The organism is Jiella sp. M17.18 (assembly GCF_041027365.1).
GTDB lineage: Bacteria > Pseudomonadota > Alphaproteobacteria > Rhizobiales > Rhizobiaceae > VKMB-3413.
Window position 1 is genome coordinate 129,489 of record NZ_JBFTEH010000002.1, and the last position, 448,629, is coordinate 578,117.

General features: G+C 67.9%; 419 protein-coding genes, 4 tRNA genes and 2 pseudogenes (1 of these 425 cut by a window edge). 207 read left to right on the top strand and 218 right to left on the bottom strand.

The genetic code is table 11. The features are described from left to right. Positions 1–162: 162 nt before the first annotated feature. Positions 163–969: a hypothetical protein gene (locus AB5S17_RS04020; protein WP_369236414.1), complete on the top strand. Its 807-nt coding sequence runs from the start codon at positions 163–165 to the stop codon at positions 967–969. 60 nt (positions 970–1,029) lie between these two features. On the opposite strand, the gene AB5S17_RS04025 is transcribed toward AB5S17_RS04020, so the two are convergent. Together AB5S17_RS04025 and AB5S17_RS04030 are read right to left on the bottom strand one after the other, a co-directional pair. After that, a complete protein-coding gene (locus AB5S17_RS04025) occupies positions 1,030–1,377 on the bottom strand; it encodes a cupin domain-containing protein (protein ID WP_369236416.1) in 348 nt (115 codons plus the stop codon). Positions 1,378–1,490: 113 nt separating this feature from the next. Continuing rightward, positions 1,491–2,768 carry an O-acetylhomoserine aminocarboxypropyltransferase gene (locus tag AB5S17_RS04030; protein WP_369236418.1) on the bottom strand — a complete coding sequence of 426 codons (1,278 nt, stop codon included), beginning with the start codon at positions 2,766–2,768 and terminating at the stop codon, positions 1,491–1,493. A gap of 295 nt (positions 2,769–3,063) precedes the next feature. Here AB5S17_RS04030 and AB5S17_RS04035 point away from each other — a divergent pair, with 295 nt between their 5' ends. After that, on the top strand, positions 3,064–4,332 hold the full coding sequence (locus AB5S17_RS04035) for a diguanylate cyclase (protein WP_369236420.1): 1,269 nt from the start codon (positions 3,064–3,066) through the stop codon (positions 4,330–4,332). Here AB5S17_RS04035 and AB5S17_RS04040 read toward each other — a convergent pair. The 3 genes from AB5S17_RS04040 to AB5S17_RS04050 are packed head-to-tail and all read right to left on the bottom strand — an operon-like array spanning position 4,253 to position 5,835. Beyond that, a complete protein-coding gene (locus AB5S17_RS04040) occupies positions 4,253–4,783 on the bottom strand; it encodes a CoA-binding protein (RefSeq protein ID WP_369236422.1) in 531 nt (176 codons plus the stop codon). The genes AB5S17_RS04035 and AB5S17_RS04040 overlap by 80 nt on opposite strands. Then, the gene (locus tag AB5S17_RS04045; protein WP_369236424.1) at positions 4,780–5,598 is read right to left on the bottom strand and encodes an enoyl-CoA hydratase; all 819 of its coding nucleotides are present in this window, start codon (positions 5,596–5,598) and stop codon (positions 4,780–4,782) included. Before AB5S17_RS04045 ends, AB5S17_RS04040 begins: the two co-directional genes overlap by 4 nt. 9 nt (positions 5,599–5,607) lie before the next feature. Beyond that, positions 5,608–5,835: an integrase gene (locus AB5S17_RS04050; protein WP_369236426.1), complete on the bottom strand. Its 228-nt coding sequence runs from the start codon at positions 5,833–5,835 to the stop codon at positions 5,608–5,610. Between the two features lie 113 nt (positions 5,836–5,948). Between AB5S17_RS04050 and AB5S17_RS04055 the strand changes: the two genes are divergently transcribed. From AB5S17_RS04055 to rpsI, 3 genes are all read left to right on the top strand, one after another. After that, entirely contained in the window at positions 5,949–6,362 is a 414-nt protein-coding gene (locus AB5S17_RS04055; protein WP_369236428.1) for a PaaI family thioesterase, read from the top strand. Positions 6,363–6,576: 214 nt separating this feature from the next. Beyond that, a complete protein-coding gene (rplM, locus tag AB5S17_RS04060) occupies positions 6,577–7,041 on the top strand; it encodes a 50S ribosomal protein L13 (RefSeq protein WP_369236430.1) in 465 nt (154 codons plus the stop codon). Beyond that, the gene (gene rpsI, locus AB5S17_RS04065; RefSeq protein ID WP_369236432.1) at positions 7,041–7,517 is read left to right on the top strand and encodes a 30S ribosomal protein S9; all 477 of its coding nucleotides are present in this window, start codon (positions 7,041–7,043) and stop codon (positions 7,515–7,517) included. The genes rplM and rpsI overlap by 1 nt, the downstream gene beginning before the upstream one ends. A 106-nt stretch (positions 7,518–7,623) precedes the next feature. On the opposite strand, the gene AB5S17_RS04070 is transcribed toward rpsI, so the two are convergent. Together AB5S17_RS04070 and AB5S17_RS04075 are read right to left on the bottom strand one after the other, a co-directional pair. Beyond that, a complete protein-coding gene (locus tag AB5S17_RS04070; RefSeq protein WP_369236434.1) occupies positions 7,624–7,917 on the bottom strand; it encodes a type II toxin-antitoxin system RelE/ParE family toxin in 294 nt (97 codons plus the stop codon). After that, on the bottom strand, positions 7,914–8,189 hold the full coding sequence (locus tag AB5S17_RS04075) for a type II toxin-antitoxin system ParD family antitoxin (RefSeq protein ID WP_369236436.1): 276 nt from the start codon (positions 8,187–8,189) through the stop codon (positions 7,914–7,916). Before AB5S17_RS04075 ends, AB5S17_RS04070 begins: the two co-directional genes overlap by 4 nt. Before the next feature lie 187 nt (positions 8,190–8,376). On the opposite strand from AB5S17_RS04075, the gene map reads away from it, so the two are divergent. The 4 genes from map (at position 8,377) to AB5S17_RS04095 (ending at position 10,993) form a co-directional block, all read left to right on the top strand. Then, positions 8,377–9,228, top strand: coding sequence for a type I methionyl aminopeptidase (map, locus tag AB5S17_RS04080; RefSeq protein WP_369236438.1), 852 nt, complete (start codon positions 8,377–8,379; stop codon positions 9,226–9,228). Between the two features lie 28 nt (positions 9,229–9,256). Then, positions 9,257–10,024: a DNA repair protein RadC gene (gene radC / locus AB5S17_RS04085; RefSeq protein WP_369236440.1), complete on the top strand. Its 768-nt coding sequence runs from the start codon at positions 9,257–9,259 to the stop codon at positions 10,022–10,024. A 205-nt stretch (positions 10,025–10,229) separates the two neighbouring features. Next, positions 10,230–10,481: a molybdopterin converting factor subunit 1 gene (moaD, locus tag AB5S17_RS04090; protein WP_369236442.1), complete on the top strand. Its 252-nt coding sequence runs from the start codon at positions 10,230–10,232 to the stop codon at positions 10,479–10,481. Positions 10,482–10,483: 2 nt separating this feature from the next. Beyond that, complete coding sequence (locus AB5S17_RS04095) at positions 10,484–10,993, top strand: molybdenum cofactor biosynthesis protein MoaE (RefSeq protein WP_369236444.1); 510 nt, start codon at positions 10,484–10,486, stop codon at positions 10,991–10,993. 471 nt (positions 10,994–11,464) lie between these two features. Here AB5S17_RS04095 and ndk read toward each other — a convergent pair whose 3' ends face one another. The 3 genes from ndk to AB5S17_RS04110 all read right to left on the bottom strand — a co-directional run bounded on the left by ndk (position 11,465) and on the right by AB5S17_RS04110 (position 14,553). Next, a complete protein-coding gene (gene ndk / locus AB5S17_RS04100) occupies positions 11,465–11,887 on the bottom strand; it encodes a nucleoside-diphosphate kinase (protein WP_369236446.1) in 423 nt (140 codons plus the stop codon). Between the two features lie 81 nt (positions 11,888–11,968). Beyond that, complete coding sequence (locus AB5S17_RS04105) at positions 11,969–12,670, bottom strand: glutathione S-transferase family protein (RefSeq protein ID WP_369236448.1); 702 nt, start codon at positions 12,668–12,670, stop codon at positions 11,969–11,971. A 56-nt stretch (positions 12,671–12,726) separates the two neighbouring features. Then, on the bottom strand, positions 12,727–14,553 hold the full coding sequence (locus AB5S17_RS04110; RefSeq protein WP_369236450.1) for a DEAD/DEAH box helicase: 1,827 nt from the start codon (positions 14,551–14,553) through the stop codon (positions 12,727–12,729). Between the two features lie 225 nt (positions 14,554–14,778). Between AB5S17_RS04110 and AB5S17_RS04115 the strand changes: the two genes are divergently transcribed. Beyond that, complete coding sequence (locus tag AB5S17_RS04115; protein WP_369236452.1) at positions 14,779–15,294, top strand: DinB family protein; 516 nt, start codon at positions 14,779–14,781, stop codon at positions 15,292–15,294. A gap of 28 nt (positions 15,295–15,322) precedes the next feature. Here AB5S17_RS04115 and AB5S17_RS04120 read toward each other — a convergent pair whose 3' ends face one another. Continuing rightward, complete coding sequence (locus AB5S17_RS04120; RefSeq protein ID WP_369236454.1) at positions 15,323–15,721, bottom strand: PIN domain-containing protein; 399 nt, start codon at positions 15,719–15,721, stop codon at positions 15,323–15,325. After that, positions 15,718–15,936 carry a type II toxin-antitoxin system VapB family antitoxin gene (locus AB5S17_RS04125; protein WP_369236456.1) on the bottom strand — a complete coding sequence of 73 codons (219 nt, stop codon included), beginning with the start codon at positions 15,934–15,936 and terminating at the stop codon, positions 15,718–15,720. Before AB5S17_RS04125 ends, AB5S17_RS04120 begins: the two co-directional genes overlap by 4 nt. A 329-nt stretch (positions 15,937–16,265) precedes the next feature. Between AB5S17_RS04125 and AB5S17_RS04130 the strand changes: the two genes are divergently transcribed. Both AB5S17_RS04130 and AB5S17_RS04135 read left to right on the top strand, forming a co-directional pair. Next, positions 16,266–18,167, top strand: coding sequence for an ABC-F family ATP-binding cassette domain-containing protein (locus AB5S17_RS04130; protein ID WP_369236458.1), 1,902 nt, complete (start codon positions 16,266–16,268; stop codon positions 18,165–18,167). A gap of 80 nt (positions 18,168–18,247) precedes the next feature. Continuing rightward, positions 18,248–19,615: a diguanylate cyclase gene (locus AB5S17_RS04135; RefSeq protein ID WP_369236460.1), complete on the top strand. Its 1,368-nt coding sequence runs from the start codon at positions 18,248–18,250 to the stop codon at positions 19,613–19,615. Positions 19,616–19,751: 136 nt separating this feature from the next. On the opposite strand, the gene AB5S17_RS04140 is transcribed toward AB5S17_RS04135, so the two are convergent. Both AB5S17_RS04140 and AB5S17_RS04145 read right to left on the bottom strand, forming a co-directional pair. Then, the gene (locus AB5S17_RS04140) at positions 19,752–20,204 is read right to left on the bottom strand and encodes a DNA polymerase III subunit chi (protein ID WP_369236462.1); all 453 of its coding nucleotides are present in this window, start codon (positions 20,202–20,204) and stop codon (positions 19,752–19,754) included. A 31-nt stretch (positions 20,205–20,235) separates the two neighbouring features. Then, the gene (locus tag AB5S17_RS04145) at positions 20,236–21,741 is read right to left on the bottom strand and encodes a leucyl aminopeptidase (protein WP_369236464.1); all 1,506 of its coding nucleotides are present in this window, start codon (positions 21,739–21,741) and stop codon (positions 20,236–20,238) included. A gap of 268 nt (positions 21,742–22,009) precedes the next feature. Here AB5S17_RS04145 and AB5S17_RS04150 point away from each other — a divergent pair, with 268 nt between their 5' ends. From AB5S17_RS04150 to rsmA, 6 genes are all read left to right on the top strand, one after another. Then, positions 22,010–23,203, top strand: a complete 1,194-nt coding sequence (locus tag AB5S17_RS04150) for an LptF/LptG family permease (protein ID WP_369236466.1) — start codon at positions 22,010–22,012, stop codon at positions 23,201–23,203. Beyond that, positions 23,200–24,285 (top strand): LPS export ABC transporter permease LptG, encoded by a 1,086-nt coding sequence (gene lptG / locus AB5S17_RS04155; RefSeq protein WP_369236468.1) that lies wholly within the window; start codon positions 23,200–23,202, stop codon positions 24,283–24,285. Before AB5S17_RS04150 ends, lptG begins: the two co-directional genes overlap by 4 nt. 2 nt (positions 24,286–24,287) lie before the next feature. Next, positions 24,288–26,825 (top strand): LPS-assembly protein LptD, encoded by a 2,538-nt coding sequence (locus tag AB5S17_RS04160; protein WP_369236470.1) that lies wholly within the window; start codon positions 24,288–24,290, stop codon positions 26,823–26,825. Positions 26,826–27,001: 176 nt separating this feature from the next. Further along, on the top strand, positions 27,002–27,961 hold the full coding sequence (locus AB5S17_RS04165; protein WP_369236472.1) for a SurA N-terminal domain-containing protein: 960 nt from the start codon (positions 27,002–27,004) through the stop codon (positions 27,959–27,961). An 8-nt stretch (positions 27,962–27,969) separates the two neighbouring features. Beyond that, positions 27,970–29,028 carry a 4-hydroxythreonine-4-phosphate dehydrogenase PdxA gene (gene pdxA, locus AB5S17_RS04170; protein WP_369236474.1) on the top strand — a complete coding sequence of 353 codons (1,059 nt, stop codon included), beginning with the start codon at positions 27,970–27,972 and terminating at the stop codon, positions 29,026–29,028. Then, positions 29,025–29,852 carry a 16S rRNA (adenine(1518)-N(6)/adenine(1519)-N(6))-dimethyltransferase RsmA gene (gene rsmA / locus AB5S17_RS04175; RefSeq protein ID WP_369236476.1) on the top strand — a complete coding sequence of 276 codons (828 nt, stop codon included), beginning with the start codon at positions 29,025–29,027 and terminating at the stop codon, positions 29,850–29,852. Before pdxA ends, rsmA begins: the two co-directional genes overlap by 4 nt. Before the next feature lie 33 nt (positions 29,853–29,885). Here rsmA and gmk read toward each other — a convergent pair whose 3' ends face one another. The 8 genes from gmk to fabD form a co-directional block, all read right to left on the bottom strand. Beyond that, entirely contained in the window at positions 29,886–30,551 is a 666-nt protein-coding gene (gene gmk / locus AB5S17_RS04180; protein WP_369236478.1) for a guanylate kinase, read from the bottom strand. Further along, positions 30,548–31,435: a YicC/YloC family endoribonuclease gene (locus AB5S17_RS04185; RefSeq protein ID WP_369236480.1), complete on the bottom strand. Its 888-nt coding sequence runs from the start codon at positions 31,433–31,435 to the stop codon at positions 30,548–30,550. Before AB5S17_RS04185 ends, gmk begins: the two co-directional genes overlap by 4 nt. A gap of 222 nt (positions 31,436–31,657) precedes the next feature. Further along, complete coding sequence (gene mltG, locus AB5S17_RS04190; protein WP_369237377.1) at positions 31,658–32,713, bottom strand: endolytic transglycosylase MltG; 1,056 nt, start codon at positions 32,711–32,713, stop codon at positions 31,658–31,660. A 267-nt stretch (positions 32,714–32,980) separates the two neighbouring features. Then, positions 32,981–33,637, bottom strand: coding sequence for a glutathione S-transferase family protein (locus AB5S17_RS04195; protein WP_369236482.1), 657 nt, complete (start codon positions 33,635–33,637; stop codon positions 32,981–32,983). Positions 33,638–33,724: 87 nt separating this feature from the next. Then, complete coding sequence (fabF, locus tag AB5S17_RS04200; protein ID WP_369236484.1) at positions 33,725–34,990, bottom strand: beta-ketoacyl-ACP synthase II; 1,266 nt, start codon at positions 34,988–34,990, stop codon at positions 33,725–33,727. 41 nt (positions 34,991–35,031) lie between these two features. Beyond that, on the bottom strand, positions 35,032–35,268 hold the full coding sequence (locus AB5S17_RS04205; protein WP_026358398.1) for an acyl carrier protein: 237 nt from the start codon (positions 35,266–35,268) through the stop codon (positions 35,032–35,034). A 176-nt stretch (positions 35,269–35,444) separates the two neighbouring features. Further along, complete coding sequence (gene fabG, locus AB5S17_RS04210; protein WP_369236487.1) at positions 35,445–36,182, bottom strand: 3-oxoacyl-[acyl-carrier-protein] reductase; 738 nt, start codon at positions 36,180–36,182, stop codon at positions 35,445–35,447. 68 nt (positions 36,183–36,250) lie between these two features. Then, positions 36,251–37,183, bottom strand: a complete 933-nt coding sequence (gene fabD, locus AB5S17_RS04215) for an ACP S-malonyltransferase (protein ID WP_369236489.1) — start codon at positions 37,181–37,183, stop codon at positions 36,251–36,253. 192 nt (positions 37,184–37,375) lie between these two features. Here fabD and AB5S17_RS04220 point away from each other — a divergent pair, with 192 nt between their 5' ends. The 7 genes from AB5S17_RS04220 (at position 37,376) to AB5S17_RS04250 (ending at position 45,361) form a co-directional block, all read left to right on the top strand. Next, complete coding sequence (locus tag AB5S17_RS04220) at positions 37,376–39,514, top strand: putative bifunctional diguanylate cyclase/phosphodiesterase (protein WP_369236491.1); 2,139 nt, start codon at positions 37,376–37,378, stop codon at positions 39,512–39,514. A 329-nt stretch (positions 39,515–39,843) separates the two neighbouring features. After that, the gene (rpsF, locus tag AB5S17_RS04225; RefSeq protein WP_369236493.1) at positions 39,844–40,296 is read left to right on the top strand and encodes a 30S ribosomal protein S6; all 453 of its coding nucleotides are present in this window, start codon (positions 39,844–39,846) and stop codon (positions 40,294–40,296) included. A 6-nt stretch (positions 40,297–40,302) separates the two neighbouring features. Next, positions 40,303–40,551, top strand: coding sequence for a 30S ribosomal protein S18 (rpsR, locus tag AB5S17_RS04230; RefSeq protein ID WP_369236495.1), 249 nt, complete (start codon positions 40,303–40,305; stop codon positions 40,549–40,551). Positions 40,552–40,751: 200 nt separating this feature from the next. Further along, on the top strand, positions 40,752–41,780 hold the full coding sequence (locus tag AB5S17_RS04235) for a hypothetical protein (protein WP_369236497.1): 1,029 nt from the start codon (positions 40,752–40,754) through the stop codon (positions 41,778–41,780). 43 nt (positions 41,781–41,823) lie between these two features. Then, on the top strand, positions 41,824–42,429 hold the full coding sequence (gene rplI / locus AB5S17_RS04240) for a 50S ribosomal protein L9 (protein ID WP_369236499.1): 606 nt from the start codon (positions 41,824–41,826) through the stop codon (positions 42,427–42,429). Between the two features lie 195 nt (positions 42,430–42,624). Beyond that, positions 42,625–43,902: a class I SAM-dependent methyltransferase gene (locus AB5S17_RS04245; protein ID WP_369236501.1), complete on the top strand. Its 1,278-nt coding sequence runs from the start codon at positions 42,625–42,627 to the stop codon at positions 43,900–43,902. A gap of 466 nt (positions 43,903–44,368) precedes the next feature. After that, positions 44,369–45,361 (top strand): DUF1259 domain-containing protein, encoded by a 993-nt coding sequence (locus AB5S17_RS04250; RefSeq protein ID WP_369236503.1) that lies wholly within the window; start codon positions 44,369–44,371, stop codon positions 45,359–45,361. Positions 45,362–45,582: 221 nt separating this feature from the next. On the opposite strand, the gene betB is transcribed toward AB5S17_RS04250, so the two are convergent. Beyond that, the gene (gene betB, locus AB5S17_RS04255; RefSeq protein ID WP_369236505.1) at positions 45,583–47,046 is read right to left on the bottom strand and encodes a betaine-aldehyde dehydrogenase; all 1,464 of its coding nucleotides are present in this window, start codon (positions 47,044–47,046) and stop codon (positions 45,583–45,585) included. 286 nt (positions 47,047–47,332) lie between these two features. Between betB and AB5S17_RS04260 the strand changes: the two genes are divergently transcribed. Next, the gene (locus AB5S17_RS04260) at positions 47,333–47,785 is read left to right on the top strand and encodes a glyoxalase superfamily protein (RefSeq protein ID WP_369236507.1); all 453 of its coding nucleotides are present in this window, start codon (positions 47,333–47,335) and stop codon (positions 47,783–47,785) included. Between the two features lie 85 nt (positions 47,786–47,870). Beyond that, positions 47,871–48,245, top strand: a complete 375-nt coding sequence (locus AB5S17_RS04265) for a DUF427 domain-containing protein (protein WP_369236509.1) — start codon at positions 47,871–47,873, stop codon at positions 48,243–48,245. Positions 48,246–48,323: 78 nt separating this feature from the next. On the opposite strand, the gene AB5S17_RS04270 is transcribed toward AB5S17_RS04265, so the two are convergent. Together AB5S17_RS04270 and AB5S17_RS04275 are read right to left on the bottom strand one after the other, a co-directional pair. Next, positions 48,324–49,199 carry a YfdX family protein gene (locus tag AB5S17_RS04270; protein ID WP_369236511.1) on the bottom strand — a complete coding sequence of 292 codons (876 nt, stop codon included), beginning with the start codon at positions 49,197–49,199 and terminating at the stop codon, positions 48,324–48,326. Positions 49,200–49,396: 197 nt separating this feature from the next. Continuing rightward, entirely contained in the window at positions 49,397–49,684 is a 288-nt protein-coding gene (locus AB5S17_RS04275) for a SelT/SelW/SelH family protein (RefSeq protein ID WP_369236513.1), read from the bottom strand. A gap of 243 nt (positions 49,685–49,927) precedes the next feature. Here AB5S17_RS04275 and arsC point away from each other — a divergent pair, with 243 nt between their 5' ends. Continuing rightward, the gene (arsC, locus tag AB5S17_RS04280) at positions 49,928–50,353 is read left to right on the top strand and encodes an arsenate reductase (glutaredoxin) (RefSeq protein ID WP_369236515.1); all 426 of its coding nucleotides are present in this window, start codon (positions 49,928–49,930) and stop codon (positions 50,351–50,353) included. Positions 50,354–50,380: 27 nt separating this feature from the next. Here arsC and gndA read toward each other — a convergent pair whose 3' ends face one another. From gndA to AB5S17_RS04300, 4 genes are all read right to left on the bottom strand, one after another. Then, positions 50,381–51,808: an NADP-dependent phosphogluconate dehydrogenase gene (gene gndA, locus AB5S17_RS04285; protein WP_369236517.1), complete on the bottom strand. Its 1,428-nt coding sequence runs from the start codon at positions 51,806–51,808 to the stop codon at positions 50,381–50,383. 51 nt (positions 51,809–51,859) lie between these two features. Beyond that, positions 51,860–52,621, bottom strand: coding sequence for an ABC transporter permease (locus tag AB5S17_RS04290; protein WP_369236519.1), 762 nt, complete (start codon positions 52,619–52,621; stop codon positions 51,860–51,862). Further along, positions 52,618–53,562 carry an ABC transporter ATP-binding protein gene (locus AB5S17_RS04295; protein ID WP_369236521.1) on the bottom strand — a complete coding sequence of 315 codons (945 nt, stop codon included), beginning with the start codon at positions 53,560–53,562 and terminating at the stop codon, positions 52,618–52,620. The genes AB5S17_RS04290 and AB5S17_RS04295 overlap by 4 nt, the downstream gene beginning before the upstream one ends. A gap of 198 nt (positions 53,563–53,760) precedes the next feature. Continuing rightward, positions 53,761–54,699: a nucleoside hydrolase gene (locus AB5S17_RS04300; protein ID WP_369236523.1), complete on the bottom strand. Its 939-nt coding sequence runs from the start codon at positions 54,697–54,699 to the stop codon at positions 53,761–53,763. Between the two features lie 319 nt (positions 54,700–55,018). On the opposite strand from AB5S17_RS04300, the gene AB5S17_RS04305 reads away from it, so the two are divergent. Both AB5S17_RS04305 and AB5S17_RS04310 read left to right on the top strand, forming a co-directional pair. After that, positions 55,019–55,453: an NUDIX hydrolase gene (locus tag AB5S17_RS04305; protein ID WP_369236525.1), complete on the top strand. Its 435-nt coding sequence runs from the start codon at positions 55,019–55,021 to the stop codon at positions 55,451–55,453. A gap of 238 nt (positions 55,454–55,691) precedes the next feature. Next, a complete protein-coding gene (locus AB5S17_RS04310; protein WP_369236527.1) occupies positions 55,692–55,904 on the top strand; it encodes a hypothetical protein in 213 nt (70 codons plus the stop codon). 61 nt (positions 55,905–55,965) lie between these two features. Here AB5S17_RS04310 and AB5S17_RS04315 read toward each other — a convergent pair whose 3' ends face one another. After that, the gene (locus AB5S17_RS04315) at positions 55,966–56,976 is read right to left on the bottom strand and encodes an aldo/keto reductase (RefSeq protein WP_369236529.1); all 1,011 of its coding nucleotides are present in this window, start codon (positions 56,974–56,976) and stop codon (positions 55,966–55,968) included. Positions 56,977–57,437: 461 nt separating this feature from the next. Here AB5S17_RS04315 and AB5S17_RS04320 point away from each other — a divergent pair, with 461 nt between their 5' ends. After that, positions 57,438–57,719 (top strand): hypothetical protein, encoded by a 282-nt coding sequence (locus AB5S17_RS04320; protein WP_369236531.1) that lies wholly within the window; start codon positions 57,438–57,440, stop codon positions 57,717–57,719. Between the two features lie 35 nt (positions 57,720–57,754). On the opposite strand, the gene AB5S17_RS04325 is transcribed toward AB5S17_RS04320, so the two are convergent. The 3 genes from AB5S17_RS04325 to AB5S17_RS04335 all read right to left on the bottom strand — a co-directional run bounded on the left by AB5S17_RS04325 (position 57,755) and on the right by AB5S17_RS04335 (position 63,148). Continuing rightward, positions 57,755–60,217: a penicillin acylase family protein gene (locus tag AB5S17_RS04325; protein ID WP_369236533.1), complete on the bottom strand. Its 2,463-nt coding sequence runs from the start codon at positions 60,215–60,217 to the stop codon at positions 57,755–57,757. 18 nt (positions 60,218–60,235) lie between these two features. Continuing rightward, on the bottom strand, positions 60,236–61,705 hold the full coding sequence (locus AB5S17_RS04330) for an MFS transporter (protein WP_369236535.1): 1,470 nt from the start codon (positions 61,703–61,705) through the stop codon (positions 60,236–60,238). Between the two features lie 447 nt (positions 61,706–62,152). Then, positions 62,153–63,148: an Ldh family oxidoreductase gene (locus AB5S17_RS04335; RefSeq protein ID WP_369236537.1), complete on the bottom strand. Its 996-nt coding sequence runs from the start codon at positions 63,146–63,148 to the stop codon at positions 62,153–62,155. A gap of 513 nt (positions 63,149–63,661) precedes the next feature. On the opposite strand from AB5S17_RS04335, the gene AB5S17_RS04340 reads away from it, so the two are divergent. The 3 genes from AB5S17_RS04340 to AB5S17_RS04350 all read left to right on the top strand — a co-directional run bounded on the left by AB5S17_RS04340 (position 63,662) and on the right by AB5S17_RS04350 (position 65,679). After that, positions 63,662–64,744 carry an AbrB family transcriptional regulator gene (locus tag AB5S17_RS04340; RefSeq protein ID WP_369236539.1) on the top strand — a complete coding sequence of 361 codons (1,083 nt, stop codon included), beginning with the start codon at positions 63,662–63,664 and terminating at the stop codon, positions 64,742–64,744. Positions 64,745–64,863: 119 nt separating this feature from the next. Next, positions 64,864–65,289, top strand: coding sequence for a DUF4112 domain-containing protein (locus AB5S17_RS04345; RefSeq protein ID WP_369236541.1), 426 nt, complete (start codon positions 64,864–64,866; stop codon positions 65,287–65,289). 189 nt (positions 65,290–65,478) lie between these two features. Continuing rightward, positions 65,479–65,679 carry a hypothetical protein gene (locus AB5S17_RS04350; protein ID WP_369236543.1) on the top strand — a complete coding sequence of 67 codons (201 nt, stop codon included), beginning with the start codon at positions 65,479–65,481 and terminating at the stop codon, positions 65,677–65,679. 84 nt (positions 65,680–65,763) lie between these two features. Here the strand turns inward: AB5S17_RS04350 and AB5S17_RS04355 are convergent, their stop codons facing one another. After that, complete coding sequence (locus tag AB5S17_RS04355) at positions 65,764–65,961, bottom strand: hypothetical protein (protein WP_369236545.1); 198 nt, start codon at positions 65,959–65,961, stop codon at positions 65,764–65,766. Positions 65,962–66,202: 241 nt separating this feature from the next. On the opposite strand from AB5S17_RS04355, the gene AB5S17_RS04360 reads away from it, so the two are divergent. Continuing rightward, positions 66,203–66,478 carry a hypothetical protein gene (locus AB5S17_RS04360; RefSeq protein ID WP_369236547.1) on the top strand — a complete coding sequence of 92 codons (276 nt, stop codon included), beginning with the start codon at positions 66,203–66,205 and terminating at the stop codon, positions 66,476–66,478. A 52-nt stretch (positions 66,479–66,530) separates the two neighbouring features. Here the strand turns inward: AB5S17_RS04360 and AB5S17_RS04365 are convergent, their stop codons facing one another. From AB5S17_RS04365 to AB5S17_RS04380, 4 genes are all read right to left on the bottom strand, one after another. Continuing rightward, a complete protein-coding gene (locus tag AB5S17_RS04365; protein WP_369236549.1) occupies positions 66,531–69,059 on the bottom strand; it encodes a ligase-associated DNA damage response DEXH box helicase in 2,529 nt (842 codons plus the stop codon). A 33-nt stretch (positions 69,060–69,092) separates the two neighbouring features. Next, positions 69,093–69,956, bottom strand: coding sequence for a DMT family transporter (locus AB5S17_RS04370; RefSeq protein WP_369236551.1), 864 nt, complete (start codon positions 69,954–69,956; stop codon positions 69,093–69,095). Positions 69,957–70,044: 88 nt separating this feature from the next. Beyond that, positions 70,045–70,740 carry a YitT family protein gene (locus tag AB5S17_RS04375; protein ID WP_369236553.1) on the bottom strand — a complete coding sequence of 232 codons (696 nt, stop codon included), beginning with the start codon at positions 70,738–70,740 and terminating at the stop codon, positions 70,045–70,047. 167 nt (positions 70,741–70,907) lie between these two features. Further along, positions 70,908–71,180, bottom strand: coding sequence for a hypothetical protein (locus tag AB5S17_RS04380; RefSeq protein ID WP_369236555.1), 273 nt, complete (start codon positions 71,178–71,180; stop codon positions 70,908–70,910). Positions 71,181–71,533: 353 nt separating this feature from the next. Here AB5S17_RS04380 and AB5S17_RS04385 point away from each other — a divergent pair, with 353 nt between their 5' ends. The 3 genes from AB5S17_RS04385 to AB5S17_RS04395 all read left to right on the top strand — a co-directional run bounded on the left by AB5S17_RS04385 (position 71,534) and on the right by AB5S17_RS04395 (position 72,880). Continuing rightward, a complete protein-coding gene (locus tag AB5S17_RS04385; protein WP_369236557.1) occupies positions 71,534–71,920 on the top strand; it encodes a DUF2147 domain-containing protein in 387 nt (128 codons plus the stop codon). Positions 71,921–72,037: 117 nt separating this feature from the next. Continuing rightward, complete coding sequence (locus tag AB5S17_RS04390) at positions 72,038–72,385, top strand: DUF2147 domain-containing protein (protein ID WP_369237379.1); 348 nt, start codon at positions 72,038–72,040, stop codon at positions 72,383–72,385. Positions 72,386–72,553: 168 nt separating this feature from the next. Further along, entirely contained in the window at positions 72,554–72,880 is a 327-nt protein-coding gene (locus AB5S17_RS04395) for a DUF2147 domain-containing protein (RefSeq protein WP_369237381.1), read from the top strand. 138 nt (positions 72,881–73,018) lie between these two features. On the opposite strand, the gene AB5S17_RS04400 is transcribed toward AB5S17_RS04395, so the two are convergent. Beyond that, the gene (locus AB5S17_RS04400; RefSeq protein ID WP_369236559.1) at positions 73,019–73,729 is read right to left on the bottom strand and encodes a glutathione S-transferase N-terminal domain-containing protein; all 711 of its coding nucleotides are present in this window, start codon (positions 73,727–73,729) and stop codon (positions 73,019–73,021) included. A gap of 207 nt (positions 73,730–73,936) precedes the next feature. On the opposite strand from AB5S17_RS04400, the gene AB5S17_RS04405 reads away from it, so the two are divergent. The 3 genes from AB5S17_RS04405 to AB5S17_RS04415 are packed head-to-tail and all read left to right on the top strand — an operon-like array spanning position 73,937 to position 76,694. Beyond that, a complete protein-coding gene (locus tag AB5S17_RS04405) occupies positions 73,937–74,128 on the top strand; it encodes a hypothetical protein (RefSeq protein WP_369236561.1) in 192 nt (63 codons plus the stop codon). A gap of 45 nt (positions 74,129–74,173) precedes the next feature. Further along, complete coding sequence (locus tag AB5S17_RS04410) at positions 74,174–75,676, top strand: AMP nucleosidase (protein WP_369236563.1); 1,503 nt, start codon at positions 74,174–74,176, stop codon at positions 75,674–75,676. 49 nt (positions 75,677–75,725) lie between these two features. After that, the gene (locus AB5S17_RS04415; protein WP_369236565.1) at positions 75,726–76,694 is read left to right on the top strand and encodes an endonuclease/exonuclease/phosphatase family protein; all 969 of its coding nucleotides are present in this window, start codon (positions 75,726–75,728) and stop codon (positions 76,692–76,694) included. A 123-nt stretch (positions 76,695–76,817) separates the two neighbouring features. On the opposite strand, the gene AB5S17_RS04420 is transcribed toward AB5S17_RS04415, so the two are convergent. Continuing rightward, complete coding sequence (locus tag AB5S17_RS04420) at positions 76,818–78,479, bottom strand: 4Fe-4S dicluster domain-containing protein (protein ID WP_369236567.1); 1,662 nt, start codon at positions 78,477–78,479, stop codon at positions 76,818–76,820. Between the two features lie 204 nt (positions 78,480–78,683). Here AB5S17_RS04420 and AB5S17_RS04425 point away from each other — a divergent pair, with 204 nt between their 5' ends. The 4 genes from AB5S17_RS04425 (at position 78,684) to AB5S17_RS04440 (ending at position 82,586) form a co-directional block, all read left to right on the top strand. After that, on the top strand, positions 78,684–79,013 hold the full coding sequence (locus tag AB5S17_RS04425; RefSeq protein WP_369236569.1) for a multidrug efflux SMR transporter: 330 nt from the start codon (positions 78,684–78,686) through the stop codon (positions 79,011–79,013). A gap of 115 nt (positions 79,014–79,128) precedes the next feature. Beyond that, on the top strand, positions 79,129–80,091 hold the full coding sequence (locus AB5S17_RS04430) for an exopolyphosphatase (protein ID WP_369236571.1): 963 nt from the start codon (positions 79,129–79,131) through the stop codon (positions 80,089–80,091). Positions 80,092–80,236: 145 nt separating this feature from the next. Beyond that, positions 80,237–81,136, top strand: coding sequence for a uracil-DNA glycosylase family protein (locus tag AB5S17_RS04435; RefSeq protein WP_369236573.1), 900 nt, complete (start codon positions 80,237–80,239; stop codon positions 81,134–81,136). A 130-nt stretch (positions 81,137–81,266) separates the two neighbouring features. Further along, entirely contained in the window at positions 81,267–82,586 is a 1,320-nt protein-coding gene (locus AB5S17_RS04440; protein WP_369236575.1) for an MFS transporter, read from the top strand. 42 nt (positions 82,587–82,628) lie between these two features. Here AB5S17_RS04440 and AB5S17_RS04445 read toward each other — a convergent pair whose 3' ends face one another. Further along, a complete protein-coding gene (locus tag AB5S17_RS04445) occupies positions 82,629–83,579 on the bottom strand; it encodes a DMT family transporter (protein WP_369236577.1) in 951 nt (316 codons plus the stop codon). A 195-nt stretch (positions 83,580–83,774) separates the two neighbouring features. After that, positions 83,775–86,081, bottom strand: coding sequence for a xanthine dehydrogenase family protein molybdopterin-binding subunit (locus AB5S17_RS04450; RefSeq protein WP_369236579.1), 2,307 nt, complete (start codon positions 86,079–86,081; stop codon positions 83,775–83,777). A gap of 200 nt (positions 86,082–86,281) precedes the next feature. On the opposite strand from AB5S17_RS04450, the gene pepN reads away from it, so the two are divergent. After that, on the top strand, positions 86,282–88,927 hold the full coding sequence (gene pepN / locus AB5S17_RS04455) for an aminopeptidase N (protein ID WP_369236581.1): 2,646 nt from the start codon (positions 86,282–86,284) through the stop codon (positions 88,925–88,927). 210 nt (positions 88,928–89,137) lie between these two features. Further along, positions 89,138–91,396: an ATP-binding protein gene (locus AB5S17_RS04460; protein ID WP_369236583.1), complete on the top strand. Its 2,259-nt coding sequence runs from the start codon at positions 89,138–89,140 to the stop codon at positions 91,394–91,396. 84 nt (positions 91,397–91,480) lie between these two features. On the opposite strand, the gene AB5S17_RS04465 is transcribed toward AB5S17_RS04460, so the two are convergent. The 34 genes from AB5S17_RS04465 to lepA form a co-directional block, all read right to left on the bottom strand. Next, positions 91,481–94,534: a bifunctional [glutamine synthetase] adenylyltransferase/[glutamine synthetase]-adenylyl-L-tyrosine phosphorylase gene (locus AB5S17_RS04465; RefSeq protein ID WP_369236585.1), complete on the bottom strand. Its 3,054-nt coding sequence runs from the start codon at positions 94,532–94,534 to the stop codon at positions 91,481–91,483. Further along, positions 94,521–95,936 carry a sensor histidine kinase gene (locus tag AB5S17_RS04470; protein ID WP_369236587.1) on the bottom strand — a complete coding sequence of 472 codons (1,416 nt, stop codon included), beginning with the start codon at positions 95,934–95,936 and terminating at the stop codon, positions 94,521–94,523. The genes AB5S17_RS04465 and AB5S17_RS04470 overlap by 14 nt, the downstream gene beginning before the upstream one ends. 110 nt (positions 95,937–96,046) lie before the next feature. After that, positions 96,047–96,778 (bottom strand): winged helix-turn-helix domain-containing protein, encoded by a 732-nt coding sequence (locus AB5S17_RS04475; protein WP_369236589.1) that lies wholly within the window; start codon positions 96,776–96,778, stop codon positions 96,047–96,049. 145 nt (positions 96,779–96,923) lie between these two features. After that, a complete protein-coding gene (locus tag AB5S17_RS04480; protein WP_369236591.1) occupies positions 96,924–98,435 on the bottom strand; it encodes a Do family serine endopeptidase in 1,512 nt (503 codons plus the stop codon). Positions 98,436–98,589: 154 nt separating this feature from the next. After that, positions 98,590–99,081: a cytochrome c-type biogenesis protein CcmH gene (locus tag AB5S17_RS04485; protein WP_369236593.1), complete on the bottom strand. Its 492-nt coding sequence runs from the start codon at positions 99,079–99,081 to the stop codon at positions 98,590–98,592. Between the two features lie 5 nt (positions 99,082–99,086). After that, complete coding sequence (locus tag AB5S17_RS04490; RefSeq protein ID WP_369236595.1) at positions 99,087–101,066, bottom strand: heme lyase CcmF/NrfE family subunit; 1,980 nt, start codon at positions 101,064–101,066, stop codon at positions 99,087–99,089. After that, entirely contained in the window at positions 101,063–101,560 is a 498-nt protein-coding gene (gene ccmE, locus AB5S17_RS04495) for a cytochrome c maturation protein CcmE (RefSeq protein WP_369236597.1), read from the bottom strand. The genes AB5S17_RS04490 and ccmE overlap by 4 nt, the downstream gene beginning before the upstream one ends. Beyond that, a complete protein-coding gene (ccmI, locus tag AB5S17_RS04500; RefSeq protein ID WP_369236599.1) occupies positions 101,557–102,795 on the bottom strand; it encodes a c-type cytochrome biogenesis protein CcmI in 1,239 nt (412 codons plus the stop codon). Before ccmI ends, ccmE begins: the two co-directional genes overlap by 4 nt. A 162-nt stretch (positions 102,796–102,957) precedes the next feature. Next, a complete protein-coding gene (locus tag AB5S17_RS04505; RefSeq protein ID WP_369236601.1) occupies positions 102,958–103,353 on the bottom strand; it encodes a hypothetical protein in 396 nt (131 codons plus the stop codon). 83 nt (positions 103,354–103,436) lie between these two features. Further along, the gene (locus AB5S17_RS04510) at positions 103,437–104,927 is read right to left on the bottom strand and encodes an ATP-binding protein (RefSeq protein WP_369236603.1); all 1,491 of its coding nucleotides are present in this window, start codon (positions 104,925–104,927) and stop codon (positions 103,437–103,439) included. Beyond that, positions 104,908–105,579 (bottom strand): response regulator transcription factor, encoded by a 672-nt coding sequence (locus AB5S17_RS04515; RefSeq protein ID WP_369236605.1) that lies wholly within the window; start codon positions 105,577–105,579, stop codon positions 104,908–104,910. Before AB5S17_RS04515 ends, AB5S17_RS04510 begins: the two co-directional genes overlap by 20 nt. A 62-nt stretch (positions 105,580–105,641) precedes the next feature. Next, positions 105,642–105,968 carry a hypothetical protein gene (locus tag AB5S17_RS04520; protein WP_369236607.1) on the bottom strand — a complete coding sequence of 109 codons (327 nt, stop codon included), beginning with the start codon at positions 105,966–105,968 and terminating at the stop codon, positions 105,642–105,644. Positions 105,969–106,131: 163 nt separating this feature from the next. Beyond that, positions 106,132–106,338, bottom strand: a complete 207-nt coding sequence (locus AB5S17_RS04525; RefSeq protein WP_369236609.1) for a hypothetical protein — start codon at positions 106,336–106,338, stop codon at positions 106,132–106,134. 17 nt (positions 106,339–106,355) lie between these two features. After that, the gene (locus AB5S17_RS04530; RefSeq protein WP_369236611.1) at positions 106,356–110,252 is read right to left on the bottom strand and encodes a glycoside hydrolase/phage tail family protein; all 3,897 of its coding nucleotides are present in this window, start codon (positions 110,250–110,252) and stop codon (positions 106,356–106,358) included. Further along, positions 110,252–110,701: an NlpC/P60 family protein gene (locus tag AB5S17_RS04535; protein WP_369236613.1), complete on the bottom strand. Its 450-nt coding sequence runs from the start codon at positions 110,699–110,701 to the stop codon at positions 110,252–110,254. Before AB5S17_RS04535 ends, AB5S17_RS04530 begins: the two co-directional genes overlap by 1 nt. Further along, positions 110,698–111,588: a DUF2163 domain-containing protein gene (locus tag AB5S17_RS04540; RefSeq protein WP_369236615.1), complete on the bottom strand. Its 891-nt coding sequence runs from the start codon at positions 111,586–111,588 to the stop codon at positions 110,698–110,700. Before AB5S17_RS04540 ends, AB5S17_RS04535 begins: the two co-directional genes overlap by 4 nt. Beyond that, complete coding sequence (locus AB5S17_RS04545) at positions 111,585–112,220, bottom strand: TIGR02217 family protein (protein ID WP_369236617.1); 636 nt, start codon at positions 112,218–112,220, stop codon at positions 111,585–111,587. The genes AB5S17_RS04540 and AB5S17_RS04545 overlap by 4 nt, the downstream gene beginning before the upstream one ends. 4 nt (positions 112,221–112,224) lie before the next feature. Then, entirely contained in the window at positions 112,225–112,788 is a 564-nt protein-coding gene (locus tag AB5S17_RS04550; RefSeq protein ID WP_369237383.1) for a phage tail tape measure protein, read from the bottom strand. 18 nt (positions 112,789–112,806) lie between these two features. Beyond that, complete coding sequence (locus AB5S17_RS04555; RefSeq protein WP_369237385.1) at positions 112,807–112,971, bottom strand: phage tail assembly chaperone; 165 nt, start codon at positions 112,969–112,971, stop codon at positions 112,807–112,809. A 68-nt stretch (positions 112,972–113,039) separates the two neighbouring features. Next, a complete protein-coding gene (locus AB5S17_RS04560; RefSeq protein WP_369237387.1) occupies positions 113,040–113,381 on the bottom strand; it encodes a gene transfer agent family protein in 342 nt (113 codons plus the stop codon). 26 nt (positions 113,382–113,407) lie between these two features. After that, the gene (locus tag AB5S17_RS04565; RefSeq protein ID WP_369236619.1) at positions 113,408–113,821 is read right to left on the bottom strand and encodes a phage major tail protein, TP901-1 family; all 414 of its coding nucleotides are present in this window, start codon (positions 113,819–113,821) and stop codon (positions 113,408–113,410) included. Positions 113,822–113,937: 116 nt separating this feature from the next. Continuing rightward, positions 113,938–114,348 (bottom strand): DUF3168 domain-containing protein, encoded by a 411-nt coding sequence (locus AB5S17_RS04570; protein WP_369236621.1) that lies wholly within the window; start codon positions 114,346–114,348, stop codon positions 113,938–113,940. A gap of 86 nt (positions 114,349–114,434) precedes the next feature. Next, complete coding sequence (locus AB5S17_RS04575) at positions 114,435–114,689, bottom strand: hypothetical protein (protein ID WP_369236623.1); 255 nt, start codon at positions 114,687–114,689, stop codon at positions 114,435–114,437. A 1-nt stretch (position 114,690) separates the two neighbouring features. Continuing rightward, positions 114,691–115,023 carry a phage head closure protein gene (locus tag AB5S17_RS04580; RefSeq protein WP_369236625.1) on the bottom strand — a complete coding sequence of 111 codons (333 nt, stop codon included), beginning with the start codon at positions 115,021–115,023 and terminating at the stop codon, positions 114,691–114,693. Beyond that, the gene (locus AB5S17_RS04585) at positions 115,023–115,580 is read right to left on the bottom strand and encodes a head-tail connector protein (RefSeq protein WP_369236627.1); all 558 of its coding nucleotides are present in this window, start codon (positions 115,578–115,580) and stop codon (positions 115,023–115,025) included. The genes AB5S17_RS04580 and AB5S17_RS04585 overlap by 1 nt, the downstream gene beginning before the upstream one ends. A gap of 80 nt (positions 115,581–115,660) precedes the next feature. Further along, a complete protein-coding gene (locus tag AB5S17_RS04590) occupies positions 115,661–116,923 on the bottom strand; it encodes a phage major capsid protein (RefSeq protein ID WP_369236629.1) in 1,263 nt (420 codons plus the stop codon). A gap of 60 nt (positions 116,924–116,983) precedes the next feature. Beyond that, complete coding sequence (locus AB5S17_RS04595) at positions 116,984–117,508, bottom strand: HK97 family phage prohead protease (RefSeq protein ID WP_369236631.1); 525 nt, start codon at positions 117,506–117,508, stop codon at positions 116,984–116,986. After that, on the bottom strand, positions 117,505–117,846 hold the full coding sequence (locus AB5S17_RS04600; RefSeq protein ID WP_369236633.1) for a DUF6107 family protein: 342 nt from the start codon (positions 117,844–117,846) through the stop codon (positions 117,505–117,507). Before AB5S17_RS04600 ends, AB5S17_RS04595 begins: the two co-directional genes overlap by 4 nt. A gap of 188 nt (positions 117,847–118,034) precedes the next feature. Further along, positions 118,035–119,255: a phage portal protein gene (locus AB5S17_RS04605; RefSeq protein ID WP_369236635.1), complete on the bottom strand. Its 1,221-nt coding sequence runs from the start codon at positions 119,253–119,255 to the stop codon at positions 118,035–118,037. Between the two features lie 83 nt (positions 119,256–119,338). Further along, a complete protein-coding gene (locus tag AB5S17_RS04610; protein WP_369236637.1) occupies positions 119,339–120,808 on the bottom strand; it encodes a DNA-packaging protein in 1,470 nt (489 codons plus the stop codon). Beyond that, a complete protein-coding gene (locus tag AB5S17_RS04615; protein WP_369236639.1) occupies positions 120,805–121,251 on the bottom strand; it encodes a hypothetical protein in 447 nt (148 codons plus the stop codon). Before AB5S17_RS04615 ends, AB5S17_RS04610 begins: the two co-directional genes overlap by 4 nt. Before the next feature lie 144 nt (positions 121,252–121,395). Continuing rightward, a complete protein-coding gene (locus AB5S17_RS04620; RefSeq protein WP_369236641.1) occupies positions 121,396–121,617 on the bottom strand; it encodes a DUF2283 domain-containing protein in 222 nt (73 codons plus the stop codon). Continuing rightward, positions 121,517–121,870, bottom strand: a complete 354-nt coding sequence (locus AB5S17_RS04625) for a DUF4258 domain-containing protein (protein WP_369236643.1) — start codon at positions 121,868–121,870, stop codon at positions 121,517–121,519. Before AB5S17_RS04625 ends, AB5S17_RS04620 begins: the two co-directional genes overlap by 101 nt. A gap of 41 nt (positions 121,871–121,911) precedes the next feature. Beyond that, positions 121,912–123,723, bottom strand: coding sequence for a translation elongation factor 4 (gene lepA / locus AB5S17_RS04630; protein WP_369236645.1), 1,812 nt, complete (start codon positions 123,721–123,723; stop codon positions 121,912–121,914). A 125-nt stretch (positions 123,724–123,848) separates the two neighbouring features. Between lepA and AB5S17_RS04635 the strand changes: the two genes are divergently transcribed. Further along, positions 123,849–124,331, top strand: a complete 483-nt coding sequence (locus tag AB5S17_RS04635) for a CYTH domain-containing protein (RefSeq protein WP_369236647.1) — start codon at positions 123,849–123,851, stop codon at positions 124,329–124,331. 33 nt (positions 124,332–124,364) lie between these two features. Here AB5S17_RS04635 and ruvC read toward each other — a convergent pair whose 3' ends face one another. From ruvC to AB5S17_RS04655, 4 genes are all read right to left on the bottom strand, one after another. Further along, positions 124,365–124,877, bottom strand: a complete 513-nt coding sequence (gene ruvC / locus AB5S17_RS04640; protein WP_369236649.1) for a crossover junction endodeoxyribonuclease RuvC — start codon at positions 124,875–124,877, stop codon at positions 124,365–124,367. 272 nt (positions 124,878–125,149) lie between these two features. Next, positions 125,150–125,503 (bottom strand): hypothetical protein, encoded by a 354-nt coding sequence (locus AB5S17_RS04645; protein WP_369236651.1) that lies wholly within the window; start codon positions 125,501–125,503, stop codon positions 125,150–125,152. A 452-nt stretch (positions 125,504–125,955) separates the two neighbouring features. Beyond that, on the bottom strand, positions 125,956–126,705 hold the full coding sequence (locus AB5S17_RS04650; RefSeq protein WP_369236653.1) for a YebC/PmpR family DNA-binding transcriptional regulator: 750 nt from the start codon (positions 126,703–126,705) through the stop codon (positions 125,956–125,958). 132 nt (positions 126,706–126,837) lie between these two features. Next, positions 126,838–127,287, bottom strand: a complete 450-nt coding sequence (locus tag AB5S17_RS04655) for a GatB/YqeY domain-containing protein (protein ID WP_369236655.1) — start codon at positions 127,285–127,287, stop codon at positions 126,838–126,840. 331 nt (positions 127,288–127,618) lie between these two features. On the opposite strand from AB5S17_RS04655, the gene carA reads away from it, so the two are divergent. The 3 genes from carA (at position 127,619) to AB5S17_RS04670 (ending at position 131,202) form a co-directional block, all read left to right on the top strand. Continuing rightward, the gene (gene carA / locus AB5S17_RS04660; RefSeq protein WP_369236657.1) at positions 127,619–128,806 is read left to right on the top strand and encodes a glutamine-hydrolyzing carbamoyl-phosphate synthase small subunit; all 1,188 of its coding nucleotides are present in this window, start codon (positions 127,619–127,621) and stop codon (positions 128,804–128,806) included. A gap of 145 nt (positions 128,807–128,951) precedes the next feature. Beyond that, positions 128,952–129,914: an agmatinase gene (speB, locus tag AB5S17_RS04665; protein WP_369236660.1), complete on the top strand. Its 963-nt coding sequence runs from the start codon at positions 128,952–128,954 to the stop codon at positions 129,912–129,914. 148 nt (positions 129,915–130,062) lie between these two features. Beyond that, positions 130,063–131,202 carry a DegT/DnrJ/EryC1/StrS family aminotransferase gene (locus tag AB5S17_RS04670; protein WP_369236662.1) on the top strand — a complete coding sequence of 380 codons (1,140 nt, stop codon included), beginning with the start codon at positions 130,063–130,065 and terminating at the stop codon, positions 131,200–131,202. Positions 131,203–131,465: 263 nt separating this feature from the next. Here AB5S17_RS04670 and AB5S17_RS04675 read toward each other — a convergent pair whose 3' ends face one another. Next, positions 131,466–132,002 carry a hypothetical protein gene (locus AB5S17_RS04675; protein WP_369236664.1) on the bottom strand — a complete coding sequence of 179 codons (537 nt, stop codon included), beginning with the start codon at positions 132,000–132,002 and terminating at the stop codon, positions 131,466–131,468. Between the two features lie 279 nt (positions 132,003–132,281). Here AB5S17_RS04675 and argC point away from each other — a divergent pair, with 279 nt between their 5' ends. Continuing rightward, positions 132,282–133,337 carry an N-acetyl-gamma-glutamyl-phosphate reductase gene (gene argC, locus AB5S17_RS04680; RefSeq protein WP_369236666.1) on the top strand — a complete coding sequence of 352 codons (1,056 nt, stop codon included), beginning with the start codon at positions 132,282–132,284 and terminating at the stop codon, positions 133,335–133,337. 475 nt (positions 133,338–133,812) lie between these two features. Here argC and AB5S17_RS04685 read toward each other — a convergent pair whose 3' ends face one another. From AB5S17_RS04685 to AB5S17_RS04700, 4 genes are all read right to left on the bottom strand, one after another. Beyond that, on the bottom strand, positions 133,813–135,333 hold the full coding sequence (locus AB5S17_RS04685; RefSeq protein WP_369236668.1) for an aldehyde dehydrogenase (NADP(+)): 1,521 nt from the start codon (positions 135,331–135,333) through the stop codon (positions 133,813–133,815). 43 nt (positions 135,334–135,376) lie between these two features. Further along, positions 135,377–136,309, bottom strand: coding sequence for a dihydrodipicolinate synthase family protein (locus tag AB5S17_RS04690; protein ID WP_369236670.1), 933 nt, complete (start codon positions 136,307–136,309; stop codon positions 135,377–135,379). A 209-nt stretch (positions 136,310–136,518) separates the two neighbouring features. Then, complete coding sequence (locus AB5S17_RS04695; RefSeq protein WP_369236672.1) at positions 136,519–137,289, bottom strand: dienelactone hydrolase family protein; 771 nt, start codon at positions 137,287–137,289, stop codon at positions 136,519–136,521. A 213-nt stretch (positions 137,290–137,502) separates the two neighbouring features. Beyond that, positions 137,503–138,594 (bottom strand): COX15/CtaA family protein, encoded by a 1,092-nt coding sequence (locus AB5S17_RS04700; protein WP_369236673.1) that lies wholly within the window; start codon positions 138,592–138,594, stop codon positions 137,503–137,505. 173 nt (positions 138,595–138,767) lie between these two features. Between AB5S17_RS04700 and AB5S17_RS04705 the strand changes: the two genes are divergently transcribed. Further along, positions 138,768–138,998, top strand: coding sequence for a DUF2842 domain-containing protein (locus AB5S17_RS04705; RefSeq protein ID WP_369237389.1), 231 nt, complete (start codon positions 138,768–138,770; stop codon positions 138,996–138,998). A gap of 17 nt (positions 138,999–139,015) precedes the next feature. Here AB5S17_RS04705 and AB5S17_RS04710 read toward each other — a convergent pair whose 3' ends face one another. After that, a complete protein-coding gene (locus tag AB5S17_RS04710; RefSeq protein WP_369236675.1) occupies positions 139,016–139,627 on the bottom strand; it encodes a hypothetical protein in 612 nt (203 codons plus the stop codon). A gap of 117 nt (positions 139,628–139,744) precedes the next feature. After that, positions 139,745–140,623 (bottom strand): neutral zinc metallopeptidase, encoded by an 879-nt coding sequence (locus AB5S17_RS04715; protein WP_369236677.1) that lies wholly within the window; start codon positions 140,621–140,623, stop codon positions 139,745–139,747. A gap of 152 nt (positions 140,624–140,775) precedes the next feature. Here AB5S17_RS04715 and AB5S17_RS04720 point away from each other — a divergent pair, with 152 nt between their 5' ends. Together AB5S17_RS04720 and AB5S17_RS04725 are read left to right on the top strand one after the other, a co-directional pair. Continuing rightward, entirely contained in the window at positions 140,776–141,048 is a 273-nt protein-coding gene (locus tag AB5S17_RS04720; RefSeq protein ID WP_369236679.1) for a DUF433 domain-containing protein, read from the top strand. Position 141,049: 1 nt separating this feature from the next. Further along, positions 141,050–141,379, top strand: a complete 330-nt coding sequence (locus tag AB5S17_RS04725) for a DUF5615 family PIN-like protein (protein WP_369236681.1) — start codon at positions 141,050–141,052, stop codon at positions 141,377–141,379. Here AB5S17_RS04725 and AB5S17_RS04730 read toward each other — a convergent pair. The 6 genes from AB5S17_RS04730 to AB5S17_RS04755 all read right to left on the bottom strand — a co-directional run bounded on the left by AB5S17_RS04730 (position 141,372) and on the right by AB5S17_RS04755 (position 146,184). Then, the gene (locus AB5S17_RS04730) at positions 141,372–142,343 is read right to left on the bottom strand and encodes a glycine--tRNA ligase subunit alpha (RefSeq protein WP_369236683.1); all 972 of its coding nucleotides are present in this window, start codon (positions 142,341–142,343) and stop codon (positions 141,372–141,374) included. The genes AB5S17_RS04725 and AB5S17_RS04730 overlap by 8 nt on opposite strands. Before the next feature lie 153 nt (positions 142,344–142,496). Beyond that, positions 142,497–143,669 (bottom strand): zinc-dependent alcohol dehydrogenase, encoded by a 1,173-nt coding sequence (locus AB5S17_RS04735; RefSeq protein ID WP_369236685.1) that lies wholly within the window; start codon positions 143,667–143,669, stop codon positions 142,497–142,499. A gap of 219 nt (positions 143,670–143,888) precedes the next feature. Next, positions 143,889–144,071: a hypothetical protein gene (locus AB5S17_RS04740; protein WP_369236687.1), complete on the bottom strand. Its 183-nt coding sequence runs from the start codon at positions 144,069–144,071 to the stop codon at positions 143,889–143,891. Between the two features lie 126 nt (positions 144,072–144,197). Then, positions 144,198–145,073, bottom strand: coding sequence for a S49 family peptidase (locus AB5S17_RS04745; protein WP_369236689.1), 876 nt, complete (start codon positions 145,071–145,073; stop codon positions 144,198–144,200). A 90-nt stretch (positions 145,074–145,163) separates the two neighbouring features. Further along, positions 145,164–145,979, bottom strand: a complete 816-nt coding sequence (locus AB5S17_RS04750; protein ID WP_369236691.1) for a tRNA1(Val) (adenine(37)-N6)-methyltransferase — start codon at positions 145,977–145,979, stop codon at positions 145,164–145,166. Continuing rightward, on the bottom strand, positions 145,966–146,184 hold the full coding sequence (locus tag AB5S17_RS04755) for a DUF2007 domain-containing protein (protein ID WP_369236693.1): 219 nt from the start codon (positions 146,182–146,184) through the stop codon (positions 145,966–145,968). Before AB5S17_RS04755 ends, AB5S17_RS04750 begins: the two co-directional genes overlap by 14 nt. Before the next feature lie 216 nt (positions 146,185–146,400). Between AB5S17_RS04755 and AB5S17_RS04760 the strand changes: the two genes are divergently transcribed. From AB5S17_RS04760 to moaB, 4 genes are all read left to right on the top strand, one after another. Continuing rightward, complete coding sequence (locus AB5S17_RS04760; protein ID WP_369236695.1) at positions 146,401–147,417, top strand: polyprenyl synthetase family protein; 1,017 nt, start codon at positions 146,401–146,403, stop codon at positions 147,415–147,417. Positions 147,418–147,638: 221 nt separating this feature from the next. Continuing rightward, positions 147,639–149,492, top strand: a complete 1,854-nt coding sequence (locus tag AB5S17_RS04765) for a tetratricopeptide repeat protein (protein WP_369236697.1) — start codon at positions 147,639–147,641, stop codon at positions 149,490–149,492. A 21-nt stretch (positions 149,493–149,513) separates the two neighbouring features. After that, a complete protein-coding gene (locus AB5S17_RS04770) occupies positions 149,514–150,422 on the top strand; it encodes a 4-(cytidine 5'-diphospho)-2-C-methyl-D-erythritol kinase (protein ID WP_369236699.1) in 909 nt (302 codons plus the stop codon). Beyond that, a complete protein-coding gene (moaB, locus tag AB5S17_RS04775; protein WP_369236701.1) occupies positions 150,422–150,967 on the top strand; it encodes a molybdenum cofactor biosynthesis protein B in 546 nt (181 codons plus the stop codon). The genes AB5S17_RS04770 and moaB overlap by 1 nt, the downstream gene beginning before the upstream one ends. 33 nt (positions 150,968–151,000) lie before the next feature. Here the strand turns inward: moaB and AB5S17_RS04780 are convergent, their stop codons facing one another. Continuing rightward, complete coding sequence (locus tag AB5S17_RS04780) at positions 151,001–151,531, bottom strand: glycosyl transferase family 2 (protein ID WP_369236703.1); 531 nt, start codon at positions 151,529–151,531, stop codon at positions 151,001–151,003. A 124-nt stretch (positions 151,532–151,655) separates the two neighbouring features. Between AB5S17_RS04780 and AB5S17_RS04785 the strand changes: the two genes are divergently transcribed. Both AB5S17_RS04785 and AB5S17_RS04790 read left to right on the top strand, forming a co-directional pair. Next, entirely contained in the window at positions 151,656–152,813 is a 1,158-nt protein-coding gene (locus tag AB5S17_RS04785) for a PA0069 family radical SAM protein (protein ID WP_369236705.1), read from the top strand. 197 nt (positions 152,814–153,010) lie between these two features. Next, on the top strand, positions 153,011–153,703 hold the full coding sequence (locus AB5S17_RS04790; protein ID WP_369236707.1) for a ribonuclease HII: 693 nt from the start codon (positions 153,011–153,013) through the stop codon (positions 153,701–153,703). A 222-nt stretch (positions 153,704–153,925) separates the two neighbouring features. On the opposite strand, the gene AB5S17_RS04795 is transcribed toward AB5S17_RS04790, so the two are convergent. The 9 genes from AB5S17_RS04795 to AB5S17_RS04835 all read right to left on the bottom strand — a co-directional run bounded on the left by AB5S17_RS04795 (position 153,926) and on the right by AB5S17_RS04835 (position 161,813). Continuing rightward, on the bottom strand, positions 153,926–154,405 hold the full coding sequence (locus AB5S17_RS04795) for a F0F1 ATP synthase subunit B (RefSeq protein WP_369236709.1): 480 nt from the start codon (positions 154,403–154,405) through the stop codon (positions 153,926–153,928). Between the two features lie 10 nt (positions 154,406–154,415). Then, entirely contained in the window at positions 154,416–155,018 is a 603-nt protein-coding gene (locus AB5S17_RS04800) for a F0F1 ATP synthase subunit B (protein WP_369236711.1), read from the bottom strand. 73 nt (positions 155,019–155,091) lie between these two features. After that, positions 155,092–155,319, bottom strand: a complete 228-nt coding sequence (locus AB5S17_RS04805; protein WP_369236713.1) for a F0F1 ATP synthase subunit C — start codon at positions 155,317–155,319, stop codon at positions 155,092–155,094. 75 nt (positions 155,320–155,394) lie between these two features. Beyond that, complete coding sequence (locus AB5S17_RS04810; protein ID WP_369236715.1) at positions 155,395–156,153, bottom strand: F0F1 ATP synthase subunit A; 759 nt, start codon at positions 156,151–156,153, stop codon at positions 155,395–155,397. Between the two features lie 118 nt (positions 156,154–156,271). Further along, positions 156,272–156,637, bottom strand: a complete 366-nt coding sequence (locus tag AB5S17_RS04815) for an AtpZ/AtpI family protein (RefSeq protein WP_369236717.1) — start codon at positions 156,635–156,637, stop codon at positions 156,272–156,274. Positions 156,638–156,715: 78 nt separating this feature from the next. Continuing rightward, positions 156,716–157,720: a TerC/Alx family metal homeostasis membrane protein gene (locus tag AB5S17_RS04820; RefSeq protein ID WP_369236719.1), complete on the bottom strand. Its 1,005-nt coding sequence runs from the start codon at positions 157,718–157,720 to the stop codon at positions 156,716–156,718. Positions 157,721–157,968: 248 nt separating this feature from the next. Next, a complete protein-coding gene (locus AB5S17_RS04825) occupies positions 157,969–159,486 on the bottom strand; it encodes an amino acid permease (protein ID WP_369236721.1) in 1,518 nt (505 codons plus the stop codon). A 135-nt stretch (positions 159,487–159,621) separates the two neighbouring features. Then, a complete protein-coding gene (gene eutC / locus AB5S17_RS04830) occupies positions 159,622–160,422 on the bottom strand; it encodes an ethanolamine ammonia-lyase subunit EutC (protein WP_369236723.1) in 801 nt (266 codons plus the stop codon). Then, a complete protein-coding gene (locus AB5S17_RS04835; protein WP_369237391.1) occupies positions 160,422–161,813 on the bottom strand; it encodes an ethanolamine ammonia-lyase subunit EutB in 1,392 nt (463 codons plus the stop codon). The genes eutC and AB5S17_RS04835 overlap by 1 nt, the downstream gene beginning before the upstream one ends. A 253-nt stretch (positions 161,814–162,066) precedes the next feature. Between AB5S17_RS04835 and AB5S17_RS04840 the strand changes: the two genes are divergently transcribed. Beyond that, the gene (locus AB5S17_RS04840; RefSeq protein WP_369237393.1) at positions 162,067–164,556 is read left to right on the top strand and encodes a heavy metal translocating P-type ATPase; all 2,490 of its coding nucleotides are present in this window, start codon (positions 162,067–162,069) and stop codon (positions 164,554–164,556) included. An 88-nt stretch (positions 164,557–164,644) separates the two neighbouring features. Beyond that, the gene (locus tag AB5S17_RS04845) at positions 164,645–165,562 is read left to right on the top strand and encodes a hypothetical protein (protein ID WP_369236725.1); all 918 of its coding nucleotides are present in this window, start codon (positions 164,645–164,647) and stop codon (positions 165,560–165,562) included. 71 nt (positions 165,563–165,633) lie between these two features. Here AB5S17_RS04845 and mmsB read toward each other — a convergent pair whose 3' ends face one another. The 11 genes from mmsB to AB5S17_RS04900 all read right to left on the bottom strand — a co-directional run bounded on the left by mmsB (position 165,634) and on the right by AB5S17_RS04900 (position 177,800). After that, entirely contained in the window at positions 165,634–166,497 is an 864-nt protein-coding gene (gene mmsB, locus AB5S17_RS04850; RefSeq protein ID WP_369236727.1) for a 3-hydroxyisobutyrate dehydrogenase, read from the bottom strand. Next, positions 166,494–167,585 (bottom strand): enoyl-CoA hydratase/isomerase family protein, encoded by a 1,092-nt coding sequence (locus AB5S17_RS04855; protein WP_369236729.1) that lies wholly within the window; start codon positions 167,583–167,585, stop codon positions 166,494–166,496. Before AB5S17_RS04855 ends, mmsB begins: the two co-directional genes overlap by 4 nt. Before the next feature lie 385 nt (positions 167,586–167,970). Continuing rightward, the gene (locus AB5S17_RS04860; protein ID WP_369236731.1) at positions 167,971–168,261 is read right to left on the bottom strand and encodes a hypothetical protein; all 291 of its coding nucleotides are present in this window, start codon (positions 168,259–168,261) and stop codon (positions 167,971–167,973) included. A gap of 168 nt (positions 168,262–168,429) precedes the next feature. After that, complete coding sequence (gene rpe / locus AB5S17_RS04865; protein ID WP_369236733.1) at positions 168,430–169,110, bottom strand: ribulose-phosphate 3-epimerase; 681 nt, start codon at positions 169,108–169,110, stop codon at positions 168,430–168,432. 3 nt (positions 169,111–169,113) lie between these two features. Continuing rightward, positions 169,114–170,166: a CbbX protein gene (gene cbbX / locus AB5S17_RS04870; protein ID WP_369236735.1), complete on the bottom strand. Its 1,053-nt coding sequence runs from the start codon at positions 170,164–170,166 to the stop codon at positions 169,114–169,116. A gap of 228 nt (positions 170,167–170,394) precedes the next feature. Then, positions 170,395–170,817 carry a ribulose bisphosphate carboxylase small subunit gene (locus AB5S17_RS04875; RefSeq protein ID WP_369236737.1) on the bottom strand — a complete coding sequence of 141 codons (423 nt, stop codon included), beginning with the start codon at positions 170,815–170,817 and terminating at the stop codon, positions 170,395–170,397. A gap of 131 nt (positions 170,818–170,948) precedes the next feature. Beyond that, positions 170,949–172,406 (bottom strand): form I ribulose bisphosphate carboxylase large subunit, encoded by a 1,458-nt coding sequence (locus tag AB5S17_RS04880; protein WP_369236739.1) that lies wholly within the window; start codon positions 172,404–172,406, stop codon positions 170,949–170,951. Between the two features lie 163 nt (positions 172,407–172,569). Beyond that, a complete protein-coding gene (fba, locus tag AB5S17_RS04885; RefSeq protein WP_369236741.1) occupies positions 172,570–173,652 on the bottom strand; it encodes a class II fructose-bisphosphate aldolase in 1,083 nt (360 codons plus the stop codon). Positions 173,653–173,778: 126 nt separating this feature from the next. Further along, the gene (gene tkt / locus AB5S17_RS04890) at positions 173,779–175,785 is read right to left on the bottom strand and encodes a transketolase (RefSeq protein ID WP_369236743.1); all 2,007 of its coding nucleotides are present in this window, start codon (positions 175,783–175,785) and stop codon (positions 173,779–173,781) included. Between the two features lie 26 nt (positions 175,786–175,811). Then, positions 175,812–176,687 carry a phosphoribulokinase gene (locus AB5S17_RS04895; protein WP_369236745.1) on the bottom strand — a complete coding sequence of 292 codons (876 nt, stop codon included), beginning with the start codon at positions 176,685–176,687 and terminating at the stop codon, positions 175,812–175,814. Positions 176,688–176,756: 69 nt separating this feature from the next. Next, entirely contained in the window at positions 176,757–177,800 is a 1,044-nt protein-coding gene (locus tag AB5S17_RS04900; protein WP_369236747.1) for a class 1 fructose-bisphosphatase, read from the bottom strand. Positions 177,801–177,931: 131 nt separating this feature from the next. On the opposite strand from AB5S17_RS04900, the gene AB5S17_RS04905 reads away from it, so the two are divergent. Together AB5S17_RS04905 and AB5S17_RS04910 are read left to right on the top strand one after the other, a co-directional pair. Further along, the gene (locus tag AB5S17_RS04905; protein ID WP_369236749.1) at positions 177,932–178,912 is read left to right on the top strand and encodes a LysR substrate-binding domain-containing protein; all 981 of its coding nucleotides are present in this window, start codon (positions 177,932–177,934) and stop codon (positions 178,910–178,912) included. A 136-nt stretch (positions 178,913–179,048) separates the two neighbouring features. Further along, entirely contained in the window at positions 179,049–179,879 is an 831-nt protein-coding gene (locus AB5S17_RS04910; protein WP_369236751.1) for an alpha/beta fold hydrolase, read from the top strand. Positions 179,880–179,915: 36 nt separating this feature from the next. Here the strand turns inward: AB5S17_RS04910 and AB5S17_RS04915 are convergent, their stop codons facing one another. After that, positions 179,916–180,782, bottom strand: coding sequence for a helix-turn-helix transcriptional regulator (locus AB5S17_RS04915; protein ID WP_369236753.1), 867 nt, complete (start codon positions 180,780–180,782; stop codon positions 179,916–179,918). 80 nt (positions 180,783–180,862) lie between these two features. Between AB5S17_RS04915 and AB5S17_RS04920 the strand changes: the two genes are divergently transcribed. Both AB5S17_RS04920 and AB5S17_RS04925 read left to right on the top strand, forming a co-directional pair. Further along, complete coding sequence (locus AB5S17_RS04920) at positions 180,863–181,750, top strand: SDR family oxidoreductase (RefSeq protein WP_369236755.1); 888 nt, start codon at positions 180,863–180,865, stop codon at positions 181,748–181,750. Between the two features lie 322 nt (positions 181,751–182,072). Continuing rightward, a complete protein-coding gene (locus AB5S17_RS04925; protein WP_369236757.1) occupies positions 182,073–183,032 on the top strand; it encodes a CAP domain-containing protein in 960 nt (319 codons plus the stop codon). Between the two features lie 94 nt (positions 183,033–183,126). On the opposite strand, the gene AB5S17_RS04930 is transcribed toward AB5S17_RS04925, so the two are convergent. From AB5S17_RS04930 to AB5S17_RS04955, 6 genes are all read right to left on the bottom strand, one after another. Next, entirely contained in the window at positions 183,127–183,510 is a 384-nt protein-coding gene (locus AB5S17_RS04930; protein WP_369236759.1) for a response regulator, read from the bottom strand. Positions 183,511–183,650: 140 nt separating this feature from the next. Further along, positions 183,651–185,915 (bottom strand): HWE histidine kinase domain-containing protein, encoded by a 2,265-nt coding sequence (locus AB5S17_RS04935; protein ID WP_369236761.1) that lies wholly within the window; start codon positions 185,913–185,915, stop codon positions 183,651–183,653. Between the two features lie 347 nt (positions 185,916–186,262). Next, positions 186,263–187,348, bottom strand: coding sequence for an ABC transporter ATP-binding protein (locus AB5S17_RS04940; protein WP_369236763.1), 1,086 nt, complete (start codon positions 187,346–187,348; stop codon positions 186,263–186,265). Next, positions 187,345–188,172 (bottom strand): ABC transporter permease, encoded by an 828-nt coding sequence (locus tag AB5S17_RS04945; RefSeq protein ID WP_369236765.1) that lies wholly within the window; start codon positions 188,170–188,172, stop codon positions 187,345–187,347. Before AB5S17_RS04945 ends, AB5S17_RS04940 begins: the two co-directional genes overlap by 4 nt. Next, entirely contained in the window at positions 188,169–189,077 is a 909-nt protein-coding gene (locus tag AB5S17_RS04950; protein WP_369236767.1) for an ABC transporter permease, read from the bottom strand. The genes AB5S17_RS04945 and AB5S17_RS04950 overlap by 4 nt, the downstream gene beginning before the upstream one ends. 84 nt (positions 189,078–189,161) lie before the next feature. Beyond that, positions 189,162–190,283, bottom strand: a complete 1,122-nt coding sequence (locus AB5S17_RS04955) for an ABC transporter substrate-binding protein (RefSeq protein WP_369236769.1) — start codon at positions 190,281–190,283, stop codon at positions 189,162–189,164. A 579-nt stretch (positions 190,284–190,862) separates the two neighbouring features. On the opposite strand from AB5S17_RS04955, the gene AB5S17_RS04960 reads away from it, so the two are divergent. Beyond that, positions 190,863–192,038: an FAD-dependent oxidoreductase gene (locus AB5S17_RS04960; RefSeq protein WP_369236771.1), complete on the top strand. Its 1,176-nt coding sequence runs from the start codon at positions 190,863–190,865 to the stop codon at positions 192,036–192,038. Positions 192,039–192,427: 389 nt separating this feature from the next. Further along, the gene (locus tag AB5S17_RS04965; protein ID WP_369236773.1) at positions 192,428–195,019 is read left to right on the top strand and encodes a cation:proton antiporter; all 2,592 of its coding nucleotides are present in this window, start codon (positions 192,428–192,430) and stop codon (positions 195,017–195,019) included. 25 nt (positions 195,020–195,044) lie between these two features. Here the strand turns inward: AB5S17_RS04965 and gnd are convergent, their stop codons facing one another. The 4 genes from gnd to AB5S17_RS04985 form a co-directional block, all read right to left on the bottom strand. Continuing rightward, a complete protein-coding gene (gene gnd / locus AB5S17_RS04970) occupies positions 195,045–196,058 on the bottom strand; it encodes a phosphogluconate dehydrogenase (NAD(+)-dependent, decarboxylating) (RefSeq protein WP_369236775.1) in 1,014 nt (337 codons plus the stop codon). Between the two features lie 121 nt (positions 196,059–196,179). Further along, complete coding sequence (locus AB5S17_RS04975) at positions 196,180–196,917, bottom strand: DUF4336 domain-containing protein (protein WP_369236777.1); 738 nt, start codon at positions 196,915–196,917, stop codon at positions 196,180–196,182. Between the two features lie 43 nt (positions 196,918–196,960). Further along, entirely contained in the window at positions 196,961–197,272 is a 312-nt protein-coding gene (locus AB5S17_RS04980) for a DUF2171 domain-containing protein (RefSeq protein WP_369236779.1), read from the bottom strand. A 77-nt stretch (positions 197,273–197,349) separates the two neighbouring features. Next, positions 197,350–197,856 (bottom strand): ferritin-like domain-containing protein, encoded by a 507-nt coding sequence (locus AB5S17_RS04985; RefSeq protein ID WP_369236781.1) that lies wholly within the window; start codon positions 197,854–197,856, stop codon positions 197,350–197,352. Positions 197,857–198,174: 318 nt separating this feature from the next. Between AB5S17_RS04985 and AB5S17_RS04990 the strand changes: the two genes are divergently transcribed. Beyond that, positions 198,175–198,423, top strand: coding sequence for a hypothetical protein (locus tag AB5S17_RS04990; RefSeq protein WP_369236783.1), 249 nt, complete (start codon positions 198,175–198,177; stop codon positions 198,421–198,423). Positions 198,424–198,526: 103 nt separating this feature from the next. Here AB5S17_RS04990 and trpS read toward each other — a convergent pair whose 3' ends face one another. The 4 genes from trpS to mutS all read right to left on the bottom strand — a co-directional run bounded on the left by trpS (position 198,527) and on the right by mutS (position 207,068). Beyond that, entirely contained in the window at positions 198,527–199,594 is a 1,068-nt protein-coding gene (gene trpS, locus AB5S17_RS04995; RefSeq protein WP_369236786.1) for a tryptophan--tRNA ligase, read from the bottom strand. Positions 199,595–199,727: 133 nt separating this feature from the next. After that, positions 199,728–201,353, bottom strand: coding sequence for a murein biosynthesis integral membrane protein MurJ (gene murJ / locus AB5S17_RS05000; RefSeq protein ID WP_369236788.1), 1,626 nt, complete (start codon positions 201,351–201,353; stop codon positions 199,728–199,730). Next, positions 201,350–204,220 (bottom strand): [protein-PII] uridylyltransferase, encoded by a 2,871-nt coding sequence (locus AB5S17_RS05005; RefSeq protein WP_369236789.1) that lies wholly within the window; start codon positions 204,218–204,220, stop codon positions 201,350–201,352. The genes murJ and AB5S17_RS05005 overlap by 4 nt, the downstream gene beginning before the upstream one ends. A 142-nt stretch (positions 204,221–204,362) precedes the next feature. Beyond that, the gene (mutS, locus tag AB5S17_RS05010) at positions 204,363–207,068 is read right to left on the bottom strand and encodes a DNA mismatch repair protein MutS (protein WP_369236791.1); all 2,706 of its coding nucleotides are present in this window, start codon (positions 207,066–207,068) and stop codon (positions 204,363–204,365) included. 99 nt (positions 207,069–207,167) lie between these two features. Between mutS and AB5S17_RS05015 the strand changes: the two genes are divergently transcribed. The 3 genes from AB5S17_RS05015 (at position 207,168) to AB5S17_RS05025 (ending at position 209,805) form a co-directional block, all read left to right on the top strand. Next, entirely contained in the window at positions 207,168–207,314 is a 147-nt protein-coding gene (locus AB5S17_RS05015) for a hypothetical protein (RefSeq protein ID WP_369236793.1), read from the top strand. A gap of 36 nt (positions 207,315–207,350) precedes the next feature. Next, positions 207,351–208,565: a PQQ-dependent sugar dehydrogenase gene (locus tag AB5S17_RS05020; protein ID WP_369236795.1), complete on the top strand. Its 1,215-nt coding sequence runs from the start codon at positions 207,351–207,353 to the stop codon at positions 208,563–208,565. Positions 208,566–208,752: 187 nt separating this feature from the next. Further along, positions 208,753–209,805: a hypothetical protein gene (locus AB5S17_RS05025; protein ID WP_369236797.1), complete on the top strand. Its 1,053-nt coding sequence runs from the start codon at positions 208,753–208,755 to the stop codon at positions 209,803–209,805. A 67-nt stretch (positions 209,806–209,872) separates the two neighbouring features. Here the strand turns inward: AB5S17_RS05025 and AB5S17_RS05030 are convergent, their stop codons facing one another. Next, positions 209,873–210,940 carry a YeiH family protein gene (locus AB5S17_RS05030; protein WP_369236799.1) on the bottom strand — a complete coding sequence of 356 codons (1,068 nt, stop codon included), beginning with the start codon at positions 210,938–210,940 and terminating at the stop codon, positions 209,873–209,875. 140 nt (positions 210,941–211,080) lie between these two features. Between AB5S17_RS05030 and AB5S17_RS05035 the strand changes: the two genes are divergently transcribed. Next, on the top strand, positions 211,081–211,974 hold the full coding sequence (locus tag AB5S17_RS05035) for a LysR substrate-binding domain-containing protein (protein WP_369236801.1): 894 nt from the start codon (positions 211,081–211,083) through the stop codon (positions 211,972–211,974). A gap of 124 nt (positions 211,975–212,098) precedes the next feature. Next, positions 212,099–213,175 carry a tartrate dehydrogenase gene (locus tag AB5S17_RS05040; protein WP_369236803.1) on the top strand — a complete coding sequence of 359 codons (1,077 nt, stop codon included), beginning with the start codon at positions 212,099–212,101 and terminating at the stop codon, positions 213,173–213,175. Between the two features lie 42 nt (positions 213,176–213,217). Here AB5S17_RS05040 and AB5S17_RS05045 read toward each other — a convergent pair whose 3' ends face one another. Beyond that, positions 213,218–213,430: a hypothetical protein gene (locus tag AB5S17_RS05045; protein ID WP_369236806.1), complete on the bottom strand. Its 213-nt coding sequence runs from the start codon at positions 213,428–213,430 to the stop codon at positions 213,218–213,220. 281 nt (positions 213,431–213,711) lie between these two features. Here AB5S17_RS05045 and carB point away from each other — a divergent pair, with 281 nt between their 5' ends. The 3 genes from carB to AB5S17_RS05060 all read left to right on the top strand — a co-directional run bounded on the left by carB (position 213,712) and on the right by AB5S17_RS05060 (position 218,961). Then, complete coding sequence (gene carB / locus AB5S17_RS05050; RefSeq protein WP_369236808.1) at positions 213,712–217,206, top strand: carbamoyl-phosphate synthase large subunit; 3,495 nt, start codon at positions 213,712–213,714, stop codon at positions 217,204–217,206. A gap of 179 nt (positions 217,207–217,385) precedes the next feature. Next, on the top strand, positions 217,386–217,859 hold the full coding sequence (gene greA / locus AB5S17_RS05055) for a transcription elongation factor GreA (RefSeq protein WP_369236810.1): 474 nt from the start codon (positions 217,386–217,388) through the stop codon (positions 217,857–217,859). A gap of 52 nt (positions 217,860–217,911) precedes the next feature. Next, on the top strand, positions 217,912–218,961 hold the full coding sequence (locus AB5S17_RS05060; protein ID WP_369236812.1) for a glycosyltransferase family 4 protein: 1,050 nt from the start codon (positions 217,912–217,914) through the stop codon (positions 218,959–218,961). Here the strand turns inward: AB5S17_RS05060 and AB5S17_RS05065 are convergent. Next, a complete protein-coding gene (locus AB5S17_RS05065; protein ID WP_369236814.1) occupies positions 218,934–219,794 on the bottom strand; it encodes a glycosyltransferase family 25 protein in 861 nt (286 codons plus the stop codon). The genes AB5S17_RS05060 and AB5S17_RS05065 overlap by 28 nt on opposite strands. A 16-nt stretch (positions 219,795–219,810) precedes the next feature. Beyond that, on the bottom strand, positions 219,811–221,196 hold the full coding sequence (locus AB5S17_RS05070; protein WP_369236816.1) for a TrkH family potassium uptake protein: 1,386 nt from the start codon (positions 221,194–221,196) through the stop codon (positions 219,811–219,813). A gap of 271 nt (positions 221,197–221,467) precedes the next feature. Between AB5S17_RS05070 and trxB the strand changes: the two genes are divergently transcribed. From trxB to AB5S17_RS05085, 3 genes are all read left to right on the top strand, one after another. After that, positions 221,468–222,439 carry a thioredoxin-disulfide reductase gene (trxB, locus tag AB5S17_RS05075; protein ID WP_369236818.1) on the top strand — a complete coding sequence of 324 codons (972 nt, stop codon included), beginning with the start codon at positions 221,468–221,470 and terminating at the stop codon, positions 222,437–222,439. A 62-nt stretch (positions 222,440–222,501) separates the two neighbouring features. Beyond that, positions 222,502–223,398 (top strand): LysR family transcriptional regulator, encoded by an 897-nt coding sequence (locus AB5S17_RS05080; protein WP_369236820.1) that lies wholly within the window; start codon positions 222,502–222,504, stop codon positions 223,396–223,398. Positions 223,399–223,497: 99 nt separating this feature from the next. Then, positions 223,498–224,280, top strand: coding sequence for a metallophosphoesterase (locus AB5S17_RS05085; RefSeq protein ID WP_369236822.1), 783 nt, complete (start codon positions 223,498–223,500; stop codon positions 224,278–224,280). Positions 224,281–224,354: 74 nt separating this feature from the next. On the opposite strand, the gene AB5S17_RS05090 is transcribed toward AB5S17_RS05085, so the two are convergent. Continuing rightward, entirely contained in the window at positions 224,355–224,840 is a 486-nt protein-coding gene (locus AB5S17_RS05090) for an SRPBCC family protein (RefSeq protein WP_369236824.1), read from the bottom strand. A 469-nt stretch (positions 224,841–225,309) separates the two neighbouring features. Between AB5S17_RS05090 and AB5S17_RS05095 the strand changes: the two genes are divergently transcribed. From AB5S17_RS05095 to AB5S17_RS05105, 3 genes are all read left to right on the top strand, one after another. Further along, positions 225,310–226,383 carry a heme-binding protein gene (locus AB5S17_RS05095; RefSeq protein ID WP_369236826.1) on the top strand — a complete coding sequence of 358 codons (1,074 nt, stop codon included), beginning with the start codon at positions 225,310–225,312 and terminating at the stop codon, positions 226,381–226,383. 37 nt (positions 226,384–226,420) lie between these two features. Beyond that, complete coding sequence (locus tag AB5S17_RS05100; RefSeq protein WP_369236828.1) at positions 226,421–226,648, top strand: hypothetical protein; 228 nt, start codon at positions 226,421–226,423, stop codon at positions 226,646–226,648. A gap of 210 nt (positions 226,649–226,858) precedes the next feature. After that, the gene (locus AB5S17_RS05105; protein WP_369236830.1) at positions 226,859–228,139 is read left to right on the top strand and encodes a cytochrome P450; all 1,281 of its coding nucleotides are present in this window, start codon (positions 226,859–226,861) and stop codon (positions 228,137–228,139) included. A 167-nt stretch (positions 228,140–228,306) separates the two neighbouring features. On the opposite strand, the gene AB5S17_RS05110 is transcribed toward AB5S17_RS05105, so the two are convergent. Beyond that, positions 228,307–228,381 (bottom strand) — tRNA-Asn (locus AB5S17_RS05110). A 175-nt stretch (positions 228,382–228,556) separates the two neighbouring features. Between AB5S17_RS05110 and AB5S17_RS05115 the strand changes: the two genes are divergently transcribed. Next, positions 228,557–228,877 carry a hypothetical protein gene (locus AB5S17_RS05115; RefSeq protein ID WP_369236832.1) on the top strand — a complete coding sequence of 107 codons (321 nt, stop codon included), beginning with the start codon at positions 228,557–228,559 and terminating at the stop codon, positions 228,875–228,877. 41 nt (positions 228,878–228,918) lie between these two features. Here the strand turns inward: AB5S17_RS05115 and ade are convergent, their stop codons facing one another. Next, entirely contained in the window at positions 228,919–230,715 is a 1,797-nt protein-coding gene (ade, locus tag AB5S17_RS05120; protein ID WP_369236833.1) for an adenine deaminase, read from the bottom strand. A gap of 138 nt (positions 230,716–230,853) precedes the next feature. Next, positions 230,854–230,936 (bottom strand) — tRNA-Leu (locus AB5S17_RS05125). Positions 230,937–231,240: 304 nt separating this feature from the next. Between AB5S17_RS05125 and AB5S17_RS05130 the strand changes: the two genes are divergently transcribed. Further along, positions 231,241–231,453 carry a hypothetical protein gene (locus AB5S17_RS05130; RefSeq protein ID WP_369236835.1) on the top strand — a complete coding sequence of 71 codons (213 nt, stop codon included), beginning with the start codon at positions 231,241–231,243 and terminating at the stop codon, positions 231,451–231,453. A gap of 276 nt (positions 231,454–231,729) precedes the next feature. Then, positions 231,730–232,596, top strand: coding sequence for a BA14K family protein (locus AB5S17_RS05135; protein ID WP_369236837.1), 867 nt, complete (start codon positions 231,730–231,732; stop codon positions 232,594–232,596). Positions 232,597–232,652: 56 nt separating this feature from the next. Here the strand turns inward: AB5S17_RS05135 and AB5S17_RS05140 are convergent, their stop codons facing one another. The 3 genes from AB5S17_RS05140 to AB5S17_RS05150 all read right to left on the bottom strand — a co-directional run bounded on the left by AB5S17_RS05140 (position 232,653) and on the right by AB5S17_RS05150 (position 235,445). Continuing rightward, entirely contained in the window at positions 232,653–233,294 is a 642-nt protein-coding gene (locus tag AB5S17_RS05140) for an MBL fold metallo-hydrolase (protein ID WP_369236839.1), read from the bottom strand. A 95-nt stretch (positions 233,295–233,389) separates the two neighbouring features. Continuing rightward, positions 233,390–234,712 carry a hypothetical protein gene (locus AB5S17_RS05145; RefSeq protein WP_369236841.1) on the bottom strand — a complete coding sequence of 441 codons (1,323 nt, stop codon included), beginning with the start codon at positions 234,710–234,712 and terminating at the stop codon, positions 233,390–233,392. A 64-nt stretch (positions 234,713–234,776) separates the two neighbouring features. After that, a complete protein-coding gene (locus tag AB5S17_RS05150; protein WP_369236843.1) occupies positions 234,777–235,445 on the bottom strand; it encodes a spermidine synthase in 669 nt (222 codons plus the stop codon). 315 nt (positions 235,446–235,760) lie between these two features. Between AB5S17_RS05150 and AB5S17_RS05155 the strand changes: the two genes are divergently transcribed. Next, positions 235,761–236,684, top strand: a complete 924-nt coding sequence (locus AB5S17_RS05155; RefSeq protein WP_369236845.1) for a DMT family transporter — start codon at positions 235,761–235,763, stop codon at positions 236,682–236,684. Between the two features lie 66 nt (positions 236,685–236,750). Here the strand turns inward: AB5S17_RS05155 and AB5S17_RS05160 are convergent, their stop codons facing one another. After that, positions 236,751–237,641, bottom strand: a complete 891-nt coding sequence (locus tag AB5S17_RS05160; RefSeq protein WP_369236847.1) for a branched-chain amino acid aminotransferase — start codon at positions 237,639–237,641, stop codon at positions 236,751–236,753. A 182-nt stretch (positions 237,642–237,823) separates the two neighbouring features. Here AB5S17_RS05160 and AB5S17_RS05165 point away from each other — a divergent pair, with 182 nt between their 5' ends. The 3 genes from AB5S17_RS05165 to AB5S17_RS05175 all read left to right on the top strand — a co-directional run bounded on the left by AB5S17_RS05165 (position 237,824) and on the right by AB5S17_RS05175 (position 240,586). Then, on the top strand, positions 237,824–238,390 hold the full coding sequence (locus AB5S17_RS05165) for a MarR family winged helix-turn-helix transcriptional regulator (RefSeq protein ID WP_369236850.1): 567 nt from the start codon (positions 237,824–237,826) through the stop codon (positions 238,388–238,390). After that, the gene (locus AB5S17_RS05170; RefSeq protein WP_369236852.1) at positions 238,387–239,112 is read left to right on the top strand and encodes a response regulator; all 726 of its coding nucleotides are present in this window, start codon (positions 238,387–238,389) and stop codon (positions 239,110–239,112) included. The genes AB5S17_RS05165 and AB5S17_RS05170 overlap by 4 nt, the downstream gene beginning before the upstream one ends. A gap of 100 nt (positions 239,113–239,212) precedes the next feature. Further along, entirely contained in the window at positions 239,213–240,586 is a 1,374-nt protein-coding gene (locus AB5S17_RS05175; protein WP_369237395.1) for an ATP-binding protein, read from the top strand. Positions 240,587–240,740: 154 nt separating this feature from the next. Here the strand turns inward: AB5S17_RS05175 and AB5S17_RS05180 are convergent, their stop codons facing one another. Beyond that, a complete protein-coding gene (locus AB5S17_RS05180; RefSeq protein WP_369236854.1) occupies positions 240,741–241,478 on the bottom strand; it encodes an SDR family oxidoreductase in 738 nt (245 codons plus the stop codon). A 101-nt stretch (positions 241,479–241,579) separates the two neighbouring features. Here AB5S17_RS05180 and AB5S17_RS05185 point away from each other — a divergent pair, with 101 nt between their 5' ends. Continuing rightward, positions 241,580–242,473, top strand: coding sequence for an AraC family transcriptional regulator (locus AB5S17_RS05185; RefSeq protein ID WP_369236856.1), 894 nt, complete (start codon positions 241,580–241,582; stop codon positions 242,471–242,473). A 78-nt stretch (positions 242,474–242,551) separates the two neighbouring features. On the opposite strand, the gene AB5S17_RS05190 is transcribed toward AB5S17_RS05185, so the two are convergent. The 4 genes from AB5S17_RS05190 to AB5S17_RS05205 form a co-directional block, all read right to left on the bottom strand. Further along, complete coding sequence (locus AB5S17_RS05190) at positions 242,552–242,911, bottom strand: tRNA-binding protein (RefSeq protein WP_369236858.1); 360 nt, start codon at positions 242,909–242,911, stop codon at positions 242,552–242,554. Between the two features lie 139 nt (positions 242,912–243,050). Then, positions 243,051–243,872 carry a pyrroline-5-carboxylate reductase gene (gene proC, locus AB5S17_RS05195; RefSeq protein ID WP_369237397.1) on the bottom strand — a complete coding sequence of 274 codons (822 nt, stop codon included), beginning with the start codon at positions 243,870–243,872 and terminating at the stop codon, positions 243,051–243,053. Continuing rightward, on the bottom strand, positions 243,869–244,369 hold the full coding sequence (locus AB5S17_RS05200) for a YbjN domain-containing protein (protein WP_369236860.1): 501 nt from the start codon (positions 244,367–244,369) through the stop codon (positions 243,869–243,871). The genes proC and AB5S17_RS05200 overlap by 4 nt, the downstream gene beginning before the upstream one ends. 282 nt (positions 244,370–244,651) lie before the next feature. After that, complete coding sequence (locus AB5S17_RS05205) at positions 244,652–244,924, bottom strand: accessory factor UbiK family protein (protein ID WP_369236862.1); 273 nt, start codon at positions 244,922–244,924, stop codon at positions 244,652–244,654. A gap of 219 nt (positions 244,925–245,143) precedes the next feature. Here AB5S17_RS05205 and lgt point away from each other — a divergent pair, with 219 nt between their 5' ends. From lgt to AB5S17_RS05300, 19 genes are all read left to right on the top strand, one after another. Beyond that, a complete protein-coding gene (gene lgt, locus AB5S17_RS05210; RefSeq protein WP_369236864.1) occupies positions 245,144–246,061 on the top strand; it encodes a prolipoprotein diacylglyceryl transferase in 918 nt (305 codons plus the stop codon). After that, a complete protein-coding gene (locus AB5S17_RS05215; protein ID WP_369236866.1) occupies positions 246,058–247,155 on the top strand; it encodes a class I SAM-dependent methyltransferase in 1,098 nt (365 codons plus the stop codon). The genes lgt and AB5S17_RS05215 overlap by 4 nt, the downstream gene beginning before the upstream one ends. Before the next feature lie 90 nt (positions 247,156–247,245). Next, positions 247,246–248,046, top strand: a complete 801-nt coding sequence (gene pgeF / locus AB5S17_RS05220) for a peptidoglycan editing factor PgeF (RefSeq protein WP_369236868.1) — start codon at positions 247,246–247,248, stop codon at positions 248,044–248,046. A 3-nt stretch (positions 248,047–248,049) separates the two neighbouring features. Next, positions 248,050–249,198 (top strand): M24 family metallopeptidase, encoded by a 1,149-nt coding sequence (locus AB5S17_RS05225; protein WP_369236870.1) that lies wholly within the window; start codon positions 248,050–248,052, stop codon positions 249,196–249,198. 115 nt (positions 249,199–249,313) lie between these two features. After that, positions 249,314–250,303, top strand: coding sequence for a hypothetical protein (locus AB5S17_RS05230; RefSeq protein WP_369236872.1), 990 nt, complete (start codon positions 249,314–249,316; stop codon positions 250,301–250,303). Between the two features lie 183 nt (positions 250,304–250,486). Further along, entirely contained in the window at positions 250,487–251,419 is a 933-nt protein-coding gene (locus AB5S17_RS05235) for a ribose-phosphate pyrophosphokinase (protein ID WP_369236874.1), read from the top strand. Between the two features lie 276 nt (positions 251,420–251,695). Further along, a complete protein-coding gene (locus AB5S17_RS05240; protein WP_369236876.1) occupies positions 251,696–252,055 on the top strand; it encodes a hypothetical protein in 360 nt (119 codons plus the stop codon). 103 nt (positions 252,056–252,158) lie between these two features. Further along, on the top strand, positions 252,159–252,698 hold the full coding sequence (locus AB5S17_RS05245; RefSeq protein ID WP_369236878.1) for a hypothetical protein: 540 nt from the start codon (positions 252,159–252,161) through the stop codon (positions 252,696–252,698). A 345-nt stretch (positions 252,699–253,043) separates the two neighbouring features. Continuing rightward, the gene (locus tag AB5S17_RS05250; RefSeq protein ID WP_369236880.1) at positions 253,044–254,219 is read left to right on the top strand and encodes an autotransporter outer membrane beta-barrel domain-containing protein; all 1,176 of its coding nucleotides are present in this window, start codon (positions 253,044–253,046) and stop codon (positions 254,217–254,219) included. Positions 254,220–254,497: 278 nt separating this feature from the next. Beyond that, positions 254,498–255,142: a 50S ribosomal protein L25/general stress protein Ctc gene (locus tag AB5S17_RS05255; RefSeq protein ID WP_369236882.1), complete on the top strand. Its 645-nt coding sequence runs from the start codon at positions 254,498–254,500 to the stop codon at positions 255,140–255,142. A gap of 53 nt (positions 255,143–255,195) precedes the next feature. Then, positions 255,196–255,942 carry an aminoacyl-tRNA hydrolase gene (gene pth, locus AB5S17_RS05260; RefSeq protein ID WP_369236884.1) on the top strand — a complete coding sequence of 249 codons (747 nt, stop codon included), beginning with the start codon at positions 255,196–255,198 and terminating at the stop codon, positions 255,940–255,942. A 137-nt stretch (positions 255,943–256,079) separates the two neighbouring features. Further along, positions 256,080–257,183, top strand: coding sequence for a redox-regulated ATPase YchF (gene ychF / locus AB5S17_RS05265; protein WP_369236886.1), 1,104 nt, complete (start codon positions 256,080–256,082; stop codon positions 257,181–257,183). A gap of 799 nt (positions 257,184–257,982) precedes the next feature. Continuing rightward, entirely contained in the window at positions 257,983–259,179 is a 1,197-nt protein-coding gene (locus AB5S17_RS05270; protein ID WP_369236888.1) for an efflux RND transporter periplasmic adaptor subunit, read from the top strand. A 173-nt stretch (positions 259,180–259,352) separates the two neighbouring features. Then, positions 259,353–262,541, top strand: coding sequence for an efflux RND transporter permease subunit (locus AB5S17_RS05275; RefSeq protein WP_369236890.1), 3,189 nt, complete (start codon positions 259,353–259,355; stop codon positions 262,539–262,541). A 117-nt stretch (positions 262,542–262,658) separates the two neighbouring features. Beyond that, a complete protein-coding gene (locus tag AB5S17_RS05280) occupies positions 262,659–263,282 on the top strand; it encodes a TetR/AcrR family transcriptional regulator (protein ID WP_369236892.1) in 624 nt (207 codons plus the stop codon). Positions 263,283–263,399: 117 nt separating this feature from the next. Beyond that, a complete protein-coding gene (locus AB5S17_RS05285) occupies positions 263,400–263,990 on the top strand; it encodes an NADPH-dependent FMN reductase (RefSeq protein ID WP_369236894.1) in 591 nt (196 codons plus the stop codon). 336 nt (positions 263,991–264,326) lie between these two features. Beyond that, entirely contained in the window at positions 264,327–264,848 is a 522-nt protein-coding gene (locus tag AB5S17_RS05290) for a ferritin-like domain-containing protein (RefSeq protein ID WP_369236896.1), read from the top strand. 52 nt (positions 264,849–264,900) lie between these two features. Then, on the top strand, positions 264,901–265,185 hold the full coding sequence (locus AB5S17_RS05295; RefSeq protein WP_369236898.1) for a hypothetical protein: 285 nt from the start codon (positions 264,901–264,903) through the stop codon (positions 265,183–265,185). Between the two features lie 177 nt (positions 265,186–265,362). Continuing rightward, the gene (locus tag AB5S17_RS05300) at positions 265,363–267,012 is read left to right on the top strand and encodes a S10 family peptidase (RefSeq protein ID WP_369236900.1); all 1,650 of its coding nucleotides are present in this window, start codon (positions 265,363–265,365) and stop codon (positions 267,010–267,012) included. Here AB5S17_RS05300 and AB5S17_RS05305 read toward each other — a convergent pair. Continuing rightward, the gene (locus AB5S17_RS05305) at positions 266,996–267,583 is read right to left on the bottom strand and encodes a hypothetical protein (RefSeq protein WP_369236902.1); all 588 of its coding nucleotides are present in this window, start codon (positions 267,581–267,583) and stop codon (positions 266,996–266,998) included. The two genes, AB5S17_RS05300 and AB5S17_RS05305, sit on opposite strands and share 17 nt — an antisense overlap. 201 nt (positions 267,584–267,784) lie before the next feature. Between AB5S17_RS05305 and mgrA the strand changes: the two genes are divergently transcribed. Beyond that, entirely contained in the window at positions 267,785–268,822 is a 1,038-nt protein-coding gene (gene mgrA, locus AB5S17_RS05310; protein WP_369237399.1) for an L-glyceraldehyde 3-phosphate reductase, read from the top strand. Between the two features lie 127 nt (positions 268,823–268,949). On the opposite strand, the gene AB5S17_RS05315 is transcribed toward mgrA, so the two are convergent. Beyond that, positions 268,950–269,111 (bottom strand): hypothetical protein, encoded by a 162-nt coding sequence (locus tag AB5S17_RS05315; RefSeq protein ID WP_369236904.1) that lies wholly within the window; start codon positions 269,109–269,111, stop codon positions 268,950–268,952. A gap of 157 nt (positions 269,112–269,268) precedes the next feature. Here AB5S17_RS05315 and AB5S17_RS05320 point away from each other — a divergent pair, with 157 nt between their 5' ends. Further along, on the top strand, positions 269,269–269,616 hold the full coding sequence (locus AB5S17_RS05320; RefSeq protein ID WP_369236906.1) for a hypothetical protein: 348 nt from the start codon (positions 269,269–269,271) through the stop codon (positions 269,614–269,616). Positions 269,617–269,619: 3 nt separating this feature from the next. Here AB5S17_RS05320 and AB5S17_RS05325 read toward each other — a convergent pair whose 3' ends face one another. Together AB5S17_RS05325 and AB5S17_RS05330 are read right to left on the bottom strand one after the other, a co-directional pair. After that, positions 269,620–269,805: a hypothetical protein gene (locus AB5S17_RS05325; protein ID WP_369236908.1), complete on the bottom strand. Its 186-nt coding sequence runs from the start codon at positions 269,803–269,805 to the stop codon at positions 269,620–269,622. A 155-nt stretch (positions 269,806–269,960) separates the two neighbouring features. After that, positions 269,961–270,746: a Crp/Fnr family transcriptional regulator gene (locus tag AB5S17_RS05330; protein ID WP_369236910.1), complete on the bottom strand. Its 786-nt coding sequence runs from the start codon at positions 270,744–270,746 to the stop codon at positions 269,961–269,963. 377 nt (positions 270,747–271,123) lie between these two features. On the opposite strand from AB5S17_RS05330, the gene AB5S17_RS05335 reads away from it, so the two are divergent. From AB5S17_RS05335 to AB5S17_RS05370, 8 genes are all read left to right on the top strand, one after another. Next, positions 271,124–272,941, top strand: coding sequence for an IlvD/Edd family dehydratase (locus AB5S17_RS05335; protein ID WP_369236912.1), 1,818 nt, complete (start codon positions 271,124–271,126; stop codon positions 272,939–272,941). Between the two features lie 85 nt (positions 272,942–273,026). Beyond that, positions 273,027–273,779 (top strand): SDR family oxidoreductase, encoded by a 753-nt coding sequence (locus AB5S17_RS05340; RefSeq protein WP_369236914.1) that lies wholly within the window; start codon positions 273,027–273,029, stop codon positions 273,777–273,779. Between the two features lie 120 nt (positions 273,780–273,899). After that, a complete protein-coding gene (denD, locus tag AB5S17_RS05345; RefSeq protein ID WP_369236916.1) occupies positions 273,900–274,889 on the top strand; it encodes a D-erythronate dehydrogenase in 990 nt (329 codons plus the stop codon). Positions 274,890–274,935: 46 nt separating this feature from the next. After that, on the top strand, positions 274,936–275,829 hold the full coding sequence (locus tag AB5S17_RS05350; protein ID WP_369236918.1) for an NAD(P)-dependent oxidoreductase: 894 nt from the start codon (positions 274,936–274,938) through the stop codon (positions 275,827–275,829). A 151-nt stretch (positions 275,830–275,980) separates the two neighbouring features. After that, positions 275,981–276,643 (top strand): GntR family transcriptional regulator, encoded by a 663-nt coding sequence (locus tag AB5S17_RS05355; RefSeq protein WP_369236920.1) that lies wholly within the window; start codon positions 275,981–275,983, stop codon positions 276,641–276,643. A 135-nt stretch (positions 276,644–276,778) separates the two neighbouring features. Further along, positions 276,779–277,522, top strand: a complete 744-nt coding sequence (locus tag AB5S17_RS05360) for an SDR family oxidoreductase (RefSeq protein ID WP_369236922.1) — start codon at positions 276,779–276,781, stop codon at positions 277,520–277,522. Positions 277,523–277,571: 49 nt separating this feature from the next. Continuing rightward, the gene (locus tag AB5S17_RS05365) at positions 277,572–278,420 is read left to right on the top strand and encodes a fumarylacetoacetate hydrolase family protein (protein WP_369236924.1); all 849 of its coding nucleotides are present in this window, start codon (positions 277,572–277,574) and stop codon (positions 278,418–278,420) included. Between the two features lie 58 nt (positions 278,421–278,478). Further along, on the top strand, positions 278,479–279,402 hold the full coding sequence (locus AB5S17_RS05370) for an NAD(P)-dependent oxidoreductase (protein WP_369236926.1): 924 nt from the start codon (positions 278,479–278,481) through the stop codon (positions 279,400–279,402). A 124-nt stretch (positions 279,403–279,526) separates the two neighbouring features. On the opposite strand, the pseudogene AB5S17_RS05375 reads toward AB5S17_RS05370, so the two are convergent. After that, positions 279,527–280,104 (bottom strand): annotated as a pseudogene (locus tag AB5S17_RS05375) (flavodoxin family protein). A gap of 149 nt (positions 280,105–280,253) precedes the next feature. Here AB5S17_RS05375 and AB5S17_RS05380 point away from each other — a divergent pair. Next, positions 280,254–281,165: a LysR substrate-binding domain-containing protein gene (locus AB5S17_RS05380; RefSeq protein ID WP_369236928.1), complete on the top strand. Its 912-nt coding sequence runs from the start codon at positions 280,254–280,256 to the stop codon at positions 281,163–281,165. A gap of 180 nt (positions 281,166–281,345) precedes the next feature. On the opposite strand, the gene era is transcribed toward AB5S17_RS05380, so the two are convergent. From era to rpoZ, 6 genes are all read right to left on the bottom strand, one after another. Beyond that, positions 281,346–282,305 (bottom strand): GTPase Era, encoded by a 960-nt coding sequence (era, locus tag AB5S17_RS05385; RefSeq protein WP_369236930.1) that lies wholly within the window; start codon positions 282,303–282,305, stop codon positions 281,346–281,348. Then, on the bottom strand, positions 282,306–283,013 hold the full coding sequence (rnc, locus tag AB5S17_RS05390) for a ribonuclease III (protein WP_369236932.1): 708 nt from the start codon (positions 283,011–283,013) through the stop codon (positions 282,306–282,308). After that, the gene (gene lepB / locus AB5S17_RS05395) at positions 283,001–283,735 is read right to left on the bottom strand and encodes a signal peptidase I (RefSeq protein WP_369237401.1); all 735 of its coding nucleotides are present in this window, start codon (positions 283,733–283,735) and stop codon (positions 283,001–283,003) included. The genes rnc and lepB overlap by 13 nt, the downstream gene beginning before the upstream one ends. Before the next feature lie 93 nt (positions 283,736–283,828). Further along, on the bottom strand, positions 283,829–284,482 hold the full coding sequence (locus tag AB5S17_RS05400; protein ID WP_369236934.1) for a DUF2062 domain-containing protein: 654 nt from the start codon (positions 284,480–284,482) through the stop codon (positions 283,829–283,831). 169 nt (positions 284,483–284,651) lie between these two features. Continuing rightward, positions 284,652–286,883 carry a bifunctional (p)ppGpp synthetase/guanosine-3',5'-bis(diphosphate) 3'-pyrophosphohydrolase gene (locus tag AB5S17_RS05405; RefSeq protein ID WP_369236936.1) on the bottom strand — a complete coding sequence of 744 codons (2,232 nt, stop codon included), beginning with the start codon at positions 286,881–286,883 and terminating at the stop codon, positions 284,652–284,654. 126 nt (positions 286,884–287,009) lie between these two features. Continuing rightward, a complete protein-coding gene (rpoZ, locus tag AB5S17_RS05410) occupies positions 287,010–287,432 on the bottom strand; it encodes a DNA-directed RNA polymerase subunit omega (protein WP_369236938.1) in 423 nt (140 codons plus the stop codon). A gap of 254 nt (positions 287,433–287,686) precedes the next feature. Between rpoZ and AB5S17_RS05415 the strand changes: the two genes are divergently transcribed. The 3 genes from AB5S17_RS05415 (at position 287,687) to cysG (ending at position 290,739) form a co-directional block, all read left to right on the top strand. Further along, entirely contained in the window at positions 287,687–288,271 is a 585-nt protein-coding gene (locus AB5S17_RS05415; protein ID WP_369236940.1) for an NYN domain-containing protein, read from the top strand. A gap of 28 nt (positions 288,272–288,299) precedes the next feature. Continuing rightward, positions 288,300–288,986: a uracil-DNA glycosylase gene (locus AB5S17_RS05420; protein ID WP_369236942.1), complete on the top strand. Its 687-nt coding sequence runs from the start codon at positions 288,300–288,302 to the stop codon at positions 288,984–288,986. A 307-nt stretch (positions 288,987–289,293) separates the two neighbouring features. Further along, positions 289,294–290,739 (top strand): siroheme synthase CysG, encoded by a 1,446-nt coding sequence (gene cysG / locus AB5S17_RS05425; RefSeq protein ID WP_369237403.1) that lies wholly within the window; start codon positions 289,294–289,296, stop codon positions 290,737–290,739. A gap of 39 nt (positions 290,740–290,778) precedes the next feature. Here cysG and AB5S17_RS05430 read toward each other — a convergent pair whose 3' ends face one another. Both AB5S17_RS05430 and AB5S17_RS05435 read right to left on the bottom strand, forming a co-directional pair. Further along, positions 290,779–291,234, bottom strand: a complete 456-nt coding sequence (locus tag AB5S17_RS05430; RefSeq protein WP_369236944.1) for a type II toxin-antitoxin system VapC family toxin — start codon at positions 291,232–291,234, stop codon at positions 290,779–290,781. Beyond that, positions 291,231–291,482 (bottom strand): type II toxin-antitoxin system Phd/YefM family antitoxin, encoded by a 252-nt coding sequence (locus tag AB5S17_RS05435; protein ID WP_369237405.1) that lies wholly within the window; start codon positions 291,480–291,482, stop codon positions 291,231–291,233. Before AB5S17_RS05435 ends, AB5S17_RS05430 begins: the two co-directional genes overlap by 4 nt. Before the next feature lie 186 nt (positions 291,483–291,668). Between AB5S17_RS05435 and AB5S17_RS05440 the strand changes: the two genes are divergently transcribed. The 4 genes from AB5S17_RS05440 to hemW all read left to right on the top strand — a co-directional run bounded on the left by AB5S17_RS05440 (position 291,669) and on the right by hemW (position 294,648). Then, a complete protein-coding gene (locus AB5S17_RS05440; protein ID WP_369236946.1) occupies positions 291,669–291,881 on the top strand; it encodes a hypothetical protein in 213 nt (70 codons plus the stop codon). A gap of 207 nt (positions 291,882–292,088) precedes the next feature. Then, a complete protein-coding gene (rph, locus tag AB5S17_RS05445; protein WP_369236948.1) occupies positions 292,089–292,814 on the top strand; it encodes a ribonuclease PH in 726 nt (241 codons plus the stop codon). Then, positions 292,811–293,455: a non-canonical purine NTP pyrophosphatase gene (locus AB5S17_RS05450; RefSeq protein ID WP_369236950.1), complete on the top strand. Its 645-nt coding sequence runs from the start codon at positions 292,811–292,813 to the stop codon at positions 293,453–293,455. The genes rph and AB5S17_RS05450 overlap by 4 nt, the downstream gene beginning before the upstream one ends. Further along, positions 293,452–294,648, top strand: coding sequence for a radical SAM family heme chaperone HemW (gene hemW, locus AB5S17_RS05455; protein WP_369236952.1), 1,197 nt, complete (start codon positions 293,452–293,454; stop codon positions 294,646–294,648). Before AB5S17_RS05450 ends, hemW begins: the two co-directional genes overlap by 4 nt. Before the next feature lie 105 nt (positions 294,649–294,753). Here the strand turns inward: hemW and AB5S17_RS05460 are convergent, their stop codons facing one another. Continuing rightward, positions 294,754–295,308 (bottom strand): nucleotidyltransferase family protein, encoded by a 555-nt coding sequence (locus AB5S17_RS05460; protein WP_369236954.1) that lies wholly within the window; start codon positions 295,306–295,308, stop codon positions 294,754–294,756. Between the two features lie 244 nt (positions 295,309–295,552). Between AB5S17_RS05460 and AB5S17_RS05465 the strand changes: the two genes are divergently transcribed. Further along, positions 295,553–295,627 (top strand) — tRNA-Gly (locus tag AB5S17_RS05465). 569 nt (positions 295,628–296,196) lie between these two features. Here the strand turns inward: AB5S17_RS05465 and AB5S17_RS05470 are convergent. Together AB5S17_RS05470 and AB5S17_RS05475 are read right to left on the bottom strand one after the other, a co-directional pair. Beyond that, positions 296,197–299,337, bottom strand: a complete 3,141-nt coding sequence (locus AB5S17_RS05470) for an efflux RND transporter permease subunit (RefSeq protein WP_369236956.1) — start codon at positions 299,335–299,337, stop codon at positions 296,197–296,199. Further along, positions 299,334–300,731 (bottom strand): efflux RND transporter periplasmic adaptor subunit, encoded by a 1,398-nt coding sequence (locus tag AB5S17_RS05475; protein ID WP_369236958.1) that lies wholly within the window; start codon positions 300,729–300,731, stop codon positions 299,334–299,336. Before AB5S17_RS05475 ends, AB5S17_RS05470 begins: the two co-directional genes overlap by 4 nt. A 137-nt stretch (positions 300,732–300,868) precedes the next feature. On the opposite strand from AB5S17_RS05475, the gene AB5S17_RS05480 reads away from it, so the two are divergent. Beyond that, complete coding sequence (locus AB5S17_RS05480; protein WP_369236960.1) at positions 300,869–301,558, top strand: TetR family transcriptional regulator; 690 nt, start codon at positions 300,869–300,871, stop codon at positions 301,556–301,558. Between the two features lie 88 nt (positions 301,559–301,646). Here the strand turns inward: AB5S17_RS05480 and AB5S17_RS05485 are convergent, their stop codons facing one another. Then, complete coding sequence (locus AB5S17_RS05485) at positions 301,647–301,847, bottom strand: hypothetical protein (protein ID WP_369236962.1); 201 nt, start codon at positions 301,845–301,847, stop codon at positions 301,647–301,649. 329 nt (positions 301,848–302,176) lie between these two features. On the opposite strand from AB5S17_RS05485, the gene AB5S17_RS05490 reads away from it, so the two are divergent. Continuing rightward, the gene (locus AB5S17_RS05490; protein WP_369236964.1) at positions 302,177–302,923 is read left to right on the top strand and encodes an endonuclease/exonuclease/phosphatase family protein; all 747 of its coding nucleotides are present in this window, start codon (positions 302,177–302,179) and stop codon (positions 302,921–302,923) included. On the opposite strand, the gene AB5S17_RS05495 is transcribed toward AB5S17_RS05490, so the two are convergent. Next, the gene (locus AB5S17_RS05495) at positions 302,884–303,966 is read right to left on the bottom strand and encodes a phosphatidylserine/phosphatidylglycerophosphate/cardiolipin synthase family protein (protein ID WP_369236966.1); all 1,083 of its coding nucleotides are present in this window, start codon (positions 303,964–303,966) and stop codon (positions 302,884–302,886) included. The genes AB5S17_RS05490 and AB5S17_RS05495 overlap by 40 nt on opposite strands. A 296-nt stretch (positions 303,967–304,262) precedes the next feature. On the opposite strand from AB5S17_RS05495, the gene AB5S17_RS05500 reads away from it, so the two are divergent. Further along, entirely contained in the window at positions 304,263–305,486 is a 1,224-nt protein-coding gene (locus tag AB5S17_RS05500; protein ID WP_369236968.1) for a zinc-dependent alcohol dehydrogenase, read from the top strand. Between the two features lie 95 nt (positions 305,487–305,581). After that, positions 305,582–305,977 (top strand): DUF427 domain-containing protein, encoded by a 396-nt coding sequence (locus AB5S17_RS05505; RefSeq protein ID WP_369236970.1) that lies wholly within the window; start codon positions 305,582–305,584, stop codon positions 305,975–305,977. A gap of 67 nt (positions 305,978–306,044) precedes the next feature. Here AB5S17_RS05505 and AB5S17_RS05510 read toward each other — a convergent pair whose 3' ends face one another. Continuing rightward, on the bottom strand, positions 306,045–306,812 hold the full coding sequence (locus tag AB5S17_RS05510; protein ID WP_369236972.1) for an N-acetylmuramoyl-L-alanine amidase: 768 nt from the start codon (positions 306,810–306,812) through the stop codon (positions 306,045–306,047). Then, positions 306,809–307,567, bottom strand: a complete 759-nt coding sequence (locus AB5S17_RS05515) for a TerB family tellurite resistance protein (RefSeq protein ID WP_369236974.1) — start codon at positions 307,565–307,567, stop codon at positions 306,809–306,811. Before AB5S17_RS05515 ends, AB5S17_RS05510 begins: the two co-directional genes overlap by 4 nt. A gap of 254 nt (positions 307,568–307,821) precedes the next feature. Here AB5S17_RS05515 and AB5S17_RS05520 point away from each other — a divergent pair, with 254 nt between their 5' ends. The 6 genes from AB5S17_RS05520 (at position 307,822) to AB5S17_RS05545 (ending at position 312,428) form a co-directional block, all read left to right on the top strand. Then, on the top strand, positions 307,822–308,661 hold the full coding sequence (locus tag AB5S17_RS05520) for a GH25 family lysozyme (protein ID WP_369236976.1): 840 nt from the start codon (positions 307,822–307,824) through the stop codon (positions 308,659–308,661). 81 nt (positions 308,662–308,742) lie between these two features. Then, positions 308,743–309,942: a lytic murein transglycosylase gene (locus AB5S17_RS05525; RefSeq protein ID WP_369236978.1), complete on the top strand. Its 1,200-nt coding sequence runs from the start codon at positions 308,743–308,745 to the stop codon at positions 309,940–309,942. A gap of 252 nt (positions 309,943–310,194) precedes the next feature. Further along, positions 310,195–310,926, top strand: coding sequence for a LuxR family transcriptional regulator (locus AB5S17_RS05530; RefSeq protein WP_369236980.1), 732 nt, complete (start codon positions 310,195–310,197; stop codon positions 310,924–310,926). A gap of 81 nt (positions 310,927–311,007) precedes the next feature. After that, a complete protein-coding gene (locus tag AB5S17_RS05535) occupies positions 311,008–311,736 on the top strand; it encodes an acyl-homoserine-lactone synthase (protein ID WP_369236982.1) in 729 nt (242 codons plus the stop codon). Beyond that, on the top strand, positions 311,736–312,047 hold the full coding sequence (locus AB5S17_RS05540) for a hypothetical protein (protein WP_369236984.1): 312 nt from the start codon (positions 311,736–311,738) through the stop codon (positions 312,045–312,047). The genes AB5S17_RS05535 and AB5S17_RS05540 overlap by 1 nt, the downstream gene beginning before the upstream one ends. A gap of 12 nt (positions 312,048–312,059) precedes the next feature. Continuing rightward, on the top strand, positions 312,060–312,428 hold the full coding sequence (locus tag AB5S17_RS05545; RefSeq protein ID WP_369236986.1) for a helix-turn-helix domain-containing protein: 369 nt from the start codon (positions 312,060–312,062) through the stop codon (positions 312,426–312,428). 260 nt (positions 312,429–312,688) lie between these two features. Here the strand turns inward: AB5S17_RS05545 and AB5S17_RS05550 are convergent, their stop codons facing one another. From AB5S17_RS05550 to AB5S17_RS05560, 3 genes are all read right to left on the bottom strand, one after another. Further along, positions 312,689–312,865 carry a hypothetical protein gene (locus tag AB5S17_RS05550; RefSeq protein WP_369236988.1) on the bottom strand — a complete coding sequence of 59 codons (177 nt, stop codon included), beginning with the start codon at positions 312,863–312,865 and terminating at the stop codon, positions 312,689–312,691. 149 nt (positions 312,866–313,014) lie between these two features. After that, positions 313,015–314,808, bottom strand: coding sequence for a single-stranded-DNA-specific exonuclease RecJ (gene recJ, locus AB5S17_RS05555; RefSeq protein WP_369236990.1), 1,794 nt, complete (start codon positions 314,806–314,808; stop codon positions 313,015–313,017). A 207-nt stretch (positions 314,809–315,015) separates the two neighbouring features. Beyond that, positions 315,016–316,695 carry a peptidoglycan D,D-transpeptidase FtsI family protein gene (locus AB5S17_RS05560; protein WP_369236992.1) on the bottom strand — a complete coding sequence of 560 codons (1,680 nt, stop codon included), beginning with the start codon at positions 316,693–316,695 and terminating at the stop codon, positions 315,016–315,018. Positions 316,696–316,768: 73 nt separating this feature from the next. Between AB5S17_RS05560 and AB5S17_RS05565 the strand changes: the two genes are divergently transcribed. After that, positions 316,769–317,317 carry a TetR/AcrR family transcriptional regulator gene (locus AB5S17_RS05565; protein WP_369236994.1) on the top strand — a complete coding sequence of 183 codons (549 nt, stop codon included), beginning with the start codon at positions 316,769–316,771 and terminating at the stop codon, positions 317,315–317,317. 203 nt (positions 317,318–317,520) lie between these two features. On the opposite strand, the gene glpX is transcribed toward AB5S17_RS05565, so the two are convergent. The 4 genes from glpX to AB5S17_RS05585 all read right to left on the bottom strand — a co-directional run bounded on the left by glpX (position 317,521) and on the right by AB5S17_RS05585 (position 321,840). After that, the gene (gene glpX / locus AB5S17_RS05570) at positions 317,521–318,498 is read right to left on the bottom strand and encodes a class II fructose-bisphosphatase (RefSeq protein WP_369236996.1); all 978 of its coding nucleotides are present in this window, start codon (positions 318,496–318,498) and stop codon (positions 317,521–317,523) included. 241 nt (positions 318,499–318,739) lie between these two features. Continuing rightward, positions 318,740–320,044: a homoserine dehydrogenase gene (locus AB5S17_RS05575; protein WP_369236998.1), complete on the bottom strand. Its 1,305-nt coding sequence runs from the start codon at positions 320,042–320,044 to the stop codon at positions 318,740–318,742. A 40-nt stretch (positions 320,045–320,084) separates the two neighbouring features. After that, a complete protein-coding gene (locus AB5S17_RS05580) occupies positions 320,085–321,302 on the bottom strand; it encodes an LL-diaminopimelate aminotransferase (protein WP_369237000.1) in 1,218 nt (405 codons plus the stop codon). Between the two features lie 79 nt (positions 321,303–321,381). Further along, on the bottom strand, positions 321,382–321,840 hold the full coding sequence (locus AB5S17_RS05585; RefSeq protein ID WP_369237002.1) for a hypothetical protein: 459 nt from the start codon (positions 321,838–321,840) through the stop codon (positions 321,382–321,384). A gap of 180 nt (positions 321,841–322,020) precedes the next feature. Here AB5S17_RS05585 and phaC point away from each other — a divergent pair, with 180 nt between their 5' ends. Together phaC and AB5S17_RS05595 are read left to right on the top strand one after the other, a co-directional pair. After that, positions 322,021–323,856, top strand: a complete 1,836-nt coding sequence (gene phaC / locus AB5S17_RS05590; protein WP_369237004.1) for a class I poly(R)-hydroxyalkanoic acid synthase — start codon at positions 322,021–322,023, stop codon at positions 323,854–323,856. Positions 323,857–324,200: 344 nt separating this feature from the next. Continuing rightward, positions 324,201–325,496: an SH3 domain-containing protein gene (locus tag AB5S17_RS05595; RefSeq protein ID WP_369237006.1), complete on the top strand. Its 1,296-nt coding sequence runs from the start codon at positions 324,201–324,203 to the stop codon at positions 325,494–325,496. Between the two features lie 113 nt (positions 325,497–325,609). On the opposite strand, the gene AB5S17_RS05600 is transcribed toward AB5S17_RS05595, so the two are convergent. Together AB5S17_RS05600 and AB5S17_RS05605 are read right to left on the bottom strand one after the other, a co-directional pair. Beyond that, entirely contained in the window at positions 325,610–326,989 is a 1,380-nt protein-coding gene (locus AB5S17_RS05600; RefSeq protein ID WP_369237008.1) for an L-serine ammonia-lyase, read from the bottom strand. Between the two features lie 103 nt (positions 326,990–327,092). Further along, positions 327,093–328,097, bottom strand: coding sequence for a YihY/virulence factor BrkB family protein (locus tag AB5S17_RS05605; protein WP_369237010.1), 1,005 nt, complete (start codon positions 328,095–328,097; stop codon positions 327,093–327,095). A 249-nt stretch (positions 328,098–328,346) separates the two neighbouring features. On the opposite strand from AB5S17_RS05605, the gene AB5S17_RS05610 reads away from it, so the two are divergent. The 9 genes from AB5S17_RS05610 (at position 328,347) to AB5S17_RS05650 (ending at position 338,132) form a co-directional block, all read left to right on the top strand. Beyond that, positions 328,347–329,000, top strand: coding sequence for a helix-turn-helix transcriptional regulator (locus tag AB5S17_RS05610; protein ID WP_369237012.1), 654 nt, complete (start codon positions 328,347–328,349; stop codon positions 328,998–329,000). Next, positions 328,997–329,668: a thermonuclease family protein gene (locus AB5S17_RS05615; RefSeq protein ID WP_369237014.1), complete on the top strand. Its 672-nt coding sequence runs from the start codon at positions 328,997–328,999 to the stop codon at positions 329,666–329,668. Before AB5S17_RS05610 ends, AB5S17_RS05615 begins: the two co-directional genes overlap by 4 nt. A gap of 311 nt (positions 329,669–329,979) precedes the next feature. Beyond that, positions 329,980–330,615: a DedA family protein gene (locus tag AB5S17_RS05620; protein WP_369237016.1), complete on the top strand. Its 636-nt coding sequence runs from the start codon at positions 329,980–329,982 to the stop codon at positions 330,613–330,615. Positions 330,616–330,913: 298 nt separating this feature from the next. Beyond that, positions 330,914–332,269: an extracellular solute-binding protein gene (locus tag AB5S17_RS05625; protein ID WP_369237018.1), complete on the top strand. Its 1,356-nt coding sequence runs from the start codon at positions 330,914–330,916 to the stop codon at positions 332,267–332,269. A gap of 12 nt (positions 332,270–332,281) precedes the next feature. After that, positions 332,282–333,688 carry a carbohydrate ABC transporter permease gene (locus AB5S17_RS05630; RefSeq protein WP_369237020.1) on the top strand — a complete coding sequence of 469 codons (1,407 nt, stop codon included), beginning with the start codon at positions 332,282–332,284 and terminating at the stop codon, positions 333,686–333,688. A 14-nt stretch (positions 333,689–333,702) separates the two neighbouring features. Next, positions 333,703–334,530 (top strand): carbohydrate ABC transporter permease, encoded by an 828-nt coding sequence (locus tag AB5S17_RS05635; RefSeq protein WP_369237022.1) that lies wholly within the window; start codon positions 333,703–333,705, stop codon positions 334,528–334,530. After that, the gene (locus AB5S17_RS05640; protein WP_369237024.1) at positions 334,530–335,591 is read left to right on the top strand and encodes an ABC transporter ATP-binding protein; all 1,062 of its coding nucleotides are present in this window, start codon (positions 334,530–334,532) and stop codon (positions 335,589–335,591) included. The genes AB5S17_RS05635 and AB5S17_RS05640 overlap by 1 nt, the downstream gene beginning before the upstream one ends. A gap of 28 nt (positions 335,592–335,619) precedes the next feature. Then, complete coding sequence (locus AB5S17_RS05645) at positions 335,620–337,065, top strand: glycerophosphodiester phosphodiesterase (protein ID WP_369237026.1); 1,446 nt, start codon at positions 335,620–335,622, stop codon at positions 337,063–337,065. Continuing rightward, positions 337,062–338,132 (top strand): LacI family DNA-binding transcriptional regulator, encoded by a 1,071-nt coding sequence (locus AB5S17_RS05650; RefSeq protein WP_369237028.1) that lies wholly within the window; start codon positions 337,062–337,064, stop codon positions 338,130–338,132. Before AB5S17_RS05645 ends, AB5S17_RS05650 begins: the two co-directional genes overlap by 4 nt. 179 nt (positions 338,133–338,311) lie before the next feature. Here AB5S17_RS05650 and AB5S17_RS05655 read toward each other — a convergent pair whose 3' ends face one another. The 6 genes from AB5S17_RS05655 to AB5S17_RS05680 all read right to left on the bottom strand — a co-directional run bounded on the left by AB5S17_RS05655 (position 338,312) and on the right by AB5S17_RS05680 (position 345,370). Then, positions 338,312–339,832 carry a carboxypeptidase M32 gene (locus tag AB5S17_RS05655; protein ID WP_369237030.1) on the bottom strand — a complete coding sequence of 507 codons (1,521 nt, stop codon included), beginning with the start codon at positions 339,830–339,832 and terminating at the stop codon, positions 338,312–338,314. 37 nt (positions 339,833–339,869) lie between these two features. Continuing rightward, positions 339,870–340,919 (bottom strand): ABC transporter ATP-binding protein, encoded by a 1,050-nt coding sequence (locus tag AB5S17_RS05660; protein WP_369237032.1) that lies wholly within the window; start codon positions 340,917–340,919, stop codon positions 339,870–339,872. Continuing rightward, positions 340,916–341,926 carry an ABC transporter ATP-binding protein gene (locus AB5S17_RS05665; RefSeq protein ID WP_369237034.1) on the bottom strand — a complete coding sequence of 337 codons (1,011 nt, stop codon included), beginning with the start codon at positions 341,924–341,926 and terminating at the stop codon, positions 340,916–340,918. Before AB5S17_RS05665 ends, AB5S17_RS05660 begins: the two co-directional genes overlap by 4 nt. Next, entirely contained in the window at positions 341,923–342,783 is an 861-nt protein-coding gene (locus AB5S17_RS05670) for an ABC transporter permease (protein WP_369237036.1), read from the bottom strand. Before AB5S17_RS05670 ends, AB5S17_RS05665 begins: the two co-directional genes overlap by 4 nt. Then, positions 342,780–343,718: an ABC transporter permease gene (locus AB5S17_RS05675; protein WP_369237038.1), complete on the bottom strand. Its 939-nt coding sequence runs from the start codon at positions 343,716–343,718 to the stop codon at positions 342,780–342,782. Before AB5S17_RS05675 ends, AB5S17_RS05670 begins: the two co-directional genes overlap by 4 nt. 71 nt (positions 343,719–343,789) lie before the next feature. After that, on the bottom strand, positions 343,790–345,370 hold the full coding sequence (locus AB5S17_RS05680; protein WP_369237040.1) for an ABC transporter substrate-binding protein: 1,581 nt from the start codon (positions 345,368–345,370) through the stop codon (positions 343,790–343,792). 187 nt (positions 345,371–345,557) lie between these two features. Between AB5S17_RS05680 and AB5S17_RS05685 the strand changes: the two genes are divergently transcribed. The 6 genes from AB5S17_RS05685 (at position 345,558) to AB5S17_RS05710 (ending at position 352,279) form a co-directional block, all read left to right on the top strand. Next, entirely contained in the window at positions 345,558–346,547 is a 990-nt protein-coding gene (locus AB5S17_RS05685) for a GntR family transcriptional regulator (protein WP_369237042.1), read from the top strand. Continuing rightward, a complete protein-coding gene (locus AB5S17_RS05690; RefSeq protein WP_369237044.1) occupies positions 346,544–347,245 on the top strand; it encodes a creatininase family protein in 702 nt (233 codons plus the stop codon). Before AB5S17_RS05685 ends, AB5S17_RS05690 begins: the two co-directional genes overlap by 4 nt. After that, positions 347,242–348,306 (top strand): ketopantoate reductase family protein, encoded by a 1,065-nt coding sequence (locus AB5S17_RS05695; RefSeq protein ID WP_369237046.1) that lies wholly within the window; start codon positions 347,242–347,244, stop codon positions 348,304–348,306. Before AB5S17_RS05690 ends, AB5S17_RS05695 begins: the two co-directional genes overlap by 4 nt. After that, positions 348,303–349,061, top strand: a complete 759-nt coding sequence (locus AB5S17_RS05700; protein WP_369237048.1) for an SDR family NAD(P)-dependent oxidoreductase — start codon at positions 348,303–348,305, stop codon at positions 349,059–349,061. The genes AB5S17_RS05695 and AB5S17_RS05700 overlap by 4 nt, the downstream gene beginning before the upstream one ends. Beyond that, positions 349,058–350,464, top strand: coding sequence for a dipeptidase (locus tag AB5S17_RS05705; protein ID WP_369237050.1), 1,407 nt, complete (start codon positions 349,058–349,060; stop codon positions 350,462–350,464). The genes AB5S17_RS05700 and AB5S17_RS05705 overlap by 4 nt, the downstream gene beginning before the upstream one ends. A 1,050-nt stretch (positions 350,465–351,514) precedes the next feature. Continuing rightward, positions 351,515–352,279, top strand: a complete 765-nt coding sequence (locus AB5S17_RS05710; protein WP_369237052.1) for a LuxR C-terminal-related transcriptional regulator — start codon at positions 351,515–351,517, stop codon at positions 352,277–352,279. 496 nt (positions 352,280–352,775) lie between these two features. Here AB5S17_RS05710 and AB5S17_RS05715 read toward each other — a convergent pair whose 3' ends face one another. Further along, positions 352,776–353,207 (bottom strand): helix-turn-helix domain-containing protein, encoded by a 432-nt coding sequence (locus AB5S17_RS05715; RefSeq protein WP_369237054.1) that lies wholly within the window; start codon positions 353,205–353,207, stop codon positions 352,776–352,778. A gap of 432 nt (positions 353,208–353,639) precedes the next feature. On the opposite strand from AB5S17_RS05715, the gene AB5S17_RS05720 reads away from it, so the two are divergent. The 8 genes from AB5S17_RS05720 to AB5S17_RS05755 all read left to right on the top strand — a co-directional run bounded on the left by AB5S17_RS05720 (position 353,640) and on the right by AB5S17_RS05755 (position 361,818). Beyond that, positions 353,640–355,787: a GumC family protein gene (locus AB5S17_RS05720; protein WP_369237056.1), complete on the top strand. Its 2,148-nt coding sequence runs from the start codon at positions 353,640–353,642 to the stop codon at positions 355,785–355,787. 17 nt (positions 355,788–355,804) lie between these two features. Continuing rightward, complete coding sequence (locus AB5S17_RS05725; protein ID WP_369237058.1) at positions 355,805–356,758, top strand: NAD-dependent epimerase/dehydratase family protein; 954 nt, start codon at positions 355,805–355,807, stop codon at positions 356,756–356,758. Next, positions 356,758–358,023 (top strand): glycosyltransferase family 4 protein, encoded by a 1,266-nt coding sequence (locus AB5S17_RS05730; RefSeq protein ID WP_369237060.1) that lies wholly within the window; start codon positions 356,758–356,760, stop codon positions 358,021–358,023. The genes AB5S17_RS05725 and AB5S17_RS05730 overlap by 1 nt, the downstream gene beginning before the upstream one ends. 55 nt (positions 358,024–358,078) lie before the next feature. Further along, positions 358,079–359,428 (top strand): O-antigen ligase family protein, encoded by a 1,350-nt coding sequence (locus tag AB5S17_RS05735; RefSeq protein WP_369237062.1) that lies wholly within the window; start codon positions 358,079–358,081, stop codon positions 359,426–359,428. A gap of 340 nt (positions 359,429–359,768) precedes the next feature. After that, positions 359,769–360,002, top strand: coding sequence for a hypothetical protein (locus AB5S17_RS05740; RefSeq protein WP_369237064.1), 234 nt, complete (start codon positions 359,769–359,771; stop codon positions 360,000–360,002). A gap of 171 nt (positions 360,003–360,173) precedes the next feature. After that, complete coding sequence (locus AB5S17_RS05745; RefSeq protein ID WP_369237066.1) at positions 360,174–360,389, top strand: hypothetical protein; 216 nt, start codon at positions 360,174–360,176, stop codon at positions 360,387–360,389. Between the two features lie 219 nt (positions 360,390–360,608). Further along, on the top strand, positions 360,609–360,818 hold the full coding sequence (locus AB5S17_RS05750; protein WP_369237068.1) for a hypothetical protein: 210 nt from the start codon (positions 360,609–360,611) through the stop codon (positions 360,816–360,818). 430 nt (positions 360,819–361,248) lie between these two features. Next, positions 361,249–361,818, top strand: coding sequence for a hypothetical protein (locus tag AB5S17_RS05755; protein ID WP_369237070.1), 570 nt, complete (start codon positions 361,249–361,251; stop codon positions 361,816–361,818). 97 nt (positions 361,819–361,915) lie between these two features. Here the strand turns inward: AB5S17_RS05755 and AB5S17_RS05760 are convergent, their stop codons facing one another. The 3 genes from AB5S17_RS05760 to AB5S17_RS05770 all read right to left on the bottom strand — a co-directional run bounded on the left by AB5S17_RS05760 (position 361,916) and on the right by AB5S17_RS05770 (position 367,222). Next, complete coding sequence (locus tag AB5S17_RS05760) at positions 361,916–363,322, bottom strand: HlyD family type I secretion periplasmic adaptor subunit (protein ID WP_369237072.1); 1,407 nt, start codon at positions 363,320–363,322, stop codon at positions 361,916–361,918. After that, positions 363,319–365,124, bottom strand: a complete 1,806-nt coding sequence (locus tag AB5S17_RS05765; RefSeq protein WP_369237074.1) for a type I secretion system permease/ATPase — start codon at positions 365,122–365,124, stop codon at positions 363,319–363,321. Before AB5S17_RS05765 ends, AB5S17_RS05760 begins: the two co-directional genes overlap by 4 nt. Positions 365,125–365,275: 151 nt before the next feature. Continuing rightward, complete coding sequence (locus tag AB5S17_RS05770) at positions 365,276–367,222, bottom strand: right-handed parallel beta-helix repeat-containing protein (protein WP_369237076.1); 1,947 nt, start codon at positions 367,220–367,222, stop codon at positions 365,276–365,278. Between the two features lie 490 nt (positions 367,223–367,712). Here AB5S17_RS05770 and AB5S17_RS05775 point away from each other — a divergent pair, with 490 nt between their 5' ends. The 5 genes from AB5S17_RS05775 (at position 367,713) to AB5S17_RS05795 (ending at position 374,293) form a co-directional block, all read left to right on the top strand. Next, complete coding sequence (locus tag AB5S17_RS05775; protein WP_369237078.1) at positions 367,713–368,741, top strand: NAD-dependent epimerase/dehydratase family protein; 1,029 nt, start codon at positions 367,713–367,715, stop codon at positions 368,739–368,741. Between the two features lie 82 nt (positions 368,742–368,823). Then, positions 368,824–370,296 (top strand): exopolysaccharide biosynthesis polyprenyl glycosylphosphotransferase, encoded by a 1,473-nt coding sequence (locus AB5S17_RS05780; RefSeq protein ID WP_369237080.1) that lies wholly within the window; start codon positions 368,824–368,826, stop codon positions 370,294–370,296. Between the two features lie 101 nt (positions 370,297–370,397). Continuing rightward, on the top strand, positions 370,398–371,798 hold the full coding sequence (locus AB5S17_RS05785) for a UDP-glucose/GDP-mannose dehydrogenase family protein (protein WP_369237082.1): 1,401 nt from the start codon (positions 370,398–370,400) through the stop codon (positions 371,796–371,798). A gap of 248 nt (positions 371,799–372,046) precedes the next feature. Next, positions 372,047–373,198 (top strand): hypothetical protein, encoded by a 1,152-nt coding sequence (locus AB5S17_RS05790; RefSeq protein WP_369237084.1) that lies wholly within the window; start codon positions 372,047–372,049, stop codon positions 373,196–373,198. A 462-nt stretch (positions 373,199–373,660) separates the two neighbouring features. Continuing rightward, positions 373,661–374,293 carry a class I SAM-dependent methyltransferase gene (locus AB5S17_RS05795; protein WP_369237086.1) on the top strand — a complete coding sequence of 211 codons (633 nt, stop codon included), beginning with the start codon at positions 373,661–373,663 and terminating at the stop codon, positions 374,291–374,293. Between the two features lie 150 nt (positions 374,294–374,443). On the opposite strand, the gene AB5S17_RS05800 is transcribed toward AB5S17_RS05795, so the two are convergent. The 6 genes from AB5S17_RS05800 to AB5S17_RS05825 all read right to left on the bottom strand — a co-directional run bounded on the left by AB5S17_RS05800 (position 374,444) and on the right by AB5S17_RS05825 (position 381,412). Beyond that, positions 374,444–375,256 carry a glycosyltransferase family 2 protein gene (locus AB5S17_RS05800; RefSeq protein ID WP_369237088.1) on the bottom strand — a complete coding sequence of 271 codons (813 nt, stop codon included), beginning with the start codon at positions 375,254–375,256 and terminating at the stop codon, positions 374,444–374,446. A gap of 38 nt (positions 375,257–375,294) precedes the next feature. Then, complete coding sequence (locus AB5S17_RS05805) at positions 375,295–376,566, bottom strand: lipopolysaccharide biosynthesis protein (RefSeq protein ID WP_369237090.1); 1,272 nt, start codon at positions 376,564–376,566, stop codon at positions 375,295–375,297. A gap of 250 nt (positions 376,567–376,816) precedes the next feature. After that, positions 376,817–377,995, bottom strand: a complete 1,179-nt coding sequence (locus tag AB5S17_RS05810; RefSeq protein WP_369237092.1) for an acyltransferase family protein — start codon at positions 377,993–377,995, stop codon at positions 376,817–376,819. 465 nt (positions 377,996–378,460) lie between these two features. Continuing rightward, positions 378,461–379,411, bottom strand: a complete 951-nt coding sequence (locus AB5S17_RS05815) for a LuxR C-terminal-related transcriptional regulator (protein WP_369237094.1) — start codon at positions 379,409–379,411, stop codon at positions 378,461–378,463. Between the two features lie 199 nt (positions 379,412–379,610). After that, positions 379,611–380,432 carry a WecB/TagA/CpsF family glycosyltransferase gene (locus tag AB5S17_RS05820; RefSeq protein ID WP_369237096.1) on the bottom strand — a complete coding sequence of 274 codons (822 nt, stop codon included), beginning with the start codon at positions 380,430–380,432 and terminating at the stop codon, positions 379,611–379,613. 5 nt (positions 380,433–380,437) lie between these two features. Beyond that, positions 380,438–381,412 carry a UDP-glucuronic acid decarboxylase family protein gene (locus AB5S17_RS05825; protein WP_369237098.1) on the bottom strand — a complete coding sequence of 325 codons (975 nt, stop codon included), beginning with the start codon at positions 381,410–381,412 and terminating at the stop codon, positions 380,438–380,440. Positions 381,413–381,728: 316 nt separating this feature from the next. Here AB5S17_RS05825 and AB5S17_RS05830 point away from each other — a divergent pair, with 316 nt between their 5' ends. The 3 genes from AB5S17_RS05830 to AB5S17_RS05840 all read left to right on the top strand — a co-directional run bounded on the left by AB5S17_RS05830 (position 381,729) and on the right by AB5S17_RS05840 (position 386,425). Continuing rightward, a complete protein-coding gene (locus tag AB5S17_RS05830; RefSeq protein WP_369237100.1) occupies positions 381,729–383,375 on the top strand; it encodes a polysaccharide biosynthesis/export family protein in 1,647 nt (548 codons plus the stop codon). Between the two features lie 62 nt (positions 383,376–383,437). After that, positions 383,438–384,868 carry a mannose-1-phosphate guanylyltransferase/mannose-6-phosphate isomerase gene (locus AB5S17_RS05835; protein ID WP_369237103.1) on the top strand — a complete coding sequence of 477 codons (1,431 nt, stop codon included), beginning with the start codon at positions 383,438–383,440 and terminating at the stop codon, positions 384,866–384,868. Between the two features lie 3 nt (positions 384,869–384,871). Further along, positions 384,872–386,425 (top strand): right-handed parallel beta-helix repeat-containing protein, encoded by a 1,554-nt coding sequence (locus AB5S17_RS05840; RefSeq protein ID WP_369237105.1) that lies wholly within the window; start codon positions 384,872–384,874, stop codon positions 386,423–386,425. Between the two features lie 162 nt (positions 386,426–386,587). Here the strand turns inward: AB5S17_RS05840 and AB5S17_RS05845 are convergent, their stop codons facing one another. Continuing rightward, the gene (locus tag AB5S17_RS05845; protein WP_369237107.1) at positions 386,588–387,784 is read right to left on the bottom strand and encodes a GNAT family N-acetyltransferase; all 1,197 of its coding nucleotides are present in this window, start codon (positions 387,782–387,784) and stop codon (positions 386,588–386,590) included. A 499-nt stretch (positions 387,785–388,283) separates the two neighbouring features. Between AB5S17_RS05845 and AB5S17_RS05850 the strand changes: the two genes are divergently transcribed. Continuing rightward, positions 388,284–389,618, top strand: a complete 1,335-nt coding sequence (locus tag AB5S17_RS05850) for a GNAT family N-acetyltransferase (protein WP_369237109.1) — start codon at positions 388,284–388,286, stop codon at positions 389,616–389,618. Positions 389,619–389,996: 378 nt separating this feature from the next. On the opposite strand, the gene AB5S17_RS05855 is transcribed toward AB5S17_RS05850, so the two are convergent. Together AB5S17_RS05855 and AB5S17_RS05860 are read right to left on the bottom strand one after the other, a co-directional pair. Continuing rightward, complete coding sequence (locus AB5S17_RS05855; protein WP_369237111.1) at positions 389,997–391,079, bottom strand: ATP-grasp domain-containing protein; 1,083 nt, start codon at positions 391,077–391,079, stop codon at positions 389,997–389,999. Positions 391,080–391,453: 374 nt separating this feature from the next. Further along, the gene (locus AB5S17_RS05860; protein ID WP_369237113.1) at positions 391,454–392,521 is read right to left on the bottom strand and encodes an aldo/keto reductase; all 1,068 of its coding nucleotides are present in this window, start codon (positions 392,519–392,521) and stop codon (positions 391,454–391,456) included. A 262-nt stretch (positions 392,522–392,783) separates the two neighbouring features. On the opposite strand from AB5S17_RS05860, the gene AB5S17_RS05865 reads away from it, so the two are divergent. The 7 genes and pseudogenes from AB5S17_RS05865 to AB5S17_RS05895 all read left to right on the top strand — a co-directional run. Next, complete coding sequence (locus tag AB5S17_RS05865; RefSeq protein ID WP_369237115.1) at positions 392,784–393,620, top strand: hypothetical protein; 837 nt, start codon at positions 392,784–392,786, stop codon at positions 393,618–393,620. Positions 393,621–393,854: 234 nt separating this feature from the next. Beyond that, positions 393,855–394,184 (top strand): hypothetical protein, encoded by a 330-nt coding sequence (locus AB5S17_RS05870; RefSeq protein ID WP_369237117.1) that lies wholly within the window; start codon positions 393,855–393,857, stop codon positions 394,182–394,184. A gap of 17 nt (positions 394,185–394,201) precedes the next feature. After that, positions 394,202–394,525 carry a DUF6634 family protein gene (locus AB5S17_RS05875; RefSeq protein ID WP_369237407.1) on the top strand — a complete coding sequence of 108 codons (324 nt, stop codon included), beginning with the start codon at positions 394,202–394,204 and terminating at the stop codon, positions 394,523–394,525. A 238-nt stretch (positions 394,526–394,763) separates the two neighbouring features. Beyond that, positions 394,764–396,590: a TRAP transporter substrate-binding protein DctP gene (dctP, locus tag AB5S17_RS05880; protein ID WP_369237119.1), complete on the top strand. Its 1,827-nt coding sequence runs from the start codon at positions 394,764–394,766 to the stop codon at positions 396,588–396,590. Next, positions 396,590–397,174: a TRAP transporter small permease gene (locus tag AB5S17_RS05885; protein WP_369237121.1), complete on the top strand. Its 585-nt coding sequence runs from the start codon at positions 396,590–396,592 to the stop codon at positions 397,172–397,174. The genes dctP and AB5S17_RS05885 overlap by 1 nt, the downstream gene beginning before the upstream one ends. 2 nt (positions 397,175–397,176) lie before the next feature. After that, positions 397,177–398,463 carry a TRAP transporter large permease gene (locus AB5S17_RS05890; RefSeq protein WP_369237123.1) on the top strand — a complete coding sequence of 429 codons (1,287 nt, stop codon included), beginning with the start codon at positions 397,177–397,179 and terminating at the stop codon, positions 398,461–398,463. 314 nt (positions 398,464–398,777) lie between these two features. Beyond that, positions 398,778–398,921, top strand: a pseudogene (locus tag AB5S17_RS05895) (IS3 family transposase); the annotation flags it as partial. A gap of 33 nt (positions 398,922–398,954) precedes the next feature. On the opposite strand, the gene AB5S17_RS05900 reads toward AB5S17_RS05895, so the two are convergent. Continuing rightward, positions 398,955–399,641, bottom strand: a complete 687-nt coding sequence (locus tag AB5S17_RS05900; protein ID WP_369237125.1) for a GntR family transcriptional regulator — start codon at positions 399,639–399,641, stop codon at positions 398,955–398,957. 128 nt (positions 399,642–399,769) lie between these two features. Between AB5S17_RS05900 and AB5S17_RS05905 the strand changes: the two genes are divergently transcribed. The 7 genes from AB5S17_RS05905 to AB5S17_RS05935 all read left to right on the top strand — a co-directional run bounded on the left by AB5S17_RS05905 (position 399,770) and on the right by AB5S17_RS05935 (position 407,345). Continuing rightward, a complete protein-coding gene (locus AB5S17_RS05905; RefSeq protein ID WP_369237127.1) occupies positions 399,770–400,825 on the top strand; it encodes an amidohydrolase family protein in 1,056 nt (351 codons plus the stop codon). A 2-nt stretch (positions 400,826–400,827) separates the two neighbouring features. After that, on the top strand, positions 400,828–401,721 hold the full coding sequence (locus AB5S17_RS05910; protein ID WP_369237129.1) for a VOC family protein: 894 nt from the start codon (positions 400,828–400,830) through the stop codon (positions 401,719–401,721). 54 nt (positions 401,722–401,775) lie between these two features. After that, entirely contained in the window at positions 401,776–403,362 is a 1,587-nt protein-coding gene (locus AB5S17_RS05915; RefSeq protein WP_369237131.1) for a bifunctional 3-(3-hydroxy-phenyl)propionate/3-hydroxycinnamic acid hydroxylase, read from the top strand. 79 nt (positions 403,363–403,441) lie between these two features. Further along, on the top strand, positions 403,442–404,287 hold the full coding sequence (locus AB5S17_RS05920; protein ID WP_369237133.1) for a fumarylacetoacetate hydrolase family protein: 846 nt from the start codon (positions 403,442–403,444) through the stop codon (positions 404,285–404,287). A gap of 172 nt (positions 404,288–404,459) precedes the next feature. Continuing rightward, entirely contained in the window at positions 404,460–405,461 is a 1,002-nt protein-coding gene (locus AB5S17_RS05925) for a TRAP transporter substrate-binding protein (protein WP_369237135.1), read from the top strand. Between the two features lie 67 nt (positions 405,462–405,528). Beyond that, positions 405,529–406,047 carry a TRAP transporter small permease gene (locus AB5S17_RS05930; protein ID WP_369237137.1) on the top strand — a complete coding sequence of 173 codons (519 nt, stop codon included), beginning with the start codon at positions 405,529–405,531 and terminating at the stop codon, positions 406,045–406,047. Next, the gene (locus AB5S17_RS05935) at positions 406,044–407,345 is read left to right on the top strand and encodes a TRAP transporter large permease (protein ID WP_369237139.1); all 1,302 of its coding nucleotides are present in this window, start codon (positions 406,044–406,046) and stop codon (positions 407,343–407,345) included. The genes AB5S17_RS05930 and AB5S17_RS05935 overlap by 4 nt, the downstream gene beginning before the upstream one ends. 239 nt (positions 407,346–407,584) lie before the next feature. Here the strand turns inward: AB5S17_RS05935 and AB5S17_RS05940 are convergent, their stop codons facing one another. The 3 genes from AB5S17_RS05940 to AB5S17_RS05950 all read right to left on the bottom strand — a co-directional run bounded on the left by AB5S17_RS05940 (position 407,585) and on the right by AB5S17_RS05950 (position 409,228). Further along, complete coding sequence (locus tag AB5S17_RS05940) at positions 407,585–408,079, bottom strand: hypothetical protein (protein ID WP_369237141.1); 495 nt, start codon at positions 408,077–408,079, stop codon at positions 407,585–407,587. Beyond that, entirely contained in the window at positions 408,076–409,065 is a 990-nt protein-coding gene (locus AB5S17_RS05945; protein WP_369237143.1) for a DUF6538 domain-containing protein, read from the bottom strand. Before AB5S17_RS05945 ends, AB5S17_RS05940 begins: the two co-directional genes overlap by 4 nt. 86 nt (positions 409,066–409,151) lie before the next feature. Further along, positions 409,152–409,228 (bottom strand) — tRNA-Ile (locus AB5S17_RS05950). A 273-nt stretch (positions 409,229–409,501) separates the two neighbouring features. On the opposite strand from AB5S17_RS05950, the gene AB5S17_RS05955 reads away from it, so the two are divergent. After that, positions 409,502–410,236, top strand: coding sequence for an SIMPL domain-containing protein (locus AB5S17_RS05955; protein ID WP_369237145.1), 735 nt, complete (start codon positions 409,502–409,504; stop codon positions 410,234–410,236). 123 nt (positions 410,237–410,359) lie between these two features. Here the strand turns inward: AB5S17_RS05955 and AB5S17_RS05960 are convergent, their stop codons facing one another. The 7 genes from AB5S17_RS05960 to AB5S17_RS05990 all read right to left on the bottom strand — a co-directional run bounded on the left by AB5S17_RS05960 (position 410,360) and on the right by AB5S17_RS05990 (position 416,216). Further along, complete coding sequence (locus AB5S17_RS05960; RefSeq protein WP_369237147.1) at positions 410,360–410,731, bottom strand: hypothetical protein; 372 nt, start codon at positions 410,729–410,731, stop codon at positions 410,360–410,362. 224 nt (positions 410,732–410,955) lie between these two features. After that, positions 410,956–411,438 (bottom strand): hypothetical protein, encoded by a 483-nt coding sequence (locus tag AB5S17_RS05965; RefSeq protein WP_369237149.1) that lies wholly within the window; start codon positions 411,436–411,438, stop codon positions 410,956–410,958. A 141-nt stretch (positions 411,439–411,579) separates the two neighbouring features. Continuing rightward, a complete protein-coding gene (locus AB5S17_RS05970; RefSeq protein WP_369237151.1) occupies positions 411,580–412,458 on the bottom strand; it encodes an SDR family oxidoreductase in 879 nt (292 codons plus the stop codon). 121 nt (positions 412,459–412,579) lie between these two features. Next, positions 412,580–413,767 carry a cytochrome P450 gene (locus AB5S17_RS05975; protein ID WP_369237153.1) on the bottom strand — a complete coding sequence of 396 codons (1,188 nt, stop codon included), beginning with the start codon at positions 413,765–413,767 and terminating at the stop codon, positions 412,580–412,582. Positions 413,768–413,840: 73 nt separating this feature from the next. Continuing rightward, positions 413,841–414,164 (bottom strand): 2Fe-2S iron-sulfur cluster-binding protein, encoded by a 324-nt coding sequence (locus tag AB5S17_RS05980; RefSeq protein WP_369237155.1) that lies wholly within the window; start codon positions 414,162–414,164, stop codon positions 413,841–413,843. 92 nt (positions 414,165–414,256) lie between these two features. Beyond that, a complete protein-coding gene (locus tag AB5S17_RS05985) occupies positions 414,257–415,444 on the bottom strand; it encodes a cytochrome P450 (protein WP_369237157.1) in 1,188 nt (395 codons plus the stop codon). A gap of 22 nt (positions 415,445–415,466) precedes the next feature. After that, the gene (locus tag AB5S17_RS05990; protein WP_369237159.1) at positions 415,467–416,216 is read right to left on the bottom strand and encodes a GntR family transcriptional regulator; all 750 of its coding nucleotides are present in this window, start codon (positions 416,214–416,216) and stop codon (positions 415,467–415,469) included. A gap of 402 nt (positions 416,217–416,618) precedes the next feature. On the opposite strand from AB5S17_RS05990, the gene recO reads away from it, so the two are divergent. Continuing rightward, positions 416,619–417,383, top strand: coding sequence for a DNA repair protein RecO (gene recO / locus AB5S17_RS05995; protein ID WP_369237161.1), 765 nt, complete (start codon positions 416,619–416,621; stop codon positions 417,381–417,383). Positions 417,384–417,418: 35 nt separating this feature from the next. Here the strand turns inward: recO and AB5S17_RS06000 are convergent, their stop codons facing one another. The 5 genes from AB5S17_RS06000 to AB5S17_RS06020 all read right to left on the bottom strand — a co-directional run bounded on the left by AB5S17_RS06000 (position 417,419) and on the right by AB5S17_RS06020 (position 422,051). Further along, a complete protein-coding gene (locus tag AB5S17_RS06000; RefSeq protein WP_369237163.1) occupies positions 417,419–418,057 on the bottom strand; it encodes an NrsF family protein in 639 nt (212 codons plus the stop codon). Next, positions 418,054–418,611, bottom strand: a complete 558-nt coding sequence (locus tag AB5S17_RS06005) for a sigma-70 family RNA polymerase sigma factor (RefSeq protein ID WP_369237165.1) — start codon at positions 418,609–418,611, stop codon at positions 418,054–418,056. The genes AB5S17_RS06000 and AB5S17_RS06005 overlap by 4 nt, the downstream gene beginning before the upstream one ends. A 100-nt stretch (positions 418,612–418,711) precedes the next feature. Then, on the bottom strand, positions 418,712–420,289 hold the full coding sequence (locus AB5S17_RS06010; RefSeq protein WP_369237167.1) for an FAD-dependent oxidoreductase: 1,578 nt from the start codon (positions 420,287–420,289) through the stop codon (positions 418,712–418,714). A 138-nt stretch (positions 420,290–420,427) separates the two neighbouring features. Further along, positions 420,428–421,141 carry a L,D-transpeptidase family protein gene (locus AB5S17_RS06015; protein WP_369237169.1) on the bottom strand — a complete coding sequence of 238 codons (714 nt, stop codon included), beginning with the start codon at positions 421,139–421,141 and terminating at the stop codon, positions 420,428–420,430. 247 nt (positions 421,142–421,388) lie between these two features. After that, positions 421,389–422,051: a haloacid dehalogenase type II gene (locus AB5S17_RS06020; RefSeq protein WP_369237171.1), complete on the bottom strand. Its 663-nt coding sequence runs from the start codon at positions 422,049–422,051 to the stop codon at positions 421,389–421,391. A gap of 161 nt (positions 422,052–422,212) precedes the next feature. On the opposite strand from AB5S17_RS06020, the gene AB5S17_RS06025 reads away from it, so the two are divergent. The 6 genes from AB5S17_RS06025 to AB5S17_RS06050 all read left to right on the top strand — a co-directional run bounded on the left by AB5S17_RS06025 (position 422,213) and on the right by AB5S17_RS06050 (position 426,714). Beyond that, the gene (locus tag AB5S17_RS06025) at positions 422,213–423,085 is read left to right on the top strand and encodes a branched-chain amino acid aminotransferase (RefSeq protein WP_369237173.1); all 873 of its coding nucleotides are present in this window, start codon (positions 422,213–422,215) and stop codon (positions 423,083–423,085) included. A 39-nt stretch (positions 423,086–423,124) separates the two neighbouring features. Beyond that, positions 423,125–423,490, top strand: coding sequence for a cupin domain-containing protein (locus tag AB5S17_RS06030; RefSeq protein ID WP_369237175.1), 366 nt, complete (start codon positions 423,125–423,127; stop codon positions 423,488–423,490). Positions 423,491–423,620: 130 nt separating this feature from the next. Next, positions 423,621–424,223, top strand: coding sequence for a superoxide dismutase (locus tag AB5S17_RS06035; RefSeq protein ID WP_369237177.1), 603 nt, complete (start codon positions 423,621–423,623; stop codon positions 424,221–424,223). A 230-nt stretch (positions 424,224–424,453) separates the two neighbouring features. Next, the gene (locus tag AB5S17_RS06040; protein ID WP_369237179.1) at positions 424,454–424,921 is read left to right on the top strand and encodes a cytochrome c; all 468 of its coding nucleotides are present in this window, start codon (positions 424,454–424,456) and stop codon (positions 424,919–424,921) included. A gap of 108 nt (positions 424,922–425,029) precedes the next feature. After that, positions 425,030–425,998 (top strand): cytochrome c, encoded by a 969-nt coding sequence (locus AB5S17_RS06045; protein ID WP_369237181.1) that lies wholly within the window; start codon positions 425,030–425,032, stop codon positions 425,996–425,998. Between the two features lie 164 nt (positions 425,999–426,162). Then, entirely contained in the window at positions 426,163–426,714 is a 552-nt protein-coding gene (locus AB5S17_RS06050; RefSeq protein ID WP_369237183.1) for an iron transporter, read from the top strand. A gap of 43 nt (positions 426,715–426,757) precedes the next feature. Here the strand turns inward: AB5S17_RS06050 and AB5S17_RS06055 are convergent, their stop codons facing one another. Further along, positions 426,758–428,260 carry an MFS transporter gene (locus AB5S17_RS06055; protein WP_369237185.1) on the bottom strand — a complete coding sequence of 501 codons (1,503 nt, stop codon included), beginning with the start codon at positions 428,258–428,260 and terminating at the stop codon, positions 426,758–426,760. Positions 428,261–428,542: 282 nt separating this feature from the next. Between AB5S17_RS06055 and AB5S17_RS06060 the strand changes: the two genes are divergently transcribed. Both AB5S17_RS06060 and AB5S17_RS06065 read left to right on the top strand, forming a co-directional pair. Next, positions 428,543–430,156, top strand: a complete 1,614-nt coding sequence (locus AB5S17_RS06060) for a hypothetical protein (RefSeq protein ID WP_369237187.1) — start codon at positions 428,543–428,545, stop codon at positions 430,154–430,156. A 37-nt stretch (positions 430,157–430,193) separates the two neighbouring features. Continuing rightward, the gene (locus tag AB5S17_RS06065) at positions 430,194–430,805 is read left to right on the top strand and encodes a pseudaminic acid biosynthesis-associated methylase (protein ID WP_369237189.1); all 612 of its coding nucleotides are present in this window, start codon (positions 430,194–430,196) and stop codon (positions 430,803–430,805) included. A 124-nt stretch (positions 430,806–430,929) separates the two neighbouring features. Here the strand turns inward: AB5S17_RS06065 and AB5S17_RS06070 are convergent, their stop codons facing one another. Continuing rightward, positions 430,930–432,033, bottom strand: coding sequence for an enolase C-terminal domain-like protein (locus AB5S17_RS06070; protein WP_369237191.1), 1,104 nt, complete (start codon positions 432,031–432,033; stop codon positions 430,930–430,932). 13 nt (positions 432,034–432,046) lie between these two features. After that, positions 432,047–433,813, bottom strand: coding sequence for a thiamine pyrophosphate-requiring protein (locus tag AB5S17_RS06075; protein ID WP_369237193.1), 1,767 nt, complete (start codon positions 433,811–433,813; stop codon positions 432,047–432,049). 408 nt (positions 433,814–434,221) lie between these two features. On the opposite strand from AB5S17_RS06075, the gene AB5S17_RS06080 reads away from it, so the two are divergent. Genes AB5S17_RS06080 through AB5S17_RS06090 form a run of 3 tightly spaced genes read left to right on the top strand, consistent with a single transcriptional unit; the run spans position 434,222 to position 437,548 of the window. After that, positions 434,222–435,244: a hypothetical protein gene (locus AB5S17_RS06080; RefSeq protein ID WP_369237195.1), complete on the top strand. Its 1,023-nt coding sequence runs from the start codon at positions 434,222–434,224 to the stop codon at positions 435,242–435,244. Continuing rightward, positions 435,231–435,896 (top strand): gluconate 2-dehydrogenase subunit 3 family protein, encoded by a 666-nt coding sequence (locus tag AB5S17_RS06085; RefSeq protein WP_369237197.1) that lies wholly within the window; start codon positions 435,231–435,233, stop codon positions 435,894–435,896. Before AB5S17_RS06080 ends, AB5S17_RS06085 begins: the two co-directional genes overlap by 14 nt. After that, positions 435,893–437,548 (top strand): GMC family oxidoreductase, encoded by a 1,656-nt coding sequence (locus AB5S17_RS06090; RefSeq protein WP_369237199.1) that lies wholly within the window; start codon positions 435,893–435,895, stop codon positions 437,546–437,548. The genes AB5S17_RS06085 and AB5S17_RS06090 overlap by 4 nt, the downstream gene beginning before the upstream one ends. A gap of 64 nt (positions 437,549–437,612) precedes the next feature. Here the strand turns inward: AB5S17_RS06090 and AB5S17_RS06095 are convergent, their stop codons facing one another. The 4 genes from AB5S17_RS06095 to AB5S17_RS06110 all read right to left on the bottom strand — a co-directional run bounded on the left by AB5S17_RS06095 (position 437,613) and on the right by AB5S17_RS06110 (position 442,048). Beyond that, positions 437,613–437,978, bottom strand: a complete 366-nt coding sequence (locus AB5S17_RS06095; protein ID WP_369237201.1) for a sensory rhodopsin transducer — start codon at positions 437,976–437,978, stop codon at positions 437,613–437,615. Between the two features lie 40 nt (positions 437,979–438,018). Continuing rightward, the gene (locus AB5S17_RS06100; RefSeq protein WP_369237203.1) at positions 438,019–438,630 is read right to left on the bottom strand and encodes a cysteine hydrolase family protein; all 612 of its coding nucleotides are present in this window, start codon (positions 438,628–438,630) and stop codon (positions 438,019–438,021) included. Positions 438,631–438,803: 173 nt separating this feature from the next. Further along, complete coding sequence (locus tag AB5S17_RS06105) at positions 438,804–440,123, bottom strand: UDP-glucose/GDP-mannose dehydrogenase family protein (protein WP_369237205.1); 1,320 nt, start codon at positions 440,121–440,123, stop codon at positions 438,804–438,806. Positions 440,124–440,248: 125 nt separating this feature from the next. Beyond that, positions 440,249–442,048, bottom strand: coding sequence for an SLC13 family permease (locus AB5S17_RS06110; protein ID WP_369237207.1), 1,800 nt, complete (start codon positions 442,046–442,048; stop codon positions 440,249–440,251). Positions 442,049–442,700: 652 nt separating this feature from the next. Here AB5S17_RS06110 and AB5S17_RS06115 point away from each other — a divergent pair. From AB5S17_RS06115 to AB5S17_RS06135, 5 genes are all read left to right on the top strand, one after another. After that, entirely contained in the window at positions 442,701–443,171 is a 471-nt protein-coding gene (locus AB5S17_RS06115; RefSeq protein ID WP_369237209.1) for a DUF2271 domain-containing protein, read from the top strand. A gap of 12 nt (positions 443,172–443,183) precedes the next feature. Continuing rightward, positions 443,184–445,391: a PepSY domain-containing protein gene (locus AB5S17_RS06120; RefSeq protein WP_369237211.1), complete on the top strand. Its 2,208-nt coding sequence runs from the start codon at positions 443,184–443,186 to the stop codon at positions 445,389–445,391. Next, positions 445,372–446,328 (top strand): FAD:protein FMN transferase, encoded by a 957-nt coding sequence (locus tag AB5S17_RS06125; RefSeq protein ID WP_369237213.1) that lies wholly within the window; start codon positions 445,372–445,374, stop codon positions 446,326–446,328. The genes AB5S17_RS06120 and AB5S17_RS06125 overlap by 20 nt, the downstream gene beginning before the upstream one ends. A 200-nt stretch (positions 446,329–446,528) precedes the next feature. Further along, positions 446,529–446,966 (top strand): RbsD/FucU family protein, encoded by a 438-nt coding sequence (locus AB5S17_RS06130; RefSeq protein ID WP_369237409.1) that lies wholly within the window; start codon positions 446,529–446,531, stop codon positions 446,964–446,966. Between the two features lie 110 nt (positions 446,967–447,076). Further along, positions 447,077–448,090 carry an aldo/keto reductase gene (locus AB5S17_RS06135; RefSeq protein WP_369237215.1) on the top strand — a complete coding sequence of 338 codons (1,014 nt, stop codon included), beginning with the start codon at positions 447,077–447,079 and terminating at the stop codon, positions 448,088–448,090. A gap of 52 nt (positions 448,091–448,142) precedes the next feature. On the opposite strand, the gene AB5S17_RS06140 is transcribed toward AB5S17_RS06135, so the two are convergent. Further along, positions 448,143–448,629: the 3' portion of a GntR family transcriptional regulator gene (locus AB5S17_RS06140; RefSeq protein ID WP_369237217.1), read on the bottom strand. Its footprint extends 407 nt past the window's final position; 487 of the gene's 894 nt are visible here — the last part of the coding sequence; its start codon lies beyond the right edge, outside the window — the gene reads right to left on this strand; its stop codon occupies positions 448,143–448,145.

Below are 448,629 nucleotides of genomic sequence, written 5' to 3' on the forward strand. Positions count from 1 at the left end.
GCGGCATTCGCCGCGGCCGCTTCCATTTGGGCGGTGGCAGCGTTGGCAGCCCCGCCCCAGCCCCATCTTCCTCTTCATCTCGTAGCCGACCATGTTTCGGCGGCGGAACATCGGCATCCCGGCCGGCATTTTCTGTTGATCATCAACAAGAAAGCTATCGGGATGAAACGCCTCTCCTACCTCCTGGCCGGTGCCGCGCTGTGCGCGCTTCCGGTCACCGCTGCCAGTGCCGACTGCCGGCAGGAGCTTGCCAGCCTGTCCGGCGGAGACATGACGTCGTCGGTCTCCGGATCGGCCACGAGCAGCGGCCAGAGCGACACCACGAGCGCCTCGACATCGGGCTCGACCGCGCCCGGCACGACGACCAACTACGAGACCGGCAAGGTCACCGGGGCGGACGCCGCGTCGGCGGGATCGAAGTCCAACAAGATCTCCAAGGACGGCACCCTCGCCCCGCTGGAGAGCCCCGGCAGCACCTCCGCCGGCAATCAGGCAACGTCCGGCCGGGCGAATGCCGCGAAGGGCACGGCGGGCGCCGGCATGAACGCGTCGGGCGGCTCGGGCATGCAGGCATCGTCCGGACAGGGATCGAGCGCGGGCGGGTCGACCACCAATGCCGATACCAAGACCGGCGGCCAGGTCGCCAAGAACGGCCAGACGATGCCGATGGCGAACAGCGAGGGCGGCGGCGAGCCGAACGTCGCAATGTCCGGTCAGGACGCCGACGCACAGCAGTCCGGCGGCCAGACGGCGGCCGCTCAGAGCGGTCAGGGCACGAATGCCGGGGGCTCCGACGCGTCGGCAAGCTCATCGTCGAGCGGCGGCGGAGACTATCAGACGGCCCTGAACCAGGCGCAGGCCGCCCTCGCCAAGGGCGACGAGCAGGCCTGCCTCAAGGCGGTCGACCAGGCGCGCTCGATGCAGGGCCAGCAAGGCGGCGGGCAGAATTCCGGCCAGCCCTCGCAGTAGGACGAGCCCAGCTCCTCGCCTTTCCGATCGGGCGCCGCACCTCGTGCCCGATCGGACGACCTAAACCTTCACGACGTAGTGCTTGCGGGTCGGCTCGACGACCTTCCACCGACCCTTGAAGCCGGGGCGGATCACGAAGCTGTCGCCGGCCGTCAGCTTGACCGGTTCGCCGCCCTCCTCGGTGAGGACCGAGACGCCCTCGAGAATGTGGAAGAACTCCCACTCGGTGTAGTCGACGTCCCACTCGCCGGCGGTCGACTCCCAGATCCCGGCATAGAGGCCGTTGCCGTCGTCCTCGATGTTCCAGGTCTTCTGGGTCGGACGCCCGCTCCTGACCCGGTCCTTGTCCGGCGTGCCGGCCTCGACCTCGACCAGATCCTTGTCGAATTTGACGAAATGCTCGGCCATGTCGATGCCTCTCCTGGCGTGATCGCGCCCGCAGGAATGCTCCGGCCGGCTCAGCCGTTCCGCATTGCAGCATCGGCGGCGCCACAACGAGCGCCGCCGAGACGCGGCGGCGGTCAGGCCTTCGCCAGCGCCTGATCCAGGTCGGCGATGATGTCCTCGACGTTCTCGATGCCGATCGACAGGCGCACGACATCCGGCCCGGCCCCGGCGGCGATCTTCTGCTCGTCGGCGAGCTGCTTGTGCGTCGTCGAGGCCGGATGGATCACCAGCGAGCGCGTGTCGCCGATATTGGCGAGATGCGAGAACAGCTCCAGCGCCTCCACGAAGGTGACGCCGGCGTCGAACCCGCCCTTGAGGCCGAAGGTGAAGACCGCGCCGGCGCCTTTCGGGCAGTATTTCTGCATCCGCTCGTGCGAGGGATCGCCTTCCAGCCCGGCATAGGAGACCCAGGAGACCTTCTCGTGGCTCTTCAGCCAGGCCGCCACCTGGCGGGCATTGTCGGAGTGGCGCTGCATCCGCAGCGGCAAGGTCTCGATGCCCGTGAGGATCATGAAGGCGTTGAAGGGTGAGATCGCCGGGCCGAGGTCGCGCAGGCCGAGCACCCGGCAGGCGATGGCGAAGGCGAAATTACCGAAGGTCTCGGCGAGGACGATGCCGTTATATTCGGGCCGCGGCTCGGTCAGCATGGGGTAGCGGCCGCTGGCGAACCAGTCGAAGGTCCCGCCGTCGACGACGACGCCGCCCATGGAATTGCCGTGGCCGCCCATGAACTTCGTCAGCGAATGGACGACGATGTCGGCGCCGTGCTCGATCGGCCGGCACAGATACGGCGTCGCCATGGTGTTGTCGACGACGAGCGGGACGCCGTGCCGGTGCGCGATGTCGGCGATCGCCTGGATGTCGACCACGACGCCGCCGGGATTGGCGATCGACTCGATGAAGATCGCCTTGGTCTTGTCCGTGATCTGGGCCTCGAAGGACGAGACGTCGTCGGGATCGGCCCACTTCACCCGCCAGTCGAAGGACTGGAAGGCATGGCCGAACTGGTTGATCGAGCCGCCATAGAGCTTGCGGGAGGCGACGAACTCCTCGCCCGGCCGCATCAGCGCCTGGAAGACGAGGAGCTGGGCCGCATGGCCGGAGGCGCAGGCGAGCGCCGCCGTGCCGCCTTCCAGCGCCGCGACGCGCTCCTCCAGCACCGCCTGCGTCGGGTTCATGATGCGGGTGTAGATATTGCCGAACTGCTGCAGGCCGAACAGCGAGGCTGCATGGTCGACATCGTCGAAGACGAAGGACGTCGTCTGGTAGATCGGGGTCGCCCGGGCTCCCGTCGCCGGATCCGGCTGCGCGCCGGCATGGATCGCCAGGGTCTCGAAATTCGGTCCGCTCATGATCGCCTCTCCCTTCGGCTCGTCGCGGCATCGCTCGGTCGAGCGCGCGTTTGATCGTGACTGCGGGATTACCACGCACGCCCTCGTCCCGCGAGACGGCGGCGGGCCGATTGTGCGACCGGGCAGGCACCAAACCGCTGCCGCCGGAAAAGATGTTTTAAAAACAGCGCTTAAGCATCTTCGGCAGGATTTCCCGACGCGATCGTGCGTCAACATGAAAGTCGGCCTTGTGTAAGGTCAATTTAACGTCCGCCTGCTAACGCAATTGCAAGATCATCCTGGGCGGAGAGCGTTGTTGGGCGTAACGATCAGCCTGTTTTCGGTGATGTTCGGGCTCGTGGCGCTGCTCGCAATCCTGTGTGCGGGAGTCGCGGCCGGCATGCGCGGACAGCCGGCGCTTCTCTGGCTGGTGGGCTCGCTGGCCTGCACCGGAGGCGAAATGCTGGCGCTGCTTCTCGATGCGGGGCCATCGGTGCAGATCGTCGGCGCGACGATCAGCATCCCCGCCGCCTATCTCGGCGCGACCCAGTCGATCCGCCTCGGACTCGGCCTCAGACGCTCCCCCTTCGTGCTCGTCGCCACTGTCGTACTGCTCGCCGGGCTCTCCCTGGCCCTCTACGCCTGGGGCGTTTCCGGCCTGCCGCGGGCACTGCCGTTCGAGATGGCCGTCCTCGCGGCCCTCGCCGACGCGATCCGCGCCCTTCACCGCGCGGGAAAGGAGCGCGTCCTCGACCGCGCGCTGCTCATCGTCCTGCACGCCATGGCGATCATCTTCATCCTCCGGACGCCGCTGTTCGGTGCCGACGGCTCCGCGGCGGAGTTGCTCCGGCACTCGCCGCTGCAGCGTGCGCTGATGATGGCGACGGCCGCGTTGCTGCCGACCGGCATCTTCCTGATCCTCGCCAAGATCGTCGGCGGCGAGATCACCGCCTATCGCGATCGATCGGAGCGGGACAGCCTCACCAACCTCTTGAACCGCCAGTCCTTCGAGCGCGCTGCGGAACGGGCGCATAGCCAGGGCGGGGTCGTGATCCTCTGCGACATCGACCACTTCAAGCAGGTCAACGATCGCTACGGCCATCCCGTCGGCGACGAGGTGATCCGCGGCTTCGCCTCGCGGCTGATCGATTCCCGCGACTGGGCGGCCCGCATCGGCGGCGAGGAGTTCGCTCTCCTGATGCCGGGCGCGACGCTGGCCGAAGGAGCGGCCAAGGCCGAGGCGATCCGGACCGGCTTCCAGGCGCTATATCATCGGGGAGTATCGCCGGAGCACCGGCCGACGGCCAGCTTCGGCATCGCCGCCTTCTCTTCCGGCGATCCTTCGGATGTGACGATCGGGCTGGCGGACCGCGCGCTCTACGAGGCGAAGCGCCGGGGACGCAACCGCGTCGTGGTCCACCAACCGGATATCGCGGCCGACGGGGCGCGCCTCCAGCCCGAGACGCTGGTGACGCCCGAGGCGGTTCGCGAGCGCCTCGCGCCGGCTACCGCCGAGGGTTCAGCCCCAGGCTTTGATAGCCGCTTCCCATCCTGGGCTTCTTCGACGACAGCACCCGCGAGTTGACGCCGTTCCAGCCGATCTCGCCGGAGAGCCTGGCGAATTCGATCTTCGGGCAGCGGTCCATGATCACCGTCAGCCCCGCCGCCTCGGCCTTCGCCGCAGCCGCGTCGTGGCGCACGGAGAGCTGCATCCAGATCACCTTCGGCAACGGGTCGAGCGACAGCGCCTCCTCGACGATCCCGGGCACCGCATCGGAGGCGCGGAAGATGTCGACCATGTCGATCGGCTCGGGCACGTCGGCCAGCCTGGCATAGACGGTCTGGCCGAGAATTTCCTGCCCCGCCAGACCTGGGTTGATCGGGACGACGCGGAAGCCCTTCGCCAGGAGGTATTTCAGCACGAAGTAGGACGGCCGGATCTCCTTGGCGCTGGCGCCGACGATGGCGATCGTCTTCGTCTCGGAGAGGACGCGCCGGATCGTCCCGTCGTCATACTGCAGCGGCGCGGCGCTCATTCATGCGTCCATTCGGGCTTTCGCTTCTGAAGGAACGCGCCGATCCCCTCCTCCGCGTCGCGGGCCAGCATGTTCTCGACCATGACCTTTGCAGCGTAGTCGTAGGCGTCCGACAGCCCCATCTCGGCCTGCGCATAGAACGCCTCCTTGCCGGTCTTCACCGTCAGCGCCGACTTGGAGGCGATCGTCGTCGCATATTTGCCGACGATCGTGCCGAGATATTCCGGCGGCACGACGCGGTTGACGAGGCCGAACTCCCGGGCCGAGCGCGCATCGATCGTCTCGCCGGTGAGCAGCATCTCCATCGCGTGCTTGCGCGAGAGATTTCGTGACAGCGCCACCATCGGCGTCGAGCAGAACAGTCCGATATTGACGCCCGGCGTGCAGAACTGCGCCTCTTCCGAGGCGATGGCGAGATCGCAGGAGGCGACGAGCTGGCAGCCGGCGGCGGTGGCAAGCCCGTTCACCTCGGCGATCACCGGGCATCTGTGGCGCACGATCGCCTGCATCAGCTCGGCGCAGCGGCGCATCGTCGTCTCGAAGAAGGCGCGGCCGCGGTCGTCGTCCTTGCGATGAGCGGTCAGCTCCTTGAGGTCATGGCCGGCGGAGAAGATCTTGCCGTTCGCCGCGATGACGACGACGCGGCAGTCCTTGTCCTCCGCCGCCTCGGCGAGCGCCTTCGACAGCGCGTCCATCATCGCGAGCGACAGCGCGTTCGCCGGCGGACTGGACAGCGCGATGCGGGTGATCCCGGGGGCGCGCTGCACCTCGATCGGATGCGAAGCGGTGTCGCCGATGGAGAGAATGTCTGCCATGATTACGGATCAGCTCTTGACCAGAAGACGGAACAGGATCGCGACAGTCGCCGCGAGGTTGAAGCCGAGCATCCATTGCAGAAGGTTCAGCCGGCCGTCGAGTGTGGTGAACCGCTTGTCGAAGGCGTTCAGCTTCTCCTCGTAGTTGGCGACTTCCTCCGCCGCCTTGCGCGCCTTCTCGTCGTCGACATTCGCGGACCGGAGGGCGTCGTAGAGCGAACTCATCATCAGGGCCATCGGCGATCCCTTCGGCGGCTTGGCATCCCGTCGACCGGAAGATAGGTCAGGAGGCGGCGGCGCGCCATCCGGGGGAGCGGAGACGCAGGGGCGCCGCCTGGAGGAGACCCGCCTTGCAGCCGATCCTGTCCGCAGAAGAACTCGACGCCTTCCTGCAGAAGGAATTTCCGCAGGCCGAGGGATACACGGTCGCCTCGGTCGCGCCCGGCGAAGCGGTGCTGCGGCTGGAGGCCGGGGAGAAGCACCTACGCCCCGGCGGAACGGTCTCCGGCCCCTCGCTCTTCGCGCTCGCCGACGTCGCCGCCTATATCGCGATCCTCGCCCATATCGGACCGGTGGCGCTGGCCGTCACCACCAACCTCACCATCAACTTCCTGCGGAAGCCCGAGCCCGGCAGGCTCGACGGCCGCGCGCGGATCCTGAAGCTCGGCCGGCGGCTCGCCGTCGTCGACGTGGCCATCACGCATGCGGGCGATCCGACAGTCCTCGCCCATGCGGTCGCGACCTATTCGATCCCGCCGCGATGAAGGCGCCGGAAATCTTGCGGTATCATGATACCTATGCGCCTTGACCGCCTGATTCTCAGGCGATCGCGAGGGGTGCCAGATGACTCTTTGGCGTTGACAGGGGCACGCTCGCCCCGTATGTGAGGCGCCAGGAAGAGCGGCCGCGGGCCGCCCTTTTCGTATGGCGGCCCCTGATGGCGCGCCTTGAGACCCATCGATACCTGAGGGGCAACCCATGAAGACCTTCTCGCAGAAAGTCGAGACGGTGGAGAAGAAGTGGATTCTGATCGACGCCGAAGGGCTCGTCGTCGGCCGCCTCGCTTCCATCGTCGCGCTCCGCCTTCGCGGCAAGCACAAGCCGACCTTCACGCCGCATGTCGACGACGGTGACAACATCATCATCGTCAACGCCGACAAGGTCGTGCTGACCGGCAAGAAGTACCAGAACAAGACCTATTACTGGCACACCGGCTATGCCGGCGGCATCAAGGAGCGCACCGCGCGCGCCATCCTCGAGGGGCGCTTTCCCGAGCGCGTCGTCGAGAAGGCCGTCGAGCGCATGCTGCCGCGCGGGCCGCTCGGCCGCCGCCAGCTGAAGAACCTGCGCGTCTATGCCGGTCCCGAGCATCCGCATGTCGCCCAGAACCCCGAGACGCTCGACATCCGGGCGATGAACTCCAAGAATGCGAGGGCCGCATAATGTCCCAGCTCTCTTCGCTCGAAGAACTCGGCACCGCCGAGGTCGCGACCCAGCCGGAAGCGCCGGTGCACGTCCAGAAGCTCGACCAGTACGGCCGCGCCTATGCGACGGGCAAGCGCAAGGACGCGGTCGCCCGCGTCTGGGTGAAGCCCGGCTCCGGCAAGATCACCGTCAACGAAAAGGACTTCACGGCCTATTTCGCCCGTCCGGTCCTGCAGATGGTGCTGCGCCAGCCGATCGTCGCGGCGGCCCGTGACGGCCAGTTCGACATCGTCGCCACCGTCGCCGGCGGCGGCCTCTCCGGCCAGGCCGGTGCGGTGCGCCACGGCATCTCCAAGGCACTGACCTATTACGAGCCGGGCCTTCGCGCGGTGCTCAAGAAGGGCGGCTTCCTGACCCGCGACTCGCGCACCGTCGAGCGCAAGAAGTACGGCAAGGCCAAGGCCCGCCGCTCCTTCCAGTTCTCCAAGCGCTAAGCGCGAACGAGGCTTCAGACGTCGAATTCCAGAGGCCGCGGGGTGGACGCTCCGCGGCCTCTGGCGTTTTGGGGTTCTATCCTCCCTGCGGAGGCGGGCCGTGCGGTCAGGTATCTTCGAGGACGGATAAATTCCGCGCGCCGTGGAGAACGCGAACGACGCGGACCTCTTCGGCCAGCTCCCAAAAGAAGATAAGGTAGCGACCGTGGACGATTGCGCGGAGGCCTGGCGCGAGGCCGAGCCGCTCTCGGAAGCTGCTGGGGCGCCGCGCCGCGATGGCAGCCTTCTTCTCGAGTTCCGCGACGAAGCTGACGGCTCGCTTGGGATTGTCGGCAGCGATGAACAGCGCGATCTCTCGGAGATCCGCCAACGCCTCAGGGGCGTAGACGAGGCGCTTCATCCGCCGTCAGTCCGGCTTCCAGCGATGATTGCCCGCAATTCCGCGTAGACGTCGGCTGCCGGAATGCCGGGTCCGCTCTCGTCTCCTTTGCGGATGGCCTCACGCAAGGCCATGAGTTCCCGGCGCTCCACATCGCGGGCTCGCGTCCAATCACGAAGCGCCTCACGAACGACTTCGCTGGTCGAGGCATAATCCCCTTCGGCAACAGCTGCCTTCAAAGCCGCCGCCATCTCTGTCGGCACGGTGATGGTAATGCGTTCGATGGCGGACATGACGGGCTCCCAACTACCCGCATATTTTATCATACTCCGCGGGACGCGTCATCAGCCTGCTGTCGCACCACCTGCCCCACCCCCGCCTCCCGGGGGTTGAACCCCTGCCCGTTCGGTGCGACATCAGCCGGATGGCCGCTCCGATCGGTCTCGCCCGTCTTTTCACCAGCTGCCAAGCCGCTCGCCCATGACCACCTATCTCGAAGCCGAAGCCAATCCGACGCGCAACACGGGCGTGATCCGCCTCTACGACGCGGCGGCTTTCGAAGGCATGCGGCGCGCGTGCCAGCTGACCGCGCGCTGCCTCGACGGCCTCGCCGAGATCGTCCAGCCGGGCGTGACGACGCAGGCGATCGACGACTTCGTCGCGGAATTCGCCCGCGCCAACGACACCGTCTCGGCGACGCTGAACTATCGCGGCTATCCCAAGAGCGTCTGCACCTCGATCAACCACGTGGTCTGCCACGGCATCCCGAACGACAAGCCGCTGAAGGAAGGCGACATCGTCAACATCGACGTCACCTTCGTCGTCGATGGCTGGCACGGCGACTCCTCCCGCATGTATCCGGTCGGCCGGCTGAAGCGTGCGGCCGAGCGCCTATGCGAGGTCACCTATCGCTCGCTGCTGATCGGCATCGAGGAAGTCCGGCCCGGCGGCCATATCGGCGACATCGGCGCGGCGATCCAGGAATATGCCGAGGGCGAGCGCTGCTCCGTCGTGCGCGACTTCTGCGGCCACGGCGTCGGCAAGCTGTTCCACGACGCGCCGAACATCCTGCACTACGGTCGCCGCGGCGACGGCCCGGAGATGCGGCCGGGCATGATCTTCACCATCGAGCCGATGATCAATCTCGGCCGGCCGCATGTGAAGATCCTCAACGACGGCTGGACGGCGGTGACGCGCGACCGCACGCTGTCGGCGCAATACGAGCATACGGTCGCGGTCACCGAGACCGGCTGCGAAGTCTTCACCTTCTCGCCCGCCGGGCTGGACACGCCGGGCATCATCATGGCACCCGTCGCCGGCGCGGCGGAGTAGCGGGACGACAAGCGGCTGGGCGATGGGCATGGGCGATTTCGAGGAGGACGAGCCGGACTTCCTCGGCCTGGAGGAAGCCCGCGCCAGACGGCCCCGGGAGGCGTTCGCGCCGCAAAAGCCGGAGCCGAAACATCACGAGGGACACCGCGACCGGCTGCGCGAACGGTTCGCCGGGGCCGGCGAAAGCGCGCTCGCCGACTACGAGCTCCTAGAACTCGTCCTCTTCCGCACCATTCCGCGCCGCGACGTCAAACCCATCGCAAAGGCGCTGATCGCCCGCTTCGGCTCCTTGTCGGAGGTCCTGAACGCGCCGCGCAAGCGGCTGACCGAGGTCGCCGGCGTGAAGGACGCCGTGGCGCTCGACATCGCTCTCGTCGCGGCGATCAACAAGCGGGCGATGCGCGAGGCGGTGAAGAGCCGCGAGGTGCTCTCCTCCTGGTCTGCCGTCCTCGACTACTGCAAGGCGGCGATGGCCTACGAGGATCGCGAGCAGTTCCGCATCCTCTTCCTCGACAAGAAGAACGCGCTGATCGCCGACGAGGTGCAGGGCTTCGGTACGGTCGACCACACGCCGGTCTATCCGCGCGAGGTTGTGAAGCGCGCGCTGGAGCTCTCGGCAACGGCGATCATCCTCGTCCACAATCACCCGTCGGGCGACCCGACGCCGTCGCGGCCCGACATCGACATGACGCGGACGATCGTCGAGACGGCAAAGCCCCTCGGCATCTCGGTCCACGACCACATCATCATCGGCAAATCCGGCCACGCCAGCCTGAAGGGCCTGCGGCTGATCTGATGTCGGGTGTCGGAGGTTCGAGAGCCTCCGGATTGGGCAGGCTGGACTTGTTGTTCGGCGGTTGCCATCTGCGGAAATGGTTCAATGTCGTGCCACAGGCCCTCATCGCCTGCCGGCACTTCTCCCCGCGGGGGAGAAGAAAGCGGCTGCAGCGTCTCGGCCAATCAGCCAACGCCGCTTCAAAATGCTATGACGGGAAGACACCATGAGACTTGCCTATTTCGCCTGGGTTCGCGAGCGGATCGGGGTCTCGGAGGAAGAGGTGGAACTGCCGGCGGGCGTCGTCACCGTCGCCGACCTCCTCGCCTGGCTGAAGGGCCGCGGCGAGACCTATGACGCGGCGCTGCAGGCACCGGAGATCATCCGGGTCGCCATCGATCAGGAACATGTCGACCATTCCGAGCCGCTCGCCGGCGCGAAGGAAGTCGCGATCTTCCCGCCGATGACGGGGGGCTGAGCATGACGGACGCAAACGAGAGCGGGCGGATGAACGCGGTGGAGGCGGCGCCCGTCGAGACTGTGGTGCGGGTTCAGACGGGTCGCATCGACATGGCAGCCGAGACCGCAAGACTTTCGGGCGGTGGCACGGTCGGCGGGCTCGTCAGCTTCACCGGCTATTGCCGCGACGAAGGCGGCAGGCTTTCTGCGCTGGAGCTGGAGCATTATCCCGGCATGGCAGAGCGGGAGATCGAAAAGATCGCGGCCGAGGCCGCGGCGCGCTGGCCGCTGCTCGGCATCACTGCCATCCACCGCACCGGCCTGATCGCGCCCGGCGAGGAGATCGTCTTCGTCGCCTGCGCCTCGGTGCATCGCGATGCCGCCTTCGAGGCCGCCCGCTTCCTCATGGACTTCCTCAAGACCCGCGCCCCGTTCTGGAAGCGCGAGCACCTGAAGGACGGCACGGCCGGCGGCTGGGTGGAGGCCAAGGACACCGACGACGCCGCGGCGGATCGCTGGCACCGGCTGTAGCGGTCGACGCGGCGAGCGGATGACGCATCGCGGGGCTTCATGCGCCGGACGGATGATGCACGGGTCGGCGAAGGCTCCCTCTGCCGGAGCCCGTGGATTGGCCCCTGTCCGCTTCGTCATTCTCGGCCCCGTCCCGAGAATCAAGGTCTTGAGCCGCCACAGAAGCTTCGTCATCCCGGCCTTGAGCCGGCATCCATTCCAAGCCGTAGACACTGCTGCCGACAGCCTCGCCATCCGGTCTCATTCTCTCAGGCTTGAGCCGACGATCAGGACGCAGAGGAAAAGATCCCGGCTCGAGGGCCGGGATGACGAAGTGGATAAGGCAGCATGTATTCCGGATACGAGAACAGCCCGTTGCGGACACCGGAAAGCCGCTAGTTCGATTAGCTTCCATGACGCCGGAATGCTCATAACGACGAAGGGGAGACCGGCGGCCTCCCCTTCCATCTCATCGCTGCTGGAAATCCGGCCTCAGCCGACGATTTCGGTCTCGGCGAACCAGTAGGCGATCTCCTGCTTCGCCGTCTCCGGGGCGTCCGAGCCGTGGACGGAGTTCTCGCCGATCGACAGGGCGTGGGTCTTGCGGATCGTGCCCTCGGCGGCGTCCTTGGGATTGGTCGCGCCCATGATCTCCCGGTTCTTGGCGATGGCGTTCTCGCCCTGCAGCACCTGCACGACGGTCGGGCCGGAGGTCATGGTGTCGACCAGCTCGCCGAAGAACGGACGCTCCCTGTGGACGGCGTAGAAGCCCTCGGCCTCGCGGCGGCTCATCCACACGCGCTTGGACGCGACGACGGTGAGGCCGGCATCCTCCAGCATCTTGGTGATCGCGCCGGTCAGGTTGCGGCGGGTCGCGTCGGGCTTGATCATCGAGAAGGTGCGTTCGAGCGCCATGGCATGGTCCTTGTTGGCTTGGTTGGGAAAGTGGCGGGACCTATAGCCGCCGCACCTGCCGCGGGCAAGGCGCCCTGAGCCTCAAGCAGCGTCAGCGGCGGCCGGCACGGCGCGGCCGTGCCCTTCGTAGAGGTCGAGGCAGCGCTCGAACCAGACTGCGACGGGATCGCCCGCCGGCAGCAGCGGAAACGCCGAGACGACGCGCAGCCACTGGAAGGCCCCGAAGACGATGTAGTCGGCAAAGAGCGGGCTCTCGCCGCCGAGGAAGGGCTGGGCCTCGATCATCCTGCGCAAGGGGGCGAGCGACTTCACGAAGCCCTCGACGCGCGCCTCGCGTCCCTCGACCACCGCTTCCAGCGCCCGGCCCATTCGCGCCTCTCGGCTCTGCCGGAAATAGGCCTGGTCGGTCTCGGCGAGGATGTCGTGGATATCCATGATGACGAAGCCGGGCAGCGCCGCGTGGATCGTCGCCGTCGACCAGGCCTCCACGAAACGCGCCAGCCGCCGCCCGCCCTCGCCGCCGAACAGCGTCGGAGCGTCCGGATAGGCCTCCTCCAGATACTCGGCGATCAGGAAGGAGTCCGCGACCATCCTCTCGCCGTCCTTCAACAGCGGGACGATCTTCGAAGCACCGCCCTCGATGCGGGGAATTTCGGTGAACGGCACCGGCACCGTCTCGAAATCGAGCCCCTTGTGCTTCAGCGCGAGCCGCGCCTTCCAGCAATGCGGGGAGAAGGGGCGGTCGGCGTCGCGGCCGACGAGTTCGTAGAGCTTGCGGGACATCGGCAGGGACCTCCTGTTGAAGCGGCTCCCGGGCATAGCCGATCGCCGCACGTTCGTCAGGCCTTCGGCCGCTTCGGCCGGCGCGGCTTCTCCTGCGGCGCCGCCGTTCGCTGAGTGCCCGGCTCGCCGCCACCGCCCTTCGGACCGCGAGGACCCTTCGCGCCGCCCTCGCCCTTGCGGTGGAACGGCTTCTTGCCCTGCGGCTTGTCGAAGCCGCCCTTACCGCCCTTCTTGCCGCGCGGTCCGCCGCCGCCGCCCGGGGCCTCGGCCGGAGAGATGGTGATGTCGTCGCCGTCGCTGACTTCGGCGGCCGCGGCGAACCGCTTGGCCGCCTCGGCGGCGATCTCGAACTTCGTCTCGCGGTCGAAGATCTTGATCATGCCGATGTCCTGGCGGGTGATCTTGCCGCGGCGGCAGAGCAGCGGCAGCAGCCATTTCGGATCGGCATTGTTGCGCCGGCCGACATCCATGTGGAACCACACCGTCGGCCCCCGTGCCTGGTCGCGCTCCTTGCGCCCCGGCCGGTCGCGCCCGTCCGAGAAGTCCTTGCCGCCCTTCGGATCGGGACCGAAACCCGGATCGAAGACATCCTCCGGGGCCGGCAGGCGCGATCGGTAGAGCCGGGCGAGCGCCGCGGCGACTTCTTCCGGCGTGCGCGTCTCCAGGAGACGCTTCGCCGCCGCGAGATCCTCCTCGGACGGCTCCTGCATCAGGACCGGATCGGACAGCAGCCGCTCCTCGTCGAGCCGACGGATGTCTTCGGCCGAGGGCGCGCCGGTCCACTCCGCGCGGAGCTTCGCCTCGGCGAGCAGCCGCTCGGCCTTGCGCCGGCGCGAGATCGGCACGAGCAGCACCGAGACGCCCTTGCGCCCCGCCCGGCCGGTGCGGCCCGAGCGATGCTGCAGCGTCTCGGCGTCGCTCGGAAGCTCCGCATGGATGACGAGGCCGAGGCTCGGCAGGTCGATGCCGCGGGCGGCGACATCGGTCGCGACGCACACCCGCGCCCGCCCGTCGCGCAGCGCCTGCATCGCCTGGTTCCGCTCCGCCTGGCCGAGCTCCCCAGACAGCGTGACAGCGGCAAAGCCGCGGTCGATCAGGCCCGACGAGAGATGGCGCACGGCTTCGCGCGTGTTGCAGAAGACGATCGCGCTCGGCGATTCGGCCTCGCGCAGCACGTTGACGATCGCATGCTCGACTTCGTTGGGCGCGATGCGGATCGCCCGGTATTCGATGTCGGCATGGCCGGCCGTGCCGCGGGCGACGGCGATGCGCATGGCGTTGCGCTGGTAGCGCTTCGCCATCGCGTTGATCGCCGACGGCAGCGTGGCGGAGAAGAGCAGCGTGCGCCGCTCGGCCGGCGTCGCCTCCAGCAGGAATTCCAGATCCTCGCGGAAGCCGAGATTCAGCATCTCGTCGGCCTCGTCGAGGACCAGCGCCTTCAGGGCGCCGATCTGCAGCGCGCCGCGCTCCAGATGGTCCCGCAGGCGGCCGGGCGTGCCGACGACGATATGGGCGCCCTCGGCGAGGCGCCGCCGCTCGGCGCGCGGGTCCATGCCCCCGGTGAGCGTCACCACGCGCGCGCCGGTCTGCGCATAGAGCCAGGTGAGTTCGCTGGTTACCTGGATCGCCAGCTCGCGGGTCGGCGCGACGATCAGCGCCACCGGCTCGCCGGCCGGCTCGAAGCGCTCGGCCCCGCCGAGCAGGGTCTCGGCGATGGCGAGGCCGTAGGCGACGGTCTTGCCGGAGCCGGTCTGCGCCGACACGAGGAGATCGCGTCCGGCGGTCCCCTCCTCCAGGACGGCGTCCTGGACCGGCGTCGGCTCCTGATAGCCGCGCTCTGAAAGCGCCTGCGCGAGCGGCGTGCTGGTGGTGCGGAACGGCATGGATTGTCCTTGAGAAAGAGGGCACGCGTCTGCGCGACGCTTGGCGCGCGGCGACGCTTCGAAAGATCCCCCACTTGCTGGCTGCTATGGCACAGCTGCGCGCCGCACTCAAACCTGTCTTGCGATCCGCGTGGGGCCACGGCCTTGCCGATCAAGCGCGGTCGGCGGAAAGATGTCCCGGCGCGGCGGCGCGACTCGACATCGTCACTTCAAGGAGCAACGGGGATGATCTCGCCCGAAACCGCCCGCATGTTCGCCCGCTACAACGCCTGGTGCAACGGCCGCCTCTATGCTGCCGCCGCCGAACTGCCGGAGGCGGACCTGTCCGCCGATCGCGGCGTCTTCTTCGGCTCGATGATGGGGACGCTGAACCATCTTCTCGTCACCGATCGCATCTGGATGAAGCGCTTCACCGGCACCGGCGAGGCTCCGAACGCCCTCGACGCGATCCTGTTCGATGCGTTCGCGCCGCTCCGGAAGGCGCGGCAGACGGAGGACGAGCGGATCGTCGCCTGGGTCGAGAGCCTGTCGGAGCGAGACCTTGGCGCCACCTTCACCTATCGGCCGGTGACCAATCCGCGCGACATCACCCAGCCCCTCTCGCCGGCGCTCAGCCACCTCTTCAACCACCAGACCCACCACCGCGGCCAGGCGCATGCGATCCTGACGGGGCTGGGCCGGCCGGCGCCGAGCTTCGACCTGATCGCGTTTCAGCGCGAGACGGGGATCGGGATGGGGTGACCGCCGTCGGACCCGCTAATCGGCCGCATCACGCGCCATTGCAGGCGACGAGACCCAGCTCGCGTTCCATCGTCGCCAGATCGCGGTCGTTATGGATGATCGCGGCGTCGTTCACGATGCACCAGGTCGCGACGATCACGTCGATCGTGCCACGGAGGGTCAGACCGCGGCGACGGAGCAGGCGGTAGTTTGCGGCGGCTGCCTCGGCGACTTCGTGCCCACAGAGGGCAACGGCCGGGAACAGCGACAGGACGCGGCGCGCCTCCCGGAAATCCCGTTCGTTCCGAAAGCCCTGCAGAACTTCCGCCAGAACCAGGTCGCCGACGACGACATGACCGTCGCGTGACGCGGCGGCGAGAGCCTTGGTCCACGGCCTGTCCGAGCCGTTGAAGAAATCGATCCAGACCGAGGTGTCGACAAGGATCAAAGCTTGTCCCGAGCCTGGATCCGATCGCGCCGCATCTCGTCGAGGTCGCCCTCCCAGTGAAGCTTGCCTTGCAGCTTCATCAACTCCTCATGAGCGGTGCGGCGGTCGACCAATATCTTTAGCGCGGCCTCGACGGTTTCCCGCTTCGTCTTCAGGCCGCTGGCCTCCATTGCCGCCCGCATCAGCTGGTCGTCGATCTCGATGTTGGTGCGCATGATCGATCCCGATGTGTATAATCCAGGATAATATACACATCGAGATCCCGTCTCTCAACCTCCTGTCGTGCGTTGCGAGGCAACGTTCGAACCCGGGGCCGTGCTCCAGCGCCAACCCAGCCGATCCCTCCGCAGCCGTCCCTTGCTCGGGCGAGCCGCCGCCGTCATAGCCGCCGGAGAAGGTGCCCCCGGCAGATCAGGCAGAATGCCCGACACCTGGGGAAGCGCTTCAGCGAATGCCGGACGGGCGCAGAGTGGGCATCCAAAGATCATCGTCCGCCGCTTGGGATTCCCCTTCCGCATTGCGGCATGGCGTGGCAAAAGCGGGCATGCTTCAGATCACCGACCTCTCCGCGCGCGTTGCCGGGCGCCTGCTCATCGACCATGCGAGCCTGACCGTGCCGGCCGGCACCAAGGCCGGGCTCGTCGGACGCAACGGCGCCGGCAAGTCGACGCTGTTCCGCGTCATTACCGGCGACCTCGCGGCGGAGACGGGATCGGTGTCCTTCCCGAAGAACACGCGGCTCGGCCAGGTCGCGCAGGAGGCGCCGGGCACCGAGGAAGCGCTGATCGAGATCGTGCTGAAGGCCGACACCGAGCGCCTCGCCCTCCTCCAGGAGGCCGAGACCGCCACGGATCCGACGCGGATTTCCGACATCCACATCCGCCTTGCCGATATCGACGCGCATTCTGCCGAGGCGCGGGCGTCCGCGATCCTCTCGGGCCTCGGATTCGACATGGCGGCGCAGGCGCGGCCGGCCTCCTCCTTCTCCGGCGGCTGGCGCATGCGCGTGGCGCTCGCGGCGGTGCTGTTCTCGCGGCCGGACCTCCTGCTCCTCGACGAGCCGACCAACTATCTCGACCTCGAGGGCACGCTCTGGCTGGAGAATTTCGTCCAGCGCTATCCCTACACCGTTCTCGTCATCTCCCACGACCGCGACGTCCTCAACAACGCGGTCAACGCGATCGTCCATCTCGACCAGCAGAAGCTCGTCTTCTATCGCGGCGACTACGACCAGTTCGCGCGCCAGCGGGCCGAAAAGCTCGAACTCCTGCAGAAGTCGATCGCCAAGCAGGAGGCGGCGAAGAAGCACATGGAGGCGTTCGTCGAACGCTTCCGGGCCAAGGCCTCCAAGGCGCGGCAGGCGCAGTCGCGCCTGAAGGCACTGGAGAAGATGTCGCCGATCCAGGGGATCGTCGAGGAGCATGTGACGCCCTTCGTCTTCGATGCGCCGGAGAAGCAGCCGGCCTCGCCGATCATCGCCATGGAGAAGGTCTCCGTCGGCTATCAGCCCGGCCGGCCGATCCTGAAAAACCTCGACATCCGCATCGACACCGACGACCGGATCGCACTGCTCGGGCAGAACGGCAACGGCAAGTCGACCTTCGCCAAGCTGCTGGCCGACCGGCTGAAGGCGGAAGCCGGCTCGATCACCCGCGCGCCGGGGCTGAAGATCGCCTTCTTCGCCCAGCACCAGATCGACGATCTCAGGCCTGCGGAAAGCGCCGTCCAGCACGTGCGCCGGATGATGCCGGAGGCGCCGGAGGCCAAGGTCCGGGCGAAGGTCGCGCAGATGGGCCTGCCGACGGTGAAGATGGACACCGCGGCCGAGAAGCTGTCGGGCGGCGAGAAGGCACGGCTCCTGATGGGCCTCGCGACGCTCGACGCGCCGAACCTCCTGATCCTCGACGAGCCGACCAACCATCTCGACATCGAGGCGCGCGAGAGCCTGGTGCGGGCGCTCAACGACTATCCCGGCGCCGTCATCCTGATCAGCCACGACCGCCACATGGTCGAGGCGACGATGGACCGGCTCTGGATCGTCGGCGACGGCACGGTGTCGCGCTTCGACGGCGATCTCGACGACTACAAGAAGCTGATCCTGTCCGGCAACCGCTCCGGCGGCGCCGCGCCGGGCTCGACGGAGGCGGCGGACGAGCCGCAGCCGCAGGTCTCGAAGGTCGACCAGCGCCGGATCGCGGCGGAGAAGCGCGAGGCGCTGAAACCGCTCAAGAAAAAGATCAGCCAGCTGGAGATCCAGATCTCGCGGCTGCAGAAGACGATCGGCGACTTCGACGAAAAGCTTGCGGACCCGGCGCTCTACACGCGCGAGCCAGCAAAGGCCGCCGACCTCAACAAGCAGCGCGCCGACGCCGCGAAGACGCTGGCCGCCTGCGAGGAGGAGTGGCTGGCGCTGACCGAGGAGCACGACGCGGCGATGGCGGACTGAGCCATGCGGGGCGACGCAACGAAACATTAGTTTGTCGATGCAACTGTAAGGCCTCCCCGCGATCGACCGACGGATGCCCCATGCCGACATTGCCCCCGCTTGCCTGCGCCGAGCCCCCTGCGCGCGTTCGGCTTCTCTGGCAGAGCGGCGACGGCGCGGCGGTCCCGGCGGCGCTGAAGGCGCAAGGCGTGCGGTGCGGTCATGACCGGGACGAGCAGGACCTTCCGACGGTGGTCTTCGCGCCGCCGGACGTGGCCGCGTCCGGGGCCCCGCGCGGCAGCGCCGGAAAAGCCGCCTATGTCGTCGTCGTGCTTCCTGCCGATCCGGCCCTTGCCGTTGACAGCCCGTCCGATCTCCTCGACACGGGAGCAGACGACGTGCTCGATCTCGCCGATCCGGCGGCGGTCGAATTCTGCGTCGCGCGCGCCGCGCGGACGGCCGCACGGATATGGCAGGCGGAGCTTCGAGCGGATCGCCTGCGCCGCGACCGCGACTCCCTGCAGGCCGGCATCGACAACCTGCCCTCGCCGATCTTCTTCAAGAACAGCCGCGGCATCTATACCGGCTGCAACAAGGCGTTCGAGGCCTTCATCGGGCATCCTGCCGACAAGATCGTCGGCTCCAGCGTCTACGGGATCGCGCCCTGTTCACTGGCCAAGGTCTATCACGAAGCCGACACCGCGCTGATGGCCACCGGCGGGACGCAGATCTACGAGGCGGACGTGCGCTATGCCGACGGCGAGCGCCACAACGTCATGTTCCACAAATGCACGATCGAGGACGAGCGCGGCAGGACCGTCGGCCTCGCGGGCGCGATGCTCGACATCACGGAGCGCAAACAGCTGGAAGCGCGGCTGCGCCATGCGGCCGAGCGCGATCCGCTGACGAAGGCCTATAACCGGCGCAAGTTCCTCGAACTCGCCGAACTGACGATCGCGCGCGAGCGGGCGGCGGGACGCCCGGTCGGCGTGGCCGTCTGCGATATCGATCACTTCAAGCGGATCAACGACCGGTTCGGACATGCCTGCGGCGACGACGTCATCTGCCGCCTCGTCGAGGTCATGCAGCGGGAGATCGGTTCCGGCAACCTGTTGGCCAGGGCGGGCGGCGAAGAATTCTTCTGCCTGTTTCCCGGCCTGCCGCTTGCCGAAGCCGCGGCTAGAGCCGAGCGTCTGCGGCAGAGCCTGGCGGACGAGCGGCTCGGCCCGGACGGCACGAGCCTCGCCGTCACGGCGAGCTTTGGCGTCGCCGAACTCGCTCGGAGCGGTGAGAGCCTCCTTGCGGCGATCGCTCGCGCGGACAATGCGCTCTACTGCGCCAAGCGAAGCGGACGCGACCGTGTCTGCCTCGCCGATCATCCGGCGGCAGCTCCGGCGGCCGCAACATCCCCGGTTGCAGCACCCGGCGCGGAGTCCGTCCGGCAAGAGTGCTTGACGGCAGCGGTCTGAGCCGCCGGAGCGGATCTTTCAGGATCGCCGTGTTCCGACGCGGCGCTGAGGTCGAGAGACTGTCGGCAGCCGTGCGATGGACCAAGGGGCGCCCCCGCGGCATGGGACTGCGGAAACGCACGGATTGCGATCGCCGTCAGGCCTTCTTCACCCAGCGGCGGTCCTCGGTCTGCTGCCAGTAGGTGACCTGGTGGCCGGCCGACTTCTCCGCCTTCCAGCGCAGTCGGGCGGCGGCGAGCTGTTCCTCGTCGTGGCCGTCGAAGAGATAGACGCCGCGCACGCAGGCCTCCAGCGTCTGGGGCACCGCGCCCTCCACCATGAAGCGCACCTGCGGATCGTTGGCGGCCTGGCCCGGCTCGACGGTCAGGAGGATCGGCTGCAGCGCTCCGCTGCTTTCGGCGTCGGTGCCGTGCGGCAGGAAGCTCTCGTCCTTGTAGGTCCACAGATGGTGGTCGAGAGCGTCGCGCCGCTCTTCGCTGACGCATTGGACGACGACGCGCCAGCCACGGGAGAGGCTGCGCTCCAGAAGGTCGGGCAGAGCCTCTTCCATGCGGCTCTCCGTCAGATGGTAGAACAGCACCTCCGCCAAGCCGGTCCGCCCTCGCCTTCGCCCGCCCCTCTCAGGCCGACTGGTAGTGGTCGGCGACGAGCTGGTTCAGGAGCCGCACGCCGTAGCCGGACGCCCAGGACTGATTGTACTCGTTCGCCGGCGAGCCCATGGCGGTGCCGGCGATGTCGAGATGCGCCCAGGGCACGTCGTTGACGAAGCGCTGCAGCAGCTGCGCCGCCGTGATCGAGCCGCCGGCCCGCCCGCCGATGTTCTTGATGTCGGCGAACTTGCCCTCGATCATCTTGTCGTATTCGGGCCCGAGCGGCATCCGCCAAAGCTTCTCGCCACTCGTCTTGCCGGCCGAGAGCAGCCGCTCGGCGAGCTCGTCGTTGTTGGAGAACAGCCCGGCGTGGTGGTGCCCGAGGGCGACGATGATCGCGCCGGTCAGCGTCGCGAGGTTCACCATGAACTTCGGCTTGAACCGGTCCTGGCAGTACCAGAGCGCGTCGGCGAGCACGAGACGGCCCTCGGCGTCGGTGTTCAGCACCTCGATCGTCGTGCCGGACATGGCGGTGACGATGTCCCCGGGGCGTTGCGCCTTCCCGTCGACGGCGTTCTCCACCAGGCCGACGATCCCGACGGCGTTGACCTTGGCGTTGCGGCCCGCGAGAGCCCGCATGACCCCGACCACGGCGGCCGAGCCGCCCATGTCGCCCTTCATGTCCTCCATCGATCCCGCCGGCTTGATCGAGATGCCGCCGGTATCGAAGACGACGCCCTTGCCGACGAAGGCGACCGGCGCCTCGTCGTCGGGCCCGCCGTTCCAGCGCATGATCACCAGGCGCGGCGGACGGGGCGAGCCCTGCGCGACGCCGAGCAGCGCATTCATCTTCAGCGCCTTCAGCTCGGGCTCGCCGAGCACCTCCACGTCGATGCCGTGGCGGGCGAGCTCCTGGATCCGCTCGGCATATTCGACCGGGCCGAGCACGTTGGCGGGCTCGTTGACGAGGTCGCGCGCCAGCATGGTGCCGGCAGCGACGGCCTCCTCGACCGCGAAGGCGGCGCGGGCGGCCTCGACGTCGCCGACCGCCAGCGTGATCGTCCCCGGCAGCTTCGGCGTCTCGCCCTCCTCGTCCTTCTTCGAGCTCTGCGTCTTGTAGCGGTCGAAGTCGTAGGCCCGCAGCAGAGCCCCCGCCCCGATCAGCGCGGCCAATCTCGGCTCGAGCGCTGCGCCATCTGCCAGCTGGCAGCGAAGGGTCACGCTGGCGCCACCCTTCACCTTCGAGGCGATCAGGCCGCCGAGCTTCAGCCAATCCTCTTCGCGGGGGGCCTCCTTGCCATGGGTGCCGACGACGAGAAGACGGTCCACCGCGACCTCGGAAGGAGCCACGATGTCGAGGACCGACAGCGACCTGCCCTTGAACTTGGCGATCGATGCAGCCTTCTTGACCAGCGCGAGGACGGCCTCGCCCAGGCTTTCCGCGATCCGGCCGTCTTCACCGGCTAGGACGACGAGCACGCCCCCTGCTGGTGCGTCACCGAGCGGGGCGAAAGCGATGGACGGGAGGGAAGCCATGGAAACTCCTGATGCCATGCGATAAGGGGAGGCGGTGATGTCGCCGGAACGCGACAGATGCCAATCGCCGCTATCATGAACGCGGGCGTCGGCTTTGCAAGGGTGGCGCGGACCGTCACACCGCGTTAACGATCCCTGTTCGCCCTTCTTTAGCCAAGCTGGTGCACTTTTTTCGTGACTGTCATCGTCGCTCCGTCCAAGGCAGAGGCTGCTCTTCCTTGAACTCATTCGGGCAAGGCGAACGGCGTACGGACGGTAGACGGACTGCATGACGCTTCTCGAACGATACATCTTCAGGCGCGCACTCGGCCATTCCGCCGGAGCGCTGACCTCGCTGGCGCTGATCGTCTGGATCGTCCAGGCGCTGTCGCGCATCGACATCGTCAAGACCAGTATCTCCGCCGCAGGCAACATCTTCTGGATCGCGCTGATGCTCCTGCCGGACCTTGCGGCCGGCGTCGTGCCCTTCGCCATCCTGGTCGGGTCGGTGATGGCGCTGAACGCCTTCAACGCTGATTCGGAGCGCGCCGTAATGGCGGCCTCCGGCGCATCGCCGGCGACCGTCGCCAAGCCGATCGTGATCCTCGGCCTTCTCGGGGGACTGGCGGTGCTGCTCGTCGCACACGTGATCGGCCCGGCCGCCTCGAGCGCCTTCCAGAACGGGATCCGTGCGATCAATGCCGACACCATCACGCTGTTCCTGCAGCCCGGCCGCTTCGAGCGCATCCAGTCCGGCCTCGTCCTGTCGATCGGCGAGGCTCATGGCAACACGATCGAGAACCTGTTCCTGTCCGACACGCGGAATCCGAAAACCGAAATCACCTATTTCGCCCGCCAGGCGAAGATCGTGAAGCAGGACGGTCGCCAGCTCCTGCTGCTCTCGGACGGTCAGCTGCATCGACGCGACACTAAGGACAACGCCGTCTCCGTGATCGAATTCCAGAGCTATGCCTTCGATCTCGCCGATCTGAAACCGGCATCGAATGGCGACTGGGTCCGAACATCGGAGCGGAGCACCGGCGACCTGCTCTTTCCTGATCCCGCCGATACCTTCTATCGCGACCATCCCTCGGACTTCGTCCAGGAGCTGACCAGCCGCTTCTCCGAGTGGCTCTATTCGATCGCCTTCGCCCTGTGGGCGGTTGTGGTTGCGGCGCAGCCGCGGACCAACCGCCAGGGCAGCGGCGCCTCCATGATGCTCGGACTCACCGGCGGGCTGTGCCTGAAGGCCGCCGGCTTCGTCGCACTGGCGCTGATCGAGCAGAGCTATGTCTTCGTGCCTGTCGCCTTCCTCCTGCCGATCGGCGCGATCGCGCTCGACGCGATCCTCGTCTGGCGGAACGTCGATCTGTCCCAGCTCGCCATCACGCGCTGGATCAACGACGGTGCCTACGCCCTGTCGGCTCGCGTCGGGCAGCTGTTCTCTCGCAGCACCGGCGCCGAAGGAGCCGCGGGGCGATGAGGCATTGGACGCTGAACTGGTACCTCTTCCGGTCGTATCTCCGAAACTTCGTTTCGACGATGTTTGCGATATCCGCCCTGATCTACGTGATTAACATGATCGAGGTCAGCCGACGCGGCCAGCTGAACGACTTCGGCTTCGGGACGGTTGCGCTGTTTTCGGCGCTGCAGGTTCCTGCATTCGTCGAGCAGGCGCTGCCGTTCATCGTCCTGTTCTCCTCGATCTTCGTCCTGCTGTCGCTCAACCGGCGCCTCGAGCTCGTGGTGGCGCGTGCGGCCGGGGTTTCGATCTGGCAGATCCTGATGCCGTTCCTGGCCGGCTCGCTGCTGATCGGAGTCTTCGCGACCTTCGTTCTCAATCCATCGGCTGCCTGGACCACGGAAGCGGCGCTCCAGTACAATAACAGGCTGACCGGAGAATCCGGCAACAACAACGATCCCGACAAGTTCACCTGGCTGCGGCAGAATAGCCACGGTGTGAAATCGATCATCGGCGGCGCAGCCGTCGGTGGGGACGGGTTCACACTGCGCAATGTCAGCGCCTTCGTGATGGGCGACGACGGCAAGGTGCGCGAGCGGATCGACGCGCCGCGCGCCGTCCTCGGCAAGGGCCACTGGACGCTGGAGAAGCCGCGCGTCACGCGGATCGGCTATACGCCGGAATTTCCCCAGGAATATCGGCTGCCGACGACCCTCAAGCCGCAATACATCCAGCAGCGCATCGCCGACCCGCAATCGGTCCCGATCTGGGATTTGCCGTCGAAAATCGGCATTGCCCAAAGCCTCGGACTGAACGCGATGGCGTTCTCGATGCAGCTGCAGACCCTGATCGCCCGCCCGGCGCTGTTCATCGCGATGACCCTGCTGGCTGCGACGGTCGCGACGCGGTTTTCCCGGACCGGCCAGTCTGGTAGGACGATCGCGAGTGGCGTACTGGCCGGGTTCATGCTGTACGTGGTAACCTTCCTGGCCAAGGCGCTGGGGAGCAATTCCATCGTTCCGCCTGTGGCGGCGGCGTGGTTCCCGGTTCTGGGAGCAGGACTGTTTGGGGTAACGGTCCTACTCCATCAGGAGGATGGTTAAGCATGATCGAGAGGGGGATCGAAGGCGCGGGGAACGGCGCGATCCGCAAGCGGTCGCGCGCTGTTCTCCTGGCCGGGATTGCGGGTTGGCTGCTGGTCGCCCTCGGCCCGGCAGGAGCGCAATCGACACTGTCGCCCGCCGCCGGCGGCACGCAGTCCGGCCTGCCTTCCGCGGCCAGCGTCGTTGCGCCTCCGCGCAACGCGCAGATGTTCCTGGAATCCGACACTGTCACCTACGATCGCGATTCTGCGGTCGTGACGGCGTCGGGCGGCGTGAAGATCGACTACGGCTCCTACAAGCTCGTGGCGCGCCGCGTGGTCTACAACCAGAAGACCCGCCGTCTGGTCGCGGCAGGCGACGTCCAACTGCAACAGCCGGACGGGAATGTCATTTACGCGGACACGATGGACATCACGGACGACTTCCGTGACGGCTTCGTGAAGGCGCTGCGGATCGAGACGCCCGACAACACGCGCTTCGCAGCCGCCGGCGCCGTCCGCGAGAACGGCACGACCACGACATTCGAACAGGGCGTCTACACCGCCTGCGAGCCCTGCCGGGAACATCCCGACCGGGCGCCACTCTGGCAGGTCAAGGCGCGCAAGATCGTCTGGGACCAGCAGAAGAAGGAAGTCCGCTATTACGGCGCCCGGTTCGAGATCTACGGCGCGCCGATCGCCTACCTGCCCTACTTCCAGTCGCCCGATCCGACGGTGAAGCGGAAGTCGGGCTTCCTCGCGCCGTCATTCCGCGCCTCGAATAATCTCGGCTACGGCGTGCGCATCCCGTACTTCCTGGCGCTGTCGGACGACAAGGACTTGACGGTCGCCGGCTCGTACTACTCCAAGCAAGGCTTCCTCGGCGAAGCCGAGTACCGGCAAGCTTTCGAGAACGGCATTTTCACTCTGCAGGCCGCAGGTATTCACCAGAACGATCCGGGCGCGTTCTCTGGCGACAACATCTACAGCACCGGCGGCGACCTCATCCGGAAGTCTCCCGACTTCAACACCGACCGTGGCATGATCGGGACCACCGGGCGCTTCGCCCTGTCGGACCGGTGGACCTTCGGCTGGGACGTCCTCTTGCAGAGCGACGACAACTTCTCCGCACGCTACGGCATCCCGAACTTCGCCAATCCGCTGCATAAGTCGGAAGTCTATCTGACCGGCCTCGGCGACCAGAGCTTCTTCAACCTCAGCGCCCAGAAGTTCGACTACCAGACCACGAATCCGCACGATCAGGAGAAGCAGCCCTACGTGCTGCCCTCCTTCGACTATCAGCGCATCGAACAAGAGCCGGTTCTGGGCGGCGAGGTCGAATTTAACGCGAACCTGGCCTCGATCTACCGTAACCATGAAGATGTCAGCGGCGTTTGCACGGCATCGCTGATCCTCGACACCGACAATCACAGCGACACCTATAACGAAAAGGTCTGCGCCAAGCCGGCGAACGGCTACCGCTACGAGCCCGGCATCCTGCGCTACAACGGGCTCGACGGCAGCTACACACGGGCAACGACCGAGGCGGAATGGCGCAAGAGCTATACGCTGTCTTCCGGTCTCGTGCTGCAGCCCTCCGCTTCTCTGCGCGGAGACCTCTACACGGCGGACATGTCGAGCAACGGGTTGACGAACCCCTATTTCGTCAACGGGACGCAGGTGGGGCAGGATACGTTCGGCGCCATCCAGGTCGATGGATCGGGCGGCCGCGGCATGGCGACAGCGGCGTTGATGGCGCGCTATCCCTACATGATCGAGACGGCGTACGGCACCCATGTCATCGAGCCGATCGGCCAGATCATCGTCCGCCCCAACGAGACCGACATCGGCGTGCTGCCGAACGAGGACGCCCAGACGCTGGTGTTCAACACCGGCAATCTCTTCCAGATCGACAAGTTCTCCGGCTACGACCGCATCGAAGGCGGGACGCGGGCCAATGTCGGGCTGCGCTATTCCGGCATGTTCGAAGGCGGCTATACGATCGACGCGGTGGTCGGGCAGTCCTACCAGCTGGCAGGCATCAACTCCTACGCTCAGCGGGACCTGGCGCTCGTCGGCTACGACTCCGGCCTCGAAACCAACCGGTCGGACTATGTCGGATCGATCGCTCTCGGCACGCCGATCGGCCTGACGGTCGGCACGCAGGAGCGGTTCGACCAGTCGAGCTTTGCCCTTCGCCGTTCCGATTTTTACGGCACTTATTCGGACGATGTCGGCAGCGCCACGCTCGGCTATACCTTCATCGCGGCGCAGCCGATCTATGGCTCGAACAAGGATCGCAACCAGGTCAGCGCGGCAGCGAGGGTGAAATTTGCGCCGGACTGGACCGCGTTCGGCTCGGTCGGCTACGACATCCAGAACGACACCTTCGTCAGCAAGCAAATCGGCTTCGGATACGACAACGACTGTGTCAGCCTCATCATCTCCTACACGGATCAGAGCGACCGATATTCCCTGACGCCGGATTCCAGGACGTTGATGTTCAAGCTGGGTCTCCGAACGATCTCGAGCTTTAGTCAGAAGGTTGACTTCAGGAGCTGAGGCCTGCGCGTGGATACGGGCTAGAGTTGACGCATGGGGAGGTTGTCGCCCAAATGTCCCGGAGGAAGCGGAAGGGGTGGGATCATGGGCTTTGGGGAAAATCATCACGGTTTCGCCAAAGCTACATGCTAGCCGCATCTCATACCGTCGTTGACCGGATCGGAGTTGATCGCAGAATGAACGTTCGCAGCCAGTTTACGCGCGTGGCTTTCTTGGCCCTCATGGCGGGCTCGTTCGCGGTCGGATCCGCCATCACCGCCGTGCCGGCTGTCGCCGCCTCCTCGATCAGCATCGTCGTCAACAAGCAGCCCATCACGTCCTACGAGATCCGGTTGCGAACGGCGTTCCTGCGTCTTCGACACGAGGGCGGCAACCTGACCCAGAAGGCGACGGACGAGTTGATCGACGAGGCCCTGAAGAAGCAGGAAATCCGCCGGCGCGGCATCGACATTCCGCAGTCGGCCATCGATCAGGCCTACGCCAACTTCGCCAAGCAGAACCACCTGACCGAGGCGCAGCTCGGCCAGGTTCTGGCGCGTGCCGGCTTCTCGAGCGAGGCCTTCAAGGACTACATCAAGGTGCAGATGGGCTGGGGGCAGGCGGTCCAGTCGCATGTGCGAAGCAAGGACAAGCTGAGCGATCAGGATGTCGTCCAGCGCATGCTGGCGCAGGGCGGCAAGAAGCCGTCCACGACGCAGTACACGTTGCAGCAGGTGATCTTCGTCGTGCCCCCGAAGGACCGCAGCGCTGCCACGCTCGACCGCCGCAAGCGCGAGGCCAACGCCATGCGAACGCGCTTTCGATCCTGCAGCCAGTCCTACGACATCGCCAAGGGGCTGACGGACGTCACCGTTCGCGACCTCGGCCGCGTCGCGCAGCCGGAGTTGCCGCCGCTGTGGAAGGACTCGGTCAGCCAGCTCTCCGCCGGCCAGACGACGCCCCCGCAGACGACCGATCGCGGCATCGAATTCATCGCGGTCTGCGACAGCAAGACCATCTCGGACGACACGGTGGCCGCGATGGTGTTCGAATCGCGTGACCTGAAGAAGCTCGGCGAGAAGGCCCAAAAGGGCGACGGACCGGACGCGGCCTGGCTGAAGGAACTCCGCGACAAGGCCACCATCGTTCGCAAGTGAGCGGGACGATGCCGGACAACCGAAGCCTCGACGACATCCGTCCGCTCGCCGTCACGGTGGGCGAGCCGTCGGGCGTCGGCCCCGACATCGTGCTGGCGCTGACGACCCAAAAGGGCGGGACGCTACCGCCGCTGTTCGTGATCGCCGACCCGTCGATGCTCGCCGCCCGCGCGAAGCGATTGGGGCTCGCGGTCGAGCTGGCACCGATCGCCAGTCCCGCGGACGCTGCCGGCGTCGGGCCGAGCGCCCTGCCCGTGCTGCCGCTCGTCAACCGCCACGCCGAGGCGCCGCGCGAGATCGATCCCGCCAATGGCGCCGGGACGGTCGAGGCGATCGATCGCGCCACGGCGCTCGTCCTTGCGGGCGAGGCTTCGGCGGTCGTCACCGGGCCGATCGACAAGAAGGCGCTCTACGACATCGGATTCAAGCATCCGGGCCACACCGAATATCTCGCCGACCTCTGTGCGAGCCGCACCGGCCGTGCGACGATGCCGGTGATGCTGCTCACCGGCCCGGATCTCTCCTGCGTCCCGGTGACGATCCACATCCCGCTCGCCGAGGTCCCGCGGCAGCTGACGCGCGAAGTGATCGAAGCGACCTGTCGCATCGTCGCGGCCGACTATCGCGACCGCCTCGGCATTCCCCGCCCGCGCCTCGCCGTCTCCGGGCTCAACCCGCATGCCGGCGAAAAGGGGGCGATCGGCGGCGAGGACGAGGCCGTGATCCGTCCCGCGGTCGAGGCGCTCCGGGCGGACGGCATCGATGCGGTGGGTCCGATGCCGGCCGACACGATGTTTCATCCGGAAGCGCGCGCCCGCTACGACGTTGCGATCTGCATGTATCACGACCAGGCCCTGATCCCGGCGAAGACCCTCGCCTTCGACGCGACCGTGAACGCCACGCTCGGCCTGCCGATCATCCGGACCTCTCCCGACCACGGCACGGCTGCCGACATCGCCGGCACCGGCAAGGCGCGGCCCGACAGCTTCCTCGCGGCCATCCGGCTTGCCGCGAAGATGGCGGCGCTTTCCCGCGGGACCGCCTCGCGCGAGGCTGCCACCGCGTGAGCGCGATCGACGGTCTGCCGCCGCTGCGCGAGGTGATCGCGGCCTACGATCTCGCGCCGAAGAAGAGCCTCGGCCAGAACTTCCTGCTCGATCTCAACCTGACCGGTCGCATCGCCCGGCAGGCAATGCCGCTCGACGACGCCTGCGTGGTCGAAGTCGGGCCGGGCCCCGGCGGGCTGACGCGCGCGCTGCTGGCGGAAGGCGCGAAGCATGTCATCGCGATCGAGAAGGATCCGCGCTGCGTCGCTGCGCTCGAGGCAGTGGCGGCGCACCATCCCGGCCGGCTGACGATCGTTCCGGCCGACGCGCTGAGCGTCGACCTTGCGGCACTGACGGACGAGCGGCCGCTGAAGGTCGTCGCCAACCTTCCCTACAATGTCGGCACGCAGCTGCTTCTCGACTGGATCGCCACGCCGACCTGGCCGCCGGCCTGGGAAAGCCTGACGCTGATGTTCCAGCGCGAGGTCGCCGAACGCATCGTCGCAGCGCCCGGCACGTCGCATTACGGCCGGCTGGGCGTCCTTGCGGGCTGGCGGACGCGGGCGCGCATCCTGTTCGACGTCTCGCGCGAAGCCTTCACGCCGCCGCCCAAGGTGACGTCGTCGATCGTCCAGCTGACGCCGCGCGCCGAGCCCCTGCCGGTCGCGCTGTCCGCGCTCGAGCGCGTCACCGCCGCCGCGTTCGGCCAGCGCCGCAAGATGCTGCGTCAGAGCCTGAAGCCGCTCGGCGGCGAAGCGCTCCTTGACGGCTGCGGCATCGAGCCGACGCGCCGCGCCGAGACGCTCACCATCGAGGAGTTCGTGCGGCTCGCCAACGCGCTTTGACGGCGCCGATCCTCCGATCGCGATCGGCCGGTGTCAGCCGACCTCTTCGGACAGAAGCTTCTCGGTGAAGTCGAACAGGCCCGGCCTGCGGTCGCGGCGCAGCCGCTCGGCGGTGATGATCGCCTGCACGGCCGTGAAGGCGTTGTTGAGGTCGTCGTTGACGACGACGTAGTCGTAGTCGCGCCAGCGCTCGATCTCGACCTTCGCGTTCTTCAGCCGCACCGCGATCGTCTCGCCGGAATCCTCGGCGCGGCGCAGCAGCCTTGTCTTCAGCTCGGCCATCGACGGCGGCAAGATGAAGATTGAGACGATGTCGGACTTCGCCTGCTTCTGCAGCTGCAGGGCGCCCTGGTAGTCGATGTCGAAGAGCATGTCGCGCCCCTCGCGCATCGCCTTCTCGGCTGCGGCGCGCGGCGTGCCGTAGAAATTGCCGTGCACCTCCGCCCATTCGAGCAGCGCGCCGTCGGCCCGCATGTGCTCGAAGGTGTCCCTGTCGATGAAGCGGTAGTGCACCCCGTCGATCTCGCTGGTACGGCGCTTGCGCGTCGTCACGCTCACCGACAGGGAGAAGCGCTGATCGGCTTCCAGGAGATTGCGCGCGATCGTCGACTTGCCCGCACCGGACGGCGAGGAGAGGACGAGCATGATGCCGCGGCGGGCGATTTCGATCGGGAGGCCCGATCCGTTCGACGACGTCATTCTAGATTCTGCACCTGTTCACGGAATTGGTCGACCACGACCTTCAGCTCGACCCCGATCGCGGTCAGCGACGCGGCATTCGACTTCGAGCAGATTGTATTTGATTCGCGGTTGAATTCCTGTGACAGGAAGTCGAGCCGCCGCCCGACGGGACCGCCCTGCCGCAGCAGCGCATGCGCCGCCTCGACATGGGCGCGCAGCCGGTCGATCTCCTCGCGGATGTCGGCACGTGCCGCGATGAGGGCCGCCTCCTGGTGCAGGCGCGCCTCGTCCAGCCGGTCGCCGGCGCCGAGAAGTTCGGCCACCTGCTCGCGCAAGCGCGAGCGGATCGCCTCCATCGAGCGCGCCGGGTCCGAATCGGCGCGATCCGTCAGCTCGGCGATCTCCGCGAGCCGCGCCATGAGGGCCTCGACCAAAGCGCGCCCCTCCGACAGCCGAGCGTGAACGAGCCTTTCCAGCGCCTCGCCGAAGCCGGCGACCACCGCGGCATTGCGCGCGTCGAGCGTGGCCGGATCAGCCGCTTCCTCGGCGACGTCGATGATTCCCTTGACCGCGAGGATGCCGTCGGCCGCCGGCGGTCCGGCATGCCCGTCGGCGACGAGCCGCGAGGAGAGCGCCAGCACCTGGCGGAGCATGTCCTCGTTGACGACCAGTTCCGGCGGCCGGTCCTCGCGCCGGAACTGCAGGCTCGCCTGGATGTTGCCGCGGCTGAGGCGCGCGGAGGCCGAACGCCTGAGTTCCGCCTCGATCCCCTCAAGGCCCTGCGGCAGACGCAGACGGAGGTCCAGCCCTTTGCCGTTGACCGACCGCAGTTCCCAGACGAAGTCGGCGCCCTCGGCACGGCCTTCCTGGCGGGCAAAGCCGGTCATGCTCTGAACGGCCATCGGCATTCCTCGCGCTCTGCTGGTCCGATGGATTCCGGCACCTGCCCCGGCATGCCCGGCACAGACCGTCGACCGGAATCGGGCCAGACGATGATCAGGCCTTGGCGATAGCACAGTTCGGGCCGGAGGTGGCCCGTCGCTTCGCCGGGCGGGGTCAGATCTTAGGAGCCGCGGGGAGTGACGGCCCCGGCGCCGGCCTCTCCGAAGCGCGGCTCCAGCCGGTCAGTTCGCGGTGGCGGCGGCGTCCGCCCGCTGCTGCTTCTGCAAGTCCCGGTACTTGCGGACATTGTTGTTGTGCTCGGAGAGGCTCGACGAGAAGACGTGACCGCCCGTGCCGTCGGCGACGAAATAGAGATCGTCCGTCTTGTCGGGATGGGCCACGGCCTGCAGCGCCGCCCTGCCGGGATTGGCGATCGGGCCGGGCGGCAGGCCCTTGATCTTGTAGGTGTTGTAGGGTGTGTCGCTGTCGATGTCGCTCTGCGTCACCGGCTGGTCGCTCGGCTTTCCGGCTCCGCCGTAGACACCATAGAGGAAGGTCGGGTCCGACTGCAGCCGCATGCCCTTCTTCAGCCGGTTGATGAAGACGGAGGCGACATGAGGGCGCTCCTCGGGGACGCCGGTCTCGCGCTCGACGATGGAGGCGAGGGTGATGAACTGGCCGACGTCCTTCAGCGGCAGGTCGGGATCGCGGCCCTGCCAGATCTCCGCAACGAGCTTCTCCTGCGCCGCGCGCATCCGCTTGACCATCTCCTTGCGGGTGGTGCCGCGCTGGAAGAGGTAGGTGTCCGGCCGCAGCGAGCCCTCCGGCACGGGGTCCGGCATCGGGCCGGTCAGCGTGTCGTCGGCGGCGATCCGGTCATAAGCCTTCTGGACGGTCCAGCCCTCGGGAATGGTGATCGAGTGCATGATGGATTCGCCGCTCTTCAGCTTCTCCATCACGCCGCGCATCGAGACGCCGGGCGCGAAGGCATATTCGCCGGCCTTCAGGTCGCCGGCCGCCTTCTCCAGCCGCACGCCATACTCGAAGACGGTGGCGCTGGAGATGATGCCGTCGCGCTCGAGGCCGTCGGCGATGGCCTGGACGCCGGTATTGCGCGGGACGACGTAGGTCGCCTGCTTCTGCAGCGGGCCCGGCGCGTTGAACTCGGTCGATCCCCAGTAGAAGATCGCGCCCGCCACCAGCAGCACGAACAGCGCCGCCGACAGGCAGAAATTCAGGAAGATGACGACCTGGCTCTTGGCGTAGCGCGAACGGCGCGGCGGCTTCGGCGCCGGCACCGGTTTGAAGTCGCGGCCGCGCCGGTTCCGCTCACGGCCCGTCTGCCCGCCGTCACCCCCGAATTGGTCGCTCACCGATCATCCCCTCGAACCGCCTCTCGCCGCCTGAAGCATCACGCCAATGTGGCGAAAGCCCGAACGGGCGGAAGCCCGCCCTGTCCCCTTCGGCGAAAGGCTTGATGTTGTGCTCCGCAAGCCCGGCGGCCTGCTCCGGCCGGTGCGACCGGCGTCCGCGACGCGACCCGCGATCGATCCCGTCCGCTCCGTTCAGGACGATGCGGGCAGCGCGATGCTCTCGCGGGCGAAGACCGCGCGCACAGCGGGCCGCTCGGCCAGCCGCCGCACGAGTGCGGTCCAGGCGGGAAAGTCCTTGGCCATGTCGTAGCCGAGAACCGGGCCGCGGCCCCAGGTCCAGAAGACCATGAGATAGAAGTCCGCGACCGACAGCGTGTCACCCGCCGCAAAGGCGTCGCCCGACCCGGCGAGCTTCTCCTCCGCCATCTGCCAGTAGACGCGGGTCGCCCGACGGCCGGTCTCGGTCACGTCGATCTGCGCGTCGGGATCGGTCGCATAGCGCTCGGCGCGCCGGATATGCGCATAGGACGGATGCAGTCCCGAGGACAGGAAGGCCAGCCATTCGGCGCAGCGCGCATCGGCCAGCGGATCGTCCGGCCACAGTCCCGCCTCCGGATGCAGCCGCGTCACGTAGCGCAGGATCGCCGGATTCTCGGTGATCACTGTGTCGCCGTCGGCGAGCGCGGGGACCCGGCCCTTGGGATTGATCCTCAGATAGGATTCGCTGCGCTGCTCGGCCTTGGCCATGTTGACGAGGACCGGCTCGAAGTCCGCCCCCGCCTCCTCCAGCGCCAGATGGGAGGCGAGCGAACAGGCGCCCGGTGCATAGAACAGTTTCAGCCTAGCCATGGCTCGTCCCTCACCTCGGCAGAAGGGGACAGGGCGCCGCCGCAAAGCGTGTCGGCGGCGCCACTGGCCCGTCTTCGATAATAGCGATCAGTCGGTGACGCGGCGCAGCACCAGCGAGGCGTTCGTCCCGCCGAAGCCGAAGGAGTTCGACAGCGCGACATTGATCCGCTTCTCGCGTTTCGTATGCGGCACCAGGTCGATCCTGGTCTCCACCGACGGATTGTCGAGGTTGAGCGTCGGCGGCGCGACATTGTCGCGGATCGCCAGCGCCGAGAAGATCGCCTCGACCGAACCGGCCGCGCCGAGCAGATGGCCCGTGGCCGACTTGGTCGACGACATGGTGATGCCCTCGGCCGCATCGCCCACCAGCCGCTCGATCGCCCGCAGCTCGATCTCGTCGCCGAGCGGCGTCGACGTACCGTGCGCGTTGACGTAGTCGATGTCGGAGGCCTTGATCCCGGCCCGCTTCATCGCCGCCGTCATGCAGCGGTAGGCGCCGTCGCCGTCCTCGGCGGGTGCCGTGATGTGATAGGCGTCGCCGGAGAGCCCGTAGCCGATCACCTCGGCGTAGATGCGGGCGCCGCGAGCCTTGGCGTGCTCATATTCCTCGAGCACGACGATGCCGGCGCCCTCGCCCATCACGAAGCCGTCGCGGTCGCGGTCATACGGACGCGAGCCGCGCTGCGGGTCGTTGTTGAAATGGGTCGACAGGGCCTTGCAGGCGGCAAAGCCGGCCAGCGACAGCCGGCAGACCGGCGATTCCGCCCCGCCCGCCACCATCACGTCGGCATCGCCGAGGGCGATGAGGCGCGACGCGTCGCCGATCGCGTGGGCACCGGTCGAACAGGCCGTCACGACCGAGTGGTTCGGCCCCTTCAGCCCGTTGCGGATCGACACGTGGCCCGAGGCGAGATTGATCAGGCTGCCCGGGATGAAGAACGGGCTGACGCGCCGCGGGCCCTTCTCCGCCAGGATCAGCGAGGTCTTCTCGATCCCCTGCAGACCGCCGATGCCGGAGCCGATCAGGACGCCGGTGGTGATCTGGTCTTCATAGGTCTCGGGATGCCAGTCCGCGTCGTCGAGCGCCTCGGAGGCAGCGGCCACGGCGTAGACGATGAAATCGTCGACCTTGCGCTGCTCCTTGGGCTCCATCCACTGGTCGGGATTGAACGTCCCGTCCTGGCCGTCGCCCCGCGGGATCTGGCAGGCGATCTGGCAGGCGAGGTCGGAGACCTCGAAGGTCTCGACCCGCCCCGCTCCGCTCTCGCCGTTCAGGAGGCGCTTCCAAGTCACGCCGGCGCCTGCGCCGAGCGGCGTGACCATTCCGACGCCGGTGATGACTACTCGTCTCATCAGTCACTCTATCGCCGGGTGGCCATGGCCACCCCGACGCATCAGGCCTGGTTCTTCTCGATGAACTTCACGGCGTCGCCGACCGTGAGGATGGTCTCGGCCGCATCGTCCGGGATCTCGACGCCAAACTCTTCCTCGAACGCCATGACGAGTTCGACCGTATCGAGGCTGTCCGCACCAAGATCGTCGATGAAGCTGGCGTTCTCGGTGACCTTTTCCTGCTCGACGCCCAGATGCTCGACGACGATCTTCTTCACGCGCTCGGCGGTATCGCTCATTGTAAGTCCTCTACTGAGATGGCTCTCGCCGCTTCGTTAGACGTGGGGCGGCGGTTTATCAAGCGGAGCGGTCCCGATCCTCTGGAGACACCCGCATTGACCTTGGTTAATCAGTTCGACGGCGCGCTTATCATGCTCTCCCGCCTGGGCCAAGCGAAAGCGCGCGCGGTCCGGCGTCAGATCATCGCCATGCCGCCATTGACGTGAATGGTCTGGCCGGTGACATAGGCTGCCTCCTGAGAGGCCAGGAATACCGCCGCAGCGGCAATCTCGGCCGCCTTCCCCATGCGCTTCATGGGAATCGCTCCCATGATCGCGTCCTTCTGCTTGTCGTTCAGCTTATCCGTCATGGCGCTGGAAATGAAGCCCGGCGCGATGCAGTTCACGGTGACGCCGCGCGAGGCGATTTCCTGCGCGAGCGACTTCGAGAAGCCGATCATGCCGGCCTTGGCGGCGCAATAGTTCGCCTGGCCGGGATTGCCGGTGACGCCCACGATCGAGGTGATGTTGATGATTCGCCCGTAGCGCCGGCGCATCATCGAATGGGTGAGGCCACGGGTCAGCCGGAAGGCGGCGGTGAGATCGATCTCCAGAACGGTGTCCCAGTCGGCATCGGACATGCGCACGAACAGGCCGTCCTTGGTGACGCCGGCATTGTTCACTAGGATGTCGACGCCGCCGAGCTCGGAATCGGCCTGTTCCGCGAGCGCCGCCTGACCGCTCCGGTCGGACAGATCGGCCGGCAGCACGACGGCGCGCTCGCCAAGCGAGGCGGCGAGTTCGTCGAGCCGCTCACGGCGCGTTCCGTGCAGGCCGACGCTCGCCCCCCGCTCGTGCAGCGCCCGTGCGATGGCTTCGCCAATCCCGCCGCTGGCGCCGGTGACGAGCGCCTTGCGCCCGGTGAGGTCGAACATTGCGCGTTCCTTCCCTTGGATCTTGTCTCGGCGGCCGCTCCTGCCTCGCAGCCGGGCGGCATCTCATGTCAGCCTTTGGCGAATTCGCGAACGGCGTCCGCGGTTCCGATCGCCACGGCGTCGAGGCGCTTGTCGATCCGGCGGGCGAGCCCGCTCAGGACCTTGCCGCTGCCGACTTCGACCAGCCGCTCGACGCCGGCATTCGCCAGCCACTCGACGCATTCGCGCCAGCGCACCTGGCCGGTCACCTGCCGCACCAGACGCTCGCGGATCTCGTTTGGGTCGCGCGTCGGCGCGGCCGCAACGTTGGAGACGACCGGAACGCGCGGCGCCGCAATCGTGGCGGCGGCAAGCGCCTCCGCCATCCGTTCGGCGGCGGGCTGCATCAGGCTGCAGTGGAACGGCGCGGAGACCGGCAAGGGAATCGCCCGCTTGGCACCGGCGGACGGCGCCAGCGCAACGGCGCGGGCGACGGCAGCCGCAGAGCCCGAGACGACGATCTGGCCGCCGCCATTGTCGTTGGCCGGTTCGCAGACGTCGCCTTCCGCGGCTCTTTCGCAGAGAGCGGCGACGGCTTCGGCATCGAGACCGAGGATCGCCGCCATCGCCCCTTCGCCGGCCGGCACCGCGGCCTGCATGGCGCGTCCGCGCAGCCGCAGGAGCTTTGCGGCATCGGCGACCGAAAAGGCGCCGACTGCCGCCAGGGCCGAATACTCGCCGAGCGAGTGGCCGGCGACATAGGCCGCCTTGTCGATCGCGAAGCCTTCGCTCTCCAGCGCCCGCATCGCGGCGAGCGACACCGCCATCAGCGCCGGCTGGGCGTTCTCCGTCAGCGTCAGACGATCCTCCGGCCCCTCGAAGATCAGCGTCGACAGCTTCTCGCCCAGCGCCTCGTCGACCTCGTCGAAGACCGCACGGCTTTCGGGATAGGCCTCATGAAGCGAACGCCCCATGCCGACCGACTGACTGCCTTGTCCGGGAAAGACCAGCGCGATGCTCATCCGGGCCGTCTCCTCTTTGTCTCTGTCCGGGTTTGCGTCCGCATGGGTCGGTCGCGGTCGGCTGTCAAGCGCCCGACCATGGTCGCGGCTGCTGACTATCGGCATTTGAGACAAATCTGAAGGCGAACCTTTAACTCGATTTCAACCCCAGAACAGCACTCTGAGTCGAGCGAGGGGGCGGGCGGAATTGACATGGACAAGCCGATGGTGATGCGGATGCCGGTCGCCGCGACGGCTTCCGCCGAGATCGCTCCGGACGGATACCCGCCGGACGACGAGCGCGCGATGATGCGCGAGATGCTCGACTTCATGGATCAGGGCGTCATCCTCTACGAGCGGGACGCCGGCGGCGAGGAGACGGTGGCGTTCTTCAACGCCCGGGCGGAGAGCCAGCTGGAGCTGCCGCCGGGGATGCTGCGTCGCGGCCTGATGCGCCGGGAGATCGTGGACTACTGCGAGCGCCGGGGCGATCACCGGAACGAGATCCCGATCGAGGACCACCTCAACCGGATCCTGCGGGGCGAGCAGGCGGAGATCCTCTCCCGCCGCCCCTCCGGACAGTGGGTCCTCGCCCGCTCCATTCCGCGCCGATCCGTCCCGGGTTCGCTCACACTCTACATCAACGTGACCGAGCATATCGTCAGCGCACAGCGCCTGCGCCGAAGCCAGACGCAGTATCGCGCGATCGCCGAGACCGCTCCGCTCGGTTTCGTCCAGCTCGATCCGGCAGGACGCATCCTCTTCGTCAACCCGGCCGCCGCCCGGATGTTCGGTGATCTCGAGCGTGATGTCGATCTGGAAGCCGTGCTGCATCCCGCAACCGGCAGGCCGCTGCGGATCGAGCTCGAACAGTCGGATCGATTCGAGGCGGAACTGCACGTGCCGGGCGGCCACCGCCATCTGATGGTGGCGGTCTCGCGCGACGACGCGTGCGTGGACGCCGATCGCATCATCGCCTTCACCGACATCACGCTCCTGAAGACAGCGCGGCTGCAGGTGGAAAAAATGGCCCGGCACGACCCGCTGACCGGCCTCGGCAACCGCACGCTCCTCAAGGAGAGCTGGGCGGAACTCGAGCCGGCGCCGGGGCGGCCGGTGCGCCAGGGCGTCTTCATCGCCCTCGATCTCGACCACTTCAAGCTGATCAACGACGACTACGGCCACGAGACCGGCGACCGGCTTCTGTGCATGGTGGCGGAGCGCATGCGCGAGACGCTCGGCAAAAAGGGGAGTGCCTTCCGCCTGGGCGGGGACGAGTTCGCCGTCATCCTGGCCGGACGGAGTCGTGCCGAAGGCATTCGGCTGGCCGAGGCGCTCGTCTACAGCCTGTCGAAGCCCTATCGGATCGACGACCGGACGCTGGTGGTCGGCTGTTCGGCGGGCGTCGCCTCTCTGCCGAAGGACGGCGCGACGCCGGAACAGCTGCAGCGGGCCGCCGACGTCGCCCTCTACCAGGTCAAGCGGAACGGCCGGAACGCCGTCGCCTGCTACGATGCGGAACAGGAGGAACAGGCGAACGAGCGTCGCCGGCTCGAGGCCGACCTGACGCTCGCCCTGTCCCGCGAGGCCTTCACCCTGGTCTATCAGCCGCAGTTCGATCTCGGCACCGGCCGGATCAGCGGCATCGAGGCCCTGATTCGGTGGTACAACCGCCGGCTCGGCCGCATGGTGGCGCCGTCGGACTTCATCCCGATCGCCGAGCGGATCGGACTGATTACGCTGATCGACAACTGGGTGATCCGCACCGCGATAGCGCATCTGGCGAAATTCCGCGCCGCGGCGCCCGACTGTCCGGGGCTGTCGATCAACCTTTCGCCGATCTCGCTCGAGCGGCGCGAGATCGTCGCCCGGCTGACGGAGACACTGGAAGCCTACCGGGTGCCGCCGGAACTCCTGGAGATCGAGATCACCGAAGGCATCACGATCAAGCCGGGCGATCCGGTGGTCGAGACGCTGCACGCCATCCAGCAGGCGGGCATCAAGATCGCCATCGACGACTTCGGCGCGGGCCAGACGAGCCTGACGTACATCCGCTCGCTGCCGGTCAACCGGGTGAAGATCGACCGCTCGATCATCGAAGGGGTCGGGAACGACCACACGACGCGGGCGATCGTCGGCTCGATCCACCATCTGTGCATGCGCCTGGGGCTGAAGATGACGGCCGAGGGAATCGAAACCGAAGACCAGTGGCGCGAATTGTGCCGTCTCGGCGCCGTCGACGGCCAGGGCTTCTACCTCGGTCCTCCCGAACCCGGCGAGACACTGTTGGCACGGTTGACCGAAGCGCGCGGCGGAACGCCGCTCCTCTCCCGCACGACCGCTGCCGGCTGATTCCGGGGCGGGACGCCAGGTTTGCAGGCTCCCGCCGTCACGGGCGGTCGCCCCTGAACCCCGTGGCAGCGAGACTCTTGAAATGCGGCGGCGGAACGGGTATGTCCCGCCTCGTCATTGCCCGGTTTCCAGCTGGGGGCTGTACGGAAGGCTGCCGGTTCGCCGGTATCTCGGTGCCGCAAGCGCATCAGCTTCCCGTGTCTCCGCTCTCGACCGATCTCTCAGAGCGCCTTTCCAATCGGCTCCGCATCGCGGAGCCTTCCGGGGAAGTCGCAGAGGCTTAGCCGCTGGATCGGGCAGGACGTGATTGAAACGGAAAGGCGATCAGTATGGCTCTTTACGAGCACGTATTCCTCGCGCGCCAGGACATTTCGAACCAGCAGGTTGACCAGCTGGTGGAAACGTATCGCGGCGTGCTCGAGCAGAACGGCGGCAAGGTCGGCAAGGTCGAGAACTGGGGTCTGAAGACCCTGACCTACCGCATCAAGAAGAACCGCAAGGCCTATTACACGCTCATGAACATCGACGCGCCGTCGGCGGCCGTCGAGGAGATGGAGCGGCAGATGCGGTTCAACGAAGACATCCTGCGCTACATGACCGTCCGCGTCGAGGAGCACGAGGAAGGTCAGTCGGCGATGATGCAGAAGCGCGACGACCGTCCGCGCCGCGGCGATCGCGACCGTGGCGAGCGTTCGGACCGCGGCGATCGTGGTGACCGCGGACCGCGCCGCGATCGCGACGACGATCGTCCCCGCCGCTCGCGCGACAGTGATTCGGAGTAAGCCGCCATGGTCGATATCGCCCAGCTTCCCACCCGCCGGCCGTTCCACCGCCGCCGCAAGTCCGACCCGTTCTCCGGCGGCGATTCGCCGAAGATCGACTACAAGGACATCCGCCTGCTGCAGCGCTACATCTCCGAGCGCGGCAAGATCGTCCCGTCGCGCATCACCGCGGTGTCGCAGAAGAACCAGCGCGCGCTGGCTCGCGCGATCAAGCGCGCCCGCTTCCTCGGCCTGCTGCCCTACGTCATCAAGTAGTGGGGACCGGCGGCGCGATGCCGCCTGCGATCCGAGATGAGATCCTTCACGAGGCGGCGCCACCGGGTGCCGCCTCGTCGACCAGAGGCGGTGCCGCAAGGCGACGCCGGCCCCTTCGCCGAGGCAGCGATCGGGCGCATCTTCAGCCGAGTTGAGGCAAACCGCCTCTCACTGCCAACGAGCAGGACAGCGAACCGAGAATGACCCTGCCGGCCCTCCTCATTGCCGCCGTCTCCGGCGTCGCCAGCGCGCTGCTGTTCGCCGGCCTCGTCATGCAGTCCGGCACCGCCTTCAGCCTGGCTCTCGCCGCGCCGATCCCGATCGCCATCGCCAGCCTCGGCTGGGGGTCCCTCTCCGGCCTGATCTCCGCGCTGGTCTCCGGCCTCTTCATCTATCTTCTGACCGGCTCGGCTTCGAGCGCCCTCCTGCTGTTTGCCGCGATGACCGGTCCGACGGCGGCCGCCGGCTATCTCGCCGGCCTCGCCCGTCCCTCGGCCGCCCCGCAGCCGCCGGCCGCGCCGTCGCCCTGGCCGGCGCGCCAGCCGGTCCACAGCGGCCCGGTTCTCGACTGGTATCCGCTGGAGCGGATCTTCCTGATCCTGGTGCTCCTGGTCGTCGCCGCCTGCCTGTTCCTCGGCTGGCTGCTCGGCTACGACCCCGACACGCTTCGGCCGATGATCGCGGACGCGCTGAGCCAAGGCGGGTCCGGGGCCGAAACGGCCAGCCGGGCCCAGATCGAGGAGATCGCCCGGCTCGTCGTCGGGCTCGTGCCCTTCGTCCAGCCGGCGGTGCTGACGATCACGCTCGTCATCGGGCTTTACCTCGGCGCGGTGATCGTCAGGATCTCCGGCCGGCTGCCGCGGCCGAAGGACGACCTGCCGACGATGGGCCGGCTGCCCGCGGTCTCGCTGGCGGTCTTCGCCCTCGCCCTTGCCGGCTCCTTCTTCGGCGGCACGTTCGGGCTGATCGCCGACGTCTTCGTCGGCGCCTTCGGGGCGGCCTTCATGCTGGTCGGCCTCGCCGCTCTCCACAAGCGCACGCGCGGCCGCCCGGGGCGGGCCATCGTCCTCGTCGTCAGCTATGCGGCAATCCTGCTCTTGTCGTTCCCGGCCTTCGTCTTCCTCCTCGTCGGGATCTACGAGACCTGGAGAGGCCGCACGCCGGCCCCGCCCTCGCCTCCGGCGTCCGCGCCACCGCCTTCATCGCCGGCCTCACCACCGCCGGCCTGATCCTCGCAACCTTCATGAAACTCGACCAAAGGACCTGAAAACCATGGACGTCATCCTTCTCGAACGCATCGCCAAGCTCGGCCAGATGGGCCAGACCGTCAAAGTGCGCGACGGCTATGCCCGCAACTACCTCCTGCCGACCGGCCGCGCCCTGCGCGCCAACGACGCCAACCGCGCCCGCTTCGAGGCGCAGAAGGCGCAGCTGATCCAGCGCAACGAGGAGCGCAAGGCCGACGCGCAGAGCGTGGCGCAGACGCTCGAGGGCAAGACCTTCGTCGTGGTGCGCTCGGCCGGCGAGACCGGCCAGCTCTACGGCTCGGTTTCCACGCGCGACATCGCCGAGATCCTCGCCGGCGAGGGCTACAAGATCGGCCGCAACGAGGTCGAGCTGAACCAGCCGATCAAGGCGATCGGCCTGCACACGGTGGAGATCCGCCTGCATCCGGAAGTCGAGGTCGCAATCCGGCTGAACGTCGCCCGCTCGCCGGACGAGGCCGAGCGCCAGGCGCGCGGCGAGGACCTGACCTCGCTCGAGGCGCTGTACGGTCCGGACGAGGACGAGTACGCCGAAGAAGAGACGGCCGAGGACGCTGCGGTCGAGGAGACCGCCGAGGCCGGGGAAGAGGACGAGGCCGCTCCGACCGCCTGACCGGTGCCCGATCGGTAACGCACCGTTTGTAGGTGCAACTTACAAAAAAAGTGGGCCCCGCCATGGCGGGGCCCTTTTCATGTTCGGCGTCACCATTAAAACTAGTCTCGCAGTGCAACGTATTAACGAGTACCCGGCGGGCCAAAACTGGCCGCCGCGGTCTCTTTGGGCCTTCCGGCCAGGAGATCGTCGCCCATGAACGGCATTTTGAAATTCTATCTCAACAAACTGATCAAGTTTGGCGATTTCTCGATCATCGACGCAGACGGCACCAAGCATCGCTGGGGCGACGGCACCGGTGATCCTGTCGTCCTGCGGATGAACTCCAGGGCAGCGGAGCGGGCGATCGCGCTCAATCCGGGCCTGAAGTTCGGCGAAGAATACATGAACGGCGGCTTCGACATCGTCGAAGGGACGATCTGGGAGGCCCTGGCGCTGATCTTCCAGAACGCCGGCAACCATGCGACCGACGAGGCCTGGATGCGGGCGATCGGCCGGATGCGCCTCGTCTACCGCCGCTGGATCCAGAACAACACGCCGAAGCGCGCGCGCTCCAACGTCCAGCACCACTACGATCTGTCGGCCGAGCTGTACGACCTCTTCCTCGACGTCGACCGGCAGTATTCCTGCGCCTATTTCGAATCGCCGGATGCGACGCTCGACGAGGCGCAGCTCGCCAAGAAGCGGCATATCGCCGCCAAGATGTACATGAATCGGCCGGACCTGACGACGCTCGACATCGGCTGCGGCTGGGGCGGTTTGGGGCTCTACCTCGCCCGCCAGCTCGGCGCCGACGTCACCGGCATCACGCTCTCCGACGAGCAGCTGAAGATCGCCAACCTGCGGGCCAAGGAAGCCGGCCTCGGCGACCGCGCGCGGTTCCGGATCGAGGATTACCGCAACACGCAAGGCCCGTTCGACCGCATCGTGTCGGTCGGCATGTTCGAGCATGTCGGCATCGACTTCTACCAGCAGTTCTTCGACCAGTGCAGCAAGCTCCTCGCCGACGAGGGCGTGATGCTGCTGCACACGATCGGGCGCTGGGACGTCCCCGCGAACACCAATCCCTGGATCGCCAAGTACATCTTCCCGGGCGGATATCTGCCGACCCTGTCGGAGATGATGCAGCGGATCGAGCCGAGCGGCCTGATCGTGTCGGACGTCGAGGTCCTGCGGCTTCACTATGCGGACACGCTGAAGCACTGGCGGCACCGATTCGAAGCCCGCCGCGAAGAGGCGAAGGCGCTCTACGACGAGCGCTTCTGCCGGATGTGGGAGTTCTATCTGGCAGCGTCGGAGACCGCCTTCCGCTGGCAGGATCTCGTCGTCTTCCAGGTGCAGCTGACGAAGAATGTCGAGACGCTGCCGATGACGCGCGACTACATGTTCGAGGCGGAGGCCAAGCTGCGCGAGCGCGACCAGGCCGCGCTGATGGAAAGCGAAGCCTGGCACGAGCGCGTCGCCGCGGAGTGACGGGCCGAGCGGCGGCGCGGTCCCTCCCGCGGCGCCGCGCCACTGCGGACGCTCAAGCGCCGGCCGAGAGGCTTCGCGCGCGATGTCGACACGCCGAGGCCGGCTAGAGCCCTGCCAAGCATTCGGCATCCGGCCTAATCCGGGGATGGTGCTCCGCGGGGCATGCACACCCCGCGGCACTCGTCACTCCCCCCCCTTCGCTGACAGAACCGAACGGGCGCTGCGCGACCGGCTGCATCCTTCGAGGAATCTCGGGGCGCCGTGAGCCGTCGCTGCCGCACGGCGCCGGCCGGGTCAGATGCTTCTCCGCACCGGCCGTCCCCGCTCCTCCGCCGCCCCTCCCCCCTGGAGTCTGTCGATCTCCTGTCACGCCTTGGGCGAGGCATTCCACAGCCGCGACCTCAACGGGAACTGCCACTGCAACGCGCGACTTCCTGTCGCAACCCCAACCCGTTCAGGCAGTCCCATGACATCGAAAGCTCCCACCATCTCCATGACCCGTCGCCATGCCCTGGCGGTCGGCGGCGGACTCATCCTCTCGGCTTCGGCCGCGCCCGCCGTTCTCGCCCAGTCCAGCAAATCCGGAGAGGCGGGCCAATCCGGCGCAAAGGGCGGCGGCGACCTGCCGCAGAAGCGGATGGAGGACATCCTCCAGGCCGACGGCAAGATGAAGAACGGAATCCTCGGATTCGAGGTCGGCCGCAAGGATCTCGACGTGAAGGGGCACGGCATCCCGTTCAAGCCGTCCTGGCAGGTCCTGCACGAGTTCTACTTCCAGTCGATCGGCGGCGGGAAAGCCATCTTCAACGGCGACATGGCCATGGTGGCCGGGGAGTTGAACCCGGTCATCGACGAGATCCTGTCTCATGGCCTCGTCTTTGAGGCCGAGCACCAGCATTTCTACGGCCTGTCCCCGCAGATCTGGCACATCCACCTGCGCGGCCAGGGTGATCCGATCAACCTAGCGGAGGGTGTCGCCGCCGCGATGAAGGCGACCGGCGTACCACTGCCGCAGAAGTCGGAAAAGAACCCGAAGACGCCGCTCGATGCCAAGAAGCTGGGCGAAATCCTCGGCGGCGACGCCGAGGTGAAGGAAGACGGCGTCGTGACGGTGAAGATCCCGCGCAAGGAGCAGATGACGCTCGGCGGCCGGAACATCATCCCGCTCCTGAACGTCGAAACCCATGTCGACTTCCAGCCGCTGGAGGACAAGCCCTCCTCCGGCTCCTTCATCCGCACCGCCGTCGCGCCCGACTTCGCGATGACGACGGACGAGATCGGCCCGCTGATGACCGTCATGCGCAACAACGGCTTCGAGGTTCACTGCCTCTACAACCAGGAGACCGGCGAAAGTCCGCAGCTGTTCTTCTCGCACCAGCTGGCGATCGGCGATCCGGAGAAGCTCGCCCGGATCGTGCGCAAGGGGCTCGACAAGACGAACTCCAAGTTCAAGAGCTGATCGAAGCCACGCCGTCGCGGCGCTTTTCCCTGCCCCGCCGACGTTCGATTGGGCGGCGATCGCCAGGCGGCAACCGTCGGCCTGTCGAGGCGCGTCATCCCGGATCCCGTCCGGGATGACGGACAAAGGCATGCGAAACCGCTGGCGGCCGCCCCGGCAGGGCAAGACGGTCGGCCGGTGTCACGCCGCAGGCGAGCCAGACGGGCAGGCCTTCCGCGGCCTCAATACGGCGCCTCGCTGACGCCCATCTCGACATAGACCGACTTCAGCTGGCTGTAGTGCTCGATCGCCGCGCGGCCGTTCTCGCGGCCGATGCCGGAACGCTTGAAGCCGCCGAAGGGCATCTCGATCGGCGTGAGGTTATAGGCGTTGATCCAGCAGGTGCCGGCCTGCAGCTTCGCCACGACCCGGTGGCCGCGCTGGATGTCGCGGGTATAGACGCCCGCGGCGAGGCCGAATTCGGTGGCGTTGGCGCGGGCGATCGCCTCTTCCTCGCCGTCGAAGTCGAAGACCGACATGACCGGGCCGAAGATTTCCTCGCGCGCGATCCGCATCTCGTCGGCGACGTCGGTGAAGACCGTCGGTTCGACGAACCAGCCCTCGGCGAAGTCGGCGACCTTGGCAGCCCCGCCGCCGCAGGCGAGCGTCGCCCCCTCCTCGCGGCCGATCCGCATGTAGTCCAGCACCTTGTCGTACTGTGCCTTGGAGACGAGCGGACCGAGATTGGTCGACGGCTTCAGCGGGTCGCCGAGCTTGATCGCCTTCGCGCGCTGGACGAGCTTCTCGACGAAGGCCGCGCGCACCGAGCGCTCGACGAAGACGCGGGTGCCGTTCGAGCAGATCTGGCCGGTGGAATAGAAGTTGCCGAGGATCGCGCCGGAGACCGCCGCGTCGAGATCGGCGTCGGCGAAGACGAGGATCGGCGACTTGCCGCCGAGTTCGAGCGTGACGTGCTTGGTGGCCTTCGACGCCGCCTCCATCACCTTCGCGCCCGTCGGCACCGAGCCGGTGACCGAGACCTTGGCGATCTTGGGATGCGAGGCGAGCGCCGCACCGACCGCCCCGAAGCCCTGGACGACGTTGAAGACGCCGTCCGGCACGCCGGCCTCGGAGAGGATCTCGGCGAGCTTCAGCGCCGAGAGCGGCGTCACCTCGGACGGCTTGAAGATCATCGCATTGCCGCAGGCAAGCGCCGGCGCCGCCTTCCAGGAGGCGATCTGGATCGGGTAGTTCCAGGCGCCGATGCCGGCGCAGATGCCGAGCGGCTCGCGGCGCGTATAGGCGAAGGAGCCGCCGAGATCGATGTACTCGCCCTTCAGGTCCGCGGCGAGCGCGCCGAAATATTCCAGGCAATCGGCACCGGAGGCAGCGTCCGCGACCAGCGTCTCGGCGATCGCCTTGCCGGTGTCGAGGGTCTCGAGTTCGGAGAGTTCTTGGTTGCGGTCGCGCATGATAGCGGCGGCGCGCCTGAGGATCCGGCCGCGTTCGGCGCCGGTCATCGCCGCCCAGGCCGCCTGCCCCCTCTCGGCGGCGGCGACCGCCCGATCGATCAGCGCCGGCGTCGCGGCCCGGAGCCTTGCGATCGTCTCGCCCGTCGCCGGATAGAGGCTGTCGAAGGCCTCGCCGGCCTCGTCCTCGACATAGGCGCCGTCGATATAGTTCGATGCGGTGGGTTGCGCGCGCATGGGTCAGCCTCGCCTTCCGTCTTGCCTCTGGCGGGTCTTAGCGGTGCGGACCCGGCTCCGCCACCGCCGGGAAGCTGCTCCTTGCAAAGAAAATCGCCCGTCGCTATCTGAGCAGCCGGGCCGAGGGACCCTGCCGCTCGCGGGCGCAAGCCATGGTGAATTCCCCTTCCGTCATTCCGCCAGCCGATTTCCTTCCGAAGATCGCACGCGGCCGAACGGCAATCGCGAGCCCCGCACCGATGCCGCATGCGCGTTTCCCGAACGGAAAGGCAATGAGATGACCGGCATGACACCCACCACACCCGACATCGCCACGTTGAAGAGCCAGGCGAAGCGCCTGCGCTCCGGCCTCGGCGAGAGCGGGCACGACATCACCCACGGCGCGGCGCTGGAACTCGTCGCCCGCCAGCACGGCTTCCGCGACTGGAACACCGCGCATGCGCTCGCCGAGAAGACCGCGCAGCCGATGCAGGGCCGCGACGTCTCGTCGCTGACCATCGGCTCGGCGGTCTCCGGCCGCTATCTCGGCCATACCTTCAGCGGAAGGCTGGTGGCGCTGCAGGCGCTGTCGGGGAGCGGGCGGTATCGCGCGACGATCCAGTTCGACCAGCCGGTCGACGTCGTCGCTTTCGAGAGCTTCTCCTCGTTCCGGCGCCGCATTACCGCCGTCGTCGACGCTGCCGGGCGGACGCGCGAGAGGACTTCCGACGGGCGTCCGCACCTGGAGCTGTCGCTTTAGGGCGCACTCCTTCGCATGGGGCCCGTCGCCGGCGCGGCGGCGGGCGGTAGATGGATGGTCGGCTTTCATCGAGCAGGAGATATCCATGAGCGACGACCGTGCAGCCCAGATCCGCGAGCGCATCACCATCGAGCCGGCGGGAAGAACCGTCACCGCCACCTTCGAGGGCGCAGCGCTAGCGCGCAGCGACAACGCCCTTCTCCTGAAGGAGCGGGGTCACGACCCGGTCTTCTACATTCCGAAGGCGGATGTGGAGATGGCGCTGCTGACGCCGACCGACCACCACACGACCTGCCCCTGGAAGGGCGAGGCGCGCTACTGGTCGATCAGGGACGGCGCGAAGACGGCTGAGAACGCCGTCTGGGCCTATGACGATCCGCACGAGCATCCGCCGGTCGATCGGATCGCCGGCCACGTCGCCTTCGACAAGCGCTTCGTGCAGGTCACGCAGGCGGACTGACATGAACAACGGCAGGGCGCGTCGGCGCCCTCCCGTTTCCATGGTCAGCCTGTCCCGCAGGCCATCAGGCCCGCGAGATTACTGCGAGCTGGTGCTCGACGTCGTGGTCTGATCAGCGGTGCCGCTCGACTGCGACTGGTCCGAGCCGTTCTGGGCCGACTGGGTCGACTGCCCGTTGTCGCTGCCATTCGACGAGCTGACCTGCGCGTTCGGATTGCCGACGACGCTGATCTGATCCAGCATGATGCCGTCCTCGGCCTTCTTCAGGTCGAGATTGGCCTCGTAATACTTGTTGGCGTTCAGATCCTTGGCGGCCGCTTGGAGCTGGGTCTCGGTCTGGTTCACCGGCGCCAGCGCCATCGTGTAGTTGACGTCGATGCCGGCCAGCTTCAGCGAATCCATGGCGCCCTTGCGGTCGCCGTTCCGCATCGACTGGTTGGCCTTGGCTACCGCCTTCGAGTTCTGCGGCGTCACCAGATAGCCCTTGGCGAGATTGACCTCGGCATCGATCGGGACCCACTTGATCGGCTTCGAGTTGTCCGCGCCGTTCTTCGCCGACTGCGTGCCGTTCTGGCCCTTCATGTCGGCGCTGGCATTGTTCTGGTTGCCCTGGTTCTGCGGCGCGTGGATGTCGGACACCGCCTTCATGAAGCTCGTGCGGTCGTTCTCCGCCTTCTGCCAGGATGCCTCGGCGCTCGAGACGAAGTGCTCGGCGCGCTTGGCCTGCCCGTCGAAGATCGCGAGCCGCGCCAGGCGGATGTCGTGGAACGCGTTGAACCCGGAGCGCGACAGGCGCGTGTAGTCGCGGACCGCCTGCTTCACGGGCTTGGCCTGGGACGAGGCGCTGTTCGTCGTGCCCTGGCTGCTGCTATTGTTGCTCGACGCGGCGAAGGCTGCCGGCGCCAAGGCGGTGGCGGATGCAAGCGTTACGGCGAAGATCATGTTCCTGGTCATGTATATCTCCCATGAGGCCGGGTTCGCGTTGTCGCCCGAAACAGGCGCCATTCCACTTTCGGCCTCGCCTATCAGTACAACTTGGAGACAGGGGCGCGCGTTGCATTACAATCCGCTCATGACCGATCGGTAATTTAGCTGGTGAACCGTCGCTTTCTTCCACTCCCACCGCCGTTTCTGCCAAGCGAAAAGAAGACCTACCGATCGCTATGGCCGAGATTGCGCTCCGGGTCGAGCAGGTCGCGGACGCGTTGCTTCAGGACCTTCGCCTCGGGAAAACCGCCGTCGGCCTTGCGCTCCCAGATTGCCTGACCGTCATAGGTGATCTCGAAGACGCCGCCGGTGCCGGGCAGGAGCGCGACCTCGCCGAGGTCGGTCCAGAAGGTCGACAACAGCTCCTGCGCCATCCAGGCCGCGCGCAGGAGCCACTGGCACTGCGTGCAATAGATGATCGCGATGCGCGGCTTCGGCCGGTCTGCGTCCATTTCCGCTCTTCCCTCACATGAACGTTCCGGAGCCGCCACCGAGGCTCCGATCGAAGACGCAGATATCGCCGATCCGGCGCCCGTCACGTCGATCCCGGCTCTTCGGCGAGAAGCATCGCCTTGCCTGCTTGCCCTCGGCCTCTTCGTCTGGCTCCTTAGCGCCGGCACGCGCGCGCCCTCCGCAGCGCGCCGCGGGCCGGCGAATGCTCCCCTGTCCCACAGTCGCACCCGGAAAGAGCCGAGATGACCGTCACGATCTACCACAACCCCGACTGCGGCACGTCCCGCAACACGCTGGCGATGATCCGCGCCTCCGGCGAGGAGCCGAAGGTGATCGAATACCTGAAGGAGCCGCCCAGCCGCGAGACGCTGATCGAACTCCTCGACATGATGAAGATGAAGCCGCGCGACCTGCTGCGCGAGAAGGGGACGCCCTACAAGGAACTCGGCCTCGACGATCCCAAGCTGAACGACGAGGAGATCCTGCAGGCGATGATGGAGCACCCGATCCTGATCAACCGGCCGATCGTCGTGACCGACAAGGGCGTCCGGCTCTGCCGCCCCTCCGAGAAGGTGCTGGAGATCCTGCCGAACCCGGCTATCGGCGCCTTCACCAAGGAGGACGGCAGCGTCGTTCCGACAAGCGCCGGCGGCGCGGCCGTGGCCTGACGCGCTCTCTCCGCCACTGTCCGGCGGTCAGACCGCCGGCCAGTGGTGGTGGAAGACGCCGTCCTTGTCGAGGCGGTGGAAGGTGTGGGCGCCGAAGAGGTCGCGCTGCGCCTGCGTGAGATTGGTGGTGCCGCGCGCCCGGCGGTAGTCGTCGAAATAGGCGAGCGCCGCCGACAGAGCCGGCACCGGGATGCCGGCGAGCACCGCCCTCGCGACGACCTGGCGCAGCGCCGCCTGACCCGCCGCCACCCGCTCGACGAAGTGCGGCGACTGCAGGAGGTTCACCACACGCGCTCCGCCGTCATAGGCCTTGGCGATGTCGTCGAGGAAGTGCGAGCGGATAATGCAGCCGGCGCGCCAGATCTCGGCGATGGTGCCGAGCGGCAGGTTCCAGTGGTACTCGTCCGAGGCCGAGGCCATCGTGGCGTAGCCCTGCGCGTAGGCGATGATCTTCGCCGCCTCCAGCGCCGATTCGAGCTCGGCCATCGCCGCGTCGCCCGCCTGGAAGCCGGACGCTGGCGTCTTCACGTCCGCGAAGGTCTTCGCGGCCTGCAGCCGTTCCTCGCGCCGGGCCGACAGGCCGCGCGCCGCGACCGCGGCCTCGATCGTCGTCGCGCCGATGCCGAGCTTCTGCGCCTCGATCACCGCCCAGCGGCCGGTGCCCTTCTGGCCTGCCTCGTCGGTGATCACCTCGACCATCGGCTTGCCGGTGTCCGGGTCCTTCTCGGCCAGGTTCACCGCGGTGATCTCGATCAGGTACGAGGCGAGGCCCCGCGTGTTCCAGTCGCGGAAGATCCCGGCCATCGCGTCCGGCTGCATTGCGAGCCCGTCGCGCATGATGCCGTAGATCTCGGCGATCATCTGCATGTCGGCATATTCGATGCCGTTGTGGATGGTCTTGACGAAGTGGCCGGCGCCGTCGGGTCCCAGCCAGGCGACGCACGGCGCGCCCTGGTACTGCGCCGCGATCTTCTCGAGGATCGGCTTCAGCGAGCCGTAGGTCTCCTTTGCGCCGCCGACCATGATCGACGGCCCGTGCCGCGCGCCGAGCTCGCCGCCGGACACGCCCATGCCGACGAAGTGGAGGCCCGTGCCCTCGACCGCCTTGGAGCGGCGGACGGTGTCGTGGAAGTCGGCATTGCCGGCGTCGATCATCACGTCGCCGCCGGACAACAGCGGGCCGACCTTCTCCATCTCCTCGTCGACGAGCGGGCCCGCCGGCACCATGAACAGGACGCGGCGCGGCGGCTTGAGGCTGGCGACGAAGTCCTCCAGCGTCTCGGCCGGGACGATGTTTCCGGCGAGGTCCGGATTGTCGGCCTTCAGCGCGTGCGCCTTGGCGGTCGTGCGGTTGTAGACCGCGACGGTGAAGCCCTTCTCGGCGATGTTGAGGGCGAGATTCGCCCCCATCGTGCCGAGCCCGATCACGCCGATGTCGGCAGTCGCTTCGCTCATGGTTCTCTTCCTTCGCCCTGGCCGCTCTTGTCCAGCGGCAGGCATAGCCGTTCAGCTCTTCAGCCGCCAGCCGGTCTTGAAGATCCACCAGATCGCCGTCAACGCCGCCAGCAGGAAGACCGCCGTCATCCCCAGGCTGACGCCGATCGAGACGTCCGAGGCGCCGTAGAAGGCCCAGCGGAAGCCGGAGATCAGATACACCACCGGATTGACCAGGCTGACGTCCTGCCAGAAGGGCGGCAGCATCTTGATGGAGTAGAAGCTGCCGCCGAGGAAGGTCAGCGGCGTGATGATCAGGAGCGGCACCAGCTGCAGCTTCTCGAAGCCGTCGGCCCAGATGCCGATGATGAAGCCGAACAGCGCGAAGGTCACCGCCGTCAGCACCAGGAAGGCGATCATCCAGACCGGGTGCTCGATCCTGAGGTCGACGAACAGCGAGGCGGTGGCAAGGATGATGACGCCGAGCATGATCGATTTCGTCGCCGCTGCCCCGACATAGCCGAGGATGATCTCGAACGCGGAGATCGGCGCGGAGAGCAGTTCATAGATCGTGCCGACGAACTTCGGGAAGTAGATGCCGAAGGCGGCGTTGGTGAGGCTCTGCTGCAAGAGCGACAGCATGATCAGGCCGGGCACGATGAAGGCACCGTAGCTGACGCCGTCGACCTGTTGGATGCGCGAGCCGATCGCCGCGCCGAAGACGACGAAGTAGAGCGAGGTCGAGATGACCGGCGAGATGACGCTCTGCAGGATGGTGCGGAAGGTGCGCGCCATCTCGAAGCGGTAGATCGCGGCGACGGCGGTCAGGTTCATGCCCGGTCCTCGACGAGGTTCACGAAGATTTCCTCCAGCGTCGACTGCTTGGTGGAGAGGTCGCGGAAGCGGATGCCCTCCTCCGCCAGGCGCCGCATCAGGCTGGCGATCCCGGTCCGCTCGGCATTGGTGTCGTAGGTGTAGGTGAGCTGAGAGCCTTCGTCCGACAGCGACAGGTCGTAATCGGGAAAGCCGTCCGGCACGGCGGAAAGCGGCTCCTGCAGATGCAGCGTCAGCTCCTTGTGGCCGAGCTTGCGCATCAGCTCGGTCTTCTCCTCGACGAGGATCAGCTCCCCCTTCGAGATGACGCCGATCCGGTCGGCCATCAGCTCGGCTTCCTCGATGTAGTGGGTCGTCAGGATGATGGTGACGCCCGAATCGCGCAGCTTGCGCACGACCTCCCACATGTCGCGGCGCAGCGCCACGTCGACGCCGGCGGTCGGCTCGTCGAGGAACAGCACCTGCGGCTCGTGCGACAGCGCCTTGGCGATCAGGACGCGCCGCTTCATGCCGCCGGACAGCGTCATGATCTTGTTGTCGCGCTTCTCCCAGAGCGAGAGGTCGCGCAGCACCTTCTCGATATGCGCCGGGTTCTTCGGCTTGCCGAACAGGCCGCGCGAGAACGAGACCGTCGCCCAGACGCTCTCGAAGGCGTCGGTCGTCAGTTCCTGCGGCACGAGACCGATCGTCGAGCGCGCCGCGCGGTAGTCGCGGGCGATGTCGTGGCCGTCGACGGTCACCGACCCCTCGGACAGGTTCACGATGCCGCAGATGATCGAGATCAGCGTCGTCTTGCCGGCGCCGTTCGGCCCAAGCAGCGCGAAGATCTCGCCCTTGGCGATCTCGAGGTCGATCGCCTTCAGCGCCTGGAATCCACCTTCGTAGGTCTTCGAGACGTTGCGGACGGAGAGGATCGGTTCGGAAATACTCGTCGAGGACATGAAGGCCCGGATCAGGAAACCGCGGAATGCCCGCCGGGCGGACGACCGGGCGAGCGACGCAGCGCCAGATAGGCGGCTAGCCATCGCCGGAAAGAGCCGGACGCGGGCCGTCTCCTGAACACACTGTCGCGCCGGGGTCGCAGCATCCCGCGTGGCGGCACCCGCAGCGGCGAATCCGACCACCGCGGCGCCGATATCTCAGGGGAGCCGGCCGATCCTGTCGACGAGAAGCTCGTAAAACCCGTCGGCGTCGCCCGAGCGGACCCAGAAGGCGTTCTTCGGGCGGTCGGTGACGCCCCAGAAATCGGCGACGCTCATGCCGCGGGTCAGCCGGCTGCCGGTCTCGATCTCGACATTGACGGAACGCCCGTCGAAGAGTTCCGGCTTTAGGACGAAGGCGGTGACGCAGGGGTCGTGCAGCGGCGCGCCGTCCCAGCCGTATTTCGTCAGGTCGAAGCCTTCGGAGAAGGACAGCATCGCCGCAACCGCCGTACCCGACCGGTTGCCGAGCGCCGAAAAGGCGGCGATGCGCGCCTTGGTGGAGCGCATCTGGTGGGTGACGTCGAGCGGCAGGACGGTGATCCTGGCCCCGCTGGCGAAGACGATCGCCGCCGCCTCCGGGTCGACATAGAGGTTGAACTCGGCGGTCGGCGTGATGTTGCCGACCTCGAAATAGGCCCCGCCCATCAGGACGATGTCCTGCAGCCGCGCGGCGACGTCCGGCGCCTTGGAGAAGGCGAGCGCGACGTTGGTCAGGGGACCCAGCGCCAGGAGGCGGATCGTGCCCGGCGGATTCGCCCGCACCGTCTCGATCAGGAAGTCGACGCCGTGCAGCGCTTGCGGCCCGGCGTTCGGCTCCGGCAGGTCCGGCCCGTCGAGACCGGTCGCGCCATGCACGTGCTCGGCCGTCACCAGCGGTCCGCGCAAGGGGCGGTCGCAGCCGGGATGGACCGGCACGTCCAGACGACCGGCAAGTTCCACCAGCCGCAGCGCGTTGCGCGTCGTCAGCGACAGCGGAATGTTGCCGGCGACGGTGACAATGCCGAGGACGTCGAGTTCCGGCGAGGCCAGCGCCGTCAGGATCGCCACGGCGTCGTCCTGGCCGGGATCGGTATCGAAGATGACGCTCTGGGGCATCGCTTGCTCTATCTGGCTGGTTCATCGGTGACATCAGCGACGGCGCCGCGAAGGGTCCCGCCATTCCGCGAGCCGCCGATGCGGGCCACCGTCGCCCGCGGCTTACGGGCCGATCGGCGGAAAGGCAATCGGCCGGGATGGGCAGCCGGCGGTGGAATTGCCCGGCCATGCAAATTCCGCCGCAGCTGACCAGAGGTTCAGGCGCCCGACCCTACCGAATTGGCGAAGATTCCTATATGTTAGGGATGATCCCTTTCGCGTGCCGGCTGACGTCGCACGCCCCGCGCGCTTCAGCGCGCGAACCCCGACAAGAGAGACGATGGCCAAGACGAAGCGGCGCAGGCAGGTTGCCGCGCTTCCTTATCGATTCAATGAAGACGGCGCGCTCGAAGTGCTGCTCGTCACCTCCCGCGAGACCGGACGCTGGGTGCTGCCCAAGGGCTGGCCGATGAAGCGGCGCGGCCTCCACAAGGCCGCCGCCATCGAGGCCTATGAGGAGGCCGGGATCGTCGGCAAGACCAAGAAATCGGCCATCGGCGCCTATGACTACGAGAAGCGGACCGACAAGGGCGCGATCCCCTGCCGCGTCCTGGTCTACCCGCTGCCGGTGCAGGACCTGAAGGACGAGTGGCCCGAGCAGAGCCAGCGCCAGCGCGTCTGGCACGACGGCCGCACGGCGCCGGACCTGGTGGAGGAGCCGAGCCTGCAGTCGCTCCTGCGTGCCTTCGGAGAATCGCAGCAGCTTTCGTCCTGAAGCATAGCTCCGGGAGCGGAAGCGCCTGGCGGAACGTCCCGCTCGCCCCGTGAAGGCTCGGGCGGAGCCGACATGCGGTTCCGTCCTTCGTCGGCGATGCAACCCCCGGCGTCCTTCTGCCGTTCGATTCCTCCGACAACCCGAGCGCCGCACGCAGGCACCTGCACGTTCGCAAGAAGGACCGCGGTCGTCGCGCGGCCGCCTCGCTCCGCTCGCCGAAGATCAGAAGGATGCCCCCATGCCCCTCCTCAAGACCATCAGCAATGACGGGATCGTCGAACTCAGCGACGGCGCCCGCTACCGCGTCCTGCCCGGTCAGGGCGATCTCGTCGGGCGCTGGCTGGAGGGCACCGATATCAATGTCGAAACGCATCCAGAGCGGGCCGAGCACGAGGTCCATCTGAACAACATCAGCGCCGGCGAAGGTGTCGAGGCAGTTCGCGAGGGCTGAGCCCCTCTCTCGCAAGCGGCGGCACGCGGGACGCCCAAAAGGACGTCCCGCCCGTGGCCGGTCACAGCTGCGGCAGCCGGCCCCGATAGGGATAGCGCGGGTCGCTGTGGCCCGCGACCGGCAGCTGGCCCGGCGCGCAGAGGCCGCTGAGAAAGGCCTCGTCGACGACCGAATAGGTCGTCTCGAACGCGCCGAGATAGCCCTCCAGCTGCTTCACGCTCTTCGGCCCGATCAGCACCGAGGGGATACCGGCATTCGCCAGCACCCAGCGGATCGCGAGCGCCGCCGGCTCCCGTCCGCCCCCTTCCGCGTAGTCCGCCGCACGGTTGGCCAGGGCTAGCGTCTGCGGCACGAATTCCACTTCCATCATGCGGGCGTCGCCCCGTGCCGCACGCGAGCCTTCCGGCGTCCCGTCGCGGTACTTGCCGGTCAGGATGCCGCGGCCGAGCGGCGAATAGGGCACGACGCCGATGCCGAAGTGCCGGCAGGCCGGCAAATAGTCGGCTTCCGCCTGCCGGTTGAGGATGTGGTAGTAGGGCTGTGCCGCCACCGGCCGCGGCACGCCGAGGCTGTCGGCGATGCGGATCATCTCGGCGATCTTCCAGGCGCGGAAGTTCGAGAACGCCCAGTGGCGGATCACGCCTTCGGAGATCAGGCCGCCGAGGGTCCCGATCACTTCCTCCAGCGGCGTGCGCTCATCGTCGAGATGGAGGTAATAGAGGTCGATCGTCTCGCGCTGCAGGCGTTCGCGCGACATCTGCGCCGCGCGCCTGATCCAGTCCGACGAAAGGCCGCCGGAGCCTTCCACGCCCTTCACCGGATTGCCGACCTTGGTCGCCACGAAGACGTCTGCCGGCGCATCCTTCAGGAGGCGTCCGAGGATCTTCTCCGATTCCTGTCCGGCATAGGCGTCCGCCGTGTCGATGAAATTGCCGTCGGCGGCGAAGAAGCGCTCCAGGATGCGGCCGGACTCTGGCTCGTCGGTCTGGTCGCCGAACATCATCGTGCCGAGGCAGAGCCGGCTGACGGCCGGGCCGCCGGAAAACAGCGGCTGGCGGGGGATCTGGGTCACGGGCGAAGTCTCCTGTCTATCCTGTTGTCCGGCCGCCGCGGGCGGCCTGTTCGTGCGGTTGACGCCGCTGATGAAGCTCGGCCTCCGGCAGCCCGGCAGAAGCCGGCTTCGGCTCCTGCCGTCGGCGGGTGTCGCGCCTTGAGCTAGGGCGCTATCGACAATCCGGCAGACCGCCCACCGCCCGCGGGCCCCGCACCGGCGACCTCGTTCGAGCGCCGGCGGCCTGTCGCGGGGGCTCCTACGATCACCGCCCACCTTTCGAGGGCGTCATGGCGTCGGCTGGGACGGTGACGGCGCGTTTTCCTCCCGCACCCCATGCATTCCGGGCCGCGCCGACATATCTGTTGCCGGCGGCGATCTCGCACTTGCAAAAGCCGCCCCGCTCAGCTTGCATTCATCGGGGCGATGCGATGATGAAGCCAATGTTCCGCTGGGTCGCGGAACGATCGAATGAGGTCATTATGCCCAAAGCCGCTCGCGTTGCCGTCGTCCTCGCCGTTGTTCTCGCCGCCGCGTCCCCGGCACGCGCCGCCGACGAGAAGGTCAATGTCGTGCAGTACGCCCTCTCGCACCCGACGGACAATTCGCACCTGCGAAGCCCGCCGCAGCTCGGCGACTCCGTCCCGCAGTCGGTGAAGCTGGTGCAGCCCGAGGGCAGCCATGCCTTCGCCTATTTCTACTATGCGGGGCAGCCGATCATCGTCGACGTGAAGACCCGCAGCATCGTGCGCATCGGCGGCTGACCCGGGAACCGCCGGCGAGGCCGTCGCAGTGGCGGCTATTCCGGCGAGAGGTTCAGGCTGTGAGCGCTCTCGGCGTCGCCGATCTCCATCCATGAGAAGTCCCGCCAGGGCTTCATCAGGTCGCCGTAGTGCGGCGAGAACGGGTTCTCCGACTGGCCCGGCGCCATCAGGAAGCGCGAGTGCGAGAGGTCGGAGAAGTCCAGCACCATCCGCAGTCCCGGCCCGGCGACGTCCAGGAAGGGGTTCTTCTCGTCGCCGTAATGCATGTCGCCGGCATTGACCGTCTCGCTGCCCCCCGGCGCCGGGATCTGCAGCTTGAACAGGCTGCCGAGGAGCGGCACCCGCGACAGAACGATGTTGCGGAAATCGGCCTGATGCGCCTGCCCCCAGTGCCAGGCCGACATGTCCTCGCCATGCCGGCGGGAGAGATCGCCGAGCGCGACGGACAGGGCATGGGCGACGAGGTGTTCGCAGCCGCCCTGGCCCGAGCCGCCGGCCGCCCGGCACCATGGCGAACCCGGCACGAGGAGCCGCTGCAGGACGGTCGGATGCGGCCGGAAATAGCGCGCAAAGCCTGAGCCGAGACGCTTTGCGAACAGTTCCTTCTCGATCTCCCGGATCCAGGCCGTGAAGATCAGCGGCGCCGCAGCCTTGCGGTCCATGCCGTCGTCCCAGGCCTTGAGGATGCCGATGGCCTTCCTCGCGCGCGCATCGTCCGGCGGCGCCGCCGTCAGGACCGGGAGCAGCCGCTGCGCCATCAGCGACTTGGTGTCGGAAGCGATCCGGCCGGTGGACCGGGCCGACTGTTTCGGCATGGCGTCCAGCAATCCGGCGATCCGGTCGGCCCGGAACGGTGGTGCCCAGTCGTGGGTCAGGAAGTAGGGATAGCTGTCCGGCACGATCTTGTTGTTCGCCGTCACGAACCGGCCCTGCGGCGGATCGACCGACTGCGGCAGGGCATCGAAGGGGATGAAGCCGCTCCAGTCGTAGTCGCCCGTCCAGCCGGGTTCCGGCAGCCAGCCATCGCCCTTCTTCCGGATCGGAATCTTCGCCGGCGCCATGAAACCGGTCGTACCCGCGGTGTCGGCATAGACGATATTCATCTGCGGCGCGGTGAAGTCCTTGAGGGGGGACTTGAACGACGCCCAGTCGCTGGCGCGGTCCATGCCCCAGAACGCCTCCGCCGTGCGGTCGCCCGGCTGCAGGAAGGTCGCTTCCAGCGATAGGACATAGCCCTTGCCGCCATCCGGGAGAACGGCCGACGCCGCCGTCCCGCCGCCGGCGTCCGCGCCCTTGCCCGAGGTGCCGCCTTTTCCGGTGGCCGAGTCCCACCGGCTTTCGGTGCCGAACAGCAGTCCCGGCGTGCCGACATCGGAGATCACCGGCCCGTGGCGCGTCGAGCGGACGGTGATCGTCACGTCCGCCCCGCCCTTGACGTGGATCGTTTCCTTGCGGGTCCTGAAGGCGCGCGAGCCGCCCGGCGCGAGGTAGCGGCCGGGATCTGCCGGATCGACCTTCTCGATGAACAGGTCCTCGGCGTCGCCCCCCGTTTCGGTGAAGCCCCAGCCCGAATGGTCGTTGTGGCCGACGATGACGAAGGGTGTTCCGGGGATGGTCGCGCCGGCGAGGTCGTGTTGCGGCGACTGGATGCGGGCGAGATACCAGATCGCCGGCGTCATGTAGGTCAGGTGCGGATCGTTCTCGAGCAGCGGCTTGCCCGTGGTCGTTCGGCCGCCTGCAACCACCCAGTCGTTCGAGGCCTCGGCCCGGCTGAAATCCTTCGGCATTCGTGCGGCAAGGCGCGTCAGCGGCAGCGTCTTCAGGATCGCCGACAGGGTGACGAGGCCGCGCTCGGGATAGGGCGGGTAGAGGTCGTGCAGTTCCTCCGCCGTCACCCTCCGGGCGATCAGCGCGTGCTCCAGCTCGCGCCGGAAATTCTGCGTCAGGTAGAGCGCCATCACCTTGGAGATGACGATGCTGTCCACCGGGCTCCACTTCGCCGGCCCCGGCACGAAGTCGTAGTAGGGCATGCTGGCGCCGGCGTGGTGCGCCTCATAGGCGTTCACGCCGTCGGCATAGGCCTGGAGATAGGCCCGGACCGGCGGATCGAGAGAATCCCATTCCGCCTCGGCCGCCTCTTTGAGCCCGAGCGTGCGCATGAACTCGTCGCGCGGCAGGGCCGCCTTCCCGCCGAGTTCCGCCAGCCGTCCTTCGCCGTAGCGCCTGAGGATATCCATCTGGAAGATGCGATCCTGCGCGTGGACGAAGCCCAGCGCGAAGGCAGCGTCATGTTCGTTCTGGGCCATGATATGCGGAACGCCCACCTTGTCGCGGTCCACCGTCACCGCCGCCACCAGCCCCGGCAGTGCGAGGGTGCCGTCGACCTTCGGCAGCGAGGTTCGCAGCCAGAGGTAGAGGCCGCCGACGACGAGGACGAGCAGGACGGCGAATGCCGCGAGCCCGCGTGCGACCCAGGAGACGACCCTGCGCGCCGTCATCAGCGACCACTCCCCGAATTATCCGCTCCGCCAGCGAGCGCCGAGTTCCGGCGAATTGACCGCGGTCTTCCCCTGCCCGAGCCAGGCTTCCAGATCCGGATGCGGCAGCCGCCGGGTCCCCGCGAGGTAGATGCCGAGGCCGACGGCGATGGCGAGGATCGTCATCCCGACCGTCAGCCAGGTCGCCAGCTGCAACCCGCCCGCCGTCAGTCCCTGTCCGTCCGAGACCAGCCGCGCGATCTTCAGGACCACCGGCGCCAGCACGAAGTTGACGACGGAGCGGACCAGCTCGATCAGCGCGAACAGCCGCCCGATCACCTTGGACGGCAGCGAGAAGCCGGCGAGGAACAGGCCGGGCGCGACCGTCGTGCCGGCGCCGAGGCCGAGAAGACCGGCGACGATCAGCGGCATCGCGGTTCCGCCGTCGGTCGAGCGGCTCGCCTCGAGGACGCCGGCGGCGACGAGAAGCACCATGCCACACAGGATCAGCACCGGCAGGTAGCGGGTGCGCAGCACGAAGGCGACGAGCACCGCAGCGATGACCACCGCGACCACCTGCGGCCAGAAGGACAGCCCTGTTTCGAGCGGCGAAAGGCCGGTGACCTCGAGCCGGAACTGCGTGGCAAGGCCGAGCAGCGCGACGAGCACCCCGCCCCCCGACATGGCAACGAGGATGCCGACGAAGGGGAAGGTGCTGACCACCTGCTTCACCGGCGCCAGCGGCTCCTTCTTGTGGTACTCGGTCAGCAGCATGGCCGCAAAGCAGACGAGGCCGCAGCCCATCGGCGCGAGGAACCAGGGCGAGGTGAAGCCGTGGCCGGTGAGTTCCTCCGCGCCCCAGAACGGCAGCACCGTCGCGCCGAGGCCGAGGATGAGCGCCGACCGGTCGAAGGGCAGGTCCGGGTTGACCGGCTCCTGCTTCGGCAGGGTCAGGACGGAGAGCACGATCGCGATGCCGCCGATCAGGGCGAAGGCGAAGTAGAGCCAGCGCCAGAGGCCGGTCGCCGCGACGACGCCGCCGATCAGCGGGCCGGCGGTGACCGCGCCGAAGAAGCCGATATTGATGAAGGCGGCCGAAAAGGGCATCCGGCTCGCCGGAAAGTTCTGGATGACCGGCGGCAGCGCGACGACCAGCAACAGGCCGGTGGCGAAGCCCGAGAGGACCCGCCCGGTGCCGTACATGACGAGACCGCCGGCAAAGCCCGACAACAGCGCGCCGACGACGAACAGCGCCTCGCAGGCCATGAACAGCCGGTGCTGGTGGATGCGGTTGATCAGGTCGCCGCCGAGCAGCGCGCCGAAGCAATAGCCGGCGGTCGCGATGCCGGCGATGATCGCCAGTCCCTGTGCATCGATGCCGATGTCCTTGGTGACGTTCTGGCCGTAGAAGTCGGCCGCCGTGGTCAAGAGGATGTACGGGACGAGCGCGGCGAGCGCGATCGTCAGCATCAGCGCATAATGGCCTTCGAACGGGCGTGGGCGCTTCATGAGCGACGCGCCGTCGGCTCGTGCGGGCTTCCGGAACGGGCGCGCGGCTCGCCCCGAGAACCGGATGGGGCCTGTCGCGGGCGCCCGGCGGCGGGTGGGGCCGCATCGCAGGCGGCAAATGCCGGCAGCGGTGCACAGGCGGTTGGGAACGACGTCTGCACGCGCACGGCAAACTCCAGGATCTGGTTCGGCGAAATCTCGAGCCACAGCGGCCCAAGGCGAGACGATCGAGGGTCGCAAGGACGGCCTCGGTGCGCGCAAAGGCTAAGGCTGTTCCCCCGCCGGGAAAGATCGCAGCCGGGCTCGGCACCGGGCTTAATGGTTAGGCAGCGAAGCGAGCGAAGGATGCTCGGGGGCGGTGCTCCGCCGGGCGTGCCGATCAGGCCGCGCCTCCCATGCCGGGCCGGCAGCCCAACCTTCGAGGCAGCCGGCAGATCACGATTGCGTTCAGATGGCCTGGATCACCGCCATCACGTCGTCCTCGACGAGGATGCCCTCGACGGCGGCCCTGCGCCGGGCATCCTGCCCGCGCCGGCCCGGGATGCGCGTCTCCGGCTCCGATGCGATCGCCGCTGCGAGTTGCCCGAAGCGCTGCAGCACGCCGTCACCACCCATCACCGCGGGGTCGATCACCATCAGGAATTGGCCGAGGCCTGGCGGCGGCCCCCTGTCGTCGAAGAGCGAGGAGGCCTCGTAGGCGTAGTTCGCACCGGTGAGGCCCGCCGCCAGCATCTCGACCATCAGCGCCAGTGCCGCGCCCTTGGCGTCGCCCGCCGGAAGCATGGTGCCGGCGAGCGCTGCGTCCGGGTCGGTGGTGGGATTGCCGTCGCGGTCGAGCGCCCACCCTTCCGGGATCGGCACGCCCTTCTGCTTGGCCGCCATCACCTTGCCGCGCGCGATCTTCGACAGGGACAGGTCGATGACGAGCGGGTCCTCGCCCGGCAGCGGCGCGGCGAAGGCGATCGGATTGGTGCCGAACAGCGGCCGCGTGCCGCCCCAGGCGGCCATGGCGCCCGGCGCGTTGGCGGTCATGATCGCGACGAGGCCGGCTTCCGCAAAGCGCTCGACGGTCAGCGCCAGGACGCCGGCATGATGCGAATTGCGGATCGCGGCCGCGCCGATGCCTGTGTCGGCGACGATCTGCGGCATCTCGGCGACGGCGAGGTCGAGAGCCGGGAAGGCGAAGCCGCTCCTCGCATCGATCCGCAGGACCCCCGGCCGGACGCGCGCGGCCTCCGGCATGACCCGCCCCATGACCTTGCCGACCTTCGCCTGCGCGCTGTAGGCGGCGACGCGCCGCAGGCCATGTCCGCCCTGCCCCGCCGCTTCGGCCGCAACCAGGGCCCGGGCGACGGATGCCGCCTGGACGGGCCCGACCTCGGAGCGCTGCATGGCCTCGGCGACGAGGCCTTCTGCCTCGGCGATGGAAAGCGTCGTCGTCACGCCGTGTACTCCGGATGTCTGCAAGTGGTCCTGGCGGCCGCGACAAGCGCCAGGGTCTTAGGCCGCACCAGCCGCGCGGTCCGTTCATCTCGATCGCTCTGTCTTGGCGCGCTGCCGCAACCTTCCGGTCGTCGCCTCCGGACCCGTCCAGCGAAGGCTAATCCGCCAAAGCTGTCCTTCGATCGAACGGGTCGGGGCGAGCCGTAGCATCGCGTGTTGCGGCGTACAATCGGCTAGCCATTGGCCGGGTTACGCTCCGGTCGCTCGTTGCCCCTGCGAGGGCGATCCGGCCCCCGGGGCTCGCTCCGCCGTCGCGAGGGAACTTTATCGCTCCCTTACGATTGGCGGCGATGCTGCATTGCCGTAAAGCCGGGGAGTTCCCTGGTCCGGCAGGAATGCGAGTCGTGGTGTCGACCAGCGAGACCGCGGCTCCTGCTCGTGCGATGCGCCTGGAGAGGCCGGAAACGCCCGCTCAGCCGCGAGACCCGCTGGATCGAAAGGACGAACGTCTCGATGTTTCATCCGCCGAAGGCACTGCGGTGGCCCGCCCTCCTGGCCATGTCGGCTGTCGTCGCCGTCCTTCTGGAACTTGCGGGCATTCCCGCGGCGCTGCTCCTCGGCCCGATGGCGGCGGGCGTCGTCATGGGGGTGACCGGCAACGCGGTGACGATCCCGAAAGTACCGTACTACCTGGCGCAGGCGGTCATCGGCTGCCTCATCGCCAGTTCGATCACCGTCTCGATCCTGACGACCTTCCTCCAGGACTGGATGATCTATGTCGGCATCGTCGTGATCGTGATCGCGGCCAGCAGCGCGCTCGGCTGGCTGATGAGCCGCTGGCAGGTCCTTCCGGGCACGACCGCCGTCTGGGGCTCCTCCCCCGGCGCCGCGACCGCGATGATGCTGATGGCGGAAGCCTTCGGGGCCGACGCGCGGCTGGTCGCCTTCATGCAATATCTCCGGGTGATCTTCGTCGCCGTCGCCGCCTCGATGGTGGCACGCTTCTGGATCGGCGCCGAAGGCAGCGCGACCGCGGGCATCGTCTGGTTTCCGCCGCTCGACTGGCCCGCCTTCGGAACGACGCTGGGTCTGACCGTCGGCGGCGCCTGGCTCGGCCGGGTGCTGAAGATCCCGGCCGGCCCGCTGCTCTTGCCGATGGGCGTCGGGATCGTGCTCCACCTGCTCGGCCTCATCCACATGCAACTGCCGGAGTGGTTCCTCGCGATCGCCTATGCCGCGCTCGGCTGGCGGATCGGCCTCGGCTTCACGCCGGAGGTGATGCGGCACGCCTGGCACGCTCTGCCGAAGATCGCGGGCTCGATCGTCGCGCTGCTGGCCTTCTGCGGCGGGCTGGCGGCGCTGCTGCACGTCTTCCTCGGCACCGACCCCGTGACCGCCTATCTCGCCACCAGCCCCGGGGGCATGGACTCGATCGCCATCATCGCCGCCTCGACCAAGGTGGACCTGCCTTTCGTCATGGCGCTGCAGACGGTGCGCTTCGTTATCGTCCTTGTTGTCGGTCCGCCGATGGCGCGGTTCATCGCGACGCGCATCGGCCGGACGAAAGGCGAGCCGGAGCCGGCGCTGGAGAACTGACGCGGCGGCGGGACGTCTCGCGGGCGAAGGGGCGCGGCGCGGCAGCCCTGTTCCCGGCGTCTCGCCATCCCCATATCGGGCGCTTCGAACCCCTTGTTTCATCGAAGGAACCTGAGCCGATGCCCGATCGCGATCCCTTTGCACGCGCCGACCAGATGCGCCGGCTGCGGCGCGTGACGCGGATCGCCCGGCTGATGGACACCGCGATCCGCATTCCCGGCACCCGCATCTCCTTCGGCGGCGATTCGATCGTCGGCCTCGTTCCCGGCATCGGCGACGCCGGCGCCGCATTGGTGTCGCTGTGGATCGTCTACGAGGCGCGCCGGCTCGGCATGCCCGCGTCGAAGCTGGCGATGATGCTCGGCAATATCGGCTTCGACTTCGCGGTGGGCTCCGTGCCGGTGCTCGGCGACGTCTTCGACGTGTTCTTCAAGTCGAACCGGCGCAACCTCGACATGATCCTCGACCATTTCGGAGCGACCGGCGACGAGTTCGACATCGACCACCGCCGCCCGATGAAGGACATCACGCCGAAACGGCGCTGACGCCGGCGACCGGGGTTTTCCTGCGGCGCCGAACGGGGGCAGGCTCGAGGAAGACGCCGCCGTGGATCGTCGTCGCGCTCGGCGTGGTGGCCGGCCTGTGCTCAACCATTCCGCTGGGGTAGCCGGCTCATCAAACGCTGCAGAAAAAATTTGTTCCGGCGGGAACCCATCCCGGCGCGAGGCGTCCTGATGGATACGCCCACCAAAGAGGATCACGCGATGACGCCGTCAGAGACGCTCGACGCCTACGAATCCGGCCTGATCACCGAGGAAGAAGCGGTGGAACAGGCGATGGTCGACGACATCGACGAGCTCTATGCCGAGGTGAGCGGCAGCGACGGCCGGCATTTCTGGCTCGACTATACGGGACAGCCGCTCGGCGCCTATTGAGCCGCCGGCGTCTCGCGCGGACCGATCCTACATCGCCCGCTCCGCACGGCGGAACGGGAGAACGTCGCGCGACGCCGCCGGCGTTCAGACCGCGTGCGGCGCGAGGAATTCGAGGCAGGCGAGCGGCACGCGGAGCGCGCTGCCACCGGCTTCCACCATGATGGTCATCTCGCCCCAGTAGCGGGCATCGCTCCCGGCGATGCAGCGGCAGAGGCTGCCTGCGGTCAGGCCGGCATCGATCGCCTCGGGCGTGGTGCGGGTCAGGATGGCTTTCTCGAACATGTCACTTCTCCTCCGTTCGGTTCTTCTTCTGCTTCCTTCTCGCGAAGGTGCGGACGGAACGAAGGCAGGATGGCACACGAGCCTTTCCAATAGCTTGTGCCGCGCGCCCGACTTTACAGCGTGCCGCTGACGGTTCGGAAACACCTGCCCTGAGGTCTGTGCTGCCGGTGCGGCAATGCGCCCAGGCAACCCTTCGCCGTCTCGGCGGTTATCCGAGGGTCAGAGACGGGAGGAAAATCGCATGCCGAAGGAGATGAACTCGACCAGCGCCAGGCAGGGCAGCAAGGGGCGGCCGATCCTCATCGTCCTCGTCGCTGCGCTGGCCCTCGTCATCATCGGCTATCTCCTGACCGGCTGGATCGGCGGCGCGACCGAGCCCGGCGATACCGTCAAGCAGTCGCAGACGGTGCCCAACGGCACGTCGGACACGTCTGCGACCGGAACGAACACCGGCGAAGTGACCCCCTCGACTCCCGCTCCGGCCGAGACCGGCACCAAGGTCAACCCGGCGCAGTAAGCGCCGCGTCCCTGCGGCCCACCGCGACCAGGCAGCACGCGGCGGCGTCGCCTCAGCGCATCGCCCGCGCGATCATCTCGGCCTCCGCAGCCTCCGCCAGCACCTCGTCGCGCGCCTCGCCGACGACGCTCTCGCGGCCGATCTCCAGCATGATCGGCACGGCGAGCGGCGAGATCTCGGCGAGATCCTTGTGGACGATGTGGTGCTTGATGCGGGTGAGGAGGTCTGAGACGCGGGTGACGTCGAGGAGGCCGGTCGCCGCATCCGCCCAGGTCGCTTTGAGGAGAATGTGGTCGGGCTCGTGGCTGCGCAGGACGTCATAGACGAGGTCGGCAGACACTGTGACCTGCCGGCCGGTCTTCTCCTGGCCGGGATGGCGCTTCTCGATCAGGCCGGAGATGACGGCGCATTGCCGGAACGTGCGCTTCAAGAGCCATGAATCGGCGAGCCAGGCGTCGAGGTCGTCGCCGAGCATGTCCTCGTCGAACAGCGCGTCGAGCGACAGCCGGCCGTCGGCGATCATCGCGCCCATGTCGGCCCTGCCCCAGATCGAGATCGCATAGTCCGTCGCGACGAAGCCGAGCGGCAGCGCGCGCGCGCGCTCCAGCCTTCGGGTGAGCAACATGCCGAGCGTCTGGTGCGCGAGGCGCCCCTCGAAGGGGTAGAGCACCAGGTGGTTCAGCCGCCCGTTCGGGAAGGTCTCGACGAGCAGGTCGTTCGGCCCCGGGATCAGCGACTTGCGCTTCTGGATCGCCAGCCATTCCGACACCTGGGACGGCAGCGCCGACCAGCGTTCGGGGTCGGCGAGCATGGCGCGCACCTCGCGCGCGAGATAGGTGGTCAGCGGAAACTTCGAGCCGCCGTAATAGGGCACCTTCGGCTCGTCGCTCGTCGCCTTGGTGACGAGGCAGCTCGTCTCGAAGATGCCCTCGAACCGCAGGATCTCGCCGGCGAAGAGGAAGGTGTCGCCGGGCGTCAGCGTCTCCAGGAACGCCTCCTCAATCTTGCCGAGCGGCCGCCCGCCGCGCGCGATCGCCGAGCGGGTTCGGCGCCGGATGAGCCGGATATCCAGCATCGGCGCCTCGATGATCGTGCCGGCGTTCATCCGGTACTGCTGGCCGATGCGCGGATGCGACAGGCGCCAGGTGCCGTCCTCGGTCAGCTTGATCTTGGCGTAGCGCTCGTAGACGCGCAGCGCATAGCCGCCGGTCGCGACGAAATCGACCACCTTGTCGAAGGTTTCGCGGTCGAGGTTCGCATAGGGGGCCGCCGAAGTGACTTCGCGGTAGAGGTCGTCGGAGCGGAACGGGCCGGCGACGGCCATGCCGAGCACGTGCTGGGCGAGGACGTCGAGCGCGCCGTCCCTGAGCGGCGGGGTGTCCTGCGCGCCGAGATAGTTGGCGTCGAGCGCCGCCTGGCACTCCATCACCTCGAAGCGGTTGGCGGGGACGAGGATCGCCTTCGACGGCTCGTCCATGCGGTGGTTGGCCCGGCCAATCCGCTGGGCGAGGCGCGAAGCGCCCTTCGGCGCCCCGACATGGACGACGAGGTCGACGTCGCCCCAGTCGATGCCGAGGTCGAGCGTCGAGGTCGCGACGACGGCGCGCAACTGGTTCGCCGCCATCGCCGCCTCGACCTTGCGGCGCTGGCCGACGTCGAGCGAGCCGTGATGCAGCGCAATCGGCAGCGTGTCATCGTTGATCCGCCACAGCTCCTGGAACAGCATCTCCGCCTGGCTGCGGGTGTTCACGAAGAGCAGCGTGGTCCTGTGCGCGCGGATCGCCTCGTAGATCTCCGGCATCGCATAGCGCGCGGTGTGGCCCTGCCAGGGCACGCGTTCCTGCGACTGCAGGATGGAGATGTCCGGCTTGGCGCCGCCCGCGACGGTGATGAGGTCCGCTTCCGGGGCGGCCCCCGGCGCCTGCGCCACCAGCCAGCGGCAGAGCGCGGCCGGCTCCGACACCGTCGCCGACAGCCCTACCGTCTGCAGCTCCGGCCGCAGCTTGCGCAGCCTTGCCAGGCCGAGCGCGAGGAGATGACCGCGCTTCGACGTCACCAGCGAATGCAGCTCGTCGAAGACGACGTATCTGAGGTCCGAGAAGAAGCTGTCGGCATCCTTCGCCGCGATCAGGAGCGCCAGCTGTTCCGGCGTGGTCAACAGAATGTCCGGCGGCTTCAGCTTCTGGCGCTGGCGGCGGATCTGCGACGTGTCGCCGGTGCGGGTCTCGAGCGTCACCTTCAGCCCGATCCCCTCGACGGGGCGCTCCAGATTGCGGGCGATGTCGGTGGCGAGCGCCTTCAGCGGCGAGACGTAGAGCGTGTGCACGCCCCGCGGCCGCTCTCCCGGCTTGCGCCGCTTCCTGCGAGAGAGGTCGACCAGCGCCGGCAGGAAGCCCGCCAGCGTCTTCCCCGCCCCCGTCGGCGCGATCAGGAGCACCGAGGCGCCGGCCTCGGCTCGGGAAAGCAGTTCCAACTGATGCGGCCGCGGCGCCCAGCCGTTCCTCGCGAACCAGGCGAGGAAGGGCTCCGGCAGCGGGATCGGGGCGCCTGCGGCGGCGAAAAGGTCGGGGCGAACGCTCACGGGGCCAAGATAGGGTCGCGGGCGGCGATTTGCCTATGCCGGGATGCGCCGCCGCTTCGCCATCAGCGCGAAGGCGATGCCGCCGATGACGAGGGCGCCGGCGATGGCGAAGCGCAGGCTGAGGCTCTCGCCGAGGAAGAGGACGGCGCCGAGCGCCGCGATCACCGGCACCGAAAGCTGGACGATGGCGGCGGAGAGCGCTGTGAGGCCTTCGAGCGCGCGGTACCAGAGGATGTAGCCGAGGCCGGAGGTGACGCCGCCGGAGAGGAGCGCGACGATGAGCCCCTCCCCGCTGATGCCGCCGCGGACCAGGGACAGCACGATCAGCGGCAGCGCGACCGGCAGGGTGCGGATGAAGTTGCCGGCGGTCACCCGCGTCGGGTCGCCGGCCCCCCGGGCGCGCAGCGAGTAGACGCCCCAGGCGGCGCCCGAGACGATCATGAGCGCCGTGCCGATCGGGTCCGGCCGCGTCAGGCCCGGCACCAGCCACCAGACGAAGGCGGCGAAGGCGACGAGGAGGCCGACGCCCTCGCGAAGGCTCGGCCGCTCGCCCCGCACGAGGCCCCAGGCGATCATCGTCGCCTGCACCGCGGCGAAGAGGACCAGCGCCCCGACCGCGGCGCCGACGCGGCCATAGGCGAGCGAGAAGGCGATGGCGTAGACGAAGAGCGCGGCGGCGGAGGTCCAGCTGCCGGCGGGCCGGCGGGTGTTGCCGTACCCTTGGTCGCGCCGGGACAGGACGAGGATCAGTCCCAGCACCGCGGCGCCGGCGGCGAGCCGGACGCCCGTGAAGCCCGCAGCGTCGATCCCGCCGCTCGCCATGGCGAGGCGGGCGAGCAGCGAATTGCCCGCAAAGGCGACCATCGCGACCGCAGTCAGCCAGAGGGTGGACGACATCGTGCTGCCTGTCCCGAATCGCAGTGCCCGGGGCAAGTAGAGCATGGCACGCGCGCGGCGGTCGACGTCCTGCGGTGCGCGGCCAGGCTCAGGCTGCGATATAGCGGTCGGTGCGGTGGTTGATCGCGACGAAGCCGTTGAGGACGAGCGCGCCGGCCAGCGAGTAAAGCACTTTCTGCCAGTCGATGACGGTGAAGGCGAGCGCCAGGATGGTGAGGTCGATGGCGAGTTGCGTCAGGCCGGCCCGCCAGCCGAACTTGTCCTGCAGGAAGATCGCGAGGATGCCCGAGCCGCCGAGGCTGGCGCGGTGGCGGAACAGGGCGAGCAGGGCGAAGCCGAGGAGCAGGCCGCCGATCACCGCCCCGACCAGCGGGTCGAGATAGCCGATGGTGAAGACCTGCGGCAGCACCGCGCTCATCGCCGAGAGCAGCGCGACGGCGACGAAGGTCTTCAGCGTGAAGCCCATCCCCATGCGCCGGATCGACAGGGCGTAGAACGGCAGGTTGATGACGAAGAAGGCGACGCCGACATTGATGCCGAACGCATAGGAGACGATCAGCGACAGGCCGGCGACGCCGCTGGTGAGCAGGCCGAGATGGGAGAGGATGCCGAGCCCCATGGTCGCGAGCACGGTGCCGGTCAGGATCGCCTGGGCGTCCTCCCAGGGCGTGTGATGCGTCGCCGTGGCGCTCCAGTCGCCGAGGCGCCGGCGCGCGGCCCGCTCCGCAGGCGCTGCGGTCGCCGCCGCCGCTGCCCCGCCGCTGATGTCGCTCTCTCCTGCCATCCCGCGTCGACCCTGATGCTGCAGCGCAAAATCAGACGCTACGACGGCCGGCGCCGCGGGTCCAGAGGGTCAGGCGGATGGCGGAAGGGCTGCCGCAGAACCGGCAGGACTATCGGCGCCCGGCGCAGCCGGTGGCGCGCGCGACGGGCTTCGCGGGATCGGCGGGATCAGTGGCGCGTCAGCCACTCGCGCGCCGACTTCAGCGCCCGGCTGATTTCGGCCTTGGTCATCTGGCCGGCGATGTCCTGGCGGTGGAAGGCCGCCTCGGGCGCGCCCTTCCGGTCCGCGAGGTTGAAGTACATGTGCGCGGCGACGAGATCGACACTGCCGTCGCGGCCCGATGCCGCGCGCATGCCGAGTTCGAGGAGGATGTCGCCGTCGACGAAGAAAGCGCCATTGGTCTCTGCGGTGCGGAAGGTGTCGAAGTCGATGCGAGCCATTGTCTTGAGCGTCCCTGTCGCTGTGGATTGGCTTTCGATGACCCGAGAATGACGCCAGGACTTGAAAAGGCGATTAAACGTCGCGCTTAATTTGAGCTAAATGCCGGCTGTCGCCGATTCCGATCCAGTCGGCACAAGGCGTTGAGATCCCAATATCGATTCTGGCGGACAGCCGACCGAAGGGTCGGCCGGTCTTTACTTCACGATAACCGCAGCGGAAGGTTCGTCAGCGCCCTCATCGGCGGTCGGCCCGCATCCTGAGGTCGATTGCGCGGCCGGTTCGGGCCCGCTTAGATGCGCTCACAAGAAGAATGGAACCGCAAAGCCGCCGTTCGAGGTTCCGGGGAGGACGAATGAGGATGAGGAGCCTGGCGCTCGGCTGCGCCGTCGCCGCCGGCCTGGCGCTGCATGCCGGTCTGGCCTGTGCCGATCCGATCGAGGGCGACTGGACGCTGCCGGCCGGCGAGACGGCGCGGGCCGCGCCCTGCGGCGACGCGCTCTGCCTGACCTATGCCAGCGGTCCGCAGCGGGGAAAGATGCTGGCGCGGGTGAAGCGCACGGCGCGCGGCGACTATGCCGGCATTGTCTTCGACCCGGCGAACGGCGATCGCCGCTACGCCGGCAGGGGCTGGATGGCGGAGGGAAGCCTGCTTCTGTCGCGTTGCGTGCTCGGCGGCCTGATCTGCCGGACGCGGCGCCTCGAACGGCCCCGGCCGGACAGTCCCCGCACGAAGTTCTGATGTGACGCGGCCGTCGGGCGATCACATTTGCGGAACGCTTCCGCAGGAAGACCTTTCTCAGAACAACTGCGCAAGCTAAGCGAACACATCGAGACGACGGACAAGATCATGAAGACGATGAAGAAGACGCTTGTCGCGCTGGCCGCCCTGGGCGCCGCCGGCGCAATGTCCACTCCAGCTTTCTCAGCCGAGCCGATCGTCGGCAAATGGCGCGCGCCGGGCGGCGGCGTGGTGCGCGTGGCGCCCTGCGGCGGCGCCTATTGCGCGACGGTGATCACCGGCGAGAACAAGGGCAAGGCCGTCGGCCAGATGACCGGCTCGGGCGGCGAATATGCCGGTACGGTCACCGATCCGCGCGACAACAGGACCTACAGCGGCACGGCCTCGGTAGGCCCGAGCCAGCTAAAACTGACCGGTTGCGCCCTTAGGGTTTTCTGCAAGACGCAGACCTGGGTGAGGATGTAGGATCCCGCCGTCTGCCGCGCCGAAGACGCGGCAGCAACGCCGGCTTGCCGCTGAGATCGCCGAATGTCGGGAGGAGGCCGGCGCTGCGAGAGCAGCGGCTGCGACGTCTGGCGGTGGGGCATCCGATCAGCAACTGGGGGAGGAAGACCGATGAGAATCGGAAAGTTCATGATTGCGGGGGCGATGCTGATCGGCATCGCCGGCGCCGCGCAGGCCGCCGAGCCGATCGTCGGACACTGGCGCGTCGAGAACGGCGGCATCGTCGAGATCGCCCCCTGCGGCAAGGCGTTCTGCACGACGGTGCGCACCGGACCCTACAAGGGCAAGCGGATCGGCCGGATGACCGGGACGGGCAACGCCTATTCCGGCGAGATCACCGACCCGAACAACGACAGGACCTATTCCGGCACCGTCGCAGTCAAGGGCAACTCGCTGAAGCTGACCGGCTGCGCCCTGCGGATCTTCTGCCGCTCGCAGACCTGGGTCCGCCAGTAGCCGCAAGACTGCGCCGGCGAAGACGTCGGTCTCTAACCGCCAGCACCGCCGGCAGCGCCGAAAATCGGTGCCGCAGAGACCCGGCACCCGGCCGAGCGCATGGCCGCGTGCTCTGCCGCGGCCATGCGTGTCTGTTGGTCAGCGCGCGCGCTGGCCGAAGAGGACGCTCTGGGCGTCCTTGTCGGTCGCAAGGTTCATCTTCTCGCGCTCTTCCTGCCCGACGGCGAGGCCCTTCTCCACCGCCGGACGCGCCAGCAGTTCCTCGAACCAGCGCTTCAGATGCGGGAACTCCTCGATGTCCTGCCCCTGGTTCTTGTAGGGTTTCACCCAGCCGACGCAGGCCATGTCGGCGATCGAATACTCCGCGCCGCCGAGGTAGCGGTTGTTTTCCAGCCGCTTGTTCATCACGCCGTAGAGCCGGTGCACCTCGTTGGTGTAGCGGTCGATGCCATAGGCGATCTTCTCCGGCGCGTAGTTGCGGAAGTGGTGCGCCTGGCCGGCCATGGGGCCGAGACCGCCGACCTGCCAGAACAGCCACTCCTCCACCGCGACGCGGGCCCGCTCGTCGCTGGGATAGAACTTGCCGAACTTGCGGCCGAGATATTGCAGGATGGCGCCGGACTCGAACACCGAGATCGGCTCGCCGCCCGGCCCCTCCGGATCGACGATCGCCGGCATCCGGTTGTTCGGCGCGATCTTCAGGAACTCCGGCCTGAACTGCTCACCCTTGCCGATGTTGACGTAGTGCATCTTGTAGGGAACCCCGAGTTCCTCCAGCATGATCGAGATCTTCCAGCCGTTCGGCGTCGGCCAATAATGAAGTTCGATCGGGCGATTTTGCGTGGCCATTGGGGTCTCCTGATGATAGTGGCGATTCGTGGACGGCGGAAAACACCAAACCGCCATGATTCCGCGACGTAGTGCTTGATGCGCGGCCGTATAGCGGGGGCTTGGGCCGACGCAGCGTTCATCATCGTGAATTGGAGCTGACGCCGATGATCAGCTTCGCTTCAGTCGCCACGTGCAATGACAGGTCAAACACCGGGGGTTACCGTCATGATGACACGCCTGACCATCGTCACCACGCTGATCGCCCTGTTCGGCGTCGGCATGAGCTATCTGGCGCAGAAGGCGCCGATGGAATCCGGCAGCACCGTCGCCTCCGCCGGCGGCGGCAATTGCGACTATACCGCCGGCCTTGTCTGCCAGATCGAACGCGGCAAGCGCGGCCCGACGCTGAATTTTTAACGCGGCTCGTCTTCCCGCTGCCATGGCCCGCGGCTAAACAGAGCCATGATCAATCTCGATCCGACGCCAGACGACGCTCCTGTTGAGACGCCGCCGCCGGCAAGGCCGCAGGCGTTTGCCGATCCCGAAGCGGCGGTCGCCGAGTTGGTGCGGCTGTACCGGCGCTCGGTCTCGTTCCTCTCGCAGCGCTTCGACCAGGTGCTGTCGGGCGGCCGTGCACCGGCGCGCTATCGCGCCTTCTATCCTGAAGTCTCGCTGACCACGCGCACCCACTCTCGCGTCGATTCCCGTCTCGCCTTCGGCCACGTCCCCCGTCCCGGCCACTATGCCGCGACGATCACCCGGCCCGAGCTTTTCGAACGCTATCTGGTCGAGCAGATCGGCCTCCTCATCCGCAACCACAGCCAGGCGGTCACGATCGGCGACTCGGCGACGCCGATCCCGCTGCACTTCGCCTTTCCGGACGGCGCCCATGTCGACGGCTCGCTGGCGGCGAAATTCGGCCGGCCCTTGCGCGACATCTTCGACGTGCCGGACCTCGAAGCGACCGACGACCGGATCGTCAACGGCAATTTCGAGCCGCGCCCGGGTGAGGCGATGCCGCTCGCCCCGTTCACGGCGCAGCGCGTCGACTATTCGCTGCACCGCCTGTCGCACTACACCGCGACCCGGCCGGACCATTTCCAGAACTTCGTCCTGTTCACCAACTACCAGTTCTACGTCGACGAGTTCTGCATGCTGGCGCGGCAGATGATGCGGGACGGCGGCAAGGGTTATTCGGCCTTCGTCGAGCCCGGCAATCTCGTCACACCCGCCGGTGCCGGAGAAGCCGAGGCGGGCGTCGCCCCGCCCCGCCTGCCGCAGATGCCGGCCTATCACCTGAAGCGCGACGACGGCCACGGCATCACCATGGTGAACATCGGCGTCGGCCCGTCCAACGCCAAGACGATCACCGACCACATCGCCGTCCTGCGCCCGCATGCCTGGCTGATGCTCGGCCACTGCGCGGGCCTCCGGAACAGCCAGGAACTCGGCGACTACGTCCTCGCCCACGCCTATGTGCGCGAGGACCATGTCCTCGACGCCGATCTTCCGCTGTGGGTCCCGATCCCGGCACTCGCCGAGGTGCAGGTGGCGCTGGAACGGGCGGTCGAGGAGGTGACGGGGCTCGAAGGCTACGAGCTCAAGAAGATCATGCGCACCGGCACGGTCGCGACGATCGACAACCGGAACTGGGAGCTGCGCGACCAGCGCGAGCCGGTCGAGCGGCTGTCGCAGTCGCGGGCGATCGCGCTCGACATGGAATCGGCGACGATCGCCGCCAACGGCTTCCGCTTCCGCGTCCCCTACGGCACGCTCCTCTGCGTCTCGGACAAGCCGCTGCACGGCGAGCTGAAGCTGCCGGGCATGGCGACGGAGTTCTACAACCGGCAGGTCGCGCAGCACCTGCGGATCGGCATGCGGGCACTGGAACTGATGAGCGAGCTGCCGTCCGAGCGGGTGCATTCGCGCAAGCTGCGCTCCTTCTTCGAAACCGCGTTCCAATAGGCGGATGGTGGCTGCACGACCCGTCTCGGACCGCTGCCGCGTGGCGCGAATGGCAACGCTCGCCGCCACACTCGTCGGCTGCATCGTCGTTGCGGCCGGCTTCTTCGGCGATACGGTGCCGTTCTTCGACACGCTCGGCCAGTTCCGTGCCCATGCCGCCGTGCTCCTGGCGCTCTGCGGTCTCGTCCTCGTCTTTGCCCGCCTTGCTCTGCCCGGCCTCGTCGCCATCGCCCTCGCGACCTTCGCGGCCTTGAGCGTCGCGCCGTTCTATCTGCCGTCGCACACTGCCCGGCCGGCGCCGCTGGGTGCGCCGCGTTTCACGCTGCTCCAGATGAACCTGATGTGGAACGCGCCGGAGCCTGAGGCGGCGATCCGGCTGATCGGCGCGCTGTCGCCCGACGTCGTCACGCTTGAAGAGGCGACCGGCCAGTGGCCGCGCCTGCTCGACCAGATCGCCGCCCGCTACCCCTACCGTTTCGCCTGCAAGGACCCGCACGGCAACTTCGACGCGACGATCCTGTCGCGCCGACCGTTCGTCGCGGACGAGCCCGGCCGTTGCGGCCGCTTCGGCCGCTTCGCGGCCCGCAAGGTCGAATTCGGCGGCGAAGCGGTGACCGTCGCCGCCGTCCACATGCGCTGGCCCTGGCCGGGCGGCCAGTGGACGCATCTGGCGCAGTTGCAGGACAGCCTCCGGACATTTGCGGGCCCGACCATCGTCGCTGGCGACTTCAACGGCACGCCCTGGAGCGCGGAGCTTCACCGTGTCGCCGCGCTCACGCATACGCAGATCGTGCCGCATATCGGCCCGACCTGGCTGGTCCAGCCGCTGACCGCGTTTCTCGCGCCCTATGCCGGACTGCCGATCGACAACGTGCTGGTCTCGCACGACGTGGACGTGCTCGACGTCGAGCGCCAGCCGGCGACGTCGTCGGACCACCTGCCGCTGCTCGTGACCTTCGCGCTGCCGGCACCGGAGCCGACGGTGCAGCCGACCGCGCGGGTGGTCTGGCGGCAGTAGGACGAGACGGCAGCAGGCCCGCTTTCCGAGGACCGGCAGCGGTTATGGTCAATTCGCGGTTTGACCATAACCGGCCGATCAGAGGGCGAGGAGCGGCCGATGCCGCTCCCGTCACCCGTTCTCTCACATCACCTGATAGACCGGCCCCTCGCCGCCCTGCGGCGGGGTCCAGGTGATGTTCTGGTTGGGATCCTTGATATCGCAGGTCTTGCAGTGGACGCAGTTCTGGCCGTTGATCACGAACTTCTCGGTGCCGCCGTCCACCACCCATTCGTAGACGCCGGCCGGGCAGTAGCGTTGCGACGGGCCGGCATAGACGGTCCATTCCGAGGAATGCTGCAGGGCCGGATCCTTCACCTGGAGATGCACCGGCTGGTCTTCCTCGTGATTGGTATTCGACAGATACACCGAGCTCACCTTGTCGAAGGTCAGGACGCCGTCGGGCTTGGGATAGTCGATCCGCTGGTGCTTCTCCGCCGGCTCCAGGCAGGCATGGTCCGGCTTGCCGTGACGCTGCGTGCCGAAGAAGGAGAAGCCGAACAGCGCGTTCGTCCACATGTCGAGGCCGCCGAGCATGATGCCGAGGCGCGTCCCGTATCTGGACCAGAGCGGCTTGACGTTGCGGACCGGCTTCAGGTCTTCGCCGATCGAGGAGGAGCGCCACTCCCGCTCGTAGGCGGTCAGTTCGTCCTGCGCCCGGCCCGCCTTGATCGCCTCGGCCGCCTTTTCGGCCGCCAGCATGCCCGAGGCCATGGCGTTATGGACGCCCTTGATGCGCGGCACGTTGACGAAGCCGGCGGAGCAGCCGATCAGCGCGCCGCCCGGGAAGGTCAGCTTCGGCACCGACTGCCAGCCGCCCTCGGTGATCGCCCGCGCGCCGTAGGCGATGCGCTTGCCGCCTTCGAGCAGCTGCGCGACGTCCGGATGCGTCTTGAAGCGCTGGAACTCCTCGAAGGGCGAGAGATAGGGATTCTTGTAGTTCAGGTGGACGACAAAGCCGACGTAAACCTGGTTGTCGCCGAGATGGTAGAGGAAGGAGCCGCCGCCGGTGTCGTCGGCGAGCGGCCAGCCGAAGGAATGCTCGACCCGGCCGGGCTGCGACTTCTCCGGCGAAATCTCCCAGAGTTCCTTGATGCCGAGGCCGAACTTCGGCGGCTCCCGGCCCTGATCGAGGCCGTAGGCGCGGATCAGTTCCTTCGCGAGCGAGCCGCGCACGCCCTCCCCGATCATCACATACTTGCCGAGCAGCGCCATGCCGCGCTGGAAGTTCGGGCCGGGCTCGCCCTCCCTGGTCAGGCCCATGTCGCCGGTGGCGACGCCGATCACCCGGTTCGCCTCGTCGTAGAGGACCTCCGATGCGGCGAATCCCGGGTAGATCTCGACGCCGAGCGCCTCGGCCTTCTCGGCCATCCATTTGCAGACCAGGCCGAGCGAGACGACGAAGTTGCCGTGATTGCTCATCAGCCGCGGCATCAGGACGTTCGGCAGGCGCATCGAGCCGTGCGAACCGTAGAGGTAGAAGCGGTCGTCGGTCACCGCCGTCTTGAGCGGGGTCTCCTCGTCGCGCCATTCCGGCAGCAGCCGGTCGAGCGCCGAGGGATCGAGGACGTTACCGGAGAGGATGTGCGCCCCGACCTCGGCGCCCTTCTCCAGGACGACGACGGACAGGTCCGGGTCGATCTGCTTCAGGCGGATCGCGGCCGACAGCCCGGCGGGACCCGCACCGACGATGACGACGTCGAACTCCATCGCTTCGCGTTCCGGCAGGCTTTCGGCGTCGCTCATCTCAGCTCCTCATGCGGCACAACGGGCGCCGTCTCGATCCGGTCGAAGCCCGCCGCATGGCGGGACGGTCTGCCGAGTTCTAGCCGGACAGGCCGCAAGGTCAAACGGCACCGGCGCCGCATGGATGCGCGTCCCCATTCGCCTTGACCGCCGCGCGTCGTCCGGTGCTAAGGGTCGCGCAGCATTTCCCATCCGGAGCCCGTCTTGAACGCCCTCTATCTCGGCATCGCCATTCTCTGCGAAATTCTCGGCACCACGGCGCTGAAGTCGACGGCGGGCTTCACGCGGCTCGGCCCGGCGATCGTCACCGTCATCGCCTACATCTTCGCCTTCTACTTTCTCGCCCTGCCGTTGAGAACGCTCCCCGTCGGGATCGTCTATGCCATCTGGTCCGGTACCGGCATCGTCATCCTGGCACTGGTCGACCTGTTCTGGTTCCGCCAGCCGATCGACCCTGCCGGGCTCGCGGGGATCGGGCTGATTCTCGCCGGCGTCCTGGTGATCAACCTCCTTTCCCACAATGTCGGTCACTGACCTCGCCCGGAACGCTCGCCGAACAGTGCAGTCGCCACATCGAAGGCAAGTCGTAACCTCCGATTAGCGAAGCGGCGATAGGATCGTCCCGACAACGAATTCCGGGGAATGATCCATGTCCGCCAAGCGCTTCCGCCTCGTCACCCGCAGCGACTTCGACGGCCTCGTCTGCGGCATGCTCCTGAAGGAGCTGGACCTCATCGACGAGATCACCTTCGTGCATCCGAAGGACATGCAGGACGGCAAGATCGCCATCACCGAGCGCGACATCACCACCAACCTGCCGTATGTGCCGGGCGGCCATCTCGTCTTCGACCATCACTCGAGCGAACTCACCCGCACCGGGGAGCAGCCGGACAACTATGTCATCGACCCGAATGCCGCCTCGGCGGCGCGGGTGGTCTACGAATTTTACGGCGGCCCGTCGAAGTTTCCGCGCATCCGCAAGGACCTGATGGACGCGGTCGACAAGGGCGACGCGGCGCGGTTCTCGCGCGCCGAGATCCTCGACCCCACCGGCTGGACACTGCTCAACTTCCTGATGGATTCGCGCACCGGCCTCGGCCGCTTCCGCAATTTTCGCATCTCGAACTACGAGCTGATGATGCAGCTCATCGACTATTGCCGCGACCACACGGTCGAGCAGATCCTCGACCTGCCGGACGTGAAGGAGCGCGTCGAGCTGTATTTCGAGCATGCCGAGGCGTTCAAGGACCAGCTGCAGCGCTGCGGGCGCGTCCACGGCCCGCTCGTCGTCCTCGACCTGAGGGACGAGGAGATCATCTATCCCGGCAACCGCTTCATGATCTATGCCCTCTATCCCGAGTGCAACATCTCCATGCACGTGATGTGGGGTCTGAAGCAGCAGAACACCGTCTTTGCGATCGGCAAGTCGATCCTCGACAAGAGCTCGACCGTCGACGTCGGCGAGATCTGCCTCGGCTATGGCGGCGGCGGCCACCATGCGGCAGGCACCTGCCAGGTGGCCAACGAGATCGCCGAGGGCGTGAAGACGCGTCTGATCGAGACGATCAGCCGGACGCGGCCGCGTCGGGAGCGCAAGCGCCTGAGCGCCTGAAGGATCGGCCGACGGCTGCGCCTCGGGATCGGCCGCGAACGGGAGCGTCGGCCGTTCCATGGCTGCGGCCGGCGCGCGTGCCGATGGAGGCGATGGGCGACATTCAGGCGTCGCCCTGGCGCGCGGCATGCGCTAGAAAACCGGCATGAACGCCGAGACCCCCATCAGCTCGCGCGACGCGGCGGTCGCGCTTCTCGAATGGTACCGCGAAGCCGGCATCGACGTGCTTCTCGGCGAGCCCGCGCGCGACCGCTTCGCCGAGACCGCGGCCGAAGGTGCCGCGAGGCGGGCGGCCGCTTCGGGCGGAGCCGCACGCGCGCAGCCGGCGCAGCGGAGCGAGGGACCGGCCCGGCCGGAGCCCCCTCCTCCTCCGCCGCCCGCTCCGAGCGCGGAGGGCGCCAGCAGCTTCCCCTCCGTACGCGTCGCCGTGCCGGACGACATCGCGGTCGCCGACGCACGCGAACGGGCGCGCTCTGCCGCCACACTGGACGAACTTAGGGCCGCGCTGGAAGACTTCGATGGCTGCAACCTGCGCATCACCGCCAAGACCACGGTCTTCGGCGACGGGCCGCAGAGCGCCGAACTGATGTTCGTCGGCGAGGCTCCGGGTCGCGACGAGGACATCGCCGGCGTCCCCTTCGTCGGACGCTCCGGCCAGCTTCTCAACCGCATGCTGGAGGCGATCGGGCTGGAGCGCGAGGCGGTCCGGGTGACCAACACCGTGCCCTGGCGCCCGCCCGGCAACCGGCCTCCGACGCCGGCCGAGACGCAGATCTGCCTGCCCTTCGTCCAGCGTCAGATCGAACTGGTGCGGCCGAAGATCCTGGTCTGCCTCGGTTCGCCGTCGGCCAAGGCGATCCTCGGCTCGTCCGAGGGCATCATGCGGATCCGCGGCCGCTGGACGGAATACGCCTTCGGCCTGGAGGCCGGTCAGACCATCGCGGCGACGGCGATGCTCCACCCGGCCTATCTCCTGCGCCAGCCGGCCCAGAAGAAGCTCGCCTGGCGCGACCTTCTCGGCCTCAAGGCGCGGCTCTCGGACTAGCGGGCCCGATTCGCCGGCGGATTGTCCGCAAAGCGTCATCTTTTGTCGTCATTCCCGCCTCGTCAGACCACGTTAGAAGCCATAGGTCCCGCGGACCGACTGTCCCGCCGCCGAACCGACCGAGCCTGCCATGCGCCTTTTGCCGATCGCCGCCCTTCTCACCTCGACCTTCTTCCTGATGGCGGGCGCCGGGCTGATGGGCATCCTGTTGCCGGTGCGCGGCTCGATCGAGGGCTGGACGAGCTACGAGATCGGCGCCTTCGGCACCAGCTACGCCATCGCCTTCACGGTCGGCTGCGTGGTGATCCCCTGGATCGTGCGCAGCGCCGGCCATGTCCGAACCTTCTCGAGCCTCGCGGCGCTCCTCGCCATCGCGATCCTGCTCTGCGCGCTCCTGGTCGACCCGATCGCCTGGATCGTCTTCCGCGCGCTCGCCGGCTTCGCCCTCTCCGGCACCTACATGGTCGTCGAGAGCTGGCTGAACGAGCGCGTGACCAACGAGAGCCGGGGAACGATCTTCTCGGTCTACATGATCGTCACCATGGCTGCGATGATGGGCGGGCAGTACGTCATGCCGCTGTCGAAGCCGGAACTTCCCGTGCCCTTCATGCTCTGCGCGATCCTGTTCGCGCTCGCCGTCATCCCGACGGCCCTGTCGCGGGCGCAGTCGCCGAAGCCGCTGACGACGGTGAAGCTCGACGTCTTCATGCTGTTCCGCAATTCGCCCGTCGCGGCGGTCGGCGTTCTCCTCGCCGGCATCCTGTCGGGCGCCTGGAACAACATGGCGCCGGTGTTCGGCCAGCAGATCGGCCTGTCGACGACGCAGATCGCGACGCTGGTCGTGGTGGCGATGGCCGGCGGCATCGTCTTCCAGATCCCGCTCGGGCGCATCTCCGACCGCACCGACCGGCGCTATGTCATGACGGCGGCCGGGATCATCGGCGTCGGGGCGGCGGTTGCCGGCGTCTATCTCGATCACGCCGGGACGGCGGCGCTGTTCTCCGTCGCCTTCGTCGTCGGCGGCATCATCTATCCCGCCTATTCGCTGGCCGTCGCCCACGCCAACGACTACGCGGCCGACGCCGATTTCGTGAAGGTGTCGAGCGGGCTTCTGATCCTCTACGGCGTCGGCACTATGATCGGCCCGCTCTACGCCGCATGGCTGATGGAGACGCTGGGACCGGCCGGCATCTTCCAGTCGATCGGAACCGCTGCCGCGCTCTATGCCGTCTACGCCTTCTACCGGACCTTCCGCCGCGTCGCGATCCCCGCCGACCAGCGACCGGACTTCCAGCAGGTGCCGATCGCCCGGGTCCAGACGCCGGCGAGCTTCGCGCTCGATCCGCGCGCCGACCTCGCCGCAGCGGACGATTCGGAAGACGCCGTCGAGGCGGAGGCCGAACGGCGTGCGGCGCAGCGGCGCGAAGCGGAACTCACCGCGGTCAAATAGCCGCTCACGCGCCCTCGATGACGGTCCGGGCGGGCGACACCGTCAGCCGCTCGGCGTCGTGACCCGGCGCGCCTTCCTGCGCTCGATGCCGAGCTGGTGCTCGCGATAGATGATGAAGATGCCGGCGGAGACGACGATCGCAGCGCCGACGAGCGTCGTCACCGTCACGGTCTCGCCGAACAGGAAGAAGCCGATCGCGATCGCCAGGATCAGCGAGGTGTATTCGAAGGGCGCGATCGTCGAGGTGTCGGCGTAGCGGTAGCAGGCCGTCAGGAGCAGCTGTCCGACGCCGCCGCACAGGCCCGCCGCGATCAGCAGCGCCGCCTGCGACGGGCTCGGCAGCACCCAGCCGAAGGCCAGCGACAAAAGCGCGATCAGCGAGCAGGTGAGCGAGAAGTAGACGACGATCGTCGCCGTCTTCTCCTTGTTGACGAGCCGGCGGACCTGGATCATCGCGACCGCCGAGAAGACCGCCGAGACGAGCACCGCGGTGACGCCGAGCGCTGCCGCGCTCTCCATGCCTTCGTCGAACAGCGTCAGGTTCGGATAGGAGACGACCACCACGCCGGCGAGACCGATCAGCGCCGCGGTCCAGCGATAGGCGCGCACGACCTCCTTCAAGAGGATGACCGCGAACACGACGGTCAGGAGCGGCGCCCCGTAGGAGATCGTGATCCACTCGGGGTATGGGAGCTTCGTTAGCGAGAAGAAGCCGAGCATCATCGAGGTGACGCCGACGAGGGCGCGGATCAGGTGGCCGATCGGGTCCTCGGTCCGGAAGGACGTCTTCAGCTCGCCGAGCCAGGCGAGATAGATCAGCACCGGGATCAGCGCGAAGAAGGAGCGGAAGAAGACGATCTCGCCGGCGGGGATCCCGTCGCCGGCCGCCTTGATCGCGGTCTGCATGGCCACGAAGATCACGACCGAGATGCATTTGAGCCCGATCCCGAGCATCGGATTCGCGCCAGCGCCCGCGCTCGGCCCTGCGTCCATGTCCTGCCCTTCCCCCGCCGCCGCTGCGGCGGCCGTGCCGTCCGTCGCTGGTTCCGTGCCTCGCCGCCGGACGCTTCACCCATCCCTCGCGCCTACACCGCGAAGGTCGCGGGAAACTGGACCGCTCAGCCGGACGAACGATCCGGGCCGCCCTGAAGGCTCCGGCCCGGATCGGCTTCAGGGAGCCGTTGCGGCTCAGGCCGCGTCGGCCGCCTGCAGCGCCTCCCAGACGCGCAGCGGCGTTGCCGGCATGTCGAAGTGCTTCACGCCCGCCGAGCGCAACGCATCCGCAACGGCGTTCATGACTGCTGGCGTCGCACCGATCGTGCCGGCCTCGCCGGCACCCTTGATCCCGAGCGCGTTGGTGGTCGAGGGCACGTTGCGGGTCTTGAAGTCGAACATCGGGAAGTCCCAGGCCCGCGGCATGGCGTAGTCCATGAAGCTCGCGGTGACGAGCTGGCCCTCCGCATCGTAGACCGCGTTCTCGACCAGCGCCTGTCCGATCCCTTGCGCGACGCCGCCGTGGATCTGGCCGGCGAGCAGGATCGGGTTCACCGTCACGCCGAAGTCGTCGACGATCGTGTAGGCGACGAGTTGGGTCGCGCCCGTCTCCGGATCGATCTCGACCTCGGCGACATGGGTGCCGTTCGGATAGGTCGCCTCTTCCTGCTTGAACTCGCCGACCGCCTTGCGGTCCTCCTCGGACTTGGCGGCCGCCGCGAGCGCGGCGAAATCGATCGCCCGGTCGGTGCCGACGATGCGGGCGGAACCGTCCGCGAGCTCGATGTCGGCCGCGGAAGCCTCGAGCTCCTCGGCAGCGAGCTTCTTCAGCTTTTCGGCGAGCGCCTGGCTGGCGCGGCGGGCGGAGACGGCGCCGAGCGGGATCGAGCGCGAGCCGCCGGTGCCGCCGCCGGTCGGCGTGTACTCGGTGTCGCCCTGCAGGACGTCGATGCGGTCGTAGTCGAGGTTCAGCGCCTCGGCGACGAACTGCGCATAGGCGGTGACGTGGCCCTGGCCGTTCGACTGCGTGCCGATCTTCAGGGTGACGCGGCCCTCCGGCGTCAGCTCGACATAGGCGGGCTCGGAGCCGGGGAAGGCACAGGCCTCGACATAGGTCGACAGGCCGATGCCGCGCAGCCGGCCGCGGGCCGCCGCCTCCTCGCGCCGCGCCGGGAAGCTCTCCCAGTGCGACTGGCGCAGCCCTTCCGCAAGATGGCCGGCGAAGTCACCGGTGTCGTAGAGCCGCCCGAAGGCGGTGCGGTAGGGCAGCTGATCCGGCCGGATGAAGTTGCGGCGCCGGATCTCGTCGCGCGCAAGGTTCATGTCGACCGCACACTGGTCGACCAGCCGCTCGATCAGATAGGCGGCCTCGGGCCGGCCCGCGCCGCGATAGGCGTCCACCGGCACGGTGTTCGACAGGTAGAGCTTGCAGTCGACGTCGATCGTCGGGATGTCGTAGAGGCCGGTCGCCATCGACATGCCGAAGAACGGGATCATCGGGCCGAACTGCGAGGTATAGGCGCCGAGATTGGCGTCGATCGCGATGCGGAGCGCCAGGAACCGGCCCTCGGCGTCCATCGCCATCTCGCCGGTGACGAGGTTGTCGCGGCCGTGCGCGTCGGTGACGAAGTGCTCGGTGCGGTCGGAAGTCCACTTCACCGGCCGGCCGAGCTTGCGCGCGGCCTCCAGAACCAGCGCATATTCCCGGTAGACGAAGGCCTTGGTGCCGAACCCGCCGCCGACATCCGGCGTGACGACGCGAATCTTGTCCGGATCGACCTTGAAGACGGCGTTCGCGAGAATGCCGCGCATGCCGTGGACGCCCTGGCTGCCGGAGGTCAGGGTGAAGTGGCCGGTCTCGGCATCGTATTCGCCGACCGCCGAGCGCACTTCCATGTAGTTCGAGACGATGCGGTTCTGCACGAGCTCGATGCGCGTGACATGCGCCGCGCCCTCGAAGGCGGAGTCGGCCGCGGCCTTGTCGCCGACATGCATGCGGCCGGCGATGTTGCCCGGCACGTCGTCCCAGACGAGCGGCGCGCCCTCGGATCGCGCCGAGGCGATGTCCGCCACCGCCGGCAGCGGCTCCCAGTCGACCGCGACCAGTTCCGCCGCATCGCGCGCCTCAGCCGCCGTCTCGGCGACCACGAAGGCGACGGCGTCGCCGACATGGCGCACGATCTCCCGGGCGAGAACCGGCGCATTGCGCTTGTTCAGCGGCTTGTCGTCGACCTGCTTGGGCGAGGCCATGCAGGGCAGATCGCCGAGCTCTGCGACATCTTGATGCGTCAGCACCGCGACCACGCCCGGCGCCGCGCGGGCCGCTTCGAGATCGGTGATGGTGAAGCGGGCATGGGCGTGCGGCGAACGCACCACCGCGCCATGCAGGAGCCCTTCGCGGGTCACATCGTCGGTGTAGCGGCCGGCGCCGCGGATCAGGGCGTCGTCCTCCTTGCGCAGAACCGACGCGCCAAGGCCAAATTTCGGGGTCATGACATTCATGGAGACAGCTCCTCGGGGCACAGCGGGCCGCCCGAGACAGGCGCTCGAACAGGCCCGTCTCCGGCGAATCGACCGCGCGATTGATGGCGGCAACGATCTTCGTCCGGAGGAATAGCCGCAAGCGTGTCATACTCCAAGGAAGACATTGGCAATCGGCGCGGCGAAAGCTACCTGCGGCCCGAGAAAAGAGGATGGACCCCATGCTGCGCACCGACGACGGCCAGACCGTCAAGCTGACGGACTACCGACCGACCGACTACATCCTGCACGGCGTCGAGATGACGATCCGGCTCTTCGAGGGAGCCGCCGAGATCGATGCGGCGCTGACGCTGGAACGGCGGACGGAGACGGCGGCGGGCGCGCCGCTGACGCTCGACGGCGACGAACTGGTCCTGACCGGCCTGTCGCTCGACGGCGCCCCGCTGGAGCCTGGAGCCTACGAGGCCTCGCCCGAGCGCCTGACGGTGCTGTCGCCTCCCCCCGAGGGCCGCTTCCGACTCGGCGTCTCGACGCGGGTCGTGCCCGAGGAGAACTCGCAGCTGATGGGGCTCTATCGCTCGAACGGCATCTGGTGCACCCAGTGTGAGGCGGAGGGCTTCCGTCGGATCACCTATTTCCTCGACCGGCCCGACGTGCTCGCGCCCTACAAGGTGCGGATCGAGGCGGACAAGGCCAAGGCGCCGGTGCTCCTGTCGAACGGCAACCCGGTCGAGGCGGGCGAGCTTGCCGACGGACGGCATTTCGCCGTCTGGGACGACCCGTTCAACAAGCCGTCCTACCTCTTCGCCATAGTCGCCGGCGACCTCGACGCGATGCACGAGCCGTTCCAGACGATGAGCGGTCGCAAGGTCACCCTCGGCATCTATACCGAAAAGGGCCGCGTGGCGCAGGCGGCTTACGCGATGGACGCGCTGAAGCGGTCGATGCGCTGGGACGAGCGGCGCTTCGGGCGCGAATACGACCTCGACGTCTTCAACGTCGTCGCCATCGCCGACTTCAACATGGGGGCGATGGAGAACAAGGGCCTCAACGTCTTCAACCATAAATACGTCCTTTTGGATTCAGACATCGCCACCGATTCCGACTATGCCGGGGTCGAGACGGTGATCGCGCACGAGTACTTCCATAACTGGACCGGCAATCGGATCACCTGCCGCGACTGGTTCCAGCTCTGCCTGAAGGAAGGGCTGACCGTCTATCGCGACCAGGAGTTCTCTGCCGACGAGCGCGAGGCGACGGTGCAGCGGATCGGCTCGGTGCGCCGGCTGAAGGGGCATCAGTTCCCCGAGGACCAGGGGCCGCTGCAGCATCCCGTCCGCCCCGACGAATACCGCGAGATCAACAACTTCTACACGGCGACGGTCTACGACAAGGGCGCCGAACTGGTGCGGATGATCGCGACGATCCTCGGCCGCGACGGATTTCGCAAGGGCATGGATCTCTACTTCGAGCGCCACGACGGCGAGGCCGCGACGATCGAGCAGTTCGTCGCCTGCTTCGAGGATGCGACCGGCGCCGACCTCACGCAGTTCGCGCTCTGGTACGTCCAGGCGGGAACACCGACCCTGTCCGTCTCCGAGACCTACGACGCGGCCAACGACCGCCTCACCGTCACGCTGCAGCAATCGCTGAAGCCCGGCGCCGCAGGCACCGGCACGGCGCCGATGCACATTCCCGTCCGCTTCGGCCTCGTCGGCTCCAACGGCCAGGACAAGGAGGCCGCAACCACTTCCGCCGCGGTCGAGGGCGACGTCATCCATCTGCGCGAGGCCAACACCCGGATCGTCTTCGAGGGTCTCGGCGAGCGGCCCTATCTCTCCGTCCTGCGCGACTTCTCCGCGCCGGTGCAACTGGAGCATGCGCAGAGCGAGAGCGACCGGCTGGCACTGGCGCGGCTCGACCCCAACCTCTTCAACCGCTGGCGCATCCTGAACGATCTCGTCGGCCAGTCGCTGACGATCGCCAGCCGGTCTCCCGCGGATAGCGCCACGCCGCCGCTCGCGGCGGACATCGTCGACGCCATCCTCGCCTCCGTCGCCGACGTCTCACTGGATCCGGCCTTCCGGGCGCAGGTCCTGGCGCTTCCCGGTGAGGCCGAAATCGCGCGCATGGTTGCCGAGAACGTCGATCCCGATGCCGTCCACGCCGTGGTCGAGGCGGCGCGGGTCGCGATCGGCCGGCGCGGAATGCGGCTGTTCGAGGACCTGCACAAAGAGACCGATCCGGCGGCGGACTTCTCCCCCGACGCGGCCAGCGCCGGCCGGCGCGCGCTCGCCAATGCGGCGCTCGGCTATCTCGTCGCGGCGAAGGACGATCCGGCTCCGGCCGAGGCGCAGTATGCGAGCGCCCGCAACATGACCGACCGCCTCAGTGCCCTGGCGCTTCTCGTGCACCACTTTCCCGGCACCGCGCCGGCGGATGCCGCGCTCGCCGACTTCTACGCCCGGTTCGAGAACGACGAGCTGGTGCTCGACAAGTGGTTCGCCCTGCAGGCGACGATCCCCGATCCGGCGAGCCTCGACACCGTCTTGCACCTGACCCGGCATCCGAAGTTCACGCTGCGCAACCCCAACCGGGTGCGCGCTCTCATCGGAACCTTTGCCGCGGCCAATCAGGTGGCGTTCCACCGGGCGGACGGGGCGGGCTACCGCTTCGTCGCCGAGCGGCTCGTGGAGATCGACCGGATCAACCCGCAGATCGCCGCCCGCATCGCCACGACCTTCCGCGCCTGGCGCAGTTTCGAGCCGGCGCGGCGCGAGAACGCTCGTAAAGCGCTTCAGCAACTCATTGAGTCTCAAGGATTATCTAAAGACCTTAAGGATATTGTGGATCGGTCTCTGCGCTAACGATCCACATTATTGAATTATTCAGATCTGCCGCAATTCAGCGCTGGACAAGCTGATTCGCGTCTGGTCAATTGGCGGTGATTCGGGGGTGCGGCGTACCGGATCACAATGCGGCGGGACGAGGGGTTAAGCATGCGGGCGGACGCGTTCATCGCGCCGACGGGGAGACTTTTGTCTCTACTCGACGGGTTGCTGGGCGGAAGACTCGACATGGTCGGGCTCGCCCGAAACCTGCCGACCGCCAATGCTCCGGAGCCCATCCAGCCGCATCCGATGCGGCCCGAGACGATGCTTCGGCGCATCATTCCTTTCCTGATCGTCGGCTTCCTGCTGGTCCTGGCGCTGGCGCGCTTCAGCTTCCTCATGCAGGACCGGGCGGATCTGGAGAGCGCGGCGCAGCGGGACCTGAAGATCGCCGCCGCGCTTCTGCGCGCGACGAGCGAGGCGAAGGATGCGAGCGGCGCCAGCGACATGCAGACCCTGCTGACCGACTCGGTGCCGCAGGACATCCTGCAGTTCGGGCGCTTCGCCGTCATCAGCGACGAGAACGGCAAGGTCATCGCGACGCTCCCCGGCTTCGAATACCTGATCGGCCGCGACCTGCAGTTCATGATCGACGCGCCGCGCGCGCTCTTGTCTTTCGGGGAGAGCGCGGGCGTGCAGCAGACGAACTTCAACGACGTCCCGTCCTTCATCGCCTCGGCCCGCCTCCCGCATGGCGACAGCGTCACCTTCGTGCAGCCGGAGCCCGACCTCCTGGCCGACTGGCGGCACTCGGTCTCGATCAGCGTCACGCTGTTCGCGATGACCAGCCTGGTGATGCTGGTGATCCTCTATGCCTATTTCCGGCAGGCGAGCCGCGCCGAGGACACCGATGCGCTGTATCGCGAGACGCATCAGAAGGTCGACATGGCGCTGGCGCGCGGCCGCTGCGGCCTCTGGGACTGGGACATCGCCCGCGGCCGCATGTACTGGTCGCGCTCGATGTTCGAGATCCTCGGCATGCCCGCGCGCGACGGGGTCCTGTCCTTCGCCGACGTCGCGCCGCTGATGCATCCGGACGACGGAGGCCTGTTCAACGTCGCGCGTCAGGTCGCCGACGGCAGCATCGCCACGCTCGACCGGGTGTTCCGCATGCGGCGGAGCGACGGCGAGTATATCTGGATGCGGGCCCGGGCCGACGTCACGCGGACGCCCGAGGACGAGATCCACCTCATCGGCATCGCGGTCGACGTCAGCGACCAGAAGGAACTCGCCCGGCGCACCACCGAGGCCGGCGCGCTCCTCAACAACGCCATCGAGAACATTTCCGAGACCTTCGTCCTGTGTGACGCGGACAACCGCATCGTCCTGTGCAATTCGAAGTACCGCCAGACCTTCGGTCTTGCGGAAGCCGACGTCGCGCGCGGCACGCCCCTCGCCCTGGTGATGCAGAAGGCCCGCCGCCCGATCGAGACGGTACGGGTGACGAGCCCGACCTTCGCGGAGGGCGAGAGCGCGACCGAGGCGCATCTTCCGGACGGACGCTGGCTGCAGATTTCGGAGCGGCGCACCGGCAATGGCGGCTTCGTCTCGATCGGCACCGACATCACCCAGATCAAGCTGCACCAGGCGCATTCCATCGATTCCGAGCGCCGGCTGCTGGCGACCATCGAGGACCTGACCGCCGCGCGCCGCGAGGCCGATCGCCGGGCCCAGCAGCTGTCGGAGCTGAACCACCGCTTCGGCGAGGAGAAGGAGCGCGCCGAGAGCGCCTCGCGTGCCAAGACCACCTTCCTCGCCAACATGTCGCACGAGTTGCGGACGCCGCTGAACGCCATCCTCGGCTTCTCCGACATCATGCGGCAGAACACGCTCGGACCGCTCGGCAGCCCGAAGTACACCGAATATGCCGAAGACATCCACGACAGCGGCCGGTTCCTGCTGCGGCTGATCGACGACATCCTCGACATGGCGAAGATCGAGGCCGGCCGCGTGGAACTGCGTCCGGAAGATCTCGACCTCAAGGAGATCGTCGGCGAGGTGACGAAGTTCGTCGAGGTGCAGGCGCGCCAGAAGGACATCTCGGTCAGCGTCAGCGTGCCGGAGGAACTGACGATCCGCTCCGACCGCCGCGCCACTAAGCAGGTCATCCTGAACCTGTTGTCCAACGCGGTGAAGTTCACCGATCCGGGCGGCGCGGTGAAGCTGAAGGTGCGCAACTGCGACGGCCAGGCGCTGATCTCGGTGGCCGACAACGGCATCGGCATCCCCCGCGAGGCGCTCCACACGCTCGGCCGGCCGTTCCAGCAGATCGAGAGCGAGCTGACGCGCAAGAACCGCGGCACCGGCCTCGGCCTCGCCATCGCCCGCTCGCTGGTTGAGATGCATGGCGGCCGGATGCGGATCTCGTCGCGGGTCGGAACGGGCACCGTCGTGGCGTTGCGGCTGCCGCTGACGGGCCGGCTGTCGGTCGGCCGCGCCGCCTGAAGCGTCAGCAGCCGGGCCGCACGGCGTCGACGTCCAGGCGGCCAGTGCGCCGCACTGACGACCGGCCTGCCCGGCCTCGTTCGTTCAAGCCGGCTTTGTGCTCCGCGCCTCTCCGTCCAGCGATTCTGCGTCGGCATCCGGCTCTGCCGCCCCCTCCGCCGACGTCGGCAAGGGCAGGAGCATGTCAAAGGCCCGGCGCACCGACGCAGCGGTCTCCGCGAGAGTCGGCTCGATCGTTTCGGCAGCTTCAAGCCCCAGCGCCGCGGCTATGCGGTCGGCAAGGCCTGCCGGCAGATCGTCGCGCCGGAAGACGTCGGGCGGACCGAGCCGCAGGATCTGGATCACCCGGGTGAAGTCGCGCATCGCGCGCGGCAGGCGTTCGGCCTCCTCCGCCGGCAGCCGGTCGCCGAAGTCCGTTTCGGCGAGAACGTCCTCGGTCGGAGCGCCGATCAGGCGGCGATCCGCCCGCTCGGTGAGGAGCGCCCATTGCGCGATGAACTCGAGATCGATCAGCCCGCCGGGGAGAAGCTTCATGTCGAGCGGTCCCCGCGCGGGCTTGGCGCCCTCGATCCGCCGGCGCATCTCGGCGACATCGCCGGCGACCGCATCGGCGGGCCGCGGCTCGGCAATCGCGGCATGGATCGTCTCCACCACCTCACCACAGAGGCCGGGATCGCCCGCGATCGGCCGTGACCGCGTGAGCGCCATCCGCTCCCATGTCCAGGCCTCGGTCTTCTGGTAGCGCGCGAAGGCCTCGAAATGGGTCGCGAGCGGCCCCTTGTTGCCGGACGGGCGCAGGCGGAAGTCGACGTCGTAGAGCACGCCTTCGCGCATCGGGGCGGTGAGCGCCGCGATCAGGCGCTGGGTGAGCCGGGCGAAGTACACCGTCGGCGGCAGCGGCTTCTGGCCCTCGGACTGGTCGGCCTCGAGATCGTGGTCGTAGAGCAGGATGAGATCGAGATCCGACCCGGCCGTCAGCTCGCGGCTGCCGAGCCGCCCCATGCCGAGAAGCACCATCCGCTCGCCCGCGACATGGCCATGGCGCTCGGCGAAGGCGGCGTGCACGGCGGCGAAGGCCGCCTCCAGGACGACGTCGGCGACATTGGTGAAAGCCGGTCCCGCCTCGTCCGCGGCGACGACGCCGGTCAGCATCCGCGCGCCCACCAGGAACCGCTGCTCCGAGGCGAAAATCCGCAGCCTTGCGAGGACGTCCTCGTAATCCTCGGCATCGGCGAGGAAGGCGGCGAGCCGCTCGGCGAGCAGCGCGCGGTCCGGCAGCTCCCCGAGGAAAGCCGGATCGAGCATGGCGTCGAAGACATGCGGGCGCGCCGCGATCGTCTCGCGCAGCGCCGGGGCGGACGTGATGATCAGCGCCAGGAGTTCGAGGATCTTGGGGTTCGAGGCGATCAGCGCGAAGAACTGGACCCCGGCCGGCAGGCCCGAGAGGAAGCGGTCGAAGGCGGCGAGCGCCCCGTCGGGATCGCGGGCCTGCCCGAAGGCGGCGAGGAGCTGCGGCAGGACCTCGCTGAGGCGTTCGCGCGCGGCCTGGGAGCGCGTTGCGCGGTAGCGCCCGAAGGCCCAGGATCGGACGATCCGCGCGACGTCTCCCACCCGGCCATAGCCGAGGCTCCGCAGGCCTTCGAGCCCACTCGGATCCTCCTCGTTCTCGAGCAGCCGGACCAAGGCCGCATGGGCATCCGGCAACTCGGCCCCGCGCTCGGTGCGCCCGTCGCTGAAGAGCTGGGAGAAGTGCCGGTCGACGCAGCGCATCCGGTCGAGGAGGGCCTCCGAAAAGGCGGCCGCGTCCTGAAAGCCCGCCAGGCGGGCGATCTCCTCCAGCCGCTCCTCGTCCTCGGGCAGCGTGTGGCTCTGCTCGTCCGCGATCATCTGGATCACGTGCTCGGTCCGCCGCAGGAACCAGTAGGCTTCGGTCAGCTCGTCGCGGGTGTCTCGCGCGATCCATCCGCCGGCGGCAAGCGCGGCGAGCGCCTGGTCGGTCCGGCGCTGGCGCAAGGCCGGGCTGCGCCCGCCCGAGATCAGCTGCTGCGTCTGGGCGAAGAACTCGACCTCGCGGATGCCGCCGCGCCCGAGCTTGACGTTGTGTCCGGGAATGCCGAGGCCGTCGAAGCCGCGGTGCCTGTCGATCCTGAGCTTCATGTCCTGGATGTCGGCGATCGCCGCGAAGTCGAGATATTTCCGCCAGACGAAGGGCGAAAGCTCGTCGAGGAAGGCCTCGCCGGCCGCCCTGTCGCCGGCGACGGGCCGCGCCTTGATCATCGCGGCGCGCTCCCAGTTGCGCCCGCTGCCTTCGTAATAGGTCAGCGCCATGTCGGTCGAGATGGCGAGCGGCATGGCGCCAGGATCGGGGCGCAGGCGCATGTCGGTACGGAAGACGTAGCCCTCGCCGGTGCGCTCGCCGACGATCCGCACCAGCCGCCGCACGATGCGCGACAGTGTCTCCACCGCCTCCATCGGGTCCGGAACGAGGCCCGCCGCCGGCTCGAAGAACACGATGAGGTCGATGTCGCTGGAATAGTTCAGCTCGCCCGCCCCCAGCTTGCCCATGCCGAGGACGAAGAGGCCGCAGTCCCGCTCCGGCTCGTCCAGATGCGGCAGGACGATCTTGCCGGTCCGATGCGCCTCCGTCAGGCAGAAGCGAAGGGCGGCGCCGACCGTCGCCTCGGCGAGATCGGACAGGCTTGCGGTCGTCTCGGCAGGGCTTGCCGCTCCGAACAGGTCGCGGAGCGCGATCAGCAGGGAGACCTCGCGCTTCACCAGCCGCAGCCGCGCCATCAGCGCCGTCTCGCCCTCGCCGGCCGCCGGCGGCTCCGACAGCGAGGCGATCCGCTCGGCGATGATCTGATCGGCCGGACGCTCCTGCAGCGCCGCCAGCCATTCCGGGTGCTGAAGCATGGCGCCGCGAAGATAGGGCGAGAGCTCCATCACCGCGCCGAGCCGCGCGGCATCGCCTTCGGCGTTCGCGCGGCCCGCGTCGAGCGCAGCGGCCAACCCTCGGCATTCCCGCTCGTCGGCAGCGCGGCGGAGATCGCCCAGCCATTCGGCTGCCCGCGCCGCGTCGAGCGGCGTCAGGCAGATGCCGCCGCCGATCCCGAAGGTGGATGTGTCATCCCTGGCCATCGCTACGCGCCGCTTCCTCCCGCGGGAACTCCAGCACAACCTTAAGGCCCGGCTCCGCATCCTCAAGCGTCAGCCGGCCATCATGAACCGCGGCGATCGCCTGGACGAGCGACAGGCCGAGGCCGGAGCCCGGCATCGAGCGGCTCTGATCGAGCCGATAGAAGCGCTCCAACACGCGCTCGCGCTTGTCGGCGGGAATGCCCGGCCCGTTGTCGGCGACCGCCAGCCGCCAGATCCTCTCGTCCGCAGTCAGGCTGATCACGACGCGGATCTCGCGCTCGCAGGTCGCGGCGTATTTCAGCGCGTTGTCGACGAGGTTGGAGACGGCCTGGGCGATCAGTTCGCGGCTCGCGAGGACCGTCAGGCTCTCGGGCGCTACGACCTCGATTTCGGCGCCGACCTCCTCGGCGAGCGGCTCGTAGAGTTCGGCGACGTCTGCGACGATCGCCGCGACATCGACATCGCCCTTCAGCGCGGCGTGCGAGCCGGCCTCCACCTTCGAGATCATCAGAAGCGCGTCGAAGGTCCGGATCATCTGGTCGGCTTCGGCGATCATGCCTTCCAGCGCCTCGCGCGTGTCCCCAGTCTCCGCCGGCGCCGCCAATGCCTGCTCGGCGTGATTGCGCAGGCGCGTGAGCGGTGTCTTCAGATCATGGGCGATGTTGTCCGAGACCTGTTGCAGCCCTTCCTGCAGAAGCGCGACGCGGGCGAGCAGGATGTTGAGGTTCTCCGACAGCCGGTCGAATTCGTCGCCGGCCCCGGTCACCGGCAGGCGCTCCGTGAGATCGCCGGACAGGATGCGGGCGCTCGAGGCCGACATGCGGTCGAGCCGTTGCAGCGCCCTGCGGCCGATGAAGAACCAGGCGAGCAGCGCCGCCGCGCCCATCAGCGCCAGCGCCAGGATCAGCGCGCTCTGGACGATGGCGCGGAAGCGGGCCTGCTCCGTCGTGTCGCGGCCGACCAAAATGCGCATGCCGTTCGGCAGCGCCACGACGTCGGCGATCGCGATGTGGTAGCGGTCGGAGGGTTCTTCGGTGAAGCGCTCGTAGGCGAAGGCCTGCGACGTGAAGCCGGGATCGTCGAGCACGCCGGCCTGCAGGCTGGCCACGTTGCCGGCGATGATGCGCCCGGTGGCGTCGGTCACGAGATAGAGCGAGGCACCGGGCTGGCGGGCGCGGCGATCGATGGTGCGCACCAGGCCGATGATGCCGGACGTCCGGTAGATCTGCGACAGTTCGGAGATCTCGCCGGAGATCGCATTGCGGCTCTGCGTCTCCAGGATGCTCGAAGCGGTCGCCGTGACGTAGAAGACGAGAACCACCGCGCAGACGGCGAAGAGCAGGAAATACAGGGCCGACAGGCGGACGGCCGTCATGCGCATCAGCGCCTTCAGTCGAGCCATGCCGCCGGTCCCAAAAATGATCCTGCCGATCCTTTCATCCTGTCGGGCGCCGCAGGCTCTTGCGGTCGCCGCACGTCCCGCTTGCCGAGGCCCCCCGACTCACTCGCCGCTCACGCGCCGCGCGCCTCCTCGGCGGCCCGCATGATGTAGCCCGATCCGCGCACCGTGTGGAGCAGCGCCGAGTCGAAATCCCGCTCGATCTTCGAGCGCAGCCGGGAGATGTGGACGTCGATGACGTTGGTCTGCGGGTCGAAGTGATAGTCCCAGACGTTTTCGAGCAGCATCGTCCGGGTGACCACCTGCCCCGCATGCTTCATCAGATATTCGAGGAGCCGGAACTCGCGCGGCTGCAGCACGATCTGCTTGCCGCCGCGGCGCACCTCGTGGGAGAGCCGGTCGAGTTCCAGATCACCGACGCGGTAGCTCGTCTCGACGTCCTTGCCGATCCGCCGGCGGCCGAGCACCTCGATGCGGGCGAGAAGTTCGGAAAAGGCGAAGGGCTTGGCGAGATAGTCGTCACCGCCGGCCCGCAGTCCTTTCACCCGGTCGTCGACCTGGCCGAGCGCCGAAAGGATCAGCGCCGGCGTCTCGTTCTTCTGTTCGCGAAGACTGGCGATGACGGACAGGCCGTCGCGCTTCGGCAGCATGCGGTCGACCACCAGGACGTCGTAGGCGCGGCTCTCCGCCATGTGCAGCCCCTCCTCCCCGTTCTCCGCATGCTCGGCGACGTGCCCGGCCTCCCGCAACGCCTTCACGAGGTAGGCGGCGGCCTCACGGTCGTCTTCGATGATCAGGATGCGCATGGAGTCGGTCGAGGTCTCGGCGGCCACGGTTTCGGACATTGTGGGTTTCCTAGATTGGTGTCTCTCGGAAAAAATCAAAGCGGCGGCTGCCCGGCCGGCGCGCGATGCGGCGCCAGCCGGGCGGAGATCCGCGCGATTCGGGCTCGGGCGAGACCGTCCGAGCCGGCACAGCGCCAGGCTCGCCTCAGCCCTTGGCGACCGGCAGCGCGACGAAGCGGTTCTGGTCGCCGTTCTTCAGCTGGAACAGCGCGGCCTTGCGGCCGGCCTTCGAGGCCGCGTTGAGCGCCTGGCGGACGTCGTCCTGGCTCGCCACCGACTTGCCGTTCACGGCGACGATCGTGTCGCCCGGCCGCATGCCCTTGTCGGCCGCCGCCGAGTCGGGATCGACATCGGTGATGACGACGCCCGCGCCGTCATCCGAAGGCGTCACGGTGATGCCGTAGCCGGACAGCGAGGACGGGCTGACCGGAGCGCCGGTGCCCTTGTCGGAGGTGACCGAGGCGGCCTCGTCGAGCTTCGACAGATTGCCGAGGGTGACCTTGATCTGCTTCGCCTGGTTGTTGCGCCAGACGGTGACGTCGACCGTGGTGCCAGGACGATAGTCGGCGACCTTGCGGGCAAGCTCCCGCGGATCGGCGACCGTGTCGCCGTTGACCGCGGTGATCACGTCGCCGGTCTCGATGCCCGCCTTGGAGGCCGGCGTCTCGTTGTCCGGCAGGGTGACGATCGCGCCCTTCGCCTCGGACAGGCCGACGGCCTCGGCGATGTCGCTCGTGACAGGCGCGATCTGGACGCCGAGCCAGCCGCGCTCGACCGAACCGTTCTGCTTCAGCGACTGGATGACGTCCTTGGCGACGGAAGCGGGAATCGCGAAGGCGATGCCGACATTGCCGCCGGACGGCGAGAATATCGCGGTGTTGATGCCGATGACCTGGCCGTTGAGGTTGAAGGCCGGGCCGCCGGAATTGCCGCGGTTCACCGCCGCGTCGATCTGCAGGAAGTCGTCATAGGGGCCGGCGCCGATATCGCGCCCCCTGGCCGAGACGATGCCGGCCGTCACCGACCCGCCGAGGCCGAACGGGTTGCCGACGGCCACCACCCAGTCGCCGACGCGCACCTTCGAATCGTCGCCGAACTCGACATAGGTGAACGTCTTGCCGTCCTTCGGCGTGACCTTGAGCAGAGCGAGGTCCGTCCGCTTGTCGGTGCCGACGAGCTTGGCGTCGTACTCCGTGCCGTCGTCCATCACGACCGTGTACTTCGAGCCGCCGTCGACGACATGGTTGTTGGTGACGAGGTAGCCGTCGGCGGAGATGAAGAAACCGGAGCCCTGCGCCATCGCGTGGCGCGGCGCCAAATGCGGCTTGACGCCCTTCTGGCCGGGAATATCGAAGAAGCGGCGCAGCGGGTGGTCTTCCGGCAGCCCCTGGAACGGGTCGTCGAAGGTCTGGCTGTCGTCCGCGGTTGCCTTGACGTCCTCGGTCACGCGGACCGACACGACGGCGGGAGAGACCTTCTGGACGACGTCGGCGAAGCCGAAGGTCTGCTGCGGTGCGTCGACATGCACCGGGTCGGCGAGGACCGGCTGCGCATCGCCGATCATGCCGCCGGACAGGGCGAGGCCGGCGACACCCGCCGCAAGCACCGACGCGAACAGCCGGTTCCGCCTCGGCTTATGCCTCGTCACGTTCGTCATCGAATTTCCTTCCCCTGGAACAAATGCAAGAGCCGGTCCTCTTCGTCAGGAGGACCCATCGTGCATGGAGAGATAGATTCGGAGAGATTACGAGACTTTTTCGACGGCGTGAAAACTTGGTAAGTTCGCCTCCCGGCCGGTGCCGCCGATCGCCTCAGCGCTGCGCCTCCACGACATCCGCGATCGCGGCCTCTTCCTGCGCCGTCAGAGGTGCGGGGCCCTGCCGCCGCCGGCGCGTCGCGGCGCTGCGAAGCGCGAAGGCGAGACCGGCGAGAAGCGCAACGACGGGCGTCGCCCAGAGCGCGAGGTTCCGCCAGTCGAAGCGCGGCTTCAGCAGCACGAACTCGCCATAGCGCGAGACGAGATAATCGATGACTTCCTGATCGGTGTCACCGGCCTTGATGCGCTTGCGCACCAGCAGCCGAAGGTCCTTCGCAAGATCGGCGTTGGAGGCGTCGATCGACTCGTTCTGACAGACGAGGCAACGCAGCCCTTCCGAAAGATGCCGCGCCCGCGCCTCCAGCACCGGGTCCTTCAGCATCTCGTCCGGATTGACCGCATAGGCCGGTGCGACCAGGAGGCCGGCCGGCACTGCCGCGACGAGCAGCGCGAAGGCGGCGAAGACGATCGCGAGCTTGCCCACCATCGCCGCTACTCCGCCGGTGCCAGCGCTTCGCGCCGGCGCCGCGCCGGCGCCCCGACCCGCAGGCGCCGGTCCGCGAGCGAAACGAGACCGCCGAAGGCCATGCAGAGCGCGCCCAGCCAGATGAAGGTCACCAGCGGCTTCCACCAGACGCGCACCACGATGCCGCCCTCGGCGGACGGGTCGCCGAGCGAGATGTAGAGCTGCGAGAACCAGTCGGTGCGGATCCCGGACTCCGTCGTCGGCGTCTGCCTCGCCGGGTAGAAGCGCTTGGCGCTGCGCATCGTCCCGGCCTCCAGACCGTCGCGGCGCAGGTCGAAGGTGCCGTAATGCTCCTCGTAGTTCGGCCCCTGCCGCGGGGTCATGCCCTTGAAGGTGATCGCATAGCCGCCGGCGTTCACCGTGTCGCCCGGCTTCATGTTGGTTATCAGCTCGGTCTGGAACGCCGACGCGGTGACGATGCCGAGCACGGTGATGCCGAGGCCGAAATGGGCGATCGCCGTGCCGAAGGCCGAGCGCGGCAGTCCGGCAAGGCGCCGGAAACCGTTGCGCAAGCCCACCTTGAGGAAGTTCGCCCGCCCGACGAGGTCGGTCGCCGCGCCGACGAGCAGCCAGACCGCGAGGCCGAAGCCGAGTGCGGCGAGGATGCGCGTGCCGTTGGTCAGCGCCAGCGCGATCACGATCGTCACCAGCGCGGCGCCGACCGCCGCGTAGAGGCGCTGGGCGGCGGCCAGGAGGTCGCCGCGCTTCCAGCCGAGCAGCGGACCGAAGGGGACGGCAAAGAGCAGCGGTACCATCAGCGGGCCGAAGGTCATGTCGAAGAAGGGCGGGCCGACGGAGATCTTCGCGCCGGTCAGGGTCTCCAAGAGCAGCGGGTAGAGCGTTCCGACGAGGACGGTCGCCGCCGCCGTCGTCAGGAACAGGTTGTTGAAGACCAGGGCTCCCTCGCGGCTGATCGGCGCGAAGAGGCCGCCGCCTTCGAGCGCCGAGGCCCGGAAGGCGAAGAGCGACAGCGCACCGCCGATGAACAGGCACAGGATGATCAGGATGAACACGCCGCGGGCCGGATCGGTGGCGAATGCGTGGACGGAGGTGAGCACGCCGGAGCGCACCAGGAAGGTCCCCAGCAGCGACAGCGAGAAGGTCAGGATCGCGAGGAGGATGGTCCAGACCTTCAGCGCCGAGCGCTTCTCCATCACCAGCGCCGAATGGAGGAGCGCCGTGCCCGACAGCCAGGGCATGAAGGAGGCGTTCTCGACCGGGTCCCAGAACCACCAGCCGCCCCAGCCAAGCTCGTAATAGGCCCAGTAGGAACCCATCGCGATGCCGCAGGTGAGGAAGATCCAGGCAATCAGCGTCCAGGGCCGGACCCACCGGGCCCAGGCCGCATCGATGCGCCCGTCGATCAGCGCGGCGACCGCGAAGGAGAAGGCGATGGAGAAGCCGACATAGCCGAGGTAGAGCATCGGCGGATGGATCGCGAGGCCGATGTCCTGCAGGATCGGGTTGAGGTCCTGGCCCTCCATCGGCGCCGGGTTCAGCCGGGTGAACGGGTTCGACGTCATCAGGATGAAGAGCAGGAAGGCCGTCGAGATCCAGGCCTGGACCGACAGGACGTTGGCCTTCAGGCTGGCCGGCAGGTCGCGTCCGAACAGCGCCACCAGCGCCCCGAAGAAGGACAGGATCAGCACCCAGAGGAGCATCGAGCCCTCATGGTTGCCCCAGGTCGAGGTGAACTTGTAGAGCAGCGGCTGCTGCGAGTTCGAATTCTGGTAGACGTTGAGGACCGAAAAGTCCGAGGTGACGTAGGACGTCACCAGCGCCGAGAAGGACAGCGCGATCAGCAGGAAGCCGCCGGTCGCCATGACCGTACCGGTGTCCATCAGCCGGCCGTCGCCGCTGCGCGCGCCGAGCATCGGCAGCACCGACTGCAGCAGCGAGACCGAAAGCGCCAGGATCAGCGCGTAGTGTCCGATTTCGACGATCACGAGCCCGCTCCCATTGCCGTTTCGGCCGACACCGTCTTCTCGGCCGGCTTCACCGTCCCGGTGCCCTCGTCCCACAGTCCACGCTTCTTGAGGTCGTCGACGACCTCCTTCGGCATGTAGCGCTCGTCGTGCTTGGCGAGCACCGTGTCTGCGACGAAGACGTGGTCGGGTCCGAGCGTGCCCTCGGCGACGACGCCCTGCCCCTCGCGGAAGAGGTCGGGCAGGATGCCGGTATAGGTGACGGGCACGCTCTTGACGGTATCGGTGACCTTGAAGCTGACGGTATCGGCGCCGCTGCGGACGATCGAGCCCTTGGCGACGAGACCGCCGAGCCGGATGCGCTGGCCCGGCGACGGCGAATGCGCGACGAGGTCGGTCGGCGAGTTGAAATAGGCGACCGAGCCGGACAGCGCACTCAGCACCAGTCCCACCGCCGCGCCGATGACGATCATGATCGCGCCGATCGAATAGAGGCGCTTCGCCTTCCGCGTCATTGCGTCTTCGTCTCCTCCGCGGTGCCCAACCCCATCTGCGCGCCGAAAGCGGCGATTTCCCGGCCCGCGGCGGAATCGGCCGCAAAGCTCCGCTGCGCCTTGTCGTAGGCGGCGGCGGCCTTTTCCGGCTGTCCGAGCACGCTATAGGACCGGATCAGCCGCTTCCACCCCTCGACGTCGTTTGGATTCTGCTGCAGCCGATCGGCGAGCTGGGCGACCATGCTCTCGATCATCGCCTGGCGGTCCTTGGCCGACATCGAGGCTGCGGCCGCCATGTCGGAGGCGGTCGGACCGGGTGCGCCCGCCGGCCCCTGCGCTGCACCTGCCGGCGCGCCCGGCTGCGGGGCCGCGGACGCCGTCGCCCCGTCCGGCAGGCCGCTGCTCTTGCCCTGGCGCATCCTGGCATCGGCCAGTCCGGCCTGCGCGATCTGCATCCACGGCGCGTTCTTCGGACTTGCGGCGATCAGCTTCGACCAGCGGGCTTCGGCGTCCGCCGCCCGCTGCTCCTGGCTCGCGTCCAGCGCCAGGAAGAACTGCGCCGGGAGGTAGTCCGGATTGATCTTCAGCGCCCGTTCGAAGGCGGCCTTGGCTTCGTCGGTGACCTCGCCGCCGGCGACCTGCGCGATCGCCTCGCCGAGCCCGCCCTCGCGACTGGCCGTCGGACCGAGCAGGCGAATGGCGTTGCGATACGCGGTCTCGGCCTTTTTCGGCTGGTCGATCTGCAGATAGACCGGCGCCAGGAGATCCCAGCCCTTGCCGTCATTGGGGTTGTCGCGCAGCCGCTTTTCGGCGGCGGCGACGATCTGGTCCATGCTCATGTCGCTGCCCGGCGGCGTGGTGCGGGCCGCCAGCGGCTCGTCGGGCAGCGCCCTGCCACCGTAGATCGTGTAGAGCGTGGTCGTCAGCGCCGGAATGATCAGGACGACGGCGAGGATCGCCGCGAGCATGGCCGGCCGGCGCCAGCCCTGGCCGAGGCGACGGGCCTTGGCGGCGCGCGCCTTCTCCGCCGCCTTCAGGAGCCGCCGGCCGATCTCCGCCCGGGCGGTCTCGGCTTCCGACTCCGCCATGGTGCCGCGCTCGACATCTGCCTCGAGTTCGCGCAGTTGCGAGGCATAGACCTCGACGTCGTGATCGGCCCGCGTCGCGGCCGTTTCGGATCGGCTGCGCATCAGCGGCCAGAGAACCGCCAGCGTGACGGCTGCCGTCATGACGGCTGCAATGACCCAGAATTCCATGCCACTCATTTCAGGATCGGGAAGGGAGAGGCGGAAAAGGCAGGGCAAAGCCAGCCCGTCCGTCGGTTCGAGCGTCGCAAGCGCCTTAGCAGAGGCGCCGGAACTTTCCCATTCAAATCCTGAAGACCTGCAACCGCAAGACCCGGCAGCCGATCCCGTCAGTCAGGCGACAGGCTTCCAGAGCCCGTCCGGGGTTTTGCAGGCGGTGCCGAGCGTGCGGATCGGCTGCTTGCCGCCATTGATCGTCTGGGAATAGGCGCGGCAGTCCTGCGACCCGACGCGGTAGGGCTGGGTCGGCACGACCTGACCGGAATAGCCGTCGGCGCTCCAGGTCACGGGCTGCCCGGCCGGCGTGTATTCCAGCGCCTGGAATTCCGCCGCCAATGCCTTCGCCTTGGCGTCCGCCGGCAGGCGAGAAGCCAGCGCACTCTGCCCCACCAGGCCCTCGCCCAGTGCCTTCACCCCGGCGGACGGCGCGAGACTGGCCTGCCCCCCTCCGAACGACAGACATCCCGCCATCGGCAGGGCCAGGAGAGGAACGAGATGCTTGAAAGCCATGCGCGAAGGGTCCGTCCGAATGCGAGGCCGTCCAGAAGCGGAAGGAAGTCGAGCCTTGGCAGTTGCCGCTCCGCGTCCGCATGTCAAGCCGTCAGCGCCCCACGCGCACAGGGCAGAACGACCGTCGCCTTCAGGCCGCCGAGTTCGGAACGCGAGAGTTCGAGCGAACCGCGATAATCGGCGGCGATGTCGGAGACGATGGAGAGGCCGAGGCCGCTGCCGGGCGTCGCCTCGTCGAGGCGTCGCCCACGCTTCTGGGCTTCCACCATCTGCGCCTCGCCGAGCCCCGGCCCGTCGTCCTCGATCGTGGTGAGGAATCGTTCTCCCGGGATCGCGCGACAGGAGACCCGGATCTCGCTGTCCGCCCATTTCGCGGCATTCTCCAGAAGATTGCCGACGACCTCCTCGAAGTCCTGGCGTTCCCCGCCGAAGATGAGATTCTCGGCCGCGGCCGGGTCGAAGTCCAAGGCGAGGTTCGGGTGGAGCTTGCCGATGACGCGGACGATGCGCTCCAGCGCCGGGCGCACCGGCGTGCGGAATACTGCCCCGCCCTCGCTCTGGGCCGCGACCCGCGCGCGGTCGAGATAATGCTGGACCTGGCCGCGCATCCGTCCGGTCTGGTCGGAGATGACGCGCCCGTGCTCGCCACCAAGAGCCGCCGCTTCGTTGACGAGGATGGCGAGCGGCGTCTTCAGGGAATGGGCGAGGTTGCCGACCTGGGTGCGCGAACGCTCGACGATCCGCCGGTTGTTGTCGATCAGCGCGTTCACCTCGACGGTGAGCGGTGCGATCTCGGCCGGGAAGCGGCCTTCCAACCGCTCCGCCTGCCCGGCGCGGACCTTCGACAGCGCCCGGCGCACTGCGCCGAGCGGGCGCAGGCCGAACAGGATGGCGAGGATGTTGACGACGATCGAGCCGATGCCGACGGCACCGAGATAGAAGGCGAGCGAACGGTTGAAGGCGGCGATGTCGGCCGACACCGAGGAGAGATTGCCCATGACCCGGAATCGCGCGGCATGGTTGGCGGCGTCGAGCACGACCTCGGTCTCGATGACGCGCAAACGCTCGCCGCTCAGCCCGTCGACGTCGTAGGCGCGGCGGTAGGACATGTCGAAGGGAACGCGCTGGGCCGGCTTGGTGGGAATATCGAGGAGGCCGAGCGACGCTGATGTCAGGCGGCCATGGGTGTTGGCGCTGGCCGGCACCACCTCCCAATACCAGCCCGACAGCGGCTGAGCGTAGCGCAGGTCGCCGAGATCGGGGTTGCCGGAAAGGTCGCCGTTCTCGCCCGCCGTCACGCTGTTGACGAGGTTGTAGAGCTGGGCGGTCAGGAGATCCTCGAAGCCCCGCGTGGCCGTCCGCTCGTACAGCGTCGAGATCAGTCCGGCCGCGACAGCGAGCGCGACGAGGGTCCAGAGGCTGGTCAGGAGGATGACGCGCGCGGTCAGCGACGTCAGAGGGTTCGCACGGCCGACGAACCGCCGCGCACGCGCCGCCGCAGCCCGCGGCGCCAGGCCTGCCCGGAGCTTCGGCAGCCATGCCGGCCGCAGCCTCTCAGGCGTCGGCGCTGCCATCGCGCATCCTGTAGCCCTGGCCGCGGATGGTCTCGATCAGGTCGACGCCGAGCTTCTTGCGCAGCCGCCCGACGAACACCTCGATCGTGTTCGAATCCCGGTCGAAATCCTGATCGTAGAGGTGCTCGATCAGTTCGGTGCGCGAGACGACCGCGTCCTGGTGGTGCATGAGATAGTCGAGCAGGCGATATTCGTGCGAGGTCAGCTTCAGCGGAGCGCCGTCGACGCTGGCGCGCGCCGCCTTGGTGTCGAGCCGCACCGGCCCGCAGTGGATCTCCGACGACGCATGGCCGGCGGCGCGGCGGATCAATGCGCGCACGCGGGCCAGCACTTCCTCGACGTGGAAGGGCTTGGTCACGTAGTCGTCGGCGCCGGCATCGATGCCGGAGACCTTGTCGCTCCAGCGGTCGCGGGCCGTCAGGATCAGCACGGGCATGACCTTGTCCTCGCGCCGCCAGCGCTCGAGGACGCTGATCCCGTCCATCTGCGGCAGGCCGATATCGAGGATCACCGCGTCATAGGGCTCGGTATCGCCGAGGTAATGGCCCTCCTCCCCGTCGAAGGCGGTGTCGACGACATAGCCGGCGCCGCTGAGCGCCTCCACCAGCTGCCGATTCAGGATCCGATCGTCTTCGACGACGAGCACGCGCATGCCTGCAATTCCTCCGCGATCAGCCGCATACTGCTACGGCGGGGCCCTCTTCTGCCCTCCCGTCAGGGCTTTATCGTGACGGTCTTCTTGCGCGGACGCTCGCCGTCGCGCGCCGGGACGAGGACGGTCACCACGCACACCGTCTGCCCTCCCTGTCGGCGCATCGAGACCGACAGGACCTGCCCCCCGGTCTGGGAAGCTGCGCGGTCGGCCGCGCTGGAGCAGTCTTCAGCCGCGAGCTGGACAGGCGCCCCTTGCTGCAGCGTAACGGCCTGCGGGTCGGTGCGCTGCCAGTGCGTCTTGCCGTAGGCCGAGGCAATGTTCATCCCGCCGGCAAGCACTGCGGCCGTCGTCAGGCAGATGGCGTGGAGCTTTGGAGCTGATGTCATGGCAGGCCGATCGGACGAGTGTGCCGCAGAATAGTCTCGAGTCCCGGCATTTGTAGCAACTGGCGGCTGAATAGCGAATGAATGGCGCCTGGACCGTCCGCCGCCCCTGTCCGCATCGGCGGGTCACGCCTTCGAGACAGGGCTTCGGCGGACGGCCGGCTGCCTATCCGATCGTCGACTTGGCGGCCAGGCGCCCGTAGATCGCGACGACGGCGCCCACCGCGCCGGCGCCGCTGATCAGCGCATTGGTCAGGGCCTCATGCGCGCCGGGATCGAGGTCGTAGCCGAAATAGCCGGCGCTGGCCGCGATCAACGCGACGACGCCGCCCCAGATCGTACGCGACTGGTACCACGGTTTGGTTTCGTCCATGCTGTCCTTCCTCTCTCTTAAACTGCCGGCAACCATGCCGGACGGGAGAACGTGGCTGCGCGGGGCGTGCCGGCGCCCCAGACAGGGCTGACCTGCGCGACCGTCAGGGTGATGCGCCCGGAGCAAGCGCCGAAGGCCGCCATCTGCTCGACTGCGGACAGTGTCAGTTCCGGCGTCTCCGGCTCACGCACGAGGACTCTGCCGCTGTCATCGGCGATGGCCGCGCTGTAGAGTTCGCGCTCTTCGCCAAGCGGCACGTCGCGCCCCTCCCAGCTGTCGCCGCCGGTCCGGGTGCGCCGAATCCAGGCGAAGGTCACCGCGCCGTCGGCAGCGAACCGCGCACGGATGTGCACGGGCGAGAGGGGTAGGACCGAGCGCTGCCCCAGCGTCGCGGTGACCGTGACGGCGGCGGCATCGGCGAGCGGCCGGCCGAGCGGCGCGACGCGCCAGGAGATCTCTCGCCCGACCTCGCTCGTCTTGAGGCCGAGATCGCCGCAGGCCGCATCGAGCAGGACGAAGGCCGCGCCGGCGATGGCTCCAGTCGCCATGGCGTCCTGGGTGCCGCCCTGCGCGCGCAACAGGCCGGACAGTTCGAAGAGCGACGGCGCGATTTCCTCCGCCGCTTCGAACTGCAGCACCTCAAAGCCTCCGCTCCCGCATTCGACGGCGCACAGATTGCCGCCGGCGAGCAGGGCCGCGCGCGAGATCGCGTAGAGCGCGCCGCGGTCGAGCTTGACCGTCAGGCGATTGCCGCGGTCGAGCCGCCCTTCAGGTCCCGGTGCGAGGGCTTGCGTCAGCCGGCCGAGGGTCGCCGGCCGCAGGGCCGTCGCGCGCGCTCCGGTGACACTGCCGCCATCTGCCGGCGAGAGGCTGTAGCCGGTCCAGGGGGACGCGCTGACCGCAAACCGCGCGCCGGCCAGTCCCGTCGCCCCGTCGGGCAGCGGCAGGTCGAGGAGCTCGACCCGCGGCCGCGACGCGGCGGCGGACGAAACCGGCGGCAGTTGCAGCGTCACGCCGGCATCGGCTCCGGCAATCCGGCGCTGCGGCAGCCGCCGGGCCTCGATCCGCCGCGCTTCGCCGGTCTCGATCCGCGCGACCAGCCATTCGCCGCGATGGTCCGCCAGCGTCAGGACGTCGCCCGCCTTGATGTCCAGTCGCGCCGGCTCGACGGCGAAGACCGCGGTCTCGGCGACGGCACCGGCCTCCTGCAGCATGACGGCCGCCAGCGCCTTCGCCTGGCTCTCGTCGAGCGCGGCGGAGACGCCGACGATCTCCTGGCGCGGGCGCTCGACGCCGGCCCGCGCCGCCTCCGCCGTGCCCGGCTGATAGGCGCGCCACGGATCGAGGAAGCTGAGCGTGATCATGTCGGTGCGCGCTTCCGCCTCGGCCCGGCGCAGCTCGACATAGGCGCCGTCGCTCTCGGCAAAGCCGTCGATCGCCGCTTGCGGGAAGAGGCGCGCGAGCGACCGGCAGACGATCGCGCCGTCCGCCGCGTGCGCGACGCTGCCGGTCAGGCGCAACAGCCCTTCCAGAACGTCGCGCGCCGAACTCGGGCCGTCGTCGACATAGCCGGTGACCATCGCCTCAACCGCGCGGACGTCGAAGTCGTCGATCGCATGGTCCCGCAGGATCGCGGCGAAGAGCGCGTCGGCGGGCGCGGTACCGAGGCGACCGCTGAGCCAATGCCCACGGCGCCAGTTGTCGCCGTCGCTCCAGACGTCGGTGCGGCCGGGAAAGGCCGGATACGGCCTCGCATCCCACGTCCAGACATGGATCGCGGAGGGCTCTACCATGCGCCCGCCATAGACCGGCGAGACGAGATTGTTGGCATCCTGGAAGCCGGCCGCCGCCGGGTCCCAATGCGCCAGATGCGCTTCCAGGAAGCGGCGCTGGACAAGGTCGTCGCGCGCACCGGTCGAGAAGTAGGGCACCTCGCTTTCCGACGACTTCGGGTCGACGAAGACGTTCGGCTGGTTCGCGCCCTTGTCGATCGCCGGACAGCCGAGCTCGGTGAACCAGATCGGCTTCATCTTCGGCATCCAGGCGGAGGCCGCATCGATCTCGACGCCGCCACGCCGCTCGACATGCGGGTTCGACCACCACCCGAGAAGATCCTTGGCCCGGTACATCCAGGGCTTGCCGGCGGCGCCGTCGGTGATCGCCGTGCGCCGCCCGGCGGCCCGGTCCGCCGCGGATGCATAGTACCAGTCGTAGTATTCGCCGCCGGCGATGCCTGCCGCCAGAGCATCGCGATCGTAGGCCGACGGCGCCGCGACGCGCGGCGCGGCATCGTCCCGCCAGTCGGCAAGCGGGAGGTAGTTGTCGATCCCGACGGCGTCGATCGCGCTCGAGGCCCAGAGCGGGTCGAGATTGAAGAAGACGTCGCCGGAGCCGTCGTCGGGGTGGTAGCCGAAATACTCGCTCCAGTCGGCGGCATAGACGACCGCCGCATCCGGCATCAGCACCTTCACGGCCTCGGCGATGGCGATGAGCCCCTCGACGAAGGGGAAGCGGCCTTCCGCATCGCGCAGCCGCGTCAGCCCGCGCAGCTCCGAACCGATGACGAAGGCGTCGACGCCGCCCCGAGCGGCGAGGTGCGCCTGCTGGAAGATCATCCGGCGATACGACCACTCGTCCGGCCCATGGTAGCGCAGGCGGTCGCCGTCGAAGCTGAAGTCGGACGCAGATGCCGTGCCGAGGAAGGCGGCAATGTCCGCGCGGGCACCGGCGGTCCGGTCGCCGGAGCCCGGCCGCCCCGGCGCGACGTCGAGCGTGATCCGCCCGCGCCAGGGGAAGGCCGCCTGCTCGCCCGCACCATAGGGATCGCTCAGCCCGTTGCCGTGCGGCACGTCCATCAGCAGGAACGGATAGTAGGTGACCTTCAGCCCGCGGTCCTTCAGGTCGGCGATGGCGCGCAGCACGCCAGCATCGCTCGGCGTGCCGCCGAAGGCCGGTCCCCCGCCGATCCGGCTGACGAGCGGGGCTTCGCCGCGGCCGAGATCACCGACATGCCACTCCTCGGTCTCGGCGCGCCTGTCGATCTCCACCCGCGGCGTCAGCCGGCAGTGTCCGGCCCGCAGATCGTCGCCGAACCAGGAGACGACCAGCGCGGCCCGCTCCAGCGCCGGGCACAGCGCCGTCAGCTCGTCGATCGACGCCGTCCAGTCGCTCGCGGCATAGGTGACGTTGCGGTTGAGGAAGCGGTCCTCGCCCTCGCGCAGCCGATCGCGGACGACCCTGGTGTCGAGCCCGTGCTCGGTGGCGCCGGGGATGACGGTGACCGCCTTGAGCTGTCCTTCGAGGTTCCCGATCGGTCGGATCACCTCGCAGGCGATCTGCGGGATGCGGTTGCCGTAGCTCTGCAGCGGCAGGCGTTCGAAGACGAGGTAGGCGAGGCCGCGATAGGCCGGGGCGTTCCCCTCGCCCTGCTTCGCCTCGATCAGCGGGTCGGGTGCCTGCGTCTCGTAGCCCCGATACACCCGCATCGTCACCGTCTCGAGGTCGAGTTCCTCCCCGTCCGCCCAAACCCGGCGGATCGTCGCGATCGGCCCCTCGCAGAGCCCGACGGCGACATTGCCGAAATAGCTGTAGGTGGTGGTCTCGACGCCCCTGCCGCCGCCCTTGCCGCCCTGGCGCTCGGTCGTCGTCTCCTCTTCGAAGCGCGTCGTCCAGATCACCTGCCCCGCCACGCGGGCCGTGCCGTAGACGCGTGCGATGCCGCCGCCCTCGTCGGCCTGCATGACGCGGTTGCCGGTCAGCCGCGCGCCCTCGACATGCCGCGTCGAGGCGAACAACTGGCTGTCGATGGCGGCGCCGGCGAGGCCGCCGACGGCGCGGCCGAGGATGGCGCCGAACGGTCCGCCGATGAGGCCGCCGACCAGACCGCCGGCCGCCTGCAGAAGGATCGTCGCCATCAGTCCTCCTGAGAAGGCTGGTTCGGGAAAGAGAAGGCACCGGCGATCCGCCGCGCCCAGGCGTTCGGCATCGGCGAGGAGACCACGGCCGCGCCCTCATAGGCGTGGATCAGCCGTCCGCCTTCGTCGAGGATCCCGCAGTGGGTCGCCGGCGCGCCGATCTTCCAGCGGAACAGGACGACGTCGCCCGGCATCGCATCGGCGGTGGCGACGGTGTCCAGGTTCCGCCGCGCCGCCTCCAGCAGGCGATCGTCGCCGCCGACGACTGCCCAGCTCGCCGCATATGGTCCCGCCGCCTCCGGCTCGGCGCCGTAGAGGTCGCGCCAGACACCGCGTACGAGGCCCAGGCAGTCGCAGCCGACGCCCTTGCGGCTGCCCTGGTGGCGGTAGGGTGTGCCGAGCCAGCCTCTGGCGGCCGTGAGCGCTGCGCTCCTGCGCCCGCTGCTCATGGCACAACCGCCGCGCCGTCGTAGACGCCGTCCGACTTGGCATAGGCCAGCGTCGCATCGGCGCCGGGGATATGCGGGAAGCCACGGAAGTTCGCGGAATTGGCAAAGCGCGTGCGGCAGGTCGCAAAGCTCTTGTCGCAGCCCTGAGTCAGACGGACGCGATCCCCGACGGCGACGCCGGCATCGATCGGATCGGCAAGGACGAAGCGGACCGTACCGAGCCCGGTCGGCGCCACGGAGACGATGTCGGCCGAGAGATCCCGGCCCGCGCCGTCCAGCACGACCAGCCGGCCGAAGGCGAAGAGAGCCGGTTCGGCGCCGAGATCGCCCGTCGTCTCGATCAGCGCGCCACTGCCGCCGGACACTGGCACGTCGATGGTGAAGGGAGCCTCCGATGCGGGGAACCGGCAGCGTCCGTCGCCGAAGACCGCGTCACAGCGACGCCGGTAGAGCCGGCCACGGACCCGGTCGAGCTTCGCCGCGGCGCTGCGCAACTCGGCGGTGAAGGCGGTCTCGCCGCGCTTCACCTCGCCGAGTTCGGCAACGTCGACACGCAGGAATGCTTCAGGATTCTGCCAGTCGACGACGAAGGTCTCGATCCTGGCACCGTCGAAGCGCCCGGCCCAAATGTCGGCTTCCTCGATCGCCGCCGAGGAGAGTGCACCCTGCACTTCGCGCGTCGCCGCGGCGAGACCGAGCTCTTCCTCCGCCTCGCTCGCCGTCAGCCCCGTCGCGGCTTCAAAGCGCGTGCCGTCGAAGCTCAAGGGGAAGTCATGATCGGTGAAGCCGAGGACGAGGCCGTCGCTGCGCATCAGCCGCCAGCAATTGGCGAGCGTCGTCGCCGGCCGGCCGACGGCCGTCGCCAGCGCCTGTGGCAGCGTCTTCATGGCCGCACCTCGATCAGCGGGATGGAGGGGATCTCGCCGGCTTCGAAGGCCGCAAGGTTGATCGCCAGTTGGTCCATGTCGAAACGCACCGGCACGTCGAAGGCGAAGCCGGCCGTGATCGTCACTCCATCTGCGGGCGGCGCATCGAAGGTCACGAGGCCGGTCGTCTCGTCGATCAGCAGGCCATCCGTCGCGATGACGCCGGCGACGGCGACGAGGACGGTGCCGGGCACCGGCTTCTCGATCGGCCGGACATAGGCGCCGTCGCCACTGCCATAGCGCTTCGCCAGCTGGAACGCCGCCGTCTCGCCGTCGCCGGTCCCGATCGCCTGGTCGAACGCGGTGACGGCGGCACCGTGGGCAGCGGAGCTGAAGTCGAGCGGATCGCGGAATCGGAACCCGGTCAGCTTGCCCCGCCGCGCCTCGAAGAAGGCCAGCACGGCGGCGAGATCGGCGAGGCTCTTCACCCCCGAGCCCGCATCGTAGCGCCGCGTCGAGCGGCTGTGGCGCTGGTTGCGGTGCTCGTAGCCTGTGGACAGCCGGACGATCTCGGTCAGCCGCTCCGGACCGCCGCTCGTCCCGAAGGCGACACGGAGCGGAAATCGCTCCTCGGAAAAGCTTTCGATCGCCATCAGCTCAGAGCCCTCGCCGGCCGCGGCTCGCCGCCCGCGCCAGCATCGCCTGGACCTGCGCCTCGGCCCGCTTGAAGCTCGGCGCATCCGGCGTCGAGACGTTGAAGACGATGTTGGTGGCACTCCCACCGGACGGCACGGCGACGCCGAGCGAACCGTCGGCGCCGCGCTGCAGCGGCAGGATCGCCTCCGCGCCCGCCTCGCCCATCAGGCCGAGCTTGCCGCCGGCGGGAAAATAGCTCGGCGTGGCGACGACGCCGCCCTTGGCAAAGGCGGTGACGCCGGTCACGGCCGCGCCGCCGCCGGAAAGCAGGTTGCCGAGGCCGCCGAAAGCCTGGCCGATGGCGTTCGAGGCAAGATTCGTCAGCGGCTTCAGCGCGGCGTCCAGCGCGATTGCCGTCAGCCGCTGGCCGAGGCGGCTGAGCACGCTGTCGAAGGACTTGCCGCTCGCCACGGCGCCGGAAAAGGCCGCAGTCAGCGCCGAGCCGAAGCTGTTCGCGCGCTTGGTGATGTCGTCCAGCGAGCGCTCCAGCCCGCTCGTATCCGCCGCGACCGCGACGGTCAGCATCTCGTCCTGGTTCATCTCTCATCCTCGATCGGGAAAGCGCCGCATCAGATCGGCAAGGTCCGCCACCTGCGGTGCGGGCTGTGCGGGAGGCAGGCGCGCCCGGACGGCCGCTGCAAGCTCGCGCGGGGTCATCGCCCAGAAGGCGCCGTGGGGAAGGCAGAGCACGCCGAAGCCGACCGCCATCGCCTCGTCCCAGGGAAAGGCCGCGCCGGACAGGCCCTCCTCGGGCACCCGTCCGTCCGGCGCGGCAGTCAAGGGTTTGCGGAGGCCGCCCCTTCCTCGCCCGCTCCGAAAGCCGCGGTGAGGAGTGCTGCCGCCAGCGCAGCCGCCCCCGCCGCTCCGCCCTCGATCTGCATCGCCGCGACGTCGTGATCCGTTACGTCGGCGCCGGCCCCGCGCAGGCCCGCCCCGATGATCCGCACGAGGTCGCGGGCGGAGAGGCGCCCGCCGGAGAAGCGCGCGGCAAGTGCGGCAAGGTTCTCCGCGGCGAAGGCGTCCTCGAGTTCCGCCAGCGCGCCGAGCGTCAGGCAGAGCCGATGGTCGGCGCCGTCGATCGCGGCGACCACCTCGCCCCGCCGGCGGTTCACGGCCATGGTCATGGCGTTCCTCCCGATCCCGCTCACAGCGCCGCGAAGCTCAGCGCGCCGGCCGATTCCAGGGTCGCCTCGAAGGTCACCTCGCCGTTGTGCTCGCCGCCGTAGTCCAGCGCCGTCACCTGGAACGGCCCTGTGACCGTGCCGAAGTCCGGGATCACCGCCTGGAAGGGCACGATCCGGGATTCGAAGAAGATCTGCCGCAGCGTCGCGTCGGATGCGGCATCCTTGAAGATACCGGAGCCCGACAGGGACGCGCGCTGGACGCCCGCTCCGCCGAGAAGCTCCCGCCAGCGCCCGGCGCTCTCGGCATCGGTCACGTCGACCGTCTCGGCGTTGAAGGCGATGCGCCGGGTCCTCAGGCCCGCCAGCGTCACGAAGGTGCCGTCGCCGGCCTCGTCGACCTTGAGAAGCAGGTCCTTGCCCCGTTGTGCGGCCATGTCTCACCGTCCTGTTCCGGCACCGCAGAGCGGCGGCCAAAGAAAAAGGCGGCCCGCCGGACCGCCTTCGAAATCGTTCGGAAACGTGATCGGCCGCCGCTCGCGGCCGGCTTGCCTCAGGCCAGTGGCTCAGTCACGGCGCGGAACCGGAGAATCCCGTGATAGGCCGGCGAATCCGGCTCCTGCCGCGCCTCGGCGAACTGGAGCTGCAGATTCACGAGGTGGTGGCCCGGCAGCGTCAGATGCGCGTCATCGAGCTTGCGCGACACCTGGTCCATGATCTCGTAGGTCTCGGCCTTGCCCCCGCCCTTCGCCCAGACATGCAGGGTCAGGATGTGCTCGGCGCCGTCCTCGGTGCCGGTCGACCAGTCGACCACCGCCGTCCGCCCGAGCGTCAGATACGGGAACACTGCATGCTCCGGCCGCCGGTCGAACACCTTCGGTCCGCCGAGCATTGTGGTCAGCGCCGCGTCGGATGTCAGCGTCGCGAAGATGGTTTCCTGCAGCTCAGCGCTCGGATGCGCCATGGTCCGACCCTCGCTCACGGTTTTTGACACAATGAAACATAGCGCATGAGACGCAGGCCGTCACGACGCCCTGCGCGCAAGATCGCTTAATTTTTCGTTAATCCTTCGGGACCCTTTGGTCTGCGCGTGACGGGGGACGTTTTCCCATCTGCATCCGCCAGATTCTCCACCGGGTCGGCCAACATCGCGCGCATCGCGGGATCGGCGGCCAAGGCGGAGGTTCTCGGCAGATTCAGCGCCGCAGACGCCTTCGGCATGTACCGATCTTCCAGAGCGACGTGGACCTTGCGGCGGAACGCGTTCGCGATCTTGGATGCATCGATGCTGACGGTCAGCCGCATCTCAAGCCTCCTCCTCGCAACGGCACACGAGATAGCGTCCGGTCTCGTCGGGATCGTGCACCGACCGGATCGTCAAGCGCCTCTGTCCGAGGCGGAAGGACTGGCCGCGTTCGATGTCCGGTGCCGCGCGGCAGATGATGCGGTGAGTGATCGTCACCTCGCGGCGGTCGAAGCGCTCCTGCGCGTCCACCGACACCGGCTCGACATGCACCGAGAGCGCCCGCAGCGCCTGCCATGCCGTCTCCGCCCCGCCGGCGCCGTCCGAAACATCCGTCGGCGCCTCCAGGACGGCGCGATGCCGCAGAAGCCCCGGATCGAGAAACAGCGGCGCCATCAGACCCGCATCCGCCGGTAGGGGGCGATCAGCCGTTCCGCCAGCGGCGGCATCAGCGCCGGCTGCATCGTCAGCGACACGGCACTCCGTGTCTCATAGCTCGCCGCGACGATCGTCTTCAGCGCGAGGAGGAGATTCTCGGGCACCTCCCCGGCGGCGAAGCCGGCGGTAAACTCGATCTCGACCCCGTTCGCCGCGGCTTGCCGGACGGCCGGCGACAGCCGGATCGCCTCCAGCCCCAGCGCGCGCTCGATCACCGCATCCTGCGTCTCGAACGCTCGCGGCATCCCGTCGGCGCCGAAGGCGGTGACAGTGTCGATCGAGACCAGCGGATGCCGCGTCGCCTCGACCCAGCCGAACGGGGGAACCGGATCGAGCGACAATCGGAAGCGACGTTGGCTGAGGGCGAGGCCCGTCGCGGCCTCGATCGTCTCGCGCGCCGCCGTGACCAGCGCGGCGATCAGCGTGTCCTCGTCGTCGCGGTCGATCCGCGCCCAGGCCTTCGCATCGGCAGCGGACAGCGGTTCCCCGGCTCCGCCGAGATCGATGGTCGTCATGTGCACCTCCGGAACGGAATCGGCCCGGGCGTCGCCGCCCGGGCCGTCATGTCTTCGGCGGACCCGTCCGAGGCCGCTCGTCAGGCCGAAAAGTCGAGGAACTTCGCGGCGTCGAAGTCCTGCACGCCGCCGCCGACCCGCTTGGTGGTGTAGAAGAGGACGTAGGGCTTGGCCGAATACGGGTCGCGCAGCACGCGCACGCCCTGCCGGTCGACGACGAGGTAGAACCGCGCGAAGTCGCCGAAGGCGATCGCCTTCGCCCCCGCCGCGACGTCCGGCATGTCCTCCGCCTCGACCAGAGGAAAGCCCATCAGCGTCGCGCGCGCCCCGGCGGCCGTCGGCGGCTGCCAGAGATAGTTGCCGTCGGTGTCCTTCAGCTTGCGGACCATCGCCTGCGTTCGCCGGTTCATGACGAAGCTGGCGTTCTGGCGGTAGCCGGCCTTCAGCGCGTAGACGAGGTCCACCAGCGCGTCGGCCGCCGTTCCCGCGGCGAAGCCGCCGTCGGCGCCCGTGCCGACCGTTCCGACAGAGCCCCAGGTCCAGACCGTCTCCGCCACCGTCGGATAGGCCATGAAGCCCTTCGGCTTGGCGACGCCGTCGCCATTGACGAAGGCCGTGCTCTCCTGCGCGGCGAAGGCCTGCTCCACCTCGTCGCCGATCCACCGGTCGATATCGACGGCGGCGTCGTCGAGCAGCGTGTTAGTCGCCGCCGGCATGGCGTAGAGTTCCATCGTCGGAAAGGAGAGCTCGGCGAGCTGCGGCGCGGCCGTCTGCGGCCGCGCATCGGTCTCCGCGACCCAGCCGGTCTGCGCGCCGGAGATCGCGAAGGGCTTCTTCAGGACGGCCGAGGAGACGGTCCTGACCGTCGCGATCGCGCGGATCGGCGAGATCGAAGCGAGCCGGCGTCCGATCTCCGCCTCGGTCTCGTCCGGTACCAGGAAGCCGCCGTCGGAGCCGGTGAGGCTCGACATCGCCTTTTCCTCGAAGCGGCGGATCGGCGCCTCGTCGCCGCCCCGCACATAGCGTTCGAAGGCCTGCTTGTGCTCGCTCGGCAAGCCGCGCCGGTTCTCCCGGAAGTCGTGACCCGTTCCCCCCAGCGCCGGCCGGATATCCTTCAGCGCCAGGCGCTCGATCCGACGCCCCTGCGCGTCGAGCGCTTCGGCGATGCGGTCGACCTTTTCCTCCGTCACCACGTCGGCATGCATCCGCTTCTCGACCTCCGAGAGCCGGGCATCGTTCGCCTCGCGGAAGCTTTCGAACATGCGCATGAGATCGTCGTGGGCGCCGGCCGTCTCCGGCATGTGGGTCTTCGTTTCGAGGCCCGACTGGGTCGTCTCGCTCATCGCGTCGTCTCCTGTTGGATGGAATGGATCTGTGCCGCCGCAGCGGTGCCCGGCCGCTCGTCAGCCGAAGGCTGGCGGCCTCTCCGCCGCCGGTCCGGCCTGTCGCGCCGGCGACAGGCGATGCGCCGGAAGGAGTCGCGCGCGGTCCTGCATCGGGAAGGTCACCAGCGAGATCTCCCAGAGGTCGATCGTCACCAGGCGCCGGCGCGTCGCCCCGATGCCCCGCCGGGCAAGCTGCGTGCGAAAGCCGATGGAGAGGCCGTCGAGCGCCCCGGCCGCAATCAATCCCGCCGCCTCGCGGCCGGCATCGGTCCGCAGAGCCAGTTCGCCCTCGACATAGAGGCCGGTGCGGTCCTCGCGGACGGTTCGCCAGGTTCCGACCGGCCGCGCCACGTCGTGCTGCCAAAGCATGCGGATGCCCGCCGCGCCTCGCCGGAAGAGCGAAGCCGCGAAGGCGCCCGGCTCGATCGCATCGCCCGACTGGTCGGTCTCGCCGAAGATCGCGGCATAGCCGCGGATCGTGCCACTCGTGCCGATTGCCGAAGGCGCGGAGCCCTCCGTCGCCGGCACGCCGACGCCCATCATTTGCCGCCTCCCGGCGCTTCGCCGCGCGGACGGAACAGCCCTTCGGCGAAGCGCGCCAGGATGCCGAGCGCCCACCAGGCGCACAGGCTGGCGGCAGCCGATCCCATCAGCGCAAGATCCAGCGGGTCGAGCGCGCTCCCGAGCTTCAGGCGCTCGGCGAGCATCAGCCCGGCCGGCGGACCGAAAACGACGCCGGTGACGAGCCCGATGAGGAAGCGGAGCGCCGCTTCGCGACGCCCCCGCGGCAGGAGGTAGGCGACCGAGATCGCCGAGCCCGCCGCCGCTCCCGCGATCTTCGAGAGCCACAGCGCCACGCCGGAGACCGGTTCCGGGCTCATCGCGTTCCTCCCCGCCGCTCAAAGCCGTGACGGCAGAAGAGGTTGACACTGAAGTCCCTCGGCATCATGCTCGCCTCGTCCTGAAATCTTGATGTCGTGACTTGCTTGAGCGGCGCTTCATTGCGCCGCCTTTTTTATGCGGCCGGCTTAGCCACGGCCCCACCGCTCCGCGCGGCCTTTCTGCCGGATCAGCCCTCGGCCGAATATCCGACCGCCTCGCGCTTCTCGCCGCGGGTCAGGAAGTCGGCGCCGCCGACGCGTGCCCACAGGGCCTCCCGCTCGGCGCTGAGCCCGTCCACCCGGTCGAGGTCCGCCTTCAAGGTCAGCCGCGGCAGGTCGAAGTGACCGCCGAGCCAGTCGCCGATTGCCCCGGCGAGGCGGTTCAGAAGCGGCAGCACGGTCAGCCGGTAGAGGGCCCGGTTCGCCTCGGCATAGTTCGAATAGGTCGCGTCGCCCGGAATCGCGAGCAGCATGGGCGGCACGCCGAAGGCGAGCGCGATGTCGCGCGCGGCGCCATTCTTCGCCTCGATGAAGTCCATGTCCTTCGGCGACAGCGCCATCGCCTTCCAGTCGAGCCCGCCTTCGAGCAGCATCGGCCGCCCGGCCCGCGCCGCTCCGACATAGCCGCTCTCGAGCTCGGCCTTCAGCCGGTCGAACTGCTCGGGCGCGAGATTGCCGCCGGCGGGCTTGTAGACCAGAGCCCCGGACGGTCGCGCCGAGTTTTCCAGGAGCGACCTGTTCCAGTGCGACGCCGCGTTATGGAGGTCCAGGGCTGCCTGCGCAGCGCCGAGCGGCGGATAACCGGAGACGTCGGCCAGCGGATGGAACAGCTTCACCTGGAGGATGGCGCCCGGCCGCTCCCCCTCGCCCTCCGCCCCGATGCGCCTGACGCTCGACCCGACGCGGTACTCGTAGGCCTGCGGCCAGCCGTCCGCTCCCTCGACGACGCGGATGCGGTCCGGCCGCAGCGCATGCAGCGCGCGAACCTGCCCGTCCAGCAAACCCGCTTCGAGGTAGGCGTTCCCCGACAGGAGGAGGTGGCCGCAGAGGGTCTCGATCAGGCCGGCGCCGTCGGTCGAAGCGTTCGGCCGGCGCAGGAGATCGAGGAGCGGATGCCTCTCGATCTCTTGCGCCCCGTCATAGAGCAGGATCGGGATCGCCGCGGCGGTCTCGGCAATCAGCCGCACCGAGCGGTAGACCACCGGATTCTGCAGAAAGCCGCTGCGCGCCAGCGCTTGATACGAGCGCTCGGACCAGATGCCGTCGCTCTGGCCGGTGAAGACCAGCGCGCCCGCCACCGTGCCGATCGACTTCGTCTCCGGCTCCGGCGCGGGCCCCCGGTCCGTCCCGGCACGCGCCCGTCCGTCCACCCGGCCGAGCCAGGCGGCAATTCGCTCCATCGCTGTCATCGATCACTCCCGGTCGGCGGCCCTCCGTGCCGCGTTCGCCGCAGCCGTGCCCGCCATCGCCGCCCGCCGGCGACCTTAGAAGATCACAAGCCTCGCACCCGCGGGTCCTGCGCCGGCCGCATCAGCGCCGTCACCGCCCAGACCAGCGCGTCGAGCCGGTCGGGCGAGCGCCCGCCGGAGAGCCCATCGGTGCCGAAGTCCGCCATCTCGTCCTCCAACTCGGCGAACCGCCCGGCATGGCGCACGCGCCCCTGCTCGTAGAGCGCGGCGACCGGCTCGGCACGCACCCACTTGCCTCGGCTCGCACGCACCGCCTTGAAGGGCACGGTCGGCGCCTGCGCCCGGACCACCGCCTCGACCATGTCGCCGCCCTGGTTCACCTCGGCAACGATCCGGTCCGCCTGCAGCCGCTCGTAGAGCCCCACCGCCGCAGCCGCCCATTCATGCGGCTTTGCGCCCCGGCGGGAGGCGTCGGCGAGGACGTAGATCACCGGGTCCCGTCCCCTCGCCGCTCCGCCTCCCGCCGCCGGATCCAGAGCCGCCGCGATCCCCGCAGCGACGATGCCGCAGGCGTCGGAGCGCTTGTGCGCACTCGCCGGCGGGTCGACCGCGACGACGATGCGCGCAAGCTCCGGCGCCGCCCGGACCCGTGTCCGCTCGATCGTTTCGAGATCGAACAGCGCATCCTCGCGCGCCGAAACGATCAGCCCGTCGAGTTCCTGCCGGCCGAGCCGCGTACCGGCGTAGCGCTGCTCGATCGCGGTCAGGAACCCAGGCGCGAGATGCTGTGCATTCTCGGCCGTGCGCATATGCGTCGTGACCGTCGCGGGATCGGCGATCAGCCGCTTCAAGAGCGGGATCGGCCGCGGCGTGGTCGTGAACAGGGCCCGCGGCCGGTCTCCCAGCCTCAGCGCGAACTGCAGATTGTCGAAGCAGGCCTCCCCCTGCACCCATTTCGCCAGCTCGTCGCCCCAGGCGAGATCGAACTGGTAGCCGCGCAAGGCGTCCGGATCCTCCGACGAGAAGATCTGCGCGATCGCCCCATTGGCAAAGACCAGCCGCCGCCGGCTGGCCTCGAACACCGGGCGCACGCCCTTCTTCAAGGACATCAACCCACTCTCGCCGTCGATCATCACCTCGCGCGCATCGCCCAGCGTCTCGGCGATCAGGCCGATCCGCCCATGCGGGCGATCCGCGAAGGGCGCCTCACCGGCCGCCATCGCCCGCACCCATTCGGCGCCGGCGCGCGTCTTGCCCGAGCCGCGCCCGCCGATCAGAAGCCACTGCCGCCAGTGGCCCGGCGGCGGCAGCTGCGCCGGCCGGCCGACCCGCACCCATTCCGGCTGAACATCCCGCAGTACGGGTGCCGGATATTTCTTCAGATGCTCGACGACCTTCTGGTACCAGAAGTCATGCTCCGACAGTGTCTGGTCGTCATCCACCAAGGCATCGCCGTGCGTCACTCCTCCCGCTTGCAACTCCCCGCGAATGTCGTCCTCTTCGCCTTCCGCTCCCGCCGAGCCTGAAGGCGTCGCCTCGCCCACTGCCGTCATCCGCTCTCCAGACCGGAAGGATCGCCCCGCATCTCGCCGGCATAGGCACCGGTCTCCGGATCGAACAGCGTCGGCCCCGCCCGCCGCCGCCCATCAAGGCTGCGCAGCCCTGCCAGAAGCTCGGCGCGCAGCCGCTCCGTCTCCGCCGCATCCTCGGCGCCGCCCTGCTGCGCCAGCATCTCCAGCCGCTTCAGTTCCAGGAGCTTCTCCAGCGTGCGGGTCAGCTGCGACAGAGCGTCCGTGCGCTCCTTGACGGTCGGCCCGGCTGGCCGCGCCGAAACGGCGCTGCCGCTCGCCGCCTCCGCCGGACACGCCGCGGCATCGGCCGCTCTTGATCCGCCCCTCGCCCGCTTCCCGGGCTTATATTCCTTGACGAGTTTCTCCAGAGCCGCGATCTCGCCGGTGAGCAGCGCCAGGAGCCGATCCGACAGAAGCTTCGCCATCTGCCGTCTCCCTTCCGCAGAGCCACCATCGGCCATGAAAAAGGCGACCCGGTGAACCACCGCGCCGCCCACAAATTCTCGACTGTGCCTGAACCATACCGGAGCACCGTCACGGTGTCAAGGATTATTTTCTCAACCCGAGCTTCACTCCGCTGCGTCGACGTCCCGCTTCCCGGGAAGACGCGCATTCTGCCATGCCCCTGGCGCCAGCGTTGCGGTGGCTGACAGCACTTCGATCCCGATGACCCGCCCCTCGGAATCAACATCATAGATAAATGGCCCAGCCTCTTCCGTATGGTCGATCCGACCGCGCCCGACGTAGAAATAGACGGCGTCGGCTTCGGGGTCGTAGGTCATATCGATCATGGTCGCCTGGTCCTCGATCGAAGGTCGCGGTGACGATGCGGATTTCCGATGCGGTTTCGACGCATACCACGCGCAGGATCCGGCCGCCAAACGCCGCAACGGAGCCGAAGCGCCGCTCGGCATTCGCATCCCGGGGCTCGGGCTGCACCCATTCGGGATTGCGGACGGCCGTCTCGATCCAGCCAGCCTCGATCCGGCGCTCCGCGATCTTCGCCCTCGCGTGCAGGGTGAAGACGACCGGCTTCAAGATCAAAGCCGGGGCGGACGGGCTGTCGCGGACATGAGCAGACTTCCCTAGCTATCCATCTTCAGCGCGGCGATGAAGGCCTCCTGCGGGATCTCCACCTTGCCGAACTGGCGCATGCGCTTCTTACCTTCCTTCTGCTTTTCGAGAAGCTTGCGCTTGCGCGTGGCGTCGCCGCCGTAGCATTTGGCGGTGACGTCCTTGCGCAGCGCCGAGATCGTCTCACGGGCGATCACCTTGCCGCCGATCGCCGCCTGGATGGGGATCTTGAAGAGGTGCTGCGGGATCAGTTCCTTCAGCTTCTCGCACATCGCCCGGCCGCGCCGGTCGGCCTGGCTGCGATGGACGAGCATCGACAGCGCGTCCACCGGCTCGGCATTGACGAGGATCGACATCTTGACGAGGTCCCCCTCGCGGTAGTCGGTCATGTGGTAGTCGAAGGAGGCATAGCCCTTCGAGATCGACTTCAGCCGGTCGTAGAAGTCGAACACCACCTCGTTCAGCGGCAGCTCGTATTCCACCATCGCCCGCTTGCCGACATAGGAGAGCCCGGTCTGCACGCCGCGCCGCTCTTGGCAGAGCTGCAGGATGTTGCCGAGATAGTCGTCGGGGGTGAGGATCGTCGCCTTGATCCAGGGCTCCTGGATGTGGTCGATCCGCACGACGTCGGGCATGTCGGCGGGGTTGTGGAGCTCGATGTCCGTGCCGTCCGTCATGTGGATCTTGTAGACGACGGACGGCGCCGTCGCGATCAGGTCGAGGTCGAACTCACGGCTCAGCCGCTCCTGGATGATCTCGAGGTGCAGCAGACCGAGGAAGCCGCAGCGGAAGCCGAAGCCGAGCGCAGCCGAACTCTCCATCTCGAAGGAGAAGCTGGCGTCGTTCAGCCGGAGCTTGCCCATGGCCGCGCGCAGGTCGTCGAAGTCGGCCGCGTCGACCGGGAACAGGCCGCAGAAGACCACCGGCTGCGCCGGCTTGAAGCCCGGGAGCATCTCGGCGGTCGGGCGCTTGTCCTCGGTGATCGTGTCGCCGACGCGGGTGTCGGCCACTTCCTTGATCGAGGCCGTAATGAAGCCGAGTTCGCCGGGGCCGAGCGCGTCGACCTGCACCATCTTCGGGGTGAAGACGCCGACCCGGTCCACCGGATACTTTGCGTCCGTACCCATCATGCGGATGGTCTGGCCCTTCTTCAGCTCGCCGTCGATGATGCGCACGAGCACGATGACGCCGAGATAGGCGTCGTACCAGGAGTCGACGAGCATCGCCTTCAGCGGCGCCTTGCGGTCGCCTTCCTTCGGCGGCGGGAGGCGATGGACGATCGCCTCCAGCACGTCCTCGATGCCGAGGCCGGACTTCGCCGAGATCATCACCGCTTCGGAGGCGTCGATGCCGATCACCTCCTCGATCTGCTCCTTCACCTTGTCCGGCTCGGCCGCCGGGAGGTCGATCTTGTTCAGCACCGGGACGATGTCGAGATCGTTGTCGAGCGCGAGATAGACATTGGCGAGCGTCTGCGCCTCGACCCCCTGCGCGGCGTCGACGACCAGGAGCGCACCCTCGCAGGCCGACAGCGAGCGGGACACCTCATAGGCGAAGTCGACATGCCCCGGCGTGTCGATGAGGTTCAGGACATAGGTCTCGCCGTTCTTTGCGGTGTAGTGCAGGCGCACGGTCTGCGCCTTGATGGTGATGCCGCGCTCGCGCTCGATGTCCATCGAGTCGAGAACCTGATCCTTCATCTCACGGGTATCGAGCCCGCCGGTGTTCTGGATCAGACGGTCGGCCAGCGTCGACTTCCCGTGGTCGATATGGGCGACGATCGAGAAGTTGCGGATATGGTCGAGGGGCGTATTCGCGGGCATGGTGCTCATGCGCCGCGATATAAAGATTTGTCGGCATTCTTGGAAGCGTCGCTTTCGCGTTGCGAGAACGCGCTATGTCGGACGAACCACCTCCTGAACGATCGCGGCACGAAGGCTGGAAGGCGATGGCACGAGAGATCGAGCGCAAGTTCCTGCTGGCCCCGGACGGCTGGCGGAGCCGCGTCACCGAGGTGAAGCGGCTGAAGCAGTTCTACCTCTTCGCCCGGGAGGACGCCTCTCTGCGGGTTCGCATCATCGACGGCAAGACGGCCTTCCTGACGCTGAAGACCGGCACAGGGATCGATCGCGGCGAGTTCGAATACGATATCCCGCTGTCCGACGCGGAAGACATGGAGCCGGACCGCATCGGCAATGTGATCGAGAAGACCCGCCACATCGTTCCGCTCGGCGCCCGCAAGATCGAGATCGACATCTTTGCGGGCGCGCTCGCCGGTCTGGAAGTTGCCGAGATCGAACTGGAATCGGCTGACGAAGCGATCGACCTGCCGGCCTTCCTCGGAACCGAGATCACCGGCGACCCGCGCTATTCCAACATGCGCCTCGCTTTGGACGGGCGTCCGAGCGACGACGACGGTCGCTCGGCCTGAGCCGCCCTCCTCCCGCCATCGGTGCCGCGACCCTCAGCGCGCCGCCAGCGCCGCCCGCGCATGTGCCGACTGGCGGTGATGGCTGTGGCAGATCGCGATCGCCAGCGCGTCGGCGGAATCGTCGCTGTCGAACGTCGCCTTCGGCATCAGCACCTTCACCATCATGTGGATCTGGTGCTTCTCCCCATGGCCGACCCCGATGACGGCCTTCTTCACCGCGTTCGGCGCATATTCCGCGACGGGCAGCCCCGCCAGCGCCGGCACCAGCAGCGCGACGCCGCGCGCCTGGCCGAGCTTCAGCGTCGCCACGGCGTCCTTGTTGACGAAGGTCTGCTCCACCGCCGCCTCGTCCGGACGATAGGAATGGATGACCTGCGACAGCCCCTCATGCAGCTGGCAGAGCCTGGAGGCGAGGTCGCGCTTGTTGTCGGAGGTGACGGTCCCGCTCGCCACGAAGCGCAGCGAATTTCCCAGCGTTTCCACCACGCCCCAGCCGGTACGGCGCAGGCCCGGATCGATGCCGACGATGCGGATGGGTGCCTCCATTAACATTTTCTTCAACCTTGCCTCTATCCGAATCGGCGCCGATTGGACAGACGAAACGTGAACAAAAGTAAAACGAACCCGGCTTTCTGCGCCGGCGGAGGACATGCCATGATCGACTGCGGGCTGTCGCTCGCCGAGGCGTAGGGGATACCGGTGTCGCCAGGGCCTTGTAGCGCGGCACGGAGCTGACCGCGCCGTTCCAACCCTCCTCGCGCTACGTTGCGCATCGCTCGCCAGAAAGGCGTCCGGCGGCCCGTTCGCCTCTAAGCCCGTCATTTCCGGACGTAGACCGCCTCCGTCACGTCGCGCTCCCCGAGCGCCCGCAACTGTGCCGGGCTGGCCTTGATCGTGCCGCTGGTGAAGCGAAAGCCGATGAGCTTGCCGGACGCCCAGGGAACGACTCCGGCGCGGAACGTCCTGTCCGAGCAGTCGAACACGACGAGGCTTTTCGGTGTCGCCCGATCGTACTGCTTGGAGAGGCGCATCCCGCCGTCGGAGATATCGACGCACATCGCGTCCTCGAGATATTGCAGCTGGATGGTCAGAAGCTTCACCGGCCGCAGCCGCGTCCGTCGCCGCTGCCATCGGCGTCGATTGGTCGGATCCGGGATCAGGTCGTCCTTCATCTTCCGCCCTCCGCGGCCATAGTCAGGATGACTGTCGATCCGCAGTCCTTAATGAAATCGGAAGATATCGCCCGCGAGTTAGCCAACTATCGAAGTAACTGGCATGTATTGCGGGCCGGCAACGGTTATGGCCTCCGACATGCTTTCCGAAAACCGGAAGCTTCAGCGAAATTCAAAATAAATATCGAGCGAATTTCTTCGGAAGCCCCGATCGTGGAAGCGCCGAAGAAGCCGGCGCAGAGGAGCGGCAACGCTTCTGAAACAGGAACTTGGAGGCGGAGCCAGCTGCGATCCGACGCCCGGGCTCACATTCCCCTGCGTCGCCTTGCAGAGCAAGCTGCGGCAGGGTGCTCCCGTCGCAGGGCCTCCGCAGCAGCGGCCAACGGTAGAGGCGGCGCCGCGCCGCATGGAGGTCCTCCACGCGGCAGCCGGGCGACGCGAAGGCCGGCGATCTAGGCCGCCGACAGCTTCGCCATCACCTCTTCGTCGACCTCGAAGTTCGCGTAGACGTTCTGGACGTCGTCGTCGTCGTCGAGATTGGCGATCAGCTTCAGGACGCTCTGCGCCTTTTCCTCGTCGACCGGGGCGCCGGTCTGCGGCCGCCAGATCGCGCGCACGCTCTCGGCCTCGCCGAGCGAGGCTTCCAGCGCGGTCGAGACTTCGTTGAGATCTTCGAAGGCGGTGATGATCGTGTGGCCGTTCTCGTCCGACTGCACGTCGTCGGCGCCCGCCTCGATCGCCGCCTCCATCACCTTGTCCGCATCGCCGACCGAGGCCGGATAGACGATCTCGCCGACGCGGTCGAACATGAAGCCGACGGAGCCGGTCTCGCCGAGGGCGCCGCCCGACTTGGTGAAGTAGGAGCGCACGTTGGAGGCGGTGCGGTTGCGGTTGTCGGTCAGCGCCTCGACGATGACCGCGACGCCGCCCGGCCCGTAGCCTTCGTAGCGGACCTCTTCGTAGTTCTCGCTGTCGCCGCCGGACGCCTTCTTGATCGCGCGCTCGATATTGTCCTTCGGCATCGACTGCGCCTTGGCGTTGTTGATCGCCAGGCGCAGGCGCGGATTCATGTCGGGGTCGGGCGTGCCAGCCTTGGCGGCGACGGTGATCTCGCGCGCGAGCTTGGAAAACAGCTTCGAGCGGACGGCATCCTGCCGTCCCTTGCGATGCATGATGTTCTTGAACTGTGAGTGGCCGGCCATGGCGATCCTTACGTCGAGCTGATCTGTCGGCAGAAAGTGACCGTCATATAAAAAAAGCCGGTGCCGACGTCCAGAACGAGACAGGCCGGCAGGTCGTCGGTGGCCGCTCCTGCGGCTCCGACACGAGCAGGTCTATCGCAGCAGGCCCTTCACGACCGTCGAAGCCCTGCCGAAGTCCATCTGGCCGGAATAGCGCTCCTTGAGCTTGTTCATGCAGCGCCCGACGTCGCGCAAGCCCTTGGAATCGGTCTCCTCCACGGCCTGCCGGCAGGCGCGTTCGATCTCGCCGGTGTCGAGCTGCGCCGGCATGAAGCCGCGGATGATGCCGATCTCCTCGCGCTCCTGCTCGGCGAGTTCGAGACGTCCGGCCTCCTCGTATTCCTGCGCCGACTCCTGCCGCTGCTTCACCATCTTGACGAGGATCTGCTGTACCTCCTCGTCGCCGACCGGGTCGCGCCCCGCCGCGCGGTTGGCGACGTCGCGGTCCTTGATCGCGGCGTTGATCAGCCGCAGCGTCGAGATCCGGCGTTTGTCCTGGTCCTTGAGGGCTGCGTTCAGTGCCTCGGCGATCATCTCGCGCATGAGAGTGTCGACTTTCGGGTTCGGTCACATTGCCCGCACGGCGCCATCGCGACCGTCTGACCGTAATCCATACCTGTTCTCGCCGGCGGTAAAGCCGATTCGAATGCGGGGTTCTCTGTTCGATGCGAAGAGTTGTGGTTCTGTCGCCTGTTTGCATCTCCAGGAGCCGAAGAGCGGCTGCCTTATGGTCTTGCGATGCGGCGCGCCGCGGATGTAGAGACTTCCCCGCCGATCCGCAAGTTCCCTTGTGAAAGACCTTTACCCAGCCGATATGGCGCGGGGCTGGTCTCTTGCGCGATCGCGGGCGTCCGAAGGATGGAAAGGGCAGGTTATGAGCGAAGGCTGGACGAAGCGGCAGGTCACCGCGCTCCTGGTGCTGAGCGACGGCACCGTGATCGAGGGCTTCGGCCTCGGCGCCGAGGGCGCAGTCGAGGGCGAGGTCTGCTTCAACACCGCGCTCACCGGCTATCAGGAGATCCTGACCGATCCCTCCTATGCCAAGCAGATCGTGACCTTCACCTTCCCGCATATCGGCAATGTCGGCGCCAATGACGAGGATCTGGAGAATCTCGCGACAGGTCCGGGCGCCGGTGCGGTCGGCGCCATCTTCCGCGCGGATGTGACCGCGCCGTCGAACTACCGCTCCTCCGGCCACCTCGACGCCTGGCTGAAGGCGCGCGGCATCATCGCCCTCTCCGGCATCGACACGCGGGCGTTGACCGCGCTGATTCGCGAGAAGGGCATGCCCAACGCCGTCATCGCCCATGCGCCGGACGGCGTCTTCGATCTCGACGCGCTGAAGCGGCGGGCGGCCGCCTGGAGCGGCATCGTCGGCCTGGACCTCGCCAAGGATGTCGGCAGCCGCGAGGCCGCGGCCTGGGACGAGATGCCCTGGACCTGGAACACCGGCTACGGCAAGCAGGGCGCGCCGCGCTACAAGATCGTCGCCATCGACTACGGCACCAAGCGCAACATCCTGCGGCTGATGGCCGGGGAAGGCGCCGAGGTGGTCGTCGTGCCGCCGACGGCGAGTGCGAAGGAGATCCTCGCCCACGAGCCGGACGGCGTCTTCCTGTCCAACGGCCCCGGCGATCCCGCCGCGACCGGCGAATATGCCGTGCCGGTGATCCGGGAACTGGTGGAGGCGAACGTGCCGCTGTTCGGCATCTGCCTCGGCCACCAGATGCTGGCGCTGGCGCTCGGGGGCCGGACCGAGAAGATGCACCAGGGCCACCACGGCGCGAACCATCCGGTGAAGGACTTCACCACCGGCAAGGTCGAGATCGTGTCGATGAACCACGGCTTCGCGGTCGCTGCGGATTCTCTGCCAGACGGCGTCGAGGAGACCCATCGCTCGCTCTTCGACGGCTCGAACTGCGGCCTGCGCCTCGCGGACAAGCCGGTGTTCTCGGTCCAGCATCATCCCGAGGCATCGCCGGGCCCGCAGGATTCGCACTACCTCTTCAAGCGCTTCTTCGAGACGATCGACGCGCACAAGGCGGGCAAGGTCGCCGCCTGAGGCCGGCGCGGCGGCGGCGAGCGCCGGCCGGGCCGTCGATGACGACCAGGACACGCGGCGCCGTCCGCGCGATCGCGGCATCGCCCTTCATCTGAGGCCATCGATGCGCTAGCTGCCGGACATTACCTCACCGGCAGGCGGAGCCATGACCGACAAATCGATCGACCACGCCTTCACGGCAAGCGCAGCCCTCGGCGCCGCATCCGACCCGACCTATGCCGGCGCCCTCTCCTTCATGCGGCGCCGCTTCACCAAGGACGTCGCTGGCACCGACGTCACGGTCTGGGGCGTTCCCTTCGACAGCGCCGTCTCCAACCGTCCTGGCACGCGGTTCGGGCCGCAGGCGCTGCGCCGTGCCTCGGCGATCTTCGACAACGACCCGCAATATCCCTTCGCGCGCGACCTGTTCGAGGCCCTTGCCGTCGTCGACTACGGCGACTGCCTCCTCGACTACCGCCTGCCCGAGACCGCCCATACCCGTATCCGCGAGGAGGCGAGCGCCCTTCTCGGCAAGACCGGCTTCCTCCTCACCCTCGGCGGCGACCATTCGATCACCTTTCCGCTGCTCGAGGCGCATGCGGAGCGTCACGGCAGGTTGTCGCTCGTCCAGTTCGACGCGCACCAGGACACCTGGCCGCTCGCCCAGGCCGCCGACGGGAGCCTGCGCGTCGACCACGGCTCCTTCACCAAGGCGGCGATCGAGGCCGGCCTGATCGATCCCGAGACGTCGATCCAGGTCGGCATCCGCACCCATGCCCCTGAGACCTGCGGCATCGACATCCTCGACGGCGAAGCGGTGGAGGACATGACCGCCGCCGCGATCGCCGAGCGGATTTATGAGCGGACCGGCGGCACCAACGTCTACCTCACCTTCGACATCGACTGCCTCGACGCCGCCTTCGCCCCCGGCACCGGCACGCCGGTCGCCGGAGGACCCTCCAGCGCCAAGATGCTGCGGGTGCTGCGCCATCTGAAAACCCTGCAGCTCGTCGGCGCCGATGTCGTCGAGGTGTCGCCGCCTTACGACCACGCCGACATCACCGCCATCGCCGGCTCCACAGTCGCTATGTACCTCCTCGGCATCCTCGCGGAGAAGAAGGCCGGCTGACGAACGCCGCGTGCAGCGGAAGCCACGCTGCACCGCCGCAATCATGACCCGACGTCACGAATCTTGAATGGCGTGGCGTCCCATTTTCGCTCACCTCCGGGACTAGCCCCACCGGCAGCGATTCGATCCTCTTCCAAAGGCGCCCGCCATGCAGACCATCCCCTTCATCGACCTCGGCACGCAGCGCGACCGCATCCGCGACAAGGTCGACCGGCGGATCGCGACGGTGCTGGATCACGGTGCCTTCGTCATGGGCCCGGAGATCCGCGAGCTGGAGGGAGCGCTGTCGGCCTTCAACGGCATGGCGCACACGCTTTCCTGCGCGTCCGGCACCGATGCCCTCGCCCTGCCGCTGATGGCCTGGGGCATCAAGCCGGGCGACGCGATCTTCTGCCCGAGCTTCACCTTCGCCGCGACGGCGGAGGTCGTCGCCTGGCTCGGCGCGACGCCCTATTTCGTCGACGTCGACCCGAAGACCTTCAACATGGATCTCGACAGCCTGGAGACGGCCATCGACGAGGCCGAGGCCGCGCAGGGGCTCACCCCCCGCGCGATCATCGCCGTCGACCTCTTCGGCCAGCCGGCGGACTATGCCGCGATCCGCAGGATCGCCGACGCGCACGGGCTGAAGGTCATCTCGGACGCCGCGCAGGGCTATGGCGGCACGATCGACGGCCACATGTCGAGCCACTGGTCGGACGTCGTCGCGACCAGCTTCTTTCCGGCGAAGCCCCTCGGCTGCTACGGCGACGGCGGCGCCGTCCAGACCGACGATGCCGAGCTTGCCGACGTGATGACGTCGCTGCGCGTCCACGGCCAGAACCTCGACGACAAGTACGACAACATCCGCATCGGCATGAACGGCCGCATGGACACGATCCAGGCGGCGATCCTCCTGGAAAAGCTGGCGATCTTCCCGGACGAGATCGAAGCCCGCGGCAAGATCGCCCAGCGCTACCACCAGAAGCTCTCGAACATCGCGACCCCGCAGGCCCTTCTGCGCGACGCCGTCTCCACCTGGGCGCAGTACACGATCCGCCTGCCGGACGGCGCGGACCGCGCGGGCGTGCAGGCCAAGCTCCGCGAGGCCGGCGTGCCGACGGCGATCTACTATCCCCGCCCGCTGCACCGCCAGACCGCCTACCGGCACTTCCCCGTCGCCGGCGGCGAGCTCGAGACCTCCGACGCGCTCTCCCGCGACGTGCTCAGCCTGCCGATGCACGCCTATCTGAGCGAGGAGACGCAGGATTACATCATCGAGGCGCTGGCGGGGGCGCTGGCGGGGTAGAATTCAAGAAAACCTCTCTTCCTTGGCAGGCGGACCGCCCTCATCCTAAGCTTGTGGAAAGGTCCATCATGCTGGAGCGGTTCATCCTGCCGAATCGCGGCCCTTGCGTCGAGCAACCTCCAGCCGCAGGATGCTGCCTTCCCGATTACTCCGATTGGAACAGGTCCCGCCTTCGGATCAATACGACCTGATCCTTTGTGACTGACGAAGGCGATAACCCGACGGATTTGGAAGAGCCGCCGAGGTACGGACTCGTGGGAGGGCTAGTCGCGCGGAGGTTGCGTGTGCAGCTTGCCGAGGACTTGGCTTACGATCTCGTCGAGTTGTTCGACTGTCTGAAATCCGAAGAAATATGGTGCGAGGATCCCAAGAGACATCGCGAGAGAAGCGCATCCGGTGGCCGCAGCGTAAACGTCCTCGGTCGAGAGCGAGCGTTGCTCGTGTTTGGATTCGGCTTTCTGCCAGCGATTGAATATCGCCGCATCCCCATTCCCAACCATGCCGCTATGGAGCGCCCAGTTGCGTATTTCTGAGTGGCGTGATGCTGAGTCGAGTATCTCGTCCACGCCCTCAGAAAACTGGACTAAAGCAGGATGCGTGCGAAAGATCTTCCGGATGTATTTGCGCTTGCTGCTGAACGAAATCGGAACCGGATCGACGCGATGAGCATCATAGCCTGCATTGAGCTGCCTTACGATTCCGTCCAAGCAGTGTTCGAGTGTCGCCCAAGTCTGCGCTAGATAGCCGAGATGCATCAGCCACCGCTTGTCCTCCTCGGAAAAGTCATCGATCTGAGTCAATAACGCAATCCTGACAGCGACGAGAAACGAGACGAGGTTCTAAAGCGCCTTCTGGGCACGTCTTCTAGCATAAGAGTGGAAGCGGAAGGGTGAGGAAATGAGCATCTCGCGGACAAGGGGACAGCCTGCCGATCCTTATCACTAGGTAGGGATACGACCTACTCAACAACCCCGTCGAACGCCCCGTCACTCTGGACGCCGCGGTGAAATGCTGTAAACCCCGCCGCGACGGCAGGGCCGGCGATGCGCCCTCGCCCGGAGACAGCGACGGAGACGGTCATGGCCGAGAAGATCAGGATCGGGGTGCTGGGCGCCAGCGGCTATACGGGCGCCGATCTCGTGCGCCTCGCCGTGCGCCATCCGGACATGGAGATCGCGGTCCTCACGGCGAACAGCCATGCCGGCAAGCCGATGCGCGCCGTCTTCAAGCACTTCGCCCATGTCGACCTGCCGGACCTCGTCACCATCGAGGATGCCGACTGGGGCGCGGTGGACGCGGTGTTCTGCGGCCTGCCGCACGGCACGACGCAGGCGATCACCAAGGACATCTTCGAGCGCTTTCCGGGCGTGAAGATCATCGACATGTCGGCGGACTTCCGGCTGCGCGATCCGGACGTCTACAAGGAATGGTACGGGCTCGACCATGTCGCCATGGATATCCAGCCGGAGGCCGTCTACGGCCTCACCGAGATCTATCGCGAGAAGATCCGCGACGCGCGGCTGATCGCGTGCCCCGGCTGCTATCCGACGGCGGTGCTCCTGTCGCTGGTGCCGCTGGCTAAGGCCGGCCTGATCGACGTCTCCGACATCGTGATCGACGCGAAATCCGGCGTCTCCGGCGCCGGCCGCGGCCTGAAGGAGAACACGCTGTTCTGCGAGGCCGGCGAAGGCCTGTCGCCCTATTCCGTCGGCAAGCACCGGCACATGGCGGAGATCGAGCAGGAGATCGGCGCCGCCGCGGATGTCCCGGATCTGCGCGTCAACTTCACCCCGCACCTCATCCCGATGAGCCGCGGCGAGCTGTGCACCAGCTATGTCCGCCTGCCGCAGGGCATGACCGCGCGCGACCTGCGCCAGCATCTCGTGGAGACCTATGCGCACGAGCCCTTCGTCACGATCGTGGACGAGGGCGTCCTGCCGCAGACCCAGATGGTGCGCGGCTCGAACTATGTCGCGATCAACGTCGTGCCGGACCGGATTCCCGGCCGCGCGATCGTCATCTCGACGCTCGACAACCTGGTGAAGGGCTCCGCCGGCCAGGCGATCCAGAACTTCAACGTCGCCTACGGGATCGACGAGACGACGGGCATCGAGCAGCTGCCGCTGTTCCCGTAAGGGGCGGTGGGGCTGGTCCGAGGCCCCATCGCAGACGCCGCAGAACTCTCCGCCAGCCTCGAAGCCTCGTCATCCCGGGCTTGACCCGGGACCCATGCCAAACCGCCGACGCCGCCAGGGCGCCCAACGCCTTTGCTCTTGTCTTCACTCGGTGGTGAGACGAATGGGCGCAGAGGCATGGATCCCGGCTCGAGGCCGGGATGACGAGCCGCGAAAGGCGCGGCTTTCGGACCAGCGCCACCGACCTCGCAGGCGACCCGAAACCCTCAACGCCGCGTCATCCTCGGGCCCCGTCCCGAGGATCCAGAGGGCATCGATGTGCCTGCTGACGGTTCAATGGCCGCAGGCCATGCCCTCCCGCCGACGCTTTCCTGGATCCTCGGGACGGGCCCCGAGGATGACGAAGCGGCAAAGCTGCCGCCTCGTCTTGCGCGTCGGCGCCGGCGGTCGAGTTCGCCTGGCGAACCGCCCGCCCTCAGATCCCCTTCAGATCCGCCGGCAGGACCGCGGCCGACATGTTCTGGTAGCAGACCGGCCGCAGGAAGCGCCGGATCGCCAGCGTGCCGACCGAGGTGGCACCGAAGTTCGTCGAGGCCGGATACGGGCCGCCGTGGACCATCGCGTCCGACACCTCGACGCCCGTCGGGAAGCCGTTGGCGAGCAGCCGGCCGGCCTTGCGCTCGAGGATCGGCAGGAGCCGCGTCACCGCCGCTGCATCGCCATCGTCCATCTGGATCGTGACGGTCAGCTGGCCGTCGAGGCCGCGCGCAAGCCGCTCCATCTCGGCCATGTCCTTCACCCGCACGACGATGCCGAGCGGCCCGAACACCTCTTCGGCGAGTTCCTCGTTCGCGGCGAAGACCGCGCCGGTGGTCTGGAAGAGATAGGGCGACGCGTGCCGCGACGTGTTCACCGTCCCGACCAGTTCCTCGACGCCTTCGGTCTTCGAGACGCGGTCCGCGCCGGCGCGGTAGGCGGCGGCGATCCCATCCGTCAGCATCGCCTGCTTGTCGCCGGCCTTCGCCGCCTCGACCGCCGCCGCGACGAACGCATCCGCGCCCTCGCCGTCGATCAGCAGGACGACACCCGGATTGGTGCAGAACTGGCCGGCGCCCATGGTGAGCGAGCCGACCCAGGCGGTGCCGACCGCGGCGCCGCGCGCCTTCAGAGCCTCAGGCATGACGAACATCGGATTGGTCGAGCCGAGTTCGCCGAAGAACGGGATCGGTTCCGGCCGGGCCGCGCAGAGATTATAGAGCGCGCGCCCACCGCCGAGCGAGCCGGTGAAGCCGACTGCCTTGATCAGCGGATGCTGGACGAGGCTCTCGCCGACGGCGCGCGAGCCGCCCTGGACGAAGGAGAAGACGCCCGGATGCAGCTCGTGCGCCTTGATCGCGGCCGCGATCGCCTGCGCCACGATCTCGCCGGTGCCGGGATGCGCCTCGTGGCCCTTCACGACCACCGGGCAGCCCGCGGCGAGCGCCGCCGCGGTGTCGCCGCCGGCGGTGGAGAAGGCGAGCGGGAAGTTCGACGCGCCGAAGACGGCGACGGGGCCGATCGGCCGCTGGATCATCCGAAGGTCCGGCCGCGGCAGCGGCTGGCGGTCGGGCAGCGCGACGTCGTGGCGGCGGTCGAGATAGGCGCCGTCGCGGATGTGCTTGGCGAAGAGGCGCAGCTGCCCCGTGGTGCGGCCGCGCTCGCCCTGCAGGCGCCCGGCCGGCAGGCCGCTCTCCTCCGTCCCGATCTGCGTGATGGCATCGCCGCGCTTGTCGATCTCGTCGGCGATCGTCTCCAGGAAGGCGGCGCGCGCCTCGCGCGAGGCGGTGTTGTAGCTCCAGAACGCCTCTTCGGCGGCCTTCGCCGCACGGTCCACCAGATCGGCGGAACCGGCCGAGAACGAACGCGGCGCGCCTTCCAGCGGCGAGGACTGGAAGGTCGTGTCGGAGCCGATCCATTCGCCGGCGATGAGGTGCTTGCCCGAGAGGTCGAGGGTCATGGCGTCATTCCTTTCGATGTCTTTGCCCGGCGCGGCGGCCGGCTCAGCGCGCCCAGCGCAGGACGAGCGGGTCGAGTTCGCGGGCGAGTTCCAGGAGCCCGGCCCGGGTGTCGGGATGCGGCGGCAGGATCGGCCGGCGCGGCGCGTCCGAGCCGATGATGCCGCCCTCCTTCATCAGGATCTTGGCGGTGAGGAAGCTCGTCTGGCGGTTCTCGTAGTTGATCAGCGGCAGCCAGCGGCGATAGGCCTCCATCGCGGCGGCGCGGTCGCCGGAGAAGTACGGGTCGATGATCTGGCGGATGCCGTCGGGATAGCCGCCGCCGGTCATCGCGCCGGTCGCCCCGGCGTCGAGATCGGCCATCAGCGTGATCGCTTCCTCGCCGTCCCACGGACCTTCGATCGCGGCGCCCCCGAGCGCGATCAGCTCGCGCAGCTTGGACGCCGCACCCGCCGTCTCGACCTTGAAATAGGAAACATTTTCGATTTCGGAAGCCATCCGCGCGAGCAGCGGCGGCGGCAGCGGCGTGCCGGCCATCGGCGCGTCCTGGATCATGATCGGGATCGAGATCGCGTCGGAGAGCGCGCGGAAGAAGGCGAAAAGCTGCCCTTCTCCGACGCGCAGCGTCGCGCCGTGATAGGGCGCCATCACCATCACCATCGCGGCGCCGGCCTCTTGCGCCGCCTTCGAGCGGGCGATGCAGATGTCGGTGGAGAAATGGCTGGTGGTGACGATCACCGGCACCCGGCCGGCGACATGCTCCAGCGTCAGGCGCATCTGCTCGTCGCGCTCGGCGTCGGACAGGAGGAACTGCTCGGAGAAGTTGGCGAGGATGCAGAGCCCGGTCGAGCCGGCGTCGATCATGAAGTCGAGGACGCGCTTCTGCGCGGCAAGGTCCGGCGCGCCGTTCTCCTCGAAGATGGTCGGCACCACGGGATAGACGCCGCGGAACGGGCGGACGGGCGAAACGGACGTCATGATCGGATCTCACTCCCCTTTGCGAGCAGCCCTTGCGCCGGGCGGCCTGCGTTAGCGCTTACCCGATGGAGGGGGCGGGGGGAAAGGGGGAGCGGCTCATCTGCGGTCGCGGCAAAGCGATGGCTGCGAGCGATGATGGAAAGCCCGCAGCCAGCTGTCCGCGCGGCGAGGCGACCGAGCGGCGCCGCTAAAGCGGCAGTTGCCACGCCTCAGCTCTTCGCCGCGAGATACCGGCCGAGGAAGTCCTGAAAGGCCTTCCACGACTCCTCGTCGGCCACCTTCCGATAACGGTCGGTGCCGAATACGGTGAAGGCGTGCGGCGTGTCGGAGTAGACCTCGAGCTCATAGGTGATCCGCTTGTCCTCCAGGGTCTTCACCAGCGAGAAGGCCTCGCTCGGCGGAACCGCTGTGTCGGCGCCGCCCTGCGCGATCAGGATCGGCGGTGTCTTGTCCGGATAGCTCTCGCCCTCGGGCGTTGCGAGATCGCCGTGGAAGGTCGCATAGCCGGCAACATCCTGCGCCTTGCCGGAGCGCGCGAGCTCTAGGACGCCGGCGCCGCCGAAGCAGTAGCCCATGACGACGGCGGTCTCCTCGCCGGACTGCTTGCGCGCCTCGTCGAGTCCGGCGACCATGCGGGTCAGCATGGCGGCGCGATCGTTGTAGAGCTTCTTCGTCTCGGCCTGGTTGGCGGCGACCGTCTGCGGGCGGTTGCCCTTGCCGTAGAGGTCGAGGGCGAAGGCGTCGTAGCCGAGATCGGCCAGCATGTCGGCCCGCTTCTTCTCGTAGTCCGTCAGGCCGTCCCAGTCGTGGACGATCACGACGAGGCCCTTCGCCTGGCCGCTCGCCGGCGCATAATAGCCCTCGTACGGGCTGCCGGCGGCCGTGTAATCGACGGTCTCACCCGCGACGGCGGGCGCGGCGGCAAGAATGGCGGCGAAGGCCGCGGCAGTGGCAATCGATCGTCCCGTCAGCGTCGTCATGAGGCTCTCCCGTTGGTGACAGACCTGCGCAGAGGGTAGGCCTTTCCCGACGACAGGGGAGCGACGAGACGGGACGATCGGGATCACACGGCATCACAGCTGCGTGTGCCGGAGGCGCGGGCGGCAGATCGGATGCGCGCCCGCTGGTGCCTCTATTGGGCCCGAGAAGAAGCGGCAGGGCTGTTGGCGGGCGGAGGGCGCTACGGCCGGCGATCAGACCGCCGCCGGCCTCCGCTCCGGATACTCGCCCCTCAGCCCACGCGCGTGGATCACCGCCGTTGCGAGCACGGTGATGCCGCCGGCCTGGTGCAGGAGAGCGAGGTCCAGCGGCACGGCGAGAAGCAGCGTCGAAATGCCGATGCAGGCCTGCGCCGTCACCACCAGGAACAGGATCAGCGCGCCGCGAGCGTGGCGCGTGCCCGGCGCCTGGACATAGGCGGCGACCGCGTGCAGCCCGGTCACGATGAACAAGAGGTAGGCGCCGCAGCGGTGCATGAACTGCACCGTCATGACGTTCTCGAAGAAGTTCCGCCAGGCCGGGTGCATGACCAGCAGCCCGTCCGGCACGATCTGCCCGTCCATCAGCGGCCAGGTGTTGAAGGTGTAGCCGGCGCGCAGACCCGCCACGAGCCCGCCCATGTAGATCTGCACCAGCGCCAAGAGCACGATCAGGCCGCCGACATAAGCCGAGCCGCGCGACGGTGGCGCCTCGGTGCGCGGCCTCGCCAGCCCGCGCGCCACCCACAGTGTCGCGGTGAAGATGATGCAGGCGAGCGTCAGATGCGTCGCGAGGCGGTACTGGCTCACCTCGGTGCGTACGCTGAGACCGGAGGCGACCATCCACCAGCCGATCGCCCCCTGCAGCCCGCCGAGCGCCAGGATGCCGAGCAGCCGCGGCTTCAGGAACGGCTCCAGCCGCCCGGTCAGCCAGAAGAACAGGAGCGGGATGGCGAAGACGAAGCCGACGCCGCGCGCGAGCAGCCGGTGCGTCCACTCCCACCAGAAGATCGACTTGAAGCCCGAGAGCGTCATGCCCTCGTTCATCTCCTTGTATTGCGGGATCTGCCGGTAGCGGGCGAACTCTTCCTGCCACTCGGCGGTCGTGAGCGGCGGAATGACGCCGTGGATCGGCTTCCATTCGGTGATCGAGAGACCGGATTCGGTCAGCCGCGTCGCGCCGCCGACGAGGACGAGCGCGAAGATGAACAGCGCCACCGCGTAGAGCCAGATCTTGACGGCCGATCTGCCGCGGGAGGCGGGCGTTGCGGAAGCGGGCGTTTCGTCGGTATAGGCAAGCGTGCTCATGGCGGCAGGCTTTGCACCCAAAGCCCGGGCGGTTCAAGCGGCCGAAACGTCCCAGGGGCTGGCTGATTCGTTGCGCCGGAAACGGCGGCGGGAGCGCGGGCCGGCGCGACTGCAGAGCATGAGCCGCTTGGCCGCGAGGCGGCGGCTGCGAAGGCCGAAGAGGGAGGATGGGTATTCCCGTGCGCGTCAAGAAGCTGATCGGCACGATCGTTCTGATCCTGCTCGTCACGATCTATGCGGTCTTCGCCACGGCGATCGCCAGCGTCTATCTCGGCGATGCGAGTGGCTGGATGCATCTCGCCTACTTCCTGTTCACCGGTCTTCTCTGGGTTCTGCCGGCGATGGGCGTGATCAAGTGGATGGAGAGCGTACCAAGGGCCCGGGCGGCAGCGAAGGGCGACTGACGCTGCTTCGGCGGCTTCTACCGCTGCAAGGGGGGCGACGAGCTCCCCTCGCCCCGCGTCCTACACTCGGCCGCCGCGCATGGTTGCGCCGAGCGCACCGCCTCCTGCTGCCCCTGCACCTCGGCCAGATACGCCGCGACCGCAGCAGCGCTGGTCAGTTGGACCTTCTGCCGCGGAAACCCGTCGAACAGGCGTTCGAGGCCGGGGCGTGAGTGGCGCGGGAAGGTCCACACCCATCTGAGAAAGCCTATGTCGAGACGTTCGGGACAGCCCTCCGCCATGTCCTGCCGCACGCGTCCGTAGCCGGTCGCCACCCGCTTGAGGACCCGGGCGATGCAGAGGCTGCGCGGCAGGTCCAGCCAGATCAGCGTGTCGGCCCGCTTCGCGCGGATCTGCACGCTGGTGGTGTGGTTGCCGTCGAAGATCCAGCCGTCGGCATCGATCGCGGCCTCGACCATGCGAAGCTGATCCAAGGCGGGCCGCAGCCGCCAGCCCGCGGTCCAGTAGATCCGGTCCATGTGGATCAGGCGATGGCCGAACCGGCCAGCGATTTCCCGCGCGAGGGTCGACTTGCCGCTGCCGGGCGAGCCGACCACCATCACATTGCGGCCGATGGTCGGGCGCTCCACCCTTTCCTCCCGGGACCGGACTGGTTCAGGAAACGATCGAACGGCAAAAGCCGGCGGGAATCAACGGCGACCGCGACGCATCGCCCGCCGGCGCCGGGAACCCTGCGCCGGCGGCGGTCAGATGGCGCCCTGCAGCGTATCGCACGCGGCGACCTTTCCGCTGGTGAAGCCGGTGTTGAACCATTTCTCGCGCTGCGCCGACGTGCCATGCGTGAAGCTGTCCGGCACCACCGTGCCCTGGCTGCGCCTCTGCAGCGTGTCGTCGCCGATCTGCTCAGCCGCGTTCAGAGCCTCGCCGAGATCGCCCGGCTCGACATAGCCGGCATTCTTCTCGTCATGCGCGAAGATGCCGGCAAAGCAGTCCGCCTGCAGCTCGATCCGCACCGAAAGGGCGTTGGCGTCGCTCCGGCTCATCCCCTGGATCGCCTTGTGATAGCGCGGCAGGATGCCGGTGAGGTTCTGCACGTGATGCCCGACCTCGTGCGCCACCACATACGCCTCGGCGAAGTCGCCCGGCGCATTCAGCTGCTGGCGCAGTTCGCGAAAGAAGCTCGTATCCAGATAGACCTTCTCGTCGTTCGGGCAGTAGAACGGCCCCATCGCCGCACTCGCCGTGCCGCAGGCGGAGCCGACCCGCCCGTCGAAGAACACCAGCTTCGGTTTGTCATAGGTCTGACCGGCGGCTTGGAAGCGGCGGCTCCAGACATCCTCGGTGTCGGCGAGCACGGTCGCGACGAACTGCTGCGTCTCCGTCCTGGCGCCGCCGGGGTTGGTCGTCGTCTGGCTGGTCTGGTAGCTGCCGCCACCGGTGTCGACGAGGCCGAGCAGCTGCAGCGGGTTGATGCCGAAGACCAGCCACAGTACCAGAGCGATGACGATCACGCCGATGCCGCCCCCGCCGGCGCGGATCGGAATGCGCATGCCGCCGCCGCGATAGCCGCCGCCGTCACCAGCGTGTTCGATATTGTCCGACTGCCTGCGCCCGCGCCATTCCATCGCCCTGCCCTCTCCGCCGCTCGTTGGTCGACCAACTAACGCGGCAGCAGGCGTTTCGTGCCGCCGAAGCTGAGAAGATGCGTGCGCGGCACGGTCTTCGTGAACGTCCAAGGGCGAAACCGTGCTATGACGGACGTCGCGAACGACTGTCGATGAGCGAAGACATGACAAACGCGACCACAGATGCCGGAACGGCCGAGGCGAGCCTTTCGGAGCGCATCGTTTCCGATCCGGCTGTGTGCGGCGGCCGGCCGGTCATTCGGGGGACGCGGATGCGCGTCTCCGACATACTGGACATGCTGGCGGGCGGCGCGTCTTCGGCTGAGATCCTTGGAGATTTCGATTATCTGGCGGAAGCGGACATCCGGGCCGCACTCGCCTACGCGGCGCAGCAGGTCGGGCACCGAGTCATCAGAGCCGCTTAACTTGCGCTTTCTGATCGATGCGCAGCTTCCGCCGGGTCTTGCGACCTTTCTGGAACTCCAAGGCCATCAAGCCGAACATGTCGCGCGAATAGGCCTCGGTGCAGCTTCGGACATCGCCATATTCGCACACGCAAAAGCGGTCCAGGCGGCGTTGATAACGAAGGACGCCGACTTCCTCACGCTCGCTGCCAATGATCGGGATGCGCCTCCAGTCGTATGGGTGCGGGTGGGAAACACGACCAACGCCTCCCTTCGCAGCGTCTTCGGCCGTGCTCTCGCAGAACTCGTCTTGGCGCTGGAGGCTCGAGAGCGAGTCGTCGAGATCAGCTGACGCCGCCCGCACCGCCCGCATTCGTCAGCAGGAACGCCTCCCCGCACGCCTTGGCGAGGTTGCGGACCCTGAGGATGTAGCTCTGACGCTCCGTCACCGAGATCACGCCGCGCGCGTCGAGGAGGTTGAAGGCGTGGCTCGCCTTGATGCACTGGTCGTAGGCCGGCAGGACGCATTTGTGCAGTCCGCCCGCATCGCCCGGCGCACCCGCCTTCAGGATCGCCGCGCACTGCGTCTCCGCCTCGTCGAAATGCCGGTGCAGGATCGCCGTGTCGGCCATCTCGAAATTGTAGCGGGAATATTCCTGCTCGGCCTGCAGGAAGACGTCGCCATAGGTGACCTTCTCGTCGCCCTCGCGGCCGTTGAAGTTGAGGTCGTAGACGTTGTCGACGTTCTGGACGTACATCGCCAGACGCTCCAGCCCATAGGTCAGTTCGCCCGCCACCGGCGCGCACTCGATGCCGCAGACCTGCTGGAAATAGGTGAACTGCGAGACCTCCATGCCGTCGCACCAGCACTCCCAGCCGAGCCCCCAGGCGCCGAGCGTCGGGCTCTCCCAGTCGTCCTCGACGAAGCGGATGTCGTGGAGGAGCGGATCGATGCCGATCGCCTCGAGCGAGCCGAGATAGAGTTCCTGCAAGTTGGACGGGTTCGGCTTCAGGATCACCTGGTACTGGTAGTAGTGCTGCAGCCGGTTGGGGTTCTCGCCGTAACGCCCGTCCTTCGGGCGGCGGGACGGCTGGACGTAGGCGGCATTCCACGGCCGCGGGCCCAGCGCTCGAAGCGTCGTCGCCGGATGGAAGGTGCCGGCGCCGACTTCCATGTCGTAGGGCTGCAGCACTACGCAGCCATAGTCCGCCCAGTAGCGATGCAGCGTCAGGATCAGCGCCTGGAAGGAGCGGCGCGGGTCCATGTGCGGAGCGACATCGGGCGCGGCGGCATCGAGGAGAGCGGCATCGGACATTCGGAGGGGCCTTCGAAGGATGGCGCGAGCCCGCATCGTCCCGCCGGCCCGTTTCCGGCGTGAGGTGCCACGACGGCGGCGAAGGGGTCAAGCCGCCCTCGCCGCCGCCGGTCGTCGTCCGTGCCGCTCCGCCTCCGGTTCGAGGCGGTCGGCTCAGCTCGGCTGCAGCACCACCTTGATGCAGCCGTCCTTCTTGTCGCGGAAGGTCTTGTAGAGCTCGGGCCCATCCTCGAGCGTGCCGCGATGGGTGATCATCGAGGTCGTGTCGAACTGGCCCTCCTGGATCCGATGCAGGAGGTCGTCGGCCCACCTGTTGACGTGCGTCTGGCCCATCTTGAAGGTCAGCGCCTTGTTCATCGCCGCGCCGAAGGGGATCTTGTCGACGAGCCCGCCATAGACGCCCGGCACGGAGACCGTTCCGCCGGGCCGGCAGACATACATCATCTCGCGCAGCACGTGCGGCCGGCCGGTCTCGGACATCACCGCCTGCTTGGCGCGGTCATAGGCGTGCTCGATGCCGTAGGGCGCGTGGGCCTCCATGCCGACGCAGTCGATGCACTTGTCCGGGCCCTTGTTGTCGGTCAGCTCGTTCAGCCGCTCGACCGTGCTCTCTTCCTTGAAGTTGATGGTGATGGCGCCCCGCGCCTTCGCCATCTCGAGGCGCTCGGGCACCTCGTCGATCACGATCACCTGCTTCGGGTTCATCAGCAGCGCGCTCTGCAGCGCGAACTGGCCGACCGGCCCCGCGCCCCAGATCGCCACCGTGTCGTGGGGCTCGATGTCACACTGGGCAGCGCCCTGCCAGCCGGTCGGCAGGATGTCGCCGAGGAACAGCACCTCGTCGTCGGTCATGCCGTCGGGGACCTTCACCGGCGCGAAGTCGGCATAGGGGACGCGGACGTATTCGGCCTGGCCGCCGGCATAGCCGCCGGTGAGGTGGGTGTAGCCGAAGAGCCCGGCGGTCGCATGGCCGAACATCTTGCGGGCCTGATCGGCATTGCGGTTCGTCCGCTCGCAGACCGAATAGTTCTGGCGCTGGCACTGGTAGCATTCGCCGCAGGCGATGGTGAACGGCACGACGACGCGGTCGCCGACCTTCAGCTTCTTGTTGTCCTTGCCGACCTCCATCACCTCGCCCATGAACTCGTGGCCGACGATGTCGCCGGATTCCATGCCGAGCATGAAGCCGTCATAGAAGTGCAGGTCGGACCCGCAGATCGCGCAGCTGGTGACCTTGATGATCGCGTCGCGGCCGTCCTCGATCTTCGGATCGGGAACGGATTCGCAGCGCATGTCGTGCTTGCCGTGCCAGGTAATGGCCTTCATCGCGGGTGCTCCGGAAATCGCATCGGTTGAAGTCGATGCGCCGGTAACCCGGCGGCCGGAATCGATGTTCCGGCGGCAGGAGCGCGGAATCGGAAGTTGCCTATCGATACCGCCGCGGCACAGCACCATTGCGGCGCTGGAGAATCACGTCATAGGCCGCGTCGCCGGCGGCCGATCCTAGCCGCATGCCGTGGAGAACGCGAGGCCACGCCGAACCCCTCAGTCCTTGCGGATGCGGTAGACCCCGTCCGGCCCGCGCACCAGCGTCCCTTGCGCGCCGGTCCGCATCTCGGCCTCCGATTCGCGGTTACGCTCGGACACGCGCTCGGCGTCGCGGGTCATCTGCTTGTAGCCGTACCAGGCGACGGCACCGACGAGGCCCAGAAGAAAAAACTGCGGCATGTGTTCGACCATCTTTCCACGCGTCCTCGACGACTATGCTCCGCGAAATTTGCGGCGGCAACGGGACGCGCCGCGCGCACAACGTCTCCGGCGCAGTGCGGTTTCGGCCCCGCCGGCGGCTCGGCGCTAGAGCCCGAACCGGGCCCAGAGCGCCCGCTCTTCCGCCGCGCCGATCAGCTCTGCCGCGAACCCCGCCCCGGCCGCCTCCAATCCGCCGCCGAACAGGCCCTCGATCGAGACGCCCTTGGGCTTGCGGCCGAAGAGGCTGCGCCCCCCCTGGACCATCTCCATCTGGACCTTCTCGCCGTAGCGCGCCTTCAACGTCCCGCGCAGGTCGCCGAGCGCGTCGACGAGGCCGAGCGACAGGCCGCGTTTGCCGGACCAGAACAGGCCGGAGAAGAGGTCGTCGTCTTCCACGAGCTTCGCGCCGCGGCTCGCCTTGACGAGATCGATGAAGGTGTCGTGCACTTCCAGCTGCAGCGCCTTCAGATGCTCGACGTCCTCGGGACGCTCCGGCCGGAACGGGTCGAGCGTCGCCTTGTTGTTGCCGGCGGTGTGGACGCGGCGCTCGATGCCGAGCTTCTTGATCGCCTCGACGAAGCCGAAGCCGCCGGAGACGACGCCGATCGAGCCGACGATGGAGGACGGATCGGCGATGATCTCGTCGCCCGCGCAGGCGATCATGTAGCCGCCGGAGGCCGCGACGTCCTCGACGAAGACCAGCACCCGCTTTTCCTTCTCCGCCGCGAGATCCCGGATGCGCTGGTAGATCAGCCGCGACTGCACCGGCGAGCCGCCCGGCGAGTTGATCAGGATGGCGACGGCCGGCGCGCTCTTGTGGTCGAAGGCCTTCTTCAGGAGCGGCGCCGCGCTGGCGAGGGAGAGCGTCGAGCGCAGGGGCCCGGACGCGTTCATGATCGCGCCGGACAGCCGCACCACCGGGACGGTCGGGGCGTCGTTGCGGAAGCGTTTCGGCAGGAGCTTGGTAAAGACGTTTGCCACGGTCGGGCCTTTGCTGATCGGATCGTCGTGGCGGGGCATGTAAGTCGCACCCCGCGCTTTCGCAAAGCCGCCTGCCGCGCGATCGCGCCGTCAGAGCGTGAAGCCGATCATCTCCTCGCCCGCCGCGACCCGCTCGGCGAACGGATCGAGCCCGCCATCGGCGCGGTGCAGGACCCGGCCCGGCAGGATCGCCAGCGGCGCCCGCGAGCCCTTGCGGCCGTGGAACAGGATGCGCGAGGCCGGCGCGTCCGACGCCGGATGGATCGGCAGCACGCGCAGGCCGCCGAGCCGGCCCTCGACCGCCGTGATCGCCATCGCAAGAGCATCGGCGCGAAGGACTGCGGTCATGCCTCCGCCCCGCGCGACGAGAGCCGCGGCAACCTGCAGCCACCGCGCCAGCGACTGCGCATCGGTGCCGAACAGGGCCTCGGCGCGCAACGGGTCCGGCGGCGGTCGCGACCCGTGCGGATGGTAAGGCGGGTTCGTCAGGACATGGGCGAAGCGGCCGTCGAACAGCCCGGCCGCCTCGCGCAAGCCGCGCCGCGCCAGGATGTCGCCCTCGAGGACGGTGACCCGGCCCGCCAGCGGCCGATTCTCGTCCAGCCGGACGCTTCGCCGCGCAAGCTCGGCCATCTCGGCGTTCTTCTCGACCAGCGTGACGGCCACGCCCTCGCAGCGGCAGGCGGCGGCCAGCCCGACGGCGCCGGAACCCGCGCCGAGATCGGCGAGAGCGCCTGCGTCGTCCGGTCCGACCGTCGCGGCGAGAAGCAGCGCGTCGAGGCCGGAACGATAGCCTCGCCCGACCGGCTGGAGGAGATGAAAGCGGCCGCCGTAGAAGGCGTCCTGCCTGACGCCCGGCGGCTCCGCAGCGCTGGCCGGAAGCGCGCCCGGATCAGGAGAGTTCATGGCCGAGTTCGGCGTCGCGCATCAGCCGCCGCGCCTGGTCCAGCCGCTCGGGATCCACGAGAATCCGCCGCGGGATCGCGCCGATCGATCCGTCGAGGATGCTCATGTGCTGATCCGCGACGAAATGCGGGATGCCGGCGTCGTTGAGAAGCGCGTCGACGAAGGATATGAGAACCGCGTCATTGGATCGCATCAGTTCTTGCATGGAAGGCACCGCTCTGGAACAAGGAGCCCGAAGCCGCGAGCGGCCGACGGAACGGGAAGGTGGCGTAGGCAACGGCATTCCGGCGCGAAGGGCAAGCCCATCGAGCGCGACGCGTGCGGCGCCTTTGCGAAGCCAAGGCCTTCCACTTGCAGGACGGGACGCCATCTTGAACCGCAGCGATACGACGCGCTCGTGCGAACTGAACCACGGAGAGACATGGTGAGCTTGGCCAGCCCCGTCGGGCGGAGCGAAACCCGCGGCTCGATCGACCCCATCCTGTCGGTCACGGCGCCGGACATGGCGCGGGTCAACGAGCTGATCCTGAAAATGGCCGGCTCGAACGTCGAACTGATCCCGGAGATCGCCGACCATCTGATTTCCTCCGGCGGCAAGCGGCTGCGCCCGATGCTGACGATCGCCTCGGCCCTCGCCTATGGCTATCAGGGCGACGGGCATGTGAAGCTCGCGACCAGCGTCGAATTCATGCATACCGCGACGCTGCTGCACGACGATGTGGTGGACGAGAGCGACCTTCGGCGCGGCAAGAAGACCGCCCGGATGATCTGGGGCAACCAGGCCAGCGTCCTCGTCGGCGACTTCCTGCTCGGCCAGGCCTTCAAGATGATGGTCGAGGTCGGGTCGCTGGCGGCGCTGGACATCCTGTCGACCGCCTCCGCGGTGATCGCCGAGGGCGAGGTCTGGCAGCTCGCCGCCGCCAAGCACATGACCACCAGCGAAGCGGACTATCTCGCCGTCGTCGACGCCAAGACCGCTGCGCTTTTCGCCGCGGCGGCCGAGGTCGGGCCCGTGCTCGCCGGTGCCGGCGACGAGGCGCGCGCGGCGATGCACCGCTACGGCCGCAGCCTCGGCCTTGCCTTCCAGCTGGTCGACGACGTGCTAGACTATGGCGGTGCGTCCGCGTCGCTCGGCAAGAACACCGGCGACGATTTCCGCGAGGGCAAGATCACCCTTCCCGTCATCCTCGCCTATCAGGCCGGGAACGAGGCCGAGAAGCGCTTCTGGCAGGACGCGATGGAGAGCGGCCAGAACGACGATGCGGCGCTCGCCGAGGCGACCGGCCTGATCCGCAAGCACAGTGCCCTCGACGCGACGCTCGATCGCGCCCGCGCCTATGGCGAAGCCGCCTACGAGTCCGCTTTGACGCTGCCGCGCGGAACCGCGCGCGAGGCGTTGCTGGGCGTCGTCGACTTCTGCATCGACAGGATGCACTGACCCTGATGGCCGACGGGCGCCGTCCGGCGGCGCCCTTTCAGGCCGCCGATCCACGCGAAGGCCCGGGCCCCATTGCGGCCAAGGTCTCGGTGCAAATCTGCCAACGGCTTGCATTCGGCGCCGAATTGGCATCACCTCGGCGCAGCGCGAGAGAGACCGGTCTGAGGCGGCGGTCACGTCCCTCGCCGATCTTCCGGCGCCGTCCGAAAAGAGGATTACCAGTGCCCCTATCGCGTGTTCTCAGAACGTTGACGACCACGGTCTTCGTCGCCGCGGCCGCGACATCCTCGGCCTTCGCCGCCGGCGAGGCCCCGGACGTCAAGGTATCGACGCCGAACGTGCAGGCACAGTCGCTGGCGGGCGCCTATCTCGCCGCCAAGGCGGCGCAGCAGCAGGGCGATCTTCCGAGCGCGACGGACTTCTTCAATCAGGCTCTGGCGCTCGATCCGACCTCGCAGCTGCTGCAGCAGGACGCGATGTTCGCCTTCCTCGCCGACGGCAACTTCCAGGAGGGGGTCGACCTCGCGGCGAAGCTGCACGACGACGCCGACGCCTCGAAGGTCGCGCGGATCACGCTCGGCGTCGACGCGCTGCGCAAGGGCGACTTCCAGGCCGCGATCACCGAATTCGCCATTCCCGATCCGAGCGATCTCGACGGCCTGCTCCTCGGCCACCTGTCCTCCTGGGCCGAACTCGGCGCCGGCCATGTCGACAAGGCGCTGATGGATGTGGACGGGCTGAAGCACGCGCCCTGGTACACCGTCTTCAACGCCTATCAGAAGGGACTGCTCGCATCCGTCGCCGGGCGCACCGACGTCGCCCGCGCGGCCTTCCAGAGCGTCCTCGACGACCAGACCCTCGCCCGCACGTCGCCCGACGCCTATCTCGGCTCGGCCGAATCGCTGGCCCGGGTCGAAGCGCGCGCCGGCCAGAAGGACGCGGCGCTGAAGGCGCTCGACTTCGGCCTGAAGCTCGCCCCGAACTACGCACCGCTGACCTATCTGAGGGATCGGATCCAGCGCGGCGAGACGATCGAGCCACCGGTCGCCAACATCCAGCAGGGGGCGGCGGAGACGCTCTACGTGCTCGGCCAGGCGATCAATCGCGGCGACGGCCAGCAGGTCGCCCTGCTCTATTTCCAGCTCGCGCGCGCACTCGACCCGCGCAGCCCCGCTCTCTTGACCGCCCTCGCCGGCATCGCCGAGCAGGCGCAGCAGCTCGACCTCGCCATCTCCTACTACAAGGAGATCCCGGAGAATTCGGCCTATCGCCGGACCGCCGACCTGCAGACCGGGCTCGACCTCTGGTATTCCGGCAAGAAGGACGAGGCGAAGACGCATCTCCAGCGCGCCGTCCGCGACTATCCGGACGACGTCCAGGCCTATACCGCGCTGGCGGACGTCATGTCCGCCGACAAGAACTACCAGAAGGCTGCCGACGCCCTGAACAAGGCGATCGAGCTCGCCCCCAAGGGCGAGACCAGCAACTGGAACCTCTACTATCAGCGCGGCATCGCCTATGAGCGGATGAAGCAGTGGGACAAGGCCGAGCCCGACTTCAAGAAGGCGCTGCAGCTCTCGCCGAACCAGCCGCAGGTGCTGAACTATCTCGGCTATTCCTGGATCGACATGAACATCCACCTCAAGCAGGGTCTCGACATGATCAAGACCGCGGTGGAGCTCCGGCCGAACGACGGCTACATCATCGATTCGCTCGGCTGGGCCTACTACAAGCTCGGGCGCTATGACGACGCGGTCGACGAGCTGGAGCGCGCGGTCCTGCTGACGCCGCTCGATCCCACCATCAACGACCATCTCGGCGACGCCTATTGGCGGGTCGGGCGCAAGCGCGAGGCGAAGTTCCAGTGGAACCGGGCGCTGAACGGCGATCCGAAGCCGGAGCCGGACGAGGTGAAGTCGCTGCAGGCCAAGCTCGAGAACGGGCTGCAGGCGGCGCCGGCGAAAGGCGATCATGGCCAGTCCGGCGACGCCTCGGATGCGGGCAAGCCCGCCGGGGGCGCCGCCGCAGGAGCGGAAGCCGCCAAGGCGCAGGGTGCTGGCGCCAAGGCCGACTGAGCCGCTCGCGTCGGCCTTTCCATGCGGCGTCTCGCGGTCCCGGCGGGTGAGACTTTTGCGCCCGCAAAGGTCAATCTCGCATTGCATGTCGTGGGTCGGCGGCCGGACGGCTACCATCTGCTCGACAGTCTCGTCGTGTTCTCCGACGCGGCCGGCGACAGGCTGAGCCTGGCCGAGGCGGATGGCGAGGCGGACGGGCTCACGATCCACGGCCGCTTCGCACATGGTCTTCCGACCGGCCCCGAGAACATCCTCTTGAAGACCCTCGCGTTCGCGCGCGCGCGACTCGCCGAATCCGATCTGGCCCTCCCGCCCCTCGCCCTTCGCCTGGAGAAGCGGCTCCCGGTGGCGGCGGGCATCGGCGGCGGCTCGGCGGATGCTGCCGCGCTGCTGCGTTCCCTGATGCAGCTGGCGCCGCCCGACGCCTTCGACCGGCTTGCATCCCGGGCGGTGGAACTCGGCGCCGACGTTCCGATGTGCCTCGACGGCCGGCCGGCGCGCGTCTCCGGCATCGGCGAGATCATCGCGCCGCTCGCTGGTCTGCCGACTCTGCCGCTGCTCCTCGTCAATCCGGGCGTCGCGGTTTCGACGCCGGCCGTCTTTGCGGCGCTTCGGCGGCGGGACAATCCGCCGCTTCCGCCGATCCCGGCCGAAGGCTTTCCCGATCCGGCAGCCGTGGCCGACTGGCTCGGCGCAACCCGCAACGATATGGAGACGCCGGCGCTTTCGATCGCCCCCGAGATCGCCGATGTCGGCCGACGGCTGCTCGACGAGGGCGCGATGATCGCCCGCATGTCCGGCTCCGGCGCGACGGTGTTCGCGATCTTCGGATCCGACGATGCTATGCTCTCGGCGCGCCGGCGGATCGCCGCGGACCGGCCTCGCTGGTGGCTGTCCGGTGAAGACCCTGCAGCGAGGAGCCCTGCCTGATGGCCGAAGACCGCACCTTCATTCCGCTCGGGATCGCCGTCCTGACCGTCTCCGACACCCGCACGCTCGCCGACGACCGGTCCGGCGACACGCTGGTCGAGCGGCTGGAGAAGGCCGGCCATCGCCTCGCCGACCGCCGCATCGTCACGGACGACGTCGAGGCGATCCGCGACGCCGTCACCGCCTGGTGCGAGCGCGACGATGTCGACGTGGTGATCACCACCGGCGGCACGGGCTTTACCGGACGTGACGTCACGCCCGAGGCCCTGGAGCCGCTGTTCGAGAAGCGCATGGACGGCTTTTCCGCCGTCTTCCACCGCATCTCCTATGACAAGATCGGCGTCTCGACGATCCAGTCCCGCGCCACCGGCGGCGTGATCGCCGCCACCTTCGTCTTCGTGCTGCCGGGCTCGCCCGGTGCCTGCCGCGACGGATGGGACCATATTCTTGAGGCGCAGCTCGACTACCGGCACAAGCCCTGCAATTTCGTCGAGATCATGCCGCGGCTGGACGAGCACCTGCGGCGGGGCGGCCGCTCCGCCTGAGGCGAGGCTTCGACGGTCTCTGCCGGCAGCGCATCACTTGCGCCTGCGCTGGGCGGGCCGGATCTCCGCCGGCAGCCGTCCGACGGCGAGCCCCCTCGCCACCCCCTCCAGGCTCCCCGCTCCCTTGGCCTGGCCGAGCGCCTGTGCCTTGCGCAGGAGGACGCCTTCCGCCAGCGCCGTACGCTTCTGCGAGAAGCGTCCGAGAAGGCCCGGCCGGTCGGCACGTGCCCGAGCGAAGCGGACGGCCGAGGCGCCTGCGCGGCCGCCCGCCACCTCCTCGACATGCTCCGCCACCGCCGGAATCCAGCCCGGCTGGAGACGCGCGCCCGGCTCCAGCAGCAGCAGCCAGTCGCCTTTCGCCTGCGCCACCACGGAGTGAAGGTCGCCGGGCTCTGCCACTCGGCAGCCCGCATGGTCGGCAACCTTCCGGGCGCTGACGTCCATTCCCCGGTCGATCAGCACGACCTCGCGGACGACGCCCTCCACGGCCCCGGGAATCAGCGTCGCCAGGCTCGCCGCCAGCTTCTGATCGTCGGCCCCGCAATCCATCAACACGCTCAGCATGGCACCCGGCTTAGCGGGATCCGGGAACCTTTGCCAGCCATCCGTCATTTTGTTCTTGTCTTGTTCTCATGGACGCGTTAGGACTTCGTTCACAACTCGAAGACAGCCCTTGAGGAGGGCCCTCATGCGGGACGTTTCCACGGCCGATCGCGCGGCGTTCGCCTCCCCCGACGGCATCGACATCGCCAACCATATTCTGGACGAATCCGGCCTGCGCGTCGGCTTCGACCGGCGCCGCGGCCGAGGCGCCGGGGCCAATCCCAGCGGGCGCTACGAGCCGTTCGCCCGGTCGAGCTTCGACGACGGCTGGAACAGCCTTGAGCAGTTGCCGGCCTTCAAGACCGATGTGCAGGTCGAGCGGCCGAAGACGATCATCACGCGCAATGCCTCGCCCGACATCTCCTTCGACGGGTCGATCAATCCCTATCGCGGCTGCGAACACGGCTGCGTCTACTGCTTCGCGCGGCCGACGCACGCCTATATGGGCATGTCGCCCGGGCTCGACTTCGAATCGCGCCTCTTCGCCAAGCCCAACGCTGCCGAACTCCTGGAGCGGGAGCTCTCGAAGCCGGGCTACGAGGTGAAGTCGATCGCCATCGGCACCAACACCGATCCCTATCAGCCGATCGAGAAGAGCTGGGGGATCATGCGCGAGATCCTCGAGGTGCTGGAGGCTGCGAATCATCCGGTCGGCATCGTCACGAAATCAGCGCTCGTGACGCGCGACATCGACATCCTGTCGCGCATGGCGGCCAAGGGCCTCGCCCGGGTGGCGTTGTCCGTGACGACGCTCGACCGGACGCTGGCACGGGCGATGGAGCCGCGCGCGGCGACGCCGGCGAAGCGGCTGGAAGCGGTGAAGGCGCTCTCCGAGGCCGGCATCCCCACCATGGTGATGACGGCGCCGATCATTCCCGGCCTCAACGATTCGGAGATCGAGCGGCTCTTGGAATCGGCCAGGACCGCCGGTGCCCGCGAGGCCGGCTACGTCCTCCTCCGCCTGCCTCAGGAGGTCTCGCCCCTCTTCAAAGAATGGCTACTCAGGCACTATCCAAACCGCTACCGGCACGTCCTGTCGCTGCTGCGCTCGATGCGCGACGGCAAGGACTACGACGCGGAGTGGGGCAAGCGCATGCGCGGCACCGGCCCCTACGCGTTCCAGATTCGCCGGCGCTTCGAGATGACCGTGAAGCGGCTCGGCCTCAACGAGACCCGAACGGAGCTCAACTGCGACCTGTTCACGCCTCCCAAGGGTGCCGGCGTCCAGCTGGCCCTCCTCTAGCGGCCGGAGGGCGCAGAGGCGACTGAAGCCGCCGCGGGCAGCAACAGCCCGCCAGTCCGACACCGGGAGGCGCCGAGCGGCGCGTCCCGTCCGCATCGGCCGCCCGCGTTCTTCGGCCGAGCGGCTCGCCGGCTCCTCACCCCTCGAGCTGACGAGCCTTGTGGAGAATCGGAGAATGCGCGAGTCTCCGCCGCACGATGACTCGCCGTTCCTCCGATTCTCCCGTCCCTTCCAGGCAGCGCAAGCCGACTGCCGTCGCGCAGCCGGCGGCCGGTCCCGACTACAGCCGGGAAGCGGCGCTGCTGGCGGCCGGCGCGCGCCTGGTCGCCGGCATCGACGAGGCCGGGCGCGGACCGCTCGCAGGCCCGGTCGTGGCGGCGGCCGTGATTCTCGACCCGGAATGCGTGCCGGACGGGCTGAACGATTCCAAGAAGCTGGATGCGGCCGAACGCGAGCGGCTGTTCCGCGAGATCCTCGCCTGCGCGAGCGTCGGCTTCGCCTCCGCCAGCGCGCTGGAGATCGACCGCTACAACATTCGCGGCGCGACCCTCCTCGCGATGCGCCGCGCGCTGCACGCCTTGGGGGAGGCGCCCTGCCACGTCCTGATCGACGGCCGTGACGTTCCGCCCCTGTTGCGGTGCCCCGGAACGGCCGTCATTTCGGGCGACGCCCTGTCGCTGTCGATCGCGGCCGCCTCGATCGTCGCCAAGGTGGCGCGCGACCGGATGATGACCCGCGCCTGCCGCGCCTATGCCGGCTACGGCTTTTCGCGCCACATGGGCTATGCCACCGCCGAGCACCTGGAAGCGATCGGCCGGCTCGGCCCCTCGCCCATCCACCGCATGAGCTTCCGCCCGCTGCGGCGCGACCTCCTCGACGCAGCGGAATAGCGCGGCGGCCCTGGCTGCAGAGCTGGACGAAGGTCGCGGCTGCGGCGCCTCCGCCGACGCCGTATTCGCACACCGCGCCCCTTCCCGGCTCGCCGCACGACCTCCCCGCCTCATCAAATCAGGAAGCGCCGGAAGCGGCGGCTGTCGGCCGAAAGCCCTCGCCGGACACGAAAAAGGCCGCTCGCGGCGGCCTCGTTCAATTTCCCGGGATGATCCGACCGATCAGTTCAGCCGCTTGCGGACCTCGCCGATCGACTGGTCGATGAACTGGCCGCTGGCGCCGCCGGAATTGCGCTCGGCGATGATCCGGGCCGAAGCCGCGACGGCGAGGTTGACGGCAGACGCACGCACCTCGGCGACCGCGTCCTGCTCGGCCTGGCCGATCTTGCTCTCCGCCATGGCCGTGCGGCGCGCGACGTAGTCCTCGTTCTTGCGGCGGGCCTCGTCGAGCATCAGCTCGGCCTCGCGCTTGGCGGCGGCGACGATGTCCTTCGCCTCCTGCTCGGCCTCGCGCCGGCGGCGCTGGTACTCCGCCAGCTGCTGCTTGGCCTCTTCCTTCAGCTCGCGAGCTTCCTCGATCTCCGTGCGGATGCGCTCCGCCCGGCTGTCGAGCGACTTGCCCATCTTCGACGGCACCTTCAGGTACCAGATGAGGCCGAGAAAGATGACGAGCGCGATAAAGGCCCAGAATGTATTGTCCATCGTCGTCTCCTCAGCCGCGAGCCGCGTCGACGGCGCTGGCGATCTCGTCCGACCCGGCTTCGATGCCGGCGACCTCGCGCAGGATGGTGTCCGTCACGTCGCGGGCGATGCCGTCGACTTCGGCGAGCGCCGAGCGCTTCACCTCGGCGATGCGGGCCTGAGCCGCCTCGAGCTTCTCATCGAGTTCGGCGTCGAGACGCTTGCGCTCCTTCTCCGCGTCTTCGCGGGCGGAATCGCGAGCGTCCTGCGCGATCTTGTGCGCCCGGTCGCGGGCCTCCGCCAGTTCCTGCTCATAGGCGGCATGCGCCTCGTCGGCATCGGACTTCATCCGCTCGGCCGCTTCGAGGTCGAGCGCGATACGGTCACGCCGATTTTCCAGGATGCCGCCGATGCGCGGCAGGACGGTCCGCTTCAGCACCCAGTAGAAGACGCCGAAGGTGATCGCCAGCCACAGGAGCTGGGATGGGTAGAATTGCGGATCGAACGGCGGAAAGGCGCCATGCTCCGGCGCTGCGTGAACGGTTTCGCCACGCGTCGCCGCGACGTCGCTCTGCGGCGGCATATGCACGGCATCTGCTCCTTCGGTCTGGGCGAAGGCGGGCGTTACGAACATCGAAAGCTCCGGGAGTCCCTGACCGGCGGCCTCAACCGCCGCCGGCCTTCTGTCTCAGGTCGTGTCGTACCGATCAGACGACGAAGAGCAGGATAAGCGCGACGAGCAGCGAGAAGATGCCGAGCGCTTCGGTGATGGCGAAGCCGAAGATCAGGCGGCCGAACTGTCCGTCAGCGGCCGACGGGTTGCGCAGGGCGCCCGCCAGATACATGCCGAAGATCTGGCCGAGGCCGATGCCGGCGCCACCCATGCCGAGGCAGGCGATACCGGCGCCGATGTACTTTGCAGCTTCCGCGTCCATTGTGAATTCTCCTTTGGAAAGGGGTTGGCGGCTTGAGAAGCGGCAGCGTCGAACGAGGCTGCCAATGGGGTGTTTCTAGTGGCTCGGATGCAGGGCGTCGTTGAGGTAGAGACAGGTCAGAACCGCAAAAACGTAGGCCTGCAGCGCGGCAACCAGGAATTCGAGTGCCGTGAGGGCGATGGTCATCAGCATCGGCAGGATCGCGCCGACCGCTCCCAGGGTGCTGTAGGTACCCAGGGCGAAGACGAAGCCGGCGAAGACCTTCAGCGTGATGTGCCCAGCGAGCATGTTGCCGAACAGTCGAACCGACAGCGAGATCGGCCGCGACATGAAGGACACGATCTCGATGAGAACCACCAGCGGCAGCAGGATCGACGGCACGCCCGACGGCACGAACAGGTGGAAGAAGTGCGTTCCGTGCTTCATCAGACCGTACACGACGACGACGCTGATCACCAGGATCGCCAGCGCGAAGGTGACGATCAGCTGGGCGGTGATCGTGAAGAAGTACGGGATCATGCCGAGGAAATTCCCGATCAGCACGAACATGAAGATCGAGAACACGAAGGGGAAGAAGCGCATGCCAGCCGTTCCGGCCGAATCGCGCAGCATGTTCGCCACGAACTCGTAGGACAGCTCGGTCACCGACTGCACGCGCGAAGGAACGAGGCCGCGCCCACGCGTCGAGTAATACAGGAACGCCGTGGTGATCGCGACAACCAGCACCATGAACAGCGCAGAGTTGGTAAAGGAGAAATCCCAGCCGCCGATGTCGATCGGAACGATCCTGGTGATTCGAAACTGATGGATCGGATCTGTCGGATTGTGTTCCAAACGGTCTGGTCCTTCGTCAAACTACGTCACCCGGCGAGGGCCGATCAGCCAATAGCGTCACAATTCGCCGACCGCAACACCCCTGAAAGACTTTCCCGGGCTGTTTCCGCAACATCGGTCATCGACCTTCGTCGCGCTTCCCGCCCCAGGGCGAAGCCCCGCCCGAGACCGAGCGGATGACGTTGACCGCGCCGGCGGCAAAGCCGATCAGCAGGAAGACGATAAGGCCGAAGGGGCTGCTGCCGGCGAGCCTGTCGATGCCATAGCCGATGCCGGCGCCGACGAGGACGCCGGCGAGGAACTCGCTCGCGAGCTTCAGGCCTTCGGCGGCTCCCTGCATGCCGCCACGGTTCGACGGGGCCTTGGTTTCCTGCGGCGATCTGGCCCGCTGCTCCGCGAGCTTTCTTGCCAGATCGGCCCGCCGCGCATCCCAGTCCGCGGTCTCGCCGGGGCGTCCGCCTTCATCCGAATCCTCGGGGGTCATGCCGATGTCTCTCCCTGCGCAGTCGCTTCGTCCGGTCGCACGGACAGGATACGCGAAATCGCGCGTATCGTCCGAGCGTTAGCGGATCGCGCGGCTGCGCAGAAGGCTGGCGATCGTGGTGACTGCGAGGATTGCGACGATCACGCCGAGCGAGAGGCCGGTCGAGATGTGCGGCAGTCCCTCCACGGCATGGCCGCCGTTGATGAAGGGCAGGTCGTTCGATTCCAGCGCATGGAGGATCAGCTTCGCGCCGATGAAGGCGAGGATCAGCGCCAGACCGAAACCGAGATAGACCAGCCGGTCGAGCAGACCGCCGAGAAGGAAGTAGAGGTGCAGAAGCCCGAGCAGCGAGAAGGCGTTGGCGGTGAAGACGATGAAGGGCGCGTCCGTCAGCCCGTAGATCGCCGGGATCGAATCGAGTGCGAACAGAAGATCGGTCACGCCGAGCGCCAGAATCACCACAACCATCGGCGTGAAGAGCCGCTTGCCGTCCTTCGTCACCATCAGCGCGTTGCCGTGGAAATCCGGCGTGGTGCGGAGGTGGCTCTGGAACCACCGGACCAGGACGTTCGGCTTGTAGTCCTCGTCGGTCGACTTGCCGCTCGACAGGCTTTCGATGGCCAGATGCACGGCCGTGTAGAGCAGGAAGGCGCCGAAGATATAGAAAACCCAGGAGAACCGCTCGATCGCCGCCGCGCCGATGGCGATGAAGAGGCCCCGCATCAGCAGCGCCAGCAGGATGCCGATCAGCAGCGCCTTCTGCTGGTCTGCCCGCGGCACGCGGAACGTCTTCATCATGATGACGAAGACGAACAGGTTGTCGACCGACAGGCTCTTCTCGGTGATGTAGCCGGCGAAGAACTCGATGCCGTGCGTGTGGTCCCAGAATATCCAGACGCCGCCGCCGAAGATGACGGCGATCACGACGTAGAAGGTCGACCACAGGCCGGCCTCCTTGAAGCTCGGCTCGTGCGCCTTGCGCACGTGGGTGAGGAAATCGAAGACGAATAGCGCGGCAATGCCACCGACCGTCCCCAGCCAGACCCAGAGGTGTACCGTATCGCCACCGCTGGCGCCGCTCATCGCCGTCTCTTCCACACATCTCTCCCGACTGCGAGGCCGCGACCCCGTCCGCGCCGGCGGACGCCGGCGTCGCCCCTAGATGTGCAGCAGGTGAGCGGATTGAAAGGTTCGACGGGAATCCAAACAGGGCCCGCCGCGGGAGTGCGCCGTCGCTTCGCCCGAACGCGGAGAGGCCCGCCGGCGCTTTGCCGCCGACGGGCCTTGTCACATCATGCGACGAAACGGAAGGTCGCCGGCTCCAGTCCCTTTCAGACGGCGCCTGCCGGCCGCGGCACGGAGCCCGCATCGCTATGGCCGCCGGCATGTTCGATCGCGAACTCCTCCTCCGGCGAGAGGATCAGCCGGTGCCGGCCGACGAGCGCGAAATAGACGATGCCGATGGCGAACCAGATCGCGACGCCGAGGACGCCGGCCCGGTAGGTCGGGTCGGAGAGCTGGAAGCCGAGGGTGACCACCGCGATCACGATGGTCAGCGCGGCGCCGGTCAGGCCGAACGGGCTCTTGTAGGGCCGCGCGATGCCGGCATGGTTCCGCCGCAGGAGGATGAACGAGATCGCCTGCGCGATGTAGGAACACATGGCCCCGAACACCGCCATGTTGAGAAGCGTGCCGCCGATGACCGCGGAGCCGGCATCGGCGCCGAGGCCGAAGAACAGCGCCAGCATGATCGCGAGCCCGACCACCGCGCCGGCGATCATCGCGACGTGCGGCGTCTTGCGCTGGTCGTGCGTCACCGAGAGAAAGGGCGGGAAGTAGCCTGCCCGCGAGAGCGAGTAGATCTGCCGCCCCTGCGCGAAGATGATCGTGTGGAACGAGGCGACGAGGCCGATGATCGCGACGAAGGCGAGGAGCTTGGCCAGCCCCGTGCCGTAGATCGCCCGGAAGCCGTCGAGCAGCGGTTCGCCGGAAGAGCCGAGCTTGAACGATCCGACGCCCGGCAGCGCCGGATTGAGGAACAGGATCAGGAAGGCCGTGACGATCAGCGTCAGCATGCCGAGGATGATGCCCTTCGGCATGTCGCGCTGCGGATCGGCGGATTCCTCCGCCGCCAGCGGCAGCTGTTCGATCGCGAGGAAGGACCAGACCGCGAAGGGCAGCGCAGCGAGCGCGCCGGTGATGCCCATCGGCAGGAGCGGGCCGTGGCCTTCCGGCAGTTCGATGCCGCCGGGTCCGATGTTCAGCGCCCAGCGCGAAAAGTCGAAGGACGGCAGCGCCGACAGGAAGAAGACGAGAAGGATGCCGAGCGCCATCAGCGTCACGACCATCGTCACCTTGAAGGACAGTTCGACCCCGGCGAAGTTCAGCCCGACGAAGAGGATGTAGCCGACGATCCACCACACCGGCTGGAACGCCGTCGGGGTCTCGAAGATGCCGGTGAGATAGGAGCCGATGAAGAACACCACGACGGCGGGCGTCAGCACGTATTCGACGTTCTCGAAAAGCCCGGTGACGAAGCCGCCCCAGGGCCCCATCGTCGTGCGCGCGAAGGAATAGGCGGCGCCGGTGTGCGGCAGGGCGGGCGACATCTCGGCGATCGAGAAGGTCAGGCCGAGATACATGATCGCGATGACGATCGTCGCGATCAGCATGCCGCCCCAGCCGTCGGAGAGCAGGCCGAGGTTCCAGCCGGAATACTGGCCGGAGATGACCGCGCCGACGCCGAGCGCCCAGAGCGACCAGACGCCGGCATATTTCTTCAGACCGCGCTTCTCGAAATAGCCGGCCTCCGCGGCACGGTATGCGATGCCCTTCTTCTCCGTCGCCATGCGCTGGGTCTCCTGTCGGCAGGACGCTGCGTCAGGTCGAATTCAGCCATCACGGAAAGCTGCCGTCAATCTGAACATAAGGGCATCTTGCACAAATTCTTTGCAAGTCATTGCAACGACGCTGCGACAGCGCCGTCACCGGCCGATCGCCGGCGTCCCCGAAGCGGCGATGCGGTCGTCCGCATCGTCCTTCAGCCGCGTGCCGGAAAGGCCGAGGTCGCGCGCCCGCAGGAGCAGCCCTGCGATCTTCTCCGCCGCCGCATCGGGCCTGAACCCGCCGCTGCGGATGTTGGAGACGCAGTTGCGCTCAGCGTCGCTGCGGCCGGGCTTCGGGCCGAAGGTCAGATAGGCGCCGAGGCTGTCGGCGGCGGACAGGCCCGGCCGCTCGCCGACGAGCATCAGCGCGATCCTCGCCGAAAGCGCCTCTCCGATCGGGTCGGACAGCGCGACACGCGCGCCATGGGCGAGGACGACCGGGGCGATCCGCCAGTCCGCCGGCAGCCGGTCGAGGATCAGCTTCGCGGTCTCGGCGGCATAGGTGTTGACCGCAGTGGCGGACAGTCCGTCGGCGACGATCAGCACGAGATCGAAGGGCCCCTCGCCCGCGGCCGTCAGCAGCTGCTCGCGCGAGCCGTCGGCGAGCCGGCGGCCGAGATCCGGCCGGCGCAGATAGCTGGCGCGGTCGCCGGCCTGGCTTTGGACACGCAGCAGCCGATGGCCGGCCGCCCGGAGATCGGCTGCGATCGCCTCGGCATCGAACGCGGCATGCACCGCATCACGCGCCCGCGCATGCGCCTCGGCGAAATCGAGATGAGCGGCGGTGGGAAGGCCGGCGCCATGCCGGCCGAGCCCGATCCGCGCTTCGGTGAAGGCGCGGAGGCGCTTCAGCGGATGGTCCGGAGCCGGGGCGGCAGGCGGCTTTGCGTCTTCGCCCATCACTCCGCCGCCTCCAGGAGCTTCGACTGCGCGATCAGTCGATCGCTGCCGCCTTCCGTCTCCGGCGAAAGGAACCCGTTCGCGTCGAACACGCCGGCCTCCTGCGCCCAGGCTTCGAACTCCGGCGCGGCCTTCAGCCCCAATACGCGGCGGACATAGGCGGCGTCGTGATAGGAGGTCGACTGGTAGTTCAGCATGACGTCGTCGGAGCCCGGCACGCCCATGACGAAGTTGACGCCGGCGACGGCGAGCAGGGTCAACAGGTTGTCCATGTCGTCCTGATCGGCTTCGGCATGGTTGGTGTAGCAGACGTCGACGCCCATCGGCACGCCGAGCAGCTTGCCGCAGAAATGGTCTTCCAGCCCTGCCCGGGTGATCTCCTTGCCGTCATAGAGATATTCCGGGCCGATGAAGCCGACGACCGTGTTGACGAGCAGCGGGTCGAAGGCCCGCGCCACCGCATAGGCCCGCGCCTCCATGGTCTGCTGGTCGACCCCGTGATGCGCGTCGGACGAGAGCGCAGAGCCCTGGCCGGTCTCGAAATACATGACGTTCCGCCCGACCGTGCCGCGGTCCAGCGCCAGCGCCGCCTCGTGCGCCTCCTTCAGCATTGAGAGCGAGATGCCGAAGCCGGCATTCGCCTTCTGAGATCCCGCGATCGACTGGAAGACGAGATCGACCGGCGCGCCGCGGTTCAACGCGTCCAGCGCGGTCGTCACATGCGCAAGGACGCAGGACTGCACGGGGCAGTCGAGGCGCAGGCGCAGCTCCTCGATCAGCTCCAGCAGCCGGCGCATCGCAGCCGGGCTGTCGGTCGCGGGATTGATGCCGATCACCGCATCGCCGCAGCCGAACTGCAGCCCGTCGACGATCGAGGCGGCGACGCCGCGCGGATCGTCGGTCGGATGGTTGGGCTGGATTCGCACCGACAGCCGGCCGGGCAGGCCGACGGTCGTGCGGAACCTCGTCACCACCGGCCGCTTCTTGGCGATGGCGATGAGATCCTGGTTGCGGCAGATCTTCGAGACGGCCGCGACCATCTCGGGCGTCAGCGCCCATGTCAGCGCCGAGATCGTCTCGGGCGTGGCCGCATCCGACAGCAGCCACTCGCGGAATTCGCCGAGCGACCAGCCGGCGATCGCGCGGAAGGCTTCAGCATCGTGCTGGTCGAGGATCAGCGCCGAAACCTCGTCCTCGTCCGGATCGATCAGCGGCTCGTTCAGGATGTCCGCGAGCGTCGTGTCGGCCAACCGTCGCTGCGCCTTCACCCTCGCCTCCTGGCTCTCGGCGGCGACCCCTGCCAGGAAGTCGCCCGAGCGGGCCGGCGAGGCCTGGGCGAGCAGCGTCTTCAGCGGTTCCTGGGGCATGGTGCGTCCCTCGCCTGCGGTCATGGCGCGCTGCAGCATGCGCACCCTTTCGCAAAGAGAGCGCTGCGGGCGCTACAATGCAAGGGCGCAGCACTTGACGCCTCGCCGCGCCCGCTGGAAGCGGCGCATTCAGGCTCGAGTAAAAGCTTAGCGGCCGCGATCTCCCGCCTTGCGGAGAGATCGGTCAGCCGCAGACGCCGCAGCCTTGACCTTCCAGTAACAGGAAGCCCCATCTCCGTGCCGAGACAGACGAAAGGGCAGGACGATGTCGGAGACGATGCACCGCCACGACCATTCCGGACATGATCATACGCACGCGGCAGCTCCCGCCGTCATTCGCGATCCCGTCTGCGGCATGACCGTCGACCCGGACGCCGGCAAGCCGTCAGCCGAACATGACGGCCGTATCGTGCATTTTTGCGGAGAAGGCTGCCGGAAGAAGTTCGTCGCGAACCCGGAAGACTATCTGACGGCGGAGGATCCGGTCTGCGGCATGACCGTCCACCGGATCAACGCGCCGTTCATGGTCAAGCACAAGGACCCCTCCGGCGCGAGCCAGCGCTTCTATTTCTGCTCCGCCGGCTGCCAGGCGAAGTTCGAGGCCGATCCGGAGAAATATCTCGGCGACCGTCCGGCGCCGGAGCCGATGCCGGCCGGCACCGAATACACCTGTCCGATGCATCCTGAGATCGTGCAGGATCATCCCGGCGACTGCCCGAAATGCGGCATGGCGCTCGAGCCGATGGGCGTTCCGACCGGCGAGGAAGGGCCCAATCCCGAGCTGATCGACTTCACCCGCCGGCTCTGGGTCTCTGCACTGTGCGCGGTGCCGCTCCTCGTCCTCACCATGGGGGCGATGGTCGGCCTGCCGATCCGCGAATGGATCGGCGAACGCACGGCGGTCTTCGTCGAATTCCTGCTGGCGACGCCGGTGGTGCTGTGGGCGGCGCAGCCCTTCTTCAAGCGGGGCTGGGCCTCGATCGTCAACCGCTCGCCCAACATGTGGACGCTGATCGCGATCGGCGTCGGCGCGGCCTACGGCTACAGCCTGTTCGCTGCCTTCCTGCCCGGCCTGTTCCCGGCCTCCTTCCGGGCGGACGGCGTCGTGCCGGTCTATTTCGAGGCCTCGACCGTCATCGTGGCGCTGATCTTCGTCGGCCAGGTGCTGGAGCTCAAGGCGCGCGAGCGCACCGGCTCGGCGATCCGGGCGCTGATGGACCTATCGCCGAAGACCGCCCGCCGCATCGGCGCGGACGGACGCGAGACGGATGTGGACCTCGCCGACGTCAGGCGCGGCGATCGCCTCCGCGTGCGGCCCGGCGAGAGCGTGCCGGTCGACGGCAGCGTGAGCGAAGGCCGCTCGTCGGTCGACGAATCGATGATCACGGGAGAGCCCGTGCCGGTCGAAAAGACCGCCGGGGACAAGGTCACCGGCGGCACGCTCAACAAGACCGGCTCCTTCGTCATGGCGGCCGAGGCTGTCGGCGCCGAGACCACGCTGTCCCACATCGTCCAGATGGTCGCCACCGCGCAGCGCTCCCGCGCCCCGATCCAGTGCCTTGCCGACAAGGTCGCCGGCTATTTCGTGCCGACCGTCGTCGCCGTCGCCGTCATCGCCTTCCTCGCCTGGGGGTTCGCCGGCCCGACGCCGGCGCTCGCCCACGCGCTGGTCGCTGCGGTCTCGGTCCTGATCATCGCCTGCCCCTGCGCGCTCGGCCTCGCGACGCCGATGTCGATCATGACCGCCACCGGCCGCGGCGCCTCGGCCGGCGTCCTGATCAAGGATGCCGAAACGCTGGAGCGTTTCGCGAGTGTCGACACGCTGATCGTCGACAAGACCGGAACGCTGACGGAAGGCCGCCCGAGCCTGACCGATGTGGTGGCGCCCGAGGACCATGGCGGCGCCATGCTGGCTGCCGCCGCCAGCCTCGAGCGCGGCTCGGAGCACCCGCTGGCCGAGGCGATCGTCAAGGGAGCCGAGGCGCGCGGCGCGACCCTCTCCGATGCCGGCGACTTCGAATCGGTCACCGGCAAGGGCGTGAAGGGCCGCGTGGGCGACCAGGCGGTCGTGCTCGGCAACCGCGCGATGATGGAGGCCGAAAGCATCGACGCCGCCTTCCTCGATGCCGACGCCGAGCGGCTGCAGGCGGACGGCAAGACGGCGATGTATGTCGCGATCGATGGCAAGGCGGCCGGACTCGTCGCCGTCGCCGACCCGGTCAAGGAGACGACCGCCGGCGCGATCCGGGCGCTGCACGAGAGCGGCCTGCGCATCGTCATGGCAACCGGCGACAACGAGCGCACCGCGGCGGCCGTCGCCAGGACGCTCGGCATCGACGAGGTGCGGGCGGGACTGTCGCCGGAGGGCAAGCAGGCGCTGGTCGAGGAGCTGAAGCGGACAGGCGCGACCGTGGCGGTCGCCGGCGACGGCATCAACGACGCGCCCGCGCTCGCGGCGGCCGATGTCGGCATCGCCATGGGCACCGGTGCTGACGTCGCGGTCGAGAGCGCCGGAATGACGCTGGTGAAGGGTGACCTGCAGGGGATCGTGCGCGCGCGGCGTCTGGCGCAGGCGACGATCCGCAACATCAAGCAGAACCTGTTCTTCGCCTTCGCCTACAATTCGATCGGCGTGCCGATCGCCGCCGGCATCCTCTACCCGGTGTTCGGCCTCCTCCTGTCGCCGATGATCGCGGCGGCAGCGATGAGTCTGTCGTCGGTCTCGGTGATCTCCAACGCACTGCGGCTGCGGGCGGTGAAGCTGTAACGAGAGATTGCGAACGGTCGTCTTTCGCCCGTCATCCGGCGGGCGTAGCATCATGTGATTGGGGCGTTTCTGTCTGACGGAGAACCGCATGCCCTATCGCCTGATCAAGGGACGCTACCACGTCGTCAACTATGCGCCGGACGGCGACACCATCCGCTTCGAGCCGGCCGACAAGGCCACCCTTCTCGCCATCACGCCGCGCGCCAGGCTCAACAGGCGCGGCCACACCTCGCTGCGGCTGGAGGCGATCGATGCGCTGGAAACGCACTATTCGCCGCCCGCCGGCGGCGGTGCGTTGAGCCAGCCGCTGGACCTGGCGAACGCCGCGACGGACTTCCTGCTCGACTTCGTCGGCATCAAGAACGTCGTCTGGATGACGGAGCGGCGCTCGGTCGCCGCCGCCGAAGACGGCACGCCCGGCTACATCCTGACGCGGTCCACCGACAAATACGGCCGCGTCATCGCCTTCGTCTTCGCGGGCGATGCGCCGGAGGACGACGGGACGGACGTCTTCCTGGACAGTGCACGGCTGGCGCACAGCTACAACCACGCCGTCCTCGCCGAGGGGCTGGTCTTTCCGACCTTCTACTGGGGCCTGTTCGCGGAGCTTCGCAACGCGATGGCCGCCGCGGCGAAGCAGGCGCGCGACGCCGGCAAGGGCGTCTTCGCGCGCGACAGGACGCAGACCGGCGTCACCGTCGATTCGCTGATGTCGATCGCCGACGACGCAGTGATCCTGCCGAAGCTCTTCCGCCGCCTGTCCGACTTCCTCGTCGCGACCGGCTCCGTCGACGGGTTCAAGCAGGCGATGGAGGCGAACGCCGAGCCGGTGCTCGACCTTCAGAGCGCCAACTTCACCCATTTCGACACCTTCATCGACCAGCAGGGCGAGACGGTGAAACTGACCCGGCTGCCGGAAGAGCTGGTCTTCGACCCGATGCCGGACCGTCCGACTTCCAGCCTCGGCGACTTGCTGGAAGAGGACGCCAATCCGCACCTGGCCTGAGCCGGCGGGTTGACGGCGTGGGCGAGCGGCTGCGCTGCGGCCCCTCGCCCGCTCCCGCGGGAGCGACGGCTTCAGCCGTTGGTGAGCTTCTCCAGGATGGCCGAGAAGTCGCGGCCGCGGCCGCCGCCCTCTTCGACGAAGGCCTTGTAGATGTCCCGGGCGTGGCGACCCATCTCGGTCGCCGCGCCCGATTCCTGCGCCGCCGCCTGCGACAGGTCGAGGTCCTTCAGCATCAGTTCGGCGGCGAAACCCGGCTTGTAGTCGTTGTCGGCGGGGCTCTTCGGTCCGACGCCGGGAGCCGGGCAGTAGGTGTTGAGCGACCAGCAGGAACCCGAGGACGTCGAGGCGACGTCGAACATCGCCTGGCGGTCGAGGCCGAGGCGGTCGGCGAGATGGAAGGCCTCGCAGACGCCGATCATCGAGATGCCGAGGATCATGTTGTTGCAGATCTTGGCGGCCTGGCCGGCGCCCGCGGCACCGCAATGCACCGCCTTCTGCCCCATGATGTCGAACAGCGGCCGCCCCTTGGCGAAGGCGGCGTCCGAGCCGCCGACCATGAAGGTCAGCGTGCCGGCCTCCGCTCCGCCGGTGCCGCCGGAAGCCGGGGCGTCGAGCGACAGCAGGCCCGCCTTTTCCGCCAGCTGATGGACGGCCCTCGCGCTCTCGACATCGACGGTCGAGCAGTCGACGATCAGCGTCTCCGGATCGGCGGCGCCGACGATGTCGGCATGCACGGCCCGCACGATCGCGCCGTTCGGCAGCATGGTGATCACCACCTCCATGCCCCGGACGGCTTCGGCGATGCTGCCGGCCTTCCGCACGCCCTCCAGCACCACCTCCGCGGTGTCGTAGCCGGTGACCTCGTGGCCCGCTTTGGCGAGATTGCGCGCCATCGGCGCGCCCATGTTGCCGAGGCCGATAAAGCCGATCTTCATGCCGTTTCCTCTCGATCCAATTCGTCCCAATGCAGTTCCTGCGCCTCGAGCGGCGCGCGCATCGCCGCCAGCCGCTCGGGCGCCAGGTCCTGCGGGCGGACCTCCGGCCAATGCGGCGCGCGATCCTTGTCGATCACCGCGGCGCGAATCCCCTCCTGGTGATCGCCCAGCTCCTGGGCGCGGTAGGTGAAGCGGAACTCCTCGCTCAGCGCGCGCTCGATCGTCGGGTCGACGCGGACGGTCCGGATGATGTCGAGCGTCGCCGCCAGCGACAGCGGCGCGCCCTTGCGCAAGGCCTCCACCGTCTCGCCGGCGAATTGCCCCTCCCCAGCTTCCAGCGCCGCGACGATCTCGCCGACGCTCGCCAGGCCGAAGAACCGGTCGATGTCGGCCATCCATCCGGCGAGCCGGCCGAGGCCTGGCTCGTCCTCGAAGTCGGCGATCGCCGCCGGATCGCCCGTTTGCACCAGCGCCTCCTTCAGCCGGTCGAGATCCTGCGACCGGACATAGCGATCCGCGAATCCCGCGAAGATCGCGTCCGCCGGTCCCATGCGATGGCCCGTCAGGCCGAGATATTCCCCGAGCCGGCCCGGCGCCTTCGCGAGGATCAGCGATCCCCCGACATCGGGCACGAGCCCGATGCCGCATTCCGGCATGGCGAGCAGGGTGCGTTCGGTCACGACGCGGTGGCTGCCGTGGGCGGAAACGCCGACGCCGCCGCCCATGACGATGCCGTCCATGATCGCGACATAGGGCTTGGGGTAGTGCTTGATCAGCCGGTTGAGGCGGTACTCGTCGCGCCAGAAGGCGCGGCCGGCTTCATGGTCGCCGGCCTTGGCCGCTTCGTAGACCGCGCGAATGTCGCCCCCGGCGCAAAAGGCGCGCTCGCCCGTGCCATCGATCAGCACTAGGGCGACGCGGTCGTCTCTGGCCCAGGCGCGCAGGACCGCTTCGATCGCGAGCACCATGCGGTGGTTCAGCGCGTTGAGCGCCTTCGGCCGGTCGAGCGTGATGCGCCCGACGCGGCCTTCGATCCGGGTGAACACGTCGCCGGTATCGCTCGGCGATCGGTGGAAGGTCTCGGACACGGCACTCCCCCAATGCGTTGTCGCGCGGCTAAGCAGTTCTCCGCTCGGAGAATCGTAAGAGAGGCGCTGCCCGCCGGCAAGGCCGCCGGGAAAGGCAGACCAACCTCGTGAGCCCGTTACCGATGCAAACGAAGGAATGTCTGCGCCTCGACAGAAGACGGCCGCGAGAGCCCGACCTTGAATGGAGGCGATCCCGGGATTGCCTGCGGGACAGGCCGAAAGCCGCAGGACAAGCGCACGTCGCCGGGCCGACGAAGACTCCACGCCTTGCCCGGCTTCCTGCCGGCTCGTCTGGAGCTTTGTTCCTGCCGCCGACGCAGAAAAGGCGCGGTGGCTCCGACTGAAGCCACCACGCCCTCGATCTGTCCCGGAACCGGTCCGCCGGTCAGCGAACCCGATAGAGCGGAACCGGATGATGATGGTTGTAGTAGTGCCGCATGTGCCGGCGCTCGCGCCGCAGATGCCGCCGCTCGTGGCGCAGGCGGCGACGCATGTGCCGGATGTGCCGACGCTCGCGGCGAAGGTGATGACGGCGCCAGTACGGGTGGTGGCCATAGTGATAGCCGTTGCCCGCGGTGATCGTGAACGAGGCGGCCGACGCCGCGCTGGTGCCGACTGCGATGCCGGAGAGGCCGACGGCGAAGGCCAGCGCGATGGATGCAAGTTTCGATGCCATGGGTTCTGTCTCCCGATATGTCCCTGGCTGGGGAACAGCGAGTGAACTCTCGGGTTCCCGCCCGGGGGTCGGAAAAACGCTGCATGTCTCCACAAAGTTGCCGACACGCTCCGGTGTTGCAATGCATGAGCCCTGGGGTGCAGCGGCTGCCTCCAGCGGCGTCGACGCCTATGCAGCCCGCGCCCTGATCGCCGCCGCCCGAAGCGCCGCGATATTCGCCTCGTAGTGATCCGGCGTGCCGCCCTTGAAGACGGCGGAGCCGGCGACCAACGCATTCGCCCCCGCCGCCACGACCGCGGGCGCCGTCTGCGGCGTGATGCCCCCGTCCATCTCGATGTGGATCGGGCGGTCGCCGATCAGCGCCTTCACCCGGCGGACCTTTTCGACGACCGAGGGAATGAAGGCCTGGCCGCCGAAGCCGGGGTTGACCGTCATCAGCAGCACGAGGTCGAGCCGGTCGAGGACGTATTCGATGACGCTCTCCGGCGTCGACGGGTTGAGCGAGACGCCGGCCTTCTTGCCGGTCGCCTTGATCGCCTGCAGCGAACGGTCGAGATGCTTCGTCGCCTCGGCATGGACGGTGATGATGTCGCAGCCGGCCTCGGCGAAGGCTTCGATATACGGATCGCAGGGCTCGATCATCAGGTGGCAGTCGAACACCTTCTTGGAGGCGCCGCGGATCGCCTTGATCACCGGCGGGCCGAAGGTGATGTTCGGCACATAGTGCCCGTCCATGACGTCGAGATGGATCCAGTCCGCGCCGGCCCGGTCGATGGCCTCGACCTCCGCGCCCAGCCGGGAGAAGTCCGACGACAGGATCGAGGGGGCGATGGTGACGGGTCTCGTCATGGTCTACTCCTTCCCGGCGGCCGGGATCTCTTCGGCATGGTCGGCGCTCGTCTCCGGCTTCTGGCGGAAGACGCGGCTCGCGGCAATGTCTTCGGCCGCAATCGTCGACAGCATCGCGGCGTTGAGCGGTCCGGCGTCGGCCTCGAACAGCCGGTTCGCCTGCCTCAGCCGCGCCCGGTCGAGCGCGTTGCGGATCGAGCGGGCATTGGCGAAATGCGGCTGCGCCCGCCGCTGTTCGATGTAGCGCGCCAGCACCGTCTTCGCCTCCTCGGTCAGATGGTAGTTCTGCCGCTCCAGCATGCCGACCGCGATCCGCTGAAGCTCGTCGTCCGAATAGTCCGGAAAGTCGATGTGGTGCGCGATGCGCGAGCGGAAACCCGGGTTCGATTCGAAGAACCTATCCATCCGGTCAGCATAGCCGGCAAGGATGACGACGAGGTCGTCGCGCTGGTTCTCCATCACCTGGAGCAGGATCTCGATCGCCTCCTGCCCGTAGTCGCGCTCGTTCTCCGGCCGGTAGAGGTAATAGGCCTCGTCGATGAAGAGGACGCCGCCCATCGCCTTCTTCAGGATGTCCTTGGTCTTCGGCGCGGTATGGCCGATATACTGGCCGACGAGGTCGTCGCGCGTCACCGAGACGAGGTGTCCCTTGCGGATATAGCCGAGCCGGTGGAGAAGGTTCGCCATCTTTAGGGCGACCGTGGTCTTGCCGGTGCCGGGATTGCCGGTGAAACTCATGTGCAGCGTCGGCGTCTCGTGGGCGAGGCCGAGCCGGCGCCGCGCCCGCTCGACGAGGAGCAGCGCCGCCGTCTCGCGGATGCGCTTCTTCACCGGCGCGAGGCCGACGAGTTCCCGGTCGAGCTCTTCCAGCACGTCCCTGACACCCGCCTCCTCGTATTCGCGGCGAAGGTCGACGGTGGTGGGTGCCGGCTGCGGGGTCGCGGGGTCGGCGGCCGGCTTTGCCTCGGCGCCGTCGGCGGACGGCGCAGCAGAGGCTGGCGTTCCGGCGGCACCATCCGGCGTCGCGCCTTTGCTCAACTGATCAAGATAGCTCATGAGCCGATCTCCCTTCGTCGTCGACATCCGCAGCCTCTCGGCGCTCCAGGACAGGCACAACGTTCAACGCTCCGTCATCCTCGGGCCCCGTCCCGAGGATCCAGCCTTCCGCGGCGTTTCCGATATCTTCCGGCGTTCAATCCAAGCGGAACCGTGGCTCTGGATCCTCGGGACGGGGCCCGAGGATGACGATCAAGGTCAACGTTTGCGCCTGAACGCCTTCATGCCTCACACCGCGTAGCGCTCGCCCTCCGGCCTGTCCGTCGCGTAGGGCTCCGTCGAGTAGCGGATGTTGCGGCCGTGGCTCTCCTGACGGCGCAGGCGGAAGCCCGGCTCGTCCGCCGGGCGATTGACGATGAAGGACAGCTTCACGGACTCCCAGCCATGGGTGGAATCGAAGGCCGAGAGGCGGATGTAGAGGTGGCCGTGCGCCTTGCGGCAGGCGGCGAGCTCCATCATCACGCCGGCCGCATCCGCGATGTCGAACATCGGATGGCCCCACATGTCCCAGTAGGTGTTCCGGGGATGCGGATCGTCGGTGTACTCGATGTTCACGGCCCAGCCGTTGTCGAGGCAGTACTGGACCTGCCTGGTGATCTGCTCGTCGGTAAGGTCGGGGAGAAAGGAAAAGGTGCCCTGGGTCACGCGCATGAGAATTCTCCGGTTGCTGTCGGTTTGCGGCCGCGGTTGATCTGCTGCGAGGTCGGCGCTTCTCGCCACGCCTCAAAATCGGGCCGGAGCGGCCTTGGGAGGACATCCCGCCCCGGCAGGCAAAGGCAGGCTCAGGCCGCCGTCGCCGTGACCGCGTAGTCGGGCGCGTCGGTCGAGGTGTAGTTGAAGGTGACGTCCTTCCAGGTATCGAGCGCCTGCTTCAGCGGGGCGCACGTCCTGGCCGCTTCGTTGAGGATGTCCGGGCCTTCGCGCAGGATGTCGCGCCCCTCGTTGCGGGCGAGGATCATGCATTCGAGCGCGACGCGGTTCGCCGTCGCGCCGGCCGCGATCCCCTGCGGATGGCCGATCGTGCCGCCGCCGAACTGCAGGACGACGTCCTCGCCGAGGAGGTGGATCAGCTGGTGCATCTGGCCGGCATGGATGCCGCCCGAGGCGACGGGCATCACCTTGTTGAGCGAGGCCCAGGGCTGGTCGAAGAAGATGCCGTTCTCCAGCCGCTGCGGCGTGAACTCGTCCCGGCAGATGTCGTAATAGCCCCTGGTCGTCGCCGGATCGCCCTCCAGCTTGCCGACCACCGTGCCGGCATGGACATGGTCGACGCCGGCGAGCCGCGCCCATTTGGCGATGACGCGGAAGGAGACGCCATGCGTCTTCTGGCGCGTATAGGTCGAGTGCCCGGCCCGGTGGAGGTGCAGGATCATGTTGTTGCGCCGCGCCCACTTCGCCATCGACTGCATCGCCGTCCAGCCGATGACGAGGTCGATCATGACGATGGTCGAGCCGAGCTCCTTGGCGAATTCGGCGCGCTCGTACATGTCCTCCATGGTGGCAGCGGTGACGTTGAGATAGGTGCCCTTGATCTCGCCGGTCGCGGCCTGCGCCTTGTTCACCGCCTCCATGCAGTAGAGGAAGCGCTCGCGCCAATCCATGAAGGGCTGCGAGTTGATGTTCTCGTCGTCCTTGGTGAAGTCGAGCCCGCCCTTCAGCGCCTCGTAGACGACGCGGCCGTAATTGCGGCCGGAGAGGCCGAGCTTCGGCTTTACCGTCGCGCCGAGCAGCGGCCGGCCGAACTTGTCGAGCCGCTCGCGTTCGACGACGATGCCGGTCGCCGGTCCCTGGAAGGTCTTCACATAGGCCGTCGGCAGCCGCATGTCCTCGAGGCGCAGGCCCTTCAGCGGCTTGAAGCCGAAGACGTTGCCGATGATCGAAGCGGTGAGGTTGGCGATCGAGCCGGGCTCGAAGAGGTCGAGATCGTAGGCGATGTAGGCGAAGAACTGATCGTCGGTGTTCGGCACCGGATGGACCCGGTAGGCCTTGGCGCGATACTTTTCGGCCGCGGTGAGGCGATCCGTCCAGACGACCGTCCAGGTGGCCGTCGAGCTTTCGCCGGCGACGGCCGCAGCCGCCTCGACCGGGTCGACGCCGTCCTGCGGCGTGATCCGGAAGCAGGCGATGACGTCGGTATCCTTCGGCTCGTAGTCCGGCTCCCAGTAGCCCATCTGCTTGTACTTCAGGACGCCGGACTTGTAGCGGTCCTTGCCGGTGATGGTCTGCGATCCCGTATCCATCTCGCCTTTTCCTTCCTGTGAAACCCGGCTTCCTGCGGCCGCTTCCAAGGCGGCAGACAAAGCCTCTCCCGTCGCCGCGGAGAGCCCTCCCCGCGCCGTTGCATGCTGGTCCTGTCGTCGGTCACGCGTCGCGGCCGGTCCGTTGGCCGCGGATCGTCCCGCCTCAGGCGGCGGCAGCCATTGCGCCGATCCGAGGATCGAGTTCGCCCACCTGATAGCGGGCCGCCATCTGGTCGAGCGGCAGGGGCCTGATCTTCGAAGCCTGCCCGGCGCAGCCGAAGCGTTCGTAGCGGTCGAGGCAGAGCGCCTTCAGCGCCTCCATCGCCGGCACCATGAACTTCCTCGGATCGAACTCCTCCGGCTTCTCGACCGCGACCTTGCGGAACTGGCCAGTCATCGCCATCCGGCAGTCGGTGTCGATGTTGACCTTCCTGACACCGTGCCTGATGCCGCGGACGATCTCGTCGACCGGCACGCCGAAGGTCTCGCGCATCCTCCCGCCATAGCGGTTGATGATCTCCTGCAGCTCCTGCGGAACCGAGGAGGAGCCGTGCATGACGAGATGGGTGTTCGGCAGCCGCTCATGGATCGCTTCGATCACATGCATCGCCAGGATCTCGCCGTCCGGCTGCCGGGTGAACTTGTAGGCGCCGTGCGAGGTGCCCATCGCGATCGCCAGCGCGTCGACCCGGGTCGCGCGGACGAAGTCGACGGCCTGATCCGGATCGGTCAGGAGCCGGTCGTGCGACAGGCTGCCCTCGAAACCGTGGCCGTCCTCCGTCTCGCCCGCGCCCGTCTCCAAGGATCCGAGCACGCCGAGCTCGCCCTCCACCGAGGCGCCGACCCAGTGCGCCATGCGCGTCACCCGCTCGGTGATCGCGACGTTGTACGCGTAGCTCGCCGGCGTCTTCATGTCGGCTTCGAGCGAGCCGTCCATCATCACCGAGGTGAAGCCGTGGCGGATGGCGGACAGGCAGGTCCGCTCGTCGTTGCCGTGATCCTGGTGGATGCAGACCGGGATCTGCGGGAACATCTCCACCAGGGCGTCCATCATGCGTTCCAGCATGACGTCCCGGGCATAGGAACGCGCGCCCCGCGAGGCCTGCATGATCACCGGCGCGTCGAGCGTCGCCGCGGCGTCCATGATCGCCAGACCCTGTTCCATGTTGTTGATGTTGAAGGCGGGCACGCCGTAGCCGTGTTCGGCGGCGTGATCGAGCAGTTGGCGTAGCGTGATCTTGGCCATCTCAGAGTCTCCCGAAGTCCCATTTGCATGCGTCTTCAGGACCTTGGGTGCCCGCCCGGGTCCGTCTTCGGGGAGGCCGCCGGCGCTGCCGCCGGCCTCCGTCTCGTCTCGCGGCCGGTCAGCCGGTCAGCCGGCGATCTCCTTGGCCGCCTTCACCACCGCCCCGGCGGTGATGCCGAAGTGCTTGTAGACCTCCGGCCCCGGCGCCGAGGCGCCGAAGGAGTGCATGCCGATGAAGCGGCCGTTCTCGCCGATCCAGCGATCCCAGCCGAGCCGCGCCGCCGCCTCGATGGCGACGCGCGGCGCGGTGCCGAGCACCGACTTCCGGTAGGCCTCGTCCTGTTCCTCGAACAGCTCCCAGCAGGGCATCGAGACGACGGCCACCTTCTTGCCCTCGCCTTCCAGCATCTCGGCCGCCTTGAGGGCGATCTCGATTTCGGTGCCGGTCGACAGGATAGTGACGTCGCGCGTCCCGTCCGCCTCCTTGAGGACGTAGGCGCCCTTGCGGGTCCGGTTCTCCGACGTCTCGCCGGAGCGCACCGTCGGCACGCCCTGCCGCGACAGCGCCAGCACCGAGGGCCGCTTGGTCTCGGTCAGCGCGATCTCCCAGGCCTCGTTCGTCTCGACGGGATCGCACGGACGGAACAGGAGGAGGTTCGGCGTCGCCCGCAGCATCGCGAGGTGCTCGACCGGCTGGTGCGTCGGCCCATCCTCGCCGAGGCCGATGGAATCATGCGTCATGACGTAGACGACGCGGATCCCCATCAACGCGGAGAGGCGCATGGCGCCGCGCGCATAGTCGGTGAAGCACATGAAGGTGCCGCCATAGGGGATGAAGCCGCCGTGCAGCGCGAGGCCGTTCATCACCGCCGACATGCCGAACTCGCGCACGCCATAATGGATGTAGCGGCCGGAATAGTCGTCCGGCGTCACATCCTTGAGGCCCTTGGTCTTGGTGTTGTTCGAGGGCGTCAGGTCCGCCGAGCCGCCGATCGTCAGTTCGGTGGCGCCGTTGATCACCTCGAGCGCCATCTCGGACGCCTTGCGGGTGGCGACCTTCGGCTTGTCCGAAACGATCGAGGCGCGGGCATCGGCCATCAGCGCCGCGAAGTTCTCAGGCAGCGTCGTCGCATACTGGCTGGCGAACGCGGCCTTCTTCGGCGAGGCGTCGCGCGCCTTTTCCCAGGCCTCGCGGGCCTTGCGCCCTTCCGCGGCGACGGCGTGCCAGGCCTTGGTGATCGCCTCCGGAATGACGAAGGGCTCGGAATCCCAGACGAGCTGCTTGCGGGCCGCCGCGACCTCGGCCTCGCCGAGCGCGTTGCCGTGGACCTTCTCGGTGCCCTGCATGTTCGGCGCGCCGAAGCCGATGATCGTGTGGCAGTCGACGAAGGCGGGCTTGTCGCTCTTGCGCGCCTCGGCGAGCACCCGCTCGATCGCTTCCGGATCGTGACCGTCGACCTCGAAGACGTTCCAGCCATGGGCGGCGAAGCGCTTCTTCTGGTCGGTCGAGGTGGCCAGATGCGTCTCGCCGTCGATCGAGATGTTGTTGTCGTCCCAAAGCAGGATCAGCTTGTTCAGCTTCAGGTGCCCGGCGAGGTCGATGGCCTCGTGGGAGATGCCCTCCATCAGGCAGCCGTCGCCGGCGACCACATAGGTGTAGTGATCGACGAGGTCGCTGCCGAAGCGCTGGTTCAGCATGCGCTCCGCGAGCGCCATGCCCACCGCCATCGTCATGCCCTGGCCGAGCGGTCCGGTGGTCGCCTCGATCCCGGCAGCGTGGCCATATTCGGGATGGCCGGCGGTGCGGCTGCCGAGCTGGCGGAAGTTCTCGATCTCCTCGATGGTCATCTCGGGGAAGCCGAGCAGATGCATGATCGCATATTGCAGCATCGAGCCGTGGCCGTTCGACAGGATGAAGCGGTCACGATTCGGCCAGTCCGGCTTCGACGGATCGACGCGCAGGAATTTCTGGAACAGGACGGTAGCGACGTCGGCCATGCCCATCGGCATGCCGGGATGGCCGGAATTGGCCTTCTGCACGGCATCCATGGACAAGGCCCGAATGGCGTTGGCCATGTCGCGGACATTCGTGTCCGTGGTCTCGCCGGATGGCTTGGTTGCGGTCTGTGACATGATATTCCTTCCGAAATCCTTCGAGCTCACGATGCGCGGCGCTTCTTTTCCATCAGTTGCAGGATCAGCGGCGTCAATATGAGCTGCATGGCGATGTCGAGCTTGTTGCCGGGCGCGACGATCGAATTCGCCCGCGACATGAAGCTCCCGTGGATCATGGACAGAAGATAGGGAAAGTCGATCCCGCGCGGGCTCGCAAACCGTATCACGATCATCGATTCGTCCGCAGTCGGGATCCAGCGGGCGATGAACGGGTTCGAGGTGTCGACGATCGGCACGCGCTGGAAATTAATGTCGGTCCGGGCGAATTGCGGGCAGATATATTTCACGTAGTCCGGCATGCGCCTCAGGATCGTGTCCATCACCGCCTCGGTCGAATAGCCCCTCGTCGACTTGTCGCGGTGGATCTTCTGGATCCATTCGAGATTGATCACCGGCACGACGCCGATCTTCAGGTCGGCCAGCGGCGCGAGGTCCACCGTCTCCGTCTTCACGCAGCCGTGCAGACCCTCGTAGAACAACAGGTCGCTTTCCTCCTCCAGCGGCGCCCAATCCGAAAACGTGCCGGACGGGCCGCCGTAGAGCTTCGCCTCCTCGTCGTCGTGGATGTAGTGGCGGGTCTCGCCCCGCCCCTTGCGTCCATAGGTCTGGAAGACCTCCTGCAGCTTCTCCAGGATGTTCGCCTCGGGGCTGAAGTGCGAGAAGTCGCGATTGCCCCGCTCCTCCTCCTCGATCATCTTCGCCTTCATCTCGGCGCGGTCGTAGCGGTGGAAGGCGTCCCCTTCGATGAAGACGGCCTTCACGTGCTCGCGGCGGAAGATCTGGTCGAAGATCTTCTTCACCGAGGTCGTTCCCGCTCCCGAGGAGCCGGTGACGACGATCAGCGGGTGCCTGGCGGACATCTTCGCTCCTCCCCGAGTCGAGTGTCTGTTGAAACCCGGGGGCCTCCCAACCCCCGAGCCGTTGTCCCGTCAGCTCCGGAACAGGCTTCGTTTGCCGAACAGCGGCGAGCGTTCGCTGAGCGCCGAGGGGTCGGCCATGTATCGCGCGACGCGTTCCACCTCGCGCTTCGAGCCGAAGACCAGCGGCGTGCGCGCATGCAGCCCCTCGGGCTCCACGTCGAGAATCCGGTTCACGCCGTCCGTCGCGGCACCGCCGGCCTGCTCGACGCAGAAGGCCACCGGATTGGCTTCGTAGACCAGCCTGAGGCGCCCCCTCGCGTAGCCCTTCCGCCCGTCGCCGGGATAGAGGAAGACCCCGCCACGCAGGAGGATGCGGTAGCAGTCGGCGACCATCGAGCCGACCCAGCGCATGTTGAAGTCGCGCTCGCGCGGTCCCTCCGATCCCGCCAGCAGATCGTCGATATAGGCCCGGACCTGCGGCTCCCAGTGCCGGTAGTTCGAGGCGTTGATCGCGAACTCCTTGGCGCGCTCCTCCACCGCCATCGAGGGCCGCAGCTCGACGAAGCCGCCGAAGCCCGGCTGGAAGATGAAGACATGCGTGCCGTTGCCGACCGAGAGGACGAGCAGGAGCTGCGGCCCATAGATGAAGAAGCCGGCCGCCAGCTGCCGCGATCCCGGCTGCATGAACACCGTCTTCGGATCCGCCCGGTGCTCGTCCGCCACCGGAAGGATCGAGAAGATCGTGCCGACCGAGACGTTGGTGTCGATATTCGACGAGCCGTCCAGCGGATCGATCGCGATGGCGAGCGGCGCATCCTTCTTCAGCGTGACCGGCTCGTCCTGCTCCTCGGAGCCGAAGAAGGCGACGCGCGAGGCCTTGGCCGCTTCCATGAAGACCCGGTCGGCGACGACGTCGAGTTCCTTCTGCACGTCGCCGCCGGCATTCGTCGCCTCGCGCGATGCGCCGAGGTTGTCGCCGCCGCCACCGGCGATGATGGTGTTGCGCAGCTTCACGGCGGCGGCCGAAAGGTGCCGGATCAGGTCCGCGAGCTCTTGTCGGTGCGGGCCGGAGCCGCTCTGCGAACCGAGATAGGCGTCGAGGGACGAGGGCATGCATTCCTCCTGTTCGTGTCGAGGTTCTGCGACCCGCGTCCACCGTTCTTGCCGATGAGACTGGCCGCAGCGGGTGCATAAGTAAAATTTATTATCTTTACGAGGCTGATAAAATAAAATAACGTCAGCTCATGCGAAACCTCACCTTGCGCCAGCTCCGCTCCGTCCAGGCGATCAGCCGCCATGGCACCGTCGCCGCGGCCGCGCGCCAGCTGGGCCTGACCGCGCCGGCGGTGACCTTACAGATAAAGCAGCTCGAGGACGAATGCGGCCTGTCGCTGTTCGACCGGACCAGCGAAGGCATGCGCCTGACCACCGCCGGGGCGGCGGTGCTCGGGGCGGCCAACACGATCGAGACGACGCTGCGGGCGCTCTCCGACGAGATCGAGGCGGTGAAGGGTGTGCGCTCCGGCACGATCCAGCTCGGCGTCGTCTCCACCGCCAAATATTTCGCGCCCCGCCTGATCGCCGCCTTTCAGCGCGAGTTCCCGGCGATCGAGATGAAGCTGAAGGTCGGCAACCGCGAGGACATCGTGGGCGATCTCAAGAACTACCAGCTCGACGTCGCGCTGATGGGCCGCCCGCCGCTCGATTTTCCCGTCCATTCCACCTGCTTCGGAGACCATCCGCTGGTGATGATCGCCCCGCCCGAACACCCCTTGGTGAAGGCGCGGGCGATCGGCCGGGAACGGCTGCTGGAAGAGACGTTCATCATCCGGGAGCCCGGATCCGGCACGCGCTCCTCGCTGGAGATCTTCTTCGGCGACCGGCTGGAGACGCTGCACGGCCGGTCCATGGAGATGGGCTCGAACGAGACGATCAAGCAGGCGGTGATGGCCGGCCTCGGCATCGCCTTCATCTCCGCCCACACGATCGCCTTCGAGGTCGAGATGGGCCGGCTGGCGATCCTCGACGTCGTCGACATGCCGATCCGGCGCAAATGGTACGCGGTCTGCCGGCAGGAGCGGATCCAGGCCCCGGCCGAGGTGGCGTTCAAGAGCTTCCTCGTCCAGCGCGGGGCGATGTACCTGCCGCTGCTCGACCGGCTCTATCCGGCCGAGGTGTCCGGCGGCGAGCCGATCTCGCATCGTGGCACGCCGGCCGCCCCCTGAGCGTCGGCATTCGCGAGGGGCCAGATGCGGAGGTTTTGCGTGATCTCAGCCGCTTGTGCTTGTGGTAGGAAAGCCTGTTTGTTTCCCACCTAACGAGCGGTGCCTCCCGCCGCTCCTCTTCGAAAGGGCGTGCGAAATGGCAATCATCACCACCCAGGACGGCACCGAGATCTTCTACAAGGACTGGGGCGCCAGAGACGCCCGGCCGATCGTGTTCCATCACGGCTGGCCGCTCAGCGCCGACGACTGGGACAACCAGATGCTGTTCTTCCTCGGCCGCGGCTACCGGGTCGTCGCCCATGACCGGCGCGGCCACGGCCGCTCCACCCAGACCGACACCGGCAACGAGATGGACACCTATGCGGCCGACGTGGCGGCGCTGACCGCCGCCCTCGACCTGAAGGACGCCGTCCATGTCGGCCATTCGACCGGCGGCGGCGAGGTCGCCCACTATGTCGCCCGCGCCGAGGCGGGGCGGGTGTCGAAGGCGGTGCTGATCGGCGCCGTGCCGCCGATCATGGTCAAGACCGACGCCAATCCGGAGGGCCTGCCGATCGCGGTCTTCGACGGCTTCCGCGCCGCGCTCGCGGCCAACCGGGCGCAGTTCTACCTCGACGTCCCGACCGGCCCGTTCTACGGCTTCAACCGCGAGGGGGCGACGGTCTCCGAAGGGCTGATCCGCAACTGGTGGCGCCAGGGCATGATGGGCGGCGCGAAGGCCCATTACGACTGCATCAAGGCGTTCTCCGAAACCGACTTCACCAAGGACCTGAAGGCGATCGACGTCCCCGTCCTCGTCATGCACGGCACCGACGACCAGATCGTGCCGATCGCCGACTCGGCGATGAAGGCGATCGGCCTCCTGAAGCACGGCACGCTGAAGACCTATGACGGCCTGCCGCACGGCATGTGCGCGACGCATCCGGATGTCATCAACGCCGACCTCCTCGCCTTCATCGAGGGCTGAACCGGCATGGCGCGGGCCGGCCCTTGCCGGCTCGCGTCAGCCGCCGCGCGCCTCCCGCTCGGCGATCATCGCCTGGATCCTCTCGCGCACGGCCGGGTCGATCGGATTGTAGACGACCATCGTCAGGTCGGTGCGCCCGTCGACTGCGAAGATCGAATATTCGAAGGCGAGATCCCCGAAGACCGGGTGCCGCAGGTGCTTGACCGCCTCGCCGTGGATGCTGACGTCGCTCTCGCGCCACATCGCCGCGAAGTCGGGACTGCGGCGCGACAATTCGTCGACCAGCGGCTGGATCTGCTCCTGCGCGCCGGCCCGGGCGGCGTCGAGCCGGAACGCGCCGAGGACGAAGCGGGCGACGCCTTCCCAGTCCGCCTGCGCGGCCCTCGCGTTCGGATCCAGGAACAGGAACCGCAGGACGTTGCGCTCCTCCGGCGTCATCGCGCCGTAGTCGGCCAGCGTCACCGCCGTCGCGCGGTTCCAGGCGACGACGTCGTAGAGCGCGGTGCGGATCAGCGCCGGGCTCGGCTCCAGCGCGTCGAGCACCCGCTGCAGACGCGGCGTCACGCCACCGCTCTCATGGTAGCGCACTTCGGGCTGGCGGCCGAGGGCGAGCAAGAACAGATGCTCGCGTTCCACCTCGGTCAGCATCAGTGCCCGGGCGATGCGGTCGAGCACGTCGGCCGACGGCGCGCCGCCGCGGCCCTGCTCCAGCCAGGTGTACCAGGTGGGGCTGATATGGGCGCGCTGCGCCACCTCTTCGCGGCGAAGCCCCGGCGTGCGCCGGCGCGTCGTCGGCAGGCCGAAGGCCGCAGGGTCGAGCTTTGCGCGCCGATCCCGCAGATAGGCGCCGAGCTGCAGACTCGTGTCGTCGCGCGTCGCCAGGCTCATCCTGTCACCCGTCATACCATGATAATATCCCGTCTTTACCAGGATAGCAGACCAGCCGATCTCCTGTCTCGGACATCACGTCAGGAGAATGATCCATGCGCATCTTCGTCACCGGCGCGACCGGCTTCATCGGCTCTGCCACCGTTCCCCAACTCATCGCCGCCGGACACCAGGTCCTCGGCCTCTGCCGCTCGCCGGACAAGGCGGCCGCGCTCGAGGCCGCCGGCGCCGAGGTCCTGTCCGGCTCGATCACCGACTCCGCGCTCCTCACCGAGGCGGCGGCGAACTGCGACGCCGTCATCCATCTCGCCTTCAACCACGATTTCTCGACCTTCGTGCAGAACTGCGAGGACGACCGCCGGGTCATCGCGGCGCTCGGCGCCGGGCTTCAGGGGAGCGACCGTCCGCTGCTCGTCACCTCGGGCACGGCGATCACCATCATGAAGCCCGGCCGGCCGGCGCGCGAGGACGATCCGATCGTCAGCGCCGAGACCTTCCCGCGCGCAGCAACCGAGGAAGCCGCGGCGGCGGTTGCCGGGAGCGGCGTCAATGTCGGCGTCGTCCGCCTGCCGCAGGTGCACGACCCGCGGCGCCAGGGCCTCGTCAGCTACCTCATCATGATCGCGCGGGAAAAGGGCTTCGCCGGCCTGGTCGGCGACGGATCCGGGCGCTGGGCGGCGGGGCATGTCTCGGACGTCGCACGCCTCTACCGTCTGGCGATTGAGCGGGGCGAGCCCGGCGCCCGCTACCACGCCGTCGGCGAGGAAGGCGTGTCGCTGAAGGCGATGACCGAGACTTACGCCAAGCGCCTCGGCCTGCCGGTGAGGCCGGTCGCGCCGGCGGACGCCGAGGCCACCTTCGGCTGGATGGCCCGGTTCATGGGCCACGACATGCCGGCCTCGAGCGAGAAGACGCGCAGGACGCTGGGCTGGGAGCCGACCGGTCCCGGCATGCTCGCCGACCTGGAACGGCTGGAGGTGTAACGGCCGCCGCATGCCTATCGACAGTTCTCGGCGCGGCAGGCTGTCACTGAAAGGCGAATCGGCCGGGACAGGCGTTCCGGAAAGGCGCCGGGCGCGCCGATCCCTTGCCGCAAAGGCTTGCGGCGGGTTGCGGAAGACGCGGGCGGGCACAGGTTAGTCGTGCGGACCCGGCAGAACTGCCGGGCCGCGGACACTCTTCGACGCCGTCAGGAAAGCCGAGACCATGTCACCCGCAAGCCGCCCAATTCCCTCGGATCGCCTTCCCGAGCGGCCATACAAGAGAGCCGCCTTTCTTCGGGCCGCGGTCCTCGGGGTCGCGGCGGTGGCGCCGGTCCGCCGCCTCGTGCCGCTGCTCATGGCCGCCGTCGTGCTGGCCGGTGCCACCTCCGGAGCCGGCGCCCAGGCCGTGAAGACCGGCGACCTTGCCCAACTGCGCCAGCGCGCGCTCGAACTCGTCAACAAGGTGCGCAGCGCGCATGGTCTCTCCAAGCTGACGCTCGACGACAGGCTCAACGCCATCGCCCAGGCGCACAGCGCGGACATGCTGAAGAAGCACTACTTCGCCCATGTCGCGCCGAACGGCGAAAGCCCGCGCGACCGGTTCCTCGCCCATGGCGGCAGCCGCTGGAAACTCGTCGCCGAGAACATCGCCAAATGCACGGGCTGCGACGTGCCGCCGGACATTCACCGGGTCGAGGCCTTCCAGACCGGCTGGATGCACAGCCCGGAGCATCGGCGCAACATCCTGACGAAGGGACTGGAGCACTTCGGCTTCGGCATCGCCGGCGCTAACGGTACGGTCTATGCCGACCAGGACTTCTCCGGCCCCGGCACGCCGCACGGCACCCGGCCCGACGAAACGCCCAAGCCGGTTCCCGCGAAGAACCGAAGCGAGCGGATGGCGAAGAGCCTCGCTGCCGAACGCAAGCAGGCCGGCGTGCCGCCGCTGAAGGCCGACGCGGCGCTGACGAAGGCGGCGCGCAACATCCTCGGCCAGTCGGCGGACGGCCGCCTGCCGGGCGGCTCGGTCGACCTCCTGGCCGCCCTGCCGCAGGACGCGCGGGGCCGGTGGTCCTCGCTGCGCCTGCTCAGCGCCGCCTGCGGCGGCTGCGGCACGACCATCACCGACGCCGACATCCGCTCCTTCCGCAAGCAGTGGATGGACAATCCGCAGTTCTCGAAGATTCTCTCCGACGGCTCGGTGCGGGACATCGGCGTCGCCATGGACGCGAGCGGCAGCGGGCGCAAGACCGCCATCGCCGTCCTCGGCGTGCCGCGCTGACGCGCGCCGTGCCGGCAAGGGCGCGGAACGGGTCTCCTGGAAGGTCGGAGGACGGGCGAAAGCGGTGCTCGGCCGGCGGCAGCGGCAGCCGGCCTCAGCGGGACACGATCTCGGCGAGCGCCGCCAGCAGCACCGCCTCGTCGACCGGCTTTGCCAGGAGGCGCGAGCCCGGATAGCGGCTCGACGTCTCCTGATGCGAGCCGTGGCCGCTGCAGAACAGGAAGGGCACGCCCATCTGCTGCAGCCGGTCGGCGACCGGAAACACGTCCTTGCCGCGCAGATTGATGTCGAGGACGGCGGCCGACCAGGTCTTGTCGAGCGACTTCAGGGCGGCTTCGAGCGTCAGGACGTGGGTGACGAACGCTCCGGCGGATTCGATCTCATAAGCCAGTTCCATTCCGATCAACGCCTCGTCCTCGACGACGAGAATGTGATGCCCCTTCAACGGCTCGGCGTTCTGCATTGCGACCGGGTTCATTCTGCTGCGGTTGCGCCATGTGACCCGCAGCGCTGCCGCGGTCAGGCAGCCATATAATTTGTTAAGCTGCTTTGACCAGAGATTTCAGAGACTTCCGTTCGCCAAGAGACCCGCGGAAGCCTCCGCAAAGCGCCAAGGCCTTATGCCGAAACAGGAATTTTCATCGACATCCGAAATCCCTCCGCCGGATGCGAGGTCTCGTACGCGCCCTGCAGCTGCATCCGGATCACCCGGTCGAGGAGCTGCGAGCCGAAGCCGCCGCGGCTCGGCGGGCTGACCGGCGGCCCGTCGCTCTCCACCCAGTCGAGCTGGACCTGCCGCGTCGCCACCGCCGCCTCGCCGGAGCGGCTTCCCGCTTCCGGCGCATCGTCCACGATCCGCCATGTCACGCGCAGGCGTCCGGTGGAGGCGCTGAGCGCCCCATGCTTGGCCGCATTGGTTGCCAGTTCGTGGACTGCCATGCCGAATGGCACGGCCGTCTCGGAGGACAGCACCACCGGCGGCCCTTCCAGCGCGATGCGGCCTTCCGCCGCAGCTCTGTCGTCGCCGCCCGCCCCGGCATAGGGCGCCAGTTCGTTGGAAAGGATCCTCTCCAGGTCGGCCGTCTGGCGCACGCTGTCGGTCAGGATGGCATGCGTCATGGCGAGCGAATTGATCCGCGCCGAGAAGGTCTCCATGAAGTCGTGGATGTTGTTGGTCGAGCGGCTGGTGAGGCGCAGGACGGCCTTGACCGTCGCCAGCATGTTCTTGACCCGGTGGTTGAGTTCCCGGATCAGCAGCTTCTGCCGCTCCTCCGCCCGGCGGCGGCCCTCGATCTCCTCCTGCGCCGCCTCGAACAGCCGCGCATTGTCGAGCGCGACCGCCGCCTGCGCCGCAAGGCTCACGGCCAGTTCCTCCTGGCGGTCGCCGAACCGGGCAATCGCCGGATGCCCGAGCAGGATCGCGCCGTGCACCTCGCCCGAACGGCTGACCACGGGCACGGCGAGATAGCTGCGCACCGGCAGATGGCCCGCCGGCATGCCACCGCCGTCCGGCTGCCCTGCGATCTTGCCGCCGTAGCGCGGATCCTTGACGATGTCGTCGGACCGGACGGTCTCGCGGCCGTTGAAGGTCGGGGCGAAGACCGCGGTATCGCGCGGATCGGCGAAGGCCGCGAAGTCCTCCGCCGAGGCGCCGGAGAGGACGTGCAGGCGCAGGCGTTCGCCGTTCGGTCCGGTCTTGAGGTAGAAGAAGGCGCCGTAGGCCGCCCCCGAGAGCTCCGTCGCCGCATCGACCACGGCCCGTACGACCGACTGGATGTCGAGTTCCGCCGCAATCAGCCGGCCGGTCGCGTTCAGCTTGTCGAGCAGCCGCGTCTGCTCGGCGAGTTCGGCGGTGCGCGCGTCGACGGCGTCGTTGAGTTCCTGCCGCGAGCGCTCCTCGGACCGGGCCAGCCGGCCGGCGAACCAGGCGAGCGCCGCCAGCGCCGCGAGACCGATCAGCGAGAACGGCGCGTAGAAGAGCATGGAGTTCAGCCAGGCCCGCAGCATGGCGGCGTGCGACTGCGTCACCCGGACGAAGATCGGCAGATCCGCGACGCGGCGATAGGCTCCGAGTCGCTCGCCCTCCTTCCCCTCGAAGCGATAGATGCCTTCCCTGGGTCGACCCGCCACGACGGCAGCGAAGGCTGGAACGTCGCTGAGCTGCGAGGTACCGTCGGGATAGGCCGCTAGGATCGACAGGTCCTCGCCGCGGACCAGTGACACGCGCATGCCGGGCGGCAGCGTCAGGCGCTTCCAGAGATCGTTGAAGTAGTTGAGATCCACCGTGGCGAGGGCGACGCCGCGGAAGCCGCCGCTCGCATCCTCGATCCGGCGCGACACGAGGAACGTCCGTGCTCCGGTAACCCTGCCAACCGTCGACTCGCCAACATAGAGGCTGCTGCCGGGTCGCAGCTGCGCCCGGAAGGAGGCACGGTCGGCCGCATTGCTCTTCGGCGTCGGGAAGGCGTAACTGGTCGCGCGCAGATCGCCGTTGGCGTCGTTCAGCCAGAGGTCGGTGATGTAGGGGATGTCGCTCCGGATGGCGCGCAGCCGGTCGTGAAGCTGGCGCGATCCTTCGGCCTCGTTCCAGGGCGTGTCCCCGACCGTGGCGATGGCGCGGCCGAGCGCCAGGTCGGCCACCTTGAAGATCTGCTCGGCATGCTCGCTGAGAAAGAACGCGCTCGCCCGGGTCTCGCTTCGCGTCCGGTCGACGATCTGCAGCCAGTTCACCCAGGCGAACAGGGCGGTCAGCGCGAGGATCGTGCACAGGCCGCACAGGCTGAACACGATCAGCGTGCGGGCGGACCCCGACCCCGCCGCGCGGAACGGCTTCAGCGCTCTGGAGAGCCGTCCTCTCCCTCCGTCCGTTTCGCTCAGCAACAAGGGCGCCGTCATTCTTCGCTTGCCAGACACGATCGAGCGGCTCGCCACCTGTCGCGGGTCGCAACCCCGTGCCGGCGCCGCTGCGGATATCCCCCGAACCGCCGGTCCCGGCGAATCGCGGCGACCAACAATAGCCTAAGCCGAGAGGTTCCACGACTGCCGGTTTCGCCGCGCCGGCGACTGCGACGCCGCGGACGCGCAGGGCGTGCGAAGACCTCCCCCCGCGCGCGGGTCGACTGGCGATCAACCGCGACCGGTGAGCGCAGGCTTCAAGCGCCGGGAAACGCGATCAGCGCGGCCACCGTGTCCCACTACCACGCGCCCCGCCGCAACGCGCGGGAAGCGCCTCAGAGGACGGGCTGCGGCGCCGGAACGTGGCCCTCGTTCGAAAGGGCGAACACGTCGGTCGGCGAGAAATAGAGGTCGACATCCGCGCCCGGCTCGGGCGGCGGGGCCGCCGGCGAGTTGAACGTGTCGGCGAGGAGCGTTCCGCCGGCGGTCTGGAGCCGCAGCCGCACGACCGAGCCCAGAAAGCTGGTGTCCTCGACCCGCCCGGTCAGGCGATTGGTGCGCTCCGGCGCCGGTTCCAGCTTCACCGCCTCCGGCCGCAGCGCGAGCGTGATCGGGCTGCCGGGCCTGGCGTCGGCCGGCTCCGACAGCGTCAGCGCGCTGTCGCCGACCGAGACCGTCGCGCCGGAGCCGGCGACGGCATCGAGGAAGCTGAGCGTGCCGACGAAGCCGGCGACGAAGCGGCTCTTCGGCCGGTTGTAGATCTCGAAGGGACGGCCGCACTGTTCGATCCGGCCCTCGCTCATCACCACGATGCGGTCGGAGATCGACAGCGCCTCCTCTTGGTCGTGGGTGACGAAGATGGTGGTGATGCCGAGCTTCCTCTGCAGCTCCCGGATCTCCTGGCGCAGCGACAGGCGGATCTTGGCGTCGAGCGCCGAGAGCGGCTCGTCGAGCAGGAGGACGCGCGGGCTCGGCGCCAGCGCGCGCGCCAGCGCGACGCGCTGCTGCTGGCCGCCCGACAGCTGGTAGGGATAGCGGTCGGCGAGATGCGGCAGCTTGATCAGCGCCAGCATCTCCTTCACCCGCGGCACGATCTCCGACTTCGGCCGGCCGGCCACCTTCAGCCCGAAGGCGACGTTGTCGGCGACCGAGAGGTTGGGAAACAGCGCATAGGCCTGGAAGACCATGCCGATCCGGCGCTTGTTGGCGGCGAGATGCGTCACCTCCTCGCCGTCGATCGTCACCGTGCCGCCGGTCGGCGTCTCGAAGCCCGCCACGATGCGCAGCATCGTCGTCTTGCCGCAGCCGGAGGGGCCGAGGAAGGAGACGAACTCGCCCTTCTGAACGGCGAGGTCGAAGCCGTGCAGGACGGTGTTCGCCCCGAAGCTCTTCGTGACGCCGGCAATGTCGAGGAAGCTCATCGGTTGGCCCGCCTTGCGAATCTGAAGAGGGAGCGCCCGCTGCGGCGCCGCCCGGGTGTCTGACTGCCGAAGACCTGCAGCATGCCCATGCAGACCCAGGTGACGGCGAAGGCGATGACCGCCAGCGCCGCCGGCTCGTAGGCGCGGTTGGCGCCCATCAGCGCCAAATACGGGCCGAAGGCCGGGCGGTTGAGCAGGCTCGCCAGCACGAACTCGCCCATGACGATGGCGAAGGTCAGAAAGGCGCCTGAGAGCACCGCCGCCTTCACGTTCGGCAGGATCACGCCGAAGAGGATGGTGGTCCGCTTGGCCCCGAGGCTTTCCGCCGCTTCCGTCAGCGTGCGGATGTCGATCGCCGCCATGCCCGTGTCCACGGCGCGGAACATGTAGGGCAGCGACAGGACGACATAGCCGAGGACGAGCAGGACGTTCGTCCCCATGGCGCTGCCGGTGAAGGGCAGGATCGAGGACGAGTTGTAGAGGCGGATATAGCCGAAGACGAGGACGATCGGCGGGATCACCAGCGGCAGCAGCGTGATGAACTCGACGAGCGGGCGCATGCGCGGGAACTTCAGCCGCACCCAGTAGGCGGTCGGCACGATCAGCAGCGCGCCGAGGACGATCGTGCACAGGGCCGCGACGACCGAGAAGGTGAAGGTGCTGCGGAAGCGCTCGTCGTGGAACACGACGCGGTAGGCCTCGAAGCTCCACACGCCGCGCAGCATGGAGAGGGAGAAGTTCAAGGTCGCGATCAGCGGCAGCACGAAATAGAGCGCCGCCAGCACGACGACGACGATCGGCCCGATGGGCAGGGACTTCTTCATCGCTGCCACCTCTCTGCCCGGGCCCGCAGCCAGAGATACAGAAGGTTGGTGCAGCCGGTGATGACGATCATGCCGAAGGCGAGCGCATAGCCGAGATTGGGGTTGTAGAGCACGTCGCCGCGGATCTGGGCGTAGAGCAGGATCGGCACGATGTTCAGCGACGAGCCGGTCAGCGCGTAGGCGGTCGCCACGGCGCCGAAGGAATTGGCGAAGAGCAGCAGGAAGCAGCCGAGCAGCGAGGGCGCCAGCACCGGCAGCGCCACCATGCGCCAGTACTGCCCCCGGCTCGCGCCGAGCACGGAGGCCGCCTCGCGCCACTCCCGCTTCATCCCGTCGAGCGCCGGCGCGATGATCAGCACCATCAGCGGGATCTGGAAATAGAGATAGGTGATCGTCAGGCCGGAGAAGGAGAGGAGGTTGAAGCCGTAGCTGTAGATGTTGATGCCGAGCGCGTGCCGGAAGAACAGAGTGACGAGGCCGAGCCGTCCGAGCGTCGCCAGGAAGGCGAAGGCGAGCGGGATGCCGGCGAAGTTGGAGGCGACACCCGAGAAGGTGACGACCGTCGGCCGCACCCAGGTCGGCAGGTTGCCGTGGACGATGGCGTAGGCGATGAAGAAGCCGAACAGCGCCCCGAACAGCGCCGAAGCGAGGCTCACCTCGATCGAGATCTGATAGGCCGCCATGATCTGCGGCGTGAAGAGATCGAAGATGTTCTGGAGCGTCAGCGCGCCGGTCGGATCCTGGAACGCGCCGAAGACGAGGTAGACCGTCGGCCCGATCAGGAACAGGAGCGCGAAGGCGAAGAACGGTGCGACGCCGAGCCAGGCGAAGGAGCGCCTGCTCGCGCCGTCTGCGAGCGTGGCGCGCTGGTCTTCGGATGCGGCGGCATCGCCGACTGACGCCATACGGATACCCCTCGTTCTGGTGACGCCTGACAGTCCTAGCGACGGGCCGGCGGATTCTCCGCCGGCCCGCCGAGAACGGTCAGCTTACTTGACGGTCGCGCCGACGACGCTGTCCCACTTGCCGGTGATCTCGGCCTTGGCGGCGTTCTGCGCGTCGAGCGAGGGGAACTTCGCCTTCTCGTAGGCCGACGCCGGCGGCAGCTTGTCGAGCAGGTCCTGCGGGATCTTGCCCGCCTTCGACATGGCGTTGAAGCGGATCGGGTGGCAGTAGCCCTTCAGCCAGGTCAGCTGGCCCTCGTCGGAATAGAGATACTCCATCCACAGCTTGGCGGCGTTCGGATGCGGCGCGTAGGCGCTGATGCCCTGCACGTAGACGCCGGCGACGACGCCGGAGTTCGGCACCACGACCTCGGTCTTCGGATTGCCCTTCAGCGTGTCGCGGGAGGCGAGCGCATTGTAGTCCCAGTGGATCAGGATCGGGGTCGTGCCCTGCGCCAGCGTCGCGGTCGAGCCGACGACGGGGACGAAGTTGCCGGCCTTGTTGAGCTTCTTGAAGAAGTCGAGACCGGCATCGGCCACCTCTTCCGGCTTGCCGTCCGGCTTGGCGGCGAGGCCGGCCGCGTAGACCGCCTGGATCGCCTGGTTCGACGAGCGCGGGTCGCCGGCGAGCGCCACGGCGTTGGCATAGTCCGAGTTCATCAGGTCCGACCAGTCCTTCGGGACGTTGTCGACGATGTCCTTGTTCACCTGGAAGGCGAGGACGCCGTAATAGTCGCCGTACCAGGCACCGTCGGAGGCCTTGGCATCGTCCGGGATCTCGTCCCAGGTCGAGACCTTGTAGGGCATCAGCAGGCCGTCCTTGGCCGCGGTCGGGCCGAAGGACAGGCCGACGTCGATGACGTCGGGCGCCTGCGGGCCGGTGTTGCCCTTGTTCGCCTTGATCGCCTGGATCTCGTCGCCGGAGCCGGCATTCGGGTTCAGCTCGTTGACGGTGAGGCCGTACTTCTTCTTGAAGCCGTCGATCATCTCGCCGTAATTGCACCAGTCGTGCGGCAGCGCGATCGTCGTCAGCTGGCCTTCCTTCTTCGCGGCCGCGACGAGATCGTCCATCGACTGGTTGCCCGCGGCCTGGGCCTGCGCGACGATTGCGGTCGACAGCGACAGGGCGGCAGCCAGCGCAGCCGCGCGTTTGTGAAACTGGGTCATCGAATTACCTCTCGGGCCGGACGCCGGAAGCGGCGGTGGCGGGAATGGGCTTGGTCTCCGAAGGAGCGCGGGGGGACTATCACCCGCCGATGACAGTTGCGTGTCGTCACGGTTCCCCCTGCAGCGCCCTCTTGACCAGCCGATCTTACGCAGGGAGCGTCCGCCGAGGCAACGGTCCAGGCCGCGCATCCCCAATCGCTATCGGAAGATGCACTTCAAGAATCACCACCGTGAATTGATCTTGGTCGTGACTACGCGACATGACGAAAAAAATGTCACCTACGCTTGCCAATCATCGCACCCTGACGTAACGTCATAGTTGTCCTCATCCGGTGGGCACACTGATCGGAATGAGGGCGCGGTGCAGTTGCTCCCAACACCTGCACCGCGCGAGATTTCTCCGCTTCGGGATGAGCCCGTTCCATTCCTCATCTTGCAGTAGACTTCCTGCACCGAGGCCACGCCGCCGCGACCGATGGCGGCTGTCGTGACACCGCGCCGAGTTGCGCCTGTCCAGCGGAGCAGGCGCAACTCCCGCAGCGCTGGCCTACGCCGCCGGGACCGTTATCTCTTGCCGCGATGGCCGATCCTCCCTCTTCGCGATGTCGCGACGTCGTCCTCGTCGGCGGCGGGCACGCGCATCTCTTCGTGCTCCGCGCCTTTGGCCGGAAGCCTTTGCCGGGCATCCGGCTGACGCTGATCGCAAAGGACACGATCGCCACCTATTCCGGAATGCTGCCGGGCGTACTCGCGGGAATCTACCCGCCGGAAGCGTCCGGGATCGACCTTGCGGCCCTCGCGCGCTTCGCCGGCGCGCGCCTCGTCGCGTCCGCCGCGACCGGCATCGACCCCGCAAGCCGAATCGTCAGGACCGAGGCCGGCGAGCCGATTGCCTATGATGTCCTCTCGATCGACGTCGGCATTCTGCCCGATGTCTCCGCCGTCGCCGGCGCAAAGGAGAATGCGCTGCTCGTCAAGCCGATCTCGCGGCTTCTCGCGAAGTGGCAGACGGCGGGGCGAGACTGGCAGGAGGGCCGATATCCGCAAAACGCCGTGGTGATCGGCGGCGGTCCCGCCGGCTTCGAGCTCGCCAATGCCCTGCGGCACCGGCTCGCCCGTGCGCCCGAGGGCTCGCCGGAGCCTCGAACGCAGGTGACGCTCGTTGCCGGCGACAGCCTCCTCGCCGGCCTGTCGAAACACGGGCGCCGGCTGGGTCGCCGGACGCTCGCCGAAGCGGGCATCGGCCTCGTCGAAGGCGCCCGGGCCGTGGAGGTGGCGCCGCGCGGGGTTCGGCTGGACGACGGGCGGGTGCTCGGTGCCGATCTCGTGCTCGTGGCGACCGCGGCCAGGCCGCCTGCCTGGCTTGCCGCAACGGGGCTCGCAGTCGACGAAGAGGGCTATCTGCGCGTCGGCGCGACGCTCCAGGTCGAGGGTTCGCCGGAGGTCTTCGCGGCTGGGGACTGTGTCACGCTGGTCGGACAGGAACGGCCGAAGGCCGGGGTCTTCGCCGTCAGGGAGGGGCCGATCCTCGCGGACAACCTGCGCCGCTTTCTCACCGGGCGGCGGCTGCGCCGGTACCGCGCGCAGCGCCGCTTCCTCGTCCTCCTGTCGCTCGCCGACGGCACGGCGATCACCGCGCGCAACGGCCTCGCACTGCGCTCGCGCTGGGCCTGGTGGTGGAAGGACCGGATCGACCGCCGCTTCGTGCGGCAGTTCGGGGGTGACCTGCAGGACCGCGGGCGCGACCGGCCATAGCGCGCCGCACCCGGGCTGCACGTTCCGTGGCCGCAAATGCCGCAGCCCCGCCATCCACTGTAGCCCGCCCGGCGCTACCCAGGCGCGGCGTGTCCGGGTGCCCCGCGATGCAGACGGCAGCGCCCGCAAAGCCTCCGATTTGCGGTTGCGCCAAGCTGAAGCGCTGCTGGCAGCAAGTAAATTCCAGTCTCGGTCGCCGCCGCGGCGGCGAAGTCCGCCAGGTCAAAGTTGATCTGCGGCGCGAGCTGCGACGAAGCCAGTCGATCGCCTGACGGCGGCGCTATACGCGGCTCCGGCGCTGCGGTAAGACAGGCTGCGACCAAGCGCCTGGCGAGCCTCGCGCGGCGGCGCTCCCCGCATCCCGGTATCGTCGGAGCATGACGCCTTCCATGACCGTCTCCACCGTCGTCGTTCTCATTGCCTCGCTGGTCGCCTTCGGGGCGCTGGCGCGGCCGGTTGCCGAGCGGTTGCGGCTGCCGGTGTCGATCATCCTGGCCCTCGGCGGCGCGACCCTCGGCTTTGCGGCGCTCTATTCCCTGGCGCATCCCGGCACGCTGCTTCCGATCGAATTCGCCTCGGTCATAGCCGACCTTCCGATCGGATCCAGCCTGTTCCTCTATGTCTTCCTGCCGACGCTGATCTTCCAGGCTTCGCTGGAGGTGGACGTGCACCGCATCCGCGAGGACCTGATCCCGATCGTGCTGCTCGCCCTCGTCGCGGTCGTCGTCGCGACCTTCGGCGTCGGCCTGGCGCTCTGGCCGTTCGCCGGCATGCCGCTCGTCGCCTGCCTTCTGCTCGCCTCGCTGATCGCCACCACGGATCCCGTCGCCGTCATCGGCATCTTCAAGGATGTCGGCGCGCCGGACCGGCTGACGCGCCTCGTCGAAGGCGAGAGCCTGTTCAACGACGCCGCGGCGATCTCGCTGTTCCTCCTGTTCTCGGTGATGCTGACGGCGCCGGGCAGCCTCGGGGCGGCCGGCATCGTCGCCGATCTGCTCGTCCTGCCGCTCGGCGGCGCGCTCGTCGGCTTCCTCGCCGCACAGCTCGCGATCAAGCTGATGGGGCTGATCGGCGAGGACCGGGTGACCGCCGTCTCGCTCAGCCTCGCTCTGCCCTATCTTGCCTTCTGGGTCGCCGAGCGCGTCTTCGACGTCTCCGGCGTCATCGCGGTCGCGAGCGCCGGCGTCACGCTCGCCTCGCTCGCCCCGGGGCGCGTTGCCAACGGCACCTGGCGGTATCTGTGCTCCAGCTGGGAGCAGCTGGCGTCCTGGGCGTCGATCCTGATCTTCGTCCTCGCCTCGCTCCTCGTGCCGCGGCTGATCTCCGACATCGACGGCTACGACGTCCTGCTGCTCGCCGTGGTGTTCGTGGCGGCGCTGGCGACACGTGCCCTGATCCTCTTCACCCTGTTCCCGCTGCTGAACCGCCTTGGCGTGCCCTCCCCGCCGATCCCGGTGAAATACCGGCTGGTGGTCGTCTGGGGCGGGCTGCGCGGCTCGGTCACGCTCGCCCTGGCGCTGGCCGTCACAGAAAACGCCGTCGTCCCGCGCGACGTCGCCGCCTTTGTCGCGACGCTCGCCACCGGCTTCACGCTGGCGACGCTGTTCGTGCAAGGCACGACGCTGCGGCCGCTGATCCAGTCGCTCGGGCTGAACCGGCTGTCCGGCGTCGACCGGGCGGTGCGCGACATCGCGCTCGGCGTCACCGCGACCCGCGTCTCACAGCTGACGGCCGAGATGGCGACGCGCTTCGGCCATGCCGCGCAGGAAGCCGCCTCGGACGACGCGGCGGAGGGTCTCGAGCCGGAACCCGCCGAGGCTGCCGCGCCGGCGCCGGCGCCGGCCGCACTGCCGCCGCGCGAGCGGGCCTCCATCGCCCTCGTCTCGCTGACGGCGCGCGAGCGCGACTGCGTGCTTGATCATTTCGGCCAGGGAACCGTGGCGCCGCCGATCGCCCGCCGCCTCCTCGCCGACACGCGGCGCCGGCTCGACCTCGCCCGCCATTCCGGCGCCGAGGGCTACCGCGCGGCGGTGGAACAGGAGATCGACTTCACGGTCGGCGACCGCTTCGCCGTCGCGCTGCAGCGGCGCCTCGGCATCAGCCGGCCGCTGTCGGTGCGCCTGTGCACGCGCTTCGAGACGCTGATCGAGACGGCCCTGGTGATCGACGAGCTCCTGCGCTTCACCGATACGGAGCTGAAGCCGATGCTGGGAGCCGCGACGGCGGAGGCGGCCGGCGTGGCGCTCGGCGAGCGCAAGGCCCGGATCGAACGGGAGCTTGCCGCCGTCCGCCTGCAGTTCCCCGCCTACGTGGCCGAACTGGAGCGGGGCTTCATCAAGCGCTCGGCGCTCGCCATGAAGATGCAGGAGATCAGCCGGCTGCGCGGATCGGGCATGATCTCCCAGGAGGTCGAGCGGGACCTTCTGGCGAGCATCGCCGAGCGGGCGCGGCAGGCACGAAGGGCCCCGCCGCTCGATCTGGAGCTCGACACCGCGGTCCTCATCGATCGCTGCGACCTGTTCGCCAAGCTCGCCCCGCACCATCGCAGCGAACTCGCCCGATACCTGCGGCCGTTCTTCGCCGGCCCGGGAATGACCATCATCACCCGCGGCGACGTCGGCGCGGACGCCTTCTTCATCGCTTCCGGCGCGGTGGAGATCGACACCGGGTCCGCCATCCACCGGCTCGGCCGCGGCGACATCTTCGGCGAGATGGCGCTGCTGCTGGACATGCGCCGCCAGGCGGACGTGCGCTCGATCGCCTATTCGACGCTTCTGCGTCTGACCGTCGCCGACTTCCAGCGCTTCCTCTCGCTCGACCCGCGGCTGCGCGCCGAGATCGAGGCGACCGCGCGGCAAAGGCTCGGCGCCAATGCCGCGGAGGCGGCGCGGCAGACGCCGGCCGCTGCGGGCGCGCGTCTGGACGACGCCGAGGCCGCGCTTCCGGCGGCCGGCGGCTACTCCCTGGCGACGTCAGGCTAGGCGCCGCCGCGGAGTGCGGGGCCGGTCAGTCGGCCTCGGGCTTGGAGATGCCGCGCGGGGCGTTGGGCTGCGCCTCGACATGGCCGCCGAAGCCCTTGCGCATGGCCGACAGCACGCGCTCGGCGAAGGTGTGCTCCTGGCGCGAGCGGAACCGCGTGTAGAGCGCGGCGGACAGCACCTCGGCCGGCACCGCCTCGGCGATCGCCGCGAGGATCGTCCACCGGCCTTCGCCGGAATCCTCGACATAGCCGGAAAACCCGCCGAGGCCGGAATCCGTCGCCAGCGCCGACGCCGTCAGGTCGAGCAGCCAGGAGGTGACGACGCTGCCGCGGCGCCAGACCTCGGCGACGTCCGCGACGTCGATGTCGAGCCGGTCTTCGGGCGGGAGCTTCTCGCTGTTCGCGTTCTTCAGGATGTCGAAGCCCTCGGCATAGGCCTGCATCAGGCCGTATTCGATGCCGTTGTGGACCATCTTGACGAAGTGGCCGGCGCCGTTGCCGCCAGCGTGGATGTAGCCTTCCTCGGCGCGGGCGTCGCGGCCTTCGCGGCCCGGCGTGCGCGGCACGTCGCCGAGGCCCGGGGCGAGCGCCGCGAAGATCGGGTCGAGCCGGTCGACGACCGCCTTGTCGCCGCCGATCATCATGCAGTAGCCGCGCTCGAAGCCCCAGATGCCGCCGGACGTGCCGACGTCGACATAGGAAAGGCCGCGCTCGCGCAGTTCGCCGGCGCGGCGGATGTCATCCTTCCAGAACGAATTGCCGCCGTCGATCAGCGTGTCGCCGGGGCTCAGGAGATCGGCGAACTCCCGGATCGTATTCTCGGTGATCTCGCCCGAGGGCAGCATGACCCATACGGCGCGGGGCGCCTCCAGCTTGGAGACGAGGTCGGCAAGGTCGCTCGCGCCGGTCGCGCCCTGCTCCACCAGGTCCGAAACCGCCTCAGCGCGGCGGTCGTAGACCACCGTCTGGTGGCCGCGGCTCATCAGTCTCCGGGCGATGTTGGCGCCCATGCGCCCGAGGCCCACGATTGCGATCTGCATCGCCTGCTCCTTATCCAGTCTCCGACGGATCGACGTTCATCCGGTCTGGACTGACAGGATAGGGCTCGGCAGGCGAAGGTCACCACGGGCGGGTGCATGCAGCAGCAATGTGAATGGGAGTTCAGCCGAGGAGCCAGTCCAGGGACTGCCGCAGCCGGCGTGCCGCGTCGCTCGCGAACCAGGCGCCATGGGCGAAGACGACGCGCTCCGGCTCCAGCGCGACCATGCGGCGCGCCGCCTCCCGCGGCGCCGCGCCCTTCATCTTCACCAGGGCCCGGAGATAGACGGGCGCGCGTCCGACCGGCCCGACGATCCCCGCCAGCCTGCCGCCGATCTGCATGGGAAGCGGCAGTTTCTCCGCCTCGAAATTCTGGATGAGGTCGGCGAGGACGAGCGTCCGGCTCGGATGATGGAAGAGCGCGACCTCCATGAAGCCGCCCACCCCCGGCACCGCGATCTGCTCGATCTCCCTCGGCCAGTCGCGGCCGTCCGGCATGAGATCGCGGTCGAGTCGAACCGCCGAGCGCCGGACGGGAAGGCGCCGCCGCAGCCCGGGCGCGCTCCATGTCACGGCGTCCGGGCAGTGCCTCTGCCAGTCCCCGACGAACACCCAGTGGGCGCTGTTCGGCGCGACGAGGTGCGCGATCGGGCCGATCTCCTCGAGCGCCATCCTGAGGCCGCTGTCGTAGCGCGTCGGCGAATGCAGAAGCAGACCGCCGTCCGCCAGCCGGATGACGGTCATGCGAACCGGCAGCGGCATGCCGAAGGCCTTCAAGGGTCCGCTGTCGACGATCCAGACGTTCTCCGCGATCGGCTTCGGCAGATCCAGCGGCGGATAGGTCACGCGGCTCCGGCTCATCGCCTGCGGCTCCCGGGAACCGGCCGATCCGACGTCCGAACTCTCACGGACCGGCCCGGGACGAGCCGGGCTCGACGCCTCGGATCTCGTCGGACCGTTCGGCAACACTGTCGCCGCCGACCGACTTCACGCCCCACTCGTCCTGTGCCTGCCTGGCGGTGCGGGTCAGCACGACGGTGTCGCCGCGGATCCCGGCTACCATGTCGATGTGGAGATAATGATGCTTGCCGCCCGCGCCGGGGTCGTCGCGGGTCAGCTTGATGCGCGTGCCCTCGACATGGTCGACGATCCCGACATGGCCACCGTCGGCGCCTTCCACTGTCATCCGTTCGCGGATGTCCTTCGCCTCGACCATGATGTCTCCTCTGGCATAGAGCCTGCCTCGTCGACGAGCGCGATCGCCTTCGCTCCGCGCTCGTCTTTCGTGGTCGTTCAGGCGGCCGCCTTCTGGTTCACCGCGCTCTCGGCCAGCTTGGTCAGCAGAGCATCGGCCTTCTTCTCCTCCTCCAGCGTTTCCTGGAGAAGCCTGGCGGCGTCCTTCATGCCGAGCTCGTTCGCCCAGTTGATCAGCGTGCCGTAGCGGGCCATTTCGTAGTGCTCGATGGCCTGCGCCGAGGAGATTAGGCCGGAGTCGAGGGCAGGCGAGCCCTTGAACTCGTCCATGATCTCCTTGCCCTCCTCGATCAGCCCCTGCATCGCCTCGCACGGCTTGCCCTGCGCGCGCTTGCCGACGATCTCGAACACCTGTTCGAGGCGCTGGACCTGCTGGTCGGTCTCCTCGCGATGATGCTCGAAGGCCTGCCGCAGATCGTCGGATTCGGCCGCCTTCGCCATTTTGGTGAGGCCGCGCAGAATCTGCTTCTCGGCGTGGTAGACGTCCTTCAGCGTGTCCAGAAAGAGGTCCTGCAGGGTCTTCTCGGATGCACTGGCCTTGGCCATGTCGTCTCTCCTTGGGGAACTCCTGCGCGCACGGGATCGTCCGGCGCGCAGTCCGTCGTGATCGTCGGTTGTGGGAATGCCATCCGCGCACAGCCGCCTCGGCATCGATGTCCTTTCGGACGGCTGCGAACTCGGGCCGATAAGTGACTCTTCGCAAAGAGAGTTCCCGGCCGACACAGCCGGCTAACGAGATTCCGCAGCGCCGAAATTCGCTTGCAAACGTCAGGCGAAAGGCGTCATTGCCCCGCCCGAATCTGCGGGGAGCCATCCTCCGCAGTCGGCGTTGTTGCGACAGCCGCCCACCCCAAGGAGACGATCATGGCAGACACGACCAAGGCGCTGGCCCAGTTCCGGCTGGAGCCGGCCGACAAGGGCACCGGCGCCCAGCTTCACATCGAGGACGACAGCGGCGAGACGCTGGAGCTGTCGGTCACCCGGGATCAGCTGGACGTCCTCGCCGACATGCTGGAGGAATTCCTCGAGGAGACCGAGGACTACGACGAGGTCGACGACGAGGAAGCCGGGGACGACGAAGAGGATGAGTATCAGGACGACGACGAGGACTGAGCCGTCCGCGTGACGACAAGAGGCGCGCGGCCCGGCCCGGAGCGCGCGCCTCGCTGCACAAAGGGACGCCCCTCGCCCGGGCGCCGGGCGCTCCCGCCGGAGATCAGCCGAGGAAGCCGACGATCTGCTTGACGTCCGCCATCGTCTTTGCGGCGATCGCGCCGGCCCGCTCGCCGCCGTCCTTCAGCACCGCATCGATATGGCCGGGATCGTCGAGCAGACGGCGCATCTCGCCGGTGATGGGCGACAGCACCTGGACCGCGAGGTCCGCCAGCGCCGGCTTGAACTCCGAGAATGCCCGTCCGCCGAAGTCCGTGAGGACCTCCGCCTTCGAGCGCTCGGCAAGCGCCGCGAAGATGCCGACGAGATTGTCCGCCTCCGGCCGCCCGGCGAGGCCCGCCACCTCGGAGGGCAGCGCATCCGGATCGGTCTTCGCCTTCTTCACCTTGCGGGCGATCGCGTCGGCATCGTCGGTGAGGTTGATGCGCGACAGGTCGGACGGATCCGACTTCGACATCTTCTTCGAGCCGTCCTTCAGGCTCATCACCCGCGTCGCAGGGCCCTCGATCAGCGGCTCGGTCATCGGGAAATAGCCCTCGACCGTCTGCCCCTCGCCCATCGGGATGGGCGTCGAAAGCCCGGCTTCGGCGATCTTCTGCGCGAAGTCGTTGTTGAACTTCGCCGCGATGTCGCGCGTCAGCTCCAGATGCTGCTTCTGGTCGTCGCCGACCGGCACATGCGTCGCCCGGTAGGCGAGGATGTCCGCCGCCATGAGGCTCGGATAGGCGAGCAGGCCGAGGGAAGCGTTCTCCCGGTCCTTGCCGGCCTTGTCCTTGAACTGGGTCATCCGGTTCATCCAGCCGATCCGGGCGACGCAGTTGAAGATCCAGGCGAGTTCGGCATGGGCCGAGACCCGGCTCTGGTTGAAGACGATGTGGCGCTTCGGGTCGATGCCGGCGGCGAGGAAGGCCGCGGTGATCGACCGGGTCTGGCCGGGAAGGTCCTCGTGGACGAGTTGGGCCGTGATCGAATGCAGGTCGACGACGCAATAGATGCAGTCGTGGCTCTCCTGCAGGGCGACGAACTTCCGGATCGCGCCGAGATAGTTGCCGAGATGCAGGTTGCCCGTCGGCTGCACGCCGGAAAACACGCGGGGGGTGATGTCGCTCATGACCGGCGGCTCCTTGAGAATTCGCGGCGCGTTATGACGGAGCGCGGCACGGCGATCAAGCGCGAGTGGGGATTGCTCCGTCGGTCCCCAGCCGCCGGAGCCTCGAATCGGCAAGAGCGGGCTGCCGGGCCTGCTATGCCTCGGAGCCCTTCAGCTTCGGCCGGCGGCGCTTGACTAGCGACGCGACGAGGCTGCGGTCGGCGGCGCCGGTCGCGAAGGCGAGGACGAAGTAAAGCGCCATCGCCGAGGCCACCATGATCGCCAGGGCCGAGAGCTGCACCAGGACCGGCGTGTGCGGCACGAGCCAAGCATGGAAATAAGCGAGTTCGAAGGCGAGCGCGACACCCATGAGGACGGAGCAGAGAAGGACGAGGCCGCAGCGCTTCAGCAGCGCCCGGTCGATCTCCCAGAGGCCCCGGCGGTAGAGCCCGAGGAACAGGAGCCCGGCGTTCAGCCAGCCGGCGATCGTCGTCGCCAGCGCGATGCCCTGCTCGGCCATCACCCAGAACAGGCCGAGGGAGAGGATGATGTTGCCGCCGGCCGAGATCAGCGTCGCGACCATCGGCGTCTTGGTGTCCTCGCGCGCAAAGAATCCCGGCGAGAACACCTTGATCATCACGAAGGCCGGAAGGCCCAGGGCATAGAGGCCGAGCACGGCGGCGACGGCGGGCGTCGCGGAGGGGTCGAACTGCCCGCGCTCGTAGATCACCCGGATGATCGGCTCGGGGATCAGGAACAGGGCTACCGCCGCGGGGACGGTGAGGAAGAGCGCGAATTCCAGGCTGCGATTCTGCGTATGCTGCGCCTCGCGCAGGTGGCCCGCCTTCAGGGCCCGCGACAGTTCCGGCAGGAGCACGACGCCGATTGCGACGCCCACCATGCCGAGCGGCAGCTGATAGGGCCGGTCGGCATATTGCAGGATCGAGACCGCGCCCGGCTTGAACGAGGCGATCGCCTGGCCGACGAAGAGGTTGATCTGGGTGATGCCGCCGATCAGCGCCGCGGGACCGGCAAGGACGAGGAGCCGCTTCAGCCCCTTGGTCCAGCGCGGGCGCCGGAGCGCGACGCCGAAGCCGGCGAGGCGCATGGCGATCACCACCATGGACAGCTGCGCGACGCCGGCGATCAAGACGCCCCAGCTCATCAGGAAGCCGACGGTCTGCTTGTCGGCGTGGTGGTAGAGGCACCAGCCGATGACGCCGATCAGGATGAAGTTGAGCAGCGTCGGCGCCGCGGCCGCGGCGAAGAAGCGGCGGAAGGCGTTGAGGATGCCGCAGACCATCGCCATCATCGACATGCAGGCGAGGTAGGGGAACATGATCCGCGAGAACATCACGGTGATGCCGTAGCGCTCGGCGCAGGAGATGACGTGGCCGCCGGCGGACGGGTCGTCGACGCAGACCGACAGGCCCGGCGCGATGATCGTGTGGACCAGGAACGGCATGAAGATCATCGCCAGCACCGTCAGCGCGCAGAGCACGGTGAACAGCGTCGAGAAGATCTCGTTGGCGAAGCGCCGCGCGCCCTCCTCCCCGTCCTCCTCCAGCGCCCGCGAGAAGAGCGGGATGAAGGCGGCGTTGAAGGCGCCTTCCGCGAACAGCCGGCGGAAGAGGTTCGGGAAGCGGAAGGCGAGGTTGAAGGCGTCCGCCACCGGCCCGACGCCCAGCGCCGAGGCCATCAGCATCTCTCGGAAGAAGCCGAAGAAGCGGGAGACGAGCGTCGCGCTGCCGACGGTCGCGAACTTGGAGACGAGACTCATCGGTAGGCGATGCCGAAAGCGCGTTCGGAGGGCATGGCGGCGGGCGAGGACTGCTCGCCTTCGGGATGCTCGAACACCCAGGTCAGCCGCGCCTCGATCCGTTCCGCCCGCGCGGTGCTGGTGACCTTCGTGCCGATCAGGTCGGTGACGTAGAAGACGTCGACGACCTTCTCGCCATAGGTCGAGATATGCGCCGAGCGGATGTCGAGGTTGAGGTCCGAGATCGCTCCGGTGAGATCGGAGAGCAGGCCCGGGCGGTCGAGGCCCTCGACCTCGATGACCGTGAACTGGTTGGATATCTCGTTGTCGAGCTTGATGCGCGGATGCAGGGAGAAGAGCGACTGACCGCGCCCCGGCTTGCGGCTGGAGATGAGGTTCGCCTGGACCTCCCGGCCCTGCAGCAGCTTGGCGATGTAGCCGCAGATGCGCTCGCCGCGCCGGATCTCGTCCTCGTCGGTGGGAAACTCGCGATTGACCAGCATGACGTCGAGCGCCCGCCCGTCGGACATGGTGAAGATCTGCGCGTCGGCGATGTTGGCCCCCGCCCCCGCGCAGGCGCCGGCGATTAGCGACAGGAGCCGCGGATGATCCGGCGCCAGCACCATGATCTCCGTCACTGCCCGGAACTTGTCGGTGCGCACCCGCGTCGCCAGCGGCTGGCCGGCCTCCGCCTCGCGGATGAAGGCCGCATGGCGCACCTGGTCCTCCAGCGGGACGGTCAGGAAGTAGTTCGGATAGTGCAGGTCGAGATAGTCGGCACGCTCGGCCTTGCCCCAGGTGGACAGGCGCTCCGACAGGCGCTCGCGCGCCTCCGCCAGGCGCTGGCTGCGGCTGGTGCGGGTGAAGCCGCCGGTCAGCACCGGTTCCGTCTCGAGATAGAGCGTGCGCAGGAGCTGGCCCTTCCAGCCGTTCCAGACCCCGGGTCCGACCGCCATGATGTCGCAGACCGTAAGTACGGTCAGGAGCTTCAGCCGGTCGAGCGTGCGCACCTTCTCGGCGAAGTCCAGCACCGTCTTGCGGTCGTTGATGTCGCGCTGCTGCGCGGTCATCGACATGACCAGATGATCCTCGACCAGCCAGGCGACGAGGTCCGTCTCGCGCTCGTCGAGGCCGAAGCGCGGGCAGAGCTCGCGCGCGATCTTGGCGCCGGCGACGGAATGGTCGACGGGACGGCCCTTGGCGATGTCGTGCAGGAGCAACGCGACATAGAGCGGCGTACGGTCCTTGATGTGGCGCATGAACTCGCTCGCCATCGGCAGTCCGTCGGCGAGTTCGCCATGCTCGATGCGCGACAGCGTCTTGATCGAGCGCAGCAGATGCTCGTCCACCGTATAGTGGTGGTACATGTTGAACTGCATCATCGCGACGATCTTGCCGAATTCCGGGACGAAGCGGCCGAGGACGCCGGCCTCGTTCATGCGGCGCAGGTGGAATTCCGGATCGTCGCGGTCGGTCAGGACGTCGAGGAAGAGACTGTTGGCTTCGGCATTCTCACGAAGCTCGGCGTTGATCAGCCGCAGCGAGCGGCGGATCAGCTTCAGCGCGTCGGGGTGATATTCGAGGCCGTGCAGCGCTGCGAGGCGGAAGATGCGGATAAGATTGACCGGATCGTCCCGGAAGACGTGCGGCGCAGAAACGTTGATGCGGTTGTTGTCGATATGGAAGGCGAGCGTCCCGGGGATCTTCTTCGCCCGGCCGCGCAAGGAGCGCACGAAGCCGCGCAGCCCCGGAGCCACCTTGGCGTGCTCCTCCTCCAGCGCCGCGCAGAGGATGCGCGTCAGATCGCCGACGTCCTTGGCGATCAGGAAGTAGTGCTTCATGAAGCGTTCGACGTCCCGGAGGCCGGGGTGGGCGATGTAGCCGAGCCGCCGGGCGATCTCCGGCTGCAGGTCGAAGGACAGGCGCTCCTCGGCCTTTCCCGTCGCGAAATGCATGTGGCAGCGCACCGCCCAGAGGAAGTCCTCGGCCTTGTGGAACAGCCGCTCCTCGCGCCTGGAGATGACCCCGGCCTCGACCAGCGCCTCGGTCGTGGCGACGCGGTAGTGGTACTTGGCGATCCAGAACAGCGTGTTGAGGTCGCGCAGGCCGCCCTTGCCCTCCTTGACGTTCGGCTCGACGAGATAGCGGGTGTTGCCGGTCTTGGCGTGGCGCTGGCTGCGCTCGGCGAGCTTGGCGGCGATGAACTCCTCCGACGTGCCGGAGACGACCTCGGCGTCGAAGCGCTCCCCGAGTTCCCGGAAGAGATCCGACGCCCCGGCGATCAGCCAGCGCTCCAGGATCGAGGTCCGGATCGTCATGTCGGCGCGCGACAGCTTGATGCACTCGTCGACCGAGCGGGAGGCGTGGCCGACTTTGAAGCCCAGATCCCAGAGCAGGTAGAGCAGATATTCCGCGATCTGCTCGCCATGCGCCGTCTGCTTGTAGGGCAGGAGGAAGAGGAGATCGATGTCGGAGCCCGGCGCCAGCGTGCCGCGCCCGTAGCCGCCGACGGCGACGATCGCCATGCGCTCGCCCGAGGAGAGATTGGCCGAGGGAAAGACGTGGCGGTGGGCGAAGTCATGGACGGCGCGGATCACCGTGTCCTGCAGCGCCGCGAGCCGGCGCGCGCACAGAAGACCGCCGCCGTCTTCCGACAGCATCCGCTCGATCGCCGTTCGGCCGGACCGGATCGTGTCGCGCAAGAAAGCCAGCACCTTGCCGCGCGCCGCGTTCGACGCGCCGCCGGAACCGTCCGCCGCGGCGATCGCCTCCAGCGCGGCTTCCAGCGCCGCTGGATCGACGATCCCGGCGAGATCGACCTGCGGCGGATGCTCGTTCTCGGAGACGGTGGAGGAGGTCTGCCTCGCCCCGAGATCGTCCTTCGCCATCGTCAATTCCTGCGGATCGCTCGATTAACCCGCGACGCTATAACGTATTTCGACAGGGCGTGCGAGGCTTGCCGCGGCCGGGTCCCGGGCGGCGTCTTAGGCTCTCCACCTTCGGGCAAGTCTGCGGCTCGGCGGTCCCGCCTCACGACCGGTCCTGGCCCAGCGCCTTGAGCCGATACAGCGCCTCCAGGGCCTCGCGCGGCGACAGGGCGTCGGGATCGATGCCGGCGAGCGCCTCGCGAAGCGCGTCCGCAACGGGCGCGGCCTCCGGCTTCGCCGCCGGCTCGCTGCGACGCTGCGCCGCCGCGGAAAACAGCGGCAGGTCGTCGACGAAGGCGGTCCGCTTCTCCCCCTGCTCGCCGCGTTCGAGCTCCTTCAGGACATGCCGCGCCCGCTCGACGACCGAGGTCGGCAAGCCCGCCAGCCGCGCCACCTGGATGCCGTAGGAACGGTCGGCGACGCCGGAGGCGACCTCGTGCAGGAAGATCACCTCCCCCTCCCACTCCTTGGCCCGCATGGTGGCGTTGTGCATGCGCGCAAGGCGCCCGGCGAGTGCCGTCATCTCGTGGAAGTGGGTGGCGAAGATCGCCCGGCAGCGGTTGACCTCGTGCAGGTGCTCGACCGCGGCGAAGGCGATCGACAGGCCGTCATAGGTCGCGGTGCCGCGGCCGATCTCGTCGAGGATCACCAGCGCCCGCTCGCCGGCCTGGTTGAGGATCGCGGCGGTCTCGACCATCTCGACCATGAAGGTCGAGCGGCCCTCGGCGAGATCGTCGGATGCGCCGACGCGCGAGAACAGCCGGTCGACGACGCCGACATGGGCTTTCGCCGCTGGCACGAAGGCGCCCATCTGGGCGAGCACGGCGATCAGCGCGTTTTGGCGCAGGAAGGTCGACTTGCCGCCCATGTTCGGCCCGGTCAGCAGCCACAGCGCCCCCTTGCCGCCCGGCTCCTTCGGCGACAGGTCGCAGTCGTTGGCAACGAAAGGATCGCCCGAGCCCGCCTTCAGCGCCGCCTCGACCACCGGATGGCGTCCGCCCTCGACGGCGAAGGCGAGGCTGTCGTCGACGACCGGGAGCGTCCAGTCCTCGGACACGGCGAGCTCGGCGAGCGCAGCGGAGACGTCGATCACCGCAAGCGCCTCCGCCCCGCGCTGCAGCGCCTCGGCCTCCGCCAGGAGGTCGGCGGTCAGCCGGTCGAAGGTCTCGAGCTCGATCGACAGCGCCTCGGCGGCGGCGCCTGCGATCCGGCTTTCGAGTTCCGACAGCTCGGCGGTGGAGAAGCGCATCGCCGATGCCATGGTCTGGCGGTGGATGAACCGCTCGGCCCCTTCGCCTGACGTCAGCGCCTTCGCCTGCGCCTCGCCGACCTCCACGAAATACCCGAGGACGTTGTTGTGCTTGATCCGGAGGTTGCGGACACCGGTCTCCTCGGCGTAGCGGCCCTGCAGCGCGGCAATCACCTTGCGCGAATCCTCGCGCAGCGCCCGCGCCTCGTCGAGCGGGAGGATCGCACCCTCGCGCACGAAGCCGCCGTCGCGCTTGTTGAGCGGCGGGGCATCGACCAGCGCCTCCGCCAGCGCCCGGTGCAGCGGCTGCGGCAGGCTTTGCAGCGCGCCCAGCGCCCCCGTCAGTTCCGGCGGCAGTTCGGCGGCGGCAAGGTCGGCGGCGATCGCGAGCGCGGCGGCGAGGCCACCCTTGATCGCGGCAAGGTCGCGCGGGCCGCCGCGCCCGAGCGCCAAGCGGGACAGCGCCCGCTCCGAATCCGGCAGGCCGGAGAGCGCACGCCGGAGCTTGCGCCGAAGGTCCGGCTCCTCGACCAAGGCCGCGACCGAGGCCTGGCGCAGGCGGATCGCGGCCGGATCGGTCAGCGGCGCGGCGAGCCGGGCGGCGAGCAGCCTCGCGCCCGCGCCGGTGACCGTCCGGTCGATCGTCGCGAGCAGGCTCCCCTGCCGCTTTCCGGAGAGCGTGCGGGTGAGTTCCAGCGACGAGCGCGTCGCCGGGTCGATCTCCATGACCGAGCCCGCCGCGACCTTCTCCGGGCGCTGCAGGATCGGCCGGGCGGCGAACTGCGTCTTGCCGAGATAGGCAGTCAGCGCCGCGGCGGCGGAGAGTTCGGCGCGCGAGAAGCGGCCGAGGCCTTCGAGCGTCGCGACGTCGAAGAAACGGCAGATCCGCGCTTCGGCGGTCGCGCCGTCGAACAGCGCCTGCGGTTCCGGCCGGGCGGCGCGGCCGAAGCGGCGGAAGACGGATTTCAGGCTGTCGTCGTGGAAGACGGGGTCGGCGACAATGATCTCGCTCGGCTCGACGGCCGCGATCTCGGCCTCGAGCCGGCTGCGGTCGGTCTCGGCGAGGCGGAAGGTGCCGGTCGAGAGGTCCGCCCAGGCGAGGCCGAAGGTCGCGCCCTCGCCCGTCCCGCCGACGCGCGCCAGCGCCATCAGGAAGTTCGGCCGGCCGGGATCGAGGATGGCGTCCTCGGTGATCGTGCCGGGGGTGACGAGGCGCACCACGTCGCGCTTCACCACGGACTTCGAGCCGCGCTTCTTCGCCTCGGCCGGATCCTCGACCTGCTCGCAGACCGCGACGCGGTGGCCGAGGGCGATCAGCTTGTGCAGGTATTCGTCGGCGGCGTGGATCGGCACGCCGGCCATCGGGATGTCCTCGCCGAGATGCTTGCCGCGCTTGGTCAGCGCGATGCCGAGCGCGCGCGAGGCCTCGGCCGCATCGTCGAAGAACAGCTCGTAGAAGTCGCCCATCCGGTAGAACAGGAGGCAATCGGGATTGGCTGCCTTGATCTCGATGTACTGCGCCATCATCGGCGTCGCGGCGGCGTCCGTCTCGGCTGGCATCGTCTGGAGGCTGCTCCCTGTCCCGGCATGAGCCGGCGCAAAGGTGCCGGCCGGACCATCTGAAGCCTTGGACGCGATCGGCCGGAGGATTCAAGAGGGGTGGCGGCGGTTTCAACCGGCTTCGTCGCGCGACCTGCTCGCATCGGTCCCGACTTCGCCGATTTCCGGCGCGACATCGTGGAGGCACCGCGCGAAATCGTCTGCTTCGTCCGTTCGATGGATAGCACGCTGGCCGACCTCGCCTAGGTTCGAGGCGGGACGATGCAAAACGGGAAAACGTTCATGCTGCGCATGACATTCTGGATCCGCCGGCGGTGGTTCGGCGGCGCGCTGGCCGCCGCCGCCATCGGCCTCGGGGCAGCGCAGGCGCCGGCCGCTGAGGCGGTGCCCGCCAACCAGGCTGCTCCGGCCGCTCAGGCCGACGCCGGCCACAAGCCGATCTTTGCCGCCGCCGGCAAGATCCGCGTGGAGGTCGTCGCCGGCAACCTCAGCTATCCCTGGAGCCTGAAGTTCCTGCCGGACGGCAGCATGCTCGTGACGGAGAAGCAGCCGCCGGCGCTCGTCCGGGTGTCGAAGGCGGGAGAGGTCTCGCCGCCGATCAAGGGCCTGCCGCCGATCTTCGCGGACGGCAATGGCGGCCTCCTCGGGCTCGCGCTCGATCCGCACCTTGCCGACAACCATCTGATCTACCTTGCCTACAGCGAACCCGGGAACGGCACGACGTCCGGCCTCGCCGTCGCCCGCGCCCAGCTCGGCGAGGACAGCCTGTCCGGCTTCACCGTCATCTTTCGGCAGACCCCGAAGATCGACGACATCCGTAATTTCGGCGGCCGGATCGCCTTCGCCCGGGACGGCACGCTGTTCGTCGGCACCGGCGACCGCTTCCGGCAGGATCTCGTCCAGGACCGCTCGAACACGATCGGCAAGCTCATCCGCATCAACACCGACGGCAGCATCCCCGGCGACAACCCGTTCCTGGGTCAGTCCGGCGTCGACCCCGCCATCTTCTCGCTCGGCCACCGCAACATCGAGGGGCTGGCGATCCACCCGTCGACGGGCCGGCTCTGGGAGGCTGAGCTGGGCCCCTTCGGCGGCGACGAGCTGAACCTGCCGGAGCCGACCAGGAACTACGGCTGGCCGCTGGTCAGCTGGGGCCGGCAATACGAGGGCCAGGCAATCCCGCGGCCGACGACCAAGCCCTATCTCACCGACGCGATCTTCCACTGGACACCGGTGATCTCGCCGTCCGGCATCGCCTTCTACGACGGCGCCGGCATTCCGCCCTGGGACGGCAACCTCCTGATCGGCGGGCTCTCCTCGACCGCACTGGTCCGGCTGACGCTCGACGGCGAGCGGGTGACCTCGGAGGAGAAGATCGACATGGGCGCCCGCATCCGCGACGTCGGGCAGGGACCTGACGGGGCCCTCTACCTCCTGACCGACCAGCCGGACGGCGAAATCCTGCGGCTGACGCTGGAGGAGCCGGACGAGAAGTAGCGCCGGAGACAGGCCGGCGCGGCCCCAAGGCCGGTCGCGCCGCGTGCCGCATCCCGTCCCGCAAGGACACGGTTAGACGTCTCAACTCTTATCATCCGGCGGTCCGCCGAAACGCATCCGTGCGGGCGAACCCCAGAGCCGAACGATCGTTGGCAACACATCCGCCATGCCACCGAAAGGAGATGTGATGCCAATCCTTGCCGATTCCGACCGTGCCCTTCTGAAGCGCCTGTTGACTGCCCGCGGCCCCTCCGGCGACGAGAAGGAGGTTCGCGAGATCTGCCGCGAAGTGCTGGAGCCGCTCGTCGACGAACTCCACAAGGACGAGGCGGGCAATCTCGTCGGGCTGATCCGCGCGGCCAAAGCCACCCGCCCGCCGATCCTCGCCGTCGCCCACATGGACGAGATCGCGATGATCGTGAAGCGGCTGCTTCCCGATGGCCGGCTGCAGGTCACCAATCTCGGCGGCGACCGGCCGATGTCCTTCGGCCAGTGCGCCGTCGACATCCTCGGCGACGACGAGCACCTGACCGGCGTCCTCTCGCTCGGCTCGCTGCACCGCACGAACGACAGTCCGCAGATGGCCGAGATTCGCCAGAGCGGCGTCGACTGGGAGGTCGTCTCGGTGGTCACCGGCCGCTCGCGGCAGGACCTGGAAAAGGCCGGTGTCCATCCCGGCACCCGTGTCGTCGTGTCGACCGTCGAGCGCGAGCTGATCGACGTCGGCCAGCTCCTGGGCGCGCATTTCATGGACGACCGGGCGCTGATCGTCGCCGGCATCGTCTCGGTTCGCCAGCTCCTGCAGCGCCGCGGCGAGATGACGAGAGACGTCTATTTCGTCTGCTCCACGAAGGAGGAGGTGACGAATGGCGGCGCGAAATACGCCGCGCGCACCCTGCCCGGCGACCAGATGATCGCGCTGGAGGTCGGGCCGGTCGCTGCCGAATACGACACGGTGCTGAACGACCAGCCGATCCTCTCCTTCGGCGACCAGAAGGGACTCTACAGTCCGGAACTGATCGACGACATCCGCGCGGCGGCGAAGGCCGAGGGCGTGACGCCGCAGCTGGCGCTGCTGGAGGATTTCGCCTCCGACGCGAGCGCGGCGATCTCGTCGGGGCTGAAGCCGCAGACCGCGGTGATGTGCATTCCGACGCAGAACACCCACGGCTTCGAGCTGATCCACAAGGGCGCCATCGGGACCTTCGCCAGGGTGCTGACGCGCACCCTCATCGGCTGAGCCGGCTCGGGACGCGAAAAGCCGGCCGCGCGAGGCGGCCGGCCGTCCGGCCTGCTTTCGGCCCGGCTCAGAAGCCGGTGATCAGCACCAGGCCGAGGCCGAAGCAGGAGATGAACAGCCAGGAGACCGTGCCCAGCACCAGCGGGCGCAGGCCCTTGGCCTTGAGCTTGAAGACGTTGGTCTCGAGCCCCATCGCCGCGAGCGCGGCGGAGAGAAGGAAGGTCGTCGCGAGCACCAGGGCGGCGTGGATGTCGGCGGGGATCGCGACGAGGCTGTTGACGACGACCAGCGCGAGGAAGCCGAAGACGAACCACGGCACCGGCGGCTTGCCGGCCGCCGCGCCCTCCCCGCTCCGGCCGCGCCCGGCAAAAAAGCCGAGCGAGAGGATCAGCGGGGCGAGCAGCGCGACCCGGCTCAGCTTGGCGATGGTGCCGAACTGGCCGGCCGCCTCCCCGCCCTGGAAGGCGGCGGCGACGACCTGCGCCACTTCGTGGATGGTCGCGCCCGCCCACAGGCCGTAGCCGGTCGGATCGAGCATCAGCTTCGTCTGGATGACGGGATAGAGCAGCATCGAGGCGGAGCCGAAGACGGTGACGCAGGCGACGGCATAGGCGACGTCCTCGTCGGAGCCGCGGGTGACGAGGTTGGTCGCGATTACCGCCGAGGCGCCGCAGACCGAGGTACCGGCGGCGATCAGCTCCGCGAGCCGCCGGTCGACGCCGAGCACGCGGCCCATCGCCTTGGTGAAGAGGAAGGTCGAAACCAGCGTCGCGACGACGATCGCCGCGCCGGTGCCGCCGACCTCGATGATCTGCGCCACCGTCAGCTGCAGGCCGAGCAGGATGATCGCGAAGCGCAGGATGCGCTTCAGCGAGAAGGTGACGCCCGGCCTGGTGATCGCCGGTACGCCCACCGTGTTGCTGACCACCATGCCGAGGACGATCGACAGGATCAGCGGGCTCAGCGCCGCGATGCCGATCTCGCCGCGGACGAAAAAGGCCACCGCGGCGATGCCGAAGGTCAGCAGCAGGCCCGGCAGGACGCCGAGCAGCGGGTTCGATGCGGCAGCGTAGGAGACGGCCTCTTCCGATGCGAAGTCATCCTCTTCGGGCGCCGTTCTGGAGGCGATGGTCATCGCGAAGTCCTCGATATGTGGAAATCTGTCGCCCGGAACGTACGGGTCACCATATCATCGTTCCAACGGATTATTCTTGTTGAAACGATCGGAGATCTTTATCGATCGAGCGTCCCCTCCTCGTCCCGGAGCCCTGGCCGATGACGCTCGAACAGCTGCGCGTTTTCCTGGAAGTCGCCGACCTCCAGCATGTCACCCGGGCTGCCGAGCGGCTGAACCTGACGCAGTCGGCCGTCAGCGCCTCGATCGCGGCGCTGGAGACGCGGCATGCGGTCCGCCTGTTCGACCGGGTCGGGCGGCGCATCGAGCTGACCGAGGCGGGGCGGCTCTTCGTGCCGGAAGCCCGCGCGACGCTCGCCCGCGCGGAAGCTGCCGAACTCGTGCTCGCCGACCTGTCCGGCCAGACGATCGGCCGGGTGCGGGTCCATGCCAGCCAGACCGTCGCGAGCTACTTCCTGCCGCAGCGGCTGATGCGCCTCGCCGCACTTTATCCGCGGATCGCCGTCTCGCTCGCCGTCGGCAACACGGCGCAGGTGGCCCGCGCGGTGGTCGATGGCGCAGCGGATCTCGGCGTCGTCGAAGGCGCGGTGGATCACGGCGAATTGGAGCGTCACGTCGTCGGGACGGATCGCCTCGTGCTCGTCGTCGCGCCCAGCCACCCCTGGGCGAGCCAGGCCTTCGTCGTGCCGGCCGCCTTCCGCGAGACCGCCTGGGTGCTGCGCGAGGTCGGTTCGGGAACGCGGGCGGCCTTCGAGGCGCTGCTCGCCGATCACTCGCTCACCATCGCCGAGCTGACGGTGTCGCTGGAATTTCCCTCCAACGAAGCCGTGCTCGCCGCTGTGGCGGCGGGATCGAGCGCGACTTTCCTGTCCGACCGGGCGGTGGCACCGGCCCTGGCTTCGGGGCGCGTCGTCGCGGTTGGGCCGCCTTTGAAGGACCGGGCGTTTCTCGCGCTTCGTCACCGGGCGCGCTATCACACGCGCGCGGCCGCCGCGCTGCTTGACCTTCTGCAGGACAGCGCGCAGGACGACTAGAGCCTTGGCCGGCCTCGCCTCGCGGCGAAAGGCGCGCCGCCATCCTCGCCGGAGGTCTCGCGCGACCTAGCTCAGGGAGCGCCGCTTCGGCACTGCCCGTCCCACCCACCCGGAGTTTCGTCTCATGCCCGCCACCAACGCCTTCAAGATCGCGACCATCCCTGGCGACGGGATCGGCAAGGAAGTGGTGCCGGAAGGCATGCGCGTGCTGGAGGCGGTCGGCCGCAAGTTCGACATCGCCTTCCAGTTCGATGAGGTCGACTGGAGCTGCGAGACCTACAAGAAGACCGGCCGGATGATGCCCGAGGACGGGCTCGACCGCTTCCGAAAGCACGACGCGGTCTTCCTCGGGGCGGTCGGCTGGCCGGACGTGCCGGACCACGTCTCGCTCTGGGGCCTGCTGATCCCGATCCGCCGCACCTTCCACCAATATGTGAACCTGCGTCCCGTCCGGCTCCTGAAGGGCACGACCAGTCCGCTGGCGAATCGCGGCCCGGAGGACATCGACTTCTACGTCGTGCGCGAGAACGTCGAGGGCGAGTATTCCGAGGCCGGCGGCCGGCTCTATCGCGGCATGGAGGACGAGCTCGCCATCCAGGAAGCGATCTTCACCCGCCGCGGCGTCGACCGGATCCTGCGCTACGCCTTCGAGCTCGCCCGCACGCGGCCGAAGAAGCACCTGACCTCGGCGACGAAGTCGAACGGCATCGTCCACACCATGCCGTTCTGGGACGAGCGCTTCAAGGCGGTGAAGGCCGACTATCCGGACATCCGCACCGACCAGTTCCACATCGACATCCTGTGCGCGCACTTCGTGCAGCATCCGGACTGGTTCGACGTCGTCGTCGGCTCCAACCTCTTCGGCGACATCCTGTCCGATCTCGGCCCGGCGGTCGCCGGCTCGATCGGCATCGCGCCCTCGGCGAACATCAATCCGGAACGCGACTTCCCCTCGATGTTCGAGCCGGTGCACGGCTCCGCGCCGGACATCGCCGGCAAGGGCATCGCCAATCCGATCGGCCAGATCTGGTCGGCGGCGATGATGCTCGACCATCTCGGCCATCCGAAAGCCGCCGAGGCGGTCATCGCCGCGATCGAGACGGTGATCGCCGATCCCGCCGCGCGCACCAGGGACATGGGTGGCAAGGCGAACACGGCGGAATGCGGCGAAGCGATCGCCAGCGTGATCGCCGCCGGCTGAGCCCGTTGCTCGCAGGGGCGGCCATCGCGGGCGCGCGCTTGCTCAGGCGGCGCGCTCCTGCGTCGCTCCATGCACGAGCGCCAGCGTCCGCGTCAGCTTTTCGTAGCATTCGGCGAGGAGATCGAGATCGACGGGCGCCTGCTGGATGAGCGCATCTTCGATGGCGGCCCGATCGAAGCCGGATTCCATGAGGGTCTGGACGACCTCAGAAATCAGCTCCGGATCCTCCAGCCGCTTCATCGCACAGTCGAACATTGCGGGCGCCTCCCGAAGTAGCCGGCGCGGGCGGCACCGGTCGATAGGATTCCTGCCGTCCGGTCAGGCAAGCATGGCGGCCTGTCGCGAGCCTTGCCTGATGATTACAGGCGGCGCGAGACGGCGCGGCCTCTCCCGGACGGAACTGCGGCGGAGAATCCCCCTTCCGTCCCGCGTCCCGCTTCCCTATAAGCCGGCCTCAGCCTCGACAAACCTCTCCGCGCCTGCCGTTCCCTCGAGCGGCGGTCCTTCGGCGCGCCCGCGAACCGGATCAGACAGCCATGCCCAAACGCACCGACATCAAGTCCATCCTCATCATCGGTGCGGGCCCGATCATCATCGGCCAGGCCTGCGAGTTCGACTATTCCGGCACGCAGGCCTGCAAGGCGCTGCGCGAGGAGGGCTACCGGATCATCCTCGTCAACTCCAATCCGGCGACGATCATGACCGATCCCGATCTCGCCGACGCCACCTATATCGAGCCGATCACGCCCGAGGTCGTCGCCAAGATCATCGCCAGGGAGCGGCCGGACGCGATCCTGCCGACCATGGGCGGCCAGACGGCACTCAACACCGCGCTCTCGCTGCGGCGGATGGGCGTCCTCGAGAAGTACGGCGTCGAGATGATCGGCGCCGATGCCGACGCGATCGACAAGGCCGAGGACCGCTCGCTGTTCCGCGAGGCGATGGCGAAGATCGGCCTGGAGACGCCGAAGTCGATGCTCGCCAATGCCAGCGAGGCGAAGGCCGCCGACCGCGCCGCGCATGAGGAGCGCAGGGCGGCGATCCGGCGCGAGATCGCCGATCCCGCCGAGCGGGACGACAAGCTGGACGCGCTGGAGGCCGAATGGGCCCTCGGCGAGGGCGAGCGCAAGCAGCGCTACATGGCACGCGCGCTTGCGGCGGCGGCCGAGGCGCTGGAGACCGTCGGCCTGCCGGCGATCATCCGCCCGTCCTTCACCATGGGCGGCACCGGCGGCGGCATCGCCTACAACCGGTCGGAATTCTTCGAGATCGTCGAGACCGGCCTCGACGCCTCGCCGACCACCGAGGTCCTCGTCGAGGAATCGGTGCTCGGCTGGAAGGAGTTCGAGATGGAGGTGGTCCGCGACCGCGCGGACAACTGCATCATCGTCTGCGCGATCGAGAACGTCGACCCGATGGGCGTCCACACCGGCGATTCGATCACCGTCGCGCCGGCGCTGACCCTGACCGACAAGGAATACCAGATCATGCGCAACGCCTCGATCGCGGTGCTGCGCGAGATCGGGGTGGAGACCGGCGGCTCAAACGTCCAGTTCGCCGTCAATCCGGAGACCGGCCGCCTCGTCGTCATCGAGATGAACCCGCGGGTTTCCCGCTCCTCCGCCCTCGCCTCGAAGGCGACGGGCTTCCCGATCGCCAAGGTCGCGGCGAAGCTCGCCGTCGGCTACACGCTCGACGAAATCCAGAACGACATCACGCAAGGCGCGACGCCGGCCTCCTTCGAGCCGTCGATCGACTACGTCGTCACCAAGATCCCGCGCTTCGCCTTCGAGAAGTTCCCGGGCGCCTCGCCGATCCTGACGACGGCGATGAAGTCGGTCGGCGAGGTCATGGCGATCGGCCGCACCTTCGCCGAATCGCTGCAGAAGGCGCTTCGGGGGCTGGAGACCGGCCTCACCGGCCTCGACGAGATCGAGATCCCGACGCTCGGCCAGGACGACGACAAGAACGCCATCCGCGCCGCCATCGGCACGCCGACGCCGGACCGGCTGCGCATGGTCGCGCAGGCGATGCGCCTCGGCATGAGCCTCGAGGACGTCCACGCCGGCTGCAAGATCGACCCGTGGTTCCTGGCCCAGATCAAGGCGATCGTCGACACCGAGCAGAAGATCGCCGAGTTCGGCCTGCCCGAGGACGCCGACAACCTGCGGCTCCTGAAGTCGATGGGCTTTTCCGACGCCCGCCTCGCCAGCCTGACGAAGAAACGCCCGAAGGAGGTCGCCGAGTTGCGCAACCGCCTGGGCGTCCGGCCGGTGTTCAAGCGCATCGACACCTGCGCCGCCGAGTTCGCTTCGCCGACCCCCTACATGTACTCGACCTACGAGCGGCCCTTCGCCGGGGCGCTGCGGTCGGAGGCCGAGGTCACCGACCGGAAGAAGGTCGTCATCCTCGGCGGCGGCCCGAACCGCATCGGCCAGGGCATCGAGTTCGACTACTGCTGCTGCCACGCCGCCTTCGCCCTCAAGGACGCGGGCTACGAGGCGATCATGATCAACTGCAATCCGGAGACGGTGTCGACCGACTACGACACCTCGGACCGGCTGTACTTCGAGCCGCTGACGGCCGAGGACGTGATCGAGATCATGAAGGCCGAGCAGGAGAGCGGCGAAGTCGTCGGCGTCATCGTGCAGTATGGCGGCCAGACGCCGCTGAAGCTCGCCGAGGCGCTGGAGAAGAACGGCATCCCGATCCTCGGCACCGCCCCGGACGCGATCGACCTCGCCGAGGACCGCGACCGCTTCCAGAAGCTGCTGTTCAAGCTCGACCTGAAGCAGCCGAACAACGGCATCGCCTATTCGGTGGAGCAGGCGCGCCTCGTCGCGGCCGAGATCGGTTTCCCGCTGGTGGTGCGCCCGTCCTACGTGCTCGGCGGCCGGGCGATGCAGATCATCCATTCCGAGACGATGCTGCAGAGCTACCTGCTCGACACCGTCCCCGGCCTCGTGCCGGAGGACATCAAGCAGCGTTATCCGAACGACAAGACCGGCCAGATCAACACGCTGCTCGGCAAGAACCCGCTGCTCTTCGACAGCTACCTGACCGACGCGATCGAGGTGGACGTCGATTGCCTCTCGGACGGCGAGCAGAGCTTCGTCGCCGGCATCCTGGAGCATATCGAGGAGGCGGGCATCCATTCCGGCGATTCCGCCTGCTCCCTCCCCGTGCACTCCTTGTCGAAGGAGACGACCGACGAGCTGGCGCGGCAGACCATGGCGCTCGCGAAGTCGCTGAACGTCGGCGGCCTGATGAACGTGCAGTACGCCATCAAGGACGGCGAGATCTACGTCCTCGAGGTCAATCCGCGGGCCTCGCGCACCGTCCCCTTCGTCGCCAAGACGATCGGCAGCCCGATCGCCAAGGTCGCCGCCCGCATCATGGCGGGCGAACGCCTCGAAGCGGCCTTCGACCAGTATGGCGGCAAGCCCGACACGCACAACATCAAGCACATCGCGGTCAAGGAGGCGGTGTTCCCCTTCGCCCGCTTCCCCGGCGTCGACACACTGCTCGGGCCCGAGATGCGCTCGACCGGCGAGGTCATGGGCCTCGACACCGACTATGCCGTCGCCTTCGCCAAGGCGCAGCTCGGCGCCGGCGTCGACCTGCCGCGCGAGGGGACGGTGTTCGTCTCGGTCAAGGATTCCGACAAGGAACGCTGCCTGCCGGCGGTGCGCCGCCTCGCCGAGCTCGGCTTCGGCGTGATGGCGACGGGCGGCACGCAGCGCTTCCTCGTCTCGAACGGCGTCGCCGCCACCAAGATCAACAAGGTGCTGGAGGGGCGTCCGCATATCGAGGACGCGATCCGCAACCGCCAGGTCCAGCTCGTCCTCAACACCACCGAGGGCGTGAAGGCGCTGTCGGACTCGCGCTCGCTGCGCCGGGCCGCGTTGATCCACAAGGTGCCGTACTACACCACGCTCGCCGGCATGGTCGCGGCGGCGGAGGCGATCGCGGCGCTGAAGACCGGCAATCTTGAAGTTCGGCCGTTGCAGTCGTATTTTGTCGCAGCCTGACGACTAGCGGGTGCCGTACGGACGGGCACCTCTGGCAGTTTCATTGTCCGGATTGTCGTGCTGGTTCCGAACGGCCGAGCCGCTTGGGACTGGCGCACTATTGCGTTGCGGCGTCGTGAGCCGTGCGTTTGAACGGGAAGGATGATCCGGCGCCTGCCGGGTCTGGAAAGGTGGAGGCCATGGAAAAGGTCCCGATGACGAGCCGCGGGTTCGAAGCACTGCGTGAGGAGCTTCGCCGGCGCCAGCAGGAAGAGCGCCCGCGGATCATTGCGGCGATCTCCGAGGCGCGCGCCCATGGCGACTTGTCGGAGAACGCCGAGTACCACGCCGCCAAGGAATCGCAGAGCCTGAACGAGGGCCGCATCTCCGAACTCGAGGACCTGACGGCCCGTGCCGAGGTCATCGACGTCACCAAGCTGTCCGGCGACAAGGTGAAGTTCGGCGCGACAGTCAAACTCGTCGACGAGGATACCGAGGAGGAGAAGGTCTACCAGATCGTCGGCGACCAGGAAGCCGACGTGAAGATGGGCCGCATCTCGATCTCCTCGCCGATCGCCCGCGCGCTGATCGGCAAGGCCGAGGGCGACACGGTGGAAGTCGCGGCGCCCGGCGGCTCGCGCTCCTACGAGGTGCTCGAGGTCCGCTGGGCCTGACCGCACCGCCGGCGGTCTGCCGGACGCGATCCGACGAGCCCCGGAAGGCGCCATGGATATCCGCGACGTCGAGGTGATCGCGCCGAACTTCAAGCGCCGGCTCTCCGGCGTCACCTCGACGATCGTCCAGCTCCTGCCCCTGCAGGCGAAGACGATCGGGATTGCCACCATCGGGCCCGACGTCCTGCCGCGCGCGGTCCCGCGCCTGCCTTACAGCGCGCTGTCGGGGCTCTGGCGCCGGCCGAGGACGCGCCCGTTCCGCATCTGGCACGCGCGGCGCAACATCGAGATGCTCGCCGGCCTCGTCCTGCGCGACGTCCTGCGCATGCCGCTGCGCCTCGTCTTCACCTCGGCGGCGCAGCGCCGCCACACCGGCTGGACCCGGTTCCTCATCCGCCGCATGGACGCGGTCGTTGCGACGAGCACGCGCAGCGCGGCCTATCTGACCGTGCCGCACCGTGTCGTCATGCACGGGATCGACCTCTCGGCCTTCTCGCCGGACGGCCCACCTCCGGAAGGTGACATCGCCGAACGCCTCGCCGGACGAAAGGTCGTCGGCTGCTCCGGCCGCATCCGCCACCAGAAGGGCACCGACCTCTTCGTCGACGCGATGATCACGCTCCTGCCCCGCTTTCCCGAATGGACGGCGGTCGTCACCGGCCGCACGACGTCGGAGCATCGCGACTTCGAGGCGGAACTGCTGGAGCGGATCGCCGCCGCGGGACTGTCCGACCGCATCCTCTTCACCGGCGAGGTCGACGACATCGCCGCATGGTTCCGGCGCTTCGATCTCTATGTCGCGCCGCCGCGCAACGAGGGGTTCGGCCTGACGCCGCTGGAGGCGATGGCCTCCGGCGTGCCGGTTGTCGCATCCGACGCCGGCGCGTTCCGCGACCTGATCGTCGAGGGAGGCACGGGCCGGGTGGTGCCGGCGGGGGACGCCCCGGCCCTCTCCGCCGCCATCGAACCCTTTCTCGCCGACGACGCACTGCGCCTGCGCGCCGGGCGGGACGCGCTCGACCATGTCCGCCGGCATTTCCCGCTGGAGCGCGAGGCGGCGGAACTGCGCGCCGTCTATGAGGCGCTCTGGGAAGACGGCTGAGCCGGCTCCGAAGCAGCCCCCTCGCCTGCCGGCATGGCGACCGGCAGCACCCGGCGAAATTCCTCCAGGTCGATCCGCGGCGCGCGGAAGTCAGCGTCCAGCAGCCGGCGCACATGCTGCGGAACGAGACCGAGCGAAGTCGCCAGCCGACGGCGGTGGAAGGGCCAGTTTTCCGCCTCGTATCCGAGCCGTCTGCGCGGCTGGTGGATGGAGGTCGCGGTGGTGATGCCGGCGTCGATGCCGCGCTCGGCGAGAAGGTGCACCTGCATGACGAGCGCCGGCTCCACCTGGCCGATCCGCAACCGCGCCACGGCATAGATGAAGGCGTCGGACGGCGCCGCACGGGTGTTCGCCAGCGCCAGCAGTTTTCGCGCGCCGGCGGGGCTGACATGATAGCCCGCGGTGCCGGATTTCTCCCGGAAGATCTGCGTCACCGAGAGCAGCGGACTCTCGAAGGCGGCCCTCCGCGCCATGAACTTGCGCCGGCCGTAGCTCTCGAAGTTCAGGAGGTCGAAGCCGTCGGGTAGCCTCTGGACCGCCTCCGCGAAGCGCGGCGACAGGACGGCGTCGTCCTCTAGGATCACCAGACCGCCGTCTGTCGCGGCCGCCCGCTCCCACAGGGCGCGGTGCGACAGGAACAGAGCGAATTCGTTCGGGGTGATCGGCCGCTCCCAGGTCCGGGAGAGCCGGGAAAATTCGTCCGGATCGAGGCTCGCCGCGTCGCGGGCGGAAAAGCGCGTCAGCGCGATCCCGTGCGCACGGGCCTGAGCCTTCATGAAGGCGCGGCGATCCTCGGTGCGATCGAGGTTGATGTAGCAGATGTCGACGGGCATGGCGTCCATCCTCCCCTCAATCGACCCAGACCGACGGGAAGAACAGGATCAGCACGGTCACCAGTTCGAGCCGGCCGAGCAGCATTGTCACCGACAGCGTCCAGAGCGCGGGATCGGGCAGCGTCGCGAAGTTGCCGGCCGGGCCGATGATCTGGCCGAAGCCGGGGCCGACATTGGAGATCGCGGTCAGCGTGCCGGAGAAGGCGGTGATGAGGTCGAGCCCGAACATCGTCAGCAGCACGGTCGCGATGAGCAGCGTCCCGAAGAACAGGAAGAAGAAGATCGTCACCGTCTGCACCGTCTGCGGCGAGATGTCCTCGTTGCCGTATTTCAGTCGGATCACCGCATGCGGGCGCACCAGCTTGCGGAAGCTCGCCCTGACGACGAGGAACAGGATCACCAGCCGGTTGGCCTTGATCCCGCCGGCCGTGGAGCCGGCGCAGCCGCCGATGAAGGAGGCGAGGAAGAAGATGCCGACCGCAGCGTTCGACCAGAGCGTATAGTCCTCCGAGGCATAGCCCGTCGTGGTGATCACCGAGACGAGGTTGAAGGTCGAGGAGATCAGCGCCTCGCCGAAGGGCGTGTCGTTGACGATGCGCCGCGTCACGGCGATGGCGAAGGACAGGACGATGCAGATCAGCAGGAAGACGACGACCTGCGGGTCGCGCCAGAACTGGAACTGTCGCGGCAGGAAGGCGCGGATGTAGACGACGAAGGGCAGCGCCGCGAGCGCCATGAAGATCGTCGAGGCGATCAGGAGGCCGTTGGAATCGAAATAGCCCATCGAGGCGTCGTGGGTGGAATAGCCGCCGGTCGCCAGCGTCGTCATCGCATGGTTGACCGCGTCGAAGAACGACATGCCGAGCGCCTGATAGGAGACGGCGCAGGCGATGGTCAGCACGACATAGGCGGTGATCAGGCCGCCGACGAGCTGGTTGACGCGCGGCAGCACCTTGTCCGATTTGTCGGAGCTTTCCATGTGGAACAGCGCCAGCCCGCCCGCCTGCAGCGAAGGCAGGATCAGGAGCACCATGCCGATGATCCCGATGCCGCCGAGCCACTGCAGCAGCGAGCGCCACATCAGGATGCCGCGCGGCAGCGCGTCGAGGCCGGAGATCACGGTCGATCCGGTGGTCGTCAGCCCCGACATCGCCTCGAAGAAGGCGCCGGCATAGGTGACGTTGACCGAGGAAAAATAGATCGGCAGCGCGCCGACCGCCGTCGCGAAGACCCAGACGCTGGTGACGATGAGAAAGCCCAGCCGCTGCGAGAACTTCGGGCGCTCTCCCCGCGTCGCGACCGCGACCAGCGTGCTGATCATCCCGACGAGGAAGGCAGTTCCGACGAAGACGCGCCAGTCGGCGTTGCCGTCGCCGAGGTCGATCAGCGCCGGGATCATCATCGCCGCCGCGAGAGCCAGGCCGAAATTGGCGGTGACGTGAGCGATCGTCCTGAGAATCGGGCGGCTCCCGGGAGCTGGAGGTGGCGGCTGCGCGCGGGAGCGCCCGCGCGGCGGTTCTTATCGCCTCCGCCCCGGCGCGGCAATCGCCCGAAATCCGGGGAATTTACCCGGAAACCGGGGCTTGCGGCCGTGTTGCAGCACGGCACAGCGTCGTCTATTGAACGGGGAACGCCCGATTGCCATCTGCCAGACTCGAGCGAGCGAGGCCCAAATGACCATCCGTCATGCCGACGTCCTGATCCTCGGATCGGGACCTGCAGGATATACCGCCGCGATCTATGCCGCGCGCGCCATGATGAAGCCGCTGATCGTCGCCGGCCTGCAGGAAGGCGGCCAGCTGACGATCACGACCGACGTCGAGAACTATCCGGGCTTCGCGGATCCGATCCAGGGTCCCTGGCTGATGGAGCAGATGAAGGCGCAGGCGCTGCACGTCGGCGCCGAGATGGCGAACGACATCGTCGTCGAGGCCGACCTCTCCGTGCGCCCGTTCCGCCTCACCGGCGATTCCGGCACCGTCTACACCTGCGACGCGCTGATCATCGCGACCGGCGCCCAGGCGAAGTGGCTCGGCCTCGACAGCGAGGCCGCCTTCCAGGGTTTCGGCGTCTCGGCCTGCGCGACCTGCGACGGCTTCTTCTACCGTGGCAAGGACGTCGTGGTGGTCGGCGGCGGCAACACCGCCGTCGAGGAAGCGCTGTACCTGTCGAACATCGCGAGGTCGGTGACGCTCGTGCATCGCCGCGACGAGCTGCGCGCCGAGCGCATCCTGCAGAACCGCCTGTTCGCCGCCGAGAACGTCGAGGTGGTCTGGGACACGGCGATCGAGGAGATCACCGGTCTCGACAAGCCGATGAAGTCGGTCACCGGCGTCCGGCTGAAGAACATGAAGACCGGCGACATCTCCGAGCGCAAGGTTGACGGCGTCTTCGTCGCCATCGGCCATGCGCCGGCCGTGGAGCTCTTCACCGGCAAGCTGAAGCAGAAGCCGTCCGGCTATCTCTGGGTCGAGCCCGGTACGACGCGCACCTCCGTCCCCGGCGTCTTCGCGGCCGGCGACGTCGCCGACGACGTCTATCGCCAGGCGGTCACCGCCGCGGGCATGGGCTGCATGGCGGCGCTGGAAGCCGAGAAGTGGCTGGCGGCCGAAGCGCTCGACGACAAGCGGGAAGCGGCCGAATAGGCTGAGGGACAGGGCCGGCGAGCGAGGGGTCGTGCGCCGGCGAGACGGGGGAACCGCAAGGGATGGCGCTCGACTGGGACAAGCTGCGGATCTTCCATGCCGCCGCCGAGGCCGGGTCCTTCACCCATGCCGCCGACGCGCTGAATCTCAGCCAGTCGGCGATCAGCCGTCAGGTGGCCGCGCTGGAGCAGGAGATCGGCGTCCCGCTGTTCCATCGCCATGCGCGCGGCCTCGTCCTCTCCGAGCAGGGCGAGCTCCTGTTCCAGACCGCGAACGACGTCCTGAAGCGGCTGGAGACGGTCCGCATCCAGCTGACCGAGACCAAGGAGAAGCCGACCGGCAAGCTGAGGGTCACGACCACGGTCGGCCTCGGCTCCGGCTGGCTGACCGAGCGCGCCAAGGAATTCCTGGAGCTCTATCCCGACATCGAGCTGCAGCTGGTCTTCGACAACGAAGAGATCGACCTCACCATGCGCAAGGCGGATGCGGCGATCTTCCTGCGCCAGCCGCAGCAGCCGGACCTGATCCAGCGCCGCCTGTTCACGGTGCATCTACATGTCTACGCCGCGCCGAGCTATCTCGCGCGCTTCGGCACGCCCGAGACGATCGAGGAACTCGGCAAGCACCGGATCATCACCTTCGGCGAGCCGGCCCCGAACTATCTGCGCAACCTCAACATTCTGGAGACGATCGGCCTGCCCGAGGGCAAGTCGCGCAGTCCCGTCCTGCAGATCAACAACCTGATGTCGATCCGCTCGGCGATCGAAAGCGGCATCGGGCTGGCGCTCCTGCCGGACTACATGATCGACAAGCGGCTGAAGCTGGTCCAGGTGCTGCCCGAGCTCGAACTGCCGAGCTTCGACACCTATTTCTGCTATCCCGAACAGATGCGCAGCGCCGCGAAGCTGAAGGTGTTCCGCGACTTCCTGATCTCCAAGGCCCGCACCTGGGCCTATTGAGCCAGCCGGCCGTCTGGAACTTGCGGCGGGAACGCCCGTCGCCGTAGCGCGGGCGCCGCGCTCCGGCCGGGCTGCAACACCGGACAGCGGAGACTTTCGATGCTGGATGACGGACTGCGACGGGTGCTCGCCATCGGCGATGTCCATGGCGAGGCGGATCTGTTGGAAAGCATGCTCGCCGGCTTCGAGGCGCTGGACGATCCCGGCGAGATGCGCGTACCGGTCATCTTTCTCGGCGACATCGTCGACCGGGGCGGACAGAGCCGTCAGGCGCTGGATCTCGTCGCGCGGACGATGGCGGAGCGTCCGGGCTCGGGCCTCCTCCTCGGCAATCACGACGAGTGGTTCCTGCGCTTCCTTCGAGATGAGCTGACGCCGGAGGAGCTGCAGAACTGGCTCGAGCAGGGCGGTGCGGAGACGCTTGTCTCCTATGGCTGCCGGCAGTTCACCAGGGCCGGCGACATGCGCGACCACGTCAATGCCGGCTGGCCGAACCATCGCCGGCTGCTGGAGGCGGCGCCGACGATCCTCCTCGCCGAGCGGTTCGCCTTCGTCCATGCCGGGGTCGACCCGCGGCGCCCGATCGACGCACAGCTTCCGCAGGACTGCATCTGGATCCGCGCGCCCTTCATGAACCATGTCGGCCGCCTCAGCCACACGATCGTTCACGGGCACACGCCGCAGAAGAAGGGCCGCCCCGTCGTCACCGAGAACCGCATCTCGATGGACACCGGTGCCGTCTTCACCGGCAAGCTGTCGGCGGTGCTGATCGACCTTCAGACCGGCGATCTCGCTTTTCATCAGGTGACGCCGGGGAGCGGGCTGACGGCGATCGGCCCGGTGGAGCTCGACCGCGGTCTCGGCACGGTGCTGCAGCCATAGGCGCAGAACATTTCAGCCGCGGCACGAGTGCCGCGGCTGCAGGGGCTGCTTTTCGCTTTCATGTGAAAGACGGATTACTTGCCGCTCGCCTTCGCCGCGATCGACTGCAGGCCGGACTCGTAGATGCCCCGGATCACCTTCTTGGCGTCGTCGTCGCTCGCGCCCTTGGCGTCGAAGGTCCCGGTCCAGGAGATGTCCGAGCCGTCGCCGGCCGGCGTCACCGAGATCGTCGACTGATAGTTTTCGACCGGCAGCGGCCCCTCGACGATCTTGTAGGTGTAGGTCATCTTGGCGTCGTCGCGCGAGACCTGCTCCTCGACCAGCGTGCCTCCGCCGCCGGCGAGCGTCAGCGTGCGGCGCTTGGCACCGTTCGCGTCGCTCTCGACGCATTTCTCGACCGCCGGGTGCCATTTGCTGATGTCGCAGAAGCTGCCGATCGTCTGCCACACGGCCGCCGGCTTGGCGTCGGTCTTGACGCTGGATGCGACGTCGAGCGCGAAGGCGGGTGATGCTGCCATGACCAATCCGGCCGCGATGGCGACCGCTCCCAATCTGTTCATTCTCGTCCTCCCGAAGGCCGCGGACCTGTGCAGGGCGCGGCCGGCCGGTGCCCGGGCGTCAAGCTAGCGGAGTTTTACGCAAGCGCAATCGCGCATGGGTCGGATGGACGAGCTGCCGCCAGGCCCTAGCCTCCCAGACGACGATCGCTCGCCAATTGGAGATGGAGCGAAAAAACGGGCGGCACATGGCCGCCCGAAGTTTGGCTGGAGTATCAGGTCATAAGAAACCCGATAAGCCATCAACGCCCATACGCGGCGTTCGTTGCATGGTATGCGCAATAATTCGCAGGGCGAAATGTGGCGATCCGGCCACGCCCGCCGCCGACCATGGAAATGCGTCCTCCGACATTCATCGCGAACGCAACCATTAAAGCGGGATGGCGTTATCGCAGCGACCATGGCCGCGCCGATCGAGGGGACGAATCCGGCTCGCCCCGGCGGCCGCGCCGAAATGTCCAGGAGTTGAGCAATGTTTCGGGAAAAGCCGACCGCCTACGACCGCGTCCACGACGCCATCGCCTCGCTGGGCGAGCGCATAGGAGAGCTGGAGGAGCAGGTGGTCGAGCGGTTCGACCCGACCCCGTCGCGCTCCGAGCGCGTGCGCCGGGCGGTCGGCCGCTACATTCCCGGCTATCACGAGGAACCGACCGGCCTCTCCCGCTACGTTCCCGACATCGGCTCGTATTGGCCGAAATCGGCCGATGCCGAGGCGCGCCGCCAGGTCAGGGCCTTGCGCGCGTCGGCCGGCGATCTGCGCGACCGGGCGAGCGAACTCGGCCGATCCGCCGGACGCTCGGCCGAAGAGGCGGGCGGCTACCTCGGCGGCTATCTCGAGGGCGTTCGCGACCACCTGCCGGAATTGCGGCTGCCGCGCCGCAAGAGCTTCAAGGGCGGCATGAAGACCCAGCGCGGCATCGACCGCCTGCGCGACAATCCGGAGACCACCGCGCTGCTCGTCATCGGCGGCGTCGTTGTCATCGCCGGCGCGGCCTGGTTCGTGACCAAGAAGCTGCAGGAACATGCCGAGGAGCCGGACTACGACGTCGTGCGCGACGACGGCGACATCCAGATCCGCGACTACGACGCCATGCTCGTCGCCGAGACGATCAAGAGCGGCTATCACGAAAAGGCCCGCCGCGTTGGTTTCGAGACGCTGGCCGACTACATCTTCGCCAAGAACCGTTCGGGCAAGAAGATCCACATGACCACCCCGGTGCTGCAGCAGCTCGCCGAGGGCGACGGGCGCACCAAGGGCTGGGCGATCCGCTTCGTCATGCCGAAGAAGTTCACCAAGGCGACGCTGCCCGAGCCGGCGAGCCACGACGTCGCGATCAAGGATGTGCCGGCGCGCCGCATGGCCGCGATCCGCTTCAACGGCAACTTCAACGCGACGCTCGCCAGCAAGCACCTGATGTCGCTCTACAACTATCTGGCGGACAGCAATCTGAAGCAGAAGGGCGATCCGGAATACGCCTTCTACAACCCGCCCTGGACGCCCGGCTTCATGAAGCGCAACGAGATCCTGATCGAGATCGAGCGCTGAGCGGAGCCCGAACCGCAACACCAGACAGGAGGGTCCCATGGCCGAAGGAAACAATCCGACTGCCCCGAAGGGTGGCGACAAGCCGGCCGGCACGACCGATCCCGACATCCTGAGCGAGGACCAGATCGCGTCGGACCGCATGGGCGACAATGCCCTGCAGGCGCGCAACCAGACCGAGGCGCACAACGAGCGCAAGACGCAGGCCGAAGCCAAGCGCGAGCCGGACAAGGACACGCTGGACGCGTTCCGCAAGATGGACGACTGACGCCGTCCGCACGGTCGCAGCGAACGAAGGGCTCGGGGCATCCCGGGCCCTTCGGCGTTTCAGGAGCAGGATTGGGCAGGCCGTCGAAGCCGGCGCCCGGCCACCGGATCGGCCGCTTGCCGACCAATTAGGGAGCCGCTCGTCCCGGCTGCCCTTCGCGGCGTCGTCACCGCTCTTGTGCGGCGGAACATCATCGGCCATGGCTCGGCGATGTCCACCTCGTCCTCCGCCCCGCTTCCCGCCAGCTTCTCCCTCGCCGAGGGCGTCGTGACCCTCGACCCCGGCGACCCCGCCTTCTTCCAGGACCCCTACCCCGCCTATCGCGCCATCCATGCGATGGGCGGCGTGGCGCGCTGGCCGGCGGCGGACACCCTCGCCATCGCCGATCATGGCCTCGTCTCGCAGTTGCTGCGCGACCGCCGCTTCGGCCGCATCCTGCCCGCGGACAGCGAGGGGCGGCCGGACTATGGTTCGAAGCCGGAGCATCTGCAGGACTTCTACCGGATCGAGGCGAACTCGCTGCTCGACCTCGAGCCGCCGACCCACACCCGCCTCAGGAGCCTCGTCACCCGGGCCTTCGTCTCGCGCCAGATCGAGAAGCTGGCGCCGGACATCGCCGACCTGTCGCACCGGCTGATCGACGGCTTCGCCGCGTCCGGTTCGGTCGACCTCGTGTCGCAGTTCGCAACGCCCCTGCCCGTGCAGGTCATCGCCAGGCTCATCGGCGTTCCCGCCGAGGATGCTGGCGCGCTGCTCGACTGGTCGCACCGCATGGTGGCGATGTACCGCCTCAGGCCCAGCCCGAGCGAGCAGGACGGCGCCAACGCCGCGGCGCGCGACTTCCGCCTCTATCTGCAGCACGTTCTCGCCGCCAAGCGCCGCCGCCCCGCGGAGGACCTCGCCTCGGCGCTGATCGCGGCCGAGAGCCGCGACGGCCGCCTCAGCGAAGCCGAAATGGTCTCGACGCTGGTGCTGCTCCTCAATGCCGGCCACGAGGCGACCGTCCACCAGATCGGCAATGCGGTGAAGGCGATCCTGGAGTCGGGCCTCGATCCCGCGGAACTCCTGGCGAGCGACGTCGGCGCCGGGGCGACGATCGAGGAGGCGCTGCGCTTCGACACGCCGCTGCACCTTTTCGAGCGCATCGCGCTGGAGGACGTCGCGCTGCCCGGCGGATGGCAGCTGACGCGCGGCGACAAGGTCGCGCTGCTCCTCGGCGCGGCCAATCACGACCCGGCGGTGTTCGACGCGCCCGAACGATTCGACCCCGCCCGGCCCTCGAAGCCGCATGTCGCCTTCGGCGGCGGCATCCACTTCTGCATCGGCGCGCCGCTGGCGCGGCTGGAGCTGACGGTCGCGCTCGGGGCGCTGTTCACGCGCCTGCCGGACCTTCGCCTCGCCGCCGCGCCCCGCTATCGCGACAGCTGGCACTTCCGCGGGCTGGAGCGGCTGGACCTCCGGTTCACGCCGGCGCCCGGCAAGGCCACTTGAGGCAAGGCTGCGGCCTGCGCCGGCTCCGCCACTGGGCGAAGTCGACCGACCGAATGCCCCAGCGGAGCGGCAGCGGCAAATGTCGCCGTCCGCAAAGAAAAAGCCCCGGAAATCCCCGACGATCGTCAAGGCTTCCAGGGCTTCGATGCTAACGTGTAGCGGTAATCTGGCTCCCCGGGCCGGATTCGAACCAGCGACCTGTCGATTAACAGTCGAATGCTCTACCGCTGAGCTACCGGGGAATGTCGCCGTATCGGCAACGTGGGCGAGCCTATAGCAAAGCCTTGCCCCGCTTGCCAAGCCGTCGGGCCGGAAAAAATGGGCAGCCGCCTGCGCCGCGGCCGGCGCGTTGCCTTGGGACAGGCGGATTCCCATCTGAGGTCCTTACCTCGAAGCCTGGCGCGAAAGGCAGTCTGCATGCGAGACGACCAGTCCGAGCCTCGTCCTGAGGAGAGGCGTGGCGCTACCGGCGAAGCGGCGGCGCCTCCGCGCGGCGGCATCACGCTGTTCGGCCGGCGCCTGCCGCTGCCGGGGAGCCGGATCGGGCGGATCGTCGTCGGCGCCCTGCTGATCCTCGGCGGAATCCTCGGCTTCCTGCCGATCCTCGGCTTCTGGATGATCCCGCTCGGCCTCGTCGTCCTCTCGGTGGACCTCGCGCCGGTCCGCCGCTTCCGCCGCCGGGTAGAAGTCAGATGGGGCCGCCGACGGGGGCGCGGCGCGAACGAACGCTCGGCCTGAGCGCGCCCCCGCCAGCGGCCGAAGCGCCGACGGCGGCCGGCTCAGACGAACAGGTCGACGAGTTCGAACCGCTCCACGTCGACGATGCCCTTGTCGGAGATGCGCAGCGAAGGGATCACCGTGAGAGCCAGCAGCGAATGCTGCATGTAGGCGTTGTTGAGCGTGCAGCCGGCGGCCCGCATCGCGGCGATGAGGCGATCGGCCTTCTCGGCCACGATCTCGGCCCGCTCGTTCGACATCAGCCCGGCGATCGGCATCTCGATCAGCGCCTGCTCCGCGCCCTCTGCGAAGAAGACGACGCCGCCGCCGACCTCGCCGAGCCGGTTTGCCGCGCGCGCCATCTCTTCGGACGAGGTTCCGACGACGATCATGTGGTGGCAGTCATGCGCGACCGTAGAGGCCATGGCGCAGCGGCCGCGATAGCCGAAGCCGGAGACGAAGCCGTTGACGACGTCGCCCGAAGCCCGGTGGCGCTCGACGAGAGCGATGCGGCAGACGTCGCTTTGCGGATCCGGCATGACGACGCCGTCCGTCACCGCGAGCTCCGCCGTCAGCGCCCTGGTGGGGGCCTGGTTCTCGACGACGCCGATGACGCGCACCTTGACGCTGCCGGCGTCCGGGCGCGGCGCCGCGACGTCGAAATCCCCGGCCGACAGGCGGCGCCCGAGCTTCACCGTATCCGTCGCGGTGGCGGGATAGGCATGCGCCGGCATGTCCGCCTCGAGCCGGCCATCGCTCGCCAGCCGCACGCCGCGGGCATAGACCTCGTCGATGGCGAGATCGGCAAGATCGGACACGATCAGGAAGTCCGCCCGCCGTCCCGGCGTCACCGAGCCGATCTCGCGCTCCAGCTTGAAGTGCTCGGCGGTGTTGATCGTCGCCATCTGGATCGCCGTCATCGGCTTCAGGCCGCGCGAGATGGCGTGGCGCACGACGCGGTTCATGTGGCCCTCGCGCACCAGCGTGCCGGAGTGGCAATCGTCGGTGCACAGGATGAAGTGCCGCGAATCGAGGCCCATCTCGGTGATCGCCCGGACCTGGCTCGCGACGTCGTACCAGGCCGAGCCGAGGCGCAGCATCGCCTTCATGCCCTGGCGCACGCGGGCGGCGGCATCCTCCATGCGCGTGCCCTCGTGGTCGTCCTCGGGGCCGCCGGCGACATAGCCGTGGAAGGCGCGGCCGAGATCCGGCGAGGCGAAGTGGCCGCCGACGGTGCGCCCTGCGGCCCGCGTCGCGGCGATCTCGCCGACCATGGTGGGGTCGTTCCCGGCGACGCCGGGAAAGTTCATCACCTCGCCGAGCCCGATGATTCCCGGCCAGGTCATCGCCTCGGCGACCTCCGCCGGTCCGAGAACCGCGCCGCCCTCCTCAAGGCCCGGCGCGGAGGGCACGCAGGACGGCATCTGCACCCAGACGTTCACCGGCTGCGCCAGCGCCTCGTCATGCATCAGCCGTACGCCCTCAAGTCCGAGCACGTTTGCGATCTCGTGCGGGTCGATGAACATCGACGTCGTGCCGTGCGGGATGACGGCCCGGCAGAACTCGGTGACGGTCACCATGCCGCTCTCGACATGCATGTGCGCGTCGCAGAGGCCCGGCATGACGAAGCGGCCGGCGGCGTCCACGACCCTCGTCTGCGGCCCGACCGCGGGACCGGCATCCGGCCCGCAATAGGCGAAGCGCCCGGCGGCGACCGCGATGTCGGTCGCCGGGATGATTTCGCCGGAATGAACGTTCACCCAGCGGGCGTTCCGGACCACCAGGTCCGCCGGACGGCGTCCCATCGCGACGTCGACCAGTTGCGCTGCGACCGCCTCGAACGGCTGAACCTGATTCATGCGTCCCCCAAATCCTTCGCTCGGCACCGGCAAGTTGAGCCACGGCCCGGCCGAACACACAAGCGGGCGGAGGCGGCGGCCCGCTGGTCAGCGGCCACGGCATCCCGCGCCGCCGGATCGGTCGCGTCCTGCCGAGCCTGGTACGGGCGGCGGGACTCGAACCCGCACGGCAAAGCCCAGGGATTTTAAGTCCCTTGCGTCTACCATTCCGCCACGCCCGCACGTCCGGGCTTCGCAGCTGCCTGAACGACCGCCCCGGAGGACAGGCGCCTTCAGTCGGCCGATCCGCCTGCAGGGGTCGGATAGCACGGGCGCGCCGGCCCCGGAAGCCGACGTCCGTGGCACCGCCGCAGCGCCCGCTCTTTCCGCGCGACGCCGCCGCGCCGCCGCAAGGGCAACCGTCAACAATTGTTGATTCACGGTCACAGCCACGCAGAAATCCCTTCGGAACTCGCCAAAAATGCGTTAATACTTGGGCCATGCCTCTGGTGCGCCATAATCGGCGCTGCGGCAGGAGGGCAGCCGATGGTGCGAAAGTCGGAAGATCGAAATGCGATCCCGCAGATCGTCGATGCGCCGTGCATCGACGCAACGGACCTCTTCGAGGACAAGGCGCTGGTGTGGCGTCTTCGCGCCCAGAACTCCGCGTTCGAGACGCTGCGCAAGGCGCTGGACCACGAATCGAAGCGGATGATCCAGCCCGCCGGCAATCTCGATCGGCGCACGCCGCACGGCTGAGACCGATCGGAGCGTCGGCCACTCTTCTTGTCCCCGGGATGATCGGCAGCGTCTGCAGAGGTGAGCGCTCGGCCCTGTGAGCGCAACTGGCGCAGGTCGGTTGCGGGCAGCCGCCGATGCCGCCTCCCCGGAGCCCCCCAGGCAACCGAGAAGCGTTCAAAGCCCGGCCCCGAAGGGTCCAGTCGGGGCCCGTGTCAAAACGGCACGAAAATCTTTGGCATGGATCCTGCACGCCGTCTCCCAAAACCCTAAGATTTGGTTAAGGGAGATGCACCAATGTTTCAGAACGGAAAATCCCTCATCCTCGCCGCCGCGGCCGGGCTTGCGGTTTCCGGGCTCGCAGCCATGGCAGCCGGGGGTCCGGCGAAGGCCGAAGACCTGCTGAAGAACGGCGGCAGCATCACGAGCGCGCCGACCGTCGGCCCGATCCGGGGCGACGAAAGCTTCCTGCGCGACGGCGGCAGCGTAAGGGTCGATCCGCGGATCGGCATCGCCAACGGGAAGCCGCACCAATTCCTCGCGGGCGGCGGGGGCATCCGGCAGGAACCCGACATCGTTCTCCCGCGGAGCGGCGACCGGCTCGACAGCGGCAAGGATGTGGGGACCGAGCCGGACATCTATTCCACCAGCGACCGCGAGGAGTTCCTCGAGGGCGGCGGCTCGATCACCGACATCGACCATGGCGCCGTGGTCTACCGCGTGCATCGCCGCTCGCATGGCTGGCATTTCCTCGACGCCGCCGCCTCGCCGCGGCCAGTGGTGCGCAACTCCTTCACCACGCTCAGCTTCACCGTCGGCGGCGACGGCAGCTACGAGACCAGCGCCTATGAGGGCAGCTTCGCCCCCGCGCCCGGCTCGTTCGCCTCCGGCCCGCGCATCATCGATGTCGCGACCGAGCGCCTGGACCGGCGACCGATCCCCTCCTCCGGCATCGAGGTGATCTCGCGCGGCGGAGCGAAGATCATCCGCATCGCCAGCGGCTACGACCGTGCCAACGCGGCACAGGCCGACAAGGGCTCCAAGCTCGTGCCGTGGTCGCAGGACTGGCGCGACTGGTGCGGCAACGCCTATGCGAGCTTCGATCCGAGCCGCGGCACCTATACGGGTGCCGACGGGTCCGAGCATTTCTGCACCGGACGGTAGTCCGGCGGAGGCGATCATCGGGCGGCCGCAAGGCAGCCGCTCGTCAGAAGCGACGGTCAGACCAGGAAGGGGTTTGTCCGGCGTTCCTCGCCGAGCCGGCCTCCCGGGCCGTGGCCGCAGAGAAAGCCGACGTCGTCGCCGAGCGGCAGCACCTTCTCCTTGATCGAGGCGATCAGCGTCGCGTGATCGCCGCCCGGCAGGTCGGTCCGGCCGATCGAGCCAGCGAACAGCACGTCGCCGGCATGCAGGAAGCGCGCCTGCCGGTGGAAGAAGACGACATGGCCCGGCGCGTGGCCGGGCGTGTGCAGCACCTCGAAGACGTGGCCCGCGAAACCGACTGTCTCGCCCTCCGCGAGATACCGGTCCGGCGTGCAGTTGGTCATGCCGGGCCCGGCGCCGAACATCTTCGCCTGGTCCTCGATTGAGGCGAGCAACACCGCGTCGTCCCGGTGCGGGCCGACGATGTCGACGCCGAGACGCGACTTCAGCTCCATCGCGCCACCGGCATGGTCGAGATGGCCATGGGTCAGCCAGATCGCCTCGATGGTGACGCCGGCTCTGTCGATCGCAGCCATGATCCGGTCGACATCTCCGCCGGGATCCACCACCACCCCGCGCTTCGCCTCGCGGTCATAGAGGATGCAGCAGTTCTGCTCGAACAGGGTGACGGGGACGATCTGGGCGTTGAGAAGGGTCAAGGCAGGCGCTCGCTGGTCCGGGACGGGAAGGTCCTGGACCAGACTTAGGCGCTCGGCCGACGCTTGTCGCCCCCGGCGATAGTGCCGAAAGGCGGTTACGACCCGGCGCTCTGATTGGCGTCGCCCTCGTCGCGCGGCGCTTCTTCCGCGGGCGCCCGCATCGCCTTATGGGCTTTTCCGGGCACCGTGTGCCGCGCTTCGTCGGGCGTACCCGAGACGCGCTTCACCGTGTTCGCCGTGACATGCGGGAAAATCCGCTTTTCGAACTTGCCGCCGCACGGGCTGCAGTCGTCGGGCACGAATATCTCGAGCTGCAGGAAGATGAGCTGGTTGTAGGCGAGATAGTCGAAGTTGCATCCTCCGTCGTTCGACATCAGCCAGTAATCCGCCGTGTAGCCGATGACTTCAGACTTCCGCTTCTCGAACGGGATGTTGGTGACGATGCCGCGACCGCCGAACAGCGGATCATCCGTTCCGGCGAAGATCGGGTCGGTGGTCACCCGCCAGTGATAGTGATGTGTTGGCTTGATGATGTCCAAGGCCTGCTGCAGCGGCCGGTTTGGATTCTTCGTGTAGCCGATGTTCGGATTTTCGAAGTCGGTCTGAGCTCCGAGCGGAGCCGAGAACGGATTGAAGCAGGGCGCGGTGACGATGTCGGCCGGCGCCGGAAAGGGCAAATCGGCATCAGGAATGATCGGCCGTCCAGGAATGATTGAGGGCGGATCGTTGTCGATGAAGCAGGAAGAGCCACTCCCGAACAGGTCGACCTTTCCCAGCGCCAGCACCGAATTGCCGTGCGGGACCGAGATCTGCTTCGCGATCGTGAGGAAAGCCGGCTGCGGCAGGACGCGGCCGTCGGCGATCTCCTGGCTGCCGAGTGCATACGGCCCGTCGAGCTGGCGGACGCTGCCGAGATGCAGCCAGGCACCGTTCTCGACATGGACGACCTTGCCGGCGTCGGGGCCTTCTGCGAACCGCACCTGTTGATCGTAGAAGACCACGTGCGAGCTTTGCGTATAGGTGCCGCCGCGGTTTGGTGCCGAAGCGGCTATTGCCAGCGCCTCAGGATCGTAATGGCGCGGCGGCTCGCTGTCCTTCTGGTTGCTGCCGTTGAAGCGGATCGTCTCGTTGAAGGAAAAGTTCTTCAGAATGAAACCGCCGTAGATGCTGCCCGACGGCATGGTCCGGCCTGTGGGAGCTGGCTTTTGCGGCAGCGGCATCACGTTGTAAGACAGCGGCAGCGTCTTGTCCCCGTCTTGAAAGACGAGTTCGTCGCAATTTTCCCAGGTTCCGATCAGCTGGCACTGGAAGTCGGCAAGGTCTGACGCTTTGATCGCATATGGCATGAATTTCCTCCGGTGTCCGGGTGATGGCACCGCGGGTGCGGCCCAACCGGAAGCTGCATGACGTAACGTCATATGGGGCGCGCTTCATGTCAACTCCGAGAGCCGCAGAATCTTCCCCTGGGGCAGATCGGCGCTGCTATCGCACCGCCAGCCAGATCACATGCCGCGCCCCGCGCTTGCCGCGATGCGCCTTCACCCGCGCCTCCTCGACGGCGAAACCGACCCGGCGCAGGCGCGCGGCGAAGGCGTCGTCGGGTCCCTGCGACCAGACGGCGAGGACGCCGCCGGGCTTCAGCGCGAGCTTTGCCCGGCCGAGACCGGCGAAATCGTAGAGCGCGTCGTTCTCCGCCCGGGTCAGCCCTTCCGGACCGTTGTCGACATCGAGCAGGATCGCGTCGAAGCCGGCCTCCTCGCGGGCGAAGAGGTCTCCGACGTCCGTCTCCACCACCCGCACCCGGCGATCGTCGAGGCAGCCGCCGAACAGCTCTGCCATCGGCCCGCGCGCCCAGGCGGCCACGGCCGGCACCAGTTCCGCGACGACGATCTCGGCGCCCGGCGAGGCGGCCGCAAGCATCGCCCGCAGGGTGAAGCCCATGCCGAGGCCGCCGATCAGGATGCGCGGCGCCCTGCGCCCCGCGACGCGCTCCCAGGACAGTCGCGCCAGTGCCTCCTCCGAGCCGGACAGGCGGCTGTTCATCAGCTCGATCTGGCCGAGCATGATCGAATATTCGCTGCCGCGCCGCATCAGCTTCAGTTCGCCGCCGCGCGGGACCGTCGCGGTGTCGAGATGTTCCCAAGGGATCATGGCTGTCGCTTTCGGCTCGCGGATGAGAGGGCTCGCGGCCCTTCTAGCGACTGACGTCCCGCCTGCCGAGGGGGCGAACCGTACCCGCCGAACCATTCGGCCGCAGCCCCCTTTGCAGAAGGGTCCGGCGGCGACCGGGCGAGCCCGCGAATTCCGTTGCCGGCGCTCGCCAAGGCTCGTAAAGCGGATGTTGCCTGCGCGGGAATGCGCGCGCTCGTTCCCGCATGCATGGACGTCGTTCGAGAGGGTGAAGTGCCGGCCGCGCCGCGCGCTCGTCCCCTTCGGTGCCGCCCTGCGAAGAGTCCAGGTTGCCCGATGGCCGCGCGTCTCGCTCCCGCCCTCCCCCTTCTCGGCCCCGTGGCGCTCGGCGTCGCCATCATGCTCGTCGGCGACTTCATGTTCGCGCTGAACGACGCCATGGGCAAATGGCTGGTGGAAAGCTTCTCGGTCGGCGAGGTGCTGCTCGTTCGCTCCCTCGGCGCCTTTCTCGTCCTCGGCCCCCTCCTCCTGCGCCAGGGCAAGGCGAAGCTCTTCTCGCCCGAGCGCCCGGGCCTGCAGATCCTTCGCGCGGCCTGCGCGACGGCGGACACCGGCCTGTTCTACGCGGCGGTCGCACACATGCCGCTCGCCGACGTCATGACCTTCTACATGGCCGGGCCGATATACGTCGCGGCGATCGGCCATCTCTTCCTCGGCGAAAAGGTCGGCTGGCGGCGCTGGCTCGCGATCCTGCTCGGCTTTGCCGGGGTCGTCGTGGCGCTGCGCCCCTCGGCGGCCTCGCTATCGCTGCCCTCGCTCTACGCGCTCGTCGGCAGCCTCGCCTTCGCCATGACGCTGGTGCTCGCGCGGGTGCTGCGCCGAACGAGCGACGTGACGCTGGTCGGGTGGCAGACGCTGGCAGCGCTTCTCGCCGGCGCCGCCTTCACGGTGACGAGCTGGACGACGCCCGCGCCGCTGGAACTCGGCGCGCTGCTGCTCCTCGGCGTCGTCTCCTGCACCGCGCACATGATGATCACGCGTTCGCTGAAGCTCGCGCCCGCCTCGACGCTGGCGCCGCTGCAATACACGCTGCTCCTGTGGGCGGCGGTGTTCGGCCTCGCCTTCTTCGGCAACTCGCCGACGCCGCAGGTGCTCCTGGGCGCCGGCATCATCGTCGTCGCCGGCCTGTTCATCTTCCACCGGCAGAAGGTGGTGGACGAGGGTGTGCCGCCGAAGACGGTGCCGCGCACGCTGCATTGAGCGCAGACGAAAGCGGCGCCGCCCTCTCGGACGACGCCCGCCTGGATCAGGCCGGAAGCCGGCCGCTCACTCCGCCGCCATCCGCTTCGGCTGGACCTCGGCGGCATAGTCCTCGACGAGGCGCTTGGAGATCTCGCCCGGCGTGAAGCGCCAGTCGGCGATCTCCGAGACCGGCGTCACTTCCGCCGCCGTGCCGGTGAGGAAGCACTCGGAGAAGCCCGAAAGCTCCTCCGGCATGATCGCCCGCTCGACCACCTCGATACCCCGGCGCTTGGCGAGATCGATCACCGTGCGCCGCGTGATCCCGTCGAGGAAGCAGTCCGCCTTCGGCGTGTGGAGCGCTCCGTCCTTGACGAAGAAGACGTTGGCGCCGGTCGCCTCGGCCACCTGGCCGCGCCAGTCCAGCATCAGCGCGTCGGCATAGCCCTTGGCCTCGGCGGCGTGCTTGGAGATGGTGCAGATCATGTAGAGGCCGGCGGCCTTGGACTTCGACGGCGCGGTCTTCGGGTCCGGCCGGCGGTATTCCGCGAGATCCAGCCGGATGCCCTTCATCTTCTGCGCCGGGTCGAAATAGCTCGGCCACTGCCAGATGGCGATCGCGACGTTGATCCGGTTGTTCTGCGCCGAGACGCCCATCATCTCCGAGCCGCGGAACGCGATCGGGCGGACATAGGCGTCGGAGAAACCCTGGCGCTGCAGGAGCTCCTTCGTCGCCGCGTCGATCTCGTCGGCGCTGTAGGGCACCTTGAAGCCGAGGATGCGGCCGGACTCGATCAGCCGGTCGGTGTGCTCGCGCAGCTTGAACACTTCGCCGCCATAGGCCCGCTCGCCCTCGAACACGGCGCTGGCATAATGCAGGCCGTGCGTGAGCACGTGGATCTTGGCGTCCTTCCACGGCACGAAGGCGCCGTTGATCCAGATTTCGCCGTCGAGCTGATCGAATGGAACCGCACTCATGATTGTCCGCAACGCCGTCCGGGCGTTCTCCCTATGATGGTTATATGCCATGGCATGGCAGCCGGCGGTTCCCTGCATCGAAGGCAGCCCGCCGGTCGTCTCCATCGCGTCGAAAGGGGAGGCAGCGCATGGCTGTTTCCAGCTTCCGGACTGCGGTGTAACAATAGAAGCCAATTACGTCAATGGTGCTGACCTATTTTATGGATGCCGCCCCCATTTCCGACGATCTTCCCGACGGCGCCCTCGCCGACATCGTCCGCGAGCCGCTGCCGACCCTCGGCCCCGTCGATTTCCGCATCATCGAGCTGTTCTTCTTCGCCTATCGCGAGTTCACCGGCGACGCCGACGAGATCCTCGCCGCCTACGGCTTCGGCCGCGCGCACCACCGGATCCTGCACTTCGTCAACCGCGACCCCGGCATGACGATCGCCGGCCTCCTCGATCTGCTCGAGATCACCAAGCAGTCGCTGTCGCGGGTGTTGCGCCAGCTGATCGACGACGGCTTCATCGCGCAGATGCCGGGCGACGAGGACCGCCGCCAGCGCCGGCTCTACCCGACACAGAAGGGCCGCGATCTGACGCTGGAACTCTCGCGCGCCCAGGTCCGGCGGATCGACGCCGCGCTGCAGATGGCGCCGGCGCTGGACGTCACCGAGGTCGGCGCCTTCCTCGGCCGGATGGCGGCCGACCGGCGGGCGGCGCAGGAGTGGTTCGCCAGGAAGGACATCAATTGGAAAGACCGGACATGACCGATGTCGCCTCGGCCGCCCCGGCGGCGCCGCAAGCCCTGGAGGACGACGCGCCGCACATCCTGATCGTCGACGACGACCGGCGCATCCGCTCGCTCCTGTCGCGCTTCCTCGTCGAGAAGCGCTTCCGCGTCTCGGTCGCGGCCGACGCGCAGGAGGCGCGGCGCATCCTCGGCGGGCTCGACTTCGACCTGTGGGTCGTCGACGTGATGATGCCGGGCGAGAGCGGCATCGAGCTCGTGCGCTCGCTGCGCCAGAGCCGCGACGCGCCGGTCCTGATGCTGACCGCGCGCTCGGAGACCGAGCACCGGATCGAGGGGCTGGAGGCCGGCGCCGACGACTATCTCGCCAAGCCCTTCGACCCGCGCGAGCTGCTCTTACGGATCAACAACATCCTGAGGCGCGGTGCGCCGCAGCCGGTGCAGAAGCTGGAGCATGTCCGCTTCGGCCCATTCACCTTCTCGCTCTCCAAGCGCGAGCTGAAGCGCGGCGCGGAGCTGATCCGGCTGACCGAGCGCGAGCAGGAGATCATGAGCCAGTTCGCGGCGAACCCCGGCGAGACGATCCAGCGGCTCGACCTCCTCGGCGACGAGAACGAGGTGGGCGAGCGAACGGTCGACGTCCAGATCAACCGCCTCAGGCGCAAGATCGAGAGCGACCCGGCCAATCCTCTGTGGCTGCAGACGGTGCGCGGCATCGGCTACCGCCTCAACATCGACTGACGGCAAAGGACGGCGGTTGACCTCGATCGAGCGCATCATCAGGGAGGCTCCCGCCCGCTCGCGCCGGCTGCGACAGCTCGCGACGCGTCTGCCGCGGAGGATGCGCCGGTGGAAGCTGCCGAAGCTCGACATCTGGCGCGGGCCGCTGCGCCCGATCCCGCGGATCATCCAGCGCTTCATGCCGAAGGGACTCTATCCGCGCTCGCTGATTATCATCATCGCGCCGATGGTGCTTCTGCAATGCGTCGTTACCGTCGTGTTCATGGAGCGGCACTGGCAGATGGTGACACAGCGCCTGTCGCAGGCGGTGATCCAGGACGTCGCCGCGGTGACCGATCTCATCGAGGATCGGCGCAGCGATGCCGAGCTGAAACAGATCATCCAGATCGCCCGCGACCGGATGAACCTCAACGTCGCCTTCCTGCCGCCGGCGCCCCTGCCCGCGCCCGCGCCGAAGCCCTTCTTCAACATCCTCGACGGAATCCTCAGCGACGAGATCAAGGACCGGATCGGCCGGCCCTTCTGGATCGACACCGTCGGCAATTCCCGCATCGTCGAGATCCGCATCCAGCTCGACGACGGCATCCTCCGGGTCTTCGCGCCACGCAACTCGGCCTATGCTTCGAACACCCAGATATTCCTGTTCTGGATGGTCGGCACATCGCTGGTCCTCCTGATCATCGCCGTCCTGTTCCTGCGCAACCAGATTCGCCCGATCCAGGCGCTCGCTGCGGCCGCCGAGGGCTTCGGACGCGGGCAGCCGATGCCGCCCGACTTTCGGCCGCGCGGCGCTTCGGAGGTGCGGCGCGCCTCGCTGGCCTTCATCCAGATGCGCGACCGCATCGAGCGGCAGATCGAGCAGCGCACGCAGATGCTGAACGGCGTCAGCCACGACCTCCGCACGGTGCTGACGCGCTTCCGCCTGCAGCTGGCGCTGCTGCCCGAAGGCGAGGACCAGGACGAGCTGAACGCCGACATCGACGAGATGCAGCGCATGCTGGAGGGCTATCTCGCCTTCGCCAAGGGCGAGGCCGGGGAGGACGTCGGCGAGCTGGACCTCGAGCCGCTCTTGAAGAAGTTCCGTGCCGAGGCACAGATCAAGGGCAAGACGCTCGTCACCGACATCGTCGGCGACCCGCGCATCACCGTGCGCCCCGACGCCTTCGGCCGCATGGTCACCAACCTCGTCGCCAACGCCATGCGCCACGGCGACGAGATCCGTGTCGTCGCCAACCACGAGGGCCGCTGGCTGACGGTGACGGTGGAGGACGACGGGCCCGGCATCGCACCGGAACAGCGCGAGGACGTCTTCAAGCCCTTCGTCCGCCTCGACCCCGCCCGTAACATCGACGCCGGCGGCACCGGGCTCGGGCTCGCCATCGCCCGCGACATCGCGCGAGCGCATGGCGGCGACATCCTGCTGTCGGAGAGCAAGATGGGGGGATTGAGGGCGCTGATCCGAGTGCCGGGGTGAGGGACGTTCTCCCGTAGCGAACCCGTCGCGGATTCCGGGAACCGAGGCCGCCGCCGGATGATGATCATCTGATCGAAGCAGGACGTTTAGGTCTTAGCGACCCTGAACGCTTCAAAGGACCTTGGGCCAGTCAGAGTGCAGCGCGGCTCTGGTCCTAATCCTGCGCGGTTGGGCGCACGACAATGCTGCCGATCTCGACGTCGTCAGGCTGTTCGATGGCAAAGGCGATGGCACGGGCGATCGCGTCGGGAGGAATTGCGAGCTCATCCTTTCTCCTCTGGATCGCCGCCTTTACCTCCGGATCGGTGATGGAAGCGTCGGCAAAGCTCGTGTCGATGAAGCCCGGCGACACCTCCGTCACCCGCAGGTGCGGCCCTGCCTCCTGACGCAATGCCTCGGTGGCCGTGCGAAGGGCATTCTTGGTCGCGGCATAGACGCCCATCGTCGGGACGATCTTGATTCCCGCCGTCGAGAGGATGTTCACGACATGGCCTTTCTGCTGGCGCTCGAACACGGGAAGCGCCGCGGCGATCCCGTAGAGTGCGCCGCGCAGGTTGATGTCGATCATCGCATCCCAGTCCTCCACCCGCAGCGCGTCGAAGCGCGAGATCGGCCCGATGCCGGCATTGTTGACGATCACGTCCAGCCGCCCGTGCCGCTCGCAGGCCAGTGCGACCAAGGCTTCGAGATCCGCGCGCCGCGACACGTCCATTCCGCGGAACACCGCTTCACCACCTGCGGCCTCGATCTCGTTCACGACGGCCACGAGTTCCGGCTCGCTTCTCGCACCCAGGACGAGACGCGCTCCGTGGGCAGCCAAATGAAGAGCGGTTGCTCGCCCGATGCCTCGTCCCGCTCCGGTGATGGCGACGATCTTATTTCGAATGGTCATGGACGGGTTCCCCATAGGTCTGACGGTTCCCGACGCTATGATGGGAGAACTGGCGTATCCATATTCGAACCGCCAAACCTTTGTCGCGATCAGCCGATTTCATGAACGATCCCCTCTCCGATGTCCTTGCCGTTCTGGGAACCAGAAGCGTCCGCGGAACCAGCCTTGAAGCGTCAGGCGCTTGGGCGCTGAGCTTCGACGGACGGGCGCGGCTGAAATTCGTGGCGGTCGTGCGGGGACGGTGTTGGCTGACGCTCCCGGACCGTCCGCCCGAGGCTCTCACCGAGGGGGATGTCGTCCTCATCAGCGACACACGCTACGCCGTGGCGAGCGATCCGACCCTCGCACCTTCGGATGGCATGGCGCTCTACGCCCTGCCGGGCCAGGACACCGTTCGCCTCGGCCGCGGATGCGAGACCATCATGATCGGCGGGGGCAGCGGCTTTGCGAAGGGAGGGGATTCATTCGTCCTCGACGCGCTCCCTCGGTTTTTGCGGATCGATCAACAGTCGCCGCGTGCCGCGGCGGTCGGCCGGATTCTTCGCGCGCTGCATGAGGAGATGGATTGCGGGGCGGTCGGTCGTGCGCTGGTCTCCGAGCGACTTGCGGACGTTCTCGTGGTCGAGGCAATCCGCGCCTATGTTGCAACCGGCTCAGTAGGGAGTGTCGGCTGGATCGCGGCCTTGGCCGATCCGAAGGTCGGCGAAGCGATCAGGCTCATGCACGGCGCCGTCGCGCGCCGTTGGACTGTGCCGGCCCTCGCGCGTGAAGTCGGCATGTCTCGCTCGGCGCTCAGCCAGCGCTTTGCGCAAAAGGTCGGACGGCCACCGCTCGACTACCTGACGCGATGGAGAATGCTGCTCGCTCAGCGAAAGCTGGCCGCAGGCGAACCCGTGGCGACCGTGGCTGCAGACGTCGGCTACACCTCCCAAAGCGCCTTCACGCAAGCCTTCAAGCGAACCATGGGCCGGACGCCGCGACAGGAGCCACGCTGACGGGCTCCGGGACTCCTCGCATCGAAGCGTCAACCCTCCCCGATCTCCACAAGCCGGGAATAGCGAAGCCGCGTCCCCTCAATACATCCGCCCGCCGTTCGGCACGCCCTGCCCTGGCCCAAGCAGCACGACCTCGCCCGCTTCGTCGGGGATGCCGAGCGTCAGCACCTCCGACATCATCGGGCCGATCTGGCGCGGGGGGAAGTTGACGACGGCGATCACCTGCCGGCCGACGAGGTCCTCCGGCTTGTAGTGCTTCGTGATCTGGGCCGAGGACTTCTTGCGGCCGATCGCTTCGCCGAAGTCGATGAGGAGCCTGATCGCCGGCTTGCGCGCCTCGGGAAAGGGCGCGGCCTCGACGATGGTGCCGACGCGGATGTCGACCTTCATGAAGTCGTCGAAGCCGATCTCCGGCGCCCGCTCGTTGCTCGCAGCCATGCCTTCTTCCCCTCTCTCGTCGCCGACGCATCCATGGCCGCGACGGCTCCAGATCGCCGCGGCTGTCTGCCAGAGCCTTTCCGCCGTCCATCGCCGTCGCCGGCGGTTTCGGCCGACGGCAAAGCCGGTGCGAGGCTCCCTACCCCTTGGCGAGTTCCTCGGCCCGATCGCGCGCGGCCCTGACCGCACGCTCCACGAGCGGCGCGAGTGCATCCTCGGCCATCAGGACGTCGAGCGCCGCCTGCGTCGTGCCGTTCGGCGAGGTGACGTTCTGGCGGAGCTTCGCGGGCGTGTCGCCCGACCGGATCATCAGTTCGCCGGCGCCGGCCACCGTGTGGCGCGCAAGGCGCATGGCGAGATCGGCGGGCAGGCCGACGGCCTCGCCGGCCTTCGCGAGGCATTCCGCCAGATAGAAGACATAGGCCGGGCCGCTGCCGGAGACGCCGGTGACGGCGTCGATCAGCGCCTCGCTGTCCACCCACTCCACCGGCCCGCTCGCCGACAGCAGCCGGTCCGCCGTCGCCCGGCCGGCCGCATCGACGCGCGCATTGGCATAGGCGCCGGTGATGCCGCGGGAAATCAGCGCCGGCGTGTTCGGCATCGCGCGCACCACCGGCCGTTCGCCGAGATGGCGCTCGATCGCGGCGACCGTCGTGCCGGCGGCGATCGAGATCGCCAGGCTGCCGGCTTCGAGCGCGGCTTTGAGCGCGGGAAGCGCAGCGTCCATCATCTGCGGCTTCACCGCCAGCAACGCGACGTCGAACGTCGCGCCCGCCGGCACGGACGCGGCGTGCCGCACACCCTTTTCGAGAAGCGGCTGCAGCGCCTCGCCCACTTTCGGATCGACGACCAGCACCTTGTCCGGCTGAAGGCCGGCCTCCAGCCAGCCGCCGAGCAGCGCGGTTCCCATGTTGCCGCCGCCGAGAAGCAGGATCGTCTCGCCGCTCTGTGCCATCGTCAGGCCTCGCCCACCGTCTCGAACAGCGTGCAGGCGAGCGCATCGTCGGCCGTCTTGTCCGCCCAGATGACGAACTGGAAGGCCTGGTAGAAGCGCTCGCAGTTCTCCAGCGCCGTCACCAGCATCCGTTCCGCCTGCGGGCTCGTCGCCTCGACGCCGCCGGAGAGCAGCAGCGCGTGCCGGAACATGACCGCCCCCTCCTTCTCCCACAGGTCGAAATGGCCGACGACCAGCTTGCCGTTGATCTCCGCAAGCAGCGCCAGCACTTCCGCGCGCCGGTGCGCCGGCACCTTCAGGTCGAAGGCGCAGCCGATGTGCAGCGCCTCGATCTCGTCGAGCCAGGAGAAGGAGACGGAATAGTCGGCCCAGACGCCGGCCACGGCCACCGCGATCTCGTCCTCGCAGGAGCGCTCGAAAGCCCATTCGCGCGACGCCGCCACCCACTCGATCACGTCGACCGGATGCGATTGCCGCAGCGCAGAAAATTCTTCCAGTATCATGCAGATCCCCGTTGCCGATTGAAACCGGGACACCGTCCGCCGCGACGGTCTCCCGGCAGGGCAACCCTCGCCGCCGCCGACGAATCACCCTTGAAAATCAGCATACAGACGGGGAGTCTTCACGCTAAGGGCGTTAACCCTTTTTTCATGTTGAGAACGCGGGGATGCGTTTCACCGCTATCCGCGAGGCGCCCTTAAGCGACTCTCGCGAAAGCTGTTTCGGCTCGCCGCGCGAGACGCGGAAGCCGCAGCAAAAGCTGTTGACGCCTTGTGGATAAGTGCTCAGGAAGCTTCCGGGCCGCTGCCGCCCATGCGCGCCTCGAGGTCCGACATGCGCTTCTTCAGCGCCTCGTTCTCCATGCGCGCCTTCATCGCCATCTCGCGCACCGCCTCGAATTCCTCGCGCTGGACGAGGTCCATGGAGTTGAGCAGCCGCTCGCCCTGGGCGCGGAACACGGTCTCCATTTCGCGGCGCACGCCCTGCGCAGCGCCCGCGGCGTCCGTCATCATTCGCGCGAACTCGTCGAGCATGCGGTTGGGGGCTCGGTTGGGCATGGGGTTCTCCGCTATGGCCGTTGGCAGGTGAGGTAGAGAGCGCCGGGCGAAATGACAATGGTGCAGGGCCGGCATCGCCGCAGCCCGGCACCACGCGCCACGGATGGCCGCGCCTGTCGCAATAGCTTGACCCTTCCGGGCCATAAGGCCAATGTCGCGCCGCTTTCAGAGGGGCGCCCGATCAAGACGCCGAGGCGCAACCCGGTTCAAGGCGGTTCCATGCTTTCACTCCAGACACTCGGCCTGCTCACCTATCCGCAGATCGACCCGGTCTTCCTCGACCTCGGCTTCGTGCAGCTGCGCTGGTACGGCCTCGCCTATGTCGCCGGCATCCTGTGCGGCTGGCTCTATGCGCGCTACCTCGTCGGCAACCGCAGGCTCTGGCCGAACGGCGTCTCGCCGATCACCAAGCTCGAGATCGACGATTTCATCCTCTACATCACGCTCGGCATCGTGCTCGGCGGCCGGCTCGGCTCGGTGTTCTTCTACGACTTCCCGCGCTACGAGGCGAACCCGCTCGCCGTCTTCTACGTCTGGGAGGGCGGGATGTCCTTCCATGGCGGGCTGATCGGCGTCACCATCGCCATGCTGTTGTTCTGCCGCGTCCGGAACGTGCCGTTCTGGAGCCTGATCGACGTCGTGGCGGCCGCGGTCCCCTTCGGCCTGTTCTTCGGGCGGATCGCCAATTTCATCAACGGCGAGCTCTGGGGCGCGCCCTCCAACGTGCCCTGGGCGATGGTCTTCCCCGACGCCGGGCCGCTTCCGCGCCATCCGAGCCAGCTCTACGAAGCGGCGCTGGAGGGCATCGTCCTCTGGATCATCCTGCGGATCGCGACGCACGGCTTCAAGATGTTCAAGCGGCCGCGCTTCACCGCCGGCCTGTTCATCTTTTTCTATGGCTGCGCCCGCATCTTCGCCGAGTTCTTCCGCATGCCGGACGTCCAGCTCGGCTATCTCTATGGCGGCTGGGTGACGATGGGCATGGTCCTGTCCTTCCCGATGCTGCTCGTCGGCATCTGGGCCATGGCGACCGCGAAGCGCCGGGTCTACGAGCCGAAGGCCCTGCCCGCGGCGGCCGTGCCGGCGGAGACGAAGGATGACGCCGCGGCGCACAAGAGAGACTCCGTCCGCTCGTGACCCCGCTCGCCCGGACGATCGCGGAGCGGATCCGCGCGGACGGGCCGATGCGGCTCGACCGCTTCTGGAACACCGCGCTGTTCGACCGGACGCACGGCTACTACCGGGCCCACGATCCGTTCGGCGCAGGCGGCGACTTCGTCACCGCGCCGGAAATCAGCCAGATCTTCGGCGAACTGATCGGCGCCTGGATCGCCGCCGCCTGGCACGGGCTCGGCAGCCCGCCGCGCTTCGTCCTCGCCGAGATCGGCCCCGGCCGCGGCACGCTGATGGCGGATATCCTGCGCACGCTCCGGCGCGTCGCGCCCGCCTGCCTCGCGGCGGCGGACATCCGGCTGGTCGAGACCAGCGAGCGGCTTGCGGCGCTGCAGGCGACGCGGCTCGAGCGCTTCGACCTGCCGATCAGGCGTGTGCGGCGGCTGGCGGAGATCGAGGCGGGACGGCCGCTGATCGTCGTCGCCAACGAACTCTTCGACGCGCTCGCCGTCCGCCAGTTCGTCTTCGACGGCGTCGCCTGGCGCGAGCGCTGCGTCGGCGTGTCGGACAGCGGCCGCTTCGAATTCGTCCTCTGCGGCTCGCCCGGCGGGCTGCCGGAGACGATCGAGCACCTGCCGCACCCGCCGATTGCCGGCGCCGTTCTGGAACTTTCGCCCGAGCGGGAAGCGCTGGCCGAGGCGATCGCCGTGCGGATCGCCACCGATGGCGGAGCCGCCCTGTTCATCGACTACGGCCATGCCGCCACAGGCTACGGAGACACGCTGCAGGCAGTCCACGAGCATGCGTTCGCCGATCCGCTGGACCGGCCGGGGGAATGCGACCTGACGAGCCATGTCGATTTCGAGCGCATCGGCAAACACTTCGCCGCCGCAGGCCTCGCCGTCTCGCCCGTCGCCGGGCAGGGCGACTTCCTCCTGGCCCTCGGCCTGCTGGAGCGGGCCGGCGCGCTCGGCGCGCCCTTGGACGAAGCGGGACGGGACGCGATCCGCGCCGCCGTCGCCCGACTCGCCGGCACCGGCGAGACCGAGATGGGCCGGCTGTTCAAGGTGATCGCCTGCGCCTCCAAGGCCCTCGCGCTGCCGCCCTTTTCGCCGTAGCGGCAGGTCCGGATCTCCGGAAGCACAGCCGCTTTGGCCTCCGTGGCCGGCTGATTGACTTCGCCCGGACCCTCAACCACCATCCTCCACATGGACGCGACTCACCACGACGGCGCACTCGCCGACGCCGATGTCGTCCGGGCCGAAAGCCTCGACGACGCGCGGCTGTCCCACGCCTTCTTCACGAGGCGCGGCGGCGTTTCCGGCGGCATCTATGAAGGGCTGAACGTCGGGGTCGGGTCGAAGGACGCGCCGGACGACGTCGCCGAAAACCGCGCCCGCGCCCTCGCCACTCTCGGCTTGGCCGTCACCGATCTCGCCACGCCTTGGCAGGTCCATTCCGCCGAGGCGGTGGTGGTCGACGCCCCCTTCTCGGGAGAACGGCCGAAGGTCGACGCGGTGGTGACGCGGACGCCGGGGCTCGCCGTCGGGGTCGTCACGGCCGATTGCGGGCCGGTGCTGTTCGCCGATGCCGAGAACGGGGTCGTCGGGGCGGCGCATGCCGGCTGGCGCGGGGCGCTTGGCGGCGTGCTCGAAGCGACGATCGCGGCGATGGAAGAGGCGGGCGCCCGGCGCGAGACGATCGCCGCCGTCCTCGGCCCGACGATCACCCAGCCGAACTACGAGGTCGGGGTCGAGATGATGCGCGAGTTCCTCGCCGGCGATCCGGACCGAGAGCGGTTCTTCGCGCCGGGCGCCGCGTTGGACAAGCGGCAGTTCGACCTGCCGGGCTTCATCGTCTCACGGCTTCGCTCTGCCGGCGTTGCCGCCGCTTTCGTCGGCCGCTGCACCTATGGCGAGCCGGAGACCTTCTTCTCGTTCCGCCGCACCACCCATCGGGGCGAGCCGGACTATGGCCGCCAGCTCGCGGCGATCGCCTTGCGGAGCTGAGCGATGCTGCATTTCCCGCGGGACGAATACGACGCAAGGCGCGACCGGCTGATCGCCGAGATGGCCGAGAAGAAGCTCGACGCCCTGCTCGTCTTCGCGCAGGAATCGATGTACTGGCTGACGGGCTACGACAGCTTCGGCTTCTGCTTCTTCCAGTGCCTCGTCGTCAAAGCCGACGGCACGATGCGGCTTCTCACCCGCTCGGCCGACCTTCGCCAGGCGCGGCACACCTCGATCCTCGACGAGATCAAGATCTGGCGCGACCGCGGCGCCGCCGATCCCGTCCTCGAACTGCGCGACATGCTGAACGAGATGGATCTCCTCGGCGCCCGCATCGGGGTCGAGTGGCTGACGCACGGGATGACGGGTTCCGTCGGGCTGCAGATCCAGGAGCGCCTCGGGTCCTTCGCCGCCCTGAAGGACGCGTCCTCGCTGGTCCCGATGCTGCGCGCGGTCAAGAGCGCGGCCGAGGTGGAGATGGCGCGCGAGGCCGCACGGCTGGCCGACGGGGCTTTCGAGGCGGCGCTGCCGCTGATCCGCCCGGGCGCCGACGAGGGCGCGATCCTTGCCGCCATGCAAGGCCACATCCTGAAGGAGGGCGGCGACTATCCCGGCAACCCCTTCATCATCGGCTCGGGCCGCGACGCTCTCCTCTGCCGCTACAAGTCCGGCCGCCGCACGCTCGACCCGCAGGACCAACTGACCCTCGAATGGGCCGGCGTGAAGGCGCAGTATCATGCGGCGCTGATGCGTACCGTCATCGTCGGCGCCCCGACGACGCGCCATCGCGAGCTCTACGCGGCGGCGGGGGAGGCGCTGTCGGCGGTCGAGACGGCGATGCGGCCCGGCAACAGCTTCGGCGACGTCTTCGACGCGCATGCGAGCGTGATGGAGGCGCACGACCTGTCGCGCCATCGGCTGGCCGCCTGCGGCTATTCGCTGGGCGCACGTTACGCGCCGTCCTGGATGGACCTGCCGATGTTCCACGCCGGCAACGCCGAGATGATCGTGCCCTCGATGACACTGTTCGCTCACATGATCATCATGGATTCCGAGAGCGAGACCGCGATGACGCTCGGGCGGACTTACCTGACGACCGAGGGGGCGCCGGAGCCGTTGTCGAAGCTCTCGCTCGAACTTCCGGTCGTCTGAGGCCGGCGCTGGAAAATACTCCGGCATTATCGGCGGATTTTAACGAAATTTTGCGATCGGCCACCGAGCATCGCTGCGAAGCGATCGCCCGAAGTCCCCTCCAGGGAGGCCGTCCGTGCCCGTCCGTGCCGCCAGATGCGTGCCTGTTCTTCTCGTCGGCCTCGGCGCCGTCCTGTCCGGCTGCACCGGCTCGGACATCACCATCGGCATGGGCCCGAACGGCCCGATTCCGCCGGCCGACATCCAGTCCGTCGCCTCGACCACCACGGTCGGCGCGCCGATGACGGCGTCCAACTCGCTGCCCGCGCCGGCCCCGAGCTACCGGGCTCGCTCCACGCCCCGGCGACAGCGCGTCGAGGTCGCCGACGCCGTCACGGCGGGGCCGCTCCTCGCCCCGGCATCGAGCGCCGGCGAGGAGGAGCCGGTCGCCGCAGAACCGGCGCCGTCCTCGCATGCCGCCGCGCTGCCGCCGCCCCGGCAGCCGCGCCATCGGCGCGAGCCGGTTCGATCGCAGCCCGTCCGCAGCATGGCCCGTCAGGAATCCCTTCCACCGGCGCAGGCCGAGCCCGAAGCGGCCGAGGTTCGGGATCAGGCCCAGGAACAGTCGCAATCCCCGCTCCTGCTGCCCGCGGCCTCCAAGCCGTCGCCGCGTCTCGCCGCCGCAACGGAGCCGCCGCTGCGATCGGCTCCCGCGGCCGCGTCGACGCGACTTGCCTCCACGGCCAAGCCCTACGAGGTGCAGTTCCTGCCGATCGTCGGAACACCCGAGCGCCAGGCGGAACTCCTCGCCCGTGCGCTGTCGCAGGAATCGGCCGCCGCCGGCGTCCAGATTCGCCCCGCGGCGGGGCCGAAGTCGAACGTGCGGCTGAAAGGCTATTTCGCCGCCTACGACGACGGCGGGTCCACCACGCTGAACTATGTCTGGGACGTGCTCGATCCGAGCGACAAGCGCGTTCACCGCATCCAGGGCCAGGAGCATCTGAAGGGGACGGCGAGCGACCCATGGTCGCTGGTCACCGCCGAAACGCTTCGGGACGTTGCCCGCAAGACCCTGCAGGAAGCTGCCGGCCTGGAAGCTGCCGGGCTCGAGGCGGCGAACGGCTGACGGCGGTGCCGCGCGGGCACGCGTCGAGCGGATTCGTTCGTCGGGCGGAAGCGGCGGGTTGAAGTTTCGCCGGACGATGATATTGAGCCGAGCGATCGATCGCCCCCGTCACGGCTTTTCCGGAAGGACAACGGCTTGCGGCACGACACCCCCTCGGGAAAATCGCCGGCTCGACGAAACGACATGAAGCTATTCAGCGGCAACTCCAATCGCCAGCTCGCGGAAGCGATCGGCGGATATCTCGACCTGCCGCTCGGCCAGGCGATGGTCCGGCGCTTCGCTGACCAGGAAATCTTCGTGGAAATCCAGGAGAACGTGCGCGGCGAGGACGTCTTCATCGTCCAGTCGACCTCCTATCCGGCGAACGATCACCTGATGGAACTGCTGATCATGATCGACGCCATGCGGCGCGCCTCGGCGCGGCGCATCACGGCCGTCCTGCCCTATTTCGGCTATGCGCGGCAGGACCGGAAGGCGGGCGGGCGCACGCCGATCTCGGCCAAGCTCGTCGCCAACCTCATCACCGAGGCCGGCGCCAACCGCGTGATGACGCTGGACCTCCACGCCGGGCAGATCCAGGGCTTCTTCGACATCCCTACCGACAACCTCTTCGCCGTGCCGCTGATCGCCCGCGACATCAAGGAACATCAGGACCTGTCGAACCTGATGGTGGTCTCGCCGGATGTCGGCGGCGTGGTGCGCGCCCGCGCGCTCGCCAAGCGGCTCGACGCGCCGCTCGCCATCGTCGACAAGCGCCGCGACCGGCCGGGCGAATCGGAGGTGATGAACATCATCGGCGACGTCACCGGCCGCAACTGCATCCTGATCGACGACATCATCGATTCCGGCGGCACGCTCTGCAACGCCGCCGACGCTCTGGTGAAGGCGGGCGCAAACAGCGCCTCGGCCTATATCACCCACGGCGTCCTCTCGGGCGGCGCGGTCTCGCGCATCGCCGCCTCGAGCCTGAAGGAACTGGTGATCACCGACTCGATCCAGCCGACCAAGGCGATCGCCGCCGCCCCGAACATCCGCGTGGTGACGACCGCCAACCTCCTCGGCGAGGCGATCGCCCGCACGGCGTCGGAAGAATCGGTCTCCAGCCTCTTCGACTGAGCCGGGATCGGCCTGTCCGTCCGGATTCTGGAACGGCCTCCTCCCACACCGGCGCCCGAGGTCGGCTGTCGCTCTCTGGCGGCCGATGGTCCTGCATGGCCCCGGTCGACGCGCGTCAGGGCTTGGCGTCGCCGAGCCCGGCTTTCATCCTCACGCAGTTCTGCTCGTCCAGCATCTGATAGGAGTCCTCGAGGTCGTCCTGGACGACGATCGCCGATCCGGCGGCCGTCAGGCGCGGCCCTCGCCGATCCGCGGGTCGTGAGCGCCGGGCAGGTGGTGGAGATCATCGTCGAGATCGCCATGGACATCTTCGACCGCCGCGCCCGGCTGCGGCGCTACCTTCTGGTCAACATGATCGCCAGCGACGTCGGGGCGATGTTGCGCCAGACCATGGACAGGCTGGCCGAGATCACGACGCAGGCGATCGCCGAGCGGTGCGAGGACGTGCGGATGACGCCGCTCGAAGCCTATGTCTTCAGCCGCGCCGTCGCCGGCGTGGTCGAACGGCCATTCTGGAGGAGCCGCCCTGGGCCGACAGCCCCGCCTTCAAGCGGCAGGTGGTGGCGATGGGTCTGGCCTTGCTCGAATGTTCGCGGCGCGCGGAACTGCGCCTCGAAGCGCCGGCGCCGCCCCTGATCGCCATGCCCTGATCCCGCAGGATCATTTTCGACTTCGCGCCGAAGCCGGAATGGACTATTCTTCCCAAGGGTCACTTCATCGCGCTTGAAGGTTCGCGACCATGCCCGGCAAAAGGCGCAGCGTCTTCACCTTCCGCAATCTCGCGCTCGGTCTCTGCGGCCTGGCAGTGGTGCTGTTCGCGATCGGCTTCGCCATGCGTGAGAGAGTGGCCGATAAGCCTTATCTCCGGATCGCCGGCGCCAGCTTCATCTTCAACTACCGGGTCTCGGACGCCTATTACGGCTTCACCGCCGAGGTGGAAAAGCCGGTGCGGAACTTCTCGACCATCGAGGCCGACTTCGAGGATCCCGCCGGCGGCCCGCCCTTCCATGTCGCAACGACGCTCGGGCCGCGCACGACGCGCTACGGGCTGCGCTCGCCGAGCCTGCAGGGCATCGATAAGAACAAGCCGTATCGCGTCACGGTGCGGCTGATCCAGAACGGCGACGGCGCTGTGCTTTTTTCCAGGACCTTCACCGTGACGTCCGACCTGTCGCAGGCGGTGCTGCCGCCGGCGCCGCTGACCGTCGGCCCCGGCTATGCGCGCAATCCGGACCTGCCGAACGGCTGGACCTCGCCCGAGGCCGGCCACCTCCTCTGACACTCCTTCTGCGGGAACGGCGACGCCGCGACGCGGTGCGCCCTGCTGTCGCGCCGCCACGTCAGTTGGATGCTGCATCGCAACAGCCGGCAATTCCTCAGGCGTTTCCGTGACATGGCGTGTCGAGTTGAGGATTGGTTAAGGTTTAGAAACGATTGATGTCGGGCTGGGAGGACGATCGAACGCAGGGAGCGCCAGATGATGCCTCGTCGCGAGACCTTTGCGACGCCCCATCGCCCGGACGACGGACGGATCCGGCGGCCACCGCGCCGCGTCGCGGCCGGTCCGCAACGACATCGCGGGCAAGGAGCCCGGCGGCTCCTCGCCGTCGCGGCTGCCGGCGCGATGCTCGCAGGACTTGCCGAGGCCGGCCCTCCGGCTGAGGCCGATGCCGCCTCGCTGTCGGCGATCGCCGGCAACTCCGATCTCACCGGCAGCTTTTCCGGCCAGAACGACATCGCGAGCCGCGTGGCGACGACCCAGCTCGACAATTTCGGCAATCGTCTCAGCGAGTTGCGTGGCGACACCTGCCAGAGGATCAGCGTCGATCTCTCGCTGACGCAGAACCAGGCAGAGCACGACGCCTGGGACACGCTGATCACGAGCGGCGACGCTCCGCCCAGGGGCGCCAATCCAACACTTCAGTCGAAGGACAGCGCCACCGACCGGGCGCTGTGCGGCGGCTGGGAAACCCATGCCTGGGCCAACGGCCACGTCACCTTCGGCTCGCTGGCCGAGGACACGCCGCGGCTCGGCTTCGACTATGTCGCAACCGGCATCAGCAGCGGCTTCGACCTGAGGCAAAGCGCCGACCTGTCGGTCGGCGGCGGCGTCGGCCTCGACACCGACGAGACGGTGGTCGGCAGCAACGGCACGCGCATCGGCGCTTCGGCCGTCAGCGTCGCCGGCTACGCCTCCTATCATCCGAAGGAGTCGAGCTTCGTCGAGGGCCTGGCCGGCATCGGCGCGCTGCAGCTCGACAACGCCCGCGCGGCAAGCGAAGGCGACGGCACCGAGTACGGGCACCGCAATGGCGGCGTTGCCTTCGGACAGGTCTCCGTCGGCCTGGAGCAGCGCGTCGGGGACGCGACGCTGCAGCCCTACGGCCGGCTCGCCGTCGACGCGATCCACCTGCGCCCCTATTCCGAAGCCGGAGACGCCGAGGCGCTGAATTTCTCTTCGCAGTCGCAGGTCTCGCTGCGCTCGTCGATCGGCCTGAAAGCCCGGTATCTCGCGACGCGTCTCGCCGACTGGTTCAGCGTCAGCCCTTGGGCGGAGGTGGAGGCCGGCCGCGACAGGACCTTTTCGAGCGACGGGGCGATCTCGCTGATCGCCGATCCCGCCGCCAACCATCACCGCATCACCGACCCGTCGACGGGTAACCGGCGCCTGTCCGTCGGCATCGGCACGGACATCACCTTCGGCAAGAGCTTCGACGTCGCGCTCAGCTATCGTGGCACGTTCGAGACCAGCGACGGCACCTCGCAGCAGCTGGCGCTCACGTCGAAGCTGCCGTTCTGAGGACCGGCGACGGAGCCGACCGCCCACTGCGCAGCCCAACCTGTCACCGATCGGAGAGGCGGGCATTCCGCGCGCGGGTCGGCTACCGGGCGCCGACGCGGCGCAGCCGACGGCCTTGCCGATCCCGCGCCGCTGCGGTATGACCCGCCCGTCCGCGCAGACACCCTTGGAGGCAGCGCGGAGTTGAGCGGTTCCCGCCGGCTTTCGCTGCGCGGCCCGCTTTTCGTCGTTCCGGGCATGGGGTCCGTTCGACCACCTCGACGAAAAAGGAACAAGCCATGAGCCAGGCCTTCACGGTCAAAGCCGAGGCGCGCAACCAGGTCGGCAAGGGGGCCGCCAGACATCTGCGCCGCAACGGAATGATCCCCGCCGTCATCTACGGCGACAAGAAAGAACCCCTCTCGATCGCCCTGCCCTACAAGGAGACCTTCCTGGCGCTGCACGCCGGCGGTTTCATGACGCATGTGGCGACGATCGAGGTCGACGGCGAGAAGATCCAGGTCCTGCCGAAGGACTATCAGCTCGATCCGGTCCGCGACTTCCTCATGCATGTCGACTTCCTGCGCGTTTCCGAGACGAGCCGCGTGACGGTCGACGTGCCGGTGCATTTCGAGAACGAAGAGAAGGCGCCCGGCATCAAGCGCGGCGGCGTTCTCAACGTCGTGCGCCACGAGGTCGAGGTCCAGGCTCCGGCGAACGCCATACCGGAAGCCTTCACGATCGACCTGACCGGCGTGAACATCGGCGATTCCATCCACGCCTCGGCGCTGACGCTGCCGGCGAACGTGACGCTGACGATCACCGACCGCGACTTCACCATCGCGACCGTCGCCGCGCCGGCGGCGCTGCGTTCGGAGGAAGGCGAGGCCGACGAGGCCGCGGCGACCCCGGCCACGGAAGTCGAAGAGAGCGACGAGGACTGATCGGACGGCTCGCGCCGCACGATCTGAACCGACGAGAAGCAGGGGAGCCGGGAATGTTGCTGATCGCAGGATTGGGCAATCCCGGCTCCCGCTATGCCGGCAACCGGCACAATATCGGCTTCATGGCGGTCGACGAGATCGCCAGGGCCCACAATTTCGGCCCCTGGTCGAAGAAGTTCTCGGCCGAGATCGCCGAGGGACAGATCGGACCCGAGAAGGTGCTGCTCCTCAAGCCGCAGACCTTCATGAACGAGTCCGGCCGCTCGGTCGGCGAGGCGGCGCGTTTCTACAAGCTGGAGCCCGACCGCATCGTCGTCGTCCACGACGAGCTCGACCTGCCTCCCGGCAAGCTCCGGGTGAAGACCGGCGGCGGCCATGGTGGCCACAACGGGCTACGCTCGATCGATGCCCATCTCGGCACCAAGGACTATCGTCGCGTCCGGCTCGGCATCGGTCATCCCGGCTCGAAGGAAAAGGTCAATCCGCACGTCCTCGGCGACTTCGCCAAGGTCGACCGGGAATGGCTGGAGCCCTTCCTCGACGCCGTCGCCCGCAATGTCGGGGCGCTCGCCGAGGGCGAGGACGCGCTGTTCATGAACAAGGTCAGCGTCGCGACCGGCGGCCGCGAAGAGCCGGCGGGCGCGAAAGGGTCGTCGTCGGCGATCGGCGCGAAGGCCGCCAAGCCGGCGAAGGGCCAGAGCCACATCCGCCAGGCACGCGGCGCCGGGCCGCAGGTCAAGGTGCCTGACAAGGGTCCGATGGCGGACATGCTGAAGCGGCTGTTCGGCGGCAAAGACTAGGCCAGACGGTCGCGCCCTCCCCGACGGCCGCCCACCCAGTCGCCGAAGCGGCTGTTGACCCTCCGCCCGGAAGGCGGCAAACACCTCCTCAATCGGCGCTCCGGGCGCACCACCAGCATTTTCCGAAGGACGACCCCATGGGTTTCAGATGCGGGATCGTCGGCCTGCCGAATGTCGGCAAGTCGACGCTGTTCAACGCTCTCACCAAGACGGCGGCGGCGGCCGCCGCCAATTATCCCTTCTGTACCATCGAGCCGAACACCGGCGACGTGCCGGTGCCCGATCCGCGGCTGAAGGAGATCGCGGCGGTCGCCAAGTCCGCGAACATCATCGCGACCCGGATCACCTTCGTCGACATCGCAGGTCTCGTGCGCGGCGCATCCAAGGGCGAAGGGCTCGGCAACCAGTTCCTCGCCAACATCCGCGAGGTCGATGCGATCGTCCACGTGCTGCGCTGCTTCGAGGACGACGACATCACCCATGTCGAGGGCCGCATCGACCCGGTCGCCGACGCCGAGACGGTCGAGACCGAGCTGATGCTCTCGGATCTGGAGAGCCTCGAGCGGCGCGTCGTCAACACGCGCAAGCGGGCAACCGGCAAGGACAAGGAGGCAATGGCTGCCCTGCCCGTCATGGAGAAGGCGCTGGAGAAGCTGAACGCCGGCCAGCCCGTCCGCACGCTGCTCGGCTCGCTCGATGCGGAAGAGAAGCGCGAGCTCAGGAACCTCAACCTCCTGACCTCGAAGCCGGTCCTCTATGTCTGCAACGTCGCGGAAGCCGACGCCGCGACGGGCAATGCGCATTCGCAGGCCGTCGCCGAGATGGCGAAGCGGCAGGGCGCGAAGTCGGTGGTCATCTCCGCCGCGATCGAGGCCGAGATCGCGCAGCTGCCGGAGGCGGATGTCGGCGACTATCTCGAAGCCATGGGCCTCACCGAGCCCGGCCTCGACCGGCTGATCCGTGCCGGCTACGAGCTTCTGGAACTGATCACCTACTTCACGGCCGGCCCGAAGGAGACGCGCGCCTGGACGATCGGCCGCGGCACCAAGGCGCCGCAGGCGGCCGGGGTGATCCACACCGACTTCGAGAAGGGCTTCATCCGCGCCCAGACCATCGGCTACGACGACTTCGTCTCGCTCGGCGGCGAGACCGGCGCCAAGGAAGCCGGCAAGTCGCGGGACGAGGGCAAGGAATATGTCGTCGCCGACGGCGACGTGATGAACTTCAAGTTCAACGTCTGACCTGAGACCCCGCGCTGGCTGACCAGCGCGCTCAGCCAGGTCAGCCCGCGACCAGCGCGCATCGCGCGTCCTCTCCCCGATGCGCCCTCCCCGAGGCCGGCCAAGCCGGCCTCGGCCGCGGATGCGCCGCATTTGATCTCCGCTTTGCCCTGAGAGGACGCGGCGACGCGGACACGCCTGCAGCAGGCGAGCAGGCAGGCCGGCGCCCGAGGTCCCCCGTCCCCCTCAAATCTCGGCGGCCTCGTCGACCTCGGCAAGCTTCAATTCTTCGAGTCCCTGACCGACCCGACCGCGACGAAAGCCGGCTTCCGACCACTCCGGTAGGCGACCGGAGCGGCAGGCGTCCCTGAGACCGCCGGTCGCGTCTTCCGCCGTCGGACCGTGGCTCTGGGCGGCGCAGAAAATATTTCTATACCGATCGGTAATTTTCCGCCTTGACCGCGGTGCAGCATCCGCCTACCTGATCCGTACCGATTGGTATAGATGTTGCCGACTGGTGATCGAGCGCCCCGCGCGCCACGGCGGCGGACGGTATGGAGACAGTCATGCAGGATGTCGAAATCGCGGCCGGGGCACCGGCTCCGGCCACCACCCGCCGCTGAGACTCCGCCGCACCGACTCACGAGAATCGCGTCCGCAGGGCGGCTTCACCGACGGCCGTCGGCTCCGCCGCCGCCGGAGGTGAGCGCTGCCCGGCCCGGCGAGGGCACGTCCAGGCGATCGATCCAGCACCTTGCATCAGGCGAGCCGCCGAACCTGCGGCCGCCAGTTCCGCCTCTCCCTTTTGCGAGTGACGAAGATGAAGAAGACCAGCATCCGTCAGCTCCTCTGGAGCTCCAGCCTGGCGATCGCAGTCGCCGCCGGCGCCACCACCGTGGCGCTCAACCGGCCGGAAGACGCGGTCGCCACCGAAGCGCCCGCACCGGCATCGGCACCAAAGGCCATTCCGGTGCCGGTCGCGACCGTGAAGCCCCGCCCTGTCACCCTGTGGAAGGAGTTCTCCGGCCGGCTGGAAGCGGTCGACCGGGTCGAGATCCGGCCCCGCGTGGCGGGCGCGATCGAGGCCTTCCACTTTCGCGAAGGCGCGCTCGTCAAGAAGGGCGACCTGATCGCCACGATCGACCCCGCGCCCTATCAGGCGACCGTCGCCAAGGCGCGGGCGGATGTCGAGGCGGCCGAAGCGCAGGTGCATCTCGCGGCGCTGGAGGTCGAGCGGGCGAAGTCGCTCGCGACCTCCCGCACCGTTTCGCAGAGCACGCTGGACCAGCGCTCCAGCGCCTACGACCAGGCCGTCGCCAACGCCGATGCGGCGAAGGCCACGCTGAAGGCGGCCGAACTCGACCTCGGCTACACCGAGGTTCGGGCGCCGATCGCCGGCAGGATCGGACAGATTCAGCTGACCGCGGGCAATCTCGTCGCGGCCGGTCTTTCCTCTCCGGTGCTGACGACCGTGGTCTCCGTCGATCCGATCTATGCGAGCTTCGACGTCGCCGCGAGCGACATCGCCGACATCCTGTCGGCGCTGCCGGCCGGAGCGGACGGCCTTCCGGCGGTGGGAAAGCTCCCGGTGGAGGTGCAGCGGCTCGGCGGCAAGGGCGTGCCGCAGACGGTGCGCGGCCATGTCCAGTTGATCGGCAACGAGGTCGACACCGACAGCGGCACGCTTAGGGTGCGCGCCGAGATCGCCAATCCCGGCGGCGCGCTCGTGCCCGGCGAGTTCGTGCGGGTCCGGCTCGGACAGCCGAAGCCGCAGGACGCGCTGATGATCAGCGAGACCGCCGTCGGCACCGACCAGGACCGCAAATACGTCCTCGTCGTCGGCGACGACAGCAAGGTCGCCTACCGCAAGGTCGAGCTCGGCGCCTCGGTCGACGGCCTGCGCGTCGTCTCCGACGGGCTGAAGAGCGGCGATCGCATCGTCACCGACGGCATCCAGGCCCTCGCCCCCGGAACCCTCGTCTCCCCCGAACCCGTCGCGCTGGCCGCCGCCAAATGACGCGCGACCGGTAAGCGACGGCCCGGCCCACCTCCAGGCCGGGCCGTCGCCCTTTTGACTTCCATCGAAGACAGCACGACCCGAACCTGCCTGCCGCCGCTCATCCGCGCCGGCGGACGGGACGGCGGCCGCTCGTCCTCCCGCCCGACTTCGCACGATCCGGAGCGATCCCCATGAACATCTCGAAGTTCTTCATCGACCGCCCGGTCTTTGCGGGCGTCCTGTCCGTCCTGATCCTGATCTGCGGCCTCATCGGCATGCGCGCCCTGCCGATCTCGGAATATCCCGAGGTTGTGCCGCCCTCGATCGTCGTGCGCGCGCAGTATCCCGGCGCCAATCCGAAGGTCATCGCCGAGACCGTCGCGACGCCGATCGAGGAGGAGATCAACGGCGTCGAGGGCATGCTCTACATGTCCAGCCAGGCGACCGCCGACGGCGCGCTGACGCTGACCGTGACCTTCGCCCTCGGCACCGATCCGGACAAGGCGCAGCAGCTCGTCCAGAACCGCGTCAGCCAGGCCGAGCCGCGCCTGCCCGAAGAAGTACGCTCGCTCGGCATCACCACCCAGAGGAGCTCGCCCGACCTGATGATGGTCGTCCACCTCGTCTCGCCGGACGGGCGCTACGACCTGAAGTATCTGCGCAACTACGCCGTCATCAACGTCAAGGACCGGCTGGCGCAGATACCGGGCGTCGGCGACGTCCAGGTGTTCGGCTCCGGCGACTATTCCATGCGCGTCTGGCTCGATCCGCAGAAGGTCGCGGCGGAGGGCCTGTCGGCGAGCGACGTCGTCGCGGCGATCCGCGAGCAGAACGTCCAGGCCGCCGCCGGCCAGATCGGCGCGCCGCCGACCGACGGCGACGTCGCGCTGCAGCTCTCCGTCAATGCCGAGGGGCGGTTGAACACGCCGGAAGCCTTCGGCGACATCATCGTCAAGACCGCGCCGAACGGCGCCGTCGTCCACCTGCGCGACGTCGCGCGGATCGAGCTCGGCGCGTCCGGCTATTCGCTGCGCTCGCTGCTCGGCGGCAAACCGGCGGTCGCCCTGCCGATCTTCCAGTCGCCGGGCTCGAACGCGATCGCCGTCTCCGACGCCATCCACAAGACGATGGACGAGCTGCAGACCCGCATGCCGGAGGGCGTCCACTACGAGATCGTCTACGACACGACACAGTTCGTCCGCGCCTCGATCGAGGCCGTCGTCCACACGCTGCTCGAGGCCGTGGTTCTGGTCGTCATCGTCGTCATTGTCTTCCTGCAGACCTGGCGCGCCTCGATCATCCCGCTGATCGCGGTGCCGGTGTCGATCGTCGGCACGTTCGGTGCGCTCTACCTCCTCGGCTTCTCGATCAATGCCCTCAGCCTCTTCGGTCTGGTGCTGGCCATCGGCATCGTCGTCGACGACGCGATCGTCGTCGTCGAGAACGTCGAGCGCAACATCGAGGAGGGACTGGCTCCGCGTGCCGCGACCTACAAGGCGATGCGCGAGGTCTCCGGCCCGATCGTCGCGATCGCGCTGGTACTCGTCGCCGTGTTCGTGCCCCTCGCCTTCATCTCCGGCCTCACCGGCCAGTTCTACCGCCAGTTCGCGGTGACCATCGCGATCTCCACGGTGATCTCGGCGGCCAATTCCCTGACGCTGTCGCCGGCGCTGGCCGCGCTGCTCCTCAAGGGGCACGGCGCGAAGAAGGACCGGCTGACTCGGACGATGGACTTCCTCTTCGGCTGGTTCTTCCGGAGCTTCAACCGGGCCTTCGGCTTGGGCTCGAGGACCTATGGCAAGGGCGTCGGCAGGCTGTTCTCGCACAAGACGATCGTCGTCGGCGTGTGGCTCCTCCTCGTCGGCGGCACGGTCTTCATGTTCAACCAGGTGCCCGGCGGCTTTGTCCCGGCGCAGGACAAGGGCTATCTCGTCGGCTTCGCACAGCTGCCCGACGGGGCGAGCCTCGACCGCACGACGCGGGTCGTCGAGCAGATGGACAAGATCGCACTGAAGCAGGCGGGCGCCGAGAACACGGTGTCCTTCCCCGGCCTGTCGATCAACGGCTTCACCAACAGCTCCAACGCCGGCGTCGTCTTCGTCACCGAAAAGCCGTTCGAGGAGCGGCAGGGCCTCTCCGGCGGCGCGATCGCCGGAGCGCTGAACCAGCAATATGCGGGGATCCGCGGCGCGATGATCGCCATGTTCCCGCCGCCGCCGGTCCAGGGCCTCGGCACCATCGGCGGCTTCAAGCTGCAGCTCGAGGACCGCGCCGGCCTCGGCTACGAGGCGCTCGACAAGGCGACGAACGACTTCCTGGCGAAGGCGCGGCAGGCGCCGGAACTGGCGGGGATGTTCTCCAGCTACCGCATCTCGGTGCCGCAGCTCTTCGCCGACCTCGACCGCACCAAGGCGCACCAGCTCGGCGTCTCGGTGACGGACGTCTTCGACACGCTGCAGATCTATCTCGGCTCACTCTACATCAACGACTTCAACAAGTTCGGCCGCACCTATTCCGTGCGCGTCCAGGCCGAGGCCGCCGATCGCAGCCAGCCGGAGGACATCGGCCGGCTGAAGGTCCGTTCCGCCAACGGCGCGATGGTGCCGCTCTCGGCGCTGATGACCGTGACGCCGACCGCCGGGCCGGAGCGGGCGATCCGCTACAACGGCTTCCTGTCCGCCGACATCAACGGCGGCCCGGCGCCCGGCTACTCCTCCGGCGAGGCACAGGCGGCGGTGGAGCGGGTGGCCGCGGAAACGCTGCCGAAGGGCATCGGCTTCGAATGGACCGACCTCACCTATCAGCAGATCATCGCGGGCAATTCCGGCGTGATCGTCTTCCCGCTGGCGGTGCTCCTGGTCTTCCTGGTCCTCGCGGCCCAGTACGAGAGCCTCACTCTGCCCTTCGCCATCATCATGATCGTGCCGACGGGAATCCTCGCCGCGCTGGTCGGCGTCTGGCTCGATCACGGCGACAACAACATCTTCACCCAGATCGGCTTTGTCGTGCTGGTCGGCCTGTCGGCGAAGAACGCCATCCTGATCGTCGAATTCGCCCGCGACCTGGAGATCTCCGGCATGCCGACGCGCCAGGCGGCGGTCGAGGCGAGCCGGCTGCGCCTGCGCCCGATCCTGATGACGTCCGTCGCCTTCATCATGGGCGTCGTGCCGCTGGTCCTCTCCACCGGTCCGGGAGCGGAGATGCGGGCCGCCATGGGCGTCGCCGTCTTCGCCGGCATGCTCGGCGTCACCGCCTTCGGCATTTTCCTGACGCCGGTGTTCTACGTTCTCGTGCGTGCGCTCGCCGGCGGCCGGCCGCTGACGCGGGTCCACGAGGCGGAGGCGGAGCCGCTGGCAGCGACACACGCCGAGACACATTGAAGATCGGCGGCGGGCCCTCCCGCCGCCGTCCGGACCGCGAGCGCTTTCAGAAATTCAGGGAATTCCTATATATCTCCGATAGGTAGAGACGAACGAGCAGCTGCGGAGGACGAGGAGATGGCCAAGGGCCGCCCGAGGGAATTCGACATCGACGAGGCGTTGGACAAGGCGATCGACCTGTTCTGGCGACAGGGCTACGAAGGCACCTCCCTCGCCGATCTCGTCGCCGCCATGGGCATCACCAAGCCGAGCCTCTACGCCGCCTTCGGCAACAAGGAAGAGCTCTTCAGGAAGGCCGTCGATCGCTATTCCGAGCAGCGGCTGGCACTTGTCGACGCGATCTTCGACGATCCCTCGTCGCGCCGTGCGATCGAGCGCTTCCTGATGCTGTTCACCGGGGCGGAACAGCCCGAAGGGGCGCCCTGCGGCTGCCTGATGGTCCAGGGCGCGCTCGTCTGCAGCCCGGAAGGCGGCGCCGTGAAGCAGGACCTCCTGTCGCGGCGCATGTCGAACCTGCAGTGGCTGTGCGACCGCCTCGAAGGCTGGAAGGCCGACGGCGACCTGCCGCCCGACACCGACACGCAGAGCCTCGGCCGCTTCGTCGCCACCGTGGCGAACGGTCTCACCGTGCAGTCCACCAGCGGCGCCAAACCGGAACAGCTGAAGATCGTCGTCCAGCAGTTCATGCAGTCGTGGCCCGGCCGGCAGGAAGCGGCCGGCGCGAAGGTGAAGGCCGCCTGAACCGGCGCGGCGCGGCCGCCTGCCGCAAGCCCGAGGACCATCTGGAAGACCCGCGTCCCGATCCGTTACCATGCGGCAGGCAACCCGCCTCGCGCACGAACGGAAAGGCGCTTCCAGATGTCCAGCCGCATCCTCGTCCTCTATGGTTCCTACCGCCGCGACCGGATGGGCATCCGGCTGGCGAATTTCCTCGTCGCCCAACTCGCAGAGCGTGGCCACGACGTGGAGCTGATCGACGCCCAGGCGGTTGGCCTGCCGATCCTCGACCGCATGTACAAGGAATATCCGAAGGGCGAGGCGCCGGAGGCGCTGGAGACGCTCGCCGGCAAGATCGTCGCCGCGGACGCCTTCGTCTTCGTGACCGGGGAATACAATTGGGGCATGCAGCCCGGGCTGAAGAACCTCACCGACCACTTCCTGGAGGAATGGTTCTGGCGGCCGGCGGCGATCGCCAGCTATTCCGCCGGCCGCCTGTCCGGCGTGCGCTCCGGGCTCGTCTGGCACGGCACGCTGTCCGAGATGGGGATGGTCGTCATCTCCTCGTCGCTCTCGGTCGGCCCGATCGCCGCGACCCTCGATGCCAGCGCGCAGCCGACCGGCGACGCCGGGGCGGCGCTCGAAAAGAGCTTCGGCCGCTTCGCCGCCGACCTCGAATGGTGGACGGACGCCGCGAAGGCGCAGAAGGCGAAGGTCCAGCCGCCCTATTAGGAAGGGCGACGACCGAAGCCTTCGGCCTCGCGCTCATGCGGCCCGGAGCAATGCCGGAGCCACGGCCGCAAGGCGCGGCAGAACGACGCGCCGCCGCGGGCGCGGGCGGCGGCCCGGACCAGCGTCCCGGCCGGCCAAAGCGCCGGAAAGCCGCCCGCGCCCGACACCCTTGCCGCTCCCACCCGGCGCGCCGCTTTCGCCGCTTCGTAGCAGGCTGACGATTTCGCCGGCCAGGCGCCGGAACGAGAATTTGCCGGCCACGCTTCCTTCGCCAATCGGTTTTCCCGGCGCGCCCTTTGGCGGTGCAGCCGGCACAAAGGCAAGGCGAGACGCTCCATGGCAACCACGCTCAGCGACAGCGCAACCTCCCACTTCATTGTCGGCCTTCGGGACGTTCACGCGGTCGAGAACCAGGCACTGGCCCTGATCGACCGCCAGCTCGACCGGCTCAAGAGCTACCCCGACCTCGCCGAGCGGCTGCGGATGCATCGGGGCGAGACGGAGACGCAGATCCGGCGCGTCGAGGAAATCCTCTCCTCGATCGGCGAATCCCATTCCGGCCTGAAGGACGCGGCGCTGTCCCTGAGCGGCAACATGGCGGCGCTCGGCCATGTCATCGCCGGCGACGAGGTGCTGAAGAACAGCTTCGCCAACCTCGCCTTCGAGAATTTCGAGGCGGCGAGCTACATCGGCCTGATCACCATGGCCGAGGCGTCGCCGCACGCCGGTACCGTCTCGCTTCTCAAGGAGTCCCTCGCCGAAGAGGAGGCGATGGCGACCTGGGTGCGCGACAACATCCCGAAGCTCACCCGCCGCTTCCTCGAGCTCGACGCCGGCGGCGAGACGTCCTCGCGCTGATCCTGCTGCCGATGCGCGATGAACCAGCGGGCGCGCCGGGCATTGTCGTATCATGACAGCCGAAGAGAACGACAGCAGCGAAAGACGACCCATGAGCGACAGATCGCATGAAGGCGAACGGCCGGTGCATCCCTTCGGAGCGAAGGAGGACGCGCGCGTGCCCGAGCATGGCGAGGCGCCGCGGGCGAACGATGTCGAGGCCGAGCGCCCCGCCTCGCCCGACCCGGACCTGCACGCACCGGCGGCCGCGCCGACCGATACCGATAGCGAGGCGGGTGCCGACGCGGCCGATGAAGCGACCGGTTCGATCACGCCGCTGAAGGAACGCAAGCGCTAGAGCGGGTGCGCCGCCTCCGACGTCGACCGGCACATGCCGCGGCGCGACGTCGGACGCGCGAAGCGAGTTCATCCGGCCGCGGCCATGCGAAAAGCCGCAGGCGGCATGACGGCATCGTGAGGGACACCTGACCTCCGGCGTCACAGGATCGCCCGGACGATGACGTAACGGACTGGAATGACGCCCTTCATCCGCTCCCTTAGCCGCGCCGCCCTCCTAAGCCTTCTTCTGGCCGCCTTCGCCGGCGCTTCACCGCCGGCGGCGCAGACACAGGACGCGCCGGCCAAGGCCGCCGCGATGCAGCATGGGTCGCCGGATGGCGGCCAGGATGAACGGCCGTCCGGCGGCGCGGGCATCCTGTCGCTCCTGCCGCCCGACTCGGCGACGCATCACACGATCCAGTTGGGCCGGAACTCCCTCGCCTATTCGGCCGAGGCCGGCACGCTGCCGATCCGTAACGCCGGCGGCAAGACCGAAGCGAAGCTGTTCTACACCGCCTACACCGCAGACCAGCAGGGCAAGGACCAGCCGGGCGGGGAGCATCCGCAACGCGACCGGCCGATCACCTTCGTGTTCAACGGCGGCCCTGGCGCCGCCTCGGCCTATCTCAACATCGGCGCGCTGGGGCCGCGCATCGTCGACCACGGGACCGACGGCAGCATCCCGCCGCCCCCGGCCCGGCTCACGGATAATCCCGACACCTGGCTCGCCTTCACCGACCTCGTCTTCGTCGACCCCGTTGGCACCGGCTACAGCCGCGCCGCGGACCCGAAAAACGACAAGGACTTCTGGAGCGTCAACGCCGACCGGGAGACGATGGCGGCCTTCATCCGGCTCTATCTCGCTCAGAAAGGCCGCACCACATCCCCCGTCTTCCTCACCGGCGAAAGCTATGGCGGCTTCCGTGCAGCGTTGCTGGCGAAATCGCTGCCGGACAAGTCCGGCGTCGCCTTGAGCGGCGTCGTGATGATCTCGCCGGCGCTCGACCTCTCGCTGCTCTTCGGGCACCAGACGGCGCAGATCCTGCCGTCGGCGCTCGCTCTGCCCTCCGAGGCGGCGGTGAACTTCGCGGCCAAGGGCGTGAGCGACCGCGCGGAGATGCAGAAGCGGCTGCAGCCGGTCGAGGACTATGCCCTCGGCGGCTATCTGACGGCGCTCGCGGCGGGGCCGGAGGCGACGCGCGATCGGGCCAGCGCCAAGGTGGCCGATGTGACAGGTCTGCCGCTGGATCTGGTGAAGCGCCGCTTCGGCGCGGTGTCGCTGTCGACCTTCGCCAGGATGTTCGACCAGGCGAAGGGCCAGCTGATCAGCCGCTATGACGGGACGGTCGCGGGACCCGACATCGATCCCGGGAGCCCGTTCTCGCACGGTCCCGACCCGGTCCTCGACCGCATGGGCGCGATCTGGACCTCTGCCTTCGTGAACTACGTGCGCAACGAGCTCGGCTTCAAGACCGACATCACCTATCGGCTGCTCGACGGCGAGATCAGCCGCCGCTGGGACTACGGCAACAGCGGCTCGGACCAGGGTTATGCGGACGCCATGCAGGACCTGCAGGAGGCGCGGGCCTACAACCCGGCGCTGCGGATCCTGATCGCGCAAGGGTACACCGACCTCGTGACGCCCTATCTCGCCTCGCGCTACCTCGTCGGCCAGTTGCCGCCGCTCGCCGGTGCCGCGCCGATCGAGACCGAGGACTATCTCGGCGGGCACATGCTGTATCTGCGCCCCGACTCGCGCCACGCGCTGATGAGCGACGTGCGGGCTCTCTACGAGAAGGCCACCGCGTCGTCCTCGGATCCCGGAGTCCCTACTTCGCGTCCTTGAGCGAGCGGGGCAGCAGCCAGGCGAGGAGATCGCGTTCCGGCACCTGTGCCGCCTGCTCTTCCTGCCGCGGGACGATGCAGAACATCGTCGTGAGGCGCCCCCTCGCCGCCCACAGGAAGGCGGGAATGGCGAAGGCGCGCAGCTTCGAGGCGAGCACGTAGTCGCGCTTGACGAGCGTCTGGTCCGCGAGGCTAAGCTTCTGCGGCTCGCTGCGCTCGGCGAAACGGTCGGAGCGCACCAGCGGGTCCTCGGCCAGAACCGGCCGCAGCGCCTTGGCCTTTTCCGTCAGCCAGAACTCGTAGTCCGACCAGGGCATCTTTGCCGGGTCCATGATGAACTCGGCGGTGATCGGCCATGAGCCCGGCGGCCGGTAGGGCCCCATGGCATAGAGGCAGGAAAGGCCATTCGGGCAGCCCGGCCCGACGCAGTCGAACCGCTGTCCGACATCCATCGTGGCGTCGCTTGCGGGTCCGGAGCGCCAGGCCGGCAGCGGACTGTCGTCCTGCGCCGCAGCCGCAGCCGGCATCAGCACGCAGGCAGCCAGACAGGCGAGTAAGGTCGGACGGATCATGGCGCTCTCCCGCAGCGCGGCCGGCCGCGACGGCCCGGTCGGCAGATCCCATTCTCCCGCACGCGGCTTGAGGCAGGCTTGCCTCGTCCCGCATTCCGCGCGGTTTCCCTCGCATCTTTCAGCATGGCTTCCGGTCGATCTCGGGGGCGGCAGCGGTATATGTCGGCCGTCGATATCCTTCGAATGCAAGAGAGTTCAGCCATGCCCTATGTCGCCGCCGACGAGCGCTACACGTCCCTTCCCTATCGCCGCGTCGGGCGCTCCGGCCTGCATCTGCCGGCGATCTCGCTCGGTCTCTGGCAGAATTTCGGCGGCACCGACGTCTTCGAGACCGGCCGAGCCATCCTGCGCCGCGCCTTCGACCGGGGCGTGACGCATTTCGATCTCGCCAACAATTACGGTCCGCCCTACGGCTCGGCCGAAGCCAATTTCGGCCGCTGGATGGAGATGGACTTCCGCCCCTATCGCGACGAGCTGATCATCTCGTCCAAGGCCGGCTACGACATGTGGCCGGGCCCCTACGGCAATTTCGGCTCGCGCAAATACCTGATCGCCTCCTGCGACCAGAGCCTGAAGCGCATGGGCCTCGACTATCTCGACATCTTCTACCACCACCGGCCGGACCCGGAGACGCCGCTGGAGGAGACGATGGGGGCTCTCGACCACATCGTGCGCTCCGGCCGCGCGCTCTATGTCGGTATCTCCTCCTACTCGCCGGAGCTGACGCGCAAGGCGTACAAGATCCTCAAAGAGCAGGGCACGCCCTTCGTCATCCACCAGCCGTCCTATTCCATGCTGAACCGCTGGGTGGAGGACGGGCTGCTGGACACGCTCGCCGAGCTGGGGCTCGGCTGCATCGCCTTCTCGCCGCTGGCGCAGGGGCTGTTGACGCGCAAGTACCTCAACGGCGTGCCCGCCGATTCCAGAGCCGCCCGCGAAGGCTCGCTGAAGCCTCAGATGCTGACCGCGGAAAACATCGAGCGCATCCGCAAGCTGACGGCCATCGCCGAGGCCCGCGGCCAGAGCCTCGCCCAGATGGCGATCGCCTGGGTGCTGCGCCGGCCGGAAGTGACGTCTGCGCTGATCGGCGCGCGGACGGTCGAACAGCTCGACGATTCGCTCGACGCCCTGAAGCGGCTGGACTTCTCCGAAGGCGAGCTGCGCGAGATCGATGTCCATGCGCAGGAGGGCGAGATCGACCTGTGGCGCAAGCAGTCGCAGGTGAAGAAGGACGATTGAGCAGTGCGGCGGCGCCGGCGTCCCGTTCCGCGGGTTCGGCCGGCGTGCTCGCCGCGAGGGTGAAACGACGACAGGCCCCCGGCCGTGGACCGGGAGCCTGGGATCTGCCGGAGAGTTGGGGCGTTTCTCAGCGGCAGACCGTCTCGTAGCCGACGATCACCCGCTCGCCGCAATACGGGTCCCAGCGACGGATCGGCAGCCGGCTCGCATCGTCGCGACAGATGTGGACACGGCGGATCGGCTGGTGGGGGATGCGCACGGCAACGGCCGCGAACGACTTGCCGAACATGGCGACTTCCTTCTGCGTCGGGGCGGGATTTCGCTCCCGCCGATGCGATCAAGGTAAGGGCGCACGAAGCGGACCGCTGTGACCTCAGTCACAGAGGTCGCGGCCGGCCGACAAGACGAAGTTCCATTCTATCCGGAACGCGGGACCGCCTCCGCCGTTGGCCATCAGCACGGAAGGGATGGCCATGACGATGCCGCAAGCAAATGAGCGGCTCGAACCACGGCGCAACGCCGCGGCCGCCGAGATCCAGTCGCAAGCCTTCGACCTGATCGCAGTCGCTCACGACGAGACGGTGGACGCGCGAGAGCACGTGGCGCGCAGCCGTCAGGCGATCGCCGACTCGTTCGAAATCCTGCGCGATGTCGCAAAGCTCTTCAGCGGCCCGCTCGCGGCCCGCGCCGGAGAGACTGACGGCGCCGGTCCGGATGCCGAACGGTTGCCCGTCAAGCGCCGGATGCGGCCGCGACGGCCCCGCCCGCGGCGGCGCTCCCGATCGGCTCGATGACCGTCAGGGCTTCGTGCCGTCCGGTGCCTCCCGGACCTGCCGCAGGTCGAAGATGTCGAAATGCGGCGCGCGGTCGCGCGGATAGATCGGTTGGCGCAGAAGCCGCGTCGAAAGGGTCAGGCGGTCCCAGCTGCACGACAATTGCTGGGCAGCGTCCGCCACCCAGGAGAGCGGAAGGTCATCGGTCATGTCCCGCGACAATGCAGAAAAGCGGACGGGAGACAATCGCATACGTCAACCGGATGGAGCATCCGGCCTGTCAAGTTTGCGTCACCGACGCATGCCGCCGCGGCGCGCGGCGCCGGTTTGACGGCATCCGCCCCTGCGCGGCGCGCTGCCGCGCTTTACGGGTGCATCGCCAGCGCCTGGAGCGCGGCGCGATCCGGGATGATCAGCCAGCCGTTCTTCATGTCGATGACGCCGCGCCGCTGCCAGGCCTTAAGGCAGCGATTGACGTTCTCGCGCGAGCTGCCGATCATGTTGGCGAGTTCGCTCTGGGAGAAGGAGAGCTTGGCGCCCTGCGCGCAGACGGGGCAGCCGGGCGAATCGATCGCCCGGATGAGCGTTCGCGCGAGGCGGGACGGCACGTCCAGGAAGGCCAGCTCGGTCATCCGCTCGTCGGACTGGCGCAGGCGCTTGCAGAGCAGTTCGAGGAGCTTCAGCGCGGATTTCGGCTGCCGCTCCAGAAGTGCAAAGACGTCGCGCCGATCGAGCACCAGGAGCGTCGTATTCGTCAGGGCCGTCGCGAGCGCCGAGCGCTCGCCGCCATCGATCAACGCCATCTCCCCGAAGACTTCGCCCTTGGACAGGTCCGCGAGCACGATTTCCCGCGCATTCGGCGTGACGACGCTGATCCGCACGCTGCCGGCGACGATCGCCATCATCGACTGCCCGGCCGAGCCCATCAGGAAGATCGGCTCGCCCGCCCGGTAGCTCTTGCAGTAGGCGTAGGAGGCGAGCTCGCGCCGGTCCCGCTCGTCGAGCGCCTGAAAGATGAAGCAGCCGGAGAGCAGCTTTTCGCGATCCTCGCCCGTTCCTGCGACATGCTGCTGCGGGCGGTCGCGTCGCTCGGGACGCTCCGGCCCCCGGCGGTCTTCAACGACCTGCGCCCGATCCTCGACGATCGACACCTGGCTCTCCCCAACCCGTGTTGGTATGATGGAAGCACGGCGAGGCGGGCGATTCCGGCTCTGTCCGCCCCAGGCCTCGCTCGGCAGGAATTTAGTAGAATTTCCGTGACGGAAGCAAGCAATTCCGCAGCCTCCTCCATAGTTCCCGGCCTTTCAAAGACTTGCCAGCTGCCCGAAGACCGGGAACATCTCGACCGCAGATTTCCATGCCTGACGAAGCGGCACGCCCGCCGTCTGCGACGGCCGCAGGGGCGGCGGTGGCATCGCGCCGATGCCGACGCGATCGCGTCGCGCCGCTTGAAGCGCTGAGCGTTTATCGTATACGTTAGCGTCGAGGATCGCGCCGGCCTTCGCCCGGCGGATCGCCCGGAGACGCAATGACCCAGGACAAGACGGCCCGCCAGCTGCGCTCGCGCGCATGGTTCGACAACCCGGCCAATCCCGACATGACCGCGCTCTATCTCGAGCGTTATCTCAATTACGGCCTCAGCCAGGAAGAACTGCAGTCGGGCAAGCCGATCATCGGCATCGCCCAGACCGGTTCCGACCTCTCGCCGTGCAACCGCCATCACCTCGAACTCGCCAAGCGCGTGCGCGAAGGCATCCGCGAGGCCGGCGGCATCGCCATCGAATTCCCGGTGCATCCGATCCAGGAAACCGGCAAGCGCCCGACGGCCTCGCTCGACCGGAACCTGGCCTATCTCGGCCTCGTCGAGCTGCTCTACGGCTATCCGCTCGACGGCGTCGTGCTGACCATCGGCTGCGACAAGACGACGCCCGCCTGTCTGATGGCGGCGGCGACGGTCAACATCCCGGCGATCGCGCTCTCGGTCGGCCCGATGCTGAACGGCTGGTTCCGCGGCGAGCGCACCGGCTCGGGCACGATCGTCTGGAAGGCCCGCGAGATGATGGCGGCCGGCGAGATCGACTATGCCGGCTTCGTCAAGCTGGTGGCGTCCTCGGCGCCCTCGACCGGCTACTGCAACACCATGGGCACGGCGACGACGATGAACTCGCTCGCCGAGGCCCTCGGCATGCAGCTTCCGGGCTCCGCCGCGATCCCGGCGCCCTACCGCGACCGCCAGGAGGTCTCCTACCTCACCGGCAAGCGCATCGTGGAGATGGTGCACGAGGACCTGAAGCCCTCGGACATCCTGACCCGCGACGCCTTCGTCAACGCCATCCGCGTCAACTCGGCGATCGGCGGCTCGACCAACGCCCCGATCCACCTCAACGGCCTCGCGCGCCATGTCGGCGTCGAGCTGAAGATCGAGGACTGGCAGACCTATGGCGAGGAGATCCCGCTTCTCGTCAACCTGCAGCCGGCCGGCGAATATCTCGGCGAGGACTATTATCACGCCGGCGGCGTGCCGGCGGTCGTGAACCAGCTGATGGAACAGGGCCTCATCGCCGAGGACGCGCTGACGGTGAACGGCAAGACGATCGGCGAAAACTGCCGCGGCGCCGCCATCGTCGACGAGAACGTCATCCGTCCCTACGACAAGCCGCTGAAGCCGCGCGCGGGCTTCCGGGTGCTGTCGGGCAACCTGTTCAACTCGGCGATCATGAAGCTCTCGGTGATCTCGCCCGAGTTCCGCGAGCGCTACCTGTCGAACCCCGATGACCCGATGGCCTTCGAGGGCAAGGCCGTCGTGTTCGATGGTCCGGAGGACTACCACCACCGGATCGACGACCCGTCGCTCGCGATCGACGAGCACTCGGTGCTGTTCATGCGCGGCGCCGGCCCGATCGGCTATCCCGGCGCGGCCGAGGTCGTGAACATGCGCGCGCCCGACTATCTGATCAGGCGCGGCGTCACCTCCCTCGCCTGCATCGGCGACGGGCGCCAGTCCGGCACGTCCGGCTCGCCGTCGATCCTCAACGCCTCGCCGGAAGCGGCGGCCGGCGGCGGCCTCGCGCTGCTTCGCACCGGCGACAAGGTGCGGATCGATCTCGGCCGCGGCACGGCGGACATCCTGATCTCCGAGGAGGAGCTCGAGAGCCGTCGCAAGGCGCTCGAGGCGGACGGCGGCTACAAGTACCCCGACCACCAGACGCCCTGGCAGGAGATCCAGCGCGGCATGGTCTCGCAGCTCGAGAGCGGCATGGTGCTCGAGCCGGCGGTGAAATACCGCCAGCTCGCCCAGGGCGGCGTCGACGGCACCATCTCGCCGATCCCGCGCGACAATCACTGAGGCGGCGGGCTCTGCCGGCAGCGGCGGAGCCCGGCCACGACGGCGCCGACGGAACGGCGCCGAGGCAAGCAGAGGGCAGGAACACATGACGAAACGGCTCGAAGGCAAGATCGCCGTCTGCACGGCCGCCGGCCAGGGCATCGGGCGCAAGGTCGCCGAAGCCTTCCTGCGGGAAGGCGCCACGGTCTATGCCAGCGACCTCGACGCAGCCAAGCTCGAAGGCCTCGACGCCTTCGGCCCGGTGAAGACGGCGGCGCTCGACGTGACCAGCGGCGAGGCCGTCACCGCCTATCTCGACGGGGTCGAGACGCCGGACATCCTCTTCAACTGCGCCGGCTTCGTGCACCACGGCACGATCCTCGACTGCGACGAGAAGGCCTGGGACTTCTCCTTCGACCTCAACGTCAAGGCGATGCACCGGACGATCTCGGCGCTCTTGCCGCGCATGCTGGAGAACGGTGGCGGGTCGATCATCAACATGTCGTCGGCGGCCTCCTCCATCAAGGCCGCGCCCAACCGATACGTCTACATGGCGACCAAGGCGGCGGTGATCGGCCTGACGCGCTCGGTCGCGATCGACTTCATCCGGAAGGGCATCCGCTGCAACGCGATCTGCCCGGGCACCATCGAATCGCCCTCGCTTGAGGGCCGCATCGCCGATCTCGGCAAGACCGTCGGCGGCGCAGACAAGGCGCGCGAGATGTTCGTCGAGCGCCAGCCGATGGGCCGGCTCGGCAAGGCCGAGGAGATCGCGGCGCTCGCCGTCTATCTCGCCTCCGACGAGAGCGCCTTCACCACCGGCACGACGCAGCTGATCGACGGCGGCTGGTCGCTCTGAGGCCGCGGGCCATGGCCGAGCCGTCGCGGGCCGATCTGCAGGCGACGACAATGGAGAACCGTCGTCGCGGTGCGGAACGGCCCGGCGGCGGCCAGGAATACTGACGGGGAGGTTTTCGCGATGCGCATCCTGATTCTCGGCGCCGCCGGCATGGTGGGACGCAAGCTCACCGAGGCACTGCTCGCGGAGGGAACCCTTGCCGGCGAGACGATAGAGGCCATCGACGCATTCGACGTCGTCGCGCCGGATGTCTCGAACGTGCCGGACGGCGTCGCCGTCAATGCCCAGGCCGGCGACATCGCCGACGAAGCGACGGTCGCCGCCCTCGTCGCCAAGCGCCCGGACATGATCTTCCACCTCGCCGCGATCGTCTCCGGCGAGGCCGAGGCCGACTTCGAGAAGGGCTACCGGATCAACATGAGCGGGATGCAGCACCTGCTCGAGGCGATCCGCGGGCAGGAGGGCGTCTATCGTCCGCGCCTCGTCTTCACCTCCTCGATCGCCGTCTTCGGCGCGCCCTTCGAGGACAAGATCGCCGACACCTTCCTCGCTGCGCCGCTGACCAGCTACGGCACCCAGAAGGCGATCTGCGAGCTTCTGCTCTCCGACTACACGCGCAAGGGCTTCGTCGACGGCGTCGCCATCCGCCTGCCGACCATCGTGGTGCGGCCCGGCAAGCCGAACAAGGCGGCGTCGAGCTTCTTCTCCGGCATCATCCGCGAGCCGCTGGCCGGCCAGGAGGCGATCCTGCCCGTCGACGACGAGGTGCGCCACTGGGTGGCGAGCCCGGCGGCGGCCGTCGGCTTCCTGCTGCACGCCGCGACGATGGACACCGATCTCCTCGGCCCGCGCCGGGCGCTGACCATGCCCGGCCTCTCCGTCACCATCGCCGAGATGATCGAGGCGCTGCGCGCCGTTGCCGGCGACGAGGTGGCGGGCCGCATCCGCCGCGAGCCGGACGCGGTGATCGAGAAGATCGTCGCCGGCTGGCCGCGCGACTTCGACGCGCGCCGGGCGCTTGAGGCGGGCTTCACCGCGGATCGCGACTTCCAGTCGATCATCCGCGCCCATATCGCCGACGAGGCCGTCCGCGCTGGCGGCCAGTCCTGACATCGAAGCGCGCGAGCGCGTCACGACGCATGAAGAGGATTTCGCCATGACCGACAAACCCCGCATCGGCTTCATCGGCGCCGGCCTGATGGGCCACGGCATGGCCAAGAACATCGTCGAGGGCGGCTATCCCCTCGCCGTCCTCGCGCATCGCAACCGCGAGCCGGTCGAGGACCTTAAGGGGCGCGGCGCAGAAGAGGCGGATTCGGTGGCCGATCTCGCCGCGCGCTCGGATGTCGTCGTCCTCTGCCTGCCGGGCAGTCCGCAGGTCGAGGCGACGCTCGACGAGATCCTGTCGGGCGATGCTTCCGGCAAGACGATCATCGACTGCTCGACCTCCAACCCGGTCTCGACACGCGTGCTCGCCGAGCGCTGCCGCGCCGCCGGCGCCACCCTCCTCGACGCGCCCCTGTCGCGCACCCCGAAGGAGGCTTGGGAGGGCATGCTCGACGTGATGATCGGCGGCGATGCGCAGGACGTCGCACGGGTCCGGCCGATCGTCGAGACCTTCGCCGGCCGCATCGTCGAGGTCGGCCCGGTCGGCGCCGGCCACACCATGAAGCTCCTCAACAATTTCGTCTCGCTCGGCTATGCCGCGATCTATTCCGAGGCGCTGGCGATCGGCGCCAAGAACGGCGTGACGGCAGAGACCTTCCACGCGGTCATCGGCGGCGGCCGGATGGACTGCGGCTTCTACCAGACCTTCATGAACTACGTCGTCGGCCACGACCCGAACGCCCACAAGTTCACGCTCCGCAACGCCCACAAGGACATGCGCTACGTCGTCTCGCTCGCCAACGAGAGCGGCATCGCCAGCCATGTCTCCTCGACGGTGAAGAACGGGCTGGCGACCGCCGAGGCGATCGGGCGCGGCGACCACTACCTGCCGACGCTGTCCGACATCGTCGCGGAGCTGAACGGCATCAAGAGGGCCGACTGATGCTGAGGGCCGCCGCCGGGCCGGCACGAAGGCCGGCGGGAGCCGTGCGCTGAGGGCGCCGGAGACATCGCCCGAGGGGCGGCGCAGACGCGCGAGCGATCCCGGCGCGCGCGGCTCGCGGCCGCGTCCGAGCCTGCAGGGCGTTGCCGCCATGCCCGCGCGCGAGCGCGCCTATCACGAGCTGAAGTTCCGCATCCTCGAAGGCCGCCTGCCGCCCGGCACAAAGCTCCTGGAAGCCGAGGTCGCGAACCTGTTGAACCTCTCGCGCACGCCGGTGCGCGAGGCGCTGATCCGGCTGGAGGAGGAAGGGCTCGTCGATGTCCGTCCCCGGCACGGGATCACCGTGAAGGCGCAGTCGCTCGACGACCTCGCGGAGATCTACGAGGTGTTCTCGACGCTGGAGGTGAAGGCCGCCTCGCTCCTCGCCAAGCGCGGCCTGACGCCGGAGGAATCGGAGCGCTTTTCAGCGCTGATCGGCCAGATGGAACGCGCCACCAAGCGCGACGACATCACCCACTGGTCGCATCTCGACGACGTCTTCCACGCCGAACTCGTCGCGCTCTGCGGCAATTCGCGCCTGCAGTCGACGCTGCGCCAGTATTGGGACCAGCAGTATCGCGCGCGGATGGCGATCGTCGCGCTGCGGCCGCGGCCGACCGCGTCGGACGAAGAGCACAAGGCCATCGTCGCGGCGATCGAGGCCGGCGATCCCGCCGAGGCGGCGCGGCTCTACCAGCACCACCGGGACCGGACCGACGCCGTCGCGCTCGAACTGCTGCGCCAGCAGGCGGCCGGGATCGGCGGCGAGCGCTGACGCCGCGAGCCTGAAAGGCCAGCCGGGTCCTCCCGGCGCACAGCGTATACATTGCGCGGCCGGCCGCGATATGCGAAGAGCGCGGAAGGGTCAGAAGGCCGGGTGGAGCCGGTCGTCCGGCGGGGAGCGAGGCCAATGAACCGCATCGATCTGGAGGGGCGCCGGGCCATCATCACCGGCGGAGCGCGCGGCATCGGCTTTGCCGCGGCGGAGCGGATTCTCTCGAGCGGCGGCGAAGCCATCCTGTGGGACGTCGACGCCGCGGCGATCGACGAAGCCCTTGCAGCGCTCGGCGGCAAGGCGAGCGGGCGCGTGGTCGAGCTGACCGACGGCGATGCGGTCGCCGCGGCCGCCGACGAAGCCGCGACGGCGGGCGCGATCGACATCCTCGTCAACAATGCCGGCATCACCGGCGGCAACGGCACGACCTGGGAACTGGACCCTGCGGTCTGGCGCAGGACCATCGAGGTGAACCTCGTCGCGCCGTTCCTGACCAGCCGGGCGATCGTGCCGCACATGCTGGAGGCCGGCTACGGCCGGATCGTCAACGTCGCCTCGATCGCCGGCAAGGAGGGCAACCCCAACGCCTCGCACTATTCCGCCTCGAAGGCGGGGCTGATCGGCCTGACGAAGTCGCTCGGCAAGGAGCTCGCCGGCGCCGGCATCCTCGTCAACTGCATCACGCCGGCCGCCGCGCGCACCGCCATCTTCGACCAGATGAGCCAGGAACACATCGACTACATGCTGTCGAAGATCCCGATGGCCCGCTTCGTCGAACCGGCCGAGGTCGCCGCGATGATCGCCTGGCTTGCCTCGGAGGACTGCTCGTTCTCGACCGGCGCCGTGTTCGACATCTCCGGCGGGCGCGCCGTGTACTGACGCACCCGCCACGCCCTTTCCAGCAACCGAACGAATGGACTGCACCTACATGAAACTCGTCCGCTACGGCCTTCCCGGCCAGGAACTGCCCGGCCTGATCGATGACGAGGGCGCGATCCGCGACCTCTCCGCCCATGTCGCCGACATCTCCGGCAGCGTCCTGTCCGACGCCGGCCTCGCCAAGCTCGCCGCGATCGACGTCGACACGCTGCCGGTGGTGGACGGCGATCCGCGGCTCGGCCCCTGCGTCGGCGACGTCTCGAAGATCCTCTGCATCGGCCTCAACTACTCCGACCACGCGGCCGAGACCGGCGCCGAGCCGCCGAGCGAGCCGATCGTCTTCACCAAGCAGCTGAACGCGCTCTGCGGCCCCAACGACGATGTCGAGATGCCGCGCGGCTCGGATGCGCTGGACTGGGAGGTCGAGCTCGCGGTGATCATCGGCAAGCGCGCCAAATACGTCTCCGAGGCCGACGCGATGAAGCATGTCGCGGGCTTCGCCGTGATGAACGACGTCTCGGAGCGGACCTTCCAGACCAAGCGCCAGGGCCAGTGGACCAAGGGCAAGAGCCACGACACCTTCGGCCCGCTCGGCCCCTGGCTCGTGACCCGCGACTCGGTCGCCGACCCGCACAACCTCGCCATGTGGCTCGACGTCAACGGCGAGCGGCGCCAGACCGGCAACACCTCGACGCTGATCTTCAACGTGCCGCACGTGATCTCGTACCTGTCGCAGTTCATGACGCTGATGCCGGGCGACGTCATCACCACCGGCACCCCGCCGGGCGTCGGCATGGGCATGAAGCCGCCGCAGTACCTCAAGGTCGGCGACGTCATGACGCTCGGCATCGACGGGCTCGGCGAGCAGCGGCAGACGGTGATCGAGGCCCGGCCCTAAGGGCCGGTCCGACACCGAAAGAGATACCGGCCGCCACCGCGGCGATGGAGAGAGCGCCATGAGCATCCGGAACGTCACCCTGATCGGCACCGGCATCATGGGCGCGCCGATGGCGCGCAACATCGCCAAGGCCGGCTTTGCCGTGACCGTCTGGAACCGGACGCGGGAAAAGGCCGAAGCGCTCTCCGACGTCGCGACGGTGGCGGACGATCCGCGACAAGCCGTCGCGAACGCCGACGCCGTCGTCACCATGGTCGACAACTCGCCCGTCGTCACCGAGATCTATTTCGGCGCGAACGGGATCGCCGAAGCCTCGCCCGAGGGCGCGATCTTCATCGACATGTCGTCGATCCAGCCTGCGGTCGCGCGGGACCATGCGGAAAAGCTCAAATCCCTCGGCCGGCGCCACATCGACGCGCCGGTCTCCGGCGGCGAGAAGGGCGCGCGCGAGGCGACGCTCGCGATCATGGCCGGCGGCAATCTCGACGACTTCCAGGACGCCGAGCCGCTGCTCGTCTCCATGGGCCGGCCGACCCTCGTCGGCGTCCACGGCGCCGGCCAGGTCGCCAAGCTCGCCAACCAGGTGATCGTCGCCGTCACCATCGGCGCGGTGTCGGAGGCGATGCTGCTCGCCCAGGAGGGCGGCTGCGATCCGGCTGCGCTGCGCAGCGCACTGATGGGCGGATTTGCCACCTCGCGCATCCTCGACCTCCACGGCGAGCGGATGACCGAGCGCAACTTCCTGCCGGGCGGCCCGCTCAGTCTGCAGCTGAAGGACATCGAAAACGCCCTGGAGGTCGCGCGCGCGGCGGGCCTGAAACTGCCGCTGACCGAACAGACACGCGACGCCTACCACGCCCTCGCCCACGACCTCGCCATGGGCCGCCACGATCACTCGGCCTATCTGCTCTGGCTGGAAGCGATCAATCCGGGCAAGCGGCTCGGCACCGGCGAGACGAAGGAGCCGGCGCGGACGGGGTGAACTTGGTCGCGAGGCGCGTTCGACAGCCCCATGAGGGGGTGACCTGCAGGGATCAAGCGCTCCAAGGACAAGCTTAGGCCCGACGACCATCAGCCTATCCTCGTCCGGAGCGATCCGGGGACGCTCAGGCGCTGACTGCGATCCCGAGCCGGCTGGCGACGTCCGCAACTCGGATGCCGTAGAGCCGGCAGGTCTCGAGGTCACCAGGAGACATCTCGTCCGGGGCGGCGTCGGCATCGCACTGGGACATCGGGCAACGTAGGAACCCATCCGGTTCAGGTCGTCGCGCCTCGATGCCTTCACGTTCGCTGGCTTCATGGCGAGGCTGACCCAGAGGCCACCGTGCTGGCCCGCGAGCAAGATGAAATACTGGAGCGTGTTCAGCTTGTCGCCGTTGATGCCGGCGCTGTTCGTGAAGCCGCCGAAAACCTTGTCCTTCCACGTCTCGGCGAACCACGGCTTCGAGGAGGTGTCGGCGAACTTTTTGAACTGCCAGCTCGGACCGCCCATGTAGGTGGGCGAGCCGAAGATGATGGCGTCGGCCTCGGCAAGGGCACGCCATTCTTCATCCGCGATGTTTCCCTCGGCATCGATCGCGATCAGCAAAGCCGACGCGCCTTCCGCGACGGCCTCCGCCACGCGTTTCGTGTGGCCATAGCCCGAGTGATAGACGACGCAGGTTGTAGCGATCGACTGGGTCATGTTGCCTCCTGTGCGCCTCGACGATCGTCGTGATGACGATGCGATCCGACGCGCTTCAATCCCGATCGATACTGTGATCTTTTAGTGCGATAAACGGCGCCCACTGGAACGCATTGTTCCTCCCGAAACAGCCAATGGAGCGTACGCAGATGCAGAACCTGGAGCCGATCCTCATCTTCATCAGGGTCGCCGAGATGGGCAGCTTCACCCGGGCGGCGGACAGCCTCGGCATCCAGAAGGGACGCGCCTCGACGGCGGTTCGCAGGCTCGAGGAGGACGTCGGCGTGAGGCTGCTGCATCGAACGACACGCAGCGTCCAGCTCACGGAAGACGGACGCGCGTTCCATACTCGTGCCCGCGACGTCCTGGCTGATGTCGACGAACTGCATTCGATGTTCGCGGGGGAAAGCGCGGCGCTCCGCGGGCGCCTGCGGATCGACCTGCCGACAGAGATGGCACGCACGACGATCGTCCCGGCCTTGCCGGATTTTCTCGCGCGCCATCCCGAACTGGAGGTGGAGCTGTCGAGCACGGACCGACAGGTCGACCTGGTCCAGGAGGGCTTCGATTGCGTCCTGCGGATCGGCCCCATCGGGGACGAGACACTGGTTGCCCGGCGGCTGGGACGGTTGCGCATGGTGAACGCTGCCAGCCCCGCCTATCTGGCCCGACAGGGCATTCCCCGGTCGATCGACGACCTGAGGCAAAAGCGGCATCGGACGATCCACTACAACCGGAAGCTCGGCGCCGAACCGTACGGATGGGAATATCCCGATGGCGCCGGCGGCACCTACGCAACGCTGCCCCTCGCGGGCGTCCTACAGGTCAACAGCGTGCAGACCTACGAGGCAGCGGGCCTTGCCGGCCTCGGGCTCATCCAGGCGGCCCTCATCGGCGTTCGGCAGCATCTGGAGGCCGGGACATTGGTGGAGATCATGCCCGATCTGCGGCCCGAGCCGCTCGACGTTTCCCTCGTCGTTGCGCACCGGAAGAACCTGTCCCGCCGCGTGCGGGCCTTCATGGATTGGACGGAGAGCGTGCTTTCGCCCTACCTGGAGTGACGTTCGGTCAGGAGGAAGCCGCGGATAGCTTTGCAACCGTCCACTCCCCCCGTGTGCTTCTCTGAAGCAGGCAGGCGCCCCCCGCGGACGCGAGTCGGATCAGGTTGCGCGCCGGCTCGGCACAGAGCGCCCCAGTCGATGCGGCGGCCACTTCCGGCTGCGCCACCCGATACAGCGCCCCTACCGCGGAAACTCCAGCCCCATCTCACGATAGCGCTCGGGGTCGTCGCTCCAGTTCTCGCGGACCTTGACGAACAGGAAGAGGTGGACCGTCTGCTCGGCCGCCTCGATGATCTCCTTGCGCGCGGCCTGGCCGATCGCCTTGATCGTCTCGCCCCTGTGGCCGATGACGATCTTCTTCTGGCTGTCGCGCTCGACATAGATCGTCTGTTCGACGCGGGCCGAGCCGTCGGGGCGGGTCTCCCACAGCTCGGTCTCGACATGGGAGGCGTAGGGCAGTTCCTGATGCAGGCGCAGGAACAGCTTCTCGCGGGTGATCTCGGCGGCGAGCTGGCGCAGCGGCAGGTCGGAGATCTGGTCCTCCGGATAGTACCACGGCCCCTCGGGAAGCTCCGCGGCGAGCCAGGCCATCAGGTCGGCGCAGCCCGAGCCGTTCAGCGCCGAGATCATGAAGACCTTGTCGAACTCGGCCCGCTCGGTGATCTCCTTGGTCAGGCCGAGCAGCTTGTCGCGCTTGATCCGGTCGACCTTGTTGAGGAGGAGCACCTTGCGGCCCGGCCGCTCGGAGAGCCGCTTCAGGATGACGTCGACCTCGTCGTTCAGCCCGCGCTCGGCGTCGACGATGGCAAGCACGATGTCGGCATCCTTGGCGCCGGACCAGGCGGTCTTCACCATCGCCCGGTCGAGCCGGCTCTTCGGCGCGAACACGCCCGGCGTGTCGACGAAGACGATCTGCGTGCGCTCGTGGATCGCGATGCCGCGCACCAGCGCCCGCGTCGTCTGCACCTTGTGGGTGACGATCGAGACCTTGGTGCCGACCAGCTGGTTGACCAGCGTCGACTTGCCGGCGTTCGGCGCGCCGATCAGCGCGACGAAGCCGGAGCGCGTCGGCGCGCTCGAGCCCTCGCCCGCTCCCGCCGTCGTCCCGTCCGCTTCCGGTCCTGTCCCGTCGCTCGTCACTCAATCATCCTTCCAGACGGCCTCGCGCCGAAGCACGCTCTCTGCCGCACTCTGTTCCGCGAGGCGCTTGGAGCGCCCCTGCCCTTGTGCCGGCTCGACGTCCGGGATGACCACCCGCACGGTGAAGACCGGCTCGTGGTCGGGTCCCGTCCGCTCGATCACCTCGTAGCGCGGCGGGGTCGGCCCCTTCTGATGCGCCCATTCCTGCAGTGCGGTCTTGGCGTCGCGCCGCGCCGAGACCGCCTCGTCCAGCCGTCCGCCCCAGTGGCGCTCGATGAAGTCGCGGGCGGTGTCCAGGCCCTCGCCGAGATAGATGGCGGCGATCAGCGACTCGACGAGGTCGGCGCGGATGTTGCGCGTGCGCTCGCCCCGCAGCTTCTTCAGGTCGCCGCCCTGACGCACGAAGTCGAAGAGGCCGATCTCGTCGGCGATTTCGGCGCAGGCCTCGGCGCTGACCAGCGCGTTCAGCCGCAGCGACAGCTCGCCCTCGTCGGCTTTCGGGAACAGGGCGAAGAGCTTCTCCGCGACGACGAGGCCGAGCACCCGGTCGCCGAGGAATTCCAGCCGCTCATAGCTCGCCTCGCCGCCGCCGCCGGACTTGAGACTGGAATGGGTCAGGGCCCGTTCGAACCGGGCCTTGTCCCGGAAGCGGATGCCGATCCGCTCCTCCAGCGCCTCGAGCGGCTTCTCCCGCGTCAGCCGAGCCATGTGAAGATGCGGGAAGGCCGCAGATCCGCCGGCCAGTTCCACAGCTCCAGCGGCGAGACGTCGTCCTTGATCGAGAAGAAGATCACCTGCGCCTTGCCGACGAAGTTCTCGAACGGCACGTAGCCGACGTCGAAACGGCTATCCAGCGAGTTGTCGCGGTTGTCGCCCATCATGAAGTAATGGCCGGGCGGCACGACGAATTCGCGGGTGTTGTCGCCCGGCGAATTGTCGCTGAGATTGAGCGTGATGTAGGATACCCCGTTCGGCAGCGTCTCCTTGAACTGCTGCACATGGGTGCCGTCTCCGGCGACGAACTCCCCGGCCGGCACGCGCGGCACCGGCTTGCCGTTGATGTAGAGGATGTCGTTCTTCACCTGGATGTGGTCGCCGGGCAGGCCGACCAGTCGCTTGATGTAGTCGACGCTCTCCTCGTGCGGCTTGCGGAAGACGACGATGTCGCCGCGATGCGGCTGCGAGGCGAGGATCCGCCCGTTGAAGATGTCGGGGGAGAACGGGAAGGAGTATTTCGAGAAGCCGTAGCTCCATTTCGAGACGAAGAGGTAGTCGCCGACGAGCAGCGTCGGCATCATCGATCCGGACGGGATCGAGAAGGGCTGGAACAGGAAGGTGCGGATCACCAGAGCGAGCAGCAGCGCCTGGATGATGACCTTCACGGTTTCGCCGAAGCCGCCCTTTTCCGTCCGTTCGGCCTGGTCGACCATGGTGCCCACTGCCTTCTGTCTCATGATTTCCTCGCGGCCACGCCGCATGGCGCCTTCTACCGGCTCGCCTTGGCCGGGGCAACTTGACGATTGCTAAACTTCGTCGGCGGCCGGGTTCGCCCCGGCCGAAGGGTGCCGGCGCAGTTCCGGGCGCTCCTTCGCCGGCGCGGACCGCCGCGCAGCGCTACGGGCGCGCCGCTCGTCGCGCAGAGAAGCCATGCGGCGCGCCCGATGCGCCTGAAAGCTGCGCGCGGCGAAGAAGACCGCCGTATAGGACAACAGACCGACCCCGAGGCCGAGCGGCACCGCCCCGATCAGCATCGGTTCGACGATCGGCTTCCAGATCGCCACGAAGTCCATATGCGCCAGCGCATGGCCGAGCTTGAGCGCCGATCGCTCCTCGATCTGGTGGCCGTGGAGGATGTACTGACCGATCTCGTAGGTGGCGCCCCAGATGAAGGGGAAGCTCGCGGGATTGCCGATCATCGTGCCAAGTGCGGCGGCGGCCATGTTGCCCGCCAGGACATAGGCGAGCGCGAAGGCCATCAGGAAGTGGAAGCCGATGAAGGGCGTGAACGACATCGCGGCCCCTGCGGCAAAGCCCGCGGCGATGGCGTGCGGCGTTGCGTTCAGCCTCAGGACGCGCTTGCGGAAATAGTGGAACGAGCGCGAGAAGGATCGGCGCGGCCAGATGATCGTCCGGATGCGGGACGCGAAGGGCTGGGGCTGGCGCCGCCTGAACAGCATGGAAGTGGCAGTCTCCGAAGGGCCGGTTCGGCCGCGATGTCGAACGTCTCGCGAGGAGAAAAGAGCATAACGGGCCGAAGGTCCAGCCGCTCGTTCGCTGAGCAGCTAACGCGCTCCACTGACCGAATTGCGGCAGGGCCGCCGTTCCGGTCGGCAAGGCTTAAGAGCGTCAGCCGTTCACCCGCGACACCTCCGAGATGCAGTCCTTGGCGCGCAGCTGCTTCAGCGTCCGGTTGAGATGCGCAAGGTCCCAGACTTCCAGCTCGATCACCATCTTCGTGAAGTCCGGCGCGGTCGAGACCATGGAGAGGTTGTGGATGTTGGCGTCGTTGACGGCGATCGTCTCGGCGATCTCCGCCAGCGATCCCGGCTCGTTGATCGCCGAGAGCATGATCCGCGCCGGAAAGCGGTTCTTCAGTGCCGCGTCGATGTCCCAGCGCACGTCGACCCAGCGGTCCGGCTGCTCGTCATAGGCGGTGAGCGCCGGCGACTGGATGGGATAGATGGTGATGCCCTTGCCGGGTTCGATGATGCCGACGATCCGATCGCCCGGCACCGCCCCGTCGGGGCCGAAATGCACCGGCATCTCGCCGCCGACGCCGCGGATCGGAATGGCGTTGGCGCCGCCGCCGCCCCTCTCCTTCTCCCTGGCCTTCGGGCGTCCCGGCACGCGGAAGATCATCCCGGCGGCGGTGCGCAGATTGAACCAGCCCTCTTCGTCGCGCCGCGGGATCGGCTTGGTGATGCGGCTGTCCTGATAGTCGGGATGGACCGCCTTCAGGACGTCGGTCGACGAGAGTTCGCCCCGGCCGACCGCGGCGAGCGCGTCCTCGATATCGCGGTGGCCGAGCTTGCCGATCAGCGGCTTCAGCGCGTCGCGCGAGAAGGTCTTGCCCGAGCGGGCGAAGGTGCGCTCGAGAATCTGCTGGCCGAGGCCGGAATACTGTCGACGGATGGAAGCACGCGTCGCCCGGCGGATGGCGGCGCGGGCCTTGCCGGTGACGGCGATGGTCTCCCAGGCCTGCGGCGGCGTCGCGCCCTTGGCGCGGATGATCTCCACCTCGTCGCCATTGGCGAGTTCCGTCATCACCGGCATGATCCGCCCGTCGATCTTGCAGCCGACGCAGCTGTCGCCGATCTCGGTGTGGACGGCATAGGCGAAGTCGATCGGCGTCGCGCCGCGCGGCAGCGCGATCAGCTGCCCCTTGGGCGTGAAGCAGAACACCTGGTCCTGGAACAACTCGAGCTTGGTGTGCTCCAGGAACTCTTCCGGATTGTCGCCGGTCGCCAGAAGCTCGATCGTGCGCCGCAGCCAGCCATAGGCGTTGGAGTCCTTCGACAGGTGGACGCGCGCGTCCTCCTCGCTGCCGAGGTCCTTGTAGACCGAATGGGCGGCAACGCCGTACTCGGCGATCTCGTGCATCTGCTGGGTGCGGATCTGCAGCTCGACGCGCTGGCGCGAGGGACCGACGATCGTCGTGTGCAGCGAGCGGTAGTCATTCTGCTTCGGTGTCGAGATGTAGTCCTTGAAGCGGCCGGGGACCATCGGCCAGGTCCGGTGGACGATGCCGAGCGTGCGGTAGCACTCCTCCTCGGTCGTCACGATCACCCGGAAGCCGAAGATGTCGGAGAGCTGCTCCAGCGACAGCGCCTTGCGCTGCATCTTGGAGAACACCGAATAAGGCTTCTTCTGGCGGCCGTAGACCTTGGCCTCGATGCCGCTTTCGGCCAGCCGCTCGGTGAGGTCGCGCTCGATCGCCGCGATACGGTCGGCATGCCGGTCGCGCAGCTCGGCCAGCCGCTGGCTGATCGTCTCGAAGGCCTCCAGGTTCACATGCCGGAAGGCGAGGTTCTCGAGTTCCTCGCGCATGTCCTGCATGCCCATGCGCCCGGCGAGCGGCGCATAGATGTCCATCGTCTCCTGGGCGATGCGGGCACGCTTCTCCGGCGCCATGTGGCCGAGCGTGCGCATGTTGTGCAGGCGGTCGGCGAGCTTGACGAGCAGGACACGGATGTCGTCGGCGATCGCCAAGAGCAGCTTGCGCAGGTTCTCCGCCTGGGCGGCCTTCTTCGAGACGAGGTCGAGCCGCTTGAGCTTGGTCAGCCCCTCGACCAGCTGGCCGATCTTCGGGCCGAAGAGCTGGTCGATCTCCTTGCGGGTGGCGTCGGTGTCCTCGATCGTGTCGTGCAGGAGCGCGACGGCGACGGTCGCCTCGTCGAGATGCATCTGCGTCAGGATCGCCGCGACTTCCAGCGGATGGGAGAAGTACGGGTCGCCGCTGGCACGCTTCTGGGCGCCATGCTTCTGCATGGCGTAGACATAGGCCCTGTTGAGCAGCGCTTCGTCGAGATCGGGCTTATAGGCCGCGACGCGCTCGACGAGCTCGTATTGACGCATCATTGTTTGCGGCGATCGCCTCAGTCTTCAAGGATCGGGAACGAAAAAGGGGCGCCACCGCCGCTGCGGTGACGCCCCTTATATAGGAACCCTAGCGGGTTAACCGAAAGTGGCGGTGAGCCGGCCCGGTCAAAAATCTTCCGTCTTTTCCGGCGGGACCAGACCCTCGATGCCGGCGAGCAGTTCGTCCTCAGACATCCGGTCGAAGGAAATCTGCTCTTCCTCCTCGCCCTGCGGCGCGGCGGCGGCTTCGGCGGGCGCCGCTTCCGCGGTGATGCGACGCTGCGGCGCGGCCGGCTGGGGCTGCTGCTCCGGCTCGTCGACCTCGACGTGCTTCTGCAGCGAGTGGATCAGATCTTCCTTCAGATCGCCGGGCGACAGCGTCTCGTCGGCGATCTCGCGCAGCGCAACGACAGGGTTCTTGTCGTTGTCGCGGTCGACGGTGATCTGCTGACCCTGCGAAATCTGCCGCGCCCTGTGGCTCGCCAGCAAAACCAGCTCGAAGCGGTTTTCGACCTTATCGACGCAATCTTCTACGGTGACACGGGCCATGCCTGTCTCCTGGCTCAACCGAATTCGATGGTGAAGCCGTTCACATAACTCTTTCGGACGCGCCCCACAAGGGCTATGATGCGCTGCAGCGCGGCATCGACCGGAGCCGACCATTGGCACGGCTCCATCGACCGCTTAGGGTCGCCGCGACTGAATCAGATATTCGGGCGCAGCCCGCCGTGTTAGACTGACGCTTCGAAGTCTCTCGCAGCCTTTCCTGCTACTGCCTCTTTACTAATGGAAGTTGTCCAATAATGTTCGATCAGCGCGAGAAAATTGCACTCTTCATCGACGGCGCCAATCTTTACGCGACATCGAAGAATCTCGGCTTCGACATCGACTACAAGAAGATGCTGGCGTTCTTCCAGCAGCATGCCTACGTCCTGAGGGCGTACTACTACACCGCGCTGATCGAGGATAACGAGTACTCCTCGATCCGGCCGCTGATAGATTGGCTAGACTACAACGGCTATCGCGTCGTCACCAAGCCGGCCAAGGAGTTCACCGACCAGACCGGCCGGCGCAAGATCAAGGGCAATATGGACATCGAGCTGGCGATCGACGCGATGGAACTCGTCGACACGGTCGATCACTTCGTCCTGTTCTCCGGCGACGGCGATTTCCGCTCGCTGGTCGAGGCGCTGCAGCGCCGCGGCCGCAAGGTGTCCGTCGTCTCCACCCTCTCGACCACGCCGCCGATGATCGCCGACGACCTGCGCCGTCAGGCCGACCACTTCATCGACCTCGCCTCGCTGAAGGGCGATGTCGGGCGCAATCCGGCCGAGCGCGAGGCGCGGCTTGCTCGCCGCGCCGAGGCGGAAGACGGCGACGACTATTGATCGGCACGCCGCCTCGATCTGACCGCGCATGATTCGATCCGCCACTAGCGGCCCTGCCGCCCGTCCCCGCTGCGCCGAGCCTGGCCGCGACTGCCCGCTCTGCCCGCGCCTCGTCGACTTCCGCGAGACCTGGCGCTCGCGCGAACCGGGCTGGCACAACGCGCCGGTGCCGAGCTTCTTGCCGGAAGGCGGGCCGGACGCCGTAAGGCTCCTCGTCGTCGGGCTGGCCCCGGGCCTTCGCGGCGCCAACCGGACCGGCCGGCCCTTCACCGGCGACTATGCCGGAGACCTCCTCTACGCCACGCTGTCCCGCTTCGGTTTCGCCAACGGCCGCTTCGACGCGCGCCCGGACGACGGGCTGGAACTGATCGGGACGGCGATCACCAACGCCGTCCGTTGCGTCCCGCCGGAGAACAAGCCGGTCGGCGCGGAGATCAACACCTGCCGCGACTTCCTCGCCGGGACGATCGGGCGCTTCGCCCATCTGCGGGCCATCGTCACGCTTGGCCGCATCGCCCACGATTCGACGGTGCGCGCGCTCGGCGCCCGCCCGAGCACGGCGCCCTTCGGTCACGGCGCGGCGGCGGATCTTAGCGGCCTGCGGATTTTCTCCAGCTACCACTGCTCGCGCTACAACACGAACACCGGCCGGCTGACCGAGGCGATGTTCGTCGACGTGTTCGATCAGGCGGCGGAGCATCTCGGCCGAGACTGACGAGCGGGTAACGCTCTTCGTTTTTCTGCAGGCCCCGGCGCGACGGCGTCGCGGCGCACCTCCATTCGCGGATCCGCCCGCGCAAGCGCAAGGCAATCCGCAGGAAGGCCGTGTCGCGCAAAATCTCGCCTCGCCAACGGGGACCGCGGCGGCTTATCTACGCCCTTAGCCAGTCATCCGACCGGGACCAGCGAAAGACGAGACCATGGCCGAGCGCAGGCTCAGCGGCATTCCGACCCTGCATCTTGCCGATATTCACCGGGCCGATCCCCATGAGGACGGCGAAGCGCGCGCCCGCTCGCAGCGCATGGGCGCCCTTGCGAGCCTGCCGGTGTTCTTCGACCTTGCGGGCAAGCGGGCGGTGATGGCCGGCGGCGGAGCGGGCGCGGCCTGGAAGGCCGAGCTTCTCGCCGCGGCGGGTGCCGGCGTCGACCTCTACGTCCCGCGCGACGACCTCGGCGAGGAGATGGCGGAGCTTCTCGGCGCCAAGCCGTCCTCCGGCCGCATCGTCCACCACGACCGGCCCTGGTCGGCCGATGTCTTCGCCGGCGCGGCGATCGCCGTCGGCGACATCGACAGCGAGGCGGAAGCGCAGGCCTTCGCCTGCGCCGCGCGGGCCGCGGGCGTGCCGGTCAACGTCGTGGACAAGCCCGCCTTCTGCGACTTCCGCTTCGGCTCGATCGTCAACCGCTCCCCCGTCGTCGTCGGCATCTCCACCGACGGCGCCGCGCCGATCCTCGGCCAGGCGATCCGCCGGCGCATCGAGACGCTGCTGCCGCCGGCGCTGGCCGGATGGGCGGCGCTCGCCTCGAAGCTGCGCGGCGAGGTGATGGACCGCCTCGCGCCGGGCCCGCTCCGCCGCGCCTTCTGGGAGCGCTTCTCCGACAGCGCCTTCACGACCAGGCCGCCGGGCGCTGAAGCCGAGGGCGACGCCCGCGGCTTCGTCGCCGATCTCGCGCGGTCCCCCGCCGCCGGCGGCCGCGTCACCCTCGTCGGCGCCGGCCCCGGCGAGGCCGAACTCCTGACCCTGAAGGCGGTGCGCGCGCTGCAGGCCGCCGACGTCATCCTCTTCGACGACCTCGTCTCCGACGACATCCTAGAACTTGCCCGGCGCGAGGCGAAGCGCATGCTGGTCGGCAAGCGCGCGGCGCGCGAGAGCTGCCGCCAGGAGGACATCAACGCGCTGATGGTGCAGTTCGCCAAGGCCGGCAAGCATGTCGTGCGGCTGAAGTCCGGCGACGTCTCGGTGTTCGGGCGCGCCGGCGAGGAACTGGACGAGCTGCGCCGCGAGGCGATCCCCGTCGCGATCGTGCCGGGCATCACCGCGGCCTCGGCGCTCGCCGCCGCCTTCGGCGTCTCGCTCACCCATCGCGACCGGGCGCAGCAGGTCCGCTTCGTCACCGGCCATTCCAAGAAGGGCGGCCTGCCCGAGGATCTGGAATGGACGGCGCTCGCCGACGACCACGCGACGACGATCTTCTACATGGGCGGGCGGATGGCGGGAAAGATCGCCGAGCGGCTGATCGCCAACGGCCTGCCGGCGGGAACGCCGGTGGCGGTCGCGGCGAACCTCTCGCGCGACGACGAGACCCGCGCGGCAGGAACGCTGGAGAACCTCGGCGCGATCGTAGCCCGGATCGGCGTCGACCGCCCGATCCTCATCGGCGTCGGCCGGGTGTTCCAGGAACATGCAAAGGCGGCCGAGGTGCCGCCGACGGTTCAGCCGGCAGAGGCCGCCCGGCAATCGTTCTGAGCGGAGAAACCTTGGAAACGACCTGAGAACGCCGCCCTTTCAAACCGGCAGCGAGATGGCGTATTCCGGAGAGACAACGTCGATCGCGAAGGGGAGAAAGTGCCTCGTGTTCCGGGTCAAGACGGTCAATCCATGAGCCTTGGCGGTGCCGCCGATCAAAGCGTCCGCCATGCCGGGATCATGTCCTGCCGCGAGTGCCGCCGATTCCAGCCGCCCCGCGACGATCGCAACGTCGACGTCGATGGGCAGGATCTTGTCCTGAAAGGTCGCAAGCAGCCCGGCAAGCCAATGGCGCAGTGCAGCCGCCTTGGCCGTGGCGCTCCCGCGTTCCAGACGATCGATCGCCTTCTCGACCTCCTGCACGCTGACGACCGACAGCAGGACGCGGCCGGCCTCGTCGACCCGATCCAGCCAGGCTGCGAATTCGGCATGACCGGCAAGGTTGGCGGGAGACAGGAGCGACAGGACGTTCGTATCGAGCAGAAATCCGCTCACAGCTCGGGATCTCGGGGCGGCGCGGAGTTCCGGTCGAACGCGTCGTGGTCGGGAATCGTCTTCAGATAAGAGACCAGTCCGGGCCGCTTCCTGCCGAGCGCCCTTCGAGCGATCTCCGCCGCTTCCAGCGAGACGAGAGCCGCGACAGGCTTGCCGTGGCGCGTGATGGTGACGAACTCGCCCTTCATCGCCTGGTCCACGAAGCCTGAGAAGCCGGTCTTGGCGTCCCTGAGGCCGACGTCGGACATCTTCTGCTCCAACGTGATCATATAGAACCATTTTCTGTCCCCAGATGGGGAAGTCAACGTTCGCCGGATATCCTCCGCGAACGATCTCGGAGGATATCGGCATCGTTCCCACCGGTTGAGGATGGCTTTTGGCGGCCGGAGCGCCACAATGCCGACTGCATCATCTCGTCTGTCTGGTATCCCGCAATGAAGTCACTGCTCGCCCTCCTCGCCGTCGCCGCGCTCGCCGGCTGCACCTCGACCAGTACCGCTGTCCGCTATTCGTCCGCCGCCCCTCGGCCGGTCTCGGCGGAAAAGGAATGCGCCCGCTTCGGCTTCGTCGCCGGCACCGCCGCCTATAATTCCTGCGTCATCGACATGCAGAAGCAGGCCGTGACGCTCGCGCGCGGCCGGCACTAGGACGCTTCGCCCGTCGCGGGAACGCCTGCTCCATCCTCTCATGATCGGCGCCTTGATGGCGCGGCACCCGCTCGCCCGCGAGCGGGTGCCGCCGTGCGTGCGCGAGGCAGGTCTCGAAAGTCTTTGATCCTTCGGCTCATGGCCTTTACAAGCCCGGCTCAATCCGACGCAGATAACAATCGCTTTCGATCAGGTCAGGACGGCTCCATGCGCCCCTCCAAACGCCCCGCCGATGCCATGCGCGACGTCACCATGGACACCGGCGTCTCGCGCCATGCGGAAGGCTCCTGCCTCGTCCGCTTCGGCCATACCGAGGTCCTGTGCACCGCGAGCCTGGAAGACCGGGTCCCCGGCTGGCTGAAGAATTCCGGCAAGGGCTGGGTCACCGCCGAATACGGCATGCTGCCGCGCGCGACCGGCGAGCGCATGCGCCGTGAGGCGGCTTCCGGCAAGCAGTCCGGCCGGACCCAGGAGATCCAGCGCCTGATCGGCCGCTCGCTGCGGGCCGTGGTCGACCTGAAGGCCCTCGGCGAGCGCCAGATCACCGTCGACTGCGACGTCATCCAGGCCGACGGCGGCACCCGCACCGCCGGCATCACCGGCGGCTTCGTGGCGCTGGCCGAATGCCTCAAATGGATGGAAGAGCGGGCCATGGTGAAGCGCCGCGACGTCCTCCTCGGCCACGTCGCTGCGGTCTCCTGCGGCATCTACGCCGGCGAGCCGGTGCTCGACCTCGACTATGCCGAGGATTCCACCTGCGACACCGACGCCAATTTCGTCATGACCGGCGGCGGCGGCATCGTCGAGATCCAGGGCACGGCCGAGGGCGAGCCCTTCTCGCAGGACGAGCTGATGCAGCTTCTGGCGCTCGCCAAGAAGGGCATCGACGAACTCGTGGGCACACAGCGGCGCGTGCTGGGAGAGATGTGGTGAGACATCTGAAGCCGCAGGACGGCCCGCTCCTCGTCGCCAGCCACAATCGCGGCAAGATCTGGGAGATCCGCGAGCTGATGGAGCCCTTCGGCTTCACCATCACCTCGGCCGCGGAGAAGGGCCTCGACGATCCCGAGGAGACCGGCACGACCTTCGAGGAGAACGCCGAGATCAAGGCGCTCGCCTCGCTGAAGGCGACCGGGCTCGTCTCCCTGTCCGACGATTCAGGCATTGCCTTCGAAGCGCTGAACGGCGACCCCGGCATCTATTCGGCCCGCTGGGGCGGCCCGGACCGCGACTTCGCGATGGCGATGCGCAATGTCGAGGAGAAGTTGCAGAGCGCCGGTGCGACGACGCCGGACAAGCGCCGCGCCACCTTCGTCGCCGTGCTCTGCCTGGCGCTGCCCGGCGGCGAGACGCACTTCTTCCGCGGCGAGGTGCACGGAACGGCCATCTGGCCGCCGCGCGGCACGCTCGGCTTCGGCTACGACCCGATGTTCCTGCCGGACGGCGAGAGCCGCACCTTCGGCGAGATGATGTCGGCGGAAAAGCACGCCTGGCGGCCGGGGCAGGAGACCGCCCTCTCCCACCGCGCCCGCGCCTTCCAGAAATTCGCCCGCGACGCGCTCGGAGTGGAATGACCCTCTTCATGCGACCCGGCCCCGAAGTCGTGCCGTTCACGCCGCCGGACCGCCAGCCCGGCTTCGGCGTTTACGTCCACTGGCCCTTCTGCGCGGCCAAATGCCCCTATTGCGACTTCAACAGCCATGTCCGGCACAAGCCGATCGACCAGGACCGCTATGCCGCGGCCTTCGAGCGCGAGCTGAAGGAAGCCGCCCGGCGCTCGCCCGGCGAGACGGTGACGTCGATCTTCCTCGGCGGCGGCACCCCCTCGCTGATGGAGCCGAAGACCGTCGCGCGAATCCTCGACGCCGTCGCGGCCAACTGGCCGGTGGCAGGCGGCGCCGAGATCACCATGGAGGCCAATCCCTCCAGCGTCGAGGCGGAGCGCTTCCGCGGCTATCGCGCCGCCGGCGTCAACCGCGTCTCGCTCGGCGTCCAGGCGCTGAACGACGAAGACCTGAAGCGCCTCGGCCGGCTGCACGACGTCGCGGAGGCGCTGCGGGCGATCCGGCTGGCGCGCGAGACCTTCCCGCGGCTCTCCTTCGACCTGATCTACGCCCGGCCGGACCAGAGCGTCGAGGCCTGGGAGGCGGAGCTGACGCAGGCGATCGACCTCGCCGCCGACCACCTGTCGCTCTACCAGCTGACCATCGAGCAGGGCACGCCGTTCTACGCGCTGCACAAGGCGGGAAAGCTGATCGTGCCGGACGGCGAGACCTCGGCAGCGCTTTACGAGGCGACGCAGCAGCTCACGGCGGCGCGCGGCCTCCCCGCCTACGAGATCTCCAACCATGCGGTGCCGGGCGCCGAATCGCGCCACAACCTCACCTATTGGCGCTACGGCCTCTATGCCGGCGTCGGCCCCGGGGCGCATGGTCGGCTGATGAAGGACGGCGTGCGGCACGCCGTCGCCAACGAGAAAATGCCGGAGACCTGGCTGAAGATGGTCGAGGCCTGGGACTCCGGCGCCGTCGAGGACGAGCCGCTGTCGGCCGAGGAACAGGCCGACGAACTCCTGCTGATGGGTCTCAGGCTGGCGGAGGGCATCGATCTCGCCCGCTGGCGCCGCCTCGCCGGCCGCGACATCGACCCGGACAGCGAATCGGACCTGCGCGCCCACGGCATGATCGAGCGGCTCGGCCCCGACCGCATCCGCGCGACGCCGGCCGGCATGCTGGTGCTCGACGCAGTGGTGGCCGATCTGGCGTAGGCGCCGGCGATGGGGGCGCTCGTGCCGGCAGAGGCCACGGGCGCGCTGCGCGGTGCCCATTCGCGCTCCTGACGCCTCGCGACCGGCTGACGCCGCCTCCGTCCGTTACGGCACGATCGTCAGCCAGGGCCAACGCGCGCGATACTGCGCGGCCTTCTCGGCGAATCGCTCCGGGCGGGCGTGGCGGCTGTTCATCCGCAAAATGCCCGCCTCGAGATCGTCGAAGCCGTCCGGCGCATAGACCGCGCCGGTCGCGAGCTCGAGACCGACGCAGGTGCAGGCGACGAGGAAGCGATCGATCCCGTCTCTGGCCGAGACGAGCTGCGGATAGGGCGAACCGAAGCGGTGCTCGTACCAGAGATGCACCCGCGCCTGGTTCCGCACCTCGACCGTGACGCCCAGATCCTCCACGGCTCGCGCGACCGCGCGAATCACGGCGTCCTCCGCCTCGAAGGAGAGGTCGCGCTCGTCGAAATAGAAGACGTCGTAGTCCTTGATCCCCCATCGCGGCTCGCGGCTCGACCGCGCGTTCCAGACCGTCTGGAACAGGCAACCCGCCGTCAGGTGGCACTGCGGCAAGGCGAGGGCCGCCAGCCGGCCGAGCAGCGCGGCATTGGTCGGATTTGCCATGGTGCAGCGAAGGAAGTCGGTCGGCGTCATGGGACAAGCTGATTCGAATGGACGGCCGGAAAATCCTATCCTCGGCGCGCTCCAGCCGGAACGTCCCCGGCATCGCCAGTTGCGCCGGCGCCTTCAAACAGAGGCGAAACGGGGGTTGAAGACGCCTGGGACGCGCCCCGTCGCGGCGATGCGAAAGAAGCGTCACTTGCCTGTTGCAATCGCCCGCGCTTTCCGCCATATAGCCCTCGTCCGCGGCGCTGAATCAAGCGCTGCCGGGGAGCGGGCGGGTGTAGCTCAGGGGTAGAGCACAACCTTGCCAAGGTTGGGGTCGAGGGTTCGAATCCCTTCGCCCGCTCCAATTTCTCCTTTGTCCGATCGAGACGCGCATGCGCGGAATTTGCCTTGGGCCGAGCTGATCCCTTTCGGTCGATAAGGGTTGGCTCCATGGTCTGCAGGGCTTTCTGGTTCAGGTCGGCATGGCCCGATCATCAGTGATGAAGCCGACGAGCCGAATCCCCCGCATCGGATCCGGGCGTCGGCAGTTGACGCCGACCCGCTGACCAGCGGGCGCAGCCGAGACCGGGGTCGTCGTTCCATCATCCAGACGCGCCCCCACTGGCGACGACAGCAATCCCCTCGTCTTGGAAGGGATCGGTCTGCCCCGGGACGGGTCGCAGGGTCGTTGCCAGCGTGCTTGAAGGCCGGCCGGCGTCGGCACGGGACAAGGGCCGCGCAGCCGCTGCTCGCCGATTCTCTGAGGAACGCGTCGAAGCGTGCTGCCTTCTGCACCTGCGAGATGTCGGCGCGTGACGGCGGTTTTGCATCCTCGTCCGCATCAGGGGCATGCGCAGGATGCCAGAGGGGCCGGAGCGGCGCATCTGCGACGCTCCGGCCCCTCTCCTCGCTGCGGTGTCGGCCCGGTACGCGTTACTCCGCCGGAACCGCCTCGGCAGCCGAGCGCTGCGGCTCCGCCTTCGGCCGGTCGCGCCCGGCGACCAGCCGGTAGAACAGCGGTACGAAGAAGATCGCGACGAAGGTCGCCGCCAGCATGCCGCCGACCACGCCCGTGCCGATCGAGTGCCGCGACGCCGAGCCGGCACCGGTCGAAATGGCCAGAGGCACCACGCCGAGGATGAAGGCGAGCGAGGTCATCACGATCGGCCGGAAGCGCAGCTTCGCGCCGGCCAGCGCCGCGTCGTAGGCGGACATGCCCTTCTCCCGCTGCAGGACCGCGAACTCGACGATCAGGATGGCGTTCTTCGCCGCGAGGCCGACCAGCGTGACGAGCCCGATCTGGAAGTAGACGTCGTTGTCGAGCCCGCGCAGGAAGATCGCGAGCAGCGCGCCGCCGACCGCGAAGGGCACGGCCAGCAGAACCGCGACCGGCAGCGTCCAGCGCTCGTAGAGCGCCGCGAGGATCAGGAAGACCATCAAAATGCCGAAGCCGATGGCGATCGCGCCGGTGCCGCCGGAGGCGATCTCCTGATAGGCCGAGCCCGTCCAGGCGATGTCGTAGCCCTCCGGCAGCGTCTTTGCCGCCACCGCCTGGATCGCCGCCAGCGCCTGCCCCGAGGAGTAGCCCGGCGCCGGGCCGCCCGAGACCTTGGCGGACTGGAAGCCGTTGAAGCGCTCGATGAGGTCCGGCCCGATGACGCGTTTCACCTTGAGCAGGGTGTCGAGCGGGATCATCGACCCGTTCGAGGCCTTGACGTAGACGAAGCGCAGATCCTCCGGCCGCTCGCGGAAGTTCGCCTCCGACTGCAGCGTGACGCGGTAATTGCGCCCGAGCAGGGTGAAGTCGTTGACGTAGAGCGAGCCGAAGGTCGACTGCATGGTCGAGAAGATCGACGAGATCGGGACGTTCATCGCCTTGGCCTTCACCCGGTCGACGTCGATCTTGTACTGCGGGACGTTGGCCACGAAGGTCGTGCGCACGCCGGCGAGTTCCGGGCGCTTCAATGCCGCCTCGACGAGCTTCTGCGTCGCCGCGATCAGCTTCTGCGAGCCGTTGCCGCGCTTGTCCTGGACATAGAGGTCGAAGCCGCCGGTGGTCGAGAGACCCTGGATCGGCGGCGGGTTGAAGGCGAGCACCATGCCGTCCTGGATGCCGGCGTTCATGCCCATGAAGGTGCCGGTCAGGTTGCGCGCGTCGAGCGACGGATCGGTGCGCTTCGACCAGTCCTTGAGGGTGATGAAGGCGACACCCGCGCTCGACTTCTGCGAACCGGAGAGAAGGTCGAAGCCGGCGAAGGTCACGACGTCCTTCACCGCCGGATGCTTCAGGAGGTTGTCGGAGACCTGCTTCATCACCGCCGTGGTGCGCGACAGGGAGGCGGCGGGCGGCAGGATGGCGACGGCGAAGTTGACGCCCTGGTCCTCGTCCGGAACCAGCGAGCCCGGCAGGGTGTGGAAGAGATAGACGATGCCGCCGATGAGGCCGGCAAAGAGCACCAGCGCGAGGAAGGCGCGCCGCATGACGAAGGAGACGCCCCGGCCGTAGCCGTTGGTCAGCTTCGCGAAGCCGGCGTTGAACCAGCGGAACGGCGCGATCGGTCGGCTGTGGGACTGCTTCAGGATGACGCCGCACAGCGCCGGCGTGAGCGTCAGCGCGACGAGACCAGAGATCGTTACCGAGACGGCGATCGTCACGGCGAACTGCCGGTACATCGTGCCGGCGAGGCCGCCGAGGAAGGCGACGGGCACGAACACGGCGCACAGCACCAGCACGATCGCGATCACCGGCCCGGCGACCTCGGTCATCGCCTTGGCCGTCGCCTCCTTCGGCGACAGCCTCTCGCTCGACATGATGCGCTCGACGTTTTCCAGCACCACGATCGCGTCGTCGACGACGATGCCGATCGCCAGCACGAGGCCGAACAGCGTCAGGAGGTTGATCGAGAAGCCGAGCGCCAGGAGCACGCCGAACGTGCCGATGATCGACACCGGCACCGCGATCATCGGGATCAGCGTCGCCCGGAAGCTCTGCAGGAAGACGAAGACGACGATGAAGACCAGGATCATCGCCTCGATGAAGGTGTGGATCACCTCGGTGATCGAGGCCTGGATGAACTTCGTCGTGTCGAAGGGGATGGCGTAGCTGATGCCCTGCGGGAACGACTTCGACAGTTCGTCCATGCGCGTGCGCACCGCCGCCAGCGTGTCGAGCGCGTTGGCGCCCGGCTGGAGGTAGAGGCCGATCGGCACGGTCGGATGGCCGTCATAGGTGGCGTTGAAGGCGTAGTCCTGCGCGCCGAGCTCGACCCGCGCGACGTCCTTCAGGAGCAGCGAGGAGCCGTCGGCATTGGAGCGCAGGATGATGTTCTCGAAGGCCTGCGCGTCGGGAAGCCGGCCCTCCGTCGTCACCGAATAGGTGAAGGCGAGGTCGGAATTGCTCGGCGGCGCACCGAACTGGCCGGCGGCGAACTGCGAGTTCTGGTCCTGGATGGCAGAGGCGACGTCGGAGGGCGTCAGGCCGTATTGCGCCAGCCGGTCCGGCCGCAGCCAGATGCGCATCGAATAGTCCCGGGCGCCGAAGAGCTGGGCCTGGCCGACGCCCGGCACCCGCTTCAACTCGTCGAGGACGTAGAGCAGCGCATAGTTCGAGACATAGGTCGCGTCATAGCGCGGATCGGCCGAGGTCATGGTCGCGACGGCGAGGATCGACGAGTTCTGCTTCGTCACCGTCACGCCGAGACGCTGCACCTCCTGCGGCAGGGACGCCAGCGCCTGCTGGACACGGTTGTTGACGTTGATCGTCGCCTGGTCCGGATCGGTCCCGCTGGCGAAGGTGACGGTGATGTTCGCCGTGCCCGAGGAGGAGTTCGCGGACTGCATGTAGAGCATGTCCTCGACGCCATTGATCTGCTGCTCGATCGGCGCCGAGACCGTCTGCGCGATCGTCTCGGCGCTGGCGCCGGGATAGGTCGCGCGAATCTGCACCTGCGGCGGGACGAGCTGCGGATACTGCTCGATCGGCAGCGAGGACAGCGACAACAGGCCGCCGAGGACGATCAGAATCGAGATGACGGCCGCGAAGATCGGCCGGTCGACGAAGAAGCGGGCGTTCATCGCGAAGCGTCCGCCCGCTGGCTCTCGCCGCGCGTCGCGCGTCGGGCATCGGCTCCGTCCGGCAGCGCCGCATGCGGCACCGGCGGCTGCGGCCCGAGCGTATCGGCCGGGGTTCCGGCGTCGGCGACGACCTGCGTCGCGGCAGCCTGAAGGGTGTCCGCCTCGGCCGAGCGGCGCGAAGCCGTTCCGGCGCCCGCCTCCGTCTTGCGGTCCTTGCCCGCCTTGTCCGGCGCAGCCTTCTCCTCGGCGGCCGAGGCCGCGGCCCCTTTCGCGGCAGCGGGCGCAGCGGTCGCGACACCCGGCTTGGCGGCCGCGGGCTGCGGCGAGACCGGCGCGCCCGGCCGCACCTTCACCACGCCCTCGGTGACGACGCGATCGCCGTCGGAGAGGCCCGAGGACACCACGATCTCGTCGTTCAGCGTCCGGCTGACGGTGACCGGCCGCACCGCCGCGACGTTCTTGGCGTCGAGCGTGTAGACGAAGGTGCCCTGCGGCCCCTGCATCAGCGCCGCGGTCGGGATCGTGATCGCGTCCTTGATCGACAGGCCCTTGACCTCGACCCGGACGAACTGGCCGGGAAGCAGCTGGTTCTTCGGGTTCGGAAACACCGCCCGCGACAGGATCGTCCCGGTATTGGTGTCGATCGTGGTCGAGGTGAAGTCGATGCGGCCGGTCTCGGCATAGGTCTTGCCGTCACCGAACATCAGCGTCACCGACAGGCCGGCCATGTCCTTGGCGCCGGACAGCTTGCCCTGCTGCAGCATCTCGCGGATTGCCGCCGCCTCGGTGTCGGCAGCGGAGAAGTTCACATAGATCGGGTCGAGCTGATTGATCTTGGTCAGGAGATCGCCGGTGCTGAGAAGGCTCCCCTCCGGCACCTGCTCCAGGCTGGTGATGCCGGCGACAGGCGCTTCGACGGTGGCGTAGTTGAGCGAGAGATTGGCGGTTCGCAGCTGCGCCTGCGCCGCCGCGACCTGCGCCTGGGCGAGCTCGCGCGCCGAGACCGCATCGTCGAGTGTCGACTGGCTGGAAGCGCCGCTCTTGGCGAGGGTCCGCGCGCGGGCTTCCGCCCGCTGCGCCTGCGAGAGCTGCGCCTGGGCCTGGCCCAGCTGGGCCTGCGCCAGTGCGACCTGCGCCTGATAGGTCGCCGGGTCGATCCTGAACAACAGCTCGCCGGGCTTGACCCGCGCGCCCTCGTCGAACTCGCGCTTCAGCAGGATGCCGCCGACGCGCGCGCGGACCTCGACCTCCCGCGATGCCGCGACGCGCCCCGCATAGTCGTAGGTGACCGGCACCGTATGGGCCTTCACGGTCTCGACCGTCACGGCGGGCGGCGGCGGCGCCTTGCCGGGCGCCTGCGCGGCGGCAGGCCGGGCCAAGGAGACGAGAACCATCAGGGCCGCCAAACCGGCAGGCCTAAACACACTAAAGCAAGGCATTATAACGACTTTCCCCGCCAGCGGCCCGCCGTCCGCTATTGCATTGCAGCAAACATACATGCATAAATGTATCGGGGCAAGGGAACCGAACGTTGCGGCGAACCAAGCAGGATGCGCTCCGCACGCGCGAGATGATCCTCGATGCGGCGGAGACGCTGTTTTACGAACAGGGCGTTGCGTCGACCACGCTGACGCATATCGCGAATGCGGCCGGGCTGACCCGCGGCGCGATCTACTGGCATTTCCCCAACAAGCTCGAACTCTTCCGCGCCATGCACGAGCGCGCGAAGCTGCCGCAGGAGGAATTCTTCCGGGAGCGGCCGCTGGAGGAACGGCCCTCGCTCGAAGATCTCTTCGAGCACACCATGGCGGCGCTCCACCGGCTCCAGACCGACGAGCGCATGCGCAAGGTGCTGACGATCTTCCTGTTCCGCTGCGAGTATGTCGGCGAGATGGAAGAGGCGTTGACGCGCCGCAACGAGGCGGACGAGGCGATGCGCCGTGCGGTGGCGGGGATCTTCGAAAAGGCGTGCCGGGAAGGCAAGCTGAAAGCCGGCTGGTGCTCGGCCATCGCCGCCAACATCTATTTCTGCGCCGTCGCAGGCATCATCTCGGAGTGGCTGCGAACGCCCGGCGCCTTCGATCTCGAAGACACCGGCCGCTCGATGATCCGCACCATCCTCGGCGGCTGCGCCTGTTCGAGCTTCGAGCCGCCAGCGCCCGGGCAGACCGCAGCGCGGGCGGCGCTTCCCGGGTCGGAACTCGGCAGCGGCGGCGAGTGACCGTCGGCCGGGCGGTTCGGCCCGGCGCCGCCGTTCGCTGCGGACCAGATCGACCTTTCCGCCGGGAGATGAGCCCGGCGATCCGCGTTCAGTTCAGAGGACTGAGGTCGGCAATTCGCTTCTGCTCATAGCCGTAGCCGATTTCCCAAAGCGAGTATTCTTCCGACTGAAGCCGGTATGGATTGATCGCCTGCGCTCCGCGCTTGCGGAAGGCGCGCCGACCTTCGAACCAGATCGAAGTTTCCGCCTGCGCCGACGAAATCGCCTCAGCGAGATCCTGTAGATCCATGACAACCCCCTCTACACAACATGAGCTGCCGCATCGGTGATGCAAGCTGCCGACGTGACATGCGGGAGTCGAGTCCGAAAACAGTGGGTAACCATCCTTTCATCCTGGCTGCATCTTGCAAATCACAGAATCTTTTAGAGCCTGATGATCTGGAATCATCCAATCGCCGGAAAAGGCGCTTGGGCGCCTCCTGTCGGATGACCGCGGGCGCGCCCCGCGGGGAACCAATCGGTCCCTCCGGCTTATCCTGTCTTCATGCCGTGTAGGACGGTTGGCCGGGCGGCCGGCCGGAGCTACACCATCCCATCGGCAAGGAAGGCTCGCTCTCCATGATCTCCGTCGCGTCCTATAATATCCGCAAGAGCGTCGGCACGGACTGGCGCCGCCGACCGATGCAGATCCTGGACGTGCTGAACGAGCTGAGCGCGGACATCGTCGCCCTGCAGGAAGTGGACCGGCGCTTCGGCGCGAGGATCTCCTCGCTGTCGCCGGCAGCGATCCGCGACATCACCCCTTATCGGCCGATCCATTTCGGCGTGAAGTCGCACAGCCTCGGCTGGCACGGCAACACGATCCTGGTGCGCGAAGGGATCGAAGTCCTCCGCAAGAAGCGCCTGATCCTACCGGCGCTGGAGCCGCGCGGCGCCGTGCTGGCGGATCTTCAGCTCGGCGAGCGGCGGCTGCGCGTCGTCGGCATGCATCTCGGCCTCGTCAGCCTGTGGCGCAAGCGCCAGGCGCGCGCCGTGCTCGACCAGCTGGCGGATCTCGAGGAAGCCCTGCCGACCGTCATGATGGGCGATCTCAACACCTGGAACACCGACAGCGGATGCCTCGCCCATTTCGCCGAGGACCATCACGTCATCACCCCCGGCCGCAGCTTTCACTCGCAGATGCCCTTCGTCTCCTTCGACCGGATCATCACCAGCCTGGACATCGCCCTCGTCCACGCGGGCGTTCATTCCTCGCCCACGGCCCGCATCGCCTCCGACCATCTGCCGATCTGGGCGCAGCTGTCGCTGCATGGCGGTCCGATCGCTCAGAAGCGGGTCGAGGTGGCGACGTCGCACTCGTACTGAGCGGCGAGCTCTTCGCGGAAGGCGGGTGAGCGGCTGCCGAGACCGTTCTCGACGTTGAGACCGATGCTCAGCATGTCGAGATTGAAGCTCGAGACCATCGCCCATTGATCGATAATGGCGATCTTGGCGTGGATCATCGCGGGATCGTAGCCATAGACCTCGATGCCGCGCTTGGCGAGACGGCGGGCGAAGTGCTGCGAGACGATGTCGACCACGGGGTGGTCGCTGGTCGAAGGAATGATCAGCCGAACTCGGACGCCGCGCTGCACCGCCCGCGTCAGCGCGTGCCAGATCTTGCGATCGGGCGCGAGATAGGGAGACGTCAGGTCGATCGTCTCGTGCGCGGCGGCGAGCTTCTTCAGGAGCGACTGGTAGATCTCCTGCTTGGTCGGACGCTGCGGCTCGCTGGTGAGATAGGACCAGTGCTCGGCCTCGATGCGGTCGACATTCGCCCGCGGCAGGTCGCGCGGCTCCTGCTTGCCGAGCGCGTAGCGCCAGGCCGTCTCGAAGGCGCGTTCCGCCGCGTTGGTGATGGTGCCCTCGATCAGCACCATCGTGTCCCGCCAGTCCGCCATGCGATCGGCATAGCAGGAGCCGCCGACCATCATCCGGCGGCTGTCGCACAGCACCGACTTGCGATGCAGCCGATGGAATCCCGCGATCGGGTTGTGCAGAAGCCGGCGGGCGCGGTTGTAGATGACGATCGTGCCGCCGGCGTCCAGAAGCGCCTTGCCGGATGCGCTGACGGGAAGGCCGAAGCTGCCATAGCCATCGGCCAGGAGACGGACCCGCACTCCGGCCCGCGCCCGCTCCGTCAGGATCGCCAGCAGATCGCGGCCGATCCCCTCATGCGAGAAGATATACTGCTCGATGTCGAGGGTCTCACGTGCCGAGGCGCACAGATCCAGGACCGCCGGCCAGATCGTCTCGTTGGCGTGGTACATGCGCCAGGTCGGCTCGCCCTCGACCTGCTGCGCCTCGGCGCTGGCTGCCGCAATGCTCAAATCCTCGATGATCGTTCCGGCCTTTCGCCACGCTCGCAAGGCCGGTTCCGGAGCCGGGCCGCGACATTCCACCTGTCCCCGCAAAACTGCGAACCGGAACGCCGTTCTTCAAGATGCCGCGGCGAATTCGGCTGCGGGCACACCGGCGGTCCCCGCCCCTTCGTGTGTCGCCCCTGCTCGACATCCGCAGCCGTCAAACGGAATTGCCGGGACCCGATCGTCCATTGGGGAGTTAGCCGCGGGAGTATCGGCCTCATTCGGGCGGCGCGGCTCTGCAGCCCGTTCGCCGCCCCCTCGGCCCCGTCCCACGCGAGCATCCACGAAGGAGCATCCCCATGAAGGCAGTCGTCTTCCACGGCGTCCGTGACATCCGCCTCGAAACCGTTCCCGACCCGAAGATCGAGGAGCCGACGGACGCGATCGTCCGCATGACCTCCAGCGCCATCTGCGGCACAGACCTCCACATGATCCGCGGCACCATGCCGGGCATGAAGGAGGGCACGATCATGGGCCACGAAGGCATCGGCATCGTCGAGGAGGTCGGCAAGGGCGTGCGCAACCTTTCGGCCGGCGATTGCGTCGTGATCCCCTCCACCATCGCCTGCGGCCACTGCTCCTACTGCCGCTCCGGCTATACCGCGCAGTGCGACGAGGCCAACCCGAACGGTCCTTCGGCGGGCACGTCCTTCTTCGGCGGCCCGGCCCAGACCGGTCCGTTCAACGGGCTGCAGGCCCAGTATGCGCGCGTGCCCTTCGCCAACACCAATCTCGTGCCGCTGCATCCCGAGATCACCGACCACCAAGCGATCTGCCTGTCCGACATCGTGCCGACCGGCTGGTTCGGCGCCGACATCGCCGACATCGAACCCGGCCGCGGCAAGACCGTCCTCGTCATGGGCTGCGGTCCCGTCGGCCTGTCGACGATCCTCGCCGCCTGGCACAAGGGCGCGCAGCGCGTGATCGCCGTCGACCGCAGGCCCGATCGCCTGGCCAAGGCACGCGAGCTCGGCGCCGAAGTCGTCAACTTCGAGGAGGAGAACCCGCTCGAAGTGGTCAAGGAGCTGACCGGCGGCATCGGGCCTGACCGCGTCATCGACGTCGTCGGCGTCGATGCGTTCAAGCCGACCAAGGGGCCGATGCTCGAGACGGTCGAGAAGCGCGCGGAGATCTATGCGCAGCAGGTCAAGCGGCTCGCGGAAAGCTCCGCGTCGACCGAGGCCAAGCATTACGCTGCGGGCGACGCACCCTCGCTGTCGCTCGAATGGTCGGTCGAAATGCTGGCCAAGGCCGGCACGCTGTCGATCATCGGCGTCTATCCGCAGACGCACGAGTTCTTCCCGATCGGCGCGGCGATGAACAAGAACATCTCGATGCGCATGGGCAACGCCAACCACAAGAAATACGTGCAGGAACTCGTCGAACTGGTGCGCCGCGGCGGGCTGAAGCCCGAGCACATCCTCACCGAGGACGAGCCGATGACCGACGTCATCTCCGCCTACGAGACCTTCGACAGCCAGGAGAAGGGCTGGATCAAGGTCGAGCTCGAACCTGCGGCCTGAGGCAACTGCGCGGCTTCCGAAGCGTTACCTTCGATGAACGCACTTCACCTCCGGCGGGCGACGAGCCCGCCGGAGGCCGTTTCAAGGAATATCGTATGGACACGACGACAGGACGCGGCTCCGGCCGCTACGCGATCGAGACCGTGCAGGAGCCGGTGACGGTCTACTTCCACGACGACATCATCGCGACGAGCGATCGCGCGCTGCTGGTGCACGAAGAGGGATCGGAGCCGATCTACTATCTCCCGCGCGATCGGGTGGAGATGGCGTTCCTCGTCGAGAGCGAGGGTCGCGCATCGAGCCCCGACAAGGGCGAAGCCAGGCTGTGGTCGGTTTCGGCGATGAACCGCGGCGCGCAGGACGCGGTCTGGAGCTACGACAATCCGACCGAGCCGCTCCGGGCGCTGGCGGGGATGATGGCCTTTGATCCCGCCGCTTTTCGCGTCGAGGCCGGCGGCCCGCCCCGTGGCGCGATGACCGACAGGATGTGACGAAGGCTTCGCTGCCCCCTTCCACACTCGTCGCTTCGAAGCGGCGACCCGAGCGCCGGCAGCCGCGTCAGCTTCCCGCGAAAGGCGAGCGCGGCAGGGCCTTGAGGAGCAGGTGCAGCGTCTCGATCGTCGACACGTCGGCGATCCCGTCGACGCAGTCCGGCCGGAAATGCCGCTGGAAGGCGATGGTGGCGAGCCGCGTCGGCTCGTCGAACACACCCTCCTGCGCGACGTCGTAGCCATAGGCCGCCAGCAGCCCCTGCCAGGCCGCGACCGGCTCGCCGCGGTCGCCGGGTCCGAAGAACCGCCCGCCCCGTCTCGGCGACGGCTCGACGTAATGGCCGATGCCCGCTGCAGCGAGCCGACCCCAGGGGAATTTCTCGCCCGGATCGATCTTGCGCGCCGGCGCGATGTCGGAGTGGGCGAGCACGAATTCCGCCGGAATTCGGTTACGCGCGACGATGTCGGCACAGAGCGCGATCACCGCCTCGACCTGTTCTTCGGGAAAATCCGGATAGCCGTTGCCGTGGCCGGGATTGACGATCTCGATCCCGACGGAGCGCGAGTTGACGTCGCTCCGGCCCCGCCAGCTGCCCTGCCCAGCATGCCACGCGCGCCGCGCCTCCGGCACCATCTGCACCACCCGCCCGTCCTCATGGACGAGGTAGTGGCACGAGACCTCGCTCTCGGGGTCGCAGAGCCAGCGTGCCGCGCCCTCGCCCGTGCCCATTCCGGTGTAGTGCAGGAGCAGGATGTCCGGCGCGCCGGAAACGCGGCGCTCGTTGTGGTTCGGCGACGGCCGGACCTCGCGGACCAGGGAACTGTCAGGCGTCAAGCGGCGGTCTTTCCGGCAATCTGTCCATAGGCGGCGTTGATCGCCTTCATGCGCTCGTTGGCGATGAACATGAACTCGTCCGGCACGCCGCGCGAGGCGAGACGGTCGGGGTGGTTCTCCTTCACCAGCGTCAGATAGCGCGCACGCGCCTCCTCCGGCGCGGTGTCCGGCTCAAGGCCGAGCACGGCATACGGGTCGTCCGGCCCGCGGATGTGGCGATCGCGGATGCGCGCGAACTCCGCGTCGGTGAGGCCGAAGATGCGCCCGACCTCCGACAGGAAGGCGAGTTCGCGCTCGTGCACCAGGCCGTCGGCCTTGGCGATGTGGAAGAGCCCGTCGAGCACGTCGCCGAGCAGCGCGCAGTCGCCGTCCTCGTCGCGGCACAGGCCCCGCAGGCGCGCCGCGTAGGCCTCGAAACCGGCGATGTCCTGCTTGGCGAGGTCGTAGAGCCGGAAGACGTTGCGCATCTCCTCCGGCGGAATCTCCAGGATCTGCTGGAACGCCGCCACCTCCTCGACCGTCACGATCCCGTCGGCCTTGGCCATCTTGGCGGACAGCGCGATCACCGCCACCGAGAAGGCGACGCGCCGCCGGGTCTCGCGATCGCCCGAGAACAGCGCCCGGATTCCTTCGAGCACCGCGTCGAGCGTCGCCCGGCCGCTGGCCGGGACGCCTTGCAAGAGCGTGTTGAGGCTGGAGAGGATCCGCATCTCTCGAGTCCTGGTGACGATTTTCAGCATGGAAGTATCGGTCATGCCGCACTGCAAGGCAAATGACCGCCCGTTCACCTCAGCCGGTCGCAAGCCGGCACGTAGGCCGATCACATCGGCGGCGCCCGCATAGCCGGCTAAACTGCGTTTCGCAACGTTGCCGCCGCGCAACACCAAAAATTAACCAATCCGCGGGACGATCGAAGGCCATGTTTCAGCCGGCTTTCGCCGGCCGACTCCACACTGCCCGGTCCCCGTGGTTGTGACTGAAACGCCAGATCGAACCTGTCTCGACTGCCATGAATCGTCCCGATCCCACGCCATTCTCGTCCGTCACCACGACATCGCGCTCGGGGGAAGCTGAGCGCGCGAGCGGCCGGCGATCCTCCCGCCGCGCCTTTCTCGGCGGGCTCGCCGCCGCAGCCGTTTTGTCCGGCTGCCGTTCCACGCCGACGAGCCTCGCCGATCTCGGCCTCTCCGGCATAAGCGCCGAGAGCGCCAACGGCTACCCGATCCACGGCGTCGACGTGTCGAAATATCAGGGCGACGTCGACTGGTCCGCAGCCCGCCAGGGGGGCGTCGCCTTCGCTTGGCTGAAGTCCACCGAAGGCGGCGACCGCGTCGACGACCTCTTCGACGCCAACTGGAAGCGCGCCGGCGCGGCCGGCGTCCCGCGCGGCGCCTACCATTTCTGGTATCATTGCCGGCCCGGCCGCGAGCAGGCCGCCTGGTTCATAGAGAACGTGCCGAAGGACGCGGTCTCCCTGCCGCCGGCGATCGACATCGAATGGACGCCCTTTTCGCCGACCTGCACGCGGCGGCCGCCGCGGGCCGAGTTGATCCGCGAGGTCGGCGAGATGTCGGACATGCTGGAGCGTCATTACGGCCAGCGGCCGATCCTCTACGTGCCGATCGACGTCCATCGGGACCGGCTGGTCGGGGCCTTTCCGCATCACGAATTCTGGCTGCGCGCGGTCAAGGACCACCCGGACAACGTATACGAGGACCGCAGCTTCCGCTTCTGGCAGTATACCGAGGACGGCAGCGTGCCGGGCGTCGCCGGGAAGGTCGACCGGAACGCGTTTGCCGGAAGCCGGTCGGACTGGACCAAATGGCTGCGGGCGCATATCGACGTCTGAGATGCCTGAGGTTCGCGGTCGCCCCGTCATGACGCTCCAGGCGCACGCGAAGTAGAAGACACGTCGAAACCGGAGCCGTCCATGCCCTCTGCCGTCCGCCTGGCGCTCGCCGCCACCCTCCTTCTTTCCGGCACGGCCCTTACCTTTGCACAGGACGCCAAGCCGCAATGCGGCGGCGACTTCGGCCAGTTCCTCGACGGCGTGCGCAAGGAAGCCCTGTCGCAAGGCATGTCCAAGGCGGCGGTCGACGCGGCGATCGCCGACATGCATCTCGACGACAAGGCGCTGGCGCGGGACCGGGCGCAGGGCGTCTTCGCGCAGGACTGGCGCCAGTTCGCCGGGCGCATGGTCAATTCCTACCGGCTGAAGATCGGCAAGGAGAAGCTGGAGAAATACGCCGACGTCTTCGCCAAGGTGGAGGCCGAGACCGGCGTTCCCGCACCCGTCATCACCAGCTTCTGGGGCCTGGAGACCGACTACGGCGCGGTGCTCGGCGATTTCGACACGCTGTCGGCGCTCGCGACCCTCGCGCATGACTGCCGCCGGCCGGAGCTTTTCCGCCCGCACCTCCTCGCGGCGATCGAGATCGTCGACCGCGGCTATCTCAAGCCGGACGAGATGAAGGGCGCCTGGGCTGGCGAGATCGGCCAGACGCAGCTTCTGCCGGAGGAGTACATCAAGTTCGGCACCGACGGCGACGGCAACGGCACGATCGACCTGCGCAAGGACACGCCGGACGTCCTCTTCACCACCGGCAAGTACATCCAGTCGCTCGGCTGGCGTCGCGGCGAGCCATGGCTGCAGGCGGTGAAGGTGCCCGCGAACTTCCCCTGGGAGCGCGCCGCGCTGGTCCACAAGGAGCCGGCGGCGAATTTCGCCGCGCTGGGCGTCACCAAGGCGGACGGCTCGCCGCTGGACGACGACAAGCTTCCCGCCGCCCTGCTCCTGCCGATGGGACGCGACGGGCCGGCCTTCCTCGCCTATCCGAACTTCGACATCTACCTCGCCTGGAACAAGTCGCTGGTCTATTCCCTCACCGCGGCCTATTTCGCCACGCGCCTCGCCGGCGCCCCGCCGGTCGACATGGGCAATCCCGCCCCCGGCCTCTCCGTCGAGGAGACCAAGCGCCTGCAGCAACGCCTGACGGACCTCGGCCACGACGTCGGAGCGGTGGACGGGATCGTCGGCGAGAACACAAGGGACGCGGTGCGCGACGAGCAGAAGCGGCTCGGCCTGCCGGCCGACGGCTGGCCGACGAAGGACCTCCTGTCCGCTCTCTAGGCGCGACATCTGCGGTCGACGCGGGCTGCGACGCTTCGGGAGGGAGCACCGGAGAGCGGCGGGCGCTTCCGCCGGCTCCTTCGGGCTGCAACCGGACGGCGGTCCACGGGCCTCGTCCGAAGCCAAGTCGTTTCGGTCGTGAAGCACGGCGCCAACATCCTCCGCGATCCGATCGTTCTGCTTGCTGATTGCCGCAGTTCGATTTTCAGCTATGATACGCTCAGTACATCCCTGGCGCGTGAATCCAGAGCCATGTCCAATAACCCTGCGGAAGAGATGTTCCGTTTCGTCGAGAGCGTGCAGCATCTTGAGGACCGCGGCGCCATCTCCGACCAGCTTCTGCGCAGCGCCAGGTCCTTCGGCCTGATGAACTTCGGAATTTCCGGCCTGCCGGACAAGGGGGAGAAGATCGATCCCTATGTCCTGCTGTGCGGCTGGCCGGAGGAGTGGTTCGCGCGCTATGCGGAACGCGGCTACGTGCACGCCGACCCCGTCATTGCGCGCACGCGCGAGACCGACACGCCGTTCACCTGGAGCGAGGCGATCGGCCAGCGGGCGCTGACGCCGTCGGAACGGCGCACGATGGACGAGGCCTCGGAGTTTCGGATGATGGACGGCTTCACCGTCCCCATCCATTCGATCCACGGCCTGTCCGCGATCGTCACCTTCGGTGCCGAGAAGGTGCAGCTCGGCGAGAAGGAGCGGGGCGCCCTCCACATGATCGCGATCTATGCGCACAACCGCCTGCGCACGCTCCCGTCCGGCGGTGGCACGGACAACGGCAAGCGTTCGAAACTCACCATGCGCGAACGCGACTGCGTGCTCTGGTGCGCGCAGGGCAAGACCAACTGGGAGATCAGCGCGATCCTCGGCCTCTCGGAGCGGACGATCGAGGCCTATCTGAAGAACGCCGGCGTCAAGCTCGGGACGGTCAATCGCGCCCACCTCGTCGCCGAAAGCATCCGACGCGGCGTCATCCACTGAGAGTCAATACCGGGATTCCCCGAGTTTAATCGGTTCGATTTTCGTCGCAAAGACTCCTCGCAGCAATGCGGGAGATACGCGATGATGCACTTGATCACTTCAGCAAATGTCGGTCGCTACCCCAACGTCATGGAAGACGTCTGGCGGTTCCGCCACGATCATTTCGTCAATCGGTTCGGATGGGAAGCCCTGCGCAAGGCGGACGGCCGGGAGATCGACCAGTTCGACGATTCCGACCCGATCCACCTGCCCTTGCTCAAGAACGGCAAGGTCATCGGCTATTCGCGGCTGCTGCGGACGGACCGGCCGCACCTGCTCTCCGACGTCTATCCCGAGCTGATGGACGGCGTTCCCTGGCCGCGCAGCGAGGACGTCTTCGAATGGACCCGCTGCGTCGGAGACGCGGAGGCGACCGACGAGGACGGCGTGCTCGCCACCAACCTGGTCTGCGCGGGCGTGGCGGAAGCCTTCGTGGCTCTCGGCCTGCGGGCGCTGATCGTCCAGACGCATCCCAAGCTGGTGACCCGGTTGCTCGAAATGGGCTGGCGCGTGCATCCGCTGAACGTGCCGCGCCCCTATGACGGCAAGCCGGTGGCCGTGATCATGGTGGTCGCCTCGCCCGAGACCGTGCGCGCCAACTACGCCATGTTCGGCATCCGCCGCCCGGTCCTTCAGATCGAGGAGGATCTGCCGCATCCGCTGGACGAGGCGACGACGATCTTGCCGTTCCGGCTCGACGCGGAGGACTCGATCGCCCGGACTGCCGCGTCCGGCCGCCCCCTGTCGGCTTCGTCGCAGAGGAAGGTGTGATGTTCAGCAGCACGCTCCTGCAGCGCTCGCCCGTGTACGGCGCCGCGCACTTCCTGGTGGCGAGTCTTCCGGCCGTCCGCCGGTTGTCCACAGATGCTGCGTCGGCGGTGGAAGCCGCGATCCTCCAATGCGATAACCGGCTGGTGATCCCGGCTACACTCAGATCGGGTAAGCATGTTGATCGCAATGCGGTGCTGCACACCTTGAATTATGCAATTCCCGAGTTAGAGAATGAGGCACCCGAAGCTGCGGCGGCGGTTCGCCTTGCGGTCAACCTTCTGACCGAGGCCGAATCGGCCCCGTTTAGATAGGTCTTACCTTCAATGTCGAGTACCAAAGCTGCATCGGATATCGATCGCCAGATCGCCGCCCGGATCAGGATCGCGCGTCTGGAGAGCGGTCTCTCGCAGGAAAAGCTCGCCGAAGCCCTCGGCATTACCTTCCAGCAGGTGCAGAAATACGAAAAGGGCATGAATCGCGTGTCGGCGGGCCGGCTGCGCGAGATCGCCGATACGCTCGGACGCGACATCACCTGGTTCTTCGAGGAGATGCCGTCCTTCGAGTCCTATCCCACGCTGTCCAAGGCTGACCTGAGAATGTTGCGCAATCTCAAGGCGTTGCCGGCGGATACGCGGCGGGCGGTCGACGCTCTTCTGGCGACGCTGAACCCGAAGCTCGAGCCCGTCGAGTAGCCGGAACCGGCTCCAAGGCCGCATGAGGATCGGTCCGGAATGGACCGATCGAACCGGCGAGGCTCAGGCCGCGCCGGCTGTCTTTTTGTTTTCTGCAATTCGGTGATGGGCGGCTCCGCCTGCCCTGCGTCGGCCACGAAGACGATGCGCTTGCAGGCAGCGCTTGCTTGCGCCGGCGCGGGCGCCTGACCCGCCGCTGCCGGCACATCGTCCGACCGTACCCCCGCTTTCGCGCCTTCCGAACGCTCATCCGCCCTGCGTCAAAACAGCGCAGCGATTGCCTGAAGGACGCTCGCGCCGCCGAGCGGCGCGATCAGGAGCATGAGTGCCAAAGCGCCGATCAGCCACAGGAACAGCTTCTCTTCGCGCGCGGTGAGGCGCCTGCCGCCCCTGGAAGGCTCTGCGGGCGTCCACTCGTTCTTCTCGTCGAGATACATCCGGCACTCCCACTGGGACGGATGCCCATTCAAGGTCCGCGCCGTGCCGGCTGTCAACGCGGCAGACAGCCCATGGAGCGGCGAAGCGGGATGCGGCGGACGATCCCGGCGAGAAGCGGACAGTCCCGCGCTGCACCCGCCCCGCCGTTTCAGTCATAGGCCTCCGCCAGATCGACGATCCGCAGGCCGATCGCCTCCTGCCCGCGGAACCGGTCGACGGAGATCGTACCCGCGACGTGGAGGATCCGGTCGCGCCCGGTGAGCAGCCGCCGGCCGATCTCCGTCTCCGCCGCCTTGAAGGCGATGGCGCGCACGCTCCGCCCCTCCGGCCCGCGCAGCGTGGCCCTGACATGGGCGGCGCCGACGACGCCGGAGTCGGCGATCGTCTGGCGGGGCAGCGCCAGGACCGGCGTCTCGTGCCCCGCTCCGAAGGGGCCGGCCTTGGCGAGCGTGTCGTAGAGCGAGAGGGTCAGGCCGGCGGAGCTGACCGCCCCGTCGAGCTTCAGCGCCTCGGCTTCCCGCAGCGCCATCACCGAAGCCGCGGCCTCGCTTTCGAGATAGCCGCGGAACGCGCCCAGCCGGTCCCGCCGGATGGTGATGCCGGCAGCCATGGCGTGGCCGCCGCCCTTTTCCAGAATGCCCTCGGCGACGGCGGCGCGCACCAGCCGCCCCAGATCGATGCCGGCGATCGAGCGGCCGGACCCGGTTCCCTTGCCGTCGCGGTCGAAGGCGATGGCGAAGGCCGGCCGGCGGTGGCGCTCCTTCAGCCGGGCCGCGATCAGGCCGACGATGCCGGGATGCCAGTCGTCAGATCCGGTGACGAGGACGCCCGGCCCCTCCCCCGCACCGATCTCGGCCGCGACCTCGGCCTCGGCGTCGGCCAGCATCTGGCGCTCCATCGCCTGGCGCTCCTCGTTCAGCCCGTGCAGCCGCTCGGCCAGCGCGTCGGCCTCGGCCGCCGTGTCGAGACAGAGGAGGTGGCTGCCGAGCCAGGCGTCGCCGATCCGTCCGCCGGCATTGATCCGCGGCCCGATCAGGAAGCCGAGATGGTGGCATTCGAGCGGCCCGGCGAGCCGCGCCACGCGGGCGAGCGCCGAAAGGCCCGGATTGCGCTGCTCGCGCATGATCTTCAGGCCCTGCACGACGAAGGCGCGGTTCAGCCCCTTCAGCGGGACGACGTCGCACACCGTCGCCAGCGCCACGAGATCGATCAGGCCGAGGATGTCCGGCATGGCGGCGGCGGGCCGTCCGCGTCGGCGCAGCACGCGCGAGGTCGCGACCAGCGCCATGAAGACGACGCCTGCGGCACAGAGATGGCCGAGGCCGGAGAGATCGTCCTGCCGGTTCGGATTGACGAGCGCGTTCGCCTCCGGCAGCGCCGGTCCGGTCTGGTGATGGTCGAGCACGACGACGTCGGCGCCGTGCCGGCGCGCTTCGGCGATCGCCTCGAAGCTGCCGGTGCCGCAGTCGACGGTGACGATCAGGCGGGCGCCCTCCTCGACGAGTTCGCGCATCGCCTGCGGGTTCGGCCCGTAGCCCTCGGTGATGCGGTCGGGAATCCGGATCGCGGCCTCGATGCCGAAATGGGCGAGGTAGCGCCACAGGAGCGCCGAGGAGGCCGCGCCGTCGACGTCGTAGTCGCCGAAGATCGCGACCCGCTCGCCCCGCTCCACCGCGCCCGCGAGGCGCTCGGCGGCGGCGTCCATGTCGGTCATGACCGAGGGATCCGGCATCAGGTGCTTCAGCCGCGGCTCCAGGAAGCCCGGCGCCGCGGCCTCCTCGACCCCACGGGCGGCGAGCACACGGGCGACGATGTCCGGCAGGCCCTGCTTCTGCGCCATCGCCAGCGCGACGGCCTCCATGCGGGCGTCGAGCGCGCTCACCCATCGCCGGCCGCCGACCGAGCGGTCCACCCCGAGGAAATTGCGAGTCGAGATCGTCATGCCGATGGGTTGTGGCGTCTCGCGGTGCGGCCCGCAAGGGCCGTGGCGGCGGCGCTATCGCGGGGCGGCGGCGATGACCGATCACACGCGGTCATCAGCCCGATGTCGAAAAGCGAGAGCACTGACCGGGATTGCGGAGAGGAGACGGCTTGGTTTCAGCCTCGAACGTGATCAAATCGACGATGTGTCATGACCGGGGTCCTTTCCCTAATCCGCTGTCGCGGTCATCTCAAACTTCGGCATGACGCCCAGCATCGGTGCAATCCGCTTGATGACATTTCCCGCGACAGGCGCTGCAGTATAGGACGCCGTGCGCAGATAGGTTGGGACGCCCGCCTGCGGGTCATCGATGATCGTCATGACGAGATAGCGAGGGTCGTCCATTGGAAACGCGGCTGAGAAGACGTTGAAGTTATGGTGTCTGGCGTAGCGTCCGTCGATCACCTTCTCCGCTGTTCCCGTCTTTCCACCAACCCGGTACCCGGCGACATCAGCCATTCGTCCCGTGCCGGACGTTACATTTAAACGGTAGAGCTGACGCATTGATCGGCTGGTCGCTTGCGAGACGATCTCGCGTGAGGGCGGTGCGCCCTCGCTGGGCTCGCGCTTTAGGAAGGTCGGCTGCACGAGCTTTCCCCCGTTCAAGATGCCGGCGATGCCGACGGCGGTCTGGAGCGGCGTGGTGGCAAATCCATGTCCGAAGGCCGCCGTGACCGTTGTCGCGCGGCTCCAGCGTGAGGGGACCTGCGGTCTTGCCACCTCTGGCAGTTCTACATCAAGGCTAGACAGAAGACCCATCTGACGTAGGAACGCCTCGTGCTTTTCGACTCCGACATCAAGGGCTTCACGGGCAGAGCCGATGTTGGAGGAGCGCACGAAGATTTCTTGGACAGTCATCGGACGATCCTCCAGGTGCCCTTCGTCACGCACCCGCCGTCGGCCCACCATTACAGGCTGAGTCGTGTCAAATTTGGTCTGCAGGTTGGCCCCGTCCATCTGAAGTGTCATCGCGGTGGTGAAGGTCTTGATCGTCGAGCCCATCTCGGCAGTTCCGCCGCTTATACGATTGAGCCTGTCCGGTTTCCCGGCTTCAACTGGATCGTTCGGATCGAAATCCGGAAGCGAGACGAGGGCCAGAACCTCCCCAGTCTTGATGTTGAGCACGAGACCCTCTGCGGCCGTTGACGCAAATGTCTTGCGCGCCTTCGCCAGTTCATCTCGAAGGGCATATTGCACACGAAGATCAAGCGCTAAGCGGGTCGGTTCAAGCGCGTCGGCATCGGCCAGACCGGCTTTTCGCAGAGCAAGCAACCCCTGCCTGTCAATCCATCGCTCTATTCCAGAGAGTCCCCTATTGTCGACATCCGTGAAACCCAGAACATGGGCCGCAGTTCGCCCGCCTGGATAGAAGCGCTTGATCTCCGGACGGAAGCCGAGGGCCGGAATACCGGAGTCGTATAGCTCTTGCTTCTGGCGCGGCGTCAGCTTCCGTCTGATCCACACGAAGCCGGCCTTCGTGGAAAGCGATCGATAAAGCTGCGCAGGGTCAAGGTCCGGCAGGAATGCCGTCAGTCGCTCGACGGCCTCATCGACATCGACGATCTTGCGTGGTTCGGCGTAGAGCGAGAATGTTCGAAGATCCGTGGCGAGGACACGGCCGTTGCGGTCGAGAATGTCAGGACGGGATGCTGGAAGAGGAACAACGGCAATAGCTTCTTCCGCCGGTCGAGCGACCGCGAATTGGATAAGCCGAGCACCAATGGTGCAATATATCGCGGTGAAGCAGAACGCCGTAAGGATGAAGCGGGATCTGTTGCGAGGAACCTGAACGGCCGCGTATCGCTTGCCTCGCTCGCAGGCGTGGACATTGAAAGGGGTCAGGCGCATGAAGGCATCTTTCGGCAGCCGTAATTACTTCCTCCCCTATTGCAATTCTCTCGCATTAACAGGTTAATGCCGCGTGAGCGGTCACCCACAAATTCGGCCTGGCGGACGCAGCGAGCGGATTCAGCTGGCGGTCCACGCAGCCGTAAAGGCGTTGGTGGTTGAACGCTCGGGTCAATCCCCGACTGTCAGCGAAATCGCCGACAAGGCCGGCGTGACACCCTCGACCATTTATCGCCGGTGGGGATCGCTGTCGGAACTGCTGGCGCAAGTCGAGTGCGAACGCTTCCTGCCCGACCGGGAACTTCCGGACACCGGCAACCTTGCCGGCGATCTGAGCGAATGGCTCGAGCAGTTCGTCGACGACATGGCCACCGCGCTGGGACGTGATCTCTACCGCGAGCGGTTGGCAGATACCGCTTTGGCCCGGCTGACTGCCGGCTATGCTCGTTCCGATTTGGACGTTCTCGTGAAGAGGGCGGTCGCGCGGTACGAATATGCGCCGAACGCGGACCGCCTAATCGATACACTTGTCGCTCCGATCGTGTATCGTCTGGTCATCCTTTCTGAAGATATTTCAAAGCCGTACAGAGACGAGTTGGTGCGACTGGCCCTGGGTCCCTAGCGCTGACCTCGCAACGTGACGAGTGCAAACTTCAGCCGGTTCCAGCGACCAGCACCGATGAACGAAGCGAAGGGTGGGAGCGAAATCACCCACGGTGGCGCTTTAAGCTGAAAACCTTGAAGTGGCGGCCATATGACCGGCAGTTCCAATCGAGTCCTGCCGCTCTGTCCGACGGCATTTTCTCCAGTCTGCCGGCCTGTCCCCTACCCCGGCTCGTGGTGGTGCGCCCGCACCTCGCGGATGGTGCGGGAATAGGAGCGCATCACCAGCGTGTGGGTGGTGATGCGGTCCTTGTAGAAGCGCACGCCGTCGAGGAGGTTGCCGTCGGTGACGCCGGTCGCGGCGAACATGACGTTGCCCGACGCCATCTCCTCGGCGGTGTAGATGCGATAGGGATCGACGACGCCCATGCGCTCGGCCCGCGCCCGCTTCTCGTTGGTGTTCAGCTGCAGCCGGCCCTGCATCTGGCCGCCGGTGCAGCGTAGCGCGGCGGCCGCGAGCACGCCCTCGGGCGCGCCGCCGATGCCCATATAGATGTCGATGCCGGTCTCTTCGGGGTCGGTCGTGTGGATGACGCCGGCGACGTCGCCGTCGCCGATCAGCCGGATCGCGGCGCCGGCGCTGCGCACCGCCTCGATCAGGCGGGCATGCCGCGGACGATCGAGAATGCAGGCCGTGATCGCCGCCACCGGCACGCCCTTGGCGTCGGCGAGCGAGCGCAGATTGTCCTCCGCCGACCACTGCAGATTGACGGTGCCGGGCGGATAGCCCGGGCCGATGGCGATCTTCTCCATGTAGACATCGGGCGCGTTGAGCAGGCTGCCGCGCTCGGCCATCGCGACGACGGCCAGCGAATTCGGCAGGCTCTTCGCGCAGACCGTCGTGCCCTCCAGCGGATCGAGCGCGATGTCCACCTGGGGTCCGCCGCCCTTGCCGACCCGCTCGCCGATGTAGAGCATCGGCGCCTCGTCGCGCTCGCCCTCGCCGATGACGATGACGCCGTCGATGGATAGCCCGTTCAGCGCCGAGCGCATCGCGTCGACGGCCGCCTGGTCGGCGGCCTTCTCGTCGCCGCGGCCGCGCAGCCGCGCCGCGGCGATCGCCGCCTGCTCGGTCACCCGGGCCAGTTCGAGCGTCAGCACCCGATCCAGCGTTCCGCCCTCCGCCGTCGTCTCGCTCATAGCCTTCCCTCACCCAGCCGGCCGCGCCGTATCGTGGCCGCGCGAATCTGCGCGTCATATGGCCGGCGGGCGTGAACCCACGATGTCGCGCGCCCGTCCGGCCAGAGGACAACCTCGGCACGCTTTGGACCCCCGCGGGCGTCCTGTCCAGACGGCTGCGGTGCCGTCCGCCGGGCCTCGCGGCGCACGGTGGAGCACCCTGGCTTCGCCGCCGGCCGCAAGCGCACCGACGCCGGACAGGTCAGTCCAGCGCCTCGATCCGGATCATCCGCGGCTCGTCCTTCAGGTGCCCGTCCTTGGAAACGAGGTCCAGCGCCTTGCGCACCGCCGATTCGGAGGTCTCGTGGGTGACGAGGATCACCGGCGCCGTGCCGGCGTTGTCGCCGTTGCCGCGCTTCCTCTGGACGATCGATTCCAGCGAGATCTGGTTCTCCGCCATGCGCCGCGCGATCGAGGCGAAGGCGCCGACGCGGTCGAAGACCGAGAGGCGGATGTAGTAGCCGCCCTCATGGGCGCGCATGCGGGCCCGCTTGTAGGGCACGAGCTTGGCCGGCGGCAGGCCGAGCGTCGGCGGCAGCACGCCGCCGGCAACGTCCATGATGTCGGAGAGGACGGCGGATGCTGTGGCATCGCCCCCGGCACCGGGGCCGGCGAGCAGGATCGAGCCGAGGAGATCGCTGTCGACCGCGACCGCGTTGGTCACGCCGTCGACCTGCGCCAGCGCCGAACTCGCCGGAATCATCGCGGGATGGACGCGCTGCTCGATGCCGGTCTCGGTGCGCTGCGCGACGGCGAGGAGCTTGATCCGGTAGCCGAGTTCCGCGGCCGCTTGGATGTCCTCGTTGGTGATCTTCGAAATGCCCTCGATGAAGATCGAGCCGAGATCGATCTCGCAGCCGAAGGCGAGCGCGGTCAGGATCGCCAGCTTGTGCGCCGCGTCGAAGCCGCCGATGTCGAAGGTCGGGTCGGCCTCGGCATAGCCGAGGCGCTGGGCGTCCTTCAGGCAGGCGTCGAAAGCGATCCCCTCCTTCTCCATGCGGGTCAGCATGTAGTTGCAGGTGCCGTTGAGGATGCCGTAGACGCGCGCGACGTCGTTGCCGGACAGCGCCTCGCGCATCGTCTTGATGATCGGGATGCCGCCGGCGACCGCCGCCTCGAACAGGATCTCGGTGTTCTTCTTCGCAGCCAGCCTGGCGAGCGCGACACCGTGATGGGCGAGCAGCGCCTTGTTGGCAGTCACGACCGGGATGCCGCGCTTCAGCGCCGCCTCGACGGCCTCGCGCGCGGCGCCCTCCGACCCGCCGATGAGCTCGACGAAGACGTCGATCTCGGCGCGCTTGGCGAGGTCCACCGGATCGGCGAACCACTCCGCCTGCGACAGGTCGAAGCCGCGGTCGCGGCCGCGGTCGCGCGCACAGACCGCCGCGATCCGGATCGGCCGGCCGACGCGCGTCGCCAGTGTCTCCGCCTTCGTCTCGATCAGTCGGCCGAGGCTCGCACCGACCGTTCCGAGCCCGGCGAGGCCGAGCCGCAATGCGCTGTTCATGGGTCTATCTATCGTCTCGCGCGAGGATCCGCGCGGTCGCCTACGACCGCGCCCTGAGGGAGACGACCTTCTGCCCGTCTTCGGCGCCGCTGGCAAGGAAGCGGCGGATGTTGCGCGCCGCCTGGCGGATGCGGTGCTCGTTCTCGACCAGCGCGATGCGGACATGGTCGTCGCCATGCTCGCCGAAGCCGATGCCCGGCGCGACGGCGACATCCGCCTCTTCGATCAGGAGCTTGGAGAATTCCAGCGAGCCGAGATGGCGGTACTGCGCCGGGATCGGAGCCCAGGCGAACATGGTCGAGGACGGCGGCGGCACCTGCCAGCCGGCGCGCGCGAACGTCTCGACGAGGACGTCGCGGCGGCGACGATAGATCGTGCGCACCTCCTCGACCGCCGCATCGCCGGCGTTCAGCGCCGCCGTCGCCGCAACCTGGATCGGCGTGAAGGCGCCGTAGTCGAGATAGGACTTCACCCGGGCCAGCGCGGCGAGCAGCCGCTCGTTGCCGACCGCAAAGCCCATCCGCCAGCCGGGCATGGAGAAGGTCTTCGACATCGAGGTGAACTCGACGGCGACGTCCATGGCGCCTTCGACCTGCAGGATCGAGGGCGGCGGCGCGCCGTCGAAGAAGATCTCGGCATAGGCGAGGTCGGAGAGGAGGATGATCTCGTGGCGGCGCGCGAAGGCGACCATCTCGCGGTAGAAGTCGAGATCGGCCTCGTAGGCCGTCGGGTTCGACGGATAGTTCAGGATGATGGCGATCGGCTTCGGGATCGAGTGGCGCACCGCCTTGTCGATCGCCCGCATGAAGTCGTCGTCGGGCTTGGCCGGGATCGCGCGGATCGTGCCGCCGGCCATCAGGAAGCCGAAGGCGTGGATCGGATAGGTCGGGTTCGGGCACAGCACCACGTCGCCCGGCGCGGTGATCGCCTGCGCCATGTTGGCGAAGCCTTCCTTCGAGCCGAGCGTCGCGACCACCTGCTTGTTCGGGTCGAGCTTCACGCCGAAGCGGCGCTCGTAATAGCCGGCCTGGGCGCGGCGCAGCCCCGCAATGCCCTTGGAAGCGGAGTAGCGGTGGGTGCGCGGGTCGCGGATGACCTCGCACAGCTTGTCGACGATGAATTTCGGCGTCGGCAGGTCCGGATTGCCCATGCCGAGGTCAATGATGTCGGCGCCGCCGGCCCGGGCTTGCGCCTTGAGGCGATTGACCTCCTCGAAGACGTAAGGGGGCAACCTGCGGACTTTGTGAAATTCTTCCATCGTCTTGTCCTGCGGCACCGAGGCCGGCGAAGAATGGAGCGGGAGCTGACAGGCGCCGCGCGAAAGCGCGACGATAGCCTCAGTGGCTGGATTCGATCTGGCGGAGCACGGCGTCCGGACTGGTCGGCGCCTTGGCGGCGGCACCGGCCTGCGGGTTCGGCCGCTTCTTCACGGCGGCGGCGAGGGCGCGGGCCTGCGTCTCGCGCACCCGCGTCAGCCGCGCGACCTCCGCCCGATACTGCCGGTCGGTTGCGCCCGGCCGGCTGACGGAGCGACGGGCCGCGACGCTGTTCAGCCGCTGCTGCTGCGCCCTGACCTCGGCGTCGGTCAGCTGCGTCGTCGCGGCACGGGGATAGTGCCCGAGCAGCGGATAGCCGTTCTGGTCCAGCCGCTGGCCCGATCCGCCGGGCGGCGGCGGCGCGGCCCTGAGGACCGCCAGCTGCGGGTCGTCCGCGCCGGCGCCGGTCGCCTGGCACGCGGCGGCCGGCAGCACGGCGACAACGACGGCGAGCGATCGGATCAGTCTGGGCGGGAACATGCCGAGGGCCTTCTTGAATGAACGCCGTGTGTCATATCCTACACCTGCGGCATTTACAAAAGCCAATGCGTCCGTTTCTGCTTCGATCGTGCGGCGGGTGCAACGACAAGAGTTGGCCGAGGGATCTCCGGGACAGGCTGGGAACCAGCGCCCGTCGCCCGGCCGGAAGGGAGGACGACGATGGCGGCCGAGGAGACCAAAGCGGGCGACGGCGCGGCACCGGCCGGCGGCGAGGACTATGTCGTCAAGGATCCCGAGGCCTTCGCTCTCAACATGGCCCGGATGCTCGAGCAGATCGGCAAGGCCGCCGCCGCCTGGGTCGAGCCGCGCGAGAAGGGCGAGCCGATCGATTCCGGACCGATCCCGATGACCGAGCTCGTGCAGACGCTGTCGCGCGTCTCCGAATACTGGCTGACCGACCCGGCCCGGGCGATCGAGGCGCAGACCAGCCTGTTTTCCGGCTATCTCGCGGTGTGGAACAATTCGATCCGCAAGCTCGCCGGGGAAGGCCCGGCGGCGCCGATCGAGCCGGAGCGGGGCGACAAGCGCTTTGCCGATGCGGGCTGGGACAAGAACCTCTTCTTCGACTTCGTCAAGCAGACCTATCTGCTGACGTCGAAATGGGCCGACGATCTCGTCACCCGCACCGAGGGGCTGGACGAGCACACCCGGCACAAGGCGGCCTTCTACGTCAAGCAGCTGTCCAACGCGCTCGCGCCGTCGAACTTCGTCATGACCAATCCGGAACTCTACCGCGAGACGCTCGCCTCGAACGGCGAGAACCTGGTGCGCGGCATGAAGATGTTCGCGGAAGACATGGCGGCCGGCCGCGGCACGCTGCGCCTGCGGCAGGCGGACTACACGAAGTACGAGGTCGGCCGGGACATGGCGGTCTCGCCGGGCAAGGTCGTCGCCGAAAACGACGTCTGCCAGATCATCCAGTACGCGCCGCAGACGGAGACGGTGTTCCGGCGGCCGCTGATGATCGTGCCGCCCTGGATCAACAAGTTCTACATCCTCGACCTCAATCCGGAGAAGTCCTTCATCAAGTGGCTCGTCGAGGCCGGCCACACGGTCTTCGTGGTGTCCTGGGTCAATCCGGACGAACGCCAGGCGCGAAAGGACTGGAAGGACTATATCGAAGAAGGCATCGTCTTCGGCCTCGACAGGGTCAAGGCGGCGACCGGCGAGGACGTCGTCAACACGATCGGCTACTGCGTCGGCGGAACGCTGCTCGGGGCCTCGCTCGCCTATCTCAAGGCGAGAGGCGACGAGCGCATCGGTTCGGCGACCTTCCTCACCGCCCAGATCGATTTCACCCATGCCGGCGACCTGAAGGTCTTCGTCGACGAGAACCAGATCCGCGCGATGGAACAGTCGATGGCGGCGAAGGGCTATCTCGACGGCTCGCAGATGGCGATGGCCTTCAACCTCCTGCGCTCCGGCGACCTGATCTGGCCCTACTTCGTCAACAACTACCTGAAGGGCAAGGAGCCGCTGCCCTTCGACCTGCTCTACTGGAACGCCGACTCGACGCGCATGCCGATGGCGAACCACCTCTTCTATCTGCGCAACTGCTATCTGGAGAACCGCCTGTCGCGCGGGCAGATGGAGATCGGCGGGGTGAAGCTCGACCTTCGCACCGTGGACATCCCGATCTACAGCCTCGCGACCAAGGAGGACCACATCGCGCCCGCGCGCAGCGTCTTCATCGGCTGCCGCGCCTTCGGGTCGAAGGCCACCTACGTCCTCACCGGGTCCGGCCACATCGCCGGCGTCGTCAATCCGCCGGCGAAGAACAAGTACCAGTACTGGACCGGCCCCTCCCCCGTGGATGTCGCGACCTTCGAGGACTGGCTGCTCGCCGCGAAGGAGACGCCGGGATCCTGGTGGCCGCACTGGCACGACTGGGCGGCGCCGCAGTCCGGCGAGCAGGTCAAGGCCCGCAAGCCGGGCGGGCGCAAGCTGAAGCCGATCGAGGACGCGCCCGGGCGCTACGTGAAGGTGAAGGCCTGACGAGTGTCGGGCCAGCGCGACCCCGCCCTGCCTCCCCCCCTGTCGCAATCGGTCGGCCGGCGCCTCCGGGGCGGCCCCGAGCCGCGGCTGCATCCCCCGAGACAACCTCTTTGGCGCCGAGGGCCAAAGCCCGTGGCGCTGATTGTCAGCCAGGCAGCGAACCCTACGCCGAGCTTGCGCACTGTGCCAAAAAGGGATGGCGACGCAGCTTTGCCATGATTAGAAGGTCGAACTTCAGCTGAAGGGTTTGGGTGGCGGCGCGGCACGAGGGGACGGCGCGTCGCCTGGAGACGGCACGGGCATGACGGCGGATCCGCCGCGCCCCGCCGGCTAGGAGACAGGGCATGACGACGGGGGATCCGTCCACGCGCCGCGACGACACTGACGGCGCGGGGCGCTTGGGCATCGACGACGCCGGACGCTTGAGCACCGAGGAAATTCGCCGCCGGCTGATCGCGCGGCACGAGGCGCATCGCCAGGCCGAGGCGGAAGCCAGCATGCGCCGGCGTCTGATGCGCTGGCAGGAGGACCGGAAGAAGCCGGTGCCGCGGCTTTTCGTCCCGCAGCAGCGGGCGGGGCGCTTCGCCGTGTTCCGGCGGCGCCCGGTGCTGTCCTATCTCGGAGCGGCGTGCGCGTCCGCCGTGCTCGTCGCCGGGTTGACGGTGTTCGTTTCCACCGGCAGCCGGGACCAGGCCACGCTCGTCGCGTCGCGCGCTGCGCCCTCGCCCACAGGGCCGGCCAAGGCCGTCGCGGCGGGCCCCGCGCGCGGGGCCGAGGCCGCTGCCCCAGCGGTCTCTAGGCCGACGCCGGCCCCCGCCGAAACCGCCGGCATCCCGGGCGACGGACGCGCTCCGTCGGCGGCTGGCTCCGCCGAGCCCGGAACCGTCGGGAGCGGGATGGGCGCGCGGCTGCGTTCTGCCGCGAACACCCTCCCGCAGGTCGCCGCGCAGCCGAAGATCGACCCCGTCGCGGCGGCTCTGGCGCTCCGCCTTCCCGTGAACCCGGAGACGACCGGCTCGCTCAAAGCCGCGCCCGCCCCTCCCGTGGACCCCGCTCCCCTTGCCGCCTCGCCGGCGCCCGCAGCGACGCTGTCCCTGCCGGCGGCCGACGGCGGCGGCGGCATCACCGTTCCCGCCGCCGTGCTGGCCCGGCCGGCGCTGCCTCCGGTCGCGGCGGCCCCGGCCGAAGCGCCGGTCGGCAGCCTGGCGGCGTCCACGGTCCCGGCCATCCAGCCACCGCTGGCGGCGGCGCAGGTCGTCGTGCCGGGTGTCCCGGCGGCTGTCCTGTCTCCCGCCGCAGCGCCCGACATCATCGAAGTCTCGCCGCCGCGCAGCGCCTCCGTTTCCGGCAACGCGGCCGCCCCGGCGCAGGCAGAGGCCGCACAAGCGCCCTCCGCATCCGCCCAGGCAACTCCGGACGCGCCAACCGCCGTCGCAGCCGCCGCACCGGCGCGCACGGGGGTGATCACGGCCACGGTCCACATGCGCAAGGGCCCGGACAACTCGTCCGACGTCGTGGCGATCCTGCCGAAGGGCGGCACGGTCGCCGTCATCTCCTGCACCGACTGGTGCGAGGTGGAGAGCGACGGCAAGCGCGGTTTCGTCTTCAACAAGTTCGTCGACGAACGCGCCAAGAGCTGAGGCGGGAAGGCGCGCCCGGCCGCTCACCGGCGGCCCGCGGCTCGAGCAAGGCGAGCCTGCCGCTGCGCAGCGGGTGTGCGGCGGATGCCCCCGGCATCCCTCGCCGGCCGGTATCAGCAGAGCGTGACGTTCGCGGCGAGCCCGCCAAGGGCGGTCTCCTTGTATTTCTCGCTCATGTCCTCGCCGGTCTGGCGCATCGTCTCGATGACGTTGTCGAGCGAGACGAAATGCGTGCCGTCTCCCTTCAGCGCCAGGCGTGCGGCGTTGATCGCCTTCACCGCGCCCATGGTGTTGCGCTCGATGCAGGGGATCTGGACGAGGCCGCCGATCGGATCGCAGGTGAGGCCGAGATTGTGCTCCATGGCGATCTCGGCAGCGTTCTCGACCTGGCGCGGCTTACCGCCGAGGACGGCCGCGAGCCCCGCCGCCGCCATCGAGCAGGCGACGCCCACCTCGCCCTGGCAGCCCATCTCGGCGGCGGAGATCGAGGCGTTCTGCTTGTAGAGCGCGCCGATCGCCGAGGTGGTGGCGAGGAAGGTGACGACGCCGTCGTCCGAGGCGCCGTGGACGAAGCGCTCGTAATAGGCGAGCACGGCCGGGATGACGCCGGCCGCGCCGTTGGTCGGCGCGGTGACGACCCGGCCGCCGGCGGCGTTCTCCTCGTTGACGGCGAGGGCATAGAGATTGACCCAGTCGAGCGTCGTCAGCGGGTCGCGCAGCGCGCTCTCGGGCCGCTTCAACAGCTCGGAGCGCAGCTGCTTGGCACGCCGTCGCACCTTCAGGCCGCCTGGCAGGATGCCGTCCATGCGGCAGCCGCGCTCGATCGAATCCAGCATCGCGTCGCGGATCGCGAGGATCTGGCTGCGCACCTCGGCGGGCGAGCGCCAGGTCTCCTCGTTGGCGAGCACCACGGCGGCGATCGACAGCTTCTCGCGGTCGCAGATCTCGAGCAGCGCGTCGGCGGACTTGAACTCGAAGGGCGCGCGGGCATTCTTCAGGACCGGCGTCCTATCGCCCGCCTCCTCGGCCGACAGGACGAAGCCGCCGCCGACCGAATAATAGTCGGCCGTGTCGATCTCAGTGCCGGCCTCGTCGAAGGCGGTGAAGCGGATGCCGTTCGGATGATGCGGCAGCCGCTCGCGCTTCAGCATCAGGAGTTCGCGGTCCATCCGGAAGGCGATGCGCCGCCCGCGGTCGAGCTGCAGTTCGCCGCGGTCGCGGATGAAGCCGTAGAGATCCTCGGCGTCGTCGGGGTCGAGCGTGTCCGGCCGAAGACCGGCGAGGCCGAGCATGATTGCCTTGTCGGTGGCATGGCCCATGCCGGTCAGCGCCAGCGAGGCATAAAGCCGCACCTCGATGCGGGCGACGGCGGCCTTGATCCCCTTCCCGTCCAGCCGGTCGAGATAGCGGCGCGCCGCCCACATCGGCCCCACCGTATGGGACGAGGACGGGCCGATCCCGATCTTGAAGAGCTCGAACAGGCTGACAGACATGCCGCACCTTTGTCGCCGCAGGAATGCGCGTCAATAGCCGTTCGGGGGCGCCGTGGGCAGTCTCTTTGCGACGTGGCGTGACGCGTTGCGGCGCCCGTGCCGGTCAGGCCGAGGCGCGCCGGCCGAGCGTGTCGGCGACGCGGGCGCCGCGGTGGCCGATCGGCTTTTCCGGCAGATCGGTCGTATCGATCGCCGTCTGATGCTCCATCTCGGCATTGATTTCGGCGCCGATGATGAAGATCAGCGAGGAGATCCAGACCCACATCATGAAGCCGACGACGGCGCCGAGCGAGCCATAGGTGGCGTTGTAGTTGGCGAAGTTCTGCAGGTACCAGGAGAAGGCGATGGAGGCGAGGAGCCAGACGACCGCCGTCAGGATCGCGCCGTAGATCACCCACTTCCAGCGCGCCCGGTTGCGGCTCGGCCCGTAGCGGTAGATCATCGCGATCGCTCCGACGATCAGCAGGAAGACCACCGGCCAGCGGCCGATGCCGATCAGCGTCTCCGTCGCGCTCCCGAGCCCGACGACCGCCATCACCGCCGGGATGACCCCCACGGCGACGATCAGCACGATGCCGATGACGATGGCGCCGAGGGTGAAGCCGAAGGCGACGATGTTGAGCTTAATGAAGCTGCGCTGCTCGCTTTCGCCATAGGCGACGTTCATCGCCTCGAACAGCGTCTTGATCCCGTTGTTGGCGCTCCACAGCGCGAACAGGAGCCCGGTGATGAAGCCGAGCGACAGCGACGCGGAGCCCTTCTGCGTCAGCGTGTCGAGTTGCGAGCGCAGAAGGTCGAGCGCCGTCGGCGGCAGGAACTGGCTGAAGAGCACGATGTGCTGGCTGATCGTCGCGGGGTCGGCGACGAGGCCGTAGAAGGAGACGAAGACGGCGACGGCCGGAAACAGCGCGAGCAGGAGATAGAAGGTCGCGCCCGCCGCGATCAGCATGACGCGGTCTTCGAAGAAGGAGTTGTAGAGCCGGTAGAGGATATCCTTCCAGCCCTTGCCCGGAATCTCCGTCGGCCCGGCCGCGTCGCGGCCGCGCCCCGGCTCGCTCGCCCGCCGCCGCGTTTCCTCGCTGGTGTTGGCCGCGAACCGTGCTTCCATGGACCGTTCCGATCGTTGCACCCACGACGCCGCGCGAGGGCCCTGCCTGAGGCCATCGTGCAATGAGGGCGCGACGTCAATGCCGCAATCCCGCCTTGGTTCCGGAATGCCGACAGGATCCCGACAGCTTCGGCCGCGGCGACGGCCACACCGTTTTCGACCCCACAAGGCCTCTGGACAAGCCGATTGCGGCGCCTTAAGGACTGGAAGGTATTTTTTCCTTCCCGAGCGTCAGAGGCGGGGTCCTCCATGTTCTCCCACGACCGGATCTGGGCGGCGATCGATGCGCTGGCGGCGCGCAATCGGCTGTCCGCTTCCGGCCTTGCCCGGCGCGCCGGGCTCGATCCCACGACCTTCAACAAGTCCAAGCGCAGCGCCGGCGACGGTCGCCCCCGCTGGCCCTCGACCGAATCGATCGCCAAGGTGATCCAGGCGACCGGAACATCGATCGAGGAGTTCACCCGGCTGATGCGGGGCGATACGCCCGAAAGCGTCGCCGCGGCGCCGCGCGCGCCGGCCCTCGCGGTTCCGCTGCTCGGATTTGCCGAGGCGGGCAGCGGCGGCTATTTCGACGATTCGGGCTTTCCGGTCGGCCAAGGCTGGGACGAGATCGCGCTCCCGGCCAATTCGGACGAGCCGATCTATGCGCTGGAGGTTTCCGGCCAGTCGATGATGCCGCTCTATCGGGACGGCGACATCGTCATCGTCGCGCCCGGAGCCGCGGTGCGGCGCGGCGACCGGGTGGTGGTGCGCACGCGCGAGGGAGAAGTGATGGCGAAGATTCTGCAGCGACGGACCGCCCGGACGATCGAGCTGGCGTCCGTCAATCCGGACTTCCCCGATCGCCAGTTCGCGCTCGACGAGATCGAGTGGATAGCGCGGATCCTCTGGGCGAGCCAGTGAGGCTGCAGGGACCCGGCGGCCAGGCGGCGATCCTTCTCGGCGTCGTCCTGCTGGCCGCGATCCTGCTCGCGCTCGCTCCGTCGAAGCAGAGCATCGAGGCCCGCAACGACGATATCGCCACGGCGGCGACGTCGGCCGACGGCGCCGCCGCGCCCGCCCACGGCACCCGATCCGCTCCGCAGCAGACCGGCGCGCGCGCGGTTGGGCCGGCGGATGTCGCCGCGCAGGGCGGTGCGCTGGAGCGGCTGCCGCCCCGCCCGCCGCTGTCGAAGCCGGCCGACCTGAAGGAGCCGGCCAAGCCCCAGCTCCTCTCCCTGCCGATCGCCGTCGACGCCGGCCATATCGCCTACCGCCAGGGCGTCATCACCCTGCCCGGGGTCGACCCGCTGCCGCTGTCGGCCGCATGCGGGTCGGGCGCAGACGCCCGCCCCTGCGGCGTCCGGTCCCGCACCGAACTCCGCCGCTTCCTGCGCGGCCGTTCGATCGAATGCGACGTTCCCTCCGACTTCGGCGAAAAGCGAAGCGCGGCGACCACCGCCTGCAGCGTCGACGGCGAGGACATCGGCGCCTGGGTCGTCGCCAACGGCTGGGCGAAGGCGGTGCCCGGCGGACCGTATGTCAAGGCCGAGGACGCGGCCAGGCAGGCGCATCTCGGGATCTGGCAGTAGCGCACGCATCGCGCCCTCCACGACCGGAACGGCCGCCGGAAGAGCCTCCCGGCCCGGAGCGGCCCGGCGCTCTTCGTTCTGTCGGCTACGGTCGCAAGTCTCGGGGTCGCTATCGAGCGAGACTTGCCCTCTCCATCGGCAATACGCGGCGCCTGTCAGAAGGTCCGCCGTGCTCCGGTGCGATGCAGACCGGCGCGCCGCGACCCAAAGAGCCAGGGAACTCTTTGTGAGGCGTCGGCTTTCGGATAGGAACGTTCCGCTGCGGGCGAACGGTCATCGAGGACTCGCAAGGGAGGCATCGGAGGCAGATCATGGCAGACAGCGGCTTTCTCGCCGGCACCATCATCGCCGTGCTCCAGGCGACCGGCTATGCCGGCCTGATCGGGCTGATGGCGCTGGAGTCGGCCTGCATCCCGCTGCCGTCGGAGATCATCCTGCCCTTTGCCGGCTATCTCGCCTCGAAGGGTGACATGAATGTCTTCCTGATCGCGACGCTCGGGGCCCTCGGCTGCAATCTCGGCTCCCTCGTCGCCTACTGGGTGGGGCGCTGGGGCGGGCGCACCGCGATCCTGCGCTGGGGCAAGTACGTCCTCCTGACCAGGCACGATCTCGACGTCGCCGACAGCTTCTTCTCCCGCTTCGGCGGCCCGGCGGTGCTGATCGGGCGGATGTTGCCGGTGGTGCGGACCTTCATCGCCCTGCCCGCCGGCATCTCGCACATGCCGCAGGGACGATTCCACATCTACACCTATGTCGGCTCCTGGCCGTGGTGCCTGATGCTCGGCTATGTCGGCTACATCCTCGGCAAGGACTGGAGCGACAGCGGTACCCTGAGCTCCGTCTTCCACTATCTCGACTACGCCATCATCGCCCTCGTCGTCGTCTTCATCGCCCGTTTCGTCTGGGCGCGCTGGAACCGGCGGCCCGAGGAGCAGCCGCGATCCTGACGGCAGGAACGCGGCGGCGCAGGGATTCGCCTGGAGCATCGGAGGCCGAGGGCGGCAGCGCATGCAACCGGTGCGCTGCAAGGCGACTGCGTATGCCATGAGGCGCAACCGGTTGAGGCCTCCCAAGCCCCCGCGGAGCCTCACGCGCCGACGCTGCTTCCGAAGCCCTCCGCCCGGCAGCCCGGACCGGCGGCAGAAATGATCGGGAGCGTTATCAGCCTGTCATCGGAACCCCTTAATCGGAGCCCGTTGCACGCGCGTGCAACGACGTGGCGAACCGATCCTGAAGGGGCGATCGATGACACCGACGAAGATCCTATCCTGCATCGCACTCGCAGCCGGCCTGCTGTCGGCGACGATCCTGTCCGCCCAGGCGGAAGACCATACCGTCACGGTGTGGGCCGGCGGCACCGACGAGAGCTCCCACTATCGCGTCGACGCGATCAAGCTGGCGGCCGGGTTCCTGGAGCGCCAGGCCAAGCTCCGCGGCGAGGACCTGCACATCACGGTCCAGGGCAAGACGTGGAGCACCTGGGACGACTTCAAGCAGGCGGTAACGCTGGCGGCGGAATCGCACACGGCGCCGAACATCATCGTCTCCGGCCACGAGGACATCGGCCCCTGGTCGCAGGCCGGGATTCTGCGCCCGATCGAGGATTATGTCGACTTCGACGCCTGGCCGCTCGACCAGATCTACAAGAACCTCGTCAAGGTCGCGAGCTTCGACGGCCAGATCTGGGGCATCCCGCAGGACGCCGAGGCGCGGGTGTTCTTCTTCTCCAAGCCGCATCTCAAGGCCATCGGCTACAGCGACGACCAGATCGCGGCGCTGCCCGAGCGGGTGCGCAAGGGCGACTACACGCTCTACGACATGCTGCACGACGTGAAGAAGATGCAGGACGAGGGCGTCGTGGAGAAGGGCAAGGGCTTCGCCCCGCGCGTCTCCAACGGGCCCGACTACTGGCAGTTCTACCAGAGCTTCGGCGGCGAGATGGTCGACCGGAAGACCGGCAAGCTGGTCTTCGACCGAAAGGCGCTCACCGGCATGTACCAGTTCTTCGCCGATGCGGTGAAGATGGGCGTCGTGCCGGCGACCTATCTCGGCACCGAATGGGACACCTGGCACCGCGGCGTCGCCGCGGACAAGTTCGGCGCCTGGGATGGCGGGACATGGCACTATGCCCAGTGGACCAAGCAGTTCGGCATGAAGGACTTCTTCGGCAAGGTGCAGTTCTCGCTGATCCCGGCCGGCAACAAGAACGGCCGCGCCAATTCGATCACCCATCCGCTGGTCTATCTCCTGTCGACCACCGGCAGCGACGAGGATGCGGCCCTGTCGGCGGAGCTGATCACCATCGCGTCGGATCCCCGGATCAACGCGCTCCACGCGATCTCCTCCGGCCATCTCGCCATCGGCTCGGACGAGGCCAAGCTGCCCTTCTACGCCAACGACCGCTGGACCTCGGAGACGACGAAGCAGCTCCTCCCCTACACCAACGCCATCCCCAACGACGCGCGGTTCGGCGTCTACTGGAGCGCCATGTACAAGGGCCTGGAAGCGGCCTGGACCGGCTCCTCCTCGGTCGAAGACGCGGTGAAGGCCGCCGAGACCGAGGTGAAGTCGGCGCTCGGCGACCACATCATCATCCGCTGAGGCAGAGCGCCCGTGGCCGAGACCACCGCCGCCCTGCGCGCCCTCCGGCCGGACACCGCCTCGCGTCCGGCCGGAGGCACCCGCGCGCTCGAAGAGCCGGAAGCCACGCCGCGCCGGCGCACCAGCCGGCTGGGGCTCCTGATGCTCGCGCCGACGCTGCTCCTTCTCGGCGTCTTCTTCCTGGTCCCCGCCGTGCTGACGGGGATCTTCGCCTTCACCACCATGTCGAGCGCCACCGGCATCAGCGGCGGCGCCTATGTCTTCACCGCCAACCGCCTCGACGCGCTGGCAGGTTCCGGCGTGCCGCCGGAGACGATCACCGAACTGCGCACCGAACGGGCCGTGGTGGATGCCGCCGGCCTCGCAGCAGCTGCAAAGGCCGGCGTCGACGAGCGCTTCCTCGCCGACATCAAGGCCACGCTTCTCGGCCAGAGCTTTGCCGGTCCGCGCGACTTCAAGCGCGCGCTGCAGGCGCTCCCGAACCATCCGCGGCGCATCTTCGAGCTGAAGCAGGCGATGGAGCCGTTCAGCCACGCCATCCTCAACACCCGCTTCGCAACCCGGGACCAGGCGGCCGCGGCCATCCGGAGCGTAGCGCCGGACATCGAACCCGCGGTTCTCGATCGGCTCCTGTCCGCCAGCTATACCGGCTGGGTGTGGACGAGCGAGAATTTCGTCCGCCTGCTGACCCAGCCGCAGACGTTGCGGCTCTGCCTCAACACGGTGTTCTACGTCGCGGTCACGCTCGGCTTCAGCGTGGCGATCAGCCTGTTCCTGGCGCTCGCGACCTTCTACCTGCCGCGCCGCACCGCCACCGCCTTCAGCGCGCTCTGGCTGCTGCCGAAGATCACGCCGGTGGTGCTCTACGCGATCCTGTGGAAGTGGTTCACCTGGGAAGGCGGCTTTCTGCCGATCCTCGCCGGACATCTGGGCCTGCCCGCCTTCAACTACATGAAGGGCTCGGTACCGACCGCCTGGACGATCGTGATCATGGTGAACGGCTTCGTGGGTGCCTCGATCGGGATGATCCTCCTGACCTCCGCCCTGCGGGCGATCCCGGTCCAGCAGCTGTGGGCGAGCGAGGTCGACGGAGCCAGCCGCTGGCAGCAGGTGCGCCGGATCATCCTGCCGCAACTCAAATGGCCGATCCTGTTCTTCACGATCTACCAGGCGATGTCGCTGATGTCGTCCTACGAGCAGATCTGGCTGACCACCGACGGCGGTCCCGGCAACACCACCGATGTCTGGGCGCTGGAAGCCTTCCGGGTGGCGCTGTTCGATTATACCGGCAACCTCCGCTACGGCCTCGGCGCCGCCATGGCGCTGATCCTCGTGGCGGTCGGCCTGATCGTCTCGCTGCTGCTTTTGCGCCTGTTCAACTTTTCCGACCTCGTCGAGCAGCCGAGGATCGAAACTTGAGAGCCGCAGGCGACATGAGATCCCGCAACTTCTCGAGCTGGCCGGTGGTCCTGATCCTCGTGGCGATCAGCCTGCCGATCCTGGTGATGTATGCCTGGCTCGTCATCGACAGCTTCACGGATACGCCGCCGGGCGCGCTGCTGCCGGACGAGGTCACGCTTTCGCACTGGCGCTTCCTGATCGACCCGAGCGTGACCGGAAACGTCTGGGCCTCGACGCTCTACACGCTGATCTTCGTCGCCTCGGTCGCGGCGGTGGTGGTCTCGCTCTCGGCGACGGCCGGCTACGCGCTGTCGCGGCTGAATCTGCCCTGTCGGCGCTTCTTCCTCGCCGGCATCATGGTGATGCACGCCTTTCCGGCGGTGACGCTGATCATCGGCGCCTTTCTGGTCCTGCAGTTCGCCGGGCTCTACAACTCGCTCGCCGGCGTCATCGCCATCAAGGCCGGCATGATCCTGCCGCTCGGCGTGTGGATCATGAAGGGCTTCTACGACACCGTGCCCTGGGAGATCGAGATGGCCGGGGTGCAGGACGGGGCGAGCCGCTTCACCGTCTGGCGCCGGCTCGTCCTGCCGCAGGTCTGGCCCGGGATCATCGCGCTGTCGATCCTCTCCGGCATCGAGACCTGGGGCGAATACGTGCTGCCGCGCGTCCTGGCGCCGACCACGGACTTCCCGGTGCTGTCGGTCTTCCTCAACGAGGTGAAGGTCCCGGATTCGGTGAACTACAACTTCAATCTCTTCAAGTCGGTGGGGCTGTTCTACACGCTGCCGATCCTCGTGCTGTTCGTCTTCTTCCAGAACAGGCTGATGACCATCTTCGGCGCAGGGACCAAAGGCTGATGCGGATCACGCTGCAGGACTTCACCAAGCGCTTCGACGGCGCCTCCGTCATCGACCGCCTCAATCTGACCATCGCCGACGGCGAGATGCTCGCGCTGCTAGGACCGTCCGGCTGCGGCAAGACCACGACGCTGCTGTCGATCAGCGGCATCCACCGCATCGATGGCGGCGCGATCCTCTTCGACGAACACGACGTCGCCGCCCTGCCCGCGCAGAAGCGCAATGTCGGCGTCGTCTTCCAGAACTACGCGCTCTACCCGCATATGACCGCGTTCGAGAACATCGCCTTTCCGCTTCAGGTCCGCGGCGTCGGCTCGGCCGAGACCACGAGGCGCGTGAAGGACATCGCCCGCCTGACCCATATCGAGCCGTATCTGACGCGGCGGCCCGGCCAGCTTTCGGGCGGGCAGCAGCAGCGCGTCGCCCTCGCCCGGGCCCTGGTGCGCCAGCCGGACGTCCTGCTCCTCGACGAGCCGCTCGCCAATCTCGACACCAAGCTCCGGCTGGAGATGCGGAGCGAGATCCGCCGCATCCAGCGCGAGACCGGCATCACCGCGATCCTCGTCACGCACGACCAGGTGGAGGCGATGTCGATGTGCGACCGCATCGCCATCATGGACAAGGGCGCCATCCTGCAGACGGCGGCGCCGGCCGAGATGTACCGGGCGCCGGCGAGCCGCTTCGTCGCGGGCTTCCTCGGCAGTCCGCCGATCGTGTTCGTCGACGGGGTGGCGGGCGGCGACGGCACGCTCGCCTGCGACGGCGGCCTGACGCTGCCCCTGCCCTCGCGGCTCAAGGGGCTCGCGGCCGGACGGAAGATCAGCCTCGGCGTGCGCCCCGAACACTTCGGAACATCGGGCGATGCCAGGCTGAGCGGGACGATCGGCCTCGTCGAGCCGCAGGGCCGCGAGACATTGTTCGACGTCCGCCTCCGCGGCGACGTCGTCCTGCGCTCGGTACAGCCGGCGCGGGACGACCTTCGCGGCGGCGAGACCGTCAGCTGGCCGCTCGACGTCGAGAACCTCCTGGCCTTCGACGCCGCCACCGGGGCGGCGCTGTAGGGCCGAACGCGCGGGAAAGATCACCTCATTGCGCAACACCATTCCCTGGCCGGCGCGACCGGACCGCCGCCCGCTCATCATCGCCCATCGCGGCGCATCGGGTCATGCCGTGGAGAACACGCTGGGCGCCTTTCGCGCCGCGGCCGAGCTCGGCGCCGACATGTGGGAGACCGACGTCCGGCTGACCGCCGACGGCATCCCCGTCGTCAGCCACGATCCAACCCTCGAGGCCGTCTTAGGCCGGGCCGGCACCATCGCCGAACTGACGCTCGCCGAGCTGCGGAACGCGGTGCCGGATCTGCCGACGCTGGCCGAGGTCGTCGCTCTGGCCGAGGCGCTCCGCCAGTCGCTCTATCTCGAACTGAAGGCGCCCGGCGCAGGCACTGCGACGCACAGGCTTCTTCAGGAAACCGCATTCGCCCGCGCCGCCCTCGGCAGCTTCGACGCGGAGGCGATCCGTACGCTCGCCGACGGCGACTGCCCCTACCCCCTCGCCGTCCTCGTCCGGCTCGGCGAGGATCCCTTCGATAAGGCCGAAGCCGCTCGCGCCGACATCGTCCACCTGTGCTGGGAGCGCGGCGGCGATCGCCCGCAGGACCTCGTGACGCCCGCCCTGCTTGCCGAGGCCGAGCGGCGGCGCCTCGGCGTCGTCCTGTGGCACGAGGAGCGTCGCGCCGTGCTCGATGATCTGCAGGCAATGCCGGTCCTCGGCATCTGCACCAACCAGCCGGAGCTGATGTCCGGCTTCCACGGTGTTCCAATGCGAAAGATTTCCGTCGTCAGCCATCGGGGGGCGCATCGCCTCGCACCGGAGAACACGCTGGCGAGCGGCCGGCTCGCCTTCGACCAGGGCTGCGACTGGCTGGAACTCGACGTGCGCGAGAGCGCCGACGGCGAGATCGTGGTCATCCACGACGCGACCCTGGAGCGCACCACGAACGGCACGGGCCGCGTCGCGGACAAGACGCTCGCCGAGCTGCGCGCTCTCGACGCCGGCGCGTGGAAATCGCCATTCTATCGCGGCCAACACATCCCGACGCTCCGCGAGATGATCGCCCTGTGCCAGAGCTACGGCCGGCGCCTCTACATCGAGAACAAGTCGGTTGCACCGGCCCGGCTGGTCGCGCTGGTAGAGGAGCTCGGCTTTCTGCGCGACTGCTTCTTCTGGTCGGGCGATCCGGCGCTGCAGGAGGGGCTGCGCGCGGCCTCGCCGCAGGCCCGCCTCAAGGCGAACCATGCGGACTATCCGTCCATCGCCGCGATGATCGGACATCTTCGCCCGGTCATATCCGAGATGAGCATCGCCGAATTTGCCGAGCACGGGACGGAGTACGCCCGCGCCGGAATCACCGCGATGGTGAAGTATTTCGGCGAGGATCCGGCGGTCTTCGCAGAGATCGCCGCGCTTTCCCCGCCCATGGTCAATCTCGACCGCAGCGATCTCCTGCTCGCCGCGCTGGAGGCTCGCGCTTGAGCGACCGGACGAAGCCACCTGCCGAGCCGATCGCCGGCAGGCCGGCGAAACAAGCGCGCGTCGCCACGGCCGACGATGTCGCCTCGCTCGCCGGCGTCTCGCGCTCGGCGGTCTCGCGCACCTTCACGCCGGGCGCCAGCGTCGCGCCGCAGACCCGCGAACGCGTGCTCGAAGCCGCCGAGGCGCTCGGCTACCGCGTCAACTTCCTCGCCCGCAGCCTGTCGCAGCAGCGCACCAATCTCGTCGGCCTGATCGTCTCCGACATGGACAATCCCTTCCGCGAGCGACTGGTCGACCAGATCGCGCGGGCGCTGATCCGGCTGGACTACCGCCCGTTCTTTCTGCCGAGCAGCCCGGACGAGGACACGAGGCACCTCATCGACATGGTGCTGCACTACAATCTCTCCGGTGCGATCGTCACCTGCGACGCCTCACCCGACGCGATCGCGGAGGCCTGTGCCGCGCAGGGCGTGCCGCTGGTCCTGGTCAACAAGCCGGAAGCGGCCGGGCGGATCGACAACGTCTCGCTCGACGCGGACAAGGCCGGGTCCCTGGCCGCGCAGGCCCTCTGCGAGGCCGGATGCCGCCGGATCGGCCTTGCCGGTCAGCGACGCCATTCCCACACGATCGCCCTTCGCAGGGACGCATTCCTCCGCGCCTGCGCCACGCGCGGCATGGCGGTCGTCGGCACGTTCTACGGCGCCGCACAGAACTATGAAGGTGGCCTCGAGGCGGCCCGCGACTTCCTCGGCGCGGGAATCGCCCTCGACGGCATCTATTGCGCCAACGACTATCTGGCGCTCGGCTTCCTCGACCAGCTGCGTCACACGACGCAGCTGAGGGTGCCGGAGGACCTGAAGCTCGTCGCCTGCGACGACATTCCCCAGGCCGAATGGCTGAGCTACCGGCTGACGACGATCCGGCAGGACACCGCGGCGCTGGCGAAAGCGTCAGTCGCCGCCCTGATACAGCGGATCGCCGATCCCGGTGCCCCGCACAGCCAGACCGTCGTCGACGTGACGCTGGTCCGGCGCGAATCCACGCGCCAGCTTGGCGAACACGGATGAGATACAACGTGATGTAGGGAAGTGGCGGGCTCGCCGGCAGCCGACAGCCACTCCTCTCTGGCTGACCAGGGACGGTGCTCGACGGCATCGCCGCTTCGAGTTCCGGCGCCTATCCTACGCTACCATGCCTGCCGACCAGTCCACGGATCGGGCGAGAGCCGTGGGAGCGGAGGTTGGCCTTACGCCATGTCCATCGCCGCGACCTTCTCGCCGAGATGTTTGAGATAGGGTCCCGTGTCGAGGCCCTTGCCGGTCGCGCGGGCGAGGATCTCCTCCGGCTTCTTGGAGCGGCCGAAGCGGTGGACGTTGTCGCCGAGCCAGCGGCGCAGCGGCGCGTAGTCGCCCCTATCGAGCCCCGCCGCGATCGCCTCGTCCGCCACCGCCGTCTCGAACAGCTGTGCGGCCATGACGTTGCCGAGCGTGTAGGTGGGGAAGGAGCCGATCATGCCCGACGACCAGTGCACGTCCTGCAGGACGCCCAGCGTGTCGTTCGGCACGTCGAGGCCGAGCGTCGCCTTGACCTTCTCGGCCCAGAGCGCGCGCACGTCGCCGACCCCGATCTCGCCGGCGATCAGCGCCGCCTCGATCTCCGAGCGCAGGATGATGTGCAGGTCGTAGGTCATCTCGTCCGCCTCGACGCGGATGAGGCTCGGCCGGGCGCGGTTCACCGCCCGCCAGAACTCCTCGGCGGAGACGTCGGCGAGTTGGTCCGGAAAGACCTCGCGCAACTCATTGAAATGCAGCTCCCAAAAACGCCGCGAGCGCCCGACCCGGTTCTCCCACAGCCGCGACTGCGACTCGTGCGTGCCGAAGCTCGCGCCGCCGACGGCGTAGAGATTGACGAAGTCGGTGGTGAAGGCCGAGCGGGTGAAGGCGGGGTCGATGCCCTGCTCATACATGCCGTGGCCGGCCTCGTGCCAGACCGCAAAGAGCCCGCCCGGCAGCCAGCGCTCCTGGAAGCGGCCGGTGATGCGCACGTCGCCGCGGGTGAACGAGATCTCGAACGGGTGCACCGTCTCGTCGAGCCGGCCGCGCGAGAAGTCGTAGCCCATGCGCGCGGCGATCGCCTTGCCGAAGCGCTTCTGGTCCTCGACGGGATAGCTCCGGTCGAGAAAGTCCGCGCGCGGCTGCGGCTTGCCGAGCGCCTCGTCGATCAGCGGCAGCAGGCCCGCCTTGATCTCCCCGTACAACCCTTCCAGCCGGCGCCAGGTCATGTCCGGCTCGTAGCCGCCGACCAGCGCGTCGTAAGGATGGTCGTCGTAGCCGATCGCCTCGGCGATCTGCCGCTGGATCTCGACGGTGCGGGTCAGGAGCGGCGCGAAGGCGGCGAAGTCGTTCTCGGCGCGCGCCTTCGCCCAGACCGCCTGTCCGCGCGTCTTCAGCTCGGCCGCTTCCGACAGGAGCTCCGACGGGATGCGCGACAGGACGGCGATCCCCTCGCGCGCGGCCCTGACCGCATGCGCGCGCGGGTCGTCGGCGTCGGCCCCCTCCAGCTCGCGCTCGGCGCTCGCCAGCGCCTGCGCCATCGCCGCGCCGGTAGCAAGATCCCGGGCGCAGTCGGTGACGGTGGCGAACTGGTGCCCGCGCGCCTCGACGCCGCCCGGCGGCATCATCACCCGCGCATCCCAGGAGAGGAGATTGGCGGTGCAGAGGAGGTCGTTGATCCTCTCCACCTGACGGGCGAAGGCGGCATAGCTCACGGGGAATGCTCCGGTCTGTCGATGTGGACGAAACGGGTCAGGCCGGCTCGGCGGCGAGCGCTTTCGGCGCGAAGGCCGGCGTGCCGAATTCGGCGAGGTGGCAGGCCGCCCGGTGGTCGGCGCTGCGCTCGGTCAAAAGCGGGCGCTCGGCGAAGCATCGATCGAAGGCGTGCGGGCAGCGCGTGTTGAAGAGGCAGCCCTGCGGCAGGTCGAGCGGGCTCGGCAGCTCGCCCTTCGCCGCGGCCTTGCGCGTGCGCTTGCCGGGATCGAGTTCCGGCGCGGCGTCGAGCAGCGCGCGGGTGTAGGGGTGGCGCGGCGCGGTGAAGAGATCCTCCGTCGGGCCGATCTCGATGACCTTGCCAAGATACATCACCGCGACGCGGTGCGAGATGTGCCGGACGAGCCTGAGGTCGTGCGCGACGAAGACGACCGTCAGATGCAGCTCCTCCTGCAGCTGCAGGAGCAGGTTCACCACCTGCGCCTGCACCGAGACGTCGAGCGCCGAGACCAGCTCGTCGGCGACCAGCACGTCCGGCTCGACCGCCAGCGCCCGCGCGATGCCGATGCGCTGGCGCTGCCCGCCGGAGAACTCGTGCGGGTAGCGCTCGGCGGCATCCTGCGGCAGGCGGACGAGATGGAGAAGCTCGGCGATGCGGCCGGGGATCTCGCCGCGCGGCCGCATCCTGTGCACCGACAGCGCCTCGCTGAGGATCTGGCGCACCGTCATGCGCGGATTGAGCGAGGAATAGGGGTCCTGGAAAATCATCTGGACCCGCCGGTTGAAGGCGCGCCGCTCGGCACCCCGCAGCTCGCCGATGTCCTGTCCCTCAAAGCGGATCCGGCCGTCGTTCGGCTCGAGCAGGCGCACGAGGCAGCGCGCGAGCGTCGACTTGCCGCAGCCGCTCTCGCCGACGATGCCGACCGTTTCGCCGCGGTGGATGGAGAGGTTGACCCCGTTCAGCGCGTTGACCGCCAGCCGCGGCTGCCCGGCCAGCCGCGAGACGATGCTCTGCGGCATCTCGAAGCGCTTGACGACCTCCTCGACCGAGAGGAGCGGCGCGGCCTTGTGGTTGGTGCCCATCATCATGCCGGCGCTCCCGTCGCCGCGACGCGCGCGTGATGGAAGCAGGCGACCGTGCGGCCTGCCGCAAACGGTTCGAGCGCCGGCCGCTCGGCGCGGCAGCGCTCGGTCGCAAAGTCGCAGCGCGGGTTGAAGGCGCAGCCGGGCGGAATGGCCGACAGGCTCGGCGGCGTGCCGTCGATCGAGGTCAGCATGGTGCGTTCCGCCCCGCCGCGCGGCACCGAGCCGAGCAGCCCGCGGGTGTAGGGATGGTGCGGCTCGGCGAAAACCTGCCGGACGCTGCCGGTCTCGACGATGCGCCCGGCATACATCACCGCCATGCGGTCGCAGGTGCCGGCGACGACGCCGAGGTCGTGGGTGACGAAGACGACGCTCATCGCGAACTCGTCGCGCAGGTCAAGGATCAGCTTCAGGATCTGGTCCTGGATGGTGACGTCGAGCGCCGTCGTCGGCTCGTCGGCGAGCAGCAGTTTCGGGTCGCTGGCGAGCGCGATCGCGATCATCACGCGCTGCTTCATGCCGCCGGAGAACTGGTGCGGATAGTCGTCGAGGCGCCGCTCTGCGGCCGGGATGCCGACGAGCTCGAGCAGTTCGATCGCCCGCGCCCGCCGCTCGCGGCCGTTGAGGGCCGTGTGGGCGCGAAGGTTCTCCTCGATCTGGATCCGCACCGGCAGCACCGGATTCAGCGCCGTCGTCGGCTCCTGGAAGATCATCGCGATCTCGCCGCCGCGCACCTTGCGCAGCGCGCCCGGCGACAGGGAGAGGAGGTCGCGCCCCTGCCACAGGACACGGCCGGAGACCTTGCCCGGCGCATGCACGAGCCGCATCAGCGAGCGCAGCGTGACGCTCTTGCCCGAGCCGCTCTCGCCGACGAGGCCGAGCACCTGGCCCGGCATCACGTCGAAGGAGACCGAGTCCACCGCGGTGACCGCGCCGGCCGCCGTCTGGAACACCGTCGTCAGGTTCGAGACGCTGAGGGCGGGCTCGAGGTGGGTCTTGGCCAGCGCGCTCATTTCTTCGTCCTCAGGAGTTCGGCGAGGCCGTCGCCGAAGAGCGAGAAGCCGAGGCCGGTGACGACGATGGCGATGCCTGGGAAGACCGAGATCCACCAGGCGGTCGACATGAAGTTCTTGCCGTCGGCGATCTGCACGCCCCATTCGGCGGCCGGCGGCTGCGCGCCGAGGCCGAGATAGCCGAGCGAGGAGCCGAGGAGGATGGCGAGCGCCATGTCGGTCATCCAGTAGACGATCGCCGGCGTGATGGCGTTCGGCAGGAGGTGGCGGAAGATAATCCGCGCCGGCGTGTAGCCCATGGCGCGGCCGGCATCGGCATAGTCGAGCCGCTTCTGCACCGCCACCTCGGCCGCCACCAGCCGGCCGTAGAACACCCAGTCGATGACGCCGACGGCGATGTACATGTTGCCGAGGCCGGGGCCGAGCACCGCCACGATGGCGATGACGAGGACCAGGAAGGGAAAGCTGATGACGGCATCGACGATGCGGCCGAACAGCGTTTCGGTCAGACCGCCGGCATAGCCGACGAGCGCCCCGACGATTGTGCCGACGATCAGCGGTCCGGTCGTCGCGAAGATCGCGATCTGCATGTCGATCGAATAGGCGCTGATCACGCGCGAGAGCACGTCGCGGCCGAAGCTGTCGGTGCCGAAGGGATGCGCCCAGCTCGGCGGCGACAGGATCGCATTGTAGTCCATGGCGATCGGGTCGTAGGGCGCGAAGAGCTGCGGGACGAGCGCGAGCACCAGGCTCGCCGCAAGGATCAGCCCGCCGACGAGGAAGGTCAGCGGCAGCCGCCCGAGGCGGCGGATGCGGCGGCGCTTGCGCGCGCGGACGGTCGGAAGCGCCAGGGTCATCGGGCCACCCGCGGGTCCAGCCAGGCCTGGACGATGTCGGTGAGAAGGAAGGTCAGCGACACGACGACCGCCAGCGCCAGGGTCAGCCCCTGCACGACCGGGTAGTCGCGGCCGTAGATCGATTCGATCATCAGCCGCCCTGCCCCCGGAATGGCGAAGACGGTCTCGGTGATGACGGCGCCGCCGAGCAGCGTGCCGACCTGCAGGCCGAACAGGTTGACCGTGGAGATCAGCGCGTTGCGCAGGACGTGCCGGGTCATGATGAGGCGCGAGCGCAGACCCTTGGCGCGGGCGAAATCCACGTATTCGGCGTCGACGACCCCGATGATGGCGGCGCGCAGGTTGCGCATCAGGATCGCGGACAGGCTGAGGGCGAGGGTCAGCGCCGGCAGGAACAGGTGGTAGAGCTGCTCGCCGAAGGTGTCGCCGAAGCCGCCGACCGGGAACCAGCGCAACTGCGCGCCGAACACCGTCAGAAGGATCAGCCCGACATAGAAGACCGGCATCGACAGGCCGACCTGGAACGAGCCGCGGATGGCGTTGTCGCTGAAGCGCCCGCGATGCGTCGCCGCGACGAAGGCGAGCGGCACGGCGAGGACGAGCGCGATCAGCGCCGCCATGGCGGTCAGCATCAGCGTCACCGGCAACCGGTCGGCGACGAGGCTCGCGACCGAAACCTTCAGATGGATGCTGTCGCCGAAGTCGCCCGCGGCGATGTTCTTCACGAAGATCAGGAACTGCACCGGCAGCGGCTTGTCGAGGCCGAGCTGGGCGTTGATCCGGGCGACGTCGGCATCGCGCGCGCGATCGCCGAGAATGGCGCTCGCCGGGTCACCGGGCAGAAGGTGCACCAGGAGGAAGATCACCACCAGGATGAAAGCGAGGGTGGGGATCAGCTGCAGGAGGCGGCGGGTGATGAAGCTCAAGAGGGCCAAGAAGCCGGGTCCGATCCGTCTGTCTCAGGGGACCGGGCGGCGGGTCCGAAGTCCCGCCGCCCGCGTCATGCCTATTTCTTGTCGATCCAGGTCGCGCGGAAGATGTTGTTGCCGAGCGGGATCTGCAGGAAGCCGTGCACCTTCTTCGAAAGCGCCACCGGATACGGCGTCTCGTAGAGCGGGATGGTCGGGCCGGACGAGTTGTAGATCTCCTGGATCCGCGCATACTCCTCGGCGCGCTTCTTGTGGTCGATCTCGCGCTGCGACTGCTCGAAGAGCTTGTCCGCCTCATCGCTCTTCCAGCCGGAATGGACCGCCTGAATGTTGGGCGAATAGACGTAGTAGGAGGTGATCTCGTTCGGATCGGCGATGTCGTCCGTCCAGGCGCCGGCCCGCATGTCGAAGTCGCCGTCGCGGTACTTCTGGGTGCGCGTGGCGTTGTCGACCTGCTGCAGCTCCAGCTTGACGCCGATCTGGCTCCACATCTGCTGCAGCGCGGTCGCTGTGCCGATCTCGTCCTGGCTGCCGGCGAGGACGAGGATCGAGGTCGAGAAGCCGTTCTCGAAGCCTGCCTCCTTCATCAGCTCCTTGGCCTTGGCGAGGTCGTAGGGATAGACCGCGCCCTTGCCGACATGCAGCGGCGTCGCCGAGGACATGTAGGAGGACATCGGCGTGCCGACGCCGTGGGTGACGATGCCGATGATCGCCTGCTTGTTGGCGGCATAGTTCAGCGCCTGCCGGACCTTCGGATTGGACAGCGGATTGTCCTTGCCGCCGACCTTCGGGCGGACGTTCATGATGATGTCGGCGACGCGGGTGGAGGGGAACAGCTCCATGTCGATGCCGTCGGCCTGCTTCAGCTCGGCGACGCGGGCATAGGGAATGAGCTCGGCGCCGTCGATCTCGCCCGACTGCAGCTTCAGGATGCGCGTCGCGTCGTCCGGCAGCAGTTCGAAGGTGACGCCGTCGAGATAGGGCAGCGGCTTGCCGTCCTCGCCCTTGGCCCAATAGTGCTCGTTCTTGACGAGCTCCATGGTCGAGCCGCGCTGCCAGGACTTCAGGACGAAGGGGCCGGAGCCGACCGGATGTTCGGCGAAGGCCTTGGCCTTGTCGGCATCGGTCTTCCCAGGCGCGGCCTCGAACTGCTTCTCCGGCATGATTGCCGAGTTGAACACGGTGAGCGCGGCGAGGATCGTCGGGTCGGGATGCTTCAGCTTGATCGTGACGCCGTTGTCGCCGTTGGCGACCACGTCCTTCACCGACTCCAGAAGGAAGTTCCAGATGCCGTTCTTCGGATCGGCCGCCCGCTTCAGCGACCAGACGACGTCCGCCGGCGTAATCTTGCTGCCGTCGGAGAATTCGATGCCGTCGCGCAGCGTCAGGTCGACCGACAGGCCGTCGTCGGCGACCTTCCACTTCGTGGCGAGACCCGGCTTCAGCCCCTTGCCGTCGTCGGTCGGCAGGATCAGCGTGTCGTAGAGGTTCGACAGGATCCAGATGTCGACGTTGGCGTCGTTCAGGACCGGATCGAGGAACAGGCTGTCGGCATAGCGACCGTAATGCAGGATGCCGCCGCGCTCGATGGCAAGCGCCGCCTGGCTGGCGCCGAGAAGCAGCGCGGCCGCCAGAGCCGACCTGATGACGTTCTTCATGAGCGAGAGCCCTCCGTATCACTCAGTGTATTAGAACCGTGTAACGATAGGCACGGCCAGTGAAACGAGTCAATCGGACGCCGGTGCATCAAGTTTGAGCGCATGGCGCCTCTTTGCAGTGCAGCAAGCTCTTGTCGCGCTCTGGTAGAACGTGCTAGCCAACCAGCACAGTTGGAGCCAAGCCCAGATGAACTTCCACGTCGATCGCGACCTGCCCGTGCCGATCCGGCTGCAGCTGAAGGGCCTGATCGAATACGGCATCGCCTGCGGCGAACTCACCGCCGGCGAAGCGCTCCCTTCGGTGCGCGAGCTCGCCGAGCGGATCTCCGTCGCGCCGATGACGGTAAGCCAAGTCTATCGCGAACTGAAGAACGAAGGTCTGATCGAGGCGCGGCCGGGCTCCGGCACCTTCATCGCCAATTCCAGCCAGGCGCGCATGGCTTCGCGGCCCGAAGCCCTGCAGCTGCGCCGGCACATCGACGCGCTGATCGACGAGGGCCTCGCGATGGGCGTCCGGGCGACCGATCTCGCCTCGCTGGTCAATGCCCGGCTGTTCTACCGCACCAGCCTCGGCCGGCGCGTCTCCGTCGTCATGGTCGGCATATTTCCGGAAGCCACGGCGAGCTATGCCCGTTTCATCGCCGCGCGACTCGGCGAGGCCGCGACCGTCGAGCCGGTGACGATCTCGGCGATGCAGCGCAGGCCGGACGTGCACGCCCGCGGCGCCTCGGCCGATCTCGTGATTACCTTCGTCAATCGCCAGCGCGAGGTGGCCGCGCTCCTGCCGAACACCAAGGTCGTCTCGATCAGCTTCATCCCGTCCGAGGAGACGCGCCGCGCGCTGGCCTCGCTCGATCCGCTCGCCAAGGTGGCCGTCGTCTCGCGCTTTCCCGACTTCCTGCCGATCATGAAGGCCGGCGTGCAGCGCTTCGCGCCGCATGTGCCGGACATCGTCGCGACGACGGTCGAGGAGCCGCGGCTTGCCGAGACGCTCGAGCGCGCCGACGTCGTCGTCTACGCCACCGGCGCCGAGAGCGTCCTCTCGACGATCCGGCCGGACAAACCGGCCTTCGAATACCGCCACGCGCCCGATCCCGCCGACATCGAGCGGATCGTCCTGCCGATCATCCGCGGAACCGGCGACGGCGCACCCGTCCAGCAGAGGGAAGCATCATGAAAGTCTCCGAGACCAACTGGCAGCAGATCGAGACCTATCTGAAGTCCGACGACCGGGCGATCCTGCCGCTGGGGTCGACGGAGCAGCATGCGGGCCTCTCGCTGTCGGTCGATTCGATCCTCTCCGAGCGCGTCGCCCTGGAGGCCGCCGAGCCGCTCGGCGTGCCGGTCTTCCCGGTCCTCGCCTATGGCGTCACCCCCTACTTCCTCAGCTATCCCGGCTCGATCTCGATCCGCATCGAGACCTATGTGCGGATGGTGCGCGACATCCTCGACAGCCTGAAGCGACAGGGCTTCCGGCGCATCATGATCGTCAACGGCCATGGCGGCAACCAGCCGGCGGGGAGCCTCGCGATCGAGTGGATGGCCGACAATCCCGGCACCTCGGTGAAATTCCACAACTGGTGGAACGCGCCCGAGACCTTCGCCAAGGTGCAGGCGGTCGACACCGTCGCCTCGCATGCCTCCTGGATGGAGAACTTCCCCTGGACCAGGCTTCAGGGCGTCGACCTGCCGACGCAGATGAAGCCGATGGTGGATCTCGCCCTGATGCGGCTGATGGATCCGGACAAGGTGAAGGCGCTGCTCGGGGACGGCAATTTCGGCGGCTACTATCAGAAGCCGGACGAAGACATGCAGGCCATCTGGGACGTTGCGGTCGCCGAGACCCGCGCGCTGATCGAGGGGCCCTGGGCGTGAGCGAGGCGAAGAAGCCGGCCGAGCCGATCCTGATCTGGGGCGCCGGCGCGATCGGCGGCACGCTCGGCGCCGCCTTCATCAGGGCCGGGCACAAGGTCGTCTTCGTCGACAGCGCCGAGGACCATGTGCGGGCGATCAACGAGAAGGGCCTGTCGATCGCAGGCCCGCTGTTCGAGGACACCGTGCGCGTCCCGGCCTTCCTGCCGGAAGAGCTCGAGGGCGTGTTCGAGACGGTGTTCCTCTGCGTGAAGGCGCACCATACCGAGGCGGCGGCGCGGCAGCTTGAGCCGCACCTTGCCCCGACCGGCTGCGTCGTCTCGGCCCAGAACGGGCTCAACGAGTACGTCATCGGCCGCATCGTTGGCGACGAGCGCGTCGTCGGCTGCTTCGTCAACTTCGGCGCTGACTATCTGGAGCCCGGCCTCGTCCACTACAGCGGCAAGGGCGCGGTGGTGGTCGGCGAGATCTCGGGCGAACCGAGCGGCCGGGTCGAAGGTCTCTACGGGCTGCTCAAGGAGTTCGCAGCGCACGCGATCCTCACCGATAACATCCTCGGCTTTCTCTGGGGCAAGCTCGTCTACGGCGCGCTGCTCTTCGCGACGGCGCTGACCGACGATTCCATTGCCGACGTCCTCGCCGATCCGGCGCACCGGCCGGTGCTGACGGCGCTGGGGCGCGAGGTCGGCGCGGTCGCGACGGCCACCGGCATCCGGCCGGAGCCCTTCGACGGCTTCGACCCCCTCGCCTTCGTCCCGGATGCGGCGGCGGCGCGCACCGCCAAATCCTTCGACGACATGGTCGCCCACAACCGCCGTTCGCTGAAGTCGCACAGCGGCATCTGGCGGGACCTCGCCGTCCGCAAGCGCAAGACCGAGGTGGACGCGCAGCTCGGACCGATCGTGGAGTTCGGGGAGAAGCACCGCGTCGCAACGCCGCTGACACGGCGGCTGGTCGCGATGATCCACGAGATCGAAGACGGCGCGCGGCCGCTCGCGGGGGAGAATCTCGACGAACTCGCCGCGACGGCCGGATCTTCGTCGGGCCGGGAGAGCGCGGCATGAACATCACCTTCGAAGGCCGCACAGCGCTCGTCACGGGCGCCGCGCACGGCTTCGGGCGCGCCATCGCCCTCGCCTTCGCGGCACGCGGCGCGAGCGTCGTCGCCTGCGACATCCTGCAAGCCGAACTCGCCGATACCGCGCGGCTTGCCGGCGAGGCCTGCACGCCCCGCGTCCTCGACATCACCCAGCGGGACGCCGTCCAGGCCGCCGTCGCCGAGATCGAGGCGAACCACGGCCCCGTCGACGTCCTGGTCAACTGCGCCGGCGGCGTGCTCGGCCAGGTCGGCCGGCCGATCGAGGAGATCGCCGAGGCCGACTGGAACGCCATCTTCGCGGTCAACCTCTCCGGCGCGTTCTATCTCACGCAGGCGGTAGCCCCGGCGATGAAGCGCCGGCAGTGGGGCCGCGTCGTCAACATCTCCTCCGGCGCCGGCCTCGGCATCTCGCTGACCGGCATCCAGGCCTATGCCAGCGCCAAGGCCGGCCAGATCGGCCTCACCCGCCAGCTCGCCCACGAGCTCGGCCCGTTCGGCATCACGGTCAACAACGTCGCCCCCGGCTTCGTGCGGTCCAATCCGACGACGGAGCGGCAGTGGGAGGCGATGGGCGAGGAGGGACAGGCAAAGCTCATCCAGACTATCGCGCTCAAGCGCCTCGGCAGTCCGGACGATATTGCCAATGCCGTGATGTTCTTCGCCTCCGAACAGGCCGGCTGGATCTCCGGCCAGGTGCTCAGCGTGGACGGCGGCAAATGAGCGGGACATCCGACACGCAGGACGTCGAAGCCTGGCTCGACGAACGCTCCGACGCAGCGGTCGAGGAGCTGAAGGCCTTCTGCCGCATTCCCAGCGTCTCCACGGACCCGGCCTACAAGGGCGGCATCCGGCAGGCCGCCGCCTTCGTCGCCGACCGCCTGACCCGCGCCGGCTTCCCTTCGGTCGAGATCGTCGAGACGGGCGGCCATCCCGCCGTCGTCGCCGAATGGTGCGACGTGCCCGGGGCGCCGACGATCCTCGTCTACGGCCATTACGACGTGCAGCCGCCGGACCCGCTGGACAAGTGGACGACGCCGCCCTTCGAGCCGGACATCCGCGACGGTCGGCTCTATGCCCGCGGCATCTCCGACGACAAGGGCCCGGTGATGATCCCGATCCTCGTCGCGGAAGCGTTTTCAAGGACGCGCGGTGCCTTGCCCCTGAACATCAAGATGATCGTCGAGGGCGAGGAGGAGTCCGGCAGCCCGCATCTCGTGCCGACCGTGGCGCGGTTGAAGGACCGGCTCGCTGCCGACCTCGTCGTTTCGGCCGACGGCGCGATGTGGCGGGCGGACCTGCCGTCGGTGACGGTCGCGAGCCGCGGCCTCCTCGCGCTCGACGTGACGCTGACGGGCGCCGGCAAGGACCTGCATTCCGGCCGCCACGGCGGCAGCGCGCCGAACCCGGTGCGCGCGCTGGCGAGGATGCTGGCGAGCCTCCATGACGAGACCGGCCGCGTCACCGTCCCGGGCTTTGCCGATACGGCGACGCCGCCCGACCCTGCGATCCTCGACGCCATCCGCGCGTCCGGCTTCGACCCCGCCGGCTATTTCCGTTCGATCGGCGCGCCGGTGCCGGATCCCCTGCCCTCGGCCGAGGACCTGCTGACCCGGCAATGGCTGGTGCCGACGCTGGAGTTCAACGGCATCTTCGGCGGCTATTCCGGCCCGGGCACCAAGACCGTCATCCCCGCCTCGGCCGGCGTGAAGATCACCTGCCGCCTCGTCGCGGGGCAGGAGCCGGAGGCCGTGCGCGCCGCGATCGAGCGACACCTCGAAGCCGTGACGCCGACGGGCTACACCCTCACCGTGAAGGGCCACGGCCCCGGCAGCGCCGCCTTCGCGCTCGATCCGGACGACCCGGCGCTGGCGATCACCGAGGATGTCCTCGAAGGCATTCTCGGCGCGCGGCCGCTGCGCGTCGCCATGGGCGCGACGATCCCGATCGGTGCGGTGTTCCAGGAGCATCTCGGCGCGCCGATGGTGTTCTTCTCATTCTCGACCGCCGACGAGGACTACCACGCCCCGAACGAGTTCTTCCGGCTGGAGAACTTCCGCAAAGGACTGAAAGCGTGGGCACGGCTCCTGGATCGCCTCGCCAGCGACCTTCGGACTGGCGCATGAGAGGGCCGCGCTCGACGATCGGGTAGCCGATCGCTCGTCGACCAGCACAGCCGGACGGAAGGCGAAGCGGTCGCGCTTTCGCCGGCCGCCTCGCGGCGTTGTCAAAGCTCTGTCGGAAGGAACTGGTGGCCCCGGCAAGGCTCGAATCTAGCCCATCAGAGGATCAATATTACAATAGCTTAGCAGATCATCACTTGTCTGTGTTATGCACTTTGCTCTGCGAGCGCAAGGGCAAGCAGGAGCTATGGGCTTGTCGCTCTCAAGTCCGCGGACGTTTAGCTGGGGATAAGGTCGACCGGCGTGTCAGGCTCTCCGTGATCCACTGGCCAGGATCCCCTTGAAAGTTCGAACTTCCGCACCACCCGCAGGCATTCTCCGCCCCGCCCATTCCCAAGACGACGACCGTTTGAATCCGCCCAGGATGTGAGCATCCGCTACACCAAGGTCCGGACGCCCAAGACCAACAGCTTAGCCGAACTTCACGCGTCATCACGTCGTGCCGAATGATACCGAATCCGAACGCTTTTGGCTGCGAAGAAGCTGCTGAAGTAATAACCGGACGGTAGTCTACCCGCAATTCACTCGGCCTGATCGGTGAAGCGGCTGCTCCACCGCGGCCGTCTCGTTTGATGACAGGCGGCTGCCCAGGAGGTGAACGAGAGTTGTAGCGCCGACGGGCTGGTGACGTGGGGCTGCCGCCGGTCCATCGACCGTCCCGGACAGATCGATGTTTCTGACGCCGGCATGCGAAAAATCAGGAGAGGCTTACGTTTCCAGCCGCTTTCCGGTCGTGCCGTGGCGCGAGCGAAGGCCCTCGTCCGGTCGGGGATATATCTCAGAAACCGGGCGGCTTGTCGACGCCAGCTGGGCCCATCGATCGGTGGCTGAAGGCTGCATCCGGTTGCAGGCAAAAGACCCCCTCGCGCGAAATGAGGGTTACCACTATCGGGATGGTTAAACCGACATGGCATGATGGCCTAAGGTTATAGTTGAGCACTGGGGCGAGTTCTTAACAGAGTCATCAACGGATCAGAGGGAAGGTTGAGAAACATGACTCTCTCGCAGGACGTGATCATCTTCGACCCGGACGACTCGGCTATGGCGGCGGCCGTCCATCGCAATCTCGGTGAGCGGGCTGGCGCGTGCCAGACCATCGAAAGCCTCGCTGTCGCGCTGAAGCACCGGTTCAACTGTTTCTCCGGCCAATTGGTGATCGTCGTCTTGAAGGCGCTCGACGGCGGGGCGACGGATCAGATCGCCGCTTTCAAGGCGGTGCAGCCCGGCGCGATCATCGTCCTGCTTGCCCAATCCTATGGAGAGCAGGAGTACCGCTTTGCGGAACGCGTTGGGCTGAACGGGCTCCTGCCTCTGTCGATCAATGCGGACGCAACGCGCAAGAGCCTCGACCTCATTCGGATCGGCGGGAAGGTCTTCTCGCTGAGCTTCGACGGCGACGGGGCTTCGCCGACGGCTCGCGGCGAGGCGGCGGCCCGCGTCGATGCGTCCCGCTCCGACCTGACCGAGCCGGCGTCATCGAAGCGGAGCCTGTCTGACACGGAACGCGAGATCCTGTCCTGTCTCGTCGACGGCCTGCCGAACAAGCTTATCGCCCGGCAGTGCGACATGACGGAAGCGAACGTGAAGATCCGCCTCCGAACGCTTCTGCGCAAGATCGGCGCTGCCAACCGGACGCAGGCGGCGGTCTGGGCCCTCGATCACCTCGACGCGTGGGAGGCGGCCTCGCCCGTCGCCGCGCCGGCGGACGAGCAGCATGCAGAGGCTCCTCGCCGCTTCAACGCCTCCCTGAGATTCTGACCTCATCCTCGCCGCAAAACTTGGCGCGACTGGCGGTCGCGTCGAGGCGGGACGGCTCCGGCCTGGGGAGCGTCGCCGGGGAAAATCCGAAGGCGTGACTGAGATTGGTGCTCGCGTGCGGTCGCGCTTGCCCGATGCCCCCTTACGACGAACCGAAGTAGTGGCGGGATGATCGTCGTCCGGCTGTCCCGCCGCTCACAGCCGATCAAAGGGCTGCGGCTCCCAGAGGGCATGCCGCAGATGTTCGATCTCCTCCTGTCCGGAGAGCTCTGGCTGCCACGGCTGGACGAAGACGCATCCGCTGTCGGCCGACGGCCGCGACACGGAAGCGGCTGGCGGAGCCGCCGGCCGAGGATCGGGCTCGGACCGGCCCTCTTCGCCGGGCGCGGCCTGCCTCTGAAGCATCGTCATGGGCCTGCCTCCCTTCGTCTGCCGCGCCGGCGAAGCCTGTGGCGTCAGCCGGGGCCTGAGCGCCGCAGCCGTCGTCGCTCACCGATCAGGCGTTCGGTTCCAACTCTTCCTCGCCAGAGAGGTCGTCCTTCGAGCCGGGCGACCTGCTGCGATGCTGCGCGGCAATCGCCCGCACCAGATTGATGATCCGCTCCCGGACCTCCCGGTTCGAGATCCGGGAGAAGGCGCTGTTGAGTTCCGCACCCTCGCGGGTTGAGGCGAGTGAGAGCAACTGCTCGTCATTCTGCCGCGGCCAGACCGCCGGATCGAAGAAGGCCGCGATCGGAAGATCCAGGGCGTTCGCCATCTGCTGGAGCCGGCCGGCGCTGATCCGGTTCTTCCCGCTCTCGTATTTCTGGATCTGCTGGAAGGTGATGCCGAGCGTGCGCGCAAGCGCCGTCTGGCTGATCCCGAGCATCACCCGTCGCTGGCGCAGACGCCGCCCTACCACCGCATCGGCCTCACTTTTTCGGGCCATACCGCTCTCTTCCAGCCGGCCGATCGCGCGGCAAGACCGTCGGTCACTCCGGATCGGTCAGGAGTTCCGGCGCCGCGTGAGGCGGAATCAGAGCATCCGGCCGCAGGGACCGACAGCACGAAGGCGCGGTAGTCTTTCCGGCTGAACCCAGGGCGCAGCCCCGCGTCGGCGGCCGCGCTGGCCAGCGCCCGGCCCCGGCAGGCTCAAGGCCGCCCTGCGCACCGGTTCGCCGAGGCGCAGCGCCTTCCTCACCAGGGCCAGATCATCCCGCCTCGCTCACGGGCTACCCCCAAAAGCCGCTTCATTCCGGCTCAGCCAGGCGGCCAAATAGCCGCGGACGGCAGAGCGATGCCTATCGACCTTCCGGCGGCATCGCTTCGATCCCGCGCCTACGGCGGCGTCCTTTCCTGTTTCCAGAGAGTGAAATAGTCGATGAACTCCGCCTTCCCTCGGGAATTCTATCCGGTGACGCGGCCCTCGGAAGACTTGAGGCCGCAATACGAAGCGTCCATCCGAAACGTCCTGCGAATCCTTTGGACCCGCCGGTGGCTGATCGCCGCGGTGATCGTCGCGGTGACGGGAAGCGCGATCGCCGCGAGCTTCATCCTGCCGAAGAAATACGTCGGGGAGGCGCTCATCCAGCTGAAGTTCGACGGGATGGGGAGTAACGTGTCGGCGACGGCCGCAGCTCCTCCGGTATCGGTCGACGCGAATGCGCTCGTCGAAGGCGAAGCCGAGATCATCCGCTCGCGGGCCGTCGCCCGCAGGGTGGTCGACCGGCTCGCAGCGAGCGGACATTCCGATCAGACGATGCCCCCTCCGGCGAAGGGCGACCGGCCGAATGCCGACGCGGGGCCGGCGCCGGCGAAAGGAGAATCGCCGCTCGACCAGGCGGTCATGGAGATCCGGAAGGGCCTCTCAGTCCAGAACGACGGCAAGTCCTACCTGATCCGGGTCATCTATACCGCCGACGATCCGCAGCGCGCCGCGCTTCTCGCCAACGCTTTTGCCGAGGAATACTTGCAGAGCCGCGTCGAGAGCAGCTTCACCGCCGCCAAGCGCATGAGCGAGTGGCTCGCCGCGCAAGTCGAGGGTGCCCGGCAGGCTGCTCAGGCCGCCGACGCAAAGGTCAAGGCCTTCCGGGCCGGCATCATCACGTCGGACGGCGCCGACACCGTCGCAGCAGCGGACCAGCAGTTGCGCGACGTCATCGCGCAGATCTCGAATGCCCGGCTCGACCGCCTCAAGATCGAGAACCGCGTCCAGCGGCTGCGCGACACGCTCGCGAGCGACCGGATGCCGTCGGCGAGCGATCTCGACGGCGCCGGCGCCGCCCAGCAGCTGATCGCCGAACTGGTGAAGGCGCGCCAGAACGTCGATCGCATCGCGGCCTCGGTCGGCGTGAAGCATCCGCTCTTCGTCAAGGCCAAGAACACCTACGACGACGTCCATGCGCAGTTCCTGGAAGCCGTCGGCAACGCAGTCGGCAATGCAGAGGCCGACCTTTCGAGTGCGCGCTCGGCCGAAAGGACCCTGGAGGAGCAGGCCGGCCAACTGCGACAGGCTGTGCTCGACAACCAGGCGAACCAGAAGCGGCTGGCGCAGCTGGAGACCGAGGCCGCCACGGCCCGCGGCAATCTCGACCGGCTGCAGGAGAGCTTCCGGCAGGCTTCGGCGCTCGCCGATCTGAAGCCGATCCCGGCAGAGATGGTGAGCCCGGCCGAGCCGCTCGCGATCCCGACGTCCCCGAAGAAGCCGCTCTTCGCGGTACTCGGCGGAATGGGCGGGATCCTGGCGAGCCTCGGCCTCGTCTTCCTTCTCGAGATGCGCGACAGGGGCTTCCAAACGGAGGAGGACGTCGCCGCGACGCTCGGCATTCCCTGCCTCGGCATGGTCCCCTTCATCGGCAAGCGTGTCCGGCCGATCGTCCGCCGCTTCCACGACCGGGCGATCAAGCTCCTGATCATCCGCTCCGGCCTCTTGCGCCGCCAGTCCGGCCACTCCGTGGTGGTCGTCACCTCGGCCGTCCCGGGCGAAGGCAAGACCGACCTCGTGCGCTCCGTCGCGACCACGCTCGCCCAGGCCGGACGGCGCGTGCTCGTCGTCGAGAACCTCCTCCAGAAGGAAGCAGCGAGCGAACCGAAGGCGCTGCGCCGCCTCGTCGCGGTGGAATCGATGCAGGGGGACGCCGGAGCCACCGCTATCAGCTACTACCACCGCTCGACGCACGACCTCTCCGAGGTGCTCGACGGTCCCGACCGCCTGCAGGGCTGGATCGATGAGAACGGCGCGCATTTCGATGTCGTGATCTTCGAGGCGCCACCGGTCATGCTGGACGCGCAGGCGATGATGATCGCCCAGGCGGCGAACCTCATCCTCCTGTCCGTGCGGTGGAATGCCACCTCGCGCTCGACCGTGAAGGTGGCCCTGTCGCAGCTCGCGGCCGGATCCGGCCAAGGACCCGACGTCGCCGCCGTCCTCACCCACGTCGACATGAAGCGACACCGCCGGCTCGGCCGGAAGGACAGCCTGTATTTCTACGGTCGCCATGCCGACCGCGCGATCGCCTCAGCCGCTTGATCACAGGAGGAGCGCAAGTGAAACGCATCATCGTCACCGGCGGCAACGGCTATGTCGGCCGCGAACTCGTCCGGCTTCTCTACGGTGACCACCAGGTCTGCATCGTCGACCACCTTCGCGGCGGCGGCCTGCGGTTCCGCCCGGACGAGACCGCCAAGGTCTCCGTTGCCAGGATCGACATCTGCGACGGCGACGCGCTCGGGAAGCTGTTCGAGGAATTCGTGCCCGACACGATCGTGCATCTCGCCGCGATCCACTACATCCCGGAATGCGAGGAGCAGCCGGAAGCGGCGGTCCGCACCAACGTTCTCGGCACGGTGACGCTCCTGTCCCGCGCCCCGGAGGGATGCCGGATCGTCTTCGCCTCCAGCGGCGCCGTCTACAAGCCGGACCGGCTTCCGCATGCCGAGACGAGCGCGCAGCAGCCGTCCGACATCTACGGCCTGACGAAGCTGCACGGCGAACACTATGTGGCGAACTTTGCGCGCAAGCGGTCCCTGGCGGCCGTCGTCGTGCGGCTCTTCAACGTCGTCGGGCCAGGCGAGACGAACCCGCACCTGTTTCCGGAGCTCGTCGCCCAGCTGAAGGCGGGGCGCCGAACGATCCAGCTCGGCAATCTCTGGCCGAAGCGCGACTACATCCACGTTCGGGACGCCGCGCGCGGCTTCATGAAGACGGCGCTCGGCGACGGCGTCGCGCCGGGCGAGTGCGTCACCGTCAACCTCGGGACCTCGGCGGCCTATTCGGTCAGCGAGGTAGTCGAAAAGCTGCGGGCGGTCTGCGACATCGACTTCGAGATCCAGCAGGACGCGAGCCGCCTTCGCCCGGTCGACCGCCCCTTCCTCGCCGCCGACACCTCCCGCATGCGCTCGCGCTTCGGCTGGCAACCGGAACTGACCGTGGATGATGCCATGGCCGACCTGTGGCGCGACCCCGAGCTCACCCGCGCTCTCACGGAACGGTATCTGTGATGCGCGTCCTCGCCGCCATCGTCGTCCCTCCTCACCTCACCGTCAGCGGCGGCGCCAGAGCCGGGGAAGCGCTCAGCGCCGCGCTCGCGGATCGCTGCGACATCACCGTCGCGAACATGATGGGCGGCGATCCCGCCATCGGCGGCCATGCGACGCGCGTCGCAGTGCGAACCAGCCTGCCGCCGCCGCTCAGGCATCCGCGCGTTCCCAAGCGCTATCGCTCGCTCTTCTACCGATCCGATATCCCCCGGCTGATCCGACGGGGCGGCTACGATCTCGTCCACATCCACAATCCGATGCCGGCGCTGGAGATGGCCCGCATCGCACGGACGTGCCGCCGGCTCGATATCCCCTACGTCGTCTCGACGCACGGCTTCAACGAGGTGGTCAACGGGCTGAAGATCTACGCTTTCAATCCCGTCCAGCGGGCGGTCTGGGCGGAACTCGTCGCTGCACCGGTCTGCCGCGCAGTTGCCGGCGCGGCAGACATCTTCGCGCTCTCCCCGCACGACCGCGACCTGATCGAGGCGCTCGGGCGCAGCGGCCAGGATGTCACCATCGTGAGCAATGGCGTTGCCACACCGCCGACGGCGAACGCGGCAGACGACCGGCAGGCGCTCGCCGCGCTTGGCATCGACGCCCCAGCGCCGGGCGCCCCGCCGACCTTTCTGTTCCTCGCTAACCACACGCCGAACAAGGGACTTCCCCTTCTGCTCGACGCCTTCTCGCGCCTGCGCGAGCCGTTCCAGCTGATCGTCGGCGGCGAGAAACGCGAGGGCATCGATTACGAGAGCCACGTCCGCCGGAGTCGGCCGGGACAGAGGATCGTCGTCACCGGGCGTCTGTCCGATGCGGACGCGGCCGCCTGTTTCCGGCGGGCCGACGCGTTCGTGTTCCCGACGCTAGCCGACACCTTCCCACTGGTGGTGCTGGAGGCGATGTCGCACGGAAAGGCCGTCATTGCGTCGGCCGTCGGCGGGATCCCGTATCAGCTGGAGGGCGGCTGCGGTGAGCTGGTTCCCTCCGGCGATCCCGAAGCCTTGGCTCAAGCGGTAGCGCGCCTGGCGGCCGAGCCCAGCCGGCTAGCTGCGATGGGCGAAGCCGGGCGCCGGAGGGCGCGGGACCTCTTCACCTGGAACCGGGCCGCCGATGCGGCCCTCGGTGGATACGAGCGCGTCCTGCGCGCCGCGGCCCCGCGGCCGTCCCGCGCCTCGCCGCTGATCGCCTTGCGCACGCTGTCTTCCGGCGTTGCGCGGTTGCGATGAGCGGCGGGCCTGCCGCCGGCAGCGCGCAGCGTTCCTGGAGCAGAAGGGCTGACACATGAGTGCGGTGACCGAACCCTCGCTCGCGCCTGCCCGAACCGCCCGCTCCTTCCACGACCGCTACTTCTGCGTCGTGCTCTTCGCGATCGCCGCCTATGCGATGACGGGTAAGGGTTTCGCCTATGCCGGCATCCCGCCAATCTTTCCCGGCGAGATGATCCTGGCGGCGGGCCTTCTCACTTTCGCCTGGCCACGGCCGTCGCCGGCGGTCTTTTTCAACCTGCCGCATCTTATCCTGATCGCGATGATCGGCTGGGTCCTCTTCCGGACGATCCCGTTCATCGGCGTCTACAAGGTCGACGCGCTCCGCGACAGCGTCATTGTCGTCTACGGGCTCTACGCACTGATCGTCGCCAACCTGATCCTGGAAAAGCCGTCGCGGATCGACCTGGCCGTCGGTTTGGCGGGCCGCTTCTTCTCGATCTACGGCTTCTGTCTGCTGTGGCTCTACATCACCCAGAGCGTCGTCGGCTCGCACATGCCGGTCTGGCCGGTCTCGGAGGCGCCGTTCCTCGTCGTGCGCGGCGGCGAGGCCGCGGTCCACCTTAGCGCCGCAGCGGTCTTCGCGCTCCTCGGACTGAAGCGCTTCTCGCCGCTCTGGATCCTGATGCTCCTCGTCTCCGTCGCCTTCATCTCGGCGATCAGCCGCGGCGGCATGCTGTCGATTGTCATTCCGGTGTTCCTCGCCGCCGTCCTGTCCGGCCGGATCAAGCCGCTCCTCGGCATCACCCTCGTGATGATCCCGGTCATCACGGTCCTCTATGTCACGGACGTCGAGATCAGCGTGCCGCAGACCGACCGCACCATCACCGTCAGCCAAGTCGTCGACAACACCATCAGCATCGTCGGCTCTTCGGAGACGAAGACGCTGGACGGCACCAAGGAGTGGCGCCTGAGATGGTGGAACACCATCGTCGACTATACCTTTCACGGCCCCTATTTCTGGACGGGGAAAGGCTTCGGGATCAACCTTGCCGAGGCCGACGGCTTCAACCTGACGCCGGGCCAGGATTCGAGCCTGCGCAGCCCGCACAACGGAAACATGACCATCCTGGCGCGGGCCGGCATTCCCGGGCTCATCCTCTGGATCGCCCTCAACGGCAGCTGGGTGGCGATGATGCTGCGCAGCGTCGTCATCTCGCGGCTGCGCGGCCACCGCAACTGGAGCAGCCTGTTCATCTTCGTTCTGTGCTACATGCTCGCGGCGCTGATCGACGCGAGCTTCGACGTCGCGCTCGAAGGACCAATGATCGGCATCGTCTTCTGGGTCATGATCGGCTTCGGCGTCGCCCTGACGATGACCTATCGCCAGCTGAGCAGCGGCCGGCGGGACGGCGGGCAGCCCTAACTGGGCGTCCGGTGCCGACCCCTCCGCTCTCGCCTTGTTGCAAGTGCAACACCCGACGCCGCATCGCGACTATGGCGTCTCGCGGCCGGCCTGCCGATCGCACGAGCCGTCAGGTCCGGCTTCTTGGCGCCGAGCGGTGGGCACCGGCGGCCAGACAAATCGCTGGGGCTAGTTCGGTTTCGCGGCGTCGCTACTCCCGATGAGCCGGCCGCCCCAGGCATCCCGCCGATAGGATGACAGCCGCATCCGCGCACATCGATGCCGCGGCTGCGGTCCATGTTCATGCTCAAGCCCGCGGAGCGGTGCGCTCGGCCGGCCAATCGGAGACAGGAGTCCAGCCATGACAGCACGTCCCGCCGAATGCCCGATCTGCGAAGAGACCGCGCAGTCGATTCTCGAAGAAGAGTTCGACGGGATGGCAATCGGTTGTCCCGTCTGCGGAACCTTTCGGGTCTCCCAGGCGAGCGTCGACTCGCTCGGCAGGTACAAGATCGAAATCCGACGCGGCCTCCTGCTGTCCGCGGCAAGGCGCGTCGGCCCCGCCCAGATCCCCAGCCTCTCCCACATCGACTGACACGCCTGCCCGGCATACAAGCAGACAGGGGGGGACAAGCCGCAGCCCGGCGAGCTCCGGCCTACACGCTGCCGACGCGGCCGCAAATTCGACAAACTGCGAACGGTCATGTTCTCGATCGTCGCGAGCAGACCAGCCGGCCGTATGTCATTGATGCTCGGAGCAAGTTCTATGGACGAAGACGGCCAATACCCGATGTCGGCCAGCCGACCGGACGCGGGGCGGGACATCACCTTATCAGGCGCCGATCTGCTCACGATCATCGACATGCTCGATCGCTCTCTCAACCACCCCGACCTGCCGCATGATGCACGGGAGCGACTTCGGAACGTCCGTCGGATGATCCGGCACGCCCTCGACAGCGACGGCTCCGGTGCCGAGACATAACCTACCTCTCGCAGAGGTTGCTGCAACGGTCGGATTAACCTTCGCGCCAAAAGCGGCGACTGCTCCCCGACAAATCGCCGCATGGCCCGTACACCTTCCCTATCGCGAGGAGGTCCGGTTCGGCAGACGAGTTGTTTGCCAACATGCGTGGTCGCAAATTAACTTGACAGGTTAGGATCTCGCGTTACAGATGCAGATAGGGAGAAGGAGTACGATTTCTTGATGCAACAGGTGGTTTTGCACGGAACCTCAACTCCGGGCGAGATCGACGACGGGCCGCAGGTCACCATTCCGCTGTCCACGGCGTTGTCGATCCTGCGCATGTTGAACAGCGCCCTCGATGACGCAGGTGTCGCAGGCGAAGCGCGGCGGTGGGTTACGACAGTACGCGACATGATCGCTGACCGCGTGGAGCATTCCCGCGACTGAAGCAATGCGCCGGAGTAGCGTGCTTGACTCGACGCTCCGGAGATGGCGGCTGGAAAGCGCGCCGATCGATTCCGCGAGGGGAGCATCTTGGACCGGCGGTCTGACGCAGCTGCAACGTGCTCCGTCCCTTGCTGGCATAACCACGGGCTTTGCCTCTGACGCAGCCCTATAGCACGACGAAGACCCGCGCGCGGCACGCCGATATCCCGCCCGACAGCTTCGTTCGGACCCTGTCTGCCGGCAAGCCGGACCGGATGGAGCCGCCGACAGCGCGGGATGTTCCGGCGACCCGGCGAGTTAGCCCGTCCGGCTAGTTGTCCGCCTTGCCGCGACGGGCCACCTTCTCTGCCGAAGATGCCGGCAGCCTGTCGGGCCCCGTGGGACGACCGCGGAAGGGCCGCCTGCCGGCGCCGCGCGGATAGGCAGGCTGATGACGGCGATCGATCTCGACTGGCAGGGGCCGTATCCCCTGTCCGACATGGGCCTGCAAGCCCCGAAGGCCGACGATCGGACCGGCGTCTACCTTGTCATCCAGCAGATCAGCCGGGGGCCCGATGTCTTCGTCGGATCCAGCACGAATCTCGGCTTCCGCTTCCGTGCGCACATCCAGGCTGTGCTTGGCTTGAACACGTATATCCGGCGGGACAACGGCAGCCGCCACCCGAAGGACTCCCCGGTCACCCAGTTCTGGACGCGCGTCTCAAACCTTGCTGCGGAAGTCGAGCTGTGTCTGAGGGCTCTGGACGCGACGTCGTTTGCCTGGGCCGAAGCCCCGCGCGAGCATATTGGAGCGATCGAGGCGCTGATCTACGCAAGCCTGATGTCGCACCAGAAGAAGGGGCTGATCCTCGTCAGCAACATCGCCCGCGTCCCGCGCGTCGGCGCCTTCGAGGAGACGCAGCTGACCCATGCGGGCTCCCGGCCGGTGGTGGAACTGCTGGCGCAAGGGGCTGCGCCGGTCGGTCCGGCCGAGGACAAGCCGGCCGGGAGCCCGGCCTGACGGGCCCCATCGGCCCGCCTGCGGAAAGACTCGCCACTGATTTCGCTCGGACGAGCCGCCCCGCCGCACGGATCGTGCGACGGAATGCGGCACCGCGTCAGTGCTCCCGGAATGCGTGGTTCATGCTGTCGAGGAGCGGCCGGAAGAGGTAATTCACAAAGGTCCGGTCGCCGGTCCTGATGTAGGTCTCGACCGACATTCCGGGGTAGATCTCCCTCGCGATCGCCTTGCTCTCCTTCGTCTTGTCCATCTGCACCTTGGCGACGTAATAGGCCCGCTGCGTCTTCTGATCGACCAGCCGGTCGGCGGAGACATAGGTGATCTTGCCGGGCAGTTTCGGCGTCGTGCGGGCGTTCAGGGCGCTGAAGCGCATTGTCGCCTCCTGGCCGATCCGAACGGTGTCGATGTCGCGGGGGTCGACCCGCGCTTCCACGAGCAGATCCTCGCCGGTGGGCAGGATTTCCGCCAGTTCCTCACCGGCTCCGATGACGCTTCCGACGCTGTTGAAGCTGACCTGGACGACGATGCCGTCGGTGGGCGAGCGCACCTTCGTGCGGGCCAGCCGATCTTCCGCCGCCCGAAGCTGTTCCTGGGTGCTGGAAAGGTCGGTTCTCACGTCGTTGATCTCCGAGGCAGCGGTCTCCGACAGCTGGTTCGACAGGCGGGCCAACTGCTCCTGCGCTTCGAGCTGCTGGCTGTGCGTCGTCATGATCGTCGTGCCGGTCTGGCCGATCTGGCCGACGAGATCCGCCTCGCTGCGCAGGAGAGCGGAGTACTCAGAGCGATCGGTCAGCCCCTTCTTCAGGAGTTCTTCCTTGCGCGAGCCTTCGTCGCGGACGATCTTCAGCTGATCCTCGAGCGCGGTCTTCTGAAACTTCAGCCCGTCCACCTGGTCGCCGAGTGCCTTGATCTGCTGGTCCAGGATTGCCCGTTCGCGGTCCAGCCGCTTCTTGCGGCTGTCGAACTCGGCACGCTGCTCGCGCAGCCGGTCCTCATGCCCCAAATGCTCCGCGTCGGCGATGAGGCTGTCGGGGAAGACCAGCATCTCGGCTCCGTCACGTTCGGCGACAAGACGGGCGAGACGCGCTCTCAGAGCGATGACCTTTGCCTTCAACTCGCTTGTCTGGGCCTGAGCGACGGTATCGTCCAGCCCGAAGAGGATCTGGCCGCGCTTCACCCGATCCCCCTCGGACACGAGAATCTTGCGGATGATGCCGCCCTCCAGATGCTGGACTTTCTGATTCCGGCCGGCGGCGACGACGACGCCCGAGGCGACCGCCGCGCCGGCGATCGGGGCGGTCGTTCCCCAGACGCCGAAGAAGGCGGCGAAGACCGTGCTCGCGCCCACGCCGAGGATTGTGGAGCGGCGGATGGTCGTCGGGATGGACGCCGTCCAGCTATCCCCGCGCATAACCACCGCGCCTCCTGCCGGCGGTCCACTGCCGAAGATCCGCCGCAGGAGCGGCATCGCGCGGAATGCGGGTTCGAAGAAGGCCATCGTCATGCCGCTCCTCCCATCAGGGAGTGCCGCGCGACCTCGTCCCTCACCTGTTCAATGGTCGACGCCGGACGGGACGAAGCGCGCCGCGATCCTGCGGCGACGACCGTCGGCAAGGGCTGCGCCCGGCGGCGCACCGCGTCGTCGCGCAGACGGGACAGGACGTCCTCGGTCTTGCCGAAAGCCTCGACGGCACCCTCGCGCAGGATCATCACGAGATCAGCTTTTTCGACGATTCCCATCCGCTGCGTGATCATCACCACCGTCACGCCGTCGGCCTTCGCCTGGGCCACCGCCTCCTCCAGCGCCGCCTCGCCGTCGCGATCGAGATTGGCGTTCGGCTCGTCGAGCACCAGGAGGCGCGGCGCGCCGTAGAAGGCGCGGGCCAGGGCAATGCGCTGGCGCTGGCCGCCGGAGAGCCTCAGGCCGCTCGGTCCGATCAGCGTGTCGTAACCGAGCGGCAGCTTCTGGATCATAGCGTGGACCTGCGCCCGCTCCGCCGCCCGCACGACCGCGCGATCCTCGGCTTCGGGATCGAAGCGCCCGATGTTCTCGGCGATCGTGCCCGGCAGGATCTCGCAGTCCTGCGGGACGTATCCGACGAAGCGGCCGAGCATCTCCCGGTCCCAGTGGTCGATGTCGGAGCCGTCGATCCGCACCGCGCCGGACCGCGCCCGCAGATTGCCCACGATCGCCTGCGCCAGCGTCGACTTCCCGGCGCCCGACGGTCCGATGATCGCGAGGCATTGACCGGCGGAAATCCGCGCCTCGATCCGCTTCAGGAGCGGATCCGGCGCGCCGCCTCCGGGGGCGAGAACGACTAGGTTGTCGATGTGCAGATCGCCGGCCGGATCGGGCAGTTCGGTCCCCGACCGGCGGCCGGACACGGAGCGCAACGCCTCGTCCAGCCGTCCCCAGGATGCCCGCGCATCGGCCAGGGACCGCCAGCCCGCGATGACCTGGTCGATCGGCTGCAGACCCCGGCCGGAGATCAGCGAGGAGGCGAAGATCATGCCGGCGGTCATCTCGCCGGAAAGCGTCAGATAGCCGCCGACCCCGAGGATCGCGACCTGCAGACCCAGCCGGACGGTTCGCGAGGTGCCGGCGAAGAAGGCCGCAAAGCCGTTCGTGCGGTCCTGGACGGACAGCGAGCCGGCCTCCCAGAGACCCCAGCGCCTGGCGACGCTGCCGGTCATCCCCATTGCGCCGATGCTTTCGGCATTGCGCACGAAGGACTGCGCCGAGAGGATCGCTGCGGCCGCATGCGCGCTGGCCGGCTCGGCGAGCCGGGTCGTCACGGCGTGGTTCACGAAGGCGAGCGCCACCAGCGCGGCCGCTCCGCCGAGCGTCAGGAAGAACAGCGCGGGGTGGACGAAATAGAGGAGGCCGATGAAGATCGGCGCGAACGGCAGGTCGAGATAGGCGAAGATCGTCTTGCCGCCGATGAAGGAGCGCAGCACCGCCAGGTCGCGCAGCGGCTGGGTGTCGCCCAGCGAGGCACGCGGCCCCTGCATGGACGCCAGCAGCGCCCGCTCGCCGAGGACGGCGGTCAGCCGCATCGACAGCCGTGCGGCGATGAAGCCGCGCACGGCATCGAGGATGCCGAGGAGGATCAAAGCGCCGACAGCGATGAGCGATATGTACAGGAGCGTGTCGAGCGAGCCGGAGGACAGCACGCGGTCGTAGACCTGCAGCATGTAGATCGGCTGGACCAGCAACAGCAGGTTCACGATCAACGAAAAGGCGAAGATGCCGCACATGCCGGGCAGGATGCTCCGCATGGCGGTCGCCAGTGGACTTGACGTCATCGGTTCAACTTTCGACGCTCGGGGCGGGCGCTCAGCCGCCTGCGGTCTATACGATGCGAGAATGCGCGCCCGACGAAGCTTGAGGGACGCTCCCCGTTGGGCGCGCGGTCGAGCCTGCCGGCCAGTGCGGCAGGCCGGCAGGCTCGATCGGTCAGACGATCATGAAGTGATCGGCATGCAGCTGGTCCGCCGTCACGCCGTCGATCGTCAGCTGGTTGCCGCCGTAGGAGATGACCGTGTCGGAACCGACCGTATGGGCGGCCGCGAGGATCTGGCTCACCGACGAGAAGTCGTTGTCCGGCAGCGCGATCTTGTCGTGCGCGGTGCCGTTCGCCTGGAAGTCCAGGATGTTGTCGTTCCCGGCGTCCTGATCGAAGAAGAAGGTGTCTGCACCCGCTCCGCCGCTCAGAAGGTCATGGCCCGCCTTGCCTTCCAGGAAGTCGTCGCCGCCGAGCCCGAAGATCGTGTCGTTGCCGACGGTGCCGTCGATGTCGTCATGGCCGTCATGGCCGTTGATCGAGGCCGCGGTCGGCTGCGGCAGGGTCGAGCCCGTACCCGTGTCGCCCGGCGTCGTGACGGGCGTGCTTGGCCCCGAAGGAGTGCTCGGCGTCGACGGCGTGCTGGGGCTCGAGGGCGTGCTCGGCGTGGACGGCTGAGACACCGTCGAGCCGCCGTCGATCCAGGTGCTCGTGTCCGGAATGTTGGAGCTCAGCGTCGAGCCTTGGCCCTCGCCGGAGTCCTTCAGATAGGCCTCGAAGTTGTCGCCGTCCGGAAAGTCGCCCCACCGCCAGTGATCGCCGTCGTTCATGTAGTAGTGGTTGTCGGCGAAGACGTTGCCGCCGTTGAGCATGCCGGCTTCATTATAGTCGGCGACGCCCCCGGTCGCGCCGTTGCCGCTCGACGACACGATGGTGTTGTCGTGGATGTAGTTGTTGGTTGTGGTGTGTTCGCCATAGGCGCCGGAGCCGCGATCCTGCTGGATCAGCCCGATGCCGTTGAGCCCGCCGGACATGTCGACCTTGTTGTCGTAGACCTCGACGTTCTGCGAGTTCTGCAACTGGATCTGCGAGCCCCAGAGCCAGTTGCCGCCCAGCGCCGAGCCGTTGCCCATGACGACGTTGTCGCGGATCACCGCATCGTACGAAATTTCGTGGCTGATGCCGCCATTGTCGTTGTTGACGACGAGATTGCCCTCGTAAAGCGTGTGGATGTTGTCGATGTCGGTCCACAGTCCGAGGCCGTGGTTGTCGTGTGAGTAGTTGTCGCGGACGACGAGATTGTCGGTTTGGGCAAACTTCGCGCCGCCGCCTTCCCAGGTCGGATCGATGCCGGACCAGCCGCCGTTCGCGTGAATGTCATTGCCGGTGACGGTGATGTTGTCGCCGTTGCCGCCGAGACCCATCTCGCCGTTGTCGTGAACGTCGTTGCCGCTGATCGTGCTGCCACCCTGAACGGTGATGCCGACGCCGTAATTCAGACGGACCTCGTTGTTCGCCACGGTCCAGTTCTCGCCGCCCTGAATCGCGCCGTGCTGGGTGGGCGCGTCGAACTTCTGGATGGTGAGGTTCTGGACGGTGACGCCAGTCGAGTTGGAATCGAACGCCGCCGAAGCATTGCCGGCCTCGACCGTATGCCCGGCCGGATTGTCGGCGAAGTAGATCTTGTCGGCGGCATAGTCGAAGTAGAATGTGCCGGAATGCACCTTGTCGAGACTGTCGACCGGCGTCAGCGGCTTGTTGTCGATGAAGAAGGTCTCGGGAAAACCGGCACGCATGGCACCGTCGGCTCCCTCGTCGGTCGCGACGCGGGCGCCTTCCTGCGTTTGACCGCTGGCGACGAACAGACCGCCCTCCTGCTGAAAGCTGGTGATCTCGTGCGATCCGTCGAGGACGGCGCCCTGTGCACCGAGGAAGGTCTGGCCGTTCTTGGGATCGAGCGCTTGGGTCAGATGGTGGACCCCGCCCTCGAACCAGAAGGTGGCGCCGTTGGGCGCGTTGTCGATGATCGACTGATAATTGTCGCCGACATGCAGCACAATAGCGCCGCTTGGCATCGAGCTGGTTGTCGGCCCGAAGTTCGAATCAGGTGAGATTGTCATTTGTCTCTCGTGTTCGTGAAAAGGACATGAGCCACTCTGTGCCTGAATGGGACGATGATGTGTCTCCGACCGCCGATCCAGCGGTTGCACTGGATCTCTTGTTTGATTCCGGTGGCCTAGTGCTTCCTTGGAACGCGGCCGGCGAGGAGCCATTACTTCTGCGCGACCACGTACGGGTTGCGGAGCCGGGCATTCCCGCCTTCGTCTCGCCATGTTCGATTCGGTTTTCGGAGTAACCCGTTCGAGGTAGCGCCCCCTGTCGACGGCGCCGGCGACGCCCAGCAGCCGACCCTACGAGCGGCCGAGCAAGCGGAGCTTCGTGGTCTTTGCGAGCGAAAAGGCGCTAGGTCACAAGTATTAACGAGTTTTATTGGGCCCAGGAACGCCGCCGGGGGAAGGCTGTCGAGGATAAAGAGTAACTCTTTTGCAGACGTTATCCATTCTGTCGTTCTGTAGCAGGTTTGGCCATCATCAACGGAAGGCCAGCGCAATGTTGAATCACAGCCCGAAGAAGAAGATCCTGGTGACCGGCGCGGGCGGCTTTATTGCCCATCACCTTGCCTGCCGCCTCAAGGAGATGGGTCACTGGGTCCGCGGTGCGGACGTCAAGCTGCCGGAATACAGCCTGACCAAAGCCGACGAGTTCCTGCAGGTCGATCTACGCGACCGCGACAACTGCGATGCCGCGGTGAAGGGCATGGACGAGGTCTATCACCTCGCGGCCGACATGGGCGGCATCGGCTATATCAGCCAGTCGCACGCCGAGATCACCGTCAACAACACGCTGATGGACGTCAACATGGTCGCGGCCGCCCAGGCTGCGGGTGTCAAGCGGCTGCTCTATTCGTCCTCCGCCTGCGTCTATCCGCAGTTCCTGCAGCACGATCCCGACGTCACGCCGCTGCGCGAGGAGGACGCCTTCCCGGCACAGCCCGAGGAAGGCTACGGTCTCGAGAAGCTCTACACCGAGAAGCTCTGCCAGTACTTCACCGAGGACTACGGCATGGAAACGCGCGTCGTGCGCTTCCACAATGTCTACGGCCCCCTCGGCACCTATGACGGCGGACGCGAGAAGGCGCCGGCGGCGATCTCGCGCAAGATCGCGATGGCCCGCGACGGCGACGCGATCGAGATCTGGGGCGACGGCAAGCAGACGCGTTCCTTCATGTACATCGACGACTGCGTCGAGGGCATCATCCGCATCATGCAGTCCGATCATCGCGAGCCGCTGAATCTCGGCACCGATGAACTTGTGACCATCGACGAACTCGTCGACATCGTCGCCGAGGCGTCCGGCAAGACGATCGGCAAGCGCCACGACACCTCCAAGCCGCAGGGCGTGCGCGGCCGCAACAGCGACAATTCCCGCCTGCGCCAGGTGCTCGGCTGGGAACCGGCGATCCACCTGCGCCAGGGGATCGTCCCGACCTACAGCTGGATCTCCGGCCAGGTCTCCGAGCGGCGTCCGGGTGCGGGCACGGCGGGCACCATTGCTGCGGTCGCCGCGCCGAACCGCTGATCGGCTCCGACAGCGTCTCCTGAAGTAGCGCAGACCGGCAGGCGGGCCCTCGCCTGCCGCGTCTCGGCAGCGGAGCTGTGCAATGACCAATGTGGATCTTGCGACCCCTGGCGCTGCGGTCGAGGCTGCGCTTCGGTCGGATGCGGCTGCGAGCCTGGCAAAGGTTGCAGCAAGCGGTCAGCGCTGGCGTCGGCAGAAGGTTGCAGCCGCGCTCGCTGCAGCCGATGCGGCGAGCGCGGCGTTTGCCGCGTTCCTGCTCCACGCGGCAGGCGGCGCGATCGGTGTCCGCGCGTTCGATCAGCCGGGCCCATTCATTGCCGGAGCGGCGGTTCTCCTCGTCTGCCTGCATCAGCTTCTCGGCTTCTACGACGGGGGCCGCACCAATCCTGTCGAGCGGTTCCGCGACCGGGTGCTCGCCGCCTGCATCTTCGCCACCTGCATCGCGATCGCCGTCGCCCCCCGCCTGCCTCTTGCGGCTGCAGTTGCGAGTGGCTTCCTCCTGGTCCTCGCCGAGGTCACGTTCGAAACGATCGCCGCTGCGGTCGCACGACGGGTCCTTGTACGGCTGGGGCTATGGCGCGAACCGGTGATCCTCGTCGGCACGGACGGGGACACGCAGGCGCTCGCGGCGACCCTGAATGCCTCGCCGAACGGCGGTTACCGCGCCGTCGCGACTTTCCGCCCTTCCGATTGGGTGGCCGCAGACCATGCAACGCCGCCGGCGACGCTCACCGCGCTACGGCGTCTCGGGGGAGTCGATTGCGCGCTTCTGATCTCGACCGGCGACCAGCAAGAGGACATGCGGATCGCCTCGCTGCTCGACGTGCCGAGCGTCATCATCCTCAAGGATGTCGGCTCGTTCCAAACACTCTGGCTGCAGCCACGCGCGATCGGCAATGCGTTCGGTATCGAGGTCCGGCGCAGCCTGCTGGTCGAATCCAATCTCAGGCTGAAACGGGTCTTCGACGTCGCCCTGGCCCTGCCTCTGGCGCTGGTCGCCCTGCCCCTCGTCGCGGTCTGCGCCGCCGCGATCCTCTGCGTGGATGGCGGCAATCCCTTCTACGCGCAGACACGTACCGGCCATCGCGGCCGGCCGTTCCGTGTCTGGAAACTGCGGTCGATGTACCGCGACGCGGAAGTCCGCCTTGCCCAGCATCTGGCGGAGGATCCGGCGGCGAGGGCCGAATGGGAGCGCTTCTTCAAGCTGGCGCGCGACCCCCGCATCCTGCCGGTCGTCGGCGCCTTCATCCGCCGCTCCAGCCTCGACGAGCTGCCGCAGCTCTTCAACGTCCTGCGCGGCGACATGAGCCTCGTCGGGCCGCGCCCGTTCCCCGCCTATCACCTCGCCGGCTTCGACCCGGACTTCCAGAGCCTCAGGGCAAGCGTCATCCCCGGCATCTCCGGGCTCTGGCAGATCACCGAGCGCAGCGACGCCGATCTTGCGGCGCAGAAGCGCTGCGACACCTACTACATCCGCAACTGGTCGATCTGGCTCGACCTGTGGATCCTCGTCCACACGCTACCGGCGGTCCTTGCCGCGCGTGGCGCGCGCTGACGCCCACGCCTGCTCCCGAACACCGAACTTCCAAGATCTCGGGCCGCGCAACCCACCGCACACACTGCCCGGCAAAGGTCCGTCAACTGCGGAGAGAGAGCATGATGAATGTATGTGTCGTCGGAACCGGCTATGTCGGTCTCGTTACCGGCGCCTGCCTCGCCGACCTCGGTCATGACGTCACCTGCGTCGATACCGACCGGCGCAAGATCGATACGCTGCTCGCCGGCGAGATTCCGATCTACGAGCCCGGACTCGAAAAGGTCGTCCGCTCCAACGTCGCAGCCGGACGCCTCGGATTCACCAGCGACCTGCGGCTGGCGATCGGCGCCGAGGAACTGGCGCTGTTCATCGCGGTCGGAACGCCGACCGGCGAGGACGGATCAGCCGACCTGACTGCCCTTCTCGCCGCCGCGCAGGAAGCGGCCGTGCTGCGCAGCGAGGCGCGCTCCGACGGATTCCTGATTCTCGTCGTGAAGTCGACCGTCCCGGTCGGCACCTGCCGGCGCGTCCAGGCGCTGGTCGAGCGGCACCTCCCTGCGAGCCGCTTCGCTGTCGTGTCGAACCCGGAATTCCTGCGCGAGGGCTGCGCGATCACGGACTTCATGCAGCCCGACCGCATCGTCGTCGGCTGCACCTCCTCGCGCGCGCTGATGGCGATGCGACGGCTCTACGCACCGCTGACCGCCAACGGCTACGCGCTTCTGGAGGTGTCGGCGATCGAAACCTCCGAGATGATCAAATACGCCTCGAACATCTTCCTGGCGACGAAGATCGGCCTCATCAACGAGTTCGCCCGGCTGTGCGAGACGCTCGGCGCGGATGTCGAGGAGTTGTCGCGCGGCATCGGGATGGATCACCGCATCGGTGCCCACAGCCTCAAGGCCGGCCCGGGCTTCGGCGGCTCGTGCTTTCCGAAGGACCTGCGGGCGCTGGTCGGGTTGGCGAGCGAACGCAACAGCCCGATGCTGATCGCCGAGGCGGTCATCGCGTCCAACGTGGAACAGAAGCGCGCGATGGCCCGCAAGGTAATCGACCTCATGGGCGGCGACGTTCAAAATGCCCGTATCGCGCTGCTCGGCCTCAGCTTCAAGGCCGGCACCGACGACGTTCGCGAAGCGCCCGCCCTCACCCTCCTCGCCCTCCTGCAGGCGGCCGGGGCGCGGATCGTCGCCTACGATCCCGCCGCGATCGCCAATGCGGCACAGCTCTTCCCCGACGTCGCCTACGCCGGCTCGGCGGAGGAAGCAATCAGGGGCGCGGATGCGGTCGTTGTCGCGACAGAGTGGAAGGACTTCCGCGAGATCGACTGGCGGGCGCTCGGGGCGAGGATGCCGCGCCCGCTCGTCGTCGACCTGCGCAACCTCCTGGATGGCGATGCGATCACCGGCCTCGGCTACGACTACGCGGCGCTTGGCCGGGGCGCCGCCGCAGACGCACCCCGGTCCCTGCCGGGGATGGACGCGGAAGCGACAGGCTCGACGGCCGCCGCCGGCGCCTAGGAGGTGGCGCGCCGCAGGTGCCGCCGGCCGAGACGTCGCCGGGCGATCTCAGTGCCTCGCCGATTCCGCGAAAGTCCAGGCGGGGCTTCCCGCGCCGTATCGCGCCGGCGGGACCGACAGCGAATGCGCCGGCTTCCCGCGAGCGACGCCTGCGCCCCTCGCTCCGGCGGTAATCCTTTGGTGTCGGTGGAGGCGCCGTGCCCGGGCGGCTACGGTTGCCGCCACCTGTGCCGCGGGATCCTCCTGGTATGACCACCGTTAGAAGCCGCGTGAGATATGTCCTCCTCACGATCGACCGCGAACCGGTCGAACTGGATCTGCGGGCCTATAGGGATCCCTTTCCCGACACCTTCCTCGAATACTATGCGAACTGCTTCAACATCCTCGAAGACCTGCACGGCTTCGACGACTGGACGGTGTATATCGTCTGGAACTACCAGTTCATCCCGGACCTGCCGTCCTACGGCGACAGGGTGATCGTGCTGATCCTGCAGGACGAATACGGCGCCATTCCCCGCTACGTCGATCGCGTCGCCTATGTCTTCAAGGCCTACGGCTTCCGTCCCTGCATCGACTGGCGCGCCTGCTTCCGGCATCCCGCCACGCTGTCGAAGGCCGTGCGCGACCTGGCGAACTGGCTCTACCATATCGGCGTCTATGTCGGGCAGAACGGCATCCGCCTGCCGTCGACCCGGTGCGAGGTCGTCCCGCTCGGCTATGCGCGGCAGATCGCCCAGCCGATCAGGCCGCCGTCCGAGCGGCCCTATTTCATGTCCTTCGTCGGCAGCGTGGAACAAGAGCGCTACGGCCCCTTCTCGCCGAAGCGGTGGATCGGCACGCCGAAGGCGGTGGCCCGGTCGACGATGACCGCGGCGCTGAAGCGGCTCGCGGCAACCCAGCCCGACATCGTCCACTGCGAAACGGCCTCCTTCATGCAGAGCATCCTGTCCGACGGGGTGCGCTATTCGCAGATCCTGGCCGACACGCGCATCTGCCTCGCCCCGCGGGGCTCGTCGAGCGAGACCTACCGGTTCTTCGAGGGGATGCGGCAGGGCTGCGTCGTGCTCTGCGACCGCCTGCCGGGACACTGGTTCTACCAGGGATGCCCGGCGATCCAGATCGAGGACTGGCGGCGGCTGCACGAAGTTGCGGCGAAACTGCGCGGCAGCCCGGCGCTGATCGACGACCTCCACCATCGATCGCTGCAGTGGTGGGAGGAGAAGTGCTCCGAGACCGCGCTCGCCCGCCGCATGTCCACATGCCTTGCCGGCCTGGCGACAGTCGAACCGGAAGAACGCGCCGCAGCCGGCGGATTGCCTCCCCCGCTGACGCCGGCCGCAGAGGCGGCCGACGCGACGAGTGCCAACGGGTGGCAACGGGGGGCTCGCCGCGCCCCGTGACAGGCCGAACCGTCGTCCCCGCCTGAACGGCGAAGCTGTACTTCACAGGTGAACCGGACGCCGAGCGGCGCGTATCAAACTGGACGTACCACCCCGGCCCTTTTGGAAGGGCCTGACGCTGCGTGGCAAAGTTCCTCGGCTTCCCCACCCGCCAGCGAGATCGACTCTCCCGGATGTCTGGAATTCCCGCGTCGCGCCGCGTGGCTCCGGTCCGGCTGCTCACCTCGATGAAGCAGCGCAGCGGGGCGGAAACGGCCCGACTGCTGATCGCCACGGCGGCGCAGCGCATCGTCGTCTCCCGGCTGGATCGCCGCCTGGACGCCGCTCTTGGCAGCGACATGACGGGCCGGATCGCGCCGGAGCACCTCGGCTTCGGCCGAGGGCGGCAGTGCCGCCAACAACGGCTATCAGGCGACCAGCGGCCTGAACCTGTGGCTTTTGCTGCGAGCGCTCGCCATCGACGTGGAACGCTTCACCTTCATCGACATCGGCTGCGGCATGGGGCGTCCACTCTGCATCGCCGCGCGCTGCGCCTTTCGCCGGGTGGTCGGAGTGGAACTGTCGCCAATGCTGGCGCAGCAGGCCGAGCGGAACGCCGCGGCCGTGATACGCTTCGGCAAGGCGCGGTGCGACAACGGCCACATCGTCAACCAGAACGCGATCGACTTCGAGCTACCGTACGAAGACTGCGTCATCTTCCTGTTCAACCCCTTCGACGCGGAAATCCTGGCTCGGGTTCTCGCGAACATCGAGGAACGGGTGCGCGACGGCCACAAGATCTACTTTATCCATCAGAACCCCGTTCATCGCTCCGTTCTCCAGGCGTCGAGGCTGCTCCGCCCCTTGCCGATCGCGATGCTGAAGAGCGCCGTCATCGGCCTGCTGACACCGGGGCATCGGGCACTCTACGAATGTCCCGAACGACGGCACCTCGCGGATCAGCTGACGCATCTGCCGGTTGGAGCAGCGCCCTCGCCCAGCGGCGTCGGTGCGACTTGCCGCCGTGCTCATGGCGGTCCTGGATCACTCTGCCGCCCAATCGTGCGACAGCCGCCCTCAAGCACCGTCGCAACCATCCGCTCCTGCAGCCGATAGAGGATGTGCCTCGCGTCCATGCCGGCGTCCGCTTCCGATCGGCATGCCGGACCGGTCCAGGATTCCAGCGGTCTCGGCGCGTCAGCGGGAGGATTTCGCCTGATCTCCTGCCACCCTATGATGGATGTGTGTCGGCCGGTCGGACCTCGCTCAGAAATAGCTCTGCGCTGCCGGGTTGAACCGCGTTTGGACGGCGCGCTGCATCTTGTGCGCCATCCAGCCCGGATTGCGCAGGTTGAACCAGCCCTTGAGGAGCTGCTTCCAGAACAGCCGCTCCCAGTTCGAGCCGGGCCCGAAGGCCTCCAGCACCTGCTGCGCCTCGCGCCTCGCGCGGCTGGCATTGACGACGCTGTTGTTGATGCCGGTGCGCCGGAAACAGGTGAGCGGGGCGGCGACGCGCGCATAGGGTTCCTGCGCCAGGGCTCGTGCGAAGAGCTCGTAGTCGCCGGCGTCCTTGTAGTCGATGTTGAAGCCGCCGAGCCGCATGAAGAGGTCGCGCGAGAAGTAGGTCGACATGTGCATGATCGGGTTCCAGCCGAGACAGGCCTGCATCCGTGCCGACATCCATGCTGGGGGGGCCGCGAGCTCGCCGAGGCTGTCGCCGCGCTGGTCGATCCAGCGGATGCCGCCGACGATCCAGCCGCGGCCGCTGCGGCGATACGCGCCGGCGATCGCCTCGAGCGCGCCGTCGAGCATGATGTCGTCCGAGCCGAGGAAGCCGAGCAGGTCGCCCTGCGAATTGAACGAGCCCTTGTTGATCGCGTCGAAGATCCCCTTGTCCTTGCCCTGGATGATGCGAAGGCCATTCGCCCGGGCGATGTCGATCGTCGCATCGGTGCTGCCAGCATCGACGATCACGTGGTCGATCTCGTAGCTCGGATGGCGGTTCCGCTGTACCGAGGCGATGCAGGCGCCGAGGAATTCGGCTCCGTTCAGCGTTGGGGTGACGACGGTGATGATCATGGCTCGTTGTCCTTAGATGCGGAGGGGTTCATCGGGTCTTACGGCTTGCCGGTGACCGGCTCGCCGATCGCGGGTGTCGCGCCCTCGATCTCCGGCCGGATCCGTGCGGCGATCGCGATGACGATGAAGGCGCTGCGGACGATCATTCCGAGCATCGCGATCGCACAGGCGCCCGTGATCCCGAAATAGACGGTCGCGGGATAGATGCAGGCGAGGACGGCCAGCGTGGAGGCGACGTCAGCGACGAGGCCGGCCCGACCGCCATTGACGCCGTGCAGATGCGCGCACCCGGCGGCGGCGGCGTAGCTGAAGAAGCATGAGGCGGCCATCAGCCGGATCGGCGTCAGGATCGCCGCGTCGTCGAGCCTTGCGCGATAAGCAAGCGCGAGCAGCTCGCCTGGCATGACGATCATGATGGCGACGAAGGCGCCGATGATCGGGAGCCCGGTGGCGATGAACGGCCAGGAGGCGCTGAGCGCCGAGCGCTCGCCCTGCGCATGGGCGCGCGCGGCGGCCTGCGGAATGACGTTGGCGACGCCGGTTTGGACGGGGTTGATGACGTTGGCGATGTTCGCGGCGGCTTGGAACAGGCCTGCCGCCGCCGCGCCGGCGACGAAGGTCAGCACCCAAGGCAGGCTCTGGCCCCGCAGGATCTGGAACAGGTTGCTGCTGAGCGACCAGATCCCGAGGGACCAGAAATCCCGGAACGTCGCGACGAGCGGCAGCGGCGAGACGCCGGCGGGCCGCACCTGCAGGAACTGGATCGCCGCACCGAGGAGCGAGGTCAGCGCCATCATGATGAGGGCAGTGCCAAGGTCGAGGCCGAAATAGCGCGCGACCACGAGGACCAGCACGACCTGCCCGAGATAGCTCGCCATGTCGCCGAGCACGGCGTCGCGGTGCCGGAAATTCGACAGGAGGCCGCGGCGCAGCGCCTCCTGCAGCTGTCCGGCGGCGAGCGCCAGGAAGGCCGGCCAGAACAGCCCGGCATGGACGAAGCGCGCGGTGACCGCTGCCAGCAGCACCGCGATCGGCGTGCCGAGAACAGCGGTCAAAAGGAGCCCGGTGGCGATCAGGCGCCGTCGTTCCAGCTCGCCGACGATGGCGCCGCGCACCGACAGCGGATAGAAGATCAACGCCCCGCAGAACACCTGCATCAGCGAGATGATGCCGATGAACATGGCATAGCCGCCATAGATCGACATCGGCAGATGTCGGGCGAGGACGATGTTGAACAGAAACGTGCCGAGGCTGAGGACGCCCTGGTCAACCAGCGTCCAGGTCGCGGCTGGAAGGCGCAGAGGCCTCATCGGCCCTCCTCCCCGCGATGGGCATGGCGCCTACGAGCGCTCCGCGCGGCGGAGCCGGCCGTGGGCTGCCGGCGACGGGCGGAGTTGAGGGGCGAGAGGTCGGCGCAGCCGCTGTGCGAGATGTCCATCGATCAGCCGTCGGGGAAGGAGACACGCTGCAGTCTTCGGGACACGCCCGCCGGCTTCAACAATCCGGAAGGAGTAGCCGGCTTGCTCCCGAGTTCGCCCCGACCTCAGCCGACCACGCCGGTCATGACCGCTCGGCCGGCTCCAGGGCCAGAGCTGGCTCGGGGCGGATCGGCAGTTCGGCGGCCGGTCCTGCCGTCCCCTTCCAAGCAGGGCGCTGGATTTCGCCGCTGCGTCGGCGCCGGAACTTCCGGTCGAGCGGCCATTCGACGAAGGTGAAGAAGGCCGTCCCGACGCCGATCGCGCACAGGCAGCCGACGATCCGGACGGGCAGGTCGGCCGACGGTGGGAGCCCGAGATGACCGAGCACCTTCCCGAGCATCGACAGCACGAACCAGTGCGAGAGGTAGACGCTGTACGACGCCTCGCCGACATAGGCGACGGCCCGGCCTAACGCGCCAGAGCGGGTCAGGATCGGACGCAGGGAACCGGCCGACGCGACGAGAGCGCTGGCGATGGCGATGCGCACCACGAGATCGTGGTCGTGGCCACGCGCCAAGGCAAGCGACAGCCCGGCGGCGAAGCCGATCGTGCCCGCGTTCAGCAGGCGCTTGGGTTGCGAAAGACCGAAACGCGCCTTCAGGAACCAGCCGAACCCGAAGGCGAGCATGTAGGGGCTGAGAAGATGGTCGAGCATCGGATGATCGAGAAGGTCGGTCGGGATCAGCGCACCGACGAGCGCGCAAGCCGCCAGAACGGGCGCTACCCATCCGCGCCACGCCGTCTCCCGCCACCCCGCCGCGACGACCAGCGCCAGCGCGACGACTGCGTAGAACAGCACCTCATATTCCAGGGTCCAGCCGACCATCAACGTCGGGAAGTGGCTCTGCGGGATGATCAGGTAGGACTCCAGGATGGAGGAGCGTCCGAGCCTCTGGCCAAGGGTCCAAGCCGGATTCAGCCAAGCGGCGAGGACGACGAGTGAGGTGAAGAACCAGTAGAGCGGGTAGATGCGCGTGATGCGACCGCGCACGAACCGACCGGGCGCCGGATTGCCGGCGGTGATCAGCGCCATCAGGAAACCCGAGACGACGAAGAACACCTCGACGCCGATCCCGCCGAAAAAGCTGTAGCTCGACGTCTGGATTGAGAACTCGGAAAATTTCTTTGTCAGCAGGTCCGAATGCCAGACCATGACCTCGATCGCGGCCAGGGCGCGCAGCCACTGGATGGCCATGTCGCGATCGTCTGCAATCAAGTTCTGCGGCCCCATGTCGGCCCTCCGCTCGCGCCGGGTGGTCATCGTCGCCGGGTCCGATCCGAGCGGATCGCACCGATGTCGCACCGCCGGCTGTCGTGTCGCTCACGCCGGCGTTGCCGATCCGGCCGTAGCCGCCAGGGCTCATCGTAACGCGACCATACGACCTCGCAGGCCGGAGCAAAGCCGAGCGCTGGAGCTACTACTTTCAATGGATCGTCCGGCGGAAGCCGCAGCGGCAGAGCGACATCCGATCGGCCGACTGCGACAGCGGAAGATTGTGGTCGTGGGCGCCCATCGAGACAACCGGCACGGCGCCGGCGCAGGACGGCTTGCGCGTGCGGTCAGGATCGCCGGATCGATGAGAAGCGGTCCCCGGCTTCGGCGATTGCGATCAATCGCTAATGGTACCCTGACTGTCGAGGGGATCGGACTCGCGGCATCGGCCTCAGCTCGGCATCGTCATCCGACCGGCTGTCGAGCTGCGTCCACCGCATCTGCCTTGCGGCCTCAGTGCTCCATCCGGACCGCCTGCAGCGGGCGAACGACGGCGTGCGGCAACAGGTCGTCACGCATCGGATCCGGCCAGTTGGAGGCGGGTTCCAATCCGCGGGGCAGGGCGCCATTGGATCGGCGCGTGTCCGCATTGGCCAGGGCGGGACGTTCCGGCGGCGCGGCAGGAACGTCCCGCCCTTCGGCCCGCATCTTGTTCATCGCCCAGACCGCCGCCTGGGTCCGATTGGCGACGCGGATCTTCCGGAGGATCGCCTTGAGATGCACCTTGACGGTCGACTCCGTGATGCTGCAGCGCCGCGCGATGACCTTGTTGGAGTCGCCCGAGATCAGGCACTTCAGGATTTCCATCTCCCGGGCGGACAGGTTCTCGCGGCGCAAAAGCTTGACGGCGGTCCGGTCGGCCTCGCTCGTGCCGGCGGCCGACGGCGATCCGGCGCGAGCGCCGGCTAGCGTGGGGTCCGGGAGCGCACGTGCGGACGGCTTCGTCTGGGTGTCGCAGGCCCCCGCCCCGACCGGCGCCGCCCCATCCTCCGCCACCGAACGCCGCGTCGTCGGCGAGAAGACCTGCTCGCCCATCACGATGAGATCAATGCCGCGCAGCAGCGCTTCCCGGGAGATCGACTTCACCAGGACGCCGTTCACGCCCGCATCCTCCGCAGCGCTTCGCTGCTCGTTCGAATAGGAGGTCACAAGCATGACGATGTAGCACTGCGGATGGCGTGTCCGCAGGCGCGAGACGGTCTCGAGATCGAACCCGCCGCGGGCCGCATCCTCCCCGAGAAGGAACAGGATCTGACCTGGCGCGTCGGCGGTTCGCGCGTCGACCGCCGCATTGTCTGCGACCGCTGCCACGACGACGTAGTCGTCCTCGCGCAGCAGCGAGGCGATCCCATCCCTCAAGAGCGCGTTGACCTCAGAAATGGCAACGGCAATTCGGTTCGACATCGTCATACTCCAGAGGCAAGGGCCATGTTCGAGCTGAATCTTCGATCAAGGGTATGCTTCGGATGCGGTTGGGTACACCCGACTTCGTGCAGGTTTCCTTCAGGCAGATGTTCTTGTGGTCGGGTCTGAGCGTATGCACAGAAAAATTCGGTTTCAAGTTCCCGATCGGACTTTAGTGAACATTTTCATCAAGAGAAATTTATAAGTCGGGCTTTGTTAGCGATCGCCGAAGTCCGTCCATAATGCTCAAGGCAATGAATCGTGGGACAATCGTGAAATAGCGTCGCCACAAGCGTCGCGGCTCCGTCGTTAGTCTAAAAAGCCATTCCAAGCCGTTTCGTTGCATCCACACCGGTGCCTGCCGCTTCGTCTCTGACAGGAAGTCGAACGCGGCCCCGACACCTATCATAACCGGAACGTCGAGGCGGTGGCGGTGCGCATGCATCCAGCGCTCCTGCTTCGGCGTACTCAACCCGACCCAGAGGATGTCGGGCCTGCAGGCGTTGATCTGCCGGACAATGGCATCGTCCTCCTCCGGCGACATCGGGCGGAACGGCGGCGCAAATGTGCCGACAACCCGCAGCTCGGGAGCCAGCGAACGGAGTTTTCGCGCGAGCCGCTCGGCCACGCCGTCCACGCCGCCGAAATAGAAGTGGCGGAGGTGGTTTTGCGCCGCTCGCGCGCTGATCGCCCGCATCAGGTCGGGGCCATAGACACGGCTGACGCCGCCGAGCCCGCGCCAGCGCGCCGTCCAGACGAGAGGCATCCCGTCCGGCGTCACCATCCCGGCCGCGCGGTGGATCGCGAGCAGGTCCGGGTCGTCGCGGCATTCGAGGACGCCGTGGACACCGGTGATGCAGACATAAGTCCGCACGCCCGAACGGGCCCAGCACTCGATCGTTTCCACCGCTGCTGCCATGTCGGTCGCGCTGACGGGCGTGCCGAGGACATCGAAGCGGTCGGTCTTGGCACCCCCATGCAGATCCGGACCCGATCCGGCGAGAGCGAGATCCGACGGCATCGCGGTCACTCCGCCGCTTCCGCGAGCGGCGCCACGAGCGCCCCGGACTGGAGCAGCCGCATCCGAAAGTATTCGGCCGTCGCGCGCAGACCCTCTTCAAGAGATACTTTCGGCTCCCATTCGAGATGCCGCCGGGCGAGCCCGATGTCCGGGCGCCGCCGGGTGGGATCGTCGACCGGCAGCGGCTCGAAGCGGATCTCCGGGGACGTCCCGACGACGCCGCACACGGCCTGAGCGATCCTGAGGATGGTGATCTCCGCCGGATTGCCGAGATTAACCGGCGTCGGCAGGCCAGGGCGTTCCATCAGCCGGCGCAGGCCCGCGACGAGATCATCCACGAAGCAGAACGAACGCGTCTGGCTGCCGTCGCCATAGATCGTCAGGGCGTCGCCCCTCAGCGCCTGGACGAGGAGGTTGGAGACGACGCGGCCGTCGTCCGGCTCCATCATCGGGCCATAGGTGTTGAAGATGCGCGCGACGCGCACATCGACACGGTATTTCTGGCGATAGTCGAAGAAGAGCGCTTCGGCGCAACGCTTGCCTTCGTCGTAACAGGCCCTCGGCCCCCAGGAGTTGACGTTGCCGCGATAGTCCTCGATCTGCGGCGAGATCGCGGGCTCCCCGTAGATCTCGCTGGTCGAAGCCTGCAGGACCGTCGCGCCGGTGCGCCGCGCCATTTCCAGCACGTTGATCGCGCCGAGGACGGAGGTCTCGGTCGTGTAGACCGGGTCGGCCTGGTATTTCGGCGGCGAGGCGGGACACGCGAGATTGTAGATGCGGTCGGCATCGACCCGGATGGGATTCCGGACGTCACCGATGAGGAGCTGGAAACGCGAATGCCGCTCCAGATGCGCGATCTTGTCTCGCGTCGAGGTGGAGAAATTGTCGAGGCAGGTCACCTCGTGACCCTCGGCCAGCAGCGACGCGCAAAGATTGGCGCCGATGAAGCCCGCGCCACCTGTAACTAGGACTCGTCCCATGCGTTGCTCCTGTGGCGTGGTGGATATCGAGAGGCCTCGGCGCAGCGCGGGCTCGGGTGCCAGCCCTGATCCCATCGGGATCGTCGGAGGTATGGGATCTGCCCGCCGCCGTGACCGATCGCCTTGATTGTTGGCTTTTCCCTCCATCGCCCGACAGCTGAGCAGAGGTGGCATCCCTTTCGGGCAATAGCGCCGCCACCCGGGGTGCCGGGCCGTGCTCAAGCCACCGCCCCGGCTGCTCGCAGACCGCATCCGGCCGCAAATCCCCGTTCTGTGCGGTGTTGGATCCGGATGAGCGCCGGCGGCGATAGGGCAAATGCGCCGGTGCCACGGTCCTTCTCCTGGCGCCGCCGGCACAGCAGCCCTCGCGTGCCGGATCGCCGAAGATTTGGAAAGAGCGGTGACTGCCCCTGCGGAAGTAACCCGTCCGCCGGGCGGAGATAAGCCGCTTTTGCCGCTCCGGGTGAAGCACCAAGCTTCTAGCATGTGGTCTTCCATCGTCTCAGCGCGGGAAGCGACGGCCATGACACGGACAGCACACGGCGAACACAATCGGGCGTGGACCACGCGGCATCCGGGTCCCCGTCCGAGCATCCTCGCGGCCGGGGCGGTGGCGATCGGCGCGCTCCTTCTCGTTCAAGCCCCGGTTCGAGCGGACGACGCCGCAGCGTCGCGCCCGGCTGCGCCGTCTCAGAGTGCCACCGCGGCCCCGCAGAAGTTCGCGCTGGCACCTGGCGACCGCATCTCGATCGTCGTGTTCGAGCAGCAGGAGATCTCCGGCGTCTATTTCGTCGAGCCCGACGGCAGCATCACCATGCCGCTACTCGGCGCGATTGCGGTGTCGGGCCTCACGCCGCAGGCACTGCAGCGCCAGCTCGTTGCCCGCTTCTCTGACGGCTATCTGCAGAACCCGGTCGTCAGCGTTCGGCTGGCAGAACTGCGACCGGTCACGGTTCTCGGAGACGTGCGATCGCCTGGCCGCTACACCTTTATCGACGGGATGAACGTCGAGACGCTGCTGGCGCTCGCTGGCGGCGCGGCGCGGCTCAGCGGCGAGGAAGCGGCTCAGCGGGCCGACTTCCTGCAGTCCGACGAGCGGGTGAAGACACTGACAATCGCCTACCTCGGCCAGCTGGCACGGAAGGCCCGGCTGGAGGCGCAGCTGAAGGGATCCGCGCTGTCGCTGCCGGCGGTCGCACCGGAAAATGCAGCGACGTTCAAGGCCTTCGTCGCGGGGGAGAAGCAGGTCCTCGAATTCGAGGTCGCGAGTCAGGCCAGGCAGGCGGCGCTTCTCCGGGAACAGACCAAGCAGGCGAAGACCGATATCGACACATTTTCAAAGCAGGTCGATCTGGAAAACCAGCAGATCGCATTCCTCGACAGCCAGATCGCCGACGTGAAGAGCCTACTCATCAACGGCTTGACGAGGAAATCGACGCTGATCGACATAGAGCGGGAAAAGAGCAAGAGTCGCGCCAATCTCGCGACGATCTTGGGCAGCCTCGCCCGCGCCAAATCGCTGGTGACGGAGACCGACCTGAAGCTGCAGGACCTCGACAGCGCCTATCGCAGCCGTATCATGGCCGAGCTGCAGACGACGATGCTGCAGATCGCGGAGTCGGAGAGCACGCTACCGATCGCAGTCGAAGCGAGGCAGATGAAGCGCGATCGGCTGCCGGCCGCGGCGCGGCAGGTGGCATCGGCACCGCTGGACTCCGTCCCGATCACCATCCGGCGCTTCGGCAACGGGACGATCCGATCGATCCCCGCTGACCGCTCGTTCGAGATCTGGCCGGGCGACATCGTCCAGGTCGGCGACGGCACGAACGCCGCGCTGCCTGGCGGCGTCGCGGGCGGCAATCCGTTGAGGCTGACCGAACCCGGCGCAGCGCCGGTCGGCACCGGCGCTGCGGCTGCGAGTGCTCCCGTCACCGCCACGGGCGAACGCGTCAGCCTGCGCTGAGCGTTCCCCTGCAGATCCGTCAGACACGTCAATCATTGCAGCCCTGTCGAGGAGATAATCCCATGCGCTCAGGCATAAGTCCGCTGATCCTTTGCGGTGGTTCCGGCAAGCGTCTCTGGCCCGTGTCGCGCGACACTATGCCGAAGCAGTTCATCCGGTTGGAGGGCGAGCACTCCCCGTTCCAGCAGACCGTGCTGCGAGTCGCCGATCGAAGAATCTACTCCGCTCCGGTCATCGTCACCGCGCATCTCTACCGTTTCGAGGTGGAGCGCCAACTCGCAGAGATCGGCCTCACCGGAACGCTGCTCCTCGAGCCGGAGGCCCGCGATTCAGGCCCCGCCATCCTCGCCGGAGCTCTTTACGTCGCCGCCGAGGCCGCGGGAGAGACCCTTCTCGTCCTCGCGTCGGACCACGCGATCGGATGCCCCGAAGGCTTCCACGAGAGCGTCGCCGCCGCCGATCCGGTCGCGCGCTCCGGCTACATCGTCACCTTCGGGATCAAACCGACATCGCCAGCCACCGGCTATGGCTACATCGAGCCCGGCGAGCCTCTCGCCGGACCGGTATCGGCGGTCGCCCGATTCGCGGAGAAGCCGGACGTCGAGACCGCTGCACGTCTGATCGCCGACGGGTGTCTCTGGAACTCCGGCAACTTCCTCGCCCGGCCGAAGACGCTCATCGCCGAATATGCCCGCTTCGAGCCGGACACCTTCGCATGCGTCTCGCGCGCCTACGAGGGCGCCCGCATGTCGGCGCACGTGGTAATCCTTTCCGGCGCCCACTACGGCCAGGCGGAGCGCAAGTCGATCGACTACGCCGTCATGGAGCGCACCGAACTCGCGGCCGTCGTCCCTGCCGACTGGCGTTGGTCCGACATCGGCACCTGGGACGCCATCTGGGAGATCGGCGCGCGGGACGGGGCCGGCAACGTCGTCCGCGGCGCGGTCGAGAGCCTCGACAGCAGCAACTGCCTCGTGCGGTCGAACGGGCCGCTGACCTCGATCGTCGGGGTCCGGGATCTCGTCGTCATCGTCGAACAGGACGCGGTCCTCGTCGCCGACCGCAAAAGCTGCGGAAGCGTCAAGACGCTGGTCGAGAACCTTTCGCGCCGGGGCGCGAAGGAGGCGAGCGCCCACGCACGCGAACATCGGCCCTGGGGATGGTTCGAGGTTCGTGATCTCGGCGAGAGCTTCAAGGTCAAACGGCTCGCGGTCTATCCCGGTGGCCGGTTGTCGCTGCAGCGCCACCGCTACCGCGCGGAGCACTGGGTCGTGGTCTCCGGCACAGCGCGCGTCACGGTGGACGACACCGTGGCCATCCTGACCCCCAACCAGCATGCCGAAATTCCGCTTGGCGCGGTCCACCGGCTGGAGAATCCGGGGAACAGCCTCCTGGAGATCGTCGAGGTCCAGCACGGCAGCTATCTCGGCGAGGACGACATCATCCGCGTCGAGGACATCTACGACCGGGTCGTCCTCGACGCTGCGGAATAGCCGATGACGGCGGCGCCAGATCATGGTGGATGGTCCTTCCGCCGGGCGGCGGCCGTCGCCGTCGGTGGCCTTTTGGGAGCGCTGGCCGTCGACACGTCGCTGTCGGCGGCGCCACGCTCGGTCGAGCTGCCGGAGCCGCCTCACCCCGTTCCGGCCGCCGGCCAGCGGGACGTGCCCTGCCCCAGCGGCGCGCGGCGGATCGCGGCCGGCACCCGTATCCAGCCGGTGGTCGATGCGGCGCCCGCAGGGGCGTCGTTCTGTCTAGCCGCTGGCGTGCATCGCGCACAGACGATCGCGCCGAAGCGCGGCCAGAGCTTCTTCGGCGAGGCCGGTACCGTGCTCAGCGGCGCGCGGCTCCTCTCGCACTTCAGAGCCGCCGGGTCGCACTGGACGACCCACAGCGATCCGGTTCCCGTCGCGCGACGCGGGATCTGCCTGCCGCAGTCGCCCCTGTGCGACCGCGTCGAAGCCGTCTTCCTCGACGATCACCCACTCGCCGAGGTCGCGCGGATCGAGTCGGTTGGCCCCGGCCGCTTTTTCTTCGATCGGAACAGCGGCCTTCTCGCGATCGGCGACGACCCGGCCGGGCACCGCGTCGAGATGACGGCCGCGGCCTTCGCCTTCCTGTCCAACCACGCGGCGAACGCGTCGGTCGAAAATCTCGTGGTGGAGAAATACGCCACGCCCGCCCAGCGCGGCGCAATCTTCGACGACGCCGATGCTGCGGCGACGGGCTGGCGCATCGCCCACAATACGGTGCGCCTCAACAGCGGCCTGGGCATCCTGGCCGGTCCGTCGAGCACCGTTGCCGCCAACCGTGTCGTGGACAACGGCCAGCTCGGGATCAGCCTTTCCAGCCACGACATCGCGATCGAGGGTAACGAGGTCGCCGGCAACAACCGGCGCGGCTATGACCCCGGCTGGGAGGGCGGCGGGCTGAAGGGTGCGAAGGCGGAGCGGATCGTCATCCGGGGCAACTTCGTGCACGACAATCACGGGCCCGGCCTCTGGTGCGATATCGACTGCCGCGACGTCCTATACGAGGGCAACCGCGTCGAGGACAACGACGGTGCCGGCATCTTCCACGAAATCAGCTTCGACGCGGTCGTCCGCGACAACGTTCTGAGCAATAACGGCCGTCTCGCCCACGGCTGGTACTGGGGTGCGAACGTCCTGATCGCCGCCTCGCAGGACGTCCTCGTGACCGGCAACCGGATCGTCGTCGCCGACGACGGCACCGGCATAGCGCTGGTCGACCAGGGCCGCGAACGGGCCGGCGGCGGAACCTATCGCACCCAGGGGAACACCGTGCGCGGCAACACCGTGCGCTTCACCGGCGCCTTCGCTCGAATGGGCGGCGTCAGCGACGTCGAACCCGGCTCTTCGAACGAGGGCGTCATCGAGCGCGGCGGCAACCGCTTTGCCGACAACGTCTATCATCTTCCGCCGGGAATCCGCGTCGTGTTCGGCTGGGGGCGGCGCGAGCTCGATTTCGCAGGCTTCAGGGCCGTCGGCCAGGACGAGGGATCGCAGGAGATCGCCGCGTCGCCGCAGTAGACGGGAGGTCGGAAGACGGACGCCGTGCCAAAGGGGACCGTAGTCGCAGAGGTTTCGATCCGCTCGGCCACGTCGCAAGGCGTGCGACGTCGTTCGCCCTTCGCGGCGCAGGCTCGCGCCTCGCACGGCGGAATTCGCGAGAAATCGCCGTCTCGGCCGATCTCAATAGAAGAAGGTCTTCAGCCTCGACAGCCGCCGACGCAGGGAGGCCGGCAGGACCTCGAAGGTCCCGGCGAGGCGGGGACGGATGGCCTTCAGATAGGCCGCCATCAGCCTTCCCCGAAGGGTCAGTGGAACGACATAGTCGGCGACCCCCTCGAAGGACTGCGTCCATTCGGTCTTGTGCGGCAGGGAGGGCGGCAGGAAGTCGAACGTTTCGATGCCGTCGTCCGATTCCAGCATGTGCGACAGCAGGAGGCGGCCGGGGGAGTGGACCGCGAACCGCTGGTCGTAGCTCTGGATCATCGAGTAGTAGTGTCCGCGGTCTAGGACGCCGATTTCGACCGCAGCCGTCTCATCGCCGACGCGCAGACGGCGGATCATGAAATGCCCCTTGGCGGCCAGGGTCAGGATCGTGTTCTCGTTGCCGGGATGGAGATAGCCGGCGCTGGCAAGGCCTCGCGCTTCCAGCCAGCGCGCCTTCAGATCCAGGGCCGCACGAACCGCGACTGTATGCTGGCTGCGCGGGACGGCTTCGAACGTCACGTCGCCGATGCGCATGAGGTTCTTCATGTGCCGCTTCAGCGCGTTGCGACTGCGGCCGCTGCGGCTGCGAAGCCCGAGACGCTTCGACGGGTCGGCGGTCTTCACGAGGTAGGGCGAGGCCTTCGTCGAGACCATGATCCACCGGTGCCGGACCGGCTTCAGCCGCTCGAGCGCGGAGTGCCGCCGCACGTGCTTCATATGGACTGCATCGACATCGTCCGTCTCGATGAGGCAGGCCCAGGCCTTCGCGAACCAGGTGGACGCGTTGGGCGAGGCCTCCACCAGAAGGTCGCAGTACTGGGTCGCCGGTTCGCCGAGGGCATGGAGGACGCGGACGGGACCGGTCCGGCGCATCGTCAGCGGCCAGAGGAGGACGAGGCGCCGCCCCTCCCAGACGGTGACGATACGCAAGGCTTCCGGCCGCCCGGCCCTGGCGCAGGACCGGGTCCAGGCCGAACACCACTCGTAGCTCTGGTAGAAATTGGCGGATGCGGCGCGGGCGCGAAGATCCGCCCAATGTTCCGCCAGCGGGTCGGCCTCGGTGACGACCGCCGCGCAGCTGACCTCGCGATCGCTTCCAGCGAATGCGGATGCCGGCGGGGCCGGCGCGGCTACGATCCGTTGCCTTCGCCAGGTTGCTGATGCGACGGACACTGGCGACTCCTTCTCGTCATGACGGGAGGATGGCAGTCAAACGGTAATCTGTCGGGACGAAGCTAAAGTCTGATCTGGCCGGATCGAAGCCTCCACGCGAGGTACGCCAGGCGATTGTGAGCCTGACCTTGGCCCAAGCCGATCCGAACTTCGACAATTCACGACGACCTGCTTGGCTGCTCGGCCCTCAGTGCGGCATGGCCAGCTTCCTTCAGTGCGAACATCTGCGACCGCCCTAGGTGCCATGATGGTCGCCGCCCGCGCCGCGAGCCGGCGGCGAGCGCCGGCGCGCGAGACACTCCGCGCCTGTCTCCGCCAGCGCATTACAGCCGTCCCGAGCCAGGCCACGGACGCGCTCGGCACAGTTTGACCATCCCTATTACCTCCAATGTTCCGGCCTCTCCGAATGAACGCTCAGGAAAAGCCGCGGCCTCTGCAACATTCCGCAACATTGGGTACGGCAACGCTGCCGTGTTGGCTCGCACGAGGAGCACGAAGAATGGATACGAGTCTGGATCATGCCGGTTGGACGGCGGTGTCGCTGGTAGACAATCTCGGTGCGGTCGAGAGCCGCCCCCTCTCGTCCGACCGGCCGTGGGACCGCCGGGCGGTGGAGCCGACCGTGCGGGCGGAGGTGATCGATCTCGTCCAATATCAGGCCCTCGCGGCCGAGTGGAGCGCCTTGAGCCACGCGGCCGAGGAGCCGAACGTCTTCATCGATCCGGTCGTCGTCGCGGCGCTGGCGCAAGCCACCGGTGCACGCCCGCATGTTGTGGTCGCCTGGGCCGACGGCCCCGCCCGCGTGCACCGCTTGATCGGCGCCTGGGCCCTCATCAGCGCTCGCGCCGCCTTGGGTCTGCCGATCCCGATCCTCGCCTGCCCGTTCAACCGGCTGACCTTCCTCGGAAGCCCGGTCATCGCGGCCGGCCAGCATGCCGCCGCGCTCAAGGCGATGTGCGCTGCGATCGCCGACGATCCCCGTCTGCCGAAAATCGTCTGCGCCAATGACGTGAACGCCGAAGGCCCCCTCTTCGCGGCTCTCGCTGCTCTGGCGCAGGAGGGCCGGCTCCGGCACGTCTTGCTCGGCCGAAAGAAGCGCGCCAAACTCGTTATCGCGCCCGGCGACACCGGCTATCTCGCCCGGTCGCTGTCGAGCTCTCGGCGGGCCGAACTTCGTCGGCACCGCCGCAAGCTCGCCGGCCTCGGGGACCTCCGCCATGTGATACACCGCTCCCCGGAGGCGGTCGCAGCCGCGTTCGACCAGTTCCTCGAGCTCGAAGGCCGCGGCTGGAAGGGGCAGCGCGCCAATCGCGGCATGGCGATGACGCTCGATCCCAGGATGGCGCGCTTCGGACGGGACCTCGTCCGGGGCCTCGCGGAAACCGGCAGCGCACGGATCGACACGCTGACGCTCGATGGCCGCCCGGTTGCGATGAACATCCACCTTCGCTCGGGCATCGCCGGCTTCGGCTGGAAGATGGCGTATGACGAGACGTTCCGGACCTTCTCGCCGGGCGCGCTCCTCCTCGAGACCCTGACGAACGAGCTGATCGACGAAGGCGCACTGCGCTTCGTCGACGCCTGCAACCGGCAGGAGGACGGCATCGCCGCGCTATTCTGGCAGGACCGGCTCGATGTCGCCGACATGGCGATCGACGTACGCGGCGGCAGACGCCGCCGGAGCTTCGTCCTCGCCGTCGCGGCCGAACGCGCCAAGCGCAGTTCGACGCGGCGGCTGAAGCGCATCTGGGCCTCCCCGCTGCGACGGCAGATGTCACGCTGGATCAGCGCGCGCCTGTCGCGCAGGAGGAAAGTCGAGAGCGATCAGGGCTGACGCGGTCGCCGGAGGCGGTCGTCGGTTCCTGCTCCGACTGCCGGGCGGGAGACCCAACCGCTCGCAAGATGCGGCCGAGGGGATCGGCGCCCCCGAGCATTCTGAGCTGTGCGGGGCCCGCCTTTGCCGGCAGCCATACGATCCCGAGATCGTCCCGATTGGAACGTGCAGCGAAGCGCGGCGGTGCATGACCGCCGCCGCCTCGCGAGAGGCATCGATGGTGTCGCCGGGCGCGGTGTAGCCGGCGCTGGTCGAGTGGTCTCCGGCAAGACCGGGGTCGACGTGCCATGGCTGACAGGCTGACGAGGGGATCGTCGCTCGAGGGCGCGATGGCTTCCCGCGCCATGTAGCGGGCGCGTGCACCTCCGGCCGGATCTGCTAGAAGCGCTTGCCGTCCGCCTCGCGTCCTTCGCGCGACAGGAGCCGGCCGAGCTGCAGAAGATACATCAGCGGGTCCTTGAGGAAGAAGCGGAGCACCCTCAGATCGGTCCGCGTCAGTCTCCAGGGGGAGAAGAGGCGACGCATCAGCGCCCGCGGGCCCGCGATCTGCGGCTGAACGCGCACGACGGGCCATTCGGCCGTTGCATCGTCGGCCAGCCCGTAGGCAACAAAATTCGCTCCGGCGAGCATGGTCAGCTCGACGCGATACCAGAAGCGCGGATTGCACTCGATAAAGCGCACGGCGCCGGCCGGCGTGATGCGGAAGTCGAACACGAGGATGCCGTCGCATTGCAGCGCGCGCACGATCGCCTCGGAATGGGTCACCGACTCCTCGTGCCGGAAGAAATGCACGACGCCGTCCCGCAGTTGATAGGAGACGGAGCGCAGCACCACGCCGCCACGCGCGAACACCACCGTCGTCGCGTCCTCGCCTTCGATGAATTCCTGCAGCACGAGGGGGCGGTAGGTCAGCGTGTCGAGGAGCGCGCGCGGGTCGGAGCCCGGGTCGATGCGGCGGACGCCGACGCTTCCCCAGCAGTCTACCGGCTTGATGATGAACCGCACCTCTCTCGGAGCGTCGGCGAGAATTTGCAGCACCTCCGCGGGATCGGAGCACAAATGCGTGACGGGCACCGGAACCTGGAGACGCAGGCAGAGCGCGGCAAAGCGCGCCTTGTCGTCGAGATCCAAGAACGCCTCCCCCGCCGGGACGGGAAAGATCGGCCGGGCGAGCAGCGCGCCGTAGCGTGAGAGGAAGCCGGTGGTCGCGCTGTCGCTCGGCAGGATCACGTCGATCCGCCGCTCGACGCACAGACGGTTCAGCTGCTCGACCTCCCGCTCGTTCCAGAACTTCGCGTCCCGGTCCGCCAGGTGGAATTGCCGGCAGAAGCGGGAGTGGCGAAGGTTTCCGGCTGCATGGCTGCCGAACACATGGGTCGACCCCAAGAGCTGGGACGTGCATCGCAAAACCTTGTACTGCAGCCGATAGCCGTCAGCCAACAAGAGTGCTCTGATCAACATGAAGGGTTCCGCGTAACGAGGCTCCGGAGCGGCGCCTGAATTGCCGGATGCCGTATAGGCAATCGCAACCAGACGTCACAACGTAAGATGATAAGCCTGTGGAGCGAAATCCCCGGATTGGCTGTACTCCGTCCGGATCGGACGCGCAGATGTGTTTCGGCGCAACGGCATGGCCCGGATCGATGATTCCATCCGGTGCGTTTTCAGAGGTTTGTTAGCGTGACCCCGTGCCGATCGGCGCCGGATTCGAGAGCCGCCGTAACGCTTGTGGAGGACGCATCGGGCGCGAAGCGAGCCGCGCACTACTTCCGGGGGCCTAGCTGCTCCAGATGCCTCATCACACGGGTTGCGACGGCGGCCAAGCGCCGACGCCCTCACCCCAGCCCCATCGTCTCGCGATATCCCAGCAGATACTCCCGTTCCGCCTCGCTCACTCGGTCAAAGCCGTTCATCGCTCGATGCCACAGGGGCACGATCGCCGGCGGTCGGCCAGCCTTCTCGATGCGCTTCGCCTGATCGTCCGTGAGCGTCAGTTCGATGGAACCGAGGTTGTCGCGGAGGTGATCCTCGCTGCGAGCGCCGAGCGCGATGGAGTGAACGCCCGGGCGCTCGCGCAGCCAGGCTAGCACCACCTGCGGCACGCTGCGGCCGACCTCTGACGATACGTCCTTCAACACGTCGATCACCCGATAGAGCCGCTCGGTGTCGACGATGTGCGGCTCCGGCCAGTTGTTGCCTTGGCGGGTTCCCGGCTGCGGGCCGTTGTTCCGGTCGATCTTGCCGGTCAGAAGCCCCTCGCCGAGCGGGCTCCACACCTGCGTCGCGACGCCGAGATCGCGCCCGGACGGGATGATCTCGTATTCGGCCTCGCGAGCCTCGGGCGTGTAGTTGAGCTGATGGGCGACCGGCGGCGTCGCGCCGAGCATCTTCGCCGTCATGACAGTCTTCGCCACTTGCCAGCCGCTATAGTTGGAAACGCCCCAGGAGCGGATCTTGCCGGCCCTGATCAGGTCGTCCATTACCGCCACCGTCTCCTCCACCGGGGTGATGCCATCCCACTGGTGGATCCAGTAATGATCGATCCAGTCGGTTTGCAACCGCTCCAGGCTCTTGTCGATCTGGCCCATGATGTGCACGCGCGAGGCGCCGGCCATGTTCGGCCCCTCACCCATGGTGGTGCGAACCTTCGAGAAGATCAGAAGATCGTTGCGTTTGCCCTTCACGGCTTCGCCGACGACCTTCTCACTGTCGCCCTTCGAATAGATGTTGGCCGTGTCGATGGCGTTGACGCCGGCTTCCCGGGCTACGTCGATGAAGCGCTTCGCCTCGTCGACGCCGACATTGCCGGTCTTCTCGAAGCCGTGGGTGCCGCCGAAGGTGACCGTGCCGAGCACGAAGGTCGAGACAATCATGCCGGAATTGCCGAAGGGGGCGTATTTCATGTCGGGCTCTCTCTCGATTGACTATAGTGTGGGTGGCGGCTGGTCGACGCTGTCATGCCGTGCCCAGAAACGTGGCTCCGCAAAGTTCTCAGCTTACTCCGGGATCATAGACTACCTGCAACGGCGCAGGAGGTAGGGGACGCCCTTTACACTGCAGGGGTACGTGTTTCAGGCGACTATCGCTCCCGGTTGCGGCTGCCTATTCGCGCGAAGATCCTTTCCTCTCCGCCACGCCAGATTCGCTGTCATTCGGCTCCGCGCGATGACCCCACCGCTCGAACATGATCAGTGGCTTACCGCGCCGATCGGCGTCGCGACCCCACGCCGATGCACACTCGCAAGCATCCTTCGCTCTGTCGTCAGTCGTGTCGGATCGGTGGTTCCGGACGTGATCGCCGAAGCTCTGCGCACGGATCCGGCGTTGAACGTGCTGCGCGAGTATCCTCTGCCGATTACACGAAGCGCGACCGAGCTCGTCAAGGCGAACAGAAAGGACATCGACGCCATACTGCCGCACGATCTGCATGTGGTCGGTAGCTGGACGGCAGATCTCGTCGTGATTGACGAGACCACGCGTCATGCGTCGATCCATGAGGTCAAACGGGGCGGTTGCGTCGTTTCCGGGACGCGCTGCGCCGAGACGATCGAGCGGCTGCGGATCGTCGCGCACACCGCCAGGCGCGCCCTCAATGCCGACGGTTTTGACGTCGCGAGCGTCTCCGCGAGCGTGATCGACCGATACGGCCGTACCGGACACGAGCCAACGATGACCGTCGGACCCGGTGAGCTGGACGACGTGTTCGGCATTCCCTGCCGAGCTCCTCTCGATCGGCTCGACGAGACCGTCCGGTCGAGGCTGCTCGAGCGGATCGCTCCCACCGTTCATTACCTCGCCGAAGCGCTCGCCCCGCATTCCGGTGTCAGCGGTGGGGTCGACGACGGCCGCAATAGTAGCGCCTCTAACGATATCGCCGCTGAGGACGATCAGCACCCGGGGGCGCGCGATCGCGCGAAGCTGTCGATCAACGCGATCGATCTGTCGCGCTTCATAGGCATCGCCGAGCGGCGGCGCCAAACCGATCACCGTCGCATGAACTAGCCGGGAGGTCGAAGCGCCGGTGCCCGCTGGCGCTTCGCACTCTCCGGACCGCACCTCAAGCCGGCAGCCCGCTTTCAGGACCGTGGATTCCTGCCAGTTAGGGAGATCCAGCTCCCGCTTCTTGCCCGATGCCTGGCCGTCACCAGTCGCCCCGGCGCGAATGCTCCACTTTTCATAGGGTCACACGACATGATTGATCGATCCCCCCATCCAGACGAACGCGAGCCGAGCAACATGCACGCGACCGTTAGTGAACGCGATCGACAGCTGGCACAGTCCGGCCACGCTTCCTCGGGAACGCGCGAAGCGAGCCCGAAGGACGATCGTTGTTCCGCAAAGATCCTCCCGGTCGGCGCCGCGACGCTCTTCGGCGCGGCGATCCGCTTCGGCCGTCTCGGCATTCTGTCTGAGCGCGGCTACCGGCGACTGATCCGCCAGGTCGCGGCTCTTGCCGATGCTGGCGATCCCACCGCCCACCTTGTCCACGGTTATCTGCTTGCGCGTTCGAAACAACTCTCGCTCTCGGGCGACAGGGTCGAAAACGACGTCAGGGAGATGCAGTAGTGCGTGTCCCCTATCAAGTGCCTGGCATCGTCCCGGGCGGAGAGGCCGCCGACCGGCGGACCCTGGAAACCCTCGTCCACGATCTCCGCCGGTACGCAGCGGAAGGTGGTCCAACGCCCGCAGAGCTTGCCGCCGCGCCGCTTATTTCGGAGCCGCTTTTGGTTGCTGACCCCGTTGCCATCCGGCTCGCAGGCGTCGTCACCGGCCACCCGCGTGTTGGGCCGGGGCCCGCGATGACGTCGCAAATCTACGCCGTCGATCCGTGTTCTCGATGGGTGCGATCCTACTCGCGGCTTTGGCGGGTCGATGAGTCGCTATTCAGTGGCATGGCTCCCCCCTGAAGCGAGGCGCCCACTGAGCAGGCACAGACCAGCAGCGGCCGTGTAGTGCCGGCCGCTGCTGGTCCTGCCCGCCGGCCGCCGTTGGGTCTCGCAAGACCCTGACAGATGCGCGCATCGCGAAAAGCCGCAAACCCCCGCGTCGCGCGGATCACCTTCTTTCGTCACCGCCAGTCTTGTGCCGACTGCCACTTTGCACGGCGGCCATGGCGAGCCCTCTCTCACCGAGGACGTATATCGCATGAGCAAGTTCTCGAAACTTTCCCGCCAGTCGGTTGGACCCAACAACCGGTCCCCGGGCCGGTGCCAGCAGTCGAACGAGGGCGACGTTCTGGACGCGGCGGCCGACGCCGCCAGAGAAGCACAGGAAGCAGTCCATCAAGAGGTCGACGCACGCCTTGCTGCGATGTCCCCATCTGTCCGCATCCTCTTCGACCGCGTTCGCGCCACGATCCCGCAGGAGCTGATCCGCCGTGTGGAGGTGAGGAAGCCTGCCTTTATCGTTGCTCGAGTGGCGTCCGCGGGCTGGGATGCTCCCGTCTTCGAAGCGGTGACCATGGCACTCGAGGATGCGGTGCGAACGGAATTCGTGATCTACGGCGTCCAGTATCAGCATGTCCCGCGAGACGAGATCGCTCGCCGAAGCTGGCAGCGGAAGAACCTGCGGGACAGGTCGGAGCAAGTGTTGTCGATGCTGTCGAGCGGCGTCACGATCGTCGCCCTCGCGCCCGGCGAGGAACTCGATCCTGCAGTCGTGGCGATCGCAGATATGACGCTCGACCTCACCCGGATCGAGCTGGCCGACGTGGAAACGGCGATCATGCATGCCTTCCCCGACTCCGCTTGCAAGTGGCCAGCCGACGTGGCGATTTCGGAGATCGAACCTCGGTGGATCGATATCGCGATCGGCCGATCGACGTCGGCCGACGATGCGTTGCGGATGATCGCCACCCTTAACCGCCGGCCGAAAGCGATTTCAACGGGACCGAAGCTCGAGGAACTCCACGGCTACGGGTCCGCTCAGGCCTGGGGACTGCGTCTCGTCGCAGCCCTTCGCGAATATCGGGCGGGAACACGGGCGTGGAGTGACGCCGATGCCGGCGCCCTCCTTGTCGGTCCACCCGGAACTGGGAAGACGCTTTTCGCCTCGGCGTTGGCGGAATCCTGCGGCGTCTCCTTCGTGCCGACGTCATACTCCGCGTGGCAGTCCGAGGGAGAAGGCCACCTCGGCAGCGTCACCCGGGCTATCAGGAAGACGTTCTCTGACGCGGCCGCTGCTGCCCCGTGCATCGTGTTCATCGACGAGATCGACTCCCTGCCAGCCCGTAGATCGGGCACGCGCCACGACGACTGGTGGCAGACGATCGTCAACAACCTGCTGGAATGCCTCGACGGCACCGGCCGCCGCCAGGGCGTGATCGTCCTGGCAGCATGCAATGACGATCGGACCTTGGACCCGGCGCTCGTCCGCTCCGGGCGGTTGGACCGGCGGTTTCACATTGACCTGCCGAACGAAGACGATCTCCTCAAGATCCTGGCGCACCATCTTCCCACGATCCCGGAGACTGACATCCAGCCGGCGGCGGAGTTCCTGAAGGCCCAGGGCGCCAGCCCGGTCGCGGTCGATTCCAGCGAAGTCTACACGGCGCTGCAGCGCGGCACGCTGGACGGTGCGGTTTCGGGGCTCTCCTCGATCGTTTCGCGCAAGTGGTACGAGGTCGGCAAGAACATCACCGCCATCCACTATGTGCCGCTGGTCTATCCGGTTCAGGTCAATCTCAACTGGTGGAAGGGTCTGACCGACCAGCAGCGCGACATCATCAAGAAGGCCGTCGCCAAGACCGAGCAGCCGAACGTCGCGGCGATCGAGAAGGAATTCAAGGACGACATCGCGCTGGCCAAGAAGTCCGGCGACGAGGTCTACGTCCCGACCAAGGACGATCTGGCCAAGTGGAAGGCCGCGACCCAGCAGAAGGCGCTGCAGAGCTACTACGCCCAGGCCGACGACACCGGGAAGTCGCTCGTCAGCGACGTGCAGTCCTCGATGGGCGACAAGGCCTCGCAGTAGTGGCACACGCTCCGGTCCACCCCTCGCCCCGCCGGCCCGAGCGCCGGCGGGGCCTTGCGGCCGTTGCCGGCGCCGGCGACCGTCTCGCCGGCGCCGTCGGCCATATCGGCATGGTGGCGCTGCTCGCGCTGACGGCAGGCATCATTCTCGGCATCGTCCTGCGCTGGGTGCGGATCGACAATTCCTGGACCTACGACCTCGACCTGTTCGCCCTGGTCTGGGTCGCATTTGCCGGCGCCGTCATGACCGCGCGGTTCGACCGCCACGTCACCTCGGGGATTGCGATCGAACGCATGGTCGAGGGTCCGCTGCGGCTGGCGTTCCGCATCGTCCGCGTCGTCATCGTCGTCGGGTTCCTGGTGCTGCTGACGGTTTCCGCCTGGCGCGACACGCTGTCGAGCTTCTCGACGCACGAGACCACCATCGACGTGGTGCAGTGGCCGGTCTGGATCGCCAAGGCCGCCATCCCCGTCGGCGCTGCCTTCTGGGCGCTCGCCGAACTCTGCAAGGCCGTTCTGCGCGGCAATGCCGACGAGGATGCCGAAGTGTCGGCTATCACCAACGAAGACCGCCCCGGAGCCTGAGTGTGATCTTCCTGACGACGGTTCTGGCACTGTTCGCGCTGCTGATCCTCGGCGCGCCCATCGCCATCTCGCTGATGATCAGCGGCCTGATCGGCTACGTCCTGACCATCGACTTTCAGCCGGGGCTCAACGCGCTGTCGCAGATCGCCTACGGCGATCTCAACTCCTTCGTCATCGGCGCGATCCCGCTCTACGTCTTCATGGGCCAGATCATGCTGAAGGGCGGAGCGGGGAAAGATCTCTTCGATCTCGCCCAGCGGGCCGTCGGGCGCCTGCCGGGCGGCCTCGGGGTCGCCGCGATCTTCGCCTGCGCGATCTTCGCCGCGATTTCCGGCTCCTCGACCGCCACGGTCGCGACCATCGGCTCGATCAGCATTCCGGAGATGCTGCAGCGCGGCTACAGCCGCAAGATGACAGCCGGCTCCGTCGCCGTCGCCGGGAGTCTCGGCATTCTGATCCCGCCGAGCATCTCCTTCATCCTCTATTCACTCGTCACCAACACCTCGGTCGGCAAGCTGTTCATGGCGGGCATCCTGCCGGGAATCCTGCTGGCGGTCCTGTTCGCTCTCTACACCGTGGTGCAGAGCCTGCGCGAAAGACGCCTCGGCATCAGCACCCAGACGGGAGAAGCCGTCGGGCCGCTGCAATGGCGCGCCCTCGGCAGTCTCGCGATGATCGTCATCGTGCTGGGCGGCATCTATCTCGGCTTCTTCACGCCGACCGAAGCCGCGGCCGTCGGCGTCGTCTATGCGCTCGCCCTCACCGCGGTCTTCACCCGGACGCTGACCGCGAGGCTGTTCTGGGCGGCCCTGCGCGACAGCGTCGTCACCAGCGCGATGATCCTGATGCTGATCGCCGGCGCCGGCGTCTTCGGCAACACGCTCTCTCTGCTGCAGGTCCCCCAGGATCTGTCGAACTGGCTGGAAAGCCTGAACCTGCAGCCCTGGCAGTTCCTGATCGCGGTGAACATCCTCTACCTCATCCTCGGCATGTTCATGGACGCCTCGGCGGCGATCCTCGTGACCGTGCCGATCCTGCTGCCCGGCCTGCAGGCGCTGAACATCGATCTCATCTGGTTCGGCGTGATCCTGGTGATCAACATGGAGATTGGAGCGGTGACGCCGCCGGTCGGCATGAACCTCTTCGTCGTCCAGTCGCTGCGGGACGACTACTCGATCCGGGAGGTGCTGCTGGGCTCCCTGCCCTACGCGCTGATGGGCATCGTCGGTCTGATCCTGGTGATGATCTTCCCGCAGTTGGCGCTCTACCTGCCGAACCTGGTGAACTGAGGGGGGCAACGAGGTGGGTCCACATAATTCGCCGTTAGGACGGTCAGTGGAGCCGATGGCCGAGAGCGATCTTCCTGTTCGCCTCCCGCACCGCTCGGAGCGACGTGCGAAGCGCCGGTCGAGAGCCTGCACGGGCTCGGAGGAGGTCCGCCATCCGCATGAAAGGTTCTGGCAGGCGAAGCGGCGCAGCTGAATCCGCAGAAGGACTGTGGTTCAGTCCGGCCGCGCGCCCCCACATGTGTCGAACTTCCGCTATTCAGATTCTTATCAATTGGACCCCACGCCGATCGGCGCCGAAACCATGTGCCGGTTCACAGACGTTGAAGCGCGACTATGCTCGCGTCACGATCCTGCCGGACGCCGCCGCGGCTCTCGGTCTGCTGCCCGTCTGAATCGAGGACTATCGCGAGATCCATCCGCACTCAGGCCTGAAGTTCCGATCCCCTCCGGAGTTCATCCGCCTCAGTGCCTCAGTCTCAAGAAGATACGATCTATGCCGATCCCAAATCCGTCTCGATGATTTCCGCCGTCCGCTCGTAGTGACGTCGCAGGAGAGCCACGGCATCCTCGTCCCGGCGATCGATCACCGCCTTTAGGATCTGGGCGTGTTCGTCGCTGACCTTGCGGACCCTAAAGGCTTTGCGGATCGACATGGAGCGGTACCGATAGAGCCGGTCGGCCAGCTGCGAGCAGAAGGCGGTGAGCGGCTTTGAGCCGCAATTGCCGATGAGGACGGCATGGAAGTGGCGGTGGTGCCGCTCCCATTCCGGATTGTCCTCGAAGCGCAGCGGATCGAGGGAGCGCGGTGCGCGGTCGAGCCGGTGATGGGCGATCAGCAGCGCCTCCTCCCATTGCGGCGTCGCATTCGCCATGGATTCGCGGAGCGCCGTCGATTCCACCCAGACGCGCGTCTTCGTCAGTTCCTTCAGTTCATGGAGGCTGATCGGTTTGACGTAGAAGCCCCTTTGCTCACGGCCCTCCACCAGATCCTCGGAAGTCAGCCGGTTGAGCGCCTCTCGCAGCGGCGTCTGGCCCGCGCCGTACTGCTCCATCAGGAAGCGCAGCTGCAGCTTGCGGCCGGGTTCAAGACGCGCCGAAAGGATGTCGAGCTTCAGCCGCTCGTAGACGCTCTTCGTTCGGGTGAGCGCGCCGTCCGCACGTTCCGCCGTCTCGTTCACCCGCCCGATCTCCCTCTGCGATTGTCACCGATTGCTATATAACACCGCAAAAAACCGGAAAATATATAAATTCCTGCTTTACGGGCTGCATTGTGTATTTTATGTCTGCATCCAGCAGGGAGGACGGCATGGCGACAGATCAATCCGCATCCAGCCGCCATTGGCACGGCACGGCCTGCGCCTGCGGCGCCATCGACGTCCATTGCCATGTCGTGCCGTTCAGCTTTCCCGACTATCTCGCCGGCCTCGCCCCGCGGGACTGGCCCGCGATGGTGGCGGCCGATGGCTGCCGTCGCACGATGGTCGTCGATGGCAGGAACTACCGGACGCTGGACGGCGCCGCATGGGATGCCGAGCGGCGGCTGGAGGACATGGAGCGGATGGGGATCGCGGTTCAGGCGCTCTCGCCGATGCCGGAACTCTTCAGCTACTGGATGGACGCGGTCTCTGCGGCGGAGCTTCTGCGGTACGTCAACGACACCATTGCCGCCATGGTCGAGAAGAGCCCGTCGCACTTCGTCGGCCTCGGTGCGGTGCCGCTGCAAGACGTCGGCGCGGCCATCGCCGAACTGCAGCGCCTGATCGGCGATCACGGCTTCGCCGGCGTCGAGATCGGCAGCAACGTCAACGGCGCAGCGGTCGGCGACCCGCGCTTCCTGCCCTTCTTCGCCGAAGCCGAGCGGCTCGGCGCCGCGGTCTTCGTCCATGCCGTGCGCCCGGCGGGCATGGACCGGCTGGTCGGACCCGCCCAGTTGCAGCAGGTGCTCGCCTATCCGACCGACGTCGGGCTTGCCGCCGCCTCCGTCCTCACCGGCGGGCTCATGCGTGCGCATCCGAAGCTGCGCATCGCGTTCAGCCATGGCGGCGGCACGCTCGCGAGCCTCCTGCCGCGGCTGCGCGAGGGGGCGAAGGTGTTCGGCCCGGTCGCCGACGCCGTGGCGGGCGATCCCTATGCCGAGGCGCGGAAGCTCTATGTCGACAGCCTCGTCTATGACGCGCCGACGCTGCGCCATCTCGCGACGATCTTCGGCACCGACCGCATCGTCGTCGGCACCGACTACCCCTTCAATTTTCACGAGCGAGCGCCGCTCGGCCGCATCGAGGCGGCGTTCGAAGACCCGGCAGTGCGCGCCCGGCTGACGGCCGAAAACGCCGCGGCCTTTCTCGGAATCGAGGAGCATTGACCATGGCGGATTTTCCGGTCGCGACGCTTCGCAGCGTCGAGATCTCGACCCCCGACCTCGAAGCCTCTCTAGCCTTCTACACCGACGTCTGGCAACTCGACGTCGCGGCGCGGGTCGACGACAAGGTGTTTCTCGCGGCCACCGGCGCCGACTTCCACGTCCTCGAGCTCAAGGCCGGCGACGCGCCGGAGCTGCGCAAGGTGACGTTCCGCACCCGGTCGCGAGAGGATCTGGCGGCCCTCGAGGCGAGGGCGGCTGCGGCGGGCTGCACGATCCTGCGTCCGCTCGGGCCCGCCGACGCGCCCTCCGGCGGCGAGCGCTTCGTAATGCGCGAGCCCCAGGGCTCATGCCTCGAATTCGTCTTCGGCGACGTCACCAAGGCGGCAGGCGAAGCGCCGAACCGGCCGGTCCGGCTCGCCCATGTAAACATCAACAGTTCAGCGATCGAGGATCTGTCCGACTTCTATCAGGAGACGCTCGGCTTCCGGCTCACCGACCGCTCCAAGATGATGGCCTTCCTGCGCTGCAATAGCGACCATCATGCGGTGGTGCTGGCCGAGGCGCCGGTGAACGGGCTCAATCACATCGCCTTCCTGATGCCCGATCTGGAATCGGTGATGCGCGGCTCCGGCCGGGTGAAGGACGCCGGCACACCGATCGGCTGGGGCGTCGGGCGCCACGGGCCGGGCGACAACGTCTTTGCCTATTTCGTCGATCCGACCGGCGTCGTCGTGGAATACACGGCGGAGGTCCTGCAGGTGGACGACGATTACAAGGTGAAGGGTCCGTCCGAATGGACCTGGCCGCCCGGCCGTACCGATCACTGGGGCATCGCGCCGCCAAAGAGCGAGGCCTGCAAGGCCGCCCAGCTCGCCATCCCCTTTTCGCGACCCTGACCGCGGCGCCCGATGCAGCGCCCACGAACGCCCTTCACTCCGCAGGCTGACGACATGCAGACCACCGCCGACGCTTCCTCCCACTACGACGTGCTCGTGGCCGGATTCGGCCCCGCCGGCGCGTTCGCCGCCGGCCTCCTCGGCGCCAAGGACTATCGCACGCTAGTGGTCGACCGGTCGACGACGGTCTACGACAAGCCGCGGGCGATCGCGATCGACCACGAGATCCTGCGGCTGTTCGACAATCTCGGCCTTGCGGAGAAGGTTCTGCCTTACACGGCGCCCTTCACCGCCTCGAAGCATTTCGGCGCAAAAGGCCAGCTGATCCGCCAGATCGACATGGTGCCCGAGCCCTATCCGCTCAGCTACACGCCGAGCATGGTGTTCACCCAGCCGCCGGTCGAGGCGGCGATGCGCGATCACGCGGCAAGCTTTCCCTCGGTCGAGATCCGGCTCGGAACCGAGCTCGTCGACTTCACGCAGGACAATCGACAGGTGTCGGCGCGGATTGCGACGGCCGAAGGCGAGACCGCCACGGTAACCGCCGACTGGCTGATCGGCTGCGACGGCGCCTGGAGCACCGTGCGCCAGCATGCGGGGCTGGCGCTCGAGGATCTGGTCTTCGACGAGCCCTGGCTGGTCGTCGATGTCAGGGCCGGAGAATCCGGTCTCGCCAAACTGCCGGACACGGCCGCGCAGTTCTGCGATCCCGCACGCCCGACCAGCTTTCTCATCTGCCCCGGCAATCATCGGCGCTGGGAGATCATGCTGCTTCCCGGTGAAAATCCCCGCGAGATGGAAAAGCCGGAGAACGTCTGGAAGCTGCTCGCGCCATGGCTGACGCCGGAGGACGGCGAACTCTGGCGCGCCGCCGCATATCGCTTCCACGCCCTCGTCGCCGACCGCTGGCGCGAGGGCCGCGTCTTCATCGCCGGCGACGCCGCCCATCAGCAGCCGCCCTTCATCGGCCAGGGCATGTGCCAGGGCCTGCGCGACGTTTCCAACCTCGTCTGGAAGCTCGACGCGGTGATGCGCAAGGGCGCGCCCGAACGCCTGCTCGACAGCTACGGCACCGAGCGCAAGCGCCACGTCACCGAGCTCACCGCCAAGATCAAAGCGATCGGCGAGACCATCTGCATCCGCGATCCCGAGGAGGCGGCGAAGCGCGACGCGAAGATCCTCGCCGAGGGCGGCGGCCGCCCGCGCGTCATCACCCGCCAGGAGATCGTCCCGCCGCTGTCGGTCGGGCTTCTGTCGCAAGTCGAGACGCCGGCACGGGGAACCCTGTTTCCCCAGCCGATGGTCGTGAAGGACGGCAAGGTCCTGCGCATGGACAAGGTCGCAGGAACAGGCTGGCGGCTCGTCATCGACGGGCGCGGCGGCCCTGCGCCGTCGGGCCTCGTGGCGGGTTTTGCCGCCGATCGGCTGACGACCGTGCGCCTCGCCACGACCGGCGAGACATGCGACGGCGAGACGGCCATCACCGAGAGGGACGACGTCCTCGCCGGCTGGTTCGACCGGCATCAGGTCGCGGCCGCGATCGTCCGGCCCGACCACTACGTCTTCGGCACCGCCCGCGACCGCGCCTCGCTCGACATGCTGGTCGGCGAACTCGGCCATGCGCTGGGCTGCGCCGCCTGAACCCGAAGACCACGACAAAATGCACTCCCCGAGGGGAGCACGAACGGGGCGGACCCCGCCTTTCAAGGAGACGTCGGAAATGAAACTCTCAACGGTTGCGGTAGACGGCCGCACGACATGGGGCATCGTCGAGGGCGAGGCCTTCTTCGACGTCGGTGCGGTGCTGAAGGATCGTTACGCCGACATGAAGGCGGCAGTAGCCGGCGGCTTCGACGGCGTCGCGGCGGCCAAAGACAGCGCTCGGACTGTGGCGACTGCGGAACTTACATGGCTCCCGGTAATCCCCAATCCCGGCAAGATCCTCTGCGTCGGCCTGAACTATGAGACGCACCGCAAGGAGACAGGCCGCAGCGAGGTCGACAACCCCACGATCTTCGCCCGCTACGCCAACAGCCAGACCGGGCATCTGCGGCCCATCGTGCGGCCGAAGGTCTCGACCGACCTCGACTATGAGGGCGAGCTCGCGGTGATCATCGGCAAGCCGGGCCGCTACATCGACCGTGCAGAGGCGATGGCCCACGTTGCCGGCTACGCCGTCTACAACGACGGCAGCATCCGCGACTTCCAGCGCCACACTCACCAGTTCACGCCGGGCAAGAACTTCCCCGACACGGGTGCCTTCGGTCCGTGGATGATGACGCCGGACGAACTGGGCGAGCTCGGCCCGAAGACGATCCGCACCCGCCTCAACGGCGAGACAGTGCAGGAAGCGACCTTTGACCAGATGATCTTCGATATCGCCCGCCAGATCGAATACTGCTCCAGCTTCACGCGGCTCGAGGCCGGCGACGTGATCGCCAGCGGCACGCCGGGCGGAGTCGGCGCCAAGCGCAATCCGCCTTTGTGGATGAAGCCCGGCGACGTCGTCGAAGTCGAGATCGACGGGCTGGGCATCCTGCGCAATCCCATCGAACAGGAAGCCTGACCTAGGCTGCCGGCGCTGACAGCCGGAGCGGGCCCAGGCTCCGGGCGGGCCGAAGTTCGAGAGGACACATGTGGGCTCTCAGCCCGAAACCGGCCGCCGGATCAGGCGACCGGAAACCAGCCGCGGGACAATCGATCAGGATCGTCGCGCTTTTGCAAACGGGAGGAATGACATGAACAGCCACCTCATCCGCGGACTTCTGACGGCGGCGATCTGCGCCCTCGGCGTGGCTCCGTCGCTTGCCCAGACCACGCTCAAGGTTTCGAGCTTTCTGCCGCCCAACAACGCCTGGCAGCGGGAACTGGAGGCTTGGGGCAAGGATCTCGCCGAGAAATCGGACGGCGATCTGAAGCTGGAAATCTTTCCGGCCGGGCAGCTCGGGCCCGCCAATCGCCAGTATCAGCTGGTCACCAGCGGCGTGGCGGACATCGGCGTCGTCCTCCATAGCGCGACGCCGGGCCGGTTCCCGCTGACTGAACTCGCGGGGCTTCCCTTCGCCCATCCGTCCGCGGGCGACACCAGCGCGATCATGTCACGGCGGCTGACCGAGCTGGCCCCGAAGTTCCTCGACAAGGAGCATCCCCGTACGAAGATCCTCTGGATGGCGGTCACCTCGCCGCTGAAGCTCCACACGACGAACACCGAAGTCACCTCCATGGACAAGGTCAAGGGATTGCGCGTGCGCTATGCCGGCAAGGTCTTCCAGGAGATGCTCGAGACCCTCGGCGCCTCGCCCATTGCGGTGCCGCCGGCCGAGACGGTGGACGCTTTGTCCAAAGGGGTCGTCGATGGCGCGATGTTCCCCTACGAAGCTGCCAAGTCGTTCCAGATCGGGCCGGTGGTGAAATATTCCCTCGAGCCCGGCCTTGCGACAAACACCTTTGCCCTCGTCATGAATCAGTCAGTCTATGACGGGCTGAGCGACAAGGACAAGAAGGCGATCGACGGAACCATCGGGCCGGACCGCGCCGAAGCCTTCGGCAAGATGTGGGACGACGACGAGGCGAAGGGCCGCCAGTACATGATCGACAACAAGGTCAAGATCGTCAACCTGACGCCGGAGCAGCTGGAGCCGTTCAAGAAGGCGGTAGAGCCCATCGACAAGAAGGCCGTCGCGGCTGTCGATGCCGCCGGCAAGCCCGGCAGCGAGTTCCTCGAAGCCTATACGAAGTGATCTCCCCGGCCTGTCGCGTCCCCCACAGGGAGGCGGCAGGTCCGGACCACTCGGAGAATTCCGCCTCATGTCCTCCCCTTCCAAGGCGGTGCGCGGTCTGAAAGCGTATTTCCGGCTGCTTCTCGCCATCCCGATCGCGGCGATGGCCGTCATGATGATGACGACGGTCGTCGACGTCTTCCTGCGTTACGTCTTCAACGCGCCGGTGAACGGCGCCTATGATCTCGTCGAGATCAGCCTCCTCGTCAGCGTCTATTTCGCCCTGCCGACGGTCATTCTGGAAGACCACGCGATCCGCATCGACCTCGTCGACGGCTTCGTCTCGCCTGGCGTTGCCGTGATGCTGAAGCGGCTGGCGCTCGTCGCGACCGTCGCGGTGCTGTGCTTTCTCCTCTGGGCGATGATCGAGCCGGCGACCGAAGCCTACGACTTCGGCGATGTAAAGCTCGAACTCGGCTTTCCCACCTGGATCATCTGGTGCTTCGCCCTGTTCGGGCTGGCCAACAGCATCGTCGCCGCCGCTGTCGCGGCGATGCTTCCTCGCTCGGACGCGCCTGAAAGCGCTGAACCGGAGCCCGTCGAATGAGCGCTCCCTTCCTCGGCCTTGTCGTCGTCCTTACCCTCTTCATCATCCTTTTCCTGCGCATGCCGGTGTGGATCGCGCTCATGATCTGCGGCGTCGTCGGCAACACGGTGCTGTCGCAGTTTTCCGTAGCCGGGGCCGTCGCCGGCACCAATTCCTTCGACACCGCCAGCAACTATGCGCTCTCGGTCATCCCGCTGTTCATCCTGATGGGCGAGGTGGCGACGAACAGCCGGCTGTCGGCAGAACTTTTCAAGGCGGCGCGCGTGCTCCTGTCCGGCATCCCCGGCGGCCTCGCCGTCGCCACCATAGGCGCGTCCGGCGCCTTCGGCGCAGTCTGCGGCTCGTCCATCGCCACCGCCGCGACCATGACGCGGATTTCGCTGCCGGAAATGCGCGAGGCCGGCTATGACGACGGCTTCTCCGCCGCCTCGGTCGCCGCCGGCGGCAGCCTCGGCATCCTCATCCCGCCGTCGATCATCCTGGTGATCTACGCCGCCATCGCCGAGCAGCCGCTGCCGCAGCTCTTCGCCGCCGCCTTCGTGCCGGGCCTGGTTCTGATGCTGCTCTACATCGTCATCGCGCTGATCGTCGCCCGGCGCGGCAGCGGCGCCGGCTTCCGGGACGCCTCCGCGAGCCTTCGCGAGCGGCTCGCCGCCCTCAAGGAGCCGTGGCAGTTCCTCGCACTCTTCATCGTCTCGATCGGCGGCATCTATGCCGGCATCTTCAGCCCCAACGAGGCGGCTGCCGTCGGGGCCTTCGGGGCGATCGTCCTCGGCTTCGTCGGGCGCCGCCTGACCTTCTCCGGACTTTTCCAGGCTTTCAAGGTCAGCACCATCACCAGCTGCGTCCTCTTCATGATCGTCATTGCGGCGACGATCTTCTCCAACTTCATCGTCCAGACCAAACTGCCCGACCTGCTCCTTTCGGGCGCGCAGGCGCTGGATCTCGCCCCGTGGGGCGTGATGATCCTGATCATTGCCATCTACATCGTGATGGGCTGCTTCCTGGAAGGGATCGGCATGGTACTGATCACCGTGCCGGTCTTCCTTCCGGTGGTGACGAGCTTCGGCTACAGCTCGATCTGGTTCGCCATCGTCGTCGTCGTGGTGGTCGAGCTCGGCCTCATCCATCCACCGGTCGGCATGAACCTCTTCATCATCCAGGCCCAGGCGCCCGAACTGGACATCAAGCGCCTCTATGTCGCGATCCTCCCCTTCCTGATCGCGCCCTTCGCGCTCATCGCGCTGCTCTTCGTCTTCCCGTCGCTCGCGCTCTGGCTGCCGTCGATCCTTTACTAGAAGGGCCGAAAGGAGACCGGCAACTTCCGCGTCGTATTGGCGGAAAGCCGCCGCTCCGTTCTCGACCCAAGAGAGCCATCCGCTATCGCTCGGCCGTTCGGAAAGCAGAAGTTCCCTACTCGCTATTCATTTCTGGCACTGAGATCTCGAGGTCCTCAAAGGCAGGACGTACGTGCTATTGCTCCGATCCGCAAACCCAGATTGCACCGCGTTGAAGTCCATCGTATCAACCATATGCGTCAAGAAAATCCTATTCGGCTTGAACCGAGCTGTAGCAGCATTGCGACTACCGGGTTCTCAATGGCGGAGCGCTTGGCGGACGCCGCCTTCCGCCGCTTGCCGAGCTCGATCCTGAAGTCGTCGAGCACTTTGAGGTCAGCTTCCATCTCATTCGGAGACGGCTGCGGGATGTCCCGGCCGGCTGACATATCGTGGCCCGAGCGTTCCGATGCTCGCTTCATCGCAAAGAAGATGGTCCGGTAGTCCTCGTCGGTGACAGTGACCTCCTTGAGCCTTCCCGTCATCACGTCCCGAACAAATCTCACGACCGTCTTTGCGAAGACCACCTCTTCGACCGCCCGCTCCCAGGACTCGCGCAGATCCGAGTAGAAGTCCTTCGCCTGTCGCCGGTATTCGTCAGTGTCGAGGTCGATCACGGCCTTAAGTTCCTTCGCGCGCATCCGCAGCGTCTCGATCCGCGCGTTGAGGTCGGCGATCCAGGGCTCGCGGATCACGCCGAAGCCATCGGACTGGGACTTGGCGACGACCGACTTGACCAGCGGCGCAGCGTCTCCTGCTCTGGCGGCCTCCGAAACCACTTTGTTAAAGAACACCAGGTTGTGCGTGAAGATGATGACTTGCCGCCCCTTCTTCGCCTCGGCGACGAGACGGTGCGCGACTTTGCGGATGCGCAGATGGTCGAGCGAGGATACGGGATCGTCGACGTGATACCGTAGCGCGAGTCGTCGCCCCCGATCTCGGCGAGGAAACACGCGAGCGCCAGAGCCCGCTGCTCGCCTTCTGAGAGCACCTGGTTGTTCTTCACCGTGCCCGCGCCGTGCAGGCCGACCGAGAAGAGGCTTTTGCCGCCCGAGCTAGAGTCGCTGAACTTGAACGGAAGGTGGGTCAGGTCGAGCGCCGCGATCTCCCCCGCGATCCTCCGTTCGAGCTCTTCGGTGACGAGCTGCCTGCGCAAGGCGGTGATCTGTGTCGAGATCGACCGCGTCGCCACCTGCGTCTGGCAGACCGTCAGCGACTTCTGCTCCGAGACGTCGCGCAGTCGCTGAAGAACGGTCTCGAGGTCTTTCCCGAGCTTCGCCCGATCCTTGAGTTCGGCCAGCCACAGCGGCTTTCGCTGGCGATCAGTTGAGAAGCTCGCTCCGGTCGCCTTCTTCGTGCGCTCGCCCTGGTCTTCCCACAGCCAGGATGCCTTCAACCAGTCGACGACGAGGCGCCATTCGGTCCATTTCCAGCCGGCCGTCGGCAGCGCTTCGAGCACCACCCCCTTCCGGCGCCTGGCATCTACAAACTGTTCCTCGATGTCCCGGTCGAGTTCGGCAGCACGTAGACGGGCTTCGCTCGGCGACCGCGTCCTGAGGGAACGCTGGATCCGAGCAGCAGCGAACACATCGGCGACATCATCCGGAACGCGTCGAACATACTGATAGACCCCGTTGCGACAGGTCACATGATTGGGCAGAGGCATCGAATCGTCGTCCATGTTATGCACGATGTTATGCAGTTCGGCCTCTGTCGAGTCCGATCTGGCGACGAATGCGAAGCAGTTGCAATATCTTGCGGGAGAACTGGTGGGCCCGGCAGGACTCGAACCTGCAACCAAGCGGTTATGAGCCGCCGGCTCTAACCAATTGAGCTACAGGCCCCACGCGATCCTTCGCCTACAGCAAAGCCGCGACGCCCTCAAGCGGCCGTTTCCGCGGAAGGCGGCCGTGATGACGCCGAACCGGCACGCGCGGATCGTCACGAGCAACCGCCGGATCAAAAGGCGGGTTCGGTGCCGACGCGCCGAGCGGCGCGGGCGGATCGGCGCGGGCGGCGCCATGCCTGACGTCGGCGCCCTGCTCCCGGCATCACATTGATGCCGCGGTTCTCGCGAACAACGTCAGCCGCCTCTCAACTGCTAGCGAGACCTCCTCATGCGCTTTCCCGCCCTGTTCCCCCTGGCGCTCATCCTTGCACTGCCCGTGCCGGCCCTGGCGCAGGAGGCCGGCACCGCTGCGAACGCGCCGCGCGTCCTCGTCGTCGAGGGCACCGGCGAGGCGAGCGCCAAGCCGGATCGGGCGCGGCTGGAATTCACCGTGCTGCGCAACGGCGAGACCGCGCGGGCGGCGCTCGACGAGGCCAATCGCGCCATGCAGAGCGTGATCGACGGCATGCGCTCCCTCGGCGCCGGCGACAAGGATCTCCAGACCGCCGGCTTCACCATCAATCCGCAATATCGCTACGACAACGGCAAGGACGGCCAGCAGAAGCCGCCGGAGATCGTCGGCTACGAGGTGCGCAACAGCCTGACCGTGACGGTGCGCGACATCGCCAAGGTCGGCGCCTTCCTCGACAAGGCGGTGAGCCTCGGCGTCAACCAGGGTGGCGACATCACCTTCGATCTCTCCGATCCGAAGGCGGTGCGCGACGCGGCGCGCAAGAAGGCCGTGGCGGATGCACGCTCGACGGCTGAAGTCCTGGCGGAGGCTGCCGGCGTGAAGCTCGGACTGGTGCGCGAGATCAGCGAGGCCTCGGCCGGCGAGCCGCCGCGGCCCTATCCCCGGGCGATGAAGATGATGGCGGCGGACGCCGCGCCCAGCGTTCCCGTCGAAACCGGCGAGAACAGCTTCCGCGAAAGCGTCCGGATGGTCTTCGAGATCGGCGGCTGAGCCGCCGCAGGACGAGGGCCGCGACCGGACCGGCACGACCCTTCCATCCCGCTTGAAAAAGAAAGCCGCCCGCACCGCAGGCTCCTGCGGTGCGGGCGGCTTGCGGAGATGCCGCGGCTGCGGTCAGCGGCGGTAGGCGATCACCGGGCAGCTCGGCGCGCGGGAGAAGCGCACGGCCGCGCGGCGATGGTGACGGATCCCGGCGACGGTGATCGCGTGGCGGCCGACCCGGCGCAGATGCGCGTGGCGGAAGCCCATGCGGTACGCCTTGTGCACGGCCTGGCGTGGCGAGCACGTGACGGCGCGGCGGAAATGGCGGTGATGGCGCATCTCGGCGACGCGGACCGTGGCATGCGCATGCGCCTTCGGCGCGACCGCGGTGGTGGTGCTCGTCGTCGTGGTGGTGGCGACGGCCGCCTGCGCGCTGGTCACGGCGGTGCCGCCGACGGCGAGCGCGGCGACGATGGAAAGGGTGCGGGCGAGCTTGTCGAACATCGGGGTCTCCTCGATCCGGACCGGCGGTCAATCCTGCCGGCAACGAGAGACATCATGCGTCGGGGCCGATGAATGCGGCCGGAAACGGTCGTTCATCCGAAGTTCAGCCGGAGATCGCGCAGACCGCGCACGCAGTCGCCGGGGTCTATCCGATCGCCGCTCGCGATCCTGCAACGGACGTCGACGCTTCGGCGGCGGCTCGATATCCGCCGCCGAAGCCTGGGTCAGCTGGTGACGCCGAAGACTTCGGCGCAACGCGAGAGGCTGAAGCCTTCGCCGTCGGTGTCGCGGCTCGTATGGATCGCGGTGATGATGCCGGCCGGATTGGTCGTGATCTGGGCCTCGCAACCGAGATGCTCGCTGCGACCGGGCGAGACCAGAACCTGGCCCGGAGGAGCCTCATCCGCCATCCCGTTGCCGCCGATATTGATCACCATGCGCGGCGCCTTCTTCTGGGCTTCCAGCTCCTGCTTGGTCATCGGGCGGTATTGTGGCGCGATGTCGCGCACCGTGTCGCCACCCTGCCAGGTGTAGATCTTGCCGCCGCCGTTCAGCGGATAGTCGCTGACGGGCGGGCCGTATTGCGAGAAGAACGCATCGCTCGGCTGCCCGATCCAGCGCCCCTGGATGGCCTGATTGGCTTCTTCCGTCGTGGTGCAGCCCGCCAGAGCCACGACCAGCAGGCACGACAACAAACGCAGTCTCATTCCCGGATTCCCCCTCCTTGCGACTCATGACGCGGACCACTTTCGGTCGCGGTGGAGAAAGCCGGGCCGCCGGCTTCCGTCAAGTCACCCGCAGGGTTGGGAGGCCCTTGTGCGCCAGGATCTCGACGCTTCGCCGAGACGTCAGCCAAGCGCCCGGCCGACCTTGGTGCGCACCTGCTCGAAGACGGCGTCCGGGACGAAGAAATCCGCCACCGGCTCGCCGTCCTTCGGGCCATAGGCGGAGAAGTCGGTCACCCCCTCCTCCATCAGCACCAGCTCATCGATGAAGAACCGGCCAGTCACCTCGCGCGACGGCTTGGTGAGGATCGCATGAGCGGCGTCGGCGACGATCTGCGGACTGCGGCTCATCGCGGCGACGGTGTCGCCGCCGAGGAGGTTGCGCACCGCCGCCGTGTCGATCGCGGTCAGCGGCCAGAGCGAGTTGACCGCGATGCCGTCCCCGGCGAGTTCCGCCGCCAGGCCGAGCGTCACCATCGACATGCCGAACTTCGCCATGGAGTAGGCGAGATGCGGCGCGAACCATTTCGCCGCCATGTCGAGCGGCGGCGACAGGGTCAGGATATGCGGGTTCTCCGCCCGCTTCAGATGCGGAATGCAGGTCTTCGAGACGAGGAAGGTGCCGCGCGCGTTCACCCCGTGCATCAGGTCGAAGCGCTTCATTTCGGTCTGCAGCGTCGGGGTCAGCTGGATCGCCGAGGCATTGTTGACGCAGATGTCGATGCCGCCGAAGCGCTCTGCCGCCGCGGCGACCGCCGCCTCGACCTGGCTCTCGTCGCGGATGTCGCAGGTGACGGCGAGCCCCTGTCCGCCGGCGGCCTCGATGTCGGCGACGGCGGTGTGGATGGTGCCGGGGAGCTTGGGATGCGGCGCGTCGGTCTTCGCCGCGATCACCACGTTCGCACCGTCCCGCGCAGCCCGCAGCGCGATGGCGAGGCCGATGCCGCGCGAGCCGCCGGAGACGAACAGCGTCTTGCCGCGCAAGGATGGTTGTGAGGTCATGACGGCCGGCTCCCTCCAGCGAATGCTTTCGCCGGACCATGTCGCAAAGCCGCCGCCGCCGCAATGAGGCGCAGCACGCCGGCCGGCGGCGCCGCCCCGCCGGCCGTCGCCGCGCGGGCGCTTAGTTCAGGACGACCGGCAGGTTGATCGGACCGCGGAAGCCGAAGCCGCGCCACTGCACCACCGACGGGTCGGGCAGCGTCATGCTCGGGAAGCGGTCGAACAGGACCGGCAGCATGATCTGCCCGACGGTGCGCCGCGCGATGTGCGCGCCGGCGCAATGGTGCGGTCCGCTTCCGAAGGCCTGGTGCGGGTTCTTCTTGCGGAAGACGTCGAAGCGCTCGGGGTGATCGTAGAGTTCCTCGTCGTGGTTCGCCGAGGCCTGGATGGTCATGACGACGTCGCCCTTGGGGATGGCGAAGCCGCGGATCTCGGTGTCTTCCGTCACCAGCCGCGAGCTCGCCTGGATCGGCGCCACCCAGCGCACGCCTTCCTCGAAGACCGCGCCCCAGTTCTCCTGGCGCTTCACCTCCTCGAACTGCTCTGGCTCGGTCAGGAGGCCGTAGACGATCGTCGCCAGCGCATCGCGTGGCTCGTTGATGCCGCCGCCGATCGCGATCTTGATGTTGGAGTAGACCTGGCTCATCGGGATCGGGTTGTCGGCGTTGATCATGAAGGAGAGTGCCGACGAATCCGGCTCGGCCTTCAGCCGCTCCGCCATCCGGTCGACCTGGCGGTCGATGACGTCGTTGATCAAGTCGGTGCGGGCGAACGGCTCCGGCCGCCAGGCGAAGTTGCCGGCCCCGTCGATCAGGATCTGCGACCAGTCCTGCATCTCCTTGTCCGTCGCTTCGGGGATGCCGAGGATATGGGCGAGGATGCGGGCCGCGATCGGGCCACAGAGATCGGCATAGAGGTCGACGGCCTCGCCGCGCGGCAGCCGGCCGACATATTCCTCGGCGAGTTCCTTGTAGAGCGGTGCCCAGACGTTGCTGATCGTCTTCGGCGAATAGGCGGGCGCCATCGCCATGCGTTCGGCGAGATGCTCCGGCCCGTCCTTGCGCATCAGCGTGTGCGCCCGGTAGGCCGGCTGCATCGGCGTGTTCGGATCATTCGAGGAGAACAGGACCGGGTCGTCCTTCACCCGCTTGGTGTCGGCCGCCTTGGTCAGGAACGTCCTGCCCACCGACTTCACCCGCAGCACCGGCGCCTCGGCCCTCAGCCGCTTGTAGATCGGATAGGGGTCGAGGACGAGCTGATCGAAGGTGATGATCTCGTCGAGCGGCGCGCGGTCGAGCGTCTTCAGCATGGCGATGTCTTTCGTTGCAGGCCTTGCAGCGGCGGACGGGCCGCAAGCCCGCGCGCCACCGGCGGAGGACGCGTCAGAACTGCGCCTCGGGCATGTGGACCACCAGCCCGTCCAGTTCGGGCGCGACCTTGATCTGGCAGGACAGGCGGCTCGTCGGCTTCATCTCGGAGGCCGCGCAGTCGAGCATGTCCTCCTCGCCCGGGTTGCGCTCTCCGACTTTGCCGGCCCAGGCGTCGTCGACATAGACGTGGCAGGTGGCACAGGCCATGGAGCCGCCGCACTCGCCGACGATGCCCTCGACATCGTTGGATACGGCAGCCTGCATCACGCTCGTGCCGTCCTCGGCCTCGATCTCGGTGCGGGTTCCGTCGGCGGCGACATAGACGATCTTGGTCATCGAAAGGGTCTCTTCTCGTTATCGTTCGGGTGGCGCGGCGGCCGGGCGATCTCCGGCCGCGCGCTGCGGGATTTCTCGAAGCGGTGCCCCGGTCAGTTGAGCGTGACGGGCATGTTGATCGGGCCGCGGAAGCCGAAGCCGCGCCACTCAACGACCGACGGGTCGGGCAGCGTCATGTTCGGGAAGCGGTCGAACAGGACCGGCAGCATGATCTGTCCGACGGTGCGGCGCGCGATGTGCGCGCCGGCGCAATGGTGCGGTCCGCTTCCGAAGGCCTGGTGCGGGTTCTTCTTGCGGAAGACGTCGAAGCGCTCGGGGTGATCGTAGAGCTCCTCGTCGTGGTTCGCCGAGGCCTGGATGGTCATCACCGTGTCGCCCTTGGGGATGGCGAAGCCGCGAATCTCGGTGTCTTCCGTCACCAGCCGCGAACTCGCCTGGATCGGCGCCACCCAGCGCACGCCCTCCTCGAAGACCGCGCCCCAGTTCTCCTGGCGCTTCACCTCCTCGAACTGCTCGGGCTCGGTCAGGAGGCCGTAGACGATCGTCGCCAGCGCATCGCGCGGCTCGTTGATGCCGCCGCCGATCGCGATCTTGATGTTCGCGACGATCTGGCTCCAGGGGATCGGGTTCTCGGCGTGGATCATGACCGACAGCGCCGAGGCGTCCGGCTCGGCCTTCAGCCGCTCGGCGGACCGGGCGATCCGCTCGTCCATCTCGTCGTTCGCGCTGTCGGTGCGGGCGAACGGCTCCGGCCGCCAGGCGAAGTTGCCGGCCCCGTCGATCAGCGTCTGCGACCAGCGCTGCATCTCCGCGTCGCTGGCCTCCGGGATGCCCAGGATATGGGCGAGGATGCGGGCGGCGATCGGGCCGCAGAGTTCGGAGAAGAGGTCCACCGTCTCGCCGCGCGGCAGCCGGCCGACATACTCTTCCGCAAGCTGCCTGTAGAGCGGCGCCCACGCCTCCGTGATGGTCTTCGGCGACAGCGACTTGGCCATCGCCATGCGCTCGGCCATGTGCTCCGGCCCGTCCTTGCGCATCAGCGTATGGGCCCGGAAGGCGGGCTGCATCGGCGTCTGCGGATCGTCGGAGGAGAACAGGACGGGATCGTCCTTCACCCGCTTGGTGTCGGACGCCTTGGTGAGGAAGGTCCGGCCGATCGACTTCACCCGCAGCACCGGCGCCTCGGCCCTCAGCCGCTTGTAGATCGGGTACGGATCGAGCGTCAGCTGATCGAAGGTGATGGTCTCGTCGAGCGGGGCGCGGTCGAGCGTCTTCAGCATGGCATGTCCTCCCATGGAACTGTCAGGTCACGACCAGCGACAGGCCCGGCACCGTCCGCATCAGGCTCCGGTCGCGGGTCATGACGTATTCGAGATTGGTCCGGGCGAGACGGGCGTGCTCGCGCATCACGGCCTCGGCGCGCGCGCCCTCCCGGCGCCAGATCGCGTCGGCGACGGCGCGGTGGTGGATCTGGCCCGTGCCGATCGAACGGCGGAAGGCCGCAACCTCGCGCTGGCGCTCCAGAAAGGCGTTCGGCGAGGCGAAGGGCAGGCGCACCGCGCGCTCCACCTCGCGCCGCACGACGGCGCTTTGGGACAGGACGAGGATCATCTCGTGGAAGGCCGCATTGGCCTCGACATAGCGGTCGAGGTCCATGTCTTCCGGACGGTCGCCGATCGCCTCGTCCAGCCGCTCGAGAATGGCCGCCAGCTCGGCGCGGCCATGATCGGAGATGCCGCGCTCGGCGGCAAGGCGCGCCGCCGTCCCTTCCAGGACGCCGCGGACCTCGATCGCGTCGATCACTTCGTTGAAGGTGAACTGGCGCACGACATAGCCGGTCGTGGACTTGCGTTCGACCAGCCCCTCCTGCTCCAGCTGGGCCAGTGCGGTACGCAGCGGCGTGCGGGAGACGCCGAGGCGCTCGGCGAGCTGCACTTCGAGAAGCCGCTCACCCGCCTCGAAGGCGCCGCTGATGATCAGCTCGCGCAGTTCCATCGCCGCATTCTGCGACTGCAGCGGCGATCGCCCGAATTCGGAAGCGGCCAGGCCCATGCGTCAGTCTCCTCCTGTCGGATGGGGAGGACGCACGATCGGCATGAAGACAGTCGGTCGCGCGACAGTTCCTCCCAAACCGTCACAGATTTTGTATACAGAAACCTAGGTCTGTATGCAAGGCACAGCGGGTCGCGTGTCCGCTACGCCTATGGCGGCCGAGATTTTCAGGTAAATTCGCTCATTATGAAGGACTCTGGTCCGTGGGAATGCCCTAGTCGGCATGTTCGCTCACGCCAATGTATCCAGAATGTGTGCAGGCCACGCATGACAGCACGCAATGCCGCTTCTCCCGCCCCCGCCAGCGGCGATTGCGGCCATGCCGGTTTAAGCCTACCTCTCGGCCCGTCGGCAGCTTCGGTGCGGCTCCGCCGAAGCGACGGATAGGAGAACGGCCGCGCGATGGAATGGCGGGAGGAAGCGATCGTCCTCGGCGTGAAGCGCCATGGCGAGACCAGCGTCATCGTCGAGCTGATGACCCGGGCGCGCGGACGGCATCTCGGCATGGTGCGCGGCGGTCGCTCGCGCCGGCAGCAGCCGGTGCTGCAGCCGGGCAACCGGGTCGCCGCGCATTGGCGCGCGCGCCTCGACGAGCACATGGGCACCTATGTCCTCGAGCCGTTACATCTGCGGGCGGCGCAGCTCATGGAGGACGCCGTCGCGCTGAACGGCATCCAGTTGATCGCGGCGCATCTGAGGCTCCTGCCCGAGCGCGACCCGCATCCCAGACTCTATGACGGGCTGGAGGTGATCCTCGAACATCTGACCGCCTCCGATCGGGCGGGCGAACTGATGCTGCGCTTCGAGCTGGCGCTGCTGGAGGAACTCGGCTTCGGCCTCGACCTCACGCAATGCGCCGCGACCGGGCAGCGGGAGGACCTCGTCTACGTCTCGCCGAAGTCCGGCCGCGCCGTCAGCCGGGCGGCGGGCGCGCCCTGGCACGACAGGCTGCTGGCCCTGCCGGCCTTCCTGACCGGCCGCGACGACGCCGCGGAACCCGCCTCGCTCGCCGCCGGATTCCGCCTTACCGGCTACTTCCTGACGCGCCATGTCTTCGAGCCGCGCGGCCTCGCCGAGCCGAATTCCCGCTCCGGCTTCCTGGGCGCGCTCGAACGGGCGGCGGGTGCGACGGCGAATGGCGGCCCCGCCGCCGAGGAGTCCCTCTGAGGCGCCGGCGCGCCCTTCCCTTCCGAAACCGCGTTCTACCAGCGCAGCAGGCGGTTGCCGAGCAGCGCCCCTGCGGCGACGAGGATCAGCGTCGCCATCGGATACCAGGTGGCGACGAAGAGCGGCGAGTCGTCGGTGCAGTGGGCGGCGTAGAAGAAAGCCGAGATCCCCGCCGCTGCGAGGCCCGCGACGGCTCCCGTCAGTGTCGGCCGCGTCGGTGCCCTACGCTTCAGGCCCCACAGGAGCAGGATGAGGACGGGCGCGCCCATCGAGGGGATCGCGGTCATGCAGATCTGGCTGTTCGAGCCGATCGCCCGGGTCATCCAGAGCGACTGCGGCACCACGGCCATCTCCGCCGCAACCGTCACGAGGAGGACGCAGGCTGGGAGCGCCAGCCAGGCAAGGCGATGCCGGATCGGCGCCGCCGGCCGGGCGAGCGCCGTCAGCGCGAGGAAGGCCGAGAGGGCCAGCAGCCCGGCATCGACGAACTTCATGTCGAAGGGCATCGTCGTCATCGAGTGCGCGATGTCGGGCCGCGGGCCGATCGTCGGCAGGAAGACCGCCAGCGCCAGGATCGGCGCGATCAGGCCGAGGAGCCACCAGGGCGGTGCGGTCTCCGGCGGCCGCGCTTCGGCGTCCGCGACCAGGCGATCGATCAGGCTCTCCGTGGTCATGAACGCGATCCGAACGTTTTGGCCAGAGCGGCGAGGCCGCGGTGGAAGGCGACGCGCACGGCCCCCTGGGTCATGCCCAGCCGCTCGGCAGTCTCCGAGATGGACTGGCCCTCGACGGTCAGCGACGAGACGACCGCCCGCTGCCGTCCGGCCAGCGTCCCGAGCGCACGCTGCACGTCCTGGCCGACAGCCGTCGGGATTGCGGCAGGATCGTCGAGCAGATCGGAGAAGTCGGCGATGTCCACCGTCTGCCGGCGGCCATGGCGGCGATAGGCATCGATCGTCTTGTAGCGGGCGATCGCGTAGAGCCAGGGGCCGACCGGCTCGTCGCGTCGCCAGGTATGGCGCTTGGCGTGGACGGCCATGAGAATGTCCTGCACGAGATCCTCCACGTCGAAGGCGGCGGCGTTCTGCGGCACGCGCCGGCCGACGAAGCGCCTCAGCAGCTTCGCCGCCTCCTGGAGAAAATGGCGATATGCCCGCTCGTCGCCCCCGAGGGCGGCGTTGAGCAGCGCCTCCAACGGCTGGGATCCGCTGCCTGAAGCAGGCTCCATGACCGGTCCTTCGTCCCCGGGCCCCGAATTGTTTCGGCCCAGTCTAACCGAATTCGCGGGGGAATGGGACAGTCCGGGGACGGCGCAGGGGCGGCCGCCCTCAGTCGCGGGGCAGCAGGGCCTTCGGCTGCCAGCCGGCGGCTTCGAGCCTCTCGCGCGACGGCGTCCGGTCGCCGAGCATCAGCGCGTGCAGGTCGGCCGTGGTGTCCGCCTTGCCGCGTCCGAGCCCCGCGACGACGGTGCCATCCTTGACGTAGAAGGCGGTGTAGCTGCCCTCGTCCAGATCGCCCTCGATGTGCACCGCGTCGAAGTCCTTGGCGTGTCCGACATAGTGAATCGGGCCGTATTGCGCCGACCAGAAGAACGGCACGCCGGCGAACGGCTCGTCCCGGCCGAGCATGGCGCGGGCGGCCGCGCGCCCATGCTGCTCGGCGACGCGCCAATGCTCGATTCGGGTCGCATAGGATCGGCCGTGGAGCGGAAACTTCGCGACGTCGCCACCGGCGAAGAGCCCGGGATAGACTTCCAGCGACGGCGACACCTCCACGGCGCTGTTGTCCACGGCGAGATCGCCGAAGACCGCCACCCGCGGGTCGGCGCCCACCGCGATCAGGACGAGGTCGGCGGCGAGCCGGTCGCCCCCCTTCAGGCAGACCGCGACGACCCTGTCGTCCTCGACCTCGAAGCGTTCGGCTTCGGCCTCGGTGATCAGCCGCACGCCCTTTTCCCGGTGCTGCGCCGCGATCTGGCCGGCAACCGCCTCGCCGAACTGCTTGGCGAAGGGCAGCTTCTCGCGGGCGATCACGGTGACGTTCTTGCCCTGCTGCACGAGGCCGGCTGCGACCTCCATGCCGATGAATCCGGAGCCGACGATGACGATGTCGCGCGCCATCTGCGCGGCCGGCAGGATCTGCCGGGCATCGTCGTGGATCCGGAGGCTGACGACGTTCGGCTTGTCCGCCCCCTCGAGCGGCAGGGCGGCGGGATCGCTGCCGGGCGCGGCGAAGCAGATGTCGTAGGCAAGATCCTCGGGGTTGCCGCCCGAAAAGCGGATCCGGCGGTTCGCCGCATCGATCCGTTCCACCTCCGCATGGAGGAACTCGATGCCGAGCTGATCCAGCGTCTCGGACGTCGTCAGCTTCAGGCCGTCGTCGCTCTTCTTGCCCTGCATGTAGGTCTTGGAGAGATCGGTGCGGTCGTAGGGCGGTTCGTCCTCGAAGGAGATCATCACGATCCGGCCGTCGAAGCCCTGGCGCACCAGTTCCTGGGCGCAGGCGAGACCGGCAGCGCCGGCGCCGACGATCGCCGCCACCTTGTCGTCGCCGCGCCTGCGGGACGCCGGATCGACCTCCGGGCGATGCTGCTGCGGGTTCTCCGGCAAGTCGACGAACACCCGGCCGCCCTCGATCGAGACGGGGAAGCGGGAGAGGCATCCCTGGCCCGGCGGCTCCAGGTGATCGCCTGTTTCGAGATCGAAATTGGCGTGATGCCAGGGGCAGATGATGCGGTTGCCGAGGCGCGTGCCGTTCTTCAGCGGCGCGCCCTTGTGCGGACAGACGGCGCCGGTGGCGAAGACGCGCCCCCCGTCCCGGGCGAGAAGGATCTTCGTCTCGGCGACTTCGACCTCGGTGACGCCGTCTTCGGGGACCGCCTCGAACGCGCAGACATCGTGCCTCATTCACATCTCTCCCTTCGATGTAACCGCGGTCTCAACGGATCGCCTCTGTGAACGTTCCGGGGGCCTTTCCCTTGCGAAAACGGCGGACCGTGGGGCCCGCCGCTCGTCTCGATCATTCAGGAGGCTGCTTTCGCCGGCTCAGGCGACGCCGCCCTGCCGCACCAGAACCGGCGCGCCGACCTTGGCGCGGCTGTAGAGGTCGATGATGTCCTGATTGATGAAGCGGATGCAGCCCGACGACGCGTTGGTGCCGATCGTCCAGTATTCCGGTGACCCGTGCAGGCGGTAGAGCGTGTCCCGCCCGTCTTCGTAGAGATAGAGCGCACGGGCGCCGAGCGGATTGGTGATGCCCGGCTCCATGCCGTCCGCGTACTGCGCGAGTTCCGGCTGGCGCTTGATCATGTCGGACGGCGGCGTCCAGGTCGGCCACTTCTTCTTGAACTGGACCTTGGCGCGGCCGCTCCAGGCGAAGCCCTGCCGCCCGACGCCGACGCCGTAGCGCATCGCCCGCCCGCCGGGCATGACGAAGTAGGCGTATTTGTTGGCGGTGTCGACAACGATCGTCCCCGGCGCCTCGCCCGTCGGATCCGCCACTTCCCTGCGCAGGTAGCCGGGCTTCACCTTGCTGAGGTTGACGGCCGGAATGACGTGGCCGTCGTCGACCATCTGGCCGTAGATCCGGGAATAGTCGGGATGGCCGAAGCCCTGCGGCTCGGGATCGGCAAAAGCCGTCACGCCGACGATCTGCGCGCGCGGACCGCTCGTGCAGCCGGCCATCGCAGACGCGGCCCCGAGGCCGAGACCCATCAGGAAGGTGCGCCGCGACGTGGCGATGCGGGTAAAGTCACTCATGATCCAGCCTTCGTTTCTTTGTCGTCCCGGTCCGACCGGAACGTCCGTTTCGTTGCTGCGAGAACACGGTTTCGCCATGATGGTTCCCGGCGACGCGTCGCGCAGGCGCTCACGTCGTTGCGAGGCGGTAAACCGAGCGGGCGCAATCCGCGTCTTAAAGATCGGTCATGATGGGATCGGATCGGCGATGTGATGCTTCGATGCATCGGCGACCGCGAAGCTGCTCTTCCGACCGTCTGCGACGAACTCACACGAGCTTCGGCAGGCCGCGCAGGTCCGGCAGGATCGCGTTCGGCGACCGGTCGGGATATTCGTCCGGCTCGCCCGAGCGGTTGATCCACACGGTGTGGAAGCCGAACGTCGCCGCTCCGGCGATGTCCCAGCGGTTCGACGACTGGAAGGAGACGGCGTCCGGATAGATCCGGAAGGCGGTGGTGACCATGTCGTAAACCGCCGGCGCCGTCTTGTACTGACCGCAGTCCTCGGCCGAGAAGATGCGGTCGAACAGCGTCTCGATCCCGGCCGAACGCACCGCCCGGGCGAGCATTTCGCGCGAGCCGTTCGACAAAATGACGAGGCGCGCGCCCTTGTCCTTCAGCTCCCGCAGCGTTCCCGGCACTTCCTCGAACGTGTCGAGATCGCGATAGGCCTCGAGCAGCGTCTCGCGCAAGGACGCATCGGCCTCCGGCACCTTCTGGAAGGCGTAGTCGAGCGCATCCTCCGTCAGGTCCCAGAAGTTGCGGTTGGCATCGCCCATCAGGCTGCGCACCCAGGAATATTCCAGCTGCTTGCGCCGCCAGATTTCCGCCAGCAGCTTCCCCGTCTCGCCGAGGCCGCCGGAATGGCGGGCGACCGCTGCGCCGGTGTCGAACAGCGTGCCGTAGGCGTCGAAGACATAGACGGAATGCAATGGCAGGCTCCCGGTCGCCGCGGTTGGTCGATGGCACAGCCCTTGTGATAGCGCCCCCGCCGCGATTGAAAAGCGCCGCGGCAGCCGATAGTGCGGGGTGATGCCTTGAAGGCGGGCGCACTCGATCAGCCGCCCGATGTCCCCAGAACCCGGAGCCGACCATGGCCGACCAGACGATGCGCACGCGAACCTTCTTCGACGGCACATGGCACGAGGGCAGTCCGAACCTGATCAACCCCCGCAGCCACGCGATGTGGCTCGGCTCCACCGTCTTCGACGGCTCGCGCTGGTTCGAGGGCCTCGCGCCGGACCTCGACCTGCATTGCCGACGGGTCAACCGCTCGGCCGAAGCGCTCGGCCTGAAGGCGACCGTTCCAGCCGAGGAGATCGAGCGGCTGACCCGCGAAGGGCTCAAGGGCTTCGACGGCAAGACCGCGGTCTACATCCGGCCGATGTACTGGGCCGAGGACGGCGGCTATATGGGCGTTCCCGCCGAGCCGGAATCGACCCGCTTCTGCCTCTGCCTCTACGAATCGCCGATGCTGGAATCCTCCGGCTTCTCGCTGACGGTCTCGCCGTTCCGCCGGCCGACGCCGGAGACCGCGCCGACCTTCGCCAAGGCCGGCTGCCTCTATCCGAACAGCGGCCGGGCGATCATGGAGGCGCGCGCACGCGGCTTCGACAACGCGCTCCTGTGCGACATGATCGGCCACGTCGCCGAGACCGCGACCTCCAACGTCTTCCTGGCGAAGGACGGCGTCGTCTACACGCCGGTGCCGAACGACTGCTTCCTGAACGGGATCACCCGCCAGCGGATCATCGCGCTCTTCCGCGAGAACGGCCGCGAGGTGGTGGAGAAGGCGCTCTTCCCCAAGGACTTCCTGGAGGCCGACGAGATCTTCTCCACCGGCAACCACTCCAAGGTCGTGCCGGTGACGCGCTTCGAGGCGCGCTCGCTGCAGCCCGGCCCGTTCTACCGCGAGGCGCGCGAACTCTACTGGAGCTATGCCCGGAGGGCCGGCACGGACGCCTGAGCCGCGACCGGCCGCACAGAGCGCAGGAGACTGCCGATCATGATCCCGTCCCAGAACCTTCTCGCCGCCTTCGACCGGGTCGACGCGCTCTGGTCGCCCAAGGTGGTCGGCCGGGTGAACGACCAGCTGCTGAAGGTCGCCAAGGTGAAGGGCGAACTCGTCTGGCACGCCCATGCGGACGAGGACGAGCTGTTCTTCATCGTCAAGGGTCGCCTCAGGATCGAGTTCGAGGACCATGTCGCGGAGCTCTCCGAGGGCGATTTCCTGACGATCCCGAAGGGCGTGCGACACAATCCGGTGGCCGACGAGGAATGCTGGATCCTGCTGATCGAGCCGGCCTCGACCAGGCATACGGGCGAAGAGGTGACGCCGCTGACGCGCAGCCTGGAGGAGCAGCTGCGCTGAGCCGACCGTGACACGTCCAGCCGCCCGTTGTGCCGGTGGACGGACCAACGGGGCGACCTATCTCCGCCCCAAAGCCGGCGGCCGCGCCTTGGGCCGCCGCCGACCCCATCACCACTGAAGGAGACGCATCATGGCCTTCGAACTGCCGGAACTGCCCTACGCCTACGACGCGCTGGGTCCGTACATGTCCGCCGAGACGCTCGAGTTCCATCACGACAAGCACCACCAGGCCTATGTGACCAAGGGCAACGAGCTGGCCGAAAAGGCCGGCCTCGGCGGCCTGCCGGTCGAGGAAGTCGTCAAGAAGTCCTACGGCTCGGACCAGGCGCTGTTCAACAACGCCGCGCAGCACTACAACCACATCCACTTCTGGAAGTGGATGAAGCCGAATGGCGGCGGCAAGAGCCTGCCGGCCAAGCTGCAGCAGGCCTTCGACAGCGACCTCGGCGGCTATGACAAGTTCAAGGCCGACTTCGAGGCCGCCGGCGCCGGTCAGTTTGGCTCGGGCTGGGCCTGGGTGGCTGTCAAGAACGGCAAGCTCGAGATCATGAAGACGCCGAACGGCGAGAACCCGCTGGTCCATGGCGGCGTGCCGATCCTCGGCGTCGACGTCTGGGAGCACTCCTACTACATCGACTATCGCAACGCCCGGCCGAAGTACCTGTCGGCCTTCGTCGATAGCCTGATCAACTGGGACTACGTCCTCGACTGCTACGAGACGGCGACGAAATAAGCTCGCCCGCCTCGCCGGCGGGCGTGCCTGCACAAGGTCTCATCGTTGAAGCCTCGCGACCCCGTCGCGGGGCTTTGTCGTTTCGGCCGCCGCCCGATGCTGTCGGCCTGCCGTCGCCGAGCCGAACTCAACGTCTTCGTGACCGCCGGTTGCGCCGCAACGGATTGCGAATTTTCCGCGCCTCGGTTCAAGTGCGCGCCGTGGCATGAACCCTTCCCAGGAGTCCGAGCATGCATTTCTACCGTCGTTGCGTTCCCGTGGTCGCGGCACTCGCCGTCGGCGCGGCCACATTCGCCAGCCTGCCGGCCGGCGCACAGAGCACCAATCCCATCGAAATGCGCCAGAAGCTGATGAAGCAGAACGGACAAGCCGCCAAGCTCGGCGTCCAGATGCTGAAGGGCCAGCAGACGTATTCGCCGCAGAAGGGTGAGGAGGTCTTCACCCGGATGCACGACGTCGCGATGAAGTTCGGCGACTATTTCCCGGCGGACTCCAAGACCGGCCACAAGACCGACGCCGCCCCGGCGATCTGGCAGAAGCCGGACGCGTTCAAGGCGGCGCTCGTGAAGTTCCAGACCGATACCGCGGCCGCCATGCAGGCCAAGCCGCAGGACCTAAAGGCGTTCGGCCAGCAGTTCGGCATGGTCGCGAAGAACTGCAAGAGCTGCCATCAGGAATTCCGCGTCGACAGGGGCTGAGCCCGTCGTCCTCACGCCCGCCGGCCGGAACCTCACGCGCCGGCGGGCCCTCCTGCAGTGCGGCCGACACCGTCTGCAGTACGTCTCCTCGAGCGGAACCCGGATCCGATGCTGAACAGCATTCTCGCAGCCGTCTTCGGCGTCGCCGTCATCGGAGCGGGGACGTTCGAGCTTCTGACCATCCCGCAACGCCTGCCAGCCTCGCAGATCGCGGCGGAAGGCTCCGGCGACGCCAAGCGCGGCGAGCGGATCTTCTGGGCCGGCGGCTGCGTCTCCTGCCACGCGCCCTCCAAGGCCAAGGGCGAGGATCGGCTGAAGCTCGGAGGCGGCGACCCGCTGGTCACCCGGTTCGGCACCTTTCACGCACCGAACATCTCGCCCGACAAGGCCGACGGTATCGGCAACTGGACGCTCGCCGACTTCGCCAACGCGCTGCAGCGCGGCGTCGACCCGAAGGGCCGTCACCTCTATCCCGCCTTCCCCTACACGTCCTATGTCCATCTGACGAAGGGCGACGTGGCCGATCTCTGGGCCTATCTGAAGACGCTGCCGAAGGTCTCCGGAAAGGCGCCGGCCGACGATCTGCCCTTCCCGCTGAACATCCGCCGCGGCATCGGCTTGTGGAAGCTCGCCTTCCTCGGCGACGGCTCGCCGGTGATAAAGCTGCCGCCGGACGCCTCGCAACAGGCGCATACGGGCCAGTATCTGGTCGAAGGCCCCGGCCATTGCGGCCAATGCCATACCCCGCGCAGCTTCGGCGGGGTGGGCGGGATGGAGCCCTCGCAATGGTTGGCCGGCGCGCCGAACCCGGAGGGCAAGGGCAAGGTGCCGAACATCACGCCGTCCAAGGCCGGCATCGGCTCCTGGTCGGCGAGCGACATCGCCTACTTCCTGCAGAGCGGCTTCACGCCGAGCTTCGATTCGGTCGGCGGCTCGATGGTCGAGGTGCAGGAGAACATCGCCAAGCTGCCCGATGCCGACCGGCAGGCCATCGCCGCCTATCTGAAGGCCGTGCCGCCGCAGCCGGGCGCTCCCGGCGGAGGAGGCGGGACCGCGGCCGCCGCGACGGTAAACTGACGCCGGCGCCGCTGCCGGCGGCGACAGGGACTACCCACGGGGCCCGTCATGCGGGCACGTCCCCGCGCAATTCGTCGCGGCCGTGCGTGTGACCGGTCCGTCACGAAACCATGTTCCGGCGATGACGTTGATGGTTGAAATCATCAACTGAAGGGATTTCCATCATGACGAGCGATCGCAATCCGCCGGCCAAGCCGAGCGACGAGGCTGACCGCAAGCAGCTCCGGATGGCGAAAGAAGAGGGTGCGAAGTACCTCGAATCGCTGGAATACATGGCGAACGAAGTGGCCGACAACGGCGGCAAGCAGCATGCCGGGGACTTCATCGTCGCCTTTGCGCAGGAACGCGCCGAAGGCATGTATCATCTGAAGAACGGCAAGCTCGAATGGGTCGAGGCGCCGAAGGACACGAACTGCCACATGGAGATCGCCGTCCTCGACGCAACGGATCACCGCTTCGTGCCCTATCTCGACATCACCTGCACGCTGAAGAAGGACGGCGAGCCGCCGGTCGAGTTCAAGCCGCAGTTCCTCTGGCATCCGGGTCTCTACCACTACGGCCAGGATCTGAAGGTGCCGGGCGACGGCCGCTACGACCTCACGGTCCGGGTCGCCGCACCGACCTTCCCGCGCCACGACGAGGTCAACGGCAAGCGCTATGCCGAGCCGGTCGAGGTGACGTTCGAACAGATCGGGATCACCACCGGCCGCGAATAACGGCCTCCTGCGGCCGCGGGGCGCACAGCCCCGCCGGCCCGCTTCAGACCTCGATCGCCGCCGGCGCCTCTTCCCGCCCGTCGGCGGCGGCAGCGCGCTCCTCGCTCCGCTTCCGGTCGAGTCCGGACGGCAGGCGGCTGGACAGGAAGGCCAGGACGAGGAAGATCGCGACCTCATAGATCAAGGCCGTATCGAAGGCGTCGCGATAGCCGGCCGGGTCGCCCGCGCTGCCGAGCGTGCCGAAGAAGATCTCGCCGATGAGGGCGACCCCCAGGGCGCCGCCGATCTGCTGGAAGGACTGCAGCGCCCCGGAGCCGGAGCCCGCGTCGCGCGTCTCGACGACCGTCAGGATCGTCGCGAACAGCGGCGCGACGGTGGTCCCCATGCCGAGACCGCACAGGAACAGCGGCAGAAGCAGGCTCCAGTGACTGACGCTGTCCGAGATCCCGGCGACGACGAGATAGAGGGCGCCCATGCCGCAGGCGAGGATCAGCGGCCCGGCAACCAGCCGCGCCTTGGCGCGGCGCGAGCCGAAGCGTCCCGAGATCAGCGAGGCCAGGAACACGCCGACCGGGAACGGCACCGTCGCCAGGCCCGACTGCAGCGGCGTGTAGGCGAACCCGACCTGCAGGAAGATCGCCACCACGAAGAAGAAGCCGGGAATGCCGGCAAACAGCGCCGAGGTCATCGACAGGCCGAGCAGGAAGTGGCGGTTGGTGATGAGGCTGATCGGCAGGAGCTGCGAGGCACCCGAAACGGCTCGGCGCCGCTCCCAGAAGACGAAGCCGGCGGCGAGCGGCAGCGCGGCGACGAGCAGCGCGAAGCACCAGAGCGGCCAGCCGAAATCACGCCCTTCGACCAGCGGGATGATGACCGAGAAGACCGTCGCGGCAGCGAGCAGCACGCCGATCCCATCGATCGCCTGGCCACGCCCCGCCTCGGCCCGCGGGATCAGCCGCCAGCCGGCGGCGACCGCGAGCAGCCCGATCGGCAGGTTGACGAGGAAGATCGGGCGCCAGGCGAGATGGTAGAAGTCGGCGGAAATCAGCGCGCCGCCGGCGAGCGGCCCCGCGACCGAGGCAAGGCCCGCCGTCACGCCGAAGAAGGAGAAGGCGAAGCCGCGCTCCTGCGGCGGAAAGGTGACCTGCACCAGCGCCAGCACCTGCGGCATCATCATCGCGCCGGTCAGCCCCTGCAACATGCGCGCCAGGATCAGGACGTCGATCGACGGGCTGAGGCCGCAGAACATCGAGTTCGCCGTGAAACCCGCAACGCCGATCAGGAACATGAGCTTCCGCCCAACGATGTCGCCGAGCCGGCCGAAGGGCAGGAGCCCCAGCGCGAAGGCGACGATGTAGGCCGCGACCACCCATTCGATCTCGGCGCTCGACGCATGCAGATCGGCGGTGAGGCTGGGGATCGCGACGTTCACGATCGTCACGTCGATGAGGTTCATGAAGCCGGCGATGAGCAGCACGGCGAGCGTCAGCCAGCGCCGCGGGTCAGGCTCTCCCGCCGCGGCGACCGAAGCGGTGGATTGCGTCATGGCGGCTTCCTTCGGCATGATCGGCGTCGCGCAGCTACTTATGACAGCATGCGCGCCGGCAAGGGACGAGCACTGCAGTGCGGCATCCTGACCTGCGGTGCAAGGCAGCGGGACTGCCCGCGGACCAGCGGGCGGATGGCCTGGCCCTTCCCCTTCGGCCCGGCACGACCTCGCCCAGCGCGCGACGCATTTAGCCCAGCACGCTGATTGATACTGCCGCCTTCGCAACAGTTTGAAGAAGGTTTCGCAGCCTAGACACGTGCCGATATCAAGGGGGTACGAATGGCCGCGACGGGACTTCAGCCGAAATCAGCAGCCGGCGAGCGGGAAAGCCTTGCCGATCTCCTGCCGGTGATCCTCGATCGACGAAACCGCGCCTCGACCATCTTTCCGATCTTCGTTCGGGCCGACACCGACTGCTGTCTGAGCTTTCTCAGCTACTGGGCCTGGAAGCACGGCACGCGGGTGATCATCCAGCTGACCCTGCGCCGCTCGGACGGCTTTGAGCTCGGGGTCCGGAGCTTCCCCGTGAGCGACGTGCGCGCGCACGATCTCGACATCGGCGCGATCTTCGAGATCGATTCCTTCGGCCTGCCGGAAGGATTTTCGGCCGCGCTGGAGGTCGAGGTGTTCTCCGAACGGGCGCCGCTCTACACCTATCCCGCGATGACGCTGTTCTATCGCTCGAAGAACGGCCTTTCCGCGGTCCACAGCTGTGCCCGGACCTACAATGCCGGCGAGAAGGTCGCTGATTACGCGATCGGCGTGCCGCAGACCGGCTTCGACGTCGTCTTCGCAGAAGAAACCGCCAACTACGTCGCCTTCCCGCTCGGGCACGCGGGACGCTATAACTTGACGCTGCATCTCGACCGGGCCGACGGCCGCGTCTTCACGGCGGCGCTGCCTCCGGCGCAGGGCGGCTACGGCGCGCTCAACGTGATCCTGATCGAAGAGCTTTTCGACGCCGAGGCCACGGCGCCGGGCCTCGCGAAGATCCGCATCGCCCACGACCTTCGCGACGTCTACCCGCGCTTCTACTGCGGCCAGGTGAGCCGTGACGCCGTGCCCACGCTGACCCACAGCTTCTTCGACACCTCCGATCGGATCCTGGCCGAGCTGGACGTGGCCGAAGAGGCGGTCACCGCGCAAAACCGCTCCAGCGGCGATCTGTTCGACGGGGCCTTTGCAATCCCGCTGATCGATCCTGCCGATTATCGCACCGAGCTCGTCTCCTACGGATCGAACAAGTCGTTCGACGGCGAGATCGTCGTGCGGCTCTACGGACCAGAAGGTCGGCTGCTCGCCAGCCGGACGATGGCGTCGCGCCGGGGCGGCGACGGACGTCATGCGGCTCCGCTGCAGGGCCATCAATTCCTCGATGTCGCGCGCCTCTTCGACGCCGAGCTGCTGGAGGGCGGCAACGCGGCGAGCGTGTTCTTCGGCTTCCGCACGCCGGACTCCTCCTTCCCCAAGCGTTTCAAGCTGGGGCTGAACATCAGGAACAAGGCCTCGGCACTCGGCACCAACATCTGCTTTGCGCCGCATGTGCTCGGACCGAAGACCCTGGAGAAGCCCTTCAACAGGCGCTGGATGCCGGTCGGCGGGCCGCAGGCGATCCTCGCATGGTTCTCCAACACCTCGCTTGCGCTCGCCCCAGACACGGCAGACCGGACGGTGCGCATCACGGTCATCGATGCTGCAGGCGAGCGCCTGGGCCGTGAGGTGGCTCTGCGGCCAAACGGGTGGCTTGCCCTCGATCCGCGGAAGGATGCCGAACTGGCGGACTTCCTCGGCGGCGAGACCGGCTGGGCGACGATCGAGGCCCAGTCCTACATGAGCGACGCGTTCTACGTCTCGACTGCCGGCACGCTGATCGGCGGCGACCATGCCTTCTGAAACACCGGAAGAAGCTTCGAAGCCGGAGAACACCCTGATGACCTATGAGACCGAACAGGAGCGCTTCTGGTCCGGCGACTTCGGCGAAGGCTACCGGGAGCGCAACCGCTCCGAGGCGCTGCTCATGTCGAAGATCGCGCTGTGGAATCGGATCCTCGCCAGCGCGCACGGCGTCGCCTCGATCTGCGAACTCGGCTGCAATATAGGGCTCAACCTCGCTGCATTGCACCGCATCGCGCCGAAGACGGCTCTGAGCGCCGTCGAGATCAATGCGGAGGCCGCGGCACAGGCCCGCGCGCTGAACGTCGCCGAGGTGACGACCGGCACCATCCTGGCGCCGCTCGATCTGCCGCCCGTGGATCTCGCCTTCACCTGCGGCGTCCTGATCCATATCAGCCCGGACCATCTCGCCAAGGCCTATGAGAACCTCGTACGGCTCAGCCGGCGCTATGTCGTCGTGGCCGAATACTATAATCCCTCCCCGGTCTCCGTGCCCTATCGCGGCCACGCCGACCGGCTGTTCAAGCGCGACTTCGCCGGGGAGCTGATGGACGGTTACGGCCTGAAGCTCGTCGACTACGGTTTCGTCTGGCGCCGCGACAACTGGGCGCCGCAGGACGACGTGACCTGGTTCCTGCTGGAGAAGTGAGGGGTCCGCAGGCCTCCAAGCAGGATGGATGGACCGTGCGTGCCGGCCTCAGTCGCGGCCGGCATGCCGAACCGGATCGGTCTCTGCCCTCGTCCCTGCCCGTTCAGCCCGACCTCATCCGGCTCTACAGCTCGTAACGCGCCGCCTCCGCCGCCTTCAGCGTCAGGCCGAGGCCCGACTCTCCGTTGGTGCCGACGGCTCCCTTCTCCGGCACCGGGGCGCCGTCGAACAGCATGTGCTCGATGCGCACATGGTCGTGGAACCACTCCATGTGCACGGCTGCCGGGGCGCAGAGGCAGGCCTGGAGGTGCAGTGTCGGGGCGCAGTGCGAGGACATCGTCACCTGATGCGCCTCCGCCATCGCGGCCGCCTTCATGAAGCCGGTGAGCCCCATGCAGCGCGTCGCGTCCGCCTGGATGACGTCCACCGTCTGCGCCTCCAGGAGGTCGCGGAAGGTCCAGAGCGTGAAGGCGTATTCGCCGGTCGTGATCGCCATGCCGGCCGGGGCGCGGTCGCGCATCAGCCGGAGGCCCTTGAGGTCGTTGGAGGAGACCGGCTCCTCGAACCAGGTGACGCCGTAGCCTTCGGCCGCGGTCTTCGCGAAGGCCAGCGCCTGCTTCTCGCTCAGCGCGCCGTTGGCGTCGATGAAGAGATCGACGCCCTTGCCGATCGCCGAGCGCGCCACCGCCATGCGGTGCGGATCGGCGTCCGGATCGCGCGCGACCTTCATCTTCACGGCGAACAGCCCCTCCTCGGCCCAGCGTCCGAGCTGCGACGACAGCTGCTCGTCGTCATAGGAGGTGAAGCCGCCGGAGCCGTAGACCGGGATCGTCTGGCGCACCTTGCCGATGAGGTCGGCGACGGGGAGGCCGAGGAGCTTGCCCTTGAGGTCCCACAGCGCGTTGTCGACGGCAGAGATCGCCATCGCCGCGATGCCGGACTGGCCGAGGTTGCGCACCGCCGAGAGCATCGCCATCCAGCACGCCTCGATGTCGAGGGCGCTCTTGCCCTCGACGACGCCGGACAGCTTGTCGGCGATCAGCACCGCCGCCGCCTGATGACCGTAGGTGTAGCCGATGCCGGTCTTGCCGCCGGCCTCGATGGTGACGAGCACCATCGTGGTGGAATCCCATTCGAGCGTGCCGTCCGATTCCGGCGCATCCGTCGGGATCTTGAAGGCCCGCGCCCCGACCTTTCCGATCGGGGCACGGCTGTCCTGCAACGTCATCTCCCGCCGCTCCTTACGAGAAGACCCGCTTGAAGGTCTGCTTGATGATGCCGACCTCGTTCGGATCACCGGACAGGAGCGCCTCGGTGTAGGATTCGGCCTGCGAGAAGGTGATGTGCGGCGGCAGCGTCGGCACGTCGGGATCGACGATCGCGTCGATCACGCAGGGCCGGTCGGACCGCAGCGCCTCGTCCCAGGCGGGGCTGATCTGCTCCGGCTTGTCGACCGTGATGCCCTTCAGGCCGAGCATCTCGGCATATTGCGCGAAGGAGAACTTCGGCACGTCCTGCGTCTCGGAGACCTTCGGCGAGTTCGCCATGGCCCGCAGTTCCCAGCTCACCTGATTGAGGTCGCGATTCGACAGGACGCAGACGATGAGCCGCGGGTCCAGCCACTCCTTCCAGTACTTCGAGACGGTGATGAGGTCGGTGATGCCGAGCATCTGCATCGCCCCATCGCCGACGAAGGCGATCGGCACGCGGCTCGGAAAGGCGAACTTCGCCGCCACCGCATAGGGCATGCCCGGGCACATCGTCGCCAGCGTCCCCGACAGCGAGGCCTGCATGCCCGGCCGGATCTTCAGCGCGCGGGCGAACCAGTTGGCCGAGGAGCCGGAATCGGCGGTGATGATGGCGTTGTCCGGCAGCTTCGGCGACAGTTCCCAGAACACCCGCTCCGGATTGACCGGCTTGGCGTCCTTCATGGCCCGCTCGCCCTCCTCGCGCCACCAGCGCGAGACGCGCTCCTCGATCTCGCCGCGCCAGGAGCGGTCCTCCTTGCGCTTCAGGAGCGGGATCAGCGCCTTCAGCGTCAGCTTGGCCTCGCCGGCGAGCGCGATGTCCATGGGGTAGCGGATCGACAGCATGGTCGGGTCGAGGTCGATCTGAACGCCCTTGGCCTGACCGATCTTCGGCAGGAACTCCGAATAGGGGAAGCGCGACCCGATCATCAGGAACGTGTCGCAGTGCTGCATCATCCAGTCGGAGGGCTCGGTGCCGAGGAGGCCAATCGAACCGGTGACGAAGGGCAGATCGTCGGGCAGCGCCGCCTTGCCGAGCAGCGCCTTGGCGACGCCTGCCCCGAGCAGGTTCGCGACTTCCACGACCTCGTCCGCCGCCCCCATGGCGCCGGCGCCGATCAGGATGCCGACCTTCTTGCCCGCGTTCAGGGCGTTCGCCGCCTCGCGCAGCGATGCCTCGTCGGGCGTAACGTCCCACTTGTTGTAGGCGTCGCTGGTGTGGACGGTGCCGTGCGCCTGCGGCGCCTCCTCGACGGCCTTCGATTCCTGCACGTCGTTCGGGAAGACCAGCGCCGTGACGTTGCGCCGGGCCTTGGCGATGCGGAAGGCGCGGTCGATCAGATGCCGGGTCATCGCCGGCGACATGCACGTCTGCACATAGTCGTTGGCGACATCCTTGAAGAGGTTCTGCAGGTCGACTTCCTGCTGATAGTTGCCGCCGACCGCGGTGCGCGACTGCTGGCCGATGATCGCGACGACCGGCTGGTGATCCAGCTTGGCGTCGTAGAGGCCGTTCAGCAGGTGGATCGCGCCGGGGCCCGAGGTCGCCATGCAGACGCCAACCTCGCCGGTGAACTTGGCATGGGCGCAGGCCATGAAGGCTGCGCTCTCCTCATGGCGGGTCTGGACGAACTGGATGTCGTCATTGCGCCCGAGCGCCGCGACGAGCCCGCCGATCCCGTCGCCGGGAAAGCCGAATATGCGCGTCACGCCCCAGCCGCGCAGCCGTTCCAGGATGAAATCACCGACAGTCTTGGCCATGGAAGGTCCCTTCTCGTTTGGCCCGAACGGGCCGATCGCAGAGGGAGGGGAGCAAGGGCGCTCCGGTCGAACGACATGCGATCGCTGAGCCCGCGGGCGTTCAGGATGTCTCGTTCACGAAAAGCGTGAACCGGGAGGGATCGTTCCGGCCGGATAAGGAGGATCGGTTAGACGGCTGACGGGCGACAGGCTGCCGATCCGAAGGCGGTCGTCACGCCCAGACGCCCGCCGAAACCGCGCTTTGCGGTCTGCACGACAGCACGCAGCGGCTGCCCGGCCGATGACCCACCTAACCTTTATTTAATCCTCGGCCTCAGAACCCCGCCCTAGGTGACGCATTGACATTCCCGTGATGTCGGGCGTCTCCGCGCCCGGCTTCCGACCAGCAAGAGGGGAGGCTTCGAGCACGTGCAGCTATTTCAATCCGCCGGCGCCGCCCGGCCGAAACCACGCCGTTCCTGGTCGGGCGATGCGCGCCCGGCGCCCTCGGCCGACCAGCCGAACATGCGCAGCGGAACGCTGCTGGCCGTCACCGGTATCGGGCTGATCGCCGCGGGCGCGGCCGGCACGCTTCTGCTGAGCCGCGACGGCCGGCGCCCGTCGCAGGCGACGCGGCTGGCCGCCTATGGCGCGGCTCTGCTCGGGGCGAGCGTCCTCGCCGACAGTGCCATGGAGCATTACCGGGGCAACTACCGCCGCAAGGAGATGTTCGTGGCGCCGATCGTCGCCGCAGGGACGATCGCGACGGCGCTCGCCACCGCCCTGACCAGCCGGGCCGCCACATACAAGAGTGCGCTGTTCGGCGGCGCGATCGCCACCGGCCTGTTCGGCCTCAGCTTCCACGTCAAGAACATCCTGTCGCGTACGGGCGGCCTCTCCTGGAACAACCTGTTCTACCGCGCCCCCTTCGGCGCGCCGGGCGCGCTGGCGCTCGCGGGGGTCGCAGGCGTCGGCGCGGTCGCGGCAGACCGGGCCGAATGGCGGGAGCGCCTCGGCCACGCCGGTCACGGCCGACGCGCCGGACGCGGGCTCGGCCTGTTCACCGCAGCGGGCCTGTTCGGCCTGACCGCCGAGATCGGCCTCCTGCACTTCCGCGGCGCCTTCCACGACAAGCTGATGTATGCGCCGGTTCTCGCTGTGCCGCTGACCGGCATGGCGATGCTTGCCGCCACCGCCGACCCCGTTCCGCGGCGCAACGACCTCGCGCGAAAGACGCTGGAGACGACGGCGGCGCTGGGGATCATCGGCACCGGCCTGCACGCCTACGGCGTCAGCCGCAACATGGGCGGCTTCACCAACTGGACGCAGAACCTCTTCCAGGGGCCTCCCATCGCCGCGCCGCCGAGCCTCGCCGGCATCGCCTTGATGGGTTTTTCGGCCCTGCACCTTCTCGACCGGCATGGCAAGGAGCCGTCTTATGGCCGAGACTGATCCGGAAGTGAGGGAGGTGCCGTTCGAGACGCCGTATCCGGACTACGACGTCCTCGGCAAATGGGACTCGCCCTCCTACAACGACGCGACCCGGCGCGTGGTGGCGGACCGGCTGCACAACGTGCCGGAGCGCCGGTTCTTCGACGACGAGACCTTCGCGCTCCTGCGCGCGGTCATCGACGCCATCCTGCCGCAGCAGGACCGCACCGAGCGGGACCGCATCAAGGTCGAGGCGTGGATCGACGAGATGCTCTACACGAACAAGAGCGACGGCACCCATTATGCCGGCACCCCGAGCAGGCGGGAGGTCTGGACGCGGGGCCTCGCGGGCATCGAGCACGAGACGCAGCGCCGCCACGGCAAGGGCTTCCGCGAGCTCTCCTTCCAGGAGCAGCACGCGCTTCTGAAGTGCCTCGACGAGGGCGAGGCCGATCCCGACGCCTGGCACGGCATCGACGCGAAGAGCTTCTTCCGGGGGCATCTCCTGAAGGAGTCCGTGAAGATCTATTACGCCCACCCCTATGCCTGGGACGAGATGGGCTTCGGCGGCCCGGCCGCGCCGCGCGGCTATCTCCGGCTCGGTCCCGACGACCGCGATCCGTGGGAAGCGCGCGAGGACAGGGCGCCGCAGAAAATACGAGGACTGCCATGAGCACCGTCGTCTCCGACGCACAGGAACACATCCGCGCCACCGGCGGCCGCGCGCCGAACGTCTTTCGGCCCGGCGAATGGGTGCCGATGAAGGAGTATCCGGAGAACGAGCCGGTCGACTTCGCCATCGTCGGCACGGGCTGCGGCGGCAGCGTGCTCGCCGCGCAGCTTGCAGAGGCGGGCTATTCCGTCGTCGCCTTCGATGCCGGCGCATTCTACCGGCCGCTCGAAGATTTCGCCTCCGACGAGCGCGAGCAGGAAAAGCTCTATTGGCTGGAAGACCGCATCTCCGGCGGCGACAACCCGATCACGCTGGGCTCCAACAATTCCGGCCGCGCGGTCGGCGGCTCCACCGTCCACTTCCAGATGGTGGCACTGCGCTGGCGGCCGGAATGGTTCAAGTCCCGCTCCAACTTCGGCTACGGCCATGACTGGCCGGTCGACTGGCGGGAGATGTGGCACTACTACGCCAAGGCCGAGGACGCGATGAAGATCGCCGGCCCGATCAGCTATCCCTGGGGTCCGCGCCGCGGCCGCTATCCCTATCGCGAGCACGAGCTTTCGGCCTCCGCCCTGGTGCTCGCCAGGGGCGCCGAGGCGATGGGCGTGAAGTGGTGCGCGACGCCAACCGCGACGCTCTCCGCTCCGCGCGGCGAGGCGCATCCGTGCGTCTATCGCGGCTTCTGCAAGGTCGGCTGCGCGACCAACGCCAAGCAGTCGATGCTCGTCACCTTCGTGCCGAAGGCGCTGCGCAAGGGCGCCGAGATCCGCGACCTCGCAATGGTCGGCAAGATCGAGACGGGGCCGGACGGGCGCGCCACCGGCGTCCACTACCACCGCCAGGGCGAATGGCGCTTCCAGAAGGCGAAGAACGTCGTCGTCTCCGGCTATTCGATCGAGACGCCGCGCCTCCTCCTCAACTCCGCCTGCCCGCAGCATCCGGACGGGCTCGCCAACTCCTCCGGCCAGGTCGGCAAGAACCTGATGGTGCATCTCAACGACGCCGTCTGGGGGATCATGGAGGAGGAGATCCGCTGGTACAAAGGCCCCCCTTCCCTCGCGGTCTGCGAACACTGGAACTACGAGGACGCCGGCAAGGACTTCCACGGCGGCTACTCGTTCATGAGCCAGGGGCCGCTGCCGACCGATTTCGCGACGTCGCTGGTCTCCAACGAAGGCGTCTTCGGCCACGAGCTGCGCAAGTGGATGAGCCACTACAACCACATGGCCGGGCTGAAGATGGTCGGCGAGACCATGCCGCAGGAGAAGAACCGGGTCGAGCTGTCGGACGAGACCAACGAGATCGGCCTGCCGATCCCGAAGGTCACCTTCTCCTACTGCGACAACGACAAGAAGATGGCGAAGCACGCCCAGAACTTTCAGGGCGAGATGCTGCGCGCGGCCGGTGCGAAGAGCCTCTACAACACCTCCAGCACGGCGCATCTGATGGGCGGCTGCCGGATGGGCGACGATCCGAAGTCGAGCGTCGTCAACGAGGCCGGCCGGTCCTGGGACATCGACAACCTCTTCGTCTGCGACGGCTCGCTGTTTCCGACGGCGGGGGGCGTCAATCCGTCCATGACGATCGTCGCCAACTCGCTGCGGATCGCCGACCGGATCATCGCCATGGGCAAGCGCGGCGAGTTGCACTGAGCCCCGGCGCGGCAGGGGGAGAGGCGATGGCGCCCCTCCCCGCTCCTGCCGACGCTTGATCCTCTCAGTGGAACGGCACCGTCGTCATGACCGCGATATGGGGATCGCGGGAGTCGAGCCGGGTGTGCTGGCAGACGACCGGCACGTTCGACCGGATCACCGAGGCGAAGGTCGTGTCGCGCGGCACCGGCTCGGGATCCTTCATGTCGTTGAAGCGGAAGTGCGTCACCCGCTCGGCCGGAACCTCGAGGCGGTACGGACCGGCCGGGCCGCGGTCGCCGAAATACAGCGTCACTTCGAGCTCCGCGTCCGTCTTGCCGGGATTGAGCACGCAGAGCGCCTCGTGCGACACGAATTCCGGCGTCTCGCTGAAGCTGCCGGTCGGAATGTAACCCTCGGCGATCGCCCAGAGCGTCTTGCCGATGTCCATCGTGTTCTCTCCCCGTTGTGATCACCGGCAGAGGAACGTTTCAGCCGGTCCAGCGCTCCAGGATCGCGTCGCTGCCACTCAATTCGACCTGCTGCCCGAAACGGTCGGCATAGACCTTCATCAGCGCGTCGTGCGTCTCGTCGGCGCCGCTGCAGATCGCATCCTTGGCGAGGATCACGCGAAAGCCCTGGTCCATCGCGCCGAACACCGCGGCGAGCACGCAGACATCGGTCTCGGCGCCGGTGATCACCAGCGTCTCGATCCCCCGTTCCTTCAGGAATCGCGCCAGCCGCCCGTCGAAGAACGGCGAGTAGACCGGCTTGTCGAAGACGACGGCCGGCGGCACCAGGTCGCGCAGCGGCGCGACGAGTTCGATCAGTTCCGGGTCGATCTCGTTCAGCGTGAACTGGTGCCAGCGGCCGAAATAGGAGCGCCAGGCGCCTTCGGCCTCTTCCGGCGCATGCGGCGGGACGAAGCGGGTGAAGACGGTCGCCTCCGGCCGATGCCGCGCGATCCGCTCGACCACCGGCAGGACGCGGTCCATCCAGGGCGTGCGCCACTCCGTATCGTCCTTGAACATCCGCTGCATGTCGATGCACAGATGCGCCGTCCTCCGGTCGAGGCGATCGTCGCTCTGTCGGTTGCCGGTCATGGTCGCTCCCGCTGCACTCGGCCCCCGGAGCGTCGACGTGTGGGAATGCTGCTCGCGAGGGCCATCGATCGGTTTGCGCGGCGTCGTGCCGGGCATGCCGATGGTCTGCGAAAATGACGGGGCACCGGCGCAGTTCCGGAAAAGTCCCGTCGCTGCCTACGGAGCGGTCGCCGTCAGGCCTGCGGCCGTTCGGGACGGCCGATGCCGCTGTGGCGCAGCCCGTGCTTCGACAGCTCCTGCGGCGGATAGACGTTGCGGAGGTCGACGAGGACCGGCTGGCGCATGAGGCTCTTCAGGCGGGACAGGTCCAGCGCGCGGAACTCGTCCCATTCGGTGACCAGCACGACCGCATCGGCTCCCTCGGCGATGTCGTATGCACCATTGCCGTAGTGGACATCGCTCATCAGCGTGCGCGCCGCCTGCATGCCCTCCGGATCGTAGGCACGGACGATCGCACCCTTGTCCTGCAGCGCCTGGATGATCGAGATCGCCGGCGATTCCCGCATGTCGTCGGTGTTCGGCTTGAAGGTGAGGCCCAGCACCGCGATCGTCTTGCCGCGCACGTCGCCGTCGAGGGCGGCGATCACCTTGCGCGCCATCGCCCGCTTGCGGTTGTCGTTGACCGCCACCGTCGCCTCGATCAGCCGCACCGGGCTCTCGGCGTCCTGCGCGGTCTTCACCAGCGCCAGCGTGTCCTTCGGAAAGCACGAGCCGCCATAGCCGGGGCCGGCATGCAGGAACTTGTCGCCGATGCGCTTGTCGAGGCCGATGCCCTTGGCGACCTTCTGGACGTCCGCACCGACCTTTTCGCAGAGGTCCGCGATCTCGTTGATGAAGGTGATCTTCATCGCCAGGAAGGCGTTGCCGGCATATTTGATCAGTTCGGACGTTCGCCGCTCGCAGAACAGGAGCGGCGACTCGTTGAGGTAGAGCGGCCGGTAGACCCGGCGCATCACCTCGACGGCGCGCGGCTCCTCGGTGCCGATGACGATGCGGTCCGGCCGCTTGAAGTCGGAGATCGCCGCGCCCTCGCGCAGGAATTCCGGATTGGAGACGACGGCAATGTCGGCGTCCGGGTTCTCCTCGCGCATGATGCGCTCGACCTCGTCGCCGGTTCCGACCGGGACGGTCGACTTGGTGACGACGACGGTGAAACCCTGGACCGCACGGGCGATCTCGCGGGCCGCGCCATAGACGTAGGAAAGATCCGCATGGCCGTCGCCGCGCCGGGACGGTGTGCCGACGGCGATGAACACGACATCGGCGTCCTGCACCGATCCGGCGAGATCGGTGGTGAAATGCAGCCGGCCGGCGGCGCTGTTCGACTGCACGATCTGGTCGAGGCCGGGCTCGAAGATCGGGATCTTGCCCTCTTTCAGCGCCGCGATCTTCGTCTCGTCCACGTCGACGCAGACGACGTCGTGGCCGAAGTCGGCAAAGCAGGCGCCGGACACGAGCCCGACATAGCCGGAACCGATCATCACAAGCCGCATTGGGAAACCCCTCGATCCAGTCGATGTGCCGTGGCCGGCCGATCCCGACCGTTCGGCTCTCCCTAACTCCCGTCATCCGCGAAGGGAAGCATTCCGGTCAGCGAAGCCGGACGGACGTCGCAGGATCAGTGCGTCGCCAGCGGCCAGACCAGCGGGACCGTCAGCACCGTCACGATCCCCGCCAGCACATTCAACGGCAGGCCGACACGGATGAAATCCAGGAACCGGTAGCCGCCGGCCGAATAGACCAGCGTGTTCGTCTGGTAGCCGACGGGGGTCGCGAAGCTGGCGCTCGCGGCGAACATGACGGTCGCGACGAAGGGCCTCGGATCGAGGCCGAGCGAGACGGCGAGCCCCATCGCCATCGGCGTCACGACCACCGCGACGGCATTGTTGGTGACGATTTCGGTGAGGATCGAGGCGATGGCGTAGACGACGGCGAGGACCGCCAGCGGCGGCAGGCCGGACAGCGTCGAGCGCAGCGTTTCGACGACGAGCCTGGCGCTGCCGGCATTCTCCAGCGACTTGCCGACGACGAGCATGGCGAAGATCAACAGGATGATCCCCCAGTCGACCGAGCCGACGGCCTCCTCGGAATCGATGCAGCGGGTAAGGAGCACGAAGGCGACGGCGATCCAGGCGATGCCGGCGATCGGCATCAGCCCGAAGGCGTTGCCGAAGACCACGGCGGCGAGCGCCAGGAGCGCCAGCGGCGCCTTGCCGCGGCGCACCGCCCGCTCGCTCGGCTGGGTGAGGTTCGCGAGCCGCATGTCGTCGGCAAGGCGCCTCAGATCCTCCGGCGCGCCCTCGATCATCAGCGTGTCGCCGATCTCCAGACGCGTCTCCTCCAGCCGCGCCTCGCTCTCGCCGTGGCGATGCAGCGCGAAGGGATAGACGCCGTAGCGCCGGCGCAGGCGCGCGTCCTTGAGACGGCGCCCGACGAGGCGCGCGCCGGGCGTCAGCAACACCTCCACCACGATGGCGGAGCGGGCGGCGACGGGCTCGATCCCGTCCGACGTCTCGAACGCGACGTCCCGGGTCTCGCGCAGGGACAGAAGGTTCGACCGGTCGGAATGCAAGACGACGATGTCGCCGGCCTCGAGGCTCGACGGCATCTCCCGCCGCAGCGAGAGGTCGCCGCGCAGGACATCGACAACCCGCCGGTCCGGCCCCTTGAAGAAGCCGATGGCCTCGACATTGCGCCCGACGAAGGGGCTGCCGGCGGGGATCAGCAGCTCGACGAGGAACTTCGATCGGTTCTGCCGCGAGAGGAGCTCAGCGGGATTGACCCGCTCCGGGATGAGATAGCGCGAGGCGAAGACGAGGTAGAGCCCGCCGACCGCCGCCAGCACGACACCGACCGGCGTGATCTCGAACAGGGTGAACTTCGGCAGGCCGGCGGCCGAGGCGACGCCGTCGACGAGAAGGTTGGTCGAGGTGCCGATCAGCGTGCAGGTCCCGCCGAGGATCGCGGCGAAGGAGAGCGGCATCAGGATGCGCGAGGGGCTCGCCCCGATCGATCGCGAAAGGCCGGCCGCCAGCGGGATCATCATGACCACCAGCGGCGTGTTGTTGACGAAGGCCGAGGCGAGGATGGTGATGCCGAGGAAGCCGGCGATCGCCGCGCCCTTGCCGAACCGCGCGAGCCTGTCGAGGTGGCCGGCGAGTTCGTCGAGGACACCGGTGCGCACCAGCGCGCCGCTCAGCATGAACATCGCGATGATGGTCCAGGGCGCGGAATTGGCGAGCGCTTCGACCATGGCCTTGGAATCGATGAGGCCGAGGACGAGCGCCGCCGCCATGCCGGCGATGGCGACGACTTCCGCGCGATAGCGCTCGCTGGCGAAGGCGACGAGCAGAACGAGGACCAGCGCAAGCGCGATCCCTGCCGCGTAGAGCTGCAGACCGAGTTGGGCGAGGAGCATCGGGACGCTCGGCGATAGGAGAGATCGAAGCGGCAGGATAGCGCCGAAGGCCGCCATGCGTCAGGCAGGCGCCTGCCTCCGGGCGCGCCCGGCCGGAGAGAAGCGTTCCAAAATGCGGGCTCTTACGAGAATTGCCGGACTTGCGGAGCGAGCGCCTGCATCCGCACCTTCCTCTCAAGGCTCATGAGCTCGCGGCACGCGCCCGCGACGGGACGCCGTAAACACCAGGTGGGCCCGCCCTCGGTCCGAGCGCAGGCAGGACGGATTGCCGGCTTGCGGGCGGTGAACGACATCATGGCCACATCCGCCCGGACGCCGGGAGGAGATTTTCCCGATCCGGTGAGGACCCGGATGGCCCTACAGGCCGATGCGCCGTCGCAAGGCCGGGCTTTCGTGCCGGACCGGAATACAAGCTCGACGTCGCCCCCTGATCACGAAGCAGATCGGAGGCGAGGAGCGACAGGCGGATGACAGGCGGTATGTGCATTTTCGCAGATGCTCATCCACATCTTCCGGCCGGTTGGATTCGACTGCCGGATGACTGTGCTTCGCCGGCGGCCCTCGGGGATTCCGGCCCGCAATGCACGCGATGAGCCCGACGGGACGGCATCGCGCGGCGGCGGTGCGCCGCCACTCCACGAAGGCAGATCCGATGAAATCCCTCCTTGCCGTGCTTTCATTGACCACGGCCCTGACGATCCCGGGCGTCGCCATGGCCCGGCCGGTCACGCTGACCGCGCAAATGACGAACTATGGCGGCGACGGCGCCTATTTCGCGGTCTATCTCACCAACCGGTCCGGCGCCTATGCCGGAACCCTGTGGCTGGCGGGGAGCCGGTCGCGGTACTTCCGGCACCTCACCGAATGGTATCGCGCCGCGAGCAGCACGTCCGCCCGCATCCACGGCGTGACCGGCGCCAGCGTCGGAGCCGGCCGAACGGCGAAGGTCTCGCTCGACATCGCGGATGCGCTGTTCGACGCGGGTTACACGCTGCACGTCGACGCCGCCGCGGAAAACATGCGCGAGAGCCGGAACGAGGTCTCGCTGCCGCTGACCACGCAGGGCTCCGGCAAGGCCGCCCGCGGTCGGCGCTACGTCGCGCGCTTCGCCTATCACATGTGAGGAGACGAGCCGGTGATCCGTGCTCTCCATCGCTGGCCGGCGCTCATCGCACTGGCCCTCGTCACGCTGCTCGCGCTCAGCGGAGCGGTCCTGTCGGTCCTTTCGGCCTCCGAGCGTCTCGCAGCGCCGCAGGCGGAGGGAACGCTGAGCGTCGCGACGCTCGCGGCGCGGATCAAGAGCGTCTATCCCGGCGTCGAAGAGATCCGGCGCGCTCCGTCGGGGCAGATCACCGCCTACTGGTTCGACGCCAACAAGCCCGGCTCCGCGATCATCGACCCGGCGACCGGGCGCGGCGTCGCCTCGGCCAAGCCCAACCAGTTCGAGCGCTGGCTGATCAATCTGCACCGATCGCTGTTTCTGGGCGACGGCGGCCGCATCGTCATGGCGATGGCGGCGGCGTCGCTCCTCGTGCTGGCAATGTCCGGCGCCGTCCTCGTCGCGCGGCGCACCGGCGGCTGGCGGCGATGGCTGTCGCCGCTGCGCGGCCCTCTGCCCGGGCGGCTGCACGTGGAGATCGCCCGCCTCGCGATCGCCGGCCTGATCCTGTCTTCGGGAACGGCGCTCTGGATGACCGCCTCCACTTTCGGCCTCCTGCCGGATGCCGGCGCGGCTCCCGGCCTGGAGGTCGCGTCCAGCGGCAAGACCGGCATCGCCGTCGACACGATCGGCCTTCTGAGGCAGACGCCCGTCGCGCAACTGCGCGACCTGTCCTTCCCCGCTCCGGACGATCCCACCGACGTCTTCACGCTGAAGACCGATGAGGGCAGCGGCACGATCGACCAGGGCACCGGCGCGCTGCTTGACTGGACCGCGATAACGACCTGGCAACGCGTGTCCTACAGGGTTTCCATGATCCACACCGGTCGGGGCGCTGCGCCGATCGGGCTGCTGCTCGGTCTGATGGCGCTGGGCATACCGGCCATGGGCGCGACTGGGGTCGTCGTCTGGCTGACCGGGCTGCGGACGCGCCTGAAGATCAAGGGCAATGTCGCCGCCAGCCGCGCCGACACCATCCTCCTCGTCGGCAGCGAAGGCGGCAGCACCTGGGGCTTCGCCGCGACGCTGCATCGGGCGCTGACCGCCAGCGGCCAGCGCGTGCATGCCGCTCCGATGTCGGCCTTCGCGCCGGCGCGCTACGCCAGGGCCCGGCGCTTCGTGATCCTGGCGGCGACCTATGGCGACGGCGGTCCGCCCGCTTCCGCCAAAGGCTTCCTCGACCGTCTGGCCCGGCTCGAAGCGGCACCGGCCGCGCCGGTTGCCGTGCTCGGCTTCGGCGACCGCAGCTTCCCGGCCTATTGCGCCTTCGCGCAAGCGGTCGCCGCGGCGGCCGAGGCGAAGGGCTGGCGCCGCCTGGTGGCCTTCGACACGGTGGACCGCCAGTCGCCGCAGGAGTTCGCGCGCTGGGGCCGATCGCTCGGCGCGGCCATGGGCCTGGAGCTCGAACTCGCCCACCAGCCGGTGCTGCCGGCCTCCCAATCGCTGACGCTCGTCTCGCGTCGCGACTATGGAGCACAAGTGCAGGCGCCGACGGCGATCCTGCGCTTCGCCCTCCCCCAGGCCTCGCTTTGGCAGCGCCTGACGGGGCGCGGGATCAGGCGGTTCCAGGCCGGCGATCTCCTGGGCATCCTGCCCGAAGGCTCCGCCGTCCCCCGCTTCTACTCGCTCGCATCGGGGCGCCGTGACGGCTTCGTCGAGATCGTGGTGCGAAAGCATCCCGGCGGCCTGTGCTCGGGCCAGCTCAGCGCACTGGCGCCGGGGGATACTGTCTCCGGCTTCTTCCGCCCCAATCCCGGCTTCCGTCCCGGCGCCGGCAGCGCTCCGCTGATCCTGATCGGGGCCGGCACCGGCATCGGGCCGCTCGCAGGCTTCCTGCGCGCCAACGGGCGCCGGCGCCCCATCCACCTGTTCTTCGGGATGCGCCACCCCCACAGCGACTTCCTCTATGCGGAGGACCTCGCGCAGTGGAAGGCCGCAGGCCGCCTGACCCGCCTTGTCACGGCGGTCTCGCGTGCGAGGCGGCCGCGCTACGTGCAGGATCCGCTGCGCGCGGAGGCCCCGCAGGTGGCTCGCTTGATCCGGAACGGGGCCCGCGTCATGGTCTGCGGCGGACGCGGAATGGCGTCCGGGGTCGCTGAGGCGCTGGCGGATATTCTGGCTCCGATGGGGCTGACGCCGGCCGCGCTCAAGGCCGAGGGCCGCTATGTCGAAGACGTCTACTGAGGTCTCGCGCCGCGCGCTGAACGGTCCCACCATGGGCACGCGCTGGTCGGCGCTGTTCTTCGCGCCGGCGGGCTTCGACGTGGATCCCGTCCGGGCCGCATTGCAGGCGGCGGTCGACAAGGTCGATCAGCAGATGTCGACCTGGAAGCCGGACAGCGACCTCTCGCGCCTCAACGCGGCGGCGCCGGAGACCTGGATCGCCGTGCCGCCGCAGCTGATGACGGTGCTGGAGGCTGCGCTGGAAATCTCCCGCGCCTCGGACGGCGCCTTCGACATCGGCGTCGGCGATGCGGTCGCCGCTTGGGGCTTCGGCCCGGCGGAGGCGAATGCGGACGCTGTACGGGCAGCGCTTGGCCGCAAGCGCCGGCCGGCCTGCGACCTTCTCGAACTGGACCAGGCGGGCGGACGGGTGCGCAAGCACGGCCCCCTGACCGTCGATCTCTCCGGAATCGCCAAGGGCTACGGCGTCGACCGGCTGGCCGAGGCCGCGTCGGCTTCTGGCGTCCGGGCGGGCCTCTTCGGCATCGACGGCGAGCTGCGCGCGGTCGGGCTTCAGCCGAACGGGGAAGCGTGGAATGTCGCCGTCGAGCGGCCGGATCGCTCGGTGCGGGCGCCGCACGCCGTTCTCGCCCTGCATGATGCGGCCGTTGCGACCTCCGGCGACTACCGGCATTTCGTCGCCGTCGGAGACCGCCTGCTGTCGCACACCATGGACCCCGCCCGTGGCGGACCGCTCGCCGCCTCGCCCGCCTCCGTGACGGTGGTGGCCGCGACCTGCATGGCTGCGGACGCCTGGGCGACGGCCCTGATGGTGCGCGGCAGCCGGGAGGGCGCGCAGCTGGCGCGTCGCCACGATCTCGACGTCCTCTTCATCGACCGGGACGGCGAACATCTCCGCGAGACCGCGGTCGGGCGTCTCTTCCGCGGCGAACCGTAGCAGCCTCTCGGCGATAATCCGCCCTCGCCGCTTCGCCGACGTGCCGCTCCGGCGACCTTGCAAAGCCGGCCCCGCCACCATTGCGCGCGAGCCAGAGCCGTGCCAACGGATCTGCATGGCCTGGTGATGGCGCCGCCTGCCCTTGTCGGGATCGCGCGCAACGGAAGAGACCGGGCCGGGATCCGGGGAGGATGCACACGATGTTGAAGGGCCTCGACCCGCTGCTGAACCCGGAGCTTCTCCAGGTTCTCGCGGCGATGGGACATGGCGACGAGATCGTCGTCGCCGATGCGAATTTTCCGGCCGCGTCGGTGGCGAGCCGCACCGCGCATGGCCGGACCTTGCGCTGCGATGCGCCGGCGCCGCGGGTGGTGGAGGCGATCCTCAGCGTCCTGCCGGTCGACGATTTCACCGACGACGCCGTGCGCTCCATGGCCGTCGTCGGCGATGCGGCGGCGGTGCCCGAGGTGGTGGCGGAAGCCGAAGGCCTGTTTGCGCGCGAAGGCGCGACGATCGTCCCGGTGGAGCGCTTCGCCTTCTACGAGGCGGCCAAGCGCGCCTATGCCGTCGTCCAGACCGGCGAGCGGCGCTTCTACGGCAATTTCATCATCCGCAAGGGCGTCGTGCGGCCGGACTGACGGCGTGCGGAGCCGCGGTCGGAGTCAGGGCCGGCGGCTGCGGATTGCGCGGCTGGCCGGTTCGGCGTTCGGAGAGTCTCGTCGACGCGGCGGGAATGGGAGGAAATGAGATGAGGAAATCCAGGGGGAGCGGGGCTGTCGCCACGACGGTTCTGAAGCGGTCGGGTCTCGCGATCACCACCGTCGGCCTCGGCACCGCCTCGATCGGCGGGCTCTACCGCGCCTGCACCGACGAGGACGCCGCAGCGGTCTTCGAAGCCGCTCACGAGGCCGGCATCCGCTATTTCGACACGGCGCCCTTCTACGGGTTCGGGCGGGCGGAGCAGCGACTCGGCGCCTTCCTGTCGAGCCTCGGCGACACCCCGGACTGCGTCGTCTCGACCAAGGTCGGCCGCGTGCTCGAACCGGTCGATCCCGCCGACATCCCGGACCACGGCTATGTCGACCCGCTGCCGAACGCGCCGCACTTCGACTACAGCCGCGACGGCATCCTGCGGAGCTACGAGTCGAGCCTTGCCCGCCTGAACGGGCGCCGTCCCGACATCCTCTACGTCCACGACATCGGCACCTACACCCATGGCGCGGAGAACGCCCGGCACTACCGCGACCTGATGGAGGGCGGCCTCGCCGCGCTCGCCGAGCTGAAGGCCGCGGGCGACGTCAAGGCGATCGGCCTCGGCGTGAACGAGGTGGCGATCTGCGAAAAGGTGCTGGCCGACGCCGACATCGACATCATCCTGCTCGCCGGCCGCTACAGCCTGCTCGACCGCAGCGCCGAGCCGCGGCTTCTCGGGCTCTGCCGGGAGCGAGAGGTCGCCATCGTCGCCGGCGGCGTCTTCAACTCCGGCATTCTCGCGACAGGCGCGCGGCCCGGCGCGAACTTCGACTACGGCCCGGCGAGCCCGGAGATCCTGGACCGGGTCGAACGGCTGCAGGCCGTGTGCCGGGCGGAGGGCGTCGACCTGCCGGTGGCGGCGATGCAGTTCCCCGGCCGCTGCGACGTCGTTGCCTCGACGCTGATCGGCACCGCGGAGCTGCCGCTTCTTGCGAAGAACCTCGCGGCGCTGGCGACGCCGGTGCCGCCGACCCTCTGGCCCGCCGCCGACGCCGTCGCGCGCGGATGACGCGCCGTCCGCGAGCCAAACGCGTCAGCTTCCGCTCGCGGTCCCCCCGGCACTACGGCCGCTCGATCGAAGCGAGCAGCGTCTGGCGGGCGGTCGACAGATGCGCATCCGCCGCAGCCGCGATGCGTGCCGGATCGCGCGAGCGCAGTGCGGCGATGTAGACGAGATGCTCGCCGATCGCCGCCTCGTTGCGCTCGCGCTCCGAGCGCTTGTTCCACTGGTAGTGATAGTGGAAGACGAAGGAGATCAGGTTCTGGAATTCCAGAGCAAAGCGATTCCCGGTGATCGCGACGACCGCGGTGTGGAACCGGTCGTCGAGCGCCGAGAAGTCGTGGAAGGCGGTCTCGATCGCGCCGAGGACGCGGTGGTGCTCGGCCTCCATCGCCGTCAGCTCCGCCCAGACCGGATGATCCTCGGGAAGCCCGGCAAAGCGCCTCGCGGCATCGAGCTCGATCATGCGGCGGAAGTCGGAGAGTTCCATCGCATATTGCGGGGTGAAGCCCGCCAGCACCCAGCCGTCGCGCCCCTCCCGCCGCACC

Excerpts from the sequence above, each read along its gene's own strand:
- hemW (WP_369236952.1), top strand. The coding sequence starts at position 293,452 with ATGACCCTCTTCATGCGACCCGGCCCCGAAGTCGTGCCGTTCACGCCG.
- AB5S17_RS05770 (WP_369237076.1), bottom strand. The coding sequence starts at position 367,222 with ATGACAATCTCACCTGATTCGAACTTCGGGCCGACAACCAGCTCGATG.
- AB5S17_RS04470 (WP_369236587.1), bottom strand. The coding sequence starts at position 95,936 with ATGGCTCGACTGAAGGCGCTGATGCGCATGACGGCCGTCCGCCTGTCG.
- AB5S17_RS05920 (WP_369237133.1), top strand. The coding sequence starts at position 403,442 with ATGAAACTCTCAACGGTTGCGGTAGACGGCCGCACGACATGGGGCATC.
- AB5S17_RS04535 (WP_369236613.1), bottom strand. The coding sequence starts at position 110,701 with ATGAGCAGCGGGCGCAGGAGCGCAGCGCTCACGGCCGCCAGAGGCTGG.
- ccmE (WP_369236597.1), bottom strand. The coding sequence starts at position 101,560 with ATGACGCGGAAGGCGAAGCGCCTCTATTCGATCGGCGCGATCATGATC.
- rnc (WP_369236932.1), bottom strand. The coding sequence starts at position 283,013 with ATGGCTCGGCTGACGCGGGAGAAGCCGCTCGAGGCGCTGGAGGAGCGG.
- AB5S17_RS05160 (WP_369236847.1), bottom strand. The coding sequence starts at position 237,641 with ATGAGTGCGGTTCCATTCGATCAGCTCGACGGCGAAATCTGGATCAAC.
- AB5S17_RS05365 (WP_369236924.1), top strand. The coding sequence starts at position 277,572 with ATGAAACTCGTCCGCTACGGCCTTCCCGGCCAGGAACTGCCCGGCCTG.
- AB5S17_RS05435 (WP_369237405.1), bottom strand. The coding sequence starts at position 291,482 with ATGTCCGACGTCGGCCTCAGGGACGCCAAGACCGGCTTCTCAGGCTTC.
- AB5S17_RS06085 (WP_369237197.1), top strand. The coding sequence starts at position 435,231 with ATGGCCGAGACTGATCCGGAAGTGAGGGAGGTGCCGTTCGAGACGCCG.
- AB5S17_RS05760 (WP_369237072.1), bottom strand. The coding sequence starts at position 363,322 with ATGACGATGGCCTTCTTCGAACCCGCATTCCGCGCGATGCCGCTCCTG.
- AB5S17_RS04345 (WP_369236541.1), top strand. The coding sequence starts at position 64,864 with ATGCCCGATCGCGATCCCTTTGCACGCGCCGACCAGATGCGCCGGCTG.
- AB5S17_RS05325 (WP_369236908.1), bottom strand. The coding sequence starts at position 269,805 with ATGACCGATGACCTTCCGCTCTCCTGGGTGGCGGACGCTGCCCAGCAA.
- AB5S17_RS05200 (WP_369236860.1), bottom strand. The coding sequence starts at position 244,369 with ATGATACTGGAAGAATTTTCTGCGCTGCGGCAATCGCATCCGGTCGAC.
- AB5S17_RS05130 (WP_369236835.1), top strand. The coding sequence starts at position 231,241 with ATGGTGCGAAAGTCGGAAGATCGAAATGCGATCCCGCAGATCGTCGAT.
- AB5S17_RS05855 (WP_369237111.1), bottom strand. The coding sequence starts at position 391,079 with ATGTTGATCAGAGCACTCTTGTTGGCTGACGGCTATCGGCTGCAGTAC.
- AB5S17_RS04370 (WP_369236551.1), bottom strand. The coding sequence starts at position 69,956 with ATGTCGTCCACCCTCTGGCTGACTGCGGTCGCGATGGTCGCCTTTGCG.
- AB5S17_RS06050 (WP_369237183.1), top strand. The coding sequence starts at position 426,163 with ATGACGAGCGATCGCAATCCGCCGGCCAAGCCGAGCGACGAGGCTGAC.
- AB5S17_RS05245 (WP_369236878.1), top strand. The coding sequence starts at position 252,159 with ATGCCCGGCAAAAGGCGCAGCGTCTTCACCTTCCGCAATCTCGCGCTC.
- AB5S17_RS06125 (WP_369237213.1), top strand. The coding sequence starts at position 445,372 with ATGTCGAAGACGTCTACTGAGGTCTCGCGCCGCGCGCTGAACGGTCCC.
- AB5S17_RS05135 (WP_369236837.1), top strand. The coding sequence starts at position 231,730 with ATGTTTCAGAACGGAAAATCCCTCATCCTCGCCGCCGCGGCCGGGCTT.
- AB5S17_RS04930 (WP_369236759.1), bottom strand. The coding sequence starts at position 183,510 with ATGAACCCGGTCGCAATGCAGAACGCCGAGCCGTTGAAGGGGCATCAC.
- AB5S17_RS04165 (WP_369236472.1), top strand. The coding sequence starts at position 27,002 with ATGAACGTTCGCAGCCAGTTTACGCGCGTGGCTTTCTTGGCCCTCATG.
- AB5S17_RS05500 (WP_369236968.1), top strand. The coding sequence starts at position 304,263 with ATGAAGGCAGTCGTCTTCCACGGCGTCCGTGACATCCGCCTCGAAACC.
- glpX (WP_369236996.1), bottom strand. The coding sequence starts at position 318,498 with ATGAGCGAGACGACGGCGGAGGGCGGAACGCTGGATCGGGTGCTGACG.
- AB5S17_RS04095 (WP_369236444.1), top strand. The coding sequence starts at position 10,484 with ATGACGGACGCAAACGAGAGCGGGCGGATGAACGCGGTGGAGGCGGCG.
- lgt (WP_369236864.1), top strand. The coding sequence starts at position 245,144 with ATGCTTTCACTCCAGACACTCGGCCTGCTCACCTATCCGCAGATCGAC.
- AB5S17_RS04045 (WP_369236424.1), bottom strand. The coding sequence starts at position 5,598 with ATGGCAGACATTCTCTCCATCGGCGACACCGCTTCGCATCCGATCGAG.
- AB5S17_RS05685 (WP_369237042.1), top strand. The coding sequence starts at position 345,558 with ATGAACTTCCACGTCGATCGCGACCTGCCCGTGCCGATCCGGCTGCAG.
- AB5S17_RS05505 (WP_369236970.1), top strand. The coding sequence starts at position 305,582 with ATGGACACGACGACAGGACGCGGCTCCGGCCGCTACGCGATCGAGACC.
- AB5S17_RS04565 (WP_369236619.1), bottom strand. The coding sequence starts at position 113,821 with ATGGCCGCACAACGGGGCAAGGACCTGCTTCTCAAGGTCGACGAGGCC.
- AB5S17_RS04740 (WP_369236687.1), bottom strand. The coding sequence starts at position 144,071 with ATGCCGCAGTTTTTTCTTCTGGGCCTCGTCGGTGCCGTCGCCTGGTAC.
- AB5S17_RS05825 (WP_369237098.1), bottom strand. The coding sequence starts at position 381,412 with ATGGGACGAGTCCTAGTTACAGGTGGCGCGGGCTTCATCGGCGCCAAT.
- AB5S17_RS04695 (WP_369236672.1), bottom strand. The coding sequence starts at position 137,289 with ATGACGACGCTGACGGGACGATCGATTGCCACTGCCGCGGCCTTCGCC.
- AB5S17_RS05560 (WP_369236992.1), bottom strand. The coding sequence starts at position 316,695 with ATGCGCCTGACCCCTTTCAATGTCCACGCCTGCGAGCGAGGCAAGCGA.
- AB5S17_RS05810 (WP_369237092.1), bottom strand. The coding sequence starts at position 377,995 with ATGACCACCCGGCGCGAGCGGAGGGCCGACATGGGGCCGCAGAACTTG.
- AB5S17_RS05205 (WP_369236862.1), bottom strand. The coding sequence starts at position 244,924 with ATGCCCAACCGAGCCCCCAACCGCATGCTCGACGAGTTCGCGCGAATG.
- AB5S17_RS05190 (WP_369236858.1), bottom strand. The coding sequence starts at position 242,911 with ATGGCTGCGAGCAACGAGCGGGCGCCGGAGATCGGCTTCGACGACTTC.
- AB5S17_RS05755 (WP_369237070.1), top strand. The coding sequence starts at position 361,249 with ATGACGGCGATCGATCTCGACTGGCAGGGGCCGTATCCCCTGTCCGAC.
- AB5S17_RS04360 (WP_369236547.1), top strand. The coding sequence starts at position 66,203 with ATGCCGAAGGAGATGAACTCGACCAGCGCCAGGCAGGGCAGCAAGGGG.
- gmk (WP_369236478.1), bottom strand. The coding sequence starts at position 30,551 with ATGACGTCGTCGAACGGATCGGGCCTCCCGATCGAAATCGCCCGCCGC.
- rpe (WP_369236733.1), bottom strand. The coding sequence starts at position 169,110 with ATGACGAGACCCGTCACCATCGCCCCCTCGATCCTGTCGTCGGACTTC.
- AB5S17_RS05985 (WP_369237157.1), bottom strand. The coding sequence starts at position 415,444 with ATGCTGAAGACGCTCGACCGCGCCCCGCTCGACGAGACCATCACCTTC.
- AB5S17_RS04950 (WP_369236767.1), bottom strand. The coding sequence starts at position 189,077 with ATGGCGTCAGTCGGCGATGCCGCCGCATCCGAAGACCAGCGCGCCACG.
- AB5S17_RS06055 (WP_369237185.1), bottom strand. The coding sequence starts at position 428,260 with ATGACGCAATCCACCGCTTCGGTCGCCGCGGCGGGAGAGCCTGACCCG.
- AB5S17_RS05065 (WP_369236814.1), bottom strand. The coding sequence starts at position 219,794 with ATGCCCGTCGACATCTGCTACATCAACCTCGATCGCACCGAGGATCGC.
- AB5S17_RS04115 (WP_369236452.1), top strand. The coding sequence starts at position 14,779 with ATGATCTCGCCCGAAACCGCCCGCATGTTCGCCCGCTACAACGCCTGG.
- AB5S17_RS05585 (WP_369237002.1), bottom strand. The coding sequence starts at position 321,840 with ATGTTCCCGCCCAGACTGATCCGATCGCTCGCCGTCGTTGTCGCCGTG.
- AB5S17_RS04355 (WP_369236545.1), bottom strand. The coding sequence starts at position 65,961 with ATGTTCGAGAAAGCCATCCTGACCCGCACCACGCCCGAGGCGATCGAT.
- AB5S17_RS05280 (WP_369236892.1), top strand. The coding sequence starts at position 262,659 with ATGGCCAAGGGCCGCCCGAGGGAATTCGACATCGACGAGGCGTTGGAC.
- AB5S17_RS05490 (WP_369236964.1), top strand. The coding sequence starts at position 302,177 with ATGATCTCCGTCGCGTCCTATAATATCCGCAAGAGCGTCGGCACGGAC.
- AB5S17_RS04735 (WP_369236685.1), bottom strand. The coding sequence starts at position 143,669 with ATGAAGGCCATTACCTGGCACGGCAAGCACGACATGCGCTGCGAATCC.
- AB5S17_RS04525 (WP_369236609.1), bottom strand. The coding sequence starts at position 106,338 with ATGGACGAAACCAAACCGTGGTACCAGTCGCGTACGATCTGGGGCGGC.
- AB5S17_RS04955 (WP_369236769.1), bottom strand. The coding sequence starts at position 190,283 with ATGACCCAGTTTCACAAACGCGCGGCTGCGCTGGCTGCCGCCCTGTCG.
- AB5S17_RS04990 (WP_369236783.1), top strand. The coding sequence starts at position 198,175 with ATGGCAGACACGACCAAGGCGCTGGCCCAGTTCCGGCTGGAGCCGGCC.
- AB5S17_RS05860 (WP_369237113.1), bottom strand. The coding sequence starts at position 392,521 with ATGAAATACGCCCCCTTCGGCAATTCCGGCATGATTGTCTCGACCTTC.
- AB5S17_RS04770 (WP_369236699.1), top strand. The coding sequence starts at position 149,514 with ATGCGGCGTCTCGCGGTCCCGGCGGGTGAGACTTTTGCGCCCGCAAAG.
- AB5S17_RS05660 (WP_369237032.1), bottom strand. The coding sequence starts at position 340,919 with ATGATGATGGGCACCAACCACAAGGCCGCGCCGCTCCTCTCGGTCGAG.
- AB5S17_RS04900 (WP_369236747.1), bottom strand. The coding sequence starts at position 177,800 with ATGCCCTCGTCCCTCGACGCCTATCTCGGTTCGCAGAGCGGCTCCGGC.
- AB5S17_RS05905 (WP_369237127.1), top strand. The coding sequence starts at position 399,770 with ATGGCGACAGATCAATCCGCATCCAGCCGCCATTGGCACGGCACGGCC.
- AB5S17_RS04220 (WP_369236491.1), top strand. The coding sequence starts at position 37,376 with ATGGACAAGCCGATGGTGATGCGGATGCCGGTCGCCGCGACGGCTTCC.
- AB5S17_RS04880 (WP_369236739.1), bottom strand. The coding sequence starts at position 172,406 with ATGGATACGGGATCGCAGACCATCACCGGCAAGGACCGCTACAAGTCC.
- AB5S17_RS06135 (WP_369237215.1), top strand. The coding sequence starts at position 447,077 with ATGAGGAAATCCAGGGGGAGCGGGGCTGTCGCCACGACGGTTCTGAAG.
- AB5S17_RS04235 (WP_369236497.1), top strand. The coding sequence starts at position 40,752 with ATGACCCTGCCGGCCCTCCTCATTGCCGCCGTCTCCGGCGTCGCCAGC.
- rpsI (WP_369236432.1), top strand. The coding sequence starts at position 7,041 with ATGTCCCAGCTCTCTTCGCTCGAAGAACTCGGCACCGCCGAGGTCGCG.
- AB5S17_RS05420 (WP_369236942.1), top strand. The coding sequence starts at position 288,300 with ATGATTCGATCCGCCACTAGCGGCCCTGCCGCCCGTCCCCGCTGCGCC.
- AB5S17_RS04545 (WP_369236617.1), bottom strand. The coding sequence starts at position 112,220 with ATGGCGATCGAAAGCTTTTCCGAGGAGCGATTTCCGCTCCGTGTCGCC.
- fba (WP_369236741.1), bottom strand. The coding sequence starts at position 173,652 with ATGGCCAAGATCACGCTACGCCAACTGCTCGATCACGCCGCCGAACAC.
- AB5S17_RS05275 (WP_369236890.1), top strand. The coding sequence starts at position 259,353 with ATGAACATCTCGAAGTTCTTCATCGACCGCCCGGTCTTTGCGGGCGTC.
- AB5S17_RS06000 (WP_369237163.1), bottom strand. The coding sequence starts at position 418,057 with ATGACCACGGAGAGCCTGATCGATCGCCTGGTCGCGGACGCCGAAGCG.
- pepN (WP_369236581.1), top strand. The coding sequence starts at position 86,282 with ATGCTGCGCACCGACGACGGCCAGACCGTCAAGCTGACGGACTACCGA.
- AB5S17_RS06070 (WP_369237191.1), bottom strand. The coding sequence starts at position 432,033 with ATGACGTTGCAGGACAGCCGTGCCCCGATCGGAAAGGTCGGGGCGCGG.
- AB5S17_RS05315 (WP_369236904.1), bottom strand. The coding sequence starts at position 269,111 with ATGTTCGGCAAGTCGTTCGCGGCCGTTGCCGTGCGCATCCCCCACCAG.
- carB (WP_369236808.1), top strand. The coding sequence starts at position 213,712 with ATGCCCAAACGCACCGACATCAAGTCCATCCTCATCATCGGTGCGGGC.
- AB5S17_RS04135 (WP_369236460.1), top strand. The coding sequence starts at position 18,248 with ATGCCGACATTGCCCCCGCTTGCCTGCGCCGAGCCCCCTGCGCGCGTT.
- AB5S17_RS04690 (WP_369236670.1), bottom strand. The coding sequence starts at position 136,309 with ATGACGTCCGTTTCGCCCGTCCGCCCGTTCCGCGGCGTCTATCCCGTG.
- AB5S17_RS05830 (WP_369237100.1), top strand. The coding sequence starts at position 381,729 with ATGCGCCGGTGCCACGGTCCTTCTCCTGGCGCCGCCGGCACAGCAGCC.
- ychF (WP_369236886.1), top strand. The coding sequence starts at position 256,080 with ATGGGTTTCAGATGCGGGATCGTCGGCCTGCCGAATGTCGGCAAGTCG.
- denD (WP_369236916.1), top strand. The coding sequence starts at position 273,900 with ATGCGCATCCTGATTCTCGGCGCCGCCGGCATGGTGGGACGCAAGCTC.
- AB5S17_RS05715 (WP_369237054.1), bottom strand. The coding sequence starts at position 353,207 with ATGGCCCGAAAAAGTGAGGCCGATGCGGTGGTAGGGCGGCGTCTGCGC.
- AB5S17_RS05850 (WP_369237109.1), top strand. The coding sequence starts at position 388,284 with ATGGATACGAGTCTGGATCATGCCGGTTGGACGGCGGTGTCGCTGGTA.
- AB5S17_RS04730 (WP_369236683.1), bottom strand. The coding sequence starts at position 142,343 with ATGTCCGATGCCGCTCTCCTCGATGCCGCCGCGCCCGATGTCGCTCCG.
- AB5S17_RS04380 (WP_369236555.1), bottom strand. The coding sequence starts at position 71,180 with ATGGCTCGCATCGACTTCGACACCTTCCGCACCGCAGAGACCAATGGC.
- AB5S17_RS04530 (WP_369236611.1), bottom strand. The coding sequence starts at position 110,252 with ATGGCGACGATCCTTCTGCAGGCGGCCGGCGGTCTGGTCGGCGGCCTC.
- AB5S17_RS04600 (WP_369236633.1), bottom strand. The coding sequence starts at position 117,846 with ATGAGCCCGGAACCGGTCTCCGGCGTGGCGCTGTGGCTCTCGAAGATC.
- AB5S17_RS04605 (WP_369236635.1), bottom strand. The coding sequence starts at position 119,255 with ATGACAGCGATGGAGCGAATTGCCGCCTGGCTCGGCCGGGTGGACGGA.
- AB5S17_RS04460 (WP_369236583.1), top strand. The coding sequence starts at position 89,138 with ATGGTCGGGCTCGCCCGAAACCTGCCGACCGCCAATGCTCCGGAGCCC.
- dctP (WP_369237119.1), top strand. The coding sequence starts at position 394,764 with ATGAGCAAGTTCTCGAAACTTTCCCGCCAGTCGGTTGGACCCAACAAC.
- trxB (WP_369236818.1), top strand. The coding sequence starts at position 221,468 with ATGACCATCCGTCATGCCGACGTCCTGATCCTCGGATCGGGACCTGCA.
- moaD (WP_369236442.1), top strand. The coding sequence starts at position 10,230 with ATGAGACTTGCCTATTTCGCCTGGGTTCGCGAGCGGATCGGGGTCTCG.
- arsC (WP_369236515.1), top strand. The coding sequence starts at position 49,928 with ATGACCGTCACGATCTACCACAACCCCGACTGCGGCACGTCCCGCAAC.
- AB5S17_RS04790 (WP_369236707.1), top strand. The coding sequence starts at position 153,011 with ATGACTCGCCGTTCCTCCGATTCTCCCGTCCCTTCCAGGCAGCGCAAG.
- AB5S17_RS04595 (WP_369236631.1), bottom strand. The coding sequence starts at position 117,508 with ATGATGGGCGTCGGCGTGCCGGCGACGGAGGGCTCCGCGCCTTCGGCA.
- AB5S17_RS06015 (WP_369237169.1), bottom strand. The coding sequence starts at position 421,141 with ATGAGTGACTTTACCCGCATCGCCACGTCGCGGCGCACCTTCCTGATG.
- AB5S17_RS05960 (WP_369237147.1), bottom strand. The coding sequence starts at position 410,731 with ATGTTCGACAAGCTCGCCCGCACCCTTTCCATCGTCGCCGCGCTCGCC.
- AB5S17_RS04320 (WP_369236531.1), top strand. The coding sequence starts at position 57,438 with ATGCCCAAAGCCGCTCGCGTTGCCGTCGTCCTCGCCGTTGTTCTCGCC.
- AB5S17_RS05815 (WP_369237094.1), bottom strand. The coding sequence starts at position 379,411 with ATGTCGAACCGAATTGCCGTTGCCATTTCTGAGGTCAACGCGCTCTTG.
- AB5S17_RS04785 (WP_369236705.1), top strand. The coding sequence starts at position 151,656 with ATGCGGGACGTTTCCACGGCCGATCGCGCGGCGTTCGCCTCCCCCGAC.
- AB5S17_RS05575 (WP_369236998.1), bottom strand. The coding sequence starts at position 320,044 with ATGAACAGCGCATTGCGGCTCGGCCTCGCCGGGCTCGGAACGGTCGGT.
- AB5S17_RS06010 (WP_369237167.1), bottom strand. The coding sequence starts at position 420,289 with ATGAGGCACGATGTCTGCGCGTTCGAGGCGGTCCCCGAAGACGGCGTC.
- AB5S17_RS04575 (WP_369236623.1), bottom strand. The coding sequence starts at position 114,689 with ATGCGGCTGACCGTCAGCATCGATGCATCCAAGATCGCGAACGCGTTC.
- AB5S17_RS04795 (WP_369236709.1), bottom strand. The coding sequence starts at position 154,405 with ATGGACAATACATTCTGGGCCTTTATCGCGCTCGTCATCTTTCTCGGC.
- AB5S17_RS05460 (WP_369236954.1), bottom strand. The coding sequence starts at position 295,308 with ATGACGCCGACCGACTTCCTTCGCTGCACCATGGCAAATCCGACCAAT.
- AB5S17_RS04915 (WP_369236753.1), bottom strand. The coding sequence starts at position 180,782 with ATGACGGGTGACAGGATGAGCCTGGCGACGCGCGACGACACGAGTCTG.
- AB5S17_RS04395 (WP_369237381.1), top strand. The coding sequence starts at position 72,554 with ATGATTGCGGGGGCGATGCTGATCGGCATCGCCGGCGCCGCGCAGGCC.
- cbbX (WP_369236735.1), bottom strand. The coding sequence starts at position 170,166 with ATGAGCTATCTTGATCAGTTGAGCAAAGGCGCGACGCCGGATGGTGCC.
- AB5S17_RS05800 (WP_369237088.1), bottom strand. The coding sequence starts at position 375,256 with ATGATCATCACCGTCGTCACCCCAACGCTGAACGGAGCCGAATTCCTC.
- AB5S17_RS04385 (WP_369236557.1), top strand. The coding sequence starts at position 71,534 with ATGAGGATGAGGAGCCTGGCGCTCGGCTGCGCCGTCGCCGCCGGCCTG.
- AB5S17_RS04905 (WP_369236749.1), top strand. The coding sequence starts at position 177,932 with ATGCGAAACCTCACCTTGCGCCAGCTCCGCTCCGTCCAGGCGATCAGC.
- AB5S17_RS04510 (WP_369236603.1), bottom strand. The coding sequence starts at position 104,927 with ATGGCAGCGCCGACGCCTGAGAGGCTGCGGCCGGCATGGCTGCCGAAG.
- rplM (WP_369236430.1), top strand. The coding sequence starts at position 6,577 with ATGAAGACCTTCTCGCAGAAAGTCGAGACGGTGGAGAAGAAGTGGATT.
- AB5S17_RS04025 (WP_369236416.1), bottom strand. The coding sequence starts at position 1,377 with ATGGCCGAGCATTTCGTCAAATTCGACAAGGATCTGGTCGAGGTCGAG.
- ade (WP_369236833.1), bottom strand. The coding sequence starts at position 230,715 with ATGAATCAGGTTCAGCCGTTCGAGGCGGTCGCAGCGCAACTGGTCGAC.
- rplI (WP_369236499.1), top strand. The coding sequence starts at position 41,824 with ATGGACGTCATCCTTCTCGAACGCATCGCCAAGCTCGGCCAGATGGGC.
- lptG (WP_369236468.1), top strand. The coding sequence starts at position 23,200 with ATGAGGCATTGGACGCTGAACTGGTACCTCTTCCGGTCGTATCTCCGA.
- AB5S17_RS05335 (WP_369236912.1), top strand. The coding sequence starts at position 271,124 with ATGACCCAGGACAAGACGGCCCGCCAGCTGCGCTCGCGCGCATGGTTC.
- AB5S17_RS05405 (WP_369236936.1), bottom strand. The coding sequence starts at position 286,883 with ATGATGCGTCAATACGAGCTCGTCGAGCGCGTCGCGGCCTATAAGCCC.
- AB5S17_RS06060 (WP_369237187.1), top strand. The coding sequence starts at position 428,543 with ATGGCCGCGACGGGACTTCAGCCGAAATCAGCAGCCGGCGAGCGGGAA.
- AB5S17_RS06065 (WP_369237189.1), top strand. The coding sequence starts at position 430,194 with ATGACCTATGAGACCGAACAGGAGCGCTTCTGGTCCGGCGACTTCGGC.
- AB5S17_RS05300 (WP_369236900.1), top strand. The coding sequence starts at position 265,363 with ATGACGCCCTTCATCCGCTCCCTTAGCCGCGCCGCCCTCCTAAGCCTT.
- AB5S17_RS05370 (WP_369236926.1), top strand. The coding sequence starts at position 278,479 with ATGAGCATCCGGAACGTCACCCTGATCGGCACCGGCATCATGGGCGCG.
- AB5S17_RS05530 (WP_369236980.1), top strand. The coding sequence starts at position 310,195 with ATGTCCAATAACCCTGCGGAAGAGATGTTCCGTTTCGTCGAGAGCGTG.
- rph (WP_369236948.1), top strand. The coding sequence starts at position 292,089 with ATGCGCCCCTCCAAACGCCCCGCCGATGCCATGCGCGACGTCACCATG.
- fabF (WP_369236484.1), bottom strand. The coding sequence starts at position 34,990 with ATGAGACGAGTAGTCATCACCGGCGTCGGAATGGTCACGCCGCTCGGC.
- AB5S17_RS04350 (WP_369236543.1), top strand. The coding sequence starts at position 65,479 with ATGGATACGCCCACCAAAGAGGATCACGCGATGACGCCGTCAGAGACG.
- AB5S17_RS04800 (WP_369236711.1), bottom strand. The coding sequence starts at position 155,018 with ATGTTCGTAACGCCCGCCTTCGCCCAGACCGAAGGAGCAGATGCCGTG.
- AB5S17_RS05080 (WP_369236820.1), top strand. The coding sequence starts at position 222,502 with ATGGCGCTCGACTGGGACAAGCTGCGGATCTTCCATGCCGCCGCCGAG.
- AB5S17_RS04275 (WP_369236513.1), bottom strand. The coding sequence starts at position 49,684 with ATGGACGCAGACCGGCCGAAGCCGCGCATCGCGATCATCTATTGCACG.
- AB5S17_RS04150 (WP_369236466.1), top strand. The coding sequence starts at position 22,010 with ATGACGCTTCTCGAACGATACATCTTCAGGCGCGCACTCGGCCATTCC.
- AB5S17_RS04305 (WP_369236525.1), top strand. The coding sequence starts at position 55,019 with ATGGCCAAGACGAAGCGGCGCAGGCAGGTTGCCGCGCTTCCTTATCGA.
- rpsF (WP_369236493.1), top strand. The coding sequence starts at position 39,844 with ATGGCTCTTTACGAGCACGTATTCCTCGCGCGCCAGGACATTTCGAAC.
- AB5S17_RS04465 (WP_369236585.1), bottom strand. The coding sequence starts at position 94,534 with ATGGCCAGGGATGACACATCCACCTTCGGGATCGGCGGCGGCATCTGC.
- AB5S17_RS04435 (WP_369236573.1), top strand. The coding sequence starts at position 80,237 with ATGAACGCCGAGACCCCCATCAGCTCGCGCGACGCGGCGGTCGCGCTT.
- AB5S17_RS04780 (WP_369236703.1), bottom strand. The coding sequence starts at position 151,531 with ATGCTGAGCGTGTTGATGGATTGCGGGGCCGACGATCAGAAGCTGGCG.
- AB5S17_RS04620 (WP_369236641.1), bottom strand. The coding sequence starts at position 121,617 with ATGATCGATATGACCTACGACCCCGAAGCCGACGCCGTCTATTTCTAC.
- AB5S17_RS04325 (WP_369236533.1), bottom strand. The coding sequence starts at position 60,217 with ATGACGGCGCGCAGGGTCGTCTCCTGGGTCGCACGCGGGCTCGCGGCA.
- AB5S17_RS05955 (WP_369237145.1), top strand. The coding sequence starts at position 409,502 with ATGCGCTTTCCCGCCCTGTTCCCCCTGGCGCTCATCCTTGCACTGCCC.
- AB5S17_RS05935 (WP_369237139.1), top strand. The coding sequence starts at position 406,044 with ATGAGCGCTCCCTTCCTCGGCCTTGTCGTCGTCCTTACCCTCTTCATC.
- AB5S17_RS05550 (WP_369236988.1), bottom strand. The coding sequence starts at position 312,865 with ATGTATCTCGACGAGAAGAACGAGTGGACGCCCGCAGAGCCTTCCAGG.
- AB5S17_RS05840 (WP_369237105.1), top strand. The coding sequence starts at position 384,872 with ATGACGGCGGCGCCAGATCATGGTGGATGGTCCTTCCGCCGGGCGGCG.
- AB5S17_RS04960 (WP_369236771.1), top strand. The coding sequence starts at position 190,863 with ATGGCCGATCCTCCCTCTTCGCGATGTCGCGACGTCGTCCTCGTCGGC.
- ccmI (WP_369236599.1), bottom strand. The coding sequence starts at position 102,795 with ATGGAATTCTGGGTCATTGCAGCCGTCATGACGGCAGCCGTCACGCTG.
- AB5S17_RS04160 (WP_369236470.1), top strand. The coding sequence starts at position 24,288 with ATGATCGAGAGGGGGATCGAAGGCGCGGGGAACGGCGCGATCCGCAAG.
- AB5S17_RS04550 (WP_369237383.1), bottom strand. The coding sequence starts at position 112,788 with ATGCTGACCGTCGCGGTCGCGGCGGATACGAGCGGGCTGGAGCGCTCG.
- AB5S17_RS05790 (WP_369237084.1), top strand. The coding sequence starts at position 372,047 with ATGACCACCGTTAGAAGCCGCGTGAGATATGTCCTCCTCACGATCGAC.
- rpsR (WP_369236495.1), top strand. The coding sequence starts at position 40,303 with ATGGTCGATATCGCCCAGCTTCCCACCCGCCGGCCGTTCCACCGCCGC.
- AB5S17_RS05670 (WP_369237036.1), bottom strand. The coding sequence starts at position 342,783 with ATGACCCTGGCGCTTCCGACCGTCCGCGCGCGCAAGCGCCGCCGCATC.
- AB5S17_RS05870 (WP_369237117.1), top strand. The coding sequence starts at position 393,855 with ATGCACGCGACCGTTAGTGAACGCGATCGACAGCTGGCACAGTCCGGC.
- AB5S17_RS04390 (WP_369237379.1), top strand. The coding sequence starts at position 72,038 with ATGAAGAAGACGCTTGTCGCGCTGGCCGCCCTGGGCGCCGCCGGCGCA.
- AB5S17_RS05965 (WP_369237149.1), bottom strand. The coding sequence starts at position 411,438 with ATGAGACTGCGTTTGTTGTCGTGCCTGCTGGTCGTGGCTCTGGCGGGC.
- AB5S17_RS05540 (WP_369236984.1), top strand. The coding sequence starts at position 311,736 with ATGTTCAGCAGCACGCTCCTGCAGCGCTCGCCCGTGTACGGCGCCGCG.
- mgrA (WP_369237399.1), top strand. The coding sequence starts at position 267,785 with ATGCCCTATGTCGCCGCCGACGAGCGCTACACGTCCCTTCCCTATCGC.
- AB5S17_RS05730 (WP_369237060.1), top strand. The coding sequence starts at position 356,758 with ATGCGCGTCCTCGCCGCCATCGTCGTCCCTCCTCACCTCACCGTCAGC.
- AB5S17_RS05145 (WP_369236841.1), bottom strand. The coding sequence starts at position 234,712 with ATGACGTTACGTCATGCAGCTTCCGGTTGGGCCGCACCCGCGGTGCCA.
- AB5S17_RS05355 (WP_369236920.1), top strand. The coding sequence starts at position 275,981 with ATGCCCGCGCGCGAGCGCGCCTATCACGAGCTGAAGTTCCGCATCCTC.
- AB5S17_RS04145 (WP_369236464.1), bottom strand. The coding sequence starts at position 21,741 with ATGGCTTCCCTCCCGTCCATCGCTTTCGCCCCGCTCGGTGACGCACCA.
- AB5S17_RS06110 (WP_369237207.1), bottom strand. The coding sequence starts at position 442,048 with ATGCTCCTCGCCCAACTCGGTCTGCAGCTCTACGCGGCAGGGATCGCG.
- AB5S17_RS04420 (WP_369236567.1), bottom strand. The coding sequence starts at position 78,479 with ATGAGCGACGCCGAAAGCCTGCCGGAACGCGAAGCGATGGAGTTCGAC.
- AB5S17_RS04440 (WP_369236575.1), top strand. The coding sequence starts at position 81,267 with ATGCGCCTTTTGCCGATCGCCGCCCTTCTCACCTCGACCTTCTTCCTG.
- ndk (WP_369236446.1), bottom strand. The coding sequence starts at position 11,887 with ATGGCGCTCGAACGCACCTTCTCGATGATCAAGCCCGACGCGACCCGC.
- AB5S17_RS04875 (WP_369236737.1), bottom strand. The coding sequence starts at position 170,817 with ATGCGCGTGACCCAGGGCACCTTTTCCTTTCTCCCCGACCTTACCGAC.
- lepB (WP_369237401.1), bottom strand. The coding sequence starts at position 283,735 with ATGGTCGACCAGGCCGAACGGACGGAAAAGGGCGGCTTCGGCGAAACC.
- AB5S17_RS04835 (WP_369237391.1), bottom strand. The coding sequence starts at position 161,813 with ATGACCGCAGGCGAGGGACGCACCATGCCCCAGGAACCGCTGAAGACG.
- AB5S17_RS04570 (WP_369236621.1), bottom strand. The coding sequence starts at position 114,348 with ATGGCGCATCCGAGCGCTGAGCTGCAGGAAACCATCTTCGCGACGCTG.
- radC (WP_369236440.1), top strand. The coding sequence starts at position 9,257 with ATGGGCGATTTCGAGGAGGACGAGCCGGACTTCCTCGGCCTGGAGGAA.
- AB5S17_RS05785 (WP_369237082.1), top strand. The coding sequence starts at position 370,398 with ATGATGAATGTATGTGTCGTCGGAACCGGCTATGTCGGTCTCGTTACC.
- AB5S17_RS04720 (WP_369236679.1), top strand. The coding sequence starts at position 140,776 with ATGAGCGAAGACATGACAAACGCGACCACAGATGCCGGAACGGCCGAG.
- AB5S17_RS06090 (WP_369237199.1), top strand. The coding sequence starts at position 435,893 with ATGAGCACCGTCGTCTCCGACGCACAGGAACACATCCGCGCCACCGGC.
- AB5S17_RS05250 (WP_369236880.1), top strand. The coding sequence starts at position 253,044 with ATGCTCGCAGGACTTGCCGAGGCCGGCCCTCCGGCTGAGGCCGATGCC.
- AB5S17_RS05945 (WP_369237143.1), bottom strand. The coding sequence starts at position 409,065 with ATGGACGACGATTCGATGCCTCTGCCCAATCATGTGACCTGTCGCAAC.
- AB5S17_RS04755 (WP_369236693.1), bottom strand. The coding sequence starts at position 146,184 with ATGCAAGAACTGATGCGATCCAATGACGCGGTTCTCATATCCTTCGTC.
- AB5S17_RS04415 (WP_369236565.1), top strand. The coding sequence starts at position 75,726 with ATGGCAACGCTCGCCGCCACACTCGTCGGCTGCATCGTCGTTGCGGCC.
- AB5S17_RS05520 (WP_369236976.1), top strand. The coding sequence starts at position 307,822 with ATGAATCGTCCCGATCCCACGCCATTCTCGTCCGTCACCACGACATCG.
- AB5S17_RS04920 (WP_369236755.1), top strand. The coding sequence starts at position 180,863 with ATGCGCATCTTCGTCACCGGCGCGACCGGCTTCATCGGCTCTGCCACC.
- AB5S17_RS04310 (WP_369236527.1), top strand. The coding sequence starts at position 55,692 with ATGCCCCTCCTCAAGACCATCAGCAATGACGGGATCGTCGAACTCAGC.
- AB5S17_RS04185 (WP_369236480.1), bottom strand. The coding sequence starts at position 31,435 with ATGGCCGTTCAGAGCATGACCGGCTTTGCCCGCCAGGAAGGCCGTGCC.
- AB5S17_RS05025 (WP_369236797.1), top strand. The coding sequence starts at position 208,753 with ATGCCAATCCTTGCCGATTCCGACCGTGCCCTTCTGAAGCGCCTGTTG.
- AB5S17_RS04445 (WP_369236577.1), bottom strand. The coding sequence starts at position 83,579 with ATGGACGCAGGGCCGAGCGCGGGCGCTGGCGCGAATCCGATGCTCGGG.
- fabG (WP_369236487.1), bottom strand. The coding sequence starts at position 36,182 with ATGTTCGACCTCACCGGGCGCAAGGCGCTCGTCACCGGCGCCAGCGGC.
- map (WP_369236438.1), top strand. The coding sequence starts at position 8,377 with ATGACCACCTATCTCGAAGCCGAAGCCAATCCGACGCGCAACACGGGC.
- AB5S17_RS05535 (WP_369236982.1), top strand. The coding sequence starts at position 311,008 with ATGATGCACTTGATCACTTCAGCAAATGTCGGTCGCTACCCCAACGTC.
- AB5S17_RS04540 (WP_369236615.1), bottom strand. The coding sequence starts at position 111,588 with ATGAAGACGCTGCCACAGGCGCTGGCGACGGCCGTCGGCCGGCCGGCG.
- AB5S17_RS04070 (WP_369236434.1), bottom strand. The coding sequence starts at position 7,917 with ATGAAGCGCCTCGTCTACGCCCCTGAGGCGTTGGCGGATCTCCGAGAG.
- AB5S17_RS04610 (WP_369236637.1), bottom strand. The coding sequence starts at position 120,808 with ATGACGGCAGTGGGCGAGGCGACGCCTTCAGGCTCGGCGGGAGCGGAA.
- AB5S17_RS06005 (WP_369237165.1), bottom strand. The coding sequence starts at position 418,611 with ATGGAGCCTGCTTCAGGCAGCGGATCCCAGCCGTTGGAGGCGCTGCTC.
- AB5S17_RS05635 (WP_369237022.1), top strand. The coding sequence starts at position 333,703 with ATGAGATCCCGCAACTTCTCGAGCTGGCCGGTGGTCCTGATCCTCGTG.
- AB5S17_RS05720 (WP_369237056.1), top strand. The coding sequence starts at position 353,640 with ATGAACTCCGCCTTCCCTCGGGAATTCTATCCGGTGACGCGGCCCTCG.
- AB5S17_RS04520 (WP_369236607.1), bottom strand. The coding sequence starts at position 105,968 with ATGACATCAGCTCCAAAGCTCCACGCCATCTGCCTGACGACGGCCGCA.
- AB5S17_RS05380 (WP_369236928.1), top strand. The coding sequence starts at position 280,254 with ATGCAGAACCTGGAGCCGATCCTCATCTTCATCAGGGTCGCCGAGATG.
- speB (WP_369236660.1), top strand. The coding sequence starts at position 128,952 with ATGACCGACAAATCGATCGACCACGCCTTCACGGCAAGCGCAGCCCTC.
- AB5S17_RS05180 (WP_369236854.1), bottom strand. The coding sequence starts at position 241,478 with ATGACCATTCGAAATAAGATCGTCGCCATCACCGGAGCGGGACGAGGC.
- AB5S17_RS05030 (WP_369236799.1), bottom strand. The coding sequence starts at position 210,940 with ATGACCATCGCCTCCAGAACGGCGCCCGAAGAGGATGACTTCGCATCG.
- AB5S17_RS05005 (WP_369236789.1), bottom strand. The coding sequence starts at position 204,220 with ATGGCGAAGGACGATCTCGGGGCGAGGCAGACCTCCTCCACCGTCTCC.
- betB (WP_369236505.1), bottom strand. The coding sequence starts at position 47,046 with ATGCGCGCGCAACCCACCGCATCGAACTATATCGACGGCGCCTATGTC.
- AB5S17_RS04265 (WP_369236509.1), top strand. The coding sequence starts at position 47,871 with ATGAGCGACGACCGTGCAGCCCAGATCCGCGAGCGCATCACCATCGAG.
- AB5S17_RS04205 (WP_026358398.1), bottom strand. The coding sequence starts at position 35,268 with ATGAGCGATACCGCCGAGCGCGTGAAGAAGATCGTCGTCGAGCATCTG.
- AB5S17_RS05225 (WP_369236870.1), top strand. The coding sequence starts at position 248,050 with ATGCTGCATTTCCCGCGGGACGAATACGACGCAAGGCGCGACCGGCTG.
- AB5S17_RS05925 (WP_369237135.1), top strand. The coding sequence starts at position 404,460 with ATGAACAGCCACCTCATCCGCGGACTTCTGACGGCGGCGATCTGCGCC.
- AB5S17_RS04805 (WP_369236713.1), bottom strand. The coding sequence starts at position 155,319 with ATGGACGCGGAAGCTGCAAAGTACATCGGCGCCGGTATCGCCTGCCTC.
- AB5S17_RS04480 (WP_369236591.1), bottom strand. The coding sequence starts at position 98,435 with ATGACGAACGTGACGAGGCATAAGCCGAGGCGGAACCGGCTGTTCGCG.
- AB5S17_RS05915 (WP_369237131.1), top strand. The coding sequence starts at position 401,776 with ATGCAGACCACCGCCGACGCTTCCTCCCACTACGACGTGCTCGTGGCC.
- tkt (WP_369236743.1), bottom strand. The coding sequence starts at position 175,785 with ATGTCACAGACCGCAACCAAGCCATCCGGCGAGACCACGGACACGAAT.
- AB5S17_RS05700 (WP_369237048.1), top strand. The coding sequence starts at position 348,303 with ATGAACATCACCTTCGAAGGCCGCACAGCGCTCGTCACGGGCGCCGCG.
- recO (WP_369237161.1), top strand. The coding sequence starts at position 416,619 with ATGGAATGGCGGGAGGAAGCGATCGTCCTCGGCGTGAAGCGCCATGGC.
- AB5S17_RS04615 (WP_369236639.1), bottom strand. The coding sequence starts at position 121,251 with ATGGCGAAGCTTCTGTCGGATCGGCTCCTGGCGCTGCTCACCGGCGAG.
- AB5S17_RS04555 (WP_369237385.1), bottom strand. The coding sequence starts at position 112,971 with ATGGCGGTCGGCTTCGGCGTGCTCTGCCTTCCCCACGGCGCCTTCTGG.
- AB5S17_RS04840 (WP_369237393.1), top strand. The coding sequence starts at position 162,067 with ATGCACCGCCACGACCATTCCGGACATGATCATACGCACGCGGCAGCT.
- AB5S17_RS05285 (WP_369236894.1), top strand. The coding sequence starts at position 263,400 with ATGTCCAGCCGCATCCTCGTCCTCTATGGTTCCTACCGCCGCGACCGG.
- AB5S17_RS05040 (WP_369236803.1), top strand. The coding sequence starts at position 212,099 with ATGCCCGCCACCAACGCCTTCAAGATCGCGACCATCCCTGGCGACGGG.
- AB5S17_RS06040 (WP_369237179.1), top strand. The coding sequence starts at position 424,454 with ATGCATTTCTACCGTCGTTGCGTTCCCGTGGTCGCGGCACTCGCCGTC.
- AB5S17_RS05980 (WP_369237155.1), bottom strand. The coding sequence starts at position 414,164 with ATGACCAAGATCGTCTATGTCGCCGCCGACGGAACCCGCACCGAGATC.
- AB5S17_RS04515 (WP_369236605.1), bottom strand. The coding sequence starts at position 105,579 with ATGCGCGTGCTCGTCGTCGAAGACGATCGGATCCTGAATCGGCAGCTG.
- AB5S17_RS06025 (WP_369237173.1), top strand. The coding sequence starts at position 422,213 with ATGGCCGACCAGACGATGCGCACGCGAACCTTCTTCGACGGCACATGG.
- AB5S17_RS04585 (WP_369236627.1), bottom strand. The coding sequence starts at position 115,580 with ATGACGACCATCGATCTCGGCGGAGCCGGGGAACCGCTGTCCGCTGCC.
- AB5S17_RS04580 (WP_369236625.1), bottom strand. The coding sequence starts at position 115,023 with ATGGCGCCGCTGTTTCTCGATCCGGGGCTTCTGCGGCATCGCGCCGTC.
- pdxA (WP_369236474.1), top strand. The coding sequence starts at position 27,970 with ATGCCGGACAACCGAAGCCTCGACGACATCCGTCCGCTCGCCGTCACG.
- AB5S17_RS06105 (WP_369237205.1), bottom strand. The coding sequence starts at position 440,123 with ATGCGGCTTGTGATGATCGGTTCCGGCTATGTCGGGCTCGTGTCCGGC.
- AB5S17_RS04715 (WP_369236677.1), bottom strand. The coding sequence starts at position 140,623 with ATGGAATGGCGCGGGCGCAGGCAGTCGGACAATATCGAACACGCTGGT.
- AB5S17_RS04685 (WP_369236668.1), bottom strand. The coding sequence starts at position 135,333 with ATGACCCTCGACCTCTCGGGCAAGCACCTCATCGCCGGCGAATGGATC.
- AB5S17_RS05305 (WP_369236902.1), bottom strand. The coding sequence starts at position 267,583 with ATGATCCGTCCGACCTTACTCGCCTGTCTGGCTGCCTGCGTGCTGATG.
- fabD (WP_369236489.1), bottom strand. The coding sequence starts at position 37,183 with ATGAGCATCGCGCTGGTCTTTCCCGGACAAGGCAGTCAGTCGGTCGGC.
- AB5S17_RS05350 (WP_369236918.1), top strand. The coding sequence starts at position 274,936 with ATGACCGACAAACCCCGCATCGGCTTCATCGGCGCCGGCCTGATGGGC.
- AB5S17_RS05775 (WP_369237078.1), top strand. The coding sequence starts at position 367,713 with ATGTTGAATCACAGCCCGAAGAAGAAGATCCTGGTGACCGGCGCGGGC.
- AB5S17_RS05105 (WP_369236830.1), top strand. The coding sequence starts at position 226,859 with ATGTCCACCTCGTCCTCCGCCCCGCTTCCCGCCAGCTTCTCCCTCGCC.
- AB5S17_RS05620 (WP_369237016.1), top strand. The coding sequence starts at position 329,980 with ATGGCAGACAGCGGCTTTCTCGCCGGCACCATCATCGCCGTGCTCCAG.
- AB5S17_RS05470 (WP_369236956.1), bottom strand. The coding sequence starts at position 299,337 with ATGAACGCCCGCTTCTTCGTCGACCGGCCGATCTTCGCGGCCGTCATC.
- AB5S17_RS05525 (WP_369236978.1), top strand. The coding sequence starts at position 308,743 with ATGCCCTCTGCCGTCCGCCTGGCGCTCGCCGCCACCCTCCTTCTTTCC.
- carA (WP_369236657.1), top strand. The coding sequence starts at position 127,619 with ATGAGCGAAGGCTGGACGAAGCGGCAGGTCACCGCGCTCCTGGTGCTG.
- AB5S17_RS05515 (WP_369236974.1), bottom strand. The coding sequence starts at position 307,567 with ATGACCGATACTTCCATGCTGAAAATCGTCACCAGGACTCGAGAGATG.
- AB5S17_RS05155 (WP_369236845.1), top strand. The coding sequence starts at position 235,761 with ATGGCCGCGCGTCTCGCTCCCGCCCTCCCCCTTCTCGGCCCCGTGGCG.
- AB5S17_RS05270 (WP_369236888.1), top strand. The coding sequence starts at position 257,983 with ATGAAGAAGACCAGCATCCGTCAGCTCCTCTGGAGCTCCAGCCTGGCG.
- AB5S17_RS05705 (WP_369237050.1), top strand. The coding sequence starts at position 349,058 with ATGAGCGGGACATCCGACACGCAGGACGTCGAAGCCTGGCTCGACGAA.
- AB5S17_RS04245 (WP_369236501.1), top strand. The coding sequence starts at position 42,625 with ATGAACGGCATTTTGAAATTCTATCTCAACAAACTGATCAAGTTTGGC.
- AB5S17_RS04860 (WP_369236731.1), bottom strand. The coding sequence starts at position 168,261 with ATGGCATCGAAACTTGCATCCATCGCGCTGGCCTTCGCCGTCGGCCTC.
- AB5S17_RS04980 (WP_369236779.1), bottom strand. The coding sequence starts at position 197,272 with ATGGTCGAGGCGAAGGACATCCGCGAACGGATGACAGTGGAAGGCGCC.
- AB5S17_RS04560 (WP_369237387.1), bottom strand. The coding sequence starts at position 113,381 with ATGGCCGTGAACCGCCGGCGGGGCGAGGTGGTCGCCGCGATCGACGGC.
- AB5S17_RS05665 (WP_369237034.1), bottom strand. The coding sequence starts at position 341,926 with ATGAGCGCGCTGGCCAAGACCCACCTCGAGCCCGCCCTCAGCGTCTCG.
- AB5S17_RS05805 (WP_369237090.1), bottom strand. The coding sequence starts at position 376,566 with ATGAGGCCTCTGCGCCTTCCAGCCGCGACCTGGACGCTGGTTGACCAG.
- AB5S17_RS05185 (WP_369236856.1), top strand. The coding sequence starts at position 241,580 with ATGAACGATCCCCTCTCCGATGTCCTTGCCGTTCTGGGAACCAGAAGC.
- AB5S17_RS05165 (WP_369236850.1), top strand. The coding sequence starts at position 237,824 with ATGGTGCTGACCTATTTTATGGATGCCGCCCCCATTTCCGACGATCTT.
- AB5S17_RS05780 (WP_369237080.1), top strand. The coding sequence starts at position 368,824 with ATGACCAATGTGGATCTTGCGACCCCTGGCGCTGCGGTCGAGGCTGCG.
- AB5S17_RS04125 (WP_369236456.1), bottom strand. The coding sequence starts at position 15,936 with ATGCGCACCAACATCGAGATCGACGACCAGCTGATGCGGGCGGCAATG.
- AB5S17_RS05745 (WP_369237066.1), top strand. The coding sequence starts at position 360,174 with ATGGACGAAGACGGCCAATACCCGATGTCGGCCAGCCGACCGGACGCG.
- greA (WP_369236810.1), top strand. The coding sequence starts at position 217,386 with ATGGAAAAGGTCCCGATGACGAGCCGCGGGTTCGAAGCACTGCGTGAG.
- AB5S17_RS04290 (WP_369236519.1), bottom strand. The coding sequence starts at position 52,621 with ATGAACCTGACCGCCGTCGCCGCGATCTACCGCTTCGAGATGGCGCGC.
- AB5S17_RS04845 (WP_369236725.1), top strand. The coding sequence starts at position 164,645 with ATGCCCTATCGCCTGATCAAGGGACGCTACCACGTCGTCAACTATGCG.
- phaC (WP_369237004.1), top strand. The coding sequence starts at position 322,021 with ATGGCGGCCGAGGAGACCAAAGCGGGCGACGGCGCGGCACCGGCCGGC.
- AB5S17_RS04375 (WP_369236553.1), bottom strand. The coding sequence starts at position 70,740 with ATGGCAGGAGAGAGCGACATCAGCGGCGGGGCAGCGGCGGCGGCGACC.
- AB5S17_RS06030 (WP_369237175.1), top strand. The coding sequence starts at position 423,125 with ATGATCCCGTCCCAGAACCTTCTCGCCGCCTTCGACCGGGTCGACGCG.
- AB5S17_RS06075 (WP_369237193.1), bottom strand. The coding sequence starts at position 433,813 with ATGGCCAAGACTGTCGGTGATTTCATCCTGGAACGGCTGCGCGGCTGG.
- AB5S17_RS04295 (WP_369236521.1), bottom strand. The coding sequence starts at position 53,562 with ATGTCCTCGACGAGTATTTCCGAACCGATCCTCTCCGTCCGCAACGTC.
- AB5S17_RS04105 (WP_369236448.1), bottom strand. The coding sequence starts at position 12,670 with ATGTCCCGCAAGCTCTACGAACTCGTCGGCCGCGACGCCGACCGCCCC.
- AB5S17_RS05150 (WP_369236843.1), bottom strand. The coding sequence starts at position 235,445 with ATGATCCCTTGGGAACATCTCGACACCGCGACGGTCCCGCGCGGCGGC.
- AB5S17_RS04400 (WP_369236559.1), bottom strand. The coding sequence starts at position 73,729 with ATGGCCACGCAAAATCGCCCGATCGAACTTCATTATTGGCCGACGCCG.
- AB5S17_RS04270 (WP_369236511.1), bottom strand. The coding sequence starts at position 49,199 with ATGACCAGGAACATGATCTTCGCCGTAACGCTTGCATCCGCCACCGCC.
- AB5S17_RS04590 (WP_369236629.1), bottom strand. The coding sequence starts at position 116,923 with ATGAGCGAGACGACCCAGTCGGGCCTCGAAACGAAGACCCACATGCCG.
- AB5S17_RS04405 (WP_369236561.1), top strand. The coding sequence starts at position 73,937 with ATGATGACACGCCTGACCATCGTCACCACGCTGATCGCCCTGTTCGGC.
- rpoZ (WP_369236938.1), bottom strand. The coding sequence starts at position 287,432 with ATGGCCCGTGTCACCGTAGAAGATTGCGTCGATAAGGTCGAAAACCGC.
- cysG (WP_369237403.1), top strand. The coding sequence starts at position 289,294 with ATGGGCGCCCTTGCGAGCCTGCCGGTGTTCTTCGACCTTGCGGGCAAG.
- AB5S17_RS05820 (WP_369237096.1), bottom strand. The coding sequence starts at position 380,432 with ATGCCGTCGGATCTCGCTCTCGCCGGATCGGGTCCGGATCTGCATGGG.
- moaB (WP_369236701.1), top strand. The coding sequence starts at position 150,422 with ATGGCCGAAGACCGCACCTTCATTCCGCTCGGGATCGCCGTCCTGACC.
- AB5S17_RS04340 (WP_369236539.1), top strand. The coding sequence starts at position 63,662 with ATGTTTCATCCGCCGAAGGCACTGCGGTGGCCCGCCCTCCTGGCCATG.
- pgeF (WP_369236868.1), top strand. The coding sequence starts at position 247,246 with ATGGACGCGACTCACCACGACGGCGCACTCGCCGACGCCGATGTCGTC.
- AB5S17_RS05090 (WP_369236824.1), bottom strand. The coding sequence starts at position 224,840 with ATGAACAGATTGGGAGCGGTCGCCATCGCGGCCGGATTGGTCATGGCA.
- AB5S17_RS05440 (WP_369236946.1), top strand. The coding sequence starts at position 291,669 with ATGAAGTCACTGCTCGCCCTCCTCGCCGTCGCCGCGCTCGCCGGCTGC.
- AB5S17_RS05765 (WP_369237074.1), bottom strand. The coding sequence starts at position 365,124 with ATGACGTCAAGTCCACTGGCGACCGCCATGCGGAGCATCCTGCCCGGC.
- AB5S17_RS05485 (WP_369236962.1), bottom strand. The coding sequence starts at position 301,847 with ATGGATCTACAGGATCTCGCTGAGGCGATTTCGTCGGCGCAGGCGGAA.
- AB5S17_RS05045 (WP_369236806.1), bottom strand. The coding sequence starts at position 213,430 with ATGTTCGACTGTGCGATGAAGCGGCTGGAGGATCCGGAGCTGATTTCT.
- AB5S17_RS05680 (WP_369237040.1), bottom strand. The coding sequence starts at position 345,370 with ATGAAGAACGTCATCAGGTCGGCTCTGGCGGCCGCGCTGCTTCTCGGC.
- AB5S17_RS05175 (WP_369237395.1), top strand. The coding sequence starts at position 239,213 with ATGCGCCGGTGGAAGCTGCCGAAGCTCGACATCTGGCGCGGGCCGCTG.
- AB5S17_RS05020 (WP_369236795.1), top strand. The coding sequence starts at position 207,351 with ATGCTGCGCATGACATTCTGGATCCGCCGGCGGTGGTTCGGCGGCGCG.
- AB5S17_RS04020 (WP_369236414.1), top strand. The coding sequence starts at position 163 with ATGAAACGCCTCTCCTACCTCCTGGCCGGTGCCGCGCTGTGCGCGCTT.
- AB5S17_RS04940 (WP_369236763.1), bottom strand. The coding sequence starts at position 187,348 with ATGAGCTTCCTCGACATTGCCGGCGTCACGAAGAGCTTCGGGGCGAAC.
- AB5S17_RS04430 (WP_369236571.1), top strand. The coding sequence starts at position 79,129 with ATGTCCGCCAAGCGCTTCCGCCTCGTCACCCGCAGCGACTTCGACGGC.
- AB5S17_RS04030 (WP_369236418.1), bottom strand. The coding sequence starts at position 2,768 with ATGAGCGGACCGAATTTCGAGACCCTGGCGATCCATGCCGGCGCGCAG.
- AB5S17_RS06130 (WP_369237409.1), top strand. The coding sequence starts at position 446,529 with ATGTTGAAGGGCCTCGACCCGCTGCTGAACCCGGAGCTTCTCCAGGTT.
- AB5S17_RS04250 (WP_369236503.1), top strand. The coding sequence starts at position 44,369 with ATGACATCGAAAGCTCCCACCATCTCCATGACCCGTCGCCATGCCCTG.
- AB5S17_RS05690 (WP_369237044.1), top strand. The coding sequence starts at position 346,544 with ATGAAAGTCTCCGAGACCAACTGGCAGCAGATCGAGACCTATCTGAAG.
- AB5S17_RS04655 (WP_369236655.1), bottom strand. The coding sequence starts at position 127,287 with ATGCGCGAGATGATCGCCGAGGCACTGAACGCAGCCCTCAAGGACCAG.
- AB5S17_RS04130 (WP_369236458.1), top strand. The coding sequence starts at position 16,266 with ATGCTTCAGATCACCGACCTCTCCGCGCGCGTTGCCGGGCGCCTGCTC.
- AB5S17_RS04050 (WP_369236426.1), bottom strand. The coding sequence starts at position 5,835 with ATGGCCCTGATGATGAGTTCGCTCTACGACGCCCTCCGGTCCGCGAAT.
- AB5S17_RS04040 (WP_369236422.1), bottom strand. The coding sequence starts at position 4,783 with ATGAGCGCCGCGCCGCTGCAGTATGACGACGGGACGATCCGGCGCGTC.
- AB5S17_RS04700 (WP_369236673.1), bottom strand. The coding sequence starts at position 138,594 with ATGAGCACGCTTGCCTATACCGACGAAACGCCCGCTTCCGCAACGCCC.
- ruvC (WP_369236649.1), bottom strand. The coding sequence starts at position 124,877 with ATGGAGGCACCCATCCGCATCGTCGGCATCGATCCGGGCCTGCGCCGT.
- AB5S17_RS04110 (WP_369236450.1), bottom strand. The coding sequence starts at position 14,553 with ATGCCGTTCCGCACCACCAGCACGCCGCTCGCGCAGGCGCTTTCAGAG.
- AB5S17_RS05545 (WP_369236986.1), top strand. The coding sequence starts at position 312,060 with ATGTCGAGTACCAAAGCTGCATCGGATATCGATCGCCAGATCGCCGCC.
- AB5S17_RS04815 (WP_369236717.1), bottom strand. The coding sequence starts at position 156,637 with ATGACCCCCGAGGATTCGGATGAAGGCGGACGCCCCGGCGAGACCGCG.
- AB5S17_RS04075 (WP_369236436.1), bottom strand. The coding sequence starts at position 8,189 with ATGTCCGCCATCGAACGCATTACCATCACCGTGCCGACAGAGATGGCG.
- AB5S17_RS05735 (WP_369237062.1), top strand. The coding sequence starts at position 358,079 with ATGAGTGCGGTGACCGAACCCTCGCTCGCGCCTGCCCGAACCGCCCGC.
- AB5S17_RS04895 (WP_369236745.1), bottom strand. The coding sequence starts at position 176,687 with ATGTCCGCCAGGCACCCGCTGATCGTCGTCACCGGCTCCTCGGGAGCG.
- AB5S17_RS06035 (WP_369237177.1), top strand. The coding sequence starts at position 423,621 with ATGGCCTTCGAACTGCCGGAACTGCCCTACGCCTACGACGCGCTGGGT.
- AB5S17_RS05835 (WP_369237103.1), top strand. The coding sequence starts at position 383,438 with ATGCGCTCAGGCATAAGTCCGCTGATCCTTTGCGGTGGTTCCGGCAAG.
- AB5S17_RS05255 (WP_369236882.1), top strand. The coding sequence starts at position 254,498 with ATGAGCCAGGCCTTCACGGTCAAAGCCGAGGCGCGCAACCAGGTCGGC.
- AB5S17_RS05625 (WP_369237018.1), top strand. The coding sequence starts at position 330,914 with ATGACACCGACGAAGATCCTATCCTGCATCGCACTCGCAGCCGGCCTG.
- AB5S17_RS05970 (WP_369237151.1), bottom strand. The coding sequence starts at position 412,458 with ATGACCTCACAACCATCCTTGCGCGGCAAGACGCTGTTCGTCTCCGGC.
- AB5S17_RS05740 (WP_369237064.1), top strand. The coding sequence starts at position 359,769 with ATGACAGCACGTCCCGCCGAATGCCCGATCTGCGAAGAGACCGCGCAG.
- argC (WP_369236666.1), top strand. The coding sequence starts at position 132,282 with ATGGCCGAGAAGATCAGGATCGGGGTGCTGGGCGCCAGCGGCTATACG.
- AB5S17_RS06045 (WP_369237181.1), top strand. The coding sequence starts at position 425,030 with ATGCTGAACAGCATTCTCGCAGCCGTCTTCGGCGTCGCCGTCATCGGA.
- AB5S17_RS05600 (WP_369237008.1), bottom strand. The coding sequence starts at position 326,989 with ATGTCTGTCAGCCTGTTCGAGCTCTTCAAGATCGGGATCGGCCCGTCC.
- AB5S17_RS04975 (WP_369236777.1), bottom strand. The coding sequence starts at position 196,917 with ATGAGCCGGAGCCGCGTGACCTATCCGCCGCTGGATCTGCCGAAGCCG.
- AB5S17_RS04985 (WP_369236781.1), bottom strand. The coding sequence starts at position 197,856 with ATGGCCAAGGCCAGTGCATCCGAGAAGACCCTGCAGGACCTCTTTCTG.
- AB5S17_RS05415 (WP_369236940.1), top strand. The coding sequence starts at position 287,687 with ATGTTCGATCAGCGCGAGAAAATTGCACTCTTCATCGACGGCGCCAAT.
- gndA (WP_369236517.1), bottom strand. The coding sequence starts at position 51,808 with ATGAGCGAAGCGACTGCCGACATCGGCGTGATCGGGCTCGGCACGATG.
- AB5S17_RS05865 (WP_369237115.1), top strand. The coding sequence starts at position 392,784 with ATGACCCCACCGCTCGAACATGATCAGTGGCTTACCGCGCCGATCGGC.
- AB5S17_RS05975 (WP_369237153.1), bottom strand. The coding sequence starts at position 413,767 with ATGCTGAAGACGCTCGACCGCGCGCCGCTCGACGAGATCATCACCTTC.
- AB5S17_RS05580 (WP_369237000.1), bottom strand. The coding sequence starts at position 321,302 with ATGGAAGAATTTCACAAAGTCCGCAGGTTGCCCCCTTACGTCTTCGAG.
- recJ (WP_369236990.1), bottom strand. The coding sequence starts at position 314,808 with ATGACGATCTCGACTCGCAATTTCCTCGGGGTGGACCGCTCGGTCGGC.
- AB5S17_RS05400 (WP_369236934.1), bottom strand. The coding sequence starts at position 284,482 with ATGCTGTTCAGGCGGCGCCAGCCCCAGCCCTTCGCGTCCCGCATCCGG.
- AB5S17_RS05070 (WP_369236816.1), bottom strand. The coding sequence starts at position 221,196 with ATGATGATCCCGGCGCTGATCGACCTCGGCGACGGCAACGCCGACTGG.
- eutC (WP_369236723.1), bottom strand. The coding sequence starts at position 160,422 with ATGGGCGAAGACGCAAAGCCGCCTGCCGCCCCGGCTCCGGACCATCCG.
- AB5S17_RS05605 (WP_369237010.1), bottom strand. The coding sequence starts at position 328,097 with ATGGAAGCACGGTTCGCGGCCAACACCAGCGAGGAAACGCGGCGGCGG.
- murJ (WP_369236788.1), bottom strand. The coding sequence starts at position 201,353 with ATGAGTCTCGTCTCCAAGTTCGCGACCGTCGGCAGCGCGACGCTCGTC.
- AB5S17_RS06100 (WP_369237203.1), bottom strand. The coding sequence starts at position 438,630 with ATGACCGGCAACCGACAGAGCGACGATCGCCTCGACCGGAGGACGGCG.
- AB5S17_RS04260 (WP_369236507.1), top strand. The coding sequence starts at position 47,333 with ATGACACCCACCACACCCGACATCGCCACGTTGAAGAGCCAGGCGAAG.
- AB5S17_RS05930 (WP_369237137.1), top strand. The coding sequence starts at position 405,529 with ATGTCCTCCCCTTCCAAGGCGGTGCGCGGTCTGAAAGCGTATTTCCGG.
- AB5S17_RS04195 (WP_369236482.1), bottom strand. The coding sequence starts at position 33,637 with ATGGCTAGGCTGAAACTGTTCTATGCACCGGGCGCCTGTTCGCTCGCC.
- AB5S17_RS04505 (WP_369236601.1), bottom strand. The coding sequence starts at position 103,353 with ATGGCTTTCAAGCATCTCGTTCCTCTCCTGGCCCTGCCGATGGCGGGA.
- AB5S17_RS05295 (WP_369236898.1), top strand. The coding sequence starts at position 264,901 with ATGACAGCCGAAGAGAACGACAGCAGCGAAAGACGACCCATGAGCGAC.
- AB5S17_RS05100 (WP_369236828.1), top strand. The coding sequence starts at position 226,421 with ATGGCCGAAGGAAACAATCCGACTGCCCCGAAGGGTGGCGACAAGCCG.
- AB5S17_RS04485 (WP_369236593.1), bottom strand. The coding sequence starts at position 99,081 with ATGGTGGGCAAGCTCGCGATCGTCTTCGCCGCCTTCGCGCTGCTCGTC.
- AB5S17_RS05340 (WP_369236914.1), top strand. The coding sequence starts at position 273,027 with ATGACGAAACGGCTCGAAGGCAAGATCGCCGTCTGCACGGCCGCCGGC.
- AB5S17_RS04645 (WP_369236651.1), bottom strand. The coding sequence starts at position 125,503 with ATGAAGGACGACCTGATCCCGGATCCGACCAATCGACGCCGATGGCAG.
- AB5S17_RS04650 (WP_369236653.1), bottom strand. The coding sequence starts at position 126,705 with ATGGCCGGCCACTCACAGTTCAAGAACATCATGCATCGCAAGGGACGG.
- AB5S17_RS04910 (WP_369236751.1), top strand. The coding sequence starts at position 179,049 with ATGGCAATCATCACCACCCAGGACGGCACCGAGATCTTCTACAAGGAC.
- mmsB (WP_369236727.1), bottom strand. The coding sequence starts at position 166,497 with ATGAAGATCGGCTTTATCGGCCTCGGCAACATGGGCGCGCCGATGGCG.
- mutS (WP_369236791.1), bottom strand. The coding sequence starts at position 207,068 with ATGCCAGCCGAGACGGACGCCGCCGCGACGCCGATGATGGCGCAGTAC.
- AB5S17_RS04450 (WP_369236579.1), bottom strand. The coding sequence starts at position 86,081 with ATGAATGTCATGACCCCGAAATTTGGCCTTGGCGCGTCGGTTCTGCGC.
- AB5S17_RS05085 (WP_369236822.1), top strand. The coding sequence starts at position 223,498 with ATGCTGGATGACGGACTGCGACGGGTGCTCGCCATCGGCGATGTCCAT.
- AB5S17_RS05640 (WP_369237024.1), top strand. The coding sequence starts at position 334,530 with ATGCGGATCACGCTGCAGGACTTCACCAAGCGCTTCGACGGCGCCTCC.
- AB5S17_RS04670 (WP_369236662.1), top strand. The coding sequence starts at position 130,063 with ATGCAGACCATCCCCTTCATCGACCTCGGCACGCAGCGCGACCGCATC.
- AB5S17_RS04300 (WP_369236523.1), bottom strand. The coding sequence starts at position 54,699 with ATGCCCCAGAGCGTCATCTTCGATACCGATCCCGGCCAGGACGACGCC.
- trpS (WP_369236786.1), bottom strand. The coding sequence starts at position 199,594 with ATGAGCGACATCACCCCCCGCGTGTTTTCCGGCGTGCAGCCGACGGGC.
- AB5S17_RS05235 (WP_369236874.1), top strand. The coding sequence starts at position 250,487 with ATGAAGCTATTCAGCGGCAACTCCAATCGCCAGCTCGCGGAAGCGATC.
- AB5S17_RS05060 (WP_369236812.1), top strand. The coding sequence starts at position 217,912 with ATGGATATCCGCGACGTCGAGGTGATCGCGCCGAACTTCAAGCGCCGG.
- AB5S17_RS06095 (WP_369237201.1), bottom strand. The coding sequence starts at position 437,978 with ATGGACATCGGCAAGACGCTCTGGGCGATCGCCGAGGGTTACATTCCG.
- AB5S17_RS05475 (WP_369236958.1), bottom strand. The coding sequence starts at position 300,731 with ATGGTTCTCGTCTCCTTGGCCCGGCCTGCCGCCGCGCAGGCGCCCGGC.
- AB5S17_RS05170 (WP_369236852.1), top strand. The coding sequence starts at position 238,387 with ATGACCGATGTCGCCTCGGCCGCCCCGGCGGCGCCGCAAGCCCTGGAG.
- AB5S17_RS04475 (WP_369236589.1), bottom strand. The coding sequence starts at position 96,778 with ATGTCCGAAACCGTGGCCGCCGAGACCTCGACCGACTCCATGCGCATC.
- AB5S17_RS04820 (WP_369236719.1), bottom strand. The coding sequence starts at position 157,720 with ATGAGCGGCGCCAGCGGTGGCGATACGGTACACCTCTGGGTCTGGCTG.
- AB5S17_RS04750 (WP_369236691.1), bottom strand. The coding sequence starts at position 145,979 with ATGAACTCTCCTGATCCGGGCGCGCTTCCGGCCAGCGCTGCGGAGCCG.
- AB5S17_RS04410 (WP_369236563.1), top strand. The coding sequence starts at position 74,174 with ATGATCAATCTCGATCCGACGCCAGACGACGCTCCTGTTGAGACGCCG.
- AB5S17_RS05990 (WP_369237159.1), bottom strand. The coding sequence starts at position 416,216 with ATGGGCCTGGCCGCTTCCGAATTCGGGCGATCGCCGCTGCAGTCGCAG.
- AB5S17_RS05360 (WP_369236922.1), top strand. The coding sequence starts at position 276,779 with ATGAACCGCATCGATCTGGAGGGGCGCCGGGCCATCATCACCGGCGGA.
- AB5S17_RS05595 (WP_369237006.1), top strand. The coding sequence starts at position 324,201 with ATGACGACGGGGGATCCGTCCACGCGCCGCGACGACACTGACGGCGCG.
- lepA (WP_369236645.1), bottom strand. The coding sequence starts at position 123,723 with ATGCCCGCGAATACGCCCCTCGACCATATCCGCAACTTCTCGATCGTC.
- AB5S17_RS04945 (WP_369236765.1), bottom strand. The coding sequence starts at position 188,172 with ATGAAGAAGTCCCTGCCCATCGGGCCGATCGTCGTCGTCGTGCTGGCG.
- AB5S17_RS05095 (WP_369236826.1), top strand. The coding sequence starts at position 225,310 with ATGTTTCGGGAAAAGCCGACCGCCTACGACCGCGTCCACGACGCCATC.
- AB5S17_RS04635 (WP_369236647.1), top strand. The coding sequence starts at position 123,849 with ATGGCACGAGAGATCGAGCGCAAGTTCCTGCTGGCCCCGGACGGCTGG.
- AB5S17_RS04760 (WP_369236695.1), top strand. The coding sequence starts at position 146,401 with ATGGTGAGCTTGGCCAGCCCCGTCGGGCGGAGCGAAACCCGCGGCTCG.
- AB5S17_RS05710 (WP_369237052.1), top strand. The coding sequence starts at position 351,515 with ATGACTCTCTCGCAGGACGTGATCATCTTCGACCCGGACGACTCGGCT.
- AB5S17_RS06115 (WP_369237209.1), top strand. The coding sequence starts at position 442,701 with ATGAAATCCCTCCTTGCCGTGCTTTCATTGACCACGGCCCTGACGATC.
- pth (WP_369236884.1), top strand. The coding sequence starts at position 255,196 with ATGTTGCTGATCGCAGGATTGGGCAATCCCGGCTCCCGCTATGCCGGC.
- AB5S17_RS05910 (WP_369237129.1), top strand. The coding sequence starts at position 400,828 with ATGGCGGATTTTCCGGTCGCGACGCTTCGCAGCGTCGAGATCTCGACC.
- gnd (WP_369236775.1), bottom strand. The coding sequence starts at position 196,058 with ATGCAGATCGCAATCGTGGGCCTCGGGCGCATGGGCGCCAACATCGCC.
- AB5S17_RS04965 (WP_369236773.1), top strand. The coding sequence starts at position 192,428 with ATGACCGTCTCCACCGTCGTCGTTCTCATTGCCTCGCTGGTCGCCTTC.
- AB5S17_RS04825 (WP_369236721.1), bottom strand. The coding sequence starts at position 159,486 with ATGGCGACGGAGAAGAAGGGCATCGCATACCGTGCCGCGGAGGCCGGC.
- AB5S17_RS04330 (WP_369236535.1), bottom strand. The coding sequence starts at position 61,705 with ATGAAGCGCCCACGCCCGTTCGAAGGCCATTATGCGCTGATGCTGACG.
- AB5S17_RS05035 (WP_369236801.1), top strand. The coding sequence starts at position 211,081 with ATGACGCTCGAACAGCTGCGCGTTTTCCTGGAAGTCGCCGACCTCCAG.
- AB5S17_RS05115 (WP_369236832.1), top strand. The coding sequence starts at position 228,557 with ATGCGAGACGACCAGTCCGAGCCTCGTCCTGAGGAGAGGCGTGGCGCT.
- AB5S17_RS05290 (WP_369236896.1), top strand. The coding sequence starts at position 264,327 with ATGGCAACCACGCTCAGCGACAGCGCAACCTCCCACTTCATTGTCGGC.
- AB5S17_RS05610 (WP_369237012.1), top strand. The coding sequence starts at position 328,347 with ATGTTCTCCCACGACCGGATCTGGGCGGCGATCGATGCGCTGGCGGCG.